The sequence below is a fragment of the Tardiphaga sp. OK245 genome (assembly GCF_900108575.1).
GTDB lineage: Bacteria > Pseudomonadota > Alphaproteobacteria > Rhizobiales > Xanthobacteraceae > Tardiphaga > Tardiphaga robiniae.
Map to the genome: position 1 here is coordinate 1,090,997 of NZ_FNWZ01000001.1, position 348,249 is coordinate 1,439,245.

Genomic DNA, 348,249 nt, shown 5'->3' on the forward strand with positions numbered 1-348,249 from the left:
CATGCGTTCGCTGGTGCTGCCCGACATGTTCCAGGATCACGACACGCCGGCAGCGATGTATGCCCAGGCGGGTCTGGACTCCAAGGGGATCGTCAAGAAGGTGTTCGAGACCCTCGGCAAGGATTTCAAGGCCGAGACCGTCAAGCTCGCTTGATCTGAACGCGACATCGCGTTTGCAATTGCGAAGAGAATACAACGAGGCAATTCGGCAGGAACCGCCGGATTGCCTCGTTCTCGTCTGAATTGGCTCGTCAATGTCGGCGCGGCTCACCATGAGACGGGGACTTCATGAATATCTATCTCGCAGGCCCCGACGTGTTCCTGCCCAATGCCGCCGAGATCGGCCGGCAGAAGGTCGCGCTCTGCAAGCGCTACGGCGCGCACGGGTTCTTCCCGCTCGATAACGCCATCGACATCAATGCCGGCGACGCCTCGCGCCAGATCTTCCACGGCAACGAAGCGATGATGAACCACTGCGACATTATCATCGCCAATCTCACGCCGTTTCGCGGTCCAAGCGCCGACGCCGGTACGGTGTTCGAGCTCGGCTATATGGCGGGGCACGGCAAGCTCTGCTTCGGCTATTGCAACGACCCTGCGCTCTATCTCGACCGCGTCCGCCGTATGACGGAGATCACCGATCAGGACGGACATCTGGTGGATGCGAACGGGCTCACCGTCGAAAATTTCGGCCTCGCCGACAATCTGATGATGATCCACGCGCTCGATCTCTATGGCGCGTCCATGATCGTCCCCCGTGAAGCACCCGATGATCTCTGGCAGGATCTGACGAGCTTCGAAGCCTGTTTGAAACTTGCTGCATCGTACTGACCATGACGAAATCTCAGAACACTGCTGCCGCGCCGCGCAAACGCGCCGATACGCTTCTCGTCGATCGCGGAATTTTCGAAAGCCGCGCGCGTGCGCAAGCCGCCATCGAAGCGGGGCTTGTGAAGGCCAACGGCAAAGCGGTCGCCAAAGCGTCAGAACCGCTGCTGCTCGACGCCGCGATTGAGGCTGAACCGGCGCATCCCTGGGTCTCGCGCGGCGGGGTCAAGCTCGCAGGTGCGCTTGAGCTATATCCGATCGAGATCGAGGACCACGTCTGCCTCGACGTCGGCGCCTCCACCGGCGGTTTTACCGAAGTGCTGCTCGCCAACGGCGCCAGCATGGTCTTCTCCATCGATGTCGGGCACAGCCAGCTTCATCCATCGCTGCACGGCCATCCGAAAATCATCTCGATGGAAGAAACGGATATCCGCAGCTATGAAAACAAGCGCCTGCCGGCGCGTCCAGACGTCGTGGTAATCGATGTCAGCTTCATTTCGCTCAAGGCGGTGCTGCCTGTCGCGCTGTCACTCGCGGCGGCGCCGATGAGCCTGCTGGCGCTGATCAAGCCGCAATTCGAGGCCGACCGGAAGCAATCCAAGCGCGGCATCATCAAGAACGCTGCCGTGCATCAGGCCATCTGCGACGACATCACGGATTTTGCCAGGACGCTCGGCTGCACCGATATCGAGGTCTTCCCGTCGTCGATCACCGGCGGTGACGGCAATATCGAATTCTTCATGGGTGCCCGGCGTGGCTGAACGCCTGACCATCGATCATGTCGGCCAGCGCGGCGACGGCGTCAGCCTCACCAATGGCGCGTCGCTGTTCGTGCCCTACACGCTGGCGCATGAGATCGTCGAGACGGAACGCGACGACGAACATCCGGAGCGTCGACGATTGCTGCAGATCGACACCGCCAGCCCGGAACGAATTGATCCGTTCTGCACCTACTTCACGCGCTGCGGCGGCTGCGCCATCCAGCATTGGCAACCCGATCCCTATCAGGCCTGGAAGCGCCAGATCGTGATCGACACGCTGGCGCAGGCGAAGATCACTTGCCCGGTCGATCCGATCGTCGATGCCCATGGTGCCGGCCGCCGCCGCGTGACGTTGCATGCCCGGCGTGGCAGCGATGGCGGACTGCGTGTCGGCTTCGCCGCATCGGCAAGCCACGCCATCATCGCCATCGACGCGTGCCCGATCCTGGATCCTGCACTGGATGGCGCGCTCGATGCCGCGCGCGCGCTGGCCGAGGTATTGAAGCCGGTCAGCAAGCCGCTGGACATTCAGGTGACAGCGGCCAGCAACGGACTAGATATCGACGTCCGCGGCACCGGGCCATTGCCGACCGCGATCATCACAGCGCTGTCGCGCATCGCTGAAGCGCACAAACTCGCGCGCCTCACACGGCATGGCGAACTCGTGCTGATGCGCGTGCCGCCGGTCGTCACGATGGGCAGCGCACAGGTCACATTACCACCCGGCTCGTTCCTGCAGGCCACCGCGGCCGGTGAAGAGACACTGGCAGCACTTGTGCTGCAGCTGTGCAAGGGCGCGAAGAACATCGCCGACCTGTTCTGCGGCATCGGTCCCTTTGCGCTCCGGCTTGCAACCAAATCCAAGGTCACCGCCCTCGACAGCGACGGTGGCGCGATCACATCGCTGCAACAGGCCATCAAGGACACCAAGGGCCTGAAGCCGATCAAGGCGGAGATGCGCGACCTGTTTCGCCGTCCACTGGTGCCGCAGGAGCTGCGCGACTTCGACGCTGTCGTATTCGATCCGCCGCGTCAGGGCGCGCAGGCACAGGTCGAACGGCTCGCGGCCAGCAAGATCCCCGTCGTCGTCGCCGTGTCGTGCAACGTCCAGACCTTCGCACGCGATGCAAAGATCCTGATCGATGGCGGCTACAAGCTAGAGAGCGTCACACCCGTGGACCAGTTCCGGCATACGCCCCATATCGAATTGGTGGCCCGCTTCAAACGCTAGTTGTCTTTTCACGGTGCTTGCGCTGGAGTGCACTCACGCTGCCGCACAAGTGCAGCATGGAGGCGACGTGACACCCATCGATCCCAACATTCTGCCGGCTGGAATTCGCTCGCGTTTTGTCGAGGACATCAACGGTTTGCGCGTGCATGTGCTGGAGGCCGGCTTTGAAACCAAAAGCCGGCCCTGCATCCTGCTGGTGCACGGATTTCCCGAGCTGGCCTTCAGCTGGCGCAAGGTCATGCCGCAGCTCGCCGCGGCCGGCTATCACGTGATTGCGCCGGACCAACGCGGCTATGGTCGTACCACCGGCTGGAGCGCAGACCATGATGGCGATCTGCGTCCCTTCAATCTGCTCAACCTCGTGCGCGATGCGGTCGGCCTCGTCGCCGCCTTCGGCTATCGCCATGTCGATGCGGTGGTCGGACATGACTATGGCAGCTCGGTCGCAGCCTGGTGCTCGCTGGTGCGGCCGGATGTATTCCGATCCGTTGCCCTGATGAGCGCGCCCTTTGCCGGACCTCCATCGCTGCCTTTCGGCACCGCCGATCAGCCGGCACCGCCTAAGACCGATGATCCCGTGCATCGCGACCTCGCGGCATTGCCGCGGCCGCGTATCCACTATCAGTGGTACTACGCGACGCGTGCTGCCAACGCTGATATGCAACATGCACCGCAAGGCGTGCATGATTTCCTGCGCGCCTATTATCATCACAAGAGCGCGGACTGGCCGGGCAATACGCCCACTCCATTGCAGGGCTGGACGGCGAATGAACTTGCGAAACTGCCGACCTATTATGTGATGGACCGCGACCAGACAATGGCCGAGACCGTCGCTGCAGAGATGCCAACGCCTGAAGAGATCGCATCATGCAAATGGTTGCCGGACAATGAACTGGCCTTCTATGCCGGTGAGTATGCCCGCACCGGCTTCCAGGGCGGATTGCAGTGGTATCGCTGCAATACGACGGGCGCGTTCAATGCCGACTACGAGACGTTTGCCGGTCGCACTATCGACGTCCCTTCAGCTTTCATCTCCGGCAAGCAGGATTGGGGCATCTATCAGCGTCCCGGCGCCATCGAGACGATGCAAAACAGCGCCTGCACGAATATGCGCGCGGTGCACTTGATCGACGGCGCAGGCCATTGGGTGCAGCAGGAACAACCACAAGAGGTCAGCCGCTTGCTGCTCGGGTTCCTGAAAGATAACGGTCCACGCTCATAGTCCCTGCGATCAGGTCAGGCCAGCATCAGCCGACTGGCCTCCTCCATGCTGACATCGCGCTCACCGAGCAGATGCGCGACGATCTGTTTCTGCGTTTCGCTTTCGATCACAGCAAACGGATCGGGCGTCATCAGGCGATGATCGATCACGAGGCGCGACAGCAGCAGGCGCCGCGCATCGCCACGTCGTTCGTGGATGCGGTGCGCTTCCCATGTCATCGCGATGGCGCTGGCCACATGATATAGTGAACTCGTTGCGCGGCGGGCATCACCTTCATTGTCCGACCGTGCGGCAACCTCACGCGCGAAGCCGATGGCACGGTCGGCGAGACCGCGCAGCCGATCGCGCCATGCCTGCGGTACGCTCGGAGAATCGTCCAGCCGCGCATGCAAGTCGGCAGCAAGCGCAGCCTCGGCACCGTGCCGGCCCACCGCACGTGTCAGCGCATCGAGCGCGACGATATTGCCGGTGCCCTCCCAGATCGAGCCGAGATGCGCATCGCGCAGCAGGCGCGCGGTAGCGAATTCCTCGATATAACCGACGCCGCCCCGCATCTCCATCGCGTCGCCGCAGACCTTGCGCGCGTCACGCGTCGCACGGAATTTCAGCGTCGGCGTCAGGATCCGCAGCAGTGCCGCAGCATCCTGACTGCCGGCATCGGCACGGTCCAGCGCATCCGCGGTGAGGAAGCTCATCGACAACGCCTGCTCGGTCGCCACCATGATCTTCATCAACTGCCGCCGCGCCAGCGGCATGTCGATGATGCGCTGGCCGAACACGACACGGCCGCGCGCGACTGCCATCGCATCGTGCCAGGCGCGGCGCATCAGCGAGGTCGACTTCACGCCATTCGACAGGCGCGACGAATTCACCATCTCGGCCATCTGCACGAAGCCGCGATCGAGCTTGCCGACGGCATAAGCGATAGCGCCCTCAAGCTTGATCTCACCTGATGCCATCGACCGCGTGCCGAGCTTGTCCTTCAGGCGCACGATCCGGTAGTGATTGGGCGTGCCGTCATCGAGCGTCCGCGGCATCAGGAACAGGCCGACACCCTTGGTGCCCCCGACCGCGCCTTCCGGCCGCGCCAGCAGCATCACGACTTTCGCATCGGCATTGGAGCAGAACCACTTTTCTCCATACAGCCGCCAGTGATCGCCCTCCTGCACGGCAGATGTCGTCAGTTTGCCGACGTCGGAGCCGCCTTCCTTCTCGGTCATGAACTGACCACCCTGGGTCAGCTTGCTCATGTCGGTCTGCGTCAGCCTGTCGAGATATTTGGCCTTCAGCGCATCGTCGCCGTAATTCGACAGCAGCTTCGCAGCACCATCGGTGACATTGATGGGACACCCCATGCCGAACTCGGCCTGATTGAACAGGAACGTAAAGGCGTGCTTGGCTGTCACCGGATAGGTCGAGGGCCAGCCCATGATCCCCTTGCGATGCGACAAAGCGTGAATGCCAAACTCACCGAAAGCTGCGTTCTCAAGCTCGCGATAGGCCGGGTGATATTCGACCCACTGCACGTCCTGGCCAAACTTGTCGCGCTGGTGAAGCACGGGTCCATGCTTGTCGGCCATCCGCCCGGCTTCATCGAGCGGCCCACCGACAAGACCGCCCAGCCGATCGAGATGCGGCTCGATATGGTTGAACAGATCCTCCGGCAGATGAATACGCAGCAAATCGGTCAGTGCCGGATCGGCCCGGTAGAAATTCATGCCGGACGTGTCGGGTGCGATCAGATTGGCGGCAATCTGGGCGTGGGCGTTCATGACGGCCTCTTGTGTTTGGCAGTTGCGTTTCCATCTTCATCATGCGCCTGCCGCGCCAGCGAATAAAGTGCCCCAGCCGGAGATTTGATCCATGGAAATTCCGCATTACGAAACCGCTTTAATCGTCGGCGTCGGTGAGGGCATCAGCGCATCGCTGGCGAGGCTGCTGTCCAAACAGGGCATCCGCGTCGCACTCGCCGCCCGCAATCCCGGCAAGCTGGATGCGCTATGCCAGGAGACCGGCGCCAAGGCCTTTGCCTGCGACGCGACCCAGGCCGGAGATGTCGCCAAGCTGTTTGCAGATATCGAACGCCAGATCGGCGCGCCCGATATCGTCGTTTACAATGCCAGCCAACGCGCCCGCGGGCCTTTTATCGAGCTCGCACCTCCCGATGTTGCACAATCCATCGCTGTTAGCGCCTTCGGCGGATTTCTGGTCGCGCAACAGGCATTGCAGCGCATGTTGCCCAACAAGCACGGCGCCATCCTGTTCACCGGTGCCTCCGCGAGTATCAAAGGCTTCGCACAATCGGCCCCCTTCGCCATGGGCAAGTTCGCGTTGCGCGGCATGGCACAATCGCTCGCACGCGAATTCGCGCCACAGGGCATACACATCGCCCACTTTGTCATCGATGGCGGCATTCGCAGTTCAGTCCGCGTTGAGCCAACGGACAGGCCGGACTCGATGCTCGACCCCGATGCCATCGCCATGAATTACTGGAACGTGCTACAGCAGCCCCGCAGTGCATGGAGTTCGGAGCTGGAAATCCGTCCATGGGTCGAGAAATTCTGACGCGAAACAGGGCGAGACACATGAGTGAAGCCGTAAAGGTGATCGACACCGGCACCAGCGAACTGCTGTGTGAGATCCGCGAGCGCGTTGCCGTCATCACCCTGAACCGGCCGGAAGCGCGCAACTCGCTGTCGGATCATCTCACGCCCGCATTGCGCACGATGATCCGCACCTGTGGCGAAAATCCTGATGTCGGCGCGCTCCTGATTACCGGCGCCGGCACGGCCTTCTGCTCCGGCGGTGACGTGAAGGGCATGGGCGCGCACCGCAAGCAGACGGTGCTGGAAATGTCGTTTGACGAACGCGTTACCGACCTGCAGGAGCGACAGCGCCTGCTGACCGGCGCCCTCATTGCCGTGCGCAAGCCGACCATTGCCGCTCTTCCCGGCCCTGCTGCGGGTGCGGGCCTCGCCATCGCTATGGCCTGCGACATCCGCATCGCCGCGCAATCGGCTTTCGTCTCGACAGGCTATCTCCGCGTCGGTCTCAGCGGCGATTACGGCATCGCCTGGCTGCTGACGCGTCTTGTCGGCACGGCCCGCGCGCGCGAGCTGATGTTCACGGCCGACAAAGTCGAGGCAAGCCGCGCCGAAGCCATCGGGCTGTTCAACCGCGTAGTGCCTGACGACAGGCTGCAGGACGAAGCCTTCGCCATGGCCCGTGGCATGGCCCAGGGACCGACGCTGGCGCTGCGCTACATGAAGGACAATCTCGACGAGGCCCTCGCCTTCGATTTTGCGACGGCACGGGACCATGAAGCGGAGCGCCTGATCCGCACCACCATGACGGCGGATCATCGCGAAGCCGTGCAAGCCTTCATCGAGAAGCGTAAGCCAAACTTCTCTGGCAACTGAAGCGCATCAGGCCTTTGGCTTTGCAGGAGCGGGCGTTTTGGCGAAATCGACAAAGGCCCGCAATGCCGCCGGCAATTGTCGGCGGCTTGGATAATACATGAAGAAGCCGGGATAGGCCGGGCACCAGTCAGCGAGGACTCGCACAAGCTTTCGCTTGGCGATCAACTCCTCGACCTGGCCTTCGAACACATAAGCCAGTCCGGCTCCGTCCAGCGCGGCGTCGACCATCAGATCCTGATCGTTCAAGGTGAGCGCGCCCGCGACGTCGATCTCGACCTCGATGCCGCCGCGCTCGAACTCCCAGCGATAGAGCGCGCCGCCCCAGAATCGATAGCGGATACATGGCAGATCTTTCAGCTCGTGCGGCGTCTGCGGCGGCTTGTGTTGCTTGAAGAAGCCGGGTGACGCAACGACGGCCGATCGCTGCCGCGGGCCGATCGGCACCGCGATCATGTCCGCCGCAACAGTTTCGCCGAAGCGGATGCCCGCATCGAAACCGGCAGAGACCATGTCGACAAGCCCGTCATTCACGGCAATCTCGACATTGATCTCCGGATAGGCTTTCAGGAATCGCGTGACGATCGGCAGCAGCACGAGTTGTGCGGATTGCCGGGCAGCATTGAAGCGCAACGTCCCCGCCGGCTTGCCGCGAAAATGATTGAGATCTTCCAGCGCGTCATCGATGTCCTGAAACGCCGGACTGACCCGCACGAACAACCGCTCGCCCGCCTCCGTCAGCGCGACGCTCCGGGTGGTGCGATTGACCAGCCGGACATCAAGACGCTCCTCGATGCCGCGCAAAGCGTGGCTCAGCGCGGAGGCGGACACGCCAAGTTCAATGGCGGCATTGCGAAAGCTGCGATGGCGGGCAATCGCCAGAAAAGTGGCGAGGTCGGCCGGGCCGATCAGGCTCATTGTTGAATCCAGCTCATGAACACATGGAATAAATAGAGGATTATTTCAGTTCTGGCGAGCCGCTAGTTTCCTCCCATCAGCCCGGCACTGACGCGGGGCCATTACGAAAGGGAGACGATCATGCGTGTCTGGTTCATCACAGGAGCATCCCGCGGTTTCGGCGCCCTCATTGCGGCGGAGGCCTTGGCCCAGGGCGATGCCGTCGTTGCAACGGCCCGCGATCCCAATGCTGTCACCGCACGTCTCGGCACCCATGAGCGCCTGCTGGCGACGCGGCTCGATGTCACCAGCGAGACCGAGGCCCACGAGGCCGCAGGTCAGGCTGTGAAGAAATTCGGCCGCATCGATGTGCTGGTCAATAATGCCGGTTATGGCCTGCTCGGCGCGATCGAGGAAGCCAGTGCCAAGGAAGTCGAACGTCTCTATGCCACCAACGTATTCGGCCTGCTCGGCGTCACCCGCGCCGTGCTGCCGCATATGCGCCGACAGGGCTCCGGTCACATCATGAACATTTCATCCGTCGGCGGATATGCAGGCTTTCCGGGCTGGGGCGTCTATGGCTCGACCAAGTTCGCGGTCGAAGGCATCAGTGAAGCACTGGCCGCCGAAGTCGCGCCGCTCGGCATCCATGTGACCGTGGTCGAGCCCGGCTTCTTCCGCACCGACTTTCTGGACGATAACTCGCTGGTGCGCACCGCACTCGAGATCAGCGACTATCACGCCACCGTCGGCAAGACTCGCGGCCATGCCGCCGACGCCAATCATGCGCAGCCCGGCGATCCCAGCAAGCTGGCAAAGGCCTTCATGCAGCTCGCGGCTGCCAAGACCCCTCCAGTCCGCTTGCCGCTCGGCAGCGACACGGTTGCGCGGATTGAGAGCAAGCATGCTTTTGTCGAAAAGGAACTGGCTGCGTGGCGCGACGTGGCCACATCGACAGACTTCGCGAAAGGGACGGCATAGGCGCCGTCTTCAAGACACGCAGATGCGACGAAGCAATCCTGAGCTAAAGAGGGATTGAATTGCTTCGTCGCATCATACCTTGCCTGAACGTGGCGAGCGTTGCCGCGCTTAGGCAAGCATCGGCTGCAGGGATTGCGCTGCGAGGCGCCAGACCGCACATGGGTTTGCGGTTGGCGCCGCATCGATCTGCTTTACGAAGCGCACCTGCTTCCAATCGCCCGGCGTCGGCGCGAATGTGAAGCCGGCCTTGCGGGCCAGTGCGAGCATTGCCTCGTTTGAGCGCAATGTATCTCCGAAGAGCTGGTCGGCTCCGAGCGCAGCAGCACGGCATTCCAAATTGGACATGAGTGCCAGGCCGATGCCCTGCCCTTGCATGGAATCGGCTACGGACAGGCCCAGTTCGAAACGGGACGTCGCTTCATCGAACGCGTAGCGGGCCTCGCCGACAATGGTCTCCGAGCCATCGCGCGAGACCGTCGCGACGACCGAGAAACTGTCGGCCTCGCCGACATGGATAAACTTGTCGAGCTGCCCCGCCGGCAATTCGCTGGCGGCGCCCATCAGGCGATTGTAGCGCGACCGCACAGACAGGCCGCGGAAATAGGCCTGCAACGCGTCCGCATCGTGAAGCTCGACAAACCGAACTGTCACCGCAGCGCCGCTGCGTGACAACACCACATCGGAATACTGACCGAGGTCATCGAGGTTGAGATGTTGCATGACACTTGCTCCCGGACGATCGGACCGTCCTTACGCGCGCCAGAACGGCTTGCTGGCCTCGGCCATCACGTCGCCCACCGAAAGGCCGGCGTCGTGGATGTCACGCTCGCTCCAATGGGCCAGTTCGCGGCGTTGATGGGCGCGCTCCCGCCAGACGTGGAACGTCTCGGCGATGGCCGCCACGCTAAGCGGAGCATGATGATTTGTCATCGATTCATGGGTGCAACTAGACATTTTGCTCTCCTGAAGCTAAATTTATTTAGGAAATATCGGCTTCATTCTCACATTGCACAAACGACATTGTGCACCGCGTCACATGAGACAAACTCATGGATAGGCCGAGGAGTGAGTGGCCAGGGAGAGAGCGTGGATGAGCACCCGGTTGCCGTCACTCAACGGGCTGCGCGCCTTCGAAGCCGCCGCACGCCATCTGAGCTTCACCAATGCGGCAAGCGAGCTGAACGTCACGCAGACGGCGATCAGCCATCAGATCAAGCGGCTGGAAGAAGAGCTTGGTCTCAAGCTGTTCATTCGGCAGAACCGCGCCCTCGCACTCACCCCGCAGGGACACGACTATCTGCCCGGCGTACGCGCGGCCTTCAACGATCTGCGTCTTGCCACAGACCGGCTCAAGCGCCGCGACAATGACCACGTGCTGACGGTGAGCACGCTCGCATCGATGGCATCGAAATGGCTCCTGCCGCGCATCTCAGCGTTCCAGAAAGCCCATCCCGATATCGATGTGCGCATCACCACATCGACAAGCATGGTCGATTTCAAGAGCGGCGATGTCGACGCCGCGATCCGCTACGGCCGCGGCCAATGGCCTGGCCTCCGCGCCGACTGGCTGACGGCGGACGATCTGTTTCCGGTCTGCAGCCCGGCGCTTCGCACCGGAAAGAAGGCACTGCTGAAGCCGCAGGATCTCGCGGACTATACGCTGCTGCATTCGAGCGGCGGCTATGACGATGACTGGCGGCTCTGGCTCACCGCGGCCGGATTGCCAACCGATATTTCGAAACAGCCCGGCCTGACCTTCGACATGATCTTCATGACCCTGCAGGCGGCGATCGACGGCCTCGGCGTCGCGATCGGTCGCACCACCTATGTGGAGGGCGATCTCGCCAAGGGCCGGCTGGTGGTGCCCTTCGACATGCGCATGCCCGCCGACGCCGGCTTCTATCTGGTGTCCCCCGAAGCCTCTTCCGACTCGCGGAAGCTGAAGGCCTTTCGCGACTGGCTGCTCTCGCAGGTCCCGCCGGAACGTGACCGTTCTGGCCGCTGATCGGCATCGTCGACATCACGTGTTCGCGAGCAGATCGCCATCCGAAACATGCTAGAAGTCTGGCCTGTTTCGGAATGGAGCTTGCGATGAATCGGACGACACTGGCCGCGGTTTTCACCCTTCTGGCGCTGGCGCCTGCGCTCGCACAGCAGGCGTCCACACCGCCGGCAGCACCGCCGCCACCCGACTTCTCAAAGGTCGAGATCAAGACCACGGATCTCGGTGACGGCGTCTACATGCTCGAAGGCCAGGGCGGCAACATGACGCTGGCCACGGCCAAATCGGGCGCCATCCTCGTCGACAGCCAGTTTGCCCCGCTGCATGACAAGATCAAGGCGGCCATCGCCGCGGTGACACCGCAGCCGGTCAAGTATCTCGTCAACACGCATTTCCACGGTGACCACACCGGCGGCAACGAGGCCTTTGCCAATGAAGGCGCGACCATCGTCGCCAACGTCAAGGTCAGAACCCGCCTGAAAAAAGGCACCACGAATTTCCTGACCGGCGCACAGAATCCGCCTGCGCCCAAGGCGGCGCTGCCGACCAACACTTATACGCATCAACTCAAGCTCAGCCTGCGCGGCCGCATCGCCGAACTGCGCCATCCCGACAACGCGCATACCGATGGCGATACCTATGTCTACTTCAAGAGCGCCAATGTCATTGCGACCGGTGATACATTCACCAACGGCCGCTATCCCAACATCGACGTCCTCAACGGCGGCAATATCAAGGGGATGATCGCAGCGACCGACGCCTATCTCAAATTGGCGAATGACAACACCAAGATCGTTCCCGGCCACGGTCCGCTCGCCAACAAGGCTGCGCTGGTCGACTATCGCACCATGCTGGTGACGGCGCGCGATCGCATGGCCAAACTGATCAAGGAGGGCAAGACCGAGGACGAGGTTCTGGCGGCCAAGCCATTCGCCGATCTCGACGCCAAATGGGCGCCGAATGAGACCACCAGCAAGAATTTCATTCGCGCTGTCTATGGATCACTGGCGAAGAAGCCGTGGATCAGGCCCTGGTCTAAACCTTGGGGGAAGAAGTCATGAGAGATCTCATCCCCCTCGCCGAGAAGATCGCGATTGAGCTGATCGCGCGCAAGCAGACCATCGGCATAGCTGAATCCTCGACCGGCGGTTTGATCTCCGCTGCACTGCTCGCAGTGCCCGGCGCCTCCGCCTACTTCATCGGCGGCGGCGTGATCTATACGCGGGATGCGCGGCGCGTGTTGATGGATATTTCCGATGACGCGTTTCGGATACCGGGCATGCGCTCATCTTCAGAGCCCTATGCGCAGATGCTGGCAGAGCAGATCCGCACCCGCCTCGGCTGCGACTGGGGACTGTCGGAAACCGGCGCGACCGGCCCCTCCGGCAATCGTTATGGCGACGCCGCTGGCCATAGCTGCATGGCCGTCGCCGGCCCGCGAAACGAGGTCATGACACTGGAGACCGGCAGCAACGACCGCTCCGGCAACATGCACAGTTTCGCGCAGACGGCACTGACGTTCCTGCTGAAGAATTTGGCGGGTTAGGACAGCGTCAGGCCGGCACTGCCGCTGCCGCCTGCTCCGCCAGAATACACCGCACCACGCGATTGTCGGCGAGTTCGACATTCGGCGGCGGCGCCTCGACGCAACGCGGCTGGGCGAATTTGCAGCGCGGCGCGAAGGAGCAATTCACCGGCGGCTTATCCAGCGATGGCGGCGTGCCGGGAATAGTCTCCAACCGTGCGCCGCGTTTGGCCCCATGCACGGTGGAGGCCAGCAGCCCCTGCGGATAGGGATGCACGGCCGAGCGCACGATCTGGCTCAGCGTGCCCTGTTCGACGATCTGGCCTGCATACATCACCGCGACGCGGTCGCAGATTTCGATGGCCACGCCGATATCGTGCGTGACGAAGATGATCGACATGCCGAATTCGCGCTGCAGCTCGCGCAGCAGCAGCAGGATCTGGATCTGCACGGTGGCATCGAGCGCAGTGGTCGGCTCGTCCGCGAGCAGAATCTTGGGCTTGCAGGCCAGCGCCAGCGCGATCATCGCGCGCTGCCGCATGCCGCCGGACATTTCATGCGGATAGGCATCGAGGCGACGCTTGGCGGAGGGAATGCGCACGACTTCGAGCATTTCGAGCGCGCGCTTCACGCCCTCGGCCTGGCTCTTGCCCTCGTGGCGCATCACGCTTTCGGCGATCTGCTGACCGATCGTATAGACCGGATCCAGCGCCAGCGCCGGCTCCTGGAAGATCATCGACACCGTCTGGCCACGAAACGCCGAAAGCTCGTCGTCATCGAGCGCCAGCACGTCCTTGCCGAGCACATTGACCGTGCCAGTGATCTGCGTGCGCTTCTTCGGCAGCAGCCGCATCAGCGCGCGCAAGGTCACGCTCTTGCCCGACCCGGACTCGCCGAGCAGCCCGAGCACCTCGCCTTCGCCGAGCGTCAGGTTGAGATCGTTGACTGCATAGACGGTGCGTTCGCCGCCGAACCGGACGTTGAGATTGCGAACCTCGACGAGATTACTCATGCCAACTCCGGGCACTGTTTGTGGAAGTCGGTCGCGCGCTGGAACGCCGCACCGATGGTCAGCAACGTCGCTTCATCGAACGGCCTGCCGATCAGCTGCATGCCCACCGGAAGTTTCGATGTGGTGAAACCCGCCGGGATCGAGAGACCGGGCAGACCGAGATAATTGATCGGACGCGTGAAGCGCGTCAGGCGCTGGATCATCGCTTCGGCGCCAGAGCTGTTGCCGACATCGGTCTCCGCAATGGTCGGAGCCGCGCCGGGCGAAACCGGTGCGAGCACCGCATCAGTGCCGGTGACAGCGGCGAGATAGGCGGCGAGCGCCGGACCGCGCCAGCGCAGCGCCTCGATATAGGAGACGCCGGTGATCGCCAGACCGTTCTGCAGCCGCATCAGCACCTGCGCGCCGTAATCCTGCGGGCGCTCGATCATCCAGCGCTTATGCATCGCCGCAGCTTCCGTCGCGAGCACGAACTGGCAGGCCGCCGTGAGCTGACCCTGATTGGGCAGATCTACTTCGACGATCTTGACGCCTTCATCTTTCAGCGCCGCGATGGTGTTCTGCAGAATGGCAGCCGTGTCGGCGTCGAGATCGTCGACATAGAATGCCTTGGGAATGCCGACCGTCATGCCTTTGGCGGACGCACGCGTCGCCGCCATGTAGTCCGGCACGGGGCGCGTGCTGGTGGTTGGATCGAGCGGATCGGCACCGGCCATCAGGCCGGTCAGCAGCGCACAATCCTCGACGGTGCGCGCCAGCGGGCCGACGGTATCGAGCGATTGCGACAGCGGCATCGCACCGGCGCGGCTGACCAGACCCACCGTGGTCTTCAAACCGGAAACACCGCAGAAATGCGCGGGCAGGCGGATTGATCCACCGGTATCGGAGCCTAAAGCCGCGAAGGTCAGGCGTGCCGCAACGGCGGAGCCCGAGCCGGACGATGAACCGCCAGTGACGTGATCGACATGCCACGGGTTATGCACGGCGCCGTAATGCACGTTGTGGCCGAGCGGGCCATAGGCGAACTCGACCATCTGCAACGAACCCAGCCGCACCGTGCCAGCGTCTTTCAGACGCTGCAGCGACGTCGCCGTCGTGGTCGCAACCCAGTCGCGGCGAATGTGCGAGCCACAGGTGACGACGTGTCCTTCGTCGTAATACATGTCCTTATGTGCCAGCGGCACGCCGTGCAGTACGCCGCGGCTTTGCCCCCTGGCGAGCGCCGCATCGGCTGCGTCTGCCGCCGTCAGCGCGGCATCGGCCTCGATCGACATATAGGCGTTGAGGCTCGGCTGCGATTTCACGGCGCGATCGAGGCAGGACTGCGTGGCTTCGCGCGACGAAATTTTCTTCGTGGCGATCGCGTCAGCGACTTCCGTCAGCGACAGCAATGCGGGTTCGGTGACACTCATTTGGCAGCCTTCGTATTCTGAACAGAGAGGAAGGTCGCGGGCTCGAGATCAAACGGCAGGGTCCCGGCGACGGCCGCGAAGCCTTCAAAGGCCGGGCCGATCGAATTAGCGATGCGCTCCGCAACCTCGTCGGACGCGGGAAGCCCGCTGACTTCGGTCAGCGCCTTGATCTGCTTGGCAGTCGGTTTGGTCATGTCAGTGCGCTCCTGCGGCAGGTGCTTTGCTGTGGCCCGAACCCGGGATCGCCATGTAGCAGGCAGCCTGATGGCCGGTCACAGTGATTTCAGTCAGTTTCGGCGTGGCCTCGCCGCACATCGCTTCGGCAAAGGGGCAGCGTGTGTGGAAGCGACAGCCGGACGGTGGATCGATCGGGTTCGGCGGGTCGCCGGTGATCGGCGGCGTTTCCGTGCGCTTGTCGGGATCGGACGACGGCATCGCGGCCAGGAGCGCGCGCGTGTAGGGGTGCGCCGGCCCGTCCCAGACCTCATCCACCGGGCCGAGTTCAACGACCTCGCCGAGATACATCACCAGCACGCGGTCGGAGATGTAACGCACCACGTTGAGATCGTGGCTGATGAACAGATAGGTCAGGCCGAATTCGCGCTTGAGGTCGACCAGCAGGTTGAGCACCTGTGCCTCGACCGATTTATCGAGCGCCGAGACCGCTTCATCGAGAATGACGAGACGCGGCGACAGCGCCAGCGCACGCGCGATGTTGACGCGCTGCCTCTGGCCGCCGGAGATTTCATGCGGATAGCGATTGGCGAACGTCTCGGGCCGCAGACCGACCTTTCCGAGCAGTTCGCGCGCCAGCAGCCGCGCGGCCTTATCGGCCATGCCGTGCACCTTCGGTCCGAAGGCGATCGATTCTTCGATGGTCAGACGCGGGTTGAGCGAGGCATAGCTGTCCTGGAACACCATCTGCATGCCGCGGCGCAGCTCGCGTAACGAGAGCTCGCGCCCGACAGTGCGGCCGTCATAGATGATATCGCCGGAATTGCGCGGCATTAGATGCATCAGCAACCGCGCCGTCGTCGATTTGCCGCAGCCGGACTCGCCGACGATGCCAACGGTTTCACCCTTGGCGATGGCGAACGACACATCGTCCACCGCGCGCACGGTCTTGCTCGGCGCGAACAGCCCGCCGCGCACGGGGAAATGCTTGGTCAGGCTGACCACCTGCAACAACGGCTGCGCAACACCGCCGATGTCTTCCAGCGGCTCCAGCTTGTCGATTTCTTCTACAATATCACTCATGCCATCAGTTCCGGATGTCCATGGCACTGCGCATGCCGTCGCTCAGCAGGTTGAAACAGATCGACACGGCGAAGATCATCGCGCCGGGGAGTGCTGCTACCCATGGATTAACGTAGATCGCGGTGCGCAGCGTGTTCAGCATCAGACCCCATTCCGGCTCCGGCGGCTTGGTGCCGAGGCCGAGGAACGACAGGCCGGCAGCGAGGATCATCGACACCGAGATCAGGCCGGTGGCGTAGACAAAGATCGAGCCCAGCACGTTACCGAGCATGTGCACCCGCATGATGGTGAAGGCATTCGCGCCGGAGGCACGCGCGGCTTCCACATAATCCATGTTGCGCACGCCGGTGGTGACGCTTTCAGCGACACGCGTGATCTGCGGCACGAAGACGATGGTCAGCGACACGATCGAATTGACGATGCCGGCACCCAGCGCGCCGGAAATCGCAATGGCCAGCAGTACCGACGGGAACGCGTAGAACACGTCGACGGTACGCATGATTGCGGTATTGAGCTTCCCGCCGACATAGCCGGCCACAACGCCAAGCCCCGTCCCGATGAAGAAGGCAAGGATCACCGGCAGGATGCCGATCAGCAGCGACAGTCGCCCGCCATAGATCAGGCGCGCCAGCATGTCGCGGCCGAGTTCGTCGGTGCCGAGCGGATAGTTGGGTGTGCCGATGAAACGCAGACGGCGAATCATCGAGCCCTGATAGGGATCTGCGAGATGCAGATAGGGCGCAAAGATCGCCGCCAGGAAGATCAGCAGCAGAATGAACGCGCAGGCCATGCTGACCTTGTCGCGCACGATGCGGCGGCCCACCGTGGCCCAATAGCCGCGAGCCTTGGTGGCAGGCGCCGCCTGCAATGCAGTGTCCGTCATCGCGGTCATGAGAGGATATCCAGCATGGTCAGCTCCGCTTGATGCGCGGATCGATCGACGCCTGCGCGATATCGACCAGAAGATTGAGGAACACGAAGAACAGCGCCAGCACCAGGATCGTGCCCTGCAGCAGCGGCAGGTCGCGCTGGAAGATCGCGGAGTTTAAAAGAAGCCCCGAACCGGGCCACGAGAACACGGTCTCGATCAGGATCGAACCGCCGAGCATGTAGCCGAGCTGCAGGCCCATCACGGCCAGCGCCGTGGGCGCAGCGTTCTTGATAACGTGACGAAACACCTTGGTTTCCTGCAGGCCCTTGGCACGCAATGCTTCGACGAAATCCTGCGACAGGATGTCGCCGGTCAGCGCACGCACCGTGCGGGTCACGATGCCCATGGGAATGACCGAGGTCGTGATCGCCGGCAGCACGAGATATTTGATGTGCTCCCAGTCCCAGGCCCATGAACCCGAACCGCCCGGACCTGCGCCGACCGCAGGCAGCCAGTTGAGCTGCACCGAGAAGATGATGACCAGCACCATGCCGAGCCAATAATGCGGCACGGAGACGCCGGCGATGGCGATCGAGGTCGCGACCTTGTCGATCCAGGTATCGCGGAAATAGCCGGCGATCAGCCCGAAAAACAAACCGAGCGTGAAACCGATGGCGGCGGCCGCGATGGCCAGCGTCACGGTATTGCCAACGGCTTTCATTACCTCCGCCAGAACAGGACGTCCGGTGGCGATGGAGCTGCCGAGATCGCCGTGTAGCGCGCGCCACAGCCAAAGGCCGAACTGAACAGGCAGCGGACGATCGAAGCCGTAAGCGACGCGCAGTTGCTGCGCCAGCTCCTGCGATGCGTCAGCGGGAAGAATGGCAACGAGAGGATCGCCAGGCGTGATGTGCACCAGCAGGAAACACACCAGCGCCACGCTGAGGACGATAGGAATCACATAGACGACGCGTCGCGCGATGTAGACGAACACTGATCACCTTCGATTCAGAAACTCTGCCTCCTCGTTCGTCATGCCCGGGCTTGACCCGGGGCATCCACGTCTTTGCAGCGAAGAAGGCGTGGATGGCCGGGTCAAGCCCGGCCATGACGTGGAGAGGTTCGTGCGAATATCGACAGCACAATGTGCGGCCGATATTCGCTTGTTGCTTATGGCGTAATCGACACCGGCGAGAAGTCGACGAACCAGCTCTTCGGCTGTACGAAGCCCTTGATCTTCGGGCTTAGCGCACGCGGACCGACGTCATGGGCCACGTAGAGGAAGGCTGCGTCATCGACCGAAGCAGCATGAAGCTCGGCCAGCGCCGCGTCACGTGCCGTCGCGTCGAAGGTGGTGCGTGCCTTGGTCACCAGTTCATCGAACTTCGGATTGTTGATGAAGCCCCAATTGTTCGAGACCGGCGGTGCCATCGACGACTGCAGGAAGCGAACCAGCGCAAAGAACGGATCCATCGCCGCATAGGTGACGTTAGTAGCGTTGGAGCCGTTAGCCGAGGGATCCTTGACGCCGCGGCGCCAGTTGGTGAACAGCGTGTTCCATTCGATGACGTCGAGCTTGACGTCGAAGTAGCACTCCGCCAGCGCCTGCTGCAGATATTCGTTCATCGGCAGCGGCAGCATCTGGCCGGAGCCGGACGCAGAGGTCTGCGTCTTCACTTCGAGCTTCTTGGTAGGGCCGTAACCGGCTTCCTTCATCAATGCTTGCGCTGCCTTCAGATCATACTTGATCTCGAAACTCGGCTTGCCGCGCCAAGGGTGGCCGGGCTCGAAGGTGCCGGTCGCCGGCACCATCAGGCCGGCGAGCAGACCATCCTTCAGGCCTTCGCGATCGATGCAGAGGTTCGCGGCCTTGCGAACGCGGATATCGTTCCACGGCGAGCCTTCGGCACGGGAGAACTGCCACGGCCAGACATGCGGCTGCTCGTTCTTCTCGATCTTGAAGCCACGCGCGGTGATTTCCTTGACCGCGTCGGGCGCCGGCGCCTCGACCCAGTCCACCTGACCGGACAGCAGCGCCGCAGTACGGGCATTGGCTTCCGGCATCGGCAGCAACACCATCTTGTCGGTCTTCGGAACGCGGTCCTTGTTCCAGTAGGCGTCGTTCTTCACCAGTTCGAGACGCTCGCGCGGCGTGAACTTCGACATCTTCCACGGGCCGGTGCCGGAGGCTTCGCGCGCGAAGGCCGCCCATGCGGCCTGCGACTTGGCTTTGGCATCGGCGCCTTCGGCCTTGTCGAACAGCGCCTGCCACTTGGTGGGGCTTGCCATAAAGAGGTTGGTGAGATTGATCGGCAGGAAGGAGTCCGGCTCCTTCGTGGTCAGTTCGACGGTCATGTCGTCGATCTTCTTCGCGGACACCAGGGTCGGCATGCGCGAGGCGGTTACACCGACCTGGCTCGCGTCGAACTGGACTGCATCTTGTTTGAGCACCTTGTCCACATTCCAGACCACGGCATCCGCATTGAAGGCCGAACCGTCGTGGAAAGTGACGCCGGGACGCAGCTTGAAGGTCCACTTCTTCTTGTCGGCGTCGTCCACTGCCCACTCAGTGGCGAGCGCCGGGATAACAACACTCGCTTTGGTCGCGGACGACAGATCCCAGCCGGTCAGGCCGTCATACATCGTATTGCCGGTGAAACGATTGCCTTCGAAGCCCTGATCGGGCTGGCCAAGCGTGCGCGGAATATCGGCAGCGGTCATGCCGATGCGCAGCACCGTCTCGGCGCGCGCCACCTGTGGCAAGGTCAGGGCCGTAGCGAGCGTCAGCAAGGTGATTGCTGCCGCGAGACGGCTCTTTGTCGGCTTTTCGATACGCATCGTAATCAGTCCCTCTTGGCTTTGGATGACACGTTGGCTTTGGCCAGTGTTGGTTTGTTCTAAACTGGCTAATTCTTATGCAACGCTTGTGCCAAGGCCTGCAACCTTGCAGCGCAATGACTCAAACTGCGGCACTGCAGCACACCAGCACACACCGCCCGTTCCGCCTGCCCAATCTGGCATCAGGATTGCAGGTATCTGGCAGACAATATCCCACCATACGGAGTCTGGTTTATGCGCGTTCGAAGCTCGTTATTTGTTGCGGCCATCGCCGCGGCCATAGGTGCAGCCGCGCCGGCGCAAGCCGAAACGGTGGTGCGCTATGGCATCTCGATGGCGGACGTGCCGCTGACCACAGGCCAGCCCGATCGCGGCGCCGGAGGCTACCAGTTCACCGGCTACACGATCTACGATCCGCTCGTCGCCTGGGAAATGGATGTCGCCGATCGTCCCGGCAAACTCGTTCCCGGCCTCGCCACAGAATGGAAGGTCGACGACACCGACAAGACCAAGTGGCGCTTCACCCTGCGCAAGGGCGTGAAATTTCATGACGGCAGCGACTTCAACGCCGATGCGGTGATCTGGAATCTCGACAAGGTGCTGAACGAGAAGGCGCCGCAATTCGACAAGCGCCAGAGCGCGCAGGTAAAGACCCGCCTGCCCTCGGTCGCCAGCTACGCCAAGATCGATGACGGCACCGTCGAGATCACCACCAAGAGCGTCGACAGCTTCTTCCCCTATCAGATGCTGTGGTTCCTGGTCTCCAGCCCGGCGCAATATGAAAAGGTCGGCAAGGACTGGGACAAGTTCGCGTCGCAGCCCTCGGGCACCGGCCCGTTCAAGCTGACCAAGCTCGTTCCGCGCGAGCTCGCCGAGCTCAGCAAGAATCCGGATTACTGGGACAAGAAGCGCATTCCGAAAGCTGACAAGCTCGTGCTCGTCCCGATGCCGGAAGCCCTCACCCGCACCAACGCGCTGCTCGCCGGTCAGGTCGATTTGATCGAGACCCCTGCTCCTGACGCTGTGCCGCAGCTCAAGGGCGCCGGCATGAAGATCGTCGACAACGTCACGCCGCATGTCTGGAATTATCACCTCAGCGTGCTGCCGGGTTCGCCCTGGACCGACGTCCGTCTGCGCAAGGCACTCAACCTCGCCATCGATCGCGATGCCGTCGTTGCGCTGATGAACGGTCTCGCCAAGCCCGCCATCGGCCAGGTCGACCCATCGAGCCCATGGTTCGGCAAGCCGACGTTCAAGATTAAGTATGATCTTGCCGAAGCCAAGAAGCTGGTGAAGGAAGCCGGCTACGGTCCGGACAAGCCGCTGAAGGCGACCTTCATCATCGCCAATGGCGGCACCGGCCAGATGCTGTCGCTGCCGATCAACGAATTCCTGCAGCAGAGCTTCAAGGAAATCGGCGTTGAGGTCGAGTTCAAGGTCGTCGAACTCGAGGTGCTCTACACCGCATGGCGCAAGGGTGCGGCCGACGACAGCATGAAGGGCATCACGTCCAACAACATCGCTTACGTCACCTCGGATCCTCTCTACGCCATCGTCCGCTTCTTCCACTCCGGCCAGATCGCACCGGTCGGCGTGAACTGGGGCGGCTACAAGAACCCGAAGGTCGACGCGCTGATCGACGAAGCCAAGAACACCTTCGATCCGAAGAAGCAGGACGAGTTGCTGGCCGAAGCCCATGCGCAGATCGTCGACGACGCCGTGCTGGTCTGGGTCGTTCACGACACCAACCCGCATGCGCTGTCGCCGAAGGTGAAGAAGTTCGTGCAGGCGCAGCACTGGTTCCAGGACTTGACCACGATTGGTCTGGACTGAGCGCTTCGTCTATGTGACGACGATTGAGAAAAGCGCCGCCGAGTAATCGACGGCGCTTTTTCTTGCCATGCATGTGGTCGCGGAGCGCGGATATCTACCGCAGCCTGACGATTACGCCTTCATTGCCTGATAACTCCAGTGCGCCCGAAACATTCTCACCATGGCGATCGAGGCCTGTCGCCAGCAGGATTTCACCGCCCCCCACATGCAATGATGCGGGCTCACCGCTGAGATTGAGGGCGATCAGAACCGTCTGCGCGTCATAGACGCGCCGATAGGCCAGCACATCGCCCGCAGCGTCCACAGGCTCATAGCCGCCGAACACCAGTTCAGGCATGTGCTTGCGCAACTCGATCAACTTCACATAGAGGCTGAGGATCGAATGGGGATCGGCCGCGAGAGCAGCCGCATTCTGATGGTGATAGTCCGTGTCCAGCGGCAGCCAGGGCTCGCCGGTCGTGAAACCCGCATGCTCGGTGGCACCCCATTGCATCGGCGTGCGGCATCCGTCGCGGCCGAGACCAATCCCAGGCACGTTCTTTTCGAACGGATCCTGAACCTGATCCGGCGCAATAGGCACCTGCTTCATGCCGATTTCGTCGCCGTAGTATAGCGTCGGCGTTCCGCGCAGCGTCAGCAGCAACATCGCGGCGACGCGCGCCTGAGCCATGCCAACCCGGCTGGCGACGCGCGGCCGGTCGTGATTACCGAGCACCCAATTCGGCCAGGCGCCAAGCGGAAGTGCCGCCTCGTAGCGCGCGATCAATTCGCTGATGGCAAAAGCATTCCACGGCGCAGAGAGCAGCGCGAAGTTGAACGGCAGATGAGCGCCCGACAGGTCACTGCCGTAATAGGCGACCAGCCGATCGAAGGGGAGATAGATCTCGCCGATCAGCACGCGATCGTCGAATTCATCGACAACGCGGCGCATTTCGGCGACCACATTCAGCGTCTCCGGTCGATCGGTCGAGTAGAGCGGCAGGAAAGCCTCGTGTGGCGGTCGCCCGGCCGTGAAATTCGGATTTGTCGGATTATCGCGAAATTCTTCGTCCTTGATCAGATGCCAGATCACATCGACGCGGAAGCCATCGACGCCGCGCCGCATCCAGAACCGCATCACCTCATAGATGGCGTTGCGAACAGCAGGATTGCGCCAATTCAGGTCCGGCTGTTTGTCGAGAAAGGCGTGATAGTAATATTGCCCTGTGGCCTCGTCATACTGCCAGGAGCTGCCGCCGAATTCGGACATCCAGTTGGTCGGCGCGCTACCGTCCGGCTTCGGATCGTGCCAGATATACCAATCGCGTTTGGGATTATCGCGTGACGACCGGCTTTCGACAAACCACGGATGCTGATCCGAGGTGTGGTTCGGCACCAGATCGAGAATGATCTTCAGACCATGACCGTGAGCCGCAGCCACCAGCGCGTCGAAATCGGCCGATGTACCGAAGATCGGATCGACGCCGATATAGTTTGATATGTCATAGCCGAAGTCTGCCATCGGGGACGGGAAGATCGGTGACAGCCAGATCGCGTCGATGCCAAGTTGCCGCAGATAGGGAAGCCGGCCGACGATGCCCGCGAGATCGCCTATGCCGTCTCCATTGGAGTCCTGAAACGACCGCGGATAGATCTGATAGATCGTGCCGGCCTGCCACCAGACTGTCGCTGCAGTTGCCATGGTCCTGTCACTCAATGTTCTGAGGCTTCTATCACGCACGAAAAAACGGCCCTTCCGAGGAAGGGCCGCCTCTCGTTCGGCGCAATATTAGTAGCGTTCGATGACAGTACGACGTTCGACGCCGCCATCGTAATAGCCACGATCGCGGTCGCGGCTGCGCTTGATGATCACGGTCTCGTTGCGGTCACGGCGATCGCGGTAATAGCCGCGGTCATAGTCGTCGCGATAGCGGTCGCGGCCGACGGCGCCGACCGTCACGCCGCCCGGACCGACGCCCACGCCGATGTCCTGGGCCTTGGCTGGAATTGCGCTGCTGATGCCCGCCGCAGCAACGGCGATGATGGCAAGATGCTTAATCATGACGTGCTCCTCGTGTGTGAACCATGAGGAAGCAATCCCGCGCTGCAGGGTTAGTTCCGAGAACATGACGAAACGGTCATGCATAACGCGCACGAAGGCCCGGAACAAATCGAGGTTTTGCCGACCGCGAGCTAGCCGGGCGGTATAATTGCGTTGCTCGGTGTCGGCCGATCGGTGATCTGCTGCCCGAACAGGCTGCCGACCAGCTCGACCATCACCCGTGCGGTGCGCCCGCGCTCGTCCAGAAACGGATTGAGCTCGACGACATCCAGCGAGCACATCAGGCCTGAGTCGTGCAGCAGCTCCATGATCAGATGCGCCTCGCGATAGGTGGCGCCGCCGGGCACCATGGTGCCGACGCCGGGCGCTGCCGCGGGATCGAGGAAGTCCACATCGAAGGACACATGCAACACGCCGTTGCGCGCCTTGACCCGCTCGATGACGCGGCGGATCAGGACGCCAACACCGAACTCGTCAATCTGCCGCATGTCTGCGATGGCGACCTTGCGCGCGTGCACCAGCTCTTTCTCCAGCTTGTCGATGGAGCGGATGCCGAACAGATCGAGATTATCGGGCTTGATCGATGCGCGCGGCTCAGCGCCGAGTAGTCCATCCAGACCGGACTCGCCGCACAGAAAGGCCGCGGACATGCCGTGCATGTTGCCGGTGATGGTCGTGTGCGGCGTATTGTAATCGGCATGCGCGTCGAGCCACAGCACGAACAATTCCCGCTCCTGCTCGTGCCAGTGCCGCGCCACGCCATTGACCGATCCCATGGACAGGCTGTGATCACCGCCCACGAAGATCGGCAGCGCGCCCGATTTAGCAAGCGTGTAGGCACGCGCACTCAGCGCCTGGATCCAGCTCTGGATCACACGGTAATGCTTGGCATTCTCCGGCGGCGCATCGGTCGACAGAGGCACAGACGGTGGCATGAGGTCACCGTGGTCTTCCACCTCGAAGCCAAGCTCTTCCAGCAGCGGCCCCAGGCCTGCCGTCCGCATGGCCGCCGGCCCCATCAAGGTCCCGCGCTGCGAGGCCCCGACTTCGACTGGCGCGCCCAGCAATGCGATGCGTTTGTGATGGGAGACGTCGGTCATAAGCAAAACTCCGGGCTAGCGACCCTCGCAGGCCAAGATATATTCCGAAACAGCCTGTTTGCATTGCAACGGAAATGCGGCGGCGCAGTTATCCCGCGCATTTTCATCACCAGACAGTGGGGCAATCGTGACGCACAGAGTAGTCGAAGAAGGTCTCCCCTATCCCTTTGGCGCGCATTGGGACGGAAAGGGCACAAACTTCGCGCTCTTCTCGGCCAATGCCACCAAGGTCGAGGTCTGCCTGTTCGACGGCGACAAGGAAACGCGAATCGAGCTGCCGGAATATACCGACGAGGTGTTTCACGGCTACATCCCCGACGTCGGCCCCGGCACTTTCTATGGCTATCGCGTCCATGGCCCCTATGAGCCAGAAAAGGGCCATCGCTTCAATCCGAACAAGCTGCTGCTCGATCCCTATGCCCGTGCCCATGCCGGGCAGCTCGAATGGAATCCAGCCGTGTTCGGCTACAAGATGGAGAGCGGCGACGACACCACCTTCGACGAACGCGACTCCGCCCCGTTCATGCCGAAATGCGTGATTGTCGACCGCGACTTCGACTGGGCCGGCGAGGCCGGCCGGCAGCCGGTGCCGTGGGACCAGACCATCATCTACGAGACCCACGTCAAGGGCTTCACCAAGCTGAATCCCGACGTGCCCGAGAAGCTGCGCGGCACCTATGCCGGCTTCGGCAGCAAGCCTGTGGTGGATTATCTCTGCGGCCTCGGCATCACCTCGGTCGAGCTGCTTCCGATCCATACTTTCATCAATGACGACTATCTGCTGAACAAGAAGCTGGTGAATTACTGGGGCTACAATTCCATCGGCTTCTTTGCGCCCGATCCGCGCTACGCATCGGACGTGCCGAACTCGCTGCGCGAGTTCAAGGAGATGGTGTCAACGCTGCATGCCGGCGGGCTCGAGGTCATCCTCGACGTGGTCTATAACCACACCGCTGAAGGCAACGAGCTTGGCCCGACCCTGTCGTTCAAGGGCATCGACAATGCCAGCTATTACCGGCTGATGCCGGACAAGCCGCGCTATTACATCAACGACACCGGCACCGGCAACACGGTCAATTTGTCCAATGCCCGCGTCATCCAGATGGTGGCGGACAGCCTGCGCTACTGGGTGCGGGAGATGCATATCGACGGCTTCCGCTTCGATCTCGGCACCATTCTCGCGCGCGAAGTCTACGGCTTCACCGAACAGAGTGGCTTCCTGAAAGCCGTCGATCAGGACCCATTGCTGACGACAGTGAAGTTGATCGCCGAACCCTGGGACATCGGCCCCGGTGGTTATCAGGTCGGCGGTTTCCCACCCGGCTGGGCGGAATGGAACGACAAGTTTCGCGATACTGCGCGTGACTTCTGGCGCGGCAAAGCGCCGGTCGCGGCACTCGCACCGCGTCTCGTCGCGTCTGCGGACATGTTCAACCATCAGGGTCGCCGCGCCTGGGCCAGCGTCAATTTCGTCACCGCTCACGACGGCTTCACGCTGAACGATTGGGCGAGCTACAACGAGAAACACAACGAGGCCAATGGCGAGAACAACAAGGACGGCTCCTCCAACAACGCCTCATGGAATTGTGGCGTTGAGGGCCCGACCGACGACAAGACCATCATCGCGCTGCGCGAGCGCCAGAAGCGTAATATGCTGGCGACGCTGCTGTTCTCTCAGGGTACGCCGATGTTGCTCGGCGGCGACGAATTCGGCCGCACACAGAGCGGCAACAACAATGCCTATTGCCAGGACAGCGAGATTTCCTGGTTCAACTGGAGCCTGACGACCGAGGGCAAAGACCTGCTCGCTTTCACCAAGCGGCTCATCAAGCTACTCGGCGGCTGCTCGGTCCTGCGCCGCAGCCGCTTCCTGACCGGCGAACACGACCCCGACCTCGATGTTCGCGACGTGACATGGATCAACGCCAATGGCGGCCCGATGGAAGACGCACATTGGAAAGACGGCAACATGAAATGCTTCGGCATGCTGCTGGACGGCCGTGCGCAGAAGACCGGCATTCACAAGCCGGCGGAGGATCAGACCATGCTGATGATCCTGAACGGCTTCGAAGGACTGGTCGATTTCACGATGCCCGAGGCGTTTGGCGGACAGGCATGGGAACTTCTGGTGGATACCAACATTCCAGATACGAAGGGCGGCGAGGATTTCCCGTTCGGCCATATGTATCAGGTAACTGCCCGCTCGCTGCTGCTGTTGTCCCTGAAGAAATAGCTTATGGTGCAGCGGGGCCGGCGCGGCCTCGCTGCCCACATTTTCTGCACATTCCTGTCGCTGAACCTCGGAACGATGTTTGGTGACTACACTTGTCTGGCAACGATGAATTCCTGATTTGCCGAGCTAGTGGAGACGTAAAAGTGAAGATTCGCGCGGGCTACGACATCGCTTTCCAGTGTTTGCAGGAAACGCCCATGATCCTGATGCTTAGCATTCATCCTTCGCGTGCGAAGGATCTGCAGAGCCCACACCGCATCCAGTTTTCCCACGACGTACAGGCGCATGACTATCTCGACATGTTCGGCAATACCTGCACGCGCATCGTCGCACCGCCCGGACTGATCGAAATCAAGAATGACTTTCTGATTTCTGATAGCGGGCTGCCGGATGAGGCTCCGCCGTCCGGGCCGCTGCAGGCGGTCGGCGAACTGCCTGACGATGTCATGGTCTTCCTGCTCGGCAGCCGCTATTGCGACACGCAGAAGCTGTCCGATCTTGCCTGGTCGCTGTTCGGCCATATCGAAGACGGCGTGGCGCGCGTCCAGGCCATTGTCGATTACGTGCATCAGCGCATCGAGTTCGGCTATCACCACGCCCGCAATGATCGTACGGCCTTTGAAGGTCATGAAGAGCGTATCGGCGTGTGCCGCGACTTCGCGCATCTCGCTGTCACGCTGTGCCGCTGCATGAACATTCCAGCACGCTATTGCACCGGCTATCTCGGCGATATCGGCGTGCCCATCGATCCCGCGCCGATGGATTTCAGCGCCTGGTTCGAAGTCTATCTCGGAAACAAGTGGTACACGTTCGATGCCCGCCACAATCATCCGCGCATCGGGCGCATCGTGATGGCCCGCGGCCGCGATGCCGCTGACGTAGCGATCTCCACCAATTTCGGCCCGACGCCGCTGGTGCGTTTTACCGTGGTTACGGAAGAGGTTTTTAGCGAAGCCACCCCCGCCATCGCGCCGATGTCGATGGTGGCCTGATCGTTGTTTCGAGCCAATCGTTGATTTCAAAGCCATCCGTGTCCGCGGGTGGCTTTGTCGTTTCAGGTCCTGACAGGACTGATCTTCCACGTCAGCGCCATCAAGCCCGCGGTCGTGGCGCCTGCGATCACTGAGGCGATTGGCAGCACCAGTGCCAGCGCCGCCGTCGCAGCCCAGCCGATCGACGAGAAGGCTTCGGCGAAGGTCGCGATGCGCGATGACGTTTGACGTCGCCTGAATTGGCTGCGCCGTGCCTGCACTCTGAACCAGAGCTGGATAGCTGTCGCCGAGGCGGCCGCAACGACGGTCGCCAATGCCGTCACAGCGGCCAGCCGCAGCGAAACGAGCGCGAGACCCACGACCATCGGCGTGAACACGACAGCTATGATGACCAGCACGACTTCGACCTTGGCCGCGATGATCGTGTTTGCCGGAAGCGGTGCTGTCGTGACCAGATCCGCAGCGTCTTCGCCGGAGATTGTCAGCCACGCCAGGCCGCCGGCGAGCTGACCCGCGGCCATCACGATCACCGGCGCCAGCACGATGAAGGCACCTGCGCCCTCGCCGAAACTACGCCACAGCATCAGGGCCGGCGGTAACAGATACAGCAGCTGCATCAGGGTTTGCGAGACCAGCCACGGATCGCGCCACAAGAGGATAAACTCCTTGCGGCGCAAGGCGTTACGCCGGGATCCCGTCCGGAACGGTCTTGCGACTTTCTTGCGACGAACTTGCGCCAATGGCACGGCACTGGCCACGTAGTTGCTGAATCGCGGCGAGAAGATCGCCATGGCGCTTCCCAGCAGGATCAAGCCGGCTGCCAGCAGCGGCACCAGTGCTGCGATATCGCCGAGCATCGCGCGCGCGGGCCACCACACGATGCTGTTTGCTTCAGGCGCAAAGGCGGCTGCGGCATCGGAGGTCAGCACGGCGAAACGCGACAGCGTGCCGTAAGAGAGAATCGCCGCAACCTGCAATGCGATGACGAAACCTGCGCCAGTGACCGCCGAAATGATCTGTGCTACCAGCCGCGTCTTGGCAGGGCCGCAGAGCTGAAACAATCCGACAGTGATGGCAATAGCGCACGCAGACGCCGACAGGCCCATGGCAATGACGACGGCATAGGCGGAAAACCAACGCGCACCGCCGCCGATCACCAGCACGTTGACGAAAGGCGTCGCCAGCAACAGCGCCATCAGGGTCACCGTCAATGCGATGGCTGCGATGCGGACGGAGAACAGGTTGGTGAGCGGCGCCGGTGACGACATGATGAGATCAAGATCGGCGCGCGCGTAGAATACGCGGGTGACGGACTCAATCGCCTGGGACAAAACGAGCGCCCAGGCGAGGAAGATACTGGCGGTGATGACAATCGCCGTCGATTGATCGAGCGGCGTCCGCACATCTGCGAAACGGCCGACCACCGCATAGGCCGGCAGATGCAGGAAGATCACGAAGACAATCAGCAGAAGCGAAATAGTCCGCGGACGCCAGCGACGGCCCGCCGTGAGCATGCCCAGCATCTCCCGCCACGCCAGCAGGACTTCATGGCCGGCAAACCACATCACGCTGGCGGATGGTGTCATGCGGCAACCGGCGCGCCGTCCACCAGCGCCACGAACATGTCTTCGAGGCTGGTGTCGCCCTGTCCGTTCTGCTGACGCAATTCGGCAAGCGTACCTTCGGCGATCAGCCTGCCTGCGGCGATCACACCGATCCGGTCGGCCATGCGTTCGGCGACTTCGAGAATATGCGTGGTCATGATCACCGTGCAACCGGAGCGCACGCGATCCTGCAACAGGCCTTTGACATGACGCGCCGACACGGCATCGAGCCCGGTCAAAGGTTCGTCGAGAATGATCAGCCGGGGCTCATGCACCAGCGCGCCGGCCAGCGCTACCTTCTGGCGCATCCCCTTGGAGAAGCCTTCGCATCGCTCATGCAGGTGTGGACCAAGACCTAGCGATGCCAACAGTGCATGCGACGTGCGCTCTGCCGTTTCAGCATCGCAGCCCCATAGACCGGCAACGAATTCGAGATATTCGAGCGGCGTCAGCTTGTCATAGATCATCGGCTCATCGGACACCCAGGCCATGATCTGTTTCGCCGCAACGGGATCGGCGAGCGCGTCGATACCAAGTATGGACACCGATCCGGCATCGGGGCGCAGCAATCCCGCGACCATGCGCAATGTCGTCGTCTTGCCTGCTCCATTGGCACCCAGCAGCGCATAGAACTCGCCAGCACGAACCGTGAGATTGAGTCCGTCGACAGCTGGCCGATCGAAACGTTTCGTTAACCCTCGCAATTCGAGGGCAGCGTGTGTTGCGGACATGACAGACGATCTGCGCGTTAAGTTGCGTAGCAACATGGAGGGAAGTTGTTTCAGGGCAGTGAATCCGATGACGTAACTACGCCGCCTCACGCGCCTGGTGGTATCTATATGCACATCGGGATTGATGACCCCATCAATCCTCCCACTCACGCATGTGCGTTTGTGATCTCTTATGCCGGCAATTTAACTAGATCTGGCGGGAACAATACAACCCTGAATAGATTTACGCTGACCTGCAAAGATCGATCTCCGGAGATTCGCGATGACACGGCTAGCTGCCTTGAAGGTTCCTGCTGTAGCCGAGTTCGATGCGCCGTATTTTCTGACCTGTCCCGGCATCGGAAAGGTTACGACCGACTACAAGAAAAACCAGAACATCTTTTGTCAGGGTGAGACGGCAGATTCTGTTTGCTACATCCTGAGCGGACGTATCAAGCTCACGGTCCTGTCTGAACAAGGCAAGGAAGCCGTCGTCGGCCTGCTCGAACCCGGACAGTTCCTCGGTGAAGGTTGCCTGAATGGTCATCCGCTGCGCACCGTCACAACGACGGCGATGGAAGACTGCACGATTGTTACCATTAACAAGTCGGTGATGCTCGCCCATCTGCGCGACGAGCCGGCTTTCGCAGAATTCTTCGTCGCCTATCTTCTGTCGCGCAACAACCGCATCGAAGAAGATCTGATCGATCAGTTGTTCAATTCAAGCGAGAAGCGCCTCGCGCGCCTGTTGCTGATCCTCGCTCACTATGGCGAGGGAGGCGCCAGCCATCCCATCGATATCGACATCAGTCAGGAAATGCTGGCGGAGATGATCGGCACCACGCGGTCGCGCGTCAGCTTCTTCATGAACAAGTTTCGTAAGCTCGGCTTCGTCAGCTATGACGGACATATTCAGGTCCACAGATCGCTGCTCGATGCGGCGTTTAACGAGAAGCCACATTTGCAACGTGGCATGTAGCGATGCGTGCGTAACCAGACAACCATGCTCCGCACTGGCGCGACGGCATCCGGGGGACCGGCAGATGGCAAGCATCCTGATCGTCGACGATGACAAGGTCGTTCAGATCTTCACCAAATTGATGCTTGAGCGCGAAGGCCACCGCGTCACCTGCGCGAGCGACGGCCCGCGCGCGCGCCACATTCTCCGCAACACGGATTTCGATCTGCTCATCATCGATATCTTCATGCCCGGGATGAACGGGCTGGAGACGATGAAGCTGGCGCATCGGTGCCGTCCGGAGATCCCGATCATCGTCATGTCAGGTCACGCGGCCTCACCGGCAGGCGTGTCCGCGCCCGATTTTCTCGCGATGTCCACCGAGCTCGGCGCCGTCTGTCGCCTCCAGAAGCCCCTCAAATCAGCGGTTCTTCTCTCGCACGTGGACCGGTGCCTTGCGCCGGGGAATGGCTCGTCTCGGCTCCACTAGCATCGTCGCACATTCGATCACGACTGATGCTGGCATCGCCCGAAGCCAAAATCTGCTGCGGCATAATGGAATCATGATACCAGGATACCTACACATCAGGGGTAATTAAGGGCTCCTTCACTCGGCTTCCCTATTTTCACGTGGAATTTCAGTGCCGCAGCAAAATTGCTTGTCGCGGTCCAAGGGGCATGTCGATGCAAGCACTCAATTCTATTTCAGCACGTATGATTGTCGCCATCACGCTCGTCGCTGCCGGATCGTGCGGCGCGCTCGCTGCCTTCAGCATGTGGCAGCAACAGGCGATCATCGACACAGCCCTTAGTCGCGAAGCGCATGATGACTACGCCAATCTCACGGCAGCGCTGAATGCCGAAACGCGCACGCTGCTCGCAGTTGCCGAGTCGATCGCGTCATCACAGCCGATCAAGGACGCCATCAAGGCGAACGATCGTGCCAGCGCGCTCGCGAATCTGAAGGAGGCCCATCAGCGTATCAAGCCGCGCGGCCTCGAACTGATCACCATTCAAACACCGCCGGCCATCAGCTTCGCCCGCATCCACAATCCCGGCACCTTCGGAGACAACGTTTCCGAACGCCGCAAGATGGTGGTGCAGGCGATGACCAGCAAGAAGTCGGTCGGCGGCATCGAGCCCGGCCGTGATGCGCTCAACGTCTTTGGCGTAGCACCGGCGATGGATGGTGATACCATTCTCGGCACGATCGATGTCGGCGCTCCGTTCGGCAAGACTTTCGTCGACACCATGAAGTCGCGTTTCGGTGTCGATGTCGGCATTCACCAGATCGACGGCCAGGCCGGCAAGACGCTGGCGTCCACCCTGAAGTCGGCTGCTCCGGGTGTCGATATGCTGCGTCGCGCGCTTGCCGGCGAAGTTGTGACCCAATATGGCGAACTCGACAACAAGCCCGTTGCCACGACCTTCGGCGCAATCAAGAGCTTTTCGGGCGACAACATCGCCGTCTTCGAAATCACCCGTGATACGAGCGGATATCACAGCCTGATGCGATCCTCGCTGAATTGGCTGGCCATCATTTCTGCCTGCGTGCTGCTGCTCGCCGGTGCCATCGCAACCTTCATGGGCCGCTCGATGGCGAAGCCGATCCGCGCACTCGAAACTGCGATGCGGACCATTGCGGGCGGTAATCACACGATCGCGGTGCCGGGTGCAGGCCGCAAGGACGAGATCGGCTCGATGGCCGGCGCCGTCGAAATCTTCAAGACCGGGCTGATCGAAACCGAGCAGCTGCGCGCCGCCCAGGAAGAGCAGCGCGAGCGCGCCCAGCTTGATCGCCGCGACACCATGAGTGCTCTCGCCTCGCGCTTCGAGGGCAGCGTTGGTACCGTAGTCACCGCCGTTGGTTCGGCTGCCGGCGAACTCCGCACAACCGCGCAATCGATGGCGGCCACCGCCGAGGAATCGACCCGGCAGACCGCAGCTGTTGCGGCAGCATCCGAGGAGGCCACGCAGAGCGCTCAGGCAGTCGCCGCTGCTATCGAGGAGCTCAACGCCTCGATCAGCGAGATCGCACAGCAGGTCAACGAATCTGCCCGCGTCGCCGGCGATGCGGTATCGCAGGCCAACGTCACCAATAGCGAAGTGCAGAGCCTTGCGGAGGCCGCGCAGAAGATCGGTGACGTCGTCAAGCTGATTAGCGAGATCGCTGCGCAAACCAACCTGCTCGCACTCAATGCCACCATCGAAGCGGCCCGCGCAGGTGAAGCCGGCCGCGGCTTCGCCGTCGTCGCTTCCGAAGTGAAGGCACTGGCCACCCAGACGTCGAAGGCAACGGACGAAATCTCGGCACAGGTCGGCGCGATTCAGAGTGCCACGAAGCTCTCGGTGGGTTCGATCCAAAGCATTACCTCGACCATCGGCCGCGTCAGCGAGATCGCAAGCGCCATCGCCGCCGCCGTCGAGGAACAGGGCGCAGCCACGCTCGAAATCGCCCGCAACGTCGCCGAAGCCGCCCGCGGCACCGGCGAGGTCTCGCAAAACATTGCCGGCGTCAATGACGCCGCCCGCGAGACCGGCCTCGCCGCGTCGCGCGTGGTGGAGTCGGCCGCGGACCTGTCACGCAACGGCGAAGACCTCCGCACGCAGGTCGATGTGTTCCTCCGCGAAGTGCGGGCGGCTTAAGCCGCTACAAATTCGGATGTCATCGCCCGGCTTGACCGGGCGATCCAGTACAAGGCGCCGTCAGCGCATTTCGCAAGCAACCGCGTTTACTGGATCACCCGCTTTCGCGGGTGATGACAGCTGAGAAAAAAGCGCCTCAAACCGTCCATTGCGAACAAAGCGGGAATCAGCGAGCGTGATTCGTCACCTCGGATACATGCCTTGCTCGCTCAAGCCTCTTATCTCGACGCCCTCAATCCAGAACAACGCCGTGCCGTCGAGCATGGCGTGTTCCCGCACGGGAACAGCATCACGTCTGCTCCGCTGTTGGTCATCGCCGGTGCCGGTTCCGGCAAGACCAATACCCTCGCCCATCGCGTGGCGCATCTGCTCGTCAACGGCGCCGATCCGCGCCGCATCCTGCTGATGACCTTCTCGCGTCGCGCCGCCAGCGAGATGAGCCGCCGCGTCGAGCGCATCGCGCGCCAAGTGATGGGCGACAATGCCGGCGTCATGACCGATGCGCTGGCCTGGGCTGGCACATTCCATGGCATCGGCGCGCGGCTCCTGCGGGACTATGCCGAACAAATCGGACTCGATCCCGGTTTCACCATTCACGACCGCGAGGATTCCGCCGACCTGATGAATCTGGTCCGGCACGAACTCGGCTTCTCCAAAACCGAGACGCGCTTCCCGACAAAAGGCACATGCCTCGCGATCTATTCCCGCTGCGTCAATTCCGAGACCGAACTCGATCAGGTGCTCGGCGCGTCCTATCCGTGGTGCGCGGCGTGGTCAGCCGAGCTGCGCGAGCTGTTCGCCGGCTATGTCGAAGCCAAGCAGAAGCAGAACGTGCTCGATTACGACGACCTGCTTCTGTACTGGGCGCAGATGGCGAGCGAACCGCTACTGGCTAGCGATATCGGCGGTCGCTTCGATCACGTGCTCGTGGACGAATATCAGGACACCAATCGCCTGCAATCGGCAATCCTGATGGCTTTGAAGCCCAACGGGGCGGGCCTCACCGTCGTCGGCGATGACGCGCAGTCGATCTATTCGTTTCGCGCTGCCACCGTACGCAACATTCTGGATTTCCCCGGGCAGTTCAGCCCGCCGGCTGACATCATCACGCTCGACCGCAACTATCGCTCGACGCAACCGATCCTGGCGGCGGCCAATGGTGTGATCGATCTCGCGCGTGAACGCTATACGAAGAATCTCTGGACCGATCGCGTCTCCTCTGCCAAGCCGCAACTCGTCACCATCCGGGACGAGACCGATCAGGCCCGCGCCATCGTTGCGCGTGTGCTCGACAATCGAGAAGGCGGCATGAAGCTGAAGGAACAGGCCGTGCTGTTCCGGACGTCGTCGCACAGCGGATCACTCGAAGTGGAGCTGACGCGGCGGAACATTCCATTCGTCAAATTCGGCGGCCTGAAGTTTCTCGACGCCGCGCATGTCAAGGACATGCTGGCGCTGCTGCGTTTCGTGGAGAACCCACGTGACCGGGTCGCCGGTTTCCGGCTGATGCAATTGCTACCCGGTGTGGGACCAGCTTCCGCACAGCGCGCGCTGGATCACATGATCGCGGCACCCGATCCGATCGACGCCCTCGCTCACGCGCCGGCCCCGCCCCGCGCAGCAACCGACTGGCGCGGCTTTGTCGAGGTCATTAGCGAGATCAAGTCACGCCGTGCGGGCTGGCCCGCCGAACTGGAACTGGCGCGGCGCTGGTATGAGCCGCATCTCGATCGCATTCATGAGGATTCGCTGACGCGTCGCGCCGATCTGATCCAGCTCGAAGCGATCGCGTCAGGCTATCCGTCGCGCGAACGTTTTCTCACCGAACTCACGCTCGATCCGCCTGACGCGACCAGCGATCAGTCCGGCGTGCCGCTGCTCGACGAGGACTATCTGATCCTCTCGACCATCCATTCCGCCAAAGGGCAGGAATGGAAGTCTGTCTATGTGCTGAATGTGGTCGATGGCTGCATGCCGTCGGATTTGGGCACCGGGACATCAGCGGAGATCGAGGAAGAGCGCCGGCTGCTCTACGTGGCGATGACGCGCGCCAAGGACGATCTGCATCTGATGGTACCGCAGCGTTTCTTCACCCACGGCCAGCACGCACAAGGTGACCGACACGTCTATGCGTCGCGCACCCGCTTCATTCCCGAAGCGCTGCTCGGCCTGTTCGAACGCACGACCTGGCCGCAGGTGGCTGCGGCAGATCCGGCGCGTGCGGCAGCACAGGGCGTGCGTATGGACATCAATTCGCGGATGCGTGCGATCTGGCGCTAGAGTTTCCTGTCCCACTCTGGCACGCCGGCAAACCGTGCGACCAGGAAATCGATGAATAACCGCACCTTCACGGCGAGATGCCGGGTCGGTGGGTAGATCGCGTAGAGCGTCAGTGGCGGTGCCTTGTAAGCGGAGAGCACACTGCGCAGCGATCCCGCACGTAGTGCATCGCCGGCAATGAAGGTGGGCAGCAGCGCGACGCCCCTGCCCTTGATCGCGGCATCGCGCAGTACTTCAGCATTGTTGACGCAGAGCGTCCAGCTCGGCTGGATCCAGTGATCGTTGCCATCCCTGCCGGTCAGCTTCCACTGATTGCCCGTGAGTAGGAAGCCATAGGTGAGCAGCGCGTGGCTGCGCAGATCCTCCGGCAGCTTCGGTGTGCCATGTTGCTTGAGATAGTCCGGCGACGCGCAAACCGCGCGATCGATGGCGACGATTTTTCGCGCGATGAGACTTGAAGACTCCAGATCCGCGATGCGAAGCGTCACGTCGAAACCGCCCTGCATCGGGTCGACCTGATCGTCCGACAGCACGAGCTGGATCTGCAGCTCTGGGCACTGCGCCATGAAGTCGGCAATCGCCGGGCCGAGTTGCAGCGTGCCGAACGACATCGGCGCATTGACGCGCAGCAGTCCGCGCGGCGTCGATTGCGCCTGCGCCACCGCCTGATCGGCGGCATCGAGATCGGCGAGGATACTCAGTGCCCGCTCGAAATAGGCCTGGCCGTTCTCGGTCGCGCTCGCGTGACGCGTGGTGCGGTTGAGCAATTGCACGCCGAGGTCCTGTTCGAGATCGCCGACATATTTCGAGATCGCCGAGCGCGACAGCCGCAGCTGCCGCCCTGCTTCGGAGAAGCTGCCGAGTTCGACGACTTTGACGAAGGCGCGCAGGCTGTTGAGCTTATCCATGGGGCATTCCTGACTGTCCCCAATTCATAGACAGTCATGTCACAAATGGCCAGATTGTCTTTGAACGGGGATGACCCAATTATCCCGGCAACGGAAGACGAGACGCCTTCCCAACCAGGAGACAGACCATGTCAGGCATCCACCATGTCACCGCAATCGCCGGTAACGCCTTGCGGAATTTTGATTTTTACACCCGCGCGCTGGGCATGCGCTTCGTCAAGAAGACCGTCAATTTCGACGATCCGGGCACCTACCACTTCTACTACGGCGATGAGACCGGCAAGCCGGGCACCATCCTGACCTTCTTCCCGTGGGAGCATGCGGCCCCCGGCCGTGGCGGCGTGGGCCAGACCCAGCAGACGTCGTTCCGGGTCCCTGCCCGCTCGCTCGGCTACTGGACGCATCGCTTCATCGAGAAGGGCATTGCCCATGAGGCGCTCGAAAAGCGCTTCGGCGAAGCCGTGCTGCCCTTCACCGATCCGGACGGCATGAGCCTCGCTCTGGTCGGCGTTGCCGGCGCGGAGAACGAGCCCGGCTGGAGCAATGGCGACGTTCCGGCGGAGCACGCGATCCGCGGCTTCCATGGCGTGACGCTTCTGCTGGAGAAGGCCGAGAAGACCAGCGCGATACTCACCGACGTGTTCGGCTTCAAGGAAACCGCGCGTGAAGGCTCGATCATTCGCCTGAGCACCGACAGTGTCGAAGGCGGCATTGTCGACATCTACGAGGCCGGTGGTTTCCTGCCGGGTCGTCAGGGTCGCGGCTCGGTGCATCACATCGCCTTCCGCGCCGTCGATGACGCCGATCAACAGGTGATGGCCAACAAGCTGGTGAAGACCCACGGCCAGCAGCCGACGGAGCAGAAGGACCGCAACTACTTCCGCTCGGTCTATTTCCGCGAACCCGGCGGCGTGCTGTTCGAGATCGCCACAGACATCCCCGGCTTTGCCGTGGATGAGCCCGTCGAATCCCTCGGCGAGCATCTGAAACTGCCCGCGTTTCTCGAAAAGCATCGCGGCGAGATCGAGCGCGTATTGCCGGTGCTCGACACGGAAAAGGTGACGTCATGAGTAACGACCTGTCCCACATTCATCGCTTCGCGCCGGGCAACCGGCGCGAGGTAACGCCGCTCCTGCTGCTGCACGGCACCGGCGGTGACGAAAGCGATCTGCTGCCACTCGGCGAGGCAATTGCGCCGGGCGCAGCACTGCTGTCGCCGCGCGGTCAGGTGCTGGAACACGGCATGCCGCGTTTCTTTCGCCGGCTCGCCGAAGGCGTGTTCGACGAGGACGACTTGCGACGCCGCGCCAATGACCTTGCGGACTTCATAGTCGAAGCCCGCAAGCGCTACGGGCTCGCAGCGCCGATCGCACTCGGCTATTCCAACGGCGCCAATATCGCCGGTGCGATGATGCTGTTGCGGCCGGAGGTGCTGGCTGGCGGCATATTGTTGCGGGCGATGGTGCCGCTACGTGATGCGCCGGTGGCAGATCTCGCAGCCAAGCCGGTACTGATCGTGTCGGGCCAATCCGATCCGATCATCCCGCCAAGCAATTCGCAGCGGCTTGCCGTGATGCTGGCAAAAGCGGGTGCCGATGTGCAGCATCGCACGTTGCCAGTCGGGCATCAGCTCTCGCAGGCGGATCTGACGATTGCGAAAGAATGGTTGGGGAATGTTGAAGCAACGAACCAAGCCGCGGCATAATCTCTCCCCGCCCGGCGAAGCGAAGCTTCGCTAGGCGGGGAGAGGTCGAAGGCGAGCGCAGCGGAGCCTTCGGGTGAGGGGAGTTAGTGGTTTGCGCTTAAGTGTATCATGCGCTCCCCCTCACCCGGCTTTCACGCGCTCCGCGCGCTTCAGCCGACCTCTCCCCGCCAAGCGGGGAGAGGTAAGAAGGCCAATTACAAGTTCGCACCGCTGAACATTTCGCTGTACCAATCCGCGATCAGCTTCGGATTGATCCGGCCGTCGACGATGAACACCCCCTGCGCGCCATCGGCAACCCAACGCTTTACCGCATCGAGATCGGCGAGCGTCCGCACCACCACGCCATCGGCGCCATATCCGCGCGCGATGGCCGCAAAGTCGGTCACCGGAAATTGCGCCATGCCGGCATTGTAGCCTTCGGGGCCGAAGTGATGCACTTCGGCGCTATAGGCGCTGTCGTTATAGATGAAGATGCAGAGGCGCTTCTTCAGCCGCACCGCAGTTTCCAGCTCGGCGATCGACATCAGGAAACCACCGTCACCGACCGCCAGCACCGTCAGCCGCTCCGGCTGCGTGACTGCGGCACCGATGGCGCCGGCGAGGCCGAGGCCGATGGACTGGAACGCGATGGGGATGCACCAGCCTTTATGGTCGGGCGCTGAAATATAGCGCGTCACCCAACCGACGAAATGTCCGCCGTCGACAACGACGGTGCGATCCTTCGGCAAGATATCGTCCATCGCCTTGCTCAGCGTGCGCGGATCGATGTGGTCGGCAGTGCTAGTGTCGTCATAGGCCAGATTATGATTGCCTCTGGCAGTCATCACCGCGGCAACCTCGGGCGTGCGCCAGCCGGCCTCGCTGGGCGGCGTCCTATCAAACGCCTGCAACACGGCAGTGGCCACAGCCGATGCATCGCCTTCGAGCTCGAGATCTACCGGACGATGGACGCCGATGCGGCCCTTCTCGACATCGATCTGCACGAGCTGGGCATAGTCCGAGATCAGCTTGCCCTTCTTCGTGGTCCACATGTTCAGCGACATGCCGAAGGCGAGGATCATATCGCTCTGCGCGATCAGCTCAGCCGTCGCCTTCGACGAGAAGCCACCGGCCACGCCCAGATTCCATGGATGACCGGAAAACATCCCGTGCGCCTGCAACGACGTCGCCAGCAACGCGCCGAGTCTGTCTGCCAGTTGAACCAGTAACGGCTGCGCATCGGCCACGACAGCGCCATGACCCGCCAGAATCAGCGGCCGTTTCGACGTCCGGATCGTCGCAACAAGTTCATCCAGCTTCGCCGGATTGATCGTGATCCGCGGCATGATAGGAAGATGCTTCTTTCCCATCGTCGCCGCGACCTGCATTTCCTGCACATTGATCGGCAGGCTGAGCACGACCGGCTTGCGCTCACGCAGAGCAACCGAGGCTGCTTTCCAGGTGTCGGCGTAAGCGCTCTGTGCATCGGTGATCTGCCGCCATTCGCCGCCGACCGCGTGAACGAGTTCCGACTGATTGAAGGCAAATGCCGACTGCTTGTCGCCGAGCACCACGTCGCCTGCGAGAACGAGCAATGGCGTGTCGCTCTTAGCGGCTTCGCCGATGCCGGTGATCGCATTGGTGAGACCCGGCCCCGCCGTTACGCTGACGATCGTGAGATCGCGCGTGAGACGCGCCGCCACATCGGCCATGCTCACCGCACCGCCTTCGTGGCGCGCAGCGACAAACTCGACACCGAACTCGGTCAATCCGAGCGTCACCTTGAAGTTTGCGCCACCGACGAGACCGAAGCAGCGCTTGGCGCCGATATCGGCGATCGCGCGTGCAACTTCGCGCCAGACGGTCGAATTGGCCGGGGTGTGGTCGAGAACTGCAGCGGATGAGGATGTCATGAGGTCACTTTGCACCGATCGCGATCTCCTCGACATTCAAGGATCGGGCCAAAGTAGTTTAGGTCTAAAGGAATTGCCATATGTTGATCGCGCTGGCCCAATCACGTGATCGGGAGAGCGGAACAGACGCAGAATTGCCATCTGCGGTGCTCCGCAGTGGCCAGTTCCGCGCAGATACAGCCTTATTTAAGGGCAGATCGGCCGGCGGCTACGCCCGTCCGGCGATCACCATGCTGTGCAGATCGTCGGCTATCTTCGGCGCAGCCGCGTCTTCAAGCGACGATCGCAGGGCCTCGATATCGGCCTCCGGCACGGGGCGCCATCCGCAGGGGCACTGGCCGTCCTGATGGGCAGCAGCAACTTCGCGATAGGTCGAACCGATCGCGGTGGCCAGAAGACGCATCACCACATCGGGCGCCAGACGCGAACTGTCCAGCACGCGGCAGAACGTCGTCATGATGGCCTGATTGAGATAGGTCTGTGCCGAATTCTCGTCGGTGATATCGGAGACCTTGACCTGCTGCGGAAGCATGCGCGTATCCTTTGCGACCCCTGCGATTGTCTAGGCCGCGGTCGCGTCATGCTCAACCCGTTTCGGGACCACGGGCCTTAGAAGCCCTCAAGCCTGTCATGTTTTGAATGGATCAAAACAGGATGTGTAGTGCAGGCCCTATCTATTCTGCTGCAGCTTGCGCTTGTCCCGCGCTGGCATCGAGATGCATGGTCTCGATACGTCTCACCTTGCTGATCGAACCCATGATCAACGGCACGCGCTGATGGATTGCCGTCGGCGCAAGATCGAGAATACGGGTACGGCCCGTGGTCGCGCCGCCGCCGGCCTGTTCGACGATGAAGGCCATCGGATGCGCTTCATAGACAAGACGCAGCCGACCATCGGCATAGCCCTTGCGCGCATCGGACGGATAGAGAAACACGCCGCCCCGGATCAGGATGCGATAGGCCTCGGCGACCAGGGCTGCGATCCAGCGCATATTGAAATTCTTGCCGCGCGGGCCATCGACGCCGGCGAGGCACTCTTCGACAAAATCGCGCACCGGCGCTTCCCAGTGGCGATGGTTGGACGCATTGATGGCATATTCCGAGCACTCGGCCGGGATCTGCACGCGCTGGCGAATGCGCTTGTAGCTCCCAGCGGCGCGATCGAGCGTGAAGATTTCGACGCCATCACCAAGCGTGAGGACCAGCGATGTCTGCGGACCATAGACGACGAAGCCGGCGGCAATCTGCGCGCTGCCCTTCTGCGTGAACGGCACAGCGTCCTTCGACGTCGGCATGATCGAGAAGATCGTTCCGACGGTCATATTGGTTTCGATATTCGACGATCCGTCGAGCGGATCGTAGGCGATCTCCAGCAGCCCGCCGCCGTCGCGGATATCCGCCGTCTCGGCTTCCTCGGAGGCCAGCGCTGCCCAGGACACCGGCTTCAGCGCGGTACGAACAATCTCGTCGGCGCGGACATCGAGATCCTTCTGCACGTCGCCATCGGCATTCTGCGCTCCCTGCGCCTCGCCGGTAATTCCGGCCAGCGCGCCGCAGCCGATCAGGTCGGAGATTTCGATGGAGGCCTTGGCGAAGGCATCGACCGCAGCAGCCACGGCCAGCCGCAGCGGGTCCTGTCCGGCGTAGTCAGCCGTATATCGGGACAGGGGCATGTGGTCGGTCATCGCAATCTCCGCAAAATACTGGGCTCCTTCTGGCACATGGCCGCGTCCGGAAGGCCCGGGAATGGCAGAAATGGGCCATTTTGCCCACAGATATTGACCGGCTGGGCCAAATAAAGGAACTTTCGTAAAAATCAGGCGGCGAAAGTTTTCCTTATATGACGAAGCGCTTCCGCGACATCTCGATCCGCCAGCTGCGTGCACTGGCCGCCGTCGCCGCCAGCGGCAGTATTACGGCGGCAGCTTTGAAGCTGCGCCTGACACAGCCGGCTGTCACCTTGCAACTGCGCAACCTGCAAGGCCTCGCTGGCCTGCCGCTGATCCAGCGCACCGGCGACGGAATGGTCCTGACCGATGCCGGCCGCGAGGTGCTGGCGCTGTCGGAACGGATCGAGGCGGCGATGGCCGCCTGCGCGACATCGCTGGACATGATGGCCGGCAAGACCGGCGGGCGCATCTCCATCGGCGCCGTCAGCACCGCGAAATACTTCGTGCCCTTCGCAATCTCGGCCTTCGCGAAGCTCCATCCCAAGATCGAGATCTTGCTGACGGTCGGCAATCGCGAGGAGACCATCGCAGGTCTGCGCAGCTACGATCTCGATATCGCGATCATGGGCCGGCCGCCCGCCGGGATCGACATGGATGTGAACCTGATCGGCGATCATCCGCATGTGATCATCGCACCGAGCGATCATCGCCTCGCGAGCAAGGCGCGCCTCTCCATGAGCGATCTTGCAGGCGAGACTTTCCTGACGCGCGAGCCCGGCTCGGGGACGCGCGGATTGATGGAGCAACTGTTCGAGAGCGCAGGCTTACGCGCCACGATCGGCATGGAGATGGACAGCAACGAGACCATCAAACAGGCCGTGATGGCCGGGCTCGGCATCGCCTTCATCTCCGCGCATACGGTGGCCACCGAACTGGAGCAGCGGCGACTGGTGATGCTGGATGTGATCGGCCTGCCGATCATCCGGCAATGGTTCGTGCTCAACCGCAAGGACAAGGTGCTGCTGCCGCCGGCGCAGGCGATGCGCGCATTCCTCGCCGCACAGGGCGCGCAGTTTCTGCCTGCAACGGAAACCGGCAAATCTGCGCCGGTACGCCGCAAGTCCCGCAGCCGCGCGCTGTAGCAACAGGCCTGGCCTCACCTTGTAGCATCCGGCGAGGGTGATATGGTGTCGCCAGCCCGAGCGCCAACACACCCCTTTATCAGTCATCGGAGAATTCAATGCCTGCTGCCTCGGCAGATAGCACTGCGCCCGTCAGCGTCGTGACCGCCCTTTATCTCGGCACCAAGGTGCTTCACACCGAAGCCGAGCGCTCCGGCATCATCAAGGACATGTTGCGCGGTGACGTCAGCCGCAAGGGCTATGTCCTGCTGCAGCGGAATCTGCTGGCGGCCTATCAGGCGCTGGAAGCCGGACTTGAGAGCCATCGCGACACGCCAGCGCTCGCCGCACTCGCTCAGTATCGACTCGATCGTGCATCGGCCATTCAAGCCGATCTCAATGTGCTGTGCGATGGCGATTTCTCCGCTGTGCCGATGCTGCCTGCCGGCGAAGCCTATGCCAAGCGCATCGCGGATGCCGCCAAGGGCGACGGCGAATTGCTGATTGCCCATGCCTATACGCGCTATCTCGGCGATCTCTCCGGCGGCCAGATTCTCAAGCGCCTGCTCGCCAAGAAGCCCGGCCTCGCGCCGGAGGAATTGTCGTTCTACGACTTCCCGGCCTATGCCGATCTCGCCGCGCTGAAGTCGGACTATCGCACCGCGCTCGATGACGCCGGCAAGCTCGCGAAGAATCCGCAGGCGATCATCGATGAAGGCTCGGTCGCGTTCCAGCTCAATACGGATCTGTCCTGGGCCGTGCAGGGTGCGATCGAAGCGGAGCAGGTGGCTTCTTAGCCTCTCCCCGCTTGCGGGGAGAGGTCGACTTTCACATGCGAAGCATGTGGAAGACGGGTGAGGGGGAGCCAGTGTTTCACTCTCTGGCTCCCCCTCATCCGTCTTGAATGACCTTCGGTCATTCAAGACACCTTCTCCCCGCAAGCGGGGAGAAGGAAATTACTTCCAGCTGACCAGCGGCGGCATCGAGCTCAGAATGTTCTCGACGTTGCCGCCGGTCTGCAGGCCGAACATCGTGCCCTTGTCGTAAAGTAAGTTGAACTCGACATAGAGCCCGCGCGTTTCGAGCTGCTGCGCGCGCTCTTCCTCGGTCCAGGCTTCCTGCATCCGTGCGCGCACGATGCGCGGATAGACATCGAGGAAGGCCGAGCCGACATCACGCGTGAAGGCGAAGTCCTTCTCGAAATCGCCGGTGTTGAGCTGATCGAAGAAGATGCCGCCGACGCCGCGCGCCACGCCGCGATGCGGCAGGAAGAAGTAGTCGTCGGCCCAGGCCTTGAACTTCTTGTAGTAAGTGGGGTCATGCGCATCGCAGGCGCCACGCATCGCATCGTGAAACGTGATCGTATCCGGCGCATCGACCTTGCGCTGCTCGGGCAGCATCGGCGTCAGATCCGCGCCGCCGCCGAACCAGCCCACTGCCGTCGACAGGAAGCGCGTGTTCATGTGCACGGTCGGCACGCGCGGGCTGCGCGGATGCATGATCAGGCTGATGCTGCTGGAGACGTAATCGAGCTGCGATCCGCCGCCCGGCATTTGCCGCGCCATCTCCGGCGACAGCTTGCCGTTCGCGGATGACGTATGGATGCCGATTTTCTCGAACAGCCGGCCGCCCGAGAGAAAGCCGCCGACGCCGCCGCCGATGCCCGTCGCGCGGGTCCACGGCTTGTAGGTGAAGGTGGCCGGCGTGCCCGGGAACAGCGCCTGCGGCGCCTCGCGCTCCAGCGCCTCGATCTCGGCGCAGATGCGGTCGCGGAGGGATTCGAACCAGACCTTGGCACGGGTGCGGTTCTGTTCGATTTCTGGACTGACGATCGGGGTCATGATGTTCATGGTCTTTTCGCTCATGATGTTCGTACAGTCTATATGCCGCCTGCGGCGCGATGACACCTTGAGATGCGTCAAAACGTGAGGTGAATCGCCGGTTTTGCGGAATTGCCGCGCCTCGCCAAGAGCGCAGCGGCGGTGTATCAGAGGCGGCAAAATCATGCCGTTCGGCACCAGTTTCCGGAACCCAAGCATTTGACCCAGTCCACGCCCCGCAAGCCGTTCCTCGATGTCCTCGCCGGCCAGCGCCAGGCGGTGCCGCCGCTCTGGATGATGCGACAGGCCGGGCGTTATCTGCCTGAATATCGCGAGGTCCGCGCGCAGGCCGGTGGTTTCCTCGATCTGTGCTTCAATCCGGATTTCGCCACCGAAGTGACGCTGCAGCCGATCCGGCGTTTCGGCTTCGATGCCGCGATCATCTTCTCGGATATTCTGGTGATCCCCTATGCGCTTGGCCGTTCCGTGCGTTTCGAGGTCGGCGAAGGCCCGCGGCTCGATCCGCTGGATACGCCCGAGAAGGTTGCGACGCTTTCGCCCGAAGCGGATTTCACCAGGCTCGAACCGGTGTTCGAAGCGCTGCGCCGCGTGCGCGCGCAGCTCGATCCGAAGATTACGCTGATCGGATTCTGCGGCGCGCCCTGGACCGTTGCGACTTACATGGTTGCCGGTAAGGGCACGCCGGATCAGGCACCGGCGCGAATGATGGCCTATCGGCATCCGGAGGCCTTCGCGAAAATCATCGACACCATCGTCGAGAACTCGATCACTTACTTGCTCAGTCAGCTCAACGCCGGCGCCGACGTGCTGCAGATCTTCGACACCTGGGCCGGCATACTGCCTGCGGCGGAATTCCAGCGCTGGTCGGTGGAGCCGACCAAGCGCATCATCGCCGGCGTGCGTGCCAAGGTGCCGAATGCGAAAATCATCGGCTTCCCGCGCGGCGCCGGCGCGCTGCTGCCGAGTTATGTCGGCGCCACCGGTGTCGATGCCGTGAGCATCGACTGGGCCGCCGAGCCGTCCTTCGTACGCGAGCGGGTGCAGAGCCACGTCGCGGTGCAGGGCAATCTCGATCCGCTGGTACTGATCGCCGGTGGCTCCGCGCTCGATCGCGCTGTCGATGACGTGCTGGCGAATTATGCCAGCGGACGCTTCATCTTCAATCTCGGCCACGGCATCCAGCCGGAAACGCCAATCGCCCATGTGGAGCAGATGGTGAAGCGGGTGCGGGATTTCAGGGGATAGCATCTTCCTTCTCCCTCCCCCTTGCGGGGAGGGTGGCGCGTTGCGAGCGCAGCGAGCAAACGTGACGGGTGGGGGTGCCCCACGTGAGAGCGTCGCTTGTGGCTCCCCCACCCCGGCCTATCGGCCGACCCTCCCCACTGCGCATTGCTTGAGGGAGGGAGACTTCTGGCGTCTGTGCGTCGTTGCTGATGTGAATGTCAAACAGCCACTGCTTTGCAGACATGCGTCATCGCCCCCATTGTTTGCGGCGCGGGGGCGCCGTCGTCGCTTGCATTCCCGCCCCCTGTGAGAGGGCGTGCGGAACGCCGGGTGCCCGTTGCACCCTTGGGCCTGATGCGATGCGGTCTTCCGCAATTGAGAGTGCATCAGGACTTTCGGAGGCGCCGAGCAAGTGCCCGACGTTCCGCATGCGATGTTTTTTCGGTTGCCTGCACATCTGCCATGGCGAACGCTCCCATCACCAAAATTAATGTCCCAGGGCGGAGGGACAGGGTAGCCGCAAAGCACTTGGCCGAACGCGTTTCGATTTGGTCGTCCGTCACACTGTCCAGAGGTCCTTCCATCTCAAGGCCGGCCGTCCCCTTGCCAGTGGCAGTGCTGGCGCAGATCCGTCCTGCCCGAAGACAGACGTTCCCCCATGAACCGCGTGACGCCGCATCTCCGGCGTCCACCGCATCCCACCCCGCGAACGTGACGATCGCGCTCGCCCCTCTCATCGGGGTAGGACGGAGGGGAATATAAACCTGATGGGGATGTTGTCAACGGAGGATAGGAAAAAATGTTTGGTGCAGGCTTGCCGCCCCACACCGTCATTCACCGCCACTCCAATTGGAGTGGCGGTGAATCCCAGCATGTTCAGCGCAAAATACTCCGGGATTCCGGGTTCGCGTGCGGCTGGCGCCGCCCACGCCCCCGAATGACGAGGAGGACGCGCAATACCGCGCGCACTACTTCGCCGCCTGCTTGCCGTCGACGAAGCTGATTTCCACACCCTTCTTCACGGATGCACCGAGGCGCTCCACGTCCCAGTTGGTCAGACGCACGCAGCCGTGGGAATCGCTCTTGCTGACGCGGGACGGATCCGACGTGCCGTGGATGCCATAACTCTTCTCCGACAGGCCGATCCACATGGCACCGACGGGATTGTTGGGGCCGCCATTGATGGTGAAGGGCTTCGACGATTCCACGCCCTTGAACTTGTATTTCGGATCGTAACGATAGACCGGGTTGGCGTGAACCGAGGTCACTTTCAGTGCACCCGATGGCGTCGGCTTCTCATCGCTGCCGACACTGGCGGGATAGAAGGCGAGCAACGCGCCGTCCTTGGCGAAGGCCTTCACGGTCTGGCGGACCTTGTCGACCTCGAGGCGGCTGACCTTGTCGGGCTTGCGATCCGAGAGCTTGACGATGGTGATGGTCTCACCGGCCTTGTCGAACTTTGCTTTGGGATTGAGCGTCTCGAGCAGATCCTGGCTCATATGGAAGCGTTCGCCGAGGGCTTCGCGGGCGCTGGTGTAGTCCAGTTTCTTCAGCGATTTCATCTCTTCCATCTTGACTGGAAGCTTGTCGAGGAATGGGCCCTTCACGTCCTTCTCGGTCAGCACATAGTCGGTCATGACCGGGTCCGATGATCCCGCCTGCAGCTTCGCCCAGATCTCCGGCGTCAGCGCCTTGCCGGACGGCAGGCTGTTGGCTTCCGCGAAAGCCAGCAGTGCCTTCTCCACATTGTCGCCGAACATCCCGTCGATCTCGCCCGGCGAGAAATGCGCGCGGTCGAGCAGCACCTGGAGCTTCACCGCCAGCGAGCTGAGCTTCTCGTCGGGCGGCAGCTTGCCGGTGAAATTGGCGGCGTTGATCGTCTCGGCATTGAAAGCCCTGGACGGCTTGTCGGAATCCTTGGCGAGGGCTGCGCCTTGCGCCAGCAGCGATAGTCCGACCGCGACGATGAGGCTGCGCATAGCGTCTCTTTCCGGCTGAGTGATGGATGATGCGCACCAGCGCATCTCTCCAAGACAAAGCCAAGAACCGCCTCTGGTTCCATCCTGACGCGATGCACGCCGTGATCGCGCCCTACCGCCCCTTCTCCTTCCGCCACGCTGCGAAATCCACCAGCGTCTGTTCATCGGTCGCCGGATAGAGCCCGAAGATGCCCTTGCCCTTCTGCACCTGTTCGGTGACGAAATCCTCGAAGGCGGTCATCTCGAAGGCCTCGTTGGCGATCTCGTCGGCAAGATGCGCGGGGATGACGATGACGCCATCGCTGTCGCCGAGGATCACGTCGCCGGGAAACACCGGCGCATCGCCGCAGCCGATCGGACCGTTGATCTCGATGGCCTGATGCAGCGTCAGATTGGTCGGGGCGCTCGGACGATGGTGATAGGCGGGGAAACCGAGCTTGGCGATCTCGGCGGAATCGCGGAAGCCGCCATCGGTGATGACGCCGGCAACGCCGCGCTGGGCCAGACGGTTGATCAGGATCGCGCCGGCGGAGGCCGCACGCGCATCCTTGCGGCTGTCCATCACGAGCACCGCGCCGGGCGGGCAGTCCTCGACAGCCTTGCGCTGGGGATGCGAGCGATCCCTGAACACGTCGAGCTTGTTGAGATCCTCGCGCGCCGGCATGTAGCGCAGCGTGAAGGCCTCGCCGACCAGCGTCGGCTGGTCGGCGCCGAGCGGATGGACGTCCTGGATGCATTGCGTGCGGAAGCCGCGCTTGTAGAGCGCGGTGGCCACGGTTGCGGTGGAGATGGTCTTGAGTTTGGCGCGGGTCGCGTCGCTGAGCTTGGTCATGGGATCACTCACTCAATAAATCACGGGTTCTTTGACCGGCGCGCCGAAGTCGGTGCGCAGGAAGTCGAAGTCGCAGCCTTCATTGGCCTGCTGGATATGTTTGGTGAACATCCAGCCATAGCCGCGTTCGTAATTGCGCTCCGGGGCTTTCCACGCCGCGCGGCGCTTTTCCATTTCGGCATCCGAGATGTCGAGATTGATCGTGCGGGCATCGACGTCGAGGGTGATCATGTCGCCATTCTCGACCAACGCCAGCGGACCGCCGATAAAGGATTCCGGCGCAACATGCAGGATGCAGGCGCCATAGCTGGTGCCGCTCATGCGCGCATCCGACAAGCGGACCATGTCGCGCACGCCCTGCTTCACCAGCTTCTTCGGGATCGGCAGCATGCCCCATTCCGGCATGCCCGGCCCGCCCTGCGGACCCGCATTGCGCAGGATCAGCACATGATCGGCCGTCACATCGAGGCTCTCGTCATCGATCGCTTTCTTCATGCTGGGATAGTCGTCAAACACCATCGCCGGCCCGGTATGCTTGAGGAAGCGCGGCTCGCAGGCGGACGGCTTGATGACGCAGCCATCCGGCGCGAGGTTGCCCTTCAGCACCGCGAGCGCACCCTCCGCATAGATCGGGTCCTTCACCGTTCGGATGACGTCGTCGTTATAGACTTCAGCGCCGGCGATGTTCTCACCCAGCGTCTTGCCGGTGACGGTCATCACGTCGAGATGCAGATGCTCCTTGATGCGGCTCATCAGTCCCGGCAGGCCGCCGGCATAGAAGAAATCCTCCATCAGATATTTGTCGCCGGACGGGCGGACATTGGCGATCACGGGCACCTTGCGGCTGGCGATCTCGAAATCGTCGAGGCCGATATCCTGACCGGCGCGGCGCGCCTGCGCGATCAGATGGATGATCGCATTGGTCGAGCAGCCCATGGCCATCGCCACGGTGATGGCGTTCTCGAAGGCCTTGCGCGTCTGGATCTTCTGCGGTGTCAGATCTTCCCACACCATTTCGACGATGCGGCGGCCGCATTCGCTGGCCATGCGGATGTGACCGGCGTCTGCAGCAGGGATCGACGATGCGCCCGGCAGCGTCATGCCGATGGACTCCGCGATCGCCGTCATGGTCGAGGCCGTGCCCATGGTCATGCAGGTACCGTAGCTGCGGGCAATGCCGCCCTCGACCTCGACCCATTCCTTGTCGGAGATTTTCCCCGCACGGCGCTCATCCCAGTATTTCCAGGCATCGGAGCCGGAGCCGAGCGTCTTGCCCTTCCAGTTGCCGCGCAGCATCGGGCCAGCCGGCAGATAGATCGCGGGATAACCGGCACTGGTGGCGCCAAGCAGAAGCCCCGGCGTGGTCTTGTCGCAGCCGCCCATCAGCACGACGCCATCGACGGGATGGCCGCGCAGCAGTTCCTCGGCATCCATTGCCAGCATGTTGCGGTAGAGCATCGTCGTCGGCTTCAGGAAGCTCTCCGACAGCGACAGCGCCGGCAGCTCCATCGGGAAGCCGCCGGCCATCAGGATGCCGCGTTTGACGTCATCGACGCGGGTCTTGAAATGCATGTGGCACGGCTGCGCTTCCGACCAGGTGTTGAGGATGGCAATGACGGGACGCCCGGCCCACTCCACCGGCGCATAGCCCTGCTGCATCGCGCGCGAGCGATGGCCGAAGGCACGCAGGTCATCCGGCGCAAACCAGCGCGCGCTGCGGAGTTGATCGGGGGTCTTCTTGTGGCCCGGCATAATTCCATCCCTGTTTCTTTTTGCTTTGGCACGACTTACTTTTGCACGATGCGAACCAGTCAAGCCGGTCGAGTGTGCCGGATTCGACTGTAGCGGTTCAAGACCGCCTGGCCAATGTCCGGTCCGGCGTCTGTGCATCTGCCAGCCGATGCGCTTCCAATGCCTCGGCATAGAGCGCGAGACCTTCGGCCACCTTCTGACGCTGGGCCGGGGCCAGTTGCTGCAAGGCATTGGTGACCTGCCGCTGCCCATAGGCCTCGATCGCCTCGCGGGTCCGCCGCCCCTTGGCCGTCAGCAACAGCCGCTTGACGCGGCCGTCGCCGGCACTGGCGGCTTCCTTCAATTCGCCCGCGTCGATCAGCTTGCGGATCATCCGGCTGACGCTGGATTTCTCCAGCCCGAGAAACGCGGATAATTCGACTGCAGTCATCGCCTCGCGCGCGCCGATCTCCAGCAGCGTATGCACCGCCGATGGCGGATAGTCGGTCGCTGCAACCGTTGCCTGCATGAAACCGAGTTCGCGCACCATCAGACGCGACGCGGCGCGGATGTGATCAATCAAATCGGCGTCAATATCGGACAATCGCAGGCTCCTTGACGATAGTTGCATGATACAACTATATTGCTGGCGACGAATAACGACCGTGTTAGCACGATCCGTGCAAGGAATGATCATGACAACCAGCGCTGCCCAGTTCCGCCCCCGCGACCGCATGGCCGGACGCATCTGCCTCGTGACCGGCGGCGGCACCGGCATCGGCCGGGCGGCCGCGCTGCAGATGGCACAGGAAGGCGCAGCTGCAGTGGTGATCGCAGGCCGTCGCGAGGCCGAGGGACAGGCCGCGGCCGAAGACTGCGGCCGGTGCGGCGCCAAGACACTGTTCGTGCGCACCGACGTGACCGAGGAGGCCGAGGTCGCCAGCCTGGTGCAGGCTGTGATGTCCCGTTTCGGGCGGCTCGACGTGGCCTTCAACAATGCCGGTTATCAGGAACGGCGAGCGCCGGTCGAGCAGCAGACAGAGGCGGTCTATGACACCGTGTTCGACGCCAATGTCCGCTCGGTGTTTCTTGGCCTGAAGCACCAGATCCAGGCCATGGAACTGAATGGCGGCGGCCGCATCGTCATCAATGCTTCGGTGAGCGGCATCCGCAATCCCAATCCCGGCCTTGCGCTATATTCTGCATCGAAAGCGGCGGTGATCTCACTGATGCGTTCGGCAGCGATGGAATGCGGGCCGCGCGGCATCCGCATCAATGCGGTGGCGCCGGGCCGCGTCGTCACCGACATGATGCTGGCCTCGGGGATCGCCGACATGTCGGCCGTCGCAGCCGGCCTTCCGATCCGGCGTATGGGCCAGCCGCATGAAGTCGCCGAAGCCGTGGTGTGGCTCGCCTCCGACGATGCCGGCTACATCGTCGGCCATGTGCTATCGGCAGATGGCGGCTTCAGCGCGACCTGACGACGGCCACGCATCATTGCGTTGCAACAGACGAGCGGGACTGCAGGGCAGCACCGTGTGACTTGCAACGGCCAGGCCCTTGGCAACGCCGCTGCCATCGTCAAAGATCACAAGCCGATTGCCAAAGCCACCGCGACAGGTCAGCCTGAGGCGATGGAGATGGATCTGCGCGTCGCGCTCTGCCACCGCGCAACATCGGCATATGTCATGACGATCCGGAGTATCTGACCGACCAACGACATCACCCACGCACATCATCCGGCAACGACCGGGCGGACGAAACGGATGCCTGCATCAATGACAGGCACCGCAAAGGGAAAACACAGGGAGGAAGTCAAGATGAGCATTTCTCGTCGTGGTATTCTATTGGGCGGCGCCGGCGCACTCGGCGCAGCAAGCTTTCCACTCGCACGTCCCGCCATTGCGCAATCGTCCGAACCGATCAAGATCGGCTGGCTCGCCGCCATGACCGGACCGAGTTCGGCGCCGACCGTCGGCTTCAACCGCGGCGTCACATTTGCCACGGAGGCCATCAATGCCGCCGGCGGCGTCAAGGGCCGCAAGATCGAGATCATCACGCGCGACACCCAAGGCGATCCGACCAAGGCCGTCAACGCCACGCAGGAACTGATCAGCCAGGCCAAGGTCCATGCGATCTGGGGGCCGGTGAATTCCGGCGAGGCACTGGCCACGACGCCATTGATGGCGCGCGCCAAGATGCCCGACCTGCATCCCTGCGTCGTCGATACGCTGATCGACCCCGCGAAATTCCCCGCCGCATTCCGCATCGCGCCGTCCAACGGCCAGTGGGACGACGCCGTCAGGAACTACTGTCTCAAGGTGCTGAAAGTCAGCAAGATTGCCGTGATCGGCGACACCACGGGCTACGGCGTCACCGCCGTGAAGGCCTCGGTCGAGGCATTCAAGAAAGACGGCGCCGATGTCGTCTATCAGGCCAATATCGACGCGACACAGCCCGACATGACGCCGGATATGCTGCGCGCCAAGAATGCCGCTGCGCAGGTCATCGTGGTGTGGAGCGTCTCCACCGGCATGGAAGCGCGCATGTTCAACACCCGCGCGTCGATGGGTTGGGACGTTGCCTTTGTCGGCCATCCGTCGCTGGCATCCGGCGAACTCGCCAGCCTGATCGAGAAGCCCGCCAACTGGGAGAAGGTCTACGCCATCGGCTACAAGAGCTGCAGCTACGATTCAGCCGGCAAACTGCCTGCGAAGAGCCAGGATCTCGTCGATCGCCTGAACAAGGCCAAGGTGCCGCTGAACGACACGCTGCTGTGGTGGATCGCCGGCGGGATCGACGCGGTCGAGCTGATCGCCAGGGCTGTCGAAGCCAGCGGATCGACCGACAGCGAGGGCATCGTCAAATACTGGAACTCGCTGACCAAATATCCCGGCTATTTCGGCAACTACTCGTTCTCTCCCACCCAGCATAACGGCTATCCGACCGACGAGATCGTCATGTCGGAAGCGCGTTCGGCCAAGAACGGCACCTTCGCCCTCGCCCCCGGCTACTCGTAAGCCGGCGCGAGGACGACACACATGCTCGGCTCGATCATAGCTTCAGGTCTCGCGGCGGGCGCGATCTATGCGCTCGTCGGCATCACCTACAACACGATGTTCTCGACCTCGCGGGTGATGAGCTTCACCGCCGGGCAGCTCGCCATGCTCGGCGGGGTGTTCGGCTCGCTGTTCATGCTGAAAATGGGGATGCCGACTTTGGTCGGCTTCGCCCTGACGCTGATCGCCTGCGCGATCATCGGCGTCATCACCGAATTCGTCGCGGTGCGTCCGGTGCTCAAAAGCCTCGAGCAGCATCTCTATGTGCTGTCGACGCTCGCACTCGCACTGATGATACAGCAGGTCACCGCGATCAAATGGGGCACCGAGCCGCAGCCCTTCCCGCGCATCGTCGGTCTCGGCACCGGCGTGTGGGACGAAAAGTTTTGGCTCCCTGTTGTGGCCTGCGGCCTCACCATTCTCGGCCTCGAATATCTCTATCGCCGCACGCTGGTGGGCCATGCCTTCATGGCCATCGCCGAGGATAATTTTGCCGCGCGTGCGCTCGGCCTGCCCGAACGCAACCTGCGCGTGGCAAGCTATGCCCTCGCCGGCGTGATCGGCGGCGTCGCGGGCTTTGCCGGCGGCGAACTGATGCTGGCCTTCTTCGCCAATGGCGCGCTGTTGAACTTCTACGGCTTCGTGCCCGTTGCGCTCGGCGGCCTCGGCAACAATCGCGGCGCGCTGACCGGCGGGCTCGCGCTCGGCCTGTTCCAGCAGGCGGCGAATTTCCTGGTTGGCGGCATCTTCTCGTCGGTCGCCGTGTTCGCGATCTTCATCATCGTGTTGCTGGCAGCGCCCTCGGGCCTGTTCGGCTCCGCAACGGCGCGGAGGGTGTGATGACGGCGATCACCGATATTCCGACATCGCGCGAGACCACGACCAGACACTCCGTATTGCCGGCACTGCTGCCGTTCCTCGGCGTGTTCGCGCTGGCGATGATCCTGCCTTTCGTCAGCAACGACTACTGGGCGCTGATCGGCACGCGTGCCGCGATCTACTGGGTGTTGGTGGCCGGGCTCAATCTTGTGGTCGGCTTCGCCGGCCATCTCGCCATCGGCTATGTGGCGCTGCTGACGCTCGGGGCCTACACGACCAGCGTGCTTGCCGCCGGCAATGTGCTGCCGCCGGTGCCGATCTACGGCGCGCTGATCATCGCAAGCTGCGTTGGCGCGGTGTTCGGCGTCATCGTCGGCCTGCCGGCGATGCGGCTGCGCACCTTCTACTTCGCCATGACCACACTCGGCTTCGCCACCATCGTGACGCAGATCGCGCTGGCCTGGCAGAGCGTCACCGGCGGCGGCATCGGCATCGTCGGCCCGGAATTCTCCGCGCCGTTCAACACGCCATGGGGCTTTTATTATCTGTGCATCGGCTTCGCGGCGGTGGCGACATGGCTCAGCGCCAATATCGCCTATAGCCGGTTTGGCCGCGCACTGATCGCGATCCGCGATGCGGATGTGGCCGCGGAAGCCACCGGCATTTCGAAACCGAAGCTGCTGGTGTCGATCTTCCTGCTCGCCGGCGCCATGGCGGCTTTTGCCGGCGGGCTGTTCGCCAGCCTGCAAACCTATATCACGCCGGACGCCTTCACCTTCGATCTCTCGGTCTTGTTCTTCATCGCCATCCTGATCGGCGGCCGCGGCTCGATCCTCGGCCCTATGCTCGGCACCATCATTCTCACCATCCTGCCGGAGATCGCAGCACCGCTCGCGGCATGGTCGACCTTCCTCTATGCGGTGCTGCTGCTCTTGATCGTGCTGGTGATGCCCGGCGGCATCGCGGCGCTGCTGGATTTCAAGAGCCGCCGTCCGCTCGCCAGCAACCGCGCTATCGTGCCGCGCATCGCCGGGCTGTCGGACGTGTTGCGCAAGACTGCCACGACCAAGACGCTCACCTTGCGCGAAGTCGTCCTCACCTTCGGCAATGTCCGGGCCATCGACGGCCTAGACCTCGACGTGAAGCCGGGCCAGATCCACGGCCTGATCGGGCCCAATGGCTCCGGCAAGACCACCACACTGAATGTGATCTCCGGCTACTACGCCGCCAAGGGCGGCACCATCACGCTCGGTGACGATGCGCTGCCGCCCGGCATGCCGGAACTGCGCGCCGGCAAAGGCATCGCCCGCACCTTCCAGACGCCGCGCGTGATCGGCGAAGCCTCGGTGCTTGAGAATGTCATGGTCGGCGGCACCATCGAGGGCGAAGCGACATTTGCCGAGGCGCTGCTGTCGCTGCCGCGGCACCACCGCGACGAACGCAAGCTCAGCGCACAGGCGCGCGCGATGCTCGGCGTTGTCGGGCTGGAGGCGCTGGCGGATGTCCGCGCCGATCGCCTGCAGCACAGCGAGTTGCGCTTCATCGAGATCGCGAGGGCCTTGATGCTGCAGCCGGACTTCCTGTTGCTGGACGAACCCGCCGCAGGCCTCTCCAGCGACGAAATCACGCGACTCGGCACGCTGATCAAGGCGATCAGCCGCCGCGGCACCGGCGTACTCTTGGTGGAACATCACGCCGACCTGATCTTCGACATCTGCAATCAGGTCACGGTGCTCAACCTCGGCAAGATCCTCGCCGCCGGCACCCCCGCCGAAATCCGCGTTCACAAGGAGGTCGTCAGTGCTTACCTCGGAGGCTGAACCGCTGCTCAAGGTCACCGCGCTGGAATCCGGCTACGGCAAGATCCGCGTGCTCCATGGTATCGACCTGCATATCACCGCCGGCGAAGTGGTGACATTGCTCGGCCCCAACGGCACCGGGAAATCAACCTTGCTGCGCGCGATCTCCGGCCTGCTGCCGGTCAATGCGGCGAGCGTTCGCTTCGATACCCGCGACATCAGCAACGGCACGCCGCGCGAGGCAGCACGTGCCGGGCTCGTCCATGTGATCGAGGGACACCGCGTGTTCACGCAGCAGACCGTGACCGAAAATCTGCTGCTCGCGGCCTACGACCTGCCGCGCGGCGAGCGCAACGCGCGCGTTGATGAAGCGCTGTCGTTCTTTCCGGAGATCGCCGAGAAGCGCAATGAGCGCGGAGCGTCACTCTCGGGCGGACAACAGCAGATGCTGGTGGTGGCACAGGGGCTCGTGCGGCGGCCACGGCTCTTGATGCTGGACGAACCCTCTGCGGGTCTGTCACCCGTGCTGGTCGACCGCGTGCTGACGGTGATCGCGCAATTGCAGAAACAGGGCACTGCGGTGCTGCTGGTGGAGCAACTGGTGGAGAAAGCGCTGGCGGCGGCCAACCGCGTCTATGCGCTGTCGCAGGGGCGTATCGTGCTGGAAGCCGCGACGTCGGAAGCGAACCTGCCGCAGCGGCTGGAGCGGGCGTATTTTGGGCATGAAGCGGCGGCGGTGTAGCGCGGCGCTGCTCCACACTGTCATTCCGGGGCGCGAGCGCATCTTCGCGCACGCGAACCCGGAATCCCAATATGAGAGTCACATGTCGAGATTCCGGGTTCGCTCGCGAAGAGCGAGCGCCCCGGAATGACAGTGTGTGGTTCACCCATCAATAATCGCTACCGCCCTTGTCCACCCCGCCGATGCCTTCTCGATCTTCACCGGGAAACACGACACCATGAAGCCGGTCGATGGCAGTTGTTCGAGATTGTGCAGCTTCTCGAGATGGCAATAGCCGATGTGGCGGCCGGCCTTGTGGCCTTCCCAGATCAGGCTGGCGTCTTTCGTCTCGGCATATTTCTTCGCGGTGTAAACGAAGGGCGCGTCCCAGCTCCAGCCATCGATGCCAGTGAGGCGCACGCCCCTCTCCAGCAGATACATGGTGGCCTCATAGCCCATGCCGCAGCCGGAGATGACGTAGTCCTGCTGGCCGTATTTGACGCCGGCAGAGGTGTTGACGACGACGATCTCCAGCGGGCTCAACGTATGGCCGATGCGCTTGAGCTCGTCCTCGACATCCTTGGCCGTCGCGACATAGCCATCTGGAAAATGCCGGAAGTCGAGCTTTACGCCCGGCTGCAAACACCAGTCCAGCGGCACTTCGTCGATGGTCCAGGAACGCTCGCCACGATTCATGGTGGGATGGAAATGATAGGGCGCATCGAGATGCGTGCCGTTATGGGTCGAGAGCTGCACCAGTTCCACCGCCCAGCCCTGCCCGTCCGGCAGATCCTCAGCCTTCAGCCCGTCGAAAAACTGCAGCATCCGCGGCAGGCCCTGCTGATGATCGACATAATTGATGGTGGGATGATTACCCGGCGGATCGGCGGGAACGTCGTTCTGCAGGGGAACGGAGATGTCGATGAGGCGACGGGGCATGGTGGTTTCCTCGGGGTTTTGTCTTTTGTTTGATCCTATCGGTCGTCATTGCGAGGAGCCCTTGCGACGAAGCAATCCAGTCTGCGCTTGTTGCTTCTGGATTGCCGCGTCGCTTCGCTCCTCGCAATGACGTGGAAAGGCAGGTGCGTTACACGTCCTGCCGCACCACTTTGTTCTTCAACACGCCGATCTTCTCGACCTCGAGTTCGATCTCGTCATTATGTTCGAGATACCAGCCGAGTTCGAGGCCGCAGCCGTTGCCGACGGTGCCGGAGCCGATGAATTCGCCGGGCATCAGCGTCTCGTCCTGCGTCACATGGGCGATGATCTCCTCGAAGGAGAACAACATGCCCTCGCTGGTCGAGGACGAGCGCACCTTGCCGTTGACGCGGCATTCCATCTTCAGTCTGTAGGGATCGCCGATCTCATCCGGCGTGACAATCCACGGCCCCAGCACATTGCCGCCGTCGAAGCTCTTGCCTTTGGCGGGACCCAGGCGGCCTTCCATCTCCAGCCGCTGCGCATCGCGGGCCGAGAAATCATTGAAGATAGTATAGCCGAAGATGTGATCCTTCGCCCTGGCCGCAGAAATATTCGCGCCCTTGGTCTTGGTGACGATGCCGAATTCGAGTTCGTAGTCCATGACCTTGCTGTAGCGCGGCCACTTCACCGTGGTGTTGGTGCCGCGCACGCTGAAGCGGTTGGTGATGTAGTAGATCGGCTGGCGGCGATAGACTTCGGGCAATTCGCCGAGTGGCTCGGCTTCGAGCCGTGCCAGTTCTTCCATGTCACCCTTCGCACGGGCGGCCAGCTTCAACTGGCCACGCGGCGACTGCCGGATATGCAGCGGAAACGACATGCCATCGCGCATCTGCCGCGGCTCGGGCAATGGTGCGAGAATGTCTGTGCCGGCGACGGCGACCGAGAGCGACGCGTCGCTGCCGTGCTTCTCAAACAAGGCTCGCGCCACATCGAGCGCGCCTTCACCTGCATCGATCAACGCCAGCATCGATGTGAAGGCGGGATTGCCGCCATCGCGGGCCGCGGCGCCGGCGAGATCGAACAGCTTGGTATCGTTGGCGTGAGCGATGCCGACCCTGGCTTGGCCATCCTGCTGGCCGCCGGCACGAAATGTCGCGAGCTTCACTGGCGTCTCCCACTTGCTTTTGTTCTTCGATAAAATATATGATCAAAAAAAATATCGATAAACAAGAGGCGATCGCAAAGATTGCTTCACGATCGAAAAATGCTCGGGTGAGGGAGACGACCATGACCAAGTGGACGGTGGCAGCCCTATTGGCCACGCTCGCTGTGACGGGCACCGCGCATGCCCAGACCAAGCTCCAGATCGGTTGCACTGCAACAACGGACTGCGCGTCCGCGATGATCGCGGTCGATGAAGGCATCTTCAAGAAGCACGGGCTCGATGCCGAGATGATCCCCATCGGCATCAACTCCAATATCCCGGCGGCCATTCTGTCCGGCTCGATCCAGATCGGCGGCCCGACCTCCACCGTCTTCCTGCAGGCTGCCGATGGCGGCCTCGATCTTGTCGCGGTCGCCGGCGCAACGGTGATGAGCCCGACCTCAAACGCCAATATTACCGCCTTCGTGCGTAACGGCATCACGATCAAGGAGCCGAAGGACTTCATCGGCAAGAAGGTCGGCGCACCGGGCCTCGGTGCATTTCTCCACGTGCTGTTCGTCAAATGGTTGGTCGACAAGGGCGTCGATCCCAGGAAGGTCAATTTCGTCGAAGTAACCTTCCCGACCATGCCGGACATCATCAAGTCCGGCGGTGTCGATGCTGTGCTGACCGCCGAGCCGACGGTATCGCGCATGCTGGCGGCCGGCAGCGGCAGCATCGGCGCACGCTACGCGTCGGAGCTTGAGCGCACGGAGCCGATCATCTTCTACGCGGCCTCGCGCGAATGGGCCGAGAAGAATCCCGACACCGTCAGGAAATTCCGCGCTGCCATCGCCGAAGGTGCGGCGATCGTGAACAGCGACAAAGACAAGACCTCAGCCGCGATTGCCAAATTCACCAAACAGACCATCGAACTGGTGAAGGCATCGCCGCCGAACAAGTCGGAGCCGGTGCTGAAGCCCGAGCAACTGGCATGGTGGATCGACGTCATGTCCTCGCAGAAAATGCTGGAGACCAAACTCGATCTCAACAAACTGATTCTGAAATAGGTCAAACTGAATGGCGGGCCAGCCCCTTAGCAGTACAATCGACGTATCCGGCTCGGATACGCTGAGCGAGCGTGCAGCGACACTGCTTCAGCATGACATCATTGCCGGCAATCTCGCGCCAGGCACGCGGCTTGGCATCGTCGATCTCGTGCAACGTTACGAGATCGGCGCCACGCCGATGCGCGAAGGACTGTCGCGCCTGATCTCACGCGGCCTGATTATCGGCATCGGCCAGCGCGGTTTTCGCGTCGCCGACATCAGCCGGGAGGATCTGGCCGACATCACACGAATGCGTAGCGTGGTGGAGATGGAGGCGCTGCGGCTGGCCATCGAACATGGCGACGATGCCTGGGAGGCTGGCATCCTCGGCGCCCTTCACCAGATGCGCAGGCATATCGACCGGACCGGCGATGAATTCCGCGAAGGAGCGCCGGATTTCGACAAGCTCCATAAGGGATTTCACACCGCATTGCTGGCGGCCTGCAATTCGAAGCGCCTGCTCTCGGCCCATTCGGAACTTTACGATCAGGCTTATCGCTACCGCAGGGTGATGATGCGCGGCTTCGACAGCGGCAGCCGCTTTGTCGCAGCCCATCAGCTTCTGGCCGATCGCGTGCTGGCGCGCGAAACCGGTCCTGCGCAGGCCATGCTGACGTCGCATCTGCACTCGACGCTCGCTTTCGTCTATCCGCCCGGACAGGGAGATTGAGCGCGATGACATCCATTGCCCTTCGCAAAGACATGCCGTCCGCCCAACCCGAAAAGTCGCAGATCGCGTTTTCCCATGTCACGCTGGATCTCGGCGGCAAGACGATTATCGAAAACATCAGCCTCGACGTGAAGCCCGGCGAGTTCCTCTGCATCATCGGCGCCTCCGGCTGCGGCAAGACCACGGCGCTCCGCCTCGCCGCCGGCCTGTACCAACCGACATCCGGACATGTCAGCTTCGACGGCGAGCCGATGCGCGCGCCGCGGCGCGACGTCGCCATCGTGTTCCAGGATTACGGCAAGGCGCTGCTGCCATGGCGCACCGCCGCCGGAAATGTCGCGCTGGCGCTGGAAACCATCGGCATGCCCAAGGCCCAGCGCCCGGCCCGCATCGACGAGTTGCTGAAGAAAGTCGGGCTGCCCCATCACGCCGCGAAATATCCTGCCGAGATGTCCGGCGGCATGCAGCAGCGGCTGCAGATCGCACGATGTCTGGCGCAGGAACCGAAAGCGCTGCTGATGGACGAGCCGTTCGGCGCGCTTGATGCCATGACGCGGCAGGGCCTGCAGGACGAGGTCCTGTCGCTGCTCGATGCCAGCAAGGCCACGGTGATCTTCGTCACCCACGATCTCGAAGAGGCCATTTATCTCGGCGACCGCGTGGTGGGCCTGCTGCCGCATCCCGGCCGCATCGGCATCGATCTTCCGATCAACCTGCCGCGCCCGCGCGATCAGTTGACCACGCGCGAGAACCCGGAATTCCTGCGGCTGCGCCGCGAATTGTTCGACTTCATCAAGGCATCGGAAGCATGAGATCCGAGCGCCTGAAAGCGGCGATCCTTCCGATGAGCCTGCTCATCGTGCTGGAAATCTGGGCGCGCTCTGTCGATATCCACAGCGATGCATTGGCACCGCCGAGCGCCGTGGTGCTGGCGCTGTTTCAGGCGTTCGGCGACGGCTCCATCCTGGCGGCGACGCGTGACACATTGGCTTCGGCCTTTGCCGGCCTCGTGGTCGGCGGCGCCATCGGATTGTTCCTCGGAATTGCACTCGGTATCTTCCAGCCGCTGGATCGGCTGATGGAAGTCACCATCGAATCCCTGCGGCCGATCCCCTCCATCGCGCTGCTACCGATCGCCCTGATCGCGCTCGGCTTCGGCTATCGCATGGAAATTGTGATCGTCGCCTTTGCCTGTGTGTGGCCGATCCTGATCCTCAGCCGCGCTGCGGTGCGCAGCATCGAGCCACGACTGATAGAAGTCTCCCGCGCGCTGCGGCTGTCGCCAGGCGACCGCGTCCGTAAGATCATCATTCCCGCGGCACTGCCGCGCATCTTTCTCGCCTTTCGCCTAGCGGCCGGCATTGCTCTGATCGTCGCCGTCACCGTGGAAATCGCGATCAATCCCATCGGACTCGGCGCCGGAATCATGATTGCGCAGCAAGCATTGCGGCCGGACCTGATGCTCGCTTACCTGCTGTGGATCGGCCTGATCGGCTATGCGCTCAATGCCGGATTACTGGCAGCGCAGCAGCATCTGTTTGGCCCCGCGGCGCTGGCGGGAGAGGTCCGATGAACTGGGCACTCACCCTCTGGCGCCTTGCCAGCTTCGCCGTGGCTGCAGGCTTGATCGCGCTGTGGCAGTTGATCGCCAATCTGAAACTGGTCTCGCCGGTGTTCCTGCCGGGCCCCGATCGCGCATGGGCCGCGCTGATGCGCGGCTTCAGCAATGGCACGTTGCTGGACAAGACAATCGGCACCCTCGAACACATGTTCTATGGCTGGCTGGTCGCATCCGTCGTCGGCATCGCACTCGGCGCCATGATCGGCTCGTCCAAGGCGATGCGCAGCTATGTCGCTCCGTCGCTGGAATTCCTGCGGCCCCTGCCCGTATCGGCGATCATTCCCGTCGCCATCGCCCTGTTCGGGCTGACCCAGGGCATGGCACTGTTCGTCATCGCTTTCGGCGCGATCTGGCCGATGCTGCTTGCGACCGTTCACGGCTTCGGCGCAGTAGAGCCGCGTCTCTATGAGGTCGCGCGCTCGCTGCACATGTCGCGCCTCGCGGTGATCTTTAAGATAGCTCTGCCATCTGCGAGCCCCGACATCATCTCCGGCATGCGTCTGAGCCTGACCGTGTCGCTGATCCTGGCGGTGGTCTGCGAAATTCTCGCCGGCCTCGACGGCCTCGGCCACTGGGTGCTGCTCTCCGCGCGCGCGTTTCGTTCGCCGGATCTGTTCGCCGGCGTGATCCTGCTCGGCGTGATCGGCTATGTGACCGCGCTGGCGATGTCGATGGTCGAGCAGCGCCTGCTGCGGTGGCGAACGAGCGGGCATTGAGAGCCACATACTCGTCGTTCCGAGGCGCTCGCCCTTGCGAGCGAACCCGGAACCTCATTCTGTGACTCTCTGATCGCGCCAAACACCACGAGGTTCCGGGTTCGCGCGCGAAGAAGCGCGCGCCCCGGAACGACGAGTGTGGGGTTGCGCGTGAGGCTATTTCGCAAACACCTTCGAGATCGCCGCCTGCGCGTCGCTTTGAATCTGCTTGAGATGATCCTCGCTGCGGAAACTCTCCGCATAGATCTTGTAGACGTCCTCGGTGCCGGACGGCCGCGCGGCGAACCAGCCATTGGCGGTCGAGACCTTGATGCCACCGAAGGACTGGTCGTTGCCGGCCGCCTTACTCTCGGTCTTGGTCACCGCATCGCCGGCGAGCTCGGTCATGCCGATCTGCTCCGGCGTGACCTTCTTCAGCACATTCTTCTGCTCGGGCGTGGCCGCGGCGTCGATGCGCTCGTAATAGGGCACGCCGAATTCGGTGGTCAGCTTCTCGAAACGCTGGCTCGGATTTTCCTTCGTCACCGCGGTGATCTCGGCGGCGAGCAGACCAAGGATCAAGCCATCCTTGTCGGTGGTCCACACCGTGCCGTCCTTGCGCAGGAACGAGGCGCCAGCGCTCTCCTCGCCGCCGAAGCCGAACGAGCCATCGACGAGACCGTTCACGAACCATTTGAAGCCGACCGGCGTCTCGACCAGTTGGCGGCCGAGCTTGTTCACCACGCGATCGATGATGGCGCTGGAGACGATGGTCTTGCCCACCGCCGCATCCTTGCGCCAGTTCGGACGGTGCGCGAACAGATAGTCGATGGACGCCGCGAGATAATGGTTCGGATTCATCAAGCCGCCGGTTGATGTGACGATGCCGTGGCGGTCGGCATCGGTGTCGTTGGCAAAAGCGACGTCGAACCTGTCGCGCATGCCGATCAACTTGGCCATCGCATAGGGCGACGAACAATCCATGCGGATTTTGCCATCCCAGTCCAGCGTCATGAAGCGAAAGGTCGGATCGATCGCGGTATTCACGATGGTCGCATCGAGCTTGTATCGCTCGATGATCGGCTGCCAGTAATGCACACCGGCGCCGCCGAGCGGATCGATGCCGATCTTGACGCCTGATGCGCGGATCGCCTCCATGTCGACGACATCGGCGAGGTCGGTCACATAGGGCGTGATGAAATCGTAGCGCTTCACGAATTCGGATTTGCGCGCACGCGCGATCGGGATGCGCTTAACGCCGGCCATGTCGTTCTCGAGGAAGCCGTTGGCAGCTTTCTCCATGATGCCGGTGATGTCGGTATCGGCCGGGCCACCGTTCGGCGGATTATATTTGAAGCCGCCGTCTTCCGGCGGGTTGTGCGACGGCGTGACCACGACGCCATCGGCCAGACCGGACGAGCGGCCCTTGTTGTAGGTGAGGATAGCGTGGGAGATCACTGGCGTCGGCGTATAACCGTCATCCTGGTCGATCCGCACATGCACGCCATTGGCGGCGAAGATTTCCAGCGCGCTGACCAGTGCCGGTTCAGCCAGCGCATGGGTGTCGATGCCGATGAAGAGCGGGCCGTCGATGCCGGCACCCTTGCGGTAATCGCAGATCGCCTGGCTGACGGCGAGGATGTGGTTCTCGTTGAAGGAATTATGGAGCGCGGAGCCGCGATGGCCGGAGGTGCCGAAAGCGACGCGCTGGGCGGGGATGGACGGATCCGGCTTGCCGGCGAAATAGGCCGTCACCAGCCGAGGCACGTTGACCAGCAGGGATGGATCGATTGTTTTGCCGGCCAGCGGACTCACATGAGCAGCCATTTGTTCTCCTTCGCACACCAAGAGCCCAGACGCGGCGCAACCGTCGCGGGGGTCAGGACTCATGGCATGTTTTGGAGGACAAATCAGCCGGTTATGAGGGGCACCGGCAGGCCGCCGAAGGGCTCAGGACTGCCCGAAGGTCCGGCGCGAGACCCAGGCCAGCGGCAGGGCGAAGCAGACGAACATCGTGACCACGGCGGCGGCGACCAGCATACTGTCGAAAGGCATATCTCTTCTCCTTGAGTGACGGAGAAGAGTGTGAGCGCAGCAGGACACGCTCTCCTTGAGCTGCATCAAAATGCAGCGCCGCATTACGCCGCGGCGAGCTGATCCAGCCGGTCGGTGGACAGCAGCCGCACGCCATCGGGCACCACGACCACGGTCTTTTCCTTGGCGAGCTTGGTCAAAGTGCGGCTGACGGTTTCGATGGTCAGGCCGAGATAGTCGGCGATGTCCTGGCGGCTCATGGGCAGCGGCACGTTGACCGACATCGCGCCGATGCGGCCATAGCGCGCCTGCAGGTTCAGCAGGAAGGCGGCCACCTTCTCGTCGGCGGTGCGGCGGCCGAGCAGCAGCATCTGGTCCTGCGCGAGCGAGAGCTCATGGCCGGCAAATTCATGCAGGCGGCGCAGCAGATGCGGCTTGCCGTCGACATAGCTGAGAAACTGGGCGCGGGAGAAACGGCAGACGCGCACCGGTGTTACGGCCTCGGCGGCGACGCCGTAGCGGTCCATCAGCGCAAGTCCCAGGAAATCACCGGGCAGCGCAAAGCCAACGATCTGGCGACGCCCATCGGGTAGCGACTTGTAGAGCCGGACGATGCCTTCGGTGACGTTGAACACGCTACCGGCCAGCGCGCCCTGATCGAACAGCATGGCCTTGGCCGGGAAATTCTTGACCTGGCTGAGGCGATCGAGCTCGTCGAGTTCCGCCGGTTCCAATGCGCCGCAGACGCTGAACAGGCGCACCTTGCAATCGTCGCAGCCGTTGGTGCTGCGGCCGTGCTTGCAGTCGCGCTCTCCGGCACAGGTCTCGGCCGCTGGTTCCGCGAAGGTCATGGCACTGTCCATCTTCGGTTTGGTGATATGTGGCAGGTCTTGAAAATCACTCTACACCATTTGACATGGATCAATCGTGGACGCTTTGACCCATATCAATGCCGAGCCAGCCCATCCCCGCCAATTTCGCAGGCCATGCGGGAATCCGGCGATGAATGAGGAATATCAGGCGCAACCAATGGCTTGGGCGGACGCTCGCGCGGCCTATCCGCTCGTCTATCTGCACGATGCCAGCGTTACGCTGGATGCATGGCTGGATTTCGTGCGCCGGCGAACCGATGCCGATGGCGGCGACAACGGGCTGATCGTGATCCGCGACCGGCGCGACATCGTCCATGCGCTGTTTGCCTACCGGGTCGATCTCGACCTGCGCGGCACCAAACAACTCTGTATCGCGCAACTGATCGTGGCCCAGATCCCCGGCTCGCAGATCGACCATGCCGTGGTCGCCTCGACCAGCCAGGTGGCGGCATCACTGGGCTGCCCGAGCATCGTGATCGAGCAACCGTTTCAGCTGATGCCGGGCGTCACGTCGCGGACGTCGACCGCAGCGTAACGCGAAAGCGGCCGCGACGCCGGTGGCCGCGCGACGACACTCACATCGCGGACATCACAAGACGAAGTCACCTGCCTTCAAGACAGCGCTGTTCACCTGAACCGCGAAGTCGGCCGCACCATCGCCATCGACATCGCCTTGAAGAAGATGATCGGCGAAGCGCAATTCGCCGGCGATATGTGTGAAAGCGGCGCTTCCGACGAAGGCGAACGCTTGATCGCCGGCGGCCTTGCTGTTGGCATCGATTGCCGACAGATCGATCCAGTCGGCCGTGTCTGCGACGATCGACGAAAAGTCGGTGATCTGATCGGCAGCTCCGGACAGACTGTCCTGCACAGCTTTGAATACAAAACTGTCCGCACCAGCTCCGCCGGTCAAGATGTCGGCGCCGAGCCCGCCTGTGAGCGAGTCGTTGCCGGTGCCGCCATCAAGACTATCGTTTCCGCCGCCGCCATCGATCAGATCGTTCCCACCGCCACCGGAAATGCGATTGTCGCCTGTGTCACCCGTCAGCAGGTCCATGGTCCCGCTCCCGATCAGATTTTCGATCGAACTGAGTTTGTCGCCCTCAGCATCTCCCCATCGAATGACACCTGTCGCCAGATTGATATTCACCTGGGCGATGGACGTGCCGTAGTCCGCCGTATCGTTGCCGGCGCCACCGGCAAGCACATCGGCACCTGCGCCGCCGGCGAGGATATCGTCACCCGCATTGCCCCAAAGCTGATCGTTACCGGCACCGCCGTGCAGAATGTCATTGCCCGCACCGCCGGTCAGCGCATCGTTGCCTTCGCCGCCGTCCAGCACGTCATTGCCGTCGCGACCATCCAGAACGTCCTTGCCGCTGCCGCCTGACAACGTGTTGGCGGCACCGTCGCCGATCAACGTGTCGTCGAAGCGACTACCAATGACGATCTCGATCGAACTGAAACTGTCACCGGCGGCATCGCCTCCACTGCCCGTGCCAAGTGTGAGATCGATGTGAACACCAGACGGCGATGTCTCGTAGCGCACGGTATCGATGCCGGACGCGCCGGCGAAAGCATCGGCGCCCTTGCCGCCGACGAAAATGTCATTGCCGTCACCACCCCACATGCGGTCGTCGCCATCGCCGCCGAACAGAAAATCATTACCCGCATCGCCGTAGAGAAAGTCGCTGCCGCCATCGCCATGCAGAACGTCATTTCCCGCCGCTCCATGAATCGTGTCGCGACCATCGCCGCCGTGAATGATATCGTTATCCGCGGTGCCGGGGAGCACGTCATCGCCCGGCGTACCATTCGTGATCGTGTTGAACGACATGATGCGGCCGTGGATGTCGTTTGCGGCCGGTCCCTGCTCAAACGAGGTCCAGGTCGCGAGAATACGTCCATCTGACAATGTCAGGAGATGCGGTCCGGTTTCCGCCAGGCCACCTGTCGAATTAACAAGGAAATCGTTGCCGATCGGAAAAGCGCCCGGAATCAGCAGGCGACCATAGAGATCACTGGCGCCGGTGACGGGATCGGTGGCGTGCCAGATGATGACGGCGCGGCCATCCGGTAGCGCGGCGATCGACGGGGAATCCTGACCGCCGTCAAAATTCGCATTGACGATATTATCGGACACAACCACGGATCCGTCCGGGTTCAGCAGGCGCGCATGAATGTTGCTGTCACCATCCGGTTCCTGCGCGGTCCAGGCCACGAGAATGCGTCCATCCGCGAGAACCGCGGCAGACGCGTCGCTCTGATTGAACTGGGCTCCCGCCAGGATGCGAAAATCCGGCCCGCTCGCGCTGCCATCGGGGTTCACGAACTGACCGGAGACGTTGTAGCGCCCCTCGTCCGGATCGTACGACCTCCATGTGACGAACGCCCGCCCGTCGGGCAGCGCCGTCACCTTCGGATCATATTGCGTACCCCAGGTGGTCGTATTCACGGTGAAATCGTCGACAGCAACGGTCCCGTCGTCGTGGAGGATCCTCCCGCGGATGTCGCCAAGATATTTCGGATCCCCGCCGTCTGCGGACACGTAGGTCAGCAAGATCTGGCCATCGGCGAGCGTCGTGACGGAAGGCATCTGCGGCGAAATCGCAGTTGATGAATTGACCACCATATCTGCAACGGGATGCCCCTCCGCATCGATGAGGGTGCCGCGAACTTCGGTGACATTGTCGGCGGCGATATAGGACTGCCATGCGACAAAAGCGCGGCCGTCGGAGAGCGCGGTGACGGAAGGCGCTCCCGGATCTCCGCTACGATCAATCGTGATCTGAAAATCGGGTCCTTGAAGCGTACCGTCCGCCGACAAGTAGTGGCCCTGAATTGTATGCGGCTGATGACCGCTAGCGTCCGTCGCAGTCCATGTGACAAGAATACGTCCGTCGGACAACAGCGTTTGGGTTGCTCCCGCCTGATCATTAGCGGTGGTGGAATTGATGGGAAATTCAGGTCCGACAAACGCCATGATGCAGCCCCCAACTCATTTCGCCGGAGCGTGAATCTTTAATCGGACGAATCTGCGGCTGATATTTGTCGAGCGCGCGTTGTTCGTCCTCGCATTGAATCAATTGCATCCCATCGCATGCGTTAGGCGCGGCGGCCTTGTCCCAATGCAACGCGCACGCTTGCGATCACGTCGATCGCCCGCTCTGTCTCTCGCACACCCCGATATCCCGTTTCCCACACGCAAGCTCACTCATGCGCGGCACTGACGGCTGCGCGCGCTCATGGTCACATCGTTCTTGCAGTGGCCGCGGGTGTCTGCCTCGCAATCTTTGCATTCCGCAAAGTGCAGGACGCCGTCCTTCCGACGATTGCGACGTCATTCGGCTCGGGTCGATTTAAAATCGATAAATCCGATTGCAAGCGTCAATAATATTCGTTTGTCAAAATTTATAGCAGTCCTAGGCTCGAAGGAACCCGAGGAGCGATGCCGCCCCTCGATGATGCAGGAGCCGACCATGAAAACGATCATCCACCCCGACGTATCGGTCGCTCTCGCGCTGTTCGCCTTCGCTGCAGCGATCATCGCACGCCTGACAGCCACCAAGCGTTCCCGGCACAGCGCCGATCAGATCGCGGCGATCGTTGCGACATCGGGATATCCGTCCGGCACCTAGCCGCGCCTGCTCCCCGCATCAGGTCCGCCTTGCCGGACGTTTCGGCGCCCTCGCCTGCCCTGCAGGCGCGGGCTTTTTGTTGGCCGCGTCATGCGCGAGGCGATGCATGAGTGCGACCGCTTCGGCGATGATCGCATCGTCGCGATCGCCGGGATAGACGACATAGGCTGGCATCGAAAATTCCGGCGCATCGGCGACGGCATGCAGCCGCCCAGCCTTCAGCTGGGGTGCAACGATGCGGCGCGGGAAATATCCGGAGCCGCCATTCTCCAGCACATGCTGCAGCCCGAGCCAACCGATATTGGCGGTGAGCGATGGCCCGGCGAAATCCGGAAACAGCGCCATGTGGCGTGCGTAGAATTCCGGGCCCCAGTCGATATAGACGTAACCCGACTGCGGCTCCGGCGCGCTGTGCGTGCTGGTCGAGACCAGAATGAGCTGCTCATCGAACAACTGCTCGACCTTGAGGCCAGGCCGGCTCTGCGGCGTATACATCACGCCGATATCGATACGGCCTTCTACGAGGCCCTGCATCAATTCGGCTTCGAGAGCGCTCTCGGCGCGGATCGCGATATCCGGATGTTTCGCGCGCATCAGCGGCAGCCAGTGGAGCAGATGCTCCTCCCACAACCCGATGCGACCGCCGACGGTCAGCGTACCGCTGAAGCCTTTCGCAATGCCGACATCCTGCCGCGCATGTTCCACCGTTCGCACCAGCGTGGACGCGTGTTTCTGAAACTGGCGGCCGGCGGGTGTCAGCGTCGCGCCGGCCTTGTTGCGGACGAACAGCGTCACGCGCAGCAACTGCTCCAGCGTCTGGATCCGCGCGCTGACCGTGGACTGCGTGACATGCAGCTTCTCCGCCGCGGTCACGAAATTCCCGGCGCTCACAACAGCAAGGAATGTCCTGGCCAGTTCGGTGTCCATGACAAATGCCTCCCGGCTACGCGCCCTCGTCGAGCGCGACCATCTCGCGCTTCTTACGCAGTGCAGGCAACAGCGGCGCGATCAGAAGCACCACTGCCAGCGCAAGACACGCTGCCGAGATCGGCCGCTCGATGAAGGTCATGAGATTGCCCTGCGACAGGATCAATGACTTCCGCAGATTGTTCTCCAGCAGCGGACCCAGCACAAAGGCCAGTACCAAAGGCGCGGGCTCGTAACCGAACTTGCGCATGAAGTAGCCGATGACGCCGAAGCCGATCATGACATAGACATCGAACACATTGTTGCTGCTGCAATAAACGCCGATGATCGTGAACAGGATGATCAGCGGGAACAGCACGTTGTAGGGCAGCTTCAGCAGCTTCACCCACATGCCGATCAGCGGCAGGTTCAGCACCAGCAGCATGAGGTTGCCGATATACATGCTGGCAACGATGCCCCAGAACAATCCGGGGTTCTGGGTGATCAGCAGCGGGCCGGGCTGCAGCCCGTGAATGACGAAAGCGCCGAGCAGCAGCGCCATCACCACGTTCGGTGGAATGCCGAGGGTCATCAGCGGAATGAACGCACCGCCCGCTGCCGCGTTGTTCGCCGCTTCAGGTCCGGCAACGCCTTCGATCGCGCCATGACCGAAACGTTCCGGATGTTTCGACAGCCGCTTCTCCAGCGCATAGGACGCGAATGACGCGACCACGGCACCGCCGCCCGGCAGGATGCCGAGGAAGAAGCCGAGGATGGTACCGCGCCCGATCGGCCCGGCGCTGGCCTTCCAGTCTTCCTTGTTGGGCAATAGCTGCGTGATCTTGGCATTGATGATGTCGCGCTTGATGACCTGCTCGGTGTTGAGCAGCACCTCGCCGAGCCCGAACAGACCCATGACCACGGGCACGAGACCGATGCCATCGATCAGTTCGATCCGGCCGAAGGTCAGCCGCGGCTGCGCCGTGATGCTGTCGAGGCCGATGAGGCCAAGCACGATGCCGATACAGGCCATCAGCAACGCCTTGGCCATCGAGCCTTGTGTCAGGAAGGTCAGCACGACCAAGCCGAGCACCATCAGGCTGGCATATTCCGCGGGGCCGAAGGCAATGGCGACCGAGGCGAGCGACGGCGCCACCAGCATCAGCATCACCAGCGCAAAAGTGCCGGCGATGAAGGAGCCGAGCGCGGAGATGCCAAGCGCCGGACCGGCACGGCCCTGCTTCGCCATCTGGTGGCCGTCGATACAGGTGACGACGGAGGCGGCCTCACCGGGAATGTTGACCAGGATCGACGTGGTCGAGCCGCCATACATCGAGCCGTAATAGATGCCGGCCATCATGATGATGCCGGATTCCGGCGTGCCGGACAGCGTCACCGGCAGCAGCAGCGACATCGCGGAGATCGGCCCGATGCCGGGCAGCACGCCAACCAGGGTGCCGATGAAGACGCCGATGAAGCAGTAGAGAATATTGACGGGCTGCAGCGCGACACCGAAGCCGTGCATGACATTGACGAGAACATCCATGATCCGTGTTTCCCGTCAGCCGATTTCAAACATGCCCGAAGGCAACTGGATCAGCAGGCCGCGTTTCAGCACCCACCACACGCTGAGCGGCGCCAGCACCGCGAGTGGGATCGCCAGCGTCCAACGCACGGGATCGATGACGCGCAACAGCACCAGCATCAGCGGAATGGTCGAGATCAGGAAGCCCAGTGGCTCGAGCGCGAAAGCATAGGCCGAGAGAATGACGATGATCGCGCCCGGCTTGCCCCAGCTTGCACCTTCCCACCGCGAGCCAAAGGTCGGTCCGCCTTCGGTTACAGAAGCCAGAATGATGGTGACGGCGAAAGCGCACATCAGCAGGCCAATATAGAACAGCATGAAGCCGGAGCCGGGATCGTTGATGGTGCCGAGCTTCAGCTTGAGGCCGGAGCGAATGACGAACACGCCAAGCGCAATGCCGAGCACGCCGGTCCAGAGTTCTGAATTGTTGAGCCGGAATGGCGGGCGGGTGGAGGAGGACATGGAGTGCCTTTGGTAGGTGCCTCGTATCTGCAGCGCCCCGATTAGCTCCGATGTCGTCCCCGCGAAGGCGGGGACCCATACACACCATCGATATGTTGCGGCAGTAAGGAGAGGACTTGCTTCGACTACAAACGTCAGAGGTTATGGGTCCCCGCCTTCGCGGGGACGACACCTGTGTGTGAGGCTACTTCTTGCCCAACCCGATTCCCTCGATCACCTTGCGCTCGGAATTGGTGACCTCGACAACGAATTTCTTGTAGTCCTCGGTGTTCTTGTAGTTCGGCACCATGTCATATTTCGCCAGCGTCGCGATGACGGCGGGATCCTCGATGGCCTTCTTGAAGGCGTCATGCAGCTTGGCGACGATCTTCGGATCCATGCCCTTTGGCCCGGCGATGCCGAATGGGGAGTCATAGACCATCGGATAGCCGCTTTCCTTCAGCGTCGGCGCATCCGGGAAATTCGGCGATCGCTTGTCGGTCCACACCATCAACAGACGCAGCTTGCCGGCATCGACCAGCGGCCGCCAGCCGGTGGAATCCGCCTGCAGCATGGTGTGATTGCCGAGCACCGCAGCGTTGGTTTCAGCGCCGCCCTTGAATGGCACCTGCGTCAGCTTGATGCCGGCCATGGCGGCGATCTGCTCCATGCCGACATGCAGCGATGTGCCTGTACCCGGCGTCGCGTAAGTCACCTTGCCGGGATTGGCCTTGGCGAAATCGACCACGTCCTTCCAGGTCTTGAACTGCGACTCCGCATTGGTGGTGATGCCGAAGGTGTAGCCGGTGAGATGGATGATGTAGGAGAAATCCTTGTCCGGATTCCACGACACATCCTGCATCAGCGGCAGGCGGAACACGGTGATCGGAATCTGCGAGATGGTGTAGCCATCCGGCTTCGCAGCCGCCGCCATGGTGGCCGGGCCGACAGTGCCGCCACCGCCGCCCTTGTTGTCGATGGCAATCGGCTGGCCGAGATGTTTCGATGCCGCGTCTGCAATCGCGCGCATCGAGATGTCGGTGGAGCCACCAGCGGGCCATGGCACGATCAGTGTGATCGGCTTGGTCGGATAGTCCTGCGCCTGGACTGCACCACCGAACATGGTGGCGGCCGCGGCGAGCGCGACAGCAGCGGACATAGCAAGGCGATTGCGTTGCAACATGTGTTTCTCCCTCTGCGATTCCGGGGGTGATGCCCGGACCGGCTGTATTTTTATTGTCGTTCAGTCTAGCCCGGAACAAACCCAGGAAAGGGACATGTTTCGAACCAGGCTGCGAACGCGTCTTGCGCCTTTGGCAATCAACGATGATTTCACCGCCGCCGCAATTCGCAATCAGGATGAGCCATGCGACATTCCGTCTGCCCGCGGAGATCGCCCCGGCTGACATATTGATCGCGGCGGACAAGAAATTCCGCCTGCAAAAATAACTGAGAAAATTTTGTCGGTGATGTCGGATCGCGGCGGGCCCACGCGTCCTAAGCGGGACAGTCACCAAAGAGAACGCCCAGAGCGTATACCCACAGGAGCCATCCGATGAGCAAAATGATCTTCGTCAACCTGCCCGTCACCGACCTGCCCCGCGCGGTCGCCTTCTATGAAGCGGTCGGCGCGACCAAAAACCCGCAATTCTCCGACGACACCGCCGCCTGCATGGTGTTCTCCGACACCATCCACGCGATGCTGCTGACCCATGACAAGTATCGTCAGTTCACCTCGAAGAAGATCGTCGACGCGAAGACGTCGAGCGAAGTTCTGATCTGCGTCTCCGCCGACAGCCGCGACGAAGTCGATGGTCTCGTGAAGAAGGCCGTGGGTGCGGGCGGCAGCGCCGATCCGACACCCACGCAGGATTTCGGCTTCATGTATGGCCGCAGCTACGAGGATCCCGACGGTCACATCTGGGAAGTGATGTGGATGGACATGGCCGCCGCGCAATCTGCGATGGCTCAGGCCTGATCGAGAGAGGGATAGCAGCGATGTCAAAGATCTCACCCTGCATCTGGTACGAGACCGAGGCCGAGGAAGCCGCCAGGTTCTACTGCTCGCTGGTGCCCAATTCCTCCATCGATCGCGTGCAGCGCGCCCCGATCGATTATCCCGGCGGCAAAGCAGGCAACGTGCTGGTGGTCGGCTTCACGCTGGCCGGCCAAAGCTTCATTGGCCTCAATGGCGGCAGCCCCGCCACATTCAGCACGGCCGTGTCCTTCACCATCCATTGCGAAGACCAGGCCGAAGTCGATCGTGTGTGGGACGCCATTTTGACAAATGGCGGCAAGGCAAATGCCTGCGGCTGGATCAACGACCGCTGGGGCGTGCCCTGGCAGATCGTGCCGAACGGCTTTACTGAAATGCTCGCCAGCGAGAATGGCGAGGGCGCCAAGCGTGCCATGACGGCCATGATGGGCATGGTCAAGCTCGATCTGGCCGCCCTGAAAAAGGCCTTCGACGGCGGCTAGACGTGGCCATAAGTGCCTGATCGGGCGGCGATAGCTGCCCGATCTCCAAATCGGCGGCCGGGTTGCGGGAACATCTATTCAGGCACCGATTTCAGGCGCTACTTTGCTTGACATCGAGTCCCTCGACTTCTTATATGCCGCGCATTCGCCGGGGGACAATTTGTCCCCTCCGGATGCCGTGGCGGGGTAGCTCAGTTGGTTAGAGCACGGGAATCATAATCCTGGGGTCGGTGGTTCGAGTCCACTCCTCGCTACCAAATTTTCTGCCCACCAAATCTTGCAGACATGTTTCCAAGGCCTTGCATGCGTCGCGAGGCCTTTTTCATGCCCGCAGAGGTGTTAGCTCGGCCTGTGTCCGTGCCCGCTACGATGCCGCGTCTTCGCCCTCGTGCAGTTCAGAAAAGATCTGCTTGTCCTGGAGAATGACTTCAGCGGTCTGCCTGTAATGCGCGGTGAGCAGATCCACGGCGTGGTCCGCATCGCCGCTCAAAACTGCAGTCATGATCGCCTGATGCTCGTCCGTCACATGGCGTGACGGGAAGGCCTTGCGGATCGACAGGCGCCGATAGCGGTAGAGCTGGTCGGCGAGTTGTCCGCAGAACGCGATCAGGGACTGCGAACCGCAATTCCCGATCAAGGTGCGGTGATAGACGCGGTGCAGCCGTTCCCATTCCGGATTGTCTTCGAAGTGTTCGGCATTGAGCGAGCGCGGGGTTCGCCCGAGGCGATGTTGCGCGAGCAGAAGCTGCTCCTCCCATTGCGGCGTCGAGGCCGCCATGGATTCCCGCAGCGCCAGACTCTCGACCCAGCACCGGGTCTTGGTCAGTTCGGCCAGCTCGCTGCGGCTGATATCCGCGACATAGAATCCGCGCTGCTCGCGGCACTCGACCAGACCATCGGCGGTCAGCCGATTGAGGGCCTCGCGGAGCGGCGTCTGACCGGTCTGATACAGCTCGGTCAGGAAACGCATCTGGAGTTTCCGGCTCGGCTCGAGCCGCCCGGACAGCAGGTCCTCCCGCAACCGGTCATAGACCGTGCTGGCCTGGGTCGAGGACGGCGGCGGCGAAGCCAATTCAAGTGATGTTGTGTCCACGTTCCCAGATCCCGGAATCATCTGCCTGTCGGCTGCGATTTCTATACACTTTTTCTGATTTCATAAAAATCTATAAATTTTTGTTGTACGATAAGATTTCTATAGATATTAGTTCCACAAGGTCCTGAGAGATGACTGGCCGGGAGGCGCGACAATGTTTGGCAAGGCTCCGCAAGCGCCTGAGGCATCCGCAATTTTTGCAGCCGTCCGGCCGCGCATGGCCCGGTCACAGCCATGAGCGCCATCTCCACATGCAGCTGCGGGATCGATATCCACGCGCATGTCGTACCCGCCTCCTTCCCGTCCTATATAGGCGCAGCAGTGCCAGCCGACTGGCCGTCGATGGCGGATGCCAAACCCTGCCACAAGCATGTGATGATGGCCGGCCGCGTCTATCGCACGGTGTCGGATCGCTGCTGGGATGTCGCCAAGCGCGTCGCTGATATGGCGGAGATGGGACTCAGCGTGCAGGCCATTTCGCCGATGCCGGAGCTGCTGTCCTATTGGATGGAGCCCGAACCGGCCGGTGACCTGCTCCGCTACATCAACGACCAGATGGCCGAGATGGTCATGCATTCCGGTGGCCGGCTTGTCGGCCTCGGCGCGGTACCGCTGCAGGACATCGACCGCGCCATCACCGAGCTGCATCGGCTGAAACACGAACTCGGCTTTGCGGGCATCGAGATCGGCAGCAACATCAACGGCAAGCCGATCGGGTCTCCCGACTTCGACGGATTCTTCGCCGAGGTCGAGAAGCTCGACATGGCGGTGTTCGTCCACGCCTTGCGGCCCTGCGGCATGGACCGCCTCGTCGGCCCGGCGCAATTACAGCAGGTACTGGCCTATCCGACCGATGTCGGCCTCGCTGCCGCATCCGTCATCACCTCGAACCTCTTGCTGCGCCACCCGCGCCTGCGCATGGCGTTCAGCCACGGCGGCGGCACGCTCGCGTCGCTGCTGCCGCGGCTTCAGGAGGGCTATCAGGTGTTCCCCGTGCTGCAGGAGAGCATCCAGGAATCGCCGACCCTGCAGGCACGCCGCCTCTATTACGATGCGCTGGTCTATGACGATCCCACGCTGCTGCACCTGATCGCCAAGTTCGGCGCGACGCAGATCATCCTCGGCACAGACTACCCGTTCGCATTTCACGATCGCACGCCGGCAACGCGCGCCGCATCGGCCATCAGCGACGAGGCCACGCGCAATCTCGTCCTTCACGCCAATGCAAGACGTTGCCTCGGTCTTGACGAGCAGGCTTCGCAATGACCCATTTCCCGATCTCCGCCCTGCGCAGCGTCGATCTCGACACGCCCGACCTGCAGCGATCCGAGCAGTTCTACACATCTGTGTGGGGACTCGACCTCGTGACGCGCCACGAAGGCGTCACTTACTTGCGGGCCAGCGGCACCGATCACCATGTCGTCGCCTTGCAGCAGGGCGATCGCCCCGCGCTGAGGGCCATCACGTTCCGGCTGCATTCGGATGCGGAATTCGAAACGATCGCCGCAGCATCCGTGAAACACGGGGCCACGCTGCTCTCAGGCCCGGCTCCGAATCCGGGGCCCGATGGCGGAACGATCATGAGCATTCGCGCGCCCGGTGGCGGCGTGCTTCGCTTCGTTCATGGCGACCTGCAACATGCCGAAGCTCCGTCATCGGCCAACCGGCCAACGCGTCTCGCGCATGTCAACATCAACAGCACCGCTGTCGATGATCTCGCCGCGTTCTACGAACAGGCGCTCGACTTCCGGCTCACCGACCGCTCGAAGATCATGGCCTTCGTTCGCTGCAACAGCGACCACCACGCCATCGTCATCGCCGACGCTGCCGTGAACGGGCTCAATCACGTCGCCTTCCTGATGCCGGATCTCGAAGCCGTGATGCGCGGCTCGGGCCGCATGATCGACGCCGGCTTTCCCATTGCCTGGGGCGTCGGCCGTCACGGCCCCGGCGACAATGTGTTTGCCTATTTCATCGATCCGGTCGGGATCGTCATCGAATACACCGCCGAAGTTCTGCAGGTCGATGACAGCTATGTCGTGCGCGGCCCGGCGGAATGGGTCTGGCCACCCGGCCGCACCGATCACTGGGGTATCGCACCGCCCAAGGCCGATCACGTCAAGGCGGCACAGACCGCCATTGGCTACGCCGACGGGAGTGCCGCGTGACGGTTTCATCCGAGCAGACACGGAATGATTTTCAGGTCGTCGTGGTCGGTCATGGTCCGTCAGGCGCCATCGCGGCCAGCCTCCTTGGCGACCGTGGCATCCGCACGCTGGCCATCGACCGTCAGCTAGAGGTCTATGACAAGCCGCGTGCGATCGCGATCGATCACGAGATCCTGCGCCTGCTCGACAATATCGGCGTTGCCGAGCGCGTGCTGCCTTACGTTGCTCCGTTCCCCGCTTCCCAGCATTTCGGCGCCAAAGGGCAGTTGATCCGCCGCATCGACATGGTCGCGGAGCCCTATCCGCTCGGCTACACGCCCAGCATGGTGTTCACGCAGCCGCCGGTCGAAGCTGCCTTGCGCGAACATGCTGCGGCCTATGACAGCGTCGAGGTCGAGCTGGGCACCGAACTGCTCGGCTTCACGCAATCGACCGATCGAGTGACACTGCATTTGCGCGACGATCGCGGTACGACGCGCGATGTCACCGCCGACTACGTCATCGCCTGCGACGGCGCCTCCAGCAGCACCCGGCAACAGCTTGGCATCGCATTCGAGGATCTCGTCTTCGATGAGCCCTGGCTTGTCGTCGATCTTCAGGTCAACGACGCCTCCCTCAGCAAGCTGCCGCAGACCGCAGCGCAATTCTGCGATCCGTCGCGGCCCACGACCTTCATCATCGGCCCCGGCAATCATCGCCGCTTCGAAATCATGCTGCTGCCCGGCGAAGATCCGCGCGAGATGGAAACGGCCGCGCAGGTCTGGCGATTGCTCGCGCACTGGATTACGCCTGATGATGCCACGCTGTGGCGTGCTGCGAGCTACCGGTTTCATGCGCTCGTCGCGCAAGAATGGCGGCTTGGCCGCATCTTCCTCGCCGGCGATGCCGCGCATCAGCAGCCGCCGTTCATCGGCCAGGGTATGTGCCAGGGCATCCGCGATGTCGGCAATCTGATCTGGAAGCTCGACCGCGTACTCCGCGGACAATCCAATGCAAAATTGCTCGACAGCTACGGCGAGGAGCGCGGCGAGCATGTGCGCCAGCTCACTTCCCGCATCAAGGCCATCGGCCATGTGATCTGCGAACGCGATCCCGACGCCGCAGCAGCACGCGACGAGCGCATTCTTGCGGAGGGTGGCGGCCAACCCCGCACCATCACCCGTCAGGAAATCGTGCCGCCATTGCAGACGGGACTGCTGGCATTTCCCCTCCACACGGCACACGGCACGCTGTTCCCCCAGCCTTGGATCAGGACTGCAGAAGGACGGCGCCGTCTCGATAGCGTCGCCGGCACCGAATGGCGGCTTGTGCTCGATATGCGCAACGAACTGGAGCTCAGTCCCGATCTGCAAGCGATCATGACTCGGCTGGACATCAGGCCAATTCGTATCGGCCCCGCCGCCGATGACGTACTTACTGAAGAGGACGGCGTTCTCGCCGCATGGTTCGACCGTCACGACTGTCGCGCCGCAATCGTGCGGCCCGACCACTACGTCTTCGGCGTCGCCAGCGAGACCAGCGCGCTCGACGCGCTACTCACCGATCTTGCTGAGCGGCTCCGATGATCACGCCGGCCGCACAGCGTCGCCACACCACCATTCCCCACGGACATGCAGCTTCCAGAACGAGGACATCACGATGAAATTGGCAAGTTTTCAGATCGGCGGAAAACCCACCTGGGGCGTGATCGAGGGCGATGATGCGCTCGATGTGGGCGCACTGCTTGGCGATCGCTTCCCTGACCTTAAATCCGTCATCGCAGCCGACGCGCTGTCCGTGGTGCGCGAAGCTTCCGGGAAGGCCAAGCGCGTCCCGACCGCTGACATCACCTGGCTGCCGGTGATTCCGAATCCGGACAAGATTCTCTGCATCGGCCTGAACTACGAGATGCACCGCAAGGAAACCGGACGCGCCGAGGTCGACAATCCCACGGTGTTTGGCCGCTTCGCCAACAGCCAGACCGGCCATCTCACCAATATCATCCGGCCGAAGGTCTCGACCCACCTCGACTTCGAAGGCGAACTCGCCATCATCATCGGCAAGCCCGGACGATATATTTCGCAGGCAGATGCATGGAGCCATATCGCCGGCTATGCCTGCTACAACGAAGGCAGCGTGCGCGATTTCCAGCGTCACACCCATCAGTTCACGCCCGGCAAGAATTTTCCGGAGACCGGCGGCTTCGGCCCCTGGATGATGACGCCGGACGAACTCGGCGATGTTGCGCCGCTGCGGCTGCAGACCCGCGTCAATGGCCAGGTCGTGCAGGACGCCACCATCGATCAGATGATCTTCGATATCCCGCGTCAGATTGAATACTGCTCGTCCTTCACCCGCCTTGAGCCGGGCGACGTGATCGCCACCGGCACGCCGGGCGGCGTTGGCGCCAAGCGCACGCCTCCGCTCTGGCTCAAGCCGGGCGATATCGTCGAAGTCGAGATCGATCGGCTCGGCGTGCTGCGCAACGGCGTGGCCGACGAGGCCTGATGCAAGCGGCAGCCCGCACCGCCAGCACCGCGGGCTGCTTCTCACGACAAAGACCCGCTCGTTCGAAAGCGCGCCTCAATAAGCGATCAGAAATCGCAGGCCATCCATTTCAGGAGGAAGTCCATGCTCACATTGTCCCGTCGTATCTTGTTGACCGGCAGCATTCTTTGCCTCTCGCTGCCCGCCTATGCGCAATCGTGGCCGCAAAAGCCGGTGACCATCGTGGTGCCGCAGGCGGCGGGCAACAGCCCGGACGTGTTGTGCCGCATCGTCGCCGAAAAACTGTCCCGCGCACTCGGACAACAATTCATCGTTGAGAACCGCCCGGGCGCCGCGAACCTCGTCGGCGCACAGACGGTCGCGCGCGCCGCCCCCGACGGCTACACCTTCCTGTTCGCGACGTCGGCGGCGCTGGTCACCAATCCCTATACGTTCAAGAAACTGCCCTACGATCCCGTGAAGGATTTCGTGCCGGTGGCGATGGTGGCGCGGAGCAACCACGTGCTGCTCGTCAATCCCGAAGTGAAAGCAAAGACGCTTGCAGAATTGATCGCGCTCGAAAAATCCGCCCCCGGTTCCCTGAGCATGGCGGTCGACGGCGCGCGCAACATTTCCGGCCTGATCGCACAGACTATCAACAAGCAGGCGGGCACCAGTTTCGTCCTGGTCCCCTACAACACCATCACCAACGCGATCCAGGACAGCCTGACCGGACGCACCCAGGTGACGATCCAGTCCGCATCGGTGGCTGAGTCCTTCATCAAGGCCGGTACGCTGCGGGCACTCGCCATTGCCGGCAACAAGCGCGTCGATTCATTGCCGGATGTGCCCGCGATCGCCGAGACGTTGAAGGGCGCGGATCTGCAAGGCTGGTTCATGATGATGGCCCCGACCGGGACACCTGCCGAGATCGTCGACAAACTCAGTGCCGAGATTGCGCAGGCACTGAAATCGCCGGACGTGCAGGAGCGCGCGCCCGTGCTCGGCTTCGATGTAGCCTCCGGTGACGTGGTGACGCCTGCGGGCGCGAAGCGCTTTTTCGACGCCGAGCTTGTCGCCACAGGCAAGACGATTCAAGAACTCGGCATTCAGCCTGAATAACCGCGACCCTGCGCCTGGTGCCGAACAACGGCATCTCCACATGAAAACGCCCGCTGTGAAGCGGGCGCTTTGACATATTCAATCGGGAACGAAGCTTACGCCTCGTTGCCGCCTTCCTGCTGCGACGCCTCGAACAGGAACCAGGTGCGGCGCTCGGTGTCGTCGATGTAGTTTTCAAGCAGGCTGGCACTGGCGATGTCCTTGGCGTCGTCGCAGACCTCGTGGGCCTTGCGCATCGCCGCTGCCATCTTCTTGTTGTCGTTCATCAGCTCGCGCAGCATCTCCACCGGCGGCACATAGGCCTCGTCATTGTCCTTGATGGTCTGCAGCTTGGCGACTTCGCCGATCGAACGCAGCGTGCGACCTCCGATCTTGCGCACGCGTTCCGCCAACGGGTCTGTCGTCGCAAAAATCTGGTCGGACTGCTCGTCGAGCATCAGGTGATAGTCGCGGAAATGGCGCCCGCTGAGATGCCAGTGAAAATTCTTGGTCTTCAGGTAAAGCGCGAAAGCGTCGGCGAGCAACCCGTTCAGCGCCTTGGCCACCTTCTCCACGGCGTCGGCTGAGAGGTCAGTCGGGGTATTCATTTCGGCAGCGATTTTCGATGTCTTGGTGCTCACGTTACTTACCTTCCCGTGTCGGATGATTTGATGGCTGGAGGGTTGTCGTCAGGGCGGAAGATTTCAGGAAAAATCGGAGTGGTCTTGACGGAAAGCACTGCAAATTTCCGAAAACTGCGGTTCTTGAAGGAAAGGCGGTTTCCCACGCGCTTGAAAACGCTCTAGACCGTTTCAACGCATCACAAATATAGGGGTTCCCGACACGGGAACAACAATCGGGTCGGGCAGACGATGGAAGATTGGATCGATTATTACGATTCCACGCATACGATTTATGCGAGCAAGCTGCATCGTGACGTGCATTTCGAGGTCATCGCCCGCGATATCATTGGCTATATCGCCTCTCAGGATGCCGTCGTGCTCGACTATGCCTGCGGCGAAGCACTCTCGGCCGCCAAAGTGGCCAATGCCTGCAGCAAGCTGATCCTGGCAGAGCCCGCGCCCGGCGTTCGCGGCCGGCTGGTCGCCCGCTTCGCGCCCAACACCAAAATCCGGGTCCGGTCGCTGGAAGAGTTGCGCAACATGACGGCGCAATCGATCGACCTGGCCGTCATGAATTCGGTGGCTCAGTACATGACAGGCCCCGAACTCGACGATGCCTTTGCAATCATCAAGCGGCTCCTGGCGCCTGGCGGCAAGCTGGTGGTCGGCGACATCCTGCAGCCCGATGTCGGCATGGCGACCGACGTCATGGCGTTGCTGAAGCTCGCCCGGGAACACGGCTTTCTGTGGGATGCGTTCATTGGGCTTGTTCGCACGGCCCTCTCGGACTACCGCCAGCTGCGCACCAAGGTTGGCCTGCAGCGCTACAGCGAGGCCGAGATGCTGGCCAAGCTGACCGCGGCCGGTTTCCGGGCTTCGCGGGCGCCGGTCAATATCGGCCACAATTCCTCGCGCATGACCTTTGTCGCCCATCACGCATTCTGAGGTATCGGCTGGGGCAAACGGACGATTAAGGTTAACAGACGGTTTACAAAACTTGAGGTGGATCGCTACCCCGTGATCGGTAACATTGTGCTCGGCCCGGTGGCGGAAATGTCTACGCGGGGGCGATGCATCGCTCTTTATCCTGGTTCAAGTCCAGGCTGGGCCTCCAACCTTTCAGACATTTACCAGTGGGTCGGCGCTGTCAGGCTTCGGTGAATTCCAGCACCGGAAGCTGCAGGCGCTCGGCATCGCGCTCGGCCGATGCGAGCACCGCATCCAGCAAACCCGGAAACCTGCTCTCGAGATCTTCGCGGCGCAGTTTCATCAACCTCGCCGTCCCCACCGCGCGCGTTTCCATCAGGCCGGCCTCGCGCAGTTTCGTAAAATGATAGGCGAGATTGGACTTGCCGCTGAGGCCGTAAAAATCGCCGCAGCGCAATTCTCCGACCTCTTTCTCGCGTTTGGCCAGATTGTAGACGATCGCCAGCCGAATCGGATCGCTCAGGCAATCCATCACGCCAGGCAATTCGATCTGTTCGCGCGTCGGATGCGGGAGAATGCGGCTCATGACTCCTCAATACTGATTCCGGCCGGCTGCCGCAATGTTCAATATTTCTTGAACCATTTGACATTTTGCATTGCCGCATCAATAGTTCAACGAAGATTGAACTAAGGATTTGGCGATGAGCGTCTTCTGGCTGGCCCTGGCGGCATTTGCGATTGGGACCGAAGCATTTGTAATTGCTGGTCTTCTTCCAATCATGGCAGCGGACCTGAATGTCACGTTGGCAGCCACGGGACAATTGGTCACCGTTTACGCCATCACCTATGCCATCGGCTCGCCGATCCTGGCTGTGCTGTTCAGCAATTTTGACCGCCGCACCGTCGTCTCGCTGGCGCTGGTCTGCTTCATCGTCGGAAATCTTTTGGCGGCCGTTGCGACCACATTCGGCATTCTCCTGCTATCGCGCATGCTGATGGCTGTCGGCGCCGGACTGTGCATGCCGACCGCCATGGCCGTCGCAATCGCGATCGCTGCACCGGAACGCCGTGGCCGCGCCGCGTCGCTGGTGATCTCCGGCCTGACGGTGGCGACGGTTCTGGGCGTGCCGCTCGGAACCTGGGTCGGCAGTCATTTCGGCTGGCGGTCGACATTCGTGATGGTCGCAGCGCTCGGCGCCGTCGCATTGGCCGGGCTGCTGCTGGGACTGCCCCGCGGTTTGCCACGCACTGCTGCCACACTCGGTCAGAGGCTTGCCGTCGCGCGCCATCCCGAAGTGCTGAAAACCCTTGCCGTGACCTGCATGTGGGGCCTCGGGGGCTTTACCTCATTCACCTATCTGGCTGTGCCGCTGCATCGGCTCGGCTTTGACGCCAACGGAATCAGCCTGGCACTGCTGGTCTTTGGCGTCGCCGCGGCCATCGGAAACACCCTGGGCGGCGCGATGTCCGACCGTATCGGACCGCTCCGGACCTCAACGCTGGGCCTGATCGGCATGATGCTGTCACTGACGCTGCAATCGGCGGCCCTGACATTCGCACCGCCCGCCACTGCGGGTGTGCTGTTTCTGGTCTTCATTTTTACCCAGGGCATTGCCGGCTGGATGTTCTATCCCGGACAGGTCGCGCATCTCGTGCGCATCACGCCGGAAGCCTCGGTCATCGCGCTCTCGCTGAACGCCTCGGCCATGTATATCGGCTTTGCCGGCGGCAGCGCGTTGGGCGGCGTGGTGCTGTCGACATTGAGCTCCAACCACCTCGGCTGGATCGGCGGCTGCGCCGAGGCGGCAGCCCTTGCGCTCGTCCTCGCCGGACACCTTCTGAAGCGCCCGAAACCGGCCCAAATTGCCGGTTGATGGCACCTTCAAAAGCCTTCCCCGCCCCGTTATAGTGGTCTAAAGACAGCCGCGCGCGAGGATCGGCCTATGGCTCCCTGAGGGGTCAATGGCTGGTTTGGCGCCCGGGCCCGAGGGACGCGCGTATGCGCGCCCTTTTTTTGTGCCGATTTGTCACCACCGCGAGTTTAAATGCCAAAACGCACCGACATATCCACCATCCTGATCATCGGCGCCGGTCCTATCGTGATCGGCCAGGCCTGCGAGTTCGACTATTCGGGCACCCAAGCCGTCAAGACGCTCAAGGAAGAGGGCTACCGGATCGTTCTGGTCAATTCCAATCCGGCCACCATCATGACGGATCCGGAATTGGCGGACGCGACCTATATCGAGCCGATCACACCCGAGATCGTCGCCAAGATCATCGAAAAGGAGCGCGGCGACCGCTCCAAGGGTTTTGCGCTGCTGCCGACCATGGGCGGCCAGACCGCGCTGAACTGCGCGCTGTCGCTGCGCCAGCAGGGCACGCTGGAGAAGTTTGACGTCGAGATGATCGGCGCCACCGCCGAGGCCATCGACAAGGCGGAAGACCGCCAGCTGTTTCGCGAGGCGATGACGAAAATCGGCCTGGAGACACCGAAGTCGCGGCTCGCCAACGCATCCGCGCTGAAGAAGCAGTATCGCGAGCAGCATCAGGCCGAAAAAGCCAAGCTGACGGGCGACGCGCTGGCCGAGCACGAGCGGCAGTGGGTGCTGCATGAAGGCGACCGCCGCAAGCGCTATCAGGAGCATGCCCTCGGCCAGGCGCTGATGGCCCTGTCCGAAATTGGTTTGCCCGCGATCATCCGCCCGTCCTTCACCATGGGCGGCACCGGCGGCGGCATTGCCTATAACCGCGAAGAATTCCTCGACATCATCGAGCGCGGCCTCGACGCGTCTCCGACCAACGAAGTGCTGATCGAAGAGTCAGTGCTCGGCTGGAAAGAGTACGAGATGGAAGTCGTCCGCGACAAAAAGGACAACTGCATCATCATCTGCTCGATCGAGAATCTCGATCCGATGGGCGTGCATACCGGCGACTCCATCACCGTCGCGCCGGCGCTGACGTTGACCGATAAAGAATATCAGATCATGCGCGACGCCTCGCTGGCGGTGCTGCGCGAGATCGGCGTCGAGACCGGCGGCTCCAACGTGCAGTTCGGCGTCAATCCCGCCGACGGCCGCATGGTCGTGATCGAAATGAATCCACGCGTGTCGCGCTCCTCGGCGCTGGCGTCGAAGGCCACCGGCTTCCCGATCGCCAAGGTCGCGGCAAAGCTTGCCGTCGGTTACACGCTCGATGAAATCGCCAATGACATCACCGGTGGCGCAACGCCTGCGTCATTCGAGCCGACCATCGACTATGTCGTCACCAAGATTCCGCGATTTGCTTTCGAGAAATTCCCGGGCGCCTCGCGCACGCTGACAACGTCGATGAAGTCGGTCGGCGAAGTGATGGCCATCGGCCGCACATTCCAGGAGAGCTTGCAGAAGGCGCTGCGCGGACTTGAAACCGGCCTGACCGGCCTCGACGAAATCGAGATCGAGGATCTCGGCCGCGGCGACGACAAGAACGCCATCCGCGCTGCACTCGGCACGCCGACGCCGGACCGTCTGTTGCAGGTTGGCCAGGCCATGCGTCTGGGCTGGACCGACGAGGAAATCTTCAACTCCTGCAAGATCGATCCGTGGTTCCTCGCCGAGATGCGCGGCATTGTCGAAATGGAAGCCAAGGTGAAAGCCAATGGCCTGCCCGCCAACGCCTTCGGCATGCGGACGCTGAAGGCCATGGGCTTCTCCGACGCGCGCCTCGCCGTGCTCGCCGGCAAGACCGAGGCCGACGTCAAGGCACTGCGCCGCTCGCTCGATGTGCGCCCGGTGTTCAAGCGCATCGACACCTGCGCCGCCGAATTCGCCTCGCCGACCGCTTACATGTATTCGACCTATGAGTCGTCCTTCGCCGGCAGCTTCGCCGACGAGAGTCAGCCGTCGGACAAGAACAAGGTCATCATTCTTGGCGGCGGCCCGAACCGTATCGGCCAGGGCATCGAGTTCGACTATTGCTGCTGTCACGCCTGCTTCGCGCTCGCCGACGCTGGTTACGAGACCATCATGGTCAACTGCAATCCGGAAACCGTGTCGACCGACTACGACACGGCGGATCGCCTGTATTTCGAACCGCTGACTGCCGAAGACGTGCTCGAGATCATCGACACCGAACGTCAGAACGGCACGCTGCATGGCGTGATCGTGCAGTTCGGCGGCCAGACACCGCTGAAGCTCGCGCGCGCGCTGGAAGCCGCCGACGTGCCGATCCTCGGGACCTCGCCGGATGCCATCGATCTTGCCGAAGATCGCGATCGCTTCAAGCGTATCCTCGACAAGCTCAAGCTGAAGCAGCCGAAGAACGGCATCGCCTATTCGGTCGAACAGGCCCGCCTCGTCGCAGCCGATCTCGGCCTGCCGCTGGTGGTGCGTCCGTCCTACGTGCTCGGTGGCCGCGCGATGCAGATCATTCGCGAGGAAAGCCAGCTCGGCGATTACCTGCTCGGCACGCTGCCGGAGCTGGTGCCCGGCGACGTCAAGGCGCGCTATCCGAACGACAAGACCGGCCAGATCAATACGGTGCTCGGCACCAATCCGCTGCTGTTCGATCGCTACCTGTCGGATGCCATCGAAGTCGACGTCGACTGCCTGTGCGATGGCAAGGACACCTTCATCGTTGGCATCATGGAGCATATCGAGGAAGCTGGCATTCACTCCGGCGACTCGGCCTGCTCGCTGCCGCCGCATTCGCTCGACGACGACATGATCGCCGAGCTCGAACGCCAGACCCGCGACATGGCGCTCGGCCTCGACGTGGTCGGACTGATGAACGTGCAGTTCGCGGTCAAGGATCGCGACATCTACGTGCTCGAAGTCAATCCGCGCGCGTCGCGCACCGTGCCTTTCGTTGCCAAGGTGATGGGCATGCCGGTGGCCAAGATCGCCGCGCGTATCATGGCCGGCGAGAAGCTCGCCGACTTCAATCTGAAGAAGCGCAAGCTCGACCATGTCGGCGTCAAGGAATCGGTCTTCCCGTTCGCGCGCTTCCCCGGCGTCGATACGGTGCTCGGCCCGGAGATGCGCTCCACCGGCGAAGTGATGGGCATCGATCGCTCGTTCGAAATCGCCTTCGCCAAGAGCCAGCTCGGCGGCGGCACCCGCGTGCCGCGCAGTGGCACTGTGTTCGTGTCCGTGCGCGAAAGCGACAAGACGCGCATTCTCGATGCCGTGAAGCTGCTCTCGTCGAACGGCTTCAAGGTGCTCGCGACGTCAGGGACCCAGCGCTTCCTGGTCGACAACGGCGTCCCCGCCGAGAAGATCAACAAGGTGCTGGAAGGCCGGCCGCACATCGTCGATGCCATCACCAATGGCGAGATTCAGCTGGTTCTGAACACCACCGACGGGCCGCAGGCCCTGGCCGACAGCCGCTCGCTGCGGCGGGCTGCCCTCTTGCATAAAGTACCGTATTACACCACTCTTTCGGGTGCCGTGGCGGCTGCACAGGGCGTCCGGGCCTATCTGGGCGGGGACCTTGAGGTCCGCACATTGCAGAGTTACTTTTCCGAAGCCTGAATTCGGGCGGACTGCAGGTCCGACGAGATCAGCTAGGCAAGGCACGACCGGAACTCACCGGTCGCGTCTTTGTTTTGTTTCGGCACTCGAAGCCGGCGTCTGAACTGGCTGCAAGCGCAGCCAAGCCGACATCTTGCAGAACGAATGGTTTCATGCGCGCGCCGCCGCGTTCCGCATGACGTTAGAGGACGAAGAGAATGGTTGAGAAGGTCCCGATGACAGCAGGTGGCTACGCTGCGCTGGAGGTCGAGCTGAAGGAACGTCAGTCGGTGCACCGTCCGCGGATCATCGAGCAGATCGCCGAAGCGCGCTCCCATGGCGACCTCTCGGAAAATGCCGAGTATCACGCCGCCAAGGAAGAGCAGTCGCATAATGAAGGCCGCATCAGCGATATCGAAGACAAGCTCGCCCGCGCCGATATCATCGATATCTCGAAGCTGTCCGGCGATACCATCAAGTTCGGCGCGACCGTGACGCTGATCGATGAGGACACCGAGAAGAAGGCGGTCTGGCAGATCGTCGGCGAGCCCGAGGCCGATGCCAAGAAAGGTCGCATCTCGATTACCTCGCCACTGGCGCGTGCGCTGATCGGCAAGAGCAAAGGCGCATCGGTCGAAGTCGTCGCTCCCGGCGGGGCCAAGGCCTATGAGATCACCAAGGTCGAGTGGCGCTGATCGACAGCGCTCAACGCGAAACAAGAAAGCCGCGCATGATGCGCGGCTTTTTTTATTGTCCCCTGATTGCGGTATCCAGCCATCGCCACTCACGGAAACTTCTGGAATACTTCCACAGCTCACGTGTTTTCACACGAGAGTGACCAGCATTTTGCATTGCAGTAATGCTAGAAACGATGGTCATCACAGGGGGACTAATGACATGGACCAAGCCTTCGCTAAATTTCAGCCTGCTGCACTAAGTCTTTTCCGCTTCATCACCGGCCTGCTGTTGCTGCAGTATGGCATCGCCAAGATCTTCAAATTTCCGGTTCTGCCCTATTTCGCGAATATCCCGCCGTTGATCCAGGTCGCGGCAACGCTTGAACTCGTCGGCGGTGCGCTGCTGCTGCTCGGCCTGTTCACGCGCCCAGTTGCGTTCATCCTCGCCGGCGAAATGGCTTTCGCTTACTTCCTCGGTCACATGTTTAAAGGCGCGGATCCGGTTTTCCTGCCGCTGCTGAACGGCGGCACCGCTGCCATCCTGTTCTGCTTCTCCTGCCTCTATCTTGCGACGTCAGGCGGAGGCCCGATCAGCCTCGACGCGATACTGCGCAAGAAGAGCTGATTGAACGGTAGGATGGGTAGAGCGTCTTCGCGAAACCCATCGGTGCACACATTCAGGTGATGGGTTTCGCTTCGCTCTACCCATCCTACACAAAGAAAGGGCGCTGACTTCACGGTCAGCGCCCTTCGCTCTTAGAAAGTACTGCTAATCCGCAGCCCTCAGCTCGAGCGGCACGGCGGCTGCGTATTTCGAATTCTGCAAGACCAAGGACGTGCGGACGTTGCGGACATGCGGCGCGGCCGTGAGATGGCCGACGAAATCCTGGAAAGTTGCCATGTCGGGCGCCACGCATTTCAGGATGAAATCGATCTCGCCCGATAGCATCCAGCACTCCCGCACCAAAGGCTCCTTGCGGACGAAATCCTCGAACGCCTTGAGATCGGCATCGGCCTGACTCGACAGGTGGACCGAGGCAAACACGGTAACGTCGAAACCGAGCAATCGGGGATCCAGCAACCCGCGGTAGCCCTGGATATAGCCAGCCTCTTCCAGGGTCCGTACCCGGCGCAGGCAGGGCGGCGGCGAGATGCCAACGCGCTTGGCGAGTTCCACATTGGTGATTCGGCCGTCGGCCTGGATTTCGCTGAGAATTTTGAGGTCGATGTCGTCTAGGCTTTTCGGCACGCGGCGCGGATCCTGGCTGGTATTCAAACAAACCGTTTGAACTCTCTTAGCGCAGGAGCCGCGACTTGCGCAATTTTATTGCGCGTGCATCGCAGAAATTAAGTGTCTCCGGGGGAAAAATTGCCGGGACGAATTGCAATTCTTGCATGGCTCGCCAGATATTCTACACTAGCAGACAAGACTTTCGACGCCGCAGCGACGTGTTCGCCGGCACATTTCGCCTCAGCAATGACCAATTTCCCTTCAGAAAGGGACTCGACCATGGCCGCCCCCATCCATGCCAAAGTCGTCATCATCGGCTCAGGCCCGGCTGGCTACACTGCCGCTATCTACGCCGCACGCGCGATGCTCGAGCCCGTCCTGATCCAGGGGATTCAGCCTGGCGGCCAGCTGACCATCACCACGGATGTCGAGAACTATCCGGGCTTCGCCGACGTCGTCCAGGGGCCTTGGCTGATGGAGCAGATGGAGAAGCAGGCGCATCATGTCGGCACCAAGATCGTCACCGATCTGGTCAGTGACATGGATCTAAGCCAGCGTCCGTTCCGCCTGACCTGCGACAGCGGCGATGTCTATCTCGCCGAAACCGTGATCCTGGCCACCGGCGCGCAGGCGCGGTGGCTCGGCATCCCGTCGGAAGAGAAATTCCAGGGCGGCGGCGTATCCGCCTGTGCCACCTGCGACGGATTCTTCTATCGCAACAAGGAAGTGATCGTAGTCGGCGGCGGCAACACGGCCGTCGAGGAAGCTTTGTTCCTGACCAATTTCGCCTCGCAGGTCACCATCGTGCATCGCCGCGACCATTTCCGCGCCGAACGCATCCTCCAGGAGCGATTGTTCAAGCACCCGAAGATCAAGGTGGTCTGGGACTCGGCGCTCGATGAGATCTGCGGCACCGAAGGCCCGGCCAAGGTCACCCATGTGCGCCTGAAGAACGTCAAGACCGGCGCCATCACTCAGGTGTCAGCTGACGGCGTCTTCATTGCCATCGGCCACGCGCCCGCGACCGAACTCATCAAGGGCCAGATCAAGCTGAAGCCCTCGGGCTATGTCGAAGTGGCTCCGAATTCCACCGCAACCTCGATGCCCGGCGTGTTCGCCGCCGGCGACGTGGCGGATGAAACCTATCGGCAGGCGGTCACCGCCGCCGGCATGGGCTGCATGGCCGCCCTCGAAGCCGAACGCTATCTTGCCGCGCATGCTCATGACCGCGCAGCGGCCGAATGATGATCAAACGAACCCGCGACGGATTTACAGATATGGACTGGGACAAGCTGAAGGTGTTTCACGCGGCGGCGGAAGCGGGGAGCTTCACGCATGCAGGCGAGCAACTGGGCCTGTCGCAATCGGCAGTCTCACGACAGGTGAGCGCGCTTGAGCAGGAACTGGCGGTCTCGCTGTTCCACCGCCACGCCCGCGGCCTGATCCTCACCGAACAGGGCGACCTGCTGTTCCGCACCGCCCATGATGTGTTCATGCAGCTCCAGGCGGCCCGCGCAAAGCTGACCGACAGCCGCGAGCGGCCGAGCGGCGACCTCAAGGTCACCACTACCCCGGGCGTCGGCATCAACTGGCTGATCCCGCGCCTTGGCGAGTTCACCGCGCTCTATCCGGAAATCCGCATTTCTCTGATCGTCACCGACGAGGAACTCGACCTGTCGATGCGCGAAGCCGATGTGGCCATCCGCACCCGCAAGCCGACCCAGCCGGACCTGATCCAGCGCAAGCTGTTCGCCATGGGATTCCACGCTTATTGCTCGCCGGAATATATCAAGCATTTCGGCACCCCGCGCACCCTCGACGAACTCGACGGGCACCGCATCATCATGCTCAGCGACGCCCAGGTGTCCCCGCACCTGCAAAACCGCAGCTGGCTGATCGATGCCGGGCGCAACGGCTCCGGCCCGCGCGAACCCTACTTCAAGGTCAACAATATTCTGGGCCTGATGCGCGCCTGCCAGCAGGGCTTGGGCATTGCAGCATTGCCGGACTACCTGGTCGAAGAAAACGATCGTCTGGTTCAGCTCTTCAGTGAGTCGGACTCGATTCAACTCGACACTTATTTTGTCTATCCCGAAGAGTTGAAGACGGTCGCCCGTGTGCAGGTGTTCCGCGACTTCATCGTCAGCAAGGCGCAGCGCTGGCCGTCCTAACCCGCAATATTTCAGGGCAGATATGCCCACGCTTCCCAGCATGTCAGACATGCCAAGTGATGCGTTGCTGCATGCCACCTTCAGGGATCATACTTCTCAGACGCTGAGATTTTGCGCTGCGCATTTGTCCCCCTCCTCCAGTGGTGCGAAGTCTCAGTAATCCCTCTTGGAAGGTGATTGTGTCGGCCTCTCGAGGCCAATACCTCAGAGCCGGACTCGTTTGAGTCCGGCTTTTTTTTGCGCCCGCGAACTGTCAGTCCAGCTTCACTTTCGCCAGCCGGAGCGCATTCCCGATCACGCTCACCGAGGACAGCGCCATCGCTGCAGCGCCGAGCATCGGCGACAGCAGGATGCCGAAGATCGGATACAGCACACCGGCCGCAATCGGCACGCCGGCCGCATTGTAGATGAAGGCGAAAATCAGATTCTGACGGATATTGCTCATCACAGCCTTTGATAGTTCGCGCGCGCGCACCAGCCCCATCAGATCGCCGGTCAGCAGTGTCACGCCAGCACTCTCGATCGCCACATCGGTGCCGGTCCCCATGGCGATGCCGACATCCGCAGCAGCCAGCGCAGGTGCATCGTTGACGCCATCGCCAACCATGGCGACCCGGCGGCCTTCGCCGCGCAGACGTGTGACCACGTCACTCTTGCGCTCCGGCAACACACCCGCCTCGACCTCATCGATACCCAGTGTCTTTGCGACGGCTTTAGCCGTCGTCGCATTGTCGCCGGTGAGCATGACGATGCGCAGGCCGTCGGCGCGCAGCTTCTTCAACGCGTCCTGCGCCGATGGCTTCACGGGATCGGCGATCGCCATCACGCCGGCAACGCTGCCATCAATGGCCACGAAGATGGCAGTCGCACCGTTCTGCCGCGCCAGCTCGGCGACACCGTCGGAGCGCGTCGTGTCCACTTTCAATTCGTCCATCAGCATCGCATTGCCCAGCGCAACGCGCTTGCCATTGACCACACCCGACGCACCTTTGCCGGATGGCGAGGCGAAGTCACTGGCATCGCTCAGCACCACATTGCGTTGCTTTGCTTCATTGACGATGGCTTGCGCCAACGGATGCTCGCTGGAACGTTCGATACTTGCCGCAAGTTGCAGAATATCGCTTTCGTTGAACCCTTCCGCCGGCGTGATGCTCACCAGTTTCGGCTTGCCTTCCGTCAGCGTACCCGTCTTGTCGATCACAATGGTGTCGATGCTTTCCAGCCGCTCCAGCGCCTGCGCGTCACGCACCAGAATGCCGGCTTGGGCACCGCGACCGACGCCGACCATGATCGACATGGGCGTTGCGAGACCGAGCGCGCAGGGGCACGCGATGATCAGCACAGTGACCGCAGCAACAAGCGCGAACGAGAGCCGCGGCTCCGGGCCAAACATCGCCCAGGCCACAAATGCCAGAATGGCAGCAACCAACACGGCCGGCACGAACCAGCCGGCGACACGATCAGCGAGACGCTGGATCGGCGCACGCGAGCGCTGCGCCTTGGCGACCATCTCGACAATGCGCGACAACATCGTATCGCGGCCGATCTTGTCGGCCCGCAGCACGAGGCCGCCGCTCTGATTGACGGTGCCGCCTATGACGCGCGCGCCTTCGGCCTTGCTCACCGGCATGGACTCGCCGGTGACCATGGATTCATCCACCGACGAACGCCCCTCGGTAACGACGCCATCGACGGGAATTTTCTCGCCCGGCCTCACCCGCAACAAATCGCCGATGGCGATGGCGTCGAGGGCGACGTCCTCATCACCGTCCTTGCCGATGCGCCGCGCGGTCTTCGGTGCAAGACCGAGCAGCGCGCGGATCGCACCTGATGTCTGATTGCGCGCACGCAGCTCGAGCACTTGTCCGAGCAAAACGAGCACGGTGATGACAGCAGCGGCTTCGAAATAGACCGCCACAGCACCGTGATGGTCACGGAACGTGTCGGGAAACAAACCGGGCGCGAAGGTCGCAACGACGCTGTAGATCCACGCCACACCGGTGCCCATGGCGATCAGCGTGAACATGTTGAGATTGCGCGTTACCACCGAGCGCCATCCACGTTCGAAGAACGGTGCGCCGGCCCACAGCACCACGGGTGTCGCCAGCACCAACGAGATCCAGTTCGATATGGTCTGCGATACCAGTTGCATCAGGCCGAGATGCGCGCCCATCTCCAGCACGAACACGGGCAATGTCAGTGCCAGCGCGATCCAGAAGCGCCGAGTCATGTCGATCAGTTCAGGATCGGGCTTGTCGTCGAGCGAGACCTGCTCCGGCTCCAGCGCCATGCCGCAGATCGGACAGCTCCCGGGTCCTTCCTGACGGATCTCCGGGTGCATCGGGCAGGTATAGATAGTGCCGGCTGGCGCGGGCGGCGCGGGCTCCTTCGGCTTCAGGAAACTTTCGGGATCGGCGTTGAAACGCTCGCGACAGCGCGCGCTGCAGAAGAAATACTCATGGCCCTGATAGATCAGGCGGTTCTTGGCGGTCGCGGGATCGACGGTCATGCCGCAGACCGGATCGAGCACTTTGGTCGGCGCAGCCTCGGCGTGATGGTGACCATGCGAACAGCATGCGCCATGCATGTGACCGGCATGGGCATCGTGCCCCGTATGCGTGTGAGTTGTCTCTGCCACCGTGACCTCGCCTCTTGAAACATATACCCTATGGGGGTATATGGACCTCATGCGCAGCGAGATCAAGACGTCCTGTTTAAAACGCCTCAAACGGATCGAAGGCCAGGTCCGCGGCTTGGCCGGCATGGTCGAGGCCGACCGCTATTGCATCGATGTGGTTACGCAGATCGCCGCGGCCCGCGCAGCGTTGCGACGCGTCGAGGAAGAGATCCTGCGCGACCATGTCGCGCATTGCGTTGAGCACGCGATCTCGTCAGGCGACAAGGCCGATCAACGCCGCAAGATTGCCGAGTTGATGGACGTGGTCAGCCGCGTCGACCGGTGACGCGAATGCGACGTGCGGGCACGATGTTAGAAGACGGTTGATCAGTCGTTACGGTTTTTGCCCGGTGAGGGTGGCGCTGAAATGCGACCACACCTTTAGGTCATCAAGGGCCGGCGAATATCCGCAAAATTTACGACTGGATAAGCATGCGCAGCGATAGCGCACGGGGCGATCTAATAGCGCCGATCGCCGGTATTTACGTGTCTTTACGTACTTATATCTAACGTCCCGCGCAATTGCGGTAATCCCGCTCGCGGTATCTGTACATGCTTCCGATCTATAACTGCATCGCCAATGCCCATGATTTCAGGCTCGTCGGACTCGCGGCCATCATCTGCGCGATCGCGTCCCTCGCTGCTATCAACCTGCTCCGTCATGCGCGAAGCGCCACAGGCCAGATGCGCCTCGTCTGGCTCGCGGTATCCGCGATCTCCACGGGCTTCGGCATCTGGGCCACGCATTTCGTAGCGATGCTGGCGTTCTCGCCGGGGATGCCGAGCGGCTACAATATCGTACTTACGGTCGTCTCGCTGATCGCCGCGCTGCTGCTGACCGGCGCCGGCCTTGCCGTGTCGTTGATCCCGAATTTTCGTGCCGGCCTCTGGATCGGCGGCGCCGTCGTCGCGGGCGGCATCGCGGCGATGCATTACACCGGCATGGCCGCCTTCGAACTTCAAGCGCGCATCGACTGGGATATGACGCTCGTCATCGTCTCGATCGTATTGGGAGCCGTGCTCGGTGCGATCGCGCTTCCGGTAGGGTTGCATGGCACCAACCTGCGCTGGAAGATCAGCGGCGCGCTGCTGCTAACGCTCGCGATCTGCAGTCACCATTTCACGGCGATGAGCGCGGTCACGATCACCCCGGATCCGACCATCGCCGTCTCGCCGCTCACCATCCCCGCCGGATGGCTCGCACTTGGCGTCTCATTGATCAGCTTCGCCATCATTGGCCTGGCGCTGGCCGGCATCGTGCTGGATATCCGTGATCACCGCCGCTCTGATCTCGAAGCCGACCGCATGCGCGGACTCGCCAATGCCGCCGTCGAAGGCCTGCTGGTGTGCGACGGCGACGCGATCGTCACGGTCAACACGTCCTTCGCCGCGCTGGCGGGATCGTCCGCTGAATTGCTGATTGGCGGGCATCTGCAAGACTGCTTGCCCGATGGCGATACGCGGACTCAGATCATGAGCCAGCCTGACAAATCGGTGGAAGCGAATCTGCGACAGCGCAACGGCCAGACGATCCCAGTTGAATTGATCCTGCGTGGAATCGACTTTGCGGGGAAGCCACATCAGGTCATCGCCGTACGTGACCTCCGCGAACGCAAGCAGGCCGAACAGCACATCCGCTATCTCGCCCACTACGACTCCCTGACCGGACTACCCAATCGCGGCACTTTCCATGATCGAATCGATCAGGAGATTGCGACACTATCCAAGGACCGCTCGCTCGCCGTACTCGCTTTGGATCTCGATCAGTTCAAGCAGGTCAATGACCTGTTCGGCCACGCCGCCGGCGACAAGGTCCTCAAGAGCGTAACGGCACGCATCACCGCCCTGCTTGGCGAAGGCGAGATGATGGCGCGTCTTGGCGGCGACGAGTTCGCCATTCTCTTGCCGAACCTGACCTCGCCCGCAGCTGCGAGTCAGTTCGCCGACAGGATACTGGAAGCATTCCGGAGCAAGGATGCCACCTTCGAACTCGGCAGCGTCACCGCCAGTGTCGGCATCGCACTCTGCCCAGACGACTCCAGTGATCGCGACACGTTGCTCGCTTGCGCCGACACCGCGCTCTACCGTGCCAAATCCGAAGGACGCGCGACCTGGCGCTTCTTCGAACCTGCAATGGGGGAAGCCGTGCGCGACCGCCGGCTGCTCGAACACGATCTGCGCAACGCCATCGATGCCAATCAGCTGAAAGTGGTCTATCAGCCCCAGGGCACCATGGAGTCGGGCCGTGTGATCGGCTTCGAGGCACTGCTGCGCTGGAACCATCCCGTCCGCGGCAATATTCGCCCCGACATCTTCATTCCGATTGCGGAAGACACCGGCGCCATTCTCGGCATCGGCGAATGGGTGCTGCGCGCCGCCTGCCGTGAAGCGGCGACGTGGAAGCATCCGTTGACCATCGCGGTCAATGTCTCGGCGGTTCAGATCCACCACGATAGCTTTGTCGCAACCGTCCATGAGGTCTTGCTGGAAACCGGCCTGCCCCCGCATCGGCTCGAACTGGAGATCACCGAGACTGCGCTGATCCGCGACTTCGATCGCGCATTGCTGACACTCCGCCGGATCAAGGCGCTCGGCGTTCACATCGCCATGGATGATTTCGGCACCGGCTACTCGTCGCTGTCGAACCTGCGCGCATTCCCTTTCGACAAGATCAAGATCGACGGATCGTTCATCAGGTCGGTGAACACCAACAGCCAAGCAGCAGCAATCGTGCGCGCCGTCCTCGGCCTCGGCCGCGGGCTTGGGCTGCCGGTGCTCGCCGAAGGCGTGGAAACCGAAGCGGAGTTCGCATTCCTGCGCGACGAGAAATGCGACGAGGCGCAGGGCTATCTGCTCGGCCGTCCGGCTGACATAGACAATTTCCGTGAGGTCACCCAAGGGGTGACCTCGCCCGCCGGAGATATCGCCATTTCAGCATAGGCGTGAACACCCCACCGTCGCGGTCATACCAACGACAAAAAACGCGCGAAAGTCTCGCGCGCTTTTTCTGGGGTCAAAAGAGCAGAACGGCTATCAGGCCGCCTGCTTGTGCATCGCGCCGGTCGCCGATCCGTTGCCGCGAATAGCCTTGATCGAACGTTCGATCGCCGCCCATAGCTTCCCGATCTCGCTGGCTGCGCGACCTTCTGCCTGATATTCGCGGGCGCCTTCGCCGTTGCCAAGCGCGAGCAGGAGATCTGCACGGTTGGTGATCTGACCGGACCACACCGGAGCCTTGAACTTGGCGAGCGCTTCGCGGGCGATCGTCACGATACGGCTTTCGGAATCGTCACGGCGTGCCGGCGCACCGTTGATGACAACCGCATAGGGCTTGCGGGCCGAACGGCAGGACTGGATCGTCGCCTGCACCGCGTCGACGTCGAACACGCCGGGACGCGCAGGAATGATCACCATGGTCGCGTTCTTGATGGCATCGTCGACCACAGCCGATGTGTTCGGCGGCGTGTCGATGAACACCCATTCAAAACCGTCACGCTTCGCGGCGGCAACCATTTCGGTCACGCTGCGATTTGCGATCTTCAGCGGCGGTTCATTTGTTCCCCGCAGCTTGTGCCACAGCGTCAACGAACCCTGCGGATCCGCGTCGATGAGCAAGCAAGGCTTCGTTGATTTATGAACTTGAGCAGCAAGATGTGCAGCCAGGGTACTCTTCCCCGAGCCGCCTTTACGCGATGCGAAAACTATGACGTTCATATGTTGGCCTCCAGATTGACCCCAGGAGGCGAAAATGAATCAGTCTGCTGATTCGTTAAAGTCATATTTACGCGTAATTCAAGGATATGTGCCTGATTTGTTTGGAATGTTGGTTTTTGAGTCACACAGTGCGGCGCAACAGGCCCGAAATGAGTCAGGTGTAGTACGCTTGTCGCCACTTTGTCGCACTCTGGTATCAAGTCAGGCGCTCAAATCTTGCTATCAGCGCCGTTGGAACGAGTTGAGTCCGGACCTTCGATAGCAATTCCCTTCGCGCGCTGACGTTCGATCCACTTTCGCTCAAGCCAACCGAGAAACTGCGCCACCGGTTTTTCCAGCGGCGGAATATCCTGCGCGATGAGGATGAGTCCGAGCGGCAGCATCCAGAGGCCGAGTACAGGAAGAATGCTGAAAATTCCGCCGATAATCAGCAAAATGCCAAGCGGGAATCGCACGAGCTTCGATGAGGGCTTGCGCAACCAACCTACAAATCGAGCCGGTCGGGGCGGAAGTTTCGTTTCGAACCAGGCCAAATGCCGATTGAGTTCGGCCTTGTAGTCAATATTGGTTTCGCTGCTCAAAATGACGCTCCTCGTGGTCTGGAGATGTTGTTTCGTGTCGTGATACCCAACGTGTCAGTTTGTCACGGGTTCACTTTTTTGCCACGATCGATGGCGTCACGGTGCAGCGACTCGGCGAGATCACGCCGTTCTGCATGCTGACTAAACGTCCATTCACATGAAAGCGAAGCCTGATCAGCTCGAGCGAGTTGGTTTTTTCGCCCTTCGCGACTTGACCGCGGGCTTGCGCACGCTGGCCGGCGTTGCCCGAAAGAATTGCGCGCAGCCCGGGCTCAATTGCGCCCGCTTCTGGATCATGCAGGCTGTCACGCGATCGACATCGGGAATGGCTGAGCTGCAGAGCCGAAAGGCATCGCCGGTGCAGAGCTGTTGCTGATCCTCGGTATAGGCTTGCGACGGCGTCGCCAAGAACGACGCGCCGATCATGAGTGACATGGCAAGCGACCCGCTCAAAATCCCTGGACGTACCGACATTAGTCCCCCCTGGTTGCACGTTATCGTGGGAGTGTCGGAGACGATTGCCAGCTTGGCAAGGTGGACGTGACGGGGATCGGGCTTGCCTTCGCGCCGGCCCTGTAGTTTCTCCCGGACATCGCGGCGCCGTTGCCCCGTCGCGACCTCGTGCGAGAGACGGTCCAAGATGAACAGTGAGACAAAAGCGATACTCCGAACCTGCGCGGGCGGTCCACGATCATGAACTGGACCCGTATTGGCATTATCGGCTTCGTGGGGTTGTGCGGCTGGGCGGCATGGCCCAAAGGAAATGACGCGACGCCGCCGCGCCCACTTCTGATCAGGGCAGCATTGAAACAGGTCGATGATCCCGTCATCATCCTCGGCGACAGTATCGTCAAACGCGCAACCTTCCCCCGTGCCGTCTGCGGTCGGCCCATCGTCAATGCCGGAATCGACGGATCGACGACATCGAGCGGTCTCGATGCCATGCTGACAAAAGCACTTGGTGGGAAACAGGCCGCCATGGTCGTCGTCTCCCTCGGACTCAATGATGCTGCGGTCCCTGTGAACGCGGACTCATACAGGACCAACTATCTCGCTTTGCTCGCGACGCTGAAATCCACGGCTCCACGAATGGCCATCGCGACGGTGACACCTGTTGAAGCCGGCAAATCCGATAGCGCGCGCATCAACGACCGGGCGATCGACAGCTACAACGCGTTGCTGCCAACCATCGCGGGCGATGCTGGCGCGAGCCTTGTCACCATCCCGTCCATGCCAGCGAAATACACAACCGATGGCATCCACCTGAATGATGCCGGCTATGCCATCTGGACCAAGGCGGTTCTCGGCGGGGTCAGCGACGTCCTCTGCAAAGGCAAGTAACAACAACCCAGAAAACCGCATCAGGCCTCATTGACGCCAACGCCGCGCTCATCAAGGAGCTGCTGCCCTTTCAACGTGATCCTAAATTTCGGCCCCGCTGCCGGCTTGGCTTGATCGATTACCTCGACAAGCCCTTGAGCAATCAGCCCGTCAAGCACGGCACGTTTTTCGGCATTGAGATCGGGCCCAGAGGCGCGCGCGATGTCGCACATCATCGCAATAGCGGTATTGCTGATATCAGCGTCGATCATGATTGCCTCCCTGTCGTTGGGAAGCCAACGGAACGATGGCAATCGAGTTCCACGACCGGCCTGGCGGAAGCACGCGGGCTTTACGACGTCGAGTTGCCCGAAGGCGGGCTGTTCGTGCCCAAGCCCTACAGCCCCGAGCAGATCGTGGGCACGCTGAATGATCTGACCGGCGCGCCGGCATTGCCGGCCCGACCCAAGCGGTCAGACATTGTCGTAGCCCAAAGCAACGGCCACGCTCGAATCGGCTAAATGATTGATTTGTATGGTACAGTTGGGTGGTCTCGAACCACCGACCTCCTGCTCCACAAACAGGCGCTCTAACCAACTGAGCTACAACTGCATCCTGACCGGCCCCAAAATCAGGGGGTCCCGAACAGGCGGGAAACTAGGTGCAACGCATCACTTTGGCAAGGCCGCGATGATGATTTTTGGCGCAAACAAAAGCCCGGGCTTGCGGCCCGGGCTTTCGATTATTTGGCGGTGCGATCGGCTCAGGCGGCCGGCTGGAACAGCTTCGAAGCGCCGGTCTTGATCGGTTCGGCGGTCTCGGTGGCGATCTTCTGGCCGAGTTCGGCCAGCTGTTTGGTCTGACCCGTGAAGGTTTCAACCTGGCTGCGCGCAAAAGCGGTCCACAGCTCCATCGCCTGCGACGGCGACTTCACGCCGATCAGCGACTGGGCGAAGTCAAAACCCGCATTGGTGTTGGTCTTGGCAATGTCGAGCAGCTTGGCCGAATATTCGGCAGCGCCCTTGGTGGCCGTGCCGAACACAGCTTCAACCGTGCTGTTATGGGTCTCGGCAGCGTCCTTGAACTTGGCATAACCCTCGCGCGCCTGCGAGACGCCCTTTTCGGCGAATGCGCGGACCTGCTCCGGCACCTGGAACGGGATAACGGAAGATGAGAACGGATCGGTCGATTCGGCCATAGCGTGCATCCTTCGTGGTGGGGGGTGAAATCAATAAACCCGTGGAGGCTGCGAAAGGCACCGGTGCCTTTCATCAGCTGGCGGGAAACAGAGCGGCATCGCCATCGGCGATGCGTCATTGTGGTTACCGCAATATCATGTCGGAATTGTGCGGCGCAACAGAATATTGCACCGCAGAATCGCATGAGACCCGGATCGAATGCGCGCCCACGTCATGGAACTCGCTAGATATCAATCACTGATTGCATAGCGGAGAGCGCAGGGAGCCGGTCAGCTCTTAGGCTTGGCGGCGTCCATGGCAGCGCGGCTCATGATCTGGCCCATTTCGCTGGCCTGCTCTGCCAGCGACTTCATCTGCGACTGCACGTATTCGCTGTGGAGCCGCATGACGTCGCCGAGATCCTTGGCGTGCAGCAGCTGCTGGGCATAATCCAGCGACGCGGCGACGTTCTTCTCGGCATAGGCGATGGCCTTGGTGCTGACATCCTTGGCGCCGGCGCGCACGGTCTCACCGCGGTTTTCGATCGACGACGCCGTGCTCTGGGCGCTGGCCAGAAACTTCTCGAATGCCTGCTTGGCTTGGTCGAAGCTGGCTTCGGCCATTGCGCGCATTTCCTTCGGAATTTCGAATTGGTCGGTCATGTCCCGCTCCATTTTGCATTGACGAAGCCGTCCACGGCCCCGTCTCCCGTGTCGCCCACTGCAATCTAGCCGAGCTTGGCATCGCCGATGTGACGCGGCGTCCCGTCCTCGTCCGATCCCATCGTGGACCTTTGTTTTTGTTTTGCAACTGCCAACGCATGGCCCAGCCCCTCCGTTCGGCAGAATGCCGAACCCTCGGAGCGGATTAACGTTATTGCTGCTTTGGCCTGCTGGAATGGGCGGGGGACGTGGACCTGCGCGTCCGCGCGGGCGATACTAACGAATTATTAAGGATGTCATCGTTTGGCCCGCAATCTGTGACGCGGATACCGGACGGGCGCCCAACGAGTCAGTCATGAAGTGCCGATGAACAATGCGGATTTTCAGTTGCGGGGCGTTGGCGATGCACGGCTGGCCGTACACGCCACCAGCAACCAGCCGGTCTGGCTGTGGTCGCGCGACGGCACCCGTGTGCTGTGGGCCAATCCGGTCGGTGCGCGACTGTTCGGCGCCCGTAATGCAGCGGACCTGTTTGCCAGGACTTTCGGCCCCGCCGATACCCATCGCCGCCAGATAGCCCAGCTCGGCTCACGGCTGCCGGCCAGTGGCGCAATGCGGCTGGAGCGCCTACGCGGCTTCGGCGCGGCGCTGGGCAGTTTGATGACCTGCGCCTGCTCGCAGCTTGAATTTCCCGATGGCGGCAGCGGCATTCTCGTTGTCGCAGCGGAGCCGCTCGGTGGCCGCGGCATGCCGCTGGTCGAACGTCTGCAAAATCTCGTCGAGGGAATCGACACTCCTATCGCCGCCTTTGCACGCGACGGCCTGTTCGTCGGCGCCAACGAAATGGCTCGGGCGCTGCTTGGTTTTCGCAATCTCTCCGATGCCGGCCTCGATCATGCGCGCGACGGCGCGCTGAAGGACGGCCGCATCGAAACACCTATCGGCTTTGGCCGCATGGTACTGCAGCGCGTGGGCAGTGGCGCCGATGTCGGACTGGTGGCGCTGATCGCGCCGGGCGCTGTGCATCCGGCGCCGAGCGAAGAAGAACTCGAGGCTCCGGCAGAGCCGGAAGCCAGCGTTGAACCACAGAGCGCCCTTGCAGAACCGAGTGACCTGTTTGTCGAATTCGATGAGGCCACCGGGGCAAAAGACCCGAGCGAAAACGCTATCGACATCGACGCTCCGATCGAGCCGGAAAAAGCCGAGATCGATCGCGACGTACATCTCGAAGAGGTGATCGCCGAAACCATCGCACATGCCGACGCACCGACTGAGACTGATGCGCAGACGCCGACCGTCGAAGCCGTTGCCGACCAACCTGCGTCCGTCGCGCTGCCCGAGATCGAACCGCGCACGACACCGCTCCGTTTCGTATGGCAGATCGATGCGGAGAAGCGTTTCACACTGAACTCCGACGAGTTCATCCACCTGATCGGCCCACGCACAGCGGCAAGCTTTGGCCACAAGTGGAACGATCTGACAGCCGAATTCAATCTCGATCCGGACAGCCACGTCGTCAAGGCGATGGCCACGCAGCAGACATGGAGTGGCATCACGCTGCTCTGGCCGGTGGACGGCGGTGGCCGCCTGCTTGTCGAACTCTCTGGCCTGCCGCTGTTCGATCGCGAGCGCAATTTCACCGGCTATCGCGGTTTCGGCGTTTGCCGTGACCTCGATGGAATGACGCGGCTCGCCGAGCAACGTCGACATGATCACATCGGCGATCCACCGCCCCGACCATTATCCGCCGATGTCGCGCAGGCGGGCCCTGTCGGCGACAGTCTCGATGAACCGATTGCCCTCACCACCAACCCGATACCAGAACAGACACCACCGCCAACCACACCGGACAGCACCGTGCAACCACCCGAGAACGTCGTGCCATTTCGACCAGGCGATCCCAGATCGCCGGCACTGACGCCTGTCGAGAATAGCGCCTTCAACGAGCTTGCGCGGCAATTGTCGGCGCGGCTTGAGTCGGAGACGGGACTGATCACGAGCACGAACACACCCGAAGCGGACAGCGAGACGGACGATGCACCGACGGCTACCCAGACCTTGTCTCAGCCAACTGAAGCGGCGTCACAGGCTGCCTGGCTGACAACGCCACCGGCTGCACCACGCGGCGAGATGATGCGCGACAAGATGCTGCTCGACCTGATGCCGGTCGGCGTCCTGATCTATCGCCTCGATCGCCTGCTATTCGCCAATCCCGCCTTCCTCGCCCGGATGAACTATCCGAGCCTGAACGCACTGGAAGAAGCGGGTGGCCTCGATGCGCTCTATGTCGGAGCTGATGTCTCTTCTGCGGCCAGCACCTCCGATGACGGCACCGCCGTCACGATTTCGGGCGGTGACCAGTCCGGCAACACAGTGCCTGCCGAAGCGCGCCTGTACACGATTTCATGGGACAACGAACCGGCGCATGCGCTGATTTTCGCTCCGCCCAAGGCAGAGCCTGTCGCCGCCCCTGTTACGATCGCTGCGCCCGTTGCGGACGCGCCATTGCCCGCTGGCCATATCGATGCCGAAGATCTGGCCACGATCCTCGATACCACGGCCGAAGGCGTCATCATGTTCGACGCCGAAGGCAACATCAATTCCTGCAACCGCAGCGCCGAGGCGCTGTTCGGCTATAGCGGCGAATTACTGACGCAGCGGAATCTGACCGACCTCTTCGCAGCAGAAAGCCGCCGGGTGGTGCAGGACTATCTCGCAAGCGTCAAAGAATCCGGCGTAGCCAGCCTGATGGATCGTGGCCGTGAGGCCCTGGGCCAGGTGCGCGCCGGCGGCCTCGTGTCGCTGTCGATGACCATCGGCCGCACGCGCACGGATGGACCGAACTTCTTTGCCGTGTTCCGCGACCTGACGCAGACGAAGAAGACCGAAACCGAACTGCTGAATGCGCGCCGCCAGGCCGATCGTGCGGCAACGGCCAAGGCGGATGTGCTGGCGCGGATCAGCCACGAGGTCCGTACACCGCTGAATGCCATCATCGGCTTCGCGGAAGTGATGGTCGACCAGCGCTTCGGCCCACTCGGCAACGAGCGCTATGTCGAATACATGAAAGACATTCGCGCCTCGGGCGAACGCGTCATCGCGATCGTCAACGATCTGCTCGATCTGTCACGCATCGAGACCGGAAAGATCGACCTCGCTTTCACCACGCAGAACCTCAACGAGATGGTGGAGCAATGCGTTGCGGTGATGCAGCCGCAAGCCAATCGTGGCCGCATCATCATCCGCACCTCGCTGGCCCATCTGCTGCCGACCGTCGTCGCCGACGCCCGTGCGCTGCGGCAGATCACGCTGAATCTGATCGGCAACTCGATCCATCTCGCCAATGCCGGCGGTCAGGTGATCGTCTCCACCGCATTGTCGGACTTCGGTGAGATCGTACTGCGCGTCCGCGACACCGGTCACGGCCTCAACGACAACGAACTCGCCGCCGCGATGGAGCCGTTCCGGAGTTCGACGCCGGCGGATTCTTCGGAGAGTTCGGGCGTCAGCCTGTCGCTGACCAAAGCCCTCGTCGAAGCCAACAACGCGCGCTTCCAGATCAAGACCGCGCCGAGCTCGGGCACGCTGATCGAGGTGGCATTTTCGAATGCGGCGATGAAGGCCTGAGCGGCCTTCACCGATTTAGCGACTGAGCGCCATCGCCGCGTCGGAACGGCGTGGCTTGCGATAGCCGATCAGCAGCGGACCGAATGAGACGGCGAAGCCGATAAAGGCCGCGACCCACGTCAATGCTGCAACATGGAGCAGCGGCGGACTGTAAGCCAGCGCGATCACGGCGCCGATCCGCGCCAGTGCCGCCACGATGACGGCGGCATAGATCATCAGCGTCGTACGTGAGGCATGCAGTGCCTGGCCGGTATGACCGAGTGTTGCCCGGCTCATGACAGCCAGCGTCATGACGCCGGCCGCACCTGCCATCCATGCATGCAGGCCGGCGCTGGGCGCGACCCATCCTGCTGCCGCTGCGGCATTCAGTAGAAAACCCAGCGGCACGAAAGCGTAACCAATATGCAGGATCAGCAGCAGGCCCTCGCGCGAGGTGCGATCGCCGGCCCAGCGCGCAAGACGCATGATGTGCAGCACACCGACCAGCGCGAGAGCCACTCCCGTTAGTTCGGCAAAGGGCCGCGCGATCCACAGCACCACCGCAGCGGCGCTGACGGCAATGACAACCATATCGAAACGCGCGAACGGCACTGGAAGCCGACCGGGATTCTCGCGCACCAGCCAGTTGCGGGTGAAGCTCGGAATGATCCGCCCGCCGATCAGCGAGATCAGCAACACCACGACCGCGACGCCGATCCGGATGCTGACGTCTGCGACGCCAGCAAGATGAGCTTCGACATGAAAGGCGATGTTACCGAGCAGCAGGAAGGCGACGATGCCGACCACTGGCAGATTGCGCCAGTTGCGGCCCGCCGCGATCTCGCGGGTTGCAGCGGCAGCGACCAGCGTCAGGAAACTCACATCGACCAGCATCGCCACGAGCCAGCCGGTACAGGCCGAAAACGTCAGGCAAATCCGTCCCGCGATCCAGAGGACGACCAGCCCGAGCAAGGGCAAGCCGCGGATTGGCAACCGGCCGGTCCAGTTCGGAATCGCCGTGAACAGAAAGCCGGTGACCACGGCCGACATGAAGCCGAACAGCATCTCGTGAATGTGCCAGTCGCGCGGCGCAAAACCGGTGGCCAGCGCCAGCCAGCCATGGAAGGCCGGCATCCAGACCAGAATTCCCAAGCCGGCATAACACGCACCGAGCAGGAAAAAGGGGCGGAAGCCGGCCGAGAGCAACGGCCAATCGGCGATGGAGCGAACACGAAGAAGCGTCATCGTTACTCTCCCGTTTGGGGCGTGTTACTTCGCAGCGACTTTTTCGAACAGCGCCGCGAACGCTGTCTTGGCCTTGCCGGGATGGGTCACCGCCTTGGCTTCGGCCGCGTTGGTTGGCGTACCGACCACCACCAGTCCCACCATGCCCATGCCGTAATGCGGCGCGCATTTCACGCCGTAGACGCCGGGCTTGTCGAAGGTCACCACGAGGTCCTGGCTCATCTTGCCAACGAAGGGCGTCGCATCGGCGGGTAGCATGCCTTTGACCGATTCAACGCTGTGCGCCTTGTCGGTCGACACGAATTTCACGGTATCGCCGGGCTGCACATTGACCAATGCGGGCTCGAACACCATGGCGGCCCCGTCAGCGCCCTTGTTGAGCATTTTGACCTCGACCTCCGCAGCGCCAGCGGCGCCTGTCAGAGCGAAAAGGACGGCGGCGGTTGCAGGCATAAGAGCCTCGCGCATCGTATTTCTCCGTAAACTCCGGTCATTTCAGCCGGATGCGCCAAATTAGGCCTGCCGCCCGGCCTCGACATTGCGCCAGCGCAAACTTCCACTTGATCGACGCCCGCAATCACGGTCTAGAAGTGTCCGGAACGGGAACTTGACGGAGAACACATGTCGGCGGTCGACAGCTCCATGATTGCGCATCTGCCGCTGTTCGAGAGTCTCGACACCGCAGCCTGCGAGGCGATCCTGCGCGAGGCGCATTCGATCCGCGTCCCGAAGAACAAGGTGATTTTCGAGCAGGGCGAGGACGTCCATTCGTTCTATCTGCTGCTCCATGGCCATATCCGCGCGACCAAGATGACGCCCGCCGGCGAACAGGTGATCGTGCGCTATGTCGCGACCGGCGAGATCTTTGGGATCGGTCAGGCGATGGGGCTCGCAACCTATCCGGCAACCGCAACGGCAGTGGATGACAGCGTGGTTCTGGTGTGGCCCACCACGATCTGGACGCGGCTGGTTGCCGACTATCCCGCCCTTGCCGCCAATACGCTCAGGACCGTCGGCAGCCGGTTGCAGGAGGCTCATACGCGCGTGGTCGAGATATCGACCCAGCAGGTCGAGCAGCGCGTTGCTCACGCCCTGCTGCGACTGGTGAACCAATCAGGCCGCAAGACCGCGCAAGGCATCGAGATCGATTTCCAGTTGAGCCGTCAGGATCGCTGAAATGACTGGCGCCACGGTCTTCACCGTGAGTCGCACGCTCAGCACCTGGGAACAGCGCGGGCTGATCGAAAGCAGCCGGCAGCGCATCGTGCTGCGCGAACCCGAGGCATTGCGTGCGCTCGCTGATGCCGTTCCAGGTGACGACGCATAGCGTGGTTACGCGGCTTCGAACTGCCTGACTTCGTTCGGCACTTCTCCGAGTGGGATCGAGACGGCAGCCCTGACGCCCTGAGCATCGTCGCGGTTTGCGATATCGAGGCTGAAGCCGTTACGATCCGCCGCCGTCCGGGCAATCGCCAATCCGAGCCCGGTGCCATCGATATCCATCGGCGCCGCACGGAAGAAGCGGTCGTAGAGATACGGCACGGCGGATTCCGGTATTCCGCATCCGTTGTCGATCACCTCGATGACGAAATCCGTGCCTCGGCGCACAGCCTTGATGCTGACCGCGCCGCCGGCGCGCGTGTAACGCACCGCATTGTCGAGCAGGTTCGAGACAATCAGCCGGAGATCGGCGGCGCGAACATTCAATTCATCACGCGTCCCCGGCTCGATCGCGAGTGAGACGCCCTTTGCCTCGGCGATGGACACGAAACCGGACACCACCAGCCGCACGAAGGCCTCCGCATCGACGACTTCGGCTTCGCTTTCGATGCCCGCATCGGCGCGAACCATGGTCATCAACTGGTTGACCGAATAGGAGGCCCTTCGAATCCCGTCGAGCAGGTCCTGCGCGATCTCACGTTCAGGCGCATTGAGCTCCCGTACCCGCAGATTATCGATCTGGATCTGAAGCGCCGCGAGCGGAGTCCGCAATTCATGCGCCGCATCGGACACGAAGCGACGCTGGGTCTCCAGCGCGGTCTGATGTCGCTCGATCAGCGAGTTCATGGCTGTCACAAGCGGAGCGACTTCGATCGGAACGCCTGTCAGGCTTAGCGCGTCCTTCGCATCGGCACTGCGCTGGCCGATATCAGCCGACAGCGTTCCAAGCCCGAACAGCACGCGCTTGACCGCCCACCAGATCATCAGCCATGCGATTGGAATGGCCGCGATCAACGGCACCGCAGCACCCGCGGCCGCATAGGCGGCCACTTCCTCACGCGCACTCCAGCGCTGCGCGACCTGGATCGCATGCGTCGCGTCGCGCGACCTGAACACGCGCCAGCGCTCTCCACCCGCGGTCACGTCGGCATAGCCGAGTTCCGACTGAAACGGGATATCGACCGAAGGGCCTGAACGGTGAATGGGCTGTTTCGACTGATCCCAGATCTGGATCACCAGCTGGTCTTCCAGCTCGGCATCGATCCGCGGCTCGATATCATGTCGGAACACCATACCCGCCGTAAGCGCAACCTCGTGAAGAGCGTTGTCCTGAAAGCTGTTCACCTCGTATTTGACGAAATAATAGGACGTGACGGCCGCAGCAACGCCGACCAAGATCAGCAGCCCCGTGACGTAGGTCATCACGGTCTTTCGCAACGACGTCATGCGCCCTCCTTGGTCACCATCCAGCCCGCACCGCGGACATTGCGGACGATGTCCTTGTCAAATTTCTTGCGCAGCCCGTGAATCAGCACGTCGACTGCGTTGCTCTGGACTTCCTCGCCCCAGCCGTAAATCCGGCTCTCGATCTGGCTGCGCGACAGGATTTGCCCGGGGCGTTCCATCAAAGCCTGCAGTACCGCAAATTCGCGCACCGACAGCAGATGTTTGATATCGCGGAACGTCGCCACCTGCGTCGATGGATCCAGCGTGATCTCCGCAGACGTCATCAGCGATACCACGCGACCATTGGCGCGGCGCGTGACTGCGCGGATTCGCGCGAGCAGGACCGGCAGTTCAAACGGCTTGACGATGTAATCGTCTGCGCCGAGATCGAGGCCCGCCACCATGTCGGACACGCCATCCCGCGCGGTGATGATAAGGGCCGGCGTGGTCATGCCGGCTTTTCTTTTCGCCTTGAGCACGTCCAGGCCGGACATCTTGGGCAGGCCAATGTCGATCAGAGCGACCGCATATTCCGACCGGTCCATCGCGGCGAAGCCATCGCGGCCATTGCGCGCCCAGTCGACGCTCATGCCATTCTCGCTCAGGCCGCGCACCAGCGCCTTGCCGAACATGGCATCGTCTTCGATCAGTAGAACGCGCATCATTCAATCTCGTGCCTGCAGGAACTTCGGAAGGTCAGTCAGTCAGACAACATCGGAGGCATCCCGATATTCCCTTATCCCAAGTGTCGGTGACTGCGGCGCTTACGCGCATTGCAGCGCTTGTCCAGTGACCAATCGTTTGGCGCAGGCTAGCCGCCGCTCCTCGTTTAGAACGATTACAAATTATCTAGACGCCATTGGTGCGTAGATCACACACCTTGGGCATATCCCGCGAAGTTCGATTTATTCTAAACGCCATCTAATTCACGCCTAATACTCCGAATTGCAGATGTGTCCAAGTGTTTCCGAGGAAGCACAAGGACCGCCGGCATTTGCATGAGCGGAGAATATTTCAGGGGCGTAGTAATGACTTCCAGGACTTCTATCGGGGGGCGCGGCACGGCGGCGCGCAAAGCTTTTCTGATTTCGACGAGCGCGGCGGCCATCATCGCGGCTGGATTGTGCATCGCAGAGCCGGCGATTGCGCAGAATGCGAATTCCGGCGCATCGACATTGCCGCCGGTGCAAGTCGACGCTCCCAGCGCACCGCGCGTACGCCGCGCCCAGCCGCAGCGCGCCGCATCCGGCCGCGCACGCACGCGTCCCGTCGCGCAGGCGCAACGAGTCCGTCAGCCGCCCGTCGTCAGCAATCAGGACGCCCGCACCGGTCAGGTCGGCTACATCACGCAAAGCATCTCGAGCGGTACCAAGACCAACACACCGCTCATCAATGTGCCGCAGTCGGTATCGGTGCTGACCAAGGATTTCATCAAGGATCAGGCTTTCACATCGATCGGCGAGGCCGTCCGTTATGTCCCCGGCGTCATCTATCATCAGGGCGAGTCGCATCGCGACGACCTTGTGATCCGCGGTCAGCGCAGCAATGCCGACTTCTACACCAACGGCATTCGCGACGACGTGCAGTATTTCCGCGACTTCTATAACCTCCAGCGCCTCGAGGTACTCAAGGGACCGAATGCGATGATCTTCGGCCGCGGCGGCGGCGGCGGCGTGGTCAATCGCGTTCTCAAGGAAGCCGATGGCACGACCGTCCGCGAAGTGACCGTGGGTGGCAGCTCCTATCCAGGTGGCCGCACCTCTGTCGATATCGGCCAGGCCGTGACCCAGGACCTCGCAGTACGCTTCAACGCCTTTTACGAGAACACCGACAGCTATCGCGACTTCGTCAATCTCGAACGTTACGGCTTCAATCCAACAGTCACCTTTGCGCCGAACGACACAACAAAGGTCAAGCTCAGCTACGAATATCTGCACGACAACCGCACCGTCGACCGCGGCATTCCCTCGCAGCTCCGCCCCGGCGGCGCGCTACCGCAATTCGCCTACAACACCGCCTCCTCGACCTATTTTGGCAATCCAAATGCGAGCTACGCAGTTGCCGACGTCAACATCGCCAATGCCGTGATCGAGCATGATTTCGAGAACGGACTGACGGTAAAGAACTCATCGCAATTCGCGGACTACCGGAAATTCTATCAAAACGTCTATCCGGGCGGCGCGGTGAACATCGCCGGTACCTCGATCAATCTCAGCGCCTATAACAACGAGACCGATCGCCAGAATCTGTTTAACCAGACGGACTTCACCTACCGCGTGAACACCGGCCCGGTCCGCCACACCGTAGTGTTCGGCGGCGAAGTCGGCAATCAGAGCGGCCTTGCTTTCCGGAATAGCGGCTATTTCAACGGCGACACGACGCAGACCAGCCTACCTGTAGATCCCCGAAGCCCGACGCGTATTTCCCCCGTCGCCTTCCGGAACACCGCGACAGACGCCAACAACACCTACAATCTGAACCTCGGCGCCCTCTATGTTCAGGACCAGATCGAGATTACCCGCTATCTGCAGCTGATCGGCGGCCTGCGCTTCGATCACTTCGATCTGTCGTCGCGCGATCGCCGTACCGGCGCGATCCAGACCCGTACCGACGACCTTGTATCGCCGCGCGCCGGCATAATCGTGAAGCCGGTCGACAACGTCTCGGTCTATTACAGCTATGCAGTATCCTACTTGCCGAGCTCGGGTGACCAGTTCAGCACGCTCTCACCAGGCCTCGTGATCGCCGAGCCTGAGAAGTTCGTGAACAACGAAGTCGGATTGAAGTGGGATATTCATCCGCGCCTGCAATTCGCTACTGCAGTCTACGACCTGAACCGGACCAACCAGCGTCTGGCTGATCCGAACAATGCTGGCTTCTTCATCACAAGCGGCGCCACCAAGACCCGCGGCTTCGAAGCCTCATTGGCCGGTTACATCACCGATGCGTGGCAGGTGACGGGTGGCTACGCCTATACGGACGCCCAGATCACAGGTGCGAACTCGACGACAGTACTGCCCGGCAACCGCGTTGGGCTCGTGCCGCTCAATACCTTCTCGCTGTGGAACAAGTACCAGTTCACCCCGCAATGGGCCGCGGCCGTCGGTGTGATCCACTACACCAATTTCTATGCGTCATCCGACAACACCGTCCTGCTTCCAGAATGGACCCGTGTCGACATGGCCGTGTTCTTCAAGCTGAACGAGATGTGGCGCGCACAGCTGAACATCGAGAACCTGTTCGATCGTGGTTATTTCGCCACGGCTGACGGCAACAACAACATTACGCCCGGCTCGCCGCGCGTGTTCAGACTGTCGGCAACAGCCAATTTCTGAGACTAAGCATCGCGGGCCGCAGGTAAGCCGTTGCTTATCTGCGGCCCACTTTCGAATCTGGAATCAATCTAATCTTTTGTCACGCGACGTTCAGTCACTGACATTCGAACGCCCACTGCGCTACTCCACCTGACATTGTAGATACGCCCCTTGCCGGAGCCATTTCATGATCAAGCATCACGCCCTCGCCACCGCCGTCGTCTTCGCCGCCCTCGGTGCTTCTGCGCTGCAGGCCGCCGAAGAGGTCAATGTCTATACCTATCGCGAGACCAAGCTCGTGCAGCCGATCTTCGAGGCCTTCACCAAGGACACCGGTGTGAAGGTCAATGTGATCTCGGCGAGCTCGGGCCTCGAGCAACGCATGAAGGCCGAAGGCGCCAACAGCCCGGCAGACGTGCTGCTGACGGTAGATATCGGCCGCATCGACGAGGCCGTGCAGGCGGGCGTGACGCAGCCGATGAAATCCGAGGTGATCGAGAAGGTCGTGCCGGCCCAATATCGCGACCCCGACGGCCACTGGGCCGGCATCTCCATGCGCGCCCGCGTGATCTATGCGTCGAAGGATCGCGTCAAGCAGGACGCCATCACCTATGAGGAACTGGCCGATCCGAAGTGGAAGGGCAAGATCTGCATCCGCTCCGGCCAGCACATCTACAATAACGGGCTGTTCGCCGCCTATGTCGCCAAGCACGGCGAGGCCAAGGCCGAAGAATGGCTGCGCGGCGTCAAGGCCAATCTGGCGCAGAAGCCCTCGGGCGGCGACCGCGAGACCGCCCGTGACGTCGCGGCCGGCAAATGCGATCTCGGTATCGGCAACACCTATTACTGGGCGCTGATGATGAATGCCGATCCCGACAAGAAGCCATGGGCCGAAGCCACCAAGGTGATCCTGCCGACTTTCGAAGGCGGCGGCACCCATGTGAACTTGTCCGGCGTGCTGCTGGCCAAACATGCGCCGAACAAGGCCAATGCCATGAAGCTGATCGAATGGCTCGCCGGCGAGCATGCCCAGCAGGTCTATGCCGACGCCAATTACGAATATCCCGTGCGCGCCGGCATCACGATCAATCCGACCATCGCGGGCTATGGCAAGCTCAATGCCGACCCGATGCCCATCGCCAAGATTGCCGCCAACCGCAAAGCCGCGTCGACGCTGGTGGACAAGGTCGGGTTTGATAATTGAGCCCGGCTATTGCTCCGTAGGCTGCGATGATGCACAGCCTATCAGTATGTTGTCCCCGCCCTGTGTGCCTGCAGCGCACACGGGGCGGGGACCCATACGCACCGAACTCTCGGTAGGGCGCTGTGGCTACGGCAATTTCTGACTTACTTCTCCTTGGGGTATGGATCCCCGCCTTCGCGGGGATGACATGCGGAGAGTGCCCACGTGGGCATGCACGCCCGTGAGGCCTTCCCGCACCGAAGCGCTCGCGATTCTCGTCGCAGTTGCCACCGCGCTCCTCGTGGCAGCGCCCGTGATCAGCATCGCATTACTCGCGCTGCAGCCGGAGCCTGAGCTTTGGCAGCATCTGATTGCCTATGTATTACCGCAAGCGCTGCGCGACACCGCAGCCCTCCTGATCGGCGTCGGTATCGTTACGCTCACGGTCGGTGCCGGCACCGCATGGCTGGTCTCGGCGCACGATTTCCCCGGCCGCACGCTCATGCTCTGGCTCTTGCCGCTGCCGCTGGCGATTCCGACCTATCTCGCCGCTTACGTCTATGTGGACCTGTTCGAGCCACTGGGCCTCGTCCATCGCGCATTGGCAACGGCAATGTCGTTGCCCGGCGCGATCGGGTGGCTGCCGAGCCTGCGTTCGTTGCCCGGCGCCATCTTCGTGATCGGCATCGTGTTGTATCCCTACGTCTATCTCTCGGCCCGCGCGATGTTCCAGCATCGCAGCGCCGATTTTGCTGAAGCCGCGAAGATACTCGGTGCGGATCGCTGGACGACGTTCCGCCGTGTCTCGCTACCGATGGCGCGCCCCGCCCTCGCTGTGGGCCTCGCACTGGTATCGCTGGAAACGCTGAATGACATCGGCGCCAGTGAATATCTGGGCATTCGCACGCTCACCGTCTCGGTTTTCACGACCTGGCTCAACCGCGGCAGCCTTGCAGGTGCTGCGCAGCTGTCATTGTTCATGCTCGCCATCGTCGGGGTGCTGATCACCATCGAGCGCTTCGGCCGCCGCGAAGGCAGCGTGGAATTCTCTTCGGAGAATCCGCGACTGGCACCGCGCACACCTTTGACAGGCGTACGCGGATGGCTTGCTTTCACCGCCTGTCTCCTCCCTGCCCTGCTCGGCTTCGCCGTGCCCTTGCTCTATCTGCTGCGTGAAAGCCTGCGCCGCGGTCTACTGTCGATGGAAACGACGGTGTGGCGCGATGCCGGCCACACCATTGCGCTGGCCGCAATTGCCACGGGAGCCGCACTGCTTCTCGGGCTTGTGGTGATCGTCGCTCAGCGCTGGCGTACTTCGCGGCTGACCAACCTGTCGGTCGCTGTCGCCCAGACCGGCTATGCGCTGCCCGGAACGGTGCTGGCGCTGGGTCTGCTGACGCCGGTGCTGTTCATCGACAATGGATTCAGCAAGCTCGCCGGATGGCTCAGTCTCGCATCGCCCGGGCTTGTCATGGTCGGCTCCGGCGCCGCCGTGGTGATCGCCTATGTGATCCGGTTCCTGGCGGTACCGACCGGTTTCATCAAGGCCGGCTTCGAGCACATCCCCGTCGATTACGACGACAGCGCCCGCGCCGCCGGCGCACCGGCAATCACCACGCTGCGCGTGATTCAACTGCCGCTATTGCGTCCGGCATTGTTCGGCGCCGTCATCGTGGTCTTTGTCGACTGCCTGAAGGAGCTGCCAGCAACGCTGTTACTGCGGCCGCTCAATGTCGAAACGCTCGCGACATCGATCTATCAATATGCCAGTCGGGGCAGTTTCGAGGAAGGCGCTCTCGCCGCTCTGCTGATCGTCGCTGCGAGCATCGGCCCGGTGGTCTGGCTGACACGCTTTGCAGATGTGCCGCAGGGGCCGGTGTAGCGCGCTTACGCGATCGGGACCTGACCGCTTTTGCGTGACTCCGCAAAGATCGCCCAGGCCGCCACGAACATCGCCGCAATCACGGGACCGACGACGAAGCCATTGAGGCCCAGCGCATCGATGCCCCCGAGCGTCGCGATCAGCACCAGATAGTCCGGCAGCTTTGTGTCCTTGCCGACCAGCATCGGGCGCAGGATGTTGTCGACCAGACCGATGACGAGAAATCCATAGGCGATCAGGATCACACCCTGAACGACCGAGCCCGTCGCAAGCAGATAGAGCGCGACCGGCATCCAGACGAGGCCAGCACCCACCGCCGGCAACAGCGACAAGAACGCCATCAGCACGGCCCACAGCAACGCAGCATTGATGCCAAGGATCCAGAAGATCAGCCCGCCGAGCGCGCCCTGCGCCAGCGCGACCAGAATGCCGCCCTTCACCGTGGCGCGGATCACCACCGTGAACTTCTCCATCAGATCGTCACGCAACTCCGGCCGCAGCGGAATCGCATTCTTCACACGCTGCGACAACGCCTCGCCATCCTTGAACAGGAAGAACAGCAGATAGAGCATGATGCCGAGATTGATGATGAAGTCGAACGTGCTCTGGCCGATGTTCAGCGCCTGCGATGCAAAGTACTGACTGCCTTTGACGAGGCCCTCAGTCAGCTTGTCCTGCATGCCGCCGAGATTGGCAACGCCGAAACGATCCAGCAGTCCCTTGGCCCATTGCGGGACGGCATCGAGTATCTGCTGCAGAAACGTGCCGAGATTGAATTGGCCCGACTTCATCTTGCCGACAACGACGGCCGCTTCCTGCGCCAGCGATGCGCCAACCAATGTCAGCGGCAAGATCACGATCAGCACGATCAATCCCACCGTGAGCAAGGCGGCCGAGTTTGGATGCTTTGGCATCCGGCGCTCCAGCCGCCGATGCATCGGCGCGAACATGATCGCGATGACCACGCCCCACAGGATCGCGCTGTAGAACGAGCTCATGATCCAGCCGAAGGCCAACGTGACCACGACGATCAGAAGCAGGAAGAAACGGTCTTCGAGACTGGCGCGCATGTCGGCTTCCTAGAGCATGACCCGGAAAAGTGGCAACCGGTTTTCCGAATGATCATGCTCAACTAAAGAGATGAAAAGGCAGATACTAACACGAATGCCCGGCACGGGGCCGGGCATCATGTCAACGTTCGGAGCGCGCAATCGTTCAGGTGTTGGTCAGCGCGACCCGGAATTCAGCTTCGGTATTGGCCTTCACCTCATCGAGCGTCACGCCATCGGCGAGTTCGATCAGGGCCATGCCGTCATTGCCGTGCTTGTCGATGGTGAACACCGCCAGATCGGTGACGACCATGTCGACGACGCGCTCACCGGTCAGCGGCAGGTTGCAGCTCTTCAGCAACTTGGCGCCGTCCTTGGCCGAATGCTCCATCACGACGACGACGCGCTTGACGCCGGCGACGAGGTCCATCGCGCCGCCCATGCCCTTCACCATCTTGCCTGGGATCATCCAGTTGGCGAGGTCGCCATTCTGGGCCACCTGCATGGCGCCAAGGATCGACAGATCGATATGGCCGCCACGGACCATGCCGAACGAATCCGCCGACGAGAAATAGCTGGTCTCCGGCAGTTCGGTGACGGTCTGCTTGCCGGCATTGATGAGGTCCGGATCTTCGTCGCCCTCATAGGGGAAAGGACCCATGCCGAGCATGCCGTTCTCGCTCTGCAGCTGAACGTCGACACCTTCGGGAATGTAGTTCGACACCAGCGTCGGAATACCGATGCCGAGATTGACGTAATATCCGTCGCGCAGTTCTTTAGCCGCGCGCGCTGCCATTTGATCACGGGTCCAAGCCATCGTTCTCTCCTGTTTTTGCTTTTGGCGGTTACGCGGGACGCTGACGCGAGGTAACTTTTTCGATCCGCTTCTTGCCGGTACCGACCTCGACAATGCGCTTCACAAAAATGCCGGGGGTGTGAATGTGATCCGGGTCGATCTCGCCGGCCGGCACCAGATGCTCGACTTCGGCAATGGTGATCTTGGCGGCGGTCGCCATCATCGGGTTAAAGTTCCGGGCGGTCTTGCGATAGACGAGATTGCCGGCGGTATCGCCCTTCCAGGCGTGCACGATGGCAATGTCGGCGAACAGACCACGCTCGAGCATGTAGGTCTCGCCATTGAATTCCATGGTCGGCTTGCCTTCCGAGATCAGCGTGCCGACGCCGGTCTTGGTGTAAAAGCCGGGAATGCCGGCGCCGCCGGCGCGGATGCGCTCGGCCAAGGTGCCCTGCGGGGAGAATTCGAGTTCCAGTTCGCCGGCCAGATACTGCTGGGCGAACAGCTTGTTCTCGCCGACATAGGACGAGATCATCTTCTTGATCTGGCGGGTTTCCAGCAGGCGAGACAGGCCGATGCCGTCAACGCCGGCGTTATTGGACACCACGGTGAGGTCCTTGACCCCGGAATCGCGCAAGGCGTCCGACAGGTCCTCGGCAATGCCGCAGAGGCCGAAGCCGCCGGACATGATCATCATGCCGTCCTTGAGAATGCCATCGAGTGCCGATTTGGCGTCGGGGTAGACCTTGTTCATGGGAATCGACCTGATGCAGGAATGCGCTGAGAACCCAGCGGGCGCGGGCGGCTATGTCGTGGATTATTAGGCGGAAACTCCGCGGCAGGTCAATCGCGGGGGACTGCGACCCCATCACCCCCGCTATGGCCTTGAAAGCGTCAAGAAAACCCTTCAAATTGAGGACCTTGGACGTGGGCGCACATGGATGCCGCCCCGCTATGTGTGACCACCAACCAACCCGGATAGTTCATTGACGAGTGCCCAAGGAATAAGACGCCTGGGGATGCCGATTGCGGCGCTCCTGGGTGTTGCAGTGATCGGGCTGTTTGCCATGTCGTGGTTGCTTAACCGCGATACGCTGCGTCATGCCGTGGAGGCCCAGATCCGCGCCGTGACTGGGCTGGATTTCGTCGTCAACGGCGCGGTGGATGTCTCGGTCTTTCCAGGCAGCTATGTCTCGTTTCATGATGTCGGCCTGAAAGGCGGCGGCTCGATCGATCCTGCTCTCACCGTCGATGTGCTGACGGCCAATCTGCGGCTGCTGCCGCTGCTGCTGCAGCGCTTCGAGATCGCCGACATGATGATGCTGCGGCCACGTATCCGCGTGATCCGCGAGGCCTCCGGCGAAAGCAACTGGACGCCATTCATCGAGTCCATCGCCCGCACCATGAGGCCGGGCGCTGAACAGCCACTATCCTTCTCCGAGATCCGGATTCAAGACGGCGTGCTGCACTATCAGGACCCGTACAACACCGAGCGTCTCGGCGACATCGACCTGTCGCTCGCCTGGCCATCGATCTCGCGCTCATTCGCTGCAACAGGCCAGTTCGACTGGCGCGGCGAGCGCATCGACGGCAGCCTCAGCGTCAGCGACTTCATTGCGGCACTGTCCGGCGAACGCTCAGGCGTGAAGGCCCGCATCGCCGGTGCGCCGATCAAGCTCGCATTCGACGGTACTGTTGCCAACCGCGCCAGCCTCGTCATGGAGGGCACGCTCACCGCCGACAGCTTGTCGCTGCGCAATGCGCTGCGCTGGGTCGGTCAGGCACCGCCCGGCTCCGGCGGTTTCGGCCGCTTTGCCCTGAAAGCGCGTGCCAGCCTGGTGGGCCCGTCGATCGCGCTGACCAACGTCAATGTCGAACTCGACGGCAACAGCGCCGAAGGCGTCATGACCTACAGCAACACCGGCCGTCAGACGCTGCAGGCCACCCTGGCTGCCGGCGCACTCGACTTCACGCCCTATGTGTCTACCGTGCGACTTCTGGCCTCCGGCGCCCGTGACTGGAACCGGCAGTTGTTCGATCTGAACGCGCTGTCCACCACGGATCTCGACATGCGCCTGTCGGCCGCCAAGGTCACAGTTGGCTCCTCAGTGCTCGGCCGCACCGCGCTCGGCGCCAACCTGCGCGGCGGCACACTGGCGCTGTCGGTGGGTGAAGCGCAGATGTATGGCGGCATCGTCCGTGGTTCGTTCAATGTTGCCCATTCCGATGCCGTGGCCGATGTGAAGGCCCAGTTCCAGTTCAGCGATGTCGACCTGCAGGCCTGTGCCAGTGATCTGTTCGGCGTCAACAAGCTCACCGGCCGCGGCAATCTCAGCATGATGCTGGAGGCCTCGGGCTCATCGCCCTTCGGTCTCGCGCAATCGCTTGACGGCACCGCGACGCTGACCGGTCATGACGGCGCCATCAGCGGCTTCAACGTCGAACAGCTTTTGAAAAGGCTGGAGCGACGTCCGCTGTCCGGCGCCGGCAATTTCCGCTCGGGTTCGACACCGTTCAACACGCTCAACATGTCCGTGAAATTCAACGACGGCATCGCCACCGCGCAGGATATCCGTATCGATGGTCCCGCTGCGAAACTGACGCTGACCGGTACCGCGTCGGTGCCGGCGCGCGAATATGATTTCAAGGGCATTGCCAGTCTCAATCCGGCAACCAACGGCACCGGCGGCTTCGAGTTGCCTTTTGTGATCCAAGGCCCGTGGGACGATCCGCTGATCTTCCCAGATCCAGAAAGCCTGATCCGCCGGTCGCCGGGCGCGGCGCCTTTGCTGGATGCGGTGAAGGATCGCAAGACCCGCGACGCCGTACGCTCGGTGATCGAGCGCTTTACGGGCGTGCCGAAGCAGGCGCCGATAGCAGAGCCGGATAAGCCCGCCGATGCACCTGCGGCGGCAGCACCTGCGGATGCAGCACCAAAGGCGAACTAACTTTTTGCCTTACAACGGCGCGGCGCTTTCGCCGCGGGCGCTCGACAGTTTCGACACCAGCGATGCCAGCACGATAACGACGGCGATGAAACCGACGATCAGCGTGCAGATGGCGTTGATCTCCGGTTTCACGCCAAGACGCACTTCCGAATAGATCCTGATCGGTAGCGTCGCCGAACCCGGCCCGGTCGTAAAACTCGCGATGACGAGGTCGTCGAGCGACAGCGTGAAGGCCAGCATCCAGCCGGCGGCAATGGCCGGCCAGATCAGCGGCAACGTGACGGCTATAAATGCGCGGAGCGGATCGCGGCCGAGATCCATCGCCGCTTCCTCGAGGCTGCGATCAATCCCCGCGAGGCGCGATTGCACCACGACGGCGACGAAGCACATGGTGAGTGTGGTGTGTGCGATGGTCACCGTGACAAAGCCGCGCCCGGCATCCAGCGCCACGAACAGCAGCAGCAGTGACAGGCCGGTGATCACCTCGGGCATCACCAGCGGCGCATAGAGCATCCCGGACATCAGCATTCGGCCGCGAAATCCCGCGCCACGCGTCAACGCTATCGCGGCCAAAGTGCCGAGCAGCGTTGCCAGTGTTGCTGACATGACACCCACGCGAAGGCTCATCCAGGCAGCATCGAGCATCGCACGGTCATTGAAGAATTCGGTGTACCAGCGCGTCGACCAGCCGCCCCACACGGTCACGAGGCGAGACGCGTTGAACGAATAGATGACCAGAATGACGATCGGCAGATAGAGAAACGCCAGGCCGAGCACCAGCGACGTGACATTGAAGCGCGACAGGCGGAGCGGATGCACGGCCATCAGCGCGCCTCCAGCTGCCGGCGCTGCAGCCGGTCATAGACCAATAACGGGATCAACAGCAGCCCGAGCAACACGATGGCGGTGGCAGAGGCGACCGGCCAATCCTTGTTGGTGAAGAATTCGAGCCACAGCGTCTGGCCGATCATCAGCGAATTCGATCCGGCGAGCAGATCGGGAATGACAAATTCGCCCATGATCGGAATGAAGCAGAGCAGTGCCCCGGCGCCGACGCCACGCAGCGACAAGGGAACCGTCACCAGCCAGAAGGCGTCGATGCGCGAGACGCCGAGATCGGCGGCGGCCTCGATCAGCGACGGGTCCTGCTTCGCCAGCGTGGCATAGAGCGGCAGGATCATGAAAGGCAGATAGGAATAGACGATGCCGAGATACATCGCACTGTCGGTGGAGAGCCACACGATTGGCGTCGATACGACGTGCAGCGCAAGAAGGACCTTATTGAGCAAGCCGTCATGCTGCAGGATGTTGATCCAGGCATAGATGCGGATCAGGAACGAGGTCCAGAACGGCACGATCACCAGCATCATCGCAATGCCCTGCCAGCGTCGCGGCAAACGCGCCATGCCATAGGCGATGGGATAACCGACCGCGAGCAAGATCAGGGTCGACACGACGGCGACGAGGACACTGCGCAGATAGGACGCAAGATAGAGATTGTCGGAAACGAGCAGCCGGAAATTATCCAGCGACAGCGCGATAAACGACGCCTTTAGCCCGGCGATTCCTTCGGACAGACCGAACACCGGCAGATAAGGCGGCTGCGCAATCGCCGTCTGCGACAGGCTGATCTTCAGCACGAAACCGAACGGCACCAGAAAGAACAGCATCATCCAGACATAGGGCGGGATGGCAGCGAGCCGCGCCGGCGCCGTGAAGATGCGGCGCGCGCTCATTGAACCAGCACCACGCAATCATCGGGGGCAAACCATGCCGCAACGCGCTCGCCGATCGAATAGGCATCGACATCGAGCCGCGCCGTATTGGCGAGAGCGACCCGCAATGTGGCTCCACGGTCGAGCTTCACTTTGTAGAGCGAGCGACCGCCGAGATAGCCGACGTCGGAAATGACACCCTCAAGGCTGTTCATGGCGCCGCTATTGATGAGGTCCGTTGCCGGCCCGCGACGCGACAACCGGATCTTCTCCGGGCGGATCGCAACGCAGATGACCGCATCGTCGACAGGCTGTCGCGGCTCGATCGCAAACAGGGTTCCTACATCGCGGCCTGCAATGGTCAGGCGATGACTGTCGCGGTGCGTGATGCCACCCTCGATGATGTTGATGTCACCGACGAACTCCGCGATCCAGCGCGATGCCGGCGCCTCATAGAGCTGTCGCGGTGTCGCGACCTGTTGCAGGCGACCTTCATTCATGACGCCGATGCGGTCGGCCATGGTCATCGCCTCCTCCTGATCGTGGGTGACGATCACGAAGGTGGTCCCAAGCTGGCGCTGCAGCGCCATCAACTCGACCTGGGTTTCCTCGCGCAGCTTCTTGTCGAGAGCTGCCAGCGGCTCATCGAGCAGCAACAATTGCGGATGCCGCGCCAGCGCCCGGGCGAGCGCCACGCGTTGTTTCTGGCCACCCGACAATTGATCCGGCCGGCGTTTCTCCAGTCCCTGGAGCTTGACCAGCGCCACCATCTCGGCAACCCGCGTATCGATGCCGAGACGCGTCAGGCCAGCGCTCTTGAGACCGAAACCGATATTGTCGCGCACGTTGAGATGCGGAAACAGCGCGTAGTTCTGGAACATCATGTTGACGGGCCGCTGATGCGGCAAGACCGCGGCGATATCCTCGCCGTTCAACTCGATCTTGCCCGTGTCCGGCGCTTCGAAACCAGCCAGCATGCGCAGTAACGTGGTCTTGCCACAGCCGCTCGGGCCAAGCAGCGCGAAGAATTCACCGGCCTTGATGTCCAAAGAGAGATTGTCCACTGCGCTATGCGCGCCGAATTTCTTGGTGACGCCGTCGATCCGCAGCAAGGGCGTGGGATAGGCGATGACCGGCGCATCGCTGGCCGCCGGATCCGCGACTGTCGCAGTGAGATTCGTCATAACCGCAAGCTAGCCGCGGAACGCCGCGGGCTCAACAACATCAGCACTTCGCAACGGCCTGTCGCTCAACCGACCATGCGCGCGACGGGCGCAGCGGCGGCAATCCGTCCGACCAGCGCAGCATATTGCGCAATCGGGGCAGGACGCCCGATGAAGTAGCCTTGTACGCCGTCGCAGCCTTCGCTGGCGAGGAAGCAGAGTTGCTCGTGGGTCTCGACGCCTTCCGCAACGATCGCGACGTCGAGGCCATGGCCCAGCCCGATGACCGCGCGCACGATGGCAGCGGACTGCGGATTGAGCCCCAGATTGATCACGAAAGCGCGGTCGATCTTGATCTTGTCGAACGGGAATGCCTGCAGATAGGTCAGTGAGGAATAGCCGGAGCCGAAGTCGTCCATCGAGATGCGCACGCCGAGCGCCTTCAACCGCCGCAGCAACGCGACGCCGCGATCGAAATCCTCGATCAGCACACCCTCGGTGATTTCCAGCTCAAGGCGACCGGGCTGCAGGCCGGTTTCGAGCAGGATCGAATGCACGAGGCCGACGAGATCACCATGCATGAACTGCGCGGGCGACAGGTTGACCGCGATCTGCAGCGGGACCGGCCATGAGGCCGCCTCAAGGCAGGCCTGACGCAGGATCCACTCACCCATCTCGACGATCAGGCCACTTTCTTCGGCCAACGGAATGAAGTCTCCGGGCGGCACGAAACCGCGCGTCGGATGAATCCACCGCGCCAACGCCTCGAAGCCCGTAATGTCGGCATCGACCACGGTCTGGCCGGCGCGTGCCTGGGGCTGGTAGTGCAGCGACAATTCGCCATTGCGGATCGCGGCCGAGAGGTCCTGATGCAGCACGCGGCGATCGCGCAGTTGCTGGTCCATTTGCGGCTCGAAGATGCTGATCGAACCGCGCGACTGCGACTTGGCACGGAACAGCGCCGCGCCGGAATTCGCCAGCAACGCGGCCGGGTCATGGCCGTCGCGCGGGAACAGCGAGATGCCCGTGGTGACGCCTGTACGCACCGATTTGCCCTCGATCGGGAATTCCTCCGCAAGGGCCGCGGAGATCCGCTCTGCGATCAACAGCCCGGCCGCGGGCTGCGCGCCATCGATGATCACGCCGAACTCGTCACCGCCGAGCCGCGCCACAACCCCGCCGCCCACGGCTGCATCGACACGACGCGACACTTCGATCAGCAGCTTGTCACCGATGGCGTGACCGAAGACATCGTTGACCTCCTTCAGGCCGTCGAGATCGATCGACAGCACCGCGAATTCCTCGGAGGTCTCGCCGCAGGCATCGATCATCTGCGACAGAGCCTGCAGGAAGGCCGGGCGGTTCGGTAGATCGGTCAGACCGTCGTGATAGGCCATATGCGCCATCCGCGCCTCGGTCTGGCGGCGGTCGGTGACATCTTCGTGGGTCTTGATCAGATATTGCGGCTCGCCAGCTTCGTCGAGCACGGTGACCCGCCGGGTCAGGAACAGCCGCAATCCGTCGCGCGTGCTGATCGGATGCTCTTCCGCAATCGGTGTTCGGCCCCTGATCGCGGCCTGATCCCGGCTGACGATCAGCTTCGCTTCTTCCGGGCGAAGCATTTCGGGAACGGTCAGACCGATAGCGTCTTCGCGCTTGCGACCCAAAATGACCTCTGCGCCGCGGTTGGCGAACAGATAACGACCGGTGCTGATCTGTTGCACCATTAGCGACACAGGAATGTTGTCGAGCACGGTCTCAAGGAATTTCTTGGCGTTCTCCAGTTCCTTGGACAGCGACTTGCGGTCGGTCACATCCTCGAACAGCGCAATCAGAAATGCCGGCTCATTGCGTTCGTTAAAGGCAATCACGCGATTGCTATCCAGCGTGCGGAGGTCTGAGCCAATCTCCACATTGAACTCGCTGCGACACTGACTGCGCGTTTCCACTGCCAGGGCATCGGCTTCGGCAATCGCTTTCGCAGACTGTGCGGAGAATATCTGATCCGGTCGCTTGCCGACGATCTTATCGCGCGAGAGCCGAGAGAAGGTCTCGAAAGCCCGGTTGGCGAAGATATAGCGGCCATCGTCAATGGTCTTGGCCGCGACGCAGATCGGGACGTGATCAAGGACAGATTCGAGGAATTGCTTGGTGGTCGCAAGCTCGCGCTGCAGGAAACGCTGCTCGGTGCAGTCCTCATGAATGCCAATGGCGCCGCCATTGGGAAGCCGGCTGAACTTGACGTGAACGGATTGCCCGCCGGGCATTTCGGCAATGTACTCGCCGGCGGAAACAGTCTGCTCGTAGAAGCTCTGGGTGGCCAGATCGAGCTTGCCACGCTGGCGGCGTAACTCACGCAATTCTGGACCGGTAATATCCTTGGTGATGTCGGCGCGCGTCAGGTCGTAGATCTCAAGATAGCGATCGTTGCAAAACACGACCCGCTTCTGGTCGTCGAGCATCACGATGCCTTGGCCGAGATGATTGAGGGCAGAACCGACAAACGCATTGCGACGATGCTGCTCGCGACGCACATTGCGCAGCGCCGAGGCGACCCACAGCACAATGGCGGCGAGAAATGCCAGCGCGACAAATCCACCGATGAGGATCTGCCAGATCATTTGCGGGTCGAGTTCACTGATATAATGAACCGCCGGGGATTCTGCGTGGGCTCCGGCAATGCTGCCGAGAAGGCACGCGACTGCGATGACGGACACTGCCGCCTTGCTGTCTGATCGCCCGATCTTGCCAGTCATTACACACCCGCGTATTCGCAGCGTGAGTGTTTGGTTACAGGTATGTGGATCAGGTAAATGCGTATCGTCGCACCTGCAGAATGCGGCGAAATTTGGTGGTAATTAGCTGTGATGCTTAATGTTTTACTAATGCGCCACATGCGCAAGGTCGAACCGCAGCTGACCGGCGCAGCAAACTATCGGACGCGACATGGACAAGGTTGAATGCGTGGTGGTGGGCGCCGGCGTCGTGGGTCTTGCGATCGCCCGGCGACTGGCGGAAGCGGGACGCGAGGTCATCGTGCTGGAGGCCGCGGACGCGATCGGTACCGTGACCTCGTCGCGCAACAGCGAGGTCATCCATGCCGGCATCTATTATCCGGCCGGAAGCCTGATGGCACGGCTCTGCGTCGCTGGAAAACAGGCGCTCTATGATTATTGCCTCGATCGCGGCATCCCACATCGCAACTCCGGGAAACTGATCGTTGCCACACGTCCGGAGGAGATCGCCAAACTGGCGTCGATCAAAGCGCATGCCGAAGCCAATGGCGTCGCTGACCTCAAGCAATTATCCGGGACAGAGGCACGGGCGCTGGAGCCGGCATTGGCTTGCGAAGCCGCGCTGTTGTCCCCCTCCACCGGGATCGTCGACAGCCACAGCTACATGTTGTCGCTGCGCGGTGAAGCGGAAGCCGCCGGCGCGGCCTTCGCATTCCTCGCTCCCCTGGAACGTGGCCGGGTCACCGCCGACGGTTTCGAACTGGATGTCGGCGGCGAAGCTCCGATGACACTAGCCTGCGACATGCTGATCAATTCCGCAGGCCTGTCCGCAACCGCGATCGCCCGCATGCTCGACGGCATGCCGCTCGACCTGATACCGCCCGCTTATCTGGCGAAAGGCTGTTATTTCAGCTGCAATGCGAAAGCACCGTTCTCGCGGCTGATCTATCCCGTGCCGGAACCGGGCGGCCTCGGGGTGCATCTGACGCTCGATCTGGCCGGCCAGGCGCGTTTCGGCCCTGACGTCGAGTGGGTGGATCACATCGACTACACGGTCGATCCGGCACGCGGAGAGAGGTTCTATCCGGCTATCAGGCGCTACTGGCCGAGTCTGCCGGACGGCGCATTGATGCCAAGCTATTCAGGAATGCGGCCGAAGATCGTGCCGCCCGCAGTCGCGGTGCAGGATTTCATGATCCAGGGTGCCCAGACCCATGGCGTGCCGGGCCTTATCAACCTGTTCGGAATCGAGTCACCGGGGCTGACATCATCGCTGGCCATCGCGGACTACGTGGCTGAGATGGCGGGACATTGAACGCGAAAGGTTGCAGGCGAAGCGATCCAGGCCAACCGAATACTGGAGCTTCGTCGCAAACCTATCGCGGGATGAGGGGAAGACGTCATCGCACCTACGCGAAAGCAGTGACGTAGACGGCGATGTCGATGCTGTGATTTATCGTTCGCTGATCAGTGCAGCCGTTGATCAGTGCACCGTTTCGCTGGCCCCGTTTTTGAGACGCTGGATTTCGTCCCTGACCATCAGTTTTCGACGCTTGAGTTCGACGATGCGGAGATCGTCGGTAGACAGGTGCACGAGCGCTTCGTGCAATTCGCTTTCGAGAACTTTGTGCTTGCGTTCCAGTTCGACGAGATGCGCCTGTAGTGCCATTCGAAAACTCCTCGGTAGGATTGAACCTCAGGATACGTTCGGTTGGACGATGAATTCTACATGACAGTGGACATCTGTCGATGGGTATTGAAAAGTGTATTTTGAGTTTCAGGTATCGTGTGAAACGAATCGTGACCTGATCGCGCCGCAAAAACATGGAACCGGACGGCTTGCGTGGTGCGCCTGCACCGGCGATAGTCATCCTAGAAATTCCTCGCAAATGACTTGCGAATCCAGTCAGCTAGAAACATGAACGACGACGAAGATCGCGAACTCCCGTTAGAACTCGCCCGATTGCAGCAGGAACATCGCGACCTCGACGCCGCTATCGATGCCTTGCAACATTCACCGGCACCCGATCTTTTGCGACTGCAACGGTTGAAGAAGAGGAAGCTTCAGCTGAAAGACCGGATCTCCTTTATCGAAGACCAGATCACCCCGGATATTATTGCCTGAGACAACGCGTCGCGCTGTGGCTGTGGGTTGAAGAACGGTCAGGACTGCGAACTCAACGCGCGATGATCGATGGATCGGCTTTCTTTAACTCGCGGTGAATGCAGCAGGCTGGGCGTTGAACTCGCCCGTCGTCAAAACCTTGCTTCGCGACGGCCGCCGCTCTTTTCGCGCGGCATCGTAGGCACGACAGCCAGACTTAATTCTGGCAGCATCGCATTGTGGCGCGGTGAAAACTGCTGGGCTCCGCGAATTGATCGCCATGGCGCTCGCGCTAGCCGACGTGACGCTCGCAACGCGCAAGCCAGCTACTGCGGCCTAACAGGAGCGGAATGGGGCGACTGCAAACGAGGCGCTGTCGAAACTTGACAATAAGAACAAAATAAGAACACTCTTGTGCCGAGATCAATCGACTCGTGAGGGCACCATGGCCGATATCACCTATTATGTCGCACTGCCCTTCCTACACGACGACTCTGGTTCGCCGGCCGCCGGTGCCGCCGAGGAATGTCAGAGCGCATCCGGCGCCATCCGCCGCGCCGAACTATTGTCCCGTGCGCCAGGTTCGATCGGCGCACTGGCCTTCAGCCGTACCGGCGATCCGATGATCGGCGAGTTCGGCGACGCCCAGGTGATCCGCGCCTTTGGCGAAGTGCCAAACGACCTCAGCGCGCTGTAAGGGCGCCAACGCCGACAATCGACTAACTACACTTTCGCGCGTCGCGCGGTCTTGCGCACATACATCGCCCTGTCGGCCTGAACCAACGCGGCTTCGCCATCGACATCGGGACCCAGCAGTGCGACGCCTGCAGAGGCGCCAGCCGACACGTTGATGTCGCGGAAGACGAAAGTGAGCTGGTCGATCGCCACGGCGCGGGTCAGCTCGCGGGCAAATCCACGGCGGTTGAGAATGTCGAGCAGGAAATCGGTTTCCGCCGAAGCGCGCACTTCGGCAATCTTCGCCTCCGCCTGTGTGAGTTGCGCTTCCAGCCGCCGAATCGTGAGCGCTGCCGCCGACGCGCGGCTTTTCGGCAGCGACACCAACGCCTTGGAACCCCGAACTGCCGGCTTCATGGAACGTTTGACCGACTTTGCAGCAGGCGTTCGGGTTTTCTTTTGCATGGGATTTGTTACAAGGCTTGCCAGTCTTCACCAAGACGAGATCATGTTTGCCACGCTCCTTGCCACGCAAGGGGACGACATTGTATTTCCAGCCTATCTTTCTGGATTCGCGAAAGAAAATACGGAATGACCGCGCCCGTCGCCATTATTATGGGAAGCCAGTCGGACTGGGAAACCATGCGCCACGCCGCCGAAACGCTGACTGCGCTCGGCGTGTCCCATGAGGCGCGCATCGTCTCGGCCCACCGCACGCCGGACCGGCTGGTCGCATTCGCCAAGGGCGCCAAGGCAGCGGGCTTCCAGATCATCATCGCCGGTGCCGGCGGCGCTGCACATTTGCCCGGCATGGCCGCGGCGTTGACGGAGCTCCCGGTGTTCGGCGTGCCCGTGGAATCCAAGGCGCTGTCCGGCGTCGACTCGCTTTATTCGATCGTACAGATGCCGGGCGGCGTGCCCGTCGGCACGCTGGCCATCGGCAAGCCCGGCGCGATCAATGCGGCACTGCTCGCAGCGAGCGTGCTGGCGCTGCACGACACGGCACTGGCGACAAAGCTCGCCGCCTGGCGCAAGGCGCAGACCGATGCTGTGGCTGAAAAGCCGGAAGGTGCGGCGTGAGCGCTGTGGTGACGAAGGTTCTCAAGCCGGGCGATACGATCGGCATTCTCGGTGGCGGCCAGCTCGGTCGCATGTTGGCGATGTCCGCAGCACGCCTCGGCCTCCGCTGTCAGGTTTTTTCACCGGATCCGGATTCGCCGGCTTTCGATGTGGTGCAGAACGCGACATGTGCTGAATATGCGGATGTCGAGGCGCTCGAACTGTTCGCCAGTGATTGCGACGTCATCACCTACGAATTCGAGAACGTGCCGGCCGCCACCGCGATGATCCTCGACGCGCGGCGCCCGGTTCTGCCCGCACAGACGATCCTGCAAACCACGCAGGATCGTCTGGCCGAGAAGGATTTTGTAACGTCACTGGGTATCGGCACGGCCGGTTACGCAGGCGTTGCGAACGCTGGCGAGCTACATGCAGCGGTCAAGAAGATCGGTCTGCCAGCTGTCATCAAGACGCGTCGCTTCGGTTATGACGGCAAGGGCCAGGCAATCATCCGCGAGGGTGACGATCTCGATCAGGTCTGGAAGGATCTCGGCACCAATTCCGCGATCCTTGAAGCCTTCGTGCCGTTCGAACGCGAGGTTTCGGTCATCGCTGCACGCGGCGCCGACGGTCACGTCGAATGTTTCGACGTCACCGAAAACGAGCACCGCGATCACATCCTGAAATTCTCCTATGCGCCCGCGCACATCTCTGACGCGCTTGCCGCGAAGGCACGCGAGATCGCCAAGAAGATCGGCACTGCGCTGGGCTATGTCGGCGTCTTTGCCGTCGAACTGTTTGTCGTGCCCGGTAAGGACAGCGCGACGCTTGTCGTGAACGAAATTGCGCCGCGCGTGCATAATTCCGGCCACTGGACGCTCGATGGCGCCTCAGTGTCGCAATTCGAACAGCACATCCGCGCCATCGCCGGCTGGCCGCTCGCCAAACCCGTCCGCCACGGCCAGGTCACCATGATCAACCTGATCGGCGACGACATTCTCGACTACGGCAAGTGGCTCACCGTCCCCGGCGCCACCGTGCATCTCTATGGCAAGGGCGCGCCGAAGCCCGGCCGCAAGATGGGCCACGTGGTTGAAGTGAAGCCGGCGACGTAACGGCGCCGGCTTCACCGCCTCATTCGTCAGGCGGTCGCCTTGCCTTCCACCACGCCAGTGGGCTCGTCACTCAGCCAGCGATAGATCGCACCGCCGAGAACACCGCCAACCAGCGGTGCCACCCAGAACAGCCACAACTGTTGCAGTGCCCAGCCGCCGACAAACAATGCCGGCCCGGTGCTGCGCGCCGGATTCACCGACGTGTTGGTGACTGGAATGCTGACGAGGTGGATCATCACCAGCGCAAGCCCGATTGCCAGCGGCGCGAAGCCCGCAGGGGCCTTGCCGTGTGTGGAGCCCATAATGATGAACAGGAACATCATGGTCATCACCACTTCCATGATGAAGCCCGCGACCATGCTGTATTTGCCGGGCGAATGATCGCCGTAGCCGTTCGACGCAAAGCCCTTGGCAAGGTCGAAACCGGCAGCGCCGCTGGCGATGACATACAACACGGCCGCACCTGCAACCGCACCGACGACCTGCGCAATCACATAAGGGAGGATCTGGCCGGCGGGGAAACGTCCACCCGCCGCAAGGCCCACGGTGACCGCAGGATTGAGATGGCAGCCCGAAACGTGGCCGATGGCATAGGCCATGGTCACGACGCTGAGGCCGAAGGCCAACGAGACGCCGACGAGACCGATACCGACCTGCGGAAATGCTGCCGCGATTACGGCACTGCCGCAGCCTGCAAATGTGAGCCAAAAGGTGCCGATCAGCTCGGCCGCGTATTTTTTCCCATTCATGATGCTCTCCGGTCGTAATCGGCGTCCCGGCTGAGTCGCCACGGGAATTATGCGTCCGTGCTCCAATACCTGTCGAGACAGGGAACCTGCCCTATCCCCACCCGGGAAAATTCGGAAAAAATACGTTATTTTCCCGGCCCCGAAGGTTAAAATGACGGCGCCGCAAGGTGGACATTCGCCATTTCATCTGGTACATCGGCGCCCTTGAGGTTAAGGGCATGGCCTTTGTCGGCCCTTCACTTTACCGAAATTCAAATCCGATCAATTGAAAAGAGGATGCCGCGTGCAGGTTCTCGTTCGCGATAATAACGTCGATCAGGCTCTCAAGGCGCTGAAGAAGAAGATGCAGCGCGAGGGTATTTTCCGCGAGATGAAGCTCCGCGGTCACTACGAGAAGCCCTCTGAGAAGAAGGCTCGCGAGAAGGCTGAGGCTGTGCGTCGCGCACGCAAGCTGGCTCGCAAGAAGCTGCAGCGCGAAGGCCTGCTGCCGATGAAGCCGAAGCCGGTGTTCGGCGCGGGTCCTGGTGCCGATCGTGGCGGCCGTCCCGGCGCTGGCGGCGCGGGCGCTCCGCGTCCGGCGCGCTAAGCGCACTTCATCCACCGAGTTTGATAACGCGGGCCAAAGCCCGCGTTATTTTTTTGCGCAGTTGCTTTTTGCGCGAACTACTTCTTTGGCGCGCTGGTCTTGATCGGGTGCATTTTGCCCGATGTCGCGCTACCAATAGGTCATTGGTCGCTGCGTGAGATTGGCCCTGCATGGAATGTCCCGTCCGCGAGTCCCCGTCCCGCTTCGGCGCCCGCGGCCTTACCGCGATTGCCCTTATCGTTACGGGTCTGTGCGGCACCGGATGCTCGTTCAACCTGTCGTCACTAACACCGGGGTCTGACAAGGACGAACCGAAGACCACGGCTCTGGCGCCCCCGCCGCCCGCGAATTCCGGCAAGACCAATCCGCAGGATGCACAGATCCACGCTGCACGCGCGCAGGCGCTCGCACAATCCGGCAAACCCGATGACGCGCTGCAGGCCTTCAATCAGGCACTCGACCTAGATCCGCACAGTGCGCAGACCTTCTACCAACGCGGGCTGCTCTATCAGTCCGAGAAGAAATATGAATTTGCCATCGCGGATTTTACGTCGGCCAACGGCCTGACGCCGCAGCAGGCCGATCCCCTGCTCGGCCGCGCGCAATGCTATCTCGCACTCGGCAAAAACCAGGAAGCCGCAGCGGATCTCGACGAGGCTTCGCAGGTGGCACCGGGCAATGCCCAGGTCTGGCTGACCCGCGGCGCGACCTATGAGAAGCTTGGCGACAGGGCCAAGGCCGCAGACTCCTATAGCCGCGCTGTCGCGCTGCGCCCGAAGGACGATGCAGCGCGGAGCGGCCTCGCCCGCATGGGTGGACGCGCGGGCTAGCTAAAGCTGGCAGGAGTCAGGCTGATACCAATACGACGTCGCCCTGCATGCGTGAGAGCGGAGCGCGGAAAATCCACCGTTTCCCTTACCGCTCGAACGGGCGCGGGATCACCGAATTGAACACCGACTTTGCCGCAGACAGCACATCTTCGGCCACGTTGGTGCGCTCAGATCGCGGTGTGCCAGCAGCATCCGCCTGCAGGTCCACCGGCTGCGGCGCCGGGATCTCGCCAGGCGGTCGCATGCGCCGCGCTTCGGAACGCTCAGACTGCGGCGAAGGCATAGGATCGAACTTCTCGACGCTTGGCGTCGCCACCACGATCGGCGGCGGCAGCTGCTGCATCGACGGAGGGGGAACAGTCCGTGCGGCTTCCTGCACCCGCGGCGCCTCCGGAGGGCGCGGGGGCTCAGGCGTACGAGCAGCTTCCTGGGGTCGCGGCTCGCTGCGGTTCAGGCGCTCGATGGCCGCACGGGCGAGATCGTTGGCGTCGCGGCGTTCATCCGCGCTGGCATTCGCCGCCGGCGCAGTGCCCACGGTGGCAAGGACGGGCGCAGGCGCGGCCGGAGCCGGCGCGGGTTTGACCGCTGCCTTCTCGCGCAATGCCGGCTGATGGCGGCGCGGCTCGGCTGTCGTGGCCGCCTCGGGCTTTTCGATGCTGGCCTTCTCGACCACCGGCTTGTCGCCGGCCTTGGCCGGGACCGATTCGGGCAGATTGGCGAGGTCGGCAGAATTCTCGGCGGGCTTGGCTGTCGCTGCCTTGGTGTCAGGCTTCGGCTCCGCAGGCGTCGATGCAACAGCCGCAGCGGGGCGATCCGGGCTCGCCTTCGGGATGATGTAGTGATTGACGATATAGGCACCCACGATCGTCGCCAGAATCGACGGCAAGATATCGATGGTGAACTTCGAGAGATACTTGTGCAGCATGGACCGGCCTCTTCCCCAAGCTGCTTCATGCTGGGAATTTGAGGCTGATTCAGGGATCAATCGCGACGGATCGAAGGCAAAGTTCCAATCCGTCGCATTGAATTGTTTCAGGTGGTCCTCAGCAGGCTAAACACAATGAACCGGCAGTGGAGGCAGACAAGGTTAAGCTTTCTTAACCTCGACCTCGAGAAACACGATTTCCTTGTCGGTTTCATTCAGAACGTCATGCTCGACGCCTGCCTTGCGGAAATAGGATTTGCCGGTCGTGATCGGCGCCTGCGAGCGGGTGCCGTCCGGCGCAACGATGGTCATCACGCTCGTGGTGATCGGAACGATCACATAGTCCATCCCATGGGTGTGGTGACCAGTCGCCGCGCCAGGCGCGAGCCGCCATTCGGTGACGCGAACTTCGGGCGTGTCCTGCTGAACGTCGGACTGGGCAGCGAGCATTGTCTCATTCTCCAAAGTGGTCACGGCACAAACACCATGAAGATGAATACCGCAAACACCACCAAATGGACCAGCCCGAACAGGATGTTCGTGCGCCCGGTGCCAAAGGTCAGCATGCTCAGCACGAACGTCATCACCAGCAGCACCATCTTCTGCGCACTGAGACCGAGCACCAGTTCCTTGTTTAACGCATAGGCCGCCACCGCAACCGCAGGTATCGTCAGTCCGATGGTGGCGAGCGATGAGCCGAGTGCGAGGTTGATGCTCTTCTGCAGATCGTTGCCACGCGCGGCAGAAATGGCGGCGACGCTTTCCGGCAGCAAGATCAGCAGCGCCACGAGGATACCGGCAAAGGCTTCCGGCGCGCCGATCCGTTCAATGCCGGCATCCACCACCAGCGAGAATTTCTTCGCCAGCAGCACCACCGCCAACAACGAGACCAGCAGCAAAACGGCGCTGACGGCCAGAAGACGGTTGGAAACATGCCCGCCTGCGGCACCTTCGCTACTTCCGTCTGCAACGAAGTAATCCTGATGTCGGATGGTCTGTGTGTAGAGAAACACCGCATAGAGCATGATGGTGGCGACGCTGACAAAAGCGAGCTGTGCGTTCGAATAGAAAGGTCCCGGAGTGGTCAGGGTGTAATTCGGCAAGATCAGCGTGATCGTCGCCATCACAATCAGCACACTGAGATAAATATTCGAGCCCGTGACCTGAAAATCCTGCTCTCGGTAACGCAACCCTCCGACAAGGATGCAGATGCCAACCAACCCGTTGCAAACGATCATCACCACCGCGAAGACAGTATCGCGCGCCAGCGTCGGAACGGCCTTGTCACCCAGCATGATGGAGGCGATCAGCGCCACCTCGATAATGGTCACGGCCAATGTCAGCAACAGCGTGCCGAACGGTTCGCCGATCTTGTGTGCGATGACTTCGGCATGATGCACGGCGGCGAACACCGTGCCGAACAGGATGACCAGCAGAACAACCGCGAACACAATGCCAGCAGTCGTCTCCGTGAATCCGATCCCGAGCGAAGGAATTGACGTCGCGATAAAAAGCAGAACGGCCAACGTGGGGAAAATCCAGGACGATCTGGGCATGGGATGTGCTGACATCAAGCAAGTGTCCTGATTGAAAACGGGTTCGGCAGCAAGCGACACGCCGCTATTGCAGACCCACAAAACCGATTGCGCGGCGGGATCATGCCGTCTCGCCAAACTGCATATGATGCGTATAGTTGCGTATCACCTGAAGGTGAGTTTGCAAGAAAGTGGGAGAGGAAGCGAGATGTTTTCACATGTCATGATCGGCACCAACGACCTCGAAGCCGCGAAGTCGTTTTATGACAAGCTGCTCGGCACGCTGGGCGTCCCGCCCGGCGCCGTCGATCGCCACCGGGTTTTCTGGCGGACCAAGACCGGTACTTTCTCGGTGTCGAAGCCGATCAATGGCGAGCCTGCTTGCGCTGCCAATGGCGGCACCATCGGCTTTCTCGCCAAATCGCAGGAAGAAGCCGATGCCTGGCACGCCGCCGGCATCGCCAATGGCGCCACCACCTGCGAAGAACCACCGGGCATCCGCGAAGGTGGCGTGAAGCTCTATCTCGCCTATCTCAGGGATCCCAACGGCAACAAGCTGTGCGCGCTATATCGCTTGCCGAAAGAGGACGTTGCGAGCTGACCCTTAAACAAAAAACGCCCGGCTTGTAGCCGGGCGTTTTGATGAAGGCCATCAGGGTGGGACTTACATCGCTTTGACGATGTTCTCCGTCACCTTCTTCGCGTCGCCGAGCAGCATCATGGTGTTGTCGCGATAGAACAGCGGGTTGTCGATGCCGGCATAGCCGGACGCCAGCGAGCGCTTGATGAACATCACGGTGCCGGCCTTCCACACCTGCAGCACCGGCATGCCGTAGATCGGCGAGGTCTTGTCGTCTTCCGCCGCCGGATTGGTGACGTCGTTGGCGCCGATAACGAAGGCGATGTCAGCCTGCGCGAATTCTGAATTGATGTCCTCGAGTTCGAACACCTCATCATAAGGCACGTTGGCTTCCGCCAGCAGCACGTTCATGTGGCCCGGCATACGGCCGGCCACCGGGTGAATGGCGTATTTCACCTCGACGCCTTCCTTCTTCAGCGTATCGGCCATCTCACGCAGCGCATGTTGCGCCTGCGCCACCGCCATGCCGTAGCCGGGCACGATGATGACCTTCTGCGCGTTCTTCATGATAAAGGCTGCGTCGTCCGCCGAGCCGAGCTTGGCCGGCTTCTGCTCACCCGAACCACCGCCGGCCGCCGCGGTCTCGCCGCCGAAGCCGCCGAGGATCACCGAGATGAACGAACGATTCATCGCGTGGCACATGATGTAGGACAGGATCGCGCCGGACGAGCCGACCAGCGCACCGGTGATGATCAGCGCGGAATTGCCCAGCGTAAATCCGATGCCCGCGGCTGCCCAGCCCGAATAGGAGTTCAGCATCGAGATCACGACCGGCATATCGGCGCCACCGATCGGGATGATCAGCAGCGCGCCGAGCACCAGCGCGATGACGGTGATGAGCCAGAAGTCGACCGCACTGCCCGAACGGACCAGACCGAAGATGAAGAACACCAACGCCAGGCCGAGCGCGATATTGATGATGTGACGCGCCGGCAGGATGATCGGCGAGCCGCTCATGCGGCCGGAGAGCTTGGCGAACGCGATCACCGAGCCGGTGAAGGTCAGCGCGCCGATGGCGACGCCGAGCGACATTTCGACGAGGCTGGCGCCGACGATCTTCTTGGTCACCGGATCGAGAATGCCGAAGGCTTCCGGCGCATAGAACGCGCCGGCGGCAACCAGCACCGCGGCCATGCCGACCAGCGAGTGGAAGGCCGCGACCAGTTCGGGCATCGAGGTCATCGGCACGCGCTTGGCGATGACCGCGCCGATGCCGCCACCGATGGCGATACCGAGGATCACCAGGACCCAGCCGAGCCCATCGGCCGGCGGATGCGCGGCCAGCGTGGTGCCCACGGCGATGACCATGCCGGCCATACCGAGGAAATTGCCTTGGCGGCTGGACGCCGGGCTGGACAGCCCGCGCAGCGACAGGATGAAGAGGATGCCCGCGACGAGATAGAGCAGTGCGGCGAGATTGGCGTTCATCGGGCTGCCCTTACTTCTTTTTCTTCTGGTACATCGCAAGCATGCGCTGCGTGACCAGGAAGCCGCCGAAAATATTGACGCATGCAAAAATCAGCGCGACGAAGCCGAAGCCGCGCGCCAAGGCGCCGCCACTGCCGACCATATTGACGCCGACCGCAAGCAGCGCGCCGACCACGATCACCGAGGAGATCGCGTTGGTCACCGACATCAGCGGCGTATGCAGCGCGGGCGTCACCGACCACACCACGAAATAGCCGACGAACACGGCAAGCACGAAGATCGAGAGCTGAAAGACGAACGGGCTGACCAGCGAGGCATGATCCATGGCAGCGCTCCTTAAGCGGTCTTCGGCAGGAAGTTCGGATGAATGACGGCGCCGTCCTTGGTCAAAGCCGTTGCCTTGACCAGTTCGTCGTCCCAGTTCACCGCGAGCGCCTTGGTCTCTTTGTTGACCAACGTTTCGATGAACGAGAACAGGTTGCGCGCATAGAGGCTCGACGCCGAGGCCGCGACGCGGCCGGCGACATTGGTATAACCAACGATCTTGATGCCGTTAACGTCAGCGACTTCGCCGGGCTTGGCACCTTCGACATTGCCACCGCGTTCGACAGCGAGGTCGACCAGCACCGAACCGGGCTTCATGGACGCCACCATCTCGGCGGTGACCAGGCGCGGTGCCGGACGACCCGGGATCAGCGCGGTGGTGATGATGATGTCCTGCTTCTTGATGTGCTCGGCAGTGAGCGTGGCCTGCTTGGCCTGATATTCCTTGGACATTTCCTTGGCGTAGCCGCCAGCAGTCTGCGCGTTCTTGAACTCGTCGTCTTCCACGGCCAGGAATTTCGCGCCAAGGCTTTCGACCTGTTCTTTCGTGGCCGGGCGCACATCCGTCGCGGTGACCACGGCGCCGAGGCGGCGCGCGGTCGCGATCGCCTGCAGGCCGGCAACGCCGACGCCCATCACGAATACCTTGGCGGCCGGAATGGTGCCGGCGGCTGTCATCATCATCGGAAAAGCGCGGCCGAAGCTTTCGGCGGCCTCGATGACGGCGCGGTAGCCGGCGAGATTGGCCTGGCTCGACAGCACGTCCATCACTTGCGCGCGGGTGATGCGCGGCATCAGCTCCATCGCGAAGGCCGACACGCCGGCATCCGCCATCGCCTTCAGCGCCGCGTCGTTGCCATACGGATCCATGATCGCGATCACCAGCGCACCGCGCTTGTAACCGGCGAGTTCGGACACCTCAGGACGCTTCACCTTGATGACGATGTCGGCATCTTTCACCGCATCGGCGCTGATGGTGGCGCCTACGGCCGTGTATTCCGAGTCCGGCAGACCGGATTTGATGCCGGCGCCAGGCTCAATCGCCACATCGACGCCGAGCGTCTTGAACTTCTTCACCGTGTCGGGCGAGATCGCCACACGCGGTTCGGACGGATCGATTTCCTTGGCAACGGCAATCTTCATGGGGCCTCCGGCGGCGCAAGGCACGCGCGTGAGCAAACAGGACAGGACGCCACCCGTGTCGGGCGGCGCAATCGGCGATAGATCAGGTGAGGAAGATGCCCATCAGGGCCACGATGGCGATGACGCCGATGGTGCCCCACTTCACCAGCATGAGAAAGCCCTCATAGGTCTGCTCATGCGCCGGATAGTCGTTGCCATCGGCCGTGGTGTAAGCGACTTCGCTGTGATCGGACATCAGAGTCTCCCGCCTCGAATTTCGTATGTTGCCACGGAATTAGCGCAATTGGATATGGAGAGCAACGGTTGCTGGCATACCACGGCAATCTTTGCATACCGCAGTGCATTAGGCGGGCATTATGCGGGCCAGTTATCGCGAATCCATCGGGTGAGACTCGCTTCGCTGACTTCGCCCGCCGCAACGGAAAGGATCATGGCCGTGGCGCTCTCGGGCGCGACAAGAAAATCGATCTCGTTCAGACCCAGAAAGACGATCATTGCACCAAAGGCGGCGCGCTTATTTCCATCGACAAAGGGATGATTGCGCGCGATGCCAAAGACATAAGCGGCTGCAAGCGCGGCGAGATCAGTCTCACCATACGCAAACTTGTTGACAGGCCGCCCCAACGCCGACTCAAGCATTCCCTGATCGCGAATGCCTTCAGGACCACCGAAAAGCGCCAGTTGCTCGGAGTGGAGATCGATGAGGATCTCCACATCGAGCCAAACCGGCTCACTCATTTTGCGAGTGCCTTGTAAGTGTCAGCGTAAGTGCTGAACGAACGCCGAGCGATTTCCATCGCCTTGGCGTGCTTCGGGTTGTACGGCGAGAGCTTGATCCCCCGCTCAGTCTGCTCGACGATATGAAGCTTGTCGCCCTCGCTCAACTTGAGGCGAGAGAGAATATCCTTCGACAAGATGAGGCCGAGAGAGTTGCCGATCTTCTTGATCTGAACAAACTCGCCCTCTGCTGTCGCGGATTTGCGAGGCATCTCATTCATGGCGAACACCCTAAACTTGGTTGAGAAATGCCAGAATACACCTTTTCAGATGCCCGTTCAACAAATGTTTTACGCCCACCCTACCCCATCGCTTCCAGCTCATCGATCATCCCTGAGATGACCGAGAGGCCGCCATCCCAGAACGCCGGGTCCTTGGCGTCGAGACCAAAGGGCTTCAGCAGTTCGGAATAGTGCTTGGTGCCGCCGGCGGCGAGCATAGCGAGATAGCGCTCTGCAAAACCTTCCTGGGCGTTCTCGTAGACCGCGTAGAGCGAGTTCACGAGGCAATCGCCGAAGGCATAGGCGTAGACGTAGAATGGCGAATGGATGAAGTGCGGGATGTACATCCAGAAGTTCTCGTAACCCGGTTTGACCTCGATCGCCGGCCCAAGGCTTTCAGTCTGCACACTGAGCCAAAGCTCGCCAAGCCGCTGCGCGGTGAGTTCGCCGTGGCGGCGCTCGGTGTGAACAGCGCGCTCAAATGAATAGAACGCGATCTGCCGCACCACCGTGTTGATCATGTCCTCGACCTTTCCCGCCAGCAGCGCCTGACGCTGCTTGGCGCTCTTGGTCTGCGACAGCAGCCGTTTGAAGGTCAGCATCTCGCCGAACACGCTGGCGGTTTCGGCCAGCGTCAACGGCGTCGGCGCCATCAGCGCACCGTTGCGGGCGGCGAGCACCTGATGCACGCCATGGCCGAGTTCGTGGGCGAGCGTCATCACGTCGCGCGGCTTGCCCTGATAGTTCATCAACACATAGGGATGCGCCGACGGCGTGGTCGGATGCGAGAACGCTCCAGGCGCCTTGCCCGGGCGCACCGGCGCATCGATCCAGCGATCGGTGAAGAAGCGCTTGGCGATATTGGCCATGTCGGGTGAAAACGCGCCATAGGCGGTCAGCACCATGTCCTGCGCGTCCGACCATGGAATAGTGCCGGTCGGTGCGAATGGCAGCGGCGCGTTGCGGTCCCAATGGGCGAGCTTCTTCTTGCCGAACCAGCGCGCCTTCAACTGATAATAGCGATGCGACAGCCGCGGATAGGCCGCGCGCACTGACGACACCAGTGCATCGACCACTTCGCGCTCGACGCGATTGTTGAGATGGCGAGAATCCGCAATGTCCTGGAAACCGCGCCAGCGGTCGGAGATTTCCTTGTCCTTGGCCAGAGTATTGGTGATCAGCGCGAAGGTGCGCTCATTGACCTTGAAGGTTTTCGCTAGCGCTTGCCCGGCCGCCTTGCGCTTGGCCGGCGCGCGGTCCTGCAGCATGGTCAACGTTGGCTCGATCGCCAACTCCTTGCCGCCGAGCTTGAAGCGAAGCCCCGCGATTGTCTGATCAAACAGGCGGTTGAAGGCGCCATAACCGGTCTGGGACTTTTCGTGAAACAGCTGCTCGACGCGGTCTTCGAGCTGATAGGGCTTGTCCTTGCGGCTGTCTTCGATCCACGGCCGGTAGTGGCCAAGCTCGGGCGTCTGCATCGCCTGCTCGATCACGGCATCGTCGACACGATTGAGTTCGAGGCCGAAGAAGAGGAGATGCACCGACGCCGCGGTGATGCGCTCGGAGACGTCGCCGTAGAATTTCGAAATCGCAGGATCGACGCTGTCGCCGGCATGGACGAGACCGGCATAGGAGCCGAGCCGGCCGGCGAGATCGTCAATCGCCTCATAACGGCGAACAGCGCCCGCGAGCCACACACCACCGCCGGGCTTAGCCGTCTCTTCCGCGAGCTTGCCCTTGTAATCGGCTTCGAATGCCGCGCATTCGGCATCAATCTTGTCGAGATCCCCGGCAATCTCCGGCGCGTCGATCGCCGTGTAGAGATCCGCAAGATTCCATTCCGGCAGCTTGCCCCCCGGCGATTTGGCCGATGATTTCGACGTCAGCTTGCTCACCGCTTTTTTGGCCGGAGCGGATTTGCGCGAAACAGTTTTGCGAGAAGCGGTCTTTCGAGCAGGCTTGGCAGTCCGGGCAGTCGCAGATTTCGTCATGAATACTTTCGGTTGGATGCAGCCGTCACACGAAAGCAGCGAGCTGCGGAGCGAAATGGACAAGCAGTTCTTCGCCCTCGGTCATCAAGGGCTCGATCTCGTCATGAAGCATATGGCGAATCGTACACCACACCATGACAATCCGTGCGACAAGCCACCATCGCGTCCCGCGCAGCGCAGTGCGGGCATGCGCCGCCACCAGTGGCAGGCTGCGATGCTCGAACAACAGGCGCCCGGTGCCGTCTTCGAGAATGTATCGGCCACCCACGCGCGATATGCACAATTCGCAGCCCTGCTCCGGCTGCGGTCCCAGCAGATAGAGCTGCGCATCGCCGTTCTCTGTGAGTCCAGTCTCCCATTCGCGGCCGCGATGCCCGAGATTGATTGTGTCGGCAAGCGTGGCGAGCTCGGTCTCGCTCCACGCGCCCAGCAGCGGTTTACGCTGAAATGCGATGACGTTCATTTGGGTGCTCCAAACAACAGCCGGTGCAATTCCGGCTCGTAATAGACCAGCAAATGTTTTGCGAAGGCGGCCGGCTCCAGACCGAGCTGAATGGCCCATGCTTCCATCGTTTCGGTGGGCACCCGACTGAAGCCGTTCTCAACCTGCGAGATGAACGTGTAATATTTGAGACCAAGTTTTGCGGCGAGATCGACCTGCGACAACCCGGCTTCCGCGCGTCGCGCCTTCAGCCAATCCCCAGCCTGTTTTCGCAACTGCCGAGCTTCCGGCAAGGCTTTGCCGCGCTGCACTCCAGCGAAATCCTCTTGATTTTCGCCACGTTTCATGATTACGAAACTATCCAGTATGAATTAAAGATCTGACGACTTCCTGTAGCACGACTATCGAGCTGCAAGAACGTTGCGGACGGGATGAAACGATACCCGACAGGACAACGATGGCCTTTACGGATCGCAACAGCATTGGCCGCAATTATGCGCCTCCTGCCCCTCACCGGGTCAAGGAGCTGTTTGCCGCAACCCTTTTGCTGGCGCTGACCGCGGCACTGGCCTTGCGCGCATTTGTCTCGCTCGATGCGCTGGCGCCGATGGTCGCCACCCTGCTATTCGCACTTGCAGCATTGATGGCCGGTGGCGCGCTGATTCCGCGGAACTTCGCGCGGCGCGCGACCTGGTTCGATGTCGCCGGCGTCCTGACCTTCATCGGGGTCGGCATCACCATTCTCATCGAGCCCGACCAGATGGTTCGGCTTGTCACCCTCTCGGATCAACCCGAGTAACGGATCGGATCAACCGCGGGATCAAACCCGCATGTTTTGCAAAGTACGACTTTTAACAAGCACGTCCTGGCCCGGGCCCCTCTGGCAGTTCACCCGAACTGTGATGTCGGACTGGACGTTCATACGGAGTGGCCCACATGACAGAGTTCTTCACCGCTGAAGCTATGACTGCACTTTTCCAGGTCGTGATGATCGATCTGGTTCTCGCCGGCGACAACGCTATCGTGATCGGCCTTGCGGCCGCCGGCCTTCCCAAGGAACAGCGCGGCAAGGCCATCCTGATCGGCATCATCGCCGCCACCATCCTGCGCATCGGCTTCGCCAGCATCACCGTTCAACTGCTGCAGATCATCGGTCTGCTTCTGGCCGGCGGCATCCTCTTACTGTGGGTGTGCTGGAAGATGTGGCGCGAATTGCGCGCCGGGCATGAGCACGATCTCAACGAGCTTGAGAACCAGCTTAATGCCGACGGCACGGCCAACGGCCCGCGCAAGACGCTCGGCCAGGCGATCTGGCAGATCACCGTCGCCGATGTGTCGATGTCGCTGGACAACGTCCTCGCGGTCGCTGGTGCTGCGCGTGAGCACCCGAGCATCCTGATCTTCGGCCTGGTGCTGTCGATCGCGCTGATGGGTCTCGCCGCCTCCTTCATCGCCAAGCTGCTGCAGAAGCACCGCTGGATCGCCTATGTCGGCCTCGCAATCATTCTCTATGTGGCGGGTGACATGATCTATCGCGGTGCCCGCGAAGTCTGGCCCTATGCGACGGCTTACCTCGCCCCGGTGTTATGAAAGCATTAAGGCTTTGATCGCCATGGTGGCTCAAATCGGGACATACCCGCTCTGGAGTTGCCATGGCCGAACGAATCCTCATCGCAGATGACGACGCCGTCCAGCGCCGCCTCCTCGAAAACATGGTGCAGCGCTGCGGCTATGAGGCCATCACGGTCGATAGCGGTGACGCTGCCATGGCCCGGCTGATTGATCCCGAAGCGGCCGCCATCGATGCGCTGGTCCTCGACCTGATGATGCCCGGCCTTGACGGCATGGGCGTGCTCGACAAGATCCGCGAGAGCGGCTTCAGTATCCCCGTCATCGTCCAGACCGCCCATGGCGGTATCGAGAATGTTGTGTCCGCCATGCGTGCCGGTGCGCACGACTTCGTCGTCAAACCTGTCGGCGTCGAACGTCTGCAGGTGAGCCTGCGCAATGCGCTCAATACCAGTGCGTTGAAAGGCGAATTGCAGCGCATCAGGCACAGCCGCGAAGGCAAGCTCACTTTTGCCGACATCGTCACCCGCAATGCCGGCATGGACGCCGTGCTGCGCACCGCACGCAAGGCGGCGACCTCCACGATCCCCGTGCTGATCGAAGGCGAGTCCGGCGTCGGCAAGGAATTGATCGCGCGCGCCATCCACGGCTCGGGCGAACGCAGCAGCAAGCCGTTCGTGGCCGTGAATTGCGGCGCCATTCCCGACAACCTCGTGGAGTCGATCCTATTCGGCCACGAGAAGGGCGCCTTTACCGGCGCCACCGACCGGCATCTCGGCAAATTTGTCGAGGCTCACGGCGGCACGCTGTTTCTCGACGAAGTCGGTGAGCTGCCGCTATCGGCACAAGTGAAGCTGCTGCGCGCGCTTCAGGAAGGTTCGGTCGAGGCCGTGGGCGGGCGCAAGCCGGTCAAGGTCGACGTCCGCATCATCTCGGCCACCAACCGCAAGCTCCTCGATCTCGTCAAAGCCGGGCAATTCCGCGAAGACCTGTTCTACCGCCTGCATGTGTTGCCGCTGACGGTGCCGCCGCTGCGGGCGCGCCGCGAGGACATTCCGTATCTGCTGCGGCATTTCCTGGCGCGTTTCTGCGCCGAGGAGAACAAACCGATTACCAGCATTGCCGGCGACGCTATGGCGATGCTCACGCAGCTCGACTGGCCGGGCAATATCCGGCAGCTGGAAAACGCCGTCTACCGCGCCGTAGTGATGAGCGAAGGCGATCAACTCGGACTGGCCGACTTCCCACAAACGACCGCGTACGCTCCATCGATCGTGGCATCGGCAGTCGCGCCGCTGATTGTAGACCCCGTCTTCCACACGATGGCGCCGACCATGGTACCGGGCATCGACGCAGCCCCGATATCGCTCGCCGCTGGAAGCCTGTCCATGCTGACAGCCGAGAACGAGGTAAGGGCACTGGAAGAGCTCGAATCCGAGATCATCCGCTTTGCCATTGCGCACTATCGCGGCCAGATGTCGGAAGTCGCACGGCGCCTCAAAATCGGCCGGTCGACGCTCTACCGCAAGCTCGATGAGGCAGCGGAGAGAGATTCATCGATTGCGGATTCCGCACCGTCGAACTGAACTTCTCGCCTCCCACGCGATTGAACATGTTGTTGCGATCGTTATGGAACTTGAACCGTTGCGGTCTGGTGACACACAAAGTCAAAAGCATCGGTGAAACCTCGGTATGCGTTGCAAACCGGGGAGGTTGAGGTCAGTTTGTTGTGACTTGTCCGACAAGCGCTAGCGCTTGTGCCGGGCGCGTGTATCGTCTGCACAGGAAGCGCTCTGAATCGGAGCGGGCAGGCAAAACAGCGCGACTGCTTCAACCGAAGCTGATGACGTCAGACTAGAACTGTTCCATGCCGGAACAGCTCACCTAACGAGGTGCGAGAATGCGAGACTATTCCAAGGGCCGCTCGGGATTCGACCGCGTGCTGATGGCCGTGGCCGCGACATTCCTGACGGTTTCCGCTGGCGCCGCAGCTGCTGCCCAGAGCGCAGCGCCCCGCGACAGTGTCTCCGAACTCGCCATCGATGCGGCGGTGCCGCGCCCGGAACCCGCCAACGTAGCCCCGCCGACCGCTGCCGACTTCAAGGCCGATGCACCAAAGGCCGAGACCACCGCGTCCGTGCCGGACGCGACCCGGACGTCCGAGAAAACCATCGGCTCGACCTCGACCGATACGCCAAAGGCAACCGAGGCCGCGCAAGCGCCTGCGGATGTGAAGCCGAGCGAGGCTGTAACCGCGCCCGCCGCTGCGACACCGCCGGCCGCGACTGCTGTGGCACCTCCTGCGCCCGCAGCCGAGCCGCCGAAGGATGTCGCCAAGGACATCGCCAAGCCCGCGACCACCGTTGCGTCCAGCGACCAGCCCGTCGCCGAGAAACTGCGCGATATGTTCGGCGCCAAGTCCACACGCTATTTCGACCGCAAGAGCGAGCGCGCCGCGGTCGAGAAGTTCTACACCGCACGTGACTTCGCACCGATCTGGACCCAGGGCGGCGCAGCCACCTCTGCCGCCAAGGGCGTCATTGCGCGCCTCAAGGACGCCGCTTCTGACGGCCTCGACGCCGCAGACTATCCGGTGCCGGATTTCACCACGGCGAATACGCCCGATGCGCTCGCCGAGGCGGAGCTGAAGCTCACCGCCAGCATGCTCGACTATGCCCGCCAGGCACAGAGCGGCCGCATGCACTGGTCGCAGGTGACTGGCGACATCATGTATCCGGAGCATCCGACAGATCCGGCGGAAGTGCTCGCCAATATCTCGACCGCGAAGAACGCTTCGGCAGCCCTCGACGCCTACAACCCGCCGCACAAGGGCTATCAGGAGCTGAAGAAGAAGCTCGCTGAACTGCGCGGCGAAACCGCAACGCCAGTACAGCCGATCGGCGAGGGCCCGGCTCTGCGTTTCGCCAAGGCCACGAAGAAAAATCCGAACCCGACCGTGATGGACGACCCGCGCGTGCCGTTGCTGCGCGCGCGCCTCAATGTCGAGAGTCCGGCCGAGACCAAATACGACGCTGCCGTCGCCGAAGCCGTTCGCAAGTATCAGGCAAGCAACGATCTGAAGGCCACCGGCGTGCTGGACGAGGCCACCGTGCGCGCGATGAACTCGCCGAAGCGCGACCGCCACATCGATACGGTGCTGGTCAACATGGAGCGTTGGCGCTGGCTGCCACGCCAGCTCGGCGCGTCCGCAGTCGGCAATGCCTATGTGATGCTGAACATCCCGGACTATACGCTGAAAGTGATGCAGAACGGCGCGCAGGTCTGGACCACACGCGTCGTCGTCGGCAAGCCGGGCAATCACGCTACGCCGCTGATGACCGAAACGATGAAGTACATCACGGTCAACCCGACCTGGAACGTGCCGCCGTCCATCATCTACAACGAATACCTGCCCGCTCTGCAGCAGGACCCGACGGTGCTTGACCGCATGGGCCTGAAGCTGACGCGCAATTCCGACGGCAGCATCCACATTGCGCAGCCCCCCGGTGAAGCCAACGCGCTGGGCCGCATCCGCTTCAACTTCCCGAACAAGTTCCTCGTCTATCAGCACGATACACCGGACAAGAACCTGTTCGGCCGCGACGAGCGCGCCTTCAGCCACGGCTGCATGCGCGTGCAGAATCCGGATCAATACGCCGCGACGCTGCTGAACATCACGATGCCGAACGAGCACTACACGCCGGAGAAGGTTCGCGGCATGTATGGCCGCAGCGAGATCGACCTGAAATTCCCGACGCCGATCCCGGTGAACATCACGTACCAGACCGCCTTCGTCGATGACGCTGGCAAGCTGCAGCTGCGCAAGGATATCTACGGACGCGACGCGCAGATGATGCAGTTGCTCCGCGGCGGCAAGAACAAGGATCTGGAACAGGTCGTTGCCCGGGCCCAGCCGAGCTATTCGCGCCCGCGCGCGGATATTCCGCAGGGCGTGGCCTTCAACGACAACGGCTCGCGCATGGCCAGCAACGGCGGCCTGTCCTTCTTCGAGCGCCTGTTTGGCGGCGGTGCCCCGGCACCACAGCCAGTTGCGCCCGGTCAGAAACCACGCCGGACGGTGACCCGCTAAGCGCGACGCCAGTCCTCAAAATTCGAAAGACTTATCAAGGGCTTCACCTTCCGGTGGAGCCCATTTTACGTTTCGCTCTTTATCCAGATTAACCATCGTCCATCTGGAACCCGGCAGCGGGCTATTTTTCGCCATACTCAATGGGTTAAGTTTAATGGCTGGCTGAAAAGCCCGCTTGGGGGGATGGGTTGTAAATCTCGGTTAACCCTCCCGTTTTAAGAGTACGTTCACTCTCTGTCGCCGCATGGGGTAGCGAGAGAGTTGTCGACTTGGGTGGGTTCATACGTGCTGAGCGGTTTCGCACGCAAAACGAGATTGCGAACATCGCGCGCTGGCTTTCATGCCGGCCTCGCGTCAGTTCTGCTGATGGCAGGCGCCAGCTCCGTCCATAACGCCACCGCTCTCGACGAAACCCGCACCCTCTCGTTCCACCACACCCATTCAGGCGAAGACCTCACCGTCACGTTCAAGCGCAACGGCCGCTATGACGACGACGGGATGAAGAAGATCAACTACTTCCTCCGCGACTGGCGCAGCCAGGACCAGACCAACATGGATCGTCGCCTGTTCGACATCCTCTGGGAGGTCTACCGCGACGTCGACGCCAAGGCGCCGATCCAGATTATCTCCGCCTATCGCTCCCCCGCCACCAACGCCATGCTCCGCCGCCGCTCGTCCGGCGTCGCTCGCGCCAGCCAGCATATGCTCGGCCATGCGATGGACTTCTTCATTCCCGGCGTGGCGCTGGAAAAGATCCGCTTCGCCGGCATGCGCCTGCAGCGCGGCGGCGTCGGCTTCTATCCGACCTCCGGCTCGCCTTTCGTGCATCTCGACACTGGCAGCATCCGTCACTGGCCACGCATGACGCATGACCAGCTGGCGCGCGTCTTCCCCGACGGCCGCACCGTGCATCTCCCCACCGACGGCCGTCCATTGGCTGGCTATCAGCTGGCGATGGCTGAGATCGAGAAGCGCGGCGATGGCGACAGTGCAGCTTTTGCCAAGAGCAAGCCGGGCCTGTTCGCCTCGCTGTTCCGTGGTGGCAAGTCGAATGACGACGAAGACGAGAGCGCAGCAGCCGCGATCGCACCCGCCAAGCCGTCGCCTGTGGGCATGATGGCCGCCGCGATGCCTGCGAAACCGGTCGATACGAAGCAGGCCGAAACGAAGTTGGCTGAAACGAAGCTGGCTGAGGCGAAGTCTTCGGACTCCATTCCGATGCCGCGCTCCAAGCCGGCCGCAGCAGCAACCTATCAGCTCGCATCGGCCGACACCGAGACCGTTCCGGTACCGCGCCCGAAGGCACCGATTCCGGCGCCCGCAGCCAAGACCGACAACCGGCCGCAGACGCCGGCCGATATTATCAATGCCCGCGGCTTCTGGGATGATATGCCGGCGCCGAAACAGGCCACGCCGCAGCAGGTCGCCGCGATCACCGCACGGCAGGCCTTGGCCAATGTGGTCGATCCGCAGCCGGCCGCCACCGAGTCCAGCTTCGCCAAGGCGATGGCCTATGCGCCGCCGGCTAACTCCCCGGTCGATCGCGCCAATGTCGTTGCCGCCAGCGCGCCGATCCCACGTAGCATGCGTCCGGCCTCCGTGGCCAAGAACCCGATGGCGGTGAATAACATCACGACCGTCGTCGCGAAGGGCGCTCAAGGCCAGAACAGCACCGTCACCGTAGCGACCCGCCTGACCGCAGCAGTCATTCCCGACAACCATGTCTGGATGCGCGCAATGATCCTCGCGCCGAGCGCCACCACGTCGATGTCAGCCTCAGTGATGGGCGACGGCGACATGACCATCCTGCGCGCACACTTCGTCAAGCCGCAGGCGGTGGTGGCGATGACTTTCTCGGATGATCCGCAGCTCGGTCTGGTCTGCGACCGCTTCACCGGCTCGGCAACGGCCTCGCTTGCGACGACAGCATTTGTGATGCGCACGGCGTCGCTGCGCTGAGGCCCGGCAGGGATTTCAACTTCAAACTGGCTGGCCCCTTTCCCCGCGCTGTAGAGCTGCGCGAGGAAAAGACACGTTGGCGTCACCACGATCTCGACGCGCCTGTTGCGCTGACGTCCGTCTGGATGGTCGTGCGCATTAACGTCCGGAAACCTAGCAGAGCACTTGCGACTCGATTGGCGTGAAGCTCTTCGCGCGGTCATACGGATTCCAGAGCGCGGCAGCTGCCGTGTCGCTTCCATGTCGTCCACGCAGTTTCCACTTTGCCGGGACGCCTGCCGCGTTATGATGTTGTGGCCCAAGTGGCCCGCACTGGCTGGTCGCGCAACCTCCTGCCAAACCTGTCGAGAGATCGCTGTTCGATGCGCCTTCCTCCCCTCAACGCGTTGAGAGCCTTTGACGCCTTTGCGCGGACGGGCAGTGTCAAGGCGGCCAGCGAGGAGCTTGCCGTCAGTCCGACAGTCGTTTCTCGACATCTGCGAAATCTGCAGCTCGATCTCGATGTCATCCTGGTCGAGCCGCGGGGCCGTGGTTTGCTGCTGACAGCCGCGGGCGACGCGTTTCACACCCAGATCCGGCGCGCATTCGACATCATGCGCCAGGCCAATGACGACATCCGCCCGGCCTTCCGTCGCAGCCTGACGCTGTGGTGTATTCCAGGCATCGCCCAACAGCGCCTGCTCGCCGGGCTGCCGCAATTGCAGAGCCGTCTCGGCAATTGTGAGATCATCCTGCAGCCGACACTGGCGCGCCCGGATCTGCTGCGCTGCGAGGCCGATGCCGAAGTGATCTGCATCAACGGCCTCGAAGTCCACCCTGACGTCCGAACCGAATTGATCGCGCATCCACTCGTTCACGCCGTGGCAAGTCCGGCATTCCTCGCCCGTTTTCCCGATGTAAAGGACGCCGAGGATTTCCTCAGGCTGCCACTGATCCATGAGGCCTCAACTCTCTATTGGGAGCAGTGGCTGGAATATTGCGGCGTGACGGATCTGCCGATGCTACGCGGCCCGCGGCTCTGGCATGGGCATCTCACCATCGAAGCGGCGCGTCTGGGACAAGGCGTGGCGCTGGCCAATACGCTCCTGGTTGAACATGATCTGGCATCCGGCAGGCTGATCGATCTCAGTCCTCGCCCGGTCAGACTCGGCGGCTACTATTTTCTCGCAACCGCCAAGCGATGGGGCGATGCCGACCTCGTCGTGTTGCGCCGCTGGCTCAAGGAGACGCTGCAGAACGGCGCCCCGACCAGCATATCAGATGCCGCCGAGTAGGCGATCGATTCAAGCGTTTGAATATTATGAGGGCAGCGACTGCCTCATAAATTCGCTTCTACGCTATCATTCAAAAAAACTACGCATGGCATGCAATTTAGTCGATTGTTGCCACGAACGCCGTCGGCCACACTTTTGTGAGCAAAAAGGTCCGTGAGCGCGACTGTATCAATAGGCGCTCGATCTGGGGAGCGTATGTCATACTGGACATGGTCACAAACTCGTCGCCCGCGATGACTGTTGCTCTCATCGGTCACGACCTGAACGTTGAGGGCATCACCAAGCGCTATGGCGACTTCACGGCACTCGACAACGTGTCGCTCACGGTCAAGCGCGGTGAATTCCTGACGCTGCTCGGCCCCTCGGGCTCGGGCAAGACCACACTTCTGATGTCGATCGCCGGATTCGTGCAGCCCGATCGCGGCGATATCCAATTGGATCGGCACAGCATCGTCCACCTGCCGCCGGAACAGCGCAATTTCGGCATGGTGTTTCAGGGCTACGCTCTGTTTCCCCACATGACCATCTTCGACAACGTCGCTTTTCCGCTGCAGGTGCGAAAGCGGCCAAGCGCCGAGATCAAGGCGAAGGTCAATGAGGCGCTCGAACTGGTGCAGCTTGCGCAGCGCGCCGGCCGCTATCCGCGCGAACTGTCAGGCGGACAGCAGCAGCGCGTGGCCCTCGCCCGCGCCATGGTGTTTACGCCGCATCTGCTGCTGCTCGACGAGCCTTTAAGCGCGCTCGACAAGAATCTGCGTGGCGACATGCAGGATGAGTTGAAGCGTCTGCACAAGCGGATCGGTCTCACCTTCATATACGTCACACACGACCAGGATGAAGCGCTATCGATGTCCGATCGGATCGCAGTGATGCGGGATGGCAAGATCGTGCAGCAGGGTTCGCCAAGCGAGCTCTATGACCGGCCGGCGACGACCTTTGTCGCCAACTTTCTGGGCCGGAGCAATTTCCTTCACGGCACGGTCGAGACGCATGTGCCCGGCGGCTTCGTGGTCGCGCATCGCGGCACGCGGTTCACTCAGGCGACCGCAGGTGGCGAGAACCCGCCGCTGGGACGGGACGTGATAGTCGCATTGCGGCCCGAGAAAATCGCGATCTCGGACGGCGCTCCCATACCTGGCAACAGCGTCAAGGGCACGTTGTCCGAATGGAATTATTTCGGCCCGCAATGCCGGCTCGTGATCGATACGTCGGAATTCGGCGCCGTCAACGTTGTGATCCCGACCGGGATGTGGCGCTCGCCCGCAACCGGCCAGCCGGTGACGATCGGATGGAATGCCGATGCCGGGACGCTCGTCGCAGACAACTGATTTTCCCGATCGCATGCAACCCATCAACCCAATGAGACAGGCCCATGACCAGACGCAGAATGCCTCTCGATAAGACGCCCTTCGCTCTCTCGCGCCGCCAGTTGCTCAAGGCCGGTGCCGCGTTGATCGCCACACCGGCGGTGCTGACATCCCACCACGCGCGCGCTCAAGCGCGCAAGGAAGTCGTACTGGTGAATTTTGGCGGCATCGCCATGAAGGCCTTCGATGAGGCCTATGTGCAACCGTTCGCCGCCGAGGGCGGCCGCATCGTGCTCGATGGCAGCGGCGCGCTCAACGGCAAGATCGTCACCATGGTGCAGTCAGGTAACGTCACTTGGGATGTCTGCGACGGTGGCGTCACGACACTGGCTGAACTCAATCCGCGCAAGGCGCTGGAAAAGATCGACTACAGTATCGTCGACAAGTCCAAGGTGCCACCCGAATTCGCCTATGAGAATGGCGTAGTGAACTACATGTTTTCCTCGGTGATGGCCTGGGATACCGCAAAGATCAAAGAAACGCCGACGCTCGCCGACTTCTTTGACCTGAAGAAATATCCGGGCCGCCGCATGATGCGCAAGGAGTCGCAGGCGATGCTCGAAATGTGCCTGATCGCCGACGGCGTGCCGCTGGACAAGCTCTATCCGCTCGATACCAAGCGCGCCTTTGCCAAACTCGCCACCATCAAGAAAGAGGTGCTGTACTGGAACAGCGGCGCCGAGAGCCAGAGCCTGATGCGGGATGGTGAGTGCGTAATGGGTCTGCTGTGGCATACCCGTGCCAACGTGCTGCAGACCGAAACCAAGGGCCGGATCGCCTATACCTTCAAGGACGGATTGCTGCAGCCGGGCCTCTGGGTGGTTCCGAAGGGCAATCCGGCTGGAGCCGAAGCCTTTCGTGCCATCGCTTCCATGCAGAAGCCAGAGGGGCAGGTGAAGCTGCTCGCTGCCATGGGCAACGGCCCCTCCAACCCGGCAGCGCAGAGTCTGGTGCCGCCCGACCTGCGCAGCAATAATCCGGCAGATCCGGACAATGTCGCGGTACAGGCCAAGATCAACGCCGAGTGGTACATCGAAAATCACTCGAAGACGTTCCAGAGCTTCCTCGACTTCATCTCGTCCTGAGCCATGCGAGCATTGCTGTCGCGCTTTGTAACGATCGACGAGGGCCCGGCGGTGGAGACCGCCGACGCCCCGCGACCGCTATTGGCGCGCCGGCTGCGCGGCGATGCGCGCTACTGGCTGCTGATGGCTCCGGCGTTGCTGCTGATGCTGCTGTTCTATCTCTACCCGATCGGCCGCGTGTTCTGGATCAGCGTCACCGAACCGGCTCCCGGGCTCGATAATTTTGCGCTTTTGGCGACCAGTGCCTCGATCCAGAAGATGCTGATGACGACAGCTCGGATCAGCATCCTGACCACGCTCATTACCTTGCTGCTGAGCTATCTGGTTGCTTATGCGCTGGTGCATGCTGGCGAACAGGCCAGGCGCTGGATGTTTCTCGGCGTGATCGTGCCACTCTGGATCTCGGTGCTGGTGCGCGCATTCGCCTGGTTCATCCTGCTGCGCCGCGAAGGCCTGATCAACAACGTCCTGATCGGGAGTGGCCTGATCGAGCATCCGCTCAGCCTGATCTGGAACGAGACCGGCGTGATCATCGGCATGGTGCACTACATGCTGCCGTTCGGCATCCTGCCGATCTACTCCAACATGCGCGACATCGATCAGCGTTGCATCTCCGCCGCCCGCGGCCTTGGCGCGACCCGTGGGATGGCGTTCCGCCGGGTGTTCCTGCCACTGTCCATGCCGGGCGTCATTGGCGCGGGCCTGCTCGTCTTCATGTTTTCGCTCGGCTTCTTCGTCACGCCGGCGCTGCTCGGCGGCGGCAAGACGTTGATGATCGCCGAATATATCAAGGTGCAGATCATGGAGGTGGTGCGCTGGGGTGTCGGCACCATGCTGGCGGTGACGCTGCTGGTGGTGATCGGCGTATTGCTTGCGGTATTTGGCCGCCTTGTCGATCTGCGCAAGCTATTTGGATCGGTATAGGCCGTGTCAGCGTCGGACCCCTCCAACATCTCGATCATGACGCGCTCGATGGCCTGGGCGGTGATCTGCTTTCTTGTGCTGCCGGTCACCATTGTCTTTGCCGTCTCGCTGACGGACCGACCCTACCTGTCGCTGCCCCACGAAGGCCTGTCGCTGCAATACTATCGCAGCCTGCTGACCAGCCCCGCGTGGCTCGCAAGCATCGGGCACAGCCTGATGATTGCAGTGGCTTCGACGTTGCTTTCCGGTGTCACCGGTACGCTCTGCGCCATCGGTTGCTGGCGGATCAGCAACCGCGCCAGCAACGCGGTACGCACGCTGATGCTGGTGCCGATCATCGTGCCGACCGTCGTGTATGCGCTGGGCATCTATCAATTCTGGGTCGACCTGAAACTAATCGATTCCTATGTCGGCGTGATCATCGCTCACGCTGTGACCGGGCTTCCTTACATGGTGATCACGGTCTCGACCGCACTGGCGGGCTTCGATCCAAAGCTGGAACAGGCGGCGCTAAGCCTTGGCGCCAGCATGAGCCAGACGCTGCGCATGGTGATCATTCCCAATATCCTGCCCGGCATCATCTCCGGAGCGATCTTCGCCTTCATCCATAGCTGGGATGAATTGGTCATCGTGCTGTTTGTCGCTGGCCGCAAGGTCTTCACGCTGCCGCAGCGGATGTGGGACGGCATCAACGAAAGCCTGGATCCGACCATCGCCGCGCTGGCGTCGGTGCTGGTGCTGACCACCGTCGTCCTGCTGGTCATCGATATCGTCATCCGTGCACGACGCACGCCATAACGGGGAAACAATAACCATGCCCGAGCACAGGAATTTCACACCCGACAAGACGCTGGCGATCGACTGGGTCGACGACCATGCCGCGCGCCTGTCGCAGGATCATATGACGATCTGGAATTTCCACGAACCGTCGTGGCGCGAATACAAATCGGCAGCATGGTACGTCGAGCGACTGAAGGCGGAAGGCTTCGCGGTCGAGACCGGCTCGGGCGACATGCCCACCGCCTTCGTCGCGGAGTGGTCGAACGGCGATGGCCCGACGATCGGCGGCTATGCCGAATATGATGCGATCCCTGGCACGTCGCAGGCGCCGGTACCGCGGCGCCAGCCGCGCGAGGGAGTGAGCCGTCATGCGGCCGGGCACACTGATCCGCATTCCGCGCTCGGCCTCGGCTCCTTCGCCGGCTTTCTGGCCGCCAAGCACGTGATGCGAACGCGCGGCATCAAGGGGCGACTGAAATTTTTCGGCGAGCCCGCGGAGAAGATGTGCGGCTCCAAGCCGATCCATGCTGCGAAAGGCTATTACGACGATCTCGACGCGGCGATCAGCTTTCATCCGCATTCATTTCCCCGCCTTGCCAATAGTTGTTTCTGGGATACCCACAGCGCGCCGTATTGGAGCCGGATCTACACGTTCGAATGCAATTCTCCAGAAACCTGGCAGAACGCAGGCGCCATCGCCGGCGTGGCGCATAGCCATTCGGCAGCCCGCGCGCCCGGCGCGATCGATGCCGTGTGCCTGATGTACACGTCCAGCAAATACATGAAGGAAGCGATGCTGCCGCATCACGGCAGCTGGAGCCTGAACGAGTTCATCCTGCATGCCGGGCAGGCCGCCGCGGATAATCTCGCACCCGGCCTTGGTCAGATTCAGTATTCGTTACGCGCGCCGACCCTTGATATGTGCCGGCGCGTCTTCGAAGTGCTCGATCGCAACGCCGAACATTGTGCGGCAATGACTCACTGCAAGGTCACGGGGAGCTGGATTACCCGCACCAGGGCTGGCCTTCCCAATCACGCCATGGCCGAGGTGACCTGGCGCAATTTCGAGGCGATCGGCGCACCGCAATGGAGCGATGAAGCGCGCGCGTTCGGCCGCGAGATTCAAACGAGTCTTGGCGTGGTGCCGATGGAAGATCCGTTTGCACCGGAGATCCAACATCTGACCGCACCGTGGGATGGCGAGAAGGCCTTCCGCGAACAACTGCCATCCTGGCAGACCAATCTCGCCGCCGACGATTATGTGGACTACACGTGGCACGCGCCGACCGTACGGCTCTATGTGGGACGTCCGACGCTGCGCGCGCCGGACCCCGGCTATCGCTATCCCGACTGGACCCGCCACGCGATGGGCGGCGTGCCCGTCTGCATCGATCCCATGTGGCTCACCGCCAGCAAGGTGATAGCAACCACCATTCTCGACCTACTCACCGATGGCGTGTCGCTAGACAAGGCGCAGGCCGAATTTCGCGAACGCACCGGCGGCGGGATCGGCGGCTCGCGATGGGTCGCACCGCTGCTACCGCGCGAATTTGCACCACCCGTGCATTACCGCTGGCCCGAATATGTCAGCACCGTACGTGGCGAAGAATGGACCATTCCCACCGCTGCACCGTGACATCTGCATTCAGCCGCGCAACGCCCCTCCTCTTCAACATCCCGCTTCAAAGAGACCATCCATGTCGATCATCTCCGAACCTGAATATCGCTACAATATGCTCATCAAGACCTTCGCATCGCAGGCCGAGCCAGCCTTCGAGGCGGAGTCGCAGCAGGTCGGCGTGTGGGGCCGCCGCTGGGGCTGCAATAACGATGTTGGCCGGCTGCGCATGGTGCTGATGCATCGGCCGGGTCCGGAGTTGAATATCGTCGACCCCGCCAAGCGGCTTCCCGACATCGGCGCGTTTGGCGATCCGGCGCAGGGCTGGTATTGGCGCGGCGATACGGTCCCCGATCTCACCGCGCTGCAAGCACAGCATGACGCGCTCGCCGCCGCCCTGCGCGACGAAGGTGTCGAGGTCGTCTATGTCGACAGGTGCGCGCCGGGCAAGATGAAGACCGTCTACACCCGCGACAGCGTCATCGCCGTCGATGGCGGCGCCATCGTCACGCGCCTCGGCCCACCAATCCGCCGCGGCGAGGAATTGCCGGTGACCCGCACCCTCGCCAATCTGGGCATGCCGATCCTGCGCACAATCTCCGGGACCGGGCTGCTCGAAGGCGGCAGCTTCGCCTTTATCACGCCAAAGGTCGCCGTGGTCGGACTGTCGAGCCGCGTCGATGAGGAAGGCGCGCGCCAGCTTGAGGACGTGCTGCGCACGCAGGGCATCGAACTCCTGCGCGTTCATCTCACCGGCTACCGTCTGCATATCGACGGCATGTTCGTGATGATCGACCGCGACACCGCGTTCCTGAATCCGACACTGCTGCCGTTCTGGTTCCTGGAGAAGCTGAAGGAGTTGAAGATCCGCCAGATCGAAGTATGCCCGGACGATCAGAACTGGGTCATCAATTGTCTCGCCGTGCGCCCAGGACACGTGATCGCGCCCGAAGGGATTTCACCGCGAACCATGGACAAATTCGCCGAAGCAGGCATTACCACGCGCGTCGTCCCCTACGACAAGGTCGCACTTGGCGGCGGCGGCATCCACTGTTCAACCTCGCCGTTGATCCGCGATCCGCTGTGAATGCGGCACAACAATGCCTGGATGGCCATCTCGAACGTCGTGATGGCCACGGCACCATGGTATCGAGGCGCGAGCGCCGCTCATGCGCAAGCATGGAGCACGTTCGCGGAGCTCATGATGCATGTACCACCTGCAACAGGCGCCACCTGCGAAAGCAGGTGAGCCGGCACGCGGCAGTCTCGATGGACGTGGAACGCCACTGATGACTGCTTCCCGCTTGGGGGGCAGTTGATGAAACGCGGCTCGACGCCTTACAGCATTCCCAAGGCCTGCAGATAGGTCTCGAGGATCGTCTCCTGCTCGGCGCGCTCGTTGGCGTCCTGCTTGCGCATGCGGATGATGGTGCGCAGCGCCTTCACGTCGTAGCCGTTGCCCTTGGCTTCGCCATAGACGTCCTTGATGTCGTCGGAGATCGTCTTCTTTTCTTCTTCAAGGCGCTCGATACGCTCGACGATAGCCTTGAGCTGATCCTTGGCGAAAGAATGTGTCGCCTGATCGTCCAGCACGGACGCAGCAGAGGTGGCCATCGAAAACTCCTGGTGAACTGATGTTGCTTTAAGCGGATATGGGGTGGGTTTGAGTGCGCAGCGTTATGCGCGCATTAATCTTAAGGAAATGACACTCAAGACCAAGGCGCCTTGCGTCAAGGCACCTTCGCGGTCATCCACAGCGCCCCCACAGCTTTGATTTCACGCCTCAAAAAGACGAGAAATCGTCAGTGCCCGCTGTGCACTTTCTTCATGGCCTCAATTTGTTCGGGTTTGGCCTCGGCCTGATGCAGCGATTTCCAGGTCTCGTAAGGCATGCCGTAAATCGCTTCGCGGCTCTCATCCTTGGTCATCGCCACGCCCTTGGCGTCGGCAGCGTCCTTCAGCCAGTTTGACAGGCAGTTCCGGCAGAAGCCGGCCAGATTCATCAGGTCGATATTCTGCACATCGATGCGACCGCGCAAATGGTCAACCAGCCGGCGAAAGGCGGCGGCCTCGAGTTCGGTCTGGATCTTGTCGTCAATCGCCATGAATGGTCTCGCTGTTGCACCCGATACCGGCCTGTCGTCTTGGTGTAACATGGGCGCTGTCACAGATTTTGCCATATCACAACGCAAACCGCCTGGCGGGACAGAATTGGTTCCGCGACCGTTGACAGGCCCGCCGGGTCAAGCGAAATCGTCAACGAATTGAGATAGCTTCGCCGCATGACCGCAAGAGATTCCCATTCCCGCCCCTTTCGACGCGTCCCCCTCGCCGGCCTGTTGCCGGTGCTGGCGCTGGCCCTGTCGTGCCTGTGGGCGAGCCCCGCGGCGGCTGATTTCCGGCTGTGCAACAACACCTCGAGCCGGGTCGGGATCGCGCTGGGCTACAAGGATGCCGAAGGCTGGACCACCGAGGGCTGGTGGAACGTCTCATCGCGAGCCTGCGAGACCTTGCTGCGCGGAACTCTGGTTGCGCGGTATTATTATATCTACGCACTCGATTACGACCGGGGTGGTGAGTGGTCGGGTCAGGCCTTCATGTGCTCCCGCGACAAGGAATTCACCATCAAAGGCACCGAAAACTGCCTCGCGCGCGGCTTTGACCGGACCGGCTTCTTCGAGGTCGATACCGGCGAACAGCGTGCCTGGACGGTGCAACTGACCGAAACCAACGAACAACCGCCGAAGCTGCCGGGCATTCCGGGGCCGACCGGACCGCCTCCGGGCGCCCCCGGCGCGGGCTTCCCCGGTCTGCCCAACACGCCAGGTGGCGCGCCCCCGGGCGGGTCAACGACCCTGCCGCCATCAGTACCGCCGGGAGGCAAACAATGAGACGTCAACGCCGCATCAAGATTCTGGCCACGCTCGGCCCTGCCTCCTCCGACAGCGCGATGATCCGCAAGCTGTTCGAGGCCGGCGCCGACGTGTTCCGCATCAATATGAGCCACACGCCGCATGACAAGATGCGCGAGCTGGTGAAGACCATCCGCAATGTCGAGAGCAGCTACGGCCGCCCGATCGGCATTCTGGTCGATCTGCAGGGCCCGAAGCTGCGCGTCGGCGCCTTTGCCGAAGGCGGCGTGCAGCTCAAGAATGGCGAGAGCTTCGTGCTGGATTCCGATCCTGCCCCCGGCGACGCCACCCGCGTGCACCTGCCACATCCGGAAATTCTCGCCGCACTTCGCCCGGGCCATGCGCTGCTGATCGACGATGGCAAGCTGCGGCTGATTGCCGAGGAGACATCGAACGACCGCGCAGTGACGCGCGTGGTGGTCGGCGGCCGCATCTCCGACCGCAAGGGCGTCAGCCTGCCCGATACAGACCTGCCGGTGTCGGCCATGACGCCGAAGGATCGCCTGGATCTGGAAGCCGCACTCGAGACCGGCATCGACTGGATAGCCCTGTCCTTCGTGCAGCGCGCCGAGGACGTGCATGAAGCCAAGCGGCTGGTGCGCGGCCGCGCATCCATCATGTCGAAGATCGAGAAGCCGCAGGCGATCGACCGTCTCGATTCCATTCTGGAAGCGTCCGACGCGCTGATGGTGGCGCGGGGCGATCTCGGCGTCGAACTGCCGCTGGAACGGGTACCAAGTCTACAAAAGCGCATGACGCGCATGGCGCGCCGCGCCGGCAAACCGGTTGTGGTCGCTACGCAGATGCTGGAGTCGATGATCCAGAGCCCGGTGCCGACGCGCGCCGAAGTCTCCGACGTGGCAACGGCCATCTATGAAGGCGCGGACGCCGTCATGCTGTCGGCCGAATCCGCCGCTGGCAAATTCCCGGTCGAAGCCGTCTCGACGATGAACCGCATCGGCGAGGAAGTGGAGCGCGATCCGACCTATCGCACCGTACTGATGGCCCAGCGCCCCGAGCCCGAGCCTACCGCCGGTGACGCCATTGCGGACGCCGCACGACAGATCGCCGAAACGCTGGATCTGTCTGCGATCATTTGCTGGACCAGCTCAGGATCCACCGCCGTCCGCGTCGCTCGTGAACGGCCGAAACCGCCAGTGGTAGCGATCACGCCGAACCTCGCCGCCGGTCGCAAGCTGTCGGTCGTGTGGGGCGTACACTGTGTAGTGGCGGAGGATGCGAAGGACCTCGACGACATGGTCGATCGCGCCGGACGCATCGCCTTCCGTGACGGCTTCGCCAAAGCCGGCCAGCGCATCATCATTGTCGCTGGCGTGCCGCTCGGCACACCAGGTGCGACCAACATGGTTCGCATCGCTTATGTCGGGCCAAACGACGCGGATATGTAGTTCACGGATACAACCTCTCCCCGCGATCGCGGGAGAGATTGTATCCGCCGCCTGAGTGAGGCTTAACCCACCAGCGTCGCGTCGAGCGTGATTTCTGCGTTCAGCACCTTCGACACCGGGCAGCCGGCCTTTGCCATGGCGGTGAGTTCGTCGAATTTCGCCTTGTCGGCGCCGGGAATGGAGGCCGAGAGCGTGAGGTGCACTTTGGTAATGGCGAAGCCGTCACCCTGCTTCTCCAGCGTCACGTCGGCCTTCGTCTCCATATTGTCAGCCTTGAAACCGGCTTCGCCGAGGATCAGAGACAGCGCCATTGTGAAGCAGGCCGCATGGGCGGCGCCGATCAGCTCTTCAGGATTGGAGCCCGGCTTGCCTTCGAAGCGGCTGGCGAAACCGTAGGGATAGTCGGCGAGCGCGCCGCTCTTGGTGGAAATCGATCCCTTGCCGTCCTTGATGCCACCCTGCCATTTGGCCGAACCGAAAGTCGTGGTCATGCAATTCTCCTCAATTTGGTTTGAAGTCGATCGAGCGGGACGTTAGCGCAAGGCGGCCTTCGGTTTTGTGTCAGCGGCCGAGATCATGCCCTCGATCTCCCTCATGATAAGATCAGGTGCAGCGTTTTGCACCATATGACCAACGTTCGGCAGCACGATTAGTTTGGCGCCCGGCACGGTTTTCGCGAAATGACGCGAATGAATCTCCGGCGATACGATGGTGTCGGCAGAGCCTGCGATCACGACGGTCGGAGCTTTGATATCGGCATAGCGCGATGCCTGCGCCATGACGGCAGATTTCAACGTTACCAGATCCCAGGCATTGGCGAGGAAGTTGCGCGGCCGCAGTACAAGTTGCGTCGCGGTCTGCGCGATATAGCCTTCCGGCATCGGCTGCGGCGCAAACACTGCGCGTCCGCCCATATCCGTCAGGAAATAGCCAAGCGGCAGCGTAATCGTATAGGCCAGCAGCTTGCCGATGGCCGGAGTGGTGACGACCTCGTTATAGATGCCAACGCCACCGGGCCAGGGATGAGTGACACCCGCCAGCATGACCAGTCCTGCGAAACGCTGCGGATAGTCCAGCGCCATCAGCGCGCCGAGTGCGCCGGCAAGCGAATGCACCACAACGATCGCCTGATCGACGCCGAGTTTTTCAAGCGCTTCGTCGATCATCCTCGCCTGCATCGCCGGAGAAGAGTTCGACAAATCGTCACGCGTGCTCCAGCCAAAGCCGGGACGGTCGATCAGGATAACGCGGTGTTTTTCTGCCAGCATATTGCCGAGCGGCAGCCGCATGGTTTCCATATTCGACGTGGCGCCATGGATGAGGACAATCGGCGGGCCTGATGCATCGCGTGGTCCGATCTGCACCACATGCAGACGGCCGCTCGTGACGTCGACAAACTCACCCGTTGGCGGATATTTACGCTCGAATACCAGCACGCCGACCTGCGTGGCCACGGCCAGCACGCATAGCACCGCCACCACAGTGACTGATATCATCGCCGATATCCGGGAAATTTTGTGCACGATCCAGCTACGCGGCGGTACCCTGTGGGTTTCGCGCCGCGCGCCATTTACGCGCTGACGCCAAGACGACCAATGCCCGGCAGTTTGATCGCGGGCCGGCGGATGTCGAGGCCGAATACGGCACCGAGCAGATTGAGCTCGACCCCTTCGACCCAGCCTGCGGTGACACCGAGATAGCCGCCCAGCGTGGCGCGCACGCCGGTCCCGGAGGGTGTCCAGCCAAAGGCATTGCCGGCATAGGGAAAATCCTTGCCGATGGCGGTGGGCGGCAATGCCACCCGCAATTCCGGCACGGCGGCCAGAACGGCCGCGACGAATGTGTTGGAGTTCGGCCCGGGCCAGGCCCGATAGTCGCCGTAGGAGCGCCAGGAATAGCCAGCGATCGCCGCCTGAATTTTCGGGATCATCGCCGTGGCCGCGTCACCATCGGCGGATGCGATGGCGCTCGGCACGTCACCGAACCAGCGGCCGTCAGCGGCAAAACCATTCAGGCGGATCGGCTCGCCCCACGCCGTATAATCGTAGCGGGTGTAGCGCGACGCGCCCTTTTCCTTGAAGACGATCCAGCTATGGACCGCAAAAATACCGCGCCAGCGCACCGTCCGCGCCGCAAAGACGCGCACCAGCGCCTCGGGATGGGCGGCGGGCGGTGGCAACAGGCCGGCGCTGGAACGATCCGCGCTCTGCCAATCGACCGAGCGATCACCCATCCAGTATCTGGCGGCCGACACAACGATGGGAACGACGAGTAGCGCGAGCAGCACAATCACAAATTTTCTCACTGAGGAAAGGCCCGTGGCGGGAAACAATGTTGTGGATATGGGGGGCGTTTGGCGGCTTTGCCACGGTGATCGCGACGAGCGGCCTGCAAGGACTGTCCACGCTATCCACAGGAACGCATTCGTTCCCGCCCGGTTATCGCCACGATCAGGCGGCGGACTGACGCCATGATCTGAACCGGAGATAGTTCCATGACGGCCCGCCCAACCGATGCTGTGATCGACGAAATCATTTCTACCTGCAATGGCGACTTGCGCGGCGCGCTCAAGGCTTTGCTGATGGTCAACGAGCAACTGGAAGCGGAATTGCAGCAACTCTATGCCGCTTCACCCCAGTTCGGTGTTATCCGGCCCGGCAATAACGTCCTGCACTAGATCGACCAACGCGCCTATTCTGGTTCGTTCTTGTCTTCCGGCTCGTCCATCTGCCAGAGAGGCCGCGTGGCCAGATGGCGAATATGGCTGCCATTGCGCCGCACGTAGCCGCAACTTTGGTCAATCCGGAGCTGCAGCGACAATCACTAGCCGGCGCGGCGCTGCGCTGACTTGCTCTGCTCGATATCTGCGTCATTGTCCTCTGCAGCTTCAGTGGTCGGCGGAGGCAACTGCATCAGGACGGTCTGTCCGGGTGACGCGATCTCGATACCTTCTTCCTGGAAGCGGATTTTCATGCGGCGATTGAATTCGCGCTGCACCGCCCAGCGGCCGGAATCGGTACACCGGATCTGCCCGACGATCGTCGCCATCGAACCATCGACCTTGTCAACGCCCCACAATTCGAGATCGCTGCGGATCAGCGGCTTGAAAGCTGCCTCATTGCGCATCTGCTCGACGATGTCCTTCAGCAACTGGCCCGCGCGGTCGGTATCTTCCTTGTAAGCGACGCTGACGCTGACGGCCGCGTTGCCTGCACCGCGGCTGGCATTGGTGATGGTGGTCACCGCGCTGAAGGGAATGATATGAACCGAACCATCGCCGGCACGCAGCCGGATGGTACGGATCGAGACGTTCTCGACGACACCCGACAGACCCGACACCGTAACGTTATCTCCAACCTGCACGGTGCTTTCCAGCAGCAGAAACAAGCCGGTAATCACGTCCTGCACCAGCTTCTGCGAACCGAAGCCGATAGCGATACCGAGGATGCCGGCACCAGCGAGCAGCGGCGCAACATTGACACCGATCTCGCTCAGCGCGGTGAGCGCAACCACCGCGATGATTACGCCGAGCAATGTCGTACGCAGCATCGGCTGGAACGTGCGCAGACGGGCCGCGCGGGCGAAATGAGCATCGCGCGTCAGCGCCGCGAGCTGACGCTCCATCAGCGCATTGCTACCTTCCCACACAACCGCAGCGACAATGGCAGCGATGCCGACGGTGATAACAGCCGAGACGACCCGACTGCCGATCTGGCCACCATAGAACCAGACAATGGCATTGACGCCCCACACTTCCAGCAAGGCAACGAGGCCGATCACCGCGATGATCGTTGCGACGACCTTGCGCAACAGTGGCAGATAACGATTGGCACGCGTCTCAAGACCCGGAAAGCGTTGCAGGATTTCCGGTTTGATGCGGAAACCGCGATCAATGAGGCTCAGCGCAATCATCGAGACGAGCCGGGCCACCAGCGCGACAATGACCGTGCCGACGATGTATCGCAGCAGCAATGAATAACCGTTCTGGATATTGAGCGCCCAGATGGTCCAAGCCGCCATCACGACGACGATCGCCAGCACATGCCAGAGACTGGCGAGGCGATTGCGCATCGCGCTCAGGAAGCCCGTAGCGCCGATCGGCGCGCGGAGTGCATCGGCAACGGGCTTCCGGCACTGCAGGACGATGACGACAACAAACAGATGCACGACCAGCATCACGAGCTTGATCAGCGCGAAATGCGCCGAGCGATAGAGACCCATCATCAGGGCAACATTGGCGATTGCGATGCCGGTGGCGCCGACGCCGACGATGCGACGCGTCCAGATTTCGAGATAGGCTGCGGTCTCCTCCTTCACCCTGAACAGAGCGAGCGGCCCGAACAACGCGCGCATCGCACAGATGATGGCGCGCGCCACCACATAGCTGTTTACGATCGCAAGGATCGCGAGGCGCGTGATCCCGGCATCGCCGATCTGGGTGCCGAGCAGCAGCGATACCGTACCGGTAAAGACGAAAATCGGAAACAATTCGAGGAGAAGACGCCCAACCACATAGGGAAGCCGCAGCAGCGATTGCCAGGCCCGGGTCAGGCTGCGCCGCCGTTTGTTGAGATCGGGCGCCTCGGTAAAGTCGGCCGTGGACGAGGGTGGATCGGCACGTTCGATGAGCGAGGACGGCGCACGGGCGACGAAAGGAATGCGCGCCTCGAGCGCGGCCTGCGGCCTCCGCAGCAGCCAAACCATGAGCCATTCCGCCGCCAGCGCACCGCCGAATACGACAACAAGCTTCCAGGCGATGTCGAACAGGAGATGATAGGTGGCGGGATCGTTGGCGCTGCGCTGCAGCCAGTACCATAGGGCCGGAAAGCGCGTGACCGATTGCACGGCTGTCGAGACCTCGCGCGTAATATCGCCGAGCTGATCGGAAATCGTCACCAGCAATTGCGCGCCAAGACTGTCGGCGTCGAGCGGAATGGCAGGCTTCTTCTCCGGCGATGCGGGTGTCGCCGTGGCGATCGCGCGCAGCGTATCGATCATTTCCTTGCGCTTGACGTCGTCTTGCAACGTGTCGAGCGCAGCCTTGGCTTGATCGGGGGACAGCGTCGAAGCTGCAGGTGCAGGCGGCGCATCAGCTTTCTGCGCCAGCGCAGGGCTGGTCACAGCAGCCATCGGCGCGGCCATCAACACACATAGCAAAGCAAATAGCGGAAATGACTTCGGCGCCAAAAGGTGTCCCTTCCTGTGGCTCGGAAAACGCCCTTTTCGCCCGTTTCCTGTGTCAGAAGTTTGATTCCCCGGCGACGATGTCTTGTTTTTCCATCGCGGGCAGCAGGGATGCATCAAAGCAGGGCGACGTTCCCGCGATGTTCAGCGAGCGCCCCAACTTTCGGGGAATTTCAGATATCGCGGCCTTCGACCTTCTCGGTCAGGGTCTTGACCAGCTCCGGCACCTTTTCGAGATGCGGATTGACCGCAAGCGCCTTGCGGAACGCATCAAGCGCACGCTTGTCGTCGCCCAGCTCCCGCATGATCATGCCAAGCCCTGCCAGAGCACCGAAATGCCGGGGTTCGCGTATCAGCACCTGCTCGATATCCTGCAGCGACCGGGTGTAATCGTTCTGCAGGTAATACAGCGTCGCGCGCCGATTCCAGCCCTCGACGTAATCGGGGCGCAGCTTCACCACCGCGCTCAACAACTGCAGCGACAGATCGACCTGCTTGGCGTCCAGCGCCGTCTTGGCGCGGGTCATCAGCAGCGCGGTCGTGTCGCTTGTGGTCTGCGACCACAGGGCCCAGATCCGGCCTTCGACGTGTTTGGCACTGGCTTCGTCCGGCGCCGCTTTCAGCGCACCAAACAGGAAATCAAGGCCGCGCGTCTTGTCGGCATTGACCTTCGGCAGTTTGGCGGGTGGCTCGGGAATCTTCTTCGGCGCATCCGGGGTCACGACCTGCGTATCTCGCACCTGCGCATAGACGGGTGCTGCGCCCAGAAATGCGCTCAGCAGAATTCCAAAACCTGCGGCCGGGATTCTCAATGCCATGCTGCAAGTCTAGACACGAAAAAACGCGCTGCAAAGCAGCAGCGCGTCAAACACCTGTGATGTCGTGAGGCCAGCCGGCACAATGCCGGCCGCTCAGCAACTTAACCCTGGCGAGCCTTGAAACGGCGCTGGGTCTTGTTGATCACGTAGACGCGGCCCTTACGGCGGACCAGGCGGTTGTCGCGGTGACGACCACGCAGCGATTTCAACGAGTTACGGACTTTCATCGGTCAATCCTGATAGCTTGCGATACTGACGTCAAAGGCCGTGCGCAGCAGGCCGAAATCAGCGAAAATGAGCTTGAACCCGCTGACGACCAAGTCGCCCGGGACCCGCGGTTTCTAAGCCATCGGGCGCCGGACTGTCAATCCGATCCAGGCATCTGGCGACCACCGGATCGATATTTGCAGGTATTTTGGTGGCTTAAGGGTCCGGGAACAGCCACCGGACCCTCAAACCCGTGCGGATCATTCTTGCGGGACATTCGCGGCTTTTACCACTGCACCCCACTTCTTGATCTCCGAATCGACGAAAGCCGTGAATTCAGCTCCCGTCAGCTTGCCCGGCTCGACGCCCTGGGTGGCGAATTTCTCGCGGGTCGCGGGTCCCGCCAGGATCTCCTTCATGGCCGCCACCAGCTTCGTATAGGCCGGGCTGCCATTGGCCTGTGGCATATACATGCCGAACCAGGCGGTCGCCTCGAACCCCTTTACGCCGGCCTCATCGAGGGTCGGGGCGTTGGGGAGCGAGGCCGCTCGGGTCAGGCTGGTGACCGCGAGCACGCGGATGTTGCCCGCCTCGGCAGCAGGCAAAACGGTCGGCAACGTATCGAACATGATCGGAATATGGCCGCCGATCAGGTCGTTCATCGCCGGCGCGGCCCCCTTGTAAGGGATGTGCTCGATATTGATTCCAGCCATCTGCTTAAACAATTCGCCCGACAGATGATTGGCGCCGCCGACGCCGGCCGATCCGAAGGACAGCTTGCCGGGCTGCTTCTTCGCCAGTTCGATCAACTCGGCGACCGACTTCGCCGGAAAGTCCCTGGTTACAACAAGCGCATTTGGCGCCGTCGCGATCAGGGCGATCGGCGAGAAGTCCTTCTGTGTCTCGTAAGGCAAACTCTTGCGCAGGCTCGGATTGATCACGTGATGCGTGGCCGTGACCAACAACACGCTGCCATCGGCGGGCGATTTCGCCACGACCTCCGAACCGATCGTACCCGATGCGCCTGGCCGGTTCTCGACGATCGTAGTGACGCCGAGCTTCTCGCCCAGATATTGCGCAACGAACCGTGCGAGGATGTCCGTCGTGCCCCCCGCTGGAAACGGCACGATGATCTTGATCTGACTGACTGGAAAATTCTGCGCCAGCGCCCCCGACAACATGACAAAAGTCATCGCCAGACACGACAGGGCGAGCCTCGTGAGCTTCTTCATTTCGATCCCTTGCCTGTTCTTGTCCGGCGTGCGGACTATGCCGCACGCCGTTGCATTGAGCCACTAGGCCGTCAGCGGAAATTCAACCATCGCCTCGCCGACAGCGACCTTCTCGTCGTCCTGGTTCTTCACCAGCACGTCGATCAGCACCCAGCGCGACTTTTCGGTGGTCTGCTTGGCCTTGATGATGCCAACCGGCTGGATCGTGTCGCCGGGCTTCACCGGCTTGACCCATCGCGTTTCGAGACGGCGATGGATTGCACCTGCGGGATAGGCCCAGTCGGTCAGCATGCGGGTGATCAGCCCGAAATTATTCATGCCATGCATGATGATGCCGCCGAAATTGGTCTTGCCGAACGAGTTCTTCATGTAGTTGTCGTCGAGATGCAGCGGATTGTAGTCGAGCGATCCGTCGCAGAAGAGCCGGATCGACTCGCGCGACACTGCGAAGCTCGGACCGTCGATGGTGTCGCCGGTGGAGAGTTTGTCAAAGCTGGTTGTCATGGTTGATCTCCTTGCCACGCTCACATCGGGCGAATGGTCTGGCCGCGGCCAGAACAGATGACGTCGCCGCGCTGGTTGAAGAACACGTTGTCGTGGACCACGAACAGTCGCTCGCGCTTGATGAACTTGTCGAGCGCGCGGGCCTGCAGGGTGATGGTGTCTCCGGGCCGTGCCGGGATGTTGTAGCTCCAGGACTGGCCGGCATTGACGGTGCCAGGTGTGCGCATCCAGTCGTCGGCCGGCGTGCAGGAGAACATCAGCAGAATGTGGATCGACGGCGGCGCGATCAGACCGCCATAGGGCGACGCCTTCGCGTAAGCCTCGTCGAAATACAATGGGTGGTTCTCGCCGACCGAGCGGCAATAAAGCTGGATTGCCTCCCTCGTCAGGACATAAGGCAGCGTCTTGCGTGGCTCGCCCGGGACGATCTCGTCCCAGACCTTGCGCAGGTTCGCGTCCTTCCAGAAATCGGTTTCAAAAACTTCCGCTTGCGCCATAGCGCCTTCTCCACTAACGTTCACCAGGCGAACTTTATGGCCGCCTTACGAACAACTATAGGCGCGGTTTCCCGGGACTGACAAGTCCGAACCGGTAGGATGGTGCATGGCCAAAGACAGTGACGGTTTCGTTCGGGCGATCGCCCGTGGTTTTGCGGCCGTCGAAGCGCTGGGTCGCCCGCCGGGCCGGCACACGCTTTCGGAAGTCGCCGCGATCGCGGGCCTCAGCCGCGCGACGGCGCGCCGGATGCTGGCGACGCTGATCGTGATGAAATATTGCGAAGCCGATGGCCGTTATTTCAGCCTACGCCCGCGGGCGCTGGGGCTTGGCCTGTCCTACCTTAATGCACTGCCTTACTGGGGCTATGCGCAACGCGCTTTGGAAGACCTGCGCAATGAAATCGGCGAATCCTGCTCGCTGGCTGTGCTGGACGAGACCGAGATCGTCTATGCGCTGCGATTGCCGGCGCAGCGCATTCTCTCGGCCAATCTCGCCGTCGGCAGCCGCTTGCCCGCCCACGTGGTGTCGCTCGGCCGCGTCCTGCTGGCGGCCCTGCCGCCGGACCAGCGCGCGCACTATCTCGCCACCACCGAATTCAAACATATCACCCCACGCACCATCACCGATCCCGTGCTGCTGGAACGCGAGCTCGAACGCGTCGAGGCCAAAGGCTATGGCTGGGTCGATGGCGAACTCGATCCAGCCATCTGCGGCATCGCCGTCCCCGTCCGCGACCACGGCGGCCGGGTCGTCGCGGCGATCAGCGTGAATGCGATCTCGGGCACAATGGACGAGGCGATGGCAAAGGAGAAATACCTGATCCCGCTCCGCCGCACCGCGCAGGATATCCGGACACAGTCCTTCTCCACCGGCTAGGTCGGCAGCGTTCCGCGCCTTTCATTCAGCAGGCCGGTTTGCTAGAGCAACCGCCAACGATAATGATGAAAGTGCGGGAGACGCGGGACATGAAATTGCTCAATCCGGACGACCTTGTCGCCATCGACATCCACACCCATGCGGAAGAGCCATGCGGCTGCCACGCCGACGACGGCTATGATGATTTCCAGGCCCGCATGGCCGAGTATTTCAAGTCGCCGCACAAGCATCCGCCGACAGTGGAGGAAACAGCCGCCTATTACCGCGACAAGAAGATTGCCGCGGTGATCTTCCCGGTCGACGCCGAGCGCGAGACCGGCTTCCGCCGCTACAACAACTACGAGATGCTGGAGATCGCCAAAGAGAACGCCGACGTGCTGATCCCGTTCGCGTCGATCGATCCGCACAAGGGCAAGCTTGGCGTGCGCGAGGCACGCAAGCTGATCTCCGAATACGGTGTAAAGGGTTTCAAGTTCCACCCGACCATGCAGGGCTTTTACGCCAACGACCGCATGGCCTATCCGCTCTATGAGGCGATCCAGGAAGGCGGCGCTATCGCGCTGTTCCACACCGGCCAGACAGGCGTCGGCTCCGGCATGCCCGGCGGCATGGGAATGCGGCTGAAATATTCCAACCCGATGTATATGGACGACGTTGCGGTCGACTTTCCCGACATGAAGATCATTCTGGCGCATCCCTCCTTCCCCTGGCAGGAAGAGGCGCTATCGGTCGCGACCCACAAGCCCAACGTGTATATCGACCTGTCCGGCTGGTCGCCGAAATACTTCCCGCCGATCCTGGTGCGCTACATCAATTCGATCCTGCAGGATAAGATGCTATTCGGCTCCGACTGGCCGGTGATCATGCCGGATCGCTGGATGGCCGACTTCGCCAAGCTCGACATTCGCGACGAGGTGCGTCCGAAGGTCCTGAAGAACAACGCACGGAAACTCCTGGGCATATGACGAACAACGATCTGCCGCGCAAACTTGCGGATGCCCGGCAGATCGCTGCCATTGCCACCGGCTTCTCGCTGCCGTTCTCAACCAGCGGCCAAGCTATCGCGGTGTCGATCTTTGCAGTGCTCGCGCTGCTGACACTCGACCGCGATCGTTTCATCGCCACGTTGCGGAGGCCGGCGGCCTATCTGCCGGTCGCGCTGTTCGCACTGATCCTGGTCGGCGTGCTCTGGTCGATGCAGCCGCTCAGCGGCGCGATCAGATGGGTTGGTCCCTACGCCAAGCTGCTGTTGATTCCATTGGTGATGGCAACGGCATTTACGCCGAAACAAGCGTTACAAATCGCTTATGGCTTTCTTGCCGCCTGTATTTGTCTTCTAGCCCTGTCATGGGCTGCGTTCCTGTGGCCCACGGGACCGTGGGGCTGGTTCAAGGCGCCCGGCGTGCCCTTCAAGGACAACGCGGTTCAATCCGGCTGCTTCGCACTTTGTGCCTTCGCTCTGGCGATCGGCGCGACGCGTATCTGGATGCAGGACACCCACCGCGCCATTGCGATGATCGTGCTCGCGCTTCTGTTCTTTGCCGACATTTTCCTGATCTATGTGTCGAAGACCGGCGCAATCATGGCCGCCGCATTGCTCGGTCTATTCGTCATACACGCCGGCGGCTGGCGGCGCTCGGCCGTGGTCGCGGTCGCAGCCATGATCGTGATCGGCATCGCACTGCTGACCTCGCCACAAGCCCAGCGCCGGATCGCAGAGATCAACTCGGACATCAACGCCAATAGCGGCCAGACCGCAGGCGGCGAAACAATCTCGACCGCATCGCGACTGGATTTCTGGAGCAAGGCAGTCGGCTTCGTGAAGGCCTCGCCCATCGTCGGTCACGGCACCGGGAGCATCAAGCCGCTGTATCAGAACATGGAGGCGACGAAGCCGTCGCCCTATGGCCAGGCCACGCCCGATCCGCACAATCAAACGCTTCATACGGTGCTGCAGGTCGGCGTGATCGGCGGGCTGCTGCTGTGGGCCATGTGGATCGCGCATGCGCGGCTTTTTCTCGCGCGCGATTATGCAAGCATCCTCGGCCAGGCGGTCGTGTTGCAGAACGTGATTGGCTCTTTATTCAACAGCCACATCTCGGCGGTGACGCAGGGGATGCTGTACTGTCTGGCAGTGGGATTGCTCGGCGCGTTGGTACGCAATACTCTATCCGGAATGACCGGCCGGAAGCCGCCAACTACTTCAGCTTCAGCCACCGCTTCAAATAACGCCGCCTGAACTTCTGCACGGCAAACTGTATGCGCAGCTGCAATTGCGCATGCCCCTTGCGATCAAGCGAGCTCTTGAACACGCCGTTGAGCGAGCCTTGCTCGGCCAGCGGCGGTTCCGGCCACAGGAACGGGATGCCCATGGCAGGATCGCCGGTGTTGAAGGCGATGTCGATAGGCTCGTGCATCGGATGCCGCGCGATCCAGTCAAGTCGTGCCGAAGCCTCGGGCGCGCCCAGCACATAGGCTTCCATATTGCGCACGCGATTGCCGGCATAGACGATCTGGCCCGGGCGCAACTCCGACGCCGGGGTGTAAAAATTGGTCGCGGCGCCAAGATGCAGAATGCGCGGCCGCGGCCACTTTTCGGCTTCATCAAGCACGCGCTTCAACTGGTCGCAGAAATCCGGCACCAGCAATGCGTCATCCTCGAAGATCAGCGCCAGATCCTGGCCGCGCTCGCGAATGCGCTGCATGGCGACCACATGTTTCAGCGCGCAGGATTTCTGCCGCAGCGTCAGGTCGGCACCTTCCGCGAAGTAGGCGCGATCGACATCGGAGGTGATCTCGTCGGCATCGAAATCCAGCACCCACTCGAACTTGATGCCCGCACGGTCGAGCTCGCGCTGGATATGCTCCGTGCGCTCGGGCAACGACTTGGCATGGATCACATAGGCCGGCAGCATCGAGAGGTAGGCTCCAGAACATCGCCCGGCACGGTCAGCCAGACAAGAGCCCGTATAAGGTCAAAACCGGCGTGAGGGAATGGCGCGGCAGCGCCGTCCCAGTTCCCCAATGCACGGATCTGACTTCACTTTGTCGGCGACATGTGAGAGGGCGTGGCGGTATGTCACCGAGACCGCATCATGAGCCTTGAGTCCGTCCGCGCCTTTCTCACCGCCAACGCCCCCGAATTATCCGTCACCGTCACCGACAAAAGCTCGGCCACGGTCCTTCTCGCCGCCGAGGCATTGGGCGTCGAACCCGGCCAAATCGCCAAGACGCTGTCGGTGCGGGTCGGCGACCGGGTGGTGCTGGTGGTGACCAAGGGTACAGCGCGGCTCGACAACAAGAAGGCACGCGATGCACTTGGCGGCAAGCCCCGCATGCTGGGGGCCGACGAGGTCGTTGCCCTCACCGGCCATCCGGTCGGCGGCGTCTGCCCGTTCGGCCTGGCAACGCCATTACAAGTCTACTGCGACGTGTCGCTGAGGGAATTCGCCGAGGTGTGGCCGGCGGCGGGCTCGGTCAACAGTTCGGTGCGGATGTCCCCGGCACGGATGGCCGAACTGACCGGGGCCAGCTGGGTCGATGTTTGCCAGGAACCGGCGGCAGTGCAGGAGCAAGCTCCCGCGATGGGTTGAGGCAGCGAGAATAATTCACTGCCGTTCATTGCCAGCAGAGAACAAGCCAACCGCCGTCCGGCACGAGAGCAGCGCGGGTATTGCTATTTTTGCCGGGGGATCGACTTCCCCCGCGCAAGGCACGATTTTCCGGGTGTCGTCCCTGAGGACGCTCGGCTGCGCAGCAATATGTGCGGCCAAACCGGACAAGACCATGCGCTTCAAAGCCTCGTCTCATCGCCAGTCGTCGAAGACCTGGAAGCAGGTGGTGGCGTCGATCGTGGCCGCAGCTGCAGCCGGACTACAGTCCGCTGGCGCCTGAATGCGCTCTGTAGACGTCCGCGGGAGCGCAAACGCCGCTGGCGCCAAGTTCCCGCGTTATCAAAATCTTGAGGGTATATAGCTAGGGTTGCATCCGGCCGTGTGTAAATCGGCGGGGGGACCTCGAGATGCGGCTCGTGCCGATCACCGACGCCGACAGAAGCTGGGCTTCACTGAAGTCGCAGTGGCGGAAGGCTGCCGAGGCAGCCGAGGAAGACTTCTCCACTTACACCCAAGGTATTTTCGCGGCGTTGGACCCTGTCATGCAGGGCGGCAAGGGCGGGTTGTACGGTCTCTACGACGGCATCGTTCCGCAGGCTTTTTGTCAGGTCAGCAAACTTCTGATGCCCAAATTCGAGGGTCCCGTGCTGCGTTGCCGTTTCATGACCGTGTCGCCGACCTACGACTTCGGGAGTGCCGGTCTCGATAAATACGGACAACTGCTGATCGAGCTGTTTTCCGGCATGATCTGGCTGTCGCGCAACGCCCTTTCCGCCAGCCATATCCAGTTTCACCTCCGCAGCCCCGCCGACGCGCAGTTCCTCGCCCCATTGCAGGCTCCGGTGCCCAACTCGCCGTTCCAGCGCTTCACCATCAACGGCGCCTGGGTCGAATGCGATCTCAAGCTCCCCGAACTCGAAACAATGTAAGAGCGTGCAGCGCAATGACGCGTGCCGCAAGCTTGCGCAGCGACATCGGCGATGATAGCCCGGTTGTACGATGACCGGACAAGCTAAGCCACGCACCAAGCGCAAGACAACCAATGGGGCCGCAGGCACGCCTTTGCTGCGACCGCTCAATCCCGTGCGCCGCCGCACTGAGGAAGTCGTCGAGCGCATCGCTGCCCAGATCATCGAAGGCCGCTTGCCCGCAGGCGCGCGCCTGCCGACCGAGCAGGCCATGATGGCGGCCATGGGCGTCAGCCGCACGGTCGTTCGCGAGGCGATTGCCGCACTCCGCGCCCGGGGCCTTGTAACCACAAGGCAAGGCGCCGGTGCCTTCGTCAACAGCGAGCCCGATCAGCAGCCTTATGCCATCGACCCCGACGGCCTGGGCTCGCTTGGCAGCGTGATCGAAATTCTTGAACTGCGCACGGCCGTCGAGATGGAGGCCGCGGCCATAGCCAGCGAGCGCGCCACCGCTGCCCAGATCCGAGCCATTGCCAAGGCCGCGGCTACCTTCAGCCGCGCCATCGCCAATGGCGACCGTGCGGTGAAGGAGGACTTTGACTTCCACTTCGCCATTGCTGTCGCCACGCAGAATGCGCGCTTTGTCGGTTTTCTGGAATTCCTTGGCGGTCTTATCATCCCGCGCCAGAGCATCCGCACCTTCGATGGCAAAGTCGAATTGCAGAAGCGCTATCTCGAGAGCATCGAGAAAGAGCATCAAGTCATCGTCAATGCGATCAGCGCCCGTTCGCCGCGCAAGGCTCGCGATGCGATGCGCCGGCATTTGCTGAACGGCAAGGAACGCTACAAGCAGTTGTCAGTCGATCCGGTCCAGTAGCTCACCTGAAGCCGAACGCGTGCGGCAGCGCCATCGAGAACCACGGCACGTAAGTCACCAGCATCAAGACCGCGAACATCACCCAGTAAAACGGCCAGATTCCGCGCATCACTTCGTCCACCGAGACCTTGCCGATGGCGCAGCCCACGAACAGCGTGGTACCGACCGGCGGCGTCAGCAGACCGATGCCGAGATTGAGCAGCATCACGATGCCAAAATGCACGGGGTCGATCCCGAAACTCTTCACCACCGGCAGCAGGATCGGCGTGCAGATCAGCAGCAGTGGCGCGAGATCGAGCGCCGTGCCGAGGATCAGCAGCATGATATTGAGCCACATCAATAGCACATATTTGTTCGACGAGATGGCGACGAAGAACTCGGTCATATGCGCCGGCATCCGCATCATCGCCGCGACATAGCCGAAGCATGACGCGGTCGCGACCAACGTCAGCACCATCGCTACAGTCTGGAGCGTCCGGTAGGTCAGCATCGGCAGCTCGGACCATTTGTAGTCGCGATAGATGAACATCGTGACGAAGAAGGCCCAGACGCACGCCACAGCGCCAGCCTCGATCGGCGTGAACACGCCGGTGAGAATGCCGCCGAGCACGATCACCAGCGTGACGATGCCCCAGGTGGCATCCCCCAGCATCTTCAGCGCCTGTTTCACTGGCACCGGCTCGCCCTTCGGATGACCATCGCGATAGGCAAAGTAGAGACACAACAGCATGATTGCGAAGCCAAGCAGTAGCCCGGGCACGATGCCTGCCAGGAACAGGCTGGTGATCGAGACCACGCCGCCGGTCGCCAGCGAATAGATCACCGCATTGTGGCTCGGCGGCACCAGGATCGCCTGGACCGAGGCGGAGATGGTCACATTGGTGGCGAATACCCGTGGATACCCCTTCGCCGCCATCTGCGGGATCATCACCGAGCCAATCGCCGACGTATCCGCGACCGACGAGCCGGAGATCCCGGACATGATGGTCGTAGCCAGAATATTGACCTGGGAGAGGCCGCCGCGGATGCGCGTGAAGCCGACCACGACGGCTGCAAAATCAACCAGCCTTCGGGCCATGCCGCCTTCTGCCATGATGGCGCCGGCCAGCACGAAGAACGGCACGGTCAGCATCGACACCTTGCCGACGCCGCTAGAGAGCTGCTGCATCACGGCTGCAACAGGCAGATCGATCCACAGTGCACCGACCAGCGCCGAGAGCGCTAGCGCAAAGGCGATCGGCATACCGACGGCGAAGAACAAACACATGCTGAGCAGAAGAACGGCGATGTCCATGTCGGATTTTCTTTGTTCTGGCTGGAGCTGATCGGCGAAGCTAGTCGAGAGGTATATGTGCGTCGCTGCCATCCTGCGGCGGCGGACCGATGGTCAGTCGTTCGACGACAAAGAGAAACATCATCGCGCCGGAAACGGGGATCGGCATGTAGGTGATCCCGACAGACAACCAGGGAAATTCATCCACCGAATTGCCCCAGGTGGTCATCACCAGCTTCATGCCCCAGATCACCATGAACAGTGCCACCGCAGCCATCAGCAACTCGCTGATGAAAGCAGCTACGACACGCGCGTGAGGCGGCAGCAGGTTGGTACCTACCGTCATGTTCATATGGATGCGCTGGCGATAGCAGTTGGCGGCGCCGATGAAAGTCACCGCTATCGTCAGCAACACCGCCAGGGGCTCCGGCCACGACGCCGCGCTGTTCAAAATGTAGCGGGTGTAAACAGCCCAAGGGATAATCGCGGAGATCAGCACAAGCGCTAGGCAAGAAAACACGGCACCGGTCCAGTACAGTGCGTTCATGGCGCGGCGGAATGCGTAAGCCGCACCATGGCTGGCCGTATCGGCGTGATGATTGGATGCAGCCGGCAGTTTGGAAATAACGTCAGACATGAAGACCTCAGGTAACGCGACGGAAGCGCTGGCCTATCCTGCCGTCCCCGCGAAGGCGGGGACGACACATTGAGAACATGCCACTAGCTCACCGCAGCAATGCGCTTGGTCATCTCGGCGTATTTCGCGCCGTATTTGTCCCACACCGGCTTCACGGCATCGCGGAATGGCTGCTTGTCGATGGACGTGACAATGTCGGTACCGACTTCCTTCATCTTGTCCAGCGCGGTCTTCTCCGCCTCGTACCAGAGCACGCGCTGTTCGAGCTGCGCTTCGCGGCCGAATTTCTTCAGCAGCGCCTGATCGTCCGGCGTGAGCTTCGCCCATGACGCCTTCGAGAACACCAGCAATTCCGGAATGATCAGATGCTCTGTCATCGAGAAATACTTGGCGACCTGGAAGTGGTTCTGCGCCACGAAGGATGGCAGGTTGTTCTCGGCCCCATCGACGACGCCGGTCTGCATGGCGCTAAACACCTGATCGAAGCCCATGGCGACGCCATTGCCGCCGAGCGCATTCATCGTGTCGATGAACAAGGGATTACCGATCATCCGGATCTTGAGACCCTTGAGATCGGCGAGCGTCTTGATCGGGCGTTTGCTGTTATAGATGTTGCGCGAGCCGGCATTCATCCAGCCAAGCGCGACCAGACCGGTTTTTTCATTGGCCGTGATCTTGTTCAGCAGCTCGGTGCCGATCTCGCCATCGAGGACCGCTTCCATGTGCTTGGAATCGCGAAACACGAACGGCATGTTGAAGACGTTGACGTCATCGACCACGGGGCCGACGGCGCCGACGGAAATGCGCGCGATCTGCAGAGCGCCGACCTGGGCCTGCTCGATGGCTTCCTTCTCGCCGCCGAGCTGCATGGACGGAAACATCTGGATGGTGAGCCGGCCGCTTGTGGCGGCATCCAGCTTCTTGCCCATGCGCACCACGGATTCGACCGTGGGGTAGCCGAGCGGGTGGACGTCAGAGGCCTTGAGGACCATCTTGGTCTGCGCCTGCGCAGGCGTGAACCGCCCGAGACCGGTAGCGCCAACCGCGAGCGCGGCCAGTCCGCCTTTGACGACATCTCTTCTCTTCATGGACGAAATCCTCCCTGTGAATTTCCCGATGCGGCGCGTTGGCCATTATTCTGGTTCGCCCCTTTGCGGGGTCGATCTTGTCACAATTCTAGGAGCGTGCCGGCCCGCCGTCCATCAGCTTGTGTCGGCTGCGCACCCCAAAAGTTGTACGATGACCCGACATCTAGCACCGACATCGGAGGCCGGCAAGCGCGTGCTCGAGCGGCCGCGCAGAACTAAAGTTCAACCCGAGGTGCGGCGCGAAGAGAGCAGCTCGGCCTCATTCTCGCACGGGTGTTGGGTGCCCACTGATTGATTGGGTGGAATCGGTGTAGAAAGAGACATCTGTCACGATAGGAGCCCACCGTGCCAACTGAACGCTTTCAATTCCCCGGCGCGGCCGGCCATATGCTGGCGGCGGCGCTGGACCTGCCCGATGGCGATGTCCATGCATATGCGCTGTTCGCGCATTGCTTCACTTGCGGCAAGGATGTGCTGGCAGCGCGACGTATTTCTGCGGCGCTGACGCTCAAGGGCATCGCCGTGCTGCGCTTCGACTTCACTGGCCTCGGCTCCAGCGAGGGCGATTTCGCCAATAGCACGTTCTCGTCGAACGTAGCCGATCTCGTAAAGGCCGCCGACCATTTGCGGGAAATACGCCAGGCGCCGGCAATCCTGATCGGCCACAGCCTCGGCGGCGCCGCAATCCTCGCCGCCGCTGAACAGATGCCGGAAGCCAAGGCCGTTGTCACCATCGCGGCGCCATCCGATCCCGCCCACGTCACTGACATGTTCGCCGAACATGTCGACGCGATCCGCGAAAAAGGCGAGGTCGAGGTCAAGCTCGCCGGCCGGCCATTCAGCATCAAGCGTGAATTCCTCGATGATATCGCCGAGCACAATCTGATCACAAAGGTGACCAGGCTGCACAAGGCGCTGCTGATCATGCATGCGCCCACCGACGACACAGTGGGCATCGACAACGCCACGAAGATTTTCGTCGCTGCCAAACATCCCAAGAGCTTCGTCTCGCTGGCCGGCGCCGATCATCTGCTCACGCAAAAGCATGACGCGATCTATGTCGCCGATGTCATCGCCGCCTGGGCCGGACGCTATCTCAATGCGGTCGCCGTCACGCCCGTAGCGAGCCTGCCTGAAGAGCCGCGCAAGGTGGTGGTGAGCGAGACGCGCGCCAGCAAATTCCAGCAGGTCATCACTGTCGGCCCGCATCAGATACTCGCCGACGAGCCGATCGCCGCCGGCGGCGAGGACACCGGACCCGGTCCGTATGATCTGCTGCTCAGCGCGCTCGGCGCCTGCACCGCGATGACCATGCGGCTCTATGCCGAACGCAAGGCATTGCCGATGGACCACGTCACGGTGACGCTGAACCACAAGAAGATCTACGCCAGGGATTGCGAGGAATGCGAGACCAAGGACGGCATGCTGGACCAGATTGAGCGCGTCATCACGATCGACGGCAAGCTCGATGCGGAGCAGCGCGCAAAGCTCATGGAGATCGCTGACAAGTGCCCGGTACACCGGACACTGACATCTGAGATCAGGATCGTGACGACAGCAGCAGAGTAAGCGCGTCGCTGACGCGCCTTTACCTGTTAGGGTCCGGATAGACCAGGCTGCGCCAGCCAGAGCGATCGAACGGTGCCCACGCGCCTTCCTTTTGCGCGAGACGCTCCGCCACTGCATAGACGACGGCGGGGTGATGCCCCATCCCGCAATGGCTGCTCTCGACCTCGATGCTCTCGGACATCGCCGACGGCTTCTCCATGCAGCCCTGCCAGGCACAGACGCCGTCGGTGCGGCTGTAGATCGCGGTGGTCGGGACCGGCGGCGTATCGGCAAGCGAACCACCGAAATCGTCGTCGGTGTCATCGGCGCGTTTGCCGCTGGCGAATTCATAGACGCGCCAGGCATTGGTGGATTTCGGATGGCCGGCAAACGGGCTACCCAGCGTGATCACCGAGCGGACGCGGTCCGGCATCATCTTGGCAAGCTGGCGCGCGTAAAGGCCGCCGAGGCTCCAGCCGACCAGACTTACCTTGCGGCCGTGGGTCTCGTTCATCTCTTTCAGCAATTCGACCATGCTGCCCTGCACACCGTCGCGCAGACCGAGATTGCGGCCCTGCTTCCAGCCGCTGACGGCATAGCCGCGGCCCTTGAGAAACGTGCGGAGCGGGCCTGTCGAAACATCCGAGGCCACAAGGCCCGGCAGTACCAGTACCGGATGACCATCGCCTCGCGGCGCGAGATTCAGCAGCGGCAGCGCGCCGAGAAAGGCGCCGAATTCGTGAACCGCACGGCCTTCAAGAAACATCAGGGTTTTCGATGGGGGACGCTGCGCCTGGGCCGTAGCCGACATCTGATTTCCTCTCGCCGGCGCGTTGGCCGGTCATATCGATTGATTTGAAAGCAGCCTCACAGGGAGGGAATCACACAACGCACCGAAGCAACTATCAGTTCACTCAAGTTAAGGTCGGGTTTGTGGCAGTTCAAGCGCATCCCGATACCCCCTCCGGCGCCTCACTTCCGCAATGCGGAACTGCTCTCACAGCAGTCGCAACAGATATTCGATCGTGTAGAGCGCCAGCCCGGCGAGCCCGCCGATCAGCGAACCGTTGAAGCGGATATATTGCAGATCGCGGCCTATATTGACTTCGATGACACCGATCAGCTGCTGCATGTCCCAGCCCTTCACCTGGTCGGCGATAAAACCCGACACGCCGCTTTTCTGATCGGCGATGAACGTGCGCAGCACCACGACGATGCCCTGGTTGATCTCGCCGCGCATCTCGGCATCGGCGCGCAGCGCTGCGCCGGCCTCGACGAACACATTGGCGAGATGATGTGCCAGTACATTGCTTTCACCCGATGCACTGCGCTCGATGAAGCTGCGCGCATTGTTCCAGAGATTACGCCCAAGTTCGGCAAGCTCGGGGCGCGCCAGCAGATCGCGCTTCAACCCATCGATGCGGCCGGTGAAGCCGGGCTCGGTCTCCAGCCGATCGACGAAGGAGAGCAGCATGCGGTCGAACTCACCACGGAACGGATGCGCTGGATCCTTGCGTACATCGTCAAAGAAGGTCGTGGCCGACGCGACGATGCGCTTCAGCAGGAACGCATCGGCGCGATAGAGTTTGAGCAACGTCGGCAGCTCGTCGCGAATCTTGTTCTTGATGACAGCCAGCGTGTCCGGCTCGGTCAGCGCGCCATGCATGGCGCCGAGCAGGTTATCGAGCAGGCCCTGATGGCGACCATCCCTGATGAAGCCGCGCATGGTGCCGGCAGCGATGGGCGCGAGATCAACCGACTGCAGCTGGGTCATCACGCGGCGCGTGATGAAGGTTTTGAGACCAGACGTTTCCGTCGCCGACATCGCCTCCGGCAACAGCCGCAGCAAGAAACGCGCGAGATCCGCGCTACGCTTTTTGTCGCTCAGCCAGTCTGCAACGAAACTCGCAAAATCCACCTCACGTAATTTGGCCTCGACCGGCCCGGCTTCGAGGAAATGCACCTCGATGAATTCACCCAGCTTGTCGGCGATGCGATTTTGATTCGCCTGGATGATCGCGGTGTGCGGAATCGGCAGACCCAGCGGCCGACGGAACAGCGCGACAACGGCGTACCAGTCCGCCAATCCGCCAATGGTCGCCGCTTCCGCGAAGGCCGCAACGAATCCGAACGCGGGATGAATCGGCAGCAGGATTTTTGCCGTTATGAACACCACCAGACAGCTCGCCAGCACCAGCGCCGCGATCGCCTTGACGCGGCGCAACTCTGCTGCGCGCGCAGCGTCGACGGGACTCGCGAAAGACGAAAAACTGTTTGCGTCCATAGGCTTCCTCAACCGGTCAAGATGGCCGGTTCCCGCTGTTAACATAATGTCGGACAATGTGAGTCACTGTCGTTAACCTTTCTTAAAGATGTCGCTCGCGGAACCTGCTCCGCGTGGTAAATCTCGATTCGAACTTGCGAGGCGCGCTTCGCTTTGATGAGCGCCGAAGACCGTTTTGGGAATTTCATGAGCGAATCATTGTCGTACCGCCCCGCCCGCGATCCGCTACCGGATCAGGAACAGAAGCAGGCCGCGCTGAGCTATCTCAACGAAGCCTGGGCGGAAGCACGGCATGACGGCGTCGATGGCGATTGCCTCGCGCAGGCCAGCCTGTTCGCGGCCTTTGCCGAGCTCGTCGGCACCTATGGCGAAGACGCCGTAGCGAAGTTTGTCGAGAGTCTTCCGGGCCGCGTGCGCAATGGCGAGTTCTCGCTGACACTGGCACGGCAGTAAGATTTCTTACCCTCCCCTGAAGGGAGGGTCGGTGAGCAATCCGCGAAGCGGATGCGAGACGGGGTGGGGTGAGGCCACACACTACGTCGCTCGTGATTTCACCCCACCCCGCTGCGAGCTTCGCATGCATCGCCCCCCTCCAGGGGAGGGTGAAGAGTTCAAGCCTTCAACGTCTCCAGGAATTTCACCGTCTCACCCTGCGACGGCGTGACTAGCTCGCCCTGCCACATCACGCGGCGGCCGCGCACGAAGGTGCCGACGGGCCAGCCAGTGACTTTCACACCGTCATAGGGCGTCCAGCCGGCCTTAGAGGCTACCCAGTCATTGGTGATGGTCTCGGTGCGCTTGAGATCCACGATGGTGAAGTCGGCGTCATAGCCCGCCGCGATGCGGCCCTTCATGGCGATGTTGTAGAGCCGTGCGGGACCGGCGCTCGACAGATCGACGAAGCGCGCCAGCGACAGGCGGCCGGCATTGACGTGATCCAGCATGATCGGCACCAGCGTCTGCACGCCGGTCATTCCCGAGGGCGACGCCGGATAGACTTTCTTCTTTTCCTCAAGCGTGTGCGGGGCGTGATCAGAGCCGAGCACGTCGATGATGCCCTGACTGATACCGTTCCAGATGCCGTCGCGATGGCTGGCATCGCGCACCGGCGGGTTCATCTGCGCCAGCGTGCCGAGGCGCTCATAGCACTCCGGCGCCGCCATGGTCAGATGATGCGGCGTCGCCTCGCAGGACGCGACATCCTTGTGCTCGCGCAAATATTCGATCTCTTCTTTCGTCGAGATATGCAGAACATGAATGCGCTTGCCGGTCTCGCGCGCAAGGTTGACCAGCCGCTGCGTCGCCATCAGTGCCGCAGTCTCGTCACGCCACACCGGGTGCGAACGGGTGTCGCCTTCGATGCGCAGGTTCTTGCGCTCGTTGAGGCGATATTCGTCTTCGGCATGGAAGGCGGCGCGGCGCTTGATGACCTGGAAGATGCGGCGGAGGCTGTCGTCGTCCTCGACCAGCAGCGCGCCGGTCGATGAGCCGATGAATACTTTCACGCCGGCGCAGCCGGGCGCACGTTCGAGCTCCGGCAGATCCTGCACGTTCTCGCGGGTCCCGCCGATGAAGAAGGCGTAATCGCAATGCATGCGGTGATGGCCGCGCTTCACCTTGTCGGTGAAGGTGGCTTCGTCGATGGTCAGCGGATTGGTATTCGGCATTTCGAACACGCCGGTGACGCCGCCCATCACGGCGCTGCGTGATCCGGTCTCCAGGTCTTCCTTCTGCTCGAGGCCCGGCTCGCGGAAATGCACCTGGGTGTCGATCACGCCGGGCAGGATGTGCAGCCCCTTGCAGTCGATTACTTCGGCGGCCGAGGCCGCGCCGAGCGATCCGATGGCGGCGATTCGGCCATTGCGAATGCCGATATCGCGCGCACCCTCGCCGTCCTGATTGACGACGGTGCCGTTCTTCAAAATCGTATCGAATGTCTGGGTCATCTGGTCTCGTCACAGCCTGTGAATGCCGCGCAGGATGAGCGCGGGCCTTGTTGTCGGCATCTTAGCGGCTTAACTTTGGCTGTCATATCCGCCAGCCGTGATTCACCCTCGTTTCCTGGCTCGTTTATTGGATTTTTTCGAGATTTTCCCAATGAAAGCAGCGTTTCTCCCCGATCGGGGTGTGGTGAAAATTGCCGGCGACGACGCCCGCGGTTTCCTCAACAACCTCGTGACCTCCGAGATCGAGGTGTTGACGCCGGGCACCGCGCGGTTCGGCGCGCTGCTGACGCCGCAGGGCAAGATCATTGCCGACTTCCTCATCACCGAAGCGCCGGCCGGCCATGGCGGCGGGCTCCTGATCGACTGCCCGCGCGAACTGGCACAACCGCTGGCCACCAAGCTCGGCTTCTACAAGCTGCGCGCCAAGGTGACGGTAGAGAATCTCTCCGACGCGTTCGGCGTGCTTGCGGTGTGGGATGGCGAGCCCGGCATGAAGCCGGACCTGACCTTCGCCGATCCGCGCAATGCGGAGCTCGGCTATCGCATCCTCGTGCCGGCGGATCTCGCCGCAAAGACGGCGGCGCTGGTCGGGGCCGAACTGGTCGATGCGTCGGCCTATGAGGCGCACCGCATCAGGCTCGGTGTGCCACGCGGCGGAGCTGATTTCGCCTATGGCGATGCGTTCCCGCACGAAGCCAATATGGACAAGCTCTCCGGTGTCGATTTCGACAAGGGCTGTTACATCGGCCAGGAGGTCGTCTCCCGCATGCAGCATCGCGGCACCGCGCGCACGCGCATCGTCGGCGTCACGCTGGATGGCGCGGCGCCGGCCGCCGGCACCGAAATCCGCGCTGCGGACAAGCCGATCGGCACCATGGGCTCGTCTGCCGATGGCCGTGGCCTCGCCACGATCCGCACCGACCGCGCCAGTGATGCGCTCGACGCCAATGCAGCTTTCCTGGCTGGCGATATCGCCATTCATCTGGCCGACGCCGCCGCCGTACGCGCGCTGGCCACGAAGAAGACCCCCGCATGAAAAAGATCTCGGCATGAGCAAACCCGCGATCACGCATGCCGACGGCAAGACGCGCTGCCCGTGGCCGGGTGAAGATCCGTTCTATGTGGCCTATCACGACACCGAATGGGGCGTCCCGGAATACGACGACCGCGCGCTCTACGAGAAGCTGATCCTCGATGGCTTCCAGGCCGGCCTCTCCTGGATCACCATCCTGCGCAAGCGCGACAATTTCCGCAAAGCATTCGATGACTTTCAGCCGGAAAAAATCGCGCGCTACGGCGAGAAGAAAGTTCATGCGCTGATGAACGATGCCGGCATCGTGCGCAACCGCGCCAAGATCGAAGGCGCGATCCTCAGCGCCAAGGGCTATCTGAAAATCATGGAAGAAGGCGCCGGCTTCTCGAAATATCTGTGGGACTTCGTCGACGGCAAGCCGCTGGTCAACAATTTCAAGACCCATGGCAGCGTGCCTGCCTCGACACCGCTATCGGCCAACATCTCGAAAGACCTGCAGGGGCGCGGCTTCAAATTCGTCGGCCCGACCATCGTCTATGCCTTTATGGAGGCCACAGGCATGGTCAACGATCATCTCGTGACTTGCTTTTGCCACGAGGCCTGCATGGGCCTGAAGCGCAAGCCGCGCCTCAAGGCGAAGTAGCAGCAAGAAACTCAAGACCAAAAACCGATGACCAAATCGAAATTCGACCAAAGATTTTCCCGCGACGTCGCCACCCGCGCCTGGCAACGCATGCTGTCGGGCCGGCGGCTTGATCTGCTCGATCCCTCGCCGCTCGATATCGAAATTGCCGATATTGCCCACGGGCTCGCGCGCGTCGCGCGCTGGAACGGGCAGACCCACGGCGCGCACATTTTCTCGGTGGCACAGCACACGCTTCTCGTGGAAGCCGTTTTGCGCGAGCAGATGCCGCGCGCCGACGAGCGTGTGCGGCTCGCGGCCCTGCTGCATGACGCGCCGGAATATGTCATCGGCGACATGATCTCGCCGTTCAAGGCGGTGATTGGCGGCGACTACAAGGTGATCGAGAATCGCCTGCTCGGCGCCATCCACATCCGCTTCGGCCTGCCGCCGGCGCTGGAGCCCGGGATCACCAAACAGATCAAGGCCGCCGATATGGGCGCCGCCTATCTGGAAGCCACACGCCTTGCAGGCTTCAAGGAAGCCGAGGCAAAGCGTCTGTTCGGCAAGGATCCCGGCCTCTCGGAAGCCATGGTGGAAGATTACCTGACGCCGTGGTCGGCGGGGAAGGCTGAGAAGCGGTTTCTGGCAAGGTTTGAGGCGCTGCTGGCGTAATTTAAACTCCGTCATGCCCGGGCATGACGTGGAGAGAACGGAGCGTTATAACGACGCTCAACAAAAGGTTCCCCGATGATCCACGTCTGCTCGCTCGCCGATCTGCATCCCACCGTGAAGGACACGGCTGCGAGCCACGTGCTCACCATCATGGCCAATGTCGCGCAGGTGCAGCGACCGCCATCTATTTCGGAGGCCAATCATCTCAGGGTGCAGGTCGACGACATCACCGAGGCGATGGACGGCTTTGTCGCGCCCAACGAAGGCCACATCACGCAGGTGCTAGACTTCGTCCGCGGCTGGGATCGCGCCTCGCCGCTGGTGATCCATTGCTATGCCGGCATCTCGCGTTCCACCGCCAGCGCCTTTGCCGCCGCCTGCATGCTCAATCCGGACCGCGACGAGCGCGACATCGCGCTGCGAATCCGCGCGGCCTCGCCAATCGCCTCCCCTAACCGCCTGCTCGTGACCCTCGCCGACAAGGCGCTGGGCCGCGGCGGCCGTATGGTCCGCGCGCTCGACGAGATGGGCCCCGGCAATCTGACCGTGATCGGCAAGCCGTTCCGCCTCGATCTGGATTAATTCCAGCAATTACGCGCAGCGCGTGAACTAAAGTTCTCCACGACAACACATACCGATGGCCATGTCCCCGGGCGCCGTTCCGGGGCATGATTGGCGTGTGCCCTGCTTCCTGAAGGTTTGATAGTCGATGTTCGATGATTTCGGTTTCGTCACGCTAGTGATTGCCATCGTTGCCTTCATCTTCGCGCGCAAGGCGCGCAATGAAGTGAAGGTGCTGCGCGCCCGGGTCGACGCCTATGAGGCGCTGCCGCGCGTGGCGGCAACGCCGGCCGCCGTCGCAAGGCCGGACCTCACACCGACCACGCCGAACATTGCATCCGCCCCTGCCGTATCCGAGACTCCAACCGAGGTGACCCGCGAAGCTGCCCCCTCGATCCAGCCGGATGTCCCTGCTCATACTACGCCCGAACCCGCTGCGCCTGTGGAAGCCCCTGCGGCTGGCCCCGGCTTCGAGGAACGCATCGGCACGCGCTGGGTGGTCTGGGTCGGCGGCCTCACGCTGGCACTCGGCGGCTTCTTCATGGTGCGCTATTCCATTGAGGCCGGCCTGCTCGGCCCCGGAGTGCGCGTGCTGCTCGGCGGGTTGTTCGCGCTGGCGCTGCTCGCCGTCGGCGAATTCGCCCGCCGCAAGGAAAGCCTCTCGGCAATCGCACCGCTGCCCATCGCCAATATTCCGGCGATCCTCACGGCCGCCGGCACTGCCGTCGCCTTCGCCACAGTCTATGCGGCCTATGCGCTGTATAACTTCCTCGTCCCCGGCACGGCCTTCGCCCTGCTCGGCATCGTCGCCATGTGCACCATGGCCGCGGCATTGCTGCACGGCCCGGCGCTCGCGGGCCTCGGCATTGCCGCCGCCTTCGTCACGCCGGTTTTGGTGTCGTCCGGCAAGCCGGATTACTGGGCGCTGTATATCTATCTCGCCATCGTCATGGCGGCCGCCTTCAGCCTTGCGCGTATCCGGCTGTGGCGCTGGCTGGCGCTGACCACCATCGTCTTCGCGACGCTGTGGACCCTGCCGGGCCTCGACGCCGGGACACCTGCCCTTGCACCGCATACATTCCACGTCCTCGCCGGCTTCCTGCTTGCCTCGCTGCTGGTCGTCTGCGGCTTCCTGTACGGCCCGCCGGCTGAAGAAGGCCGCATCGAAGGCATCTCGTCCGGCGCCCTCAGTGCGAGCCTGCTCAGCGCGACGCTGGTGGCGCTCTCGAGCTTCCATGCCGACATGGCCATGGTGACCTTCGCGCTGATCGTCGCCGGCACGCTGTTCGTCGCATGGTACGCACAAGCGGCCACCGCGGCGGTTGCCGTGGCCGCTGGCTTCGTCGCCGTGGTCTTCCTGGAGTGGGCCATCCAGGGCAATCTCGACATGCTGGTACTGCCCGGCGGGCCGCTAGCCGGCATCGGCGCCAGCCCGGTGGAAAGCTCGGTGTCGCTGCATCTCGCATCCGCCGCCATCTTCGCCATTGGCTTCGGCGTGCTCGGCTTCCTCGCCCAGGGCCGATCCGTTAGTGCCGTTATTCCGGTGATCTGGTCGGGCGCCGCGGTATTCACGCCGCTGGCGCTGTTGATCGCGCTCTATGCCCGCATCGCGCATCTCGATCGCTCGATCCCCTTCGCCATTCTCGCCGTGATCATCGGCGCAGCCTTCGCGGCCGCCACCGAACTGCTCGGCAAGCGCGAGCCACGTCCGGGCCTCGCGATCTCCACGGCGCTGTTCGCCACCGGTACGCTCGGTGCGCTGGCGCTGGGGCTGACCTTTGCACTGGAGAAAGGCTGGCTCACCATCGCACTGTCGCTGATGGCGCTGGGCACAGCCTGGATCTCCATGCAGCGGCCGATCCCGTTCCTGCGCTGGCTCGCGGCCATCCTTGCCGGCATTGTCGTCGCCCGGATGGGCTGGGAGCCCCGCGTGGTCGGCGATCTCGTCGGCACCACGCCGATCTTCAACTGGCTGCTGTGGGGCTACGGCGTGCCCGCTGCATCGTTCTGGGCCGCCAGCATCCTGATGCGCCGCCGCGGCGATGACGCGCCGCTGCGCATGGTGGAATCCGCTGCGATTCTGTTCACAGTGTTGCTGGCCTTTATGGAGATCCGCCACTTCGTGAATGGCGGCGATGTCTATCGGTCCTCCTCAAGCCTCACCGAGGTCGCGCTGCAGGTCTGCGTCGCGTTGGCCATGGCAATCGGACTGGAACGCCTGTGGGAGCGGAGCCGCAGCATCGTTCACAGCGTCAGTGCCGGGCTGCTGATATTGTTCGCCGGCGTCGCAAGTCTCGGCGGGTTGCTCTTCATCACCAATCCCGGCATCTGGCGTATCGATGTCGGCGGCGTAATCTTCAACCTACTGCTGCTCGGCTATGCTCTGCCCGCGGTGCTCGCTCTGCTGCTGTCCTACGCCGTAGCGGGCCGTCGCAAGCCCGCCTATGGCAACACCATCGCTGGCGGTGCGCTCGTACTGGCGCTGGCCTACGTGACGCTGCAAATCCGCCGCATCTATCACGGTCCGATCTTCTACAACGCTTCAATCACCGACGCCGAGCAATATACGTTGTCGATCGCGTGGCTCGGCTTTGGCGTCGTGCTGCTCGGCATCGGCATCCTGTTCAACTCGCAGCGCGCGCGGCTCGCCTCCGCCGTGGTCATCGCATTGACGGTGCTGAAGGCGTTCCTGGTCGACATGTCGTCGCTCACCGGCGTCTACCGCGCACTGTCCTTCATGTGCCTCGGCCTCGTGCTGGTAGCCATCGGCTGGCTGTATCAGCGCATCCTGTTCTCGAGACGCAAGGCCCAGGCGCCGACAGTGGCTCCAGCGGCCGAAACATAAGCCGCCCGCGTGGCTAGCCTCGTCGTCAGGCGAGGCGCATCAATCGAATGGGTTCGGACTTGACCTCCATGATCGAGCCATCGGCAAAAGCCAGCATCGCGGGGCTGCGCGGATCGAGATTCAACGTGATCTGATCCTCGCTGCCATCGAAGGTGATCGTTGCCGTGCTGCCCGAGATTGCGACATGGGTCTTGGCACGGGAAATCCCGGCGCCGAGTTCGAGAGTCGTATTCATCGACGCGTTGATTGTGTCTCGGCCATCGCCGGCGGCGAAACTCACCACCGAATCGCTCCACACTGAAATCGCATCATCGCCGGCTCCGCCCGCCACGCGGCTGTTGGACCATGCACTGATGACATCGTTGCCGGCGCCGCCTGCGACGATGGAGTTCGACCAGGCTGAGATCATGTCATCGCCGCTGCCGCCATCGACCTGGCTGTCGGACCATGCCGCGATCTGGTCATGACCGGAGCCGCCCGATACCCGGGCGTTCGACCAGGCCCTGACGAAATCATCGCCCGAACCTGCATCGACGATACTATCGGACCAGGCATCGATGCGATCATTGCCTGAGCCGCCGACGACGCCGGCTCCCGACCATGCCTTGACCACGTCATCACCGGCGCCTGCATCGACCACGCTGTCTGACCAGACGTCGATACGGTCGTTGCCATCGCCGGCGTCGACCAGCGCGCCACCCTCGGCACGCATCACGTCATTGCCATCGGTCCCCGACAGGACCTTGAGGTTGAATTCCTGCATCCGCAGCAAAAAGGCGAGAACCACCGGCGACACGCCGATACTCGCGGTCGTCGTCTTGGCAGGTTTGCCCGTTGCGTCCGGCACATCGAGGTCGGCCGTGGCCGGCGCGGCTTGCGGCGACGGCATTGCGGCATCGGGCGGAGACGGTGCTACCGGCGTCACGAATGGCTGGTACCAAGGCGTCCAGGATGCAGGGCTGATCACGATGCACACTCCTCAACTTGACGCGTGCCATCCTGCCCAGACGATCTAAATTTCTCCTTAAAGGTGCCGAATTACCTGGCACAACCCAATGGAATATCGTCTTCAAACGTTGATTTCCTGGAATTATTGTCTGCGTGGGGTTGTGCTGTTTACTCGCACCTGTCAGCTCCCCTGGAATACCCCTTGCGGCAATGCTCTCCCGGCACTTACCCTTGTCCCAAACCGCCCTCAGCAAGGAGGCGGCGCGAAAAAGATCGGGAGCCCATGAACGCCCAGGGAAAAATCGCCACAGATTCGTCCGTCGAAAACTCCGCCGAACATGTCGATGTCATTGTTGTCGGCGCCGGGATCTCCGGCATCGGCGCCGCTTATCACCTCACGAAGCAAAATCCGGACACGCGTTTTCTGGTTCTGGAAACCCAGGACAGTTTCGGCGGCACCTGGCACACCCATCGCTATCCCGGCATCCGCTCCGACAGTGACCTGCATACGTTCGGCTATCGCTTCAAGCCCTGGACATCGGCGCCCATCGCCACCGCTGCGGAAATCCTGCGCTATATGGGGGACGTGATCGCCGAGAACGGCCTCGACACGCATATCCGCTATCGGCACAAGATCCTGTCCGCCAACTGGTCGAACGCTGACAAGCTCTGGACGCTCACCGTCATCCGCCACGACACTGGCGAAACGCTGTTCTTCACCACACGCTTTCTGTGGATGTGTCAGGGCTACTATAATCACAATCAGGGTTACACGCCGCAGTGGTCGGGCATGGACCGGTTCAAGGGCCGCACGGTGCATCCGCAGACCTGGCCGGACGATCTCGACATCACCGGCAAGAAGGTCGTGGTGATCGGCTCCGGCGCGACTGCCGCGACACTGGTGCCGGCCATTGCGGACAAATGCGCTGAAGTCACCATGCTGCAGCGCTCGCCGACCTTCTTCATCACCGGCCGCAATGTCAACGCGCTGGCAGAGACGCTCCGCGAGCTGGATGTCGACGAAGAATGGGTCCACGAGATCGTCCGCCGCAAGATCCTGTTCGATCAGCAGGCCTTCACCAAGCGGACGAACAGCGAGCCGGAGGTGGTGAAAGAGGAACTACTGAAGGGCGTACAGGCCTATCTCGGCAAGGACTACGACATCGCCACCCATTTCACGCCGCGCTACCGGCCTTGGCGGCAACGCATCGCCTTCATTCCCGATGGCGACCTGTTCCAGAGCATCAAGGCCGGCAAGGCGAGTGTCGTCACCGATGAGATCGAGACCTTCACCGAACAGGGCATCACGCTGAAATCCGGCAAGACGATCGACGCCGACGTCGTCGTCACCGCCACCGGCTTCAATCTCAACATGCTCGGCGATATCGCCTTCTCGATCGATGACGCACCGCTGAATTTCTCGGACACCGTGACCTATCGCGGCATGATGTTCACCGGCGTGCCGAACATGGTGTGGATCTTCGGCTATCTCCGTGCCAGCTGGACATTGCGCGTCGATCTCGTGGCCGACTTCGTCTGCGGGCTGCTGAAGCATATGGAGGCGACCGGCGTCACGACGATCACGCCGCAGTTGCGGCCCGAAGACCGCGACATGCCGCTGCTGCCATGGATCGACCCCGAGGACTTCAACCCGGGCTACATCATGCGCGGCATGCACCTGTTGCCGAAGCGCGGCGACAAGCAGGAGTGGCAGCACAACCAGGACTACTGGAGTGACAAGGACGTATTTCCGGCCATCGACTATGGCGATCCGATCTTCCGATACACGTAACAAACGTTCAACACATCGCGCATTTCTCCAAGCATTGCGCAAACATAATTGACCATCATGAAACCGTTTCGCGGTTCAGCTATTGCTGCAGTGCGACCATTCGGTTCCAATCACAATTGGACCGACTGCATAGCTGCATCAGCCCGCCTCCCGGCGGAGAGCCAATTCTAGAAATCGGAGCTCCCATGTCGAAAACTGTCGCGGATGAGATTGTCCATGTGCTTGAGACGATTGGCGTACAGCAGATTTTCGGCCTGATCGCCGACTCGCTTAATCCTTTGGCGGACTCGGTCCGGCGCAGCAAGATCGAGTGGGTCGGGGTACGGCACGAGGAAGGCGCGGCGCTGGCCGCCGCAGGCCAGGCCAAGCTCACCGGCAAGCTCGGCGTTTGCGCCGGCTCCACCGGGCCCGGCAGCACGCATCTCGTCGCCGGCCTCTATGAGGCTGCGCGCGATCATGCCCCGGTGCTGGCACTCTCGGGCGAAATGGCGCGGGCAGCCAAAGGCGTCGACTTCTTCCAGACCACCGAACCGGACCTGCTGTTTCGCGACGTCGCACTCTACACCCAGACCATCACCACCGCCGCGCAGGCGCCCGGCGTGATCCATCAGGCTATCTCCACCGCCTATGCAGGGCCCGGCGTCGCGCATCTGACGCTGCCTGTCGACGTGCTGTCGTCGAAAGCCGAAGGGGCGACAGCGAGCGTTGCCACGCTGGTGCCGCGCGGCGAGATCCTCCCGAATGATGCCGCCATACAGGAAGCCGCGCGCCGCATCGACGAGGCCGGCAGCGTCGTCATCATGTGCGGCCACGGTGCCATCGGCACCGCCGAACTCCTGCGCGCGCTCAGCGACAAACTGAAGGCGCCACTAGTGCATTCGGTGCGCGGCAAGGAGATCATGGCGTTCGACGATCCAAGCTGGATGGGCGGTCTCGGCATGATCGGCACCAAGGCCGTCTACAATGCCGTACATGATTGCGACCTGCTCGTCATGGTCGGCACCGACTATCCCTACTCCAACTTCCTACCGCGCAAGGGCAATGTCATCCAGATCGATGTGCGCGCCGAAGCGCTCGGCAGGCGCACACCGACGAGCCTCGGCGTCATCGGCTCGGCACGCCCTGCGTTGAAGATGCTGCTGGACAGGGTGCAAACCAAGACCGACGGCCAGTTCTTCGAGACGACCAGTCACGCCCGCAAAAAGTGGGATGAGATGCTCGACAAGCAGGCCGACCCGACCCGCAGCAAGAACAAGATCCACCCGCAGGCCGTCGCGCGCATCGCCAGCGATCTCGCACGGCCCGATGCAATCTTCGTGTTCGACACCGGTCTGAACACTCTGTGGTCGGCCAACTGGATCCGCCAAAACGGCACCCAGCGCATCATCGGCTCGTTCAACAATGCCGCGGTCGGCACGTCCGTCGGCCAGGGCAACGGCGTGCAGATCCTCGATCGCAGCAAGCAGGTTATCGTGCTCACCGGCGACGGCGGCTTCAACATGCTGATGGGCGAGTTCATGACCGCCGTTCAGCACAAACTGCCCATCAAGGTCATCGTCTATAACAACTCCGCCCTCGGCCTGATCACGCTGGAAGCCGAAAGCATCGGCCTGGCGCCGTTCCGCGAAGCCATCGAATTCCCCAATCCCGATTTCGCGGCACTGGCACGCGCCTGCGGCGCGCAAGGCTTTACGGCCAAGCAGCCGGGTGATTTGAAGAAGGCCATCGCCGACGCGCTGGCCTGTGACGGACCCGCCATCGTCGATTGCGTGGTGGCGCCCGACGAGCTCCCGAACCTGCCGCATGTGGACGTCGCCATGGTCGGCAACTACGCGCTGGCGAAGATCAAGGAAGCAGTGATGGCCGTAACGGGCTAACGCAAAGTGTTCGCCAAAAATACACTTCGCCACACCTGCTCAATTTATCGCCGAGAATAAATCCAGCCTGCCCAAAGCCGGGGCAAAACACTTCAAGCCTCAAGCTATCCGCAGAAAACCTGCGCGATTGCTTGAGGCTTTTTCGCGCCCAAGATGGCACGCAGCTTGCGTATGTGCGGTACCCAGGAAACCGCATCATGCCGCCGAAACAAGTTCAGCTCACTGTCCAGAACATCAGCAAGTCGTTTGCCGGCAAGGGCGGCGACGTCAATGTGCTCGACGATCTCTCTTTCACCATCAACGAACGCGATTTCGTCAGCATTATTGGCCCCAGCGGCTGCGGCAAGACGACCATCTTCAACATCATCGCCGGCCTGCTGGAGCCCGATGGCGGCACTATCACCTATCGCGGCAAGGAAATCGAAAGCCTACGCGGCCGCGTCGGCTACATGATGCAGAAAGACCTGCTGTTTCCGTGGCGCACGGTGATGGGCAATGTGCTGCTCGGGCTGGAGACTCGCGGCGTCGACCAGAAGGAGGCCGAGGAGAAGGCGCGCGAGTATCTCAAGCAGTTCGGCCTCGCGGGCTTCGAGAACGCCTATCCCAAGACCCTGTCCGGTGGCATGCGCCAGCGCGTGGCGCTGATCCGTACGCTGATCATGGATCCCGACATCCTGCTGCTCGACGAGCCATTCTCGGCGCTGGATTATCAGACGCGGCTGTATCTCGAAGGCGTGCTGAAGGATGCAGTCCAGAAATTCAACAAGACGGTCATCCTCGTGACCCATGACATCGACGAGGCGGTCGCCCTGTCGAAGCGCGTCGTCGTGCTGTCCGGCCGCCCGGCACGGGTGAAGGTCGTGCATGAGATCGACATCGAGGCAACCTCACCCATCACCGCGCGCAACGACGTGAAATTCTCGACCTATTTCAAGACGCTTTGCGCCGAACTCGATATCCAGACGGAGACAACATCATGAGCCTCGTGATGTCCGGCACATCCGCGCGCAAGAAGACCGCACCGCGCAAGTCCCGCAAGAAGCGATCGGCCTTCGACACCACGCTCGGCCGCGCCGTGCTGCAATTGCTCGCCGTCGCAGCGTTCTTCGCACTATGGGAGCTCGGCGTCCATGCCGGCTATATCTCGGCATTTTTGATGGGGTCGCCATCTGGCATCTTCGCGACGTTCTACAAGCTGGTCCTGAGCGGCGAACTGCTGTCGGATTCCTGGTACACGCTGTTCGAGGCCATTCTGGGCTTCATCATCGGCACCATCTTCGGATCGCTGTTCGGTCTGGCGCTGTGGTATTCGGTGTTCGTCGCCAAACTGGTCGAGCCCTTCATCGTCGCCATCAATTCGGTGCCGAAGATCGCGCTCGCGCCCATCGTGGTGCTGTGGTTCGGCACCGGCCTGATATCGAAGGTCGCACTCGCCGTTTCACTCACTGCACTGGTGGCGCTGATCGCCGCTTATCAGGCGGCCAAGGATGCCGACGTCGATCTGCAGTCGCTGATGATCTCCATGGGCGCCGACAAGCATCAGGTGTTCTGGAAGGCTGTGGTGCCATCCACGCTGCCGTCGATCATCGCCACCTTCCGCATCAATATCGGTTTCGGCCTGGTCGGCGCCGTTGTCGGCGAGTTCATCTCGTCGCAGCGCGGCCTCGGCCACATGATCTTCCTCGCCTCCAGCCTGTACGACCTCAACTCGGTCTGGGTCGGGTTGTTCACGCTGATGATCCTCGGCTTCGTGCTCTATTACGTCATCGACATCATCGAGCGCACCTCGCTGCCGTGGAAGCAGGCGACCACCTCGCATCAGGTCCAGGTTTAATCCCTCCTTTTCCACCATAACGGAGACGTTCTATGTCGTTGTTGAAGCGTATCACCGGCGCGGTTGCGCTGGCTGGAGTCCTGCTCGCCACGCCAGCGATGGCGCAGAACAAGAAGGTGGTGTTGTCGCAGGCCTTCCAGTCGATGCTGTACTTGCCGCTCTATGTCGCCATTAACGAGGGCTTCTTCACCGCGCAGGGCCTCGACCTCACCAAGGAAACCGCAGGCTCGCCCACAGTCGCACTCTCGGCGGTGATCTCCGGCAGCGCACAGTTCTCGATCCATGGCCCGGAATGGACAGCCATTGCGGCCTCCAAGGGCGCGCCGGTCGGCATCATCGCCAATGTGGTCAACGGCGCCGCCGTGTGGATCGCGACCGCGCCGGATTTCAAGTTCACCGACGTCAAGAGCCTGAAAGGCCAGAAAGTGGTCGTCGGCACCATGCCGACCACCAGCACCTCGCTGTTCCTGAAGCTGCTGAAGGAGAACGGCATGGACGGCAAGACCGATGTGGAGATGATCCCCGTCGCGATCGGCAGCGAACCGGGTCCGTTCCTCGCCAAGCAGGCTGACGTCGCCGTGATGTATGAACCCGGCCTCGATCAGGTCGTCGCCAAGGGCATGAAGGTGGTCTACGGCTTCCCGAAGAGCTACGGCGCCTATGCATTTTCGTCGGTGACCGCCCGCAATGACGTCAATCCGGATCTGGCGCAGCGCGTCACCAACGGTATGGAAATGGCGATGCGCTTCATGAAGAAAGATCCTGCCAAGACCGTGGCCATTGCGCAGAAGGAATTTCCAACGCTGGATCCGGCCGTGATCGAATCCGCTGTCAAGCGTATGCTGGCCGACGGCGTCTATCCGGACAGCGTCGATATTTCTGCACCCTCGCTGAAGATCTCTATGGACACCCAGATCGCGCTCGGCAATCTCGCGGCCCAGCCCGACTATGCCAAGTTTGTCGTGAAGAAATATATCGAGCCCGCATTGGCGATGAAGTAATATCGAAGGCGCGCAGCCTCGCGGCTGCGCGCCTCTCTTGATCCCAGAAGAAACGTTCAGGACGACACGACATGACGAATGCAACCGCGCGCACTGCAACATCTGGCGCGGGGGTTCTGGACCTGCTGCGGCTGTTCAAGGGCAACGCATCTGCGGCAGATCACTACGCATCGGAGCGGCTCGCACAGGCCAAGGCTGCCGAGCCCATACTGAAGGCCTTTGAGGTCCTCCCCACCGACACTGTGCGCAAGCCAGGGCCGCTCTCCGGCATTCCCGTCGCCGTCAAGGATATCATCGCCACCACAGACATGCCGACCACCAATGGCTCGGCCGTCTATGCCGATCACGTGCCATCGGCCGATGCATGGGTCGTCGAACGTCTGCGCAATCTCGGCGCCACCATCTTCGGAAAGACTGTCTCCACCGAATTCGCCTGGCGCCATCCCGGCCCGACCACCAATCCATGGAACAGCAAGCACACGCCAGGTGGCTCGTCCTCCGGCTCGGCAGCCTCCGTCGCTGCCGGCATCGTGCCCCTGGCGCTGGGCACGCAGACGCTGGGCTCTATCATCCGTCCCGCTGCCTTCAACGGCGTCGTCGGCTTCAAGCCGAGCTTCGGCGCTATCCCCCGCAGCGGCGCACACCACCTTAGCCAGTCGCTCGACCACATCGGCTTCTTTGCGCGCAAGGTCGACGACGTCGCCTATGCGCTTTCACTGATCGCAGGCACCAGCGACAGCGATCCGCATGGCGCGCCGGTGCCGGGTTTCGAAATCTCCGTCGAGCGCGGTGTACCGCCGCTGCCGTCGCCGCGTCTTGCGGTGGTGCGCTTTGCCAAATTCGCCAAGGCCGAGAGCGAACAGCAACAGGTGTTCGAAGCCTCCGTCGCCCGACTGCGCAGCGCGGGTGCTGTCATCGAAGAACTGGAACTGCCCGAACTCGATCGCAGCAACTGGGACGCGATCAACATCATTCTGGCCGCCGAAGGGGCGGTGATCTTTGACGATCTCGTCGCACGCTATCCCGACAAGACCAGCGATCACCTGAAGAAACTGGTGGAAACCGGCAGCGCCATCAGCGCGGCAGCCTATCTCAAGGCCAAGGCGTTGCAGACGAAGCTGCGCGCGGACTTCACCGCGCAGATGACGAATTACGATGCGGTGCTGACGCTGCCGGCCTATGGCGAAGCACCGGAAGGGCTGAGCTATACCGGCGATGCCGAATATTGCGCGCCATGGACCCTGATCGGCGTGCCCGCGCTGTCGCTGCCGGCCGGGTTCGGCAAGAACCATCTGCCGCTCGGCCTGCAGGTGGTCGGCCCCTATCTGAACGACTTGCGCACACTGCGCGTGGCAAAATGGATCGAGAGCGCGTTGGCGTTTTCGCCGGGATTGCCGGAGATCAAATAGCAAGAAGCCCTCGCCCAATCTCGGGCGAGGGCCTCAGCTTGATGACTACTTCTTCACCGCGCCATCGGGATGCGTGGGATCGACCCAGAGCACGGTCTCCGGCTTCTCTACCGGCTCGATATCGATATTGATGGCGACCGCTTCGCCGTCGCTGCGCACTAGCACGCATTCCAGCACTTCGTCGGCACTCGCATTGATTTCCTGATGCGGCACGTAAGGCGGAACGAAGATGAAATCGCCAGGACCGGCCTCCGCGGTAAACTGCAGGCGATCGCCCCAGCGCATCCGAGCCTTACCCTTTACCACATAGATGACGCTTTCGAGATGGCCGTGATGATGCGCACCGGTCTTGGCATCCGGCTGGATCGACACGGTGCCGGCCCAAAGTTTCTGCGCGCCGACGCGCGCGAAATTGATAGCCGCCGCACGGTCCATGCCTTTGGTCGATGGCACGTTGGTATCGAGATTGTCGGCGGGAATGACGCGAATGCCGTCGTGCTTCCAGCGATCTGGATCATGGTCGTGAGAATGATCATGCGCGTGATCGTGCGGATGAGTGTGATCGTGGCCGTGACCGGACATTTCAATGCCTTCTTGGGTTCCGAAGAAATGCTGCCACCGCATGCGGCATCACGCCCCCGGGAGTGAGGAACATTCAATTGAGCTGGCAATTGTCTCTGCGAAGCTCAAGCAGCGCGTATCGAGAATGGTCTCGGAACTGCGTCTGCTACATGACAGGAGTATCCCATGGGTGCCACCGCAGACAAGATCAAGGGAACCGCAAACGAAGCCATCGGCAAGGCCAAGCAGGGCATCGGTGAAGCGACCGGCTCTGACCGCCTGCAGGGCGAAGGCCTGATCCAGGAAGGCAAGGGCCACGCGCAGAAGGCCGTCGGCGATGCCAAGCAGGCTGCCAAGGACGCCGCCGACAAGGCGTCGGATTTTGCGAACCGCAAACTTTAACCAATTCCAACCGGCGGAGTTTTGACTCCTCCGTCGGTCGCAGGTGACGCTGCAAAAGAAGCCGGTCCCGTAAGGGGCCGGTTTTTTGCGTTCTGGCACTACGCGTTGCGCTGGTTTCGCCGGGTATGACATAGGTCAATACCTGCGCAGGGGAGCATCCGGCCCAAAGCCCTGATGGCAACGATATTTCGGCCAGTTCCCGGACTTCCCCCTCGCGGGTCCGGCTGGTAAACCCCCGCCATGTTCAAGGTCGCCGCCCTCTATCAATTCGCCGCGCTGCCGGATTTTCGGCAATTGCGCGAGCCGCTGCGCGCACTCTGCATCAATCTCGGCATCAAAGGCTCGATCCTGCTGGCCGACGAGGGCATCAACGGCACCGTGGCCGGGACAGACGCCGCCATCGATGCGCTGGTGCACGAACTTGAGACCGGCGTGATGTTCAGCGGCCGACTGAACCATCTGGAGCTGAAATTCTCCCGCGCCAGCTTGATGCCGTTCCTGCACATGAAGGTGCGGTTGAAAAAGGAGATCGTCACCCTCGGCGATCCCCAGACGGATCCGACCAAGACGGTTGGCACCTATGTGGACGCCGCCGACTGGAACGATCTCATCGCTAACGGGAACACGCTGGTGCTCGATACGCGCAACGCGTTCGAAGTGGCGATGGGCACGTTCGAGGGCGCGGTCGATCCGGAGATCGCAAGCTTCGGCCAGTTCAAGGATTTCGTGGCGCGTACGCTGGATCCCGCCAAGCACACGAAAATCGCGATGTTCTGCACCGGCGGCATCCGCTGCGAGAAGGCGAGTTCGTATCTGCTCTCGCGCGGTTTCGTCGACGTCTATCATCTCAAGGGCGGCATCCTGAAATATCTCGAGGAGATCCCTGAGGCCGAGAGCCGCTGGCGCGGCGAATGCTTCGTGTTTGACCAGCGCGTCGCGCTCGGTCATGGCCTCGTCGAAAGCCAGTCGATCAAGCCTGACTTGCCGATCAATTCGGAAGATTTTGCGATGCTGCGGGAGAGCGCATCCGATGAGTGAGACCGCAAAAGACCTGACAGGCTTACGCGAACGTATCGACGCACTCGAAACTCGCGTCGCCTATCAGGACGACACGATCGAGACCCTGAATACGACGATCACCGCCCAGTGGAAACAGATCGACATGCTGACGCGGCAGGTTGCCACGCTCGGCGAGCGGCTGCAGGAGGCCGAAAGCAACAGCGGTGCGCCGCGGAATGAACCTCCGCCGCATTATTGAGGCGGCGATCCCAAACTCAGCCGTCGTCCCCGCGGAGGCGGGGACCCATACACGCCGAAGAGTTGGAAAAGACGCTGTGGCTATAACTCTGCCGCTTGAACCATACTGACCGTGGTTATGGGTCCCCGCCTCCGCGGGGACGACACCTGATAGGCCAGTGCTCTAAACCGACAAATCCGCCGCCAGCTTGCGGTCTCGCAACTCGCGCTTCAGCACCTTGCCGATGGCGCTGCGCGGCAACACATCGACCAGCACGACATCGTTGAGTCGCTGGAACTTGCCGACACGCTCATTCGTCCAAGCCTTCAGTCCCGGCGCATCGACCGAGGCACCCGCCTTCATCACCACGAAGGCGACCGGTGTCTCACCCCACTCTTCCGACGGCATGGCCACAACAGCGGCTTCGAGCACGTCGTCGTGTTTCGTCAGTACGGCTTCGAGATCGCTCGGATAGATGTTGAAACCGCCGGAAATGATCATGTCCTTCTTGCGGTCCATCAGCTGCAGAAAGCCGTCCTCATCAAAGCGGCCGACATCACCGGTCCGCACATAGCGTTTGCCGGAAGCGTCGTGCCAGAACGTCTCGGCAGTCTTGGCGGGCTGGTTGAGATAGCCCTGCATGATGACAGGCGAATGCCCAACCACTTCGCCGATCTCGCCCTGCGCGACGAAATTTCCGTCCTCATCGATCAAGCGAATCTCATGGTCCGGTGCAGGCTGCCCGACCGTATGCAGCTTGGTCGGATGTTCATGCGCCAGCAGCACGCAGGTGCCGCCGCCTTCGGTCATGCCGTAATATTCGGTCAGCCCGCCGGGCCAGCGCTTCAGCACGTCGGCCTTCAGCAGTGCGCCGAATGGCGCCGAGGTCGAGAATTTCATCACGAAGGACTTCAGATCGAAACTGTCGAAGTCCTCGACCGCCATGATACGGCGATACTGCACCGGCACCAGCATCGCATGGGTTGCGCGATGTCTGGCGCTGAGTTCAAGGAAGCCGCGCGCATCAAACTTCTTCATCAGCACCAAAGTGCCGCCACCGGCGAGCGTTGGATTGAAGCAGACCAGCGTGGTGTTGGAATAAAGCGGCGTCGACAATACAGTGACCGCATCTGGCCCATAGCCCAGCGGATCGAGCTGGCCATATTGCCGCCAGCGCATGTAGCAGGTGTGGATGATGCCTTTGGGTGTACCAGTCGTGCCCGAGGAATAGATGATATTGAAGACCCATTCCGGATCGACCGTCACCGGTGTGGGCTTCACGCCTTCCGGCGCCAGCCATTGCGCGAACGGCTTTCCGGCCTTGCCGCCATCAAGCGCAATGCGCTGGACCGACGGATCGATCGCAGCATCCGCAAAGGGGGCCGCCGTCGCGTCATCCATGAACAGGATTTTTGCCGCCGCATCCTTCACCATCGCCGCGAAATCCGTCGACGTCGATGACGGCGCCAGCGGCGCCACCGCGACGCCGGCGCGCAACGCACCTAGAAACACCGCGGCATATTCGATCGACGACAGCGCGCAGATGGAGATCGCGTCACGCGGTTTCACCCCGCTCGCCTGCAGTGACGCAGCGATGCGGTCGATCAGTGCGTCGAATGCGGCGTAGTCGATCTGGCGATCAGCATCGATCACGGCGATCTTGGTCGGCTTGGATGCGGCGGTGTTACGGACCAGTGCATCGAGGGTGATGAAGTCGGGCATGTTGTTTCTCCCAGTCTTTTTTGTTCTTTATCAACTATCCACGTCATTGCGAGGAGCGGAGCGACGAAGCAATCCAGAAAGCGACAAGGAAAGACTGGATTGCTTCGTCGCCAAGAGGCGCCTCGCAATGACGGCTGAGGGTAAGGCGGCTACCGATCCAGCTTTTCGCCGTTCAGCCATTTCTTGCCGCTGGCATAAAGCGCCTCCACGGCGGCACCGCGCAGCCCCGGCATATCCGGCTTGATCTGATAGCCAATCTGGCTCTGCAGATAAGCGAGATGGCGATAGCCCTCGGGGAAGCTCGCGAGCAGATCCGCATCGAGCTTCAGCGGCGCACCGGGCACCACGGGATCCATGCGGTCTTTCTCATAAATCGGCTGGCGCAGCACCATGCCCCATTTGCCGTCACGCTTCTCCAGGAAATCGTAGAACCGCCCGGTCAGCATCACGTCGACATTGACGCCATGGACCAGCGCGCGTTGGGCGATGGTCATCTTGGTCTGCGACACTGCACGGGTGCCGGCAAGGTCGATCGATTGCGCACCGAGGAAGTGCATGATCGAGACGCCCTTGGCCCAGCCGGCCTTGCTCATGGCGATGAACTCGTCTGCGGTGCCCTGGGTCCAGGTGGCCACCATGCGGCCATCGTCGAACCAGACAGTGCGGAAGCGGTCCCAGTCGCCGGCATCGCGCCAGACCACCCAGTTTTCAATGAGATCGCGGATGGCAAGGCGGTCGATAATCTCTATATCCATAGAATATCCAATATGCGGGCAGGCGCCGATGCGCGCGTGTGACGCAATCATATCTGATCAGGCTTCCGCGAAAAGAGCGTTCATGACAAAGCAGACATCCTCCATGCCCGCGCCGGTTGCGCCGCGTCATCCGCATTCCTTCACGACCCACGGCATCACTGTGACCGATGACTATGCCTGGCTGAAGGATGCCAAATGGCAGGAGGTGTTGCGCGATCCCAGCGTGCTGGAGCCGGAGATCCGCACCTATCTGGAGGCCGAGAACGCCTATACCGAGAGCCTGCTCGGCGGCACGGCGGCGCTGCAGACCAAGTTGGTTGCGGAAATGCGCGGCCGCATCAAGGAAGACGATTCCAGCGTCCCGTCGCCGGATGGCCCTTATGCTTATTTGCGGAAATTCCGCGAGGGCGGCCAGCATGAATTATTCGGCCGCATGCCGCGGGATGGCGGCGAGGCCACCATCATTCTCGATGGCGACAGGCTTGCCGCCGACCACAAATATTTCAAGTTCGGCGGCGCCCGCCATTCACCCGATCATGCGCTGGAAGCCTGGAGTGCCGACGTCAAGGGCTCGGAATATTTCACCATCCGCGTGCGTGACTGGGCCACTGGCAGCGATCTCGACGACGTGGTCGAGGAGACCGATGGCGGCGTGGTGTGGACGCTCGACTGCAAGTCCTTCTTCTATGTGAAGCTCGACGACAACCATCGCCCGATGCAGGTCTGGCTGCACAAGCTCGGCACCAAACAGGCCGACGACAGGCTGATATTCGAGGAGCAGGATTCCGGCTGGTTCACCCACATCCATGAAAGCGCCAGCGGCCGCTTCTGCGTCATCGCCGGCGGCGATCATGAAACGTCCGAGCAGCAATTGATTGATCTCAACACGCCAGACGCGCCGCCGCGCCTCGTGGCGAAACGCGAAGATGGCGTGCAGTATTCGCTGGCCGATCGCCGCGACGAGCTGTTCATCCTGACCAATGCCGATGGCGCCATCGACTTCAAGATCGTCACCGCGCCGCTAGCGGCGCCCGCGCGCACGAACTGGAAAGACCTGATTCCCTATCGCGAGGGCATCTATGTCCTCGACATGGATCTCACGGCCGGCCATCTCGTCCGTCTGGAGCGCGCCAATGCTCTGCCGTCGATTGTGATTCGCGATCTCACCACCAAAGACGAACACGCCATCGCCTTCGACGAAGCCGCCTATTCGCTCGACACCATGGGCGGCTACGAATTCGATACGACCACGCTGAGGTTTGCCTATTCGTCGATGACGACGCCGTCGGAAGTCTATGACTACGACATGGCGACGCGCGAACGCACCTTGCGGAAGCGTCAGGAGATCCCGTCCGGCCACAACCCCGCTGACTACGTCACCACGCGCATCATGGCCAAAGCCCATGACGGCGCCGAAGTCCCGGTGTCGATCCTGCATCGCAAGGACCTGGCACGGGACGGCAAGGCTCCGCTGCTGCTCTATGGCTATGGTTCCTACGGCATGGCGATGCCTGCGTCGTTCTCCGCCAACCGGCTGTCGCTGGTCGATCGCGGTTTCGTCTATGCCATCGCGCATATCCGCGGCGGCGCCGACAAGGGCTGGGGCTGGTATCTCGACGGCAAGCGCGACAAGAAGACGAACTCGTTCGACGATTTCGCCGCGGCTGCGCGTGCGCTGATATCAGCGAAATACACTTCGGAGAAGCGCATCGTTGGCCATGGCGGCAGCGCCGGCGGCATGCTGATGGGCGCCGTCGCCAATCGCTCCGGCGAGCTATTCTCCGGCATCGTTGCCGAAGTGCCATTCGTCGATGTGCTCAACACCATGCTCGACGACACGCTGCCACTGACGCCGCCGGAATGGCCCGAATGGGGCAACCCGATCGAGAGCGAAGCCGACTTCAAGACCATCCTGTCCTACTCGCCCTATGACCAGGTCGCGGCGAAAGCCTATCCGAAGATTCTGGCGATGGGTGGACTCACCGATCCACGCGTCACCTATTGGGAGCCGGCGAAATGGATCGCACGGCTGCGCGCGACGATGACGGGTGGAGGCCCGGTGCTGCTGCGGACGAATATGGGCGCCGGCCACGGCGGCGCGTCCGGGCGTTTCGACCGCCTGGATGAGATCGCGATCGTCTATGCGTTCGCACTGTGGTCGGTGGGGGTGGCGGAGAGCACATAGCGGGACGCTCGTGTCCTCGCCCCGCTTGCGGGGAGAGGGTGGCTTCGCGAAGCGAAGACGGGTGAGGGGGAGACAGCGAGAGAAACACTGACTCCCCCTCACCCGATCATCACATGCTTCGCATGTAATGATCGACCTCTCCCCGCAAGCGGGGCGAGGTCAGGAAGAACCTACTCCGCCGGCCGATTGGCCTCGATCAGCGCGCCGGCGCCCTTGTCGAGCAGCTCCAGCCCGACGGCCCGCCCCAGTTCGCGCGGACGATCCGCCGGCCCTATGCGCGTTACCTCAATGAACCGCCCGTCGGCTTCATCCAGCACTGATGCGGTCAGCGACATCTCGTGCCCTGAGATCACCGAATAGCCGGCGATCGGCGAATTGCAGTGGCCGTTCAGCACCCAAAGCACCTCGCGCTCGGCATCGCAGGACAGATGCGCCGCAGGGTCGTCGATCAGTGACAGATGACGCCGCGAGGCCCAATCATGCGCCGCGCATTCGACTGCGACGATGCCCTGCCCCACGGCCGGCAACATTTCCTGCGGCGTGAAATCACGTGCGATGCGGCTCGCTAATCCAACACGCTCGAGGCCTGAACGCGCCATGATCAGCGCGTCGGCGGGGCCGACCTCGTCGCCATCAGGGAGCCGCTGCATCTCGCCATTGTCGAGTTTGCGCACGCGCGTATCGGCAGCCCCGCGGAAATGGATCACCTCAATCTCGGGAAACAGCCGGCGGATATAGGCGGCACGGCGTACGGCATTGGTGCCGATCTTGAAGCCGTTGCCATGCGTGCGCTTGAGATCGTCGAGGCTGACGCCTTCGCGCAGCACCAGTGCATCGGTCGGCGGATCGCGCACCAGCGTGGCGCCGATCACGAGACCCGGCGTGTCTTCATTGCCGGGCATGTCCTTCAGCGAATGCATCGCCGCATGCAGCGTACCCTTGAGCACGGCCGCGCGAATTTCGCCGACGAAAGCGCCGCCCTTGCCGCCATGCTTCAGGAGATTGCTGGTCTGGTCGCGGTCGCCGACCGGCTCGAATTTCACGATCTCGACGGCCAGTTCCGGCGCGACCACCGCCAGCCGGCGCGCGATCTCTTCGGTCTGGGCCAGCGCCATGGTGCTTTTGCGCGTGCCGATGCGCATCGATTCAGTCACTCAGGCAAGCTCCATCCGGCGGTCCCGCACAGGGATGGCGGGCATTCGCGCGGACAATAAAGCCAGCGCGCGCCGGAAACAATGCGCGCGCGGCTTTACAATGAGGCCGTTACGTGCCCGCCGCCTCGGCCGTTGCGACCGGCTTCGGCACCACGAGATTGACCAGCATTGCGACCGCGATATTGACGACGAGCGCAATCAGCCCGACATAGACCGTCGCCTGGAAGCTGCCGATAGACAGCAAGTGCAGCGGCTTGAGGCCGTCCGTCCAGGCCAGATATGTGCCGCCAAACAGGCCGACCACCCATCCGGCCAGCAATGCCGGCGCGGTGAACCAGCGGGTGAACAGGCCGAAGATCAAGGCCGGCAGCGTCTGCAGGATCCACAGGCCTCCGAGAAGCTGAAGGTCGAGCGCGAACTGCGTCGGCAGATAGATGATCACCAGCAGCGCACCGACCTTCACCACCAGCGACGCGATCTTTGCCACCGCGGCTTCGCCCGCCGTATCGACCTGCGGATTGACATAGGCCTTCCAGAAATTGCGGGTAAAGAGATTGGCAGCCCCAATGCTCATCACCGCTGCCGGGACCAGCGCGCCGATGGCAATCGCCGCAAAAGCGAAGCCTGCGAACCAGCTCGGAAACAGCGTCTGGAACAGCGCCGGTACCACGTCATTATTGCTGGCGAGCTTCAACTTGGCGGCGTGGCCCATATAGCCGAGCAGCGCCAGCAGGCCGAGCATCAGTGTATAGGCCGGTAACAGTACGGCGTTCTTGCGGATGGTCGTGGCGCTCTTGCTGGCGAAGATACCGGTCAGCGTATGCGGATACATGAAGGCCGCGAGCGCCGAACCAAGTGCCAGCGTGGCATAGGCGACATACTGGCTGGGCTGCAGCAGGATACTGCCCGAGCCCTTGGCCTTGAATGCCTGATCGGCGGCGTCGAACACTGCGGCATAGCCGCCGAGCTTGCCGGGGATCACTGACACTGCCGCGATGACGGCGATATAGATCATGATGTCCTTGACGAAGGCGATCAATGCCGGCGCGCGCAGGCCCGAAGAGTAGGTGTAGAGCGCGAGCACGACAAAGGCCGCGATCAGCGGCAATTCGCCTTCGAAGCCAAGCGCCTTCACAGCCGTGGCCATACCGATCAGCTGCAGCGCGATATAGGGCATGGTGGCGACGACACCGGTGATGGCGACTGCTGCTTCCAGCATGCGTGAACCATAGCGGCCATGCACAACGTCGGCGGCAGTGACATGGCCGTTGTCCTTGGCGACCTGCCACAGCCTCGGCATCACCATGAACACGATGGGATAGACCAGGATCGTGTAAGGCAGCGCGAAGAAGCCGTAAGCACCGACCGAATAGACCAGTGCCGGCACGGCAATCACCGTATAGGCGGTATAGAAATCGCCGCCGACCAGAAACCAGGTTATCCAGGTGCCGAACTGGCGGCCACCAAGGCCCCATTCGTCGAGACTGGCCAGCGTTTTCGGGCGGCGCCACTTCGAGGCGACGAAGCCCATCACGGTGACGAGCGCGAAGAAGAACAGAAAGACCGCAACCGCGGGAATATCGAGCTCAGTCTTCATTGGCGTAAGTCCGGTAAGCGAGCCAGGTCAGAAAGGCGGTCATCGGCACCCAGGCGAGCTGGTACCAGTAGAAGAACGGAAAGCCGAACAGCACCGGATCATGAAAATTGTAGAACGGGACCCAGAGCAGGCCGACGAAGGGGATCAGCAGAAGCCATAGGAAATGGCGGGCCATGGCGGGGCTCCTCTCGACAGGCGGGCAGCGCCGGATGCCACGATTATTTTACGGCGCAGAATTTTGCGCTGTGTAGGTGCGACATTCTGTCATGTAAACACGATGCTGCCGCAGGGCTGCCATTCGCGGAGTGGACGCGCCGTAACGACAAACACCCACACATCGCACCGGGCTTGCGGGACAATGTGTGGGTGTTGAAAGTGAGGCGCCTTGAAGTGGTTTAGCGCCCGCCGAACGTCGTATCGCCGAACAACGCCTTTTGCGTCGATGGCTGCGAGCGCCAGTATTGTGGCGGCGCCTGCACCTGACCGCCAAGCTGCGCCGCCGCGTGCCACGGCCAGCGCGGATCGTAGAGAATGCCACGTGCGATGGCGACCAGATCGGCCTTGCCGGAGGCCACGATGTCTTCAGCCTGCTGCGCTTCGGTGATCAACCCCACCGCAATCGTCGGCAGTCCCGTCGCCGCTTTCACGGCTTCAGCGAACGGCACCTGATAACCCGGCCCCAGCGCGATCTTCTGCTGCGGCGAGACACCGCCGGACGAAACATCCATCCAGTCAACGCCGCGTTTCTTGAGCTCTTGCGCGAACACAATGGTCTGCTCGACATCCCAACCGCCCTCGACCCAGTCCGACGCCGAGACCCGGACGCCAACCGGCTTGTGGGCCGGAAACGCTGCGCGCACAGCGTCGAATACTTCGAGCGGAAAGCGCATGCGATTTTCCAGCGAACCACCATAATTGTCGGTGCGCTGGTTGGAGATCGGCGACAGGAATTCGTGCAGCAGATAGCCGTGCGCCGCGTGGATCTCCAGCGCATCGATGCCGAGCCGCTCGGCGCGCTTCGCCGTGGCCACGAAGGCATCGCGGATGCGCTTGAGGCCGGCAACGTCGATCTCCTGCGGCGCCAGTTCGCCGGGCTTCTGCGGAATGGCCGAGGGCGCCTGGGCGACCCAGCCGCCTTTGTCGAGGGGGACCTGCTGGCCGCCATCCCATGGGGCGTGGCTCGACGCCTTACGGCCTGCGTGGGCGATCTGCATGCCAACGGCAATGTTCGAATGCTTGCGGATTGCCGCCAGCACCGGCCTCAACGCGGCTTCGGTCGCGTCATTATAGAGGCCGAGATCGCCGGGTGTGATGCGGCCGATGGCTTCCACGGCGGTCGCTTCGATCACCAGCATGGCGGCGCCCGACAGGGCCATATTGCCAAGATGGATCATGTGCCAGTCGGTGGCGCGGCCATCTTCGGCAGAATACTGGCACATCGGCGCAATGACGATGCGGTTCGGCAGCGTGAGATCGCGCAGCTTGAAGGGAGAGAACAGGGCGCTCATGAAGGTTCCAGGGTGGGAGGACCGAATCGCCATGCGCGGGCGCGCAAGCTTGCCATGCCGACATTGGAATTTGGATGAGAAAACACAAGATGGCATGCCAAAAGCGACTTCAGCGTTGTGCAAGGAGGGTAGCTTTCGACAAATCATTCCCGAAGGAGAGGCCCGTTTTCTGGAGAAAGGCGAGCCTGGAAAGCAAAAGGCGCCCCGGTTACCCGGCGCGCCTCTCCATCTCGTTCATTCAGCGCCGTAGCGCCTATGACTTAGTACGGGCAGACCACTCGGCCCCAGCGACGGCTGAAATAGCAGCCCGGCGCCACGAAGCGCGGTCCACCGTAGAAGCCATAGCCGCGACCATAGCCACGACCGCCGCCACGATAGAAGCCGCCACCGCGTCCACGGCCCCAACCGCCGCCGCCACGACCGCGACCACCGCCACGGGCCTCGGCCGAGGTGCTGCTCGTGAGCAACACCGTCGACGCGCCGATCAGACCAACACAGTAGACAGACACAAGCGCCATCGCTGCCAGGCAGCGGGTCACGATATTATGGCGGGTCGTTTTGGTTTGAGCCATTCTTAGGAACTCCCATTCTGCAGAAGCACGGCTTTAGAATGCTTCCGGCCTCGAATCGTTCAGTGAGCAATTCTTGATTCACACAGGTGCTGAAACCAGAATAGTAATATGGCCATCACAAGGCGTGCACGCACGAACAACTTTACAATAGGGTCAAGCTCGAACGGCGGTCAAGTTGCCGGCAACGCTGTCCCTACGAACGAATGCGCACCTTCACGCGTCACCTCGCTTTTGACCTCCTGCGTTCATCTTCTCTTCATATTGCCTCGCACTATGCTGATCGCTCCGCCTCGCAACTGCGAATATGCGGTCAGTCTCACCCACCGCGTCTGCGTTAGCAGCTCGATCCCATCATTCGTCCCTTCCCGCGAATTGTCAGAAGCTGATTCATGCCCAAACCCAGCTATATCCTCGGTCTCAACACCTACGATCACGACGTCAGCGCCTGCCTGCTGCGCAACGGCGCGCTGGCCTATGCGATCGAGAAGGAGCGGATTACCCGCGAGAAACACGCGACGGGGTTCTACAAGGAAGTGATCGACTACGTCCTCGACGCCGAAGGCATCACGCTGGACGACGTCGATCTGGTGGTGAGCAATTGCTACATCCTGCCGGTTCCGGAGATGGAAGACCGCCTGATCTATCAGGACATGCCGGGCTTCCTGCCCGAATATGAACGGCAGGACGCCAGCGTCCATCCGCTGTTTCGGGCGCGCACGGGCAAGGTCAAAACGATCTCGCATCATCTGGCGCACGCCTATAGCGCATTCGCCGTCTGCCCCTTCGAGGAGGGCGCGATCATGATCGTCGACGGCGTCGGCAGCTATCGCTCCGACGTCATGGAGACCTATCCGGACGGCGAGCCGGGCTCAAAGCTCGCCCGGGAATCCGAGAGCTATTACACGTTCAAGGGTACGCAGCTCGATTGCCTGAAGAAGGTCTGGATGGAGCCGGACCGCGGCTTCCTCAGCGACGAATTCTACAACATGCCAGGCCTCGGGGCGCTTTACAGCCGCGCGTCGACCTATGTGTTCGGCGACTGGAACAAATGCGGTGAACTGATGGGGCTCGCGCCCTATGGCCGCCGCGACCAGGTCAAGCCGCTGATGGACATCACCGACAACGTACTCAGCGTGCCGCGCTGGACCCCCGAATACAACCAGCCCTATATCGCCGACAGCGATGGCAAGTGGGACACCCATCCGTCGATGCGGCATTGGGAGGATATCGCCTGGCGAGTCCAAGACGACGCCGAGAAGGTGCTGCTCGCCCGCGCGCGCTGGCTGCGCGAGACGACCGGCGCGAAGAACCTCTGCATTGCCGGCGGCGTCGCGCTGAACTGCGTCGCCAATGGCCGCATCGCCCGCGAAGCCGGCTTCGAGAATGTCTGGATCCAGCCCGCCGCCGGCGACAACGGCATCGCGATCGGCTGCGCCTATTACGGCCTGCTGGAGGTACAGAAGCAGCCGCGCTCTTATGTAATGACCCACTCTTACACCGGCCGTGCCTATACAGATCGCGACGTCGAGGCAGCGACCCAGCGCACGCTGGTCAAGGCGCAGACCAGTGCGGTACGCAGCGACAATATCTGCCGCGATACGGCCAGGCTGCTCGCCGACCAGAAAGTGATCGGCTGGTTTCAGGGCCGCTCGGAATACGGCCCGCGCGCGCTCGGCAATCGCAGCATCATCGCCGATCCGCGCCGGCCGGAGATGAAGGACATCCTCAACTCACGCGTGAAACACCGTCAGCCGTTCCGGCCATTCGCGCCGATTGTGCTCGCCGAGCGCGCCAGAGAGATTTTCGAAGGCGATCAGGATTCGCCGTTTATGCTCATCGCCGCCCCGGTGCGCCCCGAATGGCGCGAGAAGATTCCGGCCATTGTGCACATCGATGGAACGGCGCGCATCCAGACCGTCACGGAAGACACCAATCCTGTGCTCTATCGGCTGCTCAAGGAATTCGATGCGCTCACCGGCGTACCGGTGCTGCTCAACACGTCATTCAACGTGAAGGGCGAACCGATCGTCGAGACTCCGCGCGACGCCATGGCGTGTTTCATCAATACCGGCATCGATCATCTGATCCTGCACGATACGCTGGTGTCCAAAACATCGGCGCATCGTTTCGTCGCCCCGCTGGTGCGCACCTATGTGGACATCGCGGGGCTGGTGTCGGCGAGTACGAGATAGAACGCTCGACATCCGCAGGGCGGGCAAAAGCGCAGCGTGCCCGCCACCATCATGGAAAGCGCTGCGGTGGGCACGGCGCAAGAGCGCCTTTGCCCACCCTATAAGCTATGATCAGGCCGCCCGCACCGCGTTCAGGAACTTGCTGACTTCATCCTTCAGCCGCGTGCTGTCGGAGGACAGCGATTGCGCCGCAGCGAGAACCTGAGTCGAAGCAGATCCAGTCTCTGTTGCACCACGCTGCACATCAACGATGTTCGAAGAGACCTGCATCGTGCCCTGCGCCGCCTGTTGAACGTTGCGGGAAATCTCCTGCGTCGCGGCACCCTGCTCTTCCACCGCGGAAGCGATGGTCGAGGCGATCTCGGACATGCGACCGATGGTGTCGCCAATCTCCTTGATGGCGCCAACCGATTCCTGCGTCGCCGCCTGGATACCGGAAATCTGCGTGGAGATCTCGCCAGTCGCCTTGGCAGTTTGCTCAGCGAGGGCCTTCACTTCGGAGGCGACGACGGCGAAGCCGCGACCGGCTTCACCAGCACGCGCGGCCTCGATGGTCGCGTTCAACGCCAGCAAATTGGTCTGACCAGCAATGTTATTGATGAGCTCGACCACATCGCCGATGCGCGACGCGGCGCTCGCGAGCTCGCTGACGCGATCGTTGGTGCGGCGCGCCTGATCGACCGCCTGATTGGCGATGCTCGCCGATTCCTGCACCTGTCGGCTGATCTCGTTGACCGACGAGGCCATTTCCTCGGTTGCCGATGCCACTGACTGAACGTTGGTCGAAGCTTCTTCCGAGGCGGCAGCGACGGTCGTGGTCAATTCCTGCGAACGCTCCGCCGTGGCGGTCAGGGTACCCGCCGAGGCTTCCAGTTCGGTCGAGGCCGACGACACCGTCTCGACGATCTCACCGATCATCGATTCGAAGTTGCGGGTAATGCTGTCGACGCGGCGTCCGCGCTCGATCTTGGCTTCGGCGTCGGCCGCTGCGGCTTCATCCGCCGTCCGCTTGTCGATCAACGCCTGCTTGAACACCTGCAGCGTATCACCCATGGTGCCGATCTCGGTCTTCATGCCCTGATGGGGCACGACAGCCGTCAGATCGCCGGCGCCGAGCGCCTGCATCGGCTTGACTATCGAAGCGATGCCACTCGACACGTCTTTCACCAGATAGATGCCGACGCCGATCCCGAGGATTGCCGATGCACCGAGCATGATCGCAAGCAACATGAAGGCTGTCTCGTAGTTGTCTTCGGCGCTCTTGCCGGCTGCATCCGCGCCGGCTTTATTCAGCGCGATATCCTTGTCGAGCAGGTCGTCCGCCTTCTTGCCGATCGGCAACACCTTGCTCTCGTTCAGATCCTGCGGTTCGTTGGGAATCTTGCCGACGTTGGCGCGCGAAAGCGCCAGAACTTCCTGGACACCATTCATGTAGAGGCTCCACTGCTGCGCCCATTGCGTATACAGCGCGCGCTCCTCAGGCGAAGTGATCAGCTTCTCATAGGTCGCACGGATCTTCATGTTATCCGCGTCGGTATTGATCAGGCGCTTCTCGGCCGATGCCTTCGCTTCCAGTGTCGCGGCGAGCATATGGAGGCGCACGATATTGCGGTAGACATTTACGCCTGCACGAAGCTCCCCCAGTGAACGGACGCTCGGCAGCCAGCTCTTCTGGATTTCCGACGCTTCGCCGTAGATGGCGCGCATCTTGGTGACAGCCAGAACGCCCATGCCACCCATGGCAATCAATAAGAAGGAAATGACAATGGTGATCTTGGTGCGAATGGAAATCTTGGCGAGCATGAAACCGTATTCCTTCGGTATTCTACCGTTGGTCAGCAATGGCAGAGCTTGATTTTTATGATCGCGCCTCGCGCGACGTTTGGCGGCAATTACCAGTCGAGCACAGATTGACAAGAACGGTCTGAGCCCGCGTGAAAGAGAGTGGCGAGATAAAGTTAAAAAGCAGTGCAGCACGAACTGCGTTATTGCATAATCCCGATGCGATAACGTTGCCTACGACAGATCATGCAATCCACAAAATAGCCGACGCTCGCGCGCCGGCTTTCTTGATCATGCTGTAGTGAAACTCAGGCTGCCCGCACCGCGTTCAGGAACTTGCTGACTTCATCCTTCAGCCGCGTGCTGTCGGAGGACAGTGATTGTGCTGCAGCGAGAACCTGAGTCGAGGCAGATCCAGTCTCTGTTGCACCACGCTGCACATCAACGATGTTCGACGAGACCTGCATCGTGCCCTGCGCCGCCTGCTGGACATTACGCGAAATCTCCTGCGTCGCGGCGCCCTGCTCTTCCACTGCGGAAGCGATGGTCGAGGCAATCTCGGACATCCGGCCGATAGTGTCTCCGATCTCCTTGATGGCGCCAACCGATTCCTGCGTCGCCGCCTGGATACCGGAAATCTGCGTGGAGATCTCGCCAGTCGCCTTGGCAGTTTGCTCAGCGAGGGCCTTCACTTCGGAGGCGACGACGGCGAAGCCACGACCGGCTTCGCCGGCACGCGCCGCTTCGATGGTGGCGTTGAGCGCCAGCAAGTTCGTCTGGCCTGCGATGTTGTTGATCAGCTCGACCACATCGCCGATGCGCGACGCAGCGCTGGCGAGCTCGCCGACGCGATCATTGGTCTTGCGTGCCTGATCGACCGCCTGCCCTGCGATCGCAGCCGACTCCTGCACCTGTCGGCTGATCTCGTTGACCGACGAGGCCATTTCCTCGGTTGCCGATGCCACTGACTGCACATTGGCCGATGCCTCTTCGGAGGCTGCAGCAACCGTCGTGGTCAATTCCTGCGAGCGCTCCGCCGTGGCGGTCAGCGTACCTGCCGAGGCTTCCAGTTCGGTCGATGCCGACGACACCGTCTCGACGATCTCGCCGATCATCGATTCGAAGTTGCGGGTGATGCTGTCGACGCGGCGACCGCGCTCGATCTTGGCTTCTGCATCGGCCGCCGCGGCTTCATCCGCCGCGCGCTTGTCGATCAGCGCCTGTTTGAATACCTGAAGCGAATCCGCCATCGTTCCGATTTCGGTCTTCTCGCCCTGATGCGGAACATTTGCAGTCAGGTCACCCGTGCCAAGCGCCTGCATAGGCAACACGATCGACGTAATACCGGCGGAGACATCGCGCACCAGCAAGATAGCCGCACCGACGCCGACAACAACCGCAAACAAGAGCGAACCGATCACCATCTTGATGGCGACCCCAAAGCTGTCCGTCGCCAGTTCTCCGGCTGTCAAAGCTCCCTTGTTGTTGAGCTCGACATCCTTCTGCAGGGCTTCGTCCGCTTTGAAGCCAATCTGGTTGACCTTCACGTTCATATCTCGCGCTTCATCACGAGCGTTCTTGCGCGACAACGCAAGAACCGGCTGCAACGCCGCGATGTATTCGCTCCAGAGCTTACTGAATTCGCTATACATCGCGCGCTCCTCGGGCGACGAAATCATCGGCTCATAGCTCTTGCGCGCCTTGTCGAGCATCTCGGCGTAGCGCACCAGCGTGTCGTCCTGGACCTTGGTATCCGCGGCGTCGGTCGCAAGCAGATGTCCACGAACCACCGAACGATAGCTGATCGTTGCAGCGCGGACTTCACCCAGAGCGCGCACGCTCGGCAGCCAGCTCGTGACGATGTCGGATGTCGCTCCGTTGATGGTGTACATCTGCTTGATGGCCAGCGCGCCCATCGCAGACATGGCGAGCAGCAGGAACGAGACGACAAGAGTGATCTTGGTGCGGATGGACAGGCTGGCAAACATAGGTGATGGTCCCTCGGTTTTTGACCGTTGGCGCGCAACTGCACGAATGGCATTTTCTGGGTTTGAAGACACGGCATGCATTGGAGCTGCCGGCCGAGCGTCGATAGCTTTCAACGATCTCGTGATCGAGATTGTCCGGATAAAGTTAAGGAGCAGTGCATCATAACTGCTTCCTGTGCATGACTTCTCGAATGAGTGTGGCGCACACGCATAACAACACTATCGCGTAGGAAAGCCGACGCTCACGCGCCGGCTTTTTGCGCTGTACACTTGTATTCAAGCCCGTCAGGCAGCGCGCACCGAGTTCAAGAACTTGCCCACTTCATTCTTGAGACGTGTGCTGTCCGATGACAGCGACCGCGCGGCGGAAAGCACCTGCGACGACGCAGAGCCGGTCTCGGACGCTCCACGCTGCACGTCGGTGATGTTCGACGAGACCTGCATGGTACCCTGTGCCGCCTGCTGGACGTTACGCGAGATCTCCTGCGTCGCGGCACCCTGCTCTTCCACCGCCGATGCGATGGTCGAGGCAATCTCGGACATCCGGCCGATGGTGTCGCCGATTTCCTTGATGGCGCCGACCGATTCCTGCGTCGCCGCCTGGATACCGGAAATCTGCGTCGAGATCTCGCCGGTCGCCTTAGCGGTCTGCTCGGCCAATGCCTTTACTTCGGAAGCCACGACCGCGAAGCCCCGGCCCGCTTCACCGGCACGCGCCGCCTCGATGGTTGCGTTGAGCGCGAGCAGGTTTGTCTGGCCGGCGATATTGTTGATGAGCTCGACGACGTCCCCAATGCGGGACGCAGCGCTGGCGAGTTCGCTGACGCGATCGTTGGTACGCCGCGCTTGGTCGACCGCCTGATTGGCGATGCTCGCCGACTCCTGCACCTGTCGGCTGATCTCATTGACCGACGAGGCCATTTCTTCAGTGGCCGATGCCACCGACTGGACGTTGGTGGAGGCTTCTTCGGACGCTGCCGCCACTGTAGTGGCTAGGTCCTGAGAACGTTCGGCCGTCGCTGTCAGCGTGCTTGCGGAGGCCTCAAGTTCGGTCGATGCCGACGATACGGTTTCCACGATTTCGCCGATCATCGATTCGAATTCGCGGGTGATATTGTCAACGCGGCGACCGCGTTCGATCTTGGCTTCGGCGTCGGCAGAGGCAGCTTCATCTGCCGCGCGCTTGTCGATCAGCGCCTGCTTGAACACCTGAAGCGTGTCGGCCATCGCGCCGATCTCGGTCTTCTCACCCTGATGCGCCACATGCGCCGTGAGATCGCCAGCGCTCAGCGCATGCATCGGCTGCACGATCGAAGCGATACCCGACGACACATCCTTGACCAGATAAATGCCGACACCGATGCCGATGACCGCGGTCGCTGCAATGATCACGATCACCGTCATCAGCGCCGAACCATAGCTCTCATCGGCCTTCTGTCCCGATGCTGCCGCACCCTTATCGTTGAATTCGATGGCCTTGCGCAGGGCAAAATCGGCTTTGGATCCCAGCGGATTGATCACGTTCAGATTGAGCTCATGGGCTTCCTGACTGCTTTTGCCGAGATTCTTGCGATCGAGCACAAAGATGTCCTGGCTGCGTGATACGTAGTTGTCCCACTCCTTGCTCCAGTCGTTGAAGATTGCGCGCTCTTCAGGGCTCGATACCAACTTGTCATAGGCAGTCCGCTCATCGGCGGCCCGCTTGACGATGGTGTCGATACCAGCCTCGGTCTTCTGCATCTGGTCAGCATTGGCTGCGAGGATGTGTGCGCGCACCAGATTGCGGTAATCGATGGTCGTCGCCCGCAGCCCGCCGAGCACACGGACGCTTGGAAGCCAGTTCTTCTGGATGTCCGACGCATTGGCGTTAATCGTCTGCATCTTGCTGACGGCAAGCGCCCCCATCCCCGTCATTGCGATTAACAGAAAAGCGATAACGATGGTGATTTTGGCTTTGATAGAGATGTTCGAGAGCATGGCTGGACGTCCTGTTATCGCTCGATAGAATGATCAGTTCTGATCCCGCATGGCCTAGGCCGCGCGAACAGAGTTGAGGAACCGCGCGACTTCGACCTTTAGCCGCGCGCCGTCCGACGACAGCGACTGTGCTGCCGAGAGGACCTGCGACGACGCCGACCCGGTCTCGCTGGCGCCGCGCTGCACATCCGTAATGTTGGACGAGACCTGCTGGGTGCCATGCGCGGCTTGCTGCACGTTACGGGAAATCTCCTGGGTGGCGGCACCCTGCTCTTCGACGGCCGAAGCAATCGTGGACGAAATTTCCGACATCCGGCCGATGGTGACGCCGATCTCGCGGATGGCACTGACCGATTCGTCCGTGGCGGACTGGATGCTGCCGATCTGCATGCTGATCTCGCCGGTCGCCTTGGCGGTCTGCTCTGCGAGCGTCTTCACCTCGGCCGCCACCACGGCGAAGCCGCGGCCGGCTTCACCGGCGCGGGCGGCTTCGATGGTCGCATTGAGCGCCAGAAGGTTGGTCTGCCCCGCGATGCTATTGATCAGCTCGACCACGTCGCCGATACGGCTGGCCGCCTTGGATAGCTCGCCGACACGGTCGTTGGTCTTCTGGGCCTGCTGTACGGCCTCGCTGGCGATACGCGCAGATTCCTGAACCTGGCGGCTGATCTCGTTTACCGATGACGCCATTTCCTCGGTCGCCGATGCCACGGATTGTACGTTCGTCGAAGCCTCTTCCGAAGCGGCTGCCACCATAGTGGTCAAATGCTGCGAACGCTCGGCAGACGACGTCAGCGTGCCCGCCGACGCTTCGAGTTCGGTCGATGCCGACGACACTGTTTCGACGATCTCGCCGACCGCACCCTCAAAATCGTTCGCCAGCTTGATCATCTCGCGCTTGCGCTGCTCGGCGGCGATCTGCTCCTGCTGCTTTTGAGCGTCGGCTTCGGCGCGGGCGCGCTCCTGCGCCTTAACCTTGAACTTCTCCACGGCGCCAGCGACGTCGCCGATCTCGTCCTTGCGGCCCAAGCCCGGCAACACCACGCCGAAATTGCCCTCGGCGAGTTCTTCCATCGAACGGCTCAGCGCGCGCATCGGACGCCCGATGGTGAACACCGAGAACACGCAGGTCCCGATCAGCATCAGGGCGACCACACCACCGAGAATCAGCGAGTCTCGCTCGGTCGCAGCGGCCTCGTTCGCCGCAGCGGTCGTCTGCTGCTCGACCTTCTCCTTAGCCAGATTGACGATCGTATCGGCCAGCTTGTCGAGTTCTGCACTCATGGGTAGCAGCACGTCGGTGCGGAGCTTCACGATCTCCGCGCCCAGTGTGGTGATGCGCGCGGAGGCATCCGCAGACAATTCGCCAGCTTCGTTGCGCGTCGCCTGCAGATTCAAGATATCTGTGCGGATTACACCGATCTTGTCGCCGCCCTTACCGAGGGTCGTCATCATGTCGAGGAATTTGCCGATGCGTTCGCGCTCGTCCGGTGCGGTCGCAAGCTTGAGCATCTGAGCCGAAAATTTGAGGCCGGCGGTAGTACGCGCCGTGAAATAGTCGGCGGCCTTCTGGACATCGGCCACTTTCGTTGCCCCGAGAAAGTCACGCACGCCGATCTGCATGCCGCGGAACGAGGCCTTGGCCTCGGCAGCATTCTGCGCAATGCCCTGATAGATGCCGGCCGTCTGATATGACTGGCGAACGCCTGCGCTTCCCATCGTCTGCATATAGATCATGACACCGAGGAGAATGATGCCGAGCCCGGACGCAATCGCGAGCTTCGTGCCGATACGCAGATTCTGGATGAAGGCCATGACAGTTCCTGGGAATGAAGCGGCAGAAAAATGAGTCGGGTCGTCCTTCGCCGGACGGAGTCCGGCGTCGCGTGAAATGGTCGAATGCTAAGCGGTTGTCATTTTTGGCGCAGCCCGGCGGCAATCCGACGGGCACGCGAAGCTTGGCGTGAGCCGATCCTGAACGGGAAGCGTCATCGGCTCATATGAGCGGGCGATACGTTCGATGATCGATCAAATCACCTGCTCATGGGCAGGAACCTACCACCGCGCTTCTGACACAAACGTTAACGCGCCGATGATGCAATCACTCAAATTGAGCCGGTACCGCAATGGTCATCGAGTAATTCGGACTTTTCAGACAGCGATGGAGTTCGAGTTCAGGCATCAAAGGTTCTGAATTAACGATCTAAAATTGCAATCGCATCATGCGATGCCCTGCACGGGATATTTCGAGGCCCTGAATTCTCTCGGAGCATACAGCGGCTTGAGTGGCGGTGTGCGGAGAACGCACCGTTACTCAAGCCAGTGAATTGCGATGTTGGAGAACTCAGGCCGCGCGGACCGAGTTCAGGAAGCGGCTGACTTCAGTCTTCAGACGGCTGCTGTCTGACGAGAGCGACTGCGCTGCCGACAGCACCTGAGACGACGCGCCGCCGGTCTCGCTCGCGCCGCGCTGCACGTCGATGATGTTGGACGAGACCTGCATCGTACCTTGCGCAGCCTGCTGCACGTTACGGGAAATCTCCTGCGTCGCCGCGCCCTGCTCTTCGACAGCCGAAGCGATCGTGGACGCGATCTCCGACATCTTGCCGATGGTCGTGCCGATCTCGCGGATCGCCGAGACGGAATCATCGGTCGCAGTCTGGATGCTCGCGATCTGCTGGCTGATCTCGCCGGTGGCCTTGGCGGTCTGCTCGGCGAGCGCCTTCACCTCGGACGCGACCACTGCGAAGCCGCGGCCGGCGTCTCCTGCACGCGCTGCCTCGATGGTGGCGTTGAGCGCCAACAGGTTGGTCTGCCCCGCAATGGTGTTGATCAGTTCGACCACCGCACCGATGCGGCCGGCAGCTTTCGACAACTCGCCGACGCGATCATTGGTCTTCTGCGCCTGGTCCACGGCCTCGTTGGCAATACGTGCGGATTCCTGGACCTGACGGCCGATCTCGGTGATGGACGACGCCATTTCCTCAGTGGCAGACGCCACCGACTGCACGTTGGTGGAGGCTTCTTCCGACGCCGTCGCGACGACCGTGGTGAGCTGCTGCGACCGATCTGCTGTCGACGTCAGCGTGCTGGCCGAGGCTTCCAATTCGGTCGACGCGGACGACACCGCCTCGACTATTTCACCGACCGTACCTTCGAAATCGTCGGCGAGCCGGATCATGTCCTGCTTGCGTTGCAGCGCTGCCGCCTGATCCTGCGTGATCCGCGCTTCGGCTTCCGCCTGGGCTTTCTCCCCCGCTTTCACCTTGAAAGTCTCGACAGCCTGCGCCATGTCGCCGACCTCGTCCTTGCGGCCGAGCCCCGGCAGCACCACGCCGAAATTGCCCTCGGCGAGCTGCTTCATGCCCGCCGTCAGACCCGACAGTGGCCCGATGATGCCGCGCGCGATCAAGAACGCAATCAGCAGACCGGTGATGGTTGCCGCGCCCGCCACGATCTGCTGCAGCGTGATCGTGCCGGAAATGCGCTGCTCATTGGCTGTCGTCGCGCTCACGACCTCCTGCTGGATCGCTGCCTTGATGCCGTCGGTCTTGCGGATGGCGCTGACCACCATCGGCGTGATCGTATTGTAATAGAGCTGATCCATCTTCATCAGATTGGCCGACGCCTTATCGAACCCGCTGGAATAGCTGACCAGGCCTTTCTTGATCGATTCGAACAGCGCTGAAAGACTCGGCGCCATATCAAATTTTTCCATTTCCGCGATCTGTTGCTGGGCGTTCTTCACGCTGTTGGCAAACAACGTCACATTGTCCTGGTCGCGACCTGCAAAGAACCGCCAGTTGGCCATCTGAACCAACAGAGTTTCGGATTGCAGGGTGGTCGCCCCTTGTGCGAATGGCGAGCTACGCGTCGCGAGCACGAGTTTCTTCAGGTCGGCCTGAAGCTTTTCACCTTCAGCAAGCAGCGCCTTGCGGCTGGCAAGCATCTCCTTGACGGTATTACCGAGATCGCCGCGCCTGCTCTTCAGATCGGCGATCGTCTTCTCGACTTCGCGGTAGATCGTGCGACGCTCCTCCGAGCTCGCCTTGATCGTCTCCTCGAGCACACCACCGACCTGCGTCAGCAGTTTCTCGGATTCAGCGAATGACGCTTCATCCTGATCGAATGTGTAGCGCAGCATTGCGCGGCGAAGCGCCTGGAGTTCCGCCGAAATCTCCATCGAGCGCATCGCATTGGCGGACTGGGCATTCATCGCCGAGACGTCGTCGCGAATTTCCGTGAGTTTCCACACCGCGAAACCCGCCATGGCCAACCCGAACAGCACGAGCGCACCGAAGCCCCCATACAGCCTGCCACGGATGCGGAGATTGAATAGCGACATGCGACATGCCCTTCTTGGGTGAACCACTGACAGCCGACCTTGCACGTCGCGAATCGCACCCGCAACGCAAGAGGCAATCTCGAATCCGATCATCGTCAGGTTGCGAGAACTTCAGGTTAATTTCAGCCGCGCAAACGCTTTAAAGTGGAATGACTTTTTGTCGCGCGTGTCATCGTTTGACTCACCAAAACAAACAGCCCGGATGCGATGACGCATCCGGGCTGTTTGCTAGTTGTATCTTATTCGTCAGGCGAACGCGCGCGATCGTGTGACGTTTTGTCCTATGCCGCGCGAACGGAATCCAGGAACTTGCCGACCTCGCGCTTCAGCCGCGCGCTCTCGCCGGACAGCGATTGCGCAGCGGACAAGACCTGCGACGACGCTGAACCCGTGTTGCTCGCGCCGCGCTGCACATCCAGAATGTTCGAGCTCACCTGCATCGTGCCTTGCGCCGCCTGTTGAACGTTGCGCGAAATCTCCTGCGTCGCTGCGCCCTGCTGCTCGACGGCAGATGCGATGGTCGACGCGATCTCCGACATGCGGCCGATGGTGTCGCCGATTTCCTTGATGGCGCCGACCGACTCTTCAGTCGCAGCCTGGATGCCGGAGATCTGGTGACTGATGTCCCCGGTTGCCCTGGCCGTCTGTTCGGCGAGCGCCTTCACTTCCGATGCAACGACCGCGAAGCCGCGACCGGCATCGCCGGCGCGCGCCGCTTCAATCGTGGCATTGAGCGCCAGCAGATTGGTCTGGCCGGCAATCGTGTTGATCAGCTCGACAACATCTCCGATCCGCGCGGCCGCCTTGGCAAGCTCAGCCACGCGATCATTGGTCTTGCGGGCCTGTGCCACCGCGGAGCTGGCGATATTGGCCGACTCCTGAACCTGACGGCTGATCTCGTTGACCGAGGACGACATCTCCTCGGTGGATGACGCCACCGCCTGCACATTGGTCGAGGCTTCGTCGGAGGCTGCGGCCACGATGGCGGTGAGCTGGCGGGATTGCTCGGCGGTCGCAGTCAGTCCGCCCGCCGATTCTTCGAGCTGGCTCGAAGCCGATGACACGTTCTCGACGATGCTGCCGACGGCGCCCTCGAAATCGTCCGCGAGACGGATCATGTCCCGGCGGCGCTGAATCGCTGCCTGCTGGTCCTGCGTCAGCTTGGCTTCGGCTTCGGCGCGTGCCTTCTCCTCGGCCCGTACCTTGAAGGTCTCGACTGCGCGTGCCATGTCGCCGACCTCGTCCTTGCGGGCGAGACCCGGCAACACCACGCTGAAATCCCCGTCGGCGAGCCGCTTCATGCCAGCCGTCAGGCCCGACAGAGGGCCAATAATGCCGCGCGCGATCAGGAAGGCAATCGCTAGACCGACCACAGTAGCGACGCCGGCCACGATCTGCTGCAGCATGCTCGTCGTCGACATGCGGTTGCTGGTTGCGGCGACGGTCTGCGACTGAACCTGCTGGATGTCGGATTTGATGGTCTCGACCTTGCCGATTGCTTTCACGACGGTCGGGCTGATCGACTTGTTGAAGATGCCGTCTGCCGTCTGCAGGCTGGCGGCAGCCTTCTCGAACTGGGCGGCGTAGCTCTTCAGGTTGCTGCGGATGGTGCCGAACAACGCGCTGAGCGTCGGCGGCATCTGCATCTTTTCCATTTCGCCGATCTGCTGCTCCGCGATGCGGACGTGATCCTTGAAAGATTCGATATGTTTTTCATCGCGGCTGACGAAGAAGCGCCAATTCGCGATCTGCACCATCAGCGTGTCGGATTCGAGCTTGGTCGAACCCTGGCCATACATGGTGTTGCGCGTGCTGATCACCAGCTTGCGCAGGCTGGATGACAGCTTGTCGCCGGCTTCCTGCAGCACTTCCCGGCCGGCGACCATCTGCTTGATGGCCTCGCCAAGCGCCTGGCGCTGCGCCTTCACGTCGGCAACGTCCTTCTCGATGGTGCGGTAGGCGGCGCGGCGCTCTTCCGAACGACTGGTCTTGATCACCCTGTCCAGGCTGGCGGTGACCCCGGCGAGACGCTTGTCGGCATCCGCAAGCGCGGCTTCATCCTGATCGAATGAATAGCGCAACACGGCACCGCGGATCGCGTGCAGTTCGGAGGCGATCTCCGAGGCGCGGATCGTGTTGGCCGAAAGAATGTTCAGGGAGTCGACCTGCGTTCCAACTTCCGTCATCTGCCAGACGGCAAATCCCGAACTGGCGAGACCAAACAGGACCAGCGCGCCGAAGCCACCATAGAGGCGACCGCGGATACGGAGATTGAGCAGCGACATCATTGGCTTCCTAGGTAGGATTTGATCTGGCTTCGGCGACGGGCGCCGTCTTCGTTGCGGCTTCCCCCATCATGGGAGAAGCATGAATTTATGCGGCCCGGACGGAGTCCAGGAACTTGCCGACTTCGAGCTTGAGCCGCGCGCTTTCACCGGACAGCGACTGCGCCGCCGACAGCACCTGCGTCGAAGCCGATCCGGTCGCGCTGGCGCCGCGCTGTACATCGGTGATGTTCGACGTCACCTGCATCGTGCCCTGCGCGGCCTGCTGAACGTTGCGGGAGATTTCCTGGGTCGCTGCGCCCTGCTGTTCGACGGCAGAGGCGATGGTCGAGGCGATCTCGGACATGCGGCCGATGGTGTCACCGATCTCCTTGATGGCGCCGACGGATTCCTGGGTCGCCGCCTGGATGCCATTGATCTGGTGGCTGATGTCGCCCGTCGCCTTGGCGGTCTGTTCGGCGAGCGCCTTCACCTCGGACGCAACCACCGCAAAGCCGCGGCCCGCATCGCCGGCGCGCGCCGCTTCGATGGTGGCGTTGAGCGCCAGCAGGTTGGTCTGGCCGGCAATGGTATTGATGAGCTCGACGACATCGCCGATCCGGGCCGCAGCCTTGGCCAGCTCCGCCACGCGGTCATTGGTCTTGCGCGCCTGCGCCACGGCGGAGTTGGCGATATTCGCCGACTCTTGCACCTGCCGGCTGATCTCGTTGACCGATGACGACATCTCTTCGGTCGACGACGCAACCGCCTGCACATTGGTGGATGCTTCGTCCGACGCAGCAACGACTGCAGCGGTCAGCTCCTTGGCCTGTTCGGCCGTTGCCGTCAGCGCGCCCGCGGACTCCTCGAGTCTGTTCGACGCCGAGGAGACGTTGTCGACGATATTGCCGACGGCGCGTTCGAACGTCCCGGCGAGCTCGACCATTTCGCGCTTGCGCGACGCCGCGGCCAGATTGTCCTGGTCGAGGCGCGCCGCAGCCTCATCGCGCGCCTTCTGTTCGGCGTTTGCACGAATGACCGTAACTGTCTTGGCGATGTCGCCGATTTCGTCGCCCCGCTTGGCGCCGGGGATCACGACATCGAGATCGCCGGCCGCCATCTTGCCCATGGCGCCGTTCAGGCGCGTCATCGGCCGGGCAACACCGACAAAGGAGAACACCATGGTGCAGATCAGCACCAACACGACCGCGAGGCCGAGCGCGAGATTAACCTGGCCGGAGCGTGCCATTTCCTCGGCGGCCTGCGCCCGCGCCTCTCCAACCGCAGCCTTGGCCGACGAGACCGATTGCGCGACCAGTTGAGATGCCGCCGCAGCGGCGGGCGTGATCTTGGTGCGGACGATATCGGTCTTCTGGTCGTTACTGCCGATCGCTTCATCGGTGGCCGTCATGAATTTCTTCATGTCGGTGCCGAGCTGGATCAGGCCGCCCTGCACGAGCTCGCTGTCTTCGAACACGCTGGCCTTGGCCAGCGCATCGGTGAGGATCTTGGCCTTGGTGATGATCTGGCCCTTCTGCGTGACTTCATTCATCGACGCATAACGCCATGCGGCTGCCTGCACAGCATTGATGGCATTGTCCGCGATCTTGAGCTGTCCATCGACTTCAGGCCAGTTCGTCGCCTCGGTCACGGCAGTGGTGAGGCGCAGCTGGTCGAGATGCCGGTTCCAGTCGATCACGGCGACGTTGCGGTTGCGATAGAGCTCGAGCAGTTTCTTCTGCAGACCGACGATCTCGTCGGCAGCGGCGAGATAGGTTGACGTCAGCGATTTAATCTTCGCGAAATTGTCCTTGTATTCCTGCCTGGTCGCCAGGGCGGACGCGGCATCGATGATGCGGTCCTGCGCAGCCTTGGCGGCCCTGATCTCGGCCGCGTTCTTGTCAATCTCGGGTGTCGTGATGGCCATACGCAGGCCTTGACTGGCCACCTGCATGGCGCGCATCTGGCCGTCGGCCTCCATCGCGCTATCGGCGATTTTCTGCTGCACATCGGCCAGACGGTTGACCTCCGAGATCGCGGTCTCGGTCCTCATCTGGTTCGCCACGACGCCCGCCGAGAGCAAGATGCCAACGAGACCGGCAAGACCCAATTTGTTGCCGACACTGTTGATCTTGATCATGCGATGCACTTTCCGGAGAAGGGCCAAGTCAGGACGCGCGCAAGCATGGCTCGCGCAGCCTCGGCTCGGGTCGTTGGAAGACAGTCAGAGAAGCATTGGGCAGAGGCTGAGAACGTGGCGTCGTGGAATTGTCCGTGAGGACAAAGACCCGATCGCTCCGGTGGAGTTCAATCAGCGGACCAACAGGCCCTCGCCCTCACGGTTGAAGGATACCACTCCATTTCTGACACATTCGTTAATTGCCCCGTCATGCAGCATTCAAGAATCTGCATAAACTTGAGGCACTTGCGCGATGCTGTATGCGCCCGTTCCCTGCGTCAGTGCGCGAGGATCTTCGACAGGAAGTGCTGCGCGCGATCGCTGCGCGGATGACCGAAAAAGTCATCCTTCTGCGCGTCTTCGACGATCTCACCGGCATCCATGAAGATGACGCGGTTGGCGACCTTCTTGGCGAAGCCCATTTCGTGGGTCACCACCATCATGGTCATGCCTTCCTTGGCGAGTTCGACCATGACATCGAGCACTTCGTTAATCATTTCGGGATCGAGCGCCGAGGTCGGTTCGTCGAACAGCATGCAGATCGGATCCATCACCAGCGCGCGCGCGATGGCGACACGCTGTTGCTGACCGCCGGAGAGCTGGCCGGGATATTTCTGCGCATGCGCCGTGAGGCCGACGCGCTCCAGCATCTTCATGGCCTTGGCCTTCGCCGCATCTTCCGAGCGGCCGAGCACGATGGTCTGGCCAAGACACAGGTTCTCGACGATCTTCAGATGCGGAAACAGTTCGAAGTGCTGAAACACCATGCCGACGCGTGAGCGTAGCTTCGGCAGATCCTTCTTCATCGTCGTCACATTCAGTCCATCGACCATGATGGTGCCCTGCTGCACGGGCTCCAGCGCATTCACGGTCTTGATCAGCGTCGACTTGCCAGATCCCGAGGGACCGCAGACGACGACCACCTCGCCTTTCTCAACGGCCGTCGTGCAGTTCTTCAGCACCTGGAACTGCGGGTTGTACCACTTGCTGACTTTTTCGATGGTGATCATGGGCATGATGAGCGACCGATAGTTGGAGGCAAAGACTGAAAGCGAAAGTGGCTAGCGAATGATACTGATGCGCTTCTGCAAGCGCTTCACAAAGAACGAGGCGGTGAAACAGATCAGGAAGTAGACCAGCGCCGCGAACAGATACATTTCGGTGAGACGACCGTCGCGCTGTGCGACCTTGGACGCGGCACCCAGAAAATCCGTGATCGACAGCACGTAGACCAGCGATGTGTCCTGGAACAGCACGATGGTCTGGGTGAAGATCACCGGCAGCATGTTGCGGAACGCCTGCGGCAGCACGACATGGCGCATCACCTCGCGATAGTTGAGGCCGATGGCATAACCGGCCATCACCTGCCCCCGCGGCACCGACTGGATGCCGGCACGCATGATCTCGGAGAAATAGGCAGCCTCGAACAGCGTGAAGGTCACGATAGTCGAGGCGTAGGCGCCGACCTGTACCGGCTGATCGGAGCGGATGATCCACTGTCCGACATAGGGCATCAGGAAGTAGAACAGGAAGATCACCAGCACGAGCGGCAGCGAGCGCATCAGATTGACGTAGCTTACGGCGAAGCCCGACAGCACAGCACTGGACGACAGCCGCATCATCGCGATCAAGGTGCCGAGGATGAGACCGAAGACCGTCGCAATGGCCGTCAGCGTCAGGGTGAACGCCATGCCCTGCTGAAACAGGTAAGGCAGGCTGCGCCAGATGACGTCGTAATCGAAATTGCTGAACATCGCTTATTTCCCCTCGTTGAAGCCGGGGATCGCCAGGCGCTTTTCGAGAATGCGCATTCCGATCGTCACGACGGCGCTGAGAACGAGGTAGATGGCGGCCGCAGCCGAGAAGGCCTCGAACACCTGGAACGAGAATTCCTGCATGGACCGCGCCCGTGCCGTCAGTTCAAGCACACCGATGGTGAGTGCGGGCGCCGTGTTCTTGATGGTGTTGAGAAATTCGGAGGTCAGCGGCGGAAAGATGATGCGATAGGCCAGCGGAAGCAGGATGTAGCGATAGGTCTGCCAGGTGGTGAGGCCGATGGCCGTGCCGGCCATGCGCTGGCCCTTTGGCAGTGCATTGATGCCGGCGGTGATCTGTGCGGCGACACGCGAGGACATATAGAAGCCAAGCCCGAGCATCGCGGCGATGAACGGCCCGTTGCGCAGCTGCTTGATCCAGATGCCGAGATCGCCGGGCAAAAGTTCGGGAATGACGAAGAACCAGATGAACAGCTGCACCAGCAGCGGAATGTTGCGGAACATCTCGATATAGGCATTGCCGACAAACACCGCCCAGCGCGCAGGCAGGGTCCGCATGATGCCGATCAGAGAGCCCATCACGAACGCGATGAACCAGGCGCAGAGTGCGAGCAGGATCGTGACCTGAAGGCCGCTCATCAGCGAGCCAAAATAGGTCCCCGTCGCATCAGGCGTCTGATCCCAGAAGATTCCCCAATTCCAGTTATAGTTCACGCATTCACCCCCACGCGCCGTCCACGCGAAAACCTGGCAACCTCAGGCAGAAACCCATGCAATGGCCGGGCCAGTGCTTCTTCCCTCGCCCCGCCTGCGAGGAGAGGTGGATCGAACGACCGAGAGTCGTTCGAGACGGGTGAGGGGGAGCCAGTGTTTTACTCGCTGCCTCCCCCTCACCCGTCTTACACGCGCTACGCGCATGTAAGACGACCTCTCCCCGCAAGCGGGGAGAGGTAAGCAAGAGTTAGTTGGCTGCGTAGGCGTCGGGATCAGGCGAATCCGACGGGCTGGCGAACGCCTTCTTCTGCTCGGCTCCCATCGGAACGTTCAGATTGAGGCCCTTGGGCGGAATCTTCTGCGTGAACCACTTGTCATAGATCTTGGCGCCTTCCGGGCTCTTGTAGAGCTCGGCAGTGGCCGCATCGACAACCTTCTTGAACGGCGCGTCGTCCTTGCGGAGCATGATGCCGTAGGGCTCAGCTTTCGAGAACGCGTCCTTGGAGATCACATAGGCGCTCGGATCGCGCGCACCGGCAGCAAGGCTGGCAAGCAGGATGTCATCCATCACGAAGGCCACAGCACGGTCGGTCTCGACCATCAGGAATGCTTCGGCGTGATCCTTGGCGGGAATGACGTTGATGCCGAGATTACGCGCGGCATTGGCTTCGGTAAGCTGCTTGATGTTGGTGGTGCCGGAGGTCGAGACCACCGACTTGCCCTTCAGATCGTCGATCTTGTCAAGCTTGGCGGCCTTCTTCGAGACGAAGCGGCTGGCCGTCAGGAAGTGCGTATTGGTGAAAGCAACCTGCTTCTGGCGATCGGCATTGTTGGTGGTCGAGCCGCATTCGAGGTCGACGGTGCCGTTGGCAATCAGCGGAATACGTGTCGCCGAGGTGACCGGATTGAGCTTGACCTCGATCTTGTCGTTCTTCAGTTCTTTCTTCACCGCATCGACGATCTTGTAGCAGATGTCCATGGCGAAACCGACGGGCTTCTGATTGTCATCCAGATAAGAGAACGGCACCGAGGAATCGCGGAAGCCGATGGTGATGGCGCCGGTGTCCTTGATCTTCTTGAGCGTGCCGGTGAGCTCCTGAGCGCCCGCCTGCGTCGTGCAGACCGCCGCGGCGATCATGGTCCCCAACAGATAAATTCGTTTCATAGTCCCTCTCCTCAACACAGTCCGATCTCACGCCGACGACTCTCTTACCGAGCGCCCCGGCACGACCGCCCGGGATGCTTGCACAATCGGGGCCAAAACGGAATTGCCCGATCGGAGGACAATGGTTTGTTCTGAGCTCCCGTTCCCCCTACAACCCGGTCATGAGTAACGCCTTGCATGCGCTTTGTGACGCAGGCGCCGCCGGCGCCACGGAAAAGATCGATGATATCAGCCATCCCGGCCTGGTGATCACCACCACGATTCTGGCCTCCAGCCTGGCCTTCATCGACGGATCGGTGGTGAATGTCGGACTTCCGGCCATTGCTGCGAGTTTTCAGGCCGATGCCGTCGACCTGCAATGGGTGATCAATGCCTATCTGCTGCCGCTCAGTGCACTTCTTTTGCTCGGCGGTGCAGCAGGCGACCGTTTCGGCCGCCGCAGACTTCTGATCTGGGGCGTTGGCCTGTTTGCGCTGGCCTCGCTGGCTTGCGCTGTGGCGCCCAGCCTGCCTCTGCTGCTGGCCGCACGTTTCCTTCAGGGCGTCAGCGCGGCGATGCTGATGCCGAACAGCCTGGCGATCCTCGGTCAGACATTTTCCGGCGAAGCCAAGGGCCGCGCCATCGGCATCTGGGCTGCCAGCGGCGCTGCCGCCGGCGCGCTCGGCCCGGTGCTGGGCGGATGGCTGATCGACATCGGCAGCTGGCATCTCATCTTTCTCATCAATGTGCCGATCGCATTGGCGGCAATGGCGCTTGCTTGGCTAGGCATCCCCCGCGATCGACACGACAGCGACGAGCCGCTCGATGGTCTCGGCGCCATTCTCGCGACTGCGGGACTTGGCCTGACGACCTGGAGTCTGACCGAAGCTACGTCACATGGCTGGTCGGGTTTCACGCTTGGCGCGCTTGCCGCAGGCCTCCTGCTCTTGCTTGTGTTTGTGTGGGTCGAAGGCCGTAAGGGCGAACGCGCGATGATGCCGCTCGCACTGTTCGGGTCGGCGAGCTTCGTCGGCCTGACGCTGCTGACATTCTTGTTGTACGGCGCACTCGGTGGGCTGTTCGTCCTAATGCCTTTTCTCCTGATCGAAGCCGCCGGCTACACGGCGACACAGGCCGGTGCCGCGCTGCTGCCCTTGCCGCTTGTCATCTCTTTGACATCACCGCTCGCTGGCTCGCTCGCAGCCAGAACCGGCCCGAGGATCATGCTGACGCTGGGACCGGTGATTGTGGCGATGGGTTTTCTGCTGGCGCTCCGAATCGGTCCCGACACCAGCTACTGGACCAGCGTCTTCCCCGCCATGGTCGTCATCGCCATCGGCATGGCCGGCGCTGTCGCACCTCTGACGACGGCCGTGCTGATGTCCGTCGATGCGCGTCACACCGGGTCAGCATCGGGCTTCAACAGCGCGGTCGCACGCACAGGCGGCCTTGTGGTCACGGCGCTGATCGGATCGGTCATGGCGGCAAAGGGGCCGGCGCTGATCACCGCATTTGCCGCAGCGACGGTCGCGGGTGCTGTGCTTTGTGTCGCAGCCGCGCTCAGCGCATTCCTGCTGATAGCGGCGCGGCCGCAGCCGTGAAGGCCCCACGCTGCCTGCGAGCGGCCACCGCCTCGCCGAACGCCTGAAACAGCGTGCGGTTGATCGGATTGATCTGCGGATCATATTCGGCGTGCCATTGCACACCGAGCGCGAAGCTCGGCGCATCGGCAATGCGGATGGCCTCGATGGTGCCGTCCTCGGCAATACCCTCGATCACCACTCGCTCGCCAGGGATATCGATGCCCTGACCATGCAGGGAATTGACCGTGATGGTCTCGCGCCCCAGCAGGCTGGCGAAGGTGCCGTTGCTGGTCAGATGCACGTCGTGGCGATCGGCAAATACGACCGCCGGATCGGGATGGATCTCGCCGCTCTCGAGCCGCGGCATGCGATGATTGATGCGGCCAGGAATCTCGCGGATCTCGGGATGCAGCGAACCGCCGAACGCAACGTTCATCTCTTGCAATCCGCGACAGATGCCGAAGATCGGGACCCCGCGCGCGACACAAGCTTCGATCATGGCCAGAGCCACCGCATCGCGGCCATTGTCATAGGGCTCGTGACGGGCATGGGCTTCCATTCCGAACCGGGTCGGATGGACATTGGCCCGAGCGCCGGTGAGCAGGATGCCATCGACCAGATCGAGCACCTGGCCGATATCGGTAATGTCGGGGGTGCCGGCAAACATCATCGGCAGGGCATTGGCCACTTCAGCGACCGCACGAAGGTTGTTTTCTCCGACCGCCTGGACGGAGAACCTGTTCTCAATGCGATACGCGTTGCCGATCACGCCGATTACCGGCCGGGTCTTCGTTGGCATCAGCTTCCGGTCGAAAAGTCCTGGACCATTGAGCTATAGCCGAGTCACGGCGTGAACACGACTGGTTCCGAAATAAAACTGTCACTAATCGGAGTATTGGGGAAAGAAACGTCTCCCAGCGCCTGAAAAGGCGCCAATCCGGCAGTTTTCGAAAGTGTGAGGTGCGTGGTGGGCGCGACAGGGATCGAACCTGTGACCCCTTCCATGTCAAGGAAGTGCTCTCCCGCTGAGCTACGCGCCCTAAGAACCGGTCGTTACGGGTGTGGGGTCTATAACGGGTCAAACCCGGACAAGCAAGGACGGCGGAGTACCAATCCTTGCCTGATTTGCAGGAAATCCAAGAAAGAAATCCAGGAAAGCGGGCTGCCCTCAGGCCGCCAGCATCTTGTTCACTTCGCTGACCAATTCGCGCAGGTGGACCGGCTTGGACAGCACCTTGGCGTTTTTCGGCGCTTCCGAGTCGGAATTCAGCGCCACGGCGGCGAAACCGGTGATGAACATGATCTTGATGTCGGGGTCGAGTTCGCTGGCGCGGCGCGCCAGTTCGATCCCGTCCATCTCCGGCATCACGATGTCCGTTAGAAGCATTTCAAAGGGTTCCTCGCGGAGTCTCTGATAGGCTGACATCCCGTTATCGTGGTGCGACACCTGAAAACCGGCGTTTTCCAACGCCTTCACCAGGAAGCGGCGCATGTCGTTGTCGTCTTCTGCGAGAAGGATTTTGTGCATGGCGGTTGGACGTCGAACCCGAATGAGAGGACCTGTTCGCCCACTAAGCCCGAGGTCTGGTAAATTTCGGGTGAAGGTGATCAGCGCAGACTGTGCATAAGCGTCTCAAGATGGTGCGCCAGAACGTCGTGAAACACAACAAATGAGCGCGTTTCTCGCGATCGCCGCGCCTGCGGAAGGTTTTTAACTTGGCAGACTTGTTTCCGTTATCGACAATGCAGCCTCACAAAGCGCCGGTTTTCTGCCAGACTGGGCAAACCGAAGAACGCGGCTGCAGGGACGATGCGCGACGATGACCCAGTTTGACGGTGAGCTGTCGCCTCCCTTCGAGATCGTCGAGCCGGCCAACTGGCGCGCGCCGATCATTTTCAATTCCCCGCATTCCGGCTCGGTCTATCCAGCGGAGTTTCTCAGTGCGTCCCGCATCGACGTGACGGCACTGCGCCGCTCGGAAGATTCGTTCATGGACGAATTGATCGCGGGATTAAGCGATCGCGGCTTCCCGGTGGTCCGGGTGCACTTCCCGCGCTCCTATGTGGACGTCAACCGCGAGCCTTATGAGCTCGATCCGCGGATGTTCAACGGCCGCCTGCCCAGTTTTGCCAATACCCGCTCGATGCGGGTCGCCGGCGGCCTTGGCACGATTCCCCGTGTGGTCGGCGACGGCCAGGAGATTTACCGCGAGCGGCTCGACGTCGATGACGCCCTCACCCGGATCGAGGCGCTGTACAAGCCGTACCATCGCGCACTGCGCCGCCTGATCAACAAGGCGCATCAGACATTCGGCACGGTGATCCTGGTGGATTGCCACTCGATGCCCTCGATCGGAATTTCCCGTGAGGAGCCGCGCCGCCCGGACGTGGTCGTCGGTGACCGCTATGGCACTAGCTGCGCCACTATCCTGGCCGAGGCGGTCGAAGGCACATTCGGCGGCCTCGGCTATTCGCTGGGCCGTAACAAGCCCTATGCCGGCGGCTTCATTACCGAGCATTACGGCAACCCGGCCAGCGGGCTGCACGCCATCCAGATCGAGCTGAACCGGGCGATCTATATGGACGAACGCCGCCGCGAGAGGACAGCGCGCTTCGATCAAATTGCTGCCGATTTTACCGTTCTGGCCGATGCGCTGGCGAAGATCCCGCTGGACAGCCTCGGCCCGTTCCAGGCCGCCGCCGAATAGGCCGGGGCCAAACATCTCGCCAGGGTTCGAACCGTCACTCAATCAGATGTGGTATTTGGAACCATGACCGCCGGGTCATAATAGGTGCTTATTTCCTGCGACAAACTGTCAATTTTAGCTGGATTTAGAGATGGGGCAGAGTTTTACCACCGGGATTCATGCAACCTTAGGTTCTTCCCACCACCGTGGTTCCGCGGATTGGAACCGCGTATCATGGCAGGAGAGAACATGAAGAACATGATCAAGAAATTCTGGTCGGACGAATCGGGAGCGACTGCGATCGAATATGGGCTGATCGCCGCCGGCATCTCGCTGGCCATCATTGCCGTCGTCAACGGACTCGGCACCAACCTCAATGGCAAGTTCAGCGACATCAACACGTCGCTGAAGTAACCGCCACGACGTGGACACCGGCTTGAGGTTCTCAGCCGAATAAGTCTTGCTTGATGACTGACGTCGCAATGGGCCCGAGGCTGTCGGGGTGCCAGACGACGAACAGGCCAGGCGACACAAGACAATCGCCGGCAGCCACGTCGGCACGCCGTGATGCAAAACTCCTCCGACAAGAAAAAAGGACCGCTTGCGATAGCAAGCGGTCCAAGTCTAGGGAGGAAACGCCCAAGGAGGGCAGCGATAGCGCAAGCGCTACCGCACCGCAACAATATGCAGCCGCGACGCACCAAGTGCAAGAGTTTTCGGGCAAATTTCCATGCAAATTTCGCATGGTGATCGCACCGTTCAGGCATAGGCGTCATAATTTCTATCAGCAAAATCAATGTGATACAGAAATGACAGTAGCTTTGACCTATTTAAGAAATGATCATATATTCATTTCATTGGCCAATTTCTGATGCCGGACATCAGGAATCTTAGGGAAATCGCAATCCGATTCAGTGCTGTGGCTTAGGGGAATCGCAGAGAGATTTCGATCACCGGAGATGCGAGTCGTTGCCCTGCGCTGTATAGGAAGCGACACGTCCCCATCAGCAGCCGCAACAAAGGACCTCTCCGTGACGGTCATCGACTTCAACGCCTTCATTGGTCGTCTTGCGACCTCGTCGGGCGAGACCATCCTGCCGTTCTTTCGCACCTCGCTGAGTATCGACAACAAGAACAGCACCGATTTCGACCCGGTCACGGAAGCCGACCGCGCCGCCGAGGCGGTGATGCGCCGGCTGATCAAGGCCAACTTCCCCCAGCACGGCATTGTTGGCGAGGAATTCGGTACCGAACGCGAAGACGCCGAATATGTCTGGGTGCTCGACCCGATCGACGGCACCAAATCCTTCATCTCCGGCTTCCCGATCTGGGGCACGCTGATCGCGCTACTGCATCGGGGCACACCGGTCTATGGCATGATGCACCAGCCCTATATCGGCGAGCGCTTCAGCGGCGACAGTGGTTCGGCGCGCTACCAGAGTGCCAACAACACCACCCGCAAGCTTGCCGTGCGCCGCTGCGCATCGCTGAAGGACGCGACTTTGTTCACGACCAGCCCGCGGCTGATGAACGACGCCGATCGCGCGAAATTTCAGGATGTCGAAAAAGGTGTGCGGCTGACGCGCTACGGCGGCGATTGCTATTCCTATTGCATGCTCGCCGCTGGCCATCTCGACCTCGTCATCGAGACCGAGCTGAAGCCCTACGATATTGCAGCCCTGATCCCGATCATCACCGGCGCTGGTGGCGTCGTGACGACATGGGAGGGCAAACCCGCGCAGAACGGTGGCCGCATCGTCGCTGCAGGCGACCCGCGCGTGCATGAGGCCGCGCTGAAGATCCTCAACGCCTGATCGGGCACTGCTACGCCCGCGCTGCAGCCCGCAGATGCTCGATCATCTGCTGCGCGGGACGGGATAACGTCTTCAGGCTGCGAAAGCAGATCGCCAGTCTGCGGTTAGCCCAGGGATCGCGAATGCGAATCAACGCCAGCGCCGTCGACCGTGCGCAGCGCCGTGCGGCGACTTCCGGCACAATCGCAATGCCGACCCCCGCCGCAGCCATCTGGCACATCGCATCGAAATCGCGCATCTGCGCCCGGTAGCGCAGTCGCGCGCCCAGCTTCGCCGCATATTTGCCAATGTGGTTCTGCAGCGCTGTCGCATTGGTGAGGCCGATAAAGTCGCGGTCGACGATCTCATGGAAATCGATATATCGCCGGCCGGCGAGATCGCTGCGCGGCGCCGTCACCAGCATCAGCCGGTCCTCGCTGAAGGTGAAACGTTCGAGGCTGTCCGGCAGCGTATGCTCGGCCGCGAAACCGAAATCGGCGATGCCGGCAGCGATTGCCTGGGCGATATCGGCGCTTTCGCGCTCCTCGACCTCGAGGCTGACATTGGGGTGCTCGCGCAGGAAACTCGCCAGCGCCTTCGGCAGATGTTCGGACAGGCCCACCGTATTGGCCAGCATCGATACACTGGCTTTCATTCCATTGGCATAGGCCGCCATGTCGCCGCGCATGGTCTCGACATTCTGCATGACGATGCGGGCATGGCCGAGCAGGCTCTCGCCGGCCGCCGTCAGCGTGACGCCACGCCGCCCGCGTTTGAGCAATGGCACGCCGATCGTTGCCTCCAGCCCCTTGATCCTCGCACTCGCCGAAGCCAGCGCCAGATTGGCAGCGGCGGCACCCGCGGTGATGCTGCGCGCCTCCGCGACCGCCACGAACAGCCTGAGATCGACAAGGTCGGCATGCATGACACTCTCCGTATCTGCCTTCGTCCTGAACGAAGGCAGTCTCCGTAACCTCCAGATTGTGCCGGCCGGGCCGATCGGTCAATGTGTCGCACCATGATCGATTCCATGCTCATTCTGATTGCTGCTGTTTTCGCGCTCGCCGGCTTCGTCAAAGGCGTCATCGGCCTCGGCCTGCCGACCGTCTCGATAGGCCTGCTCGCGGTGACCATGACGCCGGTGCAGGCGCTGACCATCGTCATCGTGCCCGCCATCGTCACCAATATCTGGCAGACCTTCGCCGGCCCCTATCTGCGTGACATCATTCGCCGTCTGTGGCCGCTGCTGATCGGCACTGCGGTGGCCATCTGGGCCTGCGGCAGCCTGATGACCGGGCCCTATGCCAAATACGGTTCGATCGTGCTCGGCGTCCTGCTGGTGATCTATGCCGTGGTGACGCTGGTAAAATTCCAGTTCAAGACGGCGCCACAAAACGAGAAATGGGTCGGCGGCATCGCCGGCGTGTTGACCGGTGTGGTCTCCGCCGCGACCGGCGTGCAGGTCATCCCCTCGATGCCATTTATGCAATCGATCGGCATGGAGAAGAACGAGCTGGTGCAGGCGCTCGGCCTCTACTTCACCGTCGCCACGGCGGCCCAGGCCTTCAACCTCACCAGCGCCGGCCTTCTCAATGCCGCGACGGCGGTGCCCGGCGTCGTCGCGATGATCACCGCTTTCGCCGGCATGTTCGTCGGTCAGGCGGTGCGCGATCGCATGGAGCCTGAGCAATTCCGCCGCTGGTTTCTGATCGCGATGTTGTTGCTCGGCATCTATCTCTCCGTCACCGCCACTTTCGCGGTGCTGAAGTAATCGTAGAGCCTTTTTGTTTTGACGCGTTTTCTTGACGCGAACCGGCATCCACTTCGCTTGAAAACGCTTTAACGCGTCTCCAGCATCGCCACGCGGATGCCGAGATAGATGAAGACGCCGCCGAGGGCGCGGTTGATCCAGACCATTGCCTGACCGGATCGCCGGACGCGGCTGGCGGCTTTCGCAGCGACAATAGCCGTGCCGAGTCCCCAGATCGTGCCCGTGCTGATGAAGATCAGCCCAAGCACGATGAAGGCGAGCGCCTTGCTGGGCGCATCCACGTCGACGAATTGCGGCAGGAAGGCGAGAAAGAACAGCGCGACCTTCGGGTTCAGTGCGTTCGTGAAGGCGCCCTGCCAGAACACCTGCCGGAGCGACAGCAGCGGCTTTTCCGCGGCGTCGTTCGTTGCAACTGTCGATGCCCGCGCACGCAGCATCTGCACGCCGGTGTAAAGCAGATAGGCCGCGCCGATCCATTTCACCGCTGTGAAGGCATAGGACGATGCCGCCAGCAGCGCCGACAATCCGACCGCCGCGGCGAAGACATGGACCAGACATCCTGCACTGATCCCCAGCGCTGCCGCGACGCCGCCGCGCCAGCCCATCTGCACGCTGCGCCCGACGATATAGGCCGTGTCCGGCCCCGGCGTGATGTTGAGGAGGATGCCGGAGAGGATGAAGAGCCAGAGACCGTGAATACCGAGCATGAGTGGCTTTCGTTACTTGAACAGAGGCGTGCCCGGCACGAACGCATCGAACGCCGCCCAGAACTGCTGCCGGTAGCGATCCTGCTCCTGCAGGATCTCGTGACGGGAGCCGGCGATCACCAGATGCGAGCCGGCACGCAGGTGATAGGCGAATTCCTCGATGGCCGGCGTCGACACCACCTGGTCGTTGCTGGCCGCCAGCATCAGGATCGGCTGACGGATCTTCACGGGATAGCTGGCCTCGCGAAAGCCGTGCATCCCGCGGATCGCCGTATCGGCCCAGGCCACCGTCGGCGAGCCGATGCCGAGCGTCGGATCCTCTTCGAGGATCGCCGCGTTGCGCGCATAGCGCACCGGATCGCTGGTCAGCTTGTTATTGGGGAATGACGAGGTCCCGACCAGTTCGCCATTGCCGCCGGGAATGTAGTTGCCGCCCTGCCCGGTCCAGCGCATGACACGCAACAACAACCGCGCCGGCAGCGAGGTCGAACGGCCCGGCAGATCGATCATCGGCGCCGACAGCACCATGCGATCGAACCAGCGCTTGCCGGAATGCGCCACACGCAGCATCACCGCGCCGCCCATCGAATGCGCCAGCGCGAAGTAAGGCGGCGGGCAATCCGGCATCACCACCTGCTGCACGAAAGTTTCGACGTCGATCTCGAAATCCGAGAAGCTGCGCACGTAACCCTTGCGGCTATCGCGCAACTGCCGCGACGAATGCCCCTGCCCGCGCCAGTCGATCATGGCCACTGCAAAGCCGCGGTCGCGCAGGTCGCGCACGGTCTCGAAATACTTCTCGATATATTCGCCGCGCCCGCTGAACACGCAGACCGTGCCCTTGCGCCCGGTCGTCGGCGCCCAGCGCGCAAAACGTAGCTCAGCGCCGTCCGGCGTCTTGATGGTGCCGGACACGGCACCCTCGGGAACGGGGTTGGCGGGAATGGAGACAAGCGTCATGGCGGGGGACCGGTTAGGCGAAAAACGCGGGATTTCAAGGGCGGGAGATCAGGTCGGCGCGAATCTTTCGGCCCCCCTTGCGAGCCGCCAGCCCCCTCCCATATCAGCTTCATGCAGGCCTCTCTAGGCTGCATGACACGAAAGCCCGGCCCCTATGGCGGGCGGGTTATTGCAACAGTCGCTCAATGGAGGACTATCCAATGCGTAGCTATGATCTCACCCCGTTTTATCGTTCCACCGTCGGTTTCGACCGCCTGTTCAATCTGCTCGATCAGAGCACAGGTGACGCAGCGCCGGGCTATCCGCCCTACAATATCGAGCGCACCGGCGAGAACGAATACCGTATCAGCGTTGCCGTTTCAGGCTTTGCGCAGAACGAGCTCGCCATCGTCGCGAAGGAAAACACGCTGACGATCAAGGGCGAGAAGGCTGCCAACGAGAATGGCAGCAAGGCCGAAGTGCTCTATCGCGGCATTGCCGCGCGGGCCTTCGAACGCGCCTTCCAGCTTGCCGACTTCGTGCAGGTGAAGAACGCCTCACTCGAGAACGGCCTGCTTCATGTGGACCTTGTCCGCGAGATCCCCGAAGCCAAGAAGCCGCGCAGCATTCCGATTTCCACCAGCGCGGTGAGCGCACCGCAGGTGGTCGACGGCTCGGCCGAGAAAGTCGCCGCGTAACCGCGACTTTGTGAAGTAAAGTAAGTGTAGCTGTAAATGAAACGCCCCGGAGCAATCCGGGGCGTTTTATTATGTGCGCAGCGCTGCACTAACTATTCCATGCCCTGGACGGGCGGAGGAGTGTCCGCAGGCTTACTAGGCTCTGTAGGCTTTGCTTCCGTCGCGGGAGGCGGAACCGTCGGTGCTGCGGCCTCCGGCTTCGAGGCAGTAGAGGTCGACGGCGCAGCCCCGGTCGTTTCCGGCGCCTTCGTCTCGGCCGGTTTCTGCTCCGTCACGGCCGATTGCTGCACGGGCGCAGCGGCCGGCGGCGTTTCAGGTGGTTTGACTGCGACCGGCTTGGTCTCGGCCGGAGTGACAGGCTTGACCGGTGCTGCAACCGCGCGCACCGGGGGCCGCTTCGGTAGCGGCACTGTCGTTGCACGGCTCGCGACTTTCGGCGCGGGCGTTGCCGTCCCGGCCGTAAATGGCGGGCGGCGATATTGCGGCAGGGTCGGCACTGCGCCTTGCGGGCCGTAGCGCGTGTCGATCTCCTCGCTCATCCGGTCGCCCATGCGATAGGCCGGAATGAAGCGCAGAATGCGTCCGCTGCGCGCATCGATCACCAACCGGCCGTCCTCGCCGTCGAGGTCGATCGCCGAGACCGTGTAGATGAGGCCGCGTTGCTGCGGCATGCCGAGGGCAGAGAAGCCGGCCTCGCGCAGGATCGAATAGACCTCGCGCAGCGGCAGCACCGCCAGATCATAACCGCGGCGCAACACGCCATAGGGGCGCGGCTCCGCATATTCCACGGGCGGCATGGCCGCATAGGGACCGCCGACATCGGATACCTGCGCCACAGCGGCAACGTCGCCGCGCATCGGCGGCAGCGCCTGCGCCCGTACAGCGCCGCTCGCCAGCAACAGACCGGCCGAGGCCAGACATCCCACAAGTACCTTCATTGCATGCTCCTTCGACGCCCCCGCGCCCGGAGAGTGTTCAACTTCCTGAACCTCACGCTTCGCTCGCCTGCCAGCACCGCTGCCACAGGCGTTAACGGACAGTCCGCAACCTCACCGCTGAATCCGGCAGCCCTTGGGCCAGCCTTTGGCCGGAACGCGGCACCTCCGGGCTGAATGTGTCCACGCCAGCTTGGACAATTTGGCATGCGTTGTTGCTATGCGACGACGGACTCAAGCGCGCTTGTGTGCTAGATAAAAATTTGGCAAAGTCCTGGTTAGGACAGCATCACTGTCGCAATTTTTGGTGGCAAATCCGGCACGGGGTTTGCAACATAAGCAGGCGTCGCGACTAAAAAACACGCCTGCTGAGACGAAATGCCTTTAAGGCGAGATATGGGGTGGCCGCCGGGGACGATGGGCACCACCAGTCTGAATTCTGAAAACGAGGCTCGCAAGACGCGCGAGCGGTAGCCCGAACGGGTTCCGCGAGCGTCAAAGGTGCGCCGACAAGGGTGGCAGAACCCCGACGGGGGTTGAGAGGACGAAGATGAGCGGATCAGAGCACGAGCGCCAATTGATCGAAACCGGCACGCATTCGGCGGCCCCGGCTATCAAATCGGCTAACGTGAAAGACACCGCCATCAAACCGGAACTCCATACCTACCGTCCGCCGGCGCTGGGCCTCTATGACCCATCGCAGGAAAAGGACGCCTGTGGCGTCGGCTTCATTGCCAACATCAAGGGCCGCAAGTCGCATCAGATCGTGTCTGACGCGATCAGCATCCTGTGCAACCTCGAGCACCGTGGTGCGACCGGCGCAGATCCGCGCTTCGGCGACGGCGCCGGTATTCTGGTGCAGATCCCGCACAAGTTTTTCGTCCGCAAGACTGCGGAACTGGGCTTCAGCCTGCCGGAGCCTGGCCAATACGCCATCGGCGCGCTGTTCATGCCGCGTGATACCGCGTGGCGGAAAGTCATTCAGGGCATCATCGGCGACCAGATCAAGGCCGAAGGCCTGAAGCTGCTCGGCTGGCGCGACGTGCCGACGGACAATGCGTCGCTCGGCGAAAGCGTGAAGCCGACCGAGCCTGCCAACATGCAGGTCTTCATCGGCATCGGCAAAGCCAAGATCGCCGACGAGGACGAGTTCGAACGTCGTCTCTACATTCTCCGCAAGTCGATCTCGCAGGCGATCTATCAGCGCCGCGAGCGCGGCCTCGCCGGCTACTATCCGTGTTCGATGTCGTGTCGCACCATCATCTACAAGGGCATGTTCCTCGCCGACCAGCTCGGCAGCTACTATGCCGACCTGCACGAAGAGGATTTCGAAAGCGCGCTGGCGCTGGTGCATCAGCGCTTCTCGACCAACACCTTCCCGACATGGTCGCTCGCGCATCCGTACCGCATGGTCGCGCATAACGGCGAAATCAACACGCTGCGCGGCAACGTCAACTGGATGGCGGCGCGTCAGGCGTCCATCGAGTCCGAACTCTATGGCAAGGACATCAGCCGTCTGTGGCCGATCTCCTATGAAGGCCAGTCGGACACTGCCTGCTTCGACAACGCGCTGGAATTCCTGGTGCAGGGTGGCTACTCGCTGCCCCACGCCGTGATGATGATGATTCCGGAAGCCTGGGCCGGCAATCCCCTGATGGATGAGCAGCGCCGCGCCTTCTACGAATATCACGCCGCGATGATGGAGCCGTGGGACGGTCCTGCCGCGCTCGCCTTCACCGACGGTCGACAGATCGGCGCGACGCTGGACCGTAACGGTCTGCGCCCCGCACGTTATCTCGTCACCAAGGACGACCGCATCGTGATGGCGTCCGAAATGGGCGTGCTGGCGATTCCGGAAGAAGACATCATCACCAAGTGGCGTCTGCAGCCAGGCAAGATGCTGCTGGTCGACCTCGTCCAGGGCCGTCTGATCCCTGACGACGAGATCAAGGCGACGCTGGCCGCAAGTCATCCCTATAGCGAGTGGCTTGAACACACCCAGATCGTTCTGGAAGAACTCCCGGACGCGGCGGCCAAGGGCCAGCGCTCCAACCTGCCGCTGCTCGATCGCCAGCAGGCCTTCGGCTACACCCAGGAAGACGTCACCATCCTGCTGACGCCGATGGCGTCGCAGGGCGAGGAAGCGTCGGGCTCCATGGGCACCGACACGCCGATCTCGGCGCTGTCGAGCAAGCCGAAGCCGCTGTTCACCTATTTCAAGCAGAACTTCGCGCAGGTCACCAACCCGCCGATCGATCCGATCCGCGAAGAGCTCGTCATGAGCCTCGTCTCGATCATCGGACCGCGGCCGAACCTGTTCGACCTGCAGGGCGTCGCCACCACCAAGCGTCTCGAAGTGCGCCAGCCGATCCTGACCGACCAGGATCTCGAAAAGATCCGCTCGATCACCGATGTCGCCGAGTCGCACTTTGTCTCGCGTACCCTCGACACCACCTTCCATGCCGGTTTCGGCGCGGCAGGCATGGAGCAGGTGCTGGATGAACTGTGCGCCCGCGCCGAAGCTGCGGTGCGCGAAGGCGTCAACATCATCATTCTGTCCGATCGCATGGCCGGCTCGGATCGCATTCCGATCCCGTCGCTGCTGGCCTGCGCTTCCGTGCATCACCACCTGATCCGCACCGGCCTACGCACCTCGGTGGGCCTGGTCGTCGAATCCGGCGAACCGCGCGAAGTGCATCACTTCGCCTGCCTCGCCGGCTATGGCGCGGAAGCGATCAATCCATATCTGGCGTTCGAATCCATCATCGCCATGAAGGACCGGCTGCCGGTGCAGCTCGACGACTACGAAATCGTCAAGCGCTTCATCAAGTCGATCGGCAAGGGCCTGCTCAAGGTCATGTCGAAGATGGGCATCTCGACCTACCAGTCCTATTGCGGCGCGCAGATCTTCGACGCCGTCGGCCTGCGTCAGGAATTCGTCACCAAGTACTTCACGGGCACCCACACCAAGATCGAAGGCGTCGGCCTCGCCGAAATCGCCGAGGAAACCGTGCGCCGCCACAACGAGGCGTTCGGCGAAATCCAGATCTACAAGACCGCGCTCGATGTCGGCGGCGAATACGCTTATCGCAGCCGTGGTGAAGACCATGCGTGGAACGCCGAGTCGGTATCGCTGCTGCAGCATGCGGTGCGCGGCAACTCGCAGGATCGCTACAAGGCCTTTGCCAAGATCCTCAACGAACAGTCCGAGCGTCTGCTGACGCTGCGCGGTCTGTTCAAGATCAAGACGGCCGAAGACGAGAAGCGCAAGCCTGTGCCGCTCGAGGAAGTCGAATCCGCTGCGGACATCGTCAAGCGCTTTGCCACGGGCGCCATGTCCTACGGCTCGATCTCGCGTGAGGCGCATACGACGCTGGCCATCGCCATGAACCGGATCGGCGGCAAGTCGAACACCGGCGAAGGCGGCGAGGAGTCGGATCGCTACAAGCCAATGCCGAATGGCGACAGCATGCGTTCGGCGATCAAGCAGGTCGCGTCCGGCCGTTTCGGCGTCACCACGGAATATCTCGTCAATTCCGACATGATGCAGATCAAGATGGCGCAGGGCGCGAAGCCCGGCGAAGGCGGTCAGTTGCCCGGCCACAAGGTCGACGCGACGATTGCCGCCGTGCGCCATTCGACCCCGGGCGTCGGTCTCATTTCGCCGCCGCCGCATCACGACATCTATTCGATCGAAGACATCGCGCAGCTGATCTACGACCTCAAGAACGTCAACCCGACGGGCCAGGTCTCGGTCAAGCTGGTGTCGGAAATCGGCGTCGGCACGGTCGCCGCGGGCGTCGCCAAGGCGCGCGCGGACCATGTGACCATTGCCGGCTTCGAAGGCGGTACCGGCGCGTCGCCGCTGACCTCGATCAAGCATGCGGGTTCGCCGTGGGAAATCGGTCTTGCCGAAACCCATCAGACCCTCGTCCGCGAACGGCTGCGTAGCCGCATCATCGTCCAGGTCGACGGCGGCTTCCGCACCGGCCGTGACGTCGTCATCGGCGCGCTCCTCGGCGCCGACGAATTCGGCTTCGCCACCGCGCCGCTGATCGCCGCCGGCTGCATCATGATGCGCAAGTGCCATCTCAACACCTGCCCGGTTGGCGTCGCCACCCAGGATCCGGTGCTGCGCAAGCGCTTCACCGGTCAGCCCGAGCACGTCATCAACTACTTCTTCTTCGTCGCCGAGGAAGTCCGCGAGATCATGGCCCAGCTCGGCTATCGCAACTTCGACGAGATGGTCGGCCAGGTGCAGATGCTCGACCAGTCGGCGCTCGTGTCGCACTGGAAGGCCAAGGGTCTCGACTTCTCCAAGCTGTTCGTGCGCCAGCCCGAACTGCCCGGCCAGAAGATCTATCACACCGAAGATCAGGACCATCACCTGGAAGCCGTGCTCGATCGCGAGTTGATCAAGCAGGCGCAGCCCGCGCTCGATCGCGGCGCGCCGGTGAAGATCGACACCAAGATCAACAGCACCAACCGTTCGGCCGGCGCTATGCTGGCGGGCTCGGTGGCCAAGATCTACGGCCATGCCGGCCTGCCGGACGACACCATCAAGGTGTCGCTGAAGGGCACCGCCGGTCAGGCCTTCGGCGCCTGGCTGTGCAAGGGCATCACCTTCGATCTCGAAGGCGAAGGCAACGACTATGTCGGCAAGGGCCTCTCGGGCGGCAAGATCATCGTGCGTCCGCCGGCTCATTCCGCCATCGTTCCGGAAGAGTCGATCATCGTCGGCAACACCGTGATGTATGGCGCGATCGAGGGCGAATGCTACTTCCGCGGCGTCGCCGGCGAACGCTTCGCCGTGCGTAACTCCGGTGCGGTAGCCGTCGTCGAAGGCGCAGGCGATCACTGCTGCGAATACATGACCGGCGGCATCGTCGTGGTGCTGGGCAAGACCGGCCGTAACTTCGCGGCCGGCATGTCCGGCGGCGTGGCTTACGTGCTCGATGAAACCGGCGACTTCCCGAAGCTGTGTAACATGGCGATGGTCGAACTTGAACCGGTCCTCTCGGAAGAGATGATCGCCGAGAACACCTATCACCACTCCGGCGATCTCGAAGCCCATGGCAAGGTCGACGTGTTCGCTAACCTGCTCGATAGCGACATCGAGCGCCTGCATGTGCTGATCACGCGTCACGCGAAATATGCCGGTTCGGCCAAGGCTGCGATGATCCTCGCGGACTGGAAAACCTGGCTGCCGAAATTCCGCAAGGTGATGCCGGTCGAGTACCGCCGCGCACTGCGCGAGTTGAAAGCGAAAAGCGCCGAGGCCGAACCGCAGATCGCGATCGGCGCATAAGGAAAAGGCCCTCATGGTGAGGAGGCGCGCAGCGCCGTCTCGAACCATGAGGGACAAATCACGCATCCTTCGAGACGCGGCCAAGTGGCCGCTCCTCAGGATGAGGACGGAATTTGGAACTTAAGAGTTCAGAGGCGTCAGTTGTAATGGGCAAGATCACGGGTTTTCTGGAAATCGATCGTCACGACCGCAAGTATGCGCCGGTTGCCGAGCGCCTGAAGGGCTATAACGAGTTCGTCATTCCGCTCAGCGAGAAAGACACCCGCGATCAGGCCGCGCGCTGCATGAATTGCGGCATTCCCTATTGCCACGGCACCGGCTCGGTTCAGCCCGGCACGCCCGGCTGCCCGGTCAACAACCAGATCCCGGACTGGAACGACCTCGTCTATACCGGCAACTGGGAAGAAGCCTCGCGCAACCTGCACTCGACCAACAACTTCCCGGAATTCACCGGCCGCATCTGCCCGGCGCCGTGCGAAGCCTCGTGCACGCTGAACATCGATGACAACCCGGTCACCATCAAGACCATCGAATGCGCCATCGTCGACAAGGCATGGGACAATGGCTGGCTGAAGCCGCAGGTCTCCGCCGTGAAGACCGGCCGCAAGGTCGCCGTGATCGGCGCCGGTCCCGCCGGCATGGCCTGCGCGCAGCAGCTCGCGCGCGCCGGACACGACGTCCATGTCTATGAGAAACTCGCCAAGGCCGGCGGCTTGATGCGTTACGGCATTCCCGACTTCAAGATGGAAAAGCACATCATCGACCGGCGTGTGGTCCAGATGGAAGGCGAAGGCGTCACCTTCCATTACGGCAAGGCTGTCGGCGGCACCTCGCCCGGCGCCATCGATCCCGCCGAGCTGCTCAAGGAATATGAAGCCATCGCACTCACCGGCGGTGCGGAGCACGGCCGCGACCTGCCGATCCCGGGCCGCGAATTCGACGGCATCCATTTCGCGATGGACTTCCTGCCGCAACAGAACCGCCGCGTCGGCAACGAGCCGCTCGGCGACGTCAAGGAGATCCTGGCCGGTGGCAAACATGTCGTCGTCATCGGCGGCGGCGACACCGGCTCCGACTGCATCGGCACCAGCCTGCGTCAGGGCGCATTGTCCGTGACCCAGCTCGAAATCATGCCGGCTCCGCCCGAGCAGGAGAACAAGGGCCTGACCTGGCCGAACTGGCCGCTGAAGATGCGGACCTCGTCGAGCCAGGCCGAAGGCGCCAAGCGCGAATTCGCCGTGCTGACCCAGAGCTTCGAAGGCGCCGACGGCAAGGTCACCAAGCTGAACTGCGTGCAGGTCGACGACAAGTTCAAGCCGATCCCCGGCTCGGAATTTTCGTTGCAGGCCGATCTCGTGCTGCTGGCCATGGGCTTCGTCCATCCCGTCCACGAAGGTATGCTGAAGACCCTCGGCGTCGATCTCGACCAGCGCGGCAACGTTCGCGCCCCAACGACCGATTTCGCGACCTCGCTGCCCAAGGTGTTCTCGGCCGGCGACATGCGCCGCGGCCAGTCACTGGTGGTCTGGGCGATCCGCGAAGGCCGGTTGTGCGCCCGTGCCATCGATCAGGCGCTGATGGGGACGACGACGCTGCCGAGGTAAGGGCCGCAGTTTCAAACACCACGCTTCAAGAGCCGCGCAACTCAGTTGCCGCGGCTCTTTTCTTATCCCTCCCCCTTGTGGGGAGGGTGGACGGCCGTAAGGCCGGCCGGGTGGGGGGAGCCCAGAGCTCCGATTATCGACTCCATCACGCCATCCAGATTCCGATCCACCTCGAAATTCCAGAACCGCATCACGCGAAATTCCTCGCCGCGCAAGAACGCATCCCGCGCTTCATCCCGACGCGACGCCTCATCGAAATTATGCTGTCCGCCATCGACTTCGATGACCAGACACTCACGAAACGACACGAAGTCCACGATGACGTGCTTGATCGGCGCCTGCCGCCGAAAGTGAAAGCCGAGCGGCTTCAGCTCACGCAGCTTCGCCTCCTGCGGCGTCACTACAAAGTTGCGCCTTTCGGCGCTCTATCCCCCTCACATCAAAGGGGACCACCGGAAGGCCAACTTGCGCGGCGGCGCGGGACAGACGGCGCGTGCGCGCGTCGACCCCATTCATGACCGGGACTCGCACAGCGCGACCGGGCGCGCAGCGCATCCCAGAGTGGGTAGTCAGCAACCTCCGGACACGCTAAGCGAATGTCATCCCGCCGGTTCACCCTTCCAAACGTGTTGTCCCGTCCCGCATGAAATTCCTGCTTATTCCGCTCGGCCTCGTGGCGCTCGTCACACAGGCTCACGCCAGCGATGCCCGCTTCATGGCGGCCCTCGGCAAGCTCGATCCAAAGACCCGGCTGGAACAGGTCTGCGACTTCGAGGCGATGCGCCGGATCAGCAAGGGCGGCCCGCGTGTCGAGCGCGCGAAGTCCGACGCGCTGGTACCGCCGCAGCATCTCGGCAATACGCTGATCGCCAAGGGCGGCGCCTACCGCGCAGGCGGCAAATGGATGCAGGTCGCCTTCACCTGCAAGGCGACGCCGGACCACAAGACGGTGCTGGATTTCACCTACAAGACGGGAACGGTCATCCCGCCCGCCAAATGGCAGTCTTTGGGGCTGTGGAAATAGACTAGCCCGCCGGCGTCAGTGCTTGGGCTCGTTCTTGGTGAGCGCGCCGCTATGCGGATCGACATGGACCTCGAAGGTCCGGCCGTCCTTCACGACATCGGCTTCCCAATGGCCGTCGTCGGCCTCAAGCTCTCTGATCTCCGTGTAGCCCAAGCTGCGCAGCTTCTCGGTGACCTGCTGTGCGGTCATCCAGTCCTTGCCGGGGGTATCTGCAGAAGCCCATGAGGGCAGCGCGAAAACGAGCGCAACGGCGAGCAGCAGTGACTTCATGGCAAACCTCCCTGATTTGTCACGACAACTCCGGGATTGCCGCTTTGTTCGGCACAGGCCTTGGCTGCGGCCTCGCCGTTCACCCTGCCGCTAAAAGTTCCGGGATTTGCTTGACGTTAACGCCCGGCGGCGCTTGATGGCGGAATCGCGGCTGCCCGCTTGCGGCCCGAATCCGGTAGTATGTCGAGCGGGAACCCGGGTCTGCGGACCCTGCGATTGCGGTCGAGGCGCATGTCACAGAAGCCCAACTTGCCGAGATGGCGGATCGATCACTGGCGTGCCGAAAAGGGCACGCTGATGGTGCTCGCCGTCGCGCTGGGCCTCCTGATCGGCATCGTGGCGCCGGCTTCCGCGCAGTTCTTCGGTTTCGGCGGTCCGCAGCAACCTCCTCCGCGTCCGCAGCGCAATGTGCCGCAAGGCGGCGGTGGCGGCTTCGGCTGGTTCGGCGGCGGCAATGACAGTCCGTTTTTCGCGCCGTTCCAACAGCAACAGGCGCCGAAGCGGGCCGCTCCGCGCGAGGACTATTCGCGCGCACCATCGCCAGAAAAACGCGATGCGCCGGCCGAGCGCAACGTGCTGGTGCTCGGCGACAGCATGGCCGACTGGCTCGCTTACGGCCTCGAAGACGCCTATGCCGAACAGCCCGACATGGGCGTGATCCGCAAGCACAAGACCGTCTCCGGCCTGCTGCGCTATCAGCCGAAGGGCGATCCCGCGGATTGGGCCGCGGCGGCCAAGGGCATTCTCGCCACCGAGAAGCCCGATGCCATTGTCGTCATGCTCGGCCTCAATGACCGTGTCGCGATCCGTGAGCCCGACAAGGCGGCCGAAAAGAAGGGCGCCAAGAAGGACGAGAAGAAAGACAGCGCCGCGGAAGTGAAGCCCGGCGAGAAGCCGGCCGAGCCCGAGGCTGACGATGCAGATATTCCCGATCCCGGTTCGATCGTCACCGAGCGCGGCGCGCGGACCGGCGGCATGGTCGATTTCCGCGACGAGCGCTGGGGCGAGCTCTACTCGAAGAAGATCGAGGAGATGATCAATGTCGTGAAGGCGAAGGGCGTGCCCGTGCTGTGGGTCGGCCTGCCCGCGGTGCGCGGCACCAAGGCGACCGCCGACATGCTCTATCTCGACAATCTCTATCGCGACGCCGCGACCAAGGTCGGCATCACCTATGTCGATATCTGGGACGGCTTCGTCGACGAGGCCGGCCGCTTCCTGCAGCAGGGCCCGGATTTCGAAGGCCAGATCCGCCGGCTGCGTTCGGCCGACGGCGTCTATTTCACCAAGGCCGGCGCCCGCAAGATGGCGCATTACGTCGAGCGCGAAATCACCCGTTTGCTCTCCGGCCGCTCCGCGCCGATCGCACTGCCGAGCGAGCCCGCGACGCCCGACCTCAATGCCGTGCCCGGCGCGCCGGCGCCGCGTCCGCTGGCCGGCCCCATCGTGCCATTGGTCGCCTCCTCCGTGGGCACCGATCAACTGCTCGGCGGCCCCGGCGTGAAACCGGTGAGTGTCGATGCGCTGGTGGCGCGCGTGCTGGTGAAGGGCGAGCCGCTCGCCGCGCCCGCCGGCCGCGCCGACGACTTCGCCTGGCCGCGCCGCGAGATCGGCCGCGAACAGGCCAAGGGCGATGTTCCCGTCGCGGCGGCCACACCTGCTACCTCAGGCACGAGCGGCGTCGCTGCGACGACAGGATCGGATGGCATCGTTCCAGTGATGACGCCGCCGGCCGCACCGAAGAAAAAGCCGAAACCCGTCATCGCCACCGAAGCGCCGTCATCCTTCGGTAGTTTCTTTGGCTTCGACGATGCGCCGCGCCGCGCGCCCGTCCAGCAGGCGCCGCAGCGCCCCCGCCCGGCCCAGGCGCCCGGGCCGCGCCCGCCGGCCAATGTCGGCCCCGCCGCCTCCGCCCCCTCCGGTTTCTTCACGCGTTAATCGCGCGAAAAATTCCGACGCGAAATTTCAGAGTCAAAAAAATCCCTCAGCCTTTGCGGGCTGAGGGATTTTTGCTTTGGATATTTTCTTGGACGTTTTCTCAGATGCGGCTGCTGACGCTTCTGCGGCGTCCGTTATGTCAGCCGTGATCTGCTATCAATAACCGAAACGGTTCGGACGACGGCGCGGCGGACGCGTCATCAGCATCGCCAGCGCAAAGCCGATACCGCCTGCGATGAGTAGCGAGCCCAGCGGATTGTCGCGGACCTTGTCGGTGATCGCCTGCGTGCCGTCGCGATAGACGTCGCTGTCGAGTGCATCCTTGGCATAGCTGGTGGCGGCGTCCGATGCGTCACGCACGGCATCCTTGGCCTGGCCATACAGGTTCTGCACGGTGCCCGTCGCTTCGCGCGCACGGCCCGAGGCTTCAGTCCGCTCATCGCCCGTGGCTCGGCCGATCACACCTTCAACCTTGCCAGCTGCATCCTTGGCTGCGCCCGCAATACGGTCCTTGTCCATGTCGATTACTCCGTGAGGAAATTCTCGCCGGTGTAATGCCTGAAGCCAGTACTGGTTCCGCCGCGATGCAGGCGCCGTGAATTTAAAGGATCAAACCGCCATCGACGACCAGCGTATGACCGCAAACATAGGATGACAGCGGCGACGCCAAGAACAATGCAGCGCCGGCCATGTCGGCAGGCGTGCCGAGACGCTGCAGCGGGATCCTGGCAATCGCGCCTTCCAGCCGCTTCGGATTGCCGGTCGTGACCTTTGTCATCTTGCTGTCAACGAGCCCCGGCGCGATACCGTTGACACGGATGCCGTCTTCCGACCACGCCTGCGCCAGTGTGCGCGTGAGCCCAACTGCGCCGGTCTTCGACGCATTGTAGGAGGGGTTTCCCTTGGTGGCGTGATAGGCCGCGGTGGAACTGACAATGATCAATCGCCCCTTGCTTGCTTTGAGCTGCGCATGAAACTTCGTCGCGCAGCCCATCAGGCTGATCAGATTGATTTCCATCACCTTGCGGAAGCCATCCATCTCGAACTCGCCGCGGCGATAGATCACAGCACCCTGCGCGAGGATCAGCACATCCACCCGGTCAAGCTTCGGATCGAATGCCTCGATGGCCGACGCGCTGCCAACATCGAGCTGGCTGTAGCCGAGGCCGTCGAGATCGGAACCTTCATCGATCGTGTAGTCGCTGGCCTTGGCGCGCGTCCCGCAGACATGCACATGCGCGCCGCGCGCACGAAAGGCCTGCGCCATACCATTGCCGATGCCGCTTGATCCGCCGACGATGAGCACCTGCTGGCCGCTGAAATCGAGTTCGTTCATCCCTGATCGTCCTTCTTGATTTTATCGGCACATGTTTGACCTCTCCCGCGATCGGTGCAAGCCTTCAATCAAGCCTCATCATGAAGGCGCAAAATTCGGAGGATGCCTTGTCGGATTACAAACAACTCAGCCGCTCGGTGCGCGGCCTCACCGTTCTGGTCACCGGCGCTGCAAGCGGGATGGGCCGCGCGACGGCGCGCGTGTTCGGCGAAGAAGGCGCCAATGTTGCCGTCACCGATATTTCGGCAGACGGCATTGCCTCCGTCGTTGACCCGATCACATCAGGCGGCGGCAGCGCACACGCATGGACCCTCGATGTCGCCGATCCCGATCGCATCCGCACAGTGGTCAGCGACGTCGCCGCGCATTTCGGCAGCCTCGATATCATCGTCAACAATGCGGGCATCTCGGTATCGACCGCCATCGATCAAGACGGCTATGACGCCGCGTGGGATCGCGCCATCGCGGTGATGCTGACCTCGCACCAGCGCATTATCCGCGCCGCGCTGCCGCACCTGCGCAAATCGCCCTCGCCGCGGATCGTCAACATCGCGTCCACCGAAGCGCTCGGCGCCACCGCACTGCACAGCCCCTATTCCGCAGCAAAAGCCGGCGTCACGGGTCTCACGCGTTCGCTCGCGGTGGAACTCGGCCGCGACGGCATCACGGTGAACTGCATCTGTCCCGGCCCGATCACGACGGGGATCACCGAGCGCATCAGCGACGAGCATAAGGTGATCTTCGCCAAGCGCCGCACGGTGCTGCGCCGCTACGGCGATCCGGAAGAAGTCGCGCATATGACGCTGAGCCTGTGCCTGCCGGCCGCGTCCTATATCACAGGCGCGGTGATCCCGGTCGACGGCGGCCTCATGGCACGCAATGCCTGACGGCATTCACGCCGGTTGACTTCGCACCTTGCGGGCGTAGCATTTTTCTCAAGCGGCACAGCATCGCTGGAAGCCGCAATCGAATGGGTCAACCATTCCACACGGAGGAAATCTGCAATGCCCGTGACAATCCGCAAACTGCATCCCTTGTTCGTCGGCGAAGTGACCGGCGTCGACCTGACCAAGCCGGTCAGCCTCGATGACGCCGCTGCCATCGAGCGCGGCATGGATGACTACGCTGTCCTGATATTCCCGAAGCAGGATATCACCGACGAACAGCAACTCGCTTTCGCGCAGAATTTCGGCGAGCGAGAGAACCGAAAAGGCGGCTCCGTCACCAAGAAGGAAGATTACCGGCTCACATCGGGGCTCGCCGACGTATCCAATCTCGGCAAGGACGGCAAGCCGCTGCCGAAAGACAGTCGGGCACACCTGTTCAATCTGGGCAACTGCCTGTGGCACTCCGACAGTTCCTTCCGGCCGATTCCGGCGAAATTCTCGCTGCTGTCGGCACGCGTGGTCAATCCGAAGGGCGGCAATACCGAATTCGCCGACATGCGCGCGGCCTATGATGCGCTCGACGGTGATGCCAAGGCCGAGATCGAGGACATGATCTGCGAACATTCGCTGATGACGTCGCGAGGTGCGCTCGGTTTTCTCGACTACACTGACGAAGAGAAAGAGATGTTCAAGCCGGTGCTGCAGCGGCTGGTGCGCACGCATCCGGTGCATGGCCGGAAGTCGCTGTATCTGTCGTCGCATGCCGGCGCGATCCAGGGCATGTCGGTGCCCGAAGCCCGCGTGTTGCTGCGCGATCTCAACGAGCACGCCACGCAGCCGCAATTCGTCCATGTCCACAAATGGACGCTGCATGACCTCGTGATGTGGGACAATCGCCAGACCATGCATCGAGTCCGCCGCTACGACCAATCGCAGCCGCGCGACATGCGCCGGGCCACCGTCGCCGGCAATGCGCCGACGGTGGCGCAGCAGGCGGCGGAATAACCCGCCATCCAAAGACAGGCGCGCCGCACGATGCAGCGCGCCTGTGTGCGTTCTAGATCCGCTCGATCTTTGCCTTCTCCAGCACTTCGCCCCAACGCTTCACGTCGGAGGCAAGGAGATCGATCACCTCCTTCGGCTGCGAGGCCTTAGCCTGGCTGCCGAGCGACAGCAGCCGCTCCTTCACGCTCTCATCCTTGAGCAGTGTGACCGTCGCAGCGTTCAACTTTGCCACGACGTCGTCGGGAAGGCCGACCGGGCCAACGAGGCTGTACCAGCCCGGCGCGGCGTAGCCGGGAAAGCCCGCTTCGGCCACGGTGGGAATATCGGGGAAAGACGGGAAGCGTTCAGCCGTCGTCACGGCGAGTGCGCGGAACTTGCCGGCCTTGATCTGCTCGATCATCGAGATCGGCGGATCGACCATGAAGTCGATGCGCCCCGCGAGGACTTCGACAACGGCCTGAGCGCCGCCGCGAAACGGAATGTGCTGAAACTTCACGCCGGCCAACTGCCCGACCTGCTCGACGATCAGATGCGGGCCCGAGCCGACACCGGGCGTGCCGTAAGTGAGCGGCTTATCCGGCTGCTTCTTTGCAGAAGCGATCAACTCGGCGAGATTCTTGAAGGGTGCGTCCGCATTACACGAGAACATGTAGGGCGCTTCGGAGACCTGGCAGATACCCTTGAGGTCATCGACCGGCTTGTAAGGCAGGCTCTTGTAGAAGGCCGACGACGCGCCATAGGTCGCGGTGATCAGCGAGATCGTGTAACCGTCAGGCGCCGAGCGGGCGAGCTGCGCCCCGGCGAGCGTCGTGCCGGCGCCGGGCTTGGTTTCGACCACCACGGTCTGGCCGAGAATTTTCGACAGACCTTCGGCGAGCACACGCGAGGTTGCGTCGGTGCCGCCGCCCGGCGCGAAACCGTGCAGCAGGGTGATGGACCGTTCCGGCCACGCCGCTTTGGCCTCAAATGGAAGAAGGCTTGCCGACAATCCGGCCAGCAGCGTGCGCCTGTTCAACATCGATAGTCCCCAAAGAATGCATCCAAGGGGACCAGCGTAGCATGCATGCTGCGCTGCGGTATAATGTTATGCGCTATGGGCCTCTGCGCAGGACGCCTATCTAGCCCGGAGCCGATCCAGCATCTCCGACGATGCGAACCCGTCAGCGGGCGCGCCGACGGAGGCCTGGAAGTTGCGCAAGGCTTCGCGGGTCTGGCCGCCGAACTGGCCGTCCGGCGTACCTTTGTAGAAGCCGCGCTGCGCCAGCAGCTGCTGCAGCTCAAGCCGTTCTGCGCGGGATAGCACGCGCTCCTGACGCGGCCATGGCTGCACGAAAGGCGGACCGCCGCGCAACCGGTCGGCGAAATGGCCGATGGCCATCGCATAGGCCTCGGCCGGATTGTATTTCATGATGACGCGGAAATTCGTCAGCATCAGGAAGCCCGGCCCCTGCGAACCGGCGGGCGCGAGCAGATAGGCCTTTTCCGTCATGCGCGGGAACGGCTGGTTGTTAGCCCGCTTGAGGCCAAGCTGCTCCCATTGCGGCAGGGTCATTGCCTTGGCCTTGTCGGCCAGCATGTAGTTGAAGCCCTGTGGAACCACGACTTCGTAGCCCCAGGTCTGACCGCTTTGCCAGCCATCCTTTTTCAGGTTGTTGGCGGTCGAGAAAATCAGATCGGTCGGGTTGTCCACCACGTCACGGCGACCATCGCCGTCGCCGTCCACCGCAAAGCGTTTGAACGCGGTCGGCATGAACTGGGTCGGGCCGAATGCGCCGGCCCAGGAGCCTCGCATCTGTTCAGGCCTCAGATCGCCGCGATGCAGAATTTCCAGAGCAACCAGAAATTCGTCCTTGAAATACGCCTGACGGCGGCCGACGCAGGCCAGCGTCGCCGTCGAGCGCAGAACGCTGCGATCGCCGATCATCGTCGAGTAGTTCGACTCGATGCCCCAGATCGACGCGACGATGTAGCGATCGACGCCGTAGGCCTTCTCGGCCGCATCGAAGATCGTCTTGTACTGCGCCAGCACCTCGCGGCCCTTGGCCATGCGGTTGTCGTTCACCAGGATGTCGAGATAGTCCCAGATCGCCTTGGTGAATTCCGGCTGCGAATCCATCAGGTCCATGATTCGCAGATCCGGCGTCAGCCCGGCGGTGAAACGCTGATAGCTGTCCTGCGAGATGCCGCGGCGTGCGGCATCAGGCCACAGTCCGGCAATGCAGTTATCGAAATTACCAGCGGCCTCGCGGATTGCCTGTGCAGTCATCAGCGGATGGCCGGATGCGCCGTCCTCGCCGCTCCAGGGCTGCGCTCCGGGCGCGCCGGGCAGTGCCGCCTGTGGCGGCGGGTCCTGGGTCTGCGACGATCCGCTAAAGATATTGTCGAACAGGCTGAAAGGGCCGCTCTTGCTCTGCGCCTGCGCCGCCACGGGCAGGGCTGCCGTAAGCAAAACTGCGCCGAGCGCAGCTACACCGCATGTCAGGCTACGCGCCATCTTCTTCGCAGATTTCATCACTATCCATCTCGGGAATCTGACCGGAATTTGGTCATGACTGTGGCATGACAGGAGGCCCGGTGAGGGTTTCCATCAGCTTAACACTATTCCAGTTTTGCCTGGCTGGGCGGACGTGCCGCGCGGCAGAAAGGATAATTGCAGACATGTAGCCCGGCACCACACATCCGCCTTTGTTCCCGGTTGCAAACGGAACCAGCAGGCGCAATCTTCGTTGGCCTGCCTGCGTCGTTCCCCTCCAAGGTCATTGCAAAGTCCCCTGATGAAAATTCGCAAAGCCGTTTTCCCGGTCGCCGGCCTCGGCACCCGCGTCCTTCCCGCCACCAAGGCGATGCCGAAGGAAATGCTGACCATCGTTGATCGGCCGTTGATCCAATATGTGGTCGACGAAGCTCGCGAAGCCGGCATCGAACATTTCATCTTCGTTACCGGCCGCAATAAGGGCATCATCGAAGATCACTTCGATCGCATGTTCGAGCTCGACGAGACACTCAAGAGCCGTAACAAGTCTGCCGAGATCGAACAGCTGGCGCTGTCCCAGCCTGCCGCCGGCGCCATGAGCTTCACCCGCCAGCAGGCGCCGCTCGGGCTTGGCCATGCTGTCTGGTGTGCCCGCGATATCGTCGGCAATGAGCCCTTCGCCGTGGTGCTGCCGGATGAGCTGGTGCTGAATTCCCCGGGCTGCCTGAAGCAGATGGTCGACATTGCCAATGCCCTCGGCGAAAAATCCAACCTCGTTGCCGTCGAGGAAGTCCCGATGGACATGACGCATCAATACGGCATCTGCGGTGTCGGCGAGCGCCACCCAACCCACGAGGCCGCTTTCACCATCGACGGCATGGTCGAGAAACCCCCGAAGGGCACCGCGCCGTCCAACCTGTCGATTACCGGCCGCTACATCCTGCAGCCGGAGATATTCAAGATTTTGGAGACCCAGGAGCGCGGCGCGGGTGGCGAAATCCAGCTCACCGATGCGATGATCGGCCTCGCCAAGAGCCAGTCGTTCTACGGCGTGGAATTCGAAGGCGAGCGGCACGATTGCGGTTCGAAGTCGGGTTTCCTGCGCGCCAATATCGCGTTCGGCCTGCAACGCCCTGATCTGCGCGAAGGTCTGCGCGCCGAAATGCTGCGTTACCTCGGAGAGTAAGCGCTAGGCTGCAATCGCCTGGTGCGCATCGCCTGCGATGACACACTGGTTGCGGCCTGCGGCCTTCGCCGCATAGAGCGCCTTGTCGGCAGCTTCGACCAGTCCCGTCCACTCCATCGTCACCAGCGGCTTCACGCTGGCGACGCCGATGCTGACCGTGAGCATCGCAGGATCGGCCGGCACCTGTTCGACGCGACGTCGAATGGTTTCGGCAACCTCATAGGCATCCTGCACGGTCGCACCGGGCAGCAGCACGGCGAACTCTTCCCCGCCATAGCGCGCGGCACAGTCGCCGGCCCGCTTCGCCGCTCCTGCGATGCAATTCGCGATCGCGATCAGGGCAGTGTCTCCGGATTGATGACCGAAGCTGTCGTTGAAAACCTTGAAATGGTCGGCGTCGATCAACAGCAGTGCCATCGGCCGTGAATGCCTGATGGCGCGACGCCATTCCAGCTCCATCGCCGCATCGAATTTGCGGCGATTGCGCAGTCCAGTGAGACCATCGGTCGTGGCCAGTTCTTCGAGCTTGTGCTCTGCGTGTGCGCGGCGGCCTATTTCGCGCGCCAGGAACAGTGTCACCGCGGTGATGAAGATAATCAGCGCCAGCATGATGCCGCCGATCTTGATCGCCTGCTGATACCACAGACTGTAGATGCCGGCCCACGGCCGGCCGACGATCACGAGCAACGGCCGACCGCTGTCGCGCCACACATAGAGGCGCTCGATCTGGTCAACGACACCGACGCCCGAATACGACCCGTTGGACCGGCTCAGCGCCCGCATCACGCCGGGGGTCTTGCTCAGATCCCTGCCGACCACGTCGAGATCGAACGGCGTACGCATGATGACGACGCCGTCGCGGCGGATCACTGTGATGTTGTCGTCCTTGTTCAGCCGCAAGCGACCGAACAGATCATGAAAGTAGGCGAACCGGATGGCACCCGCGACGACGCCGGCAAAATTGCCATCGACGTCGGTGATGCGGCGGCTCAGCACGACGGAATACGCGCCCCGGTGCAGCATCGGTTTGCTGACATAGAGCCCGCGCTCGCCGTCGAACTTGTGTACCTTGAAGAACTCTTCGTCGGCACTGCTCTGCTTGGCAGGATCGAGCGATGCCGCATCGATGATAAGATCGCCATGCGCATCGAACACCTGAATGGATGCAAACTGGCGCGCTGATGCCGCATTGTCGAACAGGATCAGCTGGCGCATTTCCTTGCTGAGCTTGTCGATCTCGGGCGTATTGATGCCGGAAATGACAGCGCGCAACGACAGATCGTATTGTTCAACGGTTCGACCTATATCAGAATCGATGGAGGTGGCGAGGTTCTCGGCAGTCTGTCGCGCGAGCGCTTCCTCGCCGCGGCGCATATCGAGCATCACAGTGCCGCAAACGGCCGAAAAGCCAATGATCGTGACCAGCGACGACAGAATCAACAGCTTGGCCGATAACGGCCAGCGTCGAATTCCCGTGCTTGCATTCCCCGACTTCATCATGTGCTCCGTACCCCACGGATCGCACGCGAATGCTTGCCGAGCGCTTAAGTACCGGCTTTGGGTTCCACACGGCGTTAACGAACGGTTGCGGAAAATGCTCGGATGACGCACTTCCGATGTCGATTTACCGAAATCGCGCTGTAGCGCCTGATCGCGCGGGCGCGTATGACGTTTGCGAGATTATACCGAGGACAATTCCGTGCCTGACTACGACCTGCTCCGCGCCTACCTGGCCAGCCAGACCAAGGACGAATTCGTGCTGAGCATGGATGCGATCGAGGAGATCATCGACGACGCGCTGCCGCGCGCGTCGCACCGGGCCTCGTGGTGGGAGACCGAGCGCGCGCCCGATGAGCACATGCCGCAGCGCGAGGCCTGTATCGCAGCCGGCTTCATCGCCATCCGATTGCCCGATGGCTCCGGTGTGAAATTTCGCCGGAAGACGGCCAAGTTCATGCGGAAGTGGAATTAGGACGAGCGACGTGGCGCCCAGCGATTTTGACGGCTACCGCTGCAGTCTCACGCCCAGCATCACCACGGTCGAGGCCGTGCTCGCGCCAAGGATGTTTGAATCCAGGATATCGCGGCGCACCTGCGCCTTGAGCTGGATTTCACGGTTCAGCTTGTAAACGAGATCACCCTGCAGCGAGTAGATCTTATCGAAGCGGAAGTTTTCCTGATAATCCTGCGTCACGTAAGTGAACTTGCCCGTGGCCGTCAGCCAGCGCCGGAAGTCGTGATTGACCTCGACCGTATAGGTGCGCGTGAGAATGCCGGGAACGCCGGGAACGGTCGTCTCGTCGATCGACGTGGTCGAGACGAATTTCGCGGTCGTTAGCGGTGTGGCCGTCCAGATCAGCGACGCTGACGTCAGCAGACCCTTGAGAACCTCCAGCCGCGTATCCGTATAGCTGCGCGCTGCATATCCGATCGACGCTTCGCCCGTCAGCAGACGCGTGAATTCGAACGTCGTACCGGCCTTGATATAGCCGCCGCTGGAATCGCGGAGATAGCCAAAGCGATCCGCCCGATCGTCGTGCACACGGACATCGCCCTGGACTTCGGCGAATGGCTTTAGACCCGGCAGCACTTCATAGGTGGCGCGGCCGACGCCGCCATACTGATTGAAATTACGGTCATTGTTGTTGGTCTGGGTGCCGTCGGTCAGTTTCGAATCCTGATAGACGGTGCGATCGACGAGACCATCGACCTTGATCTGAAGGCGGTTGAAGTCCTTCTCGACCCCCAGCGACCCACCAGTCGTCGTGAACAGCGGGAACTCCTTCAAGCCGGCCTGAATGTTCGGGCTGCCCGGATTATCCGCGCCGACCCGCATACGCATTTCGCTGTTAACGCGCAGGTCGCGGGCGACATCGAGACGACCGGCGATCTTGCCGTTGAATTCGGCGCGATCGACATTTTCGGGTGCCGGCGAAGTCTGGAATGGCGCTGCGGGAAACTGCTTCTCATAGCCGGTGAAGGATCCGCGCAGATCCACGATGATCGAGTGCCGCGTCCAGTCGGTTGCGGCCAGCAGCTCCGGCGCGACCTTGTAGAACGACGACCCCTTCGGCTGCACGAAACGCGCCGGATTGTTGTCGAAACCGCCATAGATTTCCACGGCTGACTTCACGAGAAAGCTGCCGACGCGCACGCCGGTCGGGGCATAGGGATCGGGATCAATCGGCAATCGCCGGCGCGGCGGCTGACCCACCACGGTGCCGGCAACCGACGGCGCAACGGGGGGCTTGGCGGCCTTGGCCGATGGCGGTGACGGCCGCGTCTCGGGCACCAGCGGCGGCGGCGGGCTGCCGGGGCCCACTGGCGGCTTCGGTTTCTTCGCGCCCGGATAATATTTGGTCTGCTTGCGCTTGCGGTTAAGCGCGTCAAAGCCGGTGCCGGCGGCGCCCGATGCGGCGGGTATGGGCGGCGTGATGATCGACTGCGGCAGGCGATCCGGCGATAGCTGGCTGGTCTGCAGCGTTCCATTTGGCTGGAGTGGCGCATCCGTCGTCCGGCGCGTCGGCAGATTCTGCGGTGACACGAAGCCGCCCGGGACCGGCGCCAGCAGGTCTGACGTCAATGCTTGCGAGAATGCCGGAGATGGCATGAGGAGGCTCAGACACAGACATGCCGAAACCGCGCCGTTGGCCCAGGCGCGGTTGCGGCGGTCGCGTACTCGACCCATCCTCACGATTAGAAAAACTCCAACACTATCAAAAGCTTACAAAATCCACCAAGAGCAACGCCGGAGGCGCGCGCGACAACTCATGGTTAAGGGAGTTAAAACGCTTATGGTTAATGGCCCGTTGAGATCGCATCGGCGGGGTTTCGCCAGGCAGGCCCAGCCGTGCTAAGAGGACGGCGACACAGCCGGACAATTTACGGCCCCAGGATGCGATTGATGCCCCTCTCCAAGACACCCGGCCTTCCGACGAAAACGACGGCAGCGATGAGCGATCAGGCCATTGAAGCGATTGCCTCTGCGCTGCGTACGCTGGAGGCCGAAGCCAGCGGCGTCACCGCGCTGGCCACCGCGCTGCAATCCGACCTTGGCCCGGCCTTCGTCGCCGCCGCCGACCTGATCCTCAAGGCGAAGGGCCGCCTGATCATCACCGGCCTCGGCAAGTCCGGCCATATTGGCCGCAAGATCGCCGCGACCTTCGCCTCGACCGGAACACCGGCCTTCTTCGTCCATGCCGCCGAAGCCAGCCATGGCGATCTCGGCATGATCACGCCCGACGACGTCATCATGGCGTTGTCGTGGTCCGGCGAGCAGCCGGAGATGAAGAACCTCATCACCTATGCCAAGCGTTTCAGGATCGGCGTCGTCGCGATCACCTCCGAAGCCACCTCGACGCTGGCCGAGGCCGCCGATGTCGCGCTGACGCTGCCGAAGGCGCGCGAGGCCTGCCCGCATAATCTCGCCCCCACGACCTCGTCGCTGATGATGCTGGCGATGGGCGATGCGCTGGCGATCGCGCTGCTGGAAGGCCGCGGCTTCACCTCGGTGGATTTCAGCGTGCTGCATCCCGGCGGCAAGCTCGGCGCGATGCTGAAATACACCCGCGACCTCATGCATTCAGGCGACGCCGTGCCGCTCAAGCCGCTCGGCACCAAGATGTCCGACGCGCTGGTGGAAATGTCGTCGAAGGGCTTTGGCTGTGTCGGCATCACCGACGGCAACGGCCATGTGGTCGGCATCGTCACCGACGGCGATCTCCGCCGTCACATGCGCGCCGACCTGATGACGGTCTCGGTCGATGAAGTCATGACCAAGAATCCCAAGACCATCAGCCGCGACCTGCTCGCCGGCGAGGCGCTGGAAATCCTCAACTCGTCGAAGATCACCGCACTGCTGGTGACGGACGCCAGAAAGCCCGTCGGCATCGTGCATCTGCACGATCTGCTACGGGCGGGCGTTGCTTAGTTTTTAGGCCACATCCACCGTCAGGCTCGCTCCGTCCGCCTTCACGATCTTCACCTTGGTGCCTGCCGGCGTATCCGGGCCACTGACGCGCCAGACCGTATCGTCGATGCGCACGATGCCCTCACCGTCGATAATCGGCCGATCCAGCGTGCAGACGCGGCCGACCAGCGCATCGGAGCGCTTGTTGAGGAACGGATTCGGATTGGCGCCGGGCTTCTGGCGCGCGATCCGCCGCCACAACGGCACGGCAGCGAGCGCGAACAATCCGAACAGCAGGATCTGCACTTGCCAGGACGGCGTGACGATGAAGGAGAGCACGCCGACGAGAAACGCTGACAGCCCGAGCCAGAACATGAAGACGCCGGGCGCCAGCAGCTCCAGCGCCATCAGCAGCACACCGAAGATCAGCCAGTTCCAGCTCCCCAAAGTAACGAACATTTCGGCCATTGCGAAATCCCTAGCCGCGCGGCGGCGTTGTACCCGCCGGCGGCACTGATCCGCTGCGGCGCGCGGCAGCCTGGGCCGAGGTCGAGTTCTCGCCGAAGGTCGCCTTGGCGATCTCGCCGATACCGGCCAGCGAGCCTAGCATGCTCATGGCTTCCACAGGCAGCATGATGACCTTCTGGTTCGGCGATTCCGCAAGCTGGCCGAACGCCTTGATGTATTTGTCGGCGATGAAGTAATTCAGCGCCGCAACGTCACCCTTCGAAATCGCCTCCGACACCACCCGCGTTGCGTTGGCTTCGGCCTCTGCGGAACGCTCGCGTGCCTCGGCGTCACGGAACGCAGCCTCGCGGCGCCCTTCCGCCTGCAGGATCTGGCCCTGCTTGGCACCTTCGGCACGGAGAATTTCCGACTGGCGCTGACCCTCAGCCTGCAGAATGTCGGCGCGCTTGACGCGCTCGGCCTTCATCTGCCGGCCCATAGCCTCGACCAGATCGGCCGGCGGCACGATGTCCTTGATCTCGATACGGTTGACCTTGAGGCCCCATGGCGACACCGCGGCATCGACGACGCGCAGCAGCCGCTCATTGATCTCGTCACGATGCGACAGCACCTGATCGAGATCCATCGAGCCCATTACCGAACGGATGTTGGTCATGGTCAGCACGATGATCGCCTGATTGAGGTCGGACACTTCGTAGCTTGCTTTGGCCGCGTCGAACACCTGGAAGAACGCGACGCCGTCCACGGTGACGGTGGCGTTGTCCTTGGTGATCACTTCCTGCTCGGGGATGCTGATCACCTGCTCCATCATGTTCATCTTGCGACCGACGCGGTCGAAATACGGGATGATGAGGTTGAGGCCTGGCGACAGCGTACGGGTGAATTTGCCGAAGCGCTCGATGGTCCAGTCATAGCCCTGCGGCACGGTCTTCACGCCGGCGAACAGCGTGAAGATGATCAGCAGTACAACGGCGATGGCGAAAATGTCGTAACCGGACATCAAAGTCTCCCTGCGGCAAAATGGACGCGCAACATATGGCGCCTCGTTGTTTTGTCGTCGGGGAGGATTTTAAGGTTCGAGACCGGGAAAAGCGAGAGCAGGTACCGAAAGTACGTCCCTCATGGTGAGGAGGCGCTCTTGCGCCGTCTCGAACCAGGAGTTGTTCATGACGGCGTCATCCTTCGAGACGCGGCCAGATGGCCGCTCCTCAGGATGAGGACTGAGTTTGTTGCGCTTCTAGATCCAGCCCTGCAGCTCGCGGAGCACAAGCTGGCGGATCGTGTCCATGCCCTCGTCGCTGTCGTTGAGGCAGGGGATCGCAGAGAATTGCTCGCCGCCATTGTGCATGAAGATCTCGCAATTCTCCTGCGCGATTTCTTCCAGCGTCTCCAGGCAGTCGGCCGAGAAGCCAGGCATTACGACGGCAATGCGACGCACGCCGTCCTTAGCGAGCTGCTCGATGGTCTTGTCCGTATAGGGTTGCAGCCAGGCGTCGAATCCGAAGCGCGACTGGAAGGTCAGCAGCAGCTTCGGCGCGTCCGGTCCGAGCCGCTTGCGCAGCGCTTCGGTTGTGGCCACGCATTGCGCCTGATAGGGATCGCCCTTGTCGATATATTTCTGCGGCATGCCGTGGAACGACGCCACGATCATTTCCGGCACGAATGACAGCGTCGCCAGATGCTTCTCGATAGAGATCGCCAGCGCACTGATATAATCCGGCTCGTCATAATAAGGCGGCGTGACCCGCAGCGTCGGCTGCGCACGCATGGTACCGAGCACGCGGAACACTTCGTCGCAGACCGTCGCAGACGTCGCCGCCGAATATTGCGGATACAGCGGCACCACCAGAATGCGGTCGCAGCCCTTTGCAGTCAGGTCAGCGATGCGGGAACGGATCGACGGATTGCCGTAGCGCATCGCCCAATCCACCACGAGATGGGTATGGCTATCGAGTGACGCCGCGAGCTTGTCGGACTGCGCACGGGTGATCGTCTTCAACGGAGATTCGTTTTTCTCCGTGTTCCAGATCTTCAGATAGTCCTTGGCTTTGCGGCGCGGCCGTGTGGTCAGGATGATGCCATTGAGGATCAGCTTCCACAGCAGGCCCTGGTTCTCGATCACGCGCGGATCGGACAGGAACTCTCTGAGATAGACGCGCACGCCGCGGGTATCCGCGGTGTCGGGAGTTCCGAGATTGACCAGCAAGACGCCGACGCGCTCCGGCATCTCCAGGGTAGAGGCCGGTGGCTGCTCGAGGGAAACGACATTTGTCATGATGCCGGTGGCTTCGCGCTTTGGCTGGACCTTGTCAAGACGACGGACTGTCCATCAGGGCAGCACAGCGATCAGAAACAGGTGACGCGTTCGGCCGCGACATAGCCCAGCAGCAGGCCAACCCCGAACAGCATCACCAGCGCGGCGGCGCCGAACTCGATCCCGCGCATCACCAGCGCGCCACTGCCATCGCGCCCACCAGCCAGACGGCCGGCGAGGCCCTTGGCGGAGACGGCGATGACGGCAATGGTTGCCACGGTAATCGCGGTTCCCAGGCCCATCACGAAAGTCGCAGCGATGCCGGCCCAGAACATCCCCTGCGCCAGCGCGAAGACCAGCACGAGGATCGCGCCGGAACACGGCCGGATGCCCACCGTGAACACGGCCGACAGTCCGCGCGCCCAGCCGCCGAGGCCTGCGAGCTGATCCGGCGTCGGGCCATGGGAATGGCCGCAATGCTCGTCATGAACGTGATCGTGATGACTGTGCTCATGGTGCGCATGTGCTGAAGCGGTTGCCTCGGCATGCGCCGTGTGGGCGTGCGCATGAGAATGAGCGTGGCCATGAGCGTGCTCGTGGTGATGGTGGTCATGGCCATGATCGTGCGCATGCGCGGACGCGCTGGCATGCGCCATCGCGAGCTGCGGGCCGGCGGCCGGCAGCGACGGCCGCAAGGCGCGGACAAAGCCGCGCCCCTTGGTCCAGACCAGCCGCGCGCCGAACGCCGCGATGAGACCGTAGCTGGCGATCTCCACCCAGCGCTCGGTGCTGCACATGGTCTTGGCCGTAACATTCAGCAGCCAGGCGCCGATGCCGACAATCAGCACCGCCACCAGCGCCTGCATCAGCGCCGAGACGAAGGACAATATGATACCGCGCTTGGCGGTCTCTTCATTGGCGACCAGATAGGACGAGATCACCGCCTTGCCGTGCCCGGGGCCGGCGGCGTGGAAGATACCGTAGGCAAAGGAGATCGCCAGCAGCGTCCACACCGCGCTGCCGTCGGATTTTGCGGCACGGATGGTCGAGGACATCGCCCGGTAGAATTCGGACTGCTTGGTGAGCAACCAGCCGATGATGCCGCCGACTTGCGAGTCCGGCACGCCTTTCGGCGCACCGAACGGATTCTGCGCGAGAGCGTGATGCAGCGAAGCGTCGGTCATGGCGGCGACGACCAGCACTGCCGCACAAACAAGAACGACACTCCATCCGCTCGTCATGGCCGGGCTTGTTCCGGCCATCCACGTCTTCCGGATGCCGGTGTCTAGACGTGGATGCCCGGGACAAGCCCGGGCATGACGCGGGGAGAGACCTGTCGATGAACTTACACTCATGGGCAATCGACCGTGATCTTGTTGGCGAACATGGCGCCGTAATTGCTGTTCTCGCCATTCATGAAAGTGTCCTCATTCATGGTCTGCGCCTTGGCGGCGCCGTCCGACGGGCGCTGGATCGCCATCGTGCAGGAGGCCGGCGCGCCAGCCAGCTTGATGGGGTCTTTCTTCTCCAGACCGAAATCGACGAAGAAGCTCGGATCGAAGATTTCCAGCTCCATCTTCTTCGCCTTGAACGGCGTCTTGAACGGCAGCGTGAAGTGCAGCACCAGCGCCGCGTCGCGCTTCTCCAGATAATAGTCGACGGGATCGTTGAAGCGCTGCTTCTTGCCTTCCACCTTGGCGAAGGTGAAGAAGGCGAATTCCTTCAGCGACTCCACATTGGTCTGTGCCAGCGGCGCCAGTTCCTCGCGGGTATAGACACCCTTGGTCTTGCTCTCGATGCCCTGCAGCGCATAGGTCGAGAACATGTCGTCGAATACCCAGGCATGGCGCACGCCGGTGATGGTGCCGTCCGGCGCGTAGATCAGTTCGCTCGATGCCGTGACGAAGACATGCGGGTGGGCGGAGGCAGCAGTGATGCCGCTGGCCAGCGCAGTCATGATCGCGATCAAACCCAAAAAGCGGTTCATCAGAAGCATCACCTCACGCCGCCTCAGGCTCTTCCAGCAACCCGCGCCGCCGCAGCAGCGCATCCGGCGCGGGGGCACGGCCGCGGAACGCTATATAGGCCGCCTCCGGATCGACCGAACCGCCCGACGAATAGATGTCGTCATGCAGCCGCTTGGCCACTGCGGGATCGAAGATATTGCCGGCTTCCTCGAAGGCGCCGAAGGCGTCCGCATCCATCACTTCGGACCACATGTAGCTGTAGTAGCCAGACGCATAGTGATCGCCGGAGAAGATGTGCCCGAACTGCGTCGGCCGGTGCCGCAGCGCGATTTCCTCGGGCATGCCGATCTTTTCCAGCTCCTTCTTCTCGAAGGCCGCGACATCGGCGGAGGCCGACGCCGGCTGGGTGTGGAATTCAATATCGATCAGCGCCGACGAAACGAACTCCACCGTGGCAAAGCCCTGGTTGAACTTGCGGGCAGCGATGAACCGCTTCAGCAGATCGTCGGGCAGCGGCTCGCCGGTCTGGTAGTGCTTGGCGAACGTCTGCAGCACCTGCGGCTGCTCCTGCCAGTGTTCATAGAGTTGCGACGGCAGTTCGACGAAGTCGGTGAACACCGAGGTGCCCGACAGCGAGGGATAGGTGACGTTCGAGAGCATGCCGTGCAAGCCATGGCCGAATTCATGGAACAGCGTGCGCGCATCGTCCGGCGACAGCAATGACGGCTGGCCGTCTGTGCCCTTGGCGAAGTTGCAGATATTCAGCACCAGCGGCGCGACGTCGCCGTCGAGCTTCTGCTGGTCGCGCAGCGAGGTCATCCAGGCGCCGGAGCGCTTCGACGGGCGGGCGAAGTAGTCACCATAGAAGATCGCCTTGAGCGCCCCCTTGGCATCCTTGACCTCCCACACGCGGACGTCGGGATGCCAGACCGGCACGTCCTTGCGCTCGGCGAAGGTGATGCCGAACAAGCGCGTCGCGGTGTCGAATTGCGCCGCGATCATATTGTCGAGGGTCAGATAAGGCTTGATCGCCGCATCATCGAAATTGGCGCGGCGCTGGCGCAGCTTTTCGGCGTAATAGCGCCAATCCCAGGCGGCGAGCTTGAAGTTGCCACCCTCCTCCGCAATCAGCTCCTGCAGCGCATCGCGATCGGCCAGCGCGCGGGCACGCGCCGGCTTCCAGACCCGCTCCAGCAGACCGCGCACCGCCTCCGGCGTCTTGGCCATGGAGTCTTCCAGGCGATAGGCTGCGAAGGTCGGGAAGCCCAGGATTTTCGCTGTCTCCTCGCGTAGCTTCAGGATTTCGACGATGGTGTCGTTGTTGTCATTGGCGTTGCCATTGTTGCCGCGCTGGATGAAGGCCTTGTAGGCCCTCTCGCGCAGGTCGCGCCGCGCCGCGCTTTTCAAGAACGGCTCCATCGAGGACCGCGACGTGGTGATGATCGCCTTGCCAGTCATGCCGCGCTCGTCAGCCGAGGCCCTGGCCGAAGCGACGAAGCTCTCGGCGAGCCCATCGAGATCGCCTTCGCCCAGCTCCATGAACCACTCCTGCTCGTCGCCGAGCAGATGATGGCTGAAACTGGTGCCGAGATGCGCCAAGCGCTCGTTGATCTCGGCCATCCGCGCCTTGGCGGTCTCGTCGAGGCCGGCGCCGGAGCGGTGGAAGCGGGTATAGGTCCGCTCCAGGAGACGCATCTGTTCGGTGGTGAGGCCGAGCTCGGCGCGTTTGTCGTGCAGCGCCACGATGCGGCCGAACAATACGGCATTCATCATGATTGGATTCCAGTGCCGCGCCATCCGCGACGACACGTCCTTGTCGATCTCCAGGATCGCCGGATTGGAATGCGCCGACACCAGATCGTAGAACACCGAGGCGACCCGCGAGAGCAACTTGCCGGATCGCTCCAGCGCCGTGATCGTATTGGCAAAGTCTGGCACGGCCGGATCGTTCACGATCGCGGCAATCTCGGCCGAATGGTCGAAAAACGCCTGTTCGAACGCCGGCATGAAGTGCTCGGGCTTGATCTCGTCGAACGGCGGGGTCTCGAACGGGGTCTGCCAGGCTTTCAGAAGCGGATTTTCGAGACCTTTCGACGCAACCGGCGAGACCGACGTTTCTGACATAAGAAATCCTGCTTTGAGGCCCATAGAATGCGTCGATCTATACCACGCGATGGGGCTTTTTTGGGCCCTTTAGTGCTTGCCGCAGCAGGCTTTTTCGGAGAGATTGCGGCCCGAAACAGGACCTTGAGATTATGACCACCTCCACCGCCCCTCGCCGCATCTACTGGCCCAGCGTCATCACCGTCATCTCGGCGGCGATCCTGATCGGCGCGGAAGTGTTCGGCGCCGCCTTCGCGGGCGGCTGGGCGCTGTCGATCCTGTTCGGCCTCTCCACCACCGGCGAGCACATCCTGCAGGTTTGCCTGTTCCTGTGCGGCGTCGCCATCATGGTCGCCTTCCTGCGCACCGCCGCACGGATCGAGCCGTTCACCCGCCGCGGCTGAGAACTGCGCGCCCGCGCAGCTCCACTCTCCGGCTTCTTCACACTCGACTGTCATCGCCCAGCCAGGCGCGCAATTGCGTGCTTGAGTCGAGTGCCAGTCACCCGGGCTGCTCGTGATTCGTCGCTAGCTGTAGCGTTTACGGGATCCTTCCTCTCGCGGAAGAAGACACCGAGAGCGAGATGACAGCCGCACGAGAGGACGACTACAGGACCATGACGCTGGTGTAGTTCAGCACTCCACGCCAGGCCCAGACTACGCCAATTCCTTAACCGAACTTAACATCCGTTCATGTTGAGCGCGCTGAGTGCGTCTCGTTTGCAACGCTGCGCGATGGCGTTGAATAAAATGCCCCACAGCCCAAAAAAATTGTTGCGTACCAGGGTCAAAGAACCTATTTCCGGTCTTGCCCAATTTCGCACGTGCCTGTGGTCGTGTGTCAGTCGGTAGGTATCCGGACAAGAGGCCGGACAGCCGCCAAGGGATGAAGAAGCCGAGGGTCGTTCGCGGAGTTTTGCGAAAGGCCAGCATCTCTCTCCAGAGATGCCGTTGAAGGTGACTTTGTTCTTTGCAACCGTGACTGGCAGCCGGAGGCGAACCGGCGCACCTCGTTCTCAACGGGGGACGCGACTTAAAGCAACGACGGAGCGGGCTTTTTTGGTCTCTGCTGGCTTTCCAACAGCCAGCGCGAATACCGAAGAGGCTTGTCCTTCATTGCCAGGTGTGCGGTAGGGTCACTCCCAACCAATCCACGGCAGCACTTACGGTCTGTACTTTTGGCTTTGCCACGCCTCCATCGCGTGTCTGGGTCCGAAAGCGCTGAACCGTCATCATTTTTTGAACGTGACCCTTTCGCGGGGCCGTTTGGGAGAGTGCTATGACCGAACGTATTCAGGAATTCCTCCGCGCCCGCCGCAACGAGGGCACCGATGTCGAGCCGTGCCTCGTCGTCGACCTCGAAGTCGTGCGCGACAACTTCCAGAGCTTTGCGAAGGCTTTGCCCGACAGCCGCGTGTTCTACGCGGTGAAGGCAAACCCGGCGCCGGAAGTGCTGTCGCTGCTGGCCTCGATGGGCTCGTGCTTCGACTGCGCGTCGGTGCAGGAAATCCAGATGGCGCTCGACGCTGGCGCCACGCCGGACCGCATCTCCTTCGGCAACACCATCAAGAAGGAACGCGATATCGCGCGCGCCCACGCGCTCGGCATCGGCCTGTTCTCGGTCGACTGCGCCGCTGAGGTCGAGAAGATCGCGCGCGCCGCTCCCGGCGCCCGCGTGTTCTGCCGCATTCTCTACGATTGCGCCGGCGCCGAGTGGCCGCTGTCGCGCAAGTTCGGCTGCGATCCGGAAATGGCTGTCGACGTGCTGGACCTCGCCAAGCGTCTTGGCCTGGAGCCCTATGGCATTTCATTCCATGTCGGCTCGCAGCAGCGCAAGGTGAAGGCATGGGACCGTGCGCTGGCGATGGCCTCGTCGGTGTTCCGTGACTGCGCCGAGCGCGGGATCAACCTCTCCATGGTCAATATGGGCGGCGGCTTCCCGACCAAGTACCTCAAGGAAGTCCCGGCGGTCGTGCAGTACGGCCGTTCGATCTTCCGTGCGCTGCGCAAGCACTTCGGCAACGCGATTCCGGAGACCATCATCGAGCCGGGTCGCGGCATGGTCGGCAATGCCGGCATCATCGAAGCCGAAGTCGTTCTGATCTCGAAGAAGAGCGACGAGGACGACGTGCGCTGGGTTTACCTGGACATTGGCAAGTTCGGCGGTCTCGCCGAGACCATGGACGAGTCGATCCGTTACGCCATCAAGACGCCGCATGACGGCGCCGAGATGACGCCCTGCGTGCTCGCCGGCCCGACCTGCGATTCGGCCGACGTGATGTATGAGAAGCTGCCGTATCCGCTGCCCGTGACTCTCGAGATAGGCGACAAGCTGCTGATCGAAGGCACCGGCGCCTATACGTCGACCTACTCGGCAGTGGCGTTCAACGGCTTCCCGCCGCTGCGCACCTTCCATATCTGAGCGTTGCAAATTTAAGTTCGCTCACTATATCCGGCATCCACCCCGGATATGACTAATCGGAGAGTCGGCCCGCCGGCTCTCATCCCGTCACCTTCCAATTCTGGATGACAACACTCCGTGTGAAAACGGAGTGGGGACCGACATGCCATGACCGATCTGCACGAGACCGCCACTAACAACACTGTTGCTTTGCCCATCGCAGCCCCTTCGTACGAGATCCGTGCGGAACGTGGCTCCGACGTCGCCGCCCGTGAATCTCTGCTGGATGTGTGCTTCGGCGCTTCGCGCCATGCCCGCACCTGCCAGCGACTGCGTGACGGACGACTGCCCGCCGAAGGCCTGGCCTTCTCGGCGGTGGTGCAAGGCAGGCTGGTCGGCACGATCAGGCTTTGGCATGTCGATGCCGGGGGCCGAGCTGCATTGATGCTCGGCCCCCTGGCGGTCGATCCGGGAGTCCGCGACCTTGGCCTTGGCGCCGCGTTGATGAATCACGCGATCGCCGAGGCCTCGGCGCGCGGCCATGGCGCCATCGCGCTGCTCGGCGATGCGCCTTATTATGCCCGCTTCGGCTTCATGCCCCAGAAAATGACCGATCTGGCGCTGCCGGGGCCGTTCGAGCGCGATCGCCTGCTCGGCCTCGAGCTGAAGCCCGGAGCGCTGGATGGCGCCCGCGGCATCATCTTCGGAAGCGGTAAATGGGTCCGCAAGGCTGCTGAGACTGCCGATCTGGCCCACGCAGCTTGATTTGACCACCAAGACACGGCATTGCGGAGCTCTCCTCTGCAGGGGAGCCCGGTAATGACACGCAAACTGATTTCCACCGGATCGCCATTCGAAAAGACCGCTGGCTACAGCCGTGCGGTGGTCGACGGCGATTTCTGCTTCGTATCCGGAACCACCGGCTACGATTACACCACCATGATCTTGCCGGTCGATGTCACGGCACAGGCACAGAACTGCTTCAAGACCATTGAAGCCGCGCTGAAGGAGGCCGGCTTTGCCATGGCCGATATCGTGCGTGCGATCTACTACATCACGGACGCCAGCGACGCCGACAAGGTGTTCGCGGTGACCGGTGCCCATCTCGGCGAGATCAGGCCCGCTGCCACGCTCCTCGTGGTCTCCGGGCTCTACAAGCCCGAGATGAAAGTCGAAATCGAAGTCACCGCCAAGCGGCGCAGCTGATCGTCAACCGCGCGTCAGACACACCCGTTGGACGTCGCTGCTAGCAACGGCGCCATCGCCGGTTGACTTTCACTGCAGGATACATAGGTTTCGGCCATCATGACGAACCTGCCCCGCAACCGCTTACTGCTCCGCGCCGGTCACCTTCAAGCAGGAATGTGACCCGGGCGCACGTGCGCGTGCCGTCCGGGCTTGTTCGATTTCAGCATCCTCATCATTCTTGGCATGCTCGGGCGCTTTGCGCGCCGGGCGTCATTTGGCTGTGAAACCCATGATCCATTCCCTTCGCACTGAGCTGCCGCCCATCACACTCCGCCGCAGCGACCGTGAGCGTCTCGGCGTACTGGCCGAGGCCGCTGCAGAGAAATACCCTGTGACCGCCGACTTTCTGGCCGGCGAAGTTGAGCGCGCGACGATCGTGCCCGACACTCATCCATTGCCCGGAATCGTCGGCATGGGGTCCGATGTGACGTTCCGCGACGATATCAGCGGGCAGGAAAAGCACGTCACACTGGTCTATCCGACCTCCGCCGACGTGGACACCGGGCGAATTTCGGTATTGACCCCGATCGGAGCCGCGCTTATCGGCCTTTCTGCGGGGCAGTCCATTACATTCGAGACGCCCTCGGGGGAACCACGTTCGCTGACCATTCTCTCGGTCGGCATACGGCGCTGAGCTGCATTTAATACCGGCATCGAGATTTCATTCCCGAAATTTCATTCTGATGTCACATCGTCACTGTCCTTTCCCAACCGCGCACGACGCAGCGCGTTCATCTTGATCCTGTCTGGAGTTAGAAGCTGATGTCCTCATCCCCCGCCTCGCCGATCTACGCGAAGATCACTGGCCCCATCGTGATCGTCGGCTTCGGCTCGATCGGCAAGGGCATGGTGCCGATGATCGAGCGGCATCTCGACTACGACAAGTCGCGCATCACCGTGCTCGACCCCAAGGATGAAGGCCGCAAGGCGCTGTGCGACAAGCATGGCCTGCGCTTCATCCAGCAGGGGCTGACCAGGGAGAATTATCGCGAACTGCTGACGCCGCTCCTCACTGAGGGCGGCGGCCAGGGTTTTTGCGTCAACCTGTCGGTCGATACCGGCTCGGTCGATATCATGGAGCTCTGCAACGAGCTCGGCGCGCTCTACATCGACACGGTCAACGAGCCCTGGCTCGGCTTCTATTTCGACGCATCGAAGGGCGCCGAAGCGCGCTCCAACTACGCTTTGCGCGAAACGACGCTGGCCGCCAAGAAGGCACGCAAGGCCGGCTCGACCACGGCGGTCTCCTGCTGCGGCGCCAATCCCGGCATGGTCTCCTTCTTCGTCAAGCAGGCGCTGCTGAATGTCGCCTCCGACCTGAAGCTCAACGCCCCGCAGCCGAAGACCAAGGCCGAATGGGCGGACCTGATGCGGCAGGCCGGCATCAAGGGCGTCCACATCGCTGAGCGCGACACGCAACGCTCCAAGTCGCCGAAGCCGCCGGAGGTCTTCGTCAACACCTGGTCGGTCGAAGGCTTCCTCTCGGAAGGCGTGCAGCCGTCCGAACTCGGCTGGGGCACCCATGAAAAGTGGATGCCGGAGAATGCACACACCCATGAGGCCGGCTGCGGCGCTGCGATCTACCTGATGCAGCCCGGCGCCAATACGCGCGTGCGCACCTGGTGCCCGACGCGCGGCGCGCAATACGGCTTCCTCGTCACCCACAACGAGTCGATCTCGATCTCCGATTATTTCACGGTGCGTGACGCGTCGGGCACCGCGGTTTTCCGGCCGACCTGCCACTATGCCTATCACCCGGCAGACGATGCCGTACTGTCGCTGCACGAGATGTTCGGCTCCGGCAAGATGCAGACGAAGCACCACATCCTCGACGAGAACGAAATCGTCGACGGCATCGACGAACTCGGCGTGCTGCTCTACGGCCACGACAACAATGCCTACTGGTTCGGCTCACAGCTCTCCATCGAGGAGACGCGTGAACTCGCGCCCTATCAGAACGCCACCGGCCTGCAGGTGACCTCGGCCGTGCTCGGCGGCATGGTCTGGGCGCTGGAGCACCCGACCGAAGGCATCGTCGAAGCCGACGAGATCGACTTCGAGCGTCTGCTGGAGATCCAGACACCCTATCTCGGCCCGGTGAAGGGCTACTACACCGACTGGACGCCGCTCGAAGGTCGCCCGGGCCTGTTCCCGGAAGATATCGACACGAGCGACCCGTGGCAGTTCAAGAACGTGCTGGTGCGTTGAACTGAGTGCTCAGCCTGAATGAGTAACGACGAAGGCGGCAGTGTCGGACACTGCCGCCTTTTTTGTACCTTCGCATTTTATGGTGAGGCTCTGCCTTCTCCCCACGTCATGGCCGGGCCTGACCCGGCCATCCATCTTCGTTGGACGGTGCAGAAAGGTGGATACGCGGGTCAAGCCCGCGTATGACGTCGGCGTGTGAGGAGGCCCTGGACAGCTCACTTCGCCAGATAATCAAACGCCACTTCGCCCAATCCCAGCGTCAGGTCGCACTTGAAGTGCAATGCCGACACGACCTCTTTCACCGGCAACCGCGCCACATCCGCCAGCGCATGTGGAAACAGGCCGAGCGCCGCAGGTCCGGTCCAGGCTTCCTTCAGATTGATCTGTTCCAAGTGATAGCGCACCAGCTCGCAGATGCGCGGCGTGCCGTCCACATGCGGGATGATCTTGAGAATAAAGTTAGGCACCTGCAGCGCGTGCATTACCGTGTCATGATCCACCGGCCGGTGCTTGTAGCCCATGGTGCCTGACGCGCAGAGCACGGAGCCGTAATGCAGCGTACCCACCAGTACGTCGCTTTCGACCACGATCTTCGGGGTCGCGCGTTTCTTCGGAAAGCCCCACAGCTCTCGCCCGCCGGCGATCGGCGCATCGTCGTCGAGATACATCGAGTGGATATAGACGCCCTCGACGCCGTTGAGGCGGACCGGAATCGCCTGCCCGGTTTCGGTGTAGTCGCCGAAGCCCGTGGAGTCCGGCATGCGGATGAATTCGTATTTGACGATGTTATCGACGATCTCCAGCGGCTCCGGCACCACGGCCTGCAGCGCGTCCATGTCGGTGCGATAGCTGATGATGAAATATTCGCGGTCGTAGAATTTGTAGGGCCCGCGCGGGAATGACGGATTGGTCAGCGGCATCGAATAGGCGTTGTTGCGAACGTCGTCGATTTTCATGAAGCACCCCTGTGATCTCGTGCGCAGGGAGTATGGAGGCGACTGGCGAAGCTGGCGAGACAAGATTGCAGGCACCTGCCCAGCCAGCCGCCGTGGACACGTGAAAACACGAGACCACGATGACATATGAGCTTAAAAAGGGCCGTTTGAAACGCCGTCCATGACGGGCGCAAATATTGGGAAGCCGGAGTGTCAGACGAGAGACGTGCAGCCGAAATGGAAGCGATCCGCGCCAAGCTGATTCCGCTGGAACAATATCGCAAGCTGCTCAACGGACCCGAACTCGTGTCGGAATGGCTGATGGTCGATCAGACGATGATCGATACGTTTGCAGACGCCACCTGCGATCATCAGTTCATCCACACCGATCCCGAGCGCGCCAAGGCTGAGACGCCGTTTGGCGGTACGATCGCCCATGGATTTCTAACGCTGTCATTGCTGTCGACGCTGGCTTTCGATGCGATGCCGGGCGTCGAGCGAACGCGGATGGGCGTCAACCATGGCTTCGAGCGCGTGCGGTTCAACAGTCCGGTCAAATCCGGCACGCGGGTGCGCGGCAAGTTTCGCTTGGTCAAGCTGACCGAACGCGTGGTTTCGCTGCAATCGGCCTGGAATGCGGTTATCGAAGTGGAAGGTGTGACCAAACCGGCTTTAGAAGCGTACTGGATCACGCTGGCGCTTCTGGATCCCAACACCGACTGAACGCATCGCTCGCTCAGCGTATGACTACTTCGCCGTGATCGGCGGCGCCGTTTTCTCCGCAGGCGCCGGCGGCAACGCCGGCTTGGCGCCGGCATCGCGTGCTTCTGCATCCGGACGCGCCGGCTGCGGCGACGTTTCCTGCGGGCGCTGGCCAGTGGTCGCGGGTTCTGCGGGGGCCGACGGCTTGTTTTCGGCACCCGGCGTCGACTGCAGTGGCGGCGTCGCCTGGGCAAATCGAGCGGATGGTGGCGTCAGCGTGAGCCGCGCCATTGCCGACGTCGATGCGCCCAATCCTGCTGCGGTCGCCAAGATCGCGATCGTGAAATACGTCCGGAACACGCGCGTCTGGGTCGTCGGGATCATGGCATCCACCGCAGTTAATCGGTGACAACGGGAGCCGGCCGCCAAAGTTCCCGAGCCGGAAAGTCGCAGATCGCCTATGGCGCCCTGGACTTCTTCTGGACGACTAGTCCTTGGTGCTGACGTCCCATGTGGCGTTGCGCACGCCGGCATACGCCTCGAGCCGGGCGGCCACGGCATCCAGCTCCTTGGGATCGACGGCCGTCGAGACCAGCGTGGCCACGATCTCCTGCTGGGTGTCGCTCTGCTCGATCACATCGACATCGCCGACCGGATATTTTGCGGCTTCCAGCGCCTCCTGCAGGCGCTCGCGCATCTCGGGTACCACCTCGGGCGAGACTGTGAGCCGCACGTAATAGGTCACTTCCGACGACTTCGCGTCCAGCGGCGCCCGGTTGATCGCATTGACCAGCGGCCGCAGCAGCGTATTGCCGGCCAGCACGAAAAACGTAAGCGCGATAGCCTGTGCGATCATGTCCGCGCCGGCGCAGGAGCCCACCGCGGCCGAACTCCATAGCGTCGCCGCCGTATTGAGGCCGCGCACATTGGTGCCTTCCTTCATGATGACGCCCGCGCCGAGAAAGCCAATGCCGGAGACGACATAGGCGATCACGCGCACCGCGCCATCGGCACCGTGCAGCTGCATCGCGAGATCGACGAAAGCGGCCGCCCCGAGCGCCACCAGCACATTGGTGCGCAGGCCCGCGGTGCGCTGGCGATACTGTCGCTCAGCACCGATCAGCGTGCCCAGCACAAAGGCCGTGGCCAGGCTGAGCAGCGTGTCGAGGAAGTCGTAGGTCTGGAATGTTGCCAAAAATCGCATGATGTCTGCATGCGTACAGGAAGTGACGGGCGGATGACAATGCCGCCTCGCACCGACCGTCGTGAACTCCCTCTCCCCACAGGGGAGGTGAAAGAACTACAGCTCCAGCAATCCCGCATCGCCGTCCTGATCGGCGAAGGCCAGCAGCGTACCCTTGGCATTCCAGGCCAGCGCGCTGACGGGCTGCCCCTTGTTGGCGCGTACCAAAATTTCCGCGCCGTCGGTCATGCGGACCATCAGGATAGTGCCGTCACTGTAACCGGCGGCCAGGATGTCCTGCTTGGGATGACAGGCCACCATGGTGACCTTGGCCTTGAGCGGCGCCAGCATCGCCGGCTCCTTGCCCATCGGGCCGTCCTTGCTGGCAAACGGCCAGATGATGACCGTATCGGCGCCCGAGGTCGCGAGACCCTTGCCGCCGGCGCTCCAGGAAATCGAGCGCACGCGTGCCGGATAGCCGGTCATGCGCATGTGCTTGCCGTCGACGAGACGCCAGCCATGCAGCGCCGGCTCATGCATCGCGGTGACCAGAAACTTGTTGTCCGGGCTGAATGTCACGCCGAGATGCGAACCGGCCCATTCCAGCACTTCGGCATTGCCGGCCATGTTGGGAAACCACAGCGTCACGCCGTTGTAATGTGCAATCGCGAGCCGCAGCCCCTTGGGTGCAAATGCCAGACCGCCAACGGTCGATGGCACCTCGAAGAATTTCACTTCGCCCTTCGGCGCCTGCACGAAGGCCGTCTTGCCCGCCGACCACGCCACAGCGCCGTCGGGATGCAGCGCGACGCTGTCGATCCAGCGCCGCTTGGTATCGGTCGCAAAGGTCGAGACTGTGCCGTCGCGGTCGAGCACGACGACCTTGCCGTCGTCGCAGCCCATCACGATGCGCTTGCCGTCGGAGGTCGAGCACAGGATGCCACCGAACGCGACCTCGACCGGCGACATCGCGCCTGCCGGATCAACCAGCATGACTTTCTCTTCGGCGCCGACAAAGGCTGCCTTGTCGCCGAGAAAATGCACTGATGTGACCGACGCACCGATGGCCACCGGCAACACACGGTCGGTGACCGAAACGATGGATTCCTGCTCCTGCAGCGGATTGAAATCGGACATCATCAGGCGGGGATGCAGCGTTCGAAGCCGTCGCGAATCAGCTGCTCGGGCAGATCGCGACCGATAAAGACAAGACGGCTTTCGCGCTTCTCGCCGTCCTTCCACGGCCGCTGATGATCGCCTTCCAGCATCATGTGCACGCCCTGAAACACGTAGCGGTCATCGTCGCCAGAGAACGACAAAATGCCCTTGGAGCGCAAAATCTTGCCGCCCTCCTTGGCCATCAGATCCTGCAGCCAGGGCATGAAGGTCGATGCGTCGAGCGCCTTATCGGTGCGCAGCGACATCGAATGCATGTCCTCGTCGTGATAGTGCTTCAGACCACCGTGGCCATGATCATGATGGTGATGATGGCCGTGATCGTGGTCATGATGATCGTGACCGTCGTCCGCATTGAGGAATTCCGGTTCGATCTCCAGAATTCGATCGAGATCGAAGGCGCCACGCTCCAGCACATCGGACAGCTTGACCTGCGCGCGTTCGGTCTTGTGCAGCTTGGCGTAGGGGTTGATGGCGCGGATGCGCGCCTCGACTTCGGCGAGTTCAGCCTTCGACACGAGATCGATCTTGTTCAGCACGATGACGTCGGCAAAGGCGATCTGGTTCTTGGCTTCCGGCGCGTCCTTGAGGCGGTCGCTCAGCCATTTGGCATCGGCCACGGTCACGACGGCATCGAGCCGCGCATGGGCCTGCACGTCCTCGTCGACGAAGAAGGTCTGCGCCACCGGGGCCGGATCCGCGAGGCCCGTGGTCTCGACGATGATCGCGTCGAACTTGCCCTTGCGCTTCATGAGACCGTCGAGAATGCGCACGAGGTCGCCGCGGACAGTGCAGCAGACGCAGCCGTTGTTCATCTCGAACACTTCTTCATCGGCGCCGATGATGAGGTCGTTGTCGATGCCGATCTCGCCGAATTCGTTGACGATCACAGCGTATTTCTTGCCGTGATTTTCCGACAGGATGCGGTTCAGCAGCGTGGTCTTGCCGGCGCCGAGATAGCCGGTCAGCACGGTCACGGGAATTTTGTTGGCAGTCGCTTCAGACATGATTTCTCCGGCGGGTCTTTGCAGCTTGTGGGCAGCGCCGGCAGCAGGGGTGCCCCTGCGCTAACTGGTCAGCGCGCTCGTCAGCGCCTTTATATTGTGCCTGACCATATCAATGTAAGTGGGTGCATCGCCGTTTTCGGCCGTCAGACTGTCCGAATACAGCGTTCCGCCGATTTTTGCCCCGGTCTCGGCGGCGATCCGGCGCATCAGCCGGGGATCGGCGATGTTTTCCAGAAAAACCGCCGGAATTTTCGAGATCTTGAGCTGGGTGATGATGACCGCGATATCCTTCGCGCTGGGCTCCGAATCCGTCGAAACGCCCTGCGGCGCAATAAATTCGATGCCATAGGCCGCCGCGAAATAGCCGAAGGCGTCGTGGGTCGAGATCACCTTGCGGTGCGCCGCGGGGATGGAAGCCACAGCCGCCTTCACGTCACCGTCGAGGGTTGTCAGCTTCGCGAGATAGGCCTCGGCGTTCGCCTTGTAGGTGTCGGCACCGGCAGGATCGGCCTTGGCCAGCGCATCGCGAATGTTTGCGACGTAGATCCTGGCATTGGCCACCGATTGCCAGGCGTGCGGATCCTCGTGCGAGTCGAGCTTGCGCGGTGCGATGCCCTGTGTCGCGGTGACGATGACAGCCTTACCGCCGGATGATTTCACCAGCCGCGGCAGCCAGCCCTCGAAGCCGAGGCCGTTGACGACAACGAGCTTCGCGTCGGCGATCTTTTTCGCGTCACGCGGCGTCGGTGTGTAGACATGCGCATCGCCATTCGGGCCGACCAGGGTCGTGACAGCTATCCGCTCGCCACCGACATTGCGCACGAAGTCACCCAGGAGGGAGAAACTCGCGACGACATCGATCTTGTCCTGCGCACGCGCCGGGACGATCGCAGCGACGAGCGACATGATAGCAGAAAGCACGAATATGCTGGATTTCCGCATGACTGACACACCTACGCCTCAAGATGCCGGCCGGGGAATAACTGCCTCACCAAGCCACTGACATTGCCGAACAAAACCGAAAATACGTAGAGTACCGCGGCGACCAGAATGATCGCGGGGCCGGACGGCACCTTGGTCTGGAACGACAACACCAGACCGAAGTAACCGGAGACCATCGCGCTCGCGACGGAGATCATCATCATCCCCGTGATATCACGCGACCAGAAGCGTGCGATACCCGCCGGCAGGATCATCAGCCCCACCGCGAGCAGCGTACCGAGCGCGTGAAAGCCGTTGACGAGATTGACCACGACCAGCGCGAGGAACGCCAGATGCGCGGGTGCACCGGCGCGCGAAACCGTCCGCAAAAACACCGGATCGACGCATTCGATCACCAGCGGGCGATAGATCACCGCCATCACCACCAGCGTGATCGTCGCGTTGAACGCGATCACCAGCAGCGTCTGATCGTCGAGTGCGAGAATATTGCCAAACAGCACATGCAGCAGATCGATATTGGTGCCGCGCATCGAGACGATGGTGACACCCACCGCGAGCGAGACGAGATAGAACGCGGCTAGCGATGCGTCTTCCTTGATCACGGTGACGCGCGACACGAGACCCGCGAGCAGCGCAACGGAAAAGCCTGCAATCAGGCCACCAAACGTCATCGCGAACAGATTGAGCCCGGAAAACAGGAAGCCGATCGCAGCCCCTGGCAGGATGGCATGCGCCATCGCGTCGCCGACAAGGCTCATCCGCCGCAGCATCAGGAACACGCCGATCGGCGCGCCGCCCAATGCAAGCGCGACCACCCCGGCCAATGCACGACGCATGAATTCGAATTCGAGGAAGGGCGCGATCAGCGCGTCGTAAAGCATGGCGATCAGGCCGCGCGCGAGTGTGTGGCATCGACAACACAGGTGCCGGCGCCATCGTCGAAGGCTTCGCACATGCGCCGCGCCTCCAGCAGATTATCCGCCGTCAGCACCTGCTGGGTCGATCCCCAGGCCACGGAGCCGCGCGCCAGCAGCAGCGTCTCCGGGAAATGCGCGCGCACCATCTCCATATCGTGCAACGCCGCCAGCACCGTGCGCTTCTCGGCATGCCAGTGACGCACCAGCGCAATCAGATCAGCCGACGTCTTGGCGTCAATCGCATTGAACGGCTCGTCGAGCACGATAACGCGTGCGTCCTGCAACAACACCCGCGCAAACAGCATCCGCTGCATCTGGCCGCCCGACAGCGTGCCGATATTGCGATTCTCGAAACCATTGAGGCCGACGGAGGCGAGCGCCTGTCCAATTTGCGCACGCGCGGTCTTGCCAAGGCCGCCGAATATCCCGGTCGTGCGCCAAAGCCCTGTGCCGACGAAGTCGAACACCGAGATAGGGAATGTGCGGTCGATATCGACGCTCTGCGGCAGGTAAGCAATATCGCGCGCCTTCAGGCCGCCAAGTGTGATCGCGCCCGTCAGCGGCTTCAGGATGCCGACGATGCCGCGAAACAGCGTGGATTTGCCGGCGCCGTTCGGCCCGACCACCGCGAGCAAACTGCCAGCGGCGATCTCGCCATTGAGGTGATGCACCGCCGGATGCCGGTCATAGCCCAGTGTGACGTTCTGGAAAGCGAGCTGTGCCGTCATGATGGCCTCATCGCCAGCAGAACCACCGCCCAGAGCGCTGCGGAGACCGCCAGCGCAGCCCCCAGCCGTGCGGGCAACGTCATGCGCAGGATCGACCAGGGCGCAGGCTGGGCCGGATGCGGGCTTGCTGGGCCATGGCTGTGGGTATGACCGTGGCCGTGCGCGTGACCATCGGAATGGTCATCACCGTGGGAATGGGAATGCGCCATGAAATCGGGCCTGAGCCAGTGGAAACCCGGCGCCAAAGCGCCTCACTGTCATTTATGTTATATTATAACATACCGCAAGCCCGGCGCGGATCAGGCGAAATGGCGGACCAGCGCCAGGCCGGCAAAGAGCCCGGCAATCGACAGCACCACCGAGCCCAGCACATAGGCCAGGGCGAGGCCCAATTCGCCGCGCTCATAGAGCACTGCCGTATCCAGTGAAAAGGCCGAAAAGGTCGTGTAGCCGCCGAGGATGCCGGTCATCAGGAACAACCGCCATGGCTGCGAGGCCTCACCCTTGTAAGCGAGATAGCCGGCGATCAGGCCCATCACCGCGGAACCGGTGATGTTGATGATGAAGGTGCCCCACGGGAACGCCGTCCCCATGCAGCGGGTGCAGGTCACGTTGATGACATGGCGCAAGGTGGCGCCAAGCCCGCCGCCGACAAAAACCAAAACATAATTCATCGAACACCCGCTGCGCTTGGTGGCTCCCGTCATTCCGTTCTGCCGCAGCGTGTCTGCGGCGGCAAGTCGCAGCAGGCCGACCAAGACACGAAAACGTCACGACAACGAAAAAGGGCGGCAGCTCGCGCCACCGCCCTTCCCGCGCGTCATTAAACGCAAATCGAAAGCGATCAGACCGCCTTGCCGAACTGCTCGTCGACATATTCCCAGTTCACAAGGTGATCGACGAACGCCTTGAGATAGTCCGGACGACGATTGCGATAGTCGATGTAGTAGGAGTGCTCCCAGACGTCGACGCCGAGGATCGGGGTCGCGCCATGGACCAACGGGCTTTCGCCGTTCGCGGTCTTGGAGATTTCCAGCTTGCCGTTCTTGACCGAGAGCCAGGCCCAGCCGGAGCCGAACTGGCCAACGCCTGCAGCGGCGAAGTCGGTCTTGAACTTCTCGAGACCGCCGAGATCCTCGGTGATCTTCTTCTCCAGACGGCCGGGCAGCTTGTCGCCACCACCGTTCGGCTTCATCCAGTTCCAGAAGTGGAGATGGTTGTAGTGCTGACCGGCATTGTTGAAGAGCGCGGCATTCTTGCCGAACGAGCCCTTCACGATTTCTTCAAGCGATTTGCCTTCGAATTCGGTGCCCTTCAGCAGGTTATTGCCGTTGGTCACGTAAGCCTGATGGTGCTTATCGTGATGGAATTCCAGCGTTTCCTTCGACATATGCGGCGCGAGCGCGTCATAGGCGTAAGGCAGATTGGGAAGCGTGAAGGTCATGGGTCAAGATCCGCAATAATGGGAGAGTTGGCTTAACGGGAACCCTTATAGAAGGTTCCGCCCGGCTCCGACACTCCCATCTTTGCGATCTCGATCGCCTGCGAGCCCGATCGCTTCGCGATCAGGCCGCGCTCGGCATTGCGGCGGAGACGGCATCGCGCCGCACTGGCGGCTTCACATTCATCAGCATCTGGAAGCATCCGGCGATCATCCCGATCACGACGGCGAATTGCCAGGCGCGATCATAATTGCCGAGATGCGAGAAGATCATGCCACCGCCCCAGGCGCCGAGGAAAGATCCTGCCTGATGGCTGAGGAAAGCGATGCCGGTGAGTGTCGCCATGAAGCGCAACCCAAACAGCTGCGCGACGAGGCCGTTCACCAGCGGGACCACGCCGAGCCACAGCGATCCCAGCACGGCTGCGAAGACCATGGTCGTGGTCGGCGTCGCCGGAAAATAGAAATAAGTGGCGAGCGCCAACGAGCGAACGATGTAAATTCCGCCGAGCAAAATCTGCTTCGGATAACGGCCGCCAAGCCAGCCAAAGGCGTAGGAGCCAAACACATTGAACAGACCGACTATTGCCAGCGCGGTGGCGCCAAGCGACGCGTCGAGGCCGCAGATCGCCAGATAATTCGGCAGATGCGTGGTGATGAATACGAGCTGCAGGCCGCAGACAAAGAACGACAACGCCAGCACGATATAACCGGAGTGACCGAGTGCGGACTGCACCACTTCTCCCAAAGATTGCTGCAGCTCATCCGCCGGTGCGCGTTCGATCTTGTCAGACTGGCCAGCAAACAGCGCAGCGGGGAGCATCACCGCAGCGAGGCCGAGAAAGCCGATCAGCGCCACTTGCCAGCCCGCCGTCGAGATCAGCGTCTGCGCCAGCGGCGACGCGATGACGAGACCGAGCGAACCTGCAGCCGACACCGCGCCCATGGTGACGCTGCGCTTGGCAGCGGACACCGAGCGCGAGGCCACCGTCATGGTCATGCTCGACGCCGTGCAAGACAGTGCGAGGCCGACGCAAAGGCCGGCGCCCAGCGTGAACACCAACGGCGTGGTCGCGACCATCATCAGGACGAGACCGGCGGCATAAATCAAAACGCCGGTGATCATGACGTGACGGGTGCCGAAACGATCGGCGATGGCGCCGATAAAGGGCTGCGAGATGCCCCAGATCACGTTCTGCAAAGCGGTGGCCAGGGAGAAATCGGCCGTGGTGATGGCGGTGTCGCGCAGAATCGAGGGTTGAAACAGGCCGAAGCTCTGGCGCATGCCCATGGCCAGGCTGAGCAGCGTCGCCGCGCCGGCCAAAATCGCCCAGCGCTGGTATTTGGAGAGCTCCGCCTCAGTCATTCCAACGTTTCCTTGATCCCTAGAATATTATTCTCAGATAAGCACTGGATTCGACAGGTTTACTACCCTCGGACCGACCTATAAGGGCTGCACAAAGCGCAGAGGTGGCGACCGAAATGAGCATCGAAATCGAGATTGTGACCGGCGATGCCTCATGGCCGAGCGTCAAACCGCTGTTCGACCTGGTTTGGCCGCGCGAGGCGGTCGAGAAACTGCCCTGGGGACACGTGGTCTTCGCCTATCCCGAATTGCGGGTCATCGTGGAGGACGACGGACAGCCGGTCTGCCATGTCGGCCTGTATCGGCGCGAAGGCATATGGAAGGATCGCAAGACGCGGATTGGCGGCATCGGCGGCGTTGTGACGCATCCCGACTATCGTCGTCGCGGTCTGGCCAGTCTGGCGCTCACCGCCGCACTCCATACGCTGAAAGACGAACGCGCTACCGATTTTGCGCTGCTATTCTGTGAACCGCACAATCTGGATTTCTACACCCGCCGCAACTGGAAGCCGTTCATCGGCGAGGTCTATGCCGAACAGCACGGCGAGCGGGTACGCTTCGATGTCATGACCCCGCTGGTGTCCTACCTGAAGCGAGCGCCGCATGAAGGCGAGATGGACCTGTGCGGGCTGCCGTGGTGACCGCCACCGGTTGACCTGAGCAAGCTGCGTCAAATTGAATCGATCATGATCATTTGAGACGCTGAGTAGTCTCAAACGCATCGCCGCGGCATTGCACAAATCCCATTTCTTGTTATGCAGACCGCCTGATCCGAGGAGACACGCATGGCCGCCAGATTCACTGTTATGATCGCATTGCTGGGTGTAGTGTCTGCAGGCTCCGCTGCGCAAGCCCAATCGGGCGGCGAAGCAACGGGTGTCTGGCAGACCCAGGCCGGCGATGCACAGGTGCGGGTCAGCAAATGCGGCACCATCCTGTGCGGCACGGTCGTTTCGCTGCGCGACAAGATCGATCCGCAGACCGGCAAACCGCCGATCGACGACAAGAATCCCGATCCCGCGCTGGCCAAGCGCTCGATGATTGGCATTCATCTCTTCTACGACATGCGCCCTACCGGAGCGAACACGTGGTCGGGCCGGATCTACAATGCCGATGACGGGAAGATCTATACCAGCAACGTCGCGCTGGTGGGGCCGAACACGCTGAAGGTCGAAGGCTGCGTCGGCGCATTCTGCGGTGGCGAAAACTGGACCCGCGTCGGCCGCTGATCAGGCGATCTCTTTCAAACCGACATAGCCTTCAACACGGTGGCCGCTGAGGCATAGCCACCGCGCGCGCCGTCGATGAAATGTACGTGATCGCTGCGGATGGCTGACGGTGTGAAACACGTCATCATCGCAGCATCCTGCCGGTGCAGACCATAGCGCACCGTTCCTTCCGCGGCCGCCGCAACAAGACGCTGCTCCAGCGCGCGTTCGAGATCGGGTGTGCAATCCAGGATCATGCGCAGGCTATCGTCGTATTTGCGGAAATCCGAGTTCTCGACCAACTGCTGCACATAGGTCTTCGGCACGAAGCCGCCGACGCTAATGCCAAAACGCATCAACACAAAAACGAACAGCGTTCGCGTCGTCACCCAGATACGAAAGCGCGACAGCGATTTCGCGCCGCGGCCAGCTCGGATTTCGTAGCCGAGACCCGCGGGCGGCCACGTCATCGCGGGACCGCCTGCGGGTACGGGACGGCCCGCATTTGGACTGCGTTCGACCAGCGCGATAATGTCTTCGATGACGCGGCGAAATGCGGATGGCTCGGCGCCCGCTGCGGCCGTCACCAGCACCGACAGGATCAAACCGTGCGCCGATGGAATTTCCTCGAAACGACATGAGAGCCCGGAGAGATCGGGATAGGTCCCGACCGGTGCCGGCGTCACCGCGAATTCACCGCGCTTCATCGCAGCTTCCGCCCAGCCCAAACCGCCACCGGAGAACATCGCATAGGACACGTTGTTCGATGGACCGAAGCGCGCCACGCGCACATCCAGCCCCTGCGCGCGGATGTCTTTGATCGGCACCAGGGCCACGCGCATGACGAGATCGAGATCGTGCTTCACCCAGGTGGCCGTCGCCGCCAAAGCCCCGCGGGCGCGATCGAGATCGTCCGGTGAGACTGCGAAGCTCGCGCCATCGCCGCCGAACACGAACGGGAATTCGCGGCCGTCCAGCGCATTGGTCACGGCCGCGATGACGGCAGCGCCGGCCATGTTGACGGCCTTGTAGCGCTGTTCGGCGATGGCCTTGGTGGATTCCACAATATCGGCGACGCCGATGATCCAGTCATCCGGCAGCGGCATGTACAAAGCCGGGTCCATCACCCGGTCGAAACCGTAAAATATTGAAATGCCGTCGTAAAACGCGCTGACGCCGGTCGTCATGGTGCGAAATGATCCTGCGACAACGTTGCGTCAACCCAATGACGCTCCTGAGGCAGAACTCATAGCACGCAATTTCGACGAACGTGCGGCATCAGCAATCCAAAGTCGTCTGCCGCTCCCATTCGGTGAGCTGACGGCAGTGCTCATTCCAGTCGCTGTGTTTGAGCTTGAGATACGATCCGACCACGGCCTCGCCGAGCTGCGCCTTCAACACGTCGGATGCTTCGAGCGCCCGCAATGCATCGAGCAGGTTCAGCGGCAGCTGCTTTGCCTTCGGTACCTTCGCGCCTTCCGTATACATATTGATGTCGAGGCGCGGGCCGGGATCGCGGCTGTTGGCCATGCCGTCGAGACCAGCGGCGAGCAAGGTCGCCGGCAGCAGATAGGGATTCACCGCACCATCGGGCAAACGGAATTCGAACCGGCCCGCATCGGGAATGCGGATCATATGCGTGCGATTGTTGCCGCCGTAGGTCACCGTGTTCGGCGACCATGTCGCGCCCGAGAGCGTGCGCGGCGCATTGATGCGCTTGTAGGAATTCACCGTGGGATTGGTGATAGCGCAAACCGCTTCGGCCGAATGAACGAGGCCGCCGATGAAGTGATAGGCGGTCTTCGACAGACCGAGTTCACCGGCCTCATCTTCAAATACGTTCGAGCCGTCCTTGGTCGACCATAGCGACGCATGGACGTGGCAGCCGTTGCCAGTGAGATTGGCAAACGGCTTCGGCATGAAGGTCGCCTTGTAGCCGTGTTTCTCGGCGATCGACTTGACCATGAACTTGAAGAAGGCATGGCGATCGGCGGTCTTCAGCGCGGTGTCGAACTCCCAGTTCATCTCGAACTGGCCGTTGGCGTCTTCATGATCGTTCTGATAGGGCTTCCAGCCGAGCGCAATCATCGCATCGCAGATTTCGGCGACGATCTCGTAGCGCCGCATCAGCGCCTGCTGATCGTAGCACGGTTTGGCCTGCTGATCGGCAGGATCAGAGATCGCGGTGCCGTCGGGCGAAATCAGAAAGTATTCGCATTCGACGCCGGTCTTGAGTTCGACGCTCTGCTCGGCGGCTTTTGCGATCAAGCCTTTCAGCACCTGACGTGGATTCTGCGCCACCGGCTTGCCACCCATGTAGAGATCGCCCGTAACCCAGGCGACGCCGGGCTTCCATGGCAGCAATGTGAGCGTATCCATGTCCGGCATCACGAGGACATCGGGGTCGGCCGGCGTCATATCGAACCAGGCAGCAAATCCCGCGAAGCCCGCGCCGGATTTGGCGACGCTGTCCATCGCAGTCGCCGGCACCAGCTTGGCGCGCATGCCGCCGAACAGATCGACAAAGGCAATGAGGAAATATTTGAGATCGTGTTGCTTGGCTAGTTCGGTCCAGGTCGTCATTGACACGCGCTCCGAAGATCATCCAGCCGTAATGGCTCGTTAGATATTGCTTCCGGGAATCCAGTTCGTTCCCGCGAGAGGGACCCTCGCCATGGCCGCCGACTCCATTGTCAGCGCCACCAGATCTTCCGGTTCGAGATTGTGGACGTGGCTCTTGCCGCAAGCGCGTGCGATGGTCTGCGCTTCCAGCGTCATCACCGAGAGATAGTTTGCGAGCTTGCGGCCGGCGATGACGGGATCGAGCCGCGCGGCCAGCAAAGGATCCTGCGTGGTGATGCCAGCGGGATCGCGGCCTTCATGCCAGTCATCATAGGCGCCAGCGGTGGTACCGAGCTTCTGATATTCGGCTTCCAGCGCCGGATCGTTATCGCCGAGCGCGATCAGCGCGGCCGTGCCGATCGCCACCGCATCCGCGCCGAGCGCGAGACACTTGGCCACGTCAGCTCCATTGCGGATGCCACCGGACACAATGAGCTGCACCTTGCGATGCATGCCGAGATCCTGCAGCGCCTTCACCGCCGGCGGGATCGCGCACATGGTCGGCAGGCCGACATTCTCGATGAAGACGTCCTGCGTCGCCGCCGTCCCGCCCTGCATGCCGTCGAGCACGATGGCATCGGCGCCGGACTTCACCGCGAGCGCGATGTCGTAATACGGGCGTGAGGCACCAACCTTCACATAGATCGGGATCTGCCAGTCGGTGATCTCACGCAGCTCCTGGATCTTGATCTCCAGATCGTCGGGCCCGGTCCAGTCCGGATGCCGGCACGCCGAGCGCTGATCGATTCCCACCGGCAAACGGCGCATGCCGGCAACGCGCTCTGTAATCTTCTGGCCGAGCAGCATGCCGCCGCCGCCGGGCTTGGCACCTTGCCCGACCACAACCTCGATCGCATCCGCCTTGCGCAGATCATCCGGGTTCATGCCGTAACGCGACGGCAGTACCTGATAGACCAGCAGATCGGAATGACCACGCTCTTCCGGCGTCATGCCGCCGTCGCCCGTGGTGGTCGACGTGCCGACCGCCGATGCGCCGCGGCCAAGCGCTTCCTTGGCTGGACCGGACAGTGCCCCAAAGCTCATGCCGGCGATGGTAATCGGAATCTTCAGATGGATCGGCTTCTTGGCGAAGCGCGCGCCGATGACGACATCGGTGGCGCATTTCTCGCGGTAGCCTTCTAGCGGATAACGGCTGATCGAGGCGCCGAGAAACAGCAGATCGTCGAAATGCGGCAGCTTGCGCTTGGCGCCGGCGCCGCGGATATCATAGATGCCGGTCGCCGCCGCACGGCGAATTTCCGCAATGGCTGCATCATCGAAGGTCGCGGACTTGCGCGGCGGCGTATGGATCCAGCGGTCTTGCGCGCTCATCAGTATGATCCGACGTTATCGATGTGGAAGTGATAGAGCTTACGCGCCGAGCCGTAGCGCCTGAACTCGTCGGGGCTGACGCCTTCGACGCCTGCTTCATCGAGCAGCTTCTTCAGCTCGGCCTTGTGTTCGTCCTTGAGGGGCTTCTCGATGCAATCGGCACCGAGACTCGCCACCGAACCTCGCACATAGAGCTGCGCCTCATAGATGGAGTCGCCGAGCGCCTCGCCGGCATCGCCGAGCACAACGAGCTTGCCGGCCTGCGCCATGAAGGCCGAGAGATGGCCGACCGAGCCCTTCACAACGATATCGATGCCCTTCATGGAAATGCCGCAACGCGCCGAGGCATTGCCGTCGATCACCAGCAGGCCGCCATTGCCGCTGGCGCCCGCCGCCTGCGACGCGTCGCCGGTGACATGCACACGGCCTGACATCATGTTCTCCGCGACACCCTGTCCGGCATTGCCGCGCACGGTGACGCGCGCCTGCTTGTTCATGCCGGCGCAGTAGTAACCGACGTGTCCGTCGATATCGATCTCGACCGGAAAATCGAGACCGACCGCGATATTGTGCTGGCCGCGCGGATTGGTGACAGTCCAGTGCGTCTCGTTGGTGCTGGGTGTCAGCCTGTGCAGAGCCCCGTTAAGTTCGCGCAGCGGCGACGAAGCGAGATCGACCGTGGGCATCAGTGACGCTCCCACAAATAGACTTTGGCGGGTTCGGGCTCCCAGACCTTGGCAACGTCGATGCCCGGCAGATCGACCAGCGCACGATATTCGGTGCCGAAAGCAACCCAGCGATCGGTCTCGGCCATCACGGCCGGCTTGCAGGCGATGGGATCGCGCAGCACGCCGAAGCCGGTCTCGGTGCCGATGACGAATGTGTAGAAGCCATCGAGCGCGGCGAGCGACGACGTCATGGCATCCTGCAGCGACGCACCGGCGGCCATCTGCGATGAGATATAGCCCGCGGCGACTTCGGAATCGTTTTCCGTCCGGAACGTCATGCCCTGGCGAATCAGCTCGCGGCGCACATCATTGTGGTTCGACAGCGAACCGTTATGCACGAGGCACTGGTCGGTACCTGTCGTGAAGGGATGCGCGCCATTGGTCGTCACGGCGGACTCAGTTGCCATGCGCGTATGACCCACGGCATGGGTGCCGGTCATCGCGTTCAGGCCGAAACGCTTCGCCACGTCGGCGGGCAGACCGACTTCCTTGAACACGGCCATGCGCCGGCCCCGTGCAACCATGTCGACGTCTTTCATGCCGAGGAGCGCAGATGCCACGGCAGCCTCGCGATCGGTGGGGATGCTGATGACAGCGTGGGTGTCGTGCACCTGATATGCAATCGGCGCACCGGCGACCTTGCCGAGCGACGCCACCAATGCAGCGAAATCAAACGACGGCGCGGCACGCAGCGTCAGCTTGATCTGTCCGGCATCGCCGTCGCCATAAACAGCAAAGCCTGCAGAGTCAGGGCCGCGATCGCTCAGCGCTTCCAGCATGCCGGAGAGCAACCCGCCTAATTCGGGGGCCAGCTTTTGATCTTTCAGAAACAGACCGGCAATGCCGCACATGGCTCGCGTCTCGCTCGTTGAATGCGCGTGGACCTTGCCCGAAACAAAACCGCCATGTCAACCACAGAGAAAATAGTTTTCCTGACAAGAAATATTGCTATTGTCGGGAAATCAACGCTGCAGGAAACGCCATCGTGAAAGTGAAACCGAAGAAAACGAAATCATCGCCCGCCCGCTCAAAGCTGGAGGAGCTGCGCACCGGTTCGAACGCGCCGCTGGAAGTCGGTGGCTCCCTAGAATCCAAGATCGGCAATGAAGTGCGGCAGCTCCGCAAGGAGCTGGAGCTGACGGTGGCCGAGCTCAGCACATCGGCGGGCATCTCGACCGGCATGCTGTCAAAGATCGAGACCGGCAGCATCTCCGCATCGCTGGGCACGCTGAATGCACTCTCGAAAGCACTCAACGTGCCGATCTCCAGATTCTTTCGCGAGACCGAGGAAGAGCGCGATTGCTCTTTCGTGAAGGCCGGCACAGGCGTCAAGATCGAACGCCGCGGCACCAAGTCCGGCCATCACTATCAACTGCTTGGCCAGTCGATCCACGGCGAGCTCGGCGTCGAGCCCTATCTGATCACGCTGAACGAGGATGCCGAGGCCTATAGCAACTTCCGCCATGCCGGCGTCGAGATGATCTACATGCTGACAGGCAAGGTGCGTTATCGCCACGCCGATCAGACCTATCTGATGGAGCCCGGCGACACGCTGTTCTTCGACGCAGCCGCGCGGCACGGCCCGGAAGAACTGGTGAAGGCGCCTATGACGTATCTGTCTGTGATTATTTATCCGCGGCGGAATTAGCTATTCACCTCTCCCCGCATGCGGGGAGAGGTCGGAGCCGAAGCGGCAGCGAGGCTTCGGGTGAGGGGGAGCCCGCGGGTGAAATACCGACTCCCCCTCACCCGTCTCGAACCCGCTGCGCGTGTTCGATCCACCCTCTCCCCGCAAGCGGGGCGAGGGAATTACCGCGCTTTGCCCTTTGGCATCATCCGGTCCTGCGATGGTGGCACATCGAAGGCCCGCCGATACATCCGTGCGAAATGGCTGGCGCTGGCGAAGCCGCATTCGGCCGAGACCTCGATCACCGGCATGCTGGTCTGCTGCAACAGCGCGCGGGCCTTGGCGAGACGCAGGGTCAGGTAATGCTGCTCGATGGTTACGCCGAGATGCGCGGTGAACAGCCGCTCGAGCTGGCGCACGGACACACCGGCCGCCTTCGCCAACTCGTCGCGCGGCGCAGGGCTGGCCAGACGCCGTTCCATCACGGTGATCGCCGAGAGCACGGCGCGATTGCTGGTGCCGAGGCGCTCGCGCAATGAAATGCGCTGGCTGTCGTCGCCGAGACGCACGGCGGTTTGCAGAAACCAGTCACTGACTTTCGCTGCCAGTGCCTGGCCGTGATCGCGGCGGATGATGGCATGCATCATGTCGAGCGCGGCGACACCACCGGCGCAGGTGAGCCGGTTGCTATCGATCTCGAACAGCGTACGCGTCGGCTCGATCTCGGGAAAGGCCTCGATGAACGCATCGAGATGCTCCCAATGGATCGTGCAGCGAACGCCATCGAGTATGCCGGCCTTGGCCAGAATGAACGGCCCACCGGAGACGCCGCCGATGGCGCAGCCCGAGCGCGCGAGGCGACGTAGCCACGCCAGCGTCTTGGCATCATCGAAACCAGCGGGATTGCCGCCGGCACAAACCAGCACCGTGTCGTAACGCACGCTGTCGGCAATGGTGTGATCGGACGCCACCGACAATCCGTTCGACGCCAGGATCGCGTCGGCGCCGGTCGAGATCTGCAGCCACTGATACAGTTTCTTGCCGGCCAGCACATTGGCGGCGCGCAGCGGTTCGATCGCCGAGGCGAAGGACATCAGCGCGAAGCCGTCGATCAGGAGAAAGCCGACGCGGTGGGGCTGGGCCATAGATTTGAAGACTCAGTTTCCGCGCCCGTTCAGATCATAGCTGCAGCGTTACGCCCACTCGCCCTTGCGGAACACCGGCACGCGACGGCCGTCGGTGTGGACACCGTCGATGTCAATCTCGCCGGAGCCGATCATCCAGTCGATATGGATGAAGCTCTTGTTGCCGCCCTGCGCCGCGATCTGCTCGGGCGTGAGATCGCCGCCATTGACGAAGCACTTCGAATAGCATTGGCCGAGCGCAATATGGCAGGCGGCATTCTCGTCGAACAGCGTGTTGTAGAACAAGAGGCCACTCGCCGAGATCGGCGACGAATGCGGCACCAGCGCCACTTCGCCGAGCCGACGCGAGCCTTCGTCGGTGTCGAGCACCTTGTTGAGCACTTCCTCGCCGCGCGAGGCCTTTGCCTCGACGATCTTGCCGTCCTCGAAGCGCACCGCGATGTTGTCGATCAGTGTGCCCTGATAGGATAGCGGCTTGGTCGAGCGGACATGGCCGTTGACACGCGCAGCATGCGGTGTGGTGAAGACTTCCTCGGTCGGGATATTGGCGTTGCAGATGATGCCGTTCTTGGCGGTCGACGCGCCGCCTTCCCATTCATGGCCGTCGGCAAGACCCACCACAAGATCGGTGCCCGGCCCGGTGAAATGCAGCGCATGAAAGCGCTGCGCGTTCAGCCATTCGGTGCGACTGCGCAGCGCCGCATTGTGCTTGGCCCAGGCGGCAATGGGATCGGCATTGTCGACGCGCGATGCCGCGAAGATCGCATCCGCAAGCTTTTGCACGGCGACGTCGTCTTCGTCACCGGGAAACACCTGCTTGGCCCAGGACAGCGTGGGATAAGCGATGATATTCCAGTTGATGTCGAAGCCGGCGATCTTCTGCAGCGCCGGCTGATAGGCGATGGAATTCGCCTTGCTGGCGCGCGAGACCTTGGCGGGATCTTCGTTCGACAGCAGCATCGGATTGTCGCCGACGATGGCAAGGCGCGCGGTGTTGTTGCCGAGCGCTTTGGCCATGCCCTCATAAAGCCAGCCGGCGGCGCGATCGAACGACACATCGTGGCCGTAGCGGTAGCGCGCCAACGTCATCTCTTCATCGGAGAAAAACGGCGTCACCAGACCTGCGCCGGCCTTGTAGGCATGTTCAGCGATCTTGCGCACCAGCGGCAGCGCCGCGGCGGGGCCGGTCAGCAGCAGATCCTGCCCCGGCGCAAGTTGCAGCCCAACTTTCACGGCGACTTCGGCCAGACGGTCGAGCTTCACGGGATCGATGGGGGTGGACAAATTGCGCTGGTGAACGGTCATGCAGGGGCCCTGACTGATGTGGAAGTGGCTGGACCGAATGTAGGCGCAGATGCGCCTTGCCGCCAGCCGGTCCGCCGCAGGGCTTACCGGACGCCTACGACAGCCCGGACTGCGGGACGAGGGCCTGGTAATGGGCCAGCGCGTAAAGCCTGATCGCCGAGGACAGGTTATTCTGCTGTCGGTTCTTGTCGATCTCGCCGACGAGCTGCGACATCGTGATCCGGCGCATGCCGGCGATCTCCTTCAGCGCCGTCCAGAACGCCTCTTCGAGGCTGACGCTTGTCTTGTGTCCGGCGACGACGATCGATCGCTTTACGACGGGTGATTTCACCGCGCCTTCTCCATTTCCACCCAGTGATCGGTTTCTTTTCAGCCAGCTTATACGGATTGAAACCTGCGGCAACAGATCAGATCATCCAACCTTAGACGAGTATTCACACACAACCTCTCGATCACGACACAACCTCTACGGAACTATCGATACGTTGCCTTCGTGGCGCGCATTGGGCAGAAGCAGCATAGCGCACGCCTCTGGATCAAACTTCCCGATCGTCTCGATGAATTCCGCCACGCCTGAACTCCCCGATGCCCAGCACGCCGCTGATCAGATCGATCGCTGGATGAAGGAGCACGCCGTCTTCGCGCTGCTGATGGAGCATTCCGACAATGCATGTTCTGCGCTGCGGCAGTTTGCAACGATCAACCGCAACCATGGCCAGCATGACGTCGCTATCGACGCGCTTCTTGCTGCACTTGCACTGATGCCGACGGACGTCACCGCCTGGCGCGAGCTCGCGACGGACTATCAATTGAGCGGTCGCGACGAACTGGCGGAAGCAAGTGCGTTGCGCGCGCTCGCCATCGATCCGGACCACGCGACGACATGGCTGCAATATGCGAGCCTCGCCTACCGGCTGCAGCGGGTCGATGATGCTGAAGCGGCCTATCTGCGCGCCCTGTCGGGCGATGCCTCGCTTGGCGACGCTCATCTCGGCCTGGGCGTGCTGCATCTCGGCTCCCGCCGTCCCGAGCAGGCGATCATGCATCTGCAATACGCACTATCCTGGGGCGGCATCGACGCGGTCACGCATCTTTGCCTCGGACAGGCCTTCTACATGGCCGGCCGGTTTGGCGAGAGCGCCGATGCCTTGGCAACCGCAAACGGCTTTGTGCCGCTGGAAGGCGTGACACTGCGTCTCTACGCCCGTGCGCGTACCTTTGCCTCGATGCTGGACGGCGACATTCAAGGCGCCATCACCCGCTACCCGACGCTTGCGGGACAAGAGACCGAACCACTGGACGAGGTCTTGCGCACCGCATTCGCGTTGTTCAGCGCCTATGGCATGCATGAAGCCGCTGCCACGGTCGGACGCCTGCGACTGGAAGGCCGGCCGGACGATCCCGTGCAGCGCTACTTGCTGGATGCCGTCGGTGGACAGACGCATGATCGCGCACCAGCAGCCTACGTCGAATCGCATTTCGACGAATTCGCCGAGGGCTTCGACAGCAAGCTTGTGGACATTCTTGGCTACAAGGTGCCGCAGCAACTCGCCGATATGGTTGCGTCGTGCCGACCGACACTCGCGACCATTCTGGATCTCGGCTGCGGAACGGGGTTGGCTGCAGAGCCACTCGGGCGGTTCGGCGCGCGACTGACCGGCATCGACCTGTCGGGGAAGATGCTCGCCATCGCAACACGGCGGAACGCCTATCACGACCTTATCAAGGCCGATGTCGTGAGCCATCTCGCGGACAGCCCGCGCAGCTTCGACCTCGTCTTCGCTGCCGATCTTCTGATCTATCTCGGCCGGCTGGAAGAACTCATCGGCCTGATTGCGCGCGTGCTCCCTGCGGGTGGCCTCTTCGCAGCAAGCATCGAGGACGCGGGTCACGGCGACTTCACGTTGCTCTCGTCAGGCAGGTTCGCCCATAGCGAGACATATTTCGAAACCTGCGCCGCGAAGGACTTCGAAATCGCATGCAAGGAGAATTCCGAGCTGCGCCTCGAAGCAGGGCGCCCTGCCCTCGGCACGCTTTACGTGCTGCGTCGCCGTGCCCGGCCGAGCACCGAGAACGGCCAGCTCACTACCGCAACAAACCACCAATAAATTGACGAGATCTTCGCCAGCGCGCGTCCGCCTTCGAACCTGTTGTCTGCACAGATCGGGAGCCACCTCGAACCTGAAGCGCACCGCACAAGATTTAATCACCTGCCTAGGAAATCAGTAATGCCGCTCGTTTTAATGGCACGACTGATCTGCGACAGCCGAGCTCATTTAGAAATAGTCGAAAAATCAGAATGTTAGACGATAGGTACGTTGGCACGCCATTTGCTAATAATTCTACGTCAATGATGACCGCCGTCCGCCGGATGCTGAAACCGCTGCTGGTTTCAAGCGCAGGGACACAGCTCGCTTCCTGATTGTCAGGTGCGAAGCGGTCATCGTGACTCCATCCCTACCGGGTTTGGTGTGCGAGTTCCTGTTTCCGATCGACAGCGGTCCAAACAGGTTTGCACATGCTCGATCAACCGAATGCAAAGAAGCTGAAGCTCGTCATCCTCGGCAACGGCATGGCCGCCGGCCGCGTCATGGACGAGCTGTTCGCACGCGCACCAGACCGCTACGACGTAGTGGTGTTCGGCGCGGAGCCGCGTGTTAATTACGACCGCATCATGCTGTCGCCGGTGCTCTCCGGCGAGAAGGCATATGACGACATTCTGATTCACACCGATGAGTGGTACGCGACCAACAAGGTTGATCTCAGGCGCGGCGAACTCGTCGTCGCGATCGATCGCGTTGCGAAAACCGTCACCACACAGTCCGGCGCGGTCGAAGCTTATGACACGCTGATTATCGCAACCGGCTCGAAGCCGATCCTCATTCCGGTACCGGGCGCGGAGCTGCCAGGCGTCGTCACCTATCGCGATCTCGACGACGTCAACTTGATGCTCGATGCAGCCGGCAAGGGCGGCCACGCTGTCGTCATCGGCGGCGGCTTGCTCGGCCTCGAGGCCGCAGCCGGCCTGGCCATGCGCGGCATGACAACAACCGTTGTCCATCTAATGCCAACACTGATGGAGCGCCAACTCGATCCCAATGCCGCTTATCTGTTGCAAAAGGCGATCGAGGCGCGCGGCATCGAGGTGCTGACCGGAGCCAACACAGCAGCCATCCTCGGTGACACATGTGTCGAGTCAGTCCGGCTCGACGATGGTCGGACCCTACCGGCCGATCTCGTCGTGATGGCGGTCGGCATCCGCCCGAACACCGCACTCGCCAAGCTAGCCGACCTCAACGTCAAGCGCGGCATCGTCGTGGACGATCATCTGGGGACCAGCGACGACAACATCTATGCGGTCGGCGAATGCGTCGAGCATCGCGGCCAGTGCTACGGCCTTGTCGCGCCCCTGTATGACATGGCGAAGACCCTCGCGGCGACCCTCGCCGGCGAAACCGTGGACGGCTATATCGGCTCGACCACCTCGACCAAGCTGAAAGTCACCGGCGTAGATCTGTTCTCGGCCGGCGATTTCGCCGAAGGCGACGTCAAGGATGAGATCGTGCTACGCGATCCTGCCCGCGGCATCTACAAGCGTGTCGTCTTGCGCGACGACCGCATCATCGGCGCGGTGCTCTATGGCGATACGGCCGACGGCTCGTGGTATTTCGACCTCCTCAAAAAGAACGTCGATATCGGCGCCATGCGCAACGCGCTGATCCTCGGCCAGGCCTATCAGGGCGGCGTTGCCCTCGATCCGGTCGCTGCTGTCGCAGCGCTGTCCGACGATGCCGAAATCTGCGGCTGCAACGGCGTGTGCAAGGGCGCGATCACGCAGGCGATCACCGCCCACGGCCTCACCACCCTCGACGATGTACGAGCCCGAACCAAGGCATCGGCCTCCTGCGGCCAGTGCACGGCGAAGGTGGAATCGCTGCTCGCAGCCACGCTCGGCGATAACTACTCCGCCGCCGGCCGCAAGCCGATGTGCAAATGCACAGACCTCACCCACAGCGAAGTCCGCGGCTTCATTCTCTCGAAGGAGTTGAAGTCCGTTCCCGCCGTGATGCAGGAACTGGCATGGAAAACCTCGTGCGGCTGTCCGTCCTGCCGCCCGGCGCTGAACTACTACCTGCTCTGCGCCTGGCCGGGTGAATATGCCGACGATGCGCAGTCGCGCTACATCAACGAGCGCGTCCACGCCAACATCCAGAAGGATGGCACCTTCTCCGTTGTGCCGCGCATGTGGGGCGGCCTGACCACACCTGACGAATTGCGCGCCATCGCCGACGTCGCCGACCGCTTCAAGATTCCGACGGTGAAAGTCACCGGCGGCCAACGCATCGATCTGCTGGGCGTGCGCAAGGAAGACCTGCCCGCAGTGTGGGCGCAGCTCAACAGTGCCGGCCTCGTCTCCGGCGCGGCCTATGCCAAGGGCCTGCGTACGGTGAAGACCTGCGTCGGCTCCGAATGGTGCCGCTTCGGCACGCAGGATTCGACCGGTCTCGGCGTCAAGCTGGAGCGCTTCATGTGCGGCTCATGGGCGCCTGCGAAGGTGAAGCTCGGCGTCTCCGGCTGCCCGCGCAACTGCGCGGAATCCACGGTGAAGGACATCGGCGTGATCTGCGTCGAATCCGGCTACGACATCCACATCGCCGGTGCGGCGGGGCTGCATGTCCGCCAGACCGATCTGCTTGGCCATGTCGATACGGAGGACGAGGCGATCGAATACATCGCTGCCTTCATGCAGATGTACCGCGAGGAAGCGGGCTATCTCGAACGCGTCTGGAAGTGGGTCGAAAACGCCGGCCTCGACAAGGTACGCGCGGCGATCATGGATGACGCCGACAACCGCCGCGCGCTGCTGGCGCGCTTCGAAAAATCACAGCGCGCGGTCCGCAGGGATCCCTGGGCCGAACGCGCCGCCGGCCGCGAACAGCATGAATTTACGCCGCTCGCAACACTCAACTCGATTATAGCCGTCCCGGCAGAATGAACATGACAATGGTCCCATCCAACGACTTCTGGTTCGACGTCGGCCCACTGCGCGCGATCCCGCAACGCGGCGCGCGCACGGTGAAGACTCCGCGGCGCGAGATCGCGGTATTCCGCACCGCCAGCGACGAGGTGTTTGCGCTGGAAAATCGCTGCCCGCACAAGGGCGGTCCGCTTAGTGAAGGCATCGTGCACGGTCGCAAGGTCGCCTGCCCACTGCACAACTGGATCATCAACCTCGATGACGGCGAAGCCTCGGGCGCTGACAAAGGCTGCGCGCGCAGCTTCCCGGTCAAGCTCGAGAACGGCCGCATCTATCTCAACATGAGCGTCGCCGCCGCCCCATAGGTGCACGCCACATCAACCGACCCCGCTCCAAAGAAAGTTTCCAAGTAATGGCCTATCTCGTCCCTTCAGAATTCGTGACCAAGATGGTGGATGCCGGCGAATCCAAGATCTTCATGTCCACACGCGACACCATCATCCGCGCCTTCATGGCCGGCGCTATCCTGGCACTCGCCGCGGTGTTCGCCGTTACCGTCACGGTGCAAACAGGTTATCCGATTATCGGCGCGATCCTCTTCCCGGTCGGCTTTTGTATGCTCTATCTGCTCGGCTTCGACCTGCTCACTGGTGTCTTCGTGCTGACGCCCCTAGCGTTGCTTGACAAGCGCCCCGGCGTCACCGTCGGCGGCGTGCTGCGCAATTGGGGGCTCGTCTTCGTCGGCAATTTCATGGGCGCGATCATCGTCGCCATCATGATGTCAATCGTATTTACCTTCGGCTTCTCGACGCCGCCGGACAAGGTGGGGCAGGTGATCGGCCATATCGGCGAAGGCCGCACGCTTGGCTATGCGCAGTATGGCGCAGCCGGCATGCTGACGCTGTTCATCCGCGGCATGCTCTGCAACTGGATGGTCTCAACCGGCGTGGTTGGCGCGATGATCTCAACGACCGTCAGCGGCAAAGTCATCGCGATGTGGATGCCGGTCATGGTCTTCTTCGCGATGACGTTCGAGCATTCGATCGTCAACATGTTCCTGTTCCCCGCCGGCCTGATGCTCGGCGGCAAGTTCACGATCATGGATTACATCATCTGGAACGAGATTCCGACCGTGCTCGGCAACCTCATCGGCGGCCTTACCTTTACCGGCCTGACGCTGTATGCAACGCACATCAAGACAGCTCCGAAGCGCGTTGCTAGTCTCGCCCGCTAGGCCGCCCCGCAATCCTCGCAACACGACGCCCCGGCTTCTCCAGCTGGGGCGTCATTTTATTAGTGTGACTCATGCCGCGTGAATTGACGATTTCGATCGGCCAGCATTCGGACAGGGGCCGCAAAGACACCAATCAGGATTTCCACGGCGCCCTGATTCCGACCGAGCCGCTGTTGAGCCTCAAAGGCATTGCCGTCGTCATCGCCGACGGCATCAGCAGCAGCGCGGTCAGCGGCGAAGCCAGCGAATCTGCGGTCAAATCGTTTCTCACCGACTATTACTGCACATCCGAATCCTGGTCGGTGAAGACATCGGCGCAACGCGTCATCGCTGCGACCAATTCGTGGCTGCAATCCCAGACCCAGCGCGGCCGCTACCATTACGACAAGGATCGCGGCTATGTCTGCACCCTGAGTGCAATGGTGATACGCGCACGCGCAGCGCACCTCTTTCATGTCGGCGATTCCCGCATTTATCGCGTATCGGACCGCGCACTCGAGCAACTTACCACCGACCATCGCGTCGTAATCTCATCCGAGCAGAGCTACCTCGCCCGCGCGCTTGGCGTGAACCCGCAAATCGAGATCGACTATCAGGTGCTGCAGATCGACGACGGCGATGTCTTCATCCTCGCCACCGACGGCGTCTATGATTTCGTCAGCGCGCGCTTCATCACTTCGGCGATCGCCGATCACGCCGACGATCTCGACGCTGCCGCGAGGCTGATCGTCGACGAGGCCTATGCACAGAACAGCCCGGACAACCTCACCGTACAGATCGTGCGGATAGATGCGGTGCCGGACGGCGAGGCCAGCGACATTCTGATGCCGCAATTGCCGCTGCCACCACTGCTCGAAGCTCGCGCGGTGTTCGACGGCTACAGGATCATACGCGAACTGCATGGCAGCAGCCGTAGCCACATCTATCTCGCGATCGATCTGGAGAGCGGCGAACAGGTTGTCATCAAGATTCCGTCGATCGATCTGCGCGACGACCCGGTCTATCTCAAGCGGTTCATGATCGAGGAATGGGTGGCGCGGCGCATCGACAGTCCGCATGTGCTGAAGCCGTGCCGACAGTCGCGCAAGCGCAACTACCTCTACATCGTCGCCGAATTCATCGAAGGCCAGACGCTGAAGCAGTGGATGCTCGACAATCCGAAGCCGGATTTGGAAACCGTGCGCGGCATCACCGAGCAGATAGCACGCGGCTTGCAGGCGTTCCATCGGATGGAGATGATCCATCAGGACATTCGGCCAGACAATATCATGATCGACAAGACGGGCACGGTGAAGATCATCGATTTTGGTTCGACTCGTGTCAACGGCGTCGCCGAAGCTGATTCACCCGGCAAGCACAGCGACATTCTCGGCACGCCGCAATACACCGCACCCGAGCTGTTTCTCGGCAAGCGCGCCACGTCGAGTTCCGACCTCTATGCGCTTGGAATTCTGACCTATCAGATGCTATCCGGGACACTGCCTTACGGAGCGGAGGTTGCGAAGGCGACGACGGCCGCACAGCACCGCAAGCTGCGCTATCGATCTCTGCTCGACGATGCCAGCGATATCCCGGAATGGATCGACGGCGTGTTGCGCAAGGCCGTGCACGCCGACCCGGCGAAGCGCTACGACGAACTCTCCGAATATGTTTACGACCTGCGTAATCCGAAGGCAGAGTTTCTCAACCCTCCGACCGCGCCGCTATTGGAGCGCAATCCGAACATGATCTGGAAGGGCCTATCGTTGCTGCTCGCCATAGTTGTCGTGGTATTGCTGGCGAGGCGCTAATGGCGTAGCTAGCCAGGCCTGCACCTCTCTTGGAAGACTCACATTCTTTCCCTGCCAAACCTCCGGAACGCCGGATCCGCAGTATCCAATCCGATAGTTACCGCACGTCATCTCGGCCAAATGCTTTTGGCTCGATGAGCTTGTTCCGGATTGCATAACGCACAAGGCTCGCTGTCGAAGTCGCACGCGCTCATGCCCGATTAGCGCAGATAGCTCGCCAGGTTCAGGCTCTGAACCTTGGCAATCGCGGCATAGGATGCCGTAAGCTGGGCCTGATAGGTCGACAGTTTGGCGGTGACCGCTGCAACGTCGACACTGGTGAGATCGCTGCCGAGCGTCTGGGCATAGGATTGATACTCGGTGTGGTAGGCACTGGCCCGCTCGATTGAGGCCGATGCGTTGGATATCCGCGTCTGCACCACACCAAGCTTGTCGATGGAATCGACCGCCAGATCGAGCGCCTCATTGAGCGTGTCGGTCGAAAGCGGCGAATTGCTCGCTACCAGATTCATGGCCCGCATGATCTGCTCGAAAGCGGTGTTGTCCGCCGTGACGCCGTAAGAGACCGTCTGATTGTCCGAGACGCGTACAGCGCCGAGCTGGCTGTCGCCCTGATAGTAGTTGGTGTCTGCGGTGGACGGCGACGACGCTGCGGCATAGGTCGCACTCGATATATCCACCGGCGCGGTTTTGGTGGCAGAACCGCCGAACAGATAGCCGCCGTTGTATTGCGTGTTGAGCAGCGACGCCATCTGCTCCAGCATGTTCTTCGCGGTCTCTGTCACGCTGACTGCGTCCGTGCTCGAAGCGCTCGATGCGCTGGTCAGCAAGGTCCGGAACTGCGTCACCAGATCAGACACCGAATTGACGGCCGAGTACATCACCTGGATCTTGCTGTTGGTCTGCGTGGCGGCATCGATATAGGACTGCGCCCGGGTCACCGAGACCTGAAGATTGAGCACCTGCTGCGCCGATGACCCCAACCCGCCAAAATCCGACGAGATCAGCCCCGAAGCCTCCTGGATCTGCTGATTGGCCATGGTGCTTTGCGTGCGCAAAGCGAATGCGATCATCTGGTCGTTAATAGCAAAGGTGGCAACGCGCATCTGCATCAAGTCGGTTCCCCTCAGCTCGCGCTCTGCACGGCGGTCAGCAGCGATGAGAACATCTCGTTGATGACCTGCATGAGCTGCGACGCGGCCGTATACTGATTCTGCAATGTGCTGATCTTCGCGGTTTCTTCGTCGAGATTGACGCCCGACTGCGACGCCAGCGCATTAGCAAATGACGATTGTGCCGTCGACTTTGATGTATAGGTCGTGGCCGCGAGCGTTGCCTTCGACGCGACATTGGCGATGACCGTGGCCGCGTAGTCCGCAAACGAACCGGTCGATGACCCGAGCCCTCCAGACGCGCCAAAGGTACGGGAATCCGTGAGTGCCGCGTAAATCGCATCGACCACGTCGGTCGCGCCGGCGGTGAGTACCTTGGTGCCCGTCGTCAGCGTTGCCGATGCATCGAGGATCGAGACGGCGAACAAACCTGAATTGGCCAGGATGTCACTGCGCACGGCGATGTTGGATGCCCCGGTTCCGGTCACGAGATCATTGAGGCCGAGATAGTCGGACAGGCCGATTCCGCTGCTGCCGACGGCACTCGTCATCTCATTGATGGCGACCCCATTGCTGCTGCTGGAGCTGGCGATCACCACCTTCCCGCTGGCATTGATCGATGCGCTGAGGCCGGAAATGCCATTGATGGCCGAGACCAGGTCGCCCACCGTCGCATAGGTCGACAGATCGAGATCGGCATAGGACACCAGATTTCCCGACTGGTCGGCAACGGCAATGCGGACCGTGCCGGTCGCATCCAGCGCAGTCGCCGCGGTGACCGTCGTGGTGCCGGTCAGGGTCGTTGGCGGCGGCAACGACGTGCCCTGATTGCTTGCGGCATTCAGGGTGTCCGCCAGCGTATTGGCAAGCTGGTCGAGCTGCGACTGCGCTGCGGGCAAGACGCTATCGCGCAGGCTGAGCAACGAGCCGATTTCGCCAGATGTGATCTGCGCAGTGACATCGACGCCGTTGACGGAAATGCCGCTGAGCCCGCTGGACGAACCGGCCGAGTAGCTGGCATTAGCCGTAACGGATGATGCCGCCGTGAAGCTGAACAGATGCGCGCTGTTGTCCACGAGCGTCTGGCCTGACGCCGTATATACCTGCATATCCCCCGTCGATGAGATGAAATAGCTGATATTCATCTTCGACGCGACGGTCTGCAGCGCGACATTGCGCTGATCCTCGAGATCGCCCGTCGATTGGCCAGCGGCCGCCGCCTGTTTGATCTGGGCGTTCAAACTGGCGATGGCCTGCAGGCTGGCATTGACCTGATCGACATCGGAGGAAATCGCAGCGTCTGCGGTCCCGCGCAGCTGTTGAATTCCAGACGACGTCTCGCGCAGTTGCGATGCGAGGTTATCAAGCGCACTCATCACATTGGCTTGCAGCGAGGCACTGCTGGTGGTGCCGGCCAGCGACGATATGGCGGATTCCAGCGATGCCAGCGTGTTCGCGATCGAAGTACCAGTGTCCTCCGCCCCGGTCGTGCTGCCATACAGCGCCTGGAGCCGGTTGAGATAGTCGTTGTTGGTGTTGGCTGCGCCGAATTCCGAGGTTGCAGAGATCAGGGACTTGAACAGCAATTTGTCGACGCTGCTGGTGATCCCGGTGATCGACACGCCGGTCCCGGCGCCGCCACTGGTGGTCGCGACCTGATTGGCGGTCTTGACCGTGTAGCCGGTGGTGTCAGCATTCGAAATATTCGACGAGGCGACGCTGATCTGGACCTGACTGGTCATCAGGCTACTGACGGCGATGCTGCGGGCTATCTCCAGCGACACGGTGGCGACCTCATATTACGGCTTGGTTCAGATCCGCACGTTGCGTGCGTAGGATGCCGACTGCGCATTGATGCGACCATTGGCGCCGTAGGGCGCGCTGTCGGATATCTGCTCCCGAATCGCGGCCATCACGGCGTCGATGCGGCGCTGGCTGGCCTCGATCGCGGTGCGCAGGCGGGTAACATTCTCGTCCATCGCGACGCTGAGCTGTTCGAGCCGGGTGAGGACGCGCGCCTGCAGCTGGCGATCGCTGGTACCAAGCAGCATGTTCTTGCGACCGACTTCCTTGACCCAGGCCTCGAACAGCTCCGAAAGCTCCAGCTTGATCGCCGTGTGCTGCGACTGCGAGGCCGGCAGCCCCATCGCCAGAGCGATATTCTCTTCGCTCACGACGTCGATCAGGCGTTCGATCAGTTCGACCAGATCCTCGAGGCGGGATCCGTCATCGGCGCTCGCAGGCTGCAGCGGCGGGCTTCGGGTCATCATGTGGCTACTCCGTGATCGATGGATGGGGCGCGGCTGCCGTGGCGTGCCGTCCGAGCGAGGCTATCCGTGAATATGCCGTCGCCGCTTTGCTGCGCGCGCCAGCGATGTTGAGTTTCTGCGCCAACGCGTCACGGCGCTGCTGCAAAGTGGTACGCAACGTATTGAGATCGCCCTGCAGCGCCAGGATCATGCGCCGATCACCGCGATCGATCCGCTGCGCGGCGGCCAGCAACCGGTCAAGTCGCCGCATCAGCGCGTCATCGTCTGCCTCGGCCACCATCGCGGTCATCTCATGCTCGAGATCAGGGTATCGAACATCTTGTTGACGGCGGTGATCACCTGCGACGCAGCCGAATAGGCCTGCTGCGCGGAGATCATGCTGCTGAACTGCTCGTTGGTATCGGTGGTGCTGGATTCCAGCTCACTGCCAAAAATGGTGCCGGCGCCGTTGGTGCCGGATTCCTGCAACGCAGCCGTTCCCGATTCTGCCGTGGCCGAATACAGCCCGTTACTCTGGGCTTCCAACTGATCGGCAGCGGCAAATGTCGCCACCGGGATCTTGTAGATCGCAATGGTCTGACCGTTCGAGTAGGTGGCATTGACGATGCCGTTTTCGCCAACCGAGATGTTGCTCAGTTTACCGAATGCGAGACCGTCGGACTCGATGCGGGTGATGTTCACAGCAGGCGTGGATAGGCCGGAGGCATATTGCGTCAGCCCATCGGTGCCGCCTACGGTGCCGAGGTTGAGCGTAATGTTGCTGTCCGCCGCCCCTGTGGTCCAACCAGTGATCGCCAGCGTTGCCGGACTGGGATTGGTGCTGGCCAGCGAACCGTCGGTATTGAAAGAAACCGACACGGTGCTGGTCGGGGTTGCCGCGGTTGTCGTCGTCGAATCCGACGATAGTGTCGGCTGGCCGAAACTCGCACTCCAGGTATTATCCGCAGTCTTAGCCCAGGTGACCTGGATCGAGCTCGACGTTCCCAGCGAATCGTAGACCGACATCGACGTGGTGAACGTATCGCCGACCGCGGCGTCCGCCGGCAAATTGGCCGAGAAGGTGGTGGTCGCCGTCGCGCTGCCGCTGGTCTGCGCCACACTCGTGTTAATTGCCGTGAGATTTCCGCTGCTGGCGCTGCCAATCACATTGCCGGCCGCATCGGTGCGCCAACCCAGAAGATAGGCACCGTTATTGACGAGATAGCCGTCGGAATCCGTCGTAAACCCGCCGTTGCGCGTGTAGAGCGTCGAGCCGCCGGTCAGCGACGTCGTTACCGGAAAGAAGCCGTTGCCCTGGATCGCGATATTGGTAGAGGTCGATGTTGTCGTCAGCAGGCCCTGCGTCGTGATATTGGACTTCGAGAGCGTCGTCACGCCGCCGGACGAATAGGCCGATGCGCTCGACGAACCCGTCACCAGCGACTCGAACGATGCCGAGTTTGTCTTGTAGCCGACCGTCGATGAGTTTGCGATATTGTCGGAAATCATCGCCAGAGCCGAGCTCTGGGCGTTAAGAGCGGAGATGGCTGAAGACAGCGCGCCGGATAGACTCATAATCAGTACTCCAAAGTAAACTCAGGAAGTGACGCCGATGACGTTGCTGGTGCTCACGGACGTGCTCCCGATATTGAGCATCGGGGTGCCGGACGAGTTGTCGATCGAGGTCACCTTTCCGGTGACGGTCGTGTAGCCGTAGACAGACTGACCAGTGCTATCGGTGGCCGAGACGTTGAGCGTGTACTGGCCGCCGTCGGTCAGCTGGGTGCCGTCCGTCGCCGTGCCGTCCCAGGTGAAGCTATTGGTGCCCGAGGTCGTGGTTCCACTGCCGGTCCACACCGTGTTGCCGGATGAATCCTTGACGCTCAGCGTGACATCGGAGGCGGCGGACTCGAGCGAATAGCCAAACGAGATCTGGCCATCTTTCAGCGTGCCGGTGTCGGTTTTCGCGGTAACAGTCTGGCCGATATAGTTCGACGAATTCAGTGTGAGCAGGCTGTTGAGCGACGACACCAGCGTGCCCATATTGCTGTTCAGCGTCTGCTGCTGATCGAAATTGGCGTAGGACGTGAGCTGATTGATGAAGTCGGTCGAATTGGTTGGGTCGAGCGGATTCTGGTTCTGCAACTCGGTCACCAGCAGGTTCAGAAATTGCTGCGACGTAATGGCAGAGGTCACCGACGAAGACGACGCCGTCGAGGCTGTCGTGGTCGTGGTTGACGTCGTTGCAGCTACAGTCATGGCGCGCTCCGGCGATATCCGCGCGCGGCGCTGCGGAATTGCGTCAGTGAGAAGAGTGCTCGTGAAGTCCGTTCCTTATTGAAACGGGTGGTCTCGGCTGTTCAGGCAAAGATTCTTTGCAGGCCGCTCCTGCCCGCGAGCCATCGCGCCCCGTTACAAGAAAGCGCTGTGCCGCGGGGGTTTTCTGAAATTTTTTGGCGCGAGCTATTGGCGCTCAGGCGCGGCAAAAATTGCCCGCTGGGACGGCCGAGGGAGGTTTTGTAGAAGGCCGAAACGGGAGGCAGTCGCGCACGGGATTGTCCGCGGCACTGGCGGGATTAGAGCGACCGTAACGGAAGCGTCAGCTACTTGCTGTCAGGCTTGCTTGCCGGCTTCGCGGGAACCACATCGGATTGCCGGGCCTTCTGCATGATCCGGTCTACCAGGCCATCCGGCGCGCGCACGACGCCCGACGGCAGGGCACGGCGCAGCAATTGCGCCTCGGCCATCGCCGCACGCGCCTGTTCCGACGTCCGCAGCAATGCGAGCGCGGCGTCCCGCCGGTTATCTGGCCAGGTTGACACGTCTTCACCGTGCCGACCCAGCAGGTCTTCAAACTCGGGAACGTCCATTCTGGAAACTCGCCCGGCACGCACTTGATCGTACGTTGCATGTCAGCCCTCGCTCGGACTGGCACGCCAGCGTCCTAAGGCAGACCGGGTCGCGAGGCAATGCTGCCCCGACTTTTCAACCACAAAAAGACGCCGAACGATCCTAAACTCTGCAGGTGCAATGACCCCACCCTGCCCGCCGGTATCGATCCGATCAGATGGGCTTCGCGGTGCTCCGGGCGACGACAATCCAGGCGTCACGAAGCTCGGTCAGGCTCGCAATGATCCGGCCATAGCGCTGCGCCGCGTTCGGCTGCCCGAACGACCGCAGGCAGGCCATGATCAGCGTATGATAGGTGGTGTGCAGGCCCTCCGCGACCTCGCCTCCGCGATCGAAATTCAGGTTATGGCTCAGCCCGCGCAGGATGGCAGTCGCCCGGATCATCAGATCGTGGCTCTCCTCGAATTTCTTCTCCTCGGACGCCGTCACCGATTTCTGCAATGCCGTAATCGCTCCATCGATCATCATGACCACCGCCCGCAACGGCGGCACCGCGACCGCTGCTTGTCGATAGGCCTGGGCGGCCTGAAAATTCGCTTGATGATGCATGACTAATCACTCGACGCGTTGAGAAGGGCGGACAGATAATCCAGGGTGGAATTGGCCGACGAGATCGCCGACTGATATTTGGCGTATTGGGTGGTCAGCATTGTACGATAGATCGCGGCGCGCTCGTTGATGTCATCGATCTGCTGCTGCATCCGGTCATCCTGGGATTGCAAATTGGTGATCAGATCCTGCAGTGAACCGCTGGTCTTGTTCGATGCGGCACTCGCGATCGCGTTGATCTGCGCTGCAATCCCGATGGTCGACGTGATGGTCACCGATGCCGATGACGTACTGCTGTAGCTGAAGGCCATGCCGGAATAGATCGTGCCGGCCTTTCCGATGATCGTCCGGCCGGACACGGTAAACAGCGAACTGTCTCCCCCCACCGAGACCGACAATGCACCGGAGCTATCGACCGCAATATCCATCACGAAGGACGATGGCGGCGATGAACTTGTATTGACAACCGCGAGTGCCGCCGACGAACTCGTGGTCTTGGTGGCGAGGAGCGCGATGACACCGTCAATATTGTCGGCCAGGGTTGTGGCGAGCGTGCTCGTATCGAGCACAAGATCGTTCGTGTCCGAGAACGACAGGCCGAGATCGCTCATCGACAGATCGCCGACGATGGAGTTCAGGACCTGCTCCATCTGCGTCATGACGCTACGCATGGTGCCGTCGCCGAACAGCACCGCACTCGTGTCTGCGGTTCCACTCGACGACAGCGTCTGCTGCGTGGTTACGTAGTCGCGCACAGCGTTGTAGGATGTGACGAATTGCTGCAATGCAGTCTGGATCGAACTTGTATCGACATCGATGCTGATCTTGACTGTCGATCCCGATGGCGTGCTTTGCAGCAGACTAAAGGAGACGCCGCTCAGTACGTCAGTGATGTTATTGGTGTCGCGCGTCAGCGTAATGCCGTCGACGCTGAAAATTGCGGGCTGTGATTCTTGCAGAACGTCGGTGAACGCGCCAGAACTATCTGTCACGCCCAGGGTCGTGAGCACATCGTCGCCCGACACGACACTGGTGGTGATATCCGCATTATCCTTGGTTGCAGACAGGATCATCTCGTACTGATTGCTCGAGATCTGGATGATCGAGGCCTGGACGTTCGTCGTGGACGTCTGTGCATTGATCGTATCGACGAGATCCTCCAGCGTCATCCCGCTGGTGACCGAGATATCGGCACTGGTGCCGCCTTCCAGGCCGATCGAGAAAGTGCCGGTCAGACCGAGATCCGCGCTCTTGTCGGCGACGGCGGTACCGATCACCTTGTGCGCGGTGGCGATCTGGGTCACCGTGAGCGTGTGATCGCCGGTCGCCGCACCATTGCTGATGGCCATCGACACGGCAGAACTGGCGCTGACGTCGCCGGTGGATGTAATCGTCGCCGATCGCGCTCCATAGGCACTCGACGACAGTGAATTGACGATCGACTTGGAGAGCGAGGTTGTGTCGGTCGTCAGCGTCGTCAGCAGCGTCTGCAGCTGCTGATAGGCCGAGATCTTGGCCTCATTCGCGGTGATGCTGGTCTGGATCGTGGTCGCGGCTGCCGTCTTGGTGGCAACCTGCGCCTCGATCAAGGCGTCCCAATCGACGCTGGTCGTCGTCTTCGTGCCTGAGGTGGTCGTCGCCAAGGCCGCGGTTGCCGCTGCGGAAGTCGAGCTCGTCACCGTCGTCATGCCACGTTACTCTCCTGCACGAGGGGGCGAGCCGGCGTTGCTGCCGGCCCGCAATTGCTGCGGCTTAGCCGAGCAGCTTCAGCAGATATTGCGGCATCTGGTTCGCCGACGACTCCGCGGCGACCGCGGCCTGAACCTTGACCTGCGACGACGACAGCTTGGCCTGCTCGGCTGCGATGTCGACGTCGGTGATCGCGGAATTGGCGGCCTGCAGGTTCTGGGACTGCGTCGAGATCGAGCTGGCACTGAAATTGAAGCGCGATTCCTGCGCACCGATCGTCGCGCGGGCGGCCGAGACCGTATCGATGGCAGTGTCGAGCGCGTCGATGGCCGCAGTGGCGCCGGCCTGCGTGCTGACATCGAGCGTATCGACACCCAACGTGGCGGAGGTGAGATCGTCGAGCTTCACGGTGATCGTATCGGCCGACGTCGAGCCGACCAGAACGGACGCACCCGCGGCGAATGCGCTGGTACCATCCAGCAGGCTCTGCCCGCTATAGCGCGTGCCGGTCGCGATACTGTCAATCTGATCGCTCAATGCGGTAAATTCCGAATTGAGATAGGCGCGGCTGCTGTCGGTCACCGTCGCCGAGGAGGACTGCGATGCCAGCGACTTCATCCGCGAGAGAATGTCGCTGATGTTCGAGGCCCCGCCATCAGCCGTCTGCAGGATCGAGGTCGCCTGTGAGGCGTTGGTTGCGGCCTGCTGCAGCGTGGTGACGTCGGATGAAATGCGCGTCGAAATCGCGAGACCGGCGGCGTCGTCGGATGCCTGGGTGATCTTCGAGCCGCTCGATAGCTTTGAGAGTGAGCTCGACATCTGCGACGAGTTGATATTCAGGTAACGGACTGCAGAATTGGCCGCGGTGTTGGTTGAAATAACGGGCATTAAATTGCTCCTTGAATGTGGCCGCGGATGCGGACCGATCGGGGACCTCTGGACGCAGGCCAGCCCCCGTCCATTCGCTAAACGGAACGGCCCTCACAATTCAGGCGCGGTTTATTTCGGGGCTGGTAATTTATAGTTAGCAATCGCTTAACGAGTGCAGGATGTCTGGCTCATGGCGGCGCAGAATTTCGCGCAGCTGCTGCCGCCCGCGCTTGAGCAGCGACTCGACCGCCGACACAGTCGTGTTCATGACTTCGGCGATGTCGCCATTGCTCATGTTTTCATGGTAGGACAGGATCACCGCGACACGTTGCTGCTCGGGCAGACGCAGCATCGCCGCCTCCAGCAATTTAGCCACCTCATCGCGCTGCATCGTGCTGAACGCATCGGGCTTGATGTCGGCTGGCTCCGGCACGGCATCGACATTGTCGGTGCGTGGCCGGCGATGCAGATCGATGCAGCGATTGGTGACAACGCGGTAGAGCCACGTCGAGAATTTTGCGCGGCCGTGCTCCCATTGCCCGCGATGCGTCCAGACCTTCAGCATCGTGTCCTGCACCACATCCTCGGCATCGGCACGACTGCCCAGAAGCCGAAGCGCAATGCCAAACGCACGATCGATATGACGCTCGACAAGACATCTGAATGCCGTCTCGTCATTTGCGGCTAATCTGTCCAGCAGCTCTTCGTCACTATCGCCCGCGGGCTCGCACGCGTCGAGCATCAGAGAATCCTCCGCAGCTTCGAGCTGCAGCGGCATTGTTTCGACAGCGTCTGCAACCTGGAGCGCGTACGTCATGCCCTTCTCCCATTTCTCCGCCGACAAACGGCCGTTCTGGTCGACCTCTCACTCTTGAACGGGTGACGCGCGACGATCAGGCGATGAATGTTGCTTATTTTACAAACACTTGATGGGAAAAAGTTGCCTGGAACTAGGCAGAAATTTCTACACTGGCTGTTGCGGCCACGTCGGGCCTGATGGGAACAGGTCATCAAAGCATCTCGAGAAATCGCATCGACTGCGGCGAGTGATACAAAGAATTCTTACGCACACAACGACAACACCTGCAGCGATACGACATCACTCAGCAATCGAAGACCGATGCTGGCTACTTTGCAGCGATAGATCCGGCAGTGGGCAACGTCACACCTTCACTGGGAAATTCTTGCCGAATCGCAATTTGAAAATAGCGGACTGCGTCGTCGGAGAAAGAAAAAACGCTTGCATGCGGCGCTCATCTGCGGCGCATCGCGATCTTTTTTGTTTCAGAACATTGATCGCGTGCATTCAATGCGCACGCGCAATGAAGATACACACAGTAGAAACAAACCGCACCGAGCTGAAACATATAGAAGCATATTGTGCCGACGCATCGCAGAGATATCCGCCTGACGACGTCAGCTCGTTCGTATCAGTCAAAGCATTCAAACGAACGAGACAGCGGCGATGAACGACAGCTTGGACGATATCCTCCGGCAGCATGCGCGCCCGCCGCGACTGGGCGCGCTTCAACTTGCATGCTTGCGTCAGGTAACGAGCCGGTGCCATGGCATTGTCGACTGGGATGGCGTCAGTGCCGTATCTCAGCCTGGCGCTGCGGTCATTGTGTTCGAAGCGACGCATGCTGTGCGCGTTCAGGCGCTGATCGAAGCCCTGCACGAGAATGCAATCGTCATTTTGCTCGTTGGCGAGAGCCCAGCCTTCGACGGCCTGAAGTCGAAATTACACGCACACGGGTCACTCGGCGCCGAGGGCGCGGATGCGCCGCATCAGGTGTGGTGGGGCGGCGTCAAGCCGCTCACGGTGCCGACCGGATTATATCGAAAGCAGGATACGCTTTTCATCTCGTCATTCGAGAGTTCAGACATTCAGGGCGAGGATGCCGGCCTTACTGCAGATCTGAAGCGGTTGGGCCTCGATCACGTCGTAACGCAGATATCACCGAACTGCAGCAAGGCCCGGCAAGGCACGTCGAAAGTCGATTTCATCATCGAGCAGTGGAGCCAGGCATGCCGCCCGGTGTTCTGGATCGACGCTCAGGCGCGGCTCGCCAATCTTCCACTGCTCCCGCAGGCGCTGGGCTGTGACTTCGCAGTCAACCGTCGCCCGAATGGGGTGATGAATACTGGCGCGCTGTTCTTCCATCAGACCGAGCGCGCCGAAGCGCTGCTCGACATCTGGCGGCGCCTCACCTGCAGCCACCCCAATCTGCCGGAGTCCTTCCTGCTGGATCAGGCATGGGCGCTCACAAATGCGCAGCGGGAAATCGAAACCGTCTGGCTGCCGGACACCTACTGGCGAAAAGATGATGTGAAGCCGCGCATCGACAGCACGATCCTCGCTCATGCCTGTAACAATGATGATCATCCATTGGAAAAATTCGCTGAACAAATGCAGTTGGGGCGCAGGTTCGGACGCCATCAGGCTCCGGAAGCTCACCTCGTCATGAAAGGCGCCGCCGGCGGCCACGGGCTAATCACAATCGTGATCAGGGACATCCTTGCAGGCAGCACGACGGATATCGCCGAGTCAGTGGAAGCAGCAGCAGCAGCGTTTGCCGCCGACAACGGCGGATTTTCGCAGATGGAAATTGTGCTCTGCGGCTGGGACGACGAAGTCAGGTCCGTTCTCCAGATCGAGGACTATGCGTGGACACTGATGACCGACGTATCGGAACGTCTGCGGCCGAACTGCTTCAGCTCGCTCAAGCGCCGACGCGCCAGGCACGATTTGCATGCGCCAGAATCAAGCCTGTCATCGGATTCATTTCCGATTGGTCTCGCGCTGGATAGCGACCATCAGCCAGATTCGGGCCTTCCTGACCGAACAAGGCGCTGCCGTACGAACTAGCTCGCGCGCCTCACTATTTGAGATTCTGAAGAACCGAGAGGAGGAGATATCGCCGCGTATGCGCAACCTGATCATCGGGCTCCATGAGGACAGGCTCATGACGAGCACTTCGTCGCGTGCCACTGGATCAACGAGACCGCCCCTCCGGATTTTACATCCCTGTGAGACATCGCAGCAGCAGTCGGACGTCGCTTTGCGCCAGACGCGGTCATGTGGAGATCCAAAGACAGCGGAATCTCGCGAAGTCTTGCATAAAAGGCGACACCGATTGAGAATGGATGGCTCATCCAGAGCTTCGGCTCGGCCAGCAGCGAGAACGTACCGTACGTCTACCGATATGGCGGCATTTTTATCCAATCGTCGAAAGCAACGTCCGTGCCTTCTGTGAACAAAGCAAAGAAATCAACCAGCAAACGCCCGGCACGGACCAATGGCAGCATAACAGACGCAACCTATTTGAAGCTGCACAACCTGATCGAGTCGCGACAGCTGCAGCCCGGCGAGGTGATCGAAGAACGCCGGCTTGCACTGCGGCTGAAAGTCTCGCGGACACCGCTGCGGGCTGGCATCAGCCGGTTGCTGGGCGAAGGCAGGCTCGAGCAATTGTCCAACGGCACTGTGGTGGTCCGCACAATCGAGATGGCGGAATTGCTCGAATTGATCCATCTCCGCATGGTACTGGAGAGCGAAGCGACGTTCATTGCGGCGACCCGCATCGCACTGGATATCCTTGCACCGATCAGGGCCTCGCTAGAGAAGATCATTGCTGCGTCGACAGTGTCCGGGACAGCTCACTGGACTCTCGACGATGAAATTCATGATCAGATCGCGCGGCATTGCGGCAATCGCTCGCTTGAGAAACTGATTGGAGAAATCCGGCAGAAGATCCGGATGTGCAATGTGGAGCGCCACCCTGGCCGGCTGCTGCCCGCCACCCGCGAGCATCTTGCGATTATCGATGCCATCATCGATCGTGATGCCGCCGCAGCCCGTCAGGCGATGATCCTGCATCTCACTAATGTGCGGCAAGGATTGCTCGAACGGTTCGGGATCTTCCTGCCCGAGCCTCACGGCTAGGCCACGATTAGGCAAATCCCTGCGGGTTGCATGTCCGAAAATTCTGCAGCTGCCCGCAATTTTGTCGGACTCCGTCCAAATTTAACGCAGCTTCCCGAACTTCGCAGCTTGACTGAAATCAGCATGGGCGGTTCACTGGTATACCATTGGAATATCGAGCCGCTTCGCAGCAGGCCGACTAACCAGATGTCCCGCCTGAATGACGCCGAACCACACTGCTTCCCATACCGTCGCGGCCGAATCGCTGTCCCCGGCCGCCTTTGCCGCCTTCGGCGATGTAGCCGAGCGACCGATCGACGCGCGCCGGCGCTATCTTCCGACATCGGACGGTCGCGCCGAGGACGCCGCCATCTTTTCCTTCTGGATCAGCAGCGCCGCCAGGCTTGGTAGTCTGCCCCTGCCAATCACGACGCTGGAGCGTCATCCGTTCTCCGCCCAGACCTTCGTACCGCTCGGCAGCAGCCAATACCTGGCGATCGTGTGCCATGCCGACCCGGATGGCCTGCCTGATGTGGCCACCCTGCGGTGCTTCATCGCCGGAGCGCATCAAAGCGTCACCTTCGCCCGCAATGTCTGGCATCATCCCATGACCGTTCTCGGCGCGGCCATGGAATTCGCTGTCGCCATGGGCATGACCGGCCGGCAGGACGACGACGTGTTCGTCGATATCGCTGGCGACGTTCGCGCCGTGATGCCGCAGAGCGCATAGGGATCACAACGATGCCGCATGACGATCACCTCGCCCGCGACTTCGTCGGCTACGGCCGCACCCCGCCGCATCCGCAGTGGCCGGGCGCAGCAAGAATCGCGCTCAACTTCTGCATCAACTACGAAGAAGGCTCCGAGCCGTCGTTCGCCGATGGCGACGGCGTCACCGAAACGGCCCTGACCGAAGGCGGCGGCGGCGGCTTCGAGGGCCGCGACCTCGCTGCCGAGTCGATGTTCGAATATGGCAGCCGCATAGGCTTCTGGCGCGTACTGCGCCTTCTGTCCGAGCGCGGCATGACCGCCACCGTCATGGGCTGCGCGCTGGCGCTGGAACGCAACGACGAGGCTAGCGCCGCCATTCGCGAATATGGTTACGACGTCTGCGCCCATGGCTGGCGCTGGGAGCGACATCCGTTGCTGTCCGAGGCTGACGAACGCGAGCGCATTCGCAAGACCGTCGAGAGCCTCACGCGCACCACCGGCGAGCGTCCGCTCGGCTGGTATTGCCGCTATGGGCCGAGTGTTAACACGCGGCGCCTCGTGGTCGAGGAAGGCGGTTTCCTCTACGACTCCGACGCCTATAACGACGAATTGCCGTACTGGACACGTGTGCTCGACAAGCCGCATCTCGTGGTGCCCTACGGTCTTGCCAACAACGACGCAAAGTTCAGCCGCGGCGCGATGGCAACGGCGGATGATTTCTTCGTCTATCTGCGCGACGCCTTCGACACGCTCTACACGGAGGGCGCCACCGCGCCGAAGATGATGTCGGTCGGACTGCATACCCGCCTGATCGGCCATCCTGGCCGGGCCGCTGGCCTGCAGCGCTTCCTCGATCACGTTTCCAGGCACGACAACACCTGGGTCTGCCGGCGTGGCGACATCGCCCGTCACTGGCAGGCCACTCATCCCCCCACGCCCTGATCTCCACCACATCCGCACCCGAAAGGACGTCCCCATGAGACTGAAACCCGCGCATTGGCTGTTCGCGCTGATGCTATCGACTGCGGCATTCGCCGGCGGCGCCAGCGCGCAGGAAGCCGATCATCCGTCCGACAAGCCGATGGTGGTCGCGTCCGACTTCGGCGTCGCGCCGTGGATGGTGCGCGGCCCCAACGGCCCCGAGGGTTTCGGTGCGGATCTGATCAACGAGATCGGTAAAGATCTCGGCCGCCCGAAGGTCGAGATCGTCGACATCAATTTCTCCGGTCTGTTCGCGGCGCTGTTCGCCAAACGCGCCGAATTCCTGGTCAACCCGCTGAACCTCACCGCCGAGCGTTCCGAGCGCATGCTCTATACCGAACCGCTGTTCTCCACCGGCAACGGCTTCATCGTCCGCGCCGCTGATGAGATGAAGGGCTTCGAGGATCTCAAGGGCAAGGCCGTCGCCGTCAACCGCGGCACCATCTCGGATACGTGGGCTACCGCCAATGCCGAGAAATACGGCTTCGAAGTGCAGCGCTACGATGTATTCCCCGACACAGTACAGGCCGTGCTGACGCGCCGCGCCTTCACAGCACTGAATGAGATCCCGACGACCGTCTATGCCGCCAGCCAGAACAAGGCGATCAAGGTCGGTTTCAAGGACTTCAACGGCCGCAACTTCGCCTATGCGTTCCGCCTGGAAGATACCGCGTATCGCAACAAGGTCGAGGCGGTCATCGAATGCATGAAGTTGGACGGTCGCCTGCGCAAGCTGCACGAGAAATGGTATGGCGCAGCGCCGGATGCCGGCTCGGCCATCGATACTGTGTATTTCGGCTATGGTCCTCCCGGCTTCAAGGGTTTCGAGCCCACCTCGCACGTTCCGGCGTGCAAGTAGCACGCTTGCTCTGACGAGATAGCTTTAAACACCGGACCGGCCCGAGCCGGTCCAACTGCGGTTGGCGGACACCCGATGGACCGGATCGTCGAATACTACTTCAATGCAGAAGTCATCGCGGGCGCCTTCCCCCAGGTGCTCGCGGGCTTTCGCACGACGGTCATCGTATCGCTTTTGATCATTGTCTGCGGCACGCTGTCCGGCCTGTCGCTGGCACTGCTGCGCTGCGCCAACCTGCGCCCGGTCAATTTCATCATCACCGCTTATGTCGACGTGCTGCGCACGCTGCCGCAGCTCGTCGTGATCGTCTTCATCTATTTCGGCCTGCCTTATCTGGGCCCGGCGCTGTCCCCCTTCGCGACCACCGTGCTGGCGCTCGGCATGGTGTTGTCGGCCTTTTCCACCGAGATATTCTGGTCCGCAATCATGGCGCTTCCGCGTGGACAATGGGACGCCGCCAGCGCACTCGGTTTCAGCCGGCTGCGAACACTGATCACCATCATCTTGCCGCAGGCCATTCGCCTCGCGATCCCGCTTCTGACCAACCGCGCCATCTCCATCAGCAAGGGCACCGCGCTCGGCACCGCCGTGTCGCTCCCGGAAACGCTCGGACAGGCGCAGAGCGTGATGGCGCTGGTCGCCAATCCCTCGCCGCTGACGCTGGCCGCGGCGTTCTACCTCACTTTCTTCCTGCCGCTGGTGATCGCCAGCCGGTGGATCGAATATCGCTACAGCACGGGGCGTTGAGCGGATCGCATGCAGGATTTCCTGGACAATTTCGCCAACTGGGAGTCGCTGTTGCGGGTCTATCCGCTGCTGCTGCAGGGGCTGATCTATACAGTCTGGCTTGCGGTGGTGGCGCTGCCGCTCGGCATTCTCGCCGGCCTCGCCATCGGCGTGCTGTACAGCTTCAAGAACCGCTGGGTGAATATCGCGCTGCTGATCTATATCGACCTGTTCAGATCGTTTCCCGTGGTGGTGCTGCTGATCCTGATCTTCTACGGCATGCCGTTTCTGGGCCTGACGCTCGGCAGCTTCACCGCGGCGGTGCTGGCCATCGTGCTCAACAATTCCGGCTACTATGGCGAGATCTTCCGCGCCGGCATCCTGTCCGTGCCCCACGGCCAGACCGAGGCTGCCCGGGCGCTCGGTTTCAAGCCGCTGCATGTGGTGTTCTTCATCGTGCTGCCGCAGGCGATCCGCAACGTGCTGGCGCCGCTCGCCAGCAATTCGCTAGAACTCGTCAAGGCGACACCAATTGCCGCCTTGGTCGCACTGCCTGAACTGCTGCGTTCAGCCCGCGTCGCCCAGGAGCAGACCTACAACCCGACGCCGTTGATGGCCGCTGCCGTGATCTTCTTCGTCATCCTGTATCCGTTCGCGCGCTGGGTGGCGCGGCTGGAGCGGCAAGCACTGAAAGCCCGCTGATATGGCCACACTGATCACCGGCGGCGGCGGTTTCATCGGGCTCGCGCTCGCCGAACGCCTGATCGCCGACGGCGAGACCGTTGTCCTGTTCGACCTCTCAGCTCCCGGCCACGACATGCTGGTGCGCCCCGAACTCGCCGGCGCTACACTGGTCACCGGCGATGTCACAAACGCCCACGACATCGACCGCGCGTTGAACACGGCCGGCATCGACCGCGTGATCCATACCGCCGCGATGACGCCGAATGCGCGGCGCGAGCATGACGCTGCGCGCCAGATCGTCGACGTCAATATCGGCGGCACCGTCAATCTGCTCGAACGCGTTACATTGCGGCCCGCCATCAAGCGCGTCATCGTGCTCAGCTCGGTCGCAGTATACGGCTTCTCGCAACCGGCCGCGTCGGGCCTGTTCGAGGAGGATTTGTCGCCGCCGGCGCCAGCTGCGCTCTATGGCATCACAAAGCTCGCATCGGAACAGGCGGCGCTGCGGATCGCCGACCTTCACAAGCTCGATGTGCGCGTGATTAGGCTCGGGCCGGCCTTTGGCCCATGGGAATTGCAGACCAGTGTCCGCGATGCGCTCAGCCCACATTATCAGGTGCTCCGCATGGCTCTCGACGGCCGTGAAGCGGTTCTCCCGCGCAGCATGGCCGGCGATTGGATCTATTCCCGTGACGCTGCCCTCGGCATCGCGAAGGTGAGCGCCTCCGACGCGCTGAAGCACCGTACCTATCACGTCAGCGGCGGTGTATTGTCCGATCTGCCACGATGGTGCGAGATCATCGCGACGCACATGCCCGGTTTCCGCTGGCGGATGGCGGAGATCGAGGCAGAGGGCAACGTGATCTATGGCTTGCCGAAGGACCGTGCGCCGCTGAACATTGCGCGACTCGCCGCGGATGCCGGCTTCAAGCCTCAATTTCATCTGGAAGATGCGGCGCGCGACTATCTCGGCTGGTTGTCGCAGGCAGGAGAACCCGCATGAGCAAGCGTCTGGCTGGAAAATCCGTTCTGATCACCGGCGCCTCCTCGGGCATCGGCCGCGCCATCGCCCGCCGATTTGCTGCCGAGGGCGCGAGGCTCATGCTCGCTGATCTCACCATGGACGTGCGCGAGGGCGGCACTCCGACATTGGAGCTGCTGCGTGCAGACGGTTATGAGGTCGATTTCATCCAGATCGACGTCGCCTCGGAGGACGACACCATCCGCGCCGTCCAACAGACTGTTGCGCGCTACGGTTGCCTCGACGTGCTCGTCAACGACGCCGCCATCGGCACTGGCAAGCGTCTGACCGACACCAGCCTCGCCGAATGGGACAGAACGCTGGCGGTCAATCTCACTGGCGTATTCCTGATGTCGCGCGCCGCCGTCAACCAGATGCTGACGCAGGATATTCGCAACGAGGCCCGCGGCCGCCTCGTCAACATTTCCTCGCAACACGGCATGATCGCCTGCCCAGAAGACATCGCCTATGGCACCTCCAAATCCGGAGTCGTCTACATGACGCGGCAGATCGCGGCGGACTACGCGAAGGATCACATCATCTGCAACGCAGTTGCGCCCGGCAAGATCGTCACCGGCAAACCGGGCCGCGCCGCGGAACCGCGCTGGATGGACTACTCCACCAGCCGCACGCCGATGCCGCGGCTGGGCCGTCCTGACGACGTCGCCAATACAGCGCTGTTTCTGGCCTCCGACGAGGCAACTTTCATGACGGGCGAAAACATCCTCGTCGATGGCGGCTGGATGGCGTCATGAACAACGTTTCGGAGAGCACCATGGTGCAAGCGCCTGCAGAGACGTCCGCGCCGATCATTCAAATGTCCGGCGTCACCAAATGGTATGGCGACGTCCAAGTGCTCAAGGGTATCGACTTCACGGTGGCGCGCGGCGAGCGCGTCGTGATCTGCGGGCCTTCGGGGTCCGGCAAGTCGACCATGATCCGTTGCATTAACCGGCTGGAAGAACATCGCGACGGCCGCATCGTGGTGAATGGCGTCGAGCTCGATCACTCGACGCGCAATGTCGACGTGGTTCGCCGCGATGTCGGCATGGTGTTCCAGCAGTTTAACCTGTTTCCGCATCTGACCGTGCTGCAGAACCTCACCATCGCGCCACGCAAGATCCGCGGCGCAACGAGGCAGGAGGCCGACGAGATCGCGCGCTATTTTCTTGAGCGCGTACGGATCTCCGAACAGGCTGATAAATATCCGAGCCAGCTCTCCGGCGGCCAGCAGCAGCGCGTCGCCATCGCGCGTGCGCTGTGCATGAAGCCGCAGATCATGCTATTCGACGAGCCTACCTCGGCGCTTGATCCGGAAATGATCCAGGAGGTGCTCGACGTTATGGTCGGCCTCGCCCGCGAAGGGATGACCATGGTCTGCGTCACCCACGAGATGGGCTTCGCGCGCACGGTCGCCGACCGCGTGGTGTTCATGGACGCCGGCCGGATCATCGAGGACGGCGCGCCGGCCGATTTCTTCTCGGATCCGAAACAGGATCGAACCCGTGCATTCCTCAAGCAAATTATGCATCGATGACCGAAGCGTCCGCTTTGCGCCAGAATCCGTCACTAAAGCTCTCTAGCCAGCATATTTATCCAGTTGATATCGCGCCAGCAATCACCGGCCGCTTCTCTCCTTGAGCAGCATGCTAACCGCGCTGTCGAAAAGCATTTTTGGTGCGATTAGTCCTGCCGACATCGCCAGAAGAATAGTTGATGCGGTCACAACGTTATCCGTCATCATTGTGAGGATCGTGCCAATCGCAGTATTGAATGCGAGCATACCTCTGGAGTAATCACCAACTGCTGCGTCGGCGCATTGTGGGGCGCGAAACCCCCTCCCGATCGGGTCTCGCGAAAGGAGATGCTCGTTGCCACCACCGTGTCGCTCAGAATGTCGCCGGCTCTCCCTTAGGAAGGTCGATTTTTGCCTTCCTCGAAAATCGCTGCAACACATTCTGCAAACGTCTCAGCTGGGGTTTGATAGAGCTATGTCTCTTTCACGGCGTTTCATTGAGCTGCCATGCTATTGCGCTGAGCCTAGTCTGGCTATGCAGGGACAGATCAGTGCCACGCGGAAGACATTAGCGCAGAAATCTGTTGGTGTTTTCGTTTGAGCCGTGCTGCCGGGAAGACCGAGGGTCACAAAAGATAGACCTCGACCAATTCGCAGCATGTTCGGTCGGGCGCCATTACCCACCAGAACCGTTCGAGAACACCCGGCTCGCGAGCACATCCGAAGCCTCCAGTGACATGATGTCGTCGGCGCTCAGCACGCGGTCGAGATCGGCGACAAGCCGGTTGGCCTGACGCAGCCGCATGCGGTCGAGCGCGTTGCGGATCGAACGGGCGTTGGAGAACAGCGGCTGGGTCTTGCGCAGCGCGATGTAGCGGACGAACGCTGCGCGCGCATCGGCGCTGAATTTGTAATTCATATCCCCGAGCATCAATTCGGAAATGGCGAGCAATTCGTCGTCAGCATAGTCGGGGAAATCGATGTGGTGGGCGATGCGCGAGCGGAAGCCGGGATTGCTGCCGAAGAACTTGTCCATGCGGTCGCCGTAGCCGGCGAGGATCACCACCAGATCCTCGCGCTGGGATTCCATCACTTGCAGCAGGATCTCGATCGCCTCCTGGCCGTAATCGCGCTCGTTATCAGGCCGATGCAGGTAATAGGCCTCGTCAATGAACAACACGCCGCCCATCGCCTTCTTCAAGATCTCCTTCGTCTTCGGCGCGGTATGGCCGATATATTGCCCGACCAGTTCATCGCGCGTCACCGACACCACCTGCCCTCGCCGCACGAAGCCTAGTTTATGCAGGATGCTGGCGATGCGCAGCGCCACCGTCGTCTTGCCGGTGCCGGGATTGCCGGTGAACGACATGTGCAGCGTCGGGTTGCCCGACGCCAGGTCCATGCGCTTGCGGATGCGCTCGATCAGCAGCAGCGAAGCAATCTCGCGAATCCGCGTTTTCACCGGCTTCAGCCCGATCAACTCGCGATCGAGCTGATCGAGCACCTCGCCGATGCCGACCTCGTCGAACTCACGGCGCAGATCGACCTGCGTCGTGGGCGACGCGTCGCCGGCGCTATCGACCACCGTCAGCGTGCTCACGACCCACCGTAGCGCTGGCCTTCGGGTCGATCGACGGCATAGGATTTGGTCGTATAGCGGATGTTGCGGCCTTCCACCTCATGCCGCTCGAGCCGGAAACCTGGCTCTTCCTTCGGACGGTTGACGATGAAGGAGAGCCGCACCGATTCCCAGCCATGGCTGGAATCGAATGCCGACAACCGGATGTAGCGATCGCCATACACCTTGCGGCATTCGGTCAATTCCATCAGCACGCCAGCGGCGTCGCGCAGATCGAACATCGGTAGTCCCCACATTTCCCAGAAATTGTTGCGAGGATGCGGATCATCGGTGAATTCGATGTTCACGGCCCAGCCATTGGCGAGGCAATACTGCACCTGTTTTGAAATCTGTTCATCAGTGAGATCGGGCAGGAACGAGAAGCAGCCCTGGGTAATGCGCATGATCGTACTCCTTATAGCGAGACGCTGGCGGTGGGGGCGTAGTCGGGCATGTCAGTGGATTCGTAATTGAAGGTGACGTTCTTCCACGTCTCCAGCGCCGCCTTCAGCGGCGTGCAGGTCATCGCCGCCTTGGCAAGAATCTCCTCGCCTTCATGCAGGTAGTCGCGACCTTCGTTGCGAGCGAGGATCATCGCTTCCAACGCGACACGGTTGGCGGTGGCGCCGGCCTGGATGCCCATCGGATGACCGATGGTGCCGCCGCCGAACTGCAGGATGACGTCTTCGCCAAGATGATCGAGCAACTGATGCATCTGGCCGGCATGGATGCCGCCCGACGCGACCGGCATCGTCTTATTGAGGCTGGCCCAGTTCTGCTCGAAGAACACGCCATGTTCGAGCCGCATCGGATTGTAGTCTTCGCGGCAGATGTCGTAATAGCCGCGCGTCGTCGCCGGATCGCCTTCGAGCTTGCCGACGACCGTCCCGGCATGGATATGATCGACGCCGGCGAGCCGCATCCATTTGGCGATGACGCGGAACGAGACGCCGTGATTGCGCTGCCGCGTATAGGTCGAATGTCCGGCGCGATGCAGATGCAGGATCATGTCGTTCTTGCGCGCCCATTTCGCCATCGACTGGATCGCGGTGTAGCCAATCACGAGATCGATCATGATGATGACGGAGCCGAGCTGCTTGGCGAATTCGGCGCGTTCGTACATGTCCTCCATGGTGCCGGCGGTGACGTTAAGATAGGTGCCCTTGATCTCACCGGACGCCGCCTGCGCCTTGTTGACCGCCTCCATGCAATAGAGAAAACGCTCGCGCCAATGCATGAAGGGCTGCGAGTTGATGTTTTCGTCGTCCTTGGTGAAGTCGAGCCCGCCCTTCAGCGCCTCATAGACGACGCGGCCGTAGTTACGACCGGACAGACCCAACTTCGGCTTCACAGTCGCGCCAAGCAGTGGGCGGCCGAACTTGTCCATACGCTCTCGCTCAACCACGATGCCGGTGGCCGGGCCCTGGAACGTCTTCACATAAGCGACCGGAAGCCGCATGTCTTCCAATCGCAGAGCCTTCAGCGGCTTGAAGCCGAACACGTTGCCAATGATCGAGGCCGACAGGTTGGCGATCGAGCCGTTCTCGAACAGGTCGAGATCGTAGGCGATATAGGCAAAGTACTGTCCGGGCGAATTTGGCACCGGATCGACCCGAAAACACTTGGCGCGGTATTTTTCCGCAGCCGTGAGACGGTCGGTCCACACCACGGTCCAGGTTGCGGTCGAAGATTCGCCGGCCACTGCTGCCGAAGCCTCGATCGGATCGACGCCGTCCTGCGGCGTCACCCGGAACAATGCGATGATGTCGGTGTCCTTGGGGACATAATCGGGCTCCCAATAGCCCATCTTCTTGTATTCCATGACGCCGGACTTGTAGCGATCCTTGCCGCGGATCGTGATCGAAGCATGTTCATTCATGTTGGCCTCCTCGTTTGGATCCGGCGTCACCGGATGGAATAAGGTCTGTTCACTCGGCAGCTTGCGCGATGTTGCCGATCTTCGGGTCGAGCGCGCCACTGCGATAACGCTTCGCCATTTCGGCCAGCGGAATCACCTTGATCTGTGCGGCGTGACCCGCGGTGCCGAATTGTTCGAAGCGTTCGCGGCAGAGGTCGCGCATCGCGTCCATCGCCGGTTTCAGAAATTTTCGCGGATCGAATTCGCTTCTGGTTTGCGCGGCAACCTTCCGGAAGGCGGAGGTCATTGCGAGGCGGCAGTCGGTGTCGATATTGACCTTGCGGACGCCGTGTTTGATGCCGCGCACAATTTCCTCGACCGGCACGCCCCAGGTCTGCGGCATCTCGCCACCAAATTGATTGAAGATGTCCTGCAGCGGCTGCGGCACCGATGACGAGCCGTGCATCACCAGATGCGTATTCGGCAGCCGGCGGTGAATTTCTTCGACGACCGTCATGGCGAGAATATCGCCGTCCGGCTTGCGCGAGAACTTGTAGGCACCGTGCGAAGTCCCCATCGCGATCGCCAGCGCGTCAACCTTCGTGGCACGGACGAAATCGACCGCTTGATCCGGATCGGTGAGCAACTGGTCGTGGCTGACCTTGCCCTCGACACCGTGGCCGTCCTCCTGCTCGCCGCCGCCATGCTCCAATGAACCGAGTACGCCGAGTTCGCCTTCGACAGAGGCGCCGATCCAGTGTGCGATATCGACCACGCGACGCGTGATGTCGATATTGTAATCGTAGTCAGCAGCAGTCTTGGCGTCGGCCTTCAGCGAGCCGTCCATCATGACCGAGGTAAAGCCGTGCTGTAGCGCGGTGGCGCAGGTGGACTCTTCGTTGCCGTGGTCCTGGTGCAGGCACAGCGGGATCTGCGGATGCATCTCTTCCAGCGCATCGATCATCCTCGCCAGCATGAAGTCGTTGGCGTAGGAGCGCGCGCCGCGCGAGGCCTGGATGATGACCGGCGCATCGACCTCGGCGGCGGCCTCCATGATCGCCAGACCCTGCTCCATGTTGTTGATGTTGAAGGCCGGCACGCCGTAGCCATGTTCGGCAGCGTGATCGAGCAGTTGCCTCAGTGTAATGCGTGCCATAGGTCCTCCATTTCGTTGTCTTGTCCCGAACAACTCATTCGGCGGCAGCGATGCGCGAGCGGGCAATGCAGCGCATCGCCGCCGTTGCGACCGCCGCGGCGGTGATACCGAATTCGCGATACAGATCATCCGCAGGCGCCGAGGCCCCGAATCCGGTCATGCCGACGAACTCGCCGCCATCGCCGAGCCAGCGCGCCCAATCGCCCTCGACTGCGGCCTCGACACCGACGCGCGGAGCACTGCCGAGAATTGCGGCCCGATACTCGCCGGATTGTTGCCGGAACAAATCGAAACACGGCGCCGAGACCACAGCGGCGCGAATGCCGTCATCGGCCAGTAGCCTGGCCGCAGCAATCGCGATCGACACTTCGGAGCCAGTTGCGATCAGGGTGACATCGCGGCCACCTTCCGGCTCGATGACGACATAGGCACCGCGCCCGACCCGATTGGTGGAATCGATGCCATCGCGGAACACAGGCAGCGCCTGGCGCGACAGGCAGAGCACCGACGGCGCATGCGGTGTCCGCAACGCGCAATCCCAGGCCTCAGCGGTTTCGACGGCGTCGCCGGGACGGAACACCTGCAGATTCGGAATCGCGCGCAGAGAAGCCAGGTGCTCGACCGGCTGATGGGTCGGGCCGTCCTCGCCAAGCCCGATCGAGTCATGCGTCATCACGTGAATGACGCGGATGCCCATCAACGCGGCCAGCCGGATCGCGGGGCGGCTGTAATCGGCAAAGCACAGGAAGGTGCCGCCATAGGGAATGAGGCCCCCATGCAAAGCGACGCCGTTCATCGCTGCCGCCATGGCGTGCTCGCGCACGCCGTAATGAACGTAGCTGCCGTCGAAGGCATCGTGCTGGATCGGCGCCTGCATCCTGGCGCGAGTGAGGTTCGAATGGGTGAGGTCAGCCGATCCGCCGAGCAGATTCGGCAGGGCATCGGCAATGACGTCGATGACGAGTTGCGAGGCCTGCCGGGTGGCGATCTTCGGCCGCTCCTGCAGGAAACGGGCGCGAGTCTTGGCCAGCGCCTGGTCGTATCTGCCGGACAGCTCGCCTTTCAGCGCAGCCTGAAAGTAGTCCCGCACAGCGCCGTCGAGACGCGAAACGCGCCCCGCCCATTCCGCATGCGCCGTCTGTCCGCGCGCGCCGACCGCGCGCCATTGTCGCGCCACCGCATCGGGAACGTGGAACGGTGCGTGCGGCCAGTGCAGCGCGTCGCGCGTCTTCGCGATCTCGTCCGCGCCCAGTGGCGCGCCATGCGCCTTCTCACTGCCTTGCCGATTTGGCGCGCCGAAGCCGATCACCGTGCGGCACGCGATCAGCGACGGGCGGTCGTTGTCGCGCGCCCGTGCAATGGCCGCGGCAACGGCCTCGGCATCATGGCCGTTGACGCGGCTGGCCGACCATCCCGATGCAGCGAAGCGCGCAAGCTGATCGTCCGAACACGACAGCGAGGTCGCGCCGTCGATCGAGATCTGGTTATCGTCGAACAGCACGATCAGACGATTGAGCCGCAGATGTCCCGCCAGCGAGATCGCCTCGTGGCTGAGCCCCTCCATCAAGCAGCCGTCGCCGGCGATCACGTAAGTGTAGTGATCGACGAGACCGTCGCCGAAACGCGCATTCATCAGGCGTTCGGCCAAGGCCATGCCGACTGCCGTGGCTAAACCCTGGCCGAGCGGGCCGGTGGTCGTCTCGACGCCCGCGGTGTGGCCGTATTCGGGATGACCGGGTGTCTTCGAGCCCCATTGCCGGAAAGACTGTAACTGATCGAGCGTCACCTCCGCCGATCCGGTCAGATGCAGCAGCGCGTAGAGCAGCATCGAGCCGTGGCCGGCGGACAAGATGAAGCGGTCGCGGTCTGGCCAGGACGGATCGGCGGCATCGAATTTGAGGAAGCGCGAGAACAGCACCGTCGCCGCATCGGCCATACCCATCGGCATGCCGGGATGGCCCGACTTCGCCTTTTCCACCGCATCGATCGCGAGAAAGCGAATCGCATTCGCCATATCCGCGTGCGGAACGGTTGCTTGGTCCATCTGGGGAGCGGGACTCTGAATATTCATACCGTGCGCCTTTTGCGTTCCATCAGTTGCAGGATCAGCGGGGTGAGGATGAGCTGCATCGCCAGATCCAGCTTCGAGCCGTGGATCACGATCGAGTTGGCGCGCGACATGAAGCTGTTGGGGATCATCGACAGCAGATAGGGGAAATCGATGCCGCGCGGATTCTTCAACCGGATCACCACCATCGATTCATCCGGCGTCGGAATCCACCGCGCGATGAAAGGGTTCGAGGTGTCGACCGTCGGCACACGCTGGAAGTTGATGTCGGTCTCGGCGAATTGCGGGCAGATGTAGTTCACATAGTCCGGCATCCGTCGCAGGATGGTGTCGGTGACGGCTTCCTGCGTGTAACCGCGATCCTTGCGGTCGCGATGCAGCTTCTGGATCCACTCCAGATTGATGACAGGAACGACGCCGACCTTGAGGTCAGCATGCTGGGCGATATTGACCTTGTCGGTCACCACAGCGCCATGCAGGCCTTCGTAAAATAGCAGGTCGGACTTGTCCGGCAGCGGGCCCCATTCGGTAAAGGTCCCCGGTGCCGCCCCGTATAATTTGGCTTCGTCCTCGTCGTGCACATAATGACGGGCGGTGCCGGTGCCGGACTCGCCGTAGTCGCGGAAGACTTTCTCCAGCTCCTCGAACAGGTTGGTTTCCGGGCTGAAGTGGCTGAAGTGCTTGTTGCCCTTCTCGCCTTCCTCCAGCATCTTCGTGCGCATCTCGACGCGGTTGTAGCGATGAAACGCATCGCCCTCGATATAGGCGGCGGCGACTTTCTCGCGACGGAAAATGTTCTCGAACGTCTTTTTCACCGACGTGGTGCCGGCGCCCGACGAACCCGTGATCGATATGATGGGATAGCTGCGCGACATTTTGCTCTGCCCCCGGCTCAGCGAAACAGGCCGCGCCGCGCAAACAGCGGCGCGTCGCTATTGTCGAACATCGGCTCGATTCCTTCGTGAATGGCGGCAACGTCGCGAACGCCGCGCATCGAGCCCATGATCAGCGGCACGCGCTGGTGCGGCGTTCGCGCCGAAACTTCGAGGATGCGGCGACGGCCGGTGGTTGCGGAGCCTCCGGCCCACTCCATGACCAACGCCATCGGGTGCGCTTCGTATAAAAGGCGTAGGCGCCCTTCGCGGTATCCGGGGCGCGCGTCGGCCGGATAGAGGAAGACGCCGCCGCGGACGAGAATGCGAAGTGACTCGGCGACCAGCGAGCCGATCCAGCGCATGTTGAAATCGGCACCGCCGTCGCCACCAATGCCGGCCAGGCATTCGTCGATATAGGTCCGCACCGGACCGTGCCAGTGCCGCCGGTTCGACGCGTTGATGGCGAATTCCGGCGTATTGGGCGCAATCCTGACGCCTTGTGCGACAAGCAGGAATTCACGCGCGCGGCGGTCGAGAATGAAGATGTCGACGCGCCCGTTGTGCGCCAGCACCAACGTGGTCTGGGGACCGTAGACCACGAAGCCCGCGGCGCATTGGGCTGTGCCGGGCTCGAAGAAGGTGGAAACCACATCGTTGCCGCGCGGACGGATCGAGAAGATGGTGCCGACCGAGATGTTGTTCTCAAGATTGGCGGAGCCATCCAGCGGATCGATCGCGACACAGAGCGGCGCGCCGACATCGAGGATTTCGGGCAATTCCGCCTCTTCCGACAGAATGGCGGCGACGGGGGTCACGAGCAGCGCGCGGCGCATCATCCTGTCCGCAACAAGATCGATGTCCTTCTGCACGTCGCCGTCGGAATTCACGCCGCTGAGACGACCGGTAATGCCGGCCAGCGGGCCGTCGGCAATGAGGTCGGCAAGGTCGATGGACGCGGCGGCGATTCCCTCGATCACGGCGGCGATCGCAAGCCGGTTCGGCGTCTTCGCCCCCGCGCGATCGAGATGCGAACGCAATGTCACGCGTTCATCCATAGCCGTTCCCTCATCGCTGCCCTCTGCGGGGCCATTTTCAAAGCGTCGTGCCGTTCGGCCGTCTGCGCACCAACAACATCCCAGTTTGCAGAATTAGTAAAATATTCTTATCTTTGGCCGGAGCAAAGTTTTCCTTATAGAGGTTGCGAGGCTGGTGAGCCGGTTTCTGCGGGAATTGATCCGTCGCCAGTTGCCCACTGGCCACCGTTCACCGCGATCGCTCGGTCCCGGCTGCGGCCAAAAACCTGCATCTGACACAGCCCGCGGTCACGCTGCAGATTCGCAATCTGCAGACACTGGCGGGCCACTGATTCAGGCAGCGGACTGCCCCCTGCGTCCCGAACGAACAGCCCCGGGACGCTTTCGGTCCAGCCTGCGTGTTGTGTGCAGACTGCAGGATTACCTGTGGTTCAATCGAGCTTCGGCGCGCGTCGGTGTCGGCTGGATTGCTTATAAGCATAGGCATAAGCCAGCAATTCGACCTCGGCCCATTGGTGCCCCACGACGATCAGGCAGAACGGCGCGCCGGATACGTAATAACCAGCCGGTACCGTCACTTCGGGAAAGCCCGCAATGTTGATTTCGCAGACCGCGGTCTCGTGGATGATGTCTCCGCCATGCAGCGGAGCAAGCGCGGTGCGCATCTGCGGGAAGATGACGGCATCCAGGCGTTCGCGCATGAACACATCCGCGAAAATCCGCAAATAGGATTTTCTGGCGGCGATGAAGTCGGATAGATCGGGCGGGCGTGTCGGCTCGGCCATCCGCGATCACCTCATCGATGCTGCACGCGAAGGGTTAGAGAGACGACCTTCCGCTTTCGCTGTCGCTGGGTGTTACCGGCCTCAACGGGGTGACCGCCTATTTCGGACTGCTGGACGTCGGATGTCCGCGTCCCGGTGATACTGTAGTCGTATCGACCGCGGCCGGCGCGGTGGGCTCGGCGGTCGGTCAGATCGCGAAAATCTCCGGTTGCCGGACTATCGGGATTGCCGGCGGGTCGGCAAAGATCACCCCAGTGCCGTGAGCTGTTCGGTTACGATGTGGCGATCGATCGTTGACATGCAGATCCTCAGGATTTCAACCCGAAAGACCGCCGACGCACATCCGTCCTTGCTCGAACGATCTGTTGACGTAGCAAGTCCGAGAGACTCGATCTTCTCACCGAGGTCTCCCGCTGTATTCGATCGCTTGGCAGCAGCGGCCGTATATTAGCTCTTGTCGAGCTCAGCTTCGGTCAGCTTGAACTTGACCTGTTTTCGGATTTCCGCAACAGCGTGAAACAGAGCCTTAATTGCTGACGGGCTGAGTGCAACCGTCGCATCCTCAGCTACCTGCCTAGCGAGAGGAAGCAATTTGGTCTTGAGAGCCTTTCCCTTGGGCGTCAAGAACACATGCAATTTGCGCCGGTCTTCTAGGCTACGGACTCGCCGTACTAACCCCTTACGCTCCATCACTTGGATCGCGGCTAGTGTGCTTGGCTCCATGGTTTCGATGCGCAGCGAGAGTTCCCGCTGGGTCAACCCATCTTCTTCCCAGAGCGTCCGCAAGTAATACCACATGCCCAAGGTGACCCCGTGTGGCTCGATCTTTGTCTGCAGATATCTCTGTAGAACCCGATGGGTCATTCGAATCTGATAGCCTATGCTTTCTGTCACCGGGAGAATCTCGTCTGACCCCACTCTCTTTCGACCATGCCCTGTCAGATTTTTGGAAGATTTGCTTCTCATCGAATCCTCTGAGCCGATTTATTCATACCCCTGGATTCTGACCTGTTCGGCTTTCAAGACTGGGGGCATCGAAGGCTAACGTAAGCCTCTTCCCCACCTTGGGCAGATCGAGATTCCCTCAAGGCGCCAGCATCAACCAAATGCCGGCGCTTTTCTTCGATAGCTATAGATGGCTCCCCTAAACTAGGCCGACCATCGATTGGAGCCCACCCTTAGCTTGGAGCCTTTCACAAGATTGCCCCGCAGCTCCGTTGCTCAGGAACGAGTGGCAGCTATCAGCCGTCATACTAGCGCAGGAAAACTTCGCACTCATTGTCTTGTTGCGGCTTGCACTCTATTTGCCAAGCCCTATCCGCTGGCAGCGCAGGCTGAACAACATCAAGACAGCATGGAGCGAGCAGTATCTTCAATGTCACTATGAACGATTTGACCCGGTGATTGCACGGGCGCTTAGAAATCCTGAACCTGGGTCTGTTGGCAAGGCATGCTTTGGAATTTGAGCGATACGCACCAGTCGTGGAGCGGTGGACGACATAGAGGCCTGCGTGGCCGCGTCGAAGACGGGAAGTCCGGCGGTGGACTCTGCTACGGCTATCGCGTCGTCAAAAGCTGGACGAACGTGGCGAGCCGATCCGCGGCGATCGCGAGATCGATGAAGCACAGGCAATTGTGGCGCTACGCATTTTCAAGGAATTCGCGTCTGGAATGGCACGACGATCCGCGGACACGTAAAGCGCGGCACTGGCCTCATCAACAATGAGTTGTATGTCGGCGGGCTGGTGTGGAACAGACAGCGCTACGTCAAAGACCCGAGCATCGGGCGGCGGGTATCGCAGGAACGCGGAATCAGAGTGGATTGTCGTTGAGGTTCCAGAATTCAGGATTATCGACGATGAACTCAGGCAGGCGGTGAAAACACGTCAGAGCGAAATCGCCGTAATGCGACATCTAACGATATCGGATGGGGTCCATCATCTCAGCGCAACACTTTTTCACTGTGACGACGCGGTGACGATTTGCCGAATGATCCAAAGGAATTCAAGGCAACAAAAAACCCGCTATCCTATTGGAATAGCGGGTGAATGTTTGGTTGCGGGGATAGGATTTGAACCTATGACCTTCAGGTTATGAGCCTGACGAGCTACCGGGCTGCTCCACCCCGCGCCAAACCTTTCGGAAAACCAGAGACGAAACGAAGTCGGCCAACGCCAAGGCGTCGATCGATCCCAGTCCGGAGGCTTCCTGAGAAGACAACCGGGGCAAAGCCCTCGGTGCGAGGGGTATGTACCAATGCCTGCCTGCTTTGGAAAGGGGCAGCGGCGATCTTTTTGCGCTTTTATGACGGTCCGGGAAAACGCCTGTCTGCCCTGTTTCGGCACAACCCGGCGCGGCACGAATTGCAACCGCCGAAACTTGCTTTTCAGGCCACCTGGACGCCCTTTGGCGGCCTAATTCAGCAAAAAGCCGCCATCGACGGTCACGGTGCTGCCGGTCATGTAACGCGAGGCCTGCGAAGCCAGCAGCAGAATGGCACCGTCGAGATCGCTCTCATGACCGACCCGGCGCTGCGCGATGCGCTTGATCAGCTTCTCGCCCACGGGCGTGTCCCAGGCGGCATGGTTGATGTCGGTATCGATATAGCCCGGCGCCAGCGCATTGACGCGAATGCGGTGCGCAGCGAGTTCCAGCGCCAGTGCCCTGGTCGCCTGCACGATGCCGGCTTTCGAGATTGCATAAGGCGACACCGCCTTGGTCAGCCCGAATCCGAGGACCGAAGCGATATTGACGATATTGCCCTCCACTTTATGCGCGATCATGCGGCGCGCGGCTTCGGTCGCCGCGAAATAGGCGCCCTTGAGATTGGCCCCGATGACCGCGTCCCAATCCGCCTCAGTCTGATCGATGGCCATCTTCTCCACCGCGATGCCAGCATTGTTGATCAGCACGCTGACCGGCCCGAGCGCAGCTTCAGCGGCATCGAACGCGTTTGCGATCGAGGCATTGTCGGTGACATCCATCGACACCGCGACAGCGCGGCCCCCCTTGTCCGTGATTTCCTTCTGCAGGCTCTCTAGCTTGCCCATCTGCCGCGCTGCGAGCACCACAGCTGCACCATGCGCGGACAGCACGCGCGCAAATTGCCGGCCGAGGCCCTGCGAGGCTCCGGTGATGAGGATGGTTTCTTTACTGACGTCGAATATCCCGGACATGGCATTTCCCTTTGATTTTGCCCTAGTGATACCCGGCCTTGCCGCGATCGCAAACCGCCGCGCTCCGCCGATTTCTTTGACGCGGAATTGCCGCATGGGGACGAAGCCGCGATGAACAGTTTCGATGTCGTCGTTTATGTCGGCCTGATCGTCGCCATGGTCATCGGCTTTCGCGCCGGATTGTTGCGCAGTGCGGTCACCATCCTGGGCTATCTGATCGCCATGCCGATGGCTGTCTGGATCACCGGGCTGATCGCTCCGCAACTGTCCGGTAGCGCAAGCGCCCCGACCACGCAGAACTCGTTGCTGTTCTTCGCGATCTTCCTGATGTCGGGCATCGTGCTCGGCTCGCTGCTGCGCATGGCGATCAACGACATGATCGGCCACGAGATCGGCATCGGCGACAGGCTCGGCGGCGCTTTGCTCGGCGCCATTCGCGTCGGCCTGATCGCGGTGACGCTAGTGCTGATCTTCGACCAGTTGGTGCCGGCCGACAGGCAGCCGGCCTATATGACCGGCTCACAGCTGCGGCCCCTGCTGTCGCTGGCCGGGCAGAAGGGCGTCAAATCGCTGCCGCCGGACGTGACCGCCACCATCGAGCAATGGAAACGCGCGCATCGGCTCTGACGGGAGCGCCCTTATCAGACCCCGCCGGAACCGCTATAACGCGGCCCTCGGATTATCGAACTTCAGGAGTGACATCGTGGATCTTGGAATCAAAGGCCGCCGCGCGCTTGTCTGCGCATCCAGCAAGGGCCTCGGCCGTGGCTGCGCCGAAGCGCTGGCCGCAGAAGGCGTGCATGTCACGATGACTGCACGCGGCGGCGACGTGCTGGCGGCAGCCGCTGCCGATATCCGCAAGGCCTATCCGGGCGTCGAGGTCACCGAAGTCGTCGGTGACATCACCACGGTCGAAGGCCGCGAAGCTGCGCTGAAGGCAGCCGGCCAGATCGACATCCTCATCAACAATGCCGGCGGCCCGCCGCCCGGCGATTTCCGCAACTGGACCCGCGACGACTGGCTCAAGGCCATCGATGCCAACATGCTGACCCCGATCGAGCTGATCAAGGCGACGGTGGACGGCATGATGGAGCGCAAGTTCGGCCGCATCGTCAACATCACCTCGGCCGCCGTGAAGGCGCCGATCGATGTGCTCGGCCTGTCGAACGGCGCGCGCAGCGGCCTGACCGGCTTCATCGCCGGCCTGTCGCGCAAGACCGTGCGTGCGAATGTCACCATCAACGGCCTGCTGCCCGGCCCATTCAACACCGACCGCCTGAAGGGCGTTGCCGCCGGCCAGGTCAAGGCGACAGGTCTTTCGGTCGATGAGATCCTGACCAAGCGCGCGGCCGAAAATCCGTCGGGTCGCTTCGGTGAAGCCGATGAATTCGGTCAGGCATGTGCATGGCTGTGCAGTTCGAAATCCGGCTTCATCACCGGCCAGAACATCGTTCTCGACGGCGGCGCTTTCCCCGGCACGATGTAACTCGACGACATCTCAAGACGCAAAAAGGCGATCGGCTGCACGGCCAATCGCCTTTAGTTTTTGGGTTGCGCAATCAGTGGACGGGTGTGGTGCGTTCGCTGGACCAATCGACGCCGAATTCTTCCAGGCCTTCCGCGAGGAGATCGCCGAGCAAAGGCTCGCCGAGCAGATAGCGCGCGGTGCGCCCGTTGCGGCCTTCTGCGGCTTCGCGGCGCAAGTCGCTCCATTCCTCGATGGTGGCGTCACCGCGGCCCAGCCGCATCAGGGCGACGAGGTCGATCTGCTCGTCCTCGGTGAGCGCGCTGATGAAGCCCGCGATTTCCCGCGCCACGGGATCCTCGCCATTGTCCTCAAGCACATCGATCATATCGTCATCGGCGCCGTTGGAGCCGGAATCGGTGTCGGAGGCGATATCCTTGGCATCGAACTGCCGCGCCTTCTCGATCAGAAAGCCCACTTTCTCGGATGAAATCGCTAGTTCTGGCATCGCACGCTCCTCGCTGCAGGGCCCGGTGTTCCACTCTGACAACGCGCAGCCCCGCGAGATGATCCATTGCGCGCCACGCCGGAAACCCGCATCTTTCCAGCCCTAAAAAGAACAATGGGGTGAACGCCTGATGCAATGGACGGTCGGCAAGGTCAGGATCACGCAGATCATCGAAGGCGAGACGATTGGCAGCACACGCTTCATTCTCCCGCAGGTCGGCCCCGATGAGGTCCATGCGCTGCCGTGGCTGATGCCGGAATTTGCAACTCCTGAAGGCCGGCTGAAAATGTCGATCCATGCGCTGGTCGTGGAAACACCGACGCAGCGCATCGTCATCGATACGTGTCTCGGCAACAATAAGCAGGGCCGTTCAGTTCCGACGTGGAATGACCTGCACACGTCGTTCCTCGAGAACATGACAGCAGCCGGCTTCGCACCTGACAGCATCGACACGGTGCTGTGCACCCATCTGCATGTCGATCATGTCGGCTGGAATACAAAACTGGTCGCTGGCCAATGGACGCCGACATTCCCGAATGCACGCTATGTGTTCGGGCAGCACGAATACAACTACTGGGCGGCGTATAGCGATACGGCGTCGCATCTCGCCGTGTTCAACGATTCCGTAAAGCCGATCACCGATGCCGGGCTGATGGATCTCGTTGCCAGCGATGCGCAACTCTCGGACGAGGTCACGCTGATCCCGACACCGGGCCACAGCCCCGGCCATATGAGCGTGCATATCAAATCCGCAGGTGAGGAAGCGCTGCTGACCGGCGACGCCGCACATCATCCGGTGCAGATGGCGCATCTCGACTGGTCGTCCACGGCGGATGCCGATCCCCTGCAAGCCGCCGTATCGCGGCGCGCATTGTTCTCGCGTTTTGCGGATACGCCGACACTGGTGATCGGCGGTCACTTCGGTGCCGGCCACATCATGCGCGAGGGCGATGCTTTCAGATTTGCCGCGCTGCAGCACTGATTTTTGCGGCTCTGACCTTTCTGTCGCGCGGTTGAATTTCCCCGCGCCCTGTTCCACAACCTTTCAGGCAAGCCCCAAGGGAGACGACAATGAAGCTCGTAAGATACGGCGCGTTCGGCAGCGAAAAGCCGGGACTGATCGACAAGGACGGCAAGCTGCGCGACCTCTCCGGCCAGGTGAAGGATCTGGCTGACGATGCGTTCGCACCTGCCAATCTTGTCAAGCTCGCTGCGCTCGACCCGGCGTCGCTGCCTGCCGTAAGCGGCTCGCCGCGCATTGGCTCGCCCGTTGGCGGCAAGCCGAAATTCATCGCCATTGGCCTGAACTATGCCGACCACGCCGCCGAATCCGGCATGCCGATTCCGTCGGAGCCGATCGTCTTCATGAAGGCGCTGAACAGCCTGTGCGGCCCCAATGACGATGTGGAAAAGCCCCGCGGCTCGACCAAGCTCGACTGGGAAGTCGAACTCGCCATCGTCATCGGCACCAAAGCCAAATATGTGACCGAAGCCGATGCGCTGAAATATGTCGCCGGCTACAGCGTCTGCAACGACGTCTCGGAACGCTTCTTCCAGATCGAGCGCGGCGGCCAGTGGACCAAGGGCAAGTCGCATGACACGTTTGGCCCGCTCGGCCCGTGGCTGGTGACGCCAGACGAAGTCGGCGACGTGCACAAGCTCAGCATGTATCTCGACGTCAACGGCAAGCGCTGCCAGACGGGTTCGACTGCGACCATGATCTTCAATGTGCCGCAGATCGTCTCGTATCTGTCCGGCATGATGACGCTGATGCCCGGCGACATCATCACCACAGGCACGCCACCCGGCGTCGGCCTCGGCATGAAGCCGCCGAAATTCCTCGAAGTCGGCGACGTCATGACGCTCGGCATCGAGAAGCTCGGCGAGCAGAAACAGAAAGTGGTTGCGGCTTAAGGCGCATCACTCTCCTCGTCATTGCGAGGAGCGAAAGCGACGAAGCAATCCAGAAGGCCACAAAGCAAGGACTGGATTGCTTCGCTGCGCTCGCAATGACGACCAATAGAACTGAGTAAAGGACCAAAAATGAAGCTGACTTTTTCTCCGGGCTCGCCCTTCGCACGCAAGGTTCGCATTGCCGCGATCGAACTCGGCCTGATCGACAAGATCGAACTCACGCCCGCCTCGGTCGCACCGACGCAGAAGAATGAGACCTATTCGCATGACATCAGCCCGGTCAGGAAATTGCCGGCGCTGATCCTCGATGACGGCAATGTCATCGTGGATTCATATGTCATCACCGAATATCTCGACGAGCTCGCCGGCGGCAACAAGCTGGTCCCGGCCTCGGGTCCGGCGCGCTGGAAGGTGAAGAGCGAGCATTCGATGCTGCAGGGCATGACGGATGCGATGCTGCTGTGCCGCTACGAGGTCGGCGTGCGCCCCAAAGAGTTTCTGTGGCAGGCCTGGTATGACGATCAGTGGGATCGTGCATGGGAGGGCCTCACGCGCTTCGAAAATCATCCGGACATCCTGACGCGCCCGATGGATGCGGCGCAGATCGCGCTCGTCTGCGTGCTCGGTTATGCCGATTTCCGCTTCCCAGATTGCGGATGGCACAAGGCGTTTCCAAAACTCGACGCCTTTCACAACAAGATGCTGCAGCGGGAATCGGTCAAGATCTCCGTTCCGCCAAAGGGTTAGGATCGAAAAGCGGCCTGACGCAATTTCACGTCAGCTTGCGAAAATCCTGCGTCAGGCCTGCGGCAATCTTGCGGCAGGTCTAATCGAACAGCGAGGGCGTGTGATTCACATACGCGCCCTCGATGGCGAGCATCTTGAGCTTCGTCTCGACGCCGCCGTTGGCCGAAAATCCGCCTGGCTTGCCGCCGGCAGCCAGCACCCGGTGACACGGCACGATCACCGGACACGGATTCTGCCCCATCGCCTGCCCGACATTGCGTGACAGTTCGACACCGCCGAGCTTCTTGGCGATATCGCCATAAGTCAGCGTGGCGCCCGGCGGGATCTGGCGGGCAATCGCATAGACGTTGCGATTGAATTCGGGGACGTCGGTGAGATCGAGATCGATATCGAGAAGATCGACCGGCTTGCCGGTCATCAGTTCTACGATACCGTCGATGGCTGCCTGTACCGCCGGCGGCGGCGCGGCTTCGACGACCTCCGCATGGCGCTGCTTGATGCGCACACGGGTCTGTTTTTCGTCCGGCTGCGGCAATTGCACGGCAACGATGCCGCGATCGGCCCATGCGATGCCGCAACGGCCGATGGCGGTGTCGAAGAGAGTGAACTGAACGTCGGTCATATGAGCCTCCATCGATCGCATCAGCATCCGATGTGGTGAGGTCCGGAGTTTGCGACGATCTTCAGCCATTCGCCACCCGATTCCGGAGTGGCAAACAGCTTTGTCTCAGCTCTGCTCACGTGACGGCATTGAGGCGGCCTTGTGGATGAAAGCCTGGCCGAGCATGTCGAGGATTTCCTTGGTGGCCACGAACATGAACACACCCGCCTCGGTGTCGAAGGAGATGCCGACCACGGTCGGATCAGGCTGGAAGTCCAACAGGCTGTAGCCCTTCAGCGGGAGGGCGGGAACTTCTTTCGGATTCGACATGTCGGTCTCCCGCGTCAATGAAAGGCTCGTGAAAGCCGGAATAACGAGGGCTTAGACAACAATTCGGAGCACGCCAAGGCGTTATTTCGTAGCGTTGGCCAGGCCTCTAACGACAATCGGGACCGCATAGCGGCCCCGATCTTCAGAAGTCCAAGCCGTGCGATGGCAATGGCGGACTTACTCGTCGTTCTGCATCGCTGCGGCCAGCTTGTCGTAATATTTGCCGACGAGATCGATATTGCCCTTGTTCTCGACTGCTGGCGGCGGCGATTTGAGCGCGGCGTTGAGATCGGCGAGCGCGGCCTTCTTGTCCTTGGCCGGCATTTTCTTATCGGCCTGCACGGCCGCGATCTGCTGCTTGAAGACCACTTCGGGGCCGACATATTTCTTGGTCTGCGGATCGAAGCCGCCCAGCACCAGCATGATGTTTTCGACGACGTCGTTGTAGTCGCCGTAGTTCGCAAAGCCGTTTTTCTTGGCGACGTCATCGAGCTGCGCGACCACTTTGGGATCCGGCTTGTCAGGTGCCTGCTGCGGCAGCTTGGCGGTGACCGCATCGAGATCCTTCTGCGCGGCCAGCACCTGCTCGATCTGCTTGTCAGTCAGCGCAATCTGCTTTGGCGCCGGCGCATTTTGCGCGGGAGCTGCGGTGGGTGCCGGCGTGGGCGGCGTCTGTTTTGCGGCGGGCTGTTTCTGCGCCTGCGCATATGCAGCGCCAGTGACGGGAATCGTTGCAAAGCCTGCGATGGTCAGAGCGGCGATGACGGGGCGAAGGATGGAACGCATGAAGATCTCCTCGGCAAATTGGAGCGACCAGGGAAAGTCGATCGCGGAGCGAAACCGGTTCAACGAGCCCGGTTGGCAGAGGATGGAATGCTGCAGCTGAATCGTGGCTGAATGATCGCAGCGGCCGGTCGTCCCTTCCCCCGGCAGCTCGGTTGCCGATGTTCCGCCCATTACCCGCTTATGGTGCATGTACGACCAACAAAGCAGGCCGCCATTCCGACGATCAGTCGTCCTTCAGCGCGACGGCGAGCTTGTCGTAATACTTGATCGCGAGATCGATATTGCCCTTGTTTTCAACAGCTGGCGGCGGCGACGCCATCTTGGCATTGAGATCGTCGATCGCCTCCTTCCTGTCTTCGGCTGAGAGGCTCTTGTCCGCCTGAACGGTGGCGATCTTCTGCTTGATCACGGCAACCGGCCCCACATAGGTCTTCGTCTTCGGATCGATGCCCGCCATTGCGAGACCGATATTGTCGAACAGGATCGTATACTCGGCGTAATTTGCAAAACCATGCTTCTTGGCGACACCATCGATCTGGGCAAGGACCGCTGCGTTCGTTCCGGGAGTGGCGACAAAGCCGTCGAGATCTTTCTGCGCTGCGAGCAACGCCACCACCTGCTTTTCACTGAGAGCTAGCTGCTTGGCGGCGGACGCTTCCAGTTTCGATGCCTGCGCCAAGGCGATCTGGCTGGCCGGTATCGCAAAACAAAAAGTCGCACCAACCAGGGTCAGCGCGACAACGGGACGAAAAACGAAATGCATGCCGAGTTCCTGTCGGTAGATAATCCTCACTAAGTCTCGCATTGGAAAAGAAAGGTTCAGCGGCAACGGTAATATTCTGCAGAAGCCTCTATCGCCCCCGAGCTGCGCACGCATGCGCTCTCCCGGCTCTTGGGATGAGCATCGGCGTTGGAGACGCGGTTACAATGATCCGAGATGACGAGTTTGCGTTGATTGGCCTGCGGGTGCAGACAACAAAAAACGCCGCCTCCCGAAGGAAGCGGCGTTTTTTGATTTGATATCGTAGTTGAGGAGTCTTTGTCCTTTGCAGGCCTGGCAGCGACCTACTCTCCCAGGGCTTAAGCCATAGTACCATTGGCGCTGAGGAGTTTAACGGCCGAGTTCGGGATGGGATCGGGTTGAAGCTCCTCGCTAGAACCACCAGGCCGGCGAAGGACAAAGATACGAAGCAAACTGTTTTGGTCTTTCTGTAGGACGCGCTTGGGCGTCCCTGAGTTGCGCATTCTGATTTACAGAGCGCAGTCTCATTTTCATTCAGACTGATGTCTGGACATTGAAAATGAGAGCAATCAAGCCAATCGAACGATTAGTACCGGTAA

325 protein-coding genes, 4 tRNA genes, 1 rRNA gene and 3 pseudogenes (1 of these 333 running past the window's edge) are annotated in these 348,249 nt (G+C 61.9%); 154 read left to right on the plus strand and 179 right to left on the minus strand.

Going from position 1 to position 348,249, the window contains the following annotated elements:
- The 5 genes from dxs to BLW80_RS05015 form a co-directional block, all read left to right on the plus strand.
- Positions 1-154 carry the final stretch of a 1-deoxy-D-xylulose-5-phosphate synthase gene (dxs, locus tag BLW80_RS04995; RefSeq protein ID WP_089265987.1) on the plus strand. It extends 1,772 nt beyond the left edge of the window, so only the last 154 of its 1,926 coding nucleotides appear in the window; the start codon falls outside the window, past its left edge; it ends in the stop codon at positions 152-154.
- A 134-nt stretch (positions 155-288) separates the two neighbouring features.
- Positions 289-831 (plus strand): nucleoside 2-deoxyribosyltransferase, encoded by a 543-nt coding sequence (locus BLW80_RS05000; protein ID WP_093757043.1) that lies wholly within the window; start codon positions 289-291, stop codon positions 829-831.
- A 2-nt stretch (positions 832-833) separates the two neighbouring features.
- On the plus strand, positions 834-1,589 hold the full coding sequence (locus tag BLW80_RS05005) for a TlyA family RNA methyltransferase (protein WP_093757044.1): 756 nt from the start codon (positions 834-836) through the stop codon (positions 1,587-1,589).
- The gene (locus BLW80_RS05010) at positions 1,582-2,820 is read left to right on the plus strand and encodes a class I SAM-dependent RNA methyltransferase (protein ID WP_093757353.1); all 1,239 of its coding nucleotides are present in this window, start codon (positions 1,582-1,584) and stop codon (positions 2,818-2,820) included. Before BLW80_RS05005 ends, BLW80_RS05010 begins: the two co-directional genes overlap by 8 nt.
- A gap of 76 nt (positions 2,821-2,896) precedes the next feature.
- Positions 2,897-4,042 (plus strand): alpha/beta hydrolase, encoded by a 1,146-nt coding sequence (locus BLW80_RS05015; protein WP_093757354.1) that lies wholly within the window; start codon positions 2,897-2,899, stop codon positions 4,040-4,042.
- A 14-nt stretch (positions 4,043-4,056) separates the two neighbouring features.
- On the opposite strand, the gene BLW80_RS05020 is transcribed toward BLW80_RS05015, so the two are convergent.
- The gene (locus BLW80_RS05020) at positions 4,057-5,814 is read right to left on the minus strand and encodes an acyl-CoA dehydrogenase family protein (protein WP_093757045.1); all 1,758 of its coding nucleotides are present in this window, start codon (positions 5,812-5,814) and stop codon (positions 4,057-4,059) included.
- A gap of 91 nt (positions 5,815-5,905) precedes the next feature.
- On the opposite strand from BLW80_RS05020, the gene BLW80_RS05025 reads away from it, so the two are divergent.
- Together BLW80_RS05025 and BLW80_RS05030 are read left to right on the plus strand one after the other, a co-directional pair.
- Positions 5,906-6,607: an SDR family NAD(P)-dependent oxidoreductase gene (locus BLW80_RS05025; protein WP_093757046.1), complete on the plus strand. Its 702-nt coding sequence runs from the start codon at positions 5,906-5,908 to the stop codon at positions 6,605-6,607.
- Positions 6,608-6,627: 20 nt separating this feature from the next.
- Positions 6,628-7,461, plus strand: coding sequence for an enoyl-CoA hydratase (locus BLW80_RS05030; RefSeq protein WP_093757047.1), 834 nt, complete (start codon positions 6,628-6,630; stop codon positions 7,459-7,461).
- Positions 7,462-7,467: 6 nt separating this feature from the next.
- Here the strand turns inward: BLW80_RS05030 and BLW80_RS05035 are convergent, their stop codons facing one another.
- Positions 7,468-8,376, minus strand: coding sequence for a LysR family transcriptional regulator (locus BLW80_RS05035; RefSeq protein ID WP_093757048.1), 909 nt, complete (start codon positions 8,374-8,376; stop codon positions 7,468-7,470).
- A 120-nt stretch (positions 8,377-8,496) separates the two neighbouring features.
- Here BLW80_RS05035 and BLW80_RS05040 point away from each other — a divergent pair, with 120 nt between their 5' ends.
- Positions 8,497-9,336, plus strand: coding sequence for an oxidoreductase (locus tag BLW80_RS05040; protein ID WP_093757049.1), 840 nt, complete (start codon positions 8,497-8,499; stop codon positions 9,334-9,336).
- 108 nt (positions 9,337-9,444) lie between these two features.
- On the opposite strand, the gene BLW80_RS05045 is transcribed toward BLW80_RS05040, so the two are convergent.
- Together BLW80_RS05045 and BLW80_RS05050 are read right to left on the minus strand one after the other, a co-directional pair.
- A complete protein-coding gene (locus BLW80_RS05045; protein ID WP_093757050.1) occupies positions 9,445-10,056 on the minus strand; it encodes a GNAT family N-acetyltransferase in 612 nt (203 codons plus the stop codon).
- Positions 10,057-10,086: 30 nt separating this feature from the next.
- Positions 10,087-10,290, minus strand: coding sequence for a DUF1127 domain-containing protein (locus tag BLW80_RS05050; RefSeq protein ID WP_093757051.1), 204 nt, complete (start codon positions 10,288-10,290; stop codon positions 10,087-10,089).
- 136 nt (positions 10,291-10,426) lie between these two features.
- Between BLW80_RS05050 and BLW80_RS05055 the strand changes: the two genes are divergently transcribed.
- The 3 genes from BLW80_RS05055 (at position 10,427) to BLW80_RS05065 (ending at position 12,884) form a co-directional block, all read left to right on the plus strand.
- Entirely contained in the window at positions 10,427-11,341 is a 915-nt protein-coding gene (locus tag BLW80_RS05055; RefSeq protein WP_093757052.1) for a transcriptional regulator GcvA, read from the plus strand.
- Between the two features lie 86 nt (positions 11,342-11,427).
- Positions 11,428-12,399 carry an MBL fold metallo-hydrolase gene (locus tag BLW80_RS05060; RefSeq protein ID WP_170849577.1) on the plus strand — a complete coding sequence of 324 codons (972 nt, stop codon included), beginning with the start codon at positions 11,428-11,430 and terminating at the stop codon, positions 12,397-12,399.
- A complete protein-coding gene (locus BLW80_RS05065) occupies positions 12,396-12,884 on the plus strand; it encodes a CinA family protein (RefSeq protein WP_093757054.1) in 489 nt (162 codons plus the stop codon). The genes BLW80_RS05060 and BLW80_RS05065 overlap by 4 nt, the downstream gene beginning before the upstream one ends.
- Before the next feature lie 7 nt (positions 12,885-12,891).
- On the opposite strand, the gene BLW80_RS05070 is transcribed toward BLW80_RS05065, so the two are convergent.
- From BLW80_RS05070 to BLW80_RS05100, 7 genes are all read right to left on the minus strand, one after another.
- A complete protein-coding gene (locus tag BLW80_RS05070) occupies positions 12,892-13,875 on the minus strand; it encodes an ABC transporter ATP-binding protein (protein WP_093757055.1) in 984 nt (327 codons plus the stop codon).
- Positions 13,872-15,287, minus strand: a complete 1,416-nt coding sequence (locus BLW80_RS05075) for an amidase (protein ID WP_093757056.1) — start codon at positions 15,285-15,287, stop codon at positions 13,872-13,874. The genes BLW80_RS05070 and BLW80_RS05075 overlap by 4 nt, the downstream gene beginning before the upstream one ends.
- Entirely contained in the window at positions 15,284-15,481 is a 198-nt protein-coding gene (locus BLW80_RS05080; RefSeq protein WP_089265973.1) for a hypothetical protein, read from the minus strand. The genes BLW80_RS05075 and BLW80_RS05080 overlap by 4 nt, the downstream gene beginning before the upstream one ends.
- 1 nt (position 15,482) lies before the next feature.
- Positions 15,483-16,544: an ABC transporter ATP-binding protein gene (locus tag BLW80_RS05085; RefSeq protein WP_089265972.1), complete on the minus strand. Its 1,062-nt coding sequence runs from the start codon at positions 16,542-16,544 to the stop codon at positions 15,483-15,485.
- A gap of 4 nt (positions 16,545-16,548) precedes the next feature.
- Positions 16,549-17,427, minus strand: a complete 879-nt coding sequence (locus BLW80_RS05090) for an ABC transporter permease (protein WP_170849596.1) — start codon at positions 17,425-17,427, stop codon at positions 16,549-16,551.
- 28 nt (positions 17,428-17,455) lie between these two features.
- Positions 17,456-18,409: an ABC transporter permease gene (locus BLW80_RS05095; RefSeq protein ID WP_089265970.1), complete on the minus strand. Its 954-nt coding sequence runs from the start codon at positions 18,407-18,409 to the stop codon at positions 17,456-17,458.
- Positions 18,410-18,585: 176 nt separating this feature from the next.
- A complete protein-coding gene (locus BLW80_RS05100; RefSeq protein ID WP_093757057.1) occupies positions 18,586-20,253 on the minus strand; it encodes an ABC transporter substrate-binding protein in 1,668 nt (555 codons plus the stop codon).
- 234 nt (positions 20,254-20,487) lie between these two features.
- On the opposite strand from BLW80_RS05100, the gene BLW80_RS05105 reads away from it, so the two are divergent.
- On the plus strand, positions 20,488-22,086 hold the full coding sequence (locus BLW80_RS05105) for an ABC transporter substrate-binding protein (protein WP_093757058.1): 1,599 nt from the start codon (positions 20,488-20,490) through the stop codon (positions 22,084-22,086).
- 94 nt (positions 22,087-22,180) lie between these two features.
- Here BLW80_RS05105 and BLW80_RS05110 read toward each other — a convergent pair whose 3' ends face one another.
- The 3 genes from BLW80_RS05110 to rocF form a co-directional block, all read right to left on the minus strand.
- Positions 22,181-23,767: an alpha-amylase family glycosyl hydrolase gene (locus BLW80_RS05110; RefSeq protein ID WP_093757059.1), complete on the minus strand. Its 1,587-nt coding sequence runs from the start codon at positions 23,765-23,767 to the stop codon at positions 22,181-22,183.
- 87 nt (positions 23,768-23,854) lie between these two features.
- Entirely contained in the window at positions 23,855-24,127 is a 273-nt protein-coding gene (locus BLW80_RS05115; protein WP_089265966.1) for a hypothetical protein, read from the minus strand.
- Between the two features lie 131 nt (positions 24,128-24,258).
- Positions 24,259-25,227: an arginase gene (gene rocF / locus BLW80_RS05120; RefSeq protein ID WP_093757061.1), complete on the minus strand. Its 969-nt coding sequence runs from the start codon at positions 25,225-25,227 to the stop codon at positions 24,259-24,261.
- Positions 25,228-25,354: 127 nt separating this feature from the next.
- Here rocF and glgX point away from each other — a divergent pair, with 127 nt between their 5' ends.
- The gene (glgX, locus tag BLW80_RS05125; RefSeq protein WP_093757062.1) at positions 25,355-27,460 is read left to right on the plus strand and encodes a glycogen debranching protein GlgX; all 2,106 of its coding nucleotides are present in this window, start codon (positions 25,355-25,357) and stop codon (positions 27,458-27,460) included.
- A 143-nt stretch (positions 27,461-27,603) separates the two neighbouring features.
- The gene (locus BLW80_RS05130) at positions 27,604-28,452 is read left to right on the plus strand and encodes a transglutaminase-like domain-containing protein (RefSeq protein ID WP_093757063.1); all 849 of its coding nucleotides are present in this window, start codon (positions 27,604-27,606) and stop codon (positions 28,450-28,452) included.
- 62 nt (positions 28,453-28,514) lie between these two features.
- Here BLW80_RS05130 and BLW80_RS05135 read toward each other — a convergent pair whose 3' ends face one another.
- Positions 28,515-30,038 (minus strand): permease, encoded by a 1,524-nt coding sequence (locus BLW80_RS05135; RefSeq protein ID WP_093757064.1) that lies wholly within the window; start codon positions 30,036-30,038, stop codon positions 28,515-28,517.
- The gene (locus tag BLW80_RS05140) at positions 30,035-30,823 is read right to left on the minus strand and encodes an ABC transporter ATP-binding protein (protein ID WP_502688585.1); all 789 of its coding nucleotides are present in this window, start codon (positions 30,821-30,823) and stop codon (positions 30,035-30,037) included. The genes BLW80_RS05135 and BLW80_RS05140 overlap by 4 nt, the downstream gene beginning before the upstream one ends.
- Positions 30,824-31,049: 226 nt before the next feature.
- On the opposite strand from BLW80_RS05140, the gene BLW80_RS05145 reads away from it, so the two are divergent.
- The 4 genes from BLW80_RS05145 to BLW80_RS05160 all read left to right on the plus strand — a co-directional run bounded on the left by BLW80_RS05145 (position 31,050) and on the right by BLW80_RS05160 (position 36,650).
- Entirely contained in the window at positions 31,050-31,745 is a 696-nt protein-coding gene (locus BLW80_RS05145) for a Crp/Fnr family transcriptional regulator (RefSeq protein ID WP_089265960.1), read from the plus strand.
- A gap of 64 nt (positions 31,746-31,809) precedes the next feature.
- A complete protein-coding gene (locus BLW80_RS05150; RefSeq protein ID WP_093757066.1) occupies positions 31,810-32,214 on the plus strand; it encodes a response regulator in 405 nt (134 codons plus the stop codon).
- A 194-nt stretch (positions 32,215-32,408) separates the two neighbouring features.
- Positions 32,409-34,370, plus strand: coding sequence for a methyl-accepting chemotaxis protein (locus BLW80_RS05155; protein WP_093757355.1), 1,962 nt, complete (start codon positions 32,409-32,411; stop codon positions 34,368-34,370).
- Between the two features lie 201 nt (positions 34,371-34,571).
- Positions 34,572-36,650 (plus strand): ATP-dependent helicase, encoded by a 2,079-nt coding sequence (locus BLW80_RS05160; RefSeq protein WP_093757067.1) that lies wholly within the window; start codon positions 34,572-34,574, stop codon positions 36,648-36,650.
- Here the strand turns inward: BLW80_RS05160 and BLW80_RS05165 are convergent.
- Entirely contained in the window at positions 36,647-37,558 is a 912-nt protein-coding gene (locus tag BLW80_RS05165) for a LysR family transcriptional regulator (protein WP_093757068.1), read from the minus strand. The genes BLW80_RS05160 and BLW80_RS05165 overlap by 4 nt on opposite strands.
- A gap of 128 nt (positions 37,559-37,686) precedes the next feature.
- Between BLW80_RS05165 and BLW80_RS05170 the strand changes: the two genes are divergently transcribed.
- Positions 37,687-38,628 (plus strand): ring-cleaving dioxygenase, encoded by a 942-nt coding sequence (locus BLW80_RS05170; RefSeq protein ID WP_093757069.1) that lies wholly within the window; start codon positions 37,687-37,689, stop codon positions 38,626-38,628.
- Positions 38,625-39,263, plus strand: a complete 639-nt coding sequence (locus BLW80_RS05175) for an alpha/beta hydrolase (RefSeq protein ID WP_093757070.1) — start codon at positions 38,625-38,627, stop codon at positions 39,261-39,263. Before BLW80_RS05170 ends, BLW80_RS05175 begins: the two co-directional genes overlap by 4 nt.
- Before the next feature lie 194 nt (positions 39,264-39,457).
- Here the strand turns inward: BLW80_RS05175 and BLW80_RS05180 are convergent, their stop codons facing one another.
- The 3 genes from BLW80_RS05180 to BLW80_RS05190 all read right to left on the minus strand — a co-directional run bounded on the left by BLW80_RS05180 (position 39,458) and on the right by BLW80_RS05190 (position 42,840).
- Positions 39,458-41,155 (minus strand): thiamine pyrophosphate-binding protein, encoded by a 1,698-nt coding sequence (locus tag BLW80_RS05180; protein WP_170849578.1) that lies wholly within the window; start codon positions 41,153-41,155, stop codon positions 39,458-39,460.
- 208 nt (positions 41,156-41,363) lie between these two features.
- Positions 41,364-41,687, minus strand: coding sequence for a hypothetical protein (locus BLW80_RS05185; protein ID WP_210185300.1), 324 nt, complete (start codon positions 41,685-41,687; stop codon positions 41,364-41,366).
- 142 nt (positions 41,688-41,829) lie between these two features.
- Positions 41,830-42,840: a class 1 fructose-bisphosphatase gene (locus tag BLW80_RS05190; RefSeq protein WP_093757072.1), complete on the minus strand. Its 1,011-nt coding sequence runs from the start codon at positions 42,838-42,840 to the stop codon at positions 41,830-41,832.
- 155 nt (positions 42,841-42,995) lie between these two features.
- Here BLW80_RS05190 and BLW80_RS05195 point away from each other — a divergent pair, with 155 nt between their 5' ends.
- Positions 42,996-43,967 carry a LysR family transcriptional regulator gene (locus BLW80_RS05195; RefSeq protein ID WP_093757073.1) on the plus strand — a complete coding sequence of 324 codons (972 nt, stop codon included), beginning with the start codon at positions 42,996-42,998 and terminating at the stop codon, positions 43,965-43,967.
- Positions 43,968-44,065: 98 nt separating this feature from the next.
- Positions 44,066-44,743 (plus strand): biliverdin-producing heme oxygenase, encoded by a 678-nt coding sequence (locus tag BLW80_RS05200; RefSeq protein ID WP_093757074.1) that lies wholly within the window; start codon positions 44,066-44,068, stop codon positions 44,741-44,743.
- Between the two features lie 159 nt (positions 44,744-44,902).
- Here BLW80_RS05200 and hemF read toward each other — a convergent pair whose 3' ends face one another.
- The gene (gene hemF / locus BLW80_RS05205; RefSeq protein ID WP_244527958.1) at positions 44,903-45,796 is read right to left on the minus strand and encodes an oxygen-dependent coproporphyrinogen oxidase; all 894 of its coding nucleotides are present in this window, start codon (positions 45,794-45,796) and stop codon (positions 44,903-44,905) included.
- A 189-nt stretch (positions 45,797-45,985) separates the two neighbouring features.
- On the opposite strand from hemF, the gene hemE reads away from it, so the two are divergent.
- Positions 45,986-47,032 (plus strand): uroporphyrinogen decarboxylase, encoded by a 1,047-nt coding sequence (hemE, locus tag BLW80_RS05210; protein ID WP_093757357.1) that lies wholly within the window; start codon positions 45,986-45,988, stop codon positions 47,030-47,032.
- A 947-nt stretch (positions 47,033-47,979) separates the two neighbouring features.
- On the opposite strand, the gene BLW80_RS05220 is transcribed toward hemE, so the two are convergent.
- The 4 genes from BLW80_RS05220 to BLW80_RS05235 form a co-directional block, all read right to left on the minus strand.
- Entirely contained in the window at positions 47,980-48,990 is a 1,011-nt protein-coding gene (locus BLW80_RS05220; protein WP_093757076.1) for a L,D-transpeptidase family protein, read from the minus strand.
- A 112-nt stretch (positions 48,991-49,102) separates the two neighbouring features.
- On the minus strand, positions 49,103-49,822 hold the full coding sequence (locus BLW80_RS05225; RefSeq protein WP_093757077.1) for a ribonuclease activity regulator RraA: 720 nt from the start codon (positions 49,820-49,822) through the stop codon (positions 49,103-49,105).
- Between the two features lie 12 nt (positions 49,823-49,834).
- Positions 49,835-51,574 carry an L-arabinonate dehydratase gene (gene araD, locus BLW80_RS05230; protein ID WP_093757078.1) on the minus strand — a complete coding sequence of 580 codons (1,740 nt, stop codon included), beginning with the start codon at positions 51,572-51,574 and terminating at the stop codon, positions 49,835-49,837.
- A gap of 97 nt (positions 51,575-51,671) precedes the next feature.
- The gene (locus tag BLW80_RS05235) at positions 51,672-52,157 is read right to left on the minus strand and encodes a MarR family winged helix-turn-helix transcriptional regulator (protein WP_374725612.1); all 486 of its coding nucleotides are present in this window, start codon (positions 52,155-52,157) and stop codon (positions 51,672-51,674) included.
- A gap of 91 nt (positions 52,158-52,248) precedes the next feature.
- On the opposite strand from BLW80_RS05235, the gene BLW80_RS05240 reads away from it, so the two are divergent.
- The 5 genes from BLW80_RS05240 to BLW80_RS05260 all read left to right on the plus strand — a co-directional run bounded on the left by BLW80_RS05240 (position 52,249) and on the right by BLW80_RS05260 (position 57,972).
- Positions 52,249-53,034 (plus strand): SDR family NAD(P)-dependent oxidoreductase, encoded by a 786-nt coding sequence (locus tag BLW80_RS05240; RefSeq protein ID WP_244527960.1) that lies wholly within the window; start codon positions 52,249-52,251, stop codon positions 53,032-53,034.
- A 339-nt stretch (positions 53,035-53,373) separates the two neighbouring features.
- A complete protein-coding gene (locus BLW80_RS05245) occupies positions 53,374-54,573 on the plus strand; it encodes an ABC transporter substrate-binding protein (protein ID WP_093757359.1) in 1,200 nt (399 codons plus the stop codon).
- A 21-nt stretch (positions 54,574-54,594) separates the two neighbouring features.
- Positions 54,595-55,452, plus strand: coding sequence for a branched-chain amino acid ABC transporter permease (locus tag BLW80_RS05250; RefSeq protein WP_093757080.1), 858 nt, complete (start codon positions 54,595-54,597; stop codon positions 55,450-55,452).
- Entirely contained in the window at positions 55,452-57,251 is a 1,800-nt protein-coding gene (locus tag BLW80_RS05255; protein WP_093757081.1) for a branched-chain amino acid ABC transporter ATP-binding protein/permease, read from the plus strand. The genes BLW80_RS05250 and BLW80_RS05255 overlap by 1 nt, the downstream gene beginning before the upstream one ends.
- Complete coding sequence (locus tag BLW80_RS05260) at positions 57,232-57,972, plus strand: ABC transporter ATP-binding protein (RefSeq protein WP_170849579.1); 741 nt, start codon at positions 57,232-57,234, stop codon at positions 57,970-57,972. Before BLW80_RS05255 ends, BLW80_RS05260 begins: the two co-directional genes overlap by 20 nt.
- Positions 57,973-58,113: 141 nt before the next feature.
- Here the strand turns inward: BLW80_RS05260 and BLW80_RS05265 are convergent, their stop codons facing one another.
- Positions 58,114-58,890, minus strand: a complete 777-nt coding sequence (locus BLW80_RS05265) for a cyclase family protein (RefSeq protein WP_093757083.1) — start codon at positions 58,888-58,890, stop codon at positions 58,114-58,116.
- 148 nt (positions 58,891-59,038) lie between these two features.
- The gene (locus BLW80_RS05270; protein ID WP_093757084.1) at positions 59,039-60,037 is read right to left on the minus strand and encodes a fumarylacetoacetate hydrolase family protein; all 999 of its coding nucleotides are present in this window, start codon (positions 60,035-60,037) and stop codon (positions 59,039-59,041) included.
- 122 nt (positions 60,038-60,159) lie between these two features.
- Between BLW80_RS05270 and BLW80_RS05275 the strand changes: the two genes are divergently transcribed.
- Genes BLW80_RS05275 through BLW80_RS05295 form a run of 5 tightly spaced genes read left to right on the plus strand, consistent with a single transcriptional unit; the run spans position 60,160 to position 64,132 of the window.
- Positions 60,160-61,086, plus strand: a complete 927-nt coding sequence (locus tag BLW80_RS05275) for an ABC transporter substrate-binding protein (protein WP_093757085.1) — start codon at positions 60,160-60,162, stop codon at positions 61,084-61,086.
- Between the two features lie 10 nt (positions 61,087-61,096).
- Complete coding sequence (locus tag BLW80_RS05280) at positions 61,097-61,795, plus strand: GntR family transcriptional regulator (protein WP_093757086.1); 699 nt, start codon at positions 61,097-61,099, stop codon at positions 61,793-61,795.
- 5 nt (positions 61,796-61,800) lie between these two features.
- Positions 61,801-62,607 (plus strand): ABC transporter ATP-binding protein, encoded by an 807-nt coding sequence (locus tag BLW80_RS05285; RefSeq protein ID WP_093757087.1) that lies wholly within the window; start codon positions 61,801-61,803, stop codon positions 62,605-62,607.
- Positions 62,604-63,368, plus strand: a complete 765-nt coding sequence (locus BLW80_RS05290; protein ID WP_093757088.1) for an ABC transporter permease — start codon at positions 62,604-62,606, stop codon at positions 63,366-63,368. Before BLW80_RS05285 ends, BLW80_RS05290 begins: the two co-directional genes overlap by 4 nt.
- Complete coding sequence (locus tag BLW80_RS05295) at positions 63,365-64,132, plus strand: ABC transporter permease (protein ID WP_093757089.1); 768 nt, start codon at positions 63,365-63,367, stop codon at positions 64,130-64,132. Before BLW80_RS05290 ends, BLW80_RS05295 begins: the two co-directional genes overlap by 4 nt.
- Before the next feature lie 156 nt (positions 64,133-64,288).
- On the opposite strand, the gene pgm is transcribed toward BLW80_RS05295, so the two are convergent.
- Positions 64,289-65,938, minus strand: a complete 1,650-nt coding sequence (gene pgm, locus BLW80_RS05300; protein ID WP_093757090.1) for a phosphoglucomutase (alpha-D-glucose-1,6-bisphosphate-dependent) — start codon at positions 65,936-65,938, stop codon at positions 64,289-64,291.
- A gap of 311 nt (positions 65,939-66,249) precedes the next feature.
- The gene (locus BLW80_RS05305; protein ID WP_093757360.1) at positions 66,250-66,996 is read right to left on the minus strand and encodes a Crp/Fnr family transcriptional regulator; all 747 of its coding nucleotides are present in this window, start codon (positions 66,994-66,996) and stop codon (positions 66,250-66,252) included.
- Positions 66,997-67,174: 178 nt separating this feature from the next.
- Here BLW80_RS05305 and BLW80_RS05310 point away from each other — a divergent pair, with 178 nt between their 5' ends.
- A complete protein-coding gene (locus tag BLW80_RS05310) occupies positions 67,175-67,552 on the plus strand; it encodes a hypothetical protein (protein ID WP_139285780.1) in 378 nt (125 codons plus the stop codon).
- A 54-nt stretch (positions 67,553-67,606) separates the two neighbouring features.
- Here BLW80_RS05310 and BLW80_RS05315 read toward each other — a convergent pair whose 3' ends face one another.
- A complete protein-coding gene (locus tag BLW80_RS05315) occupies positions 67,607-70,000 on the minus strand; it encodes a calcium-binding protein (RefSeq protein WP_093757092.1) in 2,394 nt (797 codons plus the stop codon).
- A 496-nt stretch (positions 70,001-70,496) separates the two neighbouring features.
- On the opposite strand from BLW80_RS05315, the gene BLW80_RS30200 reads away from it, so the two are divergent.
- Positions 70,497-70,655 (plus strand): hypothetical protein, encoded by a 159-nt coding sequence (locus BLW80_RS30200; RefSeq protein ID WP_170849580.1) that lies wholly within the window; start codon positions 70,497-70,499, stop codon positions 70,653-70,655.
- An 18-nt stretch (positions 70,656-70,673) separates the two neighbouring features.
- Here the strand turns inward: BLW80_RS30200 and BLW80_RS05320 are convergent, their stop codons facing one another.
- From BLW80_RS05320 to BLW80_RS05335, 4 genes are all read right to left on the minus strand, one after another.
- Positions 70,674-71,582, minus strand: a complete 909-nt coding sequence (locus tag BLW80_RS05320) for a LysR family transcriptional regulator (RefSeq protein WP_089265932.1) — start codon at positions 71,580-71,582, stop codon at positions 70,674-70,676.
- 16 nt (positions 71,583-71,598) lie between these two features.
- A complete protein-coding gene (locus tag BLW80_RS05325; protein ID WP_089265931.1) occupies positions 71,599-73,107 on the minus strand; it encodes a tripartite tricarboxylate transporter permease in 1,509 nt (502 codons plus the stop codon).
- A 15-nt stretch (positions 73,108-73,122) separates the two neighbouring features.
- A complete protein-coding gene (locus BLW80_RS05330; RefSeq protein WP_093757093.1) occupies positions 73,123-73,608 on the minus strand; it encodes a tripartite tricarboxylate transporter TctB family protein in 486 nt (161 codons plus the stop codon).
- A gap of 184 nt (positions 73,609-73,792) precedes the next feature.
- Positions 73,793-74,746, minus strand: coding sequence for a tripartite tricarboxylate transporter substrate binding protein (locus tag BLW80_RS05335; protein WP_244528012.1), 954 nt, complete (start codon positions 74,744-74,746; stop codon positions 73,793-73,795).
- Positions 74,747-75,142: 396 nt separating this feature from the next.
- On the opposite strand from BLW80_RS05335, the gene BLW80_RS05340 reads away from it, so the two are divergent.
- The 3 genes from BLW80_RS05340 (at position 75,143) to BLW80_RS05350 (ending at position 76,322) form a co-directional block, all read left to right on the plus strand.
- Entirely contained in the window at positions 75,143-75,565 is a 423-nt protein-coding gene (locus tag BLW80_RS05340) for a VOC family protein (RefSeq protein WP_093757095.1), read from the plus strand.
- A gap of 20 nt (positions 75,566-75,585) precedes the next feature.
- On the plus strand, positions 75,586-76,065 hold the full coding sequence (locus BLW80_RS05345; RefSeq protein WP_089265928.1) for a VOC family protein: 480 nt from the start codon (positions 75,586-75,588) through the stop codon (positions 76,063-76,065).
- Between the two features lie 180 nt (positions 76,066-76,245).
- A tRNA-Met gene (locus BLW80_RS05350) sits at positions 76,246-76,322 on the plus strand.
- A gap of 107 nt (positions 76,323-76,429) precedes the next feature.
- Here BLW80_RS05350 and BLW80_RS05355 read toward each other — a convergent pair.
- Positions 76,430-77,137: a GntR family transcriptional regulator gene (locus BLW80_RS05355; RefSeq protein WP_244527961.1), complete on the minus strand. Its 708-nt coding sequence runs from the start codon at positions 77,135-77,137 to the stop codon at positions 76,430-76,432.
- 255 nt (positions 77,138-77,392) lie between these two features.
- On the opposite strand from BLW80_RS05355, the gene BLW80_RS05360 reads away from it, so the two are divergent.
- From BLW80_RS05360 to BLW80_RS05380, 5 genes are all read left to right on the plus strand, one after another.
- Positions 77,393-78,424, plus strand: coding sequence for an amidohydrolase family protein (locus BLW80_RS05360; protein WP_093757097.1), 1,032 nt, complete (start codon positions 77,393-77,395; stop codon positions 78,422-78,424).
- Positions 78,421-79,326 carry a VOC family protein gene (locus BLW80_RS05365; protein ID WP_093757098.1) on the plus strand — a complete coding sequence of 302 codons (906 nt, stop codon included), beginning with the start codon at positions 78,421-78,423 and terminating at the stop codon, positions 79,324-79,326. The genes BLW80_RS05360 and BLW80_RS05365 overlap by 4 nt, the downstream gene beginning before the upstream one ends.
- Positions 79,323-80,891, plus strand: a complete 1,569-nt coding sequence (mhpA, locus tag BLW80_RS05370; RefSeq protein ID WP_244527962.1) for a bifunctional 3-(3-hydroxy-phenyl)propionate/3-hydroxycinnamic acid hydroxylase MhpA — start codon at positions 79,323-79,325, stop codon at positions 80,889-80,891. Before BLW80_RS05365 ends, mhpA begins: the two co-directional genes overlap by 4 nt.
- A 73-nt stretch (positions 80,892-80,964) precedes the next feature.
- Positions 80,965-81,813, plus strand: a complete 849-nt coding sequence (locus tag BLW80_RS05375; RefSeq protein WP_093757099.1) for a fumarylacetoacetate hydrolase family protein — start codon at positions 80,965-80,967, stop codon at positions 81,811-81,813.
- 123 nt (positions 81,814-81,936) lie between these two features.
- On the plus strand, positions 81,937-82,914 hold the full coding sequence (locus BLW80_RS05380; protein ID WP_093757100.1) for a Bug family tripartite tricarboxylate transporter substrate binding protein: 978 nt from the start codon (positions 81,937-81,939) through the stop codon (positions 82,912-82,914).
- Between the two features lie 95 nt (positions 82,915-83,009).
- Here BLW80_RS05380 and BLW80_RS05385 read toward each other — a convergent pair whose 3' ends face one another.
- On the minus strand, positions 83,010-83,501 hold the full coding sequence (locus BLW80_RS05385) for a Dps family protein (protein WP_089266251.1): 492 nt from the start codon (positions 83,499-83,501) through the stop codon (positions 83,010-83,012).
- A gap of 264 nt (positions 83,502-83,765) precedes the next feature.
- Between BLW80_RS05385 and BLW80_RS05390 the strand changes: the two genes are divergently transcribed.
- Positions 83,766-84,461 carry a class I SAM-dependent methyltransferase gene (locus BLW80_RS05390; protein WP_093757101.1) on the plus strand — a complete coding sequence of 232 codons (696 nt, stop codon included), beginning with the start codon at positions 83,766-83,768 and terminating at the stop codon, positions 84,459-84,461.
- 202 nt (positions 84,462-84,663) lie between these two features.
- Here BLW80_RS05390 and BLW80_RS05395 read toward each other — a convergent pair whose 3' ends face one another.
- Positions 84,664-85,029 (minus strand): ArsR/SmtB family transcription factor, encoded by a 366-nt coding sequence (locus tag BLW80_RS05395; protein WP_093757102.1) that lies wholly within the window; start codon positions 85,027-85,029, stop codon positions 84,664-84,666.
- A 115-nt stretch (positions 85,030-85,144) separates the two neighbouring features.
- On the opposite strand from BLW80_RS05395, the gene BLW80_RS05400 reads away from it, so the two are divergent.
- From BLW80_RS05400 to BLW80_RS05415, 4 genes are all read left to right on the plus strand, one after another.
- Positions 85,145-86,317 (plus strand): MFS transporter, encoded by a 1,173-nt coding sequence (locus BLW80_RS05400; RefSeq protein WP_093757103.1) that lies wholly within the window; start codon positions 85,145-85,147, stop codon positions 86,315-86,317.
- A gap of 171 nt (positions 86,318-86,488) precedes the next feature.
- On the plus strand, positions 86,489-89,953 hold the full coding sequence (gene carB / locus BLW80_RS05405) for a carbamoyl-phosphate synthase large subunit (RefSeq protein ID WP_093757104.1): 3,465 nt from the start codon (positions 86,489-86,491) through the stop codon (positions 89,951-89,953).
- Positions 89,954-90,150: 197 nt separating this feature from the next.
- Positions 90,151-90,627, plus strand: coding sequence for a transcription elongation factor GreA (gene greA, locus BLW80_RS05410; RefSeq protein ID WP_068728727.1), 477 nt, complete (start codon positions 90,151-90,153; stop codon positions 90,625-90,627).
- A gap of 202 nt (positions 90,628-90,829) precedes the next feature.
- Positions 90,830-91,234 (plus strand): DoxX family protein, encoded by a 405-nt coding sequence (locus BLW80_RS05415; protein WP_093757105.1) that lies wholly within the window; start codon positions 90,830-90,832, stop codon positions 91,232-91,234.
- Between the two features lie 144 nt (positions 91,235-91,378).
- Here BLW80_RS05415 and BLW80_RS05420 read toward each other — a convergent pair whose 3' ends face one another.
- Positions 91,379-91,858 (minus strand): Lrp/AsnC family transcriptional regulator, encoded by a 480-nt coding sequence (locus tag BLW80_RS05420; RefSeq protein ID WP_068730339.1) that lies wholly within the window; start codon positions 91,856-91,858, stop codon positions 91,379-91,381.
- 261 nt (positions 91,859-92,119) lie between these two features.
- Here BLW80_RS05420 and trxB point away from each other — a divergent pair, with 261 nt between their 5' ends.
- Both trxB and BLW80_RS05430 read left to right on the plus strand, forming a co-directional pair.
- Positions 92,120-93,085 carry a thioredoxin-disulfide reductase gene (gene trxB, locus BLW80_RS05425; protein WP_093757106.1) on the plus strand — a complete coding sequence of 322 codons (966 nt, stop codon included), beginning with the start codon at positions 92,120-92,122 and terminating at the stop codon, positions 93,083-93,085.
- A gap of 32 nt (positions 93,086-93,117) precedes the next feature.
- Positions 93,118-94,011 (plus strand): LysR family transcriptional regulator, encoded by an 894-nt coding sequence (locus BLW80_RS05430; protein ID WP_089266250.1) that lies wholly within the window; start codon positions 93,118-93,120, stop codon positions 94,009-94,011.
- Positions 94,012-94,264: 253 nt separating this feature from the next.
- Here the strand turns inward: BLW80_RS05430 and BLW80_RS05435 are convergent, their stop codons facing one another.
- The gene (locus BLW80_RS05435; RefSeq protein WP_093757107.1) at positions 94,265-96,598 is read right to left on the minus strand and encodes a heavy metal translocating P-type ATPase; all 2,334 of its coding nucleotides are present in this window, start codon (positions 96,596-96,598) and stop codon (positions 94,265-94,267) included.
- A 100-nt stretch (positions 96,599-96,698) separates the two neighbouring features.
- Here BLW80_RS05435 and BLW80_RS05440 point away from each other — a divergent pair, with 100 nt between their 5' ends.
- On the plus strand, positions 96,699-96,974 hold the full coding sequence (locus BLW80_RS05440; protein ID WP_089266249.1) for a metal-sensitive transcriptional regulator: 276 nt from the start codon (positions 96,699-96,701) through the stop codon (positions 96,972-96,974).
- Between the two features lie 266 nt (positions 96,975-97,240).
- Positions 97,241-99,628, plus strand: coding sequence for an EAL domain-containing protein (locus BLW80_RS05445; RefSeq protein ID WP_093757108.1), 2,388 nt, complete (start codon positions 97,241-97,243; stop codon positions 99,626-99,628).
- Positions 99,629-99,721: 93 nt separating this feature from the next.
- Here BLW80_RS05445 and BLW80_RS05450 read toward each other — a convergent pair whose 3' ends face one another.
- From BLW80_RS05450 to BLW80_RS05460, 3 genes are all read right to left on the minus strand, one after another.
- Positions 99,722-100,402 carry an AAA family ATPase gene (locus BLW80_RS05450; RefSeq protein WP_068728738.1) on the minus strand — a complete coding sequence of 227 codons (681 nt, stop codon included), beginning with the start codon at positions 100,400-100,402 and terminating at the stop codon, positions 99,722-99,724.
- A 209-nt stretch (positions 100,403-100,611) separates the two neighbouring features.
- Entirely contained in the window at positions 100,612-100,983 is a 372-nt protein-coding gene (locus tag BLW80_RS05455) for a hypothetical protein (RefSeq protein WP_231079282.1), read from the minus strand.
- Positions 100,984-101,157: 174 nt separating this feature from the next.
- Positions 101,158-101,409: a hypothetical protein gene (locus BLW80_RS05460; protein ID WP_093757361.1), complete on the minus strand. Its 252-nt coding sequence runs from the start codon at positions 101,407-101,409 to the stop codon at positions 101,158-101,160.
- A 267-nt stretch (positions 101,410-101,676) separates the two neighbouring features.
- Between BLW80_RS05460 and BLW80_RS05465 the strand changes: the two genes are divergently transcribed.
- Positions 101,677-102,324, plus strand: a complete 648-nt coding sequence (locus BLW80_RS05465; RefSeq protein WP_093757110.1) for an SGNH/GDSL hydrolase family protein — start codon at positions 101,677-101,679, stop codon at positions 102,322-102,324.
- A gap of 20 nt (positions 102,325-102,344) precedes the next feature.
- Here BLW80_RS05465 and BLW80_RS05470 read toward each other — a convergent pair whose 3' ends face one another.
- The 4 genes from BLW80_RS05470 to BLW80_RS05485 all read right to left on the minus strand — a co-directional run bounded on the left by BLW80_RS05470 (position 102,345) and on the right by BLW80_RS05485 (position 104,143).
- Entirely contained in the window at positions 102,345-102,575 is a 231-nt protein-coding gene (locus BLW80_RS05470) for a hypothetical protein (RefSeq protein WP_089266247.1), read from the minus strand.
- 263 nt (positions 102,576-102,838) lie between these two features.
- Positions 102,839-102,915: transfer RNA gene (locus BLW80_RS05475), tRNA-His, on the minus strand.
- A gap of 151 nt (positions 102,916-103,066) precedes the next feature.
- Positions 103,067-103,501 carry a phasin gene (locus BLW80_RS05480; RefSeq protein WP_068728746.1) on the minus strand — a complete coding sequence of 145 codons (435 nt, stop codon included), beginning with the start codon at positions 103,499-103,501 and terminating at the stop codon, positions 103,067-103,069.
- A gap of 270 nt (positions 103,502-103,771) precedes the next feature.
- Complete coding sequence (locus tag BLW80_RS05485) at positions 103,772-104,143, minus strand: phasin (RefSeq protein ID WP_115033036.1); 372 nt, start codon at positions 104,141-104,143, stop codon at positions 103,772-103,774.
- A gap of 366 nt (positions 104,144-104,509) precedes the next feature.
- Here BLW80_RS05485 and BLW80_RS05490 point away from each other — a divergent pair, with 366 nt between their 5' ends.
- The gene (locus BLW80_RS05490; RefSeq protein ID WP_093757111.1) at positions 104,510-107,770 is read left to right on the plus strand and encodes a PAS domain-containing protein; all 3,261 of its coding nucleotides are present in this window, start codon (positions 104,510-104,512) and stop codon (positions 107,768-107,770) included.
- A 15-nt stretch (positions 107,771-107,785) separates the two neighbouring features.
- Here the strand turns inward: BLW80_RS05490 and BLW80_RS05495 are convergent, their stop codons facing one another.
- Positions 107,786-108,994 carry an NnrS family protein gene (locus BLW80_RS05495; RefSeq protein ID WP_093757112.1) on the minus strand — a complete coding sequence of 403 codons (1,209 nt, stop codon included), beginning with the start codon at positions 108,992-108,994 and terminating at the stop codon, positions 107,786-107,788.
- Positions 108,995-109,018: 24 nt separating this feature from the next.
- Positions 109,019-109,462 carry a pseudoazurin gene (locus BLW80_RS05500; RefSeq protein WP_093757113.1) on the minus strand — a complete coding sequence of 148 codons (444 nt, stop codon included), beginning with the start codon at positions 109,460-109,462 and terminating at the stop codon, positions 109,019-109,021.
- Between the two features lie 153 nt (positions 109,463-109,615).
- On the opposite strand from BLW80_RS05500, the pseudogene BLW80_RS05505 reads away from it, so the two are divergent.
- Positions 109,616-110,321, plus strand: a pseudogene (locus BLW80_RS05505) (Crp/Fnr family transcriptional regulator).
- A gap of 5 nt (positions 110,322-110,326) precedes the next feature.
- Here BLW80_RS05505 and BLW80_RS05510 read toward each other — a convergent pair.
- Both BLW80_RS05510 and BLW80_RS05515 read right to left on the minus strand, forming a co-directional pair.
- A complete protein-coding gene (locus tag BLW80_RS05510) occupies positions 110,327-111,661 on the minus strand; it encodes an ATP-binding protein (RefSeq protein ID WP_093757114.1) in 1,335 nt (444 codons plus the stop codon).
- Positions 111,658-112,323, minus strand: a complete 666-nt coding sequence (locus BLW80_RS05515) for a response regulator transcription factor (RefSeq protein WP_089266246.1) — start codon at positions 112,321-112,323, stop codon at positions 111,658-111,660. Before BLW80_RS05515 ends, BLW80_RS05510 begins: the two co-directional genes overlap by 4 nt.
- A gap of 366 nt (positions 112,324-112,689) precedes the next feature.
- Between BLW80_RS05515 and BLW80_RS05520 the strand changes: the two genes are divergently transcribed.
- The 3 genes from BLW80_RS05520 to BLW80_RS05530 all read left to right on the plus strand — a co-directional run bounded on the left by BLW80_RS05520 (position 112,690) and on the right by BLW80_RS05530 (position 118,040).
- Entirely contained in the window at positions 112,690-114,996 is a 2,307-nt protein-coding gene (locus tag BLW80_RS05520) for a TonB-dependent receptor (protein WP_093757115.1), read from the plus strand.
- Between the two features lie 166 nt (positions 114,997-115,162).
- Entirely contained in the window at positions 115,163-116,179 is a 1,017-nt protein-coding gene (locus BLW80_RS05525; protein WP_093757116.1) for a Fe(3+) ABC transporter substrate-binding protein, read from the plus strand.
- A gap of 187 nt (positions 116,180-116,366) precedes the next feature.
- Entirely contained in the window at positions 116,367-118,040 is a 1,674-nt protein-coding gene (locus BLW80_RS05530) for an ABC transporter permease (RefSeq protein ID WP_093757362.1), read from the plus strand.
- A 5-nt stretch (positions 118,041-118,045) separates the two neighbouring features.
- Here the strand turns inward: BLW80_RS05530 and BLW80_RS05535 are convergent, their stop codons facing one another.
- The 3 genes from BLW80_RS05535 to BLW80_RS05545 all read right to left on the minus strand — a co-directional run bounded on the left by BLW80_RS05535 (position 118,046) and on the right by BLW80_RS05545 (position 120,639).
- Entirely contained in the window at positions 118,046-119,110 is a 1,065-nt protein-coding gene (locus tag BLW80_RS05535) for an AI-2E family transporter (RefSeq protein ID WP_093757117.1), read from the minus strand.
- A gap of 145 nt (positions 119,111-119,255) precedes the next feature.
- On the minus strand, positions 119,256-119,906 hold the full coding sequence (locus tag BLW80_RS05540) for a 3-oxoacid CoA-transferase subunit B (RefSeq protein WP_068728764.1): 651 nt from the start codon (positions 119,904-119,906) through the stop codon (positions 119,256-119,258).
- Between the two features lie 28 nt (positions 119,907-119,934).
- Positions 119,935-120,639 (minus strand): CoA transferase subunit A, encoded by a 705-nt coding sequence (locus BLW80_RS05545; RefSeq protein ID WP_068728766.1) that lies wholly within the window; start codon positions 120,637-120,639, stop codon positions 119,935-119,937.
- Positions 120,640-120,904: 265 nt separating this feature from the next.
- Between BLW80_RS05545 and BLW80_RS05550 the strand changes: the two genes are divergently transcribed.
- Positions 120,905-122,833 carry an AsmA family protein gene (locus tag BLW80_RS05550; protein ID WP_093757118.1) on the plus strand — a complete coding sequence of 643 codons (1,929 nt, stop codon included), beginning with the start codon at positions 120,905-120,907 and terminating at the stop codon, positions 122,831-122,833.
- 9 nt (positions 122,834-122,842) lie between these two features.
- On the opposite strand, the gene BLW80_RS05555 is transcribed toward BLW80_RS05550, so the two are convergent.
- From BLW80_RS05555 to BLW80_RS05570, 4 genes are all read right to left on the minus strand, one after another.
- Positions 122,843-123,658: an ABC transporter permease gene (locus tag BLW80_RS05555; protein WP_093757119.1), complete on the minus strand. Its 816-nt coding sequence runs from the start codon at positions 123,656-123,658 to the stop codon at positions 122,843-122,845.
- Positions 123,658-124,569 (minus strand): ABC transporter permease, encoded by a 912-nt coding sequence (locus BLW80_RS05560; RefSeq protein ID WP_093757120.1) that lies wholly within the window; start codon positions 124,567-124,569, stop codon positions 123,658-123,660. The genes BLW80_RS05555 and BLW80_RS05560 overlap by 1 nt, the downstream gene beginning before the upstream one ends.
- On the minus strand, positions 124,566-125,732 hold the full coding sequence (locus tag BLW80_RS05565) for an ABC transporter ATP-binding protein (protein WP_093757121.1): 1,167 nt from the start codon (positions 125,730-125,732) through the stop codon (positions 124,566-124,568). The genes BLW80_RS05560 and BLW80_RS05565 overlap by 4 nt, the downstream gene beginning before the upstream one ends.
- Positions 125,733-125,797: 65 nt before the next feature.
- On the minus strand, positions 125,798-128,467 hold the full coding sequence (locus tag BLW80_RS05570; protein ID WP_093757122.1) for a sensor domain-containing protein: 2,670 nt from the start codon (positions 128,465-128,467) through the stop codon (positions 125,798-125,800).
- Positions 128,468-128,657: 190 nt separating this feature from the next.
- Here BLW80_RS05570 and BLW80_RS05575 point away from each other — a divergent pair, with 190 nt between their 5' ends.
- A complete protein-coding gene (locus BLW80_RS05575) occupies positions 128,658-129,761 on the plus strand; it encodes an NAD(P)/FAD-dependent oxidoreductase (protein WP_093757123.1) in 1,104 nt (367 codons plus the stop codon).
- A 168-nt stretch (positions 129,762-129,929) separates the two neighbouring features.
- Here BLW80_RS05575 and BLW80_RS05580 read toward each other — a convergent pair whose 3' ends face one another.
- On the minus strand, positions 129,930-130,115 hold the full coding sequence (locus tag BLW80_RS05580; RefSeq protein WP_068728781.1) for a YdcH family protein: 186 nt from the start codon (positions 130,113-130,115) through the stop codon (positions 129,930-129,932).
- A 249-nt stretch (positions 130,116-130,364) separates the two neighbouring features.
- Between BLW80_RS05580 and BLW80_RS05585 the strand changes: the two genes are divergently transcribed.
- Together BLW80_RS05585 and BLW80_RS05590 are read left to right on the plus strand one after the other, a co-directional pair.
- Positions 130,365-130,571 carry a YdcH family protein gene (locus BLW80_RS05585; RefSeq protein WP_068728782.1) on the plus strand — a complete coding sequence of 69 codons (207 nt, stop codon included), beginning with the start codon at positions 130,365-130,367 and terminating at the stop codon, positions 130,569-130,571.
- Positions 130,572-130,995: 424 nt separating this feature from the next.
- Positions 130,996-131,247 carry a hypothetical protein gene (locus BLW80_RS05590; protein WP_089265896.1) on the plus strand — a complete coding sequence of 84 codons (252 nt, stop codon included), beginning with the start codon at positions 130,996-130,998 and terminating at the stop codon, positions 131,245-131,247.
- Between the two features lie 26 nt (positions 131,248-131,273).
- On the opposite strand, the gene BLW80_RS05595 is transcribed toward BLW80_RS05590, so the two are convergent.
- The gene (locus BLW80_RS05595; RefSeq protein ID WP_349633087.1) at positions 131,274-131,642 is read right to left on the minus strand and encodes a hypothetical protein; all 369 of its coding nucleotides are present in this window, start codon (positions 131,640-131,642) and stop codon (positions 131,274-131,276) included.
- Here BLW80_RS05595 and BLW80_RS30205 point away from each other — a divergent pair.
- From BLW80_RS30205 to BLW80_RS05605, 3 genes are read left to right on the plus strand one after another with little or no spacing between them, the layout of a single operon-like run.
- Positions 131,641-131,820: a hypothetical protein gene (locus BLW80_RS30205; protein ID WP_170849526.1), complete on the plus strand. Its 180-nt coding sequence runs from the start codon at positions 131,641-131,643 to the stop codon at positions 131,818-131,820. The two genes, BLW80_RS05595 and BLW80_RS30205, sit on opposite strands and share 2 nt — an antisense overlap.
- Positions 131,817-132,305: a 5-(carboxyamino)imidazole ribonucleotide mutase gene (gene purE, locus BLW80_RS05600; protein ID WP_068728790.1), complete on the plus strand. Its 489-nt coding sequence runs from the start codon at positions 131,817-131,819 to the stop codon at positions 132,303-132,305. Before BLW80_RS30205 ends, purE begins: the two co-directional genes overlap by 4 nt.
- 8 nt (positions 132,306-132,313) lie before the next feature.
- Positions 132,314-133,399 carry a 5-(carboxyamino)imidazole ribonucleotide synthase gene (locus BLW80_RS05605; RefSeq protein ID WP_283805472.1) on the plus strand — a complete coding sequence of 362 codons (1,086 nt, stop codon included), beginning with the start codon at positions 132,314-132,316 and terminating at the stop codon, positions 133,397-133,399.
- A gap of 26 nt (positions 133,400-133,425) precedes the next feature.
- Here the strand turns inward: BLW80_RS05605 and aqpZ are convergent, their stop codons facing one another.
- Complete coding sequence (gene aqpZ, locus BLW80_RS05610; protein ID WP_093757126.1) at positions 133,426-134,148, minus strand: aquaporin Z; 723 nt, start codon at positions 134,146-134,148, stop codon at positions 133,426-133,428.
- Between the two features lie 283 nt (positions 134,149-134,431).
- Between aqpZ and rpsU the strand changes: the two genes are divergently transcribed.
- Together rpsU and BLW80_RS05620 are read left to right on the plus strand one after the other, a co-directional pair.
- Positions 134,432-134,734, plus strand: a complete 303-nt coding sequence (gene rpsU / locus BLW80_RS05615) for a 30S ribosomal protein S21 (RefSeq protein ID WP_089265892.1) — start codon at positions 134,432-134,434, stop codon at positions 134,732-134,734.
- Between the two features lie 170 nt (positions 134,735-134,904).
- Positions 134,905-135,564, plus strand: coding sequence for a tetratricopeptide repeat protein (locus tag BLW80_RS05620; RefSeq protein WP_244527964.1), 660 nt, complete (start codon positions 134,905-134,907; stop codon positions 135,562-135,564).
- A gap of 85 nt (positions 135,565-135,649) precedes the next feature.
- Here BLW80_RS05620 and BLW80_RS05625 read toward each other — a convergent pair whose 3' ends face one another.
- The 3 genes from BLW80_RS05625 to BLW80_RS05635 form a co-directional block, all read right to left on the minus strand.
- Positions 135,650-136,489 carry a hypothetical protein gene (locus BLW80_RS05625; RefSeq protein ID WP_349633088.1) on the minus strand — a complete coding sequence of 280 codons (840 nt, stop codon included), beginning with the start codon at positions 136,487-136,489 and terminating at the stop codon, positions 135,650-135,652.
- A gap of 162 nt (positions 136,490-136,651) precedes the next feature.
- A complete protein-coding gene (locus BLW80_RS05630; protein ID WP_068730343.1) occupies positions 136,652-136,939 on the minus strand; it encodes a cupin domain-containing protein in 288 nt (95 codons plus the stop codon).
- A gap of 20 nt (positions 136,940-136,959) precedes the next feature.
- Positions 136,960-138,060 carry a calcium:cation antiporter gene (locus BLW80_RS05635; protein ID WP_089266242.1) on the minus strand — a complete coding sequence of 367 codons (1,101 nt, stop codon included), beginning with the start codon at positions 138,058-138,060 and terminating at the stop codon, positions 136,960-136,962.
- 172 nt (positions 138,061-138,232) lie between these two features.
- On the opposite strand from BLW80_RS05635, the gene BLW80_RS05640 reads away from it, so the two are divergent.
- Entirely contained in the window at positions 138,233-138,625 is a 393-nt protein-coding gene (locus BLW80_RS05640; RefSeq protein ID WP_093757127.1) for a VOC family protein, read from the plus strand.
- A 63-nt stretch (positions 138,626-138,688) separates the two neighbouring features.
- Here the strand turns inward: BLW80_RS05640 and BLW80_RS05645 are convergent, their stop codons facing one another.
- From BLW80_RS05645 to BLW80_RS05685, 9 genes are all read right to left on the minus strand, one after another.
- Positions 138,689-140,092, minus strand: coding sequence for an NAD(P)(+) transhydrogenase (Re/Si-specific) subunit beta (locus tag BLW80_RS05645; protein ID WP_093757128.1), 1,404 nt, complete (start codon positions 140,090-140,092; stop codon positions 138,689-138,691).
- A 10-nt stretch (positions 140,093-140,102) separates the two neighbouring features.
- A complete protein-coding gene (locus BLW80_RS05650) occupies positions 140,103-140,417 on the minus strand; it encodes a proton-translocating transhydrogenase family protein (RefSeq protein WP_089265888.1) in 315 nt (104 codons plus the stop codon).
- 11 nt (positions 140,418-140,428) lie between these two features.
- Positions 140,429-141,559, minus strand: a complete 1,131-nt coding sequence (locus tag BLW80_RS05655; RefSeq protein ID WP_093757129.1) for a Re/Si-specific NAD(P)(+) transhydrogenase subunit alpha — start codon at positions 141,557-141,559, stop codon at positions 140,429-140,431.
- Positions 141,560-141,641: 82 nt separating this feature from the next.
- Entirely contained in the window at positions 141,642-141,794 is a 153-nt protein-coding gene (locus BLW80_RS05660) for an aa3-type cytochrome c oxidase subunit IV (protein ID WP_089265886.1), read from the minus strand.
- Positions 141,795-141,913: 119 nt separating this feature from the next.
- Positions 141,914-142,297, minus strand: coding sequence for a type II toxin-antitoxin system death-on-curing family toxin (locus BLW80_RS05665; RefSeq protein ID WP_089265885.1), 384 nt, complete (start codon positions 142,295-142,297; stop codon positions 141,914-141,916).
- Entirely contained in the window at positions 142,294-142,557 is a 264-nt protein-coding gene (locus BLW80_RS05670) for an AbrB/MazE/SpoVT family DNA-binding domain-containing protein (protein ID WP_244527965.1), read from the minus strand. Before BLW80_RS05670 ends, BLW80_RS05665 begins: the two co-directional genes overlap by 4 nt.
- Before the next feature lie 80 nt (positions 142,558-142,637).
- The gene (locus tag BLW80_RS05675; protein ID WP_093757130.1) at positions 142,638-144,548 is read right to left on the minus strand and encodes a M3 family oligoendopeptidase; all 1,911 of its coding nucleotides are present in this window, start codon (positions 144,546-144,548) and stop codon (positions 142,638-142,640) included.
- A gap of 25 nt (positions 144,549-144,573) precedes the next feature.
- A complete protein-coding gene (locus tag BLW80_RS05680; protein WP_093757131.1) occupies positions 144,574-145,011 on the minus strand; it encodes a hypothetical protein in 438 nt (145 codons plus the stop codon).
- Positions 145,008-145,337 carry a helix-turn-helix domain-containing protein gene (locus BLW80_RS05685; RefSeq protein WP_089265882.1) on the minus strand — a complete coding sequence of 110 codons (330 nt, stop codon included), beginning with the start codon at positions 145,335-145,337 and terminating at the stop codon, positions 145,008-145,010. Before BLW80_RS05685 ends, BLW80_RS05680 begins: the two co-directional genes overlap by 4 nt.
- Positions 145,338-145,447: 110 nt before the next feature.
- On the opposite strand from BLW80_RS05685, the gene BLW80_RS05690 reads away from it, so the two are divergent.
- From BLW80_RS05690 to BLW80_RS05745, 12 genes are all read left to right on the plus strand, one after another.
- Positions 145,448-145,789 carry a hypothetical protein gene (locus tag BLW80_RS05690; RefSeq protein WP_093757132.1) on the plus strand — a complete coding sequence of 114 codons (342 nt, stop codon included), beginning with the start codon at positions 145,448-145,450 and terminating at the stop codon, positions 145,787-145,789.
- A gap of 137 nt (positions 145,790-145,926) precedes the next feature.
- The gene (locus tag BLW80_RS05695) at positions 145,927-146,580 is read left to right on the plus strand and encodes a TerC family protein (RefSeq protein ID WP_093757133.1); all 654 of its coding nucleotides are present in this window, start codon (positions 145,927-145,929) and stop codon (positions 146,578-146,580) included.
- 62 nt (positions 146,581-146,642) lie between these two features.
- Positions 146,643-148,145 carry a sigma-54-dependent transcriptional regulator gene (locus BLW80_RS05700; protein ID WP_093757134.1) on the plus strand — a complete coding sequence of 501 codons (1,503 nt, stop codon included), beginning with the start codon at positions 146,643-146,645 and terminating at the stop codon, positions 148,143-148,145.
- A 314-nt stretch (positions 148,146-148,459) separates the two neighbouring features.
- Positions 148,460-150,649 carry a L,D-transpeptidase family protein gene (locus BLW80_RS05705; protein ID WP_093757135.1) on the plus strand — a complete coding sequence of 730 codons (2,190 nt, stop codon included), beginning with the start codon at positions 148,460-148,462 and terminating at the stop codon, positions 150,647-150,649.
- 285 nt (positions 150,650-150,934) lie between these two features.
- Entirely contained in the window at positions 150,935-152,608 is a 1,674-nt protein-coding gene (gene mepK, locus BLW80_RS05710) for a peptidoglycan L,D-endopeptidase MepK (protein ID WP_093757136.1), read from the plus strand.
- A gap of 362 nt (positions 152,609-152,970) precedes the next feature.
- The gene (locus tag BLW80_RS05715) at positions 152,971-153,882 is read left to right on the plus strand and encodes a LysR substrate-binding domain-containing protein (protein ID WP_093757137.1); all 912 of its coding nucleotides are present in this window, start codon (positions 152,971-152,973) and stop codon (positions 153,880-153,882) included.
- Positions 153,883-154,115: 233 nt separating this feature from the next.
- On the plus strand, positions 154,116-155,210 hold the full coding sequence (locus BLW80_RS05720; protein ID WP_093757138.1) for an ABC transporter ATP-binding protein: 1,095 nt from the start codon (positions 154,116-154,118) through the stop codon (positions 155,208-155,210).
- A gap of 44 nt (positions 155,211-155,254) precedes the next feature.
- Positions 155,255-156,334: an ABC transporter substrate-binding protein gene (locus tag BLW80_RS05725; protein ID WP_093757139.1), complete on the plus strand. Its 1,080-nt coding sequence runs from the start codon at positions 155,255-155,257 to the stop codon at positions 156,332-156,334.
- Between the two features lie 3 nt (positions 156,335-156,337).
- A complete protein-coding gene (locus BLW80_RS05730; RefSeq protein WP_093757140.1) occupies positions 156,338-157,258 on the plus strand; it encodes an ABC transporter permease in 921 nt (306 codons plus the stop codon).
- A 3-nt stretch (positions 157,259-157,261) separates the two neighbouring features.
- Entirely contained in the window at positions 157,262-158,056 is a 795-nt protein-coding gene (locus BLW80_RS05735) for an ABC transporter permease (protein ID WP_210185301.1), read from the plus strand.
- Positions 158,057-158,072: 16 nt separating this feature from the next.
- The gene (locus BLW80_RS05740) at positions 158,073-159,674 is read left to right on the plus strand and encodes a zinc-binding metallopeptidase family protein (RefSeq protein ID WP_093757142.1); all 1,602 of its coding nucleotides are present in this window, start codon (positions 158,073-158,075) and stop codon (positions 159,672-159,674) included.
- 61 nt (positions 159,675-159,735) lie between these two features.
- A complete protein-coding gene (locus tag BLW80_RS05745; protein WP_093757143.1) occupies positions 159,736-160,743 on the plus strand; it encodes a dimethylarginine dimethylaminohydrolase family protein in 1,008 nt (335 codons plus the stop codon).
- A gap of 251 nt (positions 160,744-160,994) precedes the next feature.
- Here BLW80_RS05745 and BLW80_RS05750 read toward each other — a convergent pair whose 3' ends face one another.
- Positions 160,995-161,270, minus strand: coding sequence for a DUF2312 domain-containing protein (locus BLW80_RS05750; protein ID WP_068728829.1), 276 nt, complete (start codon positions 161,268-161,270; stop codon positions 160,995-160,997).
- 188 nt (positions 161,271-161,458) lie between these two features.
- Positions 161,459-161,761, minus strand: a complete 303-nt coding sequence (locus BLW80_RS05755) for a DUF1244 domain-containing protein (protein WP_093757144.1) — start codon at positions 161,759-161,761, stop codon at positions 161,459-161,461.
- 177 nt (positions 161,762-161,938) lie between these two features.
- On the opposite strand from BLW80_RS05755, the gene BLW80_RS05760 reads away from it, so the two are divergent.
- Both BLW80_RS05760 and pyk read left to right on the plus strand, forming a co-directional pair.
- Entirely contained in the window at positions 161,939-162,547 is a 609-nt protein-coding gene (locus tag BLW80_RS05760; RefSeq protein ID WP_093757145.1) for a DUF1036 domain-containing protein, read from the plus strand.
- Positions 162,544-163,977, plus strand: coding sequence for a pyruvate kinase (gene pyk, locus BLW80_RS05765; RefSeq protein ID WP_068728836.1), 1,434 nt, complete (start codon positions 162,544-162,546; stop codon positions 163,975-163,977). The genes BLW80_RS05760 and pyk overlap by 4 nt, the downstream gene beginning before the upstream one ends.
- A gap of 62 nt (positions 163,978-164,039) precedes the next feature.
- Here pyk and BLW80_RS05770 read toward each other — a convergent pair whose 3' ends face one another.
- The 3 genes from BLW80_RS05770 to BLW80_RS05780 all read right to left on the minus strand — a co-directional run bounded on the left by BLW80_RS05770 (position 164,040) and on the right by BLW80_RS05780 (position 166,270).
- Positions 164,040-164,468: an OsmC family protein gene (locus BLW80_RS05770; protein ID WP_093757146.1), complete on the minus strand. Its 429-nt coding sequence runs from the start codon at positions 164,466-164,468 to the stop codon at positions 164,040-164,042.
- A gap of 42 nt (positions 164,469-164,510) precedes the next feature.
- Positions 164,511-165,473: an alpha/beta fold hydrolase gene (locus tag BLW80_RS05775; RefSeq protein ID WP_093757147.1), complete on the minus strand. Its 963-nt coding sequence runs from the start codon at positions 165,471-165,473 to the stop codon at positions 164,511-164,513.
- A 74-nt stretch (positions 165,474-165,547) separates the two neighbouring features.
- Positions 165,548-166,270 (minus strand): DUF3750 domain-containing protein, encoded by a 723-nt coding sequence (locus tag BLW80_RS05780; protein WP_170849581.1) that lies wholly within the window; start codon positions 166,268-166,270, stop codon positions 165,548-165,550.
- A 201-nt stretch (positions 166,271-166,471) separates the two neighbouring features.
- Here BLW80_RS05780 and BLW80_RS05785 point away from each other — a divergent pair, with 201 nt between their 5' ends.
- Positions 166,472-166,654 (plus strand): hypothetical protein, encoded by a 183-nt coding sequence (locus BLW80_RS05785; RefSeq protein ID WP_093757148.1) that lies wholly within the window; start codon positions 166,472-166,474, stop codon positions 166,652-166,654.
- Between the two features lie 146 nt (positions 166,655-166,800).
- Here BLW80_RS05785 and BLW80_RS05790 read toward each other — a convergent pair whose 3' ends face one another.
- The 6 genes from BLW80_RS05790 to BLW80_RS05815 all read right to left on the minus strand — a co-directional run bounded on the left by BLW80_RS05790 (position 166,801) and on the right by BLW80_RS05815 (position 172,419).
- Positions 166,801-169,107, minus strand: a complete 2,307-nt coding sequence (locus BLW80_RS05790; protein ID WP_244527970.1) for a mechanosensitive ion channel domain-containing protein — start codon at positions 169,105-169,107, stop codon at positions 166,801-166,803.
- A gap of 227 nt (positions 169,108-169,334) precedes the next feature.
- Positions 169,335-169,979: a tetratricopeptide repeat protein gene (locus tag BLW80_RS05795; protein ID WP_093757150.1), complete on the minus strand. Its 645-nt coding sequence runs from the start codon at positions 169,977-169,979 to the stop codon at positions 169,335-169,337.
- 101 nt (positions 169,980-170,080) lie between these two features.
- Positions 170,081-170,206 (minus strand): type B 50S ribosomal protein L36, encoded by a 126-nt coding sequence (ykgO, locus tag BLW80_RS05800; RefSeq protein WP_055038661.1) that lies wholly within the window; start codon positions 170,204-170,206, stop codon positions 170,081-170,083.
- Between the two features lie 240 nt (positions 170,207-170,446).
- Positions 170,447-171,418: a Bug family tripartite tricarboxylate transporter substrate binding protein gene (locus BLW80_RS05805; RefSeq protein WP_093757151.1), complete on the minus strand. Its 972-nt coding sequence runs from the start codon at positions 171,416-171,418 to the stop codon at positions 170,447-170,449.
- Between the two features lie 63 nt (positions 171,419-171,481).
- Positions 171,482-171,922, minus strand: coding sequence for a MaoC family dehydratase (locus tag BLW80_RS05810; protein WP_093757152.1), 441 nt, complete (start codon positions 171,920-171,922; stop codon positions 171,482-171,484).
- 20 nt (positions 171,923-171,942) lie between these two features.
- Positions 171,943-172,419, minus strand: a complete 477-nt coding sequence (locus BLW80_RS05815) for a MaoC family dehydratase (protein WP_093757153.1) — start codon at positions 172,417-172,419, stop codon at positions 171,943-171,945.
- Between the two features lie 106 nt (positions 172,420-172,525).
- Here BLW80_RS05815 and BLW80_RS05820 point away from each other — a divergent pair, with 106 nt between their 5' ends.
- The 3 genes from BLW80_RS05820 to BLW80_RS05830 all read left to right on the plus strand — a co-directional run bounded on the left by BLW80_RS05820 (position 172,526) and on the right by BLW80_RS05830 (position 175,535).
- Positions 172,526-173,296: an IclR family transcriptional regulator domain-containing protein gene (locus BLW80_RS05820; RefSeq protein WP_093757154.1), complete on the plus strand. Its 771-nt coding sequence runs from the start codon at positions 172,526-172,528 to the stop codon at positions 173,294-173,296.
- 89 nt (positions 173,297-173,385) lie between these two features.
- The gene (locus tag BLW80_RS05825) at positions 173,386-174,261 is read left to right on the plus strand and encodes an amidohydrolase family protein (protein WP_093757365.1); all 876 of its coding nucleotides are present in this window, start codon (positions 173,386-173,388) and stop codon (positions 174,259-174,261) included.
- Entirely contained in the window at positions 174,258-175,535 is a 1,278-nt protein-coding gene (locus BLW80_RS05830) for an O-antigen ligase family protein (RefSeq protein ID WP_093757155.1), read from the plus strand. The genes BLW80_RS05825 and BLW80_RS05830 overlap by 4 nt, the downstream gene beginning before the upstream one ends.
- Here the strand turns inward: BLW80_RS05830 and BLW80_RS05835 are convergent.
- Positions 175,495-176,211, minus strand: a complete 717-nt coding sequence (locus tag BLW80_RS05835) for a glycosyltransferase family 25 protein (protein WP_093757156.1) — start codon at positions 176,209-176,211, stop codon at positions 175,495-175,497. The genes BLW80_RS05830 and BLW80_RS05835 overlap by 41 nt on opposite strands.
- 180 nt (positions 176,212-176,391) lie before the next feature.
- On the opposite strand from BLW80_RS05835, the gene BLW80_RS05840 reads away from it, so the two are divergent.
- The 3 genes from BLW80_RS05840 (at position 176,392) to BLW80_RS05850 (ending at position 178,695) form a co-directional block, all read left to right on the plus strand.
- The gene (locus tag BLW80_RS05840) at positions 176,392-176,889 is read left to right on the plus strand and encodes a YbaK/EbsC family protein (RefSeq protein WP_093757157.1); all 498 of its coding nucleotides are present in this window, start codon (positions 176,392-176,394) and stop codon (positions 176,887-176,889) included.
- A 428-nt stretch (positions 176,890-177,317) separates the two neighbouring features.
- Positions 177,318-177,839 (plus strand): hypothetical protein, encoded by a 522-nt coding sequence (locus BLW80_RS05845; RefSeq protein WP_093757158.1) that lies wholly within the window; start codon positions 177,318-177,320, stop codon positions 177,837-177,839.
- A 70-nt stretch (positions 177,840-177,909) separates the two neighbouring features.
- On the plus strand, positions 177,910-178,695 hold the full coding sequence (locus tag BLW80_RS05850) for a FadR/GntR family transcriptional regulator (RefSeq protein WP_089265861.1): 786 nt from the start codon (positions 177,910-177,912) through the stop codon (positions 178,693-178,695).
- 1 nt (position 178,696) lies between these two features.
- On the opposite strand, the gene BLW80_RS05855 is transcribed toward BLW80_RS05850, so the two are convergent.
- The 3 genes from BLW80_RS05855 to BLW80_RS05865 all read right to left on the minus strand — a co-directional run bounded on the left by BLW80_RS05855 (position 178,697) and on the right by BLW80_RS05865 (position 181,693).
- Positions 178,697-179,989 carry a TRAP transporter large permease gene (locus BLW80_RS05855; RefSeq protein ID WP_089265860.1) on the minus strand — a complete coding sequence of 431 codons (1,293 nt, stop codon included), beginning with the start codon at positions 179,987-179,989 and terminating at the stop codon, positions 178,697-178,699.
- Between the two features lie 40 nt (positions 179,990-180,029).
- On the minus strand, positions 180,030-180,605 hold the full coding sequence (locus tag BLW80_RS05860; RefSeq protein ID WP_093757159.1) for a TRAP transporter small permease: 576 nt from the start codon (positions 180,603-180,605) through the stop codon (positions 180,030-180,032).
- A gap of 83 nt (positions 180,606-180,688) precedes the next feature.
- The gene (locus BLW80_RS05865) at positions 180,689-181,693 is read right to left on the minus strand and encodes a TRAP transporter substrate-binding protein (RefSeq protein WP_093757160.1); all 1,005 of its coding nucleotides are present in this window, start codon (positions 181,691-181,693) and stop codon (positions 180,689-180,691) included.
- Between the two features lie 345 nt (positions 181,694-182,038).
- Between BLW80_RS05865 and BLW80_RS05870 the strand changes: the two genes are divergently transcribed.
- Complete coding sequence (locus BLW80_RS05870; protein WP_093757161.1) at positions 182,039-183,262, plus strand: bifunctional alpha/beta hydrolase/OsmC family protein; 1,224 nt, start codon at positions 182,039-182,041, stop codon at positions 183,260-183,262.
- A gap of 19 nt (positions 183,263-183,281) precedes the next feature.
- On the opposite strand, the gene BLW80_RS05875 is transcribed toward BLW80_RS05870, so the two are convergent.
- Together BLW80_RS05875 and BLW80_RS05880 are read right to left on the minus strand one after the other, a co-directional pair.
- Positions 183,282-184,052, minus strand: coding sequence for an esterase/lipase family protein (locus tag BLW80_RS05875; RefSeq protein ID WP_089265856.1), 771 nt, complete (start codon positions 184,050-184,052; stop codon positions 183,282-183,284).
- Between the two features lie 186 nt (positions 184,053-184,238).
- Positions 184,239-185,525 carry a DUF445 domain-containing protein gene (locus tag BLW80_RS05880; protein ID WP_093757162.1) on the minus strand — a complete coding sequence of 429 codons (1,287 nt, stop codon included), beginning with the start codon at positions 185,523-185,525 and terminating at the stop codon, positions 184,239-184,241.
- Between the two features lie 186 nt (positions 185,526-185,711).
- Between BLW80_RS05880 and BLW80_RS05885 the strand changes: the two genes are divergently transcribed.
- On the plus strand, positions 185,712-185,978 hold the full coding sequence (locus BLW80_RS05885) for a hypothetical protein (RefSeq protein ID WP_093757366.1): 267 nt from the start codon (positions 185,712-185,714) through the stop codon (positions 185,976-185,978).
- Between the two features lie 158 nt (positions 185,979-186,136).
- Here BLW80_RS05885 and BLW80_RS05890 read toward each other — a convergent pair whose 3' ends face one another.
- Positions 186,137-187,471: a dihydroorotase gene (locus BLW80_RS05890; RefSeq protein WP_093757163.1), complete on the minus strand. Its 1,335-nt coding sequence runs from the start codon at positions 187,469-187,471 to the stop codon at positions 186,137-186,139.
- Positions 187,472-187,622: 151 nt separating this feature from the next.
- Here BLW80_RS05890 and ygfZ point away from each other — a divergent pair, with 151 nt between their 5' ends.
- The 5 genes from ygfZ (at position 187,623) to BLW80_RS05915 (ending at position 193,207) form a co-directional block, all read left to right on the plus strand.
- On the plus strand, positions 187,623-188,507 hold the full coding sequence (gene ygfZ / locus BLW80_RS05895; RefSeq protein WP_093757164.1) for a CAF17-like 4Fe-4S cluster assembly/insertion protein YgfZ: 885 nt from the start codon (positions 187,623-187,625) through the stop codon (positions 188,505-188,507).
- A gap of 13 nt (positions 188,508-188,520) precedes the next feature.
- Positions 188,521-189,147, plus strand: a complete 627-nt coding sequence (locus tag BLW80_RS05900) for a DNA-3-methyladenine glycosylase I (RefSeq protein WP_093757165.1) — start codon at positions 188,521-188,523, stop codon at positions 189,145-189,147.
- A gap of 27 nt (positions 189,148-189,174) precedes the next feature.
- Positions 189,175-189,801 (plus strand): YfbR-like 5'-deoxynucleotidase, encoded by a 627-nt coding sequence (locus tag BLW80_RS05905; protein WP_093757166.1) that lies wholly within the window; start codon positions 189,175-189,177, stop codon positions 189,799-189,801.
- 75 nt (positions 189,802-189,876) lie between these two features.
- On the plus strand, positions 189,877-190,383 hold the full coding sequence (locus BLW80_RS05910) for a tyrosine phosphatase family protein (protein ID WP_089265850.1): 507 nt from the start codon (positions 189,877-189,879) through the stop codon (positions 190,381-190,383).
- A gap of 127 nt (positions 190,384-190,510) precedes the next feature.
- The gene (locus BLW80_RS05915; RefSeq protein ID WP_093757167.1) at positions 190,511-193,207 is read left to right on the plus strand and encodes a DUF2339 domain-containing protein; all 2,697 of its coding nucleotides are present in this window, start codon (positions 190,511-190,513) and stop codon (positions 193,205-193,207) included.
- Between the two features lie 25 nt (positions 193,208-193,232).
- On the opposite strand, the gene BLW80_RS05920 is transcribed toward BLW80_RS05915, so the two are convergent.
- Positions 193,233-194,174, minus strand: coding sequence for a hypothetical protein (locus BLW80_RS05920; protein WP_139285781.1), 942 nt, complete (start codon positions 194,172-194,174; stop codon positions 193,233-193,235).
- 264 nt (positions 194,175-194,438) lie between these two features.
- Between BLW80_RS05920 and BLW80_RS05925 the strand changes: the two genes are divergently transcribed.
- From BLW80_RS05925 to BLW80_RS05950, 6 genes are all read left to right on the plus strand, one after another.
- Positions 194,439-195,947, plus strand: a complete 1,509-nt coding sequence (locus tag BLW80_RS05925; protein ID WP_093757169.1) for a flavin-containing monooxygenase — start codon at positions 194,439-194,441, stop codon at positions 195,945-195,947.
- 185 nt (positions 195,948-196,132) lie between these two features.
- The gene (locus tag BLW80_RS05930) at positions 196,133-197,824 is read left to right on the plus strand and encodes a thiamine pyrophosphate-dependent enzyme (RefSeq protein ID WP_093757170.1); all 1,692 of its coding nucleotides are present in this window, start codon (positions 196,133-196,135) and stop codon (positions 197,822-197,824) included.
- Between the two features lie 197 nt (positions 197,825-198,021).
- Positions 198,022-198,804, plus strand: coding sequence for an ABC transporter ATP-binding protein (locus BLW80_RS05935; RefSeq protein WP_089265846.1), 783 nt, complete (start codon positions 198,022-198,024; stop codon positions 198,802-198,804).
- Positions 198,801-199,658 (plus strand): ABC transporter permease, encoded by an 858-nt coding sequence (locus BLW80_RS05940; RefSeq protein WP_210185302.1) that lies wholly within the window; start codon positions 198,801-198,803, stop codon positions 199,656-199,658. The genes BLW80_RS05935 and BLW80_RS05940 overlap by 4 nt, the downstream gene beginning before the upstream one ends.
- Positions 199,659-199,690: 32 nt before the next feature.
- Positions 199,691-200,659: an ABC transporter substrate-binding protein gene (locus BLW80_RS05945; RefSeq protein WP_093757171.1), complete on the plus strand. Its 969-nt coding sequence runs from the start codon at positions 199,691-199,693 to the stop codon at positions 200,657-200,659.
- 71 nt (positions 200,660-200,730) lie between these two features.
- Positions 200,731-202,068 carry an amidase gene (locus BLW80_RS05950; RefSeq protein WP_093757172.1) on the plus strand — a complete coding sequence of 446 codons (1,338 nt, stop codon included), beginning with the start codon at positions 200,731-200,733 and terminating at the stop codon, positions 202,066-202,068.
- A gap of 45 nt (positions 202,069-202,113) precedes the next feature.
- On the opposite strand, the gene BLW80_RS05955 is transcribed toward BLW80_RS05950, so the two are convergent.
- On the minus strand, positions 202,114-202,650 hold the full coding sequence (locus BLW80_RS05955; protein WP_089266238.1) for a cupin domain-containing protein: 537 nt from the start codon (positions 202,648-202,650) through the stop codon (positions 202,114-202,116).
- Positions 202,651-202,815: 165 nt separating this feature from the next.
- Here BLW80_RS05955 and BLW80_RS05960 point away from each other — a divergent pair, with 165 nt between their 5' ends.
- The 3 genes from BLW80_RS05960 to BLW80_RS05970 all read left to right on the plus strand — a co-directional run bounded on the left by BLW80_RS05960 (position 202,816) and on the right by BLW80_RS05970 (position 204,289).
- Positions 202,816-203,031 carry a CsbD family protein gene (locus tag BLW80_RS05960; RefSeq protein WP_089265843.1) on the plus strand — a complete coding sequence of 72 codons (216 nt, stop codon included), beginning with the start codon at positions 202,816-202,818 and terminating at the stop codon, positions 203,029-203,031.
- 240 nt (positions 203,032-203,271) lie between these two features.
- Positions 203,272-204,069, plus strand: a complete 798-nt coding sequence (trhO, locus tag BLW80_RS05965; RefSeq protein ID WP_093757173.1) for an oxygen-dependent tRNA uridine(34) hydroxylase TrhO — start codon at positions 203,272-203,274, stop codon at positions 204,067-204,069.
- Positions 204,062-204,289, plus strand: coding sequence for a SlyX family protein (locus tag BLW80_RS05970; protein ID WP_089265841.1), 228 nt, complete (start codon positions 204,062-204,064; stop codon positions 204,287-204,289). Before trhO ends, BLW80_RS05970 begins: the two co-directional genes overlap by 8 nt.
- A gap of 162 nt (positions 204,290-204,451) precedes the next feature.
- On the opposite strand, the gene BLW80_RS05975 is transcribed toward BLW80_RS05970, so the two are convergent.
- Both BLW80_RS05975 and BLW80_RS05980 read right to left on the minus strand, forming a co-directional pair.
- Positions 204,452-205,990 (minus strand): class I adenylate-forming enzyme family protein, encoded by a 1,539-nt coding sequence (locus BLW80_RS05975; RefSeq protein ID WP_093757174.1) that lies wholly within the window; start codon positions 205,988-205,990, stop codon positions 204,452-204,454.
- 149 nt (positions 205,991-206,139) lie between these two features.
- Entirely contained in the window at positions 206,140-206,745 is a 606-nt protein-coding gene (locus BLW80_RS05980) for a nuclear transport factor 2 family protein (protein ID WP_093757175.1), read from the minus strand.
- Between the two features lie 82 nt (positions 206,746-206,827).
- Between BLW80_RS05980 and BLW80_RS05985 the strand changes: the two genes are divergently transcribed.
- On the plus strand, positions 206,828-208,930 hold the full coding sequence (locus tag BLW80_RS05985; protein WP_093757176.1) for a S9 family peptidase: 2,103 nt from the start codon (positions 206,828-206,830) through the stop codon (positions 208,928-208,930).
- 170 nt (positions 208,931-209,100) lie between these two features.
- Here BLW80_RS05985 and hemC read toward each other — a convergent pair whose 3' ends face one another.
- The 5 genes from hemC to BLW80_RS06010 all read right to left on the minus strand — a co-directional run bounded on the left by hemC (position 209,101) and on the right by BLW80_RS06010 (position 213,761).
- Positions 209,101-210,084, minus strand: coding sequence for a hydroxymethylbilane synthase (gene hemC / locus BLW80_RS05990; RefSeq protein WP_170849582.1), 984 nt, complete (start codon positions 210,082-210,084; stop codon positions 209,101-209,103).
- 109 nt (positions 210,085-210,193) lie between these two features.
- Positions 210,194-211,681 carry a monocarboxylate uptake permease MctP gene (mctP, locus tag BLW80_RS05995; protein ID WP_093757177.1) on the minus strand — a complete coding sequence of 496 codons (1,488 nt, stop codon included), beginning with the start codon at positions 211,679-211,681 and terminating at the stop codon, positions 210,194-210,196.
- Positions 211,671-211,856 carry a DUF3311 domain-containing protein gene (locus tag BLW80_RS06000; protein WP_093757178.1) on the minus strand — a complete coding sequence of 62 codons (186 nt, stop codon included), beginning with the start codon at positions 211,854-211,856 and terminating at the stop codon, positions 211,671-211,673. The genes mctP and BLW80_RS06000 overlap by 11 nt, the downstream gene beginning before the upstream one ends.
- 220 nt (positions 211,857-212,076) lie before the next feature.
- Positions 212,077-213,189 carry an NADH:flavin oxidoreductase/NADH oxidase gene (locus BLW80_RS06005; protein WP_093757179.1) on the minus strand — a complete coding sequence of 371 codons (1,113 nt, stop codon included), beginning with the start codon at positions 213,187-213,189 and terminating at the stop codon, positions 212,077-212,079.
- Positions 213,190-213,449: 260 nt separating this feature from the next.
- A complete protein-coding gene (locus tag BLW80_RS06010; protein WP_093757180.1) occupies positions 213,450-213,761 on the minus strand; it encodes a hypothetical protein in 312 nt (103 codons plus the stop codon).
- Between the two features lie 389 nt (positions 213,762-214,150).
- Between BLW80_RS06010 and BLW80_RS06015 the strand changes: the two genes are divergently transcribed.
- The gene (locus BLW80_RS06015) at positions 214,151-215,953 is read left to right on the plus strand and encodes a carbamoyltransferase family protein (RefSeq protein ID WP_093757181.1); all 1,803 of its coding nucleotides are present in this window, start codon (positions 214,151-214,153) and stop codon (positions 215,951-215,953) included.
- 111 nt (positions 215,954-216,064) lie between these two features.
- On the opposite strand, the gene BLW80_RS06020 is transcribed toward BLW80_RS06015, so the two are convergent.
- The 11 genes from BLW80_RS06020 to BLW80_RS06070 form a co-directional block, all read right to left on the minus strand.
- The gene (locus BLW80_RS06020) at positions 216,065-217,756 is read right to left on the minus strand and encodes a methyl-accepting chemotaxis protein (protein ID WP_093757182.1); all 1,692 of its coding nucleotides are present in this window, start codon (positions 217,754-217,756) and stop codon (positions 216,065-216,067) included.
- 287 nt (positions 217,757-218,043) lie between these two features.
- The gene (locus BLW80_RS06025) at positions 218,044-219,723 is read right to left on the minus strand and encodes a methyl-accepting chemotaxis protein (protein ID WP_093757183.1); all 1,680 of its coding nucleotides are present in this window, start codon (positions 219,721-219,723) and stop codon (positions 218,044-218,046) included.
- A gap of 285 nt (positions 219,724-220,008) precedes the next feature.
- Positions 220,009-221,700, minus strand: a complete 1,692-nt coding sequence (locus BLW80_RS06030; protein ID WP_093757184.1) for a methyl-accepting chemotaxis protein — start codon at positions 221,698-221,700, stop codon at positions 220,009-220,011.
- A gap of 54 nt (positions 221,701-221,754) precedes the next feature.
- Complete coding sequence (locus tag BLW80_RS06035) at positions 221,755-223,515, minus strand: methyl-accepting chemotaxis protein (protein WP_093757185.1); 1,761 nt, start codon at positions 223,513-223,515, stop codon at positions 221,755-221,757.
- A gap of 529 nt (positions 223,516-224,044) precedes the next feature.
- Positions 224,045-226,045 carry a methyl-accepting chemotaxis protein gene (locus BLW80_RS06040; protein ID WP_093757186.1) on the minus strand — a complete coding sequence of 667 codons (2,001 nt, stop codon included), beginning with the start codon at positions 226,043-226,045 and terminating at the stop codon, positions 224,045-224,047.
- A 281-nt stretch (positions 226,046-226,326) separates the two neighbouring features.
- Positions 226,327-228,330, minus strand: coding sequence for a methyl-accepting chemotaxis protein (locus BLW80_RS06045; protein ID WP_093757369.1), 2,004 nt, complete (start codon positions 228,328-228,330; stop codon positions 226,327-226,329).
- A gap of 88 nt (positions 228,331-228,418) precedes the next feature.
- Entirely contained in the window at positions 228,419-230,449 is a 2,031-nt protein-coding gene (locus tag BLW80_RS06050; protein WP_139285782.1) for a methyl-accepting chemotaxis protein, read from the minus strand.
- A gap of 317 nt (positions 230,450-230,766) precedes the next feature.
- Entirely contained in the window at positions 230,767-231,498 is a 732-nt protein-coding gene (locus BLW80_RS06055; protein ID WP_089265828.1) for an amino acid ABC transporter ATP-binding protein, read from the minus strand.
- A 51-nt stretch (positions 231,499-231,549) separates the two neighbouring features.
- A complete protein-coding gene (locus BLW80_RS06060) occupies positions 231,550-232,242 on the minus strand; it encodes an amino acid ABC transporter permease (RefSeq protein WP_068728918.1) in 693 nt (230 codons plus the stop codon).
- A 3-nt stretch (positions 232,243-232,245) separates the two neighbouring features.
- Positions 232,246-232,977 (minus strand): amino acid ABC transporter permease, encoded by a 732-nt coding sequence (locus BLW80_RS06065; RefSeq protein ID WP_089265827.1) that lies wholly within the window; start codon positions 232,975-232,977, stop codon positions 232,246-232,248.
- Positions 232,978-233,224: 247 nt separating this feature from the next.
- Positions 233,225-234,142 (minus strand): amino acid ABC transporter substrate-binding protein, encoded by a 918-nt coding sequence (locus BLW80_RS06070; protein WP_093757187.1) that lies wholly within the window; start codon positions 234,140-234,142, stop codon positions 233,225-233,227.
- A gap of 161 nt (positions 234,143-234,303) precedes the next feature.
- Here BLW80_RS06070 and BLW80_RS06075 point away from each other — a divergent pair, with 161 nt between their 5' ends.
- Complete coding sequence (locus BLW80_RS06075) at positions 234,304-235,722, plus strand: DHA2 family efflux MFS transporter permease subunit (RefSeq protein ID WP_093757188.1); 1,419 nt, start codon at positions 234,304-234,306, stop codon at positions 235,720-235,722.
- On the opposite strand, the gene BLW80_RS06080 is transcribed toward BLW80_RS06075, so the two are convergent.
- The 3 genes from BLW80_RS06080 to cpdR all read right to left on the minus strand — a co-directional run bounded on the left by BLW80_RS06080 (position 235,682) and on the right by cpdR (position 237,232).
- Entirely contained in the window at positions 235,682-236,503 is an 822-nt protein-coding gene (locus BLW80_RS06080) for a gamma-glutamyl-gamma-aminobutyrate hydrolase family protein (protein ID WP_089265824.1), read from the minus strand. The genes BLW80_RS06075 and BLW80_RS06080 overlap by 41 nt on opposite strands.
- A gap of 166 nt (positions 236,504-236,669) precedes the next feature.
- Positions 236,670-236,744 (minus strand) — tRNA-Val (locus BLW80_RS06085).
- A 128-nt stretch (positions 236,745-236,872) separates the two neighbouring features.
- Positions 236,873-237,232, minus strand: a complete 360-nt coding sequence (gene cpdR / locus BLW80_RS06090) for a cell cycle two-component system response regulator CpdR (protein WP_015669438.1) — start codon at positions 237,230-237,232, stop codon at positions 236,873-236,875.
- 292 nt (positions 237,233-237,524) lie between these two features.
- Here cpdR and BLW80_RS06095 point away from each other — a divergent pair, with 292 nt between their 5' ends.
- The 3 genes from BLW80_RS06095 (at position 237,525) to hisN (ending at position 240,205) form a co-directional block, all read left to right on the plus strand.
- Positions 237,525-238,412 carry an N-formylglutamate amidohydrolase gene (locus BLW80_RS06095; RefSeq protein WP_093757189.1) on the plus strand — a complete coding sequence of 296 codons (888 nt, stop codon included), beginning with the start codon at positions 237,525-237,527 and terminating at the stop codon, positions 238,410-238,412.
- Between the two features lie 228 nt (positions 238,413-238,640).
- The gene (locus tag BLW80_RS06100; protein WP_170849584.1) at positions 238,641-238,805 is read left to right on the plus strand and encodes a Flp family type IVb pilin; all 165 of its coding nucleotides are present in this window, start codon (positions 238,641-238,643) and stop codon (positions 238,803-238,805) included.
- Positions 238,806-239,422: 617 nt separating this feature from the next.
- Positions 239,423-240,205, plus strand: a complete 783-nt coding sequence (gene hisN, locus BLW80_RS06105; protein ID WP_093757190.1) for a histidinol-phosphatase — start codon at positions 239,423-239,425, stop codon at positions 240,203-240,205.
- 10 nt (positions 240,206-240,215) lie between these two features.
- Here the strand turns inward: hisN and BLW80_RS06110 are convergent, their stop codons facing one another.
- The gene (locus tag BLW80_RS06110) at positions 240,216-241,109 is read right to left on the minus strand and encodes a LysR substrate-binding domain-containing protein (protein ID WP_093757191.1); all 894 of its coding nucleotides are present in this window, start codon (positions 241,107-241,109) and stop codon (positions 240,216-240,218) included.
- Positions 241,110-241,202: 93 nt separating this feature from the next.
- Here BLW80_RS06110 and BLW80_RS06115 point away from each other — a divergent pair, with 93 nt between their 5' ends.
- Entirely contained in the window at positions 241,203-241,955 is a 753-nt protein-coding gene (locus BLW80_RS06115; RefSeq protein WP_170849585.1) for a sulfite exporter TauE/SafE family protein, read from the plus strand.
- 68 nt (positions 241,956-242,023) lie between these two features.
- On the opposite strand, the gene BLW80_RS06120 is transcribed toward BLW80_RS06115, so the two are convergent.
- Positions 242,024-242,662: a LysE family translocator gene (locus BLW80_RS06120; RefSeq protein ID WP_093757192.1), complete on the minus strand. Its 639-nt coding sequence runs from the start codon at positions 242,660-242,662 to the stop codon at positions 242,024-242,026.
- Positions 242,663-242,674: 12 nt separating this feature from the next.
- A complete protein-coding gene (locus BLW80_RS06125) occupies positions 242,675-243,622 on the minus strand; it encodes an alpha/beta fold hydrolase (protein ID WP_093757193.1) in 948 nt (315 codons plus the stop codon).
- A gap of 200 nt (positions 243,623-243,822) precedes the next feature.
- On the opposite strand from BLW80_RS06125, the gene BLW80_RS06130 reads away from it, so the two are divergent.
- The gene (locus tag BLW80_RS06130) at positions 243,823-244,299 is read left to right on the plus strand and encodes an Hsp20 family protein (RefSeq protein ID WP_170849586.1); all 477 of its coding nucleotides are present in this window, start codon (positions 243,823-243,825) and stop codon (positions 244,297-244,299) included.
- A 92-nt stretch (positions 244,300-244,391) separates the two neighbouring features.
- Here the strand turns inward: BLW80_RS06130 and BLW80_RS06135 are convergent, their stop codons facing one another.
- Positions 244,392-245,237 carry a hypothetical protein gene (locus BLW80_RS06135; protein ID WP_093757195.1) on the minus strand — a complete coding sequence of 282 codons (846 nt, stop codon included), beginning with the start codon at positions 245,235-245,237 and terminating at the stop codon, positions 244,392-244,394.
- Positions 245,238-245,784: 547 nt separating this feature from the next.
- On the opposite strand from BLW80_RS06135, the gene gltB reads away from it, so the two are divergent.
- The gene (gene gltB, locus BLW80_RS06140) at positions 245,785-250,542 is read left to right on the plus strand and encodes a glutamate synthase large subunit (protein WP_093757196.1); all 4,758 of its coding nucleotides are present in this window, start codon (positions 245,785-245,787) and stop codon (positions 250,540-250,542) included.
- Positions 250,543-250,688: 146 nt separating this feature from the next.
- Positions 250,689-252,146, plus strand: coding sequence for a glutamate synthase subunit beta (locus BLW80_RS06145; protein WP_089265800.1), 1,458 nt, complete (start codon positions 250,689-250,691; stop codon positions 252,144-252,146).
- 62 nt (positions 252,147-252,208) lie between these two features.
- Here BLW80_RS06145 and BLW80_RS06150 read toward each other — a convergent pair whose 3' ends face one another.
- The gene (locus BLW80_RS06150; RefSeq protein ID WP_093757197.1) at positions 252,209-252,547 is read right to left on the minus strand and encodes an endonuclease domain-containing protein; all 339 of its coding nucleotides are present in this window, start codon (positions 252,545-252,547) and stop codon (positions 252,209-252,211) included.
- Positions 252,548-252,789: 242 nt separating this feature from the next.
- Here BLW80_RS06150 and BLW80_RS06155 point away from each other — a divergent pair, with 242 nt between their 5' ends.
- Complete coding sequence (locus BLW80_RS06155; protein WP_093757198.1) at positions 252,790-253,170, plus strand: DUF930 domain-containing protein; 381 nt, start codon at positions 252,790-252,792, stop codon at positions 253,168-253,170.
- A 15-nt stretch (positions 253,171-253,185) separates the two neighbouring features.
- On the opposite strand, the gene BLW80_RS06160 is transcribed toward BLW80_RS06155, so the two are convergent.
- On the minus strand, positions 253,186-253,440 hold the full coding sequence (locus tag BLW80_RS06160; protein ID WP_093757199.1) for a PepSY domain-containing protein: 255 nt from the start codon (positions 253,438-253,440) through the stop codon (positions 253,186-253,188).
- A gap of 231 nt (positions 253,441-253,671) precedes the next feature.
- Between BLW80_RS06160 and BLW80_RS06165 the strand changes: the two genes are divergently transcribed.
- Positions 253,672-255,375 (plus strand): SGNH/GDSL hydrolase family protein, encoded by a 1,704-nt coding sequence (locus BLW80_RS06165; protein ID WP_093757200.1) that lies wholly within the window; start codon positions 253,672-253,674, stop codon positions 255,373-255,375.
- Between the two features lie 156 nt (positions 255,376-255,531).
- Here the strand turns inward: BLW80_RS06165 and BLW80_RS06170 are convergent, their stop codons facing one another.
- Together BLW80_RS06170 and BLW80_RS06175 are read right to left on the minus strand one after the other, a co-directional pair.
- On the minus strand, positions 255,532-255,894 hold the full coding sequence (locus tag BLW80_RS06170) for a CsbD family protein (RefSeq protein WP_089266232.1): 363 nt from the start codon (positions 255,892-255,894) through the stop codon (positions 255,532-255,534).
- 82 nt (positions 255,895-255,976) lie between these two features.
- A complete protein-coding gene (locus BLW80_RS06175; protein WP_093757201.1) occupies positions 255,977-256,711 on the minus strand; it encodes an SDR family NAD(P)-dependent oxidoreductase in 735 nt (244 codons plus the stop codon).
- 107 nt (positions 256,712-256,818) lie between these two features.
- Between BLW80_RS06175 and BLW80_RS06180 the strand changes: the two genes are divergently transcribed.
- Positions 256,819-257,598, plus strand: a complete 780-nt coding sequence (locus BLW80_RS06180; protein WP_170849587.1) for an SDR family NAD(P)-dependent oxidoreductase — start codon at positions 256,819-256,821, stop codon at positions 257,596-257,598.
- Positions 257,599-257,715: 117 nt separating this feature from the next.
- On the plus strand, positions 257,716-258,603 hold the full coding sequence (locus BLW80_RS06185) for a TauD/TfdA dioxygenase family protein (protein WP_093757202.1): 888 nt from the start codon (positions 257,716-257,718) through the stop codon (positions 258,601-258,603).
- A 52-nt stretch (positions 258,604-258,655) separates the two neighbouring features.
- Here BLW80_RS06185 and BLW80_RS06190 read toward each other — a convergent pair whose 3' ends face one another.
- Positions 258,656-259,621: a Bug family tripartite tricarboxylate transporter substrate binding protein gene (locus BLW80_RS06190; protein WP_093757203.1), complete on the minus strand. Its 966-nt coding sequence runs from the start codon at positions 259,619-259,621 to the stop codon at positions 258,656-258,658.
- Positions 259,622-259,717: 96 nt separating this feature from the next.
- Complete coding sequence (locus BLW80_RS06195) at positions 259,718-261,115, minus strand: lytic murein transglycosylase (protein ID WP_093757204.1); 1,398 nt, start codon at positions 261,113-261,115, stop codon at positions 259,718-259,720.
- Positions 261,116-261,377: 262 nt separating this feature from the next.
- On the opposite strand from BLW80_RS06195, the gene BLW80_RS06200 reads away from it, so the two are divergent.
- Positions 261,378-262,262 carry a UTP--glucose-1-phosphate uridylyltransferase gene (locus BLW80_RS06200; RefSeq protein ID WP_093757205.1) on the plus strand — a complete coding sequence of 295 codons (885 nt, stop codon included), beginning with the start codon at positions 261,378-261,380 and terminating at the stop codon, positions 262,260-262,262.
- A 3-nt stretch (positions 262,263-262,265) separates the two neighbouring features.
- Here BLW80_RS06200 and BLW80_RS06205 read toward each other — a convergent pair whose 3' ends face one another.
- Entirely contained in the window at positions 262,266-263,762 is a 1,497-nt protein-coding gene (locus BLW80_RS06205) for a sensor domain-containing diguanylate cyclase (protein ID WP_170849588.1), read from the minus strand.
- Between the two features lie 199 nt (positions 263,763-263,961).
- Here BLW80_RS06205 and BLW80_RS06210 point away from each other — a divergent pair, with 199 nt between their 5' ends.
- Positions 263,962-264,234 carry a hypothetical protein gene (locus BLW80_RS06210; RefSeq protein ID WP_089266229.1) on the plus strand — a complete coding sequence of 91 codons (273 nt, stop codon included), beginning with the start codon at positions 263,962-263,964 and terminating at the stop codon, positions 264,232-264,234.
- Between the two features lie 33 nt (positions 264,235-264,267).
- Here the strand turns inward: BLW80_RS06210 and BLW80_RS06215 are convergent, their stop codons facing one another.
- Positions 264,268-265,872, minus strand: a complete 1,605-nt coding sequence (locus BLW80_RS06215; protein ID WP_244527972.1) for an outer membrane beta-barrel protein — start codon at positions 265,870-265,872, stop codon at positions 264,268-264,270.
- 342 nt (positions 265,873-266,214) lie between these two features.
- On the opposite strand from BLW80_RS06215, the gene BLW80_RS06220 reads away from it, so the two are divergent.
- Entirely contained in the window at positions 266,215-267,192 is a 978-nt protein-coding gene (locus tag BLW80_RS06220) for a KpsF/GutQ family sugar-phosphate isomerase (protein WP_410001886.1), read from the plus strand.
- Positions 267,193-267,195: 3 nt separating this feature from the next.
- Here the strand turns inward: BLW80_RS06220 and BLW80_RS06225 are convergent, their stop codons facing one another.
- The 6 genes from BLW80_RS06225 to BLW80_RS06250 form a co-directional block, all read right to left on the minus strand.
- On the minus strand, positions 267,196-267,639 hold the full coding sequence (locus BLW80_RS06225) for an NfeD family protein (RefSeq protein ID WP_093757207.1): 444 nt from the start codon (positions 267,637-267,639) through the stop codon (positions 267,196-267,198).
- Between the two features lie 10 nt (positions 267,640-267,649).
- The gene (locus tag BLW80_RS06230; protein ID WP_093757208.1) at positions 267,650-268,639 is read right to left on the minus strand and encodes an SPFH domain-containing protein; all 990 of its coding nucleotides are present in this window, start codon (positions 268,637-268,639) and stop codon (positions 267,650-267,652) included.
- A 237-nt stretch (positions 268,640-268,876) separates the two neighbouring features.
- A complete protein-coding gene (gene hemH / locus BLW80_RS06235; protein ID WP_093757209.1) occupies positions 268,877-269,914 on the minus strand; it encodes a ferrochelatase in 1,038 nt (345 codons plus the stop codon).
- A 71-nt stretch (positions 269,915-269,985) separates the two neighbouring features.
- Positions 269,986-271,155: a nickel/cobalt transporter gene (locus BLW80_RS06240; protein WP_244527974.1), complete on the minus strand. Its 1,170-nt coding sequence runs from the start codon at positions 271,153-271,155 to the stop codon at positions 269,986-269,988.
- An 89-nt stretch (positions 271,156-271,244) separates the two neighbouring features.
- Entirely contained in the window at positions 271,245-271,880 is a 636-nt protein-coding gene (locus tag BLW80_RS06245; RefSeq protein ID WP_244527976.1) for a DUF1007 family protein, read from the minus strand.
- Positions 271,881-271,893: 13 nt separating this feature from the next.
- Positions 271,894-273,984 carry a M3 family metallopeptidase gene (locus BLW80_RS06250; protein ID WP_093757211.1) on the minus strand — a complete coding sequence of 697 codons (2,091 nt, stop codon included), beginning with the start codon at positions 273,982-273,984 and terminating at the stop codon, positions 271,894-271,896.
- A 131-nt stretch (positions 273,985-274,115) separates the two neighbouring features.
- On the opposite strand from BLW80_RS06250, the gene BLW80_RS06255 reads away from it, so the two are divergent.
- From BLW80_RS06255 to BLW80_RS06285, 6 genes are all read left to right on the plus strand, one after another.
- On the plus strand, positions 274,116-274,367 hold the full coding sequence (locus tag BLW80_RS06255) for a hypothetical protein (protein ID WP_068728984.1): 252 nt from the start codon (positions 274,116-274,118) through the stop codon (positions 274,365-274,367).
- A gap of 874 nt (positions 274,368-275,241) precedes the next feature.
- Complete coding sequence (locus tag BLW80_RS06265; RefSeq protein WP_068728986.1) at positions 275,242-276,384, plus strand: type III PLP-dependent enzyme; 1,143 nt, start codon at positions 275,242-275,244, stop codon at positions 276,382-276,384.
- Positions 276,385-276,531: 147 nt separating this feature from the next.
- Positions 276,532-277,128, plus strand: coding sequence for a GNAT family N-acetyltransferase (locus tag BLW80_RS06270; protein WP_093757212.1), 597 nt, complete (start codon positions 276,532-276,534; stop codon positions 277,126-277,128).
- A 54-nt stretch (positions 277,129-277,182) separates the two neighbouring features.
- Complete coding sequence (locus BLW80_RS06275) at positions 277,183-277,569, plus strand: RidA family protein (RefSeq protein WP_092145934.1); 387 nt, start codon at positions 277,183-277,185, stop codon at positions 277,567-277,569.
- 271 nt (positions 277,570-277,840) lie between these two features.
- Positions 277,841-278,245, plus strand: a complete 405-nt coding sequence (gene rnk, locus BLW80_RS06280; RefSeq protein ID WP_093757213.1) for a nucleoside diphosphate kinase regulator — start codon at positions 277,841-277,843, stop codon at positions 278,243-278,245.
- Between the two features lie 128 nt (positions 278,246-278,373).
- Complete coding sequence (locus BLW80_RS06285; protein WP_093757214.1) at positions 278,374-279,819, plus strand: homospermidine synthase; 1,446 nt, start codon at positions 278,374-278,376, stop codon at positions 279,817-279,819.
- Between the two features lie 215 nt (positions 279,820-280,034).
- Here BLW80_RS06285 and BLW80_RS06290 read toward each other — a convergent pair whose 3' ends face one another.
- Positions 280,035-280,775, minus strand: coding sequence for an acetoacetate decarboxylase (locus BLW80_RS06290; RefSeq protein ID WP_093757215.1), 741 nt, complete (start codon positions 280,773-280,775; stop codon positions 280,035-280,037).
- Positions 280,776-280,991: 216 nt separating this feature from the next.
- Between BLW80_RS06290 and BLW80_RS06295 the strand changes: the two genes are divergently transcribed.
- The gene (locus tag BLW80_RS06295; protein ID WP_093757216.1) at positions 280,992-281,477 is read left to right on the plus strand and encodes a MaoC family dehydratase; all 486 of its coding nucleotides are present in this window, start codon (positions 280,992-280,994) and stop codon (positions 281,475-281,477) included.
- Positions 281,478-281,501: 24 nt separating this feature from the next.
- On the opposite strand, the gene BLW80_RS29790 is transcribed toward BLW80_RS06295, so the two are convergent.
- The 11 genes from BLW80_RS29790 to BLW80_RS06350 all read right to left on the minus strand — a co-directional run bounded on the left by BLW80_RS29790 (position 281,502) and on the right by BLW80_RS06350 (position 290,216).
- Entirely contained in the window at positions 281,502-281,840 is a 339-nt protein-coding gene (locus tag BLW80_RS29790; protein ID WP_139285783.1) for a superantigen-like protein SSL4, read from the minus strand.
- Between the two features lie 103 nt (positions 281,841-281,943).
- On the minus strand, positions 281,944-282,660 hold the full coding sequence (locus BLW80_RS06305) for an MgtC/SapB family protein (protein WP_089265780.1): 717 nt from the start codon (positions 282,658-282,660) through the stop codon (positions 281,944-281,946).
- Positions 282,661-282,756: 96 nt separating this feature from the next.
- Entirely contained in the window at positions 282,757-283,779 is a 1,023-nt protein-coding gene (locus BLW80_RS06310; RefSeq protein ID WP_093757218.1) for a WD40 repeat domain-containing protein, read from the minus strand.
- Positions 283,779-284,822: a CobW family GTP-binding protein gene (locus tag BLW80_RS06315; RefSeq protein ID WP_068729004.1), complete on the minus strand. Its 1,044-nt coding sequence runs from the start codon at positions 284,820-284,822 to the stop codon at positions 283,779-283,781. The genes BLW80_RS06310 and BLW80_RS06315 overlap by 1 nt, the downstream gene beginning before the upstream one ends.
- Before the next feature lie 60 nt (positions 284,823-284,882).
- On the minus strand, positions 284,883-285,764 hold the full coding sequence (locus BLW80_RS06320) for a metal ABC transporter substrate-binding protein (RefSeq protein ID WP_093757219.1): 882 nt from the start codon (positions 285,762-285,764) through the stop codon (positions 284,883-284,885).
- Between the two features lie 11 nt (positions 285,765-285,775).
- Positions 285,776-286,645 (minus strand): metal ABC transporter permease, encoded by an 870-nt coding sequence (locus BLW80_RS06325; RefSeq protein ID WP_089265777.1) that lies wholly within the window; start codon positions 286,643-286,645, stop codon positions 285,776-285,778.
- Between the two features lie 5 nt (positions 286,646-286,650).
- Positions 286,651-287,409: a metal ABC transporter ATP-binding protein gene (locus tag BLW80_RS06330; protein ID WP_093757220.1), complete on the minus strand. Its 759-nt coding sequence runs from the start codon at positions 287,407-287,409 to the stop codon at positions 286,651-286,653.
- Positions 287,406-287,618 carry a hypothetical protein gene (locus BLW80_RS06335; RefSeq protein ID WP_093757221.1) on the minus strand — a complete coding sequence of 71 codons (213 nt, stop codon included), beginning with the start codon at positions 287,616-287,618 and terminating at the stop codon, positions 287,406-287,408. The genes BLW80_RS06330 and BLW80_RS06335 overlap by 4 nt, the downstream gene beginning before the upstream one ends.
- Before the next feature lie 90 nt (positions 287,619-287,708).
- Positions 287,709-288,083 (minus strand): fluoride efflux transporter CrcB, encoded by a 375-nt coding sequence (gene crcB, locus BLW80_RS06340; RefSeq protein WP_093757375.1) that lies wholly within the window; start codon positions 288,081-288,083, stop codon positions 287,709-287,711.
- A gap of 170 nt (positions 288,084-288,253) precedes the next feature.
- Positions 288,254-288,853, minus strand: coding sequence for a superoxide dismutase (locus BLW80_RS06345; protein WP_093757222.1), 600 nt, complete (start codon positions 288,851-288,853; stop codon positions 288,254-288,256).
- A gap of 121 nt (positions 288,854-288,974) precedes the next feature.
- On the minus strand, positions 288,975-290,216 hold the full coding sequence (locus BLW80_RS06350) for an MFS transporter (RefSeq protein ID WP_093757223.1): 1,242 nt from the start codon (positions 290,214-290,216) through the stop codon (positions 288,975-288,977).
- A 116-nt stretch (positions 290,217-290,332) separates the two neighbouring features.
- Here BLW80_RS06350 and BLW80_RS06355 point away from each other — a divergent pair, with 116 nt between their 5' ends.
- Together BLW80_RS06355 and BLW80_RS06360 are read left to right on the plus strand one after the other, a co-directional pair.
- A complete protein-coding gene (locus BLW80_RS06355; protein ID WP_093757224.1) occupies positions 290,333-290,857 on the plus strand; it encodes a GNAT family N-acetyltransferase in 525 nt (174 codons plus the stop codon).
- 144 nt (positions 290,858-291,001) lie between these two features.
- The gene (locus BLW80_RS06360) at positions 291,002-291,445 is read left to right on the plus strand and encodes a DUF2147 domain-containing protein (protein ID WP_093757225.1); all 444 of its coding nucleotides are present in this window, start codon (positions 291,002-291,004) and stop codon (positions 291,443-291,445) included.
- Positions 291,446-291,459: 14 nt separating this feature from the next.
- Here the strand turns inward: BLW80_RS06360 and BLW80_RS06365 are convergent, their stop codons facing one another.
- The 5 genes from BLW80_RS06365 to BLW80_RS06385 form a co-directional block, all read right to left on the minus strand.
- The gene (locus tag BLW80_RS06365) at positions 291,460-292,611 is read right to left on the minus strand and encodes a DUF3095 domain-containing protein (RefSeq protein WP_093757226.1); all 1,152 of its coding nucleotides are present in this window, start codon (positions 292,609-292,611) and stop codon (positions 291,460-291,462) included.
- Between the two features lie 91 nt (positions 292,612-292,702).
- Entirely contained in the window at positions 292,703-294,007 is a 1,305-nt protein-coding gene (glnT, locus tag BLW80_RS06370; RefSeq protein WP_093757227.1) for a type III glutamate--ammonia ligase, read from the minus strand.
- A 39-nt stretch (positions 294,008-294,046) separates the two neighbouring features.
- Complete coding sequence (locus BLW80_RS06375; protein WP_093757228.1) at positions 294,047-295,378, minus strand: FMN-binding glutamate synthase family protein; 1,332 nt, start codon at positions 295,376-295,378, stop codon at positions 294,047-294,049.
- Positions 295,378-296,064: a GltB/FmdC/FwdC-like GXGXG domain-containing protein gene (locus BLW80_RS06380; RefSeq protein ID WP_093757229.1), complete on the minus strand. Its 687-nt coding sequence runs from the start codon at positions 296,062-296,064 to the stop codon at positions 295,378-295,380. Before BLW80_RS06380 ends, BLW80_RS06375 begins: the two co-directional genes overlap by 1 nt.
- The gene (locus BLW80_RS06385) at positions 296,064-296,957 is read right to left on the minus strand and encodes a class II glutamine amidotransferase (protein ID WP_093757230.1); all 894 of its coding nucleotides are present in this window, start codon (positions 296,955-296,957) and stop codon (positions 296,064-296,066) included. The genes BLW80_RS06380 and BLW80_RS06385 overlap by 1 nt, the downstream gene beginning before the upstream one ends.
- 140 nt (positions 296,958-297,097) lie before the next feature.
- Here BLW80_RS06385 and BLW80_RS06390 point away from each other — a divergent pair, with 140 nt between their 5' ends.
- Positions 297,098-297,754 carry an XRE family transcriptional regulator gene (locus tag BLW80_RS06390; RefSeq protein WP_170849598.1) on the plus strand — a complete coding sequence of 219 codons (657 nt, stop codon included), beginning with the start codon at positions 297,098-297,100 and terminating at the stop codon, positions 297,752-297,754.
- A 161-nt stretch (positions 297,755-297,915) separates the two neighbouring features.
- Here the strand turns inward: BLW80_RS06390 and BLW80_RS06395 are convergent, their stop codons facing one another.
- The 3 genes from BLW80_RS06395 to BLW80_RS06405 form a co-directional block, all read right to left on the minus strand.
- Positions 297,916-298,878, minus strand: coding sequence for a GlxA family transcriptional regulator (locus BLW80_RS06395; RefSeq protein ID WP_093757232.1), 963 nt, complete (start codon positions 298,876-298,878; stop codon positions 297,916-297,918).
- Positions 298,879-298,926: 48 nt separating this feature from the next.
- Positions 298,927-300,183: an aminopeptidase gene (locus tag BLW80_RS06400; protein WP_093757233.1), complete on the minus strand. Its 1,257-nt coding sequence runs from the start codon at positions 300,181-300,183 to the stop codon at positions 298,927-298,929.
- A 94-nt stretch (positions 300,184-300,277) separates the two neighbouring features.
- Positions 300,278-300,514 (minus strand): ribbon-helix-helix domain-containing protein, encoded by a 237-nt coding sequence (locus BLW80_RS06405; RefSeq protein ID WP_089265762.1) that lies wholly within the window; start codon positions 300,512-300,514, stop codon positions 300,278-300,280.
- A gap of 226 nt (positions 300,515-300,740) precedes the next feature.
- Between BLW80_RS06405 and BLW80_RS06410 the strand changes: the two genes are divergently transcribed.
- The 5 genes from BLW80_RS06410 to BLW80_RS06430 all read left to right on the plus strand — a co-directional run bounded on the left by BLW80_RS06410 (position 300,741) and on the right by BLW80_RS06430 (position 308,185).
- On the plus strand, positions 300,741-302,291 hold the full coding sequence (locus tag BLW80_RS06410; RefSeq protein ID WP_170849590.1) for a methyltransferase domain-containing protein: 1,551 nt from the start codon (positions 300,741-300,743) through the stop codon (positions 302,289-302,291).
- Between the two features lie 410 nt (positions 302,292-302,701).
- Positions 302,702-305,179 (plus strand): nitrite reductase large subunit NirB, encoded by a 2,478-nt coding sequence (gene nirB / locus BLW80_RS06415; RefSeq protein WP_093757235.1) that lies wholly within the window; start codon positions 302,702-302,704, stop codon positions 305,177-305,179.
- A 2-nt stretch (positions 305,180-305,181) separates the two neighbouring features.
- Complete coding sequence (nirD, locus tag BLW80_RS06420) at positions 305,182-305,526, plus strand: nitrite reductase small subunit NirD (protein WP_374725601.1); 345 nt, start codon at positions 305,182-305,184, stop codon at positions 305,524-305,526.
- A 47-nt stretch (positions 305,527-305,573) separates the two neighbouring features.
- On the plus strand, positions 305,574-306,395 hold the full coding sequence (locus tag BLW80_RS06425) for a formate/nitrite transporter family protein (RefSeq protein ID WP_089265759.1): 822 nt from the start codon (positions 305,574-305,576) through the stop codon (positions 306,393-306,395).
- Between the two features lie 71 nt (positions 306,396-306,466).
- A complete protein-coding gene (locus BLW80_RS06430) occupies positions 306,467-308,185 on the plus strand; it encodes a bifunctional protein-serine/threonine kinase/phosphatase (protein ID WP_093757236.1) in 1,719 nt (572 codons plus the stop codon).
- A gap of 200 nt (positions 308,186-308,385) precedes the next feature.
- Here BLW80_RS06430 and BLW80_RS06435 read toward each other — a convergent pair whose 3' ends face one another.
- The 11 genes from BLW80_RS06435 to BLW80_RS06485 all read right to left on the minus strand — a co-directional run bounded on the left by BLW80_RS06435 (position 308,386) and on the right by BLW80_RS06485 (position 318,381).
- Positions 308,386-309,297, minus strand: coding sequence for a flagellin (locus BLW80_RS06435; protein WP_093757237.1), 912 nt, complete (start codon positions 309,295-309,297; stop codon positions 308,386-308,388).
- Between the two features lie 14 nt (positions 309,298-309,311).
- A complete protein-coding gene (flgK, locus tag BLW80_RS06440) occupies positions 309,312-311,081 on the minus strand; it encodes a flagellar hook-associated protein FlgK (protein WP_093757238.1) in 1,770 nt (589 codons plus the stop codon).
- 27 nt (positions 311,082-311,108) lie between these two features.
- The gene (locus BLW80_RS06445) at positions 311,109-311,567 is read right to left on the minus strand and encodes a flagellar protein FlgN (protein ID WP_093757239.1); all 459 of its coding nucleotides are present in this window, start codon (positions 311,565-311,567) and stop codon (positions 311,109-311,111) included.
- 4 nt (positions 311,568-311,571) lie between these two features.
- Positions 311,572-311,856 (minus strand): hypothetical protein, encoded by a 285-nt coding sequence (locus BLW80_RS06450; protein WP_093757240.1) that lies wholly within the window; start codon positions 311,854-311,856, stop codon positions 311,572-311,574.
- Positions 311,853-313,121 (minus strand): flagellar hook protein FlgE, encoded by a 1,269-nt coding sequence (gene flgE, locus BLW80_RS06455; RefSeq protein ID WP_093757241.1) that lies wholly within the window; start codon positions 313,119-313,121, stop codon positions 311,853-311,855. Before flgE ends, BLW80_RS06450 begins: the two co-directional genes overlap by 4 nt.
- Before the next feature lie 21 nt (positions 313,122-313,142).
- Entirely contained in the window at positions 313,143-313,805 is a 663-nt protein-coding gene (locus BLW80_RS06460; protein WP_093757242.1) for a flagellar hook assembly protein FlgD, read from the minus strand.
- 344 nt (positions 313,806-314,149) lie between these two features.
- Entirely contained in the window at positions 314,150-314,416 is a 267-nt protein-coding gene (locus BLW80_RS06465) for a hypothetical protein (RefSeq protein ID WP_093757243.1), read from the minus strand.
- Positions 314,417-314,609: 193 nt separating this feature from the next.
- Positions 314,610-315,005: a flagellar export chaperone FliS gene (locus BLW80_RS06470; protein WP_093757244.1), complete on the minus strand. Its 396-nt coding sequence runs from the start codon at positions 315,003-315,005 to the stop codon at positions 314,610-314,612.
- Positions 315,006-315,007: 2 nt separating this feature from the next.
- Positions 315,008-316,693, minus strand: coding sequence for a flagellar filament capping protein FliD (gene fliD / locus BLW80_RS06475; RefSeq protein ID WP_093757245.1), 1,686 nt, complete (start codon positions 316,691-316,693; stop codon positions 315,008-315,010).
- A 64-nt stretch (positions 316,694-316,757) separates the two neighbouring features.
- Positions 316,758-317,582 carry a flagellin gene (locus BLW80_RS06480; protein ID WP_089266590.1) on the minus strand — a complete coding sequence of 275 codons (825 nt, stop codon included), beginning with the start codon at positions 317,580-317,582 and terminating at the stop codon, positions 316,758-316,760.
- A gap of 136 nt (positions 317,583-317,718) precedes the next feature.
- Positions 317,719-318,381, minus strand: a complete 663-nt coding sequence (locus BLW80_RS06485) for an RNA polymerase sigma factor (protein ID WP_093757246.1) — start codon at positions 318,379-318,381, stop codon at positions 317,719-317,721.
- 648 nt (positions 318,382-319,029) lie between these two features.
- Between BLW80_RS06485 and BLW80_RS06490 the strand changes: the two genes are divergently transcribed.
- From BLW80_RS06490 to BLW80_RS06535, 10 genes are all read left to right on the plus strand, one after another.
- On the plus strand, positions 319,030-320,433 hold the full coding sequence (locus BLW80_RS06490; RefSeq protein ID WP_093757247.1) for a hypothetical protein: 1,404 nt from the start codon (positions 319,030-319,032) through the stop codon (positions 320,431-320,433).
- A 456-nt stretch (positions 320,434-320,889) separates the two neighbouring features.
- Positions 320,890-321,510 carry a GntR family transcriptional regulator gene (locus BLW80_RS06495; RefSeq protein WP_139285785.1) on the plus strand — a complete coding sequence of 207 codons (621 nt, stop codon included), beginning with the start codon at positions 320,890-320,892 and terminating at the stop codon, positions 321,508-321,510.
- Positions 321,511-321,709: 199 nt separating this feature from the next.
- The gene (locus tag BLW80_RS06500; protein ID WP_093757249.1) at positions 321,710-322,219 is read left to right on the plus strand and encodes an ureidoglycolate lyase; all 510 of its coding nucleotides are present in this window, start codon (positions 321,710-321,712) and stop codon (positions 322,217-322,219) included.
- Positions 322,220-322,230: 11 nt separating this feature from the next.
- Entirely contained in the window at positions 322,231-323,142 is a 912-nt protein-coding gene (locus BLW80_RS06505; protein WP_093757250.1) for an allantoinase PuuE, read from the plus strand.
- Positions 323,143-323,176: 34 nt separating this feature from the next.
- Positions 323,177-324,040, plus strand: a complete 864-nt coding sequence (locus BLW80_RS06510; RefSeq protein ID WP_093757251.1) for a substrate-binding periplasmic protein — start codon at positions 323,177-323,179, stop codon at positions 324,038-324,040.
- A 75-nt stretch (positions 324,041-324,115) separates the two neighbouring features.
- Positions 324,116-324,787: an amino acid ABC transporter permease gene (locus tag BLW80_RS06515; protein ID WP_093757252.1), complete on the plus strand. Its 672-nt coding sequence runs from the start codon at positions 324,116-324,118 to the stop codon at positions 324,785-324,787.
- A 9-nt stretch (positions 324,788-324,796) separates the two neighbouring features.
- Entirely contained in the window at positions 324,797-325,468 is a 672-nt protein-coding gene (locus tag BLW80_RS06520) for an amino acid ABC transporter permease (RefSeq protein ID WP_092149582.1), read from the plus strand.
- Position 325,469: 1 nt separating this feature from the next.
- A complete protein-coding gene (locus BLW80_RS06525) occupies positions 325,470-326,453 on the plus strand; it encodes an NAD-dependent epimerase/dehydratase family protein (RefSeq protein WP_093757253.1) in 984 nt (327 codons plus the stop codon).
- Positions 326,450-327,226 carry an SDR family NAD(P)-dependent oxidoreductase gene (locus tag BLW80_RS06530; RefSeq protein WP_093757254.1) on the plus strand — a complete coding sequence of 259 codons (777 nt, stop codon included), beginning with the start codon at positions 326,450-326,452 and terminating at the stop codon, positions 327,224-327,226. The genes BLW80_RS06525 and BLW80_RS06530 overlap by 4 nt, the downstream gene beginning before the upstream one ends.
- A complete protein-coding gene (locus BLW80_RS06535) occupies positions 327,223-328,008 on the plus strand; it encodes an amino acid ABC transporter ATP-binding protein (RefSeq protein ID WP_283805474.1) in 786 nt (261 codons plus the stop codon). The genes BLW80_RS06530 and BLW80_RS06535 overlap by 4 nt, the downstream gene beginning before the upstream one ends.
- A 655-nt stretch (positions 328,009-328,663) precedes the next feature.
- Here BLW80_RS06535 and cbbX read toward each other — a convergent pair.
- Genes cbbX through BLW80_RS06570 form a run of 7 tightly spaced genes read right to left on the minus strand, consistent with a single transcriptional unit; the run spans position 328,664 to position 336,617 of the window.
- A complete protein-coding gene (gene cbbX, locus BLW80_RS06540; protein WP_093757377.1) occupies positions 328,664-329,578 on the minus strand; it encodes a CbbX protein in 915 nt (304 codons plus the stop codon).
- Between the two features lie 5 nt (positions 329,579-329,583).
- A complete protein-coding gene (locus tag BLW80_RS06545) occupies positions 329,584-330,009 on the minus strand; it encodes a ribulose bisphosphate carboxylase small subunit (protein ID WP_068729086.1) in 426 nt (141 codons plus the stop codon).
- A gap of 11 nt (positions 330,010-330,020) precedes the next feature.
- Positions 330,021-331,484, minus strand: a complete 1,464-nt coding sequence (locus BLW80_RS06550) for a form I ribulose bisphosphate carboxylase large subunit (protein WP_093757378.1) — start codon at positions 331,482-331,484, stop codon at positions 330,021-330,023.
- Between the two features lie 49 nt (positions 331,485-331,533).
- The gene (gene fba / locus BLW80_RS06555) at positions 331,534-332,619 is read right to left on the minus strand and encodes a class II fructose-bisphosphate aldolase (RefSeq protein WP_093757255.1); all 1,086 of its coding nucleotides are present in this window, start codon (positions 332,617-332,619) and stop codon (positions 331,534-331,536) included.
- A 34-nt stretch (positions 332,620-332,653) separates the two neighbouring features.
- Positions 332,654-334,633, minus strand: a complete 1,980-nt coding sequence (tkt, locus tag BLW80_RS06560) for a transketolase (RefSeq protein ID WP_349633089.1) — start codon at positions 334,631-334,633, stop codon at positions 332,654-332,656.
- Positions 334,634-334,686: 53 nt separating this feature from the next.
- Positions 334,687-335,562, minus strand: a complete 876-nt coding sequence (locus BLW80_RS06565; protein WP_093757257.1) for a phosphoribulokinase — start codon at positions 335,560-335,562, stop codon at positions 334,687-334,689.
- Positions 335,563-335,579: 17 nt separating this feature from the next.
- Positions 335,580-336,617: a class 1 fructose-bisphosphatase gene (locus BLW80_RS06570; RefSeq protein ID WP_093757258.1), complete on the minus strand. Its 1,038-nt coding sequence runs from the start codon at positions 336,615-336,617 to the stop codon at positions 335,580-335,582.
- A gap of 221 nt (positions 336,618-336,838) precedes the next feature.
- On the opposite strand from BLW80_RS06570, the pseudogene BLW80_RS30700 reads away from it, so the two are divergent.
- Positions 336,839-336,922, plus strand: a pseudogene (locus tag BLW80_RS30700) (LysR family transcriptional regulator); the annotation flags it as partial.
- Positions 336,923-337,027: 105 nt separating this feature from the next.
- Here BLW80_RS30700 and BLW80_RS06580 read toward each other — a convergent pair.
- Positions 337,028-337,381 (minus strand): amidase, encoded by a 354-nt coding sequence (locus tag BLW80_RS06580; protein ID WP_210185303.1) that lies wholly within the window; start codon positions 337,379-337,381, stop codon positions 337,028-337,030.
- Between the two features lie 50 nt (positions 337,382-337,431).
- Here BLW80_RS06580 and BLW80_RS30705 point away from each other — a divergent pair.
- Positions 337,432-337,626, plus strand: a pseudogene (locus BLW80_RS30705) (NADP-dependent oxidoreductase); the annotation flags it as partial.
- Between the two features lie 202 nt (positions 337,627-337,828).
- Here BLW80_RS30705 and BLW80_RS06590 read toward each other — a convergent pair.
- The 3 genes from BLW80_RS06590 to BLW80_RS06605 all read right to left on the minus strand — a co-directional run bounded on the left by BLW80_RS06590 (position 337,829) and on the right by BLW80_RS06605 (position 340,557).
- On the minus strand, positions 337,829-338,245 hold the full coding sequence (locus tag BLW80_RS06590) for a MarR family winged helix-turn-helix transcriptional regulator (RefSeq protein WP_093757380.1): 417 nt from the start codon (positions 338,243-338,245) through the stop codon (positions 337,829-337,831).
- Positions 338,246-339,434: 1,189 nt separating this feature from the next.
- Positions 339,435-339,511 (minus strand) — tRNA-Met (locus tag BLW80_RS06600).
- Positions 339,512-339,795: 284 nt separating this feature from the next.
- A complete protein-coding gene (locus BLW80_RS06605; RefSeq protein ID WP_093757259.1) occupies positions 339,796-340,557 on the minus strand; it encodes an SDR family NAD(P)-dependent oxidoreductase in 762 nt (253 codons plus the stop codon).
- A gap of 111 nt (positions 340,558-340,668) precedes the next feature.
- Here BLW80_RS06605 and BLW80_RS06610 point away from each other — a divergent pair, with 111 nt between their 5' ends.
- Positions 340,669-341,184 carry a CvpA family protein gene (locus tag BLW80_RS06610; protein WP_093757260.1) on the plus strand — a complete coding sequence of 172 codons (516 nt, stop codon included), beginning with the start codon at positions 340,669-340,671 and terminating at the stop codon, positions 341,182-341,184.
- 76 nt (positions 341,185-341,260) lie between these two features.
- Positions 341,261-342,043, plus strand: coding sequence for an SDR family oxidoreductase (locus BLW80_RS06615; protein WP_093757261.1), 783 nt, complete (start codon positions 341,261-341,263; stop codon positions 342,041-342,043).
- 73 nt (positions 342,044-342,116) lie between these two features.
- On the opposite strand, the gene BLW80_RS06620 is transcribed toward BLW80_RS06615, so the two are convergent.
- Entirely contained in the window at positions 342,117-342,530 is a 414-nt protein-coding gene (locus tag BLW80_RS06620) for a DUF3775 domain-containing protein (protein WP_093757262.1), read from the minus strand.
- A 130-nt stretch (positions 342,531-342,660) separates the two neighbouring features.
- Between BLW80_RS06620 and BLW80_RS06625 the strand changes: the two genes are divergently transcribed.
- The 3 genes from BLW80_RS06625 (at position 342,661) to BLW80_RS06635 (ending at position 345,191) form a co-directional block, all read left to right on the plus strand.
- Positions 342,661-343,512, plus strand: a complete 852-nt coding sequence (locus BLW80_RS06625) for an MBL fold metallo-hydrolase (RefSeq protein ID WP_093757263.1) — start codon at positions 342,661-342,663, stop codon at positions 343,510-343,512.
- A gap of 89 nt (positions 343,513-343,601) precedes the next feature.
- A complete protein-coding gene (locus tag BLW80_RS06630; protein WP_093757264.1) occupies positions 343,602-344,444 on the plus strand; it encodes a fumarylacetoacetate hydrolase family protein in 843 nt (280 codons plus the stop codon).
- A gap of 129 nt (positions 344,445-344,573) precedes the next feature.
- A complete protein-coding gene (locus BLW80_RS06635; RefSeq protein WP_093757265.1) occupies positions 344,574-345,191 on the plus strand; it encodes a glutathione S-transferase family protein in 618 nt (205 codons plus the stop codon).
- Between the two features lie 79 nt (positions 345,192-345,270).
- Here BLW80_RS06635 and BLW80_RS06640 read toward each other — a convergent pair whose 3' ends face one another.
- From BLW80_RS06640 to rrf, 5 genes are all read right to left on the minus strand, one after another.
- Positions 345,271-345,813 carry a methylated-DNA--[protein]-cysteine S-methyltransferase gene (locus tag BLW80_RS06640; RefSeq protein ID WP_093757381.1) on the minus strand — a complete coding sequence of 181 codons (543 nt, stop codon included), beginning with the start codon at positions 345,811-345,813 and terminating at the stop codon, positions 345,271-345,273.
- Positions 345,814-345,918: 105 nt separating this feature from the next.
- Positions 345,919-346,122: a hypothetical protein gene (locus BLW80_RS06645; protein WP_068729147.1), complete on the minus strand. Its 204-nt coding sequence runs from the start codon at positions 346,120-346,122 to the stop codon at positions 345,919-345,921.
- A gap of 177 nt (positions 346,123-346,299) precedes the next feature.
- Entirely contained in the window at positions 346,300-346,908 is a 609-nt protein-coding gene (locus BLW80_RS06650; RefSeq protein WP_093757382.1) for a hypothetical protein, read from the minus strand.
- Positions 346,909-347,131: 223 nt separating this feature from the next.
- Positions 347,132-347,785: a hypothetical protein gene (locus tag BLW80_RS06655; protein ID WP_244527978.1), complete on the minus strand. Its 654-nt coding sequence runs from the start codon at positions 347,783-347,785 to the stop codon at positions 347,132-347,134.
- A 175-nt stretch (positions 347,786-347,960) separates the two neighbouring features.
- Positions 347,961-348,075 (minus strand): 5S ribosomal RNA (gene rrf, locus BLW80_RS06660).
- Positions 348,076-348,249: the final 174 nt, after the last annotated feature.

What these genes read in the sequence shown, in the direction of transcription:
- BLW80_RS05000 (WP_093757043.1), top strand. Translation starts at nt 289, where the DNA reads ATGAATATCTATCTCGCAGGCCCCGACGTGTTCCTGCCCAATGCCGCC.
- BLW80_RS05005 (WP_093757044.1), top strand. Translation starts at nt 834, where the DNA reads ATGACGAAATCTCAGAACACTGCTGCCGCGCCGCGCAAACGCGCCGAT.
- BLW80_RS05020 (WP_093757045.1), bottom strand. Translation starts at nt 5,814, where the DNA reads ATGAACGCCCACGCCCAGATTGCCGCCAATCTGATCGCACCCGACACG.
- BLW80_RS05025 (WP_093757046.1), top strand. Translation starts at nt 5,906, where the DNA reads ATGGAAATTCCGCATTACGAAACCGCTTTAATCGTCGGCGTCGGTGAG.
- BLW80_RS05030 (WP_093757047.1), top strand. Translation starts at nt 6,628, where the DNA reads ATGAGTGAAGCCGTAAAGGTGATCGACACCGGCACCAGCGAACTGCTG.
- BLW80_RS05035 (WP_093757048.1), bottom strand. Translation starts at nt 8,376, where the DNA reads ATGAGCCTGATCGGCCCGGCCGACCTCGCCACTTTTCTGGCGATTGCC.
- BLW80_RS05040 (WP_093757049.1), top strand. Translation starts at nt 8,497, where the DNA reads ATGCGTGTCTGGTTCATCACAGGAGCATCCCGCGGTTTCGGCGCCCTC.
- BLW80_RS05045 (WP_093757050.1), bottom strand. Translation starts at nt 10,056, where the DNA reads ATGCAACATCTCAACCTCGATGACCTCGGTCAGTATTCCGATGTGGTG.
- BLW80_RS05050 (WP_093757051.1), bottom strand. Translation starts at nt 10,290, where the DNA reads ATGTCTAGTTGCACCCATGAATCGATGACAAATCATCATGCTCCGCTT.
- BLW80_RS05055 (WP_093757052.1), top strand. Translation starts at nt 10,427, where the DNA reads ATGAGCACCCGGTTGCCGTCACTCAACGGGCTGCGCGCCTTCGAAGCC.
- BLW80_RS05060 (WP_170849577.1), top strand. Translation starts at nt 11,428, where the DNA reads ATGAATCGGACGACACTGGCCGCGGTTTTCACCCTTCTGGCGCTGGCG.
- BLW80_RS05065 (WP_093757054.1), top strand. Translation starts at nt 12,396, where the DNA reads ATGAGAGATCTCATCCCCCTCGCCGAGAAGATCGCGATTGAGCTGATC.
- BLW80_RS05070 (WP_093757055.1), bottom strand. Translation starts at nt 13,875, where the DNA reads ATGAGTAATCTCGTCGAGGTTCGCAATCTCAACGTCCGGTTCGGCGGC.
- BLW80_RS05075 (WP_093757056.1), bottom strand. Translation starts at nt 15,287, where the DNA reads ATGAGTGTCACCGAACCCGCATTGCTGTCGCTGACGGAAGTCGCTGAC.
- BLW80_RS05080 (WP_089265973.1), bottom strand. Translation starts at nt 15,481, where the DNA reads ATGACCAAACCGACTGCCAAGCAGATCAAGGCGCTGACCGAAGTCAGC.
- BLW80_RS05085 (WP_089265972.1), bottom strand. Translation starts at nt 16,544, where the DNA reads ATGAGTGATATTGTAGAAGAAATCGACAAGCTGGAGCCGCTGGAAGAC.
- BLW80_RS05090 (WP_170849596.1), bottom strand. Translation starts at nt 17,427, where the DNA reads ATGACGGACACTGCATTGCAGGCGGCGCCTGCCACCAAGGCTCGCGGC.
- BLW80_RS05100 (WP_093757057.1), bottom strand. Translation starts at nt 20,253, where the DNA reads ATGCGTATCGAAAAGCCGACAAAGAGCCGTCTCGCGGCAGCAATCACC.
- BLW80_RS05105 (WP_093757058.1), top strand. Translation starts at nt 20,488, where the DNA reads ATGCGCGTTCGAAGCTCGTTATTTGTTGCGGCCATCGCCGCGGCCATA.
- BLW80_RS05110 (WP_093757059.1), bottom strand. Translation starts at nt 23,767, where the DNA reads ATGGCAACTGCAGCGACAGTCTGGTGGCAGGCCGGCACGATCTATCAG.
- BLW80_RS05115 (WP_089265966.1), bottom strand. Translation starts at nt 24,127, where the DNA reads ATGATTAAGCATCTTGCCATCATCGCCGTTGCTGCGGCGGGCATCAGC.
- rocF (WP_093757061.1), bottom strand. Translation starts at nt 25,227, where the DNA reads ATGACCGACGTCTCCCATCACAAACGCATCGCATTGCTGGGCGCGCCA.
- BLW80_RS05135 (WP_093757064.1), bottom strand. Translation starts at nt 30,038, where the DNA reads ATGACACCATCCGCCAGCGTGATGTGGTTTGCCGGCCATGAAGTCCTG.
- BLW80_RS05140 (WP_502688585.1), bottom strand. Translation starts at nt 30,823, where the DNA reads ATGTTGCTACGCAACTTAACGCGCAGATCGTCTGTCATGTCCGCAACA.
- BLW80_RS05145 (WP_089265960.1), top strand. Translation starts at nt 31,050, where the DNA reads ATGACACGGCTAGCTGCCTTGAAGGTTCCTGCTGTAGCCGAGTTCGAT.
- BLW80_RS05150 (WP_093757066.1), top strand. Translation starts at nt 31,810, where the DNA reads ATGGCAAGCATCCTGATCGTCGACGATGACAAGGTCGTTCAGATCTTC.
- BLW80_RS05155 (WP_093757355.1), top strand. Translation starts at nt 32,409, where the DNA reads ATGCAAGCACTCAATTCTATTTCAGCACGTATGATTGTCGCCATCACG.
- BLW80_RS05165 (WP_093757068.1), bottom strand. Translation starts at nt 37,558, where the DNA reads ATGGATAAGCTCAACAGCCTGCGCGCCTTCGTCAAAGTCGTCGAACTC.
- BLW80_RS05170 (WP_093757069.1), top strand. Translation starts at nt 37,687, where the DNA reads ATGTCAGGCATCCACCATGTCACCGCAATCGCCGGTAACGCCTTGCGG.
- BLW80_RS05175 (WP_093757070.1), top strand. Translation starts at nt 38,625, where the DNA reads ATGAGTAACGACCTGTCCCACATTCATCGCTTCGCGCCGGGCAACCGG.
- BLW80_RS05180 (WP_170849578.1), bottom strand. Translation starts at nt 41,155, where the DNA reads ATGACATCCTCATCCGCTGCAGTTCTCGACCACACCCCGGCCAATTCG.
- BLW80_RS05185 (WP_210185300.1), bottom strand. Translation starts at nt 41,687, where the DNA reads ATGCTTCCGCAGCAGGTCAAGGTCTCCGATATCACCGACGAGAATTCG.
- BLW80_RS05190 (WP_093757072.1), bottom strand. Translation starts at nt 42,840, where the DNA reads ATGACCGACCACATGCCCCTGTCCCGATATACGGCTGACTACGCCGGA.
- BLW80_RS05195 (WP_093757073.1), top strand. Translation starts at nt 42,996, where the DNA reads ATGACGAAGCGCTTCCGCGACATCTCGATCCGCCAGCTGCGTGCACTG.
- BLW80_RS05200 (WP_093757074.1), top strand. Translation starts at nt 44,066, where the DNA reads ATGCCTGCTGCCTCGGCAGATAGCACTGCGCCCGTCAGCGTCGTGACC.
- hemF (WP_244527958.1), bottom strand. Translation starts at nt 45,796, where the DNA reads ATGAACATCATGACCCCGATCGTCAGTCCAGAAATCGAACAGAACCGC.
- BLW80_RS05220 (WP_093757076.1), bottom strand. Translation starts at nt 48,990, where the DNA reads ATGCGCAGCCTCATCGTCGCGGTCGGACTATCGCTGCTGGCGCAAGGC.
- BLW80_RS05225 (WP_093757077.1), bottom strand. Translation starts at nt 49,822, where the DNA reads ATGACCAAGCTCAGCGACGCGACCCGCGCCAAACTCAAGACCATCTCC.
- araD (WP_093757078.1), bottom strand. Translation starts at nt 51,574, where the DNA reads ATGCCGGGCCACAAGAAGACCCCCGATCAACTCCGCAGCGCGCGCTGG.
- BLW80_RS05240 (WP_244527960.1), top strand. Translation starts at nt 52,249, where the DNA reads ATGACAACCAGCGCTGCCCAGTTCCGCCCCCGCGACCGCATGGCCGGA.
- BLW80_RS05245 (WP_093757359.1), top strand. Translation starts at nt 53,374, where the DNA reads ATGAGCATTTCTCGTCGTGGTATTCTATTGGGCGGCGCCGGCGCACTC.
- BLW80_RS05250 (WP_093757080.1), top strand. Translation starts at nt 54,595, where the DNA reads ATGCTCGGCTCGATCATAGCTTCAGGTCTCGCGGCGGGCGCGATCTAT.
- BLW80_RS05255 (WP_093757081.1), top strand. Translation starts at nt 55,452, where the DNA reads ATGACGGCGATCACCGATATTCCGACATCGCGCGAGACCACGACCAGA.
- BLW80_RS05265 (WP_093757083.1), bottom strand. Translation starts at nt 58,890, where the DNA reads ATGCCCCGTCGCCTCATCGACATCTCCGTTCCCCTGCAGAACGACGTT.
- BLW80_RS05275 (WP_093757085.1), top strand. Translation starts at nt 60,160, where the DNA reads ATGACCAAGTGGACGGTGGCAGCCCTATTGGCCACGCTCGCTGTGACG.
- BLW80_RS05280 (WP_093757086.1), top strand. Translation starts at nt 61,097, where the DNA reads ATGGCGGGCCAGCCCCTTAGCAGTACAATCGACGTATCCGGCTCGGAT.
- BLW80_RS05285 (WP_093757087.1), top strand. Translation starts at nt 61,801, where the DNA reads ATGACATCCATTGCCCTTCGCAAAGACATGCCGTCCGCCCAACCCGAA.
- BLW80_RS05290 (WP_093757088.1), top strand. Translation starts at nt 62,604, where the DNA reads ATGAGATCCGAGCGCCTGAAAGCGGCGATCCTTCCGATGAGCCTGCTC.
- BLW80_RS05295 (WP_093757089.1), top strand. Translation starts at nt 63,365, where the DNA reads ATGAACTGGGCACTCACCCTCTGGCGCCTTGCCAGCTTCGCCGTGGCT.
- pgm (WP_093757090.1), bottom strand. Translation starts at nt 65,938, where the DNA reads ATGGCTGCTCATGTGAGTCCGCTGGCCGGCAAAACAATCGATCCATCC.
- BLW80_RS05305 (WP_093757360.1), bottom strand. Translation starts at nt 66,996, where the DNA reads ATGACCTTCGCGGAACCAGCGGCCGAGACCTGTGCCGGAGAGCGCGAC.
- BLW80_RS05310 (WP_139285780.1), top strand. Translation starts at nt 67,175, where the DNA reads ATGGCTTGGGCGGACGCTCGCGCGGCCTATCCGCTCGTCTATCTGCAC.
- BLW80_RS05315 (WP_093757092.1), bottom strand. Translation starts at nt 70,000, where the DNA reads ATGGCGTTTGTCGGACCTGAATTTCCCATCAATTCCACCACCGCTAAT.
- BLW80_RS30200 (WP_170849580.1), top strand. Translation starts at nt 70,497, where the DNA reads ATGAAAACGATCATCCACCCCGACGTATCGGTCGCTCTCGCGCTGTTC.
- BLW80_RS05320 (WP_089265932.1), bottom strand. Translation starts at nt 71,582, where the DNA reads ATGGACACCGAACTGGCCAGGACATTCCTTGCTGTTGTGAGCGCCGGG.
- BLW80_RS05325 (WP_089265931.1), bottom strand. Translation starts at nt 73,107, where the DNA reads ATGGATGTTCTCGTCAATGTCATGCACGGCTTCGGTGTCGCGCTGCAG.
- BLW80_RS05330 (WP_093757093.1), bottom strand. Translation starts at nt 73,608, where the DNA reads ATGTCCTCCTCCACCCGCCCGCCATTCCGGCTCAACAATTCAGAACTC.
- BLW80_RS05335 (WP_244528012.1), bottom strand. Translation starts at nt 74,746, where the DNA reads ATGTCCGCTGCTGTCGCGCTCGCCGCGGCCGCCACCATGTTCGGTGGT.
- BLW80_RS05340 (WP_093757095.1), top strand. Translation starts at nt 75,143, where the DNA reads ATGAGCAAAATGATCTTCGTCAACCTGCCCGTCACCGACCTGCCCCGC.
- BLW80_RS05345 (WP_089265928.1), top strand. Translation starts at nt 75,586, where the DNA reads ATGTCAAAGATCTCACCCTGCATCTGGTACGAGACCGAGGCCGAGGAA.
- BLW80_RS05360 (WP_093757097.1), top strand. Translation starts at nt 77,393, where the DNA reads ATGAGCGCCATCTCCACATGCAGCTGCGGGATCGATATCCACGCGCAT.
- BLW80_RS05365 (WP_093757098.1), top strand. Translation starts at nt 78,421, where the DNA reads ATGACCCATTTCCCGATCTCCGCCCTGCGCAGCGTCGATCTCGACACG.
- BLW80_RS05375 (WP_093757099.1), top strand. Translation starts at nt 80,965, where the DNA reads ATGAAATTGGCAAGTTTTCAGATCGGCGGAAAACCCACCTGGGGCGTG.
- BLW80_RS05380 (WP_093757100.1), top strand. Translation starts at nt 81,937, where the DNA reads ATGCTCACATTGTCCCGTCGTATCTTGTTGACCGGCAGCATTCTTTGC.
- BLW80_RS05385 (WP_089266251.1), bottom strand. Translation starts at nt 83,501, where the DNA reads ATGAATACCCCGACTGACCTCTCAGCCGACGCCGTGGAGAAGGTGGCC.
- BLW80_RS05390 (WP_093757101.1), top strand. Translation starts at nt 83,766, where the DNA reads ATGGAAGATTGGATCGATTATTACGATTCCACGCATACGATTTATGCG.
- BLW80_RS05395 (WP_093757102.1), bottom strand. Translation starts at nt 85,029, where the DNA reads ATGAGCCGCATTCTCCCGCATCCGACGCGCGAACAGATCGAATTGCCT.
- BLW80_RS05400 (WP_093757103.1), top strand. Translation starts at nt 85,145, where the DNA reads ATGAGCGTCTTCTGGCTGGCCCTGGCGGCATTTGCGATTGGGACCGAA.
- carB (WP_093757104.1), top strand. Translation starts at nt 86,489, where the DNA reads ATGCCAAAACGCACCGACATATCCACCATCCTGATCATCGGCGCCGGT.
- greA (WP_068728727.1), top strand. Translation starts at nt 90,151, where the DNA reads ATGGTTGAGAAGGTCCCGATGACAGCAGGTGGCTACGCTGCGCTGGAG.
- BLW80_RS05415 (WP_093757105.1), top strand. Translation starts at nt 90,830, where the DNA reads ATGGACCAAGCCTTCGCTAAATTTCAGCCTGCTGCACTAAGTCTTTTC.
- trxB (WP_093757106.1), top strand. Translation starts at nt 92,120, where the DNA reads ATGGCCGCCCCCATCCATGCCAAAGTCGTCATCATCGGCTCAGGCCCG.
- BLW80_RS05430 (WP_089266250.1), top strand. Translation starts at nt 93,118, where the DNA reads ATGGACTGGGACAAGCTGAAGGTGTTTCACGCGGCGGCGGAAGCGGGG.
- BLW80_RS05435 (WP_093757107.1), bottom strand. Translation starts at nt 96,598, where the DNA reads ATGCATGGCGCATGCTGTTCGCATGGTCACCATCACGCCGAGGCTGCG.
- BLW80_RS05440 (WP_089266249.1), top strand. Translation starts at nt 96,699, where the DNA reads ATGCGCAGCGAGATCAAGACGTCCTGTTTAAAACGCCTCAAACGGATC.
- BLW80_RS05445 (WP_093757108.1), top strand. Translation starts at nt 97,241, where the DNA reads ATGCTTCCGATCTATAACTGCATCGCCAATGCCCATGATTTCAGGCTC.
- BLW80_RS05450 (WP_068728738.1), bottom strand. Translation starts at nt 100,402, where the DNA reads ATGAACGTCATAGTTTTCGCATCGCGTAAAGGCGGCTCGGGGAAGAGT.
- BLW80_RS05460 (WP_093757361.1), bottom strand. Translation starts at nt 101,409, where the DNA reads ATGATCGGCGCGTCGTTCTTGGCGACGCCGTCGCAAGCCTATACCGAG.
- BLW80_RS05465 (WP_093757110.1), top strand. Translation starts at nt 101,677, where the DNA reads ATGAACTGGACCCGTATTGGCATTATCGGCTTCGTGGGGTTGTGCGGC.
- BLW80_RS05470 (WP_089266247.1), bottom strand. Translation starts at nt 102,575, where the DNA reads ATGATCGACGCTGATATCAGCAATACCGCTATTGCGATGATGTGCGAC.
- BLW80_RS05480 (WP_068728746.1), bottom strand. Translation starts at nt 103,501, where the DNA reads ATGGCCGAATCGACCGATCCGTTCTCATCTTCCGTTATCCCGTTCCAG.
- BLW80_RS05485 (WP_115033036.1), bottom strand. Translation starts at nt 104,143, where the DNA reads ATGACCGACCAATTCGAAATTCCGAAGGAAATGCGCGCAATGGCCGAA.
- BLW80_RS05490 (WP_093757111.1), top strand. Translation starts at nt 104,510, where the DNA reads ATGAACAATGCGGATTTTCAGTTGCGGGGCGTTGGCGATGCACGGCTG.
- BLW80_RS05495 (WP_093757112.1), bottom strand. Translation starts at nt 108,994, where the DNA reads ATGACGCTTCTTCGTGTTCGCTCCATCGCCGATTGGCCGTTGCTCTCG.
- BLW80_RS05500 (WP_093757113.1), bottom strand. Translation starts at nt 109,462, where the DNA reads ATGCGCGAGGCTCTTATGCCTGCAACCGCCGCCGTCCTTTTCGCTCTG.
- BLW80_RS05510 (WP_093757114.1), bottom strand. Translation starts at nt 111,661, where the DNA reads ATGACGTCGTTGCGAAAGACCGTGATGACCTACGTCACGGGGCTGCTG.
- BLW80_RS05515 (WP_089266246.1), bottom strand. Translation starts at nt 112,323, where the DNA reads ATGCGCGTTCTACTGATCGAAGACGATGCCATGTTCGGCAAGGCGCTG.
- BLW80_RS05520 (WP_093757115.1), top strand. Translation starts at nt 112,690, where the DNA reads ATGACTTCCAGGACTTCTATCGGGGGGCGCGGCACGGCGGCGCGCAAA.
- BLW80_RS05525 (WP_093757116.1), top strand. Translation starts at nt 115,163, where the DNA reads ATGATCAAGCATCACGCCCTCGCCACCGCCGTCGTCTTCGCCGCCCTC.
- BLW80_RS05530 (WP_093757362.1), top strand. Translation starts at nt 116,367, where the DNA reads ATGCGGAGAGTGCCCACGTGGGCATGCACGCCCGTGAGGCCTTCCCGC.
- BLW80_RS05535 (WP_093757117.1), bottom strand. Translation starts at nt 119,110, where the DNA reads ATGCGCGCCAGTCTCGAAGACCGTTTCTTCCTGCTTCTGATCGTCGTG.
- BLW80_RS05540 (WP_068728764.1), bottom strand. Translation starts at nt 119,906, where the DNA reads ATGGCTTGGACCCGTGATCAAATGGCAGCGCGCGCGGCTAAAGAACTG.
- BLW80_RS05545 (WP_068728766.1), bottom strand. Translation starts at nt 120,639, where the DNA reads ATGAACAAGGTCTACCCCGACGCCAAATCGGCACTCGATGGCATTCTC.
- BLW80_RS05550 (WP_093757118.1), top strand. Translation starts at nt 120,905, where the DNA reads ATGCCGATTGCGGCGCTCCTGGGTGTTGCAGTGATCGGGCTGTTTGCC.
- BLW80_RS05555 (WP_093757119.1), bottom strand. Translation starts at nt 123,658, where the DNA reads ATGGCCGTGCATCCGCTCCGCCTGTCGCGCTTCAATGTCACGTCGCTG.
- BLW80_RS05560 (WP_093757120.1), bottom strand. Translation starts at nt 124,569, where the DNA reads ATGAGCGCGCGCCGCATCTTCACGGCGCCGGCGCGGCTCGCTGCCATC.
- BLW80_RS05565 (WP_093757121.1), bottom strand. Translation starts at nt 125,732, where the DNA reads ATGACGAATCTCACTGCGACAGTCGCGGATCCGGCGGCCAGCGATGCG.
- BLW80_RS05570 (WP_093757122.1), bottom strand. Translation starts at nt 128,467, where the DNA reads ATGACTGGCAAGATCGGGCGATCAGACAGCAAGGCGGCAGTGTCCGTC.
- BLW80_RS05575 (WP_093757123.1), top strand. Translation starts at nt 128,658, where the DNA reads ATGGACAAGGTTGAATGCGTGGTGGTGGGCGCCGGCGTCGTGGGTCTT.
- BLW80_RS05580 (WP_068728781.1), bottom strand. Translation starts at nt 130,115, where the DNA reads ATGGCACTACAGGCGCATCTCGTCGAACTGGAACGCAAGCACAAAGTT.
- BLW80_RS05585 (WP_068728782.1), top strand. Translation starts at nt 130,365, where the DNA reads ATGAACGACGACGAAGATCGCGAACTCCCGTTAGAACTCGCCCGATTG.
- BLW80_RS05590 (WP_089265896.1), top strand. Translation starts at nt 130,996, where the DNA reads ATGGCCGATATCACCTATTATGTCGCACTGCCCTTCCTACACGACGAC.
- BLW80_RS30205 (WP_170849526.1), top strand. Translation starts at nt 131,641, where the DNA reads ATGGAACGTTTGACCGACTTTGCAGCAGGCGTTCGGGTTTTCTTTTGC.
- BLW80_RS05595 (WP_349633087.1), bottom strand. Translation starts at nt 131,642, where the DNA reads ATGAAGCCGGCAGTTCGGGGTTCCAAGGCGTTGGTGTCGCTGCCGAAA.
- purE (WP_068728790.1), top strand. Translation starts at nt 131,817, where the DNA reads ATGACCGCGCCCGTCGCCATTATTATGGGAAGCCAGTCGGACTGGGAA.
- aqpZ (WP_093757126.1), bottom strand. Translation starts at nt 134,148, where the DNA reads ATGAATGGGAAAAAATACGCGGCCGAGCTGATCGGCACCTTTTGGCTC.
- BLW80_RS05620 (WP_244527964.1), top strand. Translation starts at nt 134,905, where the DNA reads ATGGAATGTCCCGTCCGCGAGTCCCCGTCCCGCTTCGGCGCCCGCGGC.
- BLW80_RS05625 (WP_349633088.1), bottom strand. Translation starts at nt 136,489, where the DNA reads ATGCTGCACAAGTATCTCTCGAAGTTCACCATCGATATCTTGCCGTCG.
- BLW80_RS05630 (WP_068730343.1), bottom strand. Translation starts at nt 136,939, where the DNA reads ATGCTCGCTGCCCAGTCCGACGTTCAGCAGGACACGCCCGAAGTTCGC.
- BLW80_RS05635 (WP_089266242.1), bottom strand. Translation starts at nt 138,060, where the DNA reads ATGTCAGCACATCCCATGCCCAGATCGTCCTGGATTTTCCCCACGTTG.
- BLW80_RS05640 (WP_093757127.1), top strand. Translation starts at nt 138,233, where the DNA reads ATGTTTTCACATGTCATGATCGGCACCAACGACCTCGAAGCCGCGAAG.
- BLW80_RS05645 (WP_093757128.1), bottom strand. Translation starts at nt 140,092, where the DNA reads ATGAACGCCAATCTCGCCGCACTGCTCTATCTCGTCGCGGGCATCCTC.
- BLW80_RS05650 (WP_089265888.1), bottom strand. Translation starts at nt 140,417, where the DNA reads ATGGATCATGCCTCGCTGGTCAGCCCGTTCGTCTTTCAGCTCTCGATC.
- BLW80_RS05655 (WP_093757129.1), bottom strand. Translation starts at nt 141,559, where the DNA reads ATGAAGATTGCCGTTGCCAAGGAAATCGATCCGTCCGAACCGCGTGTG.
- BLW80_RS05660 (WP_089265886.1), bottom strand. Translation starts at nt 141,794, where the DNA reads ATGTCCGATCACAGCGAAGTCGCTTACACCACGGCCGATGGCAACGAC.
- BLW80_RS05665 (WP_089265885.1), bottom strand. Translation starts at nt 142,297, where the DNA reads ATGAGTGAGCCGGTTTGGCTCGATGTGGAGATCCTCATCGATCTCCAC.
- BLW80_RS05670 (WP_244527965.1), bottom strand. Translation starts at nt 142,557, where the DNA reads ATGAATGAGATGCCTCGCAAATCCGCGACAGCAGAGGGCGAGTTTGTT.
- BLW80_RS05675 (WP_093757130.1), bottom strand. Translation starts at nt 144,548, where the DNA reads ATGACGAAATCTGCGACTGCCCGGACTGCCAAGCCTGCTCGAAAGACC.
- BLW80_RS05680 (WP_093757131.1), bottom strand. Translation starts at nt 145,011, where the DNA reads ATGAACGTCATCGCATTTCAGCGTAAACCGCTGCTGGGCGCGTGGAGC.
- BLW80_RS05685 (WP_089265882.1), bottom strand. Translation starts at nt 145,337, where the DNA reads ATGAAACGTGGCGAAAATCAAGAGGATTTCGCTGGAGTGCAGCGCGGC.
- BLW80_RS05690 (WP_093757132.1), top strand. Translation starts at nt 145,448, where the DNA reads ATGGCCTTTACGGATCGCAACAGCATTGGCCGCAATTATGCGCCTCCT.
- BLW80_RS05695 (WP_093757133.1), top strand. Translation starts at nt 145,927, where the DNA reads ATGACAGAGTTCTTCACCGCTGAAGCTATGACTGCACTTTTCCAGGTC.
- BLW80_RS05700 (WP_093757134.1), top strand. Translation starts at nt 146,643, where the DNA reads ATGGCCGAACGAATCCTCATCGCAGATGACGACGCCGTCCAGCGCCGC.
- BLW80_RS05705 (WP_093757135.1), top strand. Translation starts at nt 148,460, where the DNA reads ATGCGAGACTATTCCAAGGGCCGCTCGGGATTCGACCGCGTGCTGATG.
- BLW80_RS05715 (WP_093757137.1), top strand. Translation starts at nt 152,971, where the DNA reads ATGCGCCTTCCTCCCCTCAACGCGTTGAGAGCCTTTGACGCCTTTGCG.
- BLW80_RS05720 (WP_093757138.1), top strand. Translation starts at nt 154,116, where the DNA reads ATGACTGTTGCTCTCATCGGTCACGACCTGAACGTTGAGGGCATCACC.
- BLW80_RS05725 (WP_093757139.1), top strand. Translation starts at nt 155,255, where the DNA reads ATGACCAGACGCAGAATGCCTCTCGATAAGACGCCCTTCGCTCTCTCG.
- BLW80_RS05730 (WP_093757140.1), top strand. Translation starts at nt 156,338, where the DNA reads ATGCGAGCATTGCTGTCGCGCTTTGTAACGATCGACGAGGGCCCGGCG.
- BLW80_RS05740 (WP_093757142.1), top strand. Translation starts at nt 158,073, where the DNA reads ATGCCCGAGCACAGGAATTTCACACCCGACAAGACGCTGGCGATCGAC.
- BLW80_RS05745 (WP_093757143.1), top strand. Translation starts at nt 159,736, where the DNA reads ATGTCGATCATCTCCGAACCTGAATATCGCTACAATATGCTCATCAAG.
- BLW80_RS05750 (WP_068728829.1), bottom strand. Translation starts at nt 161,270, where the DNA reads ATGGCCACCTCTGCTGCGTCCGTGCTGGACGATCAGGCGACACATTCT.
- BLW80_RS05755 (WP_093757144.1), bottom strand. Translation starts at nt 161,761, where the DNA reads ATGGCGATTGACGACAAGATCCAGACCGAACTCGAGGCCGCCGCCTTT.
- BLW80_RS05760 (WP_093757145.1), top strand. Translation starts at nt 161,939, where the DNA reads ATGACCGCAAGAGATTCCCATTCCCGCCCCTTTCGACGCGTCCCCCTC.
- pyk (WP_068728836.1), top strand. Translation starts at nt 162,544, where the DNA reads ATGAGACGTCAACGCCGCATCAAGATTCTGGCCACGCTCGGCCCTGCC.
- BLW80_RS05770 (WP_093757146.1), bottom strand. Translation starts at nt 164,468, where the DNA reads ATGACCACGACTTTCGGTTCGGCCAAATGGCAGGGTGGCATCAAGGAC.
- BLW80_RS05775 (WP_093757147.1), bottom strand. Translation starts at nt 165,473, where the DNA reads ATGATATCAGTCACTGTGGTGGCGGTGCTATGCGTGCTGGCCGTGGCC.
- BLW80_RS05785 (WP_093757148.1), top strand. Translation starts at nt 166,472, where the DNA reads ATGACGGCCCGCCCAACCGATGCTGTGATCGACGAAATCATTTCTACC.
- BLW80_RS05790 (WP_244527970.1), bottom strand. Translation starts at nt 169,107, where the DNA reads ATGGCTGCTGTGACCAGCCCTGCGCTGGCGCAGAAAGCTGATGCGCCG.
- BLW80_RS05795 (WP_093757150.1), bottom strand. Translation starts at nt 169,979, where the DNA reads ATGGCATTGAGAATCCCGGCCGCAGGTTTTGGAATTCTGCTGAGCGCA.
- ykgO (WP_055038661.1), bottom strand. Translation starts at nt 170,206, where the DNA reads ATGAAAGTCCGTAACTCGTTGAAATCGCTGCGTGGTCGTCACCGCGAC.
- BLW80_RS05805 (WP_093757151.1), bottom strand. Translation starts at nt 171,418, where the DNA reads ATGAAGAAGCTCACGAGGCTCGCCCTGTCGTGTCTGGCGATGACTTTT.
- BLW80_RS05810 (WP_093757152.1), bottom strand. Translation starts at nt 171,922, where the DNA reads ATGACAACCAGCTTTGACAAACTCTCCACCGGCGACACCATCGACGGT.
- BLW80_RS05815 (WP_093757153.1), bottom strand. Translation starts at nt 172,419, where the DNA reads ATGGCGCAAGCGGAAGTTTTTGAAACCGATTTCTGGAAGGACGCGAAC.
- BLW80_RS05820 (WP_093757154.1), top strand. Translation starts at nt 172,526, where the DNA reads ATGGCCAAAGACAGTGACGGTTTCGTTCGGGCGATCGCCCGTGGTTTT.
- BLW80_RS05825 (WP_093757365.1), top strand. Translation starts at nt 173,386, where the DNA reads ATGAAATTGCTCAATCCGGACGACCTTGTCGCCATCGACATCCACACC.
- BLW80_RS05830 (WP_093757155.1), top strand. Translation starts at nt 174,258, where the DNA reads ATGACGAACAACGATCTGCCGCGCAAACTTGCGGATGCCCGGCAGATC.
- BLW80_RS05835 (WP_093757156.1), bottom strand. Translation starts at nt 176,211, where the DNA reads ATGCTGCCGGCCTATGTGATCCATGCCAAGTCGTTGCCCGAGCGCACG.
- BLW80_RS05840 (WP_093757157.1), top strand. Translation starts at nt 176,392, where the DNA reads ATGAGCCTTGAGTCCGTCCGCGCCTTTCTCACCGCCAACGCCCCCGAA.
- BLW80_RS05845 (WP_093757158.1), top strand. Translation starts at nt 177,318, where the DNA reads ATGCGGCTCGTGCCGATCACCGACGCCGACAGAAGCTGGGCTTCACTG.
- BLW80_RS05850 (WP_089265861.1), top strand. Translation starts at nt 177,910, where the DNA reads ATGACCGGACAAGCTAAGCCACGCACCAAGCGCAAGACAACCAATGGG.
- BLW80_RS05855 (WP_089265860.1), bottom strand. Translation starts at nt 179,989, where the DNA reads ATGGACATCGCCGTTCTTCTGCTCAGCATGTGTTTGTTCTTCGCCGTC.
- BLW80_RS05860 (WP_093757159.1), bottom strand. Translation starts at nt 180,605, where the DNA reads ATGTCTGACGTTATTTCCAAACTGCCGGCTGCATCCAATCATCACGCC.
- BLW80_RS05865 (WP_093757160.1), bottom strand. Translation starts at nt 181,693, where the DNA reads ATGAAGAGAAGAGATGTCGTCAAAGGCGGACTGGCCGCGCTCGCGGTT.
- BLW80_RS05875 (WP_089265856.1), bottom strand. Translation starts at nt 184,052, where the DNA reads ATGTCGGCTACGGCCCAGGCGCAGCGTCCCCCATCGAAAACCCTGATG.
- BLW80_RS05880 (WP_093757162.1), bottom strand. Translation starts at nt 185,525, where the DNA reads ATGGACGCAAACAGTTTTTCGTCTTTCGCGAGTCCCGTCGACGCTGCG.
- BLW80_RS05885 (WP_093757366.1), top strand. Translation starts at nt 185,712, where the DNA reads ATGAGCGAATCATTGTCGTACCGCCCCGCCCGCGATCCGCTACCGGAT.
- BLW80_RS05890 (WP_093757163.1), bottom strand. Translation starts at nt 187,471, where the DNA reads ATGACCCAGACATTCGATACGATTTTGAAGAACGGCACCGTCGTCAAT.
- ygfZ (WP_093757164.1), top strand. Translation starts at nt 187,623, where the DNA reads ATGAAAGCAGCGTTTCTCCCCGATCGGGGTGTGGTGAAAATTGCCGGC.
- BLW80_RS05900 (WP_093757165.1), top strand. Translation starts at nt 188,521, where the DNA reads ATGAGCAAACCCGCGATCACGCATGCCGACGGCAAGACGCGCTGCCCG.
- BLW80_RS05905 (WP_093757166.1), top strand. Translation starts at nt 189,175, where the DNA reads ATGACCAAATCGAAATTCGACCAAAGATTTTCCCGCGACGTCGCCACC.
- BLW80_RS05910 (WP_089265850.1), top strand. Translation starts at nt 189,877, where the DNA reads ATGATCCACGTCTGCTCGCTCGCCGATCTGCATCCCACCGTGAAGGAC.
- BLW80_RS05915 (WP_093757167.1), top strand. Translation starts at nt 190,511, where the DNA reads ATGTTCGATGATTTCGGTTTCGTCACGCTAGTGATTGCCATCGTTGCC.
- BLW80_RS05925 (WP_093757169.1), top strand. Translation starts at nt 194,439, where the DNA reads ATGAACGCCCAGGGAAAAATCGCCACAGATTCGTCCGTCGAAAACTCC.
- BLW80_RS05930 (WP_093757170.1), top strand. Translation starts at nt 196,133, where the DNA reads ATGTCGAAAACTGTCGCGGATGAGATTGTCCATGTGCTTGAGACGATT.
- BLW80_RS05935 (WP_089265846.1), top strand. Translation starts at nt 198,022, where the DNA reads ATGCCGCCGAAACAAGTTCAGCTCACTGTCCAGAACATCAGCAAGTCG.
- BLW80_RS05940 (WP_210185302.1), top strand. Translation starts at nt 198,801, where the DNA reads ATGAGCCTCGTGATGTCCGGCACATCCGCGCGCAAGAAGACCGCACCG.
- BLW80_RS05945 (WP_093757171.1), top strand. Translation starts at nt 199,691, where the DNA reads ATGTCGTTGTTGAAGCGTATCACCGGCGCGGTTGCGCTGGCTGGAGTC.
- BLW80_RS05950 (WP_093757172.1), top strand. Translation starts at nt 200,731, where the DNA reads ATGACGAATGCAACCGCGCGCACTGCAACATCTGGCGCGGGGGTTCTG.
- BLW80_RS05955 (WP_089266238.1), bottom strand. Translation starts at nt 202,650, where the DNA reads ATGTCCGGTCACGGCCACGATCACACTCATCCGCACGATCACGCGCAT.
- BLW80_RS05960 (WP_089265843.1), top strand. Translation starts at nt 202,816, where the DNA reads ATGGGTGCCACCGCAGACAAGATCAAGGGAACCGCAAACGAAGCCATC.
- trhO (WP_093757173.1), top strand. Translation starts at nt 203,272, where the DNA reads ATGTTCAAGGTCGCCGCCCTCTATCAATTCGCCGCGCTGCCGGATTTT.
- BLW80_RS05970 (WP_089265841.1), top strand. Translation starts at nt 204,062, where the DNA reads ATGAGTGAGACCGCAAAAGACCTGACAGGCTTACGCGAACGTATCGAC.
- BLW80_RS05975 (WP_093757174.1), bottom strand. Translation starts at nt 205,990, where the DNA reads ATGCCCGACTTCATCACCCTCGATGCACTGGTCCGTAACACCGCCGCA.
- BLW80_RS05980 (WP_093757175.1), bottom strand. Translation starts at nt 206,745, where the DNA reads ATGGATATAGAGATTATCGACCGCCTTGCCATCCGCGATCTCATTGAA.
- BLW80_RS05985 (WP_093757176.1), top strand. Translation starts at nt 206,828, where the DNA reads ATGACAAAGCAGACATCCTCCATGCCCGCGCCGGTTGCGCCGCGTCAT.
- mctP (WP_093757177.1), bottom strand. Translation starts at nt 211,681, where the DNA reads ATGAAGACTGAGCTCGATATTCCCGCGGTTGCGGTCTTTCTGTTCTTC.
- BLW80_RS06000 (WP_093757178.1), bottom strand. Translation starts at nt 211,856, where the DNA reads ATGGCCCGCCATTTCCTATGGCTTCTGCTGATCCCCTTCGTCGGCCTG.
- BLW80_RS06005 (WP_093757179.1), bottom strand. Translation starts at nt 213,189, where the DNA reads ATGAGCGCCCTGTTCTCTCCCTTCAAGCTGCGCGATCTCACGCTGCCG.
- BLW80_RS06010 (WP_093757180.1), bottom strand. Translation starts at nt 213,761, where the DNA reads ATGGCTCAAACCAAAACGACCCGCCATAATATCGTGACCCGCTGCCTG.
- BLW80_RS06015 (WP_093757181.1), top strand. Translation starts at nt 214,151, where the DNA reads ATGCCCAAACCCAGCTATATCCTCGGTCTCAACACCTACGATCACGAC.
- BLW80_RS06020 (WP_093757182.1), bottom strand. Translation starts at nt 217,756, where the DNA reads ATGCTCGCCAAGATTTCCATTCGCACCAAGATCACCATTGTCATTTCC.
- BLW80_RS06025 (WP_093757183.1), bottom strand. Translation starts at nt 219,723, where the DNA reads ATGTTTGCCAGCCTGTCCATCCGCACCAAGATCACTCTTGTCGTCTCG.
- BLW80_RS06030 (WP_093757184.1), bottom strand. Translation starts at nt 221,700, where the DNA reads ATGCTCTCGAACATCTCTATCAAAGCCAAAATCACCATCGTTATCGCT.
- BLW80_RS06035 (WP_093757185.1), bottom strand. Translation starts at nt 223,515, where the DNA reads ATGGCCTTCATCCAGAATCTGCGTATCGGCACGAAGCTCGCGATTGCG.
- BLW80_RS06040 (WP_093757186.1), bottom strand. Translation starts at nt 226,045, where the DNA reads ATGTCGCTATTCAATCTCCGCATCCGTGGCAGGCTGTATGGGGGCTTC.
- BLW80_RS06045 (WP_093757369.1), bottom strand. Translation starts at nt 228,330, where the DNA reads ATGTCGCTGCTCAATCTCCGTATCCGCGGTCGCCTCTATGGTGGCTTC.
- BLW80_RS06050 (WP_139285782.1), bottom strand. Translation starts at nt 230,449, where the DNA reads ATGATCAAGATCAACAGTGTCGGCAACAAATTGGGTCTTGCCGGTCTC.
- BLW80_RS06055 (WP_089265828.1), bottom strand. Translation starts at nt 231,498, where the DNA reads ATGATCACCATCGAAAAAGTCAGCAAGTGGTACAACCCGCAGTTCCAG.
- BLW80_RS06060 (WP_068728918.1), bottom strand. Translation starts at nt 232,242, where the DNA reads ATGTTCAGCAATTTCGATTACGACGTCATCTGGCGCAGCCTGCCTTAC.
- BLW80_RS06070 (WP_093757187.1), bottom strand. Translation starts at nt 234,142, where the DNA reads ATGAAACGAATTTATCTGTTGGGGACCATGATCGCCGCGGCGGTCTGC.
- BLW80_RS06075 (WP_093757188.1), top strand. Translation starts at nt 234,304, where the DNA reads ATGAGTAACGCCTTGCATGCGCTTTGTGACGCAGGCGCCGCCGGCGCC.
- BLW80_RS06080 (WP_089265824.1), bottom strand. Translation starts at nt 236,503, where the DNA reads ATGCCAACGAAGACCCGGCCGGTAATCGGCGTGATCGGCAACGCGTAT.
- cpdR (WP_015669438.1), bottom strand. Translation starts at nt 237,232, where the DNA reads ATGCACAAAATCCTTCTCGCAGAAGACGACAACGACATGCGCCGCTTC.
- BLW80_RS06095 (WP_093757189.1), top strand. Translation starts at nt 237,525, where the DNA reads ATGACCCAGTTTGACGGTGAGCTGTCGCCTCCCTTCGAGATCGTCGAG.
- BLW80_RS06100 (WP_170849584.1), top strand. Translation starts at nt 238,641, where the DNA reads ATGAAGAACATGATCAAGAAATTCTGGTCGGACGAATCGGGAGCGACT.
- BLW80_RS06110 (WP_093757191.1), bottom strand. Translation starts at nt 241,109, where the DNA reads ATGCATGCCGACCTTGTCGATCTCAGGCTGTTCGTGGCGGTCGCGGAG.
- BLW80_RS06115 (WP_170849585.1), top strand. Translation starts at nt 241,203, where the DNA reads ATGATCGATTCCATGCTCATTCTGATTGCTGCTGTTTTCGCGCTCGCC.
- BLW80_RS06120 (WP_093757192.1), bottom strand. Translation starts at nt 242,662, where the DNA reads ATGCTCGGTATTCACGGTCTCTGGCTCTTCATCCTCTCCGGCATCCTC.
- BLW80_RS06125 (WP_093757193.1), bottom strand. Translation starts at nt 243,622, where the DNA reads ATGACGCTTGTCTCCATTCCCGCCAACCCCGTTCCCGAGGGTGCCGTG.
- BLW80_RS06130 (WP_170849586.1), top strand. Translation starts at nt 243,823, where the DNA reads ATGCGTAGCTATGATCTCACCCCGTTTTATCGTTCCACCGTCGGTTTC.
- BLW80_RS06135 (WP_093757195.1), bottom strand. Translation starts at nt 245,237, where the DNA reads ATGAAGGTACTTGTGGGATGTCTGGCCTCGGCCGGTCTGTTGCTGGCG.
- gltB (WP_093757196.1), top strand. Translation starts at nt 245,785, where the DNA reads ATGAGCGGATCAGAGCACGAGCGCCAATTGATCGAAACCGGCACGCAT.
- BLW80_RS06145 (WP_089265800.1), top strand. Translation starts at nt 250,689, where the DNA reads ATGGGCAAGATCACGGGTTTTCTGGAAATCGATCGTCACGACCGCAAG.
- BLW80_RS06155 (WP_093757198.1), top strand. Translation starts at nt 252,790, where the DNA reads ATGAAATTCCTGCTTATTCCGCTCGGCCTCGTGGCGCTCGTCACACAG.
- BLW80_RS06160 (WP_093757199.1), bottom strand. Translation starts at nt 253,440, where the DNA reads ATGAAGTCACTGCTGCTCGCCGTTGCGCTCGTTTTCGCGCTGCCCTCA.
- BLW80_RS06165 (WP_093757200.1), top strand. Translation starts at nt 253,672, where the DNA reads ATGTCACAGAAGCCCAACTTGCCGAGATGGCGGATCGATCACTGGCGT.
- BLW80_RS06170 (WP_089266232.1), bottom strand. Translation starts at nt 255,894, where the DNA reads ATGGACAAGGACCGTATTGCGGGCGCAGCCAAGGATGCAGCTGGCAAG.
- BLW80_RS06175 (WP_093757201.1), bottom strand. Translation starts at nt 256,711, where the DNA reads ATGAACGAACTCGATTTCAGCGGCCAGCAGGTGCTCATCGTCGGCGGA.
- BLW80_RS06185 (WP_093757202.1), top strand. Translation starts at nt 257,716, where the DNA reads ATGCCCGTGACAATCCGCAAACTGCATCCCTTGTTCGTCGGCGAAGTG.
- BLW80_RS06190 (WP_093757203.1), bottom strand. Translation starts at nt 259,621, where the DNA reads ATGTTGAACAGGCGCACGCTGCTGGCCGGATTGTCGGCAAGCCTTCTT.
- BLW80_RS06195 (WP_093757204.1), bottom strand. Translation starts at nt 261,115, where the DNA reads ATGAAATCTGCGAAGAAGATGGCGCGTAGCCTGACATGCGGTGTAGCT.
- BLW80_RS06200 (WP_093757205.1), top strand. Translation starts at nt 261,378, where the DNA reads ATGAAAATTCGCAAAGCCGTTTTCCCGGTCGCCGGCCTCGGCACCCGC.
- BLW80_RS06205 (WP_170849588.1), bottom strand. Translation starts at nt 263,762, where the DNA reads ATGATGAAGTCGGGGAATGCAAGCACGGGAATTCGACGCTGGCCGTTA.
- BLW80_RS06215 (WP_244527972.1), bottom strand. Translation starts at nt 265,872, where the DNA reads ATGCCATCTCCGGCATTCTCGCAAGCATTGACGTCAGACCTGCTGGCG.
- BLW80_RS06220 (WP_410001886.1), top strand. Translation starts at nt 266,215, where the DNA reads ATGAGCGATCAGGCCATTGAAGCGATTGCCTCTGCGCTGCGTACGCTG.
- BLW80_RS06225 (WP_093757207.1), bottom strand. Translation starts at nt 267,639, where the DNA reads ATGGCCGAAATGTTCGTTACTTTGGGGAGCTGGAACTGGCTGATCTTC.
- BLW80_RS06230 (WP_093757208.1), bottom strand. Translation starts at nt 268,639, where the DNA reads ATGTCCGGTTACGACATTTTCGCCATCGCCGTTGTACTGCTGATCATC.
- hemH (WP_093757209.1), bottom strand. Translation starts at nt 269,914, where the DNA reads ATGACAAATGTCGTTTCCCTCGAGCAGCCACCGGCCTCTACCCTGGAG.
- BLW80_RS06240 (WP_244527974.1), bottom strand. Translation starts at nt 271,155, where the DNA reads ATGGCCGGAACAAGCCCGGCCATGACGAGCGGATGGAGTGTCGTTCTT.
- BLW80_RS06245 (WP_244527976.1), bottom strand. Translation starts at nt 271,880, where the DNA reads ATGAACCGCTTTTTGGGTTTGATCGCGATCATGACTGCGCTGGCCAGC.
- BLW80_RS06250 (WP_093757211.1), bottom strand. Translation starts at nt 273,984, where the DNA reads ATGTCAGAAACGTCGGTCTCGCCGGTTGCGTCGAAAGGTCTCGAAAAT.
- BLW80_RS06255 (WP_068728984.1), top strand. Translation starts at nt 274,116, where the DNA reads ATGACCACCTCCACCGCCCCTCGCCGCATCTACTGGCCCAGCGTCATC.
- BLW80_RS06265 (WP_068728986.1), top strand. Translation starts at nt 275,242, where the DNA reads ATGACCGAACGTATTCAGGAATTCCTCCGCGCCCGCCGCAACGAGGGC.
- BLW80_RS06270 (WP_093757212.1), top strand. Translation starts at nt 276,532, where the DNA reads ATGACCGATCTGCACGAGACCGCCACTAACAACACTGTTGCTTTGCCC.
- BLW80_RS06275 (WP_092145934.1), top strand. Translation starts at nt 277,183, where the DNA reads ATGACACGCAAACTGATTTCCACCGGATCGCCATTCGAAAAGACCGCT.
- rnk (WP_093757213.1), top strand. Translation starts at nt 277,841, where the DNA reads ATGATCCATTCCCTTCGCACTGAGCTGCCGCCCATCACACTCCGCCGC.
- BLW80_RS06285 (WP_093757214.1), top strand. Translation starts at nt 278,374, where the DNA reads ATGTCCTCATCCCCCGCCTCGCCGATCTACGCGAAGATCACTGGCCCC.
- BLW80_RS06290 (WP_093757215.1), bottom strand. Translation starts at nt 280,775, where the DNA reads ATGAAAATCGACGACGTTCGCAACAACGCCTATTCGATGCCGCTGACC.
- BLW80_RS06295 (WP_093757216.1), top strand. Translation starts at nt 280,992, where the DNA reads ATGGAAGCGATCCGCGCCAAGCTGATTCCGCTGGAACAATATCGCAAG.
- BLW80_RS29790 (WP_139285783.1), bottom strand. Translation starts at nt 281,840, where the DNA reads ATGATCCCGACGACCCAGACGCGCGTGTTCCGGACGTATTTCACGATC.
- BLW80_RS06305 (WP_089265780.1), bottom strand. Translation starts at nt 282,660, where the DNA reads ATGCGATTTTTGGCAACATTCCAGACCTACGACTTCCTCGACACGCTG.
- BLW80_RS06310 (WP_093757218.1), bottom strand. Translation starts at nt 283,779, where the DNA reads ATGATGTCCGATTTCAATCCGCTGCAGGAGCAGGAATCCATCGTTTCG.
- BLW80_RS06315 (WP_068729004.1), bottom strand. Translation starts at nt 284,822, where the DNA reads ATGTCTGAAGCGACTGCCAACAAAATTCCCGTGACCGTGCTGACCGGC.
- BLW80_RS06320 (WP_093757219.1), bottom strand. Translation starts at nt 285,764, where the DNA reads ATGCGGAAATCCAGCATATTCGTGCTTTCTGCTATCATGTCGCTCGTC.
- BLW80_RS06325 (WP_089265777.1), bottom strand. Translation starts at nt 286,645, where the DNA reads ATGCTTTACGACGCGCTGATCGCGCCCTTCCTCGAATTCGAATTCATG.
- BLW80_RS06330 (WP_093757220.1), bottom strand. Translation starts at nt 287,409, where the DNA reads ATGACGGCACAGCTCGCTTTCCAGAACGTCACACTGGGCTATGACCGG.
- BLW80_RS06335 (WP_093757221.1), bottom strand. Translation starts at nt 287,618, where the DNA reads ATGGCGCATTCCCATTCCCACGGTGATGACCATTCCGATGGTCACGCG.
- crcB (WP_093757375.1), bottom strand. Translation starts at nt 288,083, where the DNA reads ATGAATTATGTTTTGGTTTTTGTCGGCGGCGGGCTTGGCGCCACCTTG.
- BLW80_RS06345 (WP_093757222.1), bottom strand. Translation starts at nt 288,853, where the DNA reads ATGACCTTCACGCTTCCCAATCTGCCTTACGCCTATGACGCGCTCGCG.
- BLW80_RS06350 (WP_093757223.1), bottom strand. Translation starts at nt 290,216, where the DNA reads ATGACTGAGGCGGAGCTCTCCAAATACCAGCGCTGGGCGATTTTGGCC.
- BLW80_RS06355 (WP_093757224.1), top strand. Translation starts at nt 290,333, where the DNA reads ATGAGCATCGAAATCGAGATTGTGACCGGCGATGCCTCATGGCCGAGC.
- BLW80_RS06360 (WP_093757225.1), top strand. Translation starts at nt 291,002, where the DNA reads ATGGCCGCCAGATTCACTGTTATGATCGCATTGCTGGGTGTAGTGTCT.
- BLW80_RS06365 (WP_093757226.1), bottom strand. Translation starts at nt 292,611, where the DNA reads ATGACGACCGGCGTCAGCGCGTTTTACGACGGCATTTCAATATTTTAC.
- glnT (WP_093757227.1), bottom strand. Translation starts at nt 294,007, where the DNA reads ATGACGACCTGGACCGAACTAGCCAAGCAACACGATCTCAAATATTTC.
- BLW80_RS06375 (WP_093757228.1), bottom strand. Translation starts at nt 295,378, where the DNA reads ATGAGCGCGCAAGACCGCTGGATCCATACGCCGCCGCGCAAGTCCGCG.
- BLW80_RS06380 (WP_093757229.1), bottom strand. Translation starts at nt 296,064, where the DNA reads ATGCCCACGGTCGATCTCGCTTCGTCGCCGCTGCGCGAACTTAACGGG.
- BLW80_RS06385 (WP_093757230.1), bottom strand. Translation starts at nt 296,957, where the DNA reads ATGTGCGGCATTGCCGGTCTGTTTCTGAAAGATCAAAAGCTGGCCCCC.
- BLW80_RS06395 (WP_093757232.1), bottom strand. Translation starts at nt 298,878, where the DNA reads ATGGCCCAGCCCCACCGCGTCGGCTTTCTCCTGATCGACGGCTTCGCG.
- BLW80_RS06400 (WP_093757233.1), bottom strand. Translation starts at nt 300,183, where the DNA reads ATGACCGTTCACCAGCGCAATTTGTCCACCCCCATCGATCCCGTGAAG.
- BLW80_RS06410 (WP_170849590.1), top strand. Translation starts at nt 300,741, where the DNA reads ATGAATTCCGCCACGCCTGAACTCCCCGATGCCCAGCACGCCGCTGAT.
- nirB (WP_093757235.1), top strand. Translation starts at nt 302,702, where the DNA reads ATGCTCGATCAACCGAATGCAAAGAAGCTGAAGCTCGTCATCCTCGGC.
- nirD (WP_374725601.1), top strand. Translation starts at nt 305,182, where the DNA reads ATGACAATGGTCCCATCCAACGACTTCTGGTTCGACGTCGGCCCACTG.
- BLW80_RS06425 (WP_089265759.1), top strand. Translation starts at nt 305,574, where the DNA reads ATGGCCTATCTCGTCCCTTCAGAATTCGTGACCAAGATGGTGGATGCC.
- BLW80_RS06430 (WP_093757236.1), top strand. Translation starts at nt 306,467, where the DNA reads ATGCCGCGTGAATTGACGATTTCGATCGGCCAGCATTCGGACAGGGGC.
- BLW80_RS06435 (WP_093757237.1), bottom strand. Translation starts at nt 309,297, where the DNA reads ATGCAGATGCGCGTTGCCACCTTTGCTATTAACGACCAGATGATCGCA.
- BLW80_RS06445 (WP_093757239.1), bottom strand. Translation starts at nt 311,567, where the DNA reads ATGATGACCCGAAGCCCGCCGCTGCAGCCTGCGAGCGCCGATGACGGA.
- BLW80_RS06450 (WP_093757240.1), bottom strand. Translation starts at nt 311,856, where the DNA reads ATGACCGCGATGGTGGCCGAGGCAGACGATGACGCGCTGATGCGGCGA.
- flgE (WP_093757241.1), bottom strand. Translation starts at nt 313,121, where the DNA reads ATGAGTCTATCCGGCGCGCTGTCTTCAGCCATCTCCGCTCTTAACGCC.
- BLW80_RS06460 (WP_093757242.1), bottom strand. Translation starts at nt 313,805, where the DNA reads ATGACTGTAGCTGCAACGACGTCAACCACGACCACGACAGCCTCGACG.
- BLW80_RS06465 (WP_093757243.1), bottom strand. Translation starts at nt 314,416, where the DNA reads ATGGACGTTCCCGAGTTTGAAGACCTGCTGGGTCGGCACGGTGAAGAC.
- BLW80_RS06470 (WP_093757244.1), bottom strand. Translation starts at nt 315,005, where the DNA reads ATGCATCATCAAGCGAATTTTCAGGCCGCCCAGGCCTATCGACAAGCA.
- fliD (WP_093757245.1), bottom strand. Translation starts at nt 316,693, where the DNA reads ATGACGACGGTGACGAGCTCGACTTCCGCAGCGGCAACCGCGGCCTTG.
- BLW80_RS06480 (WP_089266590.1), bottom strand. Translation starts at nt 317,582, where the DNA reads ATGCCCGTTATTTCAACCAACACCGCGGCCAATTCTGCAGTCCGTTAC.
- BLW80_RS06485 (WP_093757246.1), bottom strand. Translation starts at nt 318,381, where the DNA reads ATGACGTACGCGCTCCAGGTTGCAGACGCTGTCGAAACAATGCCGCTG.
- BLW80_RS06490 (WP_093757247.1), top strand. Translation starts at nt 319,030, where the DNA reads ATGAACGACAGCTTGGACGATATCCTCCGGCAGCATGCGCGCCCGCCG.
- BLW80_RS06500 (WP_093757249.1), top strand. Translation starts at nt 321,710, where the DNA reads ATGACGCCGAACCACACTGCTTCCCATACCGTCGCGGCCGAATCGCTG.
- BLW80_RS06505 (WP_093757250.1), top strand. Translation starts at nt 322,231, where the DNA reads ATGCCGCATGACGATCACCTCGCCCGCGACTTCGTCGGCTACGGCCGC.
- BLW80_RS06510 (WP_093757251.1), top strand. Translation starts at nt 323,177, where the DNA reads ATGAGACTGAAACCCGCGCATTGGCTGTTCGCGCTGATGCTATCGACT.
- BLW80_RS06515 (WP_093757252.1), top strand. Translation starts at nt 324,116, where the DNA reads ATGGACCGGATCGTCGAATACTACTTCAATGCAGAAGTCATCGCGGGC.
- BLW80_RS06520 (WP_092149582.1), top strand. Translation starts at nt 324,797, where the DNA reads ATGCAGGATTTCCTGGACAATTTCGCCAACTGGGAGTCGCTGTTGCGG.
- BLW80_RS06525 (WP_093757253.1), top strand. Translation starts at nt 325,470, where the DNA reads ATGGCCACACTGATCACCGGCGGCGGCGGTTTCATCGGGCTCGCGCTC.
- BLW80_RS06530 (WP_093757254.1), top strand. Translation starts at nt 326,450, where the DNA reads ATGAGCAAGCGTCTGGCTGGAAAATCCGTTCTGATCACCGGCGCCTCC.
- BLW80_RS06535 (WP_283805474.1), top strand. Translation starts at nt 327,223, where the DNA reads ATGAACAACGTTTCGGAGAGCACCATGGTGCAAGCGCCTGCAGAGACG.
- BLW80_RS06545 (WP_068729086.1), bottom strand. Translation starts at nt 330,009, where the DNA reads ATGCGCATTACCCAGGGCTGCTTCTCGTTCCTGCCCGATCTCACTGAT.
- BLW80_RS06550 (WP_093757378.1), bottom strand. Translation starts at nt 331,484, where the DNA reads ATGAATGAACATGCTTCGATCACGATCCGCGGCAAGGATCGCTACAAG.
- fba (WP_093757255.1), bottom strand. Translation starts at nt 332,619, where the DNA reads ATGGCACGCATTACACTGAGGCAACTGCTCGATCACGCTGCCGAACAT.
- tkt (WP_349633089.1), bottom strand. Translation starts at nt 334,633, where the DNA reads ATGGCGAATGCGATTCGCTTTCTCGCGATCGATGCGGTGGAAAAGGCG.
- BLW80_RS06565 (WP_093757257.1), bottom strand. Translation starts at nt 335,562, where the DNA reads ATGTCGCGCAGCTATCCCATCATATCGATCACGGGTTCGTCGGGCGCC.
- BLW80_RS06570 (WP_093757258.1), bottom strand. Translation starts at nt 336,617, where the DNA reads ATGGATGAACGCGTGACATTGCGTTCGCATCTCGATCGCGCGGGGGCG.
- BLW80_RS06580 (WP_210185303.1), bottom strand. Translation starts at nt 337,381, where the DNA reads ATGGCCGAGCCGACACGCCCGCCCGATCTATCCGACTTCATCGCCGCC.
- BLW80_RS06590 (WP_093757380.1), bottom strand. Translation starts at nt 338,245, where the DNA reads ATGACCCATCGGGTTCTACAGAGATATCTGCAGACAAAGATCGAGCCA.
- BLW80_RS06605 (WP_093757259.1), bottom strand. Translation starts at nt 340,557, where the DNA reads ATGTCCGGGATATTCGACGTCAGTAAAGAAACCATCCTCATCACCGGA.
- BLW80_RS06610 (WP_093757260.1), top strand. Translation starts at nt 340,669, where the DNA reads ATGAACAGTTTCGATGTCGTCGTTTATGTCGGCCTGATCGTCGCCATG.
- BLW80_RS06620 (WP_093757262.1), bottom strand. Translation starts at nt 342,530, where the DNA reads ATGCCAGAACTAGCGATTTCATCCGAGAAAGTGGGCTTTCTGATCGAG.
- BLW80_RS06625 (WP_093757263.1), top strand. Translation starts at nt 342,661, where the DNA reads ATGCAATGGACGGTCGGCAAGGTCAGGATCACGCAGATCATCGAAGGC.
- BLW80_RS06630 (WP_093757264.1), top strand. Translation starts at nt 343,602, where the DNA reads ATGAAGCTCGTAAGATACGGCGCGTTCGGCAGCGAAAAGCCGGGACTG.
- BLW80_RS06635 (WP_093757265.1), top strand. Translation starts at nt 344,574, where the DNA reads ATGAAGCTGACTTTTTCTCCGGGCTCGCCCTTCGCACGCAAGGTTCGC.
- BLW80_RS06640 (WP_093757381.1), bottom strand. Translation starts at nt 345,813, where the DNA reads ATGACCGACGTTCAGTTCACTCTCTTCGACACCGCCATCGGCCGTTGC.
- BLW80_RS06645 (WP_068729147.1), bottom strand. Translation starts at nt 346,122, where the DNA reads ATGTCGAATCCGAAAGAAGTTCCCGCCCTCCCGCTGAAGGGCTACAGC.
- BLW80_RS06650 (WP_093757382.1), bottom strand. Translation starts at nt 346,908, where the DNA reads ATGCGTTCCATCCTTCGCCCCGTCATCGCCGCTCTGACCATCGCAGGC.
- BLW80_RS06655 (WP_244527978.1), bottom strand. Translation starts at nt 347,785, where the DNA reads ATGCGTGCGCAGCTCGGGGGCGATAGAGGCTTCTGCAGAATATTACCG.